This is a genomic window from Parasphingomonas zepuensis, from assembly GCF_036663735.1.
GTDB lineage: Bacteria > Pseudomonadota > Alphaproteobacteria > Sphingomonadales > Sphingomonadaceae > Sphingomonas.
Window position 1 is genome coordinate 282,167 of sequence record NZ_JAXOJO010000002.1, and the last position, 461,373, is coordinate 743,539.

At 65.5% G+C, this 461,373-nt stretch carries 405 protein-coding genes, 5 tRNA genes and 4 pseudogenes (1 of these 414 running past the window's edge); 198 read left to right on the forward strand and 216 right to left on the reverse strand.

Annotated features, from left to right (window positions below):
* The first annotated feature begins 314 nt into the window (after positions 1-314).
* The 7 genes from U1769_RS07780 (at position 315) to U1769_RS07810 (ending at position 8,416) form a co-directional block, all read left to right on the forward strand.
* Positions 315-1,601 carry a sugar transferase gene (locus tag U1769_RS07780; RefSeq protein WP_332714427.1) on the forward strand — a complete coding sequence of 429 codons (1,287 nt, stop codon included), beginning with the start codon at positions 315-317 and terminating at the stop codon, positions 1,599-1,601.
* Positions 1,602-1,607: 6 nt separating this feature from the next.
* Complete coding sequence (locus U1769_RS07785; protein WP_332714429.1) at positions 1,608-2,879, forward strand: glycosyltransferase family 4 protein; 1,272 nt, start codon at positions 1,608-1,610, stop codon at positions 2,877-2,879.
* A 29-nt stretch (positions 2,880-2,908) separates the two neighbouring features.
* Positions 2,909-3,685, forward strand: a complete 777-nt coding sequence (locus U1769_RS07790) for a metallophosphoesterase family protein (protein ID WP_332714431.1) — start codon at positions 2,909-2,911, stop codon at positions 3,683-3,685.
* Positions 3,686-3,878: 193 nt separating this feature from the next.
* On the forward strand, positions 3,879-4,805 hold the full coding sequence (locus U1769_RS07795; RefSeq protein WP_332715753.1) for a UDP-glucuronic acid decarboxylase family protein: 927 nt from the start codon (positions 3,879-3,881) through the stop codon (positions 4,803-4,805).
* Between the two features lie 18 nt (positions 4,806-4,823).
* A complete protein-coding gene (locus U1769_RS07800) occupies positions 4,824-6,302 on the forward strand; it encodes an oligosaccharide flippase family protein (RefSeq protein WP_332714433.1) in 1,479 nt (492 codons plus the stop codon).
* Positions 6,295-7,377: a glycosyltransferase family 4 protein gene (locus U1769_RS07805; RefSeq protein WP_332714435.1), complete on the forward strand. Its 1,083-nt coding sequence runs from the start codon at positions 6,295-6,297 to the stop codon at positions 7,375-7,377. The genes U1769_RS07800 and U1769_RS07805 overlap by 8 nt, the downstream gene beginning before the upstream one ends.
* 124 nt (positions 7,378-7,501) lie before the next feature.
* Entirely contained in the window at positions 7,502-8,416 is a 915-nt protein-coding gene (locus U1769_RS07810) for an NAD-dependent epimerase/dehydratase family protein (protein WP_332714437.1), read from the forward strand.
* Here U1769_RS07810 and U1769_RS07815 read toward each other — a convergent pair.
* From U1769_RS07815 to dut, 21 genes are all read right to left on the reverse strand, one after another.
* Complete coding sequence (locus U1769_RS07815) at positions 8,413-9,252, reverse strand: glycosyltransferase family 2 protein (RefSeq protein ID WP_332714439.1); 840 nt, start codon at positions 9,250-9,252, stop codon at positions 8,413-8,415. The genes U1769_RS07810 and U1769_RS07815 overlap by 4 nt on opposite strands.
* Complete coding sequence (locus U1769_RS07820) at positions 9,249-9,809, reverse strand: LbetaH domain-containing protein (protein ID WP_332714441.1); 561 nt, start codon at positions 9,807-9,809, stop codon at positions 9,249-9,251. The genes U1769_RS07815 and U1769_RS07820 overlap by 4 nt, the downstream gene beginning before the upstream one ends.
* 2 nt (positions 9,810-9,811) lie before the next feature.
* A complete protein-coding gene (locus tag U1769_RS07825) occupies positions 9,812-10,987 on the reverse strand; it encodes a glycosyltransferase (protein WP_332714443.1) in 1,176 nt (391 codons plus the stop codon).
* The gene (locus tag U1769_RS07830) at positions 10,984-12,390 is read right to left on the reverse strand and encodes a glycosyltransferase (protein WP_332714445.1); all 1,407 of its coding nucleotides are present in this window, start codon (positions 12,388-12,390) and stop codon (positions 10,984-10,986) included. The genes U1769_RS07825 and U1769_RS07830 overlap by 4 nt, the downstream gene beginning before the upstream one ends.
* Positions 12,278-13,405 carry a glycosyltransferase family 4 protein gene (locus tag U1769_RS07835; protein ID WP_332714447.1) on the reverse strand — a complete coding sequence of 376 codons (1,128 nt, stop codon included), beginning with the start codon at positions 13,403-13,405 and terminating at the stop codon, positions 12,278-12,280. Before U1769_RS07835 ends, U1769_RS07830 begins: the two co-directional genes overlap by 113 nt.
* A complete protein-coding gene (locus U1769_RS07840; RefSeq protein ID WP_332714449.1) occupies positions 13,402-14,235 on the reverse strand; it encodes an FkbM family methyltransferase in 834 nt (277 codons plus the stop codon). Before U1769_RS07840 ends, U1769_RS07835 begins: the two co-directional genes overlap by 4 nt.
* A 148-nt stretch (positions 14,236-14,383) precedes the next feature.
* Positions 14,384-15,556, reverse strand: coding sequence for a glycosyltransferase family 4 protein (locus U1769_RS07845; RefSeq protein WP_332714451.1), 1,173 nt, complete (start codon positions 15,554-15,556; stop codon positions 14,384-14,386).
* A gap of 47 nt (positions 15,557-15,603) precedes the next feature.
* A complete protein-coding gene (locus U1769_RS07850; protein WP_332714453.1) occupies positions 15,604-16,905 on the reverse strand; it encodes a hypothetical protein in 1,302 nt (433 codons plus the stop codon).
* A 28-nt stretch (positions 16,906-16,933) separates the two neighbouring features.
* The gene (locus U1769_RS07855; protein ID WP_332714454.1) at positions 16,934-17,725 is read right to left on the reverse strand and encodes an FkbM family methyltransferase; all 792 of its coding nucleotides are present in this window, start codon (positions 17,723-17,725) and stop codon (positions 16,934-16,936) included.
* Positions 17,726-17,760: 35 nt separating this feature from the next.
* A complete protein-coding gene (locus U1769_RS07860) occupies positions 17,761-18,807 on the reverse strand; it encodes a glycosyltransferase family protein (protein ID WP_332714455.1) in 1,047 nt (348 codons plus the stop codon).
* A 73-nt stretch (positions 18,808-18,880) separates the two neighbouring features.
* Positions 18,881-20,221: an O-antigen ligase family protein gene (locus U1769_RS07865; protein ID WP_332714456.1), complete on the reverse strand. Its 1,341-nt coding sequence runs from the start codon at positions 20,219-20,221 to the stop codon at positions 18,881-18,883.
* A 64-nt stretch (positions 20,222-20,285) separates the two neighbouring features.
* Positions 20,286-21,485 carry a tetratricopeptide repeat protein gene (locus U1769_RS07870; RefSeq protein WP_332714457.1) on the reverse strand — a complete coding sequence of 400 codons (1,200 nt, stop codon included), beginning with the start codon at positions 21,483-21,485 and terminating at the stop codon, positions 20,286-20,288.
* Positions 21,486-21,490: 5 nt separating this feature from the next.
* Positions 21,491-23,719, reverse strand: coding sequence for a GumC family protein (locus U1769_RS07875; RefSeq protein ID WP_332714458.1), 2,229 nt, complete (start codon positions 23,717-23,719; stop codon positions 21,491-21,493).
* A 40-nt stretch (positions 23,720-23,759) separates the two neighbouring features.
* Positions 23,760-24,461, reverse strand: a complete 702-nt coding sequence (locus U1769_RS07880; protein ID WP_332714459.1) for a polysaccharide biosynthesis/export family protein — start codon at positions 24,459-24,461, stop codon at positions 23,760-23,762.
* A 126-nt stretch (positions 24,462-24,587) separates the two neighbouring features.
* A complete protein-coding gene (locus tag U1769_RS07885) occupies positions 24,588-25,553 on the reverse strand; it encodes a GDP-L-fucose synthase family protein (RefSeq protein ID WP_332714461.1) in 966 nt (321 codons plus the stop codon).
* A gap of 40 nt (positions 25,554-25,593) precedes the next feature.
* A complete protein-coding gene (locus U1769_RS07890) occupies positions 25,594-26,691 on the reverse strand; it encodes a glycosyltransferase family 4 protein (RefSeq protein ID WP_332714463.1) in 1,098 nt (365 codons plus the stop codon).
* On the reverse strand, positions 26,684-27,322 hold the full coding sequence (locus U1769_RS07895) for a class I SAM-dependent methyltransferase (RefSeq protein WP_332714465.1): 639 nt from the start codon (positions 27,320-27,322) through the stop codon (positions 26,684-26,686). The genes U1769_RS07890 and U1769_RS07895 overlap by 8 nt, the downstream gene beginning before the upstream one ends.
* A gap of 49 nt (positions 27,323-27,371) precedes the next feature.
* A complete protein-coding gene (gene gmd, locus U1769_RS07900; protein ID WP_332714467.1) occupies positions 27,372-28,472 on the reverse strand; it encodes a GDP-mannose 4,6-dehydratase in 1,101 nt (366 codons plus the stop codon).
* Positions 28,473-29,138: 666 nt separating this feature from the next.
* Positions 29,139-29,903 carry a HesA/MoeB/ThiF family protein gene (locus U1769_RS07905; RefSeq protein WP_332714469.1) on the reverse strand — a complete coding sequence of 255 codons (765 nt, stop codon included), beginning with the start codon at positions 29,901-29,903 and terminating at the stop codon, positions 29,139-29,141.
* Positions 29,900-30,277 (reverse strand): hypothetical protein, encoded by a 378-nt coding sequence (locus tag U1769_RS07910; RefSeq protein ID WP_332714471.1) that lies wholly within the window; start codon positions 30,275-30,277, stop codon positions 29,900-29,902. The genes U1769_RS07905 and U1769_RS07910 overlap by 4 nt, the downstream gene beginning before the upstream one ends.
* Positions 30,277-30,726 (reverse strand): dUTP diphosphatase, encoded by a 450-nt coding sequence (gene dut, locus U1769_RS07915; RefSeq protein WP_332714473.1) that lies wholly within the window; start codon positions 30,724-30,726, stop codon positions 30,277-30,279. The genes U1769_RS07910 and dut overlap by 1 nt, the downstream gene beginning before the upstream one ends.
* A 181-nt stretch (positions 30,727-30,907) precedes the next feature.
* Here dut and U1769_RS07920 point away from each other — a divergent pair, with 181 nt between their 5' ends.
* Together U1769_RS07920 and U1769_RS07925 are read left to right on the forward strand one after the other, a co-directional pair.
* Positions 30,908-31,828 carry a surface-adhesin E family protein gene (locus U1769_RS07920; RefSeq protein ID WP_332714475.1) on the forward strand — a complete coding sequence of 307 codons (921 nt, stop codon included), beginning with the start codon at positions 30,908-30,910 and terminating at the stop codon, positions 31,826-31,828.
* A gap of 245 nt (positions 31,829-32,073) precedes the next feature.
* A complete protein-coding gene (locus tag U1769_RS07925; RefSeq protein ID WP_332714477.1) occupies positions 32,074-32,505 on the forward strand; it encodes a ribosomal maturation YjgA family protein in 432 nt (143 codons plus the stop codon).
* Positions 32,506-32,511: 6 nt separating this feature from the next.
* Here U1769_RS07925 and U1769_RS07930 read toward each other — a convergent pair whose 3' ends face one another.
* The 5 genes and pseudogenes from U1769_RS07930 to U1769_RS07950 all read right to left on the reverse strand — a co-directional run bounded on the left by U1769_RS07930 (position 32,512) and on the right by U1769_RS07950 (position 38,020).
* The gene (locus U1769_RS07930) at positions 32,512-33,117 is read right to left on the reverse strand and encodes a hypothetical protein (protein WP_332714479.1); all 606 of its coding nucleotides are present in this window, start codon (positions 33,115-33,117) and stop codon (positions 32,512-32,514) included.
* A 180-nt stretch (positions 33,118-33,297) separates the two neighbouring features.
* Positions 33,298-34,470, reverse strand: a pseudogene (gene coaBC / locus U1769_RS07935) (bifunctional phosphopantothenoylcysteine decarboxylase/phosphopantothenate--cysteine ligase CoaBC).
* Positions 34,467-35,585, reverse strand: a complete 1,119-nt coding sequence (locus U1769_RS07940) for a glycosyltransferase family protein (RefSeq protein WP_332714481.1) — start codon at positions 35,583-35,585, stop codon at positions 34,467-34,469. Before U1769_RS07940 ends, coaBC begins: the two are co-directional and overlap by 4 nt.
* A gap of 52 nt (positions 35,586-35,637) precedes the next feature.
* Entirely contained in the window at positions 35,638-37,173 is a 1,536-nt protein-coding gene (gene ubiB, locus U1769_RS07945; RefSeq protein WP_332714483.1) for a 2-polyprenylphenol 6-hydroxylase, read from the reverse strand.
* A 115-nt stretch (positions 37,174-37,288) separates the two neighbouring features.
* Positions 37,289-38,020, reverse strand: a complete 732-nt coding sequence (locus U1769_RS07950) for a class I SAM-dependent methyltransferase (RefSeq protein ID WP_332714485.1) — start codon at positions 38,018-38,020, stop codon at positions 37,289-37,291.
* A 137-nt stretch (positions 38,021-38,157) separates the two neighbouring features.
* Here U1769_RS07950 and mutM point away from each other — a divergent pair, with 137 nt between their 5' ends.
* The 3 genes from mutM (at position 38,158) to dnaA (ending at position 41,198) form a co-directional block, all read left to right on the forward strand.
* The gene (mutM, locus tag U1769_RS07955; protein WP_332715754.1) at positions 38,158-38,967 is read left to right on the forward strand and encodes a bifunctional DNA-formamidopyrimidine glycosylase/DNA-(apurinic or apyrimidinic site) lyase; all 810 of its coding nucleotides are present in this window, start codon (positions 38,158-38,160) and stop codon (positions 38,965-38,967) included.
* A 99-nt stretch (positions 38,968-39,066) separates the two neighbouring features.
* Entirely contained in the window at positions 39,067-39,330 is a 264-nt protein-coding gene (gene rpsT / locus U1769_RS07960) for a 30S ribosomal protein S20 (RefSeq protein ID WP_332714487.1), read from the forward strand.
* 440 nt (positions 39,331-39,770) lie between these two features.
* Entirely contained in the window at positions 39,771-41,198 is a 1,428-nt protein-coding gene (gene dnaA, locus U1769_RS07965) for a chromosomal replication initiator protein DnaA (protein ID WP_443030269.1), read from the forward strand.
* A 110-nt stretch (positions 41,199-41,308) separates the two neighbouring features.
* Here the strand turns inward: dnaA and U1769_RS07970 are convergent, their stop codons facing one another.
* The 4 genes from U1769_RS07970 to secB all read right to left on the reverse strand — a co-directional run bounded on the left by U1769_RS07970 (position 41,309) and on the right by secB (position 45,206).
* Positions 41,309-41,956, reverse strand: coding sequence for a DUF4136 domain-containing protein (locus U1769_RS07970; protein ID WP_332714491.1), 648 nt, complete (start codon positions 41,954-41,956; stop codon positions 41,309-41,311).
* Positions 41,957-42,085: 129 nt separating this feature from the next.
* Positions 42,086-43,090: a tryptophan--tRNA ligase gene (gene trpS / locus U1769_RS07975; protein ID WP_332714493.1), complete on the reverse strand. Its 1,005-nt coding sequence runs from the start codon at positions 43,088-43,090 to the stop codon at positions 42,086-42,088.
* Between the two features lie 12 nt (positions 43,091-43,102).
* Positions 43,103-44,671: a murein biosynthesis integral membrane protein MurJ gene (murJ, locus tag U1769_RS07980; RefSeq protein WP_332714495.1), complete on the reverse strand. Its 1,569-nt coding sequence runs from the start codon at positions 44,669-44,671 to the stop codon at positions 43,103-43,105.
* 25 nt (positions 44,672-44,696) lie between these two features.
* Positions 44,697-45,206, reverse strand: a complete 510-nt coding sequence (secB, locus tag U1769_RS07985) for a protein-export chaperone SecB (RefSeq protein ID WP_332714497.1) — start codon at positions 45,204-45,206, stop codon at positions 44,697-44,699.
* A 166-nt stretch (positions 45,207-45,372) separates the two neighbouring features.
* Here secB and U1769_RS07990 point away from each other — a divergent pair, with 166 nt between their 5' ends.
* The 4 genes from U1769_RS07990 to U1769_RS08005 all read left to right on the forward strand — a co-directional run bounded on the left by U1769_RS07990 (position 45,373) and on the right by U1769_RS08005 (position 49,546).
* Positions 45,373-46,017 carry a Tim44/TimA family putative adaptor protein gene (locus tag U1769_RS07990; RefSeq protein WP_332714499.1) on the forward strand — a complete coding sequence of 215 codons (645 nt, stop codon included), beginning with the start codon at positions 45,373-45,375 and terminating at the stop codon, positions 46,015-46,017.
* The gene (gene mltA / locus U1769_RS07995) at positions 46,017-47,261 is read left to right on the forward strand and encodes a murein transglycosylase A (RefSeq protein ID WP_332714501.1); all 1,245 of its coding nucleotides are present in this window, start codon (positions 46,017-46,019) and stop codon (positions 47,259-47,261) included. Before U1769_RS07990 ends, mltA begins: the two co-directional genes overlap by 1 nt.
* Entirely contained in the window at positions 47,236-47,805 is a 570-nt protein-coding gene (locus U1769_RS08000) for a Smr/MutS family protein (RefSeq protein ID WP_332714503.1), read from the forward strand. The genes mltA and U1769_RS08000 overlap by 26 nt, the downstream gene beginning before the upstream one ends.
* Positions 47,806-47,869: 64 nt before the next feature.
* On the forward strand, positions 47,870-49,546 hold the full coding sequence (locus U1769_RS08005; protein ID WP_332714505.1) for a putative bifunctional diguanylate cyclase/phosphodiesterase: 1,677 nt from the start codon (positions 47,870-47,872) through the stop codon (positions 49,544-49,546).
* 131 nt (positions 49,547-49,677) lie between these two features.
* On the opposite strand, the gene U1769_RS08010 is transcribed toward U1769_RS08005, so the two are convergent.
* From U1769_RS08010 to U1769_RS08030, 5 genes are all read right to left on the reverse strand, one after another.
* Positions 49,678-49,884, reverse strand: coding sequence for a helix-turn-helix domain-containing protein (locus U1769_RS08010; protein ID WP_332714507.1), 207 nt, complete (start codon positions 49,882-49,884; stop codon positions 49,678-49,680).
* A gap of 660 nt (positions 49,885-50,544) precedes the next feature.
* Positions 50,545-50,994: a hypothetical protein gene (locus tag U1769_RS08015; RefSeq protein ID WP_332714509.1), complete on the reverse strand. Its 450-nt coding sequence runs from the start codon at positions 50,992-50,994 to the stop codon at positions 50,545-50,547.
* Positions 50,991-52,340, reverse strand: a complete 1,350-nt coding sequence (locus tag U1769_RS08020) for an RHS repeat domain-containing protein (RefSeq protein ID WP_332714511.1) — start codon at positions 52,338-52,340, stop codon at positions 50,991-50,993. The genes U1769_RS08015 and U1769_RS08020 overlap by 4 nt, the downstream gene beginning before the upstream one ends.
* Positions 52,341-52,342: 2 nt before the next feature.
* The gene (locus U1769_RS08025; RefSeq protein ID WP_332714514.1) at positions 52,343-55,291 is read right to left on the reverse strand and encodes an RHS repeat domain-containing protein; all 2,949 of its coding nucleotides are present in this window, start codon (positions 55,289-55,291) and stop codon (positions 52,343-52,345) included.
* Positions 55,292-55,381: 90 nt separating this feature from the next.
* On the reverse strand, positions 55,382-56,005 hold the full coding sequence (locus U1769_RS08030) for an Ig-like domain-containing protein (RefSeq protein WP_332714516.1): 624 nt from the start codon (positions 56,003-56,005) through the stop codon (positions 55,382-55,384).
* Between the two features lie 657 nt (positions 56,006-56,662).
* Here U1769_RS08030 and U1769_RS08035 point away from each other — a divergent pair.
* Positions 56,663-56,739: transfer RNA gene (locus U1769_RS08035), tRNA-Pro, on the forward strand.
* Positions 56,740-56,817: 78 nt separating this feature from the next.
* On the opposite strand, the gene U1769_RS08040 is transcribed toward U1769_RS08035, so the two are convergent.
* A complete protein-coding gene (locus U1769_RS08040; RefSeq protein WP_332714518.1) occupies positions 56,818-58,113 on the reverse strand; it encodes an FAD-dependent oxidoreductase in 1,296 nt (431 codons plus the stop codon).
* Between the two features lie 124 nt (positions 58,114-58,237).
* Between U1769_RS08040 and U1769_RS08045 the strand changes: the two genes are divergently transcribed.
* A complete protein-coding gene (locus U1769_RS08045; RefSeq protein WP_332714520.1) occupies positions 58,238-59,236 on the forward strand; it encodes an AraC family transcriptional regulator in 999 nt (332 codons plus the stop codon).
* 7 nt (positions 59,237-59,243) lie between these two features.
* Here the strand turns inward: U1769_RS08045 and U1769_RS08050 are convergent, their stop codons facing one another.
* The 3 genes from U1769_RS08050 to U1769_RS08060 form a co-directional block, all read right to left on the reverse strand.
* Positions 59,244-60,422, reverse strand: coding sequence for an acyl-CoA dehydrogenase family protein (locus tag U1769_RS08050; RefSeq protein WP_332714522.1), 1,179 nt, complete (start codon positions 60,420-60,422; stop codon positions 59,244-59,246).
* 119 nt (positions 60,423-60,541) lie between these two features.
* Positions 60,542-61,081 (reverse strand): peroxiredoxin, encoded by a 540-nt coding sequence (locus tag U1769_RS08055; RefSeq protein WP_332714524.1) that lies wholly within the window; start codon positions 61,079-61,081, stop codon positions 60,542-60,544.
* Positions 61,082-61,177: 96 nt separating this feature from the next.
* Entirely contained in the window at positions 61,178-62,182 is a 1,005-nt protein-coding gene (locus U1769_RS08060; protein ID WP_332714526.1) for a CsgG/HfaB family protein, read from the reverse strand.
* Positions 62,183-62,476: 294 nt separating this feature from the next.
* On the opposite strand from U1769_RS08060, the gene lepA reads away from it, so the two are divergent.
* Complete coding sequence (gene lepA / locus U1769_RS08065; protein ID WP_332714528.1) at positions 62,477-64,288, forward strand: translation elongation factor 4; 1,812 nt, start codon at positions 62,477-62,479, stop codon at positions 64,286-64,288.
* Positions 64,289-64,759: 471 nt separating this feature from the next.
* Here the strand turns inward: lepA and U1769_RS08070 are convergent, their stop codons facing one another.
* The 3 genes and pseudogenes from U1769_RS08070 to U1769_RS08075 form a co-directional block, all read right to left on the reverse strand.
* The gene (locus U1769_RS08070) at positions 64,760-65,197 is read right to left on the reverse strand and encodes a DUF2442 domain-containing protein (RefSeq protein ID WP_332714530.1); all 438 of its coding nucleotides are present in this window, start codon (positions 65,195-65,197) and stop codon (positions 64,760-64,762) included.
* Between the two features lie 25 nt (positions 65,198-65,222).
* A pseudogene (locus U1769_RS25615) lies at positions 65,223-65,417 on the reverse strand (DUF4160 domain-containing protein); the annotation flags it as partial.
* A 101-nt stretch (positions 65,418-65,518) separates the two neighbouring features.
* Positions 65,519-66,625, reverse strand: coding sequence for an aldo/keto reductase (locus U1769_RS08075; RefSeq protein ID WP_332714532.1), 1,107 nt, complete (start codon positions 66,623-66,625; stop codon positions 65,519-65,521).
* A gap of 81 nt (positions 66,626-66,706) precedes the next feature.
* Here U1769_RS08075 and U1769_RS08080 point away from each other — a divergent pair, with 81 nt between their 5' ends.
* Both U1769_RS08080 and U1769_RS08085 read left to right on the forward strand, forming a co-directional pair.
* Positions 66,707-67,321: a TetR/AcrR family transcriptional regulator gene (locus U1769_RS08080; protein WP_332714533.1), complete on the forward strand. Its 615-nt coding sequence runs from the start codon at positions 66,707-66,709 to the stop codon at positions 67,319-67,321.
* A 67-nt stretch (positions 67,322-67,388) separates the two neighbouring features.
* Entirely contained in the window at positions 67,389-68,099 is a 711-nt protein-coding gene (locus U1769_RS08085) for a DUF2490 domain-containing protein (RefSeq protein ID WP_332714535.1), read from the forward strand.
* 28 nt (positions 68,100-68,127) lie between these two features.
* Here U1769_RS08085 and U1769_RS08090 read toward each other — a convergent pair whose 3' ends face one another.
* Genes U1769_RS08090 through U1769_RS08100 form a run of 3 tightly spaced genes read right to left on the reverse strand, consistent with a single transcriptional unit; the run spans position 68,128 to position 72,223 of the window.
* The gene (locus U1769_RS08090) at positions 68,128-69,489 is read right to left on the reverse strand and encodes a PepSY-associated TM helix domain-containing protein (protein ID WP_332714537.1); all 1,362 of its coding nucleotides are present in this window, start codon (positions 69,487-69,489) and stop codon (positions 68,128-68,130) included.
* On the reverse strand, positions 69,486-70,064 hold the full coding sequence (locus U1769_RS08095; protein ID WP_332714539.1) for a hypothetical protein: 579 nt from the start codon (positions 70,062-70,064) through the stop codon (positions 69,486-69,488). The genes U1769_RS08090 and U1769_RS08095 overlap by 4 nt, the downstream gene beginning before the upstream one ends.
* Positions 70,064-72,223 carry a TonB-dependent siderophore receptor gene (locus U1769_RS08100; RefSeq protein ID WP_332714541.1) on the reverse strand — a complete coding sequence of 720 codons (2,160 nt, stop codon included), beginning with the start codon at positions 72,221-72,223 and terminating at the stop codon, positions 70,064-70,066. The genes U1769_RS08095 and U1769_RS08100 overlap by 1 nt, the downstream gene beginning before the upstream one ends.
* A gap of 256 nt (positions 72,224-72,479) precedes the next feature.
* Here U1769_RS08100 and U1769_RS08105 point away from each other — a divergent pair, with 256 nt between their 5' ends.
* Positions 72,480-74,045: a hypothetical protein gene (locus tag U1769_RS08105; RefSeq protein WP_332714543.1), complete on the forward strand. Its 1,566-nt coding sequence runs from the start codon at positions 72,480-72,482 to the stop codon at positions 74,043-74,045.
* 84 nt (positions 74,046-74,129) lie between these two features.
* Here U1769_RS08105 and U1769_RS08110 read toward each other — a convergent pair whose 3' ends face one another.
* Positions 74,130-74,999 carry an SDR family oxidoreductase gene (locus tag U1769_RS08110; RefSeq protein WP_332714545.1) on the reverse strand — a complete coding sequence of 290 codons (870 nt, stop codon included), beginning with the start codon at positions 74,997-74,999 and terminating at the stop codon, positions 74,130-74,132.
* Between the two features lie 103 nt (positions 75,000-75,102).
* Here U1769_RS08110 and U1769_RS08115 point away from each other — a divergent pair, with 103 nt between their 5' ends.
* From U1769_RS08115 to U1769_RS08135, 5 genes are all read left to right on the forward strand, one after another.
* Positions 75,103-75,495, forward strand: coding sequence for a winged helix-turn-helix transcriptional regulator (locus U1769_RS08115; protein WP_332714547.1), 393 nt, complete (start codon positions 75,103-75,105; stop codon positions 75,493-75,495).
* A 105-nt stretch (positions 75,496-75,600) separates the two neighbouring features.
* Complete coding sequence (locus tag U1769_RS08120; RefSeq protein ID WP_332714549.1) at positions 75,601-76,074, forward strand: Csu type fimbrial protein; 474 nt, start codon at positions 75,601-75,603, stop codon at positions 76,072-76,074.
* A gap of 63 nt (positions 76,075-76,137) precedes the next feature.
* A complete protein-coding gene (locus U1769_RS08125; protein WP_332714551.1) occupies positions 76,138-76,809 on the forward strand; it encodes a fimbrial biogenesis chaperone in 672 nt (223 codons plus the stop codon).
* A gap of 292 nt (positions 76,810-77,101) precedes the next feature.
* Positions 77,102-79,147, forward strand: a complete 2,046-nt coding sequence (locus U1769_RS08130; protein ID WP_332714553.1) for a fimbria/pilus outer membrane usher protein — start codon at positions 77,102-77,104, stop codon at positions 79,145-79,147.
* Complete coding sequence (locus U1769_RS08135; protein ID WP_332714555.1) at positions 79,135-79,617, forward strand: Csu type fimbrial protein; 483 nt, start codon at positions 79,135-79,137, stop codon at positions 79,615-79,617. The genes U1769_RS08130 and U1769_RS08135 overlap by 13 nt, the downstream gene beginning before the upstream one ends.
* 65 nt (positions 79,618-79,682) lie before the next feature.
* Here U1769_RS08135 and U1769_RS08140 read toward each other — a convergent pair whose 3' ends face one another.
* The 4 genes from U1769_RS08140 to U1769_RS08155 all read right to left on the reverse strand — a co-directional run bounded on the left by U1769_RS08140 (position 79,683) and on the right by U1769_RS08155 (position 84,767).
* On the reverse strand, positions 79,683-81,440 hold the full coding sequence (locus tag U1769_RS08140; protein WP_332714557.1) for a hypothetical protein: 1,758 nt from the start codon (positions 81,438-81,440) through the stop codon (positions 79,683-79,685).
* Positions 81,437-83,143 carry an Hsp70 family protein gene (locus tag U1769_RS08145; protein ID WP_332714559.1) on the reverse strand — a complete coding sequence of 569 codons (1,707 nt, stop codon included), beginning with the start codon at positions 83,141-83,143 and terminating at the stop codon, positions 81,437-81,439. Before U1769_RS08145 ends, U1769_RS08140 begins: the two co-directional genes overlap by 4 nt.
* A gap of 161 nt (positions 83,144-83,304) precedes the next feature.
* Positions 83,305-84,198 carry a hypothetical protein gene (locus U1769_RS08150; protein ID WP_332714561.1) on the reverse strand — a complete coding sequence of 298 codons (894 nt, stop codon included), beginning with the start codon at positions 84,196-84,198 and terminating at the stop codon, positions 83,305-83,307.
* On the reverse strand, positions 84,195-84,767 hold the full coding sequence (locus U1769_RS08155) for a hypothetical protein (RefSeq protein ID WP_332714563.1): 573 nt from the start codon (positions 84,765-84,767) through the stop codon (positions 84,195-84,197). Before U1769_RS08155 ends, U1769_RS08150 begins: the two co-directional genes overlap by 4 nt.
* A gap of 291 nt (positions 84,768-85,058) precedes the next feature.
* Here U1769_RS08155 and U1769_RS08160 point away from each other — a divergent pair, with 291 nt between their 5' ends.
* The 5 genes from U1769_RS08160 (at position 85,059) to U1769_RS08180 (ending at position 90,187) form a co-directional block, all read left to right on the forward strand.
* Positions 85,059-85,676 (forward strand): outer membrane protein, encoded by a 618-nt coding sequence (locus U1769_RS08160; RefSeq protein ID WP_332714565.1) that lies wholly within the window; start codon positions 85,059-85,061, stop codon positions 85,674-85,676.
* 435 nt (positions 85,677-86,111) lie between these two features.
* Positions 86,112-88,097 (forward strand): hypothetical protein, encoded by a 1,986-nt coding sequence (locus U1769_RS08165; RefSeq protein ID WP_332714567.1) that lies wholly within the window; start codon positions 86,112-86,114, stop codon positions 88,095-88,097.
* Positions 88,098-88,275: 178 nt separating this feature from the next.
* Positions 88,276-88,731, forward strand: a complete 456-nt coding sequence (locus U1769_RS08170; RefSeq protein ID WP_332714569.1) for a GNAT family N-acetyltransferase — start codon at positions 88,276-88,278, stop codon at positions 88,729-88,731.
* Between the two features lie 278 nt (positions 88,732-89,009).
* Positions 89,010-89,777, forward strand: coding sequence for an SDR family oxidoreductase (locus U1769_RS08175; RefSeq protein WP_332714571.1), 768 nt, complete (start codon positions 89,010-89,012; stop codon positions 89,775-89,777).
* On the forward strand, positions 89,774-90,187 hold the full coding sequence (locus U1769_RS08180; protein WP_332714573.1) for a hypothetical protein: 414 nt from the start codon (positions 89,774-89,776) through the stop codon (positions 90,185-90,187). The genes U1769_RS08175 and U1769_RS08180 overlap by 4 nt, the downstream gene beginning before the upstream one ends.
* A gap of 1 nt (position 90,188) precedes the next feature.
* Here the strand turns inward: U1769_RS08180 and U1769_RS08185 are convergent, their stop codons facing one another.
* The 6 genes from U1769_RS08185 to U1769_RS08210 form a co-directional block, all read right to left on the reverse strand.
* Complete coding sequence (locus U1769_RS08185) at positions 90,189-91,529, reverse strand: c-type cytochrome (RefSeq protein ID WP_332714574.1); 1,341 nt, start codon at positions 91,527-91,529, stop codon at positions 90,189-90,191.
* Positions 91,526-93,694, reverse strand: coding sequence for a xanthine dehydrogenase family protein molybdopterin-binding subunit (locus U1769_RS08190; RefSeq protein ID WP_332714576.1), 2,169 nt, complete (start codon positions 93,692-93,694; stop codon positions 91,526-91,528). Before U1769_RS08190 ends, U1769_RS08185 begins: the two co-directional genes overlap by 4 nt.
* Positions 93,695-93,739: 45 nt before the next feature.
* Positions 93,740-94,195, reverse strand: coding sequence for a (2Fe-2S)-binding protein (locus U1769_RS08195; RefSeq protein ID WP_332714578.1), 456 nt, complete (start codon positions 94,193-94,195; stop codon positions 93,740-93,742).
* A 153-nt stretch (positions 94,196-94,348) separates the two neighbouring features.
* Positions 94,349-95,059: a phosphocholine cytidylyltransferase family protein gene (locus tag U1769_RS08200; RefSeq protein WP_332714580.1), complete on the reverse strand. Its 711-nt coding sequence runs from the start codon at positions 95,057-95,059 to the stop codon at positions 94,349-94,351.
* The gene (locus U1769_RS08205) at positions 95,056-96,144 is read right to left on the reverse strand and encodes an inositol-3-phosphate synthase (RefSeq protein WP_332714582.1); all 1,089 of its coding nucleotides are present in this window, start codon (positions 96,142-96,144) and stop codon (positions 95,056-95,058) included. The genes U1769_RS08200 and U1769_RS08205 overlap by 4 nt, the downstream gene beginning before the upstream one ends.
* On the reverse strand, positions 96,141-97,025 hold the full coding sequence (locus U1769_RS08210; RefSeq protein WP_332714584.1) for a CDP-alcohol phosphatidyltransferase family protein: 885 nt from the start codon (positions 97,023-97,025) through the stop codon (positions 96,141-96,143). Before U1769_RS08210 ends, U1769_RS08205 begins: the two co-directional genes overlap by 4 nt.
* A gap of 306 nt (positions 97,026-97,331) precedes the next feature.
* On the opposite strand from U1769_RS08210, the gene U1769_RS08215 reads away from it, so the two are divergent.
* The 6 genes from U1769_RS08215 (at position 97,332) to U1769_RS08240 (ending at position 104,061) form a co-directional block, all read left to right on the forward strand.
* Entirely contained in the window at positions 97,332-100,676 is a 3,345-nt protein-coding gene (locus U1769_RS08215; protein ID WP_332714586.1) for a trifunctional glycoside hydrolase family 18/polysaccharide deacetylase/glycosyltransferase family 2 protein, read from the forward strand.
* A gap of 103 nt (positions 100,677-100,779) precedes the next feature.
* On the forward strand, positions 100,780-101,541 hold the full coding sequence (gene modA, locus U1769_RS08220) for a molybdate ABC transporter substrate-binding protein (protein WP_332714587.1): 762 nt from the start codon (positions 100,780-100,782) through the stop codon (positions 101,539-101,541).
* Between the two features lie 3 nt (positions 101,542-101,544).
* On the forward strand, positions 101,545-102,234 hold the full coding sequence (gene modB, locus U1769_RS08225) for a molybdate ABC transporter permease subunit (protein WP_332714589.1): 690 nt from the start codon (positions 101,545-101,547) through the stop codon (positions 102,232-102,234).
* Entirely contained in the window at positions 102,224-102,826 is a 603-nt protein-coding gene (locus U1769_RS08230; RefSeq protein WP_332714591.1) for an ATP-binding cassette domain-containing protein, read from the forward strand. Before modB ends, U1769_RS08230 begins: the two co-directional genes overlap by 11 nt.
* Positions 102,827-102,911: 85 nt before the next feature.
* Entirely contained in the window at positions 102,912-103,601 is a 690-nt protein-coding gene (locus tag U1769_RS08235; RefSeq protein WP_332714594.1) for a hypothetical protein, read from the forward strand.
* Positions 103,602-103,611: 10 nt separating this feature from the next.
* A complete protein-coding gene (locus tag U1769_RS08240; protein WP_332714598.1) occupies positions 103,612-104,061 on the forward strand; it encodes a DUF2846 domain-containing protein in 450 nt (149 codons plus the stop codon).
* 123 nt (positions 104,062-104,184) lie between these two features.
* Here U1769_RS08240 and U1769_RS08245 read toward each other — a convergent pair whose 3' ends face one another.
* The 3 genes from U1769_RS08245 to U1769_RS08255 all read right to left on the reverse strand — a co-directional run bounded on the left by U1769_RS08245 (position 104,185) and on the right by U1769_RS08255 (position 108,415).
* Positions 104,185-106,461 (reverse strand): TonB-dependent receptor, encoded by a 2,277-nt coding sequence (locus U1769_RS08245; RefSeq protein WP_332714599.1) that lies wholly within the window; start codon positions 106,459-106,461, stop codon positions 104,185-104,187.
* 137 nt (positions 106,462-106,598) lie between these two features.
* The gene (locus U1769_RS08250) at positions 106,599-107,735 is read right to left on the reverse strand and encodes a nucleoside hydrolase (RefSeq protein ID WP_332714600.1); all 1,137 of its coding nucleotides are present in this window, start codon (positions 107,733-107,735) and stop codon (positions 106,599-106,601) included.
* A 167-nt stretch (positions 107,736-107,902) separates the two neighbouring features.
* Complete coding sequence (locus tag U1769_RS08255; protein WP_332714601.1) at positions 107,903-108,415, reverse strand: MarR family winged helix-turn-helix transcriptional regulator; 513 nt, start codon at positions 108,413-108,415, stop codon at positions 107,903-107,905.
* Between the two features lie 281 nt (positions 108,416-108,696).
* Between U1769_RS08255 and U1769_RS08260 the strand changes: the two genes are divergently transcribed.
* The 5 genes from U1769_RS08260 to U1769_RS08280 are packed head-to-tail and all read left to right on the forward strand — an operon-like array spanning position 108,697 to position 115,867.
* A complete protein-coding gene (locus tag U1769_RS08260) occupies positions 108,697-111,618 on the forward strand; it encodes a TonB-dependent receptor domain-containing protein (RefSeq protein WP_332714602.1) in 2,922 nt (973 codons plus the stop codon).
* 23 nt (positions 111,619-111,641) lie between these two features.
* On the forward strand, positions 111,642-113,033 hold the full coding sequence (locus U1769_RS08265) for an MFS transporter (RefSeq protein WP_332714604.1): 1,392 nt from the start codon (positions 111,642-111,644) through the stop codon (positions 113,031-113,033).
* Positions 113,034-113,089: 56 nt separating this feature from the next.
* On the forward strand, positions 113,090-114,004 hold the full coding sequence (locus tag U1769_RS08270) for a TauD/TfdA dioxygenase family protein (protein WP_332714606.1): 915 nt from the start codon (positions 113,090-113,092) through the stop codon (positions 114,002-114,004).
* Position 114,005: 1 nt separating this feature from the next.
* Positions 114,006-114,983: a 2-hydroxyacid dehydrogenase gene (locus tag U1769_RS08275; protein ID WP_332714608.1), complete on the forward strand. Its 978-nt coding sequence runs from the start codon at positions 114,006-114,008 to the stop codon at positions 114,981-114,983.
* Positions 114,980-115,867 (forward strand): kinase, encoded by an 888-nt coding sequence (locus U1769_RS08280; RefSeq protein ID WP_332714610.1) that lies wholly within the window; start codon positions 114,980-114,982, stop codon positions 115,865-115,867. The genes U1769_RS08275 and U1769_RS08280 overlap by 4 nt, the downstream gene beginning before the upstream one ends.
* 108 nt (positions 115,868-115,975) lie before the next feature.
* Here U1769_RS08280 and U1769_RS08285 read toward each other — a convergent pair whose 3' ends face one another.
* Both U1769_RS08285 and U1769_RS08290 read right to left on the reverse strand, forming a co-directional pair.
* Positions 115,976-116,806 carry an alpha/beta fold hydrolase gene (locus U1769_RS08285; protein ID WP_332715758.1) on the reverse strand — a complete coding sequence of 277 codons (831 nt, stop codon included), beginning with the start codon at positions 116,804-116,806 and terminating at the stop codon, positions 115,976-115,978.
* 140 nt (positions 116,807-116,946) lie between these two features.
* A complete protein-coding gene (locus U1769_RS08290) occupies positions 116,947-117,657 on the reverse strand; it encodes a dienelactone hydrolase family protein (protein WP_332714612.1) in 711 nt (236 codons plus the stop codon).
* Positions 117,658-117,769: 112 nt separating this feature from the next.
* Between U1769_RS08290 and U1769_RS08295 the strand changes: the two genes are divergently transcribed.
* The gene (locus U1769_RS08295; RefSeq protein ID WP_332714614.1) at positions 117,770-118,750 is read left to right on the forward strand and encodes a GlxA family transcriptional regulator; all 981 of its coding nucleotides are present in this window, start codon (positions 117,770-117,772) and stop codon (positions 118,748-118,750) included.
* Positions 118,750-119,292, forward strand: a complete 543-nt coding sequence (locus U1769_RS08300; protein ID WP_332714616.1) for a hypothetical protein — start codon at positions 118,750-118,752, stop codon at positions 119,290-119,292. Before U1769_RS08295 ends, U1769_RS08300 begins: the two co-directional genes overlap by 1 nt.
* 22 nt (positions 119,293-119,314) lie before the next feature.
* On the opposite strand, the gene U1769_RS08305 is transcribed toward U1769_RS08300, so the two are convergent.
* The 4 genes from U1769_RS08305 to U1769_RS08320 all read right to left on the reverse strand — a co-directional run bounded on the left by U1769_RS08305 (position 119,315) and on the right by U1769_RS08320 (position 121,820).
* Complete coding sequence (locus tag U1769_RS08305) at positions 119,315-120,211, reverse strand: hypothetical protein (RefSeq protein WP_332714618.1); 897 nt, start codon at positions 120,209-120,211, stop codon at positions 119,315-119,317.
* A 35-nt stretch (positions 120,212-120,246) separates the two neighbouring features.
* Positions 120,247-120,837: a TetR/AcrR family transcriptional regulator gene (locus tag U1769_RS08310; RefSeq protein WP_332714620.1), complete on the reverse strand. Its 591-nt coding sequence runs from the start codon at positions 120,835-120,837 to the stop codon at positions 120,247-120,249.
* Between the two features lie 76 nt (positions 120,838-120,913).
* Entirely contained in the window at positions 120,914-121,378 is a 465-nt protein-coding gene (locus U1769_RS08315) for a DUF5991 domain-containing protein (RefSeq protein WP_332714622.1), read from the reverse strand.
* Positions 121,379-121,430: 52 nt separating this feature from the next.
* Positions 121,431-121,820 carry a hypothetical protein gene (locus tag U1769_RS08320; RefSeq protein ID WP_332714624.1) on the reverse strand — a complete coding sequence of 130 codons (390 nt, stop codon included), beginning with the start codon at positions 121,818-121,820 and terminating at the stop codon, positions 121,431-121,433.
* A 227-nt stretch (positions 121,821-122,047) separates the two neighbouring features.
* Here U1769_RS08320 and U1769_RS08325 point away from each other — a divergent pair, with 227 nt between their 5' ends.
* Entirely contained in the window at positions 122,048-122,749 is a 702-nt protein-coding gene (locus tag U1769_RS08325) for a zinc ribbon domain-containing protein (RefSeq protein ID WP_332714626.1), read from the forward strand.
* Positions 122,750-122,753: 4 nt separating this feature from the next.
* Here U1769_RS08325 and U1769_RS08330 read toward each other — a convergent pair whose 3' ends face one another.
* From U1769_RS08330 to rpoB, 3 genes are all read right to left on the reverse strand, one after another.
* Positions 122,754-123,119, reverse strand: a complete 366-nt coding sequence (locus tag U1769_RS08330; protein ID WP_332714628.1) for a DUF1428 domain-containing protein — start codon at positions 123,117-123,119, stop codon at positions 122,754-122,756.
* Between the two features lie 142 nt (positions 123,120-123,261).
* Entirely contained in the window at positions 123,262-127,533 is a 4,272-nt protein-coding gene (rpoC, locus tag U1769_RS08335; protein ID WP_332714631.1) for a DNA-directed RNA polymerase subunit beta', read from the reverse strand.
* Positions 127,534-127,692: 159 nt separating this feature from the next.
* Positions 127,693-131,844 carry a DNA-directed RNA polymerase subunit beta gene (gene rpoB, locus U1769_RS08340; RefSeq protein ID WP_332714634.1) on the reverse strand — a complete coding sequence of 1,384 codons (4,152 nt, stop codon included), beginning with the start codon at positions 131,842-131,844 and terminating at the stop codon, positions 127,693-127,695.
* Here rpoB and U1769_RS08345 point away from each other — a divergent pair.
* The 3 genes from U1769_RS08345 to U1769_RS08355 all read left to right on the forward strand — a co-directional run bounded on the left by U1769_RS08345 (position 131,843) and on the right by U1769_RS08355 (position 134,880).
* Positions 131,843-132,172, forward strand: a complete 330-nt coding sequence (locus U1769_RS08345; protein ID WP_332714636.1) for a hypothetical protein — start codon at positions 131,843-131,845, stop codon at positions 132,170-132,172. The genes rpoB and U1769_RS08345 overlap by 2 nt on opposite strands.
* A complete protein-coding gene (locus U1769_RS08350) occupies positions 132,169-133,404 on the forward strand; it encodes a hypothetical protein (protein WP_332714638.1) in 1,236 nt (411 codons plus the stop codon). The genes U1769_RS08345 and U1769_RS08350 overlap by 4 nt, the downstream gene beginning before the upstream one ends.
* A 162-nt stretch (positions 133,405-133,566) precedes the next feature.
* A complete protein-coding gene (locus U1769_RS08355) occupies positions 133,567-134,880 on the forward strand; it encodes a hypothetical protein (RefSeq protein WP_332714640.1) in 1,314 nt (437 codons plus the stop codon).
* An 89-nt stretch (positions 134,881-134,969) separates the two neighbouring features.
* On the opposite strand, the gene rplL is transcribed toward U1769_RS08355, so the two are convergent.
* Positions 134,970-135,347, reverse strand: coding sequence for a 50S ribosomal protein L7/L12 (gene rplL / locus U1769_RS08360; protein WP_332714642.1), 378 nt, complete (start codon positions 135,345-135,347; stop codon positions 134,970-134,972).
* An 85-nt stretch (positions 135,348-135,432) separates the two neighbouring features.
* Positions 135,433-135,954 (reverse strand): 50S ribosomal protein L10, encoded by a 522-nt coding sequence (gene rplJ, locus U1769_RS08365; RefSeq protein ID WP_332714644.1) that lies wholly within the window; start codon positions 135,952-135,954, stop codon positions 135,433-135,435.
* 438 nt (positions 135,955-136,392) lie between these two features.
* Here rplJ and U1769_RS08370 point away from each other — a divergent pair, with 438 nt between their 5' ends.
* The gene (locus U1769_RS08370; RefSeq protein ID WP_332714646.1) at positions 136,393-138,840 is read left to right on the forward strand and encodes a PhoX family protein; all 2,448 of its coding nucleotides are present in this window, start codon (positions 136,393-136,395) and stop codon (positions 138,838-138,840) included.
* A gap of 55 nt (positions 138,841-138,895) precedes the next feature.
* Here the strand turns inward: U1769_RS08370 and U1769_RS08375 are convergent, their stop codons facing one another.
* A complete protein-coding gene (locus U1769_RS08375) occupies positions 138,896-140,626 on the reverse strand; it encodes a VanW family protein (RefSeq protein ID WP_332714648.1) in 1,731 nt (576 codons plus the stop codon).
* Positions 140,627-140,773: 147 nt separating this feature from the next.
* Between U1769_RS08375 and U1769_RS08380 the strand changes: the two genes are divergently transcribed.
* Complete coding sequence (locus U1769_RS08380; protein ID WP_332714649.1) at positions 140,774-141,277, forward strand: nuclear transport factor 2 family protein; 504 nt, start codon at positions 140,774-140,776, stop codon at positions 141,275-141,277.
* Between the two features lie 58 nt (positions 141,278-141,335).
* Here the strand turns inward: U1769_RS08380 and rplA are convergent, their stop codons facing one another.
* From rplA to U1769_RS08420, 8 genes are all read right to left on the reverse strand, one after another.
* Positions 141,336-142,034: a 50S ribosomal protein L1 gene (gene rplA, locus U1769_RS08385; protein WP_332714650.1), complete on the reverse strand. Its 699-nt coding sequence runs from the start codon at positions 142,032-142,034 to the stop codon at positions 141,336-141,338.
* A gap of 4 nt (positions 142,035-142,038) precedes the next feature.
* The gene (gene rplK, locus U1769_RS08390) at positions 142,039-142,470 is read right to left on the reverse strand and encodes a 50S ribosomal protein L11 (protein ID WP_332714652.1); all 432 of its coding nucleotides are present in this window, start codon (positions 142,468-142,470) and stop codon (positions 142,039-142,041) included.
* Positions 142,471-142,588: 118 nt separating this feature from the next.
* Positions 142,589-143,125, reverse strand: coding sequence for a transcription termination/antitermination protein NusG (gene nusG / locus U1769_RS08395; protein ID WP_332714654.1), 537 nt, complete (start codon positions 143,123-143,125; stop codon positions 142,589-142,591).
* 14 nt (positions 143,126-143,139) lie between these two features.
* Entirely contained in the window at positions 143,140-143,337 is a 198-nt protein-coding gene (secE, locus tag U1769_RS08400; RefSeq protein WP_332714656.1) for a preprotein translocase subunit SecE, read from the reverse strand.
* A gap of 169 nt (positions 143,338-143,506) precedes the next feature.
* Positions 143,507-144,163, reverse strand: coding sequence for a hypothetical protein (locus U1769_RS08405; RefSeq protein WP_332714658.1), 657 nt, complete (start codon positions 144,161-144,163; stop codon positions 143,507-143,509).
* Positions 144,164-144,301: 138 nt separating this feature from the next.
* Positions 144,302-144,378: transfer RNA gene (locus tag U1769_RS08410), tRNA-Trp, on the reverse strand.
* A 45-nt stretch (positions 144,379-144,423) separates the two neighbouring features.
* The gene (locus tag U1769_RS08415) at positions 144,424-146,781 is read right to left on the reverse strand and encodes a putative bifunctional diguanylate cyclase/phosphodiesterase (protein ID WP_332714660.1); all 2,358 of its coding nucleotides are present in this window, start codon (positions 146,779-146,781) and stop codon (positions 144,424-144,426) included.
* Positions 146,782-147,082: 301 nt separating this feature from the next.
* A complete protein-coding gene (locus tag U1769_RS08420; protein WP_332714662.1) occupies positions 147,083-148,852 on the reverse strand; it encodes a fatty acyl-AMP ligase in 1,770 nt (589 codons plus the stop codon).
* Between the two features lie 116 nt (positions 148,853-148,968).
* Here U1769_RS08420 and U1769_RS08425 point away from each other — a divergent pair, with 116 nt between their 5' ends.
* From U1769_RS08425 to U1769_RS08450, 6 genes and pseudogenes are all read left to right on the forward strand, one after another.
* Positions 148,969-149,505, forward strand: a complete 537-nt coding sequence (locus tag U1769_RS08425; RefSeq protein WP_332715759.1) for a RecX family transcriptional regulator — start codon at positions 148,969-148,971, stop codon at positions 149,503-149,505.
* Positions 149,506-149,575: 70 nt separating this feature from the next.
* Positions 149,576-150,166: a cold-shock protein gene (locus U1769_RS08430; RefSeq protein ID WP_443030289.1), complete on the forward strand. Its 591-nt coding sequence runs from the start codon at positions 149,576-149,578 to the stop codon at positions 150,164-150,166.
* A gap of 10 nt (positions 150,167-150,176) precedes the next feature.
* On the forward strand, positions 150,177-150,665 hold the full coding sequence (locus tag U1769_RS08435) for a DUF192 domain-containing protein (protein ID WP_443030334.1): 489 nt from the start codon (positions 150,177-150,179) through the stop codon (positions 150,663-150,665).
* Positions 150,666-150,697: 32 nt separating this feature from the next.
* Positions 150,698-151,657 (forward strand): alpha/beta hydrolase, encoded by a 960-nt coding sequence (locus U1769_RS08440; protein WP_332714666.1) that lies wholly within the window; start codon positions 150,698-150,700, stop codon positions 151,655-151,657.
* 58 nt (positions 151,658-151,715) lie between these two features.
* On the forward strand, positions 151,716-152,105 hold the full coding sequence (locus tag U1769_RS08445) for an NADH:ubiquinone oxidoreductase subunit NDUFA12 (RefSeq protein WP_332714668.1): 390 nt from the start codon (positions 151,716-151,718) through the stop codon (positions 152,103-152,105).
* 185 nt (positions 152,106-152,290) lie between these two features.
* A pseudogene (locus tag U1769_RS08450) lies at positions 152,291-152,524 on the forward strand (DUF2155 domain-containing protein); the annotation flags it as partial.
* A gap of 35 nt (positions 152,525-152,559) precedes the next feature.
* Here U1769_RS08450 and aat read toward each other — a convergent pair.
* From aat to U1769_RS08470, 4 genes are all read right to left on the reverse strand, one after another.
* Complete coding sequence (aat, locus tag U1769_RS08455; RefSeq protein ID WP_332714670.1) at positions 152,560-153,312, reverse strand: leucyl/phenylalanyl-tRNA--protein transferase; 753 nt, start codon at positions 153,310-153,312, stop codon at positions 152,560-152,562.
* Positions 153,309-154,025 (reverse strand): ParA family protein, encoded by a 717-nt coding sequence (locus U1769_RS08460; protein WP_332714672.1) that lies wholly within the window; start codon positions 154,023-154,025, stop codon positions 153,309-153,311. The genes aat and U1769_RS08460 overlap by 4 nt, the downstream gene beginning before the upstream one ends.
* Before the next feature lie 140 nt (positions 154,026-154,165).
* On the reverse strand, positions 154,166-154,546 hold the full coding sequence (locus tag U1769_RS08465; RefSeq protein ID WP_332715762.1) for a hypothetical protein: 381 nt from the start codon (positions 154,544-154,546) through the stop codon (positions 154,166-154,168).
* Between the two features lie 127 nt (positions 154,547-154,673).
* The gene (locus U1769_RS08470; RefSeq protein ID WP_332714674.1) at positions 154,674-155,975 is read right to left on the reverse strand and encodes a Y-family DNA polymerase; all 1,302 of its coding nucleotides are present in this window, start codon (positions 155,973-155,975) and stop codon (positions 154,674-154,676) included.
* A 204-nt stretch (positions 155,976-156,179) separates the two neighbouring features.
* Between U1769_RS08470 and U1769_RS08475 the strand changes: the two genes are divergently transcribed.
* Positions 156,180-156,818 carry a hypothetical protein gene (locus tag U1769_RS08475; protein WP_332714676.1) on the forward strand — a complete coding sequence of 213 codons (639 nt, stop codon included), beginning with the start codon at positions 156,180-156,182 and terminating at the stop codon, positions 156,816-156,818.
* A 285-nt stretch (positions 156,819-157,103) separates the two neighbouring features.
* Here the strand turns inward: U1769_RS08475 and U1769_RS08480 are convergent, their stop codons facing one another.
* Together U1769_RS08480 and U1769_RS08485 are read right to left on the reverse strand one after the other, a co-directional pair.
* Positions 157,104-157,457: a TIGR03067 domain-containing protein gene (locus tag U1769_RS08480; protein WP_332714678.1), complete on the reverse strand. Its 354-nt coding sequence runs from the start codon at positions 157,455-157,457 to the stop codon at positions 157,104-157,106.
* Between the two features lie 247 nt (positions 157,458-157,704).
* Entirely contained in the window at positions 157,705-158,529 is an 825-nt protein-coding gene (locus U1769_RS08485) for a hypothetical protein (protein ID WP_332714680.1), read from the reverse strand.
* 172 nt (positions 158,530-158,701) lie between these two features.
* Here U1769_RS08485 and U1769_RS08490 point away from each other — a divergent pair, with 172 nt between their 5' ends.
* Positions 158,702-159,100: a hypothetical protein gene (locus U1769_RS08490; RefSeq protein ID WP_332714682.1), complete on the forward strand. Its 399-nt coding sequence runs from the start codon at positions 158,702-158,704 to the stop codon at positions 159,098-159,100.
* A gap of 118 nt (positions 159,101-159,218) precedes the next feature.
* Entirely contained in the window at positions 159,219-161,048 is a 1,830-nt protein-coding gene (locus U1769_RS08495; RefSeq protein ID WP_332714684.1) for a DUF885 domain-containing protein, read from the forward strand.
* Positions 161,049-161,427: 379 nt separating this feature from the next.
* Here U1769_RS08495 and U1769_RS08500 read toward each other — a convergent pair whose 3' ends face one another.
* Together U1769_RS08500 and U1769_RS08505 are read right to left on the reverse strand one after the other, a co-directional pair.
* The gene (locus tag U1769_RS08500) at positions 161,428-162,318 is read right to left on the reverse strand and encodes a hypothetical protein (RefSeq protein WP_332714686.1); all 891 of its coding nucleotides are present in this window, start codon (positions 162,316-162,318) and stop codon (positions 161,428-161,430) included.
* Between the two features lie 408 nt (positions 162,319-162,726).
* On the reverse strand, positions 162,727-163,422 hold the full coding sequence (locus U1769_RS08505) for a type 1 glutamine amidotransferase domain-containing protein (protein ID WP_332714688.1): 696 nt from the start codon (positions 163,420-163,422) through the stop codon (positions 162,727-162,729).
* Between the two features lie 285 nt (positions 163,423-163,707).
* On the opposite strand from U1769_RS08505, the gene U1769_RS08510 reads away from it, so the two are divergent.
* From U1769_RS08510 to phoA, 3 genes are all read left to right on the forward strand, one after another.
* Entirely contained in the window at positions 163,708-164,634 is a 927-nt protein-coding gene (locus U1769_RS08510; protein ID WP_332714690.1) for a LysR substrate-binding domain-containing protein, read from the forward strand.
* 454 nt (positions 164,635-165,088) lie between these two features.
* Entirely contained in the window at positions 165,089-167,839 is a 2,751-nt protein-coding gene (locus U1769_RS08515) for a TonB-dependent receptor (RefSeq protein ID WP_332714692.1), read from the forward strand.
* An 86-nt stretch (positions 167,840-167,925) separates the two neighbouring features.
* On the forward strand, positions 167,926-169,329 hold the full coding sequence (gene phoA / locus U1769_RS08520) for an alkaline phosphatase (RefSeq protein WP_332714694.1): 1,404 nt from the start codon (positions 167,926-167,928) through the stop codon (positions 169,327-169,329).
* 8 nt (positions 169,330-169,337) lie between these two features.
* Here phoA and U1769_RS08525 read toward each other — a convergent pair whose 3' ends face one another.
* On the reverse strand, positions 169,338-170,231 hold the full coding sequence (locus tag U1769_RS08525; RefSeq protein WP_332714696.1) for a LysR family transcriptional regulator: 894 nt from the start codon (positions 170,229-170,231) through the stop codon (positions 169,338-169,340).
* Positions 170,232-170,335: 104 nt separating this feature from the next.
* On the opposite strand from U1769_RS08525, the gene U1769_RS08530 reads away from it, so the two are divergent.
* The 3 genes from U1769_RS08530 (at position 170,336) to U1769_RS08540 (ending at position 172,400) form a co-directional block, all read left to right on the forward strand.
* Complete coding sequence (locus U1769_RS08530; protein WP_332714698.1) at positions 170,336-171,199, forward strand: SDR family oxidoreductase; 864 nt, start codon at positions 170,336-170,338, stop codon at positions 171,197-171,199.
* 26 nt (positions 171,200-171,225) lie between these two features.
* Entirely contained in the window at positions 171,226-171,699 is a 474-nt protein-coding gene (locus tag U1769_RS08535; protein ID WP_332714700.1) for an SRPBCC family protein, read from the forward strand.
* A 161-nt stretch (positions 171,700-171,860) separates the two neighbouring features.
* Complete coding sequence (locus U1769_RS08540) at positions 171,861-172,400, forward strand: GNAT family N-acetyltransferase (protein ID WP_332714702.1); 540 nt, start codon at positions 171,861-171,863, stop codon at positions 172,398-172,400.
* 8 nt (positions 172,401-172,408) lie between these two features.
* Here the strand turns inward: U1769_RS08540 and U1769_RS08545 are convergent, their stop codons facing one another.
* The 6 genes from U1769_RS08545 to U1769_RS08570 all read right to left on the reverse strand — a co-directional run bounded on the left by U1769_RS08545 (position 172,409) and on the right by U1769_RS08570 (position 181,459).
* Complete coding sequence (locus U1769_RS08545) at positions 172,409-172,900, reverse strand: DNA-deoxyinosine glycosylase (protein WP_332714704.1); 492 nt, start codon at positions 172,898-172,900, stop codon at positions 172,409-172,411.
* Positions 172,901-172,950: 50 nt separating this feature from the next.
* On the reverse strand, positions 172,951-173,457 hold the full coding sequence (locus U1769_RS08550; RefSeq protein ID WP_332714706.1) for a DUF1993 domain-containing protein: 507 nt from the start codon (positions 173,455-173,457) through the stop codon (positions 172,951-172,953).
* A 76-nt stretch (positions 173,458-173,533) separates the two neighbouring features.
* Positions 173,534-175,573, reverse strand: coding sequence for an amidohydrolase family protein (locus U1769_RS08555; RefSeq protein WP_332714708.1), 2,040 nt, complete (start codon positions 175,571-175,573; stop codon positions 173,534-173,536).
* A gap of 109 nt (positions 175,574-175,682) precedes the next feature.
* Positions 175,683-177,029, reverse strand: coding sequence for an efflux transporter outer membrane subunit (locus U1769_RS08560; protein WP_443030335.1), 1,347 nt, complete (start codon positions 177,027-177,029; stop codon positions 175,683-175,685).
* A gap of 46 nt (positions 177,030-177,075) precedes the next feature.
* Positions 177,076-178,275 (reverse strand): efflux RND transporter periplasmic adaptor subunit, encoded by a 1,200-nt coding sequence (locus U1769_RS08565; RefSeq protein WP_332714712.1) that lies wholly within the window; start codon positions 178,273-178,275, stop codon positions 177,076-177,078.
* On the reverse strand, positions 178,268-181,459 hold the full coding sequence (locus U1769_RS08570) for an efflux RND transporter permease subunit (protein ID WP_332714714.1): 3,192 nt from the start codon (positions 181,457-181,459) through the stop codon (positions 178,268-178,270). Before U1769_RS08570 ends, U1769_RS08565 begins: the two co-directional genes overlap by 8 nt.
* Positions 181,460-181,637: 178 nt before the next feature.
* Between U1769_RS08570 and U1769_RS08575 the strand changes: the two genes are divergently transcribed.
* On the forward strand, positions 181,638-182,549 hold the full coding sequence (locus U1769_RS08575) for a LysR substrate-binding domain-containing protein (protein WP_332714716.1): 912 nt from the start codon (positions 181,638-181,640) through the stop codon (positions 182,547-182,549).
* Positions 182,550-182,567: 18 nt separating this feature from the next.
* Here the strand turns inward: U1769_RS08575 and U1769_RS08580 are convergent, their stop codons facing one another.
* Genes U1769_RS08580 through U1769_RS08590 form a run of 3 tightly spaced genes read right to left on the reverse strand, consistent with a single transcriptional unit; the run spans position 182,568 to position 183,947 of the window.
* Positions 182,568-183,512 carry a class I SAM-dependent methyltransferase gene (locus U1769_RS08580; protein ID WP_332714718.1) on the reverse strand — a complete coding sequence of 315 codons (945 nt, stop codon included), beginning with the start codon at positions 183,510-183,512 and terminating at the stop codon, positions 182,568-182,570.
* Between the two features lie 36 nt (positions 183,513-183,548).
* Entirely contained in the window at positions 183,549-183,716 is a 168-nt protein-coding gene (locus U1769_RS08585) for a hypothetical protein (protein ID WP_332714720.1), read from the reverse strand.
* 12 nt (positions 183,717-183,728) lie between these two features.
* Positions 183,729-183,947 (reverse strand): hypothetical protein, encoded by a 219-nt coding sequence (locus U1769_RS08590; protein ID WP_332714722.1) that lies wholly within the window; start codon positions 183,945-183,947, stop codon positions 183,729-183,731.
* Positions 183,948-184,258: 311 nt separating this feature from the next.
* Between U1769_RS08590 and U1769_RS08595 the strand changes: the two genes are divergently transcribed.
* A complete protein-coding gene (locus U1769_RS08595) occupies positions 184,259-187,093 on the forward strand; it encodes a bifunctional diguanylate cyclase/phosphodiesterase (RefSeq protein ID WP_332714724.1) in 2,835 nt (944 codons plus the stop codon).
* A 134-nt stretch (positions 187,094-187,227) separates the two neighbouring features.
* Positions 187,228-189,639, forward strand: coding sequence for a TonB-dependent receptor plug domain-containing protein (locus tag U1769_RS08600; RefSeq protein WP_332714726.1), 2,412 nt, complete (start codon positions 187,228-187,230; stop codon positions 189,637-189,639).
* Positions 189,640-189,779: 140 nt separating this feature from the next.
* Here U1769_RS08600 and U1769_RS08605 read toward each other — a convergent pair whose 3' ends face one another.
* Together U1769_RS08605 and U1769_RS08610 are read right to left on the reverse strand one after the other, a co-directional pair.
* Positions 189,780-191,441 (reverse strand): M20/M25/M40 family metallo-hydrolase, encoded by a 1,662-nt coding sequence (locus U1769_RS08605; protein ID WP_332714728.1) that lies wholly within the window; start codon positions 191,439-191,441, stop codon positions 189,780-189,782.
* A 9-nt stretch (positions 191,442-191,450) separates the two neighbouring features.
* Positions 191,451-195,035, reverse strand: a complete 3,585-nt coding sequence (locus U1769_RS08610) for a hydantoinase B/oxoprolinase family protein (RefSeq protein WP_332714730.1) — start codon at positions 195,033-195,035, stop codon at positions 191,451-191,453.
* A gap of 116 nt (positions 195,036-195,151) precedes the next feature.
* Between U1769_RS08610 and U1769_RS08615 the strand changes: the two genes are divergently transcribed.
* From U1769_RS08615 to U1769_RS08630, 4 genes and pseudogenes are all read left to right on the forward strand, one after another.
* Positions 195,152-195,811 (forward strand): DUF969 domain-containing protein, encoded by a 660-nt coding sequence (locus tag U1769_RS08615; protein WP_332714732.1) that lies wholly within the window; start codon positions 195,152-195,154, stop codon positions 195,809-195,811.
* The gene (locus tag U1769_RS08620; RefSeq protein ID WP_332714734.1) at positions 195,808-196,716 is read left to right on the forward strand and encodes a DUF979 domain-containing protein; all 909 of its coding nucleotides are present in this window, start codon (positions 195,808-195,810) and stop codon (positions 196,714-196,716) included. Before U1769_RS08615 ends, U1769_RS08620 begins: the two co-directional genes overlap by 4 nt.
* Complete coding sequence (locus tag U1769_RS08625; protein ID WP_332714736.1) at positions 196,713-197,708, forward strand: DUF2891 domain-containing protein; 996 nt, start codon at positions 196,713-196,715, stop codon at positions 197,706-197,708. Before U1769_RS08620 ends, U1769_RS08625 begins: the two co-directional genes overlap by 4 nt.
* 55 nt (positions 197,709-197,763) lie before the next feature.
* Positions 197,764-199,626 (forward strand): annotated as a pseudogene (locus U1769_RS08630) (gamma-glutamyltransferase family protein).
* A 5-nt stretch (positions 199,627-199,631) separates the two neighbouring features.
* Here U1769_RS08630 and U1769_RS08635 read toward each other — a convergent pair.
* The gene (locus U1769_RS08635; RefSeq protein ID WP_332714738.1) at positions 199,632-200,351 is read right to left on the reverse strand and encodes an HPP family protein; all 720 of its coding nucleotides are present in this window, start codon (positions 200,349-200,351) and stop codon (positions 199,632-199,634) included.
* A 99-nt stretch (positions 200,352-200,450) separates the two neighbouring features.
* Positions 200,451-202,028 (reverse strand): vWA domain-containing protein, encoded by a 1,578-nt coding sequence (locus tag U1769_RS08640; RefSeq protein WP_332714740.1) that lies wholly within the window; start codon positions 202,026-202,028, stop codon positions 200,451-200,453.
* Between the two features lie 208 nt (positions 202,029-202,236).
* Between U1769_RS08640 and U1769_RS08645 the strand changes: the two genes are divergently transcribed.
* Entirely contained in the window at positions 202,237-202,563 is a 327-nt protein-coding gene (locus U1769_RS08645; protein WP_332714742.1) for an Mpo1-like protein, read from the forward strand.
* Here the strand turns inward: U1769_RS08645 and U1769_RS08650 are convergent, their stop codons facing one another.
* On the reverse strand, positions 202,564-202,956 hold the full coding sequence (locus tag U1769_RS08650) for a type II toxin-antitoxin system VapC family toxin (protein ID WP_332714744.1): 393 nt from the start codon (positions 202,954-202,956) through the stop codon (positions 202,564-202,566).
* Positions 202,953-203,225 (reverse strand): type II toxin-antitoxin system VapB family antitoxin, encoded by a 273-nt coding sequence (locus U1769_RS08655; protein WP_332714746.1) that lies wholly within the window; start codon positions 203,223-203,225, stop codon positions 202,953-202,955. The genes U1769_RS08650 and U1769_RS08655 overlap by 4 nt, the downstream gene beginning before the upstream one ends.
* A gap of 119 nt (positions 203,226-203,344) precedes the next feature.
* On the opposite strand from U1769_RS08655, the gene U1769_RS08660 reads away from it, so the two are divergent.
* From U1769_RS08660 to U1769_RS08755, 20 genes are all read left to right on the forward strand, one after another.
* Entirely contained in the window at positions 203,345-204,337 is a 993-nt protein-coding gene (locus tag U1769_RS08660) for a cysteine synthase A (protein WP_332714748.1), read from the forward strand.
* A 94-nt stretch (positions 204,338-204,431) separates the two neighbouring features.
* Positions 204,432-204,728, forward strand: coding sequence for a hypothetical protein (locus U1769_RS08665; protein ID WP_332714750.1), 297 nt, complete (start codon positions 204,432-204,434; stop codon positions 204,726-204,728).
* 318 nt (positions 204,729-205,046) lie between these two features.
* A complete protein-coding gene (locus tag U1769_RS08670) occupies positions 205,047-205,574 on the forward strand; it encodes a division/cell wall cluster transcriptional repressor MraZ (RefSeq protein WP_332714752.1) in 528 nt (175 codons plus the stop codon).
* A 14-nt stretch (positions 205,575-205,588) separates the two neighbouring features.
* Complete coding sequence (gene rsmH, locus U1769_RS08675) at positions 205,589-206,536, forward strand: 16S rRNA (cytosine(1402)-N(4))-methyltransferase RsmH (RefSeq protein ID WP_332715764.1); 948 nt, start codon at positions 205,589-205,591, stop codon at positions 206,534-206,536.
* Positions 206,536-207,120, forward strand: coding sequence for a hypothetical protein (locus U1769_RS08680; RefSeq protein ID WP_332714754.1), 585 nt, complete (start codon positions 206,536-206,538; stop codon positions 207,118-207,120). Before rsmH ends, U1769_RS08680 begins: the two co-directional genes overlap by 1 nt.
* Complete coding sequence (locus U1769_RS08685; protein ID WP_332714756.1) at positions 207,117-208,844, forward strand: peptidoglycan D,D-transpeptidase FtsI family protein; 1,728 nt, start codon at positions 207,117-207,119, stop codon at positions 208,842-208,844. Before U1769_RS08680 ends, U1769_RS08685 begins: the two co-directional genes overlap by 4 nt.
* Positions 208,841-210,256: a UDP-N-acetylmuramoyl-L-alanyl-D-glutamate--2,6-diaminopimelate ligase gene (locus U1769_RS08690; protein WP_332714758.1), complete on the forward strand. Its 1,416-nt coding sequence runs from the start codon at positions 208,841-208,843 to the stop codon at positions 210,254-210,256. Before U1769_RS08685 ends, U1769_RS08690 begins: the two co-directional genes overlap by 4 nt.
* Positions 210,253-211,626 carry a UDP-N-acetylmuramoyl-tripeptide--D-alanyl-D-alanine ligase gene (locus U1769_RS08695; protein ID WP_332714759.1) on the forward strand — a complete coding sequence of 458 codons (1,374 nt, stop codon included), beginning with the start codon at positions 210,253-210,255 and terminating at the stop codon, positions 211,624-211,626. The genes U1769_RS08690 and U1769_RS08695 overlap by 4 nt, the downstream gene beginning before the upstream one ends.
* The gene (mraY, locus tag U1769_RS08700; RefSeq protein WP_332714761.1) at positions 211,626-212,705 is read left to right on the forward strand and encodes a phospho-N-acetylmuramoyl-pentapeptide-transferase; all 1,080 of its coding nucleotides are present in this window, start codon (positions 211,626-211,628) and stop codon (positions 212,703-212,705) included. Before U1769_RS08695 ends, mraY begins: the two co-directional genes overlap by 1 nt.
* On the forward strand, positions 212,702-213,985 hold the full coding sequence (gene murD, locus U1769_RS08705) for a UDP-N-acetylmuramoyl-L-alanine--D-glutamate ligase (RefSeq protein ID WP_332714763.1): 1,284 nt from the start codon (positions 212,702-212,704) through the stop codon (positions 213,983-213,985). Before mraY ends, murD begins: the two co-directional genes overlap by 4 nt.
* Positions 213,982-215,205, forward strand: a complete 1,224-nt coding sequence (locus U1769_RS08710; RefSeq protein ID WP_332714765.1) for an FtsW/RodA/SpoVE family cell cycle protein — start codon at positions 213,982-213,984, stop codon at positions 215,203-215,205. Before murD ends, U1769_RS08710 begins: the two co-directional genes overlap by 4 nt.
* The gene (murG, locus tag U1769_RS08715; protein WP_332714767.1) at positions 215,202-216,362 is read left to right on the forward strand and encodes an undecaprenyldiphospho-muramoylpentapeptide beta-N-acetylglucosaminyltransferase; all 1,161 of its coding nucleotides are present in this window, start codon (positions 215,202-215,204) and stop codon (positions 216,360-216,362) included. The genes U1769_RS08710 and murG overlap by 4 nt, the downstream gene beginning before the upstream one ends.
* Positions 216,359-217,774, forward strand: coding sequence for a UDP-N-acetylmuramate--L-alanine ligase (gene murC / locus U1769_RS08720; RefSeq protein ID WP_332714769.1), 1,416 nt, complete (start codon positions 216,359-216,361; stop codon positions 217,772-217,774). Before murG ends, murC begins: the two co-directional genes overlap by 4 nt.
* On the forward strand, positions 217,771-218,709 hold the full coding sequence (murB, locus tag U1769_RS08725) for a UDP-N-acetylmuramate dehydrogenase (RefSeq protein ID WP_332714771.1): 939 nt from the start codon (positions 217,771-217,773) through the stop codon (positions 218,707-218,709). The genes murC and murB overlap by 4 nt, the downstream gene beginning before the upstream one ends.
* Positions 218,710-218,729: 20 nt before the next feature.
* Positions 218,730-219,620: a D-alanine--D-alanine ligase gene (locus U1769_RS08730; protein ID WP_443030336.1), complete on the forward strand. Its 891-nt coding sequence runs from the start codon at positions 218,730-218,732 to the stop codon at positions 219,618-219,620.
* Positions 219,617-220,570 carry a cell division protein FtsQ/DivIB gene (locus U1769_RS08735; protein WP_332714775.1) on the forward strand — a complete coding sequence of 318 codons (954 nt, stop codon included), beginning with the start codon at positions 219,617-219,619 and terminating at the stop codon, positions 220,568-220,570. The genes U1769_RS08730 and U1769_RS08735 overlap by 4 nt, the downstream gene beginning before the upstream one ends.
* A gap of 5 nt (positions 220,571-220,575) precedes the next feature.
* Complete coding sequence (gene ftsA, locus U1769_RS08740) at positions 220,576-221,838, forward strand: cell division protein FtsA (protein ID WP_332714777.1); 1,263 nt, start codon at positions 220,576-220,578, stop codon at positions 221,836-221,838.
* A gap of 115 nt (positions 221,839-221,953) precedes the next feature.
* Positions 221,954-223,408 (forward strand): cell division protein FtsZ, encoded by a 1,455-nt coding sequence (gene ftsZ, locus U1769_RS08745; RefSeq protein ID WP_332714779.1) that lies wholly within the window; start codon positions 221,954-221,956, stop codon positions 223,406-223,408.
* 171 nt (positions 223,409-223,579) lie between these two features.
* Positions 223,580-225,628, forward strand: a complete 2,049-nt coding sequence (locus tag U1769_RS08750) for an SPOR domain-containing protein (RefSeq protein WP_332714781.1) — start codon at positions 223,580-223,582, stop codon at positions 225,626-225,628.
* Entirely contained in the window at positions 225,625-226,800 is a 1,176-nt protein-coding gene (locus tag U1769_RS08755; RefSeq protein WP_332714783.1) for a deoxyguanosinetriphosphate triphosphohydrolase, read from the forward strand. Before U1769_RS08750 ends, U1769_RS08755 begins: the two co-directional genes overlap by 4 nt.
* Here U1769_RS08755 and U1769_RS08760 read toward each other — a convergent pair.
* Positions 226,797-227,093, reverse strand: coding sequence for a hypothetical protein (locus U1769_RS08760; protein WP_332714785.1), 297 nt, complete (start codon positions 227,091-227,093; stop codon positions 226,797-226,799). The two genes, U1769_RS08755 and U1769_RS08760, sit on opposite strands and share 4 nt — an antisense overlap.
* A 359-nt stretch (positions 227,094-227,452) precedes the next feature.
* Here U1769_RS08760 and argS point away from each other — a divergent pair, with 359 nt between their 5' ends.
* From argS to tatC, 10 genes are all read left to right on the forward strand, one after another.
* Positions 227,453-229,180, forward strand: a complete 1,728-nt coding sequence (argS, locus tag U1769_RS08765) for an arginine--tRNA ligase (protein ID WP_332714787.1) — start codon at positions 227,453-227,455, stop codon at positions 229,178-229,180.
* Positions 229,180-229,905, forward strand: a complete 726-nt coding sequence (locus U1769_RS08770) for an SPOR domain-containing protein (protein WP_332714789.1) — start codon at positions 229,180-229,182, stop codon at positions 229,903-229,905. The genes argS and U1769_RS08770 overlap by 1 nt, the downstream gene beginning before the upstream one ends.
* Before the next feature lie 93 nt (positions 229,906-229,998).
* Positions 229,999-231,006 carry a glycoside hydrolase family 3 N-terminal domain-containing protein gene (locus U1769_RS08775; protein ID WP_332714791.1) on the forward strand — a complete coding sequence of 336 codons (1,008 nt, stop codon included), beginning with the start codon at positions 229,999-230,001 and terminating at the stop codon, positions 231,004-231,006.
* Positions 231,007-231,321: 315 nt separating this feature from the next.
* The gene (locus U1769_RS08780; RefSeq protein ID WP_332714793.1) at positions 231,322-232,920 is read left to right on the forward strand and encodes a class I SAM-dependent methyltransferase; all 1,599 of its coding nucleotides are present in this window, start codon (positions 231,322-231,324) and stop codon (positions 232,918-232,920) included.
* Positions 232,921-233,177: 257 nt separating this feature from the next.
* Positions 233,178-242,339 carry a hypothetical protein gene (locus U1769_RS08785; protein WP_332714795.1) on the forward strand — a complete coding sequence of 3,054 codons (9,162 nt, stop codon included), beginning with the start codon at positions 233,178-233,180 and terminating at the stop codon, positions 242,337-242,339.
* 40 nt (positions 242,340-242,379) lie between these two features.
* Positions 242,380-243,126 carry a segregation and condensation protein A gene (locus tag U1769_RS08790; protein WP_332714797.1) on the forward strand — a complete coding sequence of 249 codons (747 nt, stop codon included), beginning with the start codon at positions 242,380-242,382 and terminating at the stop codon, positions 243,124-243,126.
* Entirely contained in the window at positions 243,123-243,725 is a 603-nt protein-coding gene (scpB, locus tag U1769_RS08795; RefSeq protein ID WP_332714799.1) for an SMC-Scp complex subunit ScpB, read from the forward strand. Before U1769_RS08790 ends, scpB begins: the two co-directional genes overlap by 4 nt.
* Positions 243,726-243,752: 27 nt before the next feature.
* Positions 243,753-243,986: a twin-arginine translocase TatA/TatE family subunit gene (locus U1769_RS08800; RefSeq protein WP_332714801.1), complete on the forward strand. Its 234-nt coding sequence runs from the start codon at positions 243,753-243,755 to the stop codon at positions 243,984-243,986.
* A gap of 117 nt (positions 243,987-244,103) precedes the next feature.
* Positions 244,104-244,550, forward strand: a complete 447-nt coding sequence (gene tatB, locus U1769_RS08805; RefSeq protein ID WP_332714802.1) for a Sec-independent protein translocase protein TatB — start codon at positions 244,104-244,106, stop codon at positions 244,548-244,550.
* Positions 244,547-245,323 (forward strand): twin-arginine translocase subunit TatC, encoded by a 777-nt coding sequence (gene tatC, locus U1769_RS08810; protein ID WP_332714804.1) that lies wholly within the window; start codon positions 244,547-244,549, stop codon positions 245,321-245,323. Before tatB ends, tatC begins: the two co-directional genes overlap by 4 nt.
* A gap of 57 nt (positions 245,324-245,380) precedes the next feature.
* On the opposite strand, the gene U1769_RS08815 is transcribed toward tatC, so the two are convergent.
* The 3 genes from U1769_RS08815 to U1769_RS08825 form a co-directional block, all read right to left on the reverse strand.
* Positions 245,381-245,515 (reverse strand): entericidin A/B family lipoprotein, encoded by a 135-nt coding sequence (locus U1769_RS08815; protein WP_332714806.1) that lies wholly within the window; start codon positions 245,513-245,515, stop codon positions 245,381-245,383.
* 265 nt (positions 245,516-245,780) lie between these two features.
* Positions 245,781-247,364, reverse strand: coding sequence for a sensor histidine kinase (locus U1769_RS08820; protein ID WP_332714808.1), 1,584 nt, complete (start codon positions 247,362-247,364; stop codon positions 245,781-245,783).
* Positions 247,365-247,372: 8 nt separating this feature from the next.
* Positions 247,373-247,783, reverse strand: coding sequence for a hypothetical protein (locus U1769_RS08825; protein ID WP_332714810.1), 411 nt, complete (start codon positions 247,781-247,783; stop codon positions 247,373-247,375).
* Between U1769_RS08825 and U1769_RS08830 the strand changes: the two genes are divergently transcribed.
* The 3 genes from U1769_RS08830 to U1769_RS08840 all read left to right on the forward strand — a co-directional run bounded on the left by U1769_RS08830 (position 247,782) and on the right by U1769_RS08840 (position 249,531).
* Complete coding sequence (locus U1769_RS08830; protein ID WP_332714812.1) at positions 247,782-248,588, forward strand: response regulator; 807 nt, start codon at positions 247,782-247,784, stop codon at positions 248,586-248,588. The genes U1769_RS08825 and U1769_RS08830 overlap by 2 nt on opposite strands.
* Before the next feature lie 77 nt (positions 248,589-248,665).
* Positions 248,666-248,803, forward strand: a complete 138-nt coding sequence (locus U1769_RS08835; protein ID WP_332714814.1) for a hypothetical protein — start codon at positions 248,666-248,668, stop codon at positions 248,801-248,803.
* 83 nt (positions 248,804-248,886) lie between these two features.
* Positions 248,887-249,531, forward strand: coding sequence for a sigma-70 family RNA polymerase sigma factor (locus tag U1769_RS08840; protein ID WP_332714816.1), 645 nt, complete (start codon positions 248,887-248,889; stop codon positions 249,529-249,531).
* On the opposite strand, the gene U1769_RS08845 is transcribed toward U1769_RS08840, so the two are convergent.
* The gene (locus U1769_RS08845) at positions 249,528-249,716 is read right to left on the reverse strand and encodes a hypothetical protein (protein ID WP_332714818.1); all 189 of its coding nucleotides are present in this window, start codon (positions 249,714-249,716) and stop codon (positions 249,528-249,530) included. The genes U1769_RS08840 and U1769_RS08845 overlap by 4 nt on opposite strands.
* A gap of 77 nt (positions 249,717-249,793) precedes the next feature.
* Here U1769_RS08845 and U1769_RS08850 point away from each other — a divergent pair, with 77 nt between their 5' ends.
* The 7 genes from U1769_RS08850 to U1769_RS08880 all read left to right on the forward strand — a co-directional run bounded on the left by U1769_RS08850 (position 249,794) and on the right by U1769_RS08880 (position 256,682).
* The gene (locus U1769_RS08850; RefSeq protein ID WP_332714820.1) at positions 249,794-252,493 is read left to right on the forward strand and encodes a bifunctional [glutamine synthetase] adenylyltransferase/[glutamine synthetase]-adenylyl-L-tyrosine phosphorylase; all 2,700 of its coding nucleotides are present in this window, start codon (positions 249,794-249,796) and stop codon (positions 252,491-252,493) included.
* Entirely contained in the window at positions 252,493-252,966 is a 474-nt protein-coding gene (locus U1769_RS08855) for a peroxiredoxin (RefSeq protein ID WP_443030307.1), read from the forward strand. The genes U1769_RS08850 and U1769_RS08855 overlap by 1 nt, the downstream gene beginning before the upstream one ends.
* Positions 252,967-253,001: 35 nt before the next feature.
* Complete coding sequence (locus tag U1769_RS08860; protein ID WP_332715767.1) at positions 253,002-253,766, forward strand: ferritin-like domain-containing protein; 765 nt, start codon at positions 253,002-253,004, stop codon at positions 253,764-253,766.
* A gap of 107 nt (positions 253,767-253,873) precedes the next feature.
* Positions 253,874-255,061, forward strand: coding sequence for a peptidoglycan DD-metalloendopeptidase family protein (locus tag U1769_RS08865; protein WP_332714824.1), 1,188 nt, complete (start codon positions 253,874-253,876; stop codon positions 255,059-255,061).
* A gap of 58 nt (positions 255,062-255,119) precedes the next feature.
* Positions 255,120-255,461 carry an iron-sulfur cluster insertion protein ErpA gene (gene erpA / locus U1769_RS08870; RefSeq protein ID WP_332714825.1) on the forward strand — a complete coding sequence of 114 codons (342 nt, stop codon included), beginning with the start codon at positions 255,120-255,122 and terminating at the stop codon, positions 255,459-255,461.
* Positions 255,462-255,463: 2 nt separating this feature from the next.
* Positions 255,464-256,234: an exodeoxyribonuclease III gene (gene xth, locus U1769_RS08875; RefSeq protein WP_332714826.1), complete on the forward strand. Its 771-nt coding sequence runs from the start codon at positions 255,464-255,466 to the stop codon at positions 256,232-256,234.
* Positions 256,235-256,442: 208 nt separating this feature from the next.
* Complete coding sequence (locus U1769_RS08880; RefSeq protein ID WP_332714828.1) at positions 256,443-256,682, forward strand: hypothetical protein; 240 nt, start codon at positions 256,443-256,445, stop codon at positions 256,680-256,682.
* A 26-nt stretch (positions 256,683-256,708) separates the two neighbouring features.
* Here U1769_RS08880 and U1769_RS08885 read toward each other — a convergent pair whose 3' ends face one another.
* On the reverse strand, positions 256,709-257,863 hold the full coding sequence (locus tag U1769_RS08885; RefSeq protein ID WP_332714830.1) for a GNAT family protein: 1,155 nt from the start codon (positions 257,861-257,863) through the stop codon (positions 256,709-256,711).
* Between the two features lie 123 nt (positions 257,864-257,986).
* Here U1769_RS08885 and U1769_RS08890 point away from each other — a divergent pair, with 123 nt between their 5' ends.
* Complete coding sequence (locus U1769_RS08890; protein ID WP_332714832.1) at positions 257,987-259,102, forward strand: fatty acid desaturase family protein; 1,116 nt, start codon at positions 257,987-257,989, stop codon at positions 259,100-259,102.
* 1 nt (position 259,103) lies between these two features.
* Here the strand turns inward: U1769_RS08890 and lptG are convergent, their stop codons facing one another.
* The 15 genes from lptG to hspQ form a co-directional block, all read right to left on the reverse strand.
* Positions 259,104-260,201, reverse strand: a complete 1,098-nt coding sequence (lptG, locus tag U1769_RS08895) for an LPS export ABC transporter permease LptG (RefSeq protein ID WP_332714834.1) — start codon at positions 260,199-260,201, stop codon at positions 259,104-259,106.
* The gene (gene lptF, locus U1769_RS08900) at positions 260,198-261,403 is read right to left on the reverse strand and encodes an LPS export ABC transporter permease LptF (protein ID WP_332714836.1); all 1,206 of its coding nucleotides are present in this window, start codon (positions 261,401-261,403) and stop codon (positions 260,198-260,200) included. The genes lptG and lptF overlap by 4 nt, the downstream gene beginning before the upstream one ends.
* 93 nt (positions 261,404-261,496) lie before the next feature.
* Positions 261,497-263,440: an ATP-binding protein gene (locus tag U1769_RS08905; protein WP_332714838.1), complete on the reverse strand. Its 1,944-nt coding sequence runs from the start codon at positions 263,438-263,440 to the stop codon at positions 261,497-261,499.
* A 53-nt stretch (positions 263,441-263,493) separates the two neighbouring features.
* Complete coding sequence (gene spt / locus U1769_RS08910) at positions 263,494-264,756, reverse strand: serine palmitoyltransferase (protein WP_332714839.1); 1,263 nt, start codon at positions 264,754-264,756, stop codon at positions 263,494-263,496.
* A 4-nt stretch (positions 264,757-264,760) separates the two neighbouring features.
* Positions 264,761-265,003: an acyl carrier protein gene (locus U1769_RS08915; RefSeq protein WP_332714840.1), complete on the reverse strand. Its 243-nt coding sequence runs from the start codon at positions 265,001-265,003 to the stop codon at positions 264,761-264,763.
* A 62-nt stretch (positions 265,004-265,065) separates the two neighbouring features.
* Positions 265,066-265,368 (reverse strand): hypothetical protein, encoded by a 303-nt coding sequence (locus U1769_RS08920; protein ID WP_332714842.1) that lies wholly within the window; start codon positions 265,366-265,368, stop codon positions 265,066-265,068.
* 169 nt (positions 265,369-265,537) lie between these two features.
* Positions 265,538-266,443 (reverse strand): NAD-dependent epimerase/dehydratase family protein, encoded by a 906-nt coding sequence (locus U1769_RS08925; RefSeq protein WP_332714844.1) that lies wholly within the window; start codon positions 266,441-266,443, stop codon positions 265,538-265,540.
* Positions 266,440-267,552 carry a glutamate 5-kinase gene (proB, locus tag U1769_RS08930; protein WP_332715769.1) on the reverse strand — a complete coding sequence of 371 codons (1,113 nt, stop codon included), beginning with the start codon at positions 267,550-267,552 and terminating at the stop codon, positions 266,440-266,442. Before proB ends, U1769_RS08925 begins: the two co-directional genes overlap by 4 nt.
* A gap of 64 nt (positions 267,553-267,616) precedes the next feature.
* Positions 267,617-268,663, reverse strand: coding sequence for a GTPase ObgE (gene obgE, locus U1769_RS08935; protein WP_332714846.1), 1,047 nt, complete (start codon positions 268,661-268,663; stop codon positions 267,617-267,619).
* A 47-nt stretch (positions 268,664-268,710) separates the two neighbouring features.
* Positions 268,711-269,295: a TetR/AcrR family transcriptional regulator gene (locus tag U1769_RS08940; RefSeq protein WP_332714847.1), complete on the reverse strand. Its 585-nt coding sequence runs from the start codon at positions 269,293-269,295 to the stop codon at positions 268,711-268,713.
* Between the two features lie 183 nt (positions 269,296-269,478).
* Positions 269,479-271,983 (reverse strand): TonB-dependent receptor plug domain-containing protein, encoded by a 2,505-nt coding sequence (locus U1769_RS08945; protein WP_332714848.1) that lies wholly within the window; start codon positions 271,981-271,983, stop codon positions 269,479-269,481.
* 174 nt (positions 271,984-272,157) lie between these two features.
* Positions 272,158-272,703, reverse strand: coding sequence for a GNAT family N-acetyltransferase (locus tag U1769_RS08950; RefSeq protein ID WP_332714850.1), 546 nt, complete (start codon positions 272,701-272,703; stop codon positions 272,158-272,160).
* 173 nt (positions 272,704-272,876) lie between these two features.
* Complete coding sequence (rpmA, locus tag U1769_RS08955) at positions 272,877-273,146, reverse strand: 50S ribosomal protein L27 (RefSeq protein ID WP_332714851.1); 270 nt, start codon at positions 273,144-273,146, stop codon at positions 272,877-272,879.
* A gap of 12 nt (positions 273,147-273,158) precedes the next feature.
* Complete coding sequence (rplU, locus tag U1769_RS08960) at positions 273,159-273,536, reverse strand: 50S ribosomal protein L21 (RefSeq protein WP_332714853.1); 378 nt, start codon at positions 273,534-273,536, stop codon at positions 273,159-273,161.
* 115 nt (positions 273,537-273,651) lie between these two features.
* Entirely contained in the window at positions 273,652-274,032 is a 381-nt protein-coding gene (gene hspQ, locus U1769_RS08965; RefSeq protein WP_332714855.1) for a heat shock protein HspQ, read from the reverse strand.
* Between the two features lie 160 nt (positions 274,033-274,192).
* Between hspQ and U1769_RS08970 the strand changes: the two genes are divergently transcribed.
* Positions 274,193-274,282: transfer RNA gene (locus U1769_RS08970), tRNA-Ser, on the forward strand.
* A 242-nt stretch (positions 274,283-274,524) separates the two neighbouring features.
* Here the strand turns inward: U1769_RS08970 and U1769_RS08975 are convergent.
* The 4 genes from U1769_RS08975 to U1769_RS08990 form a co-directional block, all read right to left on the reverse strand.
* A complete protein-coding gene (locus U1769_RS08975; protein WP_332714857.1) occupies positions 274,525-276,018 on the reverse strand; it encodes a tetratricopeptide repeat protein in 1,494 nt (497 codons plus the stop codon).
* Complete coding sequence (locus U1769_RS08980; RefSeq protein ID WP_332714859.1) at positions 276,015-278,909, reverse strand: M16 family metallopeptidase; 2,895 nt, start codon at positions 278,907-278,909, stop codon at positions 276,015-276,017. The genes U1769_RS08975 and U1769_RS08980 overlap by 4 nt, the downstream gene beginning before the upstream one ends.
* A gap of 37 nt (positions 278,910-278,946) precedes the next feature.
* Complete coding sequence (locus U1769_RS08985) at positions 278,947-279,084, reverse strand: hypothetical protein (protein ID WP_332714861.1); 138 nt, start codon at positions 279,082-279,084, stop codon at positions 278,947-278,949.
* A 358-nt stretch (positions 279,085-279,442) separates the two neighbouring features.
* A complete protein-coding gene (locus U1769_RS08990; protein WP_332714863.1) occupies positions 279,443-280,819 on the reverse strand; it encodes a molybdopterin-dependent oxidoreductase in 1,377 nt (458 codons plus the stop codon).
* A gap of 134 nt (positions 280,820-280,953) precedes the next feature.
* On the opposite strand from U1769_RS08990, the gene U1769_RS08995 reads away from it, so the two are divergent.
* Complete coding sequence (locus U1769_RS08995) at positions 280,954-281,178, forward strand: hypothetical protein (RefSeq protein WP_332714865.1); 225 nt, start codon at positions 280,954-280,956, stop codon at positions 281,176-281,178.
* 11 nt (positions 281,179-281,189) lie between these two features.
* Complete coding sequence (locus U1769_RS09000; protein ID WP_332714866.1) at positions 281,190-281,789, forward strand: GAF domain-containing protein; 600 nt, start codon at positions 281,190-281,192, stop codon at positions 281,787-281,789.
* Here the strand turns inward: U1769_RS09000 and U1769_RS09005 are convergent.
* Positions 281,772-282,062 carry a hypothetical protein gene (locus U1769_RS09005; RefSeq protein ID WP_332714868.1) on the reverse strand — a complete coding sequence of 97 codons (291 nt, stop codon included), beginning with the start codon at positions 282,060-282,062 and terminating at the stop codon, positions 281,772-281,774. The genes U1769_RS09000 and U1769_RS09005 overlap by 18 nt on opposite strands.
* 513 nt (positions 282,063-282,575) lie before the next feature.
* Here U1769_RS09005 and U1769_RS09010 point away from each other — a divergent pair.
* A complete protein-coding gene (locus U1769_RS09010) occupies positions 282,576-283,520 on the forward strand; it encodes a hypothetical protein (RefSeq protein WP_332714870.1) in 945 nt (314 codons plus the stop codon).
* A 73-nt stretch (positions 283,521-283,593) separates the two neighbouring features.
* Here U1769_RS09010 and U1769_RS09015 read toward each other — a convergent pair whose 3' ends face one another.
* Together U1769_RS09015 and U1769_RS09020 are read right to left on the reverse strand one after the other, a co-directional pair.
* Positions 283,594-283,746 (reverse strand): hypothetical protein, encoded by a 153-nt coding sequence (locus tag U1769_RS09015; RefSeq protein WP_332714872.1) that lies wholly within the window; start codon positions 283,744-283,746, stop codon positions 283,594-283,596.
* Between the two features lie 37 nt (positions 283,747-283,783).
* Positions 283,784-290,422 carry an FG-GAP-like repeat-containing protein gene (locus U1769_RS09020; RefSeq protein ID WP_332714873.1) on the reverse strand — a complete coding sequence of 2,213 codons (6,639 nt, stop codon included), beginning with the start codon at positions 290,420-290,422 and terminating at the stop codon, positions 283,784-283,786.
* 161 nt (positions 290,423-290,583) lie between these two features.
* Between U1769_RS09020 and U1769_RS09025 the strand changes: the two genes are divergently transcribed.
* Positions 290,584-290,916, forward strand: coding sequence for a DUF6481 family protein (locus tag U1769_RS09025; protein ID WP_332714875.1), 333 nt, complete (start codon positions 290,584-290,586; stop codon positions 290,914-290,916).
* 66 nt (positions 290,917-290,982) lie between these two features.
* Here the strand turns inward: U1769_RS09025 and U1769_RS09030 are convergent, their stop codons facing one another.
* On the reverse strand, positions 290,983-293,031 hold the full coding sequence (locus tag U1769_RS09030) for an NAD(+) synthase (RefSeq protein ID WP_332714877.1): 2,049 nt from the start codon (positions 293,029-293,031) through the stop codon (positions 290,983-290,985).
* Between the two features lie 36 nt (positions 293,032-293,067).
* On the reverse strand, positions 293,068-293,571 hold the full coding sequence (locus U1769_RS09035; RefSeq protein WP_332714879.1) for a homogentisate 1,2-dioxygenase: 504 nt from the start codon (positions 293,569-293,571) through the stop codon (positions 293,068-293,070).
* Between the two features lie 125 nt (positions 293,572-293,696).
* On the opposite strand from U1769_RS09035, the gene U1769_RS09040 reads away from it, so the two are divergent.
* Positions 293,697-295,091 carry a M20/M25/M40 family metallo-hydrolase gene (locus tag U1769_RS09040; protein WP_443030337.1) on the forward strand — a complete coding sequence of 465 codons (1,395 nt, stop codon included), beginning with the start codon at positions 293,697-293,699 and terminating at the stop codon, positions 295,089-295,091.
* A 37-nt stretch (positions 295,092-295,128) separates the two neighbouring features.
* Positions 295,129-297,102: a glycoside hydrolase family 127 protein gene (locus U1769_RS09045; RefSeq protein ID WP_332714883.1), complete on the forward strand. Its 1,974-nt coding sequence runs from the start codon at positions 295,129-295,131 to the stop codon at positions 297,100-297,102.
* Between the two features lie 175 nt (positions 297,103-297,277).
* Here the strand turns inward: U1769_RS09045 and U1769_RS09050 are convergent, their stop codons facing one another.
* The 3 genes from U1769_RS09050 to U1769_RS09060 all read right to left on the reverse strand — a co-directional run bounded on the left by U1769_RS09050 (position 297,278) and on the right by U1769_RS09060 (position 300,466).
* The gene (locus tag U1769_RS09050) at positions 297,278-297,958 is read right to left on the reverse strand and encodes a carbonic anhydrase (protein WP_332714885.1); all 681 of its coding nucleotides are present in this window, start codon (positions 297,956-297,958) and stop codon (positions 297,278-297,280) included.
* The gene (locus U1769_RS09055; RefSeq protein ID WP_332714887.1) at positions 297,955-299,514 is read right to left on the reverse strand and encodes a SulP family inorganic anion transporter; all 1,560 of its coding nucleotides are present in this window, start codon (positions 299,512-299,514) and stop codon (positions 297,955-297,957) included. The genes U1769_RS09050 and U1769_RS09055 overlap by 4 nt, the downstream gene beginning before the upstream one ends.
* Positions 299,515-299,785: 271 nt before the next feature.
* On the reverse strand, positions 299,786-300,466 hold the full coding sequence (locus tag U1769_RS09060; protein ID WP_332714889.1) for a TetR/AcrR family transcriptional regulator: 681 nt from the start codon (positions 300,464-300,466) through the stop codon (positions 299,786-299,788).
* 90 nt (positions 300,467-300,556) lie between these two features.
* Here U1769_RS09060 and U1769_RS09065 point away from each other — a divergent pair, with 90 nt between their 5' ends.
* Entirely contained in the window at positions 300,557-301,222 is a 666-nt protein-coding gene (locus U1769_RS09065) for an O-methyltransferase (protein WP_332714891.1), read from the forward strand.
* A 470-nt stretch (positions 301,223-301,692) separates the two neighbouring features.
* Positions 301,693-302,307 (forward strand): hypothetical protein, encoded by a 615-nt coding sequence (locus U1769_RS09070; protein WP_332714893.1) that lies wholly within the window; start codon positions 301,693-301,695, stop codon positions 302,305-302,307.
* Positions 302,308-302,434: 127 nt separating this feature from the next.
* Here U1769_RS09070 and U1769_RS09075 read toward each other — a convergent pair whose 3' ends face one another.
* Positions 302,435-304,570, reverse strand: coding sequence for a TonB-dependent siderophore receptor (locus tag U1769_RS09075; protein ID WP_332714895.1), 2,136 nt, complete (start codon positions 304,568-304,570; stop codon positions 302,435-302,437).
* 385 nt (positions 304,571-304,955) lie between these two features.
* On the reverse strand, positions 304,956-305,558 hold the full coding sequence (gene betI / locus U1769_RS09080; protein ID WP_332714897.1) for a transcriptional regulator BetI: 603 nt from the start codon (positions 305,556-305,558) through the stop codon (positions 304,956-304,958).
* Between the two features lie 107 nt (positions 305,559-305,665).
* Between betI and U1769_RS09085 the strand changes: the two genes are divergently transcribed.
* The gene (locus U1769_RS09085) at positions 305,666-306,850 is read left to right on the forward strand and encodes an aromatic ring-hydroxylating oxygenase subunit alpha (protein WP_332714899.1); all 1,185 of its coding nucleotides are present in this window, start codon (positions 305,666-305,668) and stop codon (positions 306,848-306,850) included.
* A 97-nt stretch (positions 306,851-306,947) separates the two neighbouring features.
* Positions 306,948-308,564 carry a phytoene desaturase family protein gene (locus U1769_RS09090; RefSeq protein WP_332714901.1) on the forward strand — a complete coding sequence of 539 codons (1,617 nt, stop codon included), beginning with the start codon at positions 306,948-306,950 and terminating at the stop codon, positions 308,562-308,564.
* Here the strand turns inward: U1769_RS09090 and U1769_RS09095 are convergent, their stop codons facing one another.
* The 3 genes from U1769_RS09095 to U1769_RS09105 all read right to left on the reverse strand — a co-directional run bounded on the left by U1769_RS09095 (position 308,565) and on the right by U1769_RS09105 (position 313,293).
* The gene (locus U1769_RS09095; protein ID WP_332714903.1) at positions 308,565-309,650 is read right to left on the reverse strand and encodes a PepSY-associated TM helix domain-containing protein; all 1,086 of its coding nucleotides are present in this window, start codon (positions 309,648-309,650) and stop codon (positions 308,565-308,567) included.
* Positions 309,650-311,854 (reverse strand): TonB-dependent receptor, encoded by a 2,205-nt coding sequence (locus U1769_RS09100; RefSeq protein WP_332714905.1) that lies wholly within the window; start codon positions 311,852-311,854, stop codon positions 309,650-309,652. Before U1769_RS09100 ends, U1769_RS09095 begins: the two co-directional genes overlap by 1 nt.
* 125 nt (positions 311,855-311,979) lie before the next feature.
* A complete protein-coding gene (locus tag U1769_RS09105) occupies positions 311,980-313,293 on the reverse strand; it encodes an amino acid permease (protein ID WP_332714907.1) in 1,314 nt (437 codons plus the stop codon).
* Positions 313,294-313,365: 72 nt separating this feature from the next.
* Between U1769_RS09105 and U1769_RS09110 the strand changes: the two genes are divergently transcribed.
* The 4 genes from U1769_RS09110 (at position 313,366) to U1769_RS09125 (ending at position 323,242) form a co-directional block, all read left to right on the forward strand.
* Positions 313,366-314,982 carry a tetratricopeptide repeat-containing sulfotransferase family protein gene (locus U1769_RS09110; RefSeq protein WP_332714909.1) on the forward strand — a complete coding sequence of 539 codons (1,617 nt, stop codon included), beginning with the start codon at positions 313,366-313,368 and terminating at the stop codon, positions 314,980-314,982.
* Between the two features lie 115 nt (positions 314,983-315,097).
* Positions 315,098-317,704 carry a TonB-dependent receptor gene (locus tag U1769_RS09115; protein WP_332714911.1) on the forward strand — a complete coding sequence of 869 codons (2,607 nt, stop codon included), beginning with the start codon at positions 315,098-315,100 and terminating at the stop codon, positions 317,702-317,704.
* 154 nt (positions 317,705-317,858) lie between these two features.
* On the forward strand, positions 317,859-321,638 hold the full coding sequence (locus tag U1769_RS09120) for a LamG-like jellyroll fold domain-containing protein (RefSeq protein WP_332714913.1): 3,780 nt from the start codon (positions 317,859-317,861) through the stop codon (positions 321,636-321,638).
* Entirely contained in the window at positions 321,635-323,242 is a 1,608-nt protein-coding gene (locus U1769_RS09125) for a family 43 glycosylhydrolase (protein WP_332714915.1), read from the forward strand. The genes U1769_RS09120 and U1769_RS09125 overlap by 4 nt, the downstream gene beginning before the upstream one ends.
* 4 nt (positions 323,243-323,246) lie before the next feature.
* On the opposite strand, the gene U1769_RS09130 is transcribed toward U1769_RS09125, so the two are convergent.
* The 7 genes from U1769_RS09130 to U1769_RS09160 all read right to left on the reverse strand — a co-directional run bounded on the left by U1769_RS09130 (position 323,247) and on the right by U1769_RS09160 (position 333,053).
* Positions 323,247-324,242, reverse strand: a complete 996-nt coding sequence (locus tag U1769_RS09130) for an alpha/beta hydrolase (protein WP_332714917.1) — start codon at positions 324,240-324,242, stop codon at positions 323,247-323,249.
* A 75-nt stretch (positions 324,243-324,317) separates the two neighbouring features.
* Positions 324,318-327,296, reverse strand: coding sequence for a TonB-dependent receptor (locus tag U1769_RS09135; protein ID WP_443030320.1), 2,979 nt, complete (start codon positions 327,294-327,296; stop codon positions 324,318-324,320).
* A gap of 298 nt (positions 327,297-327,594) precedes the next feature.
* Complete coding sequence (locus U1769_RS09140; protein WP_332714921.1) at positions 327,595-329,151, reverse strand: carboxylesterase/lipase family protein; 1,557 nt, start codon at positions 329,149-329,151, stop codon at positions 327,595-327,597.
* Positions 329,138-330,145 (reverse strand): sugar kinase, encoded by a 1,008-nt coding sequence (locus U1769_RS09145; protein WP_332714923.1) that lies wholly within the window; start codon positions 330,143-330,145, stop codon positions 329,138-329,140. Before U1769_RS09145 ends, U1769_RS09140 begins: the two co-directional genes overlap by 14 nt.
* Before the next feature lie 103 nt (positions 330,146-330,248).
* Entirely contained in the window at positions 330,249-331,019 is a 771-nt protein-coding gene (gene kduD / locus U1769_RS09150; protein WP_332714925.1) for a 2-dehydro-3-deoxy-D-gluconate 5-dehydrogenase KduD, read from the reverse strand.
* Positions 331,020-331,114: 95 nt separating this feature from the next.
* Positions 331,115-331,954: a 5-dehydro-4-deoxy-D-glucuronate isomerase gene (gene kduI, locus U1769_RS09155; protein WP_332714927.1), complete on the reverse strand. Its 840-nt coding sequence runs from the start codon at positions 331,952-331,954 to the stop codon at positions 331,115-331,117.
* A 79-nt stretch (positions 331,955-332,033) separates the two neighbouring features.
* Complete coding sequence (locus U1769_RS09160; RefSeq protein WP_332714929.1) at positions 332,034-333,053, reverse strand: LacI family DNA-binding transcriptional regulator; 1,020 nt, start codon at positions 333,051-333,053, stop codon at positions 332,034-332,036.
* A 181-nt stretch (positions 333,054-333,234) separates the two neighbouring features.
* Here U1769_RS09160 and U1769_RS09165 point away from each other — a divergent pair, with 181 nt between their 5' ends.
* Both U1769_RS09165 and U1769_RS09170 read left to right on the forward strand, forming a co-directional pair.
* Complete coding sequence (locus U1769_RS09165) at positions 333,235-334,002, forward strand: 2-keto-4-pentenoate hydratase (protein WP_332714931.1); 768 nt, start codon at positions 333,235-333,237, stop codon at positions 334,000-334,002.
* A gap of 21 nt (positions 334,003-334,023) precedes the next feature.
* Entirely contained in the window at positions 334,024-335,316 is a 1,293-nt protein-coding gene (locus tag U1769_RS09170) for an MFS transporter (protein WP_332714933.1), read from the forward strand.
* 3 nt (positions 335,317-335,319) lie between these two features.
* Here the strand turns inward: U1769_RS09170 and U1769_RS09175 are convergent, their stop codons facing one another.
* The gene (locus U1769_RS09175; protein WP_332714935.1) at positions 335,320-336,405 is read right to left on the reverse strand and encodes a nucleotidyltransferase domain-containing protein; all 1,086 of its coding nucleotides are present in this window, start codon (positions 336,403-336,405) and stop codon (positions 335,320-335,322) included.
* Positions 336,406-336,680: 275 nt separating this feature from the next.
* On the opposite strand from U1769_RS09175, the gene U1769_RS09180 reads away from it, so the two are divergent.
* The 8 genes from U1769_RS09180 to virB11 all read left to right on the forward strand — a co-directional run bounded on the left by U1769_RS09180 (position 336,681) and on the right by virB11 (position 344,567).
* Positions 336,681-337,007, forward strand: coding sequence for a TrbC/VirB2 family protein (locus U1769_RS09180; protein ID WP_332714937.1), 327 nt, complete (start codon positions 336,681-336,683; stop codon positions 337,005-337,007).
* A 3-nt stretch (positions 337,008-337,010) separates the two neighbouring features.
* Positions 337,011-337,295, forward strand: coding sequence for a VirB3 family type IV secretion system protein (locus U1769_RS09185; RefSeq protein WP_332714939.1), 285 nt, complete (start codon positions 337,011-337,013; stop codon positions 337,293-337,295).
* Positions 337,274-339,646: a VirB4 family type IV secretion/conjugal transfer ATPase gene (locus tag U1769_RS09190; RefSeq protein ID WP_332714941.1), complete on the forward strand. Its 2,373-nt coding sequence runs from the start codon at positions 337,274-337,276 to the stop codon at positions 339,644-339,646. The genes U1769_RS09185 and U1769_RS09190 overlap by 22 nt, the downstream gene beginning before the upstream one ends.
* Entirely contained in the window at positions 339,646-340,914 is a 1,269-nt protein-coding gene (locus U1769_RS09195) for a TrbL/VirB6 family protein (RefSeq protein ID WP_332714943.1), read from the forward strand. Before U1769_RS09190 ends, U1769_RS09195 begins: the two co-directional genes overlap by 1 nt.
* Positions 340,911-341,750, forward strand: coding sequence for a VirB8 family type IV secretion system protein (locus U1769_RS09200; protein WP_332714945.1), 840 nt, complete (start codon positions 340,911-340,913; stop codon positions 341,748-341,750). Before U1769_RS09195 ends, U1769_RS09200 begins: the two co-directional genes overlap by 4 nt.
* A gap of 5 nt (positions 341,751-341,755) precedes the next feature.
* Complete coding sequence (locus tag U1769_RS09205; RefSeq protein WP_332714947.1) at positions 341,756-342,436, forward strand: TrbG/VirB9 family P-type conjugative transfer protein; 681 nt, start codon at positions 341,756-341,758, stop codon at positions 342,434-342,436.
* Positions 342,436-343,572 carry a TrbI/VirB10 family protein gene (locus U1769_RS09210; RefSeq protein WP_332714949.1) on the forward strand — a complete coding sequence of 379 codons (1,137 nt, stop codon included), beginning with the start codon at positions 342,436-342,438 and terminating at the stop codon, positions 343,570-343,572. The genes U1769_RS09205 and U1769_RS09210 overlap by 1 nt, the downstream gene beginning before the upstream one ends.
* 62 nt (positions 343,573-343,634) lie before the next feature.
* Positions 343,635-344,567, forward strand: coding sequence for a P-type DNA transfer ATPase VirB11 (gene virB11 / locus U1769_RS09215; RefSeq protein ID WP_332715771.1), 933 nt, complete (start codon positions 343,635-343,637; stop codon positions 344,565-344,567).
* 255 nt (positions 344,568-344,822) lie between these two features.
* Here the strand turns inward: virB11 and U1769_RS09220 are convergent, their stop codons facing one another.
* Complete coding sequence (locus tag U1769_RS09220) at positions 344,823-345,386, reverse strand: hypothetical protein (RefSeq protein WP_332714951.1); 564 nt, start codon at positions 345,384-345,386, stop codon at positions 344,823-344,825.
* Positions 345,387-346,156: 770 nt separating this feature from the next.
* Between U1769_RS09220 and U1769_RS09225 the strand changes: the two genes are divergently transcribed.
* Both U1769_RS09225 and U1769_RS09230 read left to right on the forward strand, forming a co-directional pair.
* A complete protein-coding gene (locus U1769_RS09225) occupies positions 346,157-346,360 on the forward strand; it encodes a hypothetical protein (RefSeq protein ID WP_332714953.1) in 204 nt (67 codons plus the stop codon).
* Between the two features lie 74 nt (positions 346,361-346,434).
* Positions 346,435-347,748, forward strand: coding sequence for a YceI family protein (locus U1769_RS09230; protein ID WP_332714955.1), 1,314 nt, complete (start codon positions 346,435-346,437; stop codon positions 347,746-347,748).
* Between the two features lie 3 nt (positions 347,749-347,751).
* Here the strand turns inward: U1769_RS09230 and U1769_RS09235 are convergent, their stop codons facing one another.
* On the reverse strand, positions 347,752-348,759 hold the full coding sequence (locus U1769_RS09235) for an aldo/keto reductase (RefSeq protein WP_332714957.1): 1,008 nt from the start codon (positions 348,757-348,759) through the stop codon (positions 347,752-347,754).
* Positions 348,760-348,761: 2 nt separating this feature from the next.
* The gene (pobA, locus tag U1769_RS09240; protein ID WP_332714959.1) at positions 348,762-349,931 is read right to left on the reverse strand and encodes a 4-hydroxybenzoate 3-monooxygenase; all 1,170 of its coding nucleotides are present in this window, start codon (positions 349,929-349,931) and stop codon (positions 348,762-348,764) included.
* Between the two features lie 684 nt (positions 349,932-350,615).
* On the opposite strand from pobA, the gene U1769_RS09245 reads away from it, so the two are divergent.
* Positions 350,616-350,891: a DUF6959 family protein gene (locus tag U1769_RS09245; protein WP_332714961.1), complete on the forward strand. Its 276-nt coding sequence runs from the start codon at positions 350,616-350,618 to the stop codon at positions 350,889-350,891.
* Positions 350,892-352,029: 1,138 nt separating this feature from the next.
* Here the strand turns inward: U1769_RS09245 and U1769_RS09250 are convergent.
* A complete protein-coding gene (locus tag U1769_RS09250; RefSeq protein WP_332714963.1) occupies positions 352,030-352,545 on the reverse strand; it encodes a hypothetical protein in 516 nt (171 codons plus the stop codon).
* Positions 352,546-353,015: 470 nt separating this feature from the next.
* Between U1769_RS09250 and U1769_RS25620 the strand changes: the two genes are divergently transcribed.
* The 7 genes from U1769_RS25620 (at position 353,016) to U1769_RS09280 (ending at position 357,784) form a co-directional block, all read left to right on the forward strand.
* Positions 353,016-353,357, forward strand: a complete 342-nt coding sequence (locus U1769_RS25620; RefSeq protein WP_443030338.1) for a DUF6386 family protein — start codon at positions 353,016-353,018, stop codon at positions 353,355-353,357.
* Between the two features lie 243 nt (positions 353,358-353,600).
* Positions 353,601-354,476, forward strand: coding sequence for a glutathione-dependent disulfide-bond oxidoreductase (gene yghU, locus U1769_RS09255; RefSeq protein WP_332714965.1), 876 nt, complete (start codon positions 353,601-353,603; stop codon positions 354,474-354,476).
* 167 nt (positions 354,477-354,643) lie between these two features.
* Positions 354,644-355,171: a MarR family winged helix-turn-helix transcriptional regulator gene (locus tag U1769_RS09260; protein ID WP_332714967.1), complete on the forward strand. Its 528-nt coding sequence runs from the start codon at positions 354,644-354,646 to the stop codon at positions 355,169-355,171.
* A gap of 95 nt (positions 355,172-355,266) precedes the next feature.
* Complete coding sequence (locus tag U1769_RS09265; RefSeq protein ID WP_332714969.1) at positions 355,267-355,653, forward strand: nuclear transport factor 2 family protein; 387 nt, start codon at positions 355,267-355,269, stop codon at positions 355,651-355,653.
* 13 nt (positions 355,654-355,666) lie between these two features.
* Positions 355,667-356,413: an SDR family oxidoreductase gene (locus U1769_RS09270; protein WP_332714971.1), complete on the forward strand. Its 747-nt coding sequence runs from the start codon at positions 355,667-355,669 to the stop codon at positions 356,411-356,413.
* A 2-nt stretch (positions 356,414-356,415) separates the two neighbouring features.
* A complete protein-coding gene (locus U1769_RS09275) occupies positions 356,416-356,919 on the forward strand; it encodes a DUF3237 domain-containing protein (RefSeq protein WP_332714973.1) in 504 nt (167 codons plus the stop codon).
* Positions 356,920-357,007: 88 nt separating this feature from the next.
* On the forward strand, positions 357,008-357,784 hold the full coding sequence (locus U1769_RS09280) for a DUF3658 domain-containing protein (RefSeq protein ID WP_332714975.1): 777 nt from the start codon (positions 357,008-357,010) through the stop codon (positions 357,782-357,784).
* 63 nt (positions 357,785-357,847) lie between these two features.
* On the opposite strand, the gene U1769_RS09285 is transcribed toward U1769_RS09280, so the two are convergent.
* The 5 genes from U1769_RS09285 to U1769_RS09305 all read right to left on the reverse strand — a co-directional run bounded on the left by U1769_RS09285 (position 357,848) and on the right by U1769_RS09305 (position 365,261).
* A complete protein-coding gene (locus tag U1769_RS09285) occupies positions 357,848-359,377 on the reverse strand; it encodes an aldehyde dehydrogenase (protein WP_332714977.1) in 1,530 nt (509 codons plus the stop codon).
* A 118-nt stretch (positions 359,378-359,495) separates the two neighbouring features.
* The gene (locus U1769_RS09290) at positions 359,496-360,410 is read right to left on the reverse strand and encodes an SDR family NAD(P)-dependent oxidoreductase (protein ID WP_332714979.1); all 915 of its coding nucleotides are present in this window, start codon (positions 360,408-360,410) and stop codon (positions 359,496-359,498) included.
* Positions 360,411-360,500: 90 nt separating this feature from the next.
* Positions 360,501-362,702 (reverse strand): PQQ-dependent dehydrogenase, methanol/ethanol family, encoded by a 2,202-nt coding sequence (locus U1769_RS09295; RefSeq protein ID WP_332714981.1) that lies wholly within the window; start codon positions 362,700-362,702, stop codon positions 360,501-360,503.
* Positions 362,703-362,710: 8 nt separating this feature from the next.
* Positions 362,711-363,622 carry an SDR family oxidoreductase gene (locus U1769_RS09300; RefSeq protein ID WP_332714983.1) on the reverse strand — a complete coding sequence of 304 codons (912 nt, stop codon included), beginning with the start codon at positions 363,620-363,622 and terminating at the stop codon, positions 362,711-362,713.
* Positions 363,623-363,638: 16 nt separating this feature from the next.
* The gene (locus U1769_RS09305) at positions 363,639-365,261 is read right to left on the reverse strand and encodes a GMC family oxidoreductase (protein WP_332714985.1); all 1,623 of its coding nucleotides are present in this window, start codon (positions 365,259-365,261) and stop codon (positions 363,639-363,641) included.
* A gap of 97 nt (positions 365,262-365,358) precedes the next feature.
* Here U1769_RS09305 and U1769_RS09310 point away from each other — a divergent pair, with 97 nt between their 5' ends.
* Positions 365,359-365,856: a nuclear transport factor 2 family protein gene (locus U1769_RS09310; RefSeq protein WP_332714987.1), complete on the forward strand. Its 498-nt coding sequence runs from the start codon at positions 365,359-365,361 to the stop codon at positions 365,854-365,856.
* Positions 365,857-365,883: 27 nt separating this feature from the next.
* Here U1769_RS09310 and U1769_RS09315 read toward each other — a convergent pair whose 3' ends face one another.
* The 5 genes from U1769_RS09315 to U1769_RS09335 all read right to left on the reverse strand — a co-directional run bounded on the left by U1769_RS09315 (position 365,884) and on the right by U1769_RS09335 (position 370,216).
* Positions 365,884-366,255, reverse strand: a complete 372-nt coding sequence (locus tag U1769_RS09315; RefSeq protein WP_332714989.1) for a hypothetical protein — start codon at positions 366,253-366,255, stop codon at positions 365,884-365,886.
* A complete protein-coding gene (locus U1769_RS09320) occupies positions 366,252-366,590 on the reverse strand; it encodes a c-type cytochrome (protein WP_332714991.1) in 339 nt (112 codons plus the stop codon). The genes U1769_RS09315 and U1769_RS09320 overlap by 4 nt, the downstream gene beginning before the upstream one ends.
* Complete coding sequence (locus U1769_RS09325; RefSeq protein ID WP_332714993.1) at positions 366,587-368,149, reverse strand: FAD-binding oxidoreductase; 1,563 nt, start codon at positions 368,147-368,149, stop codon at positions 366,587-366,589. The genes U1769_RS09320 and U1769_RS09325 overlap by 4 nt, the downstream gene beginning before the upstream one ends.
* 31 nt (positions 368,150-368,180) lie before the next feature.
* The gene (locus U1769_RS09330) at positions 368,181-368,945 is read right to left on the reverse strand and encodes an SDR family NAD(P)-dependent oxidoreductase (RefSeq protein ID WP_332714995.1); all 765 of its coding nucleotides are present in this window, start codon (positions 368,943-368,945) and stop codon (positions 368,181-368,183) included.
* Positions 368,946-369,013: 68 nt separating this feature from the next.
* Positions 369,014-370,216 (reverse strand): Bcr/CflA family efflux MFS transporter, encoded by a 1,203-nt coding sequence (locus U1769_RS09335; RefSeq protein ID WP_332714997.1) that lies wholly within the window; start codon positions 370,214-370,216, stop codon positions 369,014-369,016.
* A gap of 278 nt (positions 370,217-370,494) precedes the next feature.
* Between U1769_RS09335 and U1769_RS09340 the strand changes: the two genes are divergently transcribed.
* From U1769_RS09340 to U1769_RS09350, 3 genes are all read left to right on the forward strand, one after another.
* The gene (locus tag U1769_RS09340; RefSeq protein WP_332714999.1) at positions 370,495-372,921 is read left to right on the forward strand and encodes a TonB-dependent receptor; all 2,427 of its coding nucleotides are present in this window, start codon (positions 370,495-370,497) and stop codon (positions 372,919-372,921) included.
* A 4-nt stretch (positions 372,922-372,925) separates the two neighbouring features.
* The gene (locus U1769_RS09345; RefSeq protein ID WP_332715001.1) at positions 372,926-374,293 is read left to right on the forward strand and encodes an MFS transporter; all 1,368 of its coding nucleotides are present in this window, start codon (positions 372,926-372,928) and stop codon (positions 374,291-374,293) included.
* 66 nt (positions 374,294-374,359) lie between these two features.
* Positions 374,360-375,991, forward strand: a complete 1,632-nt coding sequence (locus tag U1769_RS09350) for a GMC family oxidoreductase (protein WP_332715003.1) — start codon at positions 374,360-374,362, stop codon at positions 375,989-375,991.
* A 30-nt stretch (positions 375,992-376,021) separates the two neighbouring features.
* On the opposite strand, the gene nov2 is transcribed toward U1769_RS09350, so the two are convergent.
* The 4 genes from nov2 to U1769_RS09370 all read right to left on the reverse strand — a co-directional run bounded on the left by nov2 (position 376,022) and on the right by U1769_RS09370 (position 379,215).
* Positions 376,022-377,491 carry a lignostilbene-alpha,beta-dioxygenase NOV2 gene (gene nov2 / locus U1769_RS09355; protein ID WP_332715005.1) on the reverse strand — a complete coding sequence of 490 codons (1,470 nt, stop codon included), beginning with the start codon at positions 377,489-377,491 and terminating at the stop codon, positions 376,022-376,024.
* A 111-nt stretch (positions 377,492-377,602) separates the two neighbouring features.
* Positions 377,603-377,905, reverse strand: a complete 303-nt coding sequence (locus tag U1769_RS09360) for a hypothetical protein (RefSeq protein ID WP_332715007.1) — start codon at positions 377,903-377,905, stop codon at positions 377,603-377,605.
* A complete protein-coding gene (locus tag U1769_RS09365; protein WP_332715009.1) occupies positions 377,905-378,423 on the reverse strand; it encodes a DUF2141 domain-containing protein in 519 nt (172 codons plus the stop codon). Before U1769_RS09365 ends, U1769_RS09360 begins: the two co-directional genes overlap by 1 nt.
* 111 nt (positions 378,424-378,534) lie before the next feature.
* The gene (locus U1769_RS09370; RefSeq protein ID WP_332715011.1) at positions 378,535-379,215 is read right to left on the reverse strand and encodes an outer membrane protein; all 681 of its coding nucleotides are present in this window, start codon (positions 379,213-379,215) and stop codon (positions 378,535-378,537) included.
* A 160-nt stretch (positions 379,216-379,375) separates the two neighbouring features.
* Here U1769_RS09370 and U1769_RS09375 point away from each other — a divergent pair, with 160 nt between their 5' ends.
* Positions 379,376-380,068 (forward strand): response regulator, encoded by a 693-nt coding sequence (locus tag U1769_RS09375; protein WP_332715013.1) that lies wholly within the window; start codon positions 379,376-379,378, stop codon positions 380,066-380,068.
* Entirely contained in the window at positions 380,053-381,198 is a 1,146-nt protein-coding gene (locus U1769_RS09380) for a sensor histidine kinase (RefSeq protein ID WP_332715015.1), read from the forward strand. Before U1769_RS09375 ends, U1769_RS09380 begins: the two co-directional genes overlap by 16 nt.
* 58 nt (positions 381,199-381,256) lie before the next feature.
* Here U1769_RS09380 and U1769_RS09385 read toward each other — a convergent pair whose 3' ends face one another.
* Entirely contained in the window at positions 381,257-381,787 is a 531-nt protein-coding gene (locus tag U1769_RS09385; RefSeq protein WP_332715017.1) for a dihydrofolate reductase family protein, read from the reverse strand.
* A 358-nt stretch (positions 381,788-382,145) separates the two neighbouring features.
* Here U1769_RS09385 and U1769_RS09390 point away from each other — a divergent pair, with 358 nt between their 5' ends.
* Together U1769_RS09390 and U1769_RS09395 are read left to right on the forward strand one after the other, a co-directional pair.
* A complete protein-coding gene (locus U1769_RS09390; RefSeq protein WP_332715019.1) occupies positions 382,146-382,550 on the forward strand; it encodes a hypothetical protein in 405 nt (134 codons plus the stop codon).
* Between the two features lie 32 nt (positions 382,551-382,582).
* Positions 382,583-382,789, forward strand: coding sequence for a hypothetical protein (locus U1769_RS09395; RefSeq protein ID WP_332715021.1), 207 nt, complete (start codon positions 382,583-382,585; stop codon positions 382,787-382,789).
* A 278-nt stretch (positions 382,790-383,067) separates the two neighbouring features.
* Here the strand turns inward: U1769_RS09395 and U1769_RS09400 are convergent, their stop codons facing one another.
* Positions 383,068-386,283 (reverse strand): TRCF domain-containing protein, encoded by a 3,216-nt coding sequence (locus U1769_RS09400; RefSeq protein ID WP_332715023.1) that lies wholly within the window; start codon positions 386,281-386,283, stop codon positions 383,068-383,070.
* A gap of 254 nt (positions 386,284-386,537) precedes the next feature.
* Positions 386,538-387,110, reverse strand: a complete 573-nt coding sequence (locus U1769_RS09405) for a PRC-barrel domain containing protein (RefSeq protein WP_332715024.1) — start codon at positions 387,108-387,110, stop codon at positions 386,538-386,540.
* Positions 387,111-387,318: 208 nt separating this feature from the next.
* Here U1769_RS09405 and U1769_RS09410 point away from each other — a divergent pair, with 208 nt between their 5' ends.
* On the forward strand, positions 387,319-389,226 hold the full coding sequence (locus U1769_RS09410) for a hybrid sensor histidine kinase/response regulator (RefSeq protein ID WP_332715026.1): 1,908 nt from the start codon (positions 387,319-387,321) through the stop codon (positions 389,224-389,226).
* Positions 389,227-389,486: 260 nt separating this feature from the next.
* On the opposite strand, the gene U1769_RS09415 is transcribed toward U1769_RS09410, so the two are convergent.
* A complete protein-coding gene (locus U1769_RS09415) occupies positions 389,487-390,266 on the reverse strand; it encodes a transglutaminase-like domain-containing protein (protein ID WP_332715028.1) in 780 nt (259 codons plus the stop codon).
* A gap of 309 nt (positions 390,267-390,575) precedes the next feature.
* Here U1769_RS09415 and U1769_RS09420 point away from each other — a divergent pair, with 309 nt between their 5' ends.
* Positions 390,576-390,818, forward strand: a complete 243-nt coding sequence (locus U1769_RS09420; protein ID WP_332715030.1) for a DUF6582 domain-containing protein — start codon at positions 390,576-390,578, stop codon at positions 390,816-390,818.
* Between the two features lie 510 nt (positions 390,819-391,328).
* Here the strand turns inward: U1769_RS09420 and U1769_RS09425 are convergent.
* The 6 genes from U1769_RS09425 to glf all read right to left on the reverse strand — a co-directional run bounded on the left by U1769_RS09425 (position 391,329) and on the right by glf (position 398,617).
* Complete coding sequence (locus U1769_RS09425; RefSeq protein ID WP_332715032.1) at positions 391,329-391,802, reverse strand: Hsp20 family protein; 474 nt, start codon at positions 391,800-391,802, stop codon at positions 391,329-391,331.
* Positions 391,803-392,471: 669 nt separating this feature from the next.
* Positions 392,472-392,843, reverse strand: a complete 372-nt coding sequence (locus U1769_RS09430) for a hypothetical protein (protein WP_332715034.1) — start codon at positions 392,841-392,843, stop codon at positions 392,472-392,474.
* 143 nt (positions 392,844-392,986) lie between these two features.
* Entirely contained in the window at positions 392,987-393,958 is a 972-nt protein-coding gene (locus U1769_RS09435) for a hypothetical protein (protein ID WP_332715036.1), read from the reverse strand.
* A 942-nt stretch (positions 393,959-394,900) separates the two neighbouring features.
* The gene (locus tag U1769_RS09440; protein WP_332715038.1) at positions 394,901-395,857 is read right to left on the reverse strand and encodes a manganese catalase family protein; all 957 of its coding nucleotides are present in this window, start codon (positions 395,855-395,857) and stop codon (positions 394,901-394,903) included.
* 76 nt (positions 395,858-395,933) lie between these two features.
* Entirely contained in the window at positions 395,934-396,455 is a 522-nt protein-coding gene (locus U1769_RS09445; protein WP_332715040.1) for a DUF892 family protein, read from the reverse strand.
* A 29-nt stretch (positions 396,456-396,484) separates the two neighbouring features.
* Complete coding sequence (glf, locus tag U1769_RS09450; RefSeq protein WP_332715773.1) at positions 396,485-398,617, reverse strand: UDP-galactopyranose mutase; 2,133 nt, start codon at positions 398,615-398,617, stop codon at positions 396,485-396,487.
* A gap of 15 nt (positions 398,618-398,632) precedes the next feature.
* Here glf and U1769_RS09455 point away from each other — a divergent pair, with 15 nt between their 5' ends.
* Together U1769_RS09455 and U1769_RS09460 are read left to right on the forward strand one after the other, a co-directional pair.
* Positions 398,633-398,836 (forward strand): hypothetical protein, encoded by a 204-nt coding sequence (locus U1769_RS09455; protein WP_332715042.1) that lies wholly within the window; start codon positions 398,633-398,635, stop codon positions 398,834-398,836.
* Positions 398,837-399,003: 167 nt separating this feature from the next.
* Positions 399,004-401,226, forward strand: coding sequence for a sugar nucleotide-binding protein (locus U1769_RS09460; RefSeq protein ID WP_332715044.1), 2,223 nt, complete (start codon positions 399,004-399,006; stop codon positions 401,224-401,226).
* On the opposite strand, the gene U1769_RS09465 is transcribed toward U1769_RS09460, so the two are convergent.
* The gene (locus tag U1769_RS09465) at positions 401,205-401,438 is read right to left on the reverse strand and encodes a hypothetical protein (protein ID WP_332715046.1); all 234 of its coding nucleotides are present in this window, start codon (positions 401,436-401,438) and stop codon (positions 401,205-401,207) included. The two genes, U1769_RS09460 and U1769_RS09465, sit on opposite strands and share 22 nt — an antisense overlap.
* A gap of 75 nt (positions 401,439-401,513) precedes the next feature.
* Here U1769_RS09465 and U1769_RS09470 point away from each other — a divergent pair, with 75 nt between their 5' ends.
* On the forward strand, positions 401,514-401,765 hold the full coding sequence (locus tag U1769_RS09470; RefSeq protein WP_332715048.1) for a hypothetical protein: 252 nt from the start codon (positions 401,514-401,516) through the stop codon (positions 401,763-401,765).
* A 193-nt stretch (positions 401,766-401,958) separates the two neighbouring features.
* Here the strand turns inward: U1769_RS09470 and U1769_RS09475 are convergent, their stop codons facing one another.
* From U1769_RS09475 to U1769_RS09485, 3 genes are all read right to left on the reverse strand, one after another.
* A complete protein-coding gene (locus U1769_RS09475; RefSeq protein WP_332715050.1) occupies positions 401,959-402,111 on the reverse strand; it encodes a hypothetical protein in 153 nt (50 codons plus the stop codon).
* Positions 402,112-402,118: 7 nt separating this feature from the next.
* A complete protein-coding gene (locus U1769_RS09480; protein ID WP_332715052.1) occupies positions 402,119-402,574 on the reverse strand; it encodes a GFA family protein in 456 nt (151 codons plus the stop codon).
* 586 nt (positions 402,575-403,160) lie between these two features.
* Positions 403,161-403,237 (reverse strand) — tRNA-Arg (locus tag U1769_RS09485).
* Between the two features lie 81 nt (positions 403,238-403,318).
* On the opposite strand from U1769_RS09485, the gene U1769_RS09490 reads away from it, so the two are divergent.
* Positions 403,319-404,062, forward strand: coding sequence for a queuosine precursor transporter (locus U1769_RS09490; RefSeq protein WP_332715055.1), 744 nt, complete (start codon positions 403,319-403,321; stop codon positions 404,060-404,062).
* Positions 404,055-404,396 (forward strand): hypothetical protein, encoded by a 342-nt coding sequence (locus tag U1769_RS09495; protein WP_332715057.1) that lies wholly within the window; start codon positions 404,055-404,057, stop codon positions 404,394-404,396. Before U1769_RS09490 ends, U1769_RS09495 begins: the two co-directional genes overlap by 8 nt.
* Before the next feature lie 14 nt (positions 404,397-404,410).
* Here U1769_RS09495 and U1769_RS09500 read toward each other — a convergent pair.
* The 3 genes from U1769_RS09500 to purS form a co-directional block, all read right to left on the reverse strand.
* Positions 404,411-404,480: transfer RNA gene (locus U1769_RS09500), tRNA-Cys, on the reverse strand.
* 326 nt (positions 404,481-404,806) lie between these two features.
* A complete protein-coding gene (gene purQ / locus U1769_RS09505; RefSeq protein ID WP_332715059.1) occupies positions 404,807-405,475 on the reverse strand; it encodes a phosphoribosylformylglycinamidine synthase subunit PurQ in 669 nt (222 codons plus the stop codon).
* A complete protein-coding gene (purS, locus tag U1769_RS09510; protein WP_332715061.1) occupies positions 405,472-405,702 on the reverse strand; it encodes a phosphoribosylformylglycinamidine synthase subunit PurS in 231 nt (76 codons plus the stop codon). The genes purQ and purS overlap by 4 nt, the downstream gene beginning before the upstream one ends.
* A gap of 139 nt (positions 405,703-405,841) precedes the next feature.
* Here purS and U1769_RS09515 point away from each other — a divergent pair, with 139 nt between their 5' ends.
* Entirely contained in the window at positions 405,842-405,991 is a 150-nt protein-coding gene (locus U1769_RS09515) for a hypothetical protein (RefSeq protein WP_332715063.1), read from the forward strand.
* Positions 405,992-406,036: 45 nt separating this feature from the next.
* On the opposite strand, the gene purC is transcribed toward U1769_RS09515, so the two are convergent.
* The 5 genes from purC to U1769_RS09540 form a co-directional block, all read right to left on the reverse strand.
* Complete coding sequence (gene purC / locus U1769_RS09520; RefSeq protein ID WP_332715065.1) at positions 406,037-406,816, reverse strand: phosphoribosylaminoimidazolesuccinocarboxamide synthase; 780 nt, start codon at positions 406,814-406,816, stop codon at positions 406,037-406,039.
* A 100-nt stretch (positions 406,817-406,916) separates the two neighbouring features.
* Complete coding sequence (locus U1769_RS09525; protein WP_332715067.1) at positions 406,917-407,810, reverse strand: DUF4349 domain-containing protein; 894 nt, start codon at positions 407,808-407,810, stop codon at positions 406,917-406,919.
* 110 nt (positions 407,811-407,920) lie between these two features.
* Positions 407,921-409,135, reverse strand: coding sequence for a kynureninase (gene kynU / locus U1769_RS09530; protein WP_332715069.1), 1,215 nt, complete (start codon positions 409,133-409,135; stop codon positions 407,921-407,923).
* Entirely contained in the window at positions 409,132-410,025 is an 894-nt protein-coding gene (locus U1769_RS09535) for an alpha/beta hydrolase family protein (RefSeq protein ID WP_332715071.1), read from the reverse strand. The genes kynU and U1769_RS09535 overlap by 4 nt, the downstream gene beginning before the upstream one ends.
* A gap of 37 nt (positions 410,026-410,062) precedes the next feature.
* Positions 410,063-410,242, reverse strand: a complete 180-nt coding sequence (locus U1769_RS09540; protein WP_332715073.1) for a hypothetical protein — start codon at positions 410,240-410,242, stop codon at positions 410,063-410,065.
* A 113-nt stretch (positions 410,243-410,355) separates the two neighbouring features.
* Between U1769_RS09540 and gcvA the strand changes: the two genes are divergently transcribed.
* Both gcvA and parC read left to right on the forward strand, forming a co-directional pair.
* Complete coding sequence (gene gcvA, locus U1769_RS09545) at positions 410,356-411,255, forward strand: transcriptional regulator GcvA (protein ID WP_332715075.1); 900 nt, start codon at positions 410,356-410,358, stop codon at positions 411,253-411,255.
* Positions 411,256-411,309: 54 nt separating this feature from the next.
* Positions 411,310-413,562, forward strand: coding sequence for a DNA topoisomerase IV subunit A (parC, locus tag U1769_RS09550; RefSeq protein ID WP_332715077.1), 2,253 nt, complete (start codon positions 411,310-411,312; stop codon positions 413,560-413,562).
* A 1-nt stretch (position 413,563) separates the two neighbouring features.
* On the opposite strand, the gene U1769_RS09555 is transcribed toward parC, so the two are convergent.
* Genes U1769_RS09555 through U1769_RS09570 form a run of 4 tightly spaced genes read right to left on the reverse strand, consistent with a single transcriptional unit; the run spans position 413,564 to position 416,464 of the window.
* The gene (locus tag U1769_RS09555) at positions 413,564-414,760 is read right to left on the reverse strand and encodes a CCA tRNA nucleotidyltransferase (RefSeq protein ID WP_332715079.1); all 1,197 of its coding nucleotides are present in this window, start codon (positions 414,758-414,760) and stop codon (positions 413,564-413,566) included.
* Entirely contained in the window at positions 414,748-415,350 is a 603-nt protein-coding gene (locus tag U1769_RS09560) for a CoA pyrophosphatase (RefSeq protein ID WP_332715080.1), read from the reverse strand. The genes U1769_RS09555 and U1769_RS09560 overlap by 13 nt, the downstream gene beginning before the upstream one ends.
* Positions 415,347-415,913 carry a DUF1285 domain-containing protein gene (locus tag U1769_RS09565; RefSeq protein ID WP_332715083.1) on the reverse strand — a complete coding sequence of 189 codons (567 nt, stop codon included), beginning with the start codon at positions 415,911-415,913 and terminating at the stop codon, positions 415,347-415,349. Before U1769_RS09565 ends, U1769_RS09560 begins: the two co-directional genes overlap by 4 nt.
* A gap of 38 nt (positions 415,914-415,951) precedes the next feature.
* Positions 415,952-416,464, reverse strand: a complete 513-nt coding sequence (locus U1769_RS09570) for a GNAT family N-acetyltransferase (RefSeq protein WP_332715085.1) — start codon at positions 416,462-416,464, stop codon at positions 415,952-415,954.
* A gap of 90 nt (positions 416,465-416,554) precedes the next feature.
* On the opposite strand from U1769_RS09570, the gene U1769_RS09575 reads away from it, so the two are divergent.
* From U1769_RS09575 to U1769_RS09585, 3 genes are all read left to right on the forward strand, one after another.
* Complete coding sequence (locus U1769_RS09575) at positions 416,555-417,187, forward strand: glutathione S-transferase family protein (protein ID WP_332715088.1); 633 nt, start codon at positions 416,555-416,557, stop codon at positions 417,185-417,187.
* Positions 417,188-417,248: 61 nt separating this feature from the next.
* A complete protein-coding gene (locus tag U1769_RS09580) occupies positions 417,249-417,620 on the forward strand; it encodes a dihydroneopterin aldolase (protein WP_332715090.1) in 372 nt (123 codons plus the stop codon).
* On the forward strand, positions 417,617-417,961 hold the full coding sequence (locus tag U1769_RS09585) for a Rossmann fold domain-containing protein (protein ID WP_332715092.1): 345 nt from the start codon (positions 417,617-417,619) through the stop codon (positions 417,959-417,961). Before U1769_RS09580 ends, U1769_RS09585 begins: the two co-directional genes overlap by 4 nt.
* Here U1769_RS09585 and U1769_RS09590 read toward each other — a convergent pair.
* On the reverse strand, positions 417,958-418,806 hold the full coding sequence (locus tag U1769_RS09590; RefSeq protein WP_443030321.1) for a hypothetical protein: 849 nt from the start codon (positions 418,804-418,806) through the stop codon (positions 417,958-417,960). The two genes, U1769_RS09585 and U1769_RS09590, sit on opposite strands and share 4 nt — an antisense overlap.
* A gap of 224 nt (positions 418,807-419,030) precedes the next feature.
* Between U1769_RS09590 and U1769_RS09595 the strand changes: the two genes are divergently transcribed.
* The 5 genes from U1769_RS09595 (at position 419,031) to U1769_RS09615 (ending at position 422,135) form a co-directional block, all read left to right on the forward strand.
* Positions 419,031-419,687 carry an energy transducer TonB gene (locus U1769_RS09595; protein WP_332715096.1) on the forward strand — a complete coding sequence of 219 codons (657 nt, stop codon included), beginning with the start codon at positions 419,031-419,033 and terminating at the stop codon, positions 419,685-419,687.
* Between the two features lie 91 nt (positions 419,688-419,778).
* Positions 419,779-420,561 (forward strand): MotA/TolQ/ExbB proton channel family protein, encoded by a 783-nt coding sequence (locus U1769_RS09600; RefSeq protein WP_332715098.1) that lies wholly within the window; start codon positions 419,779-419,781, stop codon positions 420,559-420,561.
* A gap of 91 nt (positions 420,562-420,652) precedes the next feature.
* The gene (locus U1769_RS09605) at positions 420,653-421,138 is read left to right on the forward strand and encodes an ExbD/TolR family protein (protein WP_332715100.1); all 486 of its coding nucleotides are present in this window, start codon (positions 420,653-420,655) and stop codon (positions 421,136-421,138) included.
* Positions 421,139-421,165: 27 nt separating this feature from the next.
* Positions 421,166-421,594: an ExbD/TolR family protein gene (locus U1769_RS09610; RefSeq protein WP_332715102.1), complete on the forward strand. Its 429-nt coding sequence runs from the start codon at positions 421,166-421,168 to the stop codon at positions 421,592-421,594.
* Between the two features lie 184 nt (positions 421,595-421,778).
* Positions 421,779-422,135, forward strand: a complete 357-nt coding sequence (locus tag U1769_RS09615) for a tetratricopeptide repeat protein (protein ID WP_332715103.1) — start codon at positions 421,779-421,781, stop codon at positions 422,133-422,135.
* Between the two features lie 157 nt (positions 422,136-422,292).
* Here the strand turns inward: U1769_RS09615 and dcd are convergent, their stop codons facing one another.
* The 5 genes from dcd to U1769_RS09640 all read right to left on the reverse strand — a co-directional run bounded on the left by dcd (position 422,293) and on the right by U1769_RS09640 (position 425,048).
* Positions 422,293-422,847: a dCTP deaminase gene (gene dcd, locus U1769_RS09620; RefSeq protein WP_332715104.1), complete on the reverse strand. Its 555-nt coding sequence runs from the start codon at positions 422,845-422,847 to the stop codon at positions 422,293-422,295.
* Positions 422,848-422,972: 125 nt separating this feature from the next.
* Complete coding sequence (locus tag U1769_RS09625) at positions 422,973-423,314, reverse strand: RcnB family protein (protein WP_332715105.1); 342 nt, start codon at positions 423,312-423,314, stop codon at positions 422,973-422,975.
* Positions 423,315-423,403: 89 nt separating this feature from the next.
* Entirely contained in the window at positions 423,404-423,874 is a 471-nt protein-coding gene (locus U1769_RS09630; RefSeq protein ID WP_332715106.1) for a cytidine deaminase, read from the reverse strand.
* Positions 423,871-424,527, reverse strand: a complete 657-nt coding sequence (locus U1769_RS09635) for a glycoside hydrolase family 25 protein (RefSeq protein ID WP_332715107.1) — start codon at positions 424,525-424,527, stop codon at positions 423,871-423,873. The genes U1769_RS09630 and U1769_RS09635 overlap by 4 nt, the downstream gene beginning before the upstream one ends.
* Before the next feature lie 38 nt (positions 424,528-424,565).
* Entirely contained in the window at positions 424,566-425,048 is a 483-nt protein-coding gene (locus U1769_RS09640; protein WP_332715108.1) for a UPF0262 family protein, read from the reverse strand.
* Between the two features lie 127 nt (positions 425,049-425,175).
* Between U1769_RS09640 and U1769_RS09645 the strand changes: the two genes are divergently transcribed.
* Positions 425,176-426,663: a replicative DNA helicase gene (locus tag U1769_RS09645; protein ID WP_332715109.1), complete on the forward strand. Its 1,488-nt coding sequence runs from the start codon at positions 425,176-425,178 to the stop codon at positions 426,661-426,663.
* Positions 426,664-426,696: 33 nt separating this feature from the next.
* On the opposite strand, the gene U1769_RS09650 is transcribed toward U1769_RS09645, so the two are convergent.
* From U1769_RS09650 to U1769_RS09675, 6 genes are all read right to left on the reverse strand, one after another.
* Positions 426,697-427,455 carry a phosphoadenylyl-sulfate reductase gene (locus U1769_RS09650; protein ID WP_332715111.1) on the reverse strand — a complete coding sequence of 253 codons (759 nt, stop codon included), beginning with the start codon at positions 427,453-427,455 and terminating at the stop codon, positions 426,697-426,699.
* On the reverse strand, positions 427,448-427,873 hold the full coding sequence (locus U1769_RS09655) for a DUF934 domain-containing protein (protein WP_332715113.1): 426 nt from the start codon (positions 427,871-427,873) through the stop codon (positions 427,448-427,450). The genes U1769_RS09650 and U1769_RS09655 overlap by 8 nt, the downstream gene beginning before the upstream one ends.
* Positions 427,866-429,497, reverse strand: a complete 1,632-nt coding sequence (locus tag U1769_RS09660) for a nitrite/sulfite reductase (RefSeq protein WP_332715115.1) — start codon at positions 429,495-429,497, stop codon at positions 427,866-427,868. The genes U1769_RS09655 and U1769_RS09660 overlap by 8 nt, the downstream gene beginning before the upstream one ends.
* Positions 429,498-429,615: 118 nt before the next feature.
* The gene (locus U1769_RS09665) at positions 429,616-429,912 is read right to left on the reverse strand and encodes a DUF2849 domain-containing protein (protein WP_332715118.1); all 297 of its coding nucleotides are present in this window, start codon (positions 429,910-429,912) and stop codon (positions 429,616-429,618) included.
* Positions 429,909-430,712, reverse strand: coding sequence for a uroporphyrinogen-III C-methyltransferase (gene cobA, locus U1769_RS09670; RefSeq protein ID WP_332715120.1), 804 nt, complete (start codon positions 430,710-430,712; stop codon positions 429,909-429,911). Before cobA ends, U1769_RS09665 begins: the two co-directional genes overlap by 4 nt.
* Positions 430,713-430,778: 66 nt before the next feature.
* The gene (locus U1769_RS09675) at positions 430,779-432,107 is read right to left on the reverse strand and encodes a glycoside hydrolase 5 family protein (protein WP_332715122.1); all 1,329 of its coding nucleotides are present in this window, start codon (positions 432,105-432,107) and stop codon (positions 430,779-430,781) included.
* A gap of 164 nt (positions 432,108-432,271) precedes the next feature.
* Between U1769_RS09675 and U1769_RS09680 the strand changes: the two genes are divergently transcribed.
* Positions 432,272-432,820: a hypothetical protein gene (locus U1769_RS09680; RefSeq protein ID WP_332715124.1), complete on the forward strand. Its 549-nt coding sequence runs from the start codon at positions 432,272-432,274 to the stop codon at positions 432,818-432,820.
* Positions 432,821-432,903: 83 nt separating this feature from the next.
* On the opposite strand, the gene U1769_RS09685 is transcribed toward U1769_RS09680, so the two are convergent.
* The 5 genes from U1769_RS09685 to U1769_RS09705 all read right to left on the reverse strand — a co-directional run bounded on the left by U1769_RS09685 (position 432,904) and on the right by U1769_RS09705 (position 440,587).
* Positions 432,904-433,278, reverse strand: a complete 375-nt coding sequence (locus tag U1769_RS09685; RefSeq protein ID WP_332715126.1) for a hypothetical protein — start codon at positions 433,276-433,278, stop codon at positions 432,904-432,906.
* Positions 433,279-433,401: 123 nt separating this feature from the next.
* Positions 433,402-434,016: a hypothetical protein gene (locus tag U1769_RS09690; RefSeq protein ID WP_332715128.1), complete on the reverse strand. Its 615-nt coding sequence runs from the start codon at positions 434,014-434,016 to the stop codon at positions 433,402-433,404.
* Positions 434,017-434,058: 42 nt separating this feature from the next.
* Positions 434,059-437,655, reverse strand: coding sequence for a hypothetical protein (locus tag U1769_RS09695; protein WP_332715130.1), 3,597 nt, complete (start codon positions 437,653-437,655; stop codon positions 434,059-434,061).
* Positions 437,656-437,899: 244 nt separating this feature from the next.
* A complete protein-coding gene (locus U1769_RS09700; protein ID WP_332715132.1) occupies positions 437,900-438,637 on the reverse strand; it encodes a hypothetical protein in 738 nt (245 codons plus the stop codon).
* A gap of 576 nt (positions 438,638-439,213) precedes the next feature.
* Entirely contained in the window at positions 439,214-440,587 is a 1,374-nt protein-coding gene (locus U1769_RS09705; RefSeq protein ID WP_332715134.1) for a protein adenylyltransferase SelO, read from the reverse strand.
* A gap of 37 nt (positions 440,588-440,624) precedes the next feature.
* On the opposite strand from U1769_RS09705, the gene U1769_RS09710 reads away from it, so the two are divergent.
* The 11 genes from U1769_RS09710 to queE all read left to right on the forward strand — a co-directional run bounded on the left by U1769_RS09710 (position 440,625) and on the right by queE (position 451,357).
* Entirely contained in the window at positions 440,625-441,515 is an 891-nt protein-coding gene (locus tag U1769_RS09710) for an alpha/beta fold hydrolase (protein ID WP_332715136.1), read from the forward strand.
* A 35-nt stretch (positions 441,516-441,550) separates the two neighbouring features.
* The gene (locus U1769_RS09715; RefSeq protein ID WP_332715138.1) at positions 441,551-442,309 is read left to right on the forward strand and encodes an SDR family oxidoreductase; all 759 of its coding nucleotides are present in this window, start codon (positions 441,551-441,553) and stop codon (positions 442,307-442,309) included.
* Complete coding sequence (locus U1769_RS09720) at positions 442,306-443,421, forward strand: glycoside hydrolase family 130 protein (protein ID WP_332715140.1); 1,116 nt, start codon at positions 442,306-442,308, stop codon at positions 443,419-443,421. The genes U1769_RS09715 and U1769_RS09720 overlap by 4 nt, the downstream gene beginning before the upstream one ends.
* 47 nt (positions 443,422-443,468) lie before the next feature.
* Positions 443,469-444,605 (forward strand): glycosyltransferase family 4 protein, encoded by a 1,137-nt coding sequence (locus U1769_RS09725; protein WP_332715142.1) that lies wholly within the window; start codon positions 443,469-443,471, stop codon positions 444,603-444,605.
* Positions 444,606-444,668: 63 nt separating this feature from the next.
* Positions 444,669-446,072 (forward strand): NAD(P)H-dependent flavin oxidoreductase, encoded by a 1,404-nt coding sequence (locus U1769_RS09730; protein ID WP_332715144.1) that lies wholly within the window; start codon positions 444,669-444,671, stop codon positions 446,070-446,072.
* Between the two features lie 138 nt (positions 446,073-446,210).
* Positions 446,211-447,383, forward strand: coding sequence for an aspartate aminotransferase family protein (locus U1769_RS09735; protein ID WP_443030339.1), 1,173 nt, complete (start codon positions 446,211-446,213; stop codon positions 447,381-447,383).
* Positions 447,384-447,390: 7 nt separating this feature from the next.
* Entirely contained in the window at positions 447,391-448,308 is a 918-nt protein-coding gene (gene argF, locus U1769_RS09740; RefSeq protein ID WP_332715775.1) for an ornithine carbamoyltransferase, read from the forward strand.
* A 106-nt stretch (positions 448,309-448,414) separates the two neighbouring features.
* Positions 448,415-449,329, forward strand: a complete 915-nt coding sequence (hslO, locus tag U1769_RS09745; RefSeq protein ID WP_332715149.1) for an Hsp33 family molecular chaperone HslO — start codon at positions 448,415-448,417, stop codon at positions 449,327-449,329.
* Between the two features lie 92 nt (positions 449,330-449,421).
* On the forward strand, positions 449,422-449,856 hold the full coding sequence (locus U1769_RS09750) for a DUF3617 domain-containing protein (protein WP_332715151.1): 435 nt from the start codon (positions 449,422-449,424) through the stop codon (positions 449,854-449,856).
* Between the two features lie 168 nt (positions 449,857-450,024).
* Positions 450,025-450,714 (forward strand): 7-cyano-7-deazaguanine synthase QueC, encoded by a 690-nt coding sequence (gene queC, locus U1769_RS09755; RefSeq protein WP_332715153.1) that lies wholly within the window; start codon positions 450,025-450,027, stop codon positions 450,712-450,714.
* A 10-nt stretch (positions 450,715-450,724) separates the two neighbouring features.
* Positions 450,725-451,357, forward strand: a complete 633-nt coding sequence (gene queE / locus U1769_RS09760; RefSeq protein WP_332715155.1) for a 7-carboxy-7-deazaguanine synthase — start codon at positions 450,725-450,727, stop codon at positions 451,355-451,357.
* Positions 451,358-451,366: 9 nt separating this feature from the next.
* On the opposite strand, the gene U1769_RS09765 is transcribed toward queE, so the two are convergent.
* From U1769_RS09765 to lipB, 3 genes are all read right to left on the reverse strand, one after another.
* Positions 451,367-452,050 carry a hypothetical protein gene (locus tag U1769_RS09765; protein WP_332715156.1) on the reverse strand — a complete coding sequence of 228 codons (684 nt, stop codon included), beginning with the start codon at positions 452,048-452,050 and terminating at the stop codon, positions 451,367-451,369.
* A 204-nt stretch (positions 452,051-452,254) separates the two neighbouring features.
* Positions 452,255-452,509 (reverse strand): hypothetical protein, encoded by a 255-nt coding sequence (locus U1769_RS09770; protein ID WP_332715158.1) that lies wholly within the window; start codon positions 452,507-452,509, stop codon positions 452,255-452,257.
* 90 nt (positions 452,510-452,599) lie between these two features.
* Positions 452,600-453,280, reverse strand: coding sequence for a lipoyl(octanoyl) transferase LipB (gene lipB, locus U1769_RS09775; protein WP_332715160.1), 681 nt, complete (start codon positions 453,278-453,280; stop codon positions 452,600-452,602).
* A 105-nt stretch (positions 453,281-453,385) separates the two neighbouring features.
* Here lipB and U1769_RS09780 point away from each other — a divergent pair, with 105 nt between their 5' ends.
* Together U1769_RS09780 and U1769_RS09785 are read left to right on the forward strand one after the other, a co-directional pair.
* Positions 453,386-454,210, forward strand: coding sequence for a hypothetical protein (locus tag U1769_RS09780; RefSeq protein WP_332715162.1), 825 nt, complete (start codon positions 453,386-453,388; stop codon positions 454,208-454,210).
* Positions 454,207-454,968, forward strand: a complete 762-nt coding sequence (locus U1769_RS09785; RefSeq protein WP_332715164.1) for a hypothetical protein — start codon at positions 454,207-454,209, stop codon at positions 454,966-454,968. Before U1769_RS09780 ends, U1769_RS09785 begins: the two co-directional genes overlap by 4 nt.
* Here the strand turns inward: U1769_RS09785 and U1769_RS09790 are convergent.
* From U1769_RS09790 to U1769_RS09800, 3 genes are read right to left on the reverse strand one after another with little or no spacing between them, the layout of a single operon-like run.
* The gene (locus U1769_RS09790; RefSeq protein ID WP_332715166.1) at positions 454,947-455,531 is read right to left on the reverse strand and encodes a GNAT family N-acetyltransferase; all 585 of its coding nucleotides are present in this window, start codon (positions 455,529-455,531) and stop codon (positions 454,947-454,949) included. The two genes, U1769_RS09785 and U1769_RS09790, sit on opposite strands and share 22 nt — an antisense overlap.
* A complete protein-coding gene (hemF, locus tag U1769_RS09795) occupies positions 455,522-456,355 on the reverse strand; it encodes an oxygen-dependent coproporphyrinogen oxidase (RefSeq protein ID WP_332715777.1) in 834 nt (277 codons plus the stop codon). The genes U1769_RS09790 and hemF overlap by 10 nt, the downstream gene beginning before the upstream one ends.
* Positions 456,356-456,360: 5 nt before the next feature.
* Complete coding sequence (locus U1769_RS09800) at positions 456,361-456,810, reverse strand: tRNA (cytidine(34)-2'-O)-methyltransferase (protein WP_332715168.1); 450 nt, start codon at positions 456,808-456,810, stop codon at positions 456,361-456,363.
* A 46-nt stretch (positions 456,811-456,856) separates the two neighbouring features.
* Here U1769_RS09800 and U1769_RS09805 point away from each other — a divergent pair, with 46 nt between their 5' ends.
* The 7 genes from U1769_RS09805 to U1769_RS09835 form a co-directional block, all read left to right on the forward strand.
* Entirely contained in the window at positions 456,857-456,994 is a 138-nt protein-coding gene (locus tag U1769_RS09805; RefSeq protein ID WP_332715170.1) for a hypothetical protein, read from the forward strand.
* Entirely contained in the window at positions 456,995-457,579 is a 585-nt protein-coding gene (gene petA / locus U1769_RS09810) for a ubiquinol-cytochrome c reductase iron-sulfur subunit (RefSeq protein ID WP_332715172.1), read from the forward strand.
* A gap of 13 nt (positions 457,580-457,592) precedes the next feature.
* The gene (locus U1769_RS09815) at positions 457,593-458,882 is read left to right on the forward strand and encodes a cytochrome b (protein WP_332715174.1); all 1,290 of its coding nucleotides are present in this window, start codon (positions 457,593-457,595) and stop codon (positions 458,880-458,882) included.
* A 15-nt stretch (positions 458,883-458,897) separates the two neighbouring features.
* The gene (locus U1769_RS09820) at positions 458,898-459,746 is read left to right on the forward strand and encodes a cytochrome c1 (RefSeq protein ID WP_332715175.1); all 849 of its coding nucleotides are present in this window, start codon (positions 458,898-458,900) and stop codon (positions 459,744-459,746) included.
* Between the two features lie 4 nt (positions 459,747-459,750).
* The gene (locus U1769_RS09825; RefSeq protein ID WP_332715177.1) at positions 459,751-460,305 is read left to right on the forward strand and encodes an adenine phosphoribosyltransferase; all 555 of its coding nucleotides are present in this window, start codon (positions 459,751-459,753) and stop codon (positions 460,303-460,305) included.
* A 78-nt stretch (positions 460,306-460,383) separates the two neighbouring features.
* Positions 460,384-460,812, forward strand: coding sequence for a hypothetical protein (locus tag U1769_RS09830; RefSeq protein ID WP_332715179.1), 429 nt, complete (start codon positions 460,384-460,386; stop codon positions 460,810-460,812).
* Between the two features lie 171 nt (positions 460,813-460,983).
* Positions 460,984-461,373: the 5' portion of a DUF5681 domain-containing protein gene (locus tag U1769_RS09835; RefSeq protein ID WP_332715181.1), read on the forward strand. It continues 153 nt past the right edge of the window; only the first 390 of its 543 coding nucleotides appear in the window; it begins with the start codon at positions 460,984-460,986; its stop codon lies beyond the right edge, outside the window.

Consider the following 461,373-nt stretch of genomic DNA (forward strand, 5'->3'; position numbering starts at 1 on the left):
CCGGCGGCTCACAGCGCATCACGGCAGGCTATGCTATGAAGGCGCGCCTGGGACGCCGGACGGGAATGCTGTGGTCGCCCCGCGCGGTTGGGGATGATATGATGTGAGCGCCGCTCCTCTCTCCGCCGGCGCTACCCTATTTGCAGAGAATATGTTCGCAGTTGCGGGAGGTGGCTGGATTTGGACTCGATTTTGGACCAAGGACGGGTCTGGCAGCGCAGATGATGTCGGTGGCGCACCGCTGGTATTGATGGCTGGAGCGTAAGACTATGGCGATTGTTTCGGGGCGAAGGGACCGGACCTGAACCATGCTGATGCAACGCAGCCTTTCCAGCCTCGTCGGCAACATGCGGTGGATTGCGTCGTTGCGGGTGCAGCTGGCGGTGGAAATACTGCTCGGCGTGCTCCTCCCCTTCGCCGCACGCTACGGTTTTCATATCAATTACGATCATCACCCCTCGGCTCCGGCAAGCTTGGTGCTGTCGTTCTGCAGCGTTGTCGCCGCGACCTTCCTGGCCCGGCGGATCGGCGGCTTTCCCGGCGCACGGACCTTCATCTACGTGCTTCCCAGCTTTTCCATCTCCTTCGGCCTGGCGATCCTCACGGCGATCACCCTGCGCCTGGACTATAACCGCACAGTCCTGATCGCTAGCTTCACGCTGAGCGTCGCCGCTGCCTATGCCCTGGCTTATCTCAGCGCGCGCGGGGCGGTCCGACGCTTTCATGTGGTGCCGGGAGGCCGGACAAGCTTTCTCGACGACATCGATGGGGCGGAATGGCTGCCGCTCGTCCACCCCGTCGTGCCGGCCGGGCGCGACGTGATGATCGTTGCCGATCTGCACCATGATCTCGAATCGTCCTGGGAGCGCATGCTGGCCCAGGCCGCGATCAATGGCGTGCCGGTCTATCATGTGAAGCAGGTGCGCGAATTGCTCACCGGACGCGTCCAGATCGAGCATCTGTCGGAAAACAGCTTCGGCTCACTGCTTCCGAATCTAGCCTATCGCAAGGTCAAGCGGCTGATCGATCTCGGCGCCTGCCTCGTCGTGCTCCCTGCGCTGGCGATTGCGATGGTGCTCATCGCGATCGGTATCAGGCTCGATTCGCCGGGCCCGGTATTCTTCCGCCAGCAACGCATGGGGTATCGCGGACGGCCGTTCACGATGATCAAATTCCGCTCGATGAGCCATTGTTCGGAAGCGACCGATCATGCGGTACGGCGCAATAACGCGATCACCCTGGCCGATGACGATCGGATCACCCGGCTCGGCCGCTTCCTGCGGCGCACCCGCCTGGACGAGTTGCCGCAGATCCTGAACATCGTCGCCGGCGACATGAGCTGGATCGGTCCGCGACCGGAGGCGATGGACCTCTCGACCTGGTACGAAGCGGAAATTCCCTTCTATTCCTACCGGCATATCGTGCGTCCCGGCATCACCGGCTGGGCCCAGGTCAACCAGGGTCATGTCGCCGATCTCGTCGAAATCAATATGAAGCTGCAATATGACTTCTTCTATGTGAAGAACTTCTCCGCCTGGCTGGACGTGCTGATCACGATGCGGACGGTGGTCGTGATGCTCAACGGCTTCGGTTCCAAATAGCCCGCCATGGCACGCGCATCTTCCGGGCAAGACGGGGCGCGTGAACGCGCCGGTCGGCGCATCGTTTTCGTCAACCGCTTCTACGCCCCCGATCATTCGGCGACCGCGCAGATCCTGACCGACCTGGCCGAGTTCCTGGCAAGCCGTGGGTGGGCGGTGACGATCGTCACCAGTCGCCTGATCTACGGCACCGCGGGCACGAGCCTTCCCGCATCCGAGACCATCAATGGTGTGACGGTCACCCGCGTCGCGACGAGCGGCGGCACGAATCTCGGCATGGTCGGCCGGCTGCTCGCCTATCTCACTTTCTATGCCAGCGCGGGCTGGGCGCTGCTGCGCTGCCTTCGCCCGGGTACGATCGTGGTGGCAAAGACGGATCCGCCGCTGATCAGCCTGATCGCGCTGATGGCATGTCGTCTGCGCGGCGCGCGGCTGGTCAACTGGGTGCAGGATCTCTACCCGGAGATCGCGGTCGAGATGGGCATGCGAGCCCTGCGCGGGCCGGTCGGCGGGCTCCTGGCCGGTCTCAGAGATTTCGGTCTGCGCCGTTCGGCGCTCACCGTTGCGATCGGACGGCGCATGGCGGACCGGATCGCCGGGCGGGGCGTCGCGGGTGACCGGATCGTCACCATCGCCAACTGGAGCGACGACGAGGCGATCCTGCCGTCCGCATCCAACAGCCCGGCCTTGCGGCAGGACTGGGGTCTGCCGGCGGACGCGTTCGTGCTTGAATATTCCGGCAATCTCGGCCGCGCGCACGAGGCGGATACACTGCTCGGTGCCGCGGCGCTCCTCGCACACCGTGCCGATATCTGGTTCCTGTTCGTGGGCGGCGGTCACGCACAGACGGAATTGCGCCGCAATGCCGCTGCCGCCGGACGGGAACGTTTCGTCTTCCAGCCTTATCAACCGCGTGAACGCCTGGCCGAAAGCCTCGCCGTCGGCGATGCACACTGGCTGTCGCTTCGGCCAGAATTCGAGGGGCTGATCGTGCCGAGCAAGGTATTCGGCATTGCCGCTGCGGCGCGTCCGATCGTGGCGGTCTGCGATCTCGCGGGGGAGGTGCCGTCGATGATCTCGGGGCCTGGTGCAGGGGTTACTGTTGCGCCGGGCGATGCGCCGGGCCTCGCCGCGGCGATCGCCGGTCTCGCCGACGATCGCGCGGCATGCCGGGCCATGGGGGATCGCGCCCGCAACATGCTGCAGCAGGGGTTCCGGCGCAGTGCCGCGCTGGAGCAATGGGCACAATCGCTTGAGACTCTCGCCGCACGCGATTAGCTGCGGCGTAAGGCACAAAGGCTTGAATAATGTTCTCGCGTTTCAGACAATCCCGCGCTCCGCGCACTGGTCCAAAGGAGTGGCGCGGCGCTTCCGGCGCGCGCGCCTACGCCATTGGAGACGTGCACGGTCGGCTCGACCTGCTCGAACGAATGATTGCGACGATCGACCGCGACCGGCGGGAGAGCGGGCGCGCACGCGATTATCTGATCCTGCTGGGCGACCTGATCGATCGCGGTCCCGACTCACGCGGCGTCATCGAATTTCTGATGCGCTTGCCGACGGACGGGCTGCGGCCGGTGTTCCTGATGGGGAACCATGAGGAAATGCTGCTCCGCGTGCTCGGCGATGAGCCTCAGGCCGTCGCCCAGTGGCTGACCTTCGGGGGATATGAATTCGCGCAAAGCTACGGCGTCGAGGTCGGCAGGCTCGCCGTTCTGGCGCCGGCCGACGCCGCGGACATGATTCGCGCAGCCATCCCGCCCGCGCACCTCGCCTTTATCGAGAGCTTCGCCGACAGCTTCACCTTTGGCGACTATCTGTTCGTCCATGCCGGGCTGCGTCCGGGCAAATGCCTGGAGGAACAGGATACGCACGATCTGCGATGGATCAGGGAGGAGTTCCTCAACGATCCGAGCGATCACGGCTGCATGGTGGTGCACGGCCACACCATCTCGGCGGCGCCGGAGGAGATGGAGAACCGGATCGGTATCGATACCGGCGCGTATCAGACCGGCATCCTGACCGCGATACGGATCGAAGGCGCCACGCGGCGCATGATCGCGGTCGACGAGCGCACGGCGTGAATCGCCAGCAGCGGTGTGGGTAAGCACGGCGATTTTGTGCCGATGCGGTCTGGTGCGACGCGGTGCCAGCCTGTAGCAGCGGCACGATAGGGCCCAAAGGGTAGTCGGCGCCCATCGCCGTCAGAAGATGTTGGCCTCTTTCAAACGGCGAGGACATTACGTGGCAAGACTTTACAACAGCCGCAGGCGCATCATGGTTACCGGCGGCGCCGGCTTCGTCGGTTCCCATCTGATCGATCGGCTGCTTGATCGCGGTGACGAGATATTGTGCGTGGACAATCTGTTCACCGGAACGAAACGCAATATCGATCATCTCAACGGCCACCCGCGCTTCGAATTCATGCGGCACGATGTGTGTTTCCCGCTGTATGTCGAGGTGGACGAGATCTACAATCTCGCCTGCCCGGCCTCGCCGGTGCACTATCAGCACGATCCGGTGCAGACGACCAAGACCTCGGTCCATGGTGCGATCAACATGCTCGGCCTCGCCAAGCGGCTGCGCTGCAAGATCTTCCAGGCCTCGACCAGCGAGGTTTACGGCGACCCCAGCGTTCATCCGCAGACCGAGGCCTATTGGGGCAACGTCAATCCGATCGGCATCCGTTCCTGCTATGACGAAGGCAAGAGGTGCGCCGAGACGCTGTTCTTCGATTATCACCGGCAGCACGGCCTCGAGATCAAGGTTGCCCGCATCTTCAACACCTATGGCCCGCGGATGCACCCGTCGGATGGTCGCGTCGTCTCCAATTTCGTCATGCAGGCGCTGAACGGGGAGCCGATCACCTTGTATGGCGATGGCAGGCAGACCCGGTCGTTCTGTTACGTCGATGATCTGGTCGCGGGCTTCATGGCATTCATGGATACCGGACCCGACGTGTCCGGCCCGATCAATCTGGGCAATCCGGTGGAGTTCACGATCCGCGAGCTCGCCGAATTGGTGATCGAGATGACCGGCTCCAAGTCGGAGCTGGAATTCCGTCCGCTGCCCCAGGACGATCCGATGCAGCGCAAGCCCGATATCAGCCGGGCGCGCGAAACGCTCGGCTGGGAACCGTCGGTCGCGTTGCGCGAGGGGCTGACCAAGACGATCGAGTATTTCGCGCAGCTTCGGAACGGCTGAGGGCCGGCCGCCGTCAGCATGGCAATTCGTCGTAACAGTTTCGTCAACCTGACCGGCAATCTGGTCGGCCTGGTGCTGTTCGCCGCCCTTACGCCGCTCTATTTCCATGTGATCGGCAGCGAGCGCTACGGTATTCTGGCGATTCTCTGGGCATTCCTCTCCTTCTTCGCTGCCTTCGATTTCGGCATGGGCGCTGCGCTCACCTACCGCGTCGCAAGCGAGGCGCGTGGCGATGTGCGCCGGCAGGCCGATTATTTCTGGACGGCGATGGCGATCAGCCTGCCGGTCGGCTTCGTCACCGGTGGGATATTGTTCGGCATGGTCGGCGGCGGTGTCGGTAACCTGTTCAGGCTGAGTCCCGCGGTCAGCGCGGAGATGTTCCATTCGGCGCCCGCATTGCTGGCGATCGGCATCTGCACCGTCCTGTTGTCGACGGGCGGCGGCCTGCTGCGCGGGCGGGAATATTTCGTCACCAATGCGGTGATCGCCGCGCTCGCTCTGGCGCTGTCGATCCTGCTGCCCGTTCTTGCCGCGTTGCTGATCTCCCCCTCGCTCGACATTTTGATCCTGGCGACGCTCGCCGGGCGCGTGATCGTCGTCGTCGCGACGTTCGCGATCGCTCAGATCGTGGTGCTCGCTGGGAGCCGACCCAGCATGTCGCGGCGGTCGGCACGGTCGTTGATCGGCTATGGCGCATGGTCGTCGGTCGGCGGCGTGATCGAGCTGGCCATCATATCCGCGGATCGTTTCATCATCGGTGCGGCGGCGGGGCCCGCCGCAGTCGGCTATTATTCTGTGCCTTCAAGCGCGCTTGCCCGGGTGATGGTCTTCCCGACCAGCATCGGCGGCGCGGCGCTGCCCCAGCTAGCGGCACGGTCGCCGGGAGAGGAGGCGATCCTGGCCCGCAAGATCATCAAGATGGTCGCCATGCTTACCCCCTGCTTCGTCGGCGGCGTGTTTCTTGCCGATCCGTTCCTGCGGCTCTGGATGGGGGCGGCATTCGCTCGGGTCGCGACCCTGCCGATGCAGATCCTGCTGCCAGCCTTCTGGCTCGAAGCAATCGGGGCGATCCTGTTCTACCGTCTGCTTGGGCAGGGCCGGCCCAAGGCGATCGCTGCCATCGCCGCGATCATCCTGCTGCCGTATTGCGCGCTGCTGTATTATCTGGCGGGCCTCTGGGGCGTGCTTGGCGGGGCGGTCGGTTATCTGGGCCGCAACGTGATGTTCATGACGGGCCGGGCGACCCTTACCCGGTCCTGGCCCATGCTGATCGGTGCGGTCGGAGTCGATTTCGCGCTTGTCCTGGCGGCGCTGGTTGCCTGCCTGGTCGCATGGCCGGCCCAGCCGCCATTGGCCGTTGCCGTTATCCTGACCGGCATATCGATTGCCGTTGCCATGAAACGCCGCCCGCCGGAGTTCGACAAGATGGTGAGCGATATAGTCCGGCGGGCCGGCCTTCGCCGGGGGCATGCCGCCGCAGGAGATCACGATGCCTGAGCTTCTCTCGATCCTGTTGGTCGGCTATGCGCATGGCGAGGGGGGCGTCACCACCCACACGCACTGGCTCGCGCATGGGCTGACGCAGCGCGGGCACAGGGTGCGCGTCCTGTCGCCGGTGCCGCCGCGCGATCTGCCCGAAAGCCCCTGGCCCAATCGCGGCTATGCCGTCGATCATTATGGCGGCGCAAAGGACGCGCTGCGCGGCTTTTCCGCTCTGGGCAAGGATCGATTCGACGTCGCGGTCGTGGCCGGCACCGGCTGGAAAGCGATGGGCGGGGTGCTCGCCAATCGCCGGATCAAGCGCCGTATCTTCTTCGAGGTGATGAGCGGCGATGCCAGGGGGCGGGTCGATCCGCGCCGCCTGGTGCATGCCGGGTTCGATGCGATCGTCAGCCTGGCGACCAGCGTGGACGAAACCGTCTGCCGCGACTTCCACTGGCGGGGCAAGCGCACGATCATCCAGGCACTGCCCGAGCCGCTCGAATTGCAGGCCGACATTCCCGATCGCGGTCTCGTCGCTCCCCCGGCGGGCAAGATCCGCGCCGTCTATTTCGGTCGGATCGTCCCACACAAGGGCGTCGGCTTCCTGGTCGATCAATGGGCAGCGCTGTCACCCTATCTTCAGTCGCTGGATATCTACGGCACCGGCGACGAGCGGGCTGTGCTTGAGCCGAGGATCGCCGAGCTCGGCCTCGCCGATGCGATCCGGTTCCACGGGCGCTATCCGGACGGACAGGGCTATGCCGATCTGCTGCGCCAATTCGATCTCCTCCTCCTCCCTACCGTGGGGCAGGAGGGCGGCCCGCTCGTGCTGCTTGAGGCGATGGCGTGCGGCACGCCGTTCGTGGCCAACGGCGTCGGTGGCATCCCGGATTTCGACAACCAGGATTGTCGGGTCACCAGCGGCGATATCGCTGAATTCGTGCTGGCCGTCGCCGACATCGCCGGCGCGATGACAGCCGGCCAGATCGACGGATCGCGCCTGCAGCGCCATTATCACGATCACTTTTCCTACGAAGTGCTCGTGGGCAAGTGGGAGGCCTATTTTCATTATCTGGTGAACGGGGCCTAGCAACCCGCCGGCGACCGGGTCGCGGATTATTTGCTCGCAATCTCGCCGCGCTTGGCGGAAACGCTGCGATCGGCGCCTGGGCGCGAGAAACGGCGCGATTGGCGCGGCCAAGGGGTGATCGGCAGTGAAGCAGGCAGCGGTACTCGGGGCAGCGGGATTTGTCGGTCGCCATACCGCCCGCGCGCTGGCGGCGGCAGGATATGAGGTGGTCGGCATCGGACACGGCACCTGGCAGCGCGACGAATGGCGCGAATGGGGCCTGCGCGAATGGCATGTGGCCGATATCGGCATGGAAGCCCTGCTGACCTATGCCGGCGAGCCCGAAATTCTCGTCCAGTGCGCCGGCAGCGGCTCAGTCGCCTTTTCGATGACTCACCCGGCGCAGGATTTCCGGCGTAGCGTCGATTCAACGCTGGCGGCGCTCGATTTCGTTCGCTTGCACGCGCCCACATGCCGCTTTGTCCTGCCGTCGAGCGCCGCGGTCTATGGCACGGCGGAGCGCATGCCGATCGCCGTCACTGACGCGCTGCGGCCCGAATCGCCGTACGGCGTGCACAAGACCATCGCCGAGGATCTGTGCCGGTCCTATGCCCGCACCTTCGGCGTCCGCTCGGCGATCGTCCGGCTGTTCTCGGTCTATGGCGTCGGCCTGCGCAAGCAGTTGCTGTGGGACAGCTGCACCAAGCTGACGCACGGCGAAGGGCGGTTCGCGGGCACGGGGGAGGAGTTGCGCGACTGGCTCGACGTGCAGGATGCGGCTGCGTTGCTCCTGGCCGCGGCTGACCGTGCCGGCACCGATTGCCCCACCGTCAATGGCGGTACCGGCCAGGCCGCAAGCGTGCGGACCATCGTCGAGGGGCTGGAGCGGGAACTCGGCGTCGCCACGCCACCGGTGTTCACCGGCGAGCGCCGCAGCGGCGATCCGATCGGCTATGAAGCGGATATCGCCGAAGCGCTCGCCTGGGGCTGGCGCCCGGAACGGTCGCTGGCCGATGGGCTGGCCGCTTATGCCGCATGGTTCCTCGCCGAGGCGCGTTAGGCGCGGTTACGGTCGCCAATGATCTTGAGCCGGATCTCGTAGAAATATAGCAGCTTGAGAAAGGCGTAGTGGAAGCCCGCGGCGCCATCGAGAAAGCCGAGCTTCAGGAAATAGGTCGTAGCGAAATAGGCCGGCGCGAACCACCAGCGGGTAAGGTTGCGGTATTTGGTGCGCTGGCGCGGCGTCAGCGCGGCCCAGGCGGCATCGCCCCGCGCGACCAGGTCGGCATGCCGCTTGGCTTCCCAGCTGGCATAGGCGTTATGGCGCGCCAGATAATGCGCGATCCCGCGATAATCGAGATGATCGATCGGCGCTGCGATCTCCGCGATCGGGCCCGTCAGCACCGGATGCTCGTGCACCTCCATGTCGAGGTTGCTCCACCGCCGGTCGTCGATCCGCTCATATTGGCCGGCGTCCGGGCGAAACAGCGCCAGCTTGCGCTGCGGCACGCCGTGGCGGAGCACCCGCCCCATGAAATGATTGCTGTAGTTCAGCCAGAAACCGACGGTCGAAGCATTGGTCTCATCGGCCAGCGCCGCGCCGAGTTCGGCGACGAACGCTTCGGTGACGCGCTCGTCGGCATCGAGGAACAACACCCAGGGTGTCGCCGGCGGATGATTGGCGAGCACCCAGTTGCGCTTCTTGGGGAAATCGCCCGACCAGTCGAAATCGATCCAGCGCGCGCCGTGCCGCTCGGCGATCTCGCGCGTTGCGTCGGTACTCCGAGAGTCGACCACCCAGGTCTCGGCAAAGCCGCTCAGCCGGGAAAGACAGGCGTCGAGGTTCTTCTCCTCGTTGCGCGTCGGCACCACCACGGTGATCGGGAGGCGCATCATCGTTCGCCCACCTGCCGGGCCGGGTTGCCGGCGACGACCGTGCCCGCCGGTACGTCCCGCATCGCAACCGCGCGCGCGGCGACAACGGCGCGCGCACCGATCACGACCTCCGGGCCGACGAAGCAATCGGCGCAGAGCCAGGCCTCGTCGCCGACCGTGATCGTCGATCGGACGAGCGGCATGGTCGGATCGCGGAAATCATGGGTTCCGGCGCACAGATGCGCGCCCTGCGAGATCGTCACCCGCTCGCCGATCCTGATGCCTCCGAGGTTGTAAAGCTCGACACGGTCGCCGATCGCGGACCAGTCGCCGATCTCGAGCTGGGACGGCAGGAAGATTCTCGCCGTCGGCCAGATGTGACAATGCCTGCCGATCCTCGCGCCGAACAGCCTCAGCCATGCCGCCCGCGCGGCGTAGAGCGGCCGCGGAATCGCGCGGAAGACGATCCTGCCGAGGCTCCAGGCGATACGCGCGTGCCGCTCCCGCGCCGAATAGCTGGAGATGCCGCGATTGGCCGCGATGTCGAGCCGAGGGTCCGGCGGAGTGTCGTCGGGCATCGTCAGTTGGCCACATGGCCGGGACGCGGGCCGCGGCCGGACAGCCAGGTGAACAGGCCGATATGCTGATCGACGATCCGCTCCCAGGTAAAGCGCTCCTCCACCAGCTTCCGGCCCTTTTCGCCGGCTTTGGCCAGGGCCGATGGCTGGTCGAGATGGTAAGCAAGGGCAGTGGCCAGGCTCTGCGGCGCGGTTTCTACCCTGTAGGCGCCGCCGGCGACGAAACCCTCCGGGATATTGCAGGCATGAGTCATCAGCACCGGCTTGCGATGCGCCCAGGCTTCAAGCACCGTCATCGGCATCCCCTCGCTGTAGGAGGGGAGAATGAACGCATCGCAATTGGCATAGGCGTCCTGCTTCGCCGCGCCGAACAGCGGGCCGGAAAACTCGACATTGCGCAGGCCGCGCTGCTGCGCCATCCGGATCAGGTGCTCGAGATGGTTGCCATCGTCCCAGCCGGCGATTTGCAGGGTCCAGTCGTCGCGGATCGTCGGCGATTTGGCGAGGGCCATGCTCCAGGCCTCGATAAGCTCGGCGATGCCTTTTTTGGGATGGATCCGGCCGAGGAACAGCAGTCTCTTGCGCGACGGGTCGGCTGGCGCCGTAGGGACATAGTCAGCGGCGGGCAGCGAGATGCCGTTGGGAATGACGGCGATCGGCACGCCCAGGCCCATCGCCTCGATCGCATCGGCTTCCGCCCAGCAAAGCGCGCGCAGAACCGCCGCCGATCGCAGATTGGCATTCTCGAAAGCCCATTTTGCGACGCGCTTTTTGAGCTGACTGTTCCGCTGCGCCCATGGGTCGAGCATACCATGGGGCGATATCACCAGTGCCCCGCTGTTTTTGCGATTCCAATGCAGCGCAGCGATGGAAGTATGGTTCCACAGGCCGTGCAGATGCAGCGCGTCATACCCGTGAGTGCTCAATTCATCGCTCAATCCGGGGGCAAAGCCGAAACGCTTCGGGCCGATCGACGGAAAGGCCCGGAGATGATCCACCCGCCACGCGTCCCGTACGGAAGGCAGCCCGGCATCGGCCACGCCATACACCGAAACGCGATGCCCACGCTCGCTCATCAGGTTGGCCGGAAGCCTGACCGATTCGAACAGGCCGCCGGCTTCCGCGCTGAGTGAGGTGGTAAGGATACCGAGGTGCAGCGGGATGGGCGCGGCCGTCATCCTGCCGACATCCTGCGCATGAGGAAGCTGACGACCGCCTTCGCGGGCAGCGACGGCCTGGCGCTGGGTGCGGCCAGTGCGTAACGCGCCGCATTGGCCATTCCCTGGCCGAACCGCTCCGGCGCGCATTCGGCGACCAGCGCAAGGCTCACCTCCCGCATCGCGCTGTCATCGTCCACGTTGGCGATCGTCTCCATTGCCGCGGTAAGAGCATCGCGATCATGGGGAGGAAAGGTGAAGCCGTTCACGCCGTCCCGTACCAACACGGCCGCACATCCGCACCGGTCCGACACGATCACCGGCAGACTGGCCGCCATCGCTTCGTTCACGACGAGGCCCCATTGTTCCACCGTGCTAGCATGCACGAAGCATCCCGCGGTGCCGTAATAGGCCGGGAGTTCGTCATATTGGCGAAAGCCGGGCATATGGACGTGTCGTTCGAGCCCCAGGGCCGAGCGCTGCCGTTCGAGGTCGACACGCAGGTCGCCGTCACCAAGCAGGACCAGGGGCCAGTCCGCGCTGTCGTCATCGCGACCGTGGCGAAACCGTGCATAGGCGTCGAGCATCGTCGCGAGATTCTTCTTGGGAATGAAGCGATTCGACGCGAGGAAATACCGGCCCCGGGCGGCTTCGGGAAGCGGCGTGCCGCCATCGCCGTTCGGCATTGGCGCTGTCCTGGCGATGCCGGCCATCCGCCGGAAATACGCATTGTCGACCGCATTGTAGCCGCGAAAAATCGCCTCTCGCGGCAGGCCGAGCGTGTTCAGATACGCTGCCTGGCCATCATTGGTGCAAAGCCCGGCGGTGAAATATTCGAAGATGCGGCGTTTCAGCTGTTCGGTGCCCCATTTCCGTTCGAAATCCCACGGATTCGTCTCGGACATCGCGATAACCGGAATGCCGCGCGCAACCGCCCAGCTGGCGAGCGCGAGCGCCATTTGCGACGACCATCCCGGCACTGCCACCGCATCCGGCCTGAACGGCGCGACCTTCGCCTCGATCGCGGCGAAGACATCGTCCGACCGCGTGCCCTTGCCGTCGGGGCTGAGCACGACGCGCGCGAGATTGGCGGGGGCTTCGGGCGAGTCCCAGGCATAAAGCGCACTGGTCGAGGCGCGCTCGATTGCCAGAACTTCGACTTCCCTGGCCGCCGCGGCGAGGCGGGCGATATGGTAGGGGCCGAAATTGTCGAAGGCGATCGCTACGCGAATTTGGCCGCTCCTTGCATATCGAGGCTGGTATCGCGGTTCCCCGGCAACCGCGAGCGAAACTTGACGGGCATGGACTGGCTCAGCCCAATCCGGCCAGGTGGCCGCGCAGCGAAACGGCAGCCGCTTGCCACGTGAATCGCCGGCCGCGTTCCAACCCGCGCGCGGCAAGCGCCGTCCGGGCGGCGTCGTCATTCAGCAGGCCGTCCAGCGCTTCGACATGGCGATCCGGCGCGGCTGGATCGGCCAGCAAAGCCCCGTCGCCAGCCACCTCGGGGATCGAAGACGACGCGCTCGCCACAATTGCGGCGCCACAGACCATCGCCTCGGCCACCGGTATCCCGAACCCTTCGTACAGCGAGGGAAACCAGACCAGCCGGGCGGCGTGATACAGGGAACAGAGCATATCGTCGCTGACGAAGCCCGCCATCAGGATCGACGGCCCGATCGCCTCCGCCCGTGCGGCATAAGCGGGATCGCATTGCCCCGCGACGACCAGCAGCAGATCCGGGTGCAACTGGCGCAGGCGCGGCCACGCGGCCAGCGCGACATCGGCGTTCTTGCGGTATGACAAGCCACCGGGCAGCAGGATGAACGGTCGCCCGTCCAGGCCCAGTCGGACAAGCTCAGTTTCGCCCGCCGGGTTGGGCGGCTGGAAAAAGCGTTCCGTCACCCCGTTATGGACGACGCGCAGCCGGTCGCGCATCGCCGGATAGAAATGCGCGATGCGGTCCGCGGAAAATTGCGAGACGGTATGGAACAGGTCGGCCTTGCGCTCGAGCTTGCGGTACAACATCTGCCACTTCGCCTTTTGCCGCGCGAAGCCGGCACCGCGCGGCAAGGCGCTCGGCTCGAAATAGGAGGCATCGTGCAGCGTCACGACATTCCTGGCGCGCTTCGTCGGCACATAGGATTCAGCGGGACAATAGACGATCTCGGCCTCACGCCACCAATGCTCGGCGCGGGGCCGGTCAGTGGCGATCCACAGCGCCTGCTGCCACGACGTGTCGAGCCCGAAGTCCAGGTAGCGATACGCGCTCCACGGCGCTCCTACCTTCGGCAGGATGTCGCGATGGTCGGCCCGGTCGACCAGCAGGCGAATCTCGTCCCGGCCCATTGCCTCCAGCTGTTCGATGATGTTGCGCACCACGCGGCCGGCCCCGGTGGCATTGTGGATCCGGCGCAGATGCACATAGGCGAGCAGCTTCATCGCGGCGTGGCTAACCAATTCTCCAGGGTGATGCCGGATAGCTCGCCCAGCGTGGCCGGCGTCAGGCTTCCGGTGTCCGTCAGGCGGCGCAGGTCATAGCCGGCTTCGGCGAGCATCCGCGCCGGGCCTTCGGCGGCGAAACCCGCCCGCTCGGTCAGGGGCGGACAGACCTCGAAGTAAATGGCTGATGGGCGGATTTCGTTCAGCACGCGGCTGGCACCGCGCAGCACCAGCGTTTCATAACCTTCGACATCGATCTTCAGCAGCCCGATCGTGCCGATGCCATTCGCGGCGACGAAGCTGTCCAGCGTCGTGGCCGGCACCTCGGCGGCATGGTCGTCGCCGCTCCGGGCTATGCTGGCGGTGCCGCGCTTCACGGGATCGTTGTCGAACATCACCGTGCCGTCGGCATCGGACACTGCATAGCGATGGCACGATACTCGGGTCGCGTCGTTTCGGGCGATGTTCGCCTCAAGCGTTTCGAAGGTGGTGGGATTGGGTTCGAACGCATGGATGTCCCGGTCCGGAAAACGCCGCGCGAGCAACAGGCTTACCAGGCCGATATTCGCGCCGACGTCGATGATCGGGCCCGGGCCGAACGGGCTCTCCTCGAAGAAGCGCCGTTCCGCTACATTGATGAAACCCGGGACTGAATGATATTCGGAGAAATTCGCGAAGCCGCCGACCTCGATGCCGTCGAGCAGCCGCCGGGACGGCTTTCCCCCGGTCCGTGCCGAACTGGCGATCCAACCGAGATATTCGGTGACCATATTGGGGTCGCGCGCAAGCCTGGCGGCATTGCGGACCAGTTTCGAACCCTGTCCCGCCATGTCAGGCAAGACCTTCGGACCGGATGTTTCGGCTGTGGTCCATGGTGAAATCCTCCTGTTAACGCGCCTATATTAGCTGGAATTCGGAATGTCGTGACTCATTTTCCGCAATGGCCGCTTTCCGTATCATGGTACCCGCGCGATACTTTCAACCATCGCGCGAGAATTCTCGCAAGGTGCCGACAAAGGCCGCCCCCCAGGCCGCTTCGTCATAGGTCTGGAACTCGGCGCGTGCCGACCGCGCCATGGCATCGCGCCTGGGGCGATCCCCGACGATCGCCAGGATCGCCGCGGCCAGGGCGTCGCTGTCGGCGGGCGGCACGACAATGCCGCTTTCGCCGTCCCGGAAATCCACCCCGGCTTCGCGCGTGGCGACGATCGGGAGGCCGGCCGACATCGCCTCGAGCACGACTCCGGCCGATCCCTCCGCCAGAGAGGGGAAGGCGAGGATGTCGGCACGCAGGAATTCGGCACCCATCCGCTCGCGCGAGAGATGTCCAAGCAGTTCGATATTCGGCGCGCGCAACTGCTCGGCCGCCGCGGGGGTCACGCCGCCGGCGAAGACGAACTGGACTGACGGATCGATCCGCGCGATCCGCGCCGCAGCGAGCGCGAGATATTGCGGCCCCTTGCGCAGTTGCAGGGAGCCGGCAAACAGCACGCGTTTCGGGATAGGCACGTTGGGTTGCGCAAAGGTGAAGCTCGATCCGTATCGCACCAGGCGGCACTTGGCACGGGCTGTCGGATCATAGGCCACGACGTCGTCGATCACGCTCTGGGACGGGCAGAAAAGTCCGTCAGATTGCATGATCATCGCCCTGCTCACCGAATCGAGGAGCGTGGCCTGATCGGGCGAAAACGGCGTCTCGCGCCAGTCGGGAAACCTGGCGACTTCCCGGTTCACTATCCGGTGTGCCGAAGGCATGATGAACACGTCGGAGACGAACTTCGCGCCGTGTGCGACCAGTTCGTCGAATTGCAGCCCGCCGGTGAAATATTGGGAATAGATCACGTCTGCCTCGCGCAGATCACGCGACAGGAACTTCCAACGCTCGGGCTGGTTCGGCGCTCGTGCCTTGGCGAACAGGGCGCTGGGCGCAAGGCTCCGCACCACCGATCCGGGAACGCCGGGGACCACCCGGCGCGATAGCGACTCCATCCTTGGATGCCGGCGTGCGGCCGCGCTTAGCAGGCGGTGGCGGACGGTCCCCTCCGATACCGCGAAATCGGTATAGAGGCGCTGCAATGCACCGGCTTTCTGGAGAAATCGCGCGAGCGCATAGCCGTGCCGGGCACCGGGCTGGATCAACAACGTCCGCATCGCGTGTCAGGTCCTGGCCCGACGATTGCCGGTCCAGCTTCTGGCCTTCACGAGGTGCGCTGCAGTTGCAGGGCCAGCTTCATGCGGTGGGATTCTTCCGCCGTGATCCGGGCATAGCGGAACGGCAGCCACACCACGAGCAGCAGGAAGGGCAGCGCAGCCGCGAACTCCGCGAAGGAATGGGTGATGGCGTGCAATCCGGTGCCGAGCATCGACACGTAGAGATATTGGCCGCGCAGGCCGCCCGCCATCGCCAGGTTCAGCGTCCACCCGTAAAACATGCCGAGCGCAAAAAAGGCGAACACGCCGAAATACCAGAAATCGAGGAACGTGTCGGAAAAGCCTGTTCGCGTTGCGCCGTTGGCAAAGTAGCGGTTGCGCAACGGGTCCTCGCTCGCGGCCTGCCGGAACAACGAATTCTTGGCCTCGCGCCCGAAGATGAAGGATGGGAAATAGCGCGATACCATGGCGTTTGAGATCGTCACGAACGGATAATATTGGCCGATTTCGGTGGCGATCGCGATGTCGGTTACCGCGCCGCTGACCTCCGGCGCCTTCTGGCCCTTGTCGTCGCTGGTCGACTGGTTGATCAGCTCGGATGAGGTCAAGGCGCCGATCAGGCTGGAATCGTTAGTGGACACGTAACCGCGAATGTCGCCAGCATTGTTGACGATGAATGCGCCCACGACGCAACCTATCAGCAGGACGATGCGGGGAGGCGCGGTCTTCCGCACCAGGAACAGGCTGCCCAGGACGATGATCGCGAATTCGAAAATGAATTCCCGCTTCACCGCTATGAGCAGCACGGGCGCGAACACCGACGTGGCGATGCAGAACAGGATCAGCGCGAACCGGTCCTTCGTGCGGAGGTAGATCAGGAAGGTCAGCGCGGCGCCGAACACCAGGCACTGCGCCAGCGTGGCGTAGACGATGATGATGCCGGTCCAGCCGGCCTCATATTTCGTCGATTCGGCCATGCGCGACATCATGATATAGGCAAAGGCGCCCACGGCGATCAGGATCATCGATGCCTGGGCCATGCGCTTCTCGCTGTACATGGAGGCGATTTCGGTCTGTTTCTCGTTCACCCGGTGAATGTTCAGCCCCCGTCCGGTGGCGTAGCCGCCGATCAGGAAGACCAGGCACATGGTGACGTAGTTCCATGCAATCGTCGGATCGAACGTTCCCGCCAGGCCATCCTGCTCGATCGACCAGGCCTGGGGCAGGAACCACACGGCGAGGAACATGCCGACCACATAGGGATATTCGAACACCTTGCTGGGCCAGATGAACGGCACCACGCCAAGGGCGAAGATCAGCCCCGACAGGAGCATCAGCGACATGCTCATGATTCTATCACCCTGCGGATCACCTTAGCTATCGCCGCGAAAGGAAGGCGAGCTCGCCTTCCGCAAGATCGGACCGGACCGCAACGAAATTCGCCTGAATGAAATTGTCCAGCGGCGGCGCATAATCAAAATACTCGATTCTGTCACGTAGCAGGCGGCCGATCCGCATTCCCGGCGTCAGCGCGGCGAAGAAATCGCGCAGGAATGTGCGCGAGAAGATCGACATGTAATTATATTCGAACTGGATCACGTCGATCTGCGCTGAATCGATGATGCTCTGGAAACCCTCGATCACTTTAAGATCATGGCCTTCGGTGTCGATCTTCAGGAAGCGGATCCGCGTGATGCCCCGCTCGGCGCAAACCTCCGCGCCGGTGCGGCGCTCGACCGTGACGATCTCCCCGGGCATCTCCAGCTTTTCACCGATCGTCTCGATCGACGAGAAATGCGAATTGCCCGGCGTGTAGTTGATCTCAACGGTGCCGGCCTGGTTGGACAGCGCATAGGGCAGTATCTCGACGCCCTTGCCCGCGATGTTGGCGGTCAGCTGCGCCCGTACCGGCGGCACGGGCTCGAACGCGATCAGCGTCGCGCCCGGCGCGTTATCCACCACCAGCCTGCTCCAGTCCCCGACATTCGCGCCGACGTCGAGAAAGACGGCGCCGTCGACCGGGGCCCGCTTGGCGATCGTCTCGACCAGCCAGCGCTCGCCATTCAGCTCAATGTCGGTTTCGGCGTTGCTCCACGCCATCACATATCGTCGGGAAAAGATGTAGAGCGCACGGCTGAGCGGCGCGCGCGTGGCTGCATGCCATGACATCAACTGACGGATTTGTTTGGCGACCACGAAACTTCCTAACAAATCCAGGGCGCTAACAGCGCCACCCGGTCGTCCCAGCTTTCCAGATACGGGTGTCGTCCGCTTGTGAGCGAGGTCTTAGCAGAGCTGATCGACCGATCAAGCTGGTCTCCCGGCGACACGACGAAAACGCCGGCCTGGCGCGCGATCTGGTCGCACGCATCGGTCGCGATGATCGGCTGGCCGATCGCGAGATGATCCCATAGCCGCATCGGGGAACAGAAATGGTTGAATTGCGTCGGGGCATAGGGGATCACCGCGATGTCGATACCGGCCATCCAGGCGTGAATTTCGTCATGCGGCTGCGCGCCGAACCAATGGACCTTGGGATTGCCGCGCAGCCGCGCAATCGCACCGTCGGTGTCGGGGCAATCCTGCAGCGGCCCCACCAGGGCCAGCGATCCGACCTCGCTGGAGCCAGCGAGCCGGTCGAGGAAGCCGAAGTCGATCCGGTCGTTGAACACGCCGACGGTGCCGAAGACGGGTCCCGGCAGTGCCGCGAGCGCCTGCGGCCGTGGCGGATCCGTGGTGAACCGCGGCTCTGAGGCATTGGGCGCGACAAGGCAGGCGGCCGGGTCCAGGCCATATTCCGCGATCGCCCGGTCGCGTAATGCGGTGCTCACGAACACGCACAAGGAGGCAAGGCGGCACAGCTCGGCTTCCGGGGCGATCGTCGCGTCGCCGCCCCAGCCGGCATAGCCGCGATAGTCGTCGGAACAATAATAGATGATCTGCGCCTCGCCGCTGAGCCGCTGGGCGATCGGCAGATAGTGGAACGTGGTGAAGATCGCCGTATCGATGGCGCCGCCCCGCGCGCTGGCCAGCGTCCTGGCGCGGTGCGCGAACAACGGCATAGCCAGGATCGAGGTTCGGCTGGCCCAGCCGGGGGGCAGTTGCACCGCGATGTGACAGGGCTCAGGGGGCGGCGCGCCGCGCGGGGAAAAGGCGCGCGGGGCGAACAGCATCGTATCCGGATGGCGGCGCTGCAGCGCCTCGCCGAATTTGCGGCGCCAGATCGTGTTGACGTCGAACTGCGCGATCATGGTGCGGTGGTGCAGGCCGGGCGATCGGGGGCCCGCGGCGGAACGCCGGTGCCGCCGTCCATGTCGATGCTGCTCATTCTGCCTTCAGATGGCGCCCGCCGGCGACGGGTTCGGCAATTTTCACTTCGGGCCGGGGCGCCATCAGGGCGAAGCCGGCTGCGAGGATCGCGGCGATCGCGCTTGTTCGCGCGGGATAATCAACCATGCTGTGGGCAAGGATCGCCGCCGTCGCGACGATGGCGGCGCGTTCGATCCTGTCCGACGATCTGGCAAACCAGATCGTCGCCGCGCGGCGCAGCCACCAGAGCAGCAGGCAGGCGATCAGTACCAGGCCCGGCAGGCCGCCTTCGAGAAGGAATTCGAGATAGTCCGAATGCGAGTGATTCACGAATACCTTGGTCACCTCGCCCGGCGCCTCGAACAGCTTGTATACCGGCACGAAGCTGCCGGGCCCGCTGCCAAGCAGCCAGAAATGGGCGATGGCGCCGGCCACAACCTTGTACATCGCCGGCCGTGACAACTGGTTCTGAGCGAGCATGGGGTCAGTGACGATGTTCGGGCCGATCACGATGGCTGCCGCCAGGGCCGCGATCGTCACGACCGCAATACCGGTCCCGATATAGCGTGCTGGCCCGAGCGAGCGCGGGCGCGCGATTGCCCAGCTCGCGACGGTCACGGGAAGCGCGAGCACATAGCCGGCATAGGATTGGGAGATCGCGATTCCCATCAGGAACATCGCGGCCATCGCAGCGAACAGCAGTTCGCGGCCCTGGCCCTTCGATCCGCCGGCCCGCTCGGAACTCGCCAGCGATGCCACGAACGGGATGGCACACAGCATCAGCGTCGCTTGATGGTTGGCATTGGCCATCAGGCCGACGGGAAGGCCCTGGTTGCTGGTCGCGTAGAAATAGAGCGCGGACGATGGGCCACCGATCAGCTGCGCTACTCCGACGAGCAGCGAGGCGAGGGCCACCAGCGGGATCAGCCAGCGCAGTCCGGCCGCATCGGCTGCGGGCCGGGACAGGATTGCGGCACCGATCGCCAGCGGCGGCAACAACGCGGCCAGATGCGCGATCGTGCCGGCCGGGTTCAACGACAATGGCAGCCAGGGCAGGGCGCTGCCCCCGGCGATCAGCCGTTGCTCGAGGACGTCGCGTCCCGGCACCAGCGTCCACAGTCCGGGTGGCAGGGGCAATAGCTGCAATGCAGCCCAGCCCACCCAGCACAGCACGATCGTGATGAGAAATCTGGCCTGGCCGGATAGCGATACCGTCGCGAAGCGTGTCACGCTGTACCCAAGCACCAGGGTTGCAACCACCTGGAGCACTGCGTTGGCGAGATGGCCGCCGCCGCTCGATCCGCCCAGCACGATGCACAGCGCCATGAATGCCGGGATCAGAACCTGACCGGTCATCGTAGCCTGACGTTGCGGAGCAGCGCGGCTCGATCGGCGAGGGGTGGAGGGGGGGCTCATGACATCATTTCACCAGTTCGACCGCGACCGATTCGATCAACGCATTGCCCGTGCGCGGGAATTCGGTGGGGGATCCCATCAGGGCCAGCCGCTGCGCGCCGCACTTGTCCGCCGGAACGTCGAACTGCGTGGTATAGCGCTGGGGCGCGTCCTTCAGGCCGGAGAGCGGCAATTTCTGCAGTTCACCCGCGCCGGCGCAGGTCACCGTCCAGGCGAGCTGGTTGTTCTCGTCCGCTCCCGACGCGACAACCGAAAGCCGATACCGGCCCGGGGACAAGAGCAGGGTCTGCTCGGTCAGCGCCGCCGGTCCGGTCCCGAGATAGGAAACCGTCAACCCGTGCGGCTTGCTGAACTCGCTCGAACCCTCGCCACCATCGGTCACCTGCCAGTTGAATGGCAATGGACCGGGCAGCTTGTCGAACTGCGGATCATAGACCGGGCCGAGCTTCTTGAGCGACGCTTCGGGCAGGAAATTGATCCACGCCAGATAGGCCCGTTCATATTCCCCGTTCTTGAGCAGCGACTGGAGCAGCGCCGACTGTTCGAACAACACTTGCGTGCGGGCGGAATCCTGCGGCGTCAGCTGATAGATGACGTCGGGCGATACGCCCTGTTTGTTGAGCGCGTAGAGAAAGGAACCCCGCCATTGGGGGTTGGTCGCCAGCTTGCGGGCCAGCGGCGCGTGGCTTGCCGGATCGCGGACGATCGCCGTCATCGCGTCGATCAGGCCGGTGGTGCCGGTCGGGCCGACCCATACGAGCCGATCGAAATGGTCGATGGCGCTGCGATAGTCGCGCGTGCGCAGGGCTCGGTCCATCAGCCAGAGCCGCGCACGCAGGGCACGGCCGTCGCTGCGCACCGCGAGCGTCATGAGCGATTGCGCGCGCGCGACCTCGCCCTTCTTGTCGGCGGCGAGGCCGAGATAGGTCAGCGCCGTGGGGTCGAGCGGGACGGCGGCCAGCAGCCGTTTGGCTTGATCGACATTGCCGAGCGCGATGCTCGGCCCCTTTTCGGGGGCAAGCTCGGTGTCGAGCCCCTGGCGCAACGCGGCGGGCGTTCCCTTTGCGAGCCCGCCGATGCCGTTCGGCCGCGCATCGCTCACCGACGCGCTCACCATGTTGGTCAGGATCAGCGCAAGCCCCGCCGCCACGCTGACGGCGCCCAGGGCTGTGAAGGTGATCCTGTTCCCGCTCGTCAGCGCCATCTCTGTTACGACATGAGCTCGATGCGCCGCTGCCGATCCTTGTCGTTCTCGCCCTTATCGGCGCCATAGCCGTAGCTGTAACCATAGCCATAGCCGTAACCATAGCCGTAACCCTCGAATTTCGGGTTGAACTTGGTCAGGACGACACCCATCACCCGGGCGCCCGCAGCGCGCAGATGCTTGATCGAATTCAACGCCGCCGGGCGACGGATCGCGCCCGATTCGATGATTACCACGGTGCCGTCACACGCGGCGCCGAGCAGCGGGGCGTCCGCCAGGCCGAGGATCGGCGGGCCGTCGACCACGATCAGGTCGAAGCGGTCGCGCAGAATCGCCAGCAGTTTGGGCAGGTTGGTGCTGGCGAGCAGCTCTGCCGGGTTGGGCGGGATCGGCCCGCTCGGCAGCAAATGCAGGTTGGTGATGTTGGTCGACAACAGCTTGGGCTCGGACAGATTGCCGCCCGCGAGCAGGGCGGAGAGGCCGCTGGCATCGCCTTCCTTGGCGGTGAAGGACGGCTTGCGCATGTCGGCGTCGATCAGCAGCACCTTGAGGCCGACCTTCGCGAAGCTCTGCGCCAGCCCAAGCGCCGAGCTCGACTTTCCTTCCGACGGTTTCGTGCTGGTCACCAGCAGGACACGGGGCGTGCCCTCCGGCGAGGAGAACTGCAGCGAGGTCCGGGCGGTGAAATAGGCTTCCGAGATTTTCGAGCGGGAAACAGACAGTTCCTCGATCAACGTCGTGTCGCGGCCGAGCTTCGGGATCACGCCCAGCACGCTCACCTTGAGCTTCGATTCCACATCGTCCGGCACCTTGATCGTGTCGTCGATATATTCGATCGCCAGGATGACGACGATGCCGAGCAGGACGCCGACCAGCAGGCCCATGATCAGGTTGGCGCCAAGCCTCGGGCTGAACGGCCCACCGGGCGGGATCGCGTGGTCGACGACCGAGGCCTGGCTCTCGCCGATGCCGCCGGCGACGCCGATCTGCTTGTAGCGCTGGAGCAGCGCGTCGTAGAGCGAGCGGTTGGTATCGACCTCGCGCTGCAGGATGTTATACTGGATGCTGCGGTCGCGCAGGTCGAGCACTGAGCCCTTCAACTCGTTGACCCGGCCCTTCAGCGCGTTTTCGCGCGACAGGGCGGCTTCATATTCGGATCGCAGCGCAGTGGAGACAGCCGAGCGCTCGCGCGCGATCTGCGCGTCGAGCACGCCGATGCGCGCCTGCATGTCCCGCATCTGGGGGAAGTCGGGTTTGAATATCCCCAGCTTCTCCTGATATTCGGCCTGGAGCCGCGTCTTTTCCGCTTGCAGGCCGGTGATCGCCGTATTGGCGAGCGTCTCGGTCGTGGTGCCGTTGGCGCGCGATTCACGGTAGCGCCCTTCGGCTGCCATTCGCGCATCCTGCGCTGCTGACAGCGAGCCGTTGAGCGCAGTGAGCGACGAGGCGTCGAGCGACGTTCCGGCACCGGCGCGCCCGTCCGGTCCCGGGGCGCTCTCGATGTTCACGATGCCTTGCTGGCGCGCATAGTCGACGAGCTGCCGTTCCGATTTGTCGAGCGACAATTTGATCGCCGCGATGCGCTGCTGGAGGAAATTGCGCGCATAGGCGGTAGCATCGTAGCGCCGCTCGAGTCCGGTGGAGATGAACGTGTCGGCAAAGGCATTCGCGATGCGCGCTGCCTCGGCGCGATCGGGGCTGACGAAATTGACGTTCATCAGGCGGCTGGTGCCGACCGGGGCGACGCTCAACCCACCCTTAAGCCGGGCGACCGCGGCTTTCTCGCGTGCTTCGCGCGGCAATGCCTGCGAGGCGTAGGCCGGGTTCGACGCCAGGTTGAGCTTTTGCGCCACGCGGAGCGCGAGGTCGCGGCTCTGCATCAGGCCGAACATAGTCGCCATCGCCGCCGGATCGTTGACCGCGACCGGCTCGATCGACGATTCCTTCATGAGCTGCGTTTCCTGGCGCTTGATCTCGACGGTCGCGGTCGCCCGGTAGAGCGGGGTCGCGAGCAAGGTCATCGCAATCGCGCCGGCCAGGCCGGCGACGACGAACGCTAGGAAAAGCCAGCGCCACTTCAGCAGGATGCGCAGGACCGTCCGGAGATTCATCTCGAATTCGGGCGCGTCGGTCATCGGCGGCAGCGCGACAGCCGGCGCTAGCTGGCCACCGGTCGGCACGGCCGGAACCGTGGCCGGACCACTCCCACGGAAAGTCTGGATCGTATCGGTCATGAGGAGAAGCAATCCATTTTATCGTTGTCGGCCGCCGGCCTCAGAAAGGCCGGAACAAGGCTAGCAGCGGGAGGGTCTGAATGGCGCTCTTGAACGCGCTCTTGGAGGCTGATCCGTCGACCACGATGATGTCGTCGCCGAACACGGGGGTGTCGGCCATCTCGCCGCGCCGGATCGACTTGAGGTCGAATGCGGCGGCCTGGCGCTGGCCGTTGATCTGCCGGAAGATGACGACGCGCCGGGGATTCGCGTCCTCGGTCGTGCCCTTGGCCATCGCCACCGCCTGGATTAGCGTCGTCGGTCCGGCGATCGGATAGATACCCGGCTGGGCGACCGATCCGTCGACCGTGATCCGCGCGCTCGACGCGGATTTGACGACGACCTGGACTTCTGGGTTGTTGATGTATTTCTCGCCGAGCTTCTGCTTGATCTCGTCCGACAGGCCGGCGGCGGTCTTGCCCACCGCGGTCATCTCGCCGATCAGCGGCATGGTGATCTTGCCCGTCGCATCGACTGCAACTTCGCCCGACAGGTCGGGAACGCGGTAGACCGTCACCGCGAGCTGATCGAGCGCGCCGATGCGGTATTCGACGTCCGGCGCCGCTGCGACGGGCGCATCCGGTCGGCCGAAGTCCTTGACTTCATAGGGGATCGAGCCGCCGCGTCCGGTGGAGCAACCTACCAGGATAACCGGAACAAGAACCGCCACGACCATCGTGCGAAGACGATGCAAGAATGTCATTTCGAATATCCTACGCGTGTCGAATCGCGACGATAATCGTCGCCGGTCCATGTGGTTACAGGCCTCGCGACCTTTAACCCCACGGCTTCGTCCGTCAACCCTGCCGGCCCGCGCACGCCTGCGGCGTCAGGCGGATTCCGCCCCGGTGCGCAGGATCGCGTGGTTGTCGAGGAACCAGCGATAGGTGTCCGCGATCCCCTCGCGCAACGGACGGTGCGCGCGCCAGCCCAGCGCGTTCAGCTTGCCGGTATCGACCAGCTTGCGCATCGTGCCGTCGGGCTTGCTCGCGTCGAACACCGTGTCGCCGCGGAAGCCGACGGTCTCGGCGACGAGCCGGGCGAGATCTCCGATGCTGATCTCCTCGCCCGAGCCGACATTCACGATCTCCTCGCCCGAATAGGATCTGGCGAGGAACACCAGCGCATCGGCCAGGTCGTCGACATGTAGGAACTCGCGCAGCGGCGCGCCGCTGCCCCACACCGGCAGGGTCGCCGCCCCGGCCAGCCGCGCCTCATGCGCCTTGCGGATCAGCGCCGGCAGGACATGGCTGGCCTGCAGGTCGAAATTGTCGAACGGGCCGTAGAGATTGGTCGGCTGGGCCGAGATGAAATCGCAACCATATTGGCGACGATAGGCCTGGGCGAGCATGATCCCGGCGATCTTGGCGATCGCATACCATTGGTTGGTCGGCTCGAGCGGGCCGGTCAGCAGCGCATCCTCGCGCATCGGCTGCGGCGCCAGCTTCGGGTAGATGCAGGACGATCCGAGGAAGACCAGCTTCGCCGCGCCGGTGCGGCGCGCGCCTTCGATCACGTTCGCCTCGATCATCATGTTGTCGTAGAGGAATTCCCCCGGCCGGGCGTCGTTCGCGGCGATCCCGCCGACCTTGGCGGCGGCCAGGAAGATCAGGTCGGCCGGGTTCGCGGCCATCCAGCCGAAGGTCGCCGCCTGGTCGCGCAGGTCGATCCGCGTCGCGGCGGAGACGATCTCGCACTCTTCGGACGCCAGCCGCCGCACGATCGCGCGGCCGACCATGCCGCGCTCGCCCGCGACCCACACCCGCTTGCCGGCCAGGGAAAACAATTCGCTCATCGTGATTCGGCTCGATCCCTGTTCGCGTTGAAGGCTGGCCTTACAACAGTTTCTGATACGCGCCGATGATCTGCGCGCGCGGATAGGCGTCGGCATAAGTGCGCGCGATATCGCCCGCCTGCCAGCCGCCGGTCCGCCATTCCGCCACGACGGCGCGCACGATCGCGGCCGCGCCCGGCGCATCGTCGAGCGGGATGATCCGGCCCAGCCCGCCCCGAGCGAGCATCTCCGGAATCGCGCCGACGCCCGTGGCGATGAACGGCCGGCCCCGGCTCAGTACCTCGAGCGCGACGAGACACTGGCCCTCGGAGATAGACGGGTTGATGAACGCGTCGCAGCGGTCGATCGCGTCGGCCACCTCGGCGCGCGGCACCACGCCGTGGAAAGTGACCGGCAGAGCGCGTGCCTGCACCGCGCTGCGCAGCCCGGCTTCGTGCTCGCCCCCGCCGAACAGGTCGAACGCGATGTCGTCCGCCCGCAGCTGGTCGGCGATGTCGAGCAGGTAGAACAGGTTCTTCTGCACGACGAACCGCCCCAGAAAACCGAGGCGAAAAGTGCCGCCGCGCGGCCGCTCGACCGGCGCGACCACGGCGGGCGGCGGTACATAGGGCAGGACGTCGATCGCGCCGGCAAAGCCCATCGCGCGCAGGTCTTCGGCGAATTCGTCGCTCTGGACGAGCACCCGGTCGAGCCCGCGGCCAATCCATTCGGGGAACCCGTCGGGCCACATCTCGCGCGGGCGATAGGGCGTGACGAAGACCGTCTCGGTCGGCACCGGCCGCCGCGCCCGCGCCGCATCGACGATCCGTGCGAACAGGGAAGCGGGCGGGATCTTGGCGAAGACGATGCGGTCGGCCCCCGCCAGCTGCCCGCCATGGCGCGCGAACAACAGCCGGTCGGGCAGGCCGACTCGGCACCCCACGCGCAACCGCGTGCGCAGCACCGTCGTCCCCGCGCGTTCGATCTCCCGGAATTCGGGCAGGTCTTTGGCCCATACCAGCATCGCGCGCGCGCCGTCTTCCGGTAGGGTGGTCAGCAGGTCGAACAGGAACGCCTCGATCCCGCCCACGGCCTCGAAGCCGCCGACATAGAAGACGGTGCGCTTCCCCGCGCCGGCGGTGGCGGCCGGATCAGGCACCGGCCGAACGCGCTCCCCGCTTGCGGAACACCGAGATCATCGATTTGGCGAGAACCGGAAACCGCCCGACCCGGTGGAACCCGATCTCGTCGAACCCGGCCTCGTCGAACAGCTGACTGATCGAGGCGCGGCTCCAGAACTTGATGTGCCCGCCTTCCCACAGGGCCGTGAAATGGCTCTCCATCCGGCCGCTCGCCGCCAAAGCGAGGTTCTTCAGATAGCTGTGATAGGGCGTGCTGACGATCGCGATGCCGCCCGGCTCGAGCAGCTCGCCGATCGCCTCGGCATAGCGCCGCGGCGAATAGACATGCTCCGCCACTTCGAGGCTCAGCAGCGTGTCGAACGTCCCGAACCGCGCCGCGAGATTCTCCTCGGACGATCCGGGTTCCAGCCGGCATTCGGGGTGCTGCTGCTGCGCGATCGCCATCCCCGTAGTCGACGGATCGACGCCGGAGACCTGATAGCCCCGCTGCGCCAGCATCGCCGCGGTGGTGCCGTTGCCGCAGCCAAGCTCGAAGATCGGCCCGATCGGCCGCTCCGCCAGGATCTTCAGCAGGGTCGGGAACAGATAGGCGTGGCTGTGCGCTGCCTCGCCGTCGCCATAGGTGTAATTCTGCAAGGGCGTCGACATGTTCATCCCCTTCGCCGCACGCTGCTGCGCTGCCCGCCGTCCGCCGCGATCACCCGGTGGTCGCGTAGAGCGAGGCCGGGCGCTCCTCATCCGGGCGCCGCGTCTCCGCTTCGCGCGCGATGGTCTTCAAATCCTCGCGCACCATCTCCGCGACCAGTTCGGCCAGAGTCGTCGTCGCTTCCCAGCCGAGCACGCGCTTGGCCTTGGCCGGATCGCCGATCAGCAGGTCGACTTCGGTCGGCCGGAAATAGCGCGGATCGATCTTCACCAGCACCTTGCCCGTCTTCGCGCAGCGGCCGACTTCGTCGACGCCGCTCCCGCTCCAGTCGATCGTCACCCCGGTCTCGGCGAAGCTCAGCTCGACGAAGGATCGCACGGTCTGGGTCTTGCCCGTCGCCAGCACGAAATCATCGGCCTTGTCCTGCTGCACGATGCGCCACATGCCCTCGACATAATCGCGCGCATGGCCCCAGTCGCGCTTGGCGTCGAGATTGCCCAGCCACAACAGGTCCTGCACGCCGAGATGGATCGCCGCCACCGCACGCGTGATCTTGCGCGTGACGAAGGTCTCGCCGCGCAGCGGGCTCTCATGGTTGAACAGGATGCCGTTCGAGGCGTGCATCCCGTAAGCCTCGCGGTAGTTCACCGTGATCCAATAGGCATAGAGCTTCGCGGCCGCATAGGGCGATCGCGGATAGAAGGGCGTCGTTTCCGATTGCGGCACTTCCTGGACGAGGCCGTACAGCTCCGAAGTAGAGGCCTGGTAGAAGCGTGTCGTGTCCTGCAGGCCGAGCAGGCGAAGCGCCTCGAGCAGCCGCAGCGTGCCGATGCCGTCGGCATTGGCGGTATATTCGGCGGTATCGAAGCTGACCTGCACATGGCTCTGCGCGGCGAGATTGTAGATCTCGTCAGGCTTCACTTCCTGCACGATCCGGATCAGGTTGGTCGAATCGGTCATGTCGCCAAAATGCAGGTGCAGGCGCGCGCCGCTCTCATGCGGATCCTGGTAGAGATGGTCGATCCGCCCCGTGTTGAACGAGGAGGAACGCCGCTTCACGCCGTGCACGTCATAGCCCTTGGCCAGCAGCAGCTCGGCGAGATAGGCGCCGTCTTGTCCGGTAACGCCGGTAATCAGCGCGGTCTTCGTCATCGTATCGAGCTCCATGGTCGGCGCGACCGGCGCGGCCCCATTTCAGCCCGCCTTACCAACTTGGCGGATCGGGTCCAGTTCTACCGCGCGCGCCGCGGCCTTTTCCGGCGCCGCCGCCGCATTGTCCGGAACGGGGCGCTGCCGGAGTCGGCCGCGCCGGGGCGTCAGTGTCGTGATTTTTTCGCCCGGCGTTCGGGCACCGGCAGATCGCCGAACAGGGTCAGCTCGCGCGGGCGATGGTCGTCGGCGCGCGATCCGCGCCAGACGTTCGTTTTCGGGTCCCGGAACAACTCGCGAGAACAGGTGCGGCACCGGGCGAAAGCATTGCCCTGAAACATTCTTTTGGACCTCGACGACGCCCTATGCCCGAACACCAGGCACCATAAGCCGAAAACGCGCATGCGACCCCTTTTTCTGCCCCGCCCGCACCCGAATCGAACCGGGCGAAGCACTTCAGCCTACTGAATGAAGTTAAATCTTACGTCCATAACGATGCGCGGGCGGAATGGACGCATCGCGCGATTTCTGGTTTCCCAACGCGGCCGAGATAGCCGCGCGGCAGATCTTAGGAAGGGCGCATGGCGGAGTGCGCCCGGCACGCCCCGGCGAGCCAAAGGGTAACCCCCCCTTTGTGTCAACGGGGCAGGGGCCCGCCGCCGGACCTGCTTATCCGCACCCGCATCCGGGATCCTTGGGCAGGGCAAGGGTGCGGAAACGAAACGCCAGCGCATCGACCAGCAGCAGCTTGCCCGCGCTGTCGTCGCCGAAGCCGACCACCGCGCGCATCGCCTCCAGCGCGGCCAGGCTGCCCAGCACCCCGGTCATCGCGCCGATCACGCCGGCCTCGGCGCAGCTCGCCTCGGGCCGGTCGGGATCGGCGCCGACGAAACAGCGATAGCACGGCTTGTCCGCCTCCCAGCCGCGAAACACGCCGAGCTGCCCTTCGAACTGGCCGACCGCGGCGGAGACGAGCGGGATGTGCAGGGCCAGCGCAGCGTCGGCCACCGCCAGCCGGGTCGCGAAATTGTCGGTGCCGTCGAGCACGACGTCGGCGCCGTCGATCAGGTCGCGCGCATTGTCCGCATCGATCCGCGCGCGCCGCGCCTCGATCCTTACCCCGGAATTGAGCCGGGCCACCGCCGCGGCGGCGGCATCCACCTTGGCCGCCCCGATATCCGCGCCGCCGAACAAGGTCTGGCGCTGCAGGTTGGACAGCTCGACCCGGTCGTCGTCGATCACGATCAGCCGGCCGATGCCCGCTGCCGCGAGATACTGGATCGCCGGCGATCCGATCCCGCCCGCGCCGATCACGGCCACGGTCGCACGCTTCAGCTTCGCCTGGCCGGCGCCGCCGACTTCCTTCAGCACGATGTGCCGCGCGTAGCGCTCGAGCTCCGCGTCGGACAGGCTGGTCTGGTCCGCGGCGGTCATCCCTGCCAGTCGAACACGATCGTCGCACGGTACCAGCTGTCCTCGCTGCCGGGGCGCGGCTGGATGTTCGATCGGGCGAAGCGGATCACGAGCCCGGCGGCATATTGCTCGACCGTCGGGCAGTCGATCGCGTCGGGACGGGCCTGGCGCACGGCGCCGTCGGCGCCGACCAGCGTCGCGACGTTGAGCTTGATCACATAGTGGCCATCGGCGGGGCGGGGCGGGGTGCAGCGCCCGGCTGCGATCTCGTCCGCCACGAACCGGACGAGCGGCGCCGTCATCTGCGGCGGCGCGATATACGGCACCGGGGGCAGCGCCGACAGATCGGCCGGCGCGGCCGGCGTTACGGCCTGCAGGAGGAGGAAAAACAACATCATCGCCCAGTCGAGCCGAACCCTCCGGCTCCCCGCGCGGTATCCTCCAGCATCTCGACTTCGTCCAGCCGCGCGCGCTGGACCGGGGCCGGAACGAGTTGAGCGATCCGGTCGCCGCGGGCGATCACGAAATCCTCCGCGCCCAGATTGGCCAGGATCACCTTCACTTCGCCGCGATAGTCGCTGTCGATCGTCCCCGGCGTGTTGAGGCAGGTCACGCCGTGCTTGAGCGCCAGGCCCGAACGCGGGCGGACCTGCACTTCATAGCCGGGCGGGATCGCGATCGCGAACCCCGTGGCGATCGCAGCGCGCGCGCCGGGCGCCAGCGTCGCGTCCTCGGCCGAGACGACGTCCATGCCGGCGGCGCCCTCGGTGGCATAAGCCGGCGGCGGCAGGCCTTCGCCATGGGGGAGGCGCTTCAGGGCGATGGTGATGGGGGCTGATGTCATGCCCGCCCTAATAGCGTTCGCCCCGAGCTTGTCGAAGGGCCGTTCTTCTTTCGGACGGGGAAGAAAGAGGCGGGTTGGCAGCCTGTGGGCTGACGTCGCCAGGATGGCGGGATCGATCAGGTCCGGTTGTAAGCCACGGAATCTCTGGCATAGCGCTGCAGCGGGTGCCCGAGGAGATTGGATGAAGACCGGAATTCTGGCCTGCGTGCTGGCCATGCTCCTGCCCTCGGTGGCGCAGGCGCGCTCTTCGCAGTGGTGGTATGTCGCGCAGGCTGCGGACAGGGTGTTGTTCATCGACGTTCAGTCGATCGAGAGGGATGGCGACAAGGTCCGGTATCAGGCCAGCCAAATCCTGCGCGCGCCGGACGACCCCGCCGCCTCCATCACTGCTTACATGATCACGGATTGCCGCAAACGCACCGAGACCTGGGACATGGTCCTGCGTTACGGCGCCGATGACGAACGGCTCGACAAGGCGGGCCTCAGCTACGCCGAGTCCGATCCCGTCACGCCCGGATCCCTGGGCGAGGCGCAACTGGAGTTCGTCTGCGCAGCCGATATCACCAAGACCGGCGGTTTCCCGCTGGCGATCGACCAGGTCGCCTTTGCCGAAGCGTTGATCGCCGACACCAGGGCATCGGTGAGCCCGGCCGACCACCATGAACGCATGCGTGCGGACCCGAGCGTGCCCGTTATCCGCTCCACCGCGCCCGCCCCGGATAGCTTCGGCACGCCGCAGACCATCACTACGGGGCACGCCGTCGTTCCGCCGCGCGACTATGGCAAAGGCGTGCAGATCCCCGACAGCAGGAACTACGACTCGGCCGAGAGCGGCAGGATCTACGACATCGCCTATGAGGGGATCAGGGCCGGGGAGTTGGTCTTCGACCTGCGCGGCTACAGCATCGATGATCTCGCGCACGCCAGCAGCGGCCAGACCATGCGCTTCCCGGTTTCGCAGAAGACAATCCGCATCCGCGACATCGAGATCCAGGTTCTGAAAGCTACGCCGCTAAACCTGAGCTTCCGCGCGCGCCGCACGTCCGGAGAAGCGGACGACCAGCCCTTCGTCTGCGCGGACCCGGCCTGTACTTCGCGATGACGGCGGGATGATCCGCTCCCTCGGTACGGACGGGACTAGAGCGGAACGACTTTAGCTAGATCCGTTCGTTTCGAGCGAAGTCGAAACATTGGTTGAGGGCTGCTTGGCGGTTTCTCGACTTCGCTCGAAACGAACGGAGAGGGAAGACGATTCCACGCGATGTCATCTCGCTCTAGATGGGAGGGCGGTGAAAAGCGCCACATCGTCTGCACCGCTCCTGCACTGCGGGTCGCTATGCAGTCGGCATGACGTTTCGATTTCCGTACGCATTGGCGACCCTCGGGCTGTTCGCGGTCGAGGTCGCCATCGCGCTCTTTGTGCATGACCGCTTCGTCCGGCCGCACGTCGGCGATACCCTCGCGGTGGTGCTGGTCTATCTCGCCCTTCGCGCCGTCACCCGGTTGCCGCGCGTCGGCGCGGTCCTCGTGGCATTGGCGGTCGCCTGCGCGGTCGAGATCGGGCAGGCGTTCGATCTGGTCGATCGGCTCGGCCTGGGGGACAGCGCTCTTGCGCGCTGCCTGTTCGGTACCGGCTTCGATCCGTGGGATTTCCTCGCCTATCTGGCGGGCGCGGGGATCGCCTCCTTTTGCGATCCCCGCCGTTCGGCGGTTCACCAGATTCCAGAGCGCAGGAAAGTCGAAACGCCTCAATTCACCGCCCGTCACGGCTGGAGATAGACTGCGCTACCGGCCGAACACCTGAGCGGCAGCCCGTTCACACGGGGTTCCTGCCGTATCGAAAGGCTTGCCGGTGCGAGAGGTGCAAACCACCATCATGAGATTTTCACCGACAGCCCCGGTAAATTGATACATGAAAATTCTCGGTGATAGCTGGGCTTTCGATTTGAGGATCTTGTGCCTCCCCATGGTGACGACGGTGGTCGACACGACCAGCGCGGTTACCGGGATGGACGCGTCCCGCTTGCGAATGGCGTCTGCGAGGACTTCATGGATTCCGATATCATATTCGCGGATGAAATCTGCGTTGAAGTCTGTTGGAAATCCGGCCGCGGGTCCGGAAGCGCGCTGTTCGACCACCACATCGGCTTGTCCGTTCGCGACAGGCAGTGGTTTCGCCTGGATGGCAGCTGAACATTGGCCGAGTGCCAGCAGCGCTATCACTGCAAGCGCGACGCCAACCGGCCAGCGAACGGGCGTGCCGTCACCCCGCTTTCGCGCCAGGCGTTTGCCGAAATACACGCCCAGCGCCAGGATGCCGCCATAGATCACGATGTAAGCGATGCTGACGCCGACCAGATGGCCCGCGTCGAATGCCGTTGAATGAGTCATGTAGGCCCTAAATCGATGTAAAGTAACGGGTTAGCACATATCGACAGGGAATCCCCCCGCGTTGTTGCGCGTCACTTCTCTCTTGTAGCGCGATCCCCATCAGAAACGGCGACAAGGGGGCTTCGTTTGGCCGGGCAAGAATAACGATGTCCCGACTCGGTCAATCCGGCTTGGCCGGGCTCACTGCAGAACGGCGGCGATCCGGTCTGCCAGCCGCGCCGCCACCTCGTCCTTGGGCAGCCTTTCCCAGCTTTCCACGCCGTCCGCGGTGATTAGGTGGATGGCGTTGGCCGTGCCGCCCATCACGTCGCCCGACACGTCGTTGGCGACGATCCAGTCGACGCCCTTGCGCTGGCGCTTGGCGGTGGCGTGCTCGATGACATGCTCGGTCTCGGCGGCGAAGCCGATCAGCAGCCCGGGCCGGTCCGGGCTCCTGGCGAGGCCGGCGAGGATATCGGGATTCTCGATCAGGTGCAGCACCGGCGGGATCACACCTTTCTTGATCTTCTGCCCGGTGCCGTCGACGCGCCAGTCGGCCACCGCGGCGACCATCACCGCCGCATCGGCCGGCAGCGCTCGGGTCACGGCCTGCGCCATCTCCACCGCCGTCTCGACGTCGATCCGCTCCACCCCGGCCGGCGTCGGCAGGGTCACCGGCCCCGCCACCAGCGTTACGCGCGCGCCCAGCTTGGCCAATGCGCCCGCGATGGCGAAGCCCTGCCGGCCCGAAGATCGGTTGGCGAGATAGCGCACCGGATCGATCGGCTCGTGAGTCGGCCCGGCCGTGACCAGGATGTGCTTGCCCGCCAGAGTCACGGATCAACTCGCCAGCGCGCGCTGGATCGCGGCCAGGATCGCGTCGGGCTCGGGCAGTCGGCCGGCGCCATATTCGCCGCAGGCCATCGGGCCCTCGTCGGGCTCGATCACGGTCACCCCGTCGCCGCGCAGCGTGGCGACGTTGCGGCGGGTCGCGGCATGGCCCCACATGCGCACGTTCATCGCGGGCGCGGCCAGCACCGGCTTGTCGGTCGCCAGCAGCACGGTCGTGGCGAGATCGTCGGCAATGCCGGCCGCCATCTTCGCCAGCAGGTCGGCGGTGGCCGGCGCGATCACGATCAGGTCGGCTTCGCGGCTCAGCTGGATATGGCCCATCTCGGCCTCGTCCTTCAGGTCCCACAGGGTGGTGAACACCTGGTTCTCGGAGAGCGCGGCAAGCGTCATCGGCGTGACGAAATGCGCGCCGCCCGCCGTGAGCACGCAGCGCACTTCGATCCCGGCCTTGCGGCACAGGCGGATTAGCTCGCAGGCCTTGTAGGCGGCGATGCCGCCGCCGACGATCAGCAGGATCTTCATCGTACCAGCCTCGTCACGACGATCCGCCGCTTGTGCATCGCGGCCGCGATCAGGTCGCGCAGCGCATCGGGCACGAAGGCCAGGCCGATCAGGATGGTGGGGGCGATCATCAGCCCCCAATAGAAGGTGTCGGCGCGCCCGAACAGGCTCAGCAGCGCGGCATAGCCGGCGAAGACGGTGAAGGCGCGCAGCGCCAGCGCGTTATTCCACGCGGCCCAGCCGAACAGCGAGAAGCCGACGAACAAGGCGGCAAGCCACATCGGCGCAAGGCTGAGCGCGGTCGACAGCACCATGGTCTTCACGAAGAAGCCGAAGCCGAGCATGCCCGCCCAGCCGGGCGAAACCGGGTCGGTCGGCCGCACGACCAGGCCGACGGCATAGGCATGGCAGGCAAGCACGACCGCGAACGCGGCGATCGCGACACCCCAGCCGACTGCTTCGCGACGGTGTCCCTCGGCCAGCGCCAGGACCAGCATGATCCCGACATAGAGTCCCGCGGTCTCGCGGATCAGCATTGCGATCAGTCCGAACGCCACTGCCTCGACCCAGCGGTCCTCGCGGCGCAGCGCGAGCGACAGCGCGATCAGCAGCCCGGCCCAGATCTCGTGGAAACTCGCCAGCGTCGGCTGGACGAACGCCATCATGCCGCCCGCCAGCAGCACCATCGCGATGCCGAGCGGCGGCGGACGGGCAAAGGCCGGGCGGAGCCGGATGAACCAGGCGAGCAGAACCGCCGTCACCAGCGCGAACAGCAGAACGACGGTAGCGATCGGCGGCAGGGAGGCTTGCAGCGTCGCCAGCGTCGGCAGGCGGAAAGTGACGAACGGCCGCAGCGGATAATTGCCGCTGCGCAGCGCCTGTGCCGTCACTGCATAATATTCGCCGCCGCCGCGCAGGCCCGCGACGATGCGTTCGTACAGGATCACGTCGGCCTCGTCCTCGGCGCGCTCGGCCGGATCATGGCTGGCCGGCGGCGGGCCGGCGCTGACGATCGCGGTCAGGCTGGCGAGCAGCAGGACCGCAAGCAGCGCGAGCGCGATCCGCGCGGTCGAGCGCTTCAGCCCGGCGAAGCGGGTCGGGCCCGTCAGCCACAACGGAACGAGCGCACGCGCCATCGCTACTTCGACCCCTCGCTTTCAAGGGCGCCGCCTGACGGAAGGGGGGGCATCATCCCACCACCAGCCAGGTCGCCGCGACGGCGATCGCCGCGCTCGCCAGCGCGACGGCCGCATAGCGCCAGCCGCCGCCGATCCGCACCACTTCGATGTCGCGTAGCGGGGGATCGGGCGGCGCGCCGCCCGGCGCCGGATAGCGCAGCTCGATATTGCGAATCAGGTCGGGCAGCCGCGCCAGCGTGCGCAGGTCGGTGATGATGCGGTCGGCGACCGCCGCCTCCGGGCCAAGCTCGGTGCGGATCCATTCGCGCACGAACGGCGCGGCCGAATCCCACAGGTTGATGTCGGGGTCGAGGCTCGTGGCCACGCCTTCCACCATCACCATCGTCTTTTGCAGCAGCAGCAGATGCGGCTGAGTCTGCATGTCGAAATCGCGGGTGATGTTGAACAGCCCGTCGAGCATCATGCCGATCGACATGTCCTTCACCGCCAGCCCGCGCATCGGCTCGCCCACCGCGCGGAGCGCCGTCGCGAATTCGGCGACATTGTGGTGCGCCGGCACATAGCCCGCCTCGAAATGAATCTCGGCCACGCGTTTGTAGTTGCCGGTGATCAGTCCGTAGAGGATCTCCGCCAGCCACACCCGCGCGCGCCGGTCGATCCGGCCCATGATGCCGAAATCGATCGCCGCGATCCGGCCGTCGGGCAAGGCGAACAAATTGCCCTGGTGCATGTCTGCATGGAAGAATCCCTCGGCGATCGCCTGGCGTAAAAACGCATGCACCAGCGTGTTCGCCAGCCTGGGCAGGTCATATCCAGCCTCGACGAGCGCAGCGCGGTCGGAAATCTTGATCCCGTCGACCCAGGCGATGGTCAGGGCCCGGGTCGTCGTGCGCTGCCAGTCGATCGCGGGCACGACGAAATCGGGCTGAGCCTCCATGGCCTCGGCCAACTCCGACGCCGATGCCGCCTCGCGCCGCAGGTCGAGTTCGCGCGCGGTCCAGCGTTTGAAGGTTTCGATCACCAGGCGAGGACGCAGCCGCGACAGCTCGCCCCCGAACCCCTCGATCTGCGCCGCGGCCCATTGATAGGTATCGATCGCGCGGGCGAATTCTTCCTCGACGCCGGGGCGCAGCACCTTGACCGCGACATGGCGGCCGTCGGTGGTGATGGCGCTGTGTACCTGAGCGATCGAGGCGGCGCCCACCGGCACGGGATCGATCGAGGCGAATAGATCCTCCGGCGGCCGGCCGAAGGCGCGCGTCATCGCTGCGTAGATCGTCTCATAGGGCAGGGGTGGCAGCGAATCCTGCAGGCGCATCAGGTCCTTCGCCGCTGCGTCGCCGACGATGTCGGGGCGCGTCGCCAGCGTCTGGCCGAGCTTGACCGCGGCCGGCCCGATCGCCTGCAGCGCCTCGGCATAGGCCGGTGTCTTCGGCACGCGCGCGCCGAACCGGGCGATCCGGATGATCCGGCGGATGCGCGGCGGCGTGTTCGGATCGCGCTCGATCCCGCCCAGCGCCCCATGTCGCGCCAGGATGCGACCCCATTTCAGGAGCCGCCAGAGGTGCACGGCGGGAGCGGTCATCTTCCTGTTCCCCGGCCGGGAAACGGGAGCGAAGGTTGCCGTAACGAGGCGCTGCGCTCAGCCAAAGCCCGTCGCGGAACTGGGCCCCGGCCTCCGCCGGGGAACAGGCTGAGCATCAAATCTTCCAGCCGCTATGGATCGCGACCAGTCCGCCCAGCATCGGCTCGACCTTGGTCTGCACGAAGCCGGCCTCGCCGATCATCCGCTCGAAGGTCGGCATGTCGGGGAAGCGGCGGATCGATTCGATCAGATAGCGATAGCTGTCGCCGTCCTGCGCCAGCAATTGCCCGACCTTCGGCACGATCTTGTGCGAATAGCTGTCGTAGATCTCGGCGAAGCCCGGCCAGAGCGTGGTCGAGAATTCCAGGCAGAAGAAGCGGCCGCCGCGCCGGAGCACGCGGTGCGCCTCGCGGAGTGCCTTGGGGATGTCGGTCACGTTCCGGATGCCGAAGGCGATCGTGTAAGCGTCGAAGAAGCGGTCGGGAAAGGCCAGGATCTCGGCATTGGCCTCGGTCCACACCAGCCCGTCGATCCCGCGCTTCTGCGCGCGCTCCATGCCCACTTCGAGCATCTGTGGATTGATATCGGCGACGGTCACCGCGGCGCCGGATGCGGCCAGCCGGAAGGCAATGTCGCCGGTGCCGCCGGCCATGTCGAGGATCTGTTCGCCCCCGCGCGGTTTCACCCGCCGCACGAAGCGGTCCTTCCACAGCCGGTGCATGCCGCCCGACATGGCGTCGTTCATGATGTCGTAGCGCGAAGCCACGCTGGAGAAGACCCCGCCGACCCGGCGCGTCTTCTCGTCGGGGGCCACATCTTCGTAGCCGAAGGAAACCGTGTCGTTCATGAGGTGGCTCTAGGGTCCCCGGCCCTTTCCCGCAACGGTCGTGAAGGGCCCATGGGGGTGCGCTGGTCGTTCCGCCGGTGGCGCCGCGGTGCCCGGGCTTGTGGCGTCGGCAAACCAACCTTAGCGCTATGCTGGTCATGCCAGAGCTTCCCGAAGTCGAAACCACCGTCAACGGCCTTCGCCCCGTGCTGCAGGATCAGCGGATCACGCTGGTCCAGCTGCGCCGCGCCGATCTCCGCCGGCCATTCCCCGCCGATCTCGGCCAGCGCCTCACCGGCGCGACAGTGACGGGGCTCGGGCGGCGCGCCAAATACGGCCTGATCGATACCGATCGCGGCGATACGATGATCTTCCACCTCGGCATGTCGGGCCGCTGGCGAGTGGATCCATCGGAGATGCTGCCGCACGATCATCTGATCCTGGAAACGGCCGGCCACCGGCTCGCGCTCAACGATGCCCGTCGATTCGGTTCGGTCGATCTCATCCCCACCGAATCGCTCGCCGCCTGGCCGCCATTCGTCGCGCTTGGGCCGGAACCGCTCGGCCCGGATTTCACGGCATCCTATCTGCTGAAAGCGCTCGACGGGCGAATCGCGTCGATCAAGCTGATGCTGCTCGATCAGCGAATCGTCGCCGGGCTCGGCAACATCTATGTGTGCGAGGCGCTCTACCTCGCCGGCATCGCGCCGATGCGTCCGGCCGGCCAGGTCTCTCTGCCCCGGCTGAAACGTCTCGTCGAAGCGGTGCGCACCGTGCTCGATGCAGCGATCGAAGCCGGCGGATCGTCGCTGCGCGACTATGCCCGGCCCGATGGAGAACTCGGCTATTTTTCGAAGCAATGGCGCGTCTATGGCCGGGAAGGGGAGCCGTGCGAGGGCGGGGGCAAGGTGGAGCGTTATACCGAAGGCGGGCGTTCGACCTTCTGGTGCCCGAAAAGCCAGCGTTGAGCGGTTGACCGACTCACCGTTGATGAGTAAGAGGCGCGCTTTCCGGGGCCGCGAGCTTTGCCGTTCGCGCCCTTTCTTTATTTCAGATCAGAGGGCTTCATGGCGAACACGCCACAGGCGAAAAAGCGAATTCGGCGCAACGCACGTCGCGCTGAAGTTAACGGTAACCGGGTTGGCCGTATCCGGACCTTCGTGAAGAAGGCCGAAGCCGCGCTGGCGTCGGGCGACAAGGATGCGGCTGCCGCTGCAGTGCTGCAGATGCAGCCTGAACTGGCCAAGGGCGTTGCGAAGGGTGTGCTCCACAAGAACACTGCCTCGCGCAAGTTCTCGCGCCTCACCAAGCGGCTTAGCGCGCTCGCCTGATCTCGACTGATCGGTCGGAACAACGACCCGCCGGACCATTCCGGCGGGTTTTTTGTCGTGTGTGCTGCAGTCATGCTGCATCGCGACAGATTTTGCTGCACCCCGGACAGTCGATCGGGTCTGCTCCATACCCGAATCGTGAAAAGTCAGGAGTCACCGCGATTCGCGGCCGATGGGTGGCTACTGCGGCAGTACTTTTCTAACCTTTTCAGGTGCTTGTTAGATTTTCGACGGGAATCCTTGGCTGCTTCCGAGTCAATCCCGTTTATTTCGATTTTGTTACGTGTCTGGGTATTGCCCGACTCGGTTCGATCTTCATAATCGACCTTCGCCGCGCAGACGTTTCCGTCTCGCGACCTTATTTGAGACCTTCGAAGTCAGCGGACCGTGATTCCGGCTGGGGGGAGGCTTGTCTGTTTTGAATCAGGCGGGCCGGGACGATGCGTCCTGGTTCCGTGGAGAAGGATTGGGTGTTGGCGGGTACGGTAACCGGAGAGTCGGTTCGGCTGAGTGACGCTGCCAGGGCATGGGGCACGGTGCGTGGGCATCTGCGGGAGTCTGCTGGCGCGCGTTTGTTCGATCAATGGCTGAAGCCGATCGAGCTGATCGATGGCTCGGAGGGCGATACGATTCGGCTGGCGCTGCCGTCCGCCTTCATGACCAACTGGGTCCGCAATCATTATGCGGACCGGCTGTTCCAGGAATTCCGGGCGATCATGCCCGGCGTCTGCACCGTCTCGATCGAGACTCGCGCTGCCAGGGCGGCGCCTGCCGTGCTGGTCGCCGAGCCGCTCGTCGCCGCTCCAGGCGTGGCCACGCCCGACGTGGCCCCATCGGTGTCGGCGCGCCCGGCGCTCGATCCGCGCTTCACCTTCGATCGCTTCGTCGTCGATTCGTCCAACCGCGTCGCCTTCAACGCAGCGCGAGCGCTGGCCGAGCCGGGCAAGCCGCGGTTCAGCCCGCTGTTCCTCCACAGCGGCACCGGCCAGGGCAAGACGCATCTGATGCATGCCGTCGGGGCGGCCTATCTCCAGGCCTGCCCGGACGCGAACGTGATCGTGATGTCGGCCGAACGCTTCATGTTCGAGTTCGTCCAGGCGCTCCGCGCGCGGGACACGCACAGCTTCAAGGCGCGGCTGCGCGCCACCGATCTGCTGATGATCGACGATCTCCAGTTCATCGCTGGCAAGGACGCGACTCAGGAAGAATTCTTCCACACCGTCAATGAAGTGATGGCGATGGGCAAGCGGCTGGTGATCAGCGCCGATCGCTGCCCGCAGGGGCTCGACGGGGTCGAGGTGCGGATCACGTCGCGGCTTTCGGTCGGCCTGGTCGCCGATATCAAGGCGCCCGATCTCGCGCTGCGCCGCGCCGTGCTCGATCGCAAGCTCGCCGACATGCCCGAGGCAAAGGTGCCGGCTGAGGTGCTCGATCTGCTGGCGACGCGCATCACCGCGAACATCCGTGATCTCGAAGGGTCGCTCAACCGGCTGGTCGCCTATGCGCAGCTCACCGGCGAGCCGATCGATCTTGAGTTCGCCGTGGCGACGCTCGGCGAAGTGCTGCGCGGTGCCGAGCGGCGCGTGACGATCGACGAGATCCAGCGCGCGGTGTCGGCGCATTTCGAGCTGAAGCCGGTCGATCTCGTCTCCGCGCGCCGCGCAGTGGTCGTGGCCCGTCCGCGGCAGATCGCCATGTACCTCGCCAAGCGCCTGACCACTCGCTCGCTGCCCGAGATCGGCCGCAAGTTCGGCGGCCGCGATCACTCCACCGTGATCCACGCCGTCCGCCGCATCGAGGATCTCCGCGACAAGGACCGCGAAATCGACGGCGCCGTCCGCACGCTGCTGCGCGAACTCGAGGGCTGACCGTCCCTTTAAGCCCCTCCCCATCAGGGGAGGGGTTGGGGTGGGGCAAGAAAAAAGGCGGGCTCGATGCCCGCCTTTTTTATATTTTGGCTGTAACGTCTTGAAAGACGCTACTTTTTCTCAGGCGCAATCGTGATCTTCACCGTCTCGCCCGAATTGCCGGGGAAGCCCGTGAACATCGCCTCGACCAGCCGCGGGACGAGATAGGGCAGGTCGTCGTTGCGCGACTGGGCCTTGGCGGTTCCTTCGAACACGCTCTTGCCGGTGTCGGCGCGGTCGATCCGCAGGTCGAGTTCGCTGGTGTAGATGGTGAAGCTAGACACGTCATTGTCGAACAGGAACGGGTCGTTGAAGCCGAAGGCGAAGCGGCTGCGGCCATAATAGCCGAACCGCCCATAGCCGCCGCCATAGCGACCGAAGCCAGGGCCGAAGCCGCCATAGCCGCCACCGAAGCCCGGGCTGCTGACGACCTTCTCGCGGCCCTTGTCGACGCCGTAGCCGATCTTGACGATCAGGTCGGCGCGGCCGTTGTCGGGCGCCGGCTGATAGCCCTGCTGCGCCAGCTTGGCCGAGACGATCTGCGCATATTGGTTGAATTCGATCCCGCCATCGAGCCGCGGATCGGCCGCCCGCACCACGAAGCTCTGCCCCGCCGCCGGCGGCAGCTGCTGGAACCGCGAGACCTTGGCGTTGAACGGCGTGGCGCAACCGCCCAGCGCGAGCAGCGCGGCGGCGGCGACGAAAGGAAGCATCTTCATTGGCTTGGCGACCTTGGTATCGAGGAAAAGCGCAAAACTTCAAACAGTTGTAATTGTGCTGCAGCCGTTATGAATAGCGCTTGAACGAACCGATGCAAAGCCCGGATTATACGCTCCCGTGTACGGAAACTAAACGTGCAGCCCAACCGCCCGCTGCGCCCCTGCCAGTGTCGGCGCCGCCAGCTCGGCGGCCCGCGCCGCGCCCTTGGCCAGCGTCGCGCTCACCGCGGCCCGGTCGTCGAGCAACGCCGTCAGCCGCTCGCGGATCGGCGCCAGCGTCGCCACCGCCAGATCGGCCAGCGCCGGCTTGAACGCGCCGAAGCCCTTGCCGCCATATTCGGCCATCACTGCGTCGGTCGAAATCCCCGCCAGCGCCGAATAGATGGTGACGAGGTTCCGCGCCTCCGGCCGCTCCGCCAGCTCGGCGAAGGTCGCGGGCAGGGGCTCGGCGTCCGTCTTCGCCTTTTTCAGCTTCTGCACGATCAGCTCGTCGCGATCGATCAGGTTGATGCGCGATCCGTCCGACGGATCGGATTTCGACATCTTCGCGCTGCCGTCGCGCAGGCTCATGATCCGCGGCGCTGCCTTGGAGATGAACGGCTCGGGCAGGGTGAACAGCTCGACGCCGTAGTCATTGTTGAACTTGGTCGCCACGTCGCGGGCCAACTCCAGATGCTGCTTCTGGTCGTCGCCGACCGGCACATGCGTCGCCTGGTAGAGCAGCACGTCGGCCGCCTGCAGCACCGGGTAGGTGAACAGGTCGACGCTCTGCGATTCGCCGCTCTTCCCGGCCTTGTCCTTCCACTGGGTCATGCGGTTGAGCCAGCCCATCCGCGCCGTGCCGCCCAGGATCCAGGCAAGCTCGCTATGTGCCGGCACGCGCGCCTGGTTGAACAGGATCGCGCGCTCGGGATCGATGCCGCAGGCCAGCAGCGTCGCCGTCATCTCGATCGAGTTGGCCGTGAGCTCGGCGGCGACGACCGGCTGGGACAGGGCGTGCAGGTCGGCGAGGAAGAACAGGCAATCCTCGCCCGGCCCCATCGCATCCTGCATCGCGACCCATTGCTTGATCGCCCCCAGATAGTTGCCGAGATGGAGATTGCCGGTGGGCTGGATGCCGGAGACGACGCGCATGATGTTCTCGTGTCAGGGGGCGCGTTTGCGCCGCAGGAAGGCCAGATCGGCGCGCGTGAAGGCGCCGAGGACGAAGGTGGCGATCGCATAGACGATGGAGCCGGCGCCGACCAGCGCCAGCATCGCGCCCGTCCGGATCTCCCAGCTGCCATGGATATAGGGCGTCAGCAGTCCCTCGAGCAGCCAAAGGATGATGCCCATCGCCACCGCCGCCAAGGCGAGCCGCCAGGCGCGGTTGCGCAACCGCCGGTCGGGCTCGAAATGGCCGCGCAGGCGCAACGTGCGATACAGCAGGAAGACATTGACGGTCGAGGCGAGGGCGGTCGCGAGCGGCGGCCCCATATGCTGGAGCGGCACGATGAAGGCGAGGTTGAGCACCAGGTTCACGCCCATGCTGATCGTGGCATACCGCACCGGGGTCCGCGTATCCGAGCGCGCATAATAGCCGGGCGTCAGCACCTTCACGAGGATGTAGCTTGGCAGGCCGATCGAGAAGGCCGCCAGCGCCTGCGATGTGAAATAAGTGTCCTGCGCGCTGAACTTGCCATGTTCGAACAGCGCGGCGACGATCGGTCCGCCGCACAGCACCAGCGCCACCGTCGCGGGCAGGGTGAGCAGCAGCGCCAGCTCCATGCCGCGGTTCTGCGATTCCATCGCGGCCTTATTCTCACCCGCGGCGAGCTGGCGGGAGATCAGCGGGAGTAGCACGGTGCCGAGCCCGATGCCGATCAGGCCGAGCGGCAACTGGTTCACCCGGTCCGCAGTATAGATATAGGTCACCGATCCGTGCGGCAGCAGCGATGCAGCCAGCGCGGTCGAGACGACGAGGTTGATCTGCACCGCTCCTGCGCCCGCGGCCGCCGGCCAGATGAGGCGCATCAGCTGCTTCACGTCGGGGTTGAGCCGCGGCAGCTTGATCCGCAGCCGCACACCGTTGGTCCAGCAGGCATGAATCAGCCATAGCAACTGCAGCGCCCCGGATATGGTGACCGCAATCGCCTGGTTGCGGGCCGTCACATAGGGATCATGGTTGTGGTAGAACAGCAATGCCACGATCAGCGTCAGGTTCAGCAGGATCGGCGCTGCGGCATTGACCCAGAATTTGTGCAGCGAATTGAGGATGCCGCCCAGCAGCGACACCAGGCTGATCAGCATCAGATAGGGAAAGGTATAGCGTGACAGCTCGACCGCGAAGGCGAACTGGTCGTTGCTGATGCCGTTGAACTTGCCCGAAAGCGCCAGCGTCACCGGCCAGGCGAAGATCTCGACCAGGATCGTCATCACTATCAGGATCGGCAGCAGAACCGACAGCGCGTCTTCGGCAAAAGCCACGCCCGCCGGCAGGCCCGGTCCGTCCTTGTCGCCGACCTTGCGGTTGAACATCGGAATGAACGCCGCGGAGAAGGCCCCTTCGGCGAATAGCGCGCGGAACAGGTTGGGCAGGCGAAACGCGACCAGGAAAGCGTCGGACGCGAAGCCCGCGCCGACGAAGCGCACGAACAGCGAATCGCGCACGAGCCCCAGCACGCGGCTGGCGAGGGTGAGGCCACCCACCGATCCCAGCGCGCGCGTGAGGTTCATGTCAGCTGTCCCGCCGGCCCGAGGATCAGGCGGTGCCGATTTCCCCGGTCAGGCCTTGCTGCGCTGCTTCAGCCTGCTGCGCATAGATCGCGGCGAAATCGATCGGCTCGAGCAGCAGCGGCTGGAAGCCGCCGTCGCGAACCGCATCGGCCAGCACGCGGCGGGCGAACGGGAAGATCAGGCGCGGTGCCTCGGCGAGCAGGAAGGGCTGGATATGCTCTTCCGGGATATTGCGCAGGCCGAACAGCCCGGCATAGGTCAACTCGACGATGAAGGCGACCTGGCCGCCGGTCTCGGCCCGAACGTCGACGCGGAGCACGACTTCATGGACGTCCTCGGCAACCTGCGCGGTGCCGATGTTGAACTGGACGTCGATCTGCGGCGAGCCCTGCACCTGGAAGATCGCCGGCGCGTTCGGGTTCTCGAACGACAGGTCTTTCACATATTGCGAGATCAGGCCCACCGCAGGGGCGGTGTCGGCGCCGTTGGGAAGGGGCTCGTTGCCCGTGATGATGCCCTCGTCCTGCTCGTCCATCGAAAGTCCATTCCTTGAAGATCGAAATATCGGCCTCACCCAGGTGGCGTGCCAGCGACCGCGCGCCTAGCAGGGGGCGGCGGGCAGTTCAACGGCTGCTGCTTGTGCCATTTGAATCGTTCGTGCGTTGCGCCTATGTAGATGATTAGCCGATAGTGGAGGCAAGGTGTTCGTTGTAGTTCTTCTCGCGATGGTCGCCGGGTTTCTGGCGTTGCGTCTGTATATGGTTCTGGGCAAGCGGACGGGTCATGAGCAGGTCCTGCCCAAGCCCGCGGAGGAGCGTGCGCCGGTAACGTCGCTGCCCCGCCCGATTGAGGTGGTGCAGGAATCGCGCGAGATTGCGAACCGCAATATCGATCCGCGCGCCGAGGCTGGGCTCCGTGCCATTGCTGCGGCTGAGCCGGCTTTCGATGTTGGCCAGTTTCTTGAGGGCGCTCAGGGCGCCTATCGCATGATCCTCGAGGCCTTCTGGAAGGGCGACGAGGAGTCGCTGGCCTGGCTGGTCGAGGACGAAGTGCGAGAATCCTTTGCTGAAGCGATCGTCGCGCGTCGCGATGCCGGCCATGTGCTGGACAATCGTCTCGTCTCGATCGAGCGCGCGATGATCTCCGATGCATCGGTCGATGGTCGTCAGGCGCGGATCACTGTGCGCTTCGACGCCGATATCGCCGCCGTCACCCGCGATGCCGAGGATAATCTCGTCTCCGGTTCGATGAGCGATGCGGTCGAGACGCATGACGTGTGGACCTTCGCGCGCACGCTGAAGAGCAGCGATCCGAACTGGAAGCTCGCCGACACCGACGAGGCGTGATGCGCGCTCGCCGCGGCGGGATCGTCGCGCTCGCCCTGTCATTGAGTGCCTGCGGCGGCGGTGCGCTTCTGCCTCCCGCTGTACCTTCGAGCCACGCCGTTCCTCTCGTGCCGGCGACTCCACTTCCGCCCGTTGCCGCGGTAACCGTTCCGGGCACTGCGACTGCGGCGAAAGCCGGGCTGGTCGCTGGCCCGCCAATCGCTTCCCTCCCGCTGAGCGAGACTCGGGCCGCCTTGGCGCTGGCGGCCTTTCGCATCTCCTGCACGGCGCTACAGAGCCGTGTCGACCCCTCCGGTCTTACCCGCGGGAGCGACTGGCAACCTGCATGCGCCGCCGCGGCGGGCATTGGTGCCGGCGATGCGCGCGGCTTTTTCGTGCGATGGTTCGAATCCGTTCAGGTCGGCGACGGCAAGGCGTTCGCCACCGGCTATTACGAGCCTGAAATCGCCGGATCGCGGGATCGCCGACCCGGCTATGATGTGCCGGTCTATGCTCGTCCGGCCGATCTGATCGATGTCGATCTCAGCCAGTTCAGCGCCGATCTGAAGGGCAAGCGGATTCGCGGCCGAGTCGATGGGAGCAATTTCGTGCCCTATTTCGATCGAGCCACGATCGAGCAGGGGGCGCTGGCGGAGCGGGCGCGTGTCATTGCCTGGGCGGCGGATCCGATCGACCTGTTCTTTCTCGAAATCCAGGGTTCGGGGCGGCTGCGCCTGCCCGACGGCGCGGTGATGCGTATCGGCTATGATAGCCAGAATGGCCGCGACTATACCGGCATCGGCGCGCTGATGAAGGCGCGAGGGCTGCTCGCACCGGGCCAGACTTCGATGCAGGGCATCGTCGCCTGGCTGCGCAGCCATCCCGACGAGGGCCGCGAAATCATGCGCGAGAACAAGAGCTACGTCTTCTTTCGCGAACAGCAGAGCGCGCCGCTCGGGGCGCTCGGCCTGCCGGTCACCAGTGGCGTCAGCGCTGCCGCCGATCCCCGCTTCATGCCGCTCGGCGCGCCGGTCTTCCTGTCGATGGACCGCGCCGACGCAACCGGCCTGTGGGTGGCGCAGGATACCGGCGGCGCGATTCGGGGCAGCAATCGCTTTGATACCTTCTGGGGCGCCGGCGACGAGGCAAGCGCCACCGCGGGTGGAATGGCCGCGCGCGGAACGGCGTTCCTGCTCTTGCCGGTCGGCACGATGGCGCGGCTCACGGCGGAGAGGGTCGATGGCGGCGCGCCCGTTAACCCCTGACGAAGCCGCGCTCTGGACCAGGGTGATGGCAAGCGTGCGGCCTCTGGTTAAGCCCAAGGCCACGCCGAGGGCCGCGCCGGTCGCCCGGGCGGCCCCCGTCGCCGCGCCGGCAAAAGCCGTAACCAGGCCGTCCGCGCCGCCTGCCCGGACCGAGCCGAAAAAGGAGCCCGCCCGCCCGCTTCCGGGCACGACTCTCGATGGCAGCTGGGATCGCCAATTGTCGCGCGGCCTGGTCTCGCCCGACGACACGATCGATCTTCACGGCCATAATCTCGCCTCCGCCTATGCCCTGCTCGATTCAGCGCTCGATCGGTCGATCCGCGCCGGCGACCGGCTCATCCTGCTCGTGACCGGCAAACCGCCCCGCGCCGAGAGCGAGCGCCCGCATGCGCGCGGCGCGATCCGGGCGGCGGTGGGGGACTGGCTCGCGGGCTCGCGTCACGCCTCCGCGATTGCAGCGGTGCGCGGCGCGCATCCGCGCCATGGCGGCGCCGGGGCGCTTTACATCATCCTGCGCCGGCCACGACCTCAACGGAAATATTAACCTCTATCGGTAATGATACCTTCCGACGGACGGTTTTCGTCGTTGGGGAGTCTCCGGGATCGGGATGGACGGCGTATCGCTCAAGAGCCGTGCAATCGTCTTTGCGATGGGGGCGGGCGCGGTCGCGTTCATTCTTGCGCTGGCGGCAACCTCCAGCGGCCAGATCGGCATCGGCAACGTATCACGCGCACTGATCCCGGCGCTGGTCTGCGGCGCGATGTGCTGGGCATCGGCCGAGCGTTCGATCGCATCGACCGCCGCCGCGATCGATGCGGCGATCAGCCGCCTCGCACGCGCGGCGGAGGGCGACCTGGATAGCGATATCCCCGCTGAAATCGGGGAAAATGTCCCGCAACTTGCTCATGCGATGGACAGCCTGTTCCATCAACTGACCGCCAATATGGAAAGCGTACACCGGCTCGCGATGTTCGATCCGGTCACCTCGCTGCCCAACCGGACTCATTTTCGCCGGACCTGCGAGGGCGCGCTGAGCGATATGCCGTTCTCGGCCAGTGCTGCCCTGTTCTTCATCGATCTCGATCGCTTCAAGGCCGTCAACGACACGATGGGCCATGCGATGGGTGACATGTTGCTCGGCATGGTCGCCGACCGGCTGCGTGCCGTCGCAGCGGAGGTAACGCTGGAGACGGGCGTGCCGCAGCCGTTGATCGGGCGGCTGGGGGGCGACGAGTTTACCATTTTCTGTCCTGACGTCGGCGATCCGGACCAGGCGGAGCGGATCGCACGCGGGGTGTTGCTCGCGCTCGGCGAACCGTTCGACCTGCTCGGGCACGATATCGAGATCGGAGCCTCGGTCGGTATCGCGATCCGCCCGCAGCACGGCGCCAACCTTACCGATCTGATGCGCTCGGCCGATGCCGCGATGTACCACGCCAAGGTGAACGGGCGCGGCCGCGTGGAGCATTTCACTGAGCGGCTGGCCAGCCAGATCGCCCAGAGAGTCCAACTCGAGCGGGATTTGCGCCAGGCGATCGAGCAGGATCAGTTCGCGCTCGTTTTCCAACCGCAGGTCGCGATCTGGGGCGGCGAGATCGTTGCGGCCGAGGCGTTGCTACGGTGGCGGCATCCGGTCGATGGGATCAGGCTGCCTGGCACCTTCATCCAGCGCGCGGAGGAGACGGGACTGATCGTCGAGATCGGCGAATGGGTGATCGATACGGTCGCCGAGACGATCGCGCGCTGGGGGCGGATGGGTATAGAGCAGCGGCTCGCGATCAACGTCAGCCCGCGTCAGCTCGATCATGCCGGTTTCTTTACGCGCCTGCGCGATGCGATGCGCGTTTCGGAGGCGCCAGCCTGGCTGCTCGAGCTCGAGATTACCGAGACGCTCGCGATGCACTGCAGCGAGGAGGTGGTCGAAGCGATCGCGCAACTGCGCGCCGATGGCGCGACGATTGCCATCGACGATTTCGGCACCGGTTATTCCAATCTGGCGCGCTTGCGCGACCTGCCGGTCGACCGCGTCAAGCTCGACCGCAGCCTGATCGAACATATCGTCGACAATGCCGAGGCGCGGACGATCGCGCATGCAGTCGTCGGCCTGATCCACGGCATCGGGTGCGAAGCGGTTGCCGAGGGCATCGAAAGCCAGGCCCAGGCCGATGTGATGCGCGTGATCGGCTGCGACGTGATCCAGGGCTATGCGATCGCTGCCCCCATGGACGAGCGTGCGTTCATCGCCTGGTCCCGGACTGAAGATCGCCAGAGGACCACCGGATAGGACTCAAAAGGGGGCACCTTTCCTGCGCACTCCAGGCATGGGGCAGGTGCATCGCCGCCAAGGCCAAAGGCCCAAAGCGCGCCCGCGTCGCCGTCGTCCGTAAGCTCGCCGTCCTGCTGCACCGCCTTTGGTTAGCCCGACGCCAGAAGCAGCCGCGAGAGCGATGTCGGGTGCGCGATCACGGCGCAGGTGGCTTCCAGCAGCGCTGCAAGTTCCGGCATGCTCATGTCAGGCTCTTCCTCAACCCAGGCGATCAACTGGCCCTGATAGCCTGCCATCTTGCCGGTGCCACGCGGTGGCCCCTGGGGGGGCGGTTCGAGCGACCCTGTCTTCGCCATGCGCTGCGCCAATCGAACGCCCGTGCTCGCGCTGACCCCAAAGCGTTGAGCCGCAGCACGGCGCGACTTGCCCAACGCTACGTCCCCGTAAACCTGCTCCCGAAGATCAACCGATGCGCTTTGCCCATGATCCAGCTCCGATCACGGTGAATCACATCACAGCACCAAAGAGAATCCCATTCGATTCAGATTTTACGCTCGATGCTCTAAGGCGTATCCGCGACGGCGGAATCACGCCGCGCTTGCGATAGCCCCGCCAAGGATCCTGAGACGGAGCCACATATTGATCACTGACCGGCGCCATTCCTCAGTGGCTTCGCTCCGCCGACGCTGGGCGGGCACGTCCGGCCTTATGTATCTTATTATCCGCAGTTCTCGAAACGACTGAGGCACTAGGCGGTTCCCATAAGTCCCAGGTTGCTCAGAAGCTGGTAGATGGGCGTCATATCGGTAACCAAAATCGATCCTCATCTTCCAGACCGCGTTGCGGGAAATGTCAAAGTCGGATTTAGGTATTCACCCCTTGCACCTTAGTCCGGAACGGTGATTCGCGTATCGTCATCCCAGTTGTCGGCGGGCATCAAAATTTAGAATCGATCAACCAGCGAAGTGCCTGACACAGGAATTCACGCTTCAATTTCTCAACACAAAAAGATAATTTCAAGCTGAAGGTCTACATTTGGCTATGGTAGATCGTTGCCATTGGCGCAGATGAATCTCCTCGTCGGGATTAAGTGGACGAAATTCAGATAAGAGACGTTGAACTTCCAGGCAGCTCTTACGATCTTTCCTATTATTTAGGATGGAAACAAGGTCGAATACCGCATTCTTGTCATTCTGCGAAATAGCACGCCTGAACTGGATTTCTGCATTTGTTACATCATATCCGCGCAGTAAATAATATTGACCACTAAGGCGCGCAGCCCCATTCGTTTTTTTTAAAGATTCTCTATTGAGAAACCGCTGGCAAGCTTCAGCGAGGCTGGCATTTTCGTTTCTCTTGCCCAAGACCTCGGAGCAATAGGCCACCGACTTGGGGTTTTTCGGGCTGCCACATCCCCCTACGAGTGCAGCAAACGCAATCACCCATTTCCATTTCTCGGGAATCACTTCTGGTTCTCCCGCATCAGGTGAAGTTGGTTCACCCTAAACTGCCATTGCTTATATCGAGCGCTGTAAGAAACATTAATCAGATCTGACGAAATGGGGCGTCCTTGGAAGTATTCGTTAAATCCAAGTTTATTTCCACGGCCGTGCCTCTCGGTGTAAATTTCGTAATTAACGCGCTTTCCTGAAATATCGTTAATCGGAATAGTGACAAATCCAGAGGATGCATACACTCTTCCTTCCGTCAACTCGGAAAGCTCTAAGGGCAACGAACCCTCCGTGGTAAGGCAACTGAGTAAGATAACTGGATTTCCCTTTTGAAAACCTTTCGCGACGAGATCATCAAATATCTTTGCCGCGCTCACTGGATCCCTGTTAACCCCTTTTGATTCATCGTAGACCGTTCCCCCGCCTCCCCCGTGAGCGGTAACGATTCCGACGTCCACCGGTTGAGGCAATTGGTTGGCAGATTTGTACTCAATACTGTCGTACGGTAGGTAATTAAGGAGTTGCTTTCCGGTCGGATCCCGCAGATTCATTGGATCGTTATCCACATAGGAGTACAGATTTATCTGGTCCTCGTATCCAATCGGATCAGTCTGCAAAAAACGACCAAGACGCGATGAATATATCCGTGCCTTGTAATAATACATCTCGAGGTCCGGCAGCCAAGCTTGGGCTGTATATTGGAATGCGCCGACATCGCCGCCACTGGGTACGCCATATTCGTCATAGGTCTTGATCGCCAGCACGGCGCCTGATGCATCCGCTGAAGACACGATTGAGCCCTGGCGGTCGCTCTGCAGGCTACGCAGGTCGCCGAGGCCCGAACCCTCGTACCAGATCATCGGGTCGTCTTCGTCCGAGCCGTGGACATAGCGGCGCAACAGCGCGCCGGAAGCGCCGTCATATTCTGCGATGCGCTCGTCGCCGTCGTAGAGAAATTGGCGGACACCCGTCGCGTTGCTCGTCTGGTAGAGCCGACCCGCCGGGTCATAGACCATATTGGTGGATCGCGTTCCCATTGCGGCCACCAGCCGGTTCTCGGCATCATAGGTGAAGTTGGTGCCACCAGTTGCCGTCAGATTGCCGTTGGAATCATAGCTGAGCGAACCGGAACCCACGGCTGTATATTGGTTCAGTCCGTTGACAGTGTAGCTGTTATTCGTTGCCGCGTAGCCACTGAATGAATAAGCGGGATTATCACGTCCAAGCGTGGTGATCTGACTTGCCGGGTTATAGGCGAAGGTTGTGTTCAGGTCCGCTGTCGCCCCAGCCAGATTCTGCGAACTGCTGGTAAGGCGCGAGATAGGGTCATTATAGGCATAGATCGTAACGGTAGCGCCCAAGCCTAGGTGCGCATTCCCTGCGCATCGTAGCTCTGTTCGACAATCTGCGAGACATCATTTTCCTTGACTGCGATCAATCGGCTTGTCCGATCGTATTCGTAGCTGAAATATTTGCCGTCCGGGTGTATGACTTTCAACTTGTTGCCAGCAGCGTCGTAATCGTACGACACTTTACGACTATACCCGCCCATTACGGTTGTAGCCGCGCTTAACCGGCCGAGCGCATCATACTCGTTCCTAATGCCATCGTTGCCTGCAAGAGAATCGAATCGGGCGTTGGTCTGGAGACCGCGCAGGTCGTAGTTGTAATAGACGTCGCGTACCGCAGATGGGAGCGGTGGCGTGCATTCGAAGCCTGCGACGCAACTATCGGGCACGATCTTCGTCGTGACTCGATTGAGACCGTCATAGCTGTAGGCGAGCGTACGCCCGTCTCGCTTGGTCAGACGCGTGCGATTACCATTGCGATCATAGGCGTATTTTTCACAATCATCATCCGCGGTGGAAACCGCGCTCGGGCCGGAAATCCCATTTACTTCGGTGATTGGCCCGATCGCGCATGGCGCCGTTATCCCGGCATTGGTCTTTGAAGGGAACGCCCATGCCACTAAACGGTCGAAACCATCATAGGTATAGGTCGCGCGATTGCCGTTGGCGTCCGTGACGCTCGTCTGCTTGTCGCTGGTTGAGTAGGTGTAGGAGGCATAGATTTGCAAATCCGCAGTGCCGAGCCCCTTCTGGATCGACGTCACTCGCCCGACTTCGTCATAGGAATTGAAGGTAATTCGGTCTGGGCCGGACGCGCCAGGGGTGTCGGGGCTGCACGCGGAAGGCGGCAAGATTCCCCCGACCAAGGTGCCGTTGGATGCGATGGACGGGAAAGAAGGCAGGTTCATGCGAACCGTCGAGCATTGGACACGATCGAAAGCGTCGTAACTGTTCTGGGTGACCGCCGCGGTCGATGCGCTCGTCCCGGACGCGACCTTGACGAGGCGGCCCTGGATATATTGGTTCGCCGTCATTTGTAGTGGAGCAAACAGCGGCCAGCTCGCGTCTGAACCGTCTGGCACGGTGCCCTGTTCGATTAAGATCGGCTGGCCGTCAGAATTATAGGAGGTCCGGATTGCCAAGGGAGGCAGAGGCCCCGTGCCATCGGGATCGGATCCAACTTCCCCGATCTTCTGCTGAGCCGCGTCGTAGCGCTGCCGCGTGGTGTCGCCTGACCCGGGAAGCGGACCATCGACCTCCGAAACGTTACCGAAGAAATCATAATAGGTCGTGGTGTTTGCAAGAACAGTGCCGTCGCCGAGTTGCTTAGTCACTCCCGTCGGCAGAGCATGGCCGTAGCCATAGCTATATATAGTTTTGACCTCGTCAGAGGAGTTCGTGCAGCTCGCCTGTGTTCGGCAGATCGATGTCTGGGTCAGTCGGGGTGTGTCCCGGAACACCTGGGTGTTCCCGACCCAATAGGCCACGGATTGGTTGGTGTAGCTGTTGCGAGTCTGAGGCCGAATTCCGTTCGGGTCAGCAGGCTCCGTTATAGTCAGGGGACGACCCGACGCCGAATCATAGGTGAAATCGGTGGCGTTGCCCCGCGGGTCGGTGATTCTGATCGGATTGTTGCAGATGCGTATGTTTGCACAGCCTACTTCATACTCAGCGGTCGTGACCAGCGGGGTGCCGCCAATGGCGGGCTTCGGAATGGTCGTGATCGAGGTAATATTGCCTTGAGCATTATAGGCATAATGTGCGCCGTCATTATCCGGGCGTGTAATGTCGGTGAGTCGAGTATAGCTGTCATAGGCGAACTGGGTAGTGCGGTTGAGCTCGTCGATCACTGCCGTAACTGGGCCAGGTTTAGCCTGGTGAGTGACCTTCTTGGTCTTATTGGCCGGATCTGTAACCGTGGTAGTGCCGGCGCCGGTCGAGCTGTCGGAGAAATTGTAGCTGTAGCCCCACTGAATCCCGTTCCTGGTAAAGCTCGTAACGCGGTGGTTGCCGTCATAGGTGATGATCGCCGTCACTCCTCCCGGCGAAACCACTTGGGTCATGTCGCCGTTTGAATTGAAGGTATAGGTAGTGACGCGACCCAATGCGTCTGTGAAGGTCTGGGTCGTATTTTTGGGGCGCAGGTAACTTTTGGTATTATCTGTGCCATTCAGACTCTGCGTTTGCACGACCATTGACTGAGTGCGGCTAGGCGAGGCGGTCATCGTGAAAGTGATCGACTGGCTGTAATAATTACCCGTCTTGGCGACAGTGTAACCGTCCGGACGCCAGATCTTGATGTCGCCCCCATTGCTGTTCACTGTTGCCTGCACCGGCTGATCGGATAGATAGGTCGTTGTGCCTTCCGCGGGGTCGAATTTCACCGCAGGCCATGTGCGCGTGTTGCCATAGGCTTCGTTGTCGTAACGCGCGTTCGGGGGATAGCCGCCACTATAAGGCAGATTGCCCATGAATGAGATCGTCACCCCATTTCGCGATGTATATTTGCACTGGTCGAGCCATCCGTTCCCAGAAAGGCCTCCGGTGAAATAGCACGCTAGCGCTCCGCCAACATTCGGTTTTTTCTGGGTATATACCAGCCGAGTGCCCGGCGGTGGCAAAGGAACTGACTCCGTTTGTTGTGTCGCATCGGCAAATTCGTCGCTGACTCCGTCATATTCGACAATGACGTGCCAATCCTTATCGAACCACAAGCGGGGCGTGTTCGGTAACCAGCCTTGTCCCGACCACGTGAAATAAAAGGTCGCAGGCCGCTCGCCACTGCCCATAGAGAGAACGGGGGATTGGACGCGGAAGCGGCCTGAGAGTAGATCGACGCCGTTTCTATCCACCGGATTGTAGGAGGGCGCGTTGAGGGCATCACCGCTCTTCTGACCGGCCTGCTGCGCATATGCGCTAACGGGAGCGGACGAGGCGAGCAAAGCGCAGATGAGTTTCTTCACGTTTTGTCTCGATCATGACTATTTAGGGAAGAATTTGAGGCGCTGGACCTCGCCATTCGCAAATGGACGGTCGCCTTGTCGGTATTCGGTCTATCCGAAACCGCATAGCGGCGTTGTCGTGTTGATTGTGATGGACCCGGTCGAAGTTGCACCAAGACTGTCTGCCACGACATAGGAGAAAGTGGATACACTGACATGCCCATCCGCAACGAGCTCGATCAGATTAGTGCCGAGGCCAGATGGCGTCACAGTGATGCTTGCACCACCTGACAGTCTCGTCACGCTCACCAGCGCAAGTGGAACGTTGTTTTCTGGGTCTGTGTCATTTGTGAGCGGGTTGAAGTTGAAGGTCGAACTGTTACAGGCCATCGTCCGCGCGTCCGCGACGGCCACCGGTGGCTGATTGCCCGGCGTTGGTGTCGGCGTTGGTGTCGGCGTTGGTGTCGGCGTCGGCGTTGGTGTCGGCGTTGGTGTCGGCGTTGGTGTCGGCGTTGGTGTCGGCGTACCGCTTACAGCATAGTTGGTACGATTGCCCGCCGGATCGAAGGTTGTCGCCATGTCGACGCCGTGGTTCGGTCCGCCCGCGCGTGCGCTTGATACTAGGCGGCCCAGCGAGTTGTAGACATAGGTCGTGGTTTCCGACGCTATTGACGAAGATTCCACGAGAACTGCCGCGGCCGCAGCCCCGACAAGCAACAGCGAGCGCGTGCGCATGCAATATTCTCCCCGCCAGAAAAATGCAGCCAGAGATGTCCGCAAATCTGTCCCGAGTTGATGGTGGCGCTGGGGGCAGGCTTGGTCAACCGCCTTTACAGGGGAATGTGACCGTTATGGATCAAATAGTTGTCGGATAGTGCGGTCAACGACCCATCATTATGGTGCATCTCGGATGTGAGTTCCGGCGATTATCACCGCAATGCGAAACCGATCGGCCGGGCGCCAGAATTCGGCCATAGTCGGTCGCGGCCATTTCGTTCACGCAGTACGTGGCGAGATTACGGTGCGGGGGTTGATCGACGTGCCGTTGCACAGGCCGATAAAGCCGTACGGCGTATCTAAGATCTTCTGGCCGGACCCTGGTGACGTTGTTGGGATTGCGCGCGGTGTTTGGCGTGCCGGGATTTGTGATCACGATCTGCGGTTCCCGATAATAGCCGGTCGGCATCCTGATTGGACTATCCTGCGCTGTCGGCAACAACACAGGTCAACGATCGACCGATGCAGCTTGGGTGGGACGGCGTCCCGGCCCAGCGAGCATCTGCATCTCGGCAGCGGGCAGGGGGCGACGGGAGCAGAGCACGCCGCACCATAGGTTCTTTTTGTCTTGATAGTCGCTCGCTGGCCCGCTAGGCGCACCCCCCTGCAATGTGTCGGGGCGTGGCGCAGTCTGGTAGCGCACTGGTCTCGGGGTCCAGGGGTCGTAGGTTCGAATCCTATCGCCCCGACCATTGCAGCTTTCTTTTCCGATATTCTTCGCGCGAGAACGATGAGCCCCGATACGGGCCACGTCGCTCCGAACCCGCGCCTCAGCTCCGGGCGCCGAGCATTTCCGCGATGCTGGTGAATTTCTCGCGCGGTGCGCCGTCCCGCGCGCGGGCGATCTCGGCTGCCTCGATCTTCTGCCAGTCGCGAAAGGTGACGACGTCGACGCCGCGCCCGGCCAGCAATGAATCCAGCCCGGTTCGGCCTGCCTTGCCGCTGTCGCCGGCCAGATCGGCGGCGATATGATCGGCGATCAGGAAACCATCGGGCCGGTTGGTGCCGATCGTGCCCGTCGGGCCGCGGCGGGCCCAGCCGACCGCATAAAGGCCCGGCGCGATCCGACCATCGACGTTGGCGAAGCGGCCGAGCGTTTCGTCATAGGGGACGCCGTCGATCGGCGGTGTGCGGTAGCCGATGCAGCTGATCACCAGCCCCGCCGGTATTGCATACGTCTCGCCGGTGCCGGTCGCGCGGCCCGCTGCGTCGATCGCGGTCCGCTCGACGACCACGCGTTCGGCCTTGCCGTTCCCCTCGACCCGCACCGGCATCGCGTAGAAATCGAAATCCACATCGATCTGCTTGCGGTCGGTGCGGGTGGCGAAATCGCGCAAATGGGTGACCGACTTGCGTTGACCCGGATCGAGCGCGGCGTCTTCTGCAACGGGCGGCAGGTCGGCTGGATCGACATGCGGCACCGCACGCTCGAGATGGCCGAGCTCGCCCAGTTCCTTCGGGGTCATCGCGATCTGGTGCGGGCCGCGGCGCGCGAGGATCGTGATCCGGTCATGGGCGCCGGTGCGGAGATGGTCGAGCGCGTGGCCGACAATGTCGGAACCGGCGAATTCGCTCTCCGCCTTGGCGAGGATCCGCGCGACGTCCAGCGCGACATTGCCCGCGCCGACCACCACCGCGCCGGGCCCGTGCAGCGGCGGGTTGAGTCCGGCGAAATCGGGATGGCCGTTGTACCAGCCGACGAACGCCGCCGATCCGATCACGCCAGGCAGGTCGTCGCCCGGCACCCCCAACGGCTTGTCGACCGGCGCGCCGGTCGCCAGCACCACTGCGTCGTACAAGGCGCCCAGCTCGGCGATGGTCACGTCGGGCCCGACGCTCACATTGCCGACGAAGCGGACATTGTCAGTCAATGCAACCGCCTCGTAGCGGCGCGATACGCCCTTGATCGACTGGTGATCGGGCGCGACGCCGGTGCGGATCAGGCCGTAGGGCACGGGCAGCCGATCGATGATATCGACGCGCACGTCGTCGCCGAACGTCTTCTGGCATGCCTCGGCAGTGTAATAGCCGGCCGGTCCCGAACCGATGATCGCGATGTGACGCAAGGCCGCTCTCCTGATTTTCCGGGGATGCTAACGGCATGGCGCGCAAGGGCAAGCGGCGGAGCGTGGTCGCATCCCGATCGCATAGAGCTTGTCCGCCGCGGCGAGTCCGGTTCACCTGCTCTTCATGAGCGATCTTCCCTCCACCTCTGCTCCGGACGTGCTGTCCGAAGTGCTGCGCGCGGTCCGGCTGAACGGATCGGTATTCATGGACGGGCGCTTCGCGGCGCCGTTCGGGGTAATCAGTCCTGCGCGGTGGGACGATATCCAGCCGATGGCGCATCTGCGCCATGTCAGTGTGTTCCACCTGATCGCCGCGGGCAGCTGCATGATGGAGACGATCGACGGCACCCGCCGCACGCTGACTGCCGGCGACGTCGTGCTGATGCCGTTCACCGCGGCGCACCGCTTCTGGGCGGGCGAGCCGGACCGGTTCGTCACGGCGGAAGATGTGCTCGAGCCCGGCAGGATCGATGGCGTCGCGACGGTCTCGGTCGCTGGCGACGGCGCCGCCACGCGGCTGGTCTGCGGCTTCCTCGAATCCGCCGAGCTGCTGGCGACGCCGCTGTTCCGCACGCTGCCGCCGCTGCTGGTGGAACGTACGGCTGACGATCCGCTCACCGGCATGCTTGCCGGCACCGTCGGCGAGATCCTCCGCCAGCTCGAACTGGCTCGGCCCGGCGCGCCGGTGTTGCTCGGCAAGCTGATGGAATTGCTGTTCGTCGAGGTGCTGCGGCGCCACGCTGGGCGGCTGCCCGAGGGATCGACGGGCCTGCTCGCGGCGCTGAACGACCCGATCGTCGGGCGGGCGCTGCAGGCGATCCATACCGAGCCGGCGCGGCGCTGGAACGTCGCGATGCTCGCGCGCGAAGCGGGCGCGTCGCGCACCGTGCTGGCCGAGCGCTTCAATGCGGTGCTCGGCAAGCCGCCGATCGAATATGTCGCCGCCTGGCGGCTGCAACTCGCCGCCGAACACCTGCGCGCCGGCAATGACGCCATCGCGCGCATCGCCGAAGCGGTCGGCTATGAAAGCGAGGCCTCGTTCGGCCGCGCATTCAAGCGCGTGCTGGGCGTGAGCCCGGGCCGGTGGCGCTCGGGGGGAAGCGAGCGCCGGGCGGCAGGCTGACAAGGTGTCAGCCGTCGACAGACAACCCCAGCGCGTGCCGCCCGCTATAGAGCTGCTGCTCGCGTTCCCGCAACGGGTGGAAGCGCGCGCCCTGCAGATCACGGAAGCGCAACTCCAGCCCGGCCGGACGATAGAAGCCCGCGCCGCCGGCGCATTCAAGCGCCTTCTCGCCGACCTTCAACGCTGCCTGACCCGTCAGCGTGCGCAGCTTCATCACGCGATCGGTGCTGGCCTCGCCCGGCAAGCCGACCGTCGCGGCGACCAGCGCGGTCCATAGGGCGCCGAGGCCGGCATGCGCCGTCTCCAGTTCCCCGACCGCGAGCAGGGCCAGCGGGTCTCCGGACTTCGTTTTTGCCAGGTCGACCGCAACGTCGCGCGCCGCATCGGCCACGCCGGTATAGACGGAATAGATCAGCGGAAACGCGATCATGCTGACGATATGGAACAGCGGGTGCCATGGGCCGGCTGGTCGCCGTCCGCTGACTGCGGCGTCGGGGATGAACACGTCCTCCACCAGCACATCGTGCGACCCCGTGCCGCGCATGCCGAGCGTATCCCAGGTCGTGGCGATGCCGACACCCTCGGCCTTTAGTGGCAGGGCGAAGTGCAGCACGGTGGGGCCGTCCTGCGGATCGTCATAGACCGCGCTGGTGCCGAGCAGGTCGCCAGCCGGCGAGCCGCTGGCAAATCCCTTGCGCGCATCGATGCGGAACCCGCCCTCTACCTTGCGGGCGGTCCCGCCGCCGGGAAGCCAGTCCGAGGCGCCGCTGGAGACCATCCGCACACCTTCGCCGGCGACCTTGCGCAACAGCCCCTCGGTCGGTGCATTCTGGTGCCGCCAGCGCCATGCCGCGGCGGCGACCTGATGGGTGTGCATCGCCAGGGCAAGCGCGGTCGAGCCGCAGCGGGCGCCGAGGGCCCGCAGCATCTCGCACAGCTCGTCGGCGAACAGACCGCCACCGCCGAAGTCGACGGGCACGGCGAGGGCGAAGAAGCCATGGCGCTGGAGCAGATCGAGATTTTCGGCGACGAAGCTGCCGTCGCGATCGCACGCCGCGCCGGCGGCTTCGAGTTGCGGGCCGAAGCGGTCGAGGACGTCGCGCCAGTCGGGAGCGTTGCCGAGCGGGGTCGCGTTGCGAGGGAGGGCGTCGACAGGGAGGGTGGGGGCCGCACCGGGATTCGTCATGGTCGTCTCCATCTTTCACCCCACGAAAGGGGGCGCTGCCTGGATTCAGCTAGACGCCCGGCACGCGGCCCAACATGGCCGCGCCGCCGGGATTTAGTGCCGATCTACCGGCAGTTGAATCAACCCCGGCGCTTCGCCCGCCAGGCCTTCACCGCCGCCATGGTGCCGGTGACATGCCCGGCCGGGCTCATCTCGGAATGCACGAAGATCACCTTGCCGTTGGGCGCGATGACATAGGAGGTGCGGTTGGTCATCACCCGCTCGCCCTTGCCGATATGTACGTCATAGCCGCTGATCGTCGCCGGCTTGGCCACGCCGACCGGGAAGGCGTCGCGGCATTCGACCTTGGAGAAGCTGGCGAGCTTGTCGATCGGATCGGCCGACAGCCCGATCAGAGTCGCGCCGTTCTTCTGGAACTCGGCACTGGCGAGGGCGAACTCATGCGCCTCGATCGTGCAGCCCTTGGTGAAGGCGGCGGGGAAGAAATAGACGACCACCGGGCCTTTGCGCAGCGCGGATTTCAGCGCGAAGGTGAACTGCTTGCCGCCCAACGCCGCCTGGGTGGTGAAATCCGGCGCCTTGGCCCCGACGGGAAGCGCGGCATTGGCGGGAGCCGCGGCCAGCATCGTAACGGCAAGAGCGAAAGCGACGGATTTCATCGAAGGTCTCCGGTAGTGGAATCGCGCCTATCGTAACGGCGGGATGCCCTGCTGGACAGGCCCCTTCGCGCGCACGACGCGAAGGGGACAAATCCGTCATTCGCACTTATACGTGACGCTCTGACCGCAAGGCTGACCGGTGGGGGCGATCTTGGTGTTCAGCACCCAGCCGACATTGTCATTCTCGTCGGCGACTTCCCACCACAGGCCGTTCTTGGTGCCGGTGGGATAGATCACCGAGCCGGCCGGCAGCGTGCGGATCACCTTGCCGCTTGCGGCGGCCGTGCTGCGCATGGCGACCGGACCCTGTGCGGTATAGGTCTTGCTCGGCGCGGCCTGCGCAGTGCCAGCGTCGCCCGGCGTGACCAGACCAAGCTCAGTGACCATCTTCGCGTAAGCCTGGATGAAGGCGAGCGTCACGATCCGCCCGATATCGGTATTGTCATAGCCGCCGCCGACGACGCCGCCGCCGATGCCGGCACCGAATCCGCCGGCGCCGCCGCCGAAGGACAGGCTGTTCTTGGCTGCATAGCCATCCGTCGTCGAGATCGTCTCGGTCGTGCGGACGTTGGTGAGCGAGAGGACGGTGTTCGCCTCCATCTTGCGCGAGCGGATGCCGCCAAGGATGCCGCCCACGCCGCCGCCGACCAGGCCGCCGATGCCGGCGCCGATCCCGCTACCGCCGGAATTCTGGTTGGCGGCCTGAACCTCGGCGATCAGCACGTAATCCGCTGCCTTGATCTGGCCCTGACCGACGTTCGACCGACGTTGAAGCCCGAGGCCGCCGCCAATGTCGCGCTCGCGCTGGGCGGCGCTGAGGCCGGAGCCGCGATCGACGAGGTTGAAGCAGCCCGAGCGCTGCACCAGCACCTTCAGCAGTTTCTGCGGGGCGGCCAGCTGGAACTGAGTCCAGCCCGAGGGATCGTCACCGTCCATGACCGAGACGGTGCCGAGCTTGCGCGTGCAGCGCGGCACGTCCGTCATCATCTGTTCCTGGGTGCGTTGCGTCTTGGACGCCCGCGCCTGACCGCCACCGGCGAATGCGGGCGCTCCCGTTGCCACCAGCGCAGCAGCCGCGACACCGATCATCAAAATACGCATCTACTTTCTCCCCAAGCGCCATCCTGCAGGCGCGACTTCAATCCCGCTCCGGACGTTTCCGGAAGACGATGATTCTCCATGAAAATACCGATCAGCGACCCCCGTCGGCATCTGTTGCGCCCGCCTTATCAAAGCCCTTTGCGCGGCGGTAGGCGATTTTGCGACATGGCGATCCTTCGTGCGACGGAAAGTCGACAACCGGTCGACCGCCGCGACCGAGCTACGCCCGGGGTTCAGACTGCGAAGCGCGACCCCCTTCGCATCCTGCCTGTCCCCTGCTAACGCCCCCTGATCATGTCGACCGACCTTTCCCGAATCCGCAACTTCTCGATCATCGCGCATATCGATCACGGCAAGTCCACGCTCGCCGATCGCCTGATCCAGGAGACCGGCGGCCTTAGCGACCGCGAGATGTCCGAGCAGGTGCTCGACAATATGGATATCGAGCGCGAGCGCGGCATCACCATCAAGGCGCAGACCGTGCGCCTGCGCTACAAGGCGAATGACGGGCTCGATTACGAGCTCAACCTGATGGACACGCCGGGCCATGTCGATTTCGCCTATGAAGTGAGCCGCAGCCTGGCCGCGTGCGAAGGCGCGCTGCTGGTAGTGGACGCAGCGCAGGGCGTCGAGGCGCAGACCCTCGCCAATGTCTATCAGTCGATCGAGCACGACCATGAGATCGTGCCGGTCATCAACAAGATCGATCTGCCCGCGGCCGACCCGGACAAGGTGAAGGCCGAGATCGAGGAAGTGATCGGCCTGGACGCGTCCAACGCCGTGCTGACCTCGGCCAAGGCCGGGATCGGCATCAAGGACGTGCTCGAAGCGGTCGTCACCCGCATCCCGCCGCCCAAGGGCGATATCGATGCGCCGCTGAAGGCGATGCTGATCGACAGCTGGTACGATCCCTATCTCGGCGTCGTCATCCTGATCCGGGTGATGGCCGGCGTCCTGAAAAAGGGCCAGCAGATCAAGTTCATGCAGACCGGCACGCTGCATTTGGTCGACCGCGTCGGTTGCTTCCGCCCGAAGATCGAGCAGCTCGGCGAGCTTGCGGTCGGCGAGATCGGCTTCATCACCGCGCAGATCAAGGAAGTGGCGCAGACCCGCGTCGGCGACACCATCACCGATGCGAAGCGCCCCGCCGCCGAGCCGTTGCCGGGCTTCAAGGAAGTCCAGCCGGTGGTGTTCTGCGGCCTGTTCCCGGTCGACGCCAACGACTTCGAGAAATTGCGCGAGAGCATCTCCAAGCTGCGGCTGAACGACGCCAGCTTCAGCTTCGAGATGGAGACCAGCGCGGCGCTCGGCTTCGGCTTCCGCTGCGGCTTCCTCGGGCTGCTGCACCTCGAGATCATCCAGGAGCGGCTGACGCGCGAGTATGATCTCGACCTGATCACCACCGCGCCGTCGGTGGTCTATCAGATCGAGCTGGCGCACGGCGCCGGTCATATCGAGCTGCACAATCCGGCCGACATGCCCGACCCGAGCCGCATCGCGAGCATCGCCGAGCCGTGGATCGAGGCGGTGATCTATGTGCCCGACGAATATCTCGGCAGCATCCTGAAGCTGTGCCAGGATCGCCGCGGCATCCAGAAGAACCTGACCTATGTCGGCGGCCGTGCCCAGGCGACCTACGAGCTGCCGCTCAACGAAGTGGTGTTCGATTTCTACGACCGGCTGAAGAGCATCAGCCGGGGCTATGCCAGCTTCGATTATCACCAGATCGGCTATCGCGAGGGCGACCTCGTCAAGATGGGTATCCTGGTCAACAACGAGCCGGTCGATGCGCTGAGCATGATCGTCCACCGCGGCACGGCCGAAGCGCGCGGGCGCGGCATGTGCGAGCGGCTGAAGGACCTGATCCCGCGCCACCTGTTCAAGATCCCGATCCAGGCCGCGATCGGCGGCAAGGTGATCGCGCGCGAGACCATCGCGGCGATGCGCAAGGACGTGACCGCGAAGTGTTACGGCGGCGATGCCAGCCGCAAGCGCAAGCTGCTCGACAAGCAGAAAGAGGGCAAGAAGCGGATGCGGGAGTACGGCTCCGTGTCGATCCCGCAGGAGGCCTTCATCGCGGCGCTCCGAATGGGCGACGACGCCTGAGCGCCCGAGACCAGTGAGCGGATTGCGCCAGCAATCGCCGAACTGGACGAGGATCAGCGCCAGGCCGGCCGGCGACCGGTCGAGCTCGTCCTCGACCGGATCGTCCGACGACGCGGCTTTGCCGCGGCGCCACCCGCTATCCACGCCGATTTTCCGGTGCTCGTTTTTTCTTCCGCTGTTATGTTGGATTTTCGACCGGAAATTCCGGTGTGACGTCAACGGCTTGGGCCCCGTTTTCCCTGTTACGCCGTAACAGCGGAAAACCGTGTCGAAATCGGGCGATATTTTCCGCTGTACGTCGCGAATTCGCACCGAAATTGCCCCTGCTCGATTCAATCTTGCGTTGGGATCGGGTTTTGAGAGGGTGGGGCTGGCCATGGCGCGTGCGTGACATGGCCGAGCGGAAGATTGAATCGAGCGGGTGGTGCGAGGTGCGACAAGCTCGGCCCGAATGAGTGTGAGGGTAAATCCTCAAGCTGCCTGTCGCCCGTCAAACCCCTCTGTCGCCAGCATCACCGTCTTGGGCACAGCCTGTTCTCCGCTGAGATAGTAAGCGATCGTCCGCCGCGAGAGCCCAAGCGACTCCGCAGCCCGGTCCAGCGTCAGCCCGTGCCGTTCCATCCAGGAACGGAATGCATCCGCCGGCATCGTCTCCCCCGCCTGCTCGTCGGCCCAGCGACGAAGCTGCGCCGCTCCGAAATCGATCCCACACGCAGGCCATTCGACCGACCACCCGTCCTCGGCCAGATGAATGCGGTGAAATGTCTCCGGGTTCCGGAGTGGCGCCAGCACGGCCCGGGCCCCGATAACCGGCGCAAGATCGATTTCGCTCCGCTGCCCATCGTCCCAGGTGACCACCAAGCCTGCCTGGCCGCGTGTCACCGCGCTCTTGATCCTGCCAATGCTCATCGACCGTCTCCGCCCACTTTGCCTCGATCAGCGCGATATTATCGGCCGCCCAATCGAGTGCCTCGCGCAGATCTATCCTGCCGCTCATCGCGATCACCTCAAGCGACCCGATCGCCACCTGAGCCGCGCCTTCCCGACCCAATACGTGAAAATGCGGCGGCGGATGATCGGCGAAGAACAGTGCAATCTCCGTCGTCGAGAACCGCATGATCCGGGGCATGACAATTCTAATAGTGCAATGATTGCACTATGGCAATATAAGCACTCCTTGGAGGCAAGGGAGGAGCGCCATTGCGAGCGTCCGACGAAAGCGCCCTCCGCCTAACCCCGCGCCGCCACGGCGCTCCCGCCGAACACGACATGCTGGCGTCCCTGCGCCGTGAACAGGCCGTAGATCATCGCTGCCTCCGGCGCGCTGGCCGCATCAAGCACCGCGAGCTGCTCGGCGGGCAGGCGGAGGTCGGTTGCGGCGATGTTGTCGTGTATCTGCGATACGCGGCTCACGCCCATCAGCGCGGTATCCACGCCTGGCCGCGACAGTATCCAGGCCAGCGCCACGCGCGCCGGCGTCTCGCCGATTGCATCCGCCACGTCGCGCAGGGCATCGACGATACGCCAGTTGCGCTCCGTGAAGAGGGCGTCGCCAAAAGGGTTCGCCCCGTCGAGCCGCTTGTCGCCTTCGGCGCGCGGCGCGCCAGTCCCGGCTTCGCTGGGCAGGCCGCCGGCGCGGGGCGCAGCCGCCTCTACGGTCGCGCGATCATATTTGCCGGTGAGCAGGCCGTAGGCGAGCGGGCTCCAGGGCATCATGCCGAGGCCCATGTCGCGCGCGAGCGGGATGTGCTCGGCTTCCACTTCGCGGCTGACCAACGAATAGAAATATTGCAGGGCGATGGGCCCGGGCTGGCCGTGCGCCGACGCCAGCGTCGCGAGTTTCGCCACATACCATGCCGGCGCATTGGACATGCCCCAATAGCGAATCTTGCCCGCGCGGACGAGGCCGGCCATCGTCTCGAGCAGCTCCTCGGGCGGCGTGACCGAATCCCAGACATGCACCCAATAGAGATCGATATAATCCGTGCCGAGCCGGCGCAGCGACCCCTCCAGCGCGGCATGGATATGCTTCGCGCCATTGCCGCCGGCGTGCGGGCCGGTGCCGGCGGCAAAGCCGGCTTTCGTGGCGATGACGAGACGGTCGCGCAGGCCGCGATCGGCGATGATTGCGCCCAGCATCTCCTCGCTCCGGCCGCTGGCATAGACGTCAGCGGTATCGACCACATTCCCGCCGGCCTCGACATAGGCGTCGAACACGGCCTCGGCCGCCGGGCGCTCCATGCCCCAGCGCGCGACGCCGAAGGTCATCGTGCCCAGCGCGAGTGGGCTGACGACGAGGCCCGAACGGCCCAGCGTGCGATAATCCGTAAGCGACATGGCAGAGCTTTCGTAGTGATCGATATGAAACGTCCTTGAGACCGATTGCCGCACCCGGTCAAGCGTTATATAGCGCTCGCTATGGAACCTGCGCTCCAGCCTGCCCCGCGCCGCACCGGACGGCCTTTGTCGTTCGATCGCGAGGCGGCGCTGGCCGTGGCGATGCGCCTGTTCTGGCAGCACGGCTTCGAGGCGACGTCGATTGCGGAGCTGACCCAGGCGATGGGCATCACGCCGCCGAGCCTCTACGCCGCCTTTGGCGACAAGCGCGGCCTGTTTCGCGAGGCCGTGCATCTTTACCTTGGGGGCGTCGACAGTGTCGCCGAGAGCATCACGGGGGCGGCCACCGCCCGCGAGGCGGCACTGGCTTTGCTGGCGGCGGCCGCGATTGGCGACAGCGGCGAAGACACCCCGCCGGGCTGCCTGCTCGCGAGTTCCCTGGTGAGCAGTTCCGCCGCTGCGGCCGATGTGCGCGAGGAGCTGGCCGAGATCCGGCGCGGCATCGAAGCGGCGCTGCGGTTGCGGATCGAGCGCGATGTGCGGGATGGCCATTTGCCGCACGACACCGATGCCGAAGCGCTGGCGGGCCACGTCTTTGCGGTGGTCCAGGGAATGTCGACCCTGGCCAAGGATGGGGCCGGGCGGGAGAAGTTGCTGCGGATCGTCGACAGCGCCATGGCGGGCTGGCCCGGCTGAAGCTCGTGTCGTGCGAGGGTCACCAGTCCGCATGACATCCGGCCGGTTCGGAGCTAAAGGCCGGCGCATGCCCAGCCGTTTCCGCCGCCCCGCCCTGCGCCGCCTGCTCCCCGCGCTGCCGCTTGCCTTCGCCGCTACGCCGGCGCGCGCTCAGCAGGAGGACGGGCAGCTATGGTTCCAGGTCAACACCAATGTGCCGCTGGCCGAGCATGTGCGCATCACGCTGGAGCAGATCGCGCGCGTCAGCGACCGGCAGGACGGGCTCTACCAGACCGAGTTCGGCGGTCTGCTCGGCTTTCGCGCGTCCAAGAATATCGAACTCGGGTTCGGCTATCGCTGGGTCGGTTCGCATAACGGCAATAGCGGCGCCGACGAGAATCGGCTGCGCCAGCAGGTGGTCGGGACGTTCGGGCCAATCACCACGCGCTTCCGCGTGGACGAGCGGTTCAATCCGCGCGGCAGCGAAGTGGGTGTCCGCATCCGACCGCTGATCCGCTACAATCACCGGTTCGGCCGCAAGGGCATGGCGGTGTTCGCCAGCCATGAAAGCTTCTTCTTGCCCAACAGCACAAGCTGGGGGCAGCGCAGCGGCTATGAGCGGATGTGCAACATCGTTGGCGTCACCCTGCCGATCGGGCGTTCGGCGACCACCGATATCGGCTATCTCAACCAGTATCGCTTCGGTCGTGACGGCGCCCGGGCGCAGATGGACCATGCGCTGACAGTGCAGCTCACGATCAACCTGCACGGCTTCGCGGGGTCGGAGGTTCACGACTGACCGCCTTCCGGCGCCGGAGCGAATGCGCTCAGGCGGCCGTGACGAAGCCCCCGACCGCCAGCGCCGAGCCCAGCAGCAGCGCCGCAGCGAGCGACCGGCTGAGGATCTTCTCCAGCCTTCGCGGTGCGGGGATGAAATACGCCGCGAGGAGCAGCGCCGCCGTGGCGAGCCAGTAGATCGCGACGAGCGGCACGTCGTTCCCGGCGACCTTGCGCAGGATGAAGGTGGCGGCAAGGATCAGCGGCGATCCCCACACCACGGCATCCCACATCGCGCGCAGCCGCGGCTCGTGGATTCCGCGGCGCCGGCGCTTGCCCAGCCAGATATAGCTGCCGGTCGCGCAGATCCCGGTCAGGGCCAGGCCGAGGACGAAATAGAGGATCTTGACCGGCAGGCCGCCGAAATTGCCGAAATGGAGATTGTAGGTCGAGGCCGAGGCCTGTTGGCCGAGCGCGCCGTCGGAGAGGCCTGCCGCGCCGATGAAGCGGCCCTTCGCGTCGAAATTATAATATTCGCCGAAGATCAGCCGGCGCTCCGGCGTGCCGAGGATCTGGATGTGCTGCCCGGCGGTGAGCGGATCGTGCAGCGTGATATAAGTCAGGCGCAGGCCGGGATGGTGGGCCTTCATATAGGCCATCGCCGTCACGATATCCGGCACGGGCGCGGCGGTCTTGTCCGGCTTGCCTTCGGCGCCGAAGATCGGGGCGTAGACGGCCTCGAGATCGCCGCCATAGCTGAGCTTCGCCACGCTGTAGCCGGCGATGCTGGCCAGGCCGATCAGCGCCCCGGTGAGCGCGATCGCGACGGTGAAGGGCAGGGTCCAGACGCTCAGCCGGTTGTGCCAGTCGGCGAGGCCGAGGCCGTTGCCGTCGCGTGCGCGCAGGCGGAAGGCGTCGCGGAAGATGCGCGGATGGGCGATCACGCCGGACAGCGCGAGCGCCAGCATCATCACGCCGAGCGCGCCGACGATGGTGATGCCGATCACGCCGGGAATGTTGAGGATGTAGTGGAGCTCGACCAGGAAATCGGACCAAGCGACCTCCTCTTTGGCCGCGATCGCGCCCGCCGCGTCGAGATGCACGGCCTGGGTGTCGGTCGTGATCGTGGCGCGGGGCAGGGATTCGACCGGCAGATGGACATAGAGGTGCGTGGTGCGCGGCTTGCCCGCTTCGCTGGCCAGCACCGCTGCGACGCCGCGCTGGATGGCCTGGGGATCGATCGACGCCATTTCCGGCGCGCCCGGCTGCTCGATGCGCTGCCATTCCTCGTAGAAAACCGCGACCGTGCCGGTTAGGCTGACGATATAGAGCAGCATGCCGGCGAGCAGGCCGATCGCGGCATGGGCCGACAGGGCGCGCTTGACGGTGGAGCTTTCCGGCGCGACCGTCATGCCGCCACCCCGGCGGCGACCGCGAGCACGCCCGGTACGGCGCACAGCGCCAGCAGCCGCCACTGGCGGACGCGGCGCTCCTCCATCAGCAGCGCGAAGGCGAGCAGGGCCCAGGCCAGCGGCATGACGAAGAAACTCCCGACATTGGCATTGGCCTCCCCCGCGCCGGACCAGACGATAAGCTCGCGCGCCGCGACGGCAAGGCCGACCGAGACGATCATCGCGGCCAGCGTGACGATCAGGAAGGTGGCGATCCGCCGCCCGAGCCGCCATGGCTCGCCACCTTCCGGCAAGGCGCCTGCGCGGCGATTGGAGGCTTTGGCGCCGGCCGCGGCCGGCGCGGTGCCGGCTGCATAAGCGAGGATCAGCAACGCCGCCGTCATGCCGGCCAATGCGGCGATCGAGGCGCCCCAGGCGCCGGCGGCCAGCCATCCCAGCACAAGGCCGAGCCCGAACAGGCCCCAGCCGATGCCGTTCCACGCGCGCGAGCGGCGGGGCAGGGACCAGGCGAAGCGCAGCGCAGCGCTGCCGCCTGCCGCGCCGATGCCTGCCACGATGAGGAGCGCGTTTTCCATCAGAAGCGGTACGTTGCGCCGAGGGTGAAGCTGCGCGGCGCGCCGTAGCGATACTGGCTGTAGAAGCCGATCTGGCTGTAATAGGTCTTGTCGAGCAGGTTCGCGACATTGGCCTGCAGCTGCAGCTTCTCGGTCACGGCGTAACGGGCCATCAGGCTGACCAGCGCAAATCCGTCCTGCTGGAAGCGCAGGGCCGCGAGCGTGACCGGGTTGTTCCCGGTGGAATAGGCCTTGCTGCGATAATTGACGCCGCCGCCTACGGTCAGCCCGCTCAGCGCGCCGGGCAATGAGTAGGTGGTGAACAGCTTGACCAAGGTGCGCGGCTGATCGGTGTTGATCGGATCGCCATCTTCATCCTCGATCTTGAAATGGCTGACGCCGAAATTGACGTTCCAGCCGGGCAGCGGCTTGCCGGTGACCTCGAGCTCGAAGCCCTGGCTCACGGTGTTGTCGGCGGCGCGATATTGGCTCACCGGCAATCCACCACCCGGCGGTATGACGGGGTCGCCCGGCAGCAGCACCGCCAGATTGTCCTGCTCGATGCGGAACAGCGCGACCGAGGTTTGCAGCGCCTCGTTGAAGAAGGCGCTTTTCAGGCCGATCTCATAGGCCTTGCCGTCGAGCGGATCGAGCTGCCGGAAACCGATGTCCTGCGCGTTCTGCGGCTGGAAGATTTTGGTGTAGCTCGCATAGAGGCGGTGGTTCGACGTGACGTCGTAGAGCGCGCCGACATAGGGGATGAACACATTGTCATCGCCGTAATTGCTCGTCGTGCCGAAGGAGAAGCCGGTCTGCTTCCAGCTCGACAGGCGGCCGCCGCCGATCAGCTTGAGCCGATCGCTCACGTTGAGCCGCAACGCGCCATAATAGCCGTTCTGCTCGACGCGTTCCTTGACGTCGAGCGAGCCGGTGGTCGAGAAACCCGGATAGGGATAGGCGCTGCCGCCGAGGTTCGTGAAATCCTCTCCCGGCAGGAAGGCGAGGGCGACATAGGTGATGTCGTCGCGCTTCTGCACGCTGTGCAGCGCGCCCACCACCAGTTCATGGTCGCGCCCGAACAGGCTGAGCCGGCCCTTCACCTGGGCGTCGAAGCTGTTCTGGATGCTCTTGCCCTTGTCCTTGTAGGGATAGCCATACTGGATATCGCCGGTCGCCTTGTCGACCAGGCCGGAGAGATAGAGAAGCTCGGTCGACTGGGAATTCTTCATCCGGTTGTAGTTGACGGTGGCGCTCCAGCCGCCGCCCAGATCCTGGCTCAGCGTGGCGAAGATGTTCTGGTTGACGGTGTTCCAATAGGTCCAGGGCGCGGCGGGCGTGTGCGAGCGCGGCCAGACCGCGAAGCTGCCGTCGCTGTAGAAGGAGGGCAGGGCACCCCAGGTCGGGGCGTCCGGCCGGCCTTCCTGGTGGCTGATGCCGGCGCGCAGCAAGGTGGTGTCCGTTATGTCGGCATCGACCACGCCGTACAGGACGAACTTCTGGTTCTTGTAGAGATCGATATAGCTCTCGGCCTCTTCATAGCGGCCGACGGCGCGGACGCGGATGCGGCCGTCCGAAGTAAGCGCGCCGCCGACATCGCCCGACACCCGCCAGGTGTTCCAGCTGCCATAGCTGGCGTTGACGTACCCCTTCCACTCGGCGCTGTCGGCATGCTTGCGCACCAGATTGACCGAGGCGGACGGATCGCCCGCGCCGCTGAGCAGGCCGGTCGCGCCGCGGACGATCTCGACTCGCTCGAAGATCGACACATCGGCCATGGTCTCGCCCGCGCCGCCGGCGAGGGTCCAGGCGGTCGGTACGCCATCGACCTGGTAGTTCCGGATCTCGAAACCGCGCGCATAGAAGCTGTTGCGGACATCATCGACCTGGTTGACCGTGACGCCCACGCCGTTCTGGATCACATCGGCGATGGTCGTCAGATTCTGGTCGAGGATGCGCTGCGCCGTGATGATGCTGACGGACTGCGGCGTCTCGCGCACCGTCAGGCCGAGGCCGGTCGCGGTGTCGATCTTGTCGGGGAGCGTGTAGGTGCCGGTGACGACGATATCGTCGCCCAGCTCCGCCTGTTCTTCAGCCGGCTTTTCTGCCGCGGTCTGGGCGGCCGCGGGAAAGGCCAGGGCGACCAGCGAGCCGCCGAGCAGCAGTGATGCGGTGATTTTCAATCCGTGTCCCCAACTTGCGCGAGCTCCGGCGAAGCGGGCGCTAAGCCCGGCTCGTCCGACCGCGAGTCACTGAGGCATTAGTGAGATTGAGAAGCGCTCGCAATAACTAGATTGTTTCAGGGGCGGTATTTGGTGGGGTGGTCTGCCTTCCTGTCCCGAATCGCAAAAGGGTTTGCGTGCGGGGCAATTGCACCCGCGCCGCCCCTGGCTTAGCTTGCGGCGAAAAATTGGGGGTTATGATATGCATCGCAAGCTCTTGGCGCTCCTTCTTGCGGTCGTGCCGGCCTCGGCCGAGGCCGGATGGTCGGTCGCGAAGTCGGATCATTTCGTCGTCTATACCCAGCGGGGCGAGACCAGCGCGCGGGACGCGGCCGAGCGGCTCGAAAAGTTCCAGATCGCGCTGCGCTTCATGACCGGAACGACGGAAACGCCCAGCCCCGCCCGGATCAGCGTGTTCCTCGTCGCCGACAGTGCGGCCGTACAGGCCACCATGCCTTATGGCGGCGGCGTCGCCGGCTATTATTCGACCGTCAAACGGGGCGCCTTTGCCATCATGTCCCGCTCGAACGACGGCAATGGGAACGGATCAAAAGGCGATACGGCGAAGGACGGGCTGAACGCGCAGCAGATCCTGTTTCACGAACTGACCCATCACTTCACCTTTCAGTATTTCCCGGCCACCTATCCGGTTTGGTACACGGAAGGGTTCGCCGACTATATCGGATCGATGTCGATCGAACGGGGCAATGTCGTGTCGATCGGAGAACGGGTCGCCAACCGCTATCGCGCGTTCCAGATGAACGACTGGCTGCCGGTAGAACGTCTGTTGACCGCAAAAAGCTATGCGGATGTCGATAATGTGGGCCTGCTTTATGCCGAAGGCTGGCTGCTGGTGCACTATCTGTCGAATGCCAATGCCCGCCCGGGCCAGCTCAAAACCTATCTGACCGAGGTGAACAAGGGACGGCCCTACGCGCAGGCGGCGACTGAAGCCTTCGGCGATCTTCACAAGCTCGACCGGGAATTGCGCGACTATTCCAGGCGCGGCGCGCTCAACGCCATCGTGCTGCCCTTCAAGAAACTGGATCCGGGGCCGGTGGAGGTGCGCGCGCTGTCGCCGGCGGAAGACGCCATGATCGACTTCGAGATGCAGCTTTATGCGGGCGTGCCGCGGGCGGAGGTCGGGGCCTTTGCCGATCGCGTCGCGAAGGTGGCCGCGCGCTATCCCGACGATGTGCACGCGCTGGCCCTGAACGCCGAAGCGCAGCGGCTGGCCGGCCGCGCCGCCGATGCTGCGGCGACGGCGGAGCACTGGCTTCGTATCGCGCCCAACGACGGGCTGGCGCTCGCCGCCCAGGCCGATGCGCGGTCGGACATGCTGGTCGCGGCGCGGTCCACGGATCCCGTCCAATGGCGCGAGGTGCGCCAGATTTATGGCGCCGCGGCGAAAGCAATGCCCGATCGGCCGCAGATCCTGCGCGGTTTCTACGAAACCTATCTGCGCCAGGGGATCATGCCACCCGAATCCGCCCAGAACGCGCTCTATTCCGCCTTCACGATGTTGCCGCAGGAAGACGGACTGCGTCACGAAGTGGCGGCTGATTTCGAGCGGCGGGGCCTGCTGGACGCAGCGATCGCGGTCATCCGCCCGGCAGCGTTCCAGATGGTCGATCCATCCGAGCTGAGCCCCCGCGATCGGCAGAAGCGCGAGCAGGCGAAGTTGAAGCACAAGATAGCCGGGGACGCCGACGACGAGGAGACCGCACGCGAGATGCTCGACCGGCTCGAGGCCAAGAAGGCAGCGAAAAAACCGGCCGGCTGAGCCTGTCCGTCCCGTAATTCTGGTGACAGATGCGGGCCGAAGCCCGTCGGGTGGGGCGCTCGTACGATGAGCGCCACGCCGGCCTCAGCCCTTCAGCGCCTCCGCGATCGTCGCGGCCAAAGGCGTCGTGGCGCGGCCGATCAGGCGGGAGAGCTGTCGCCCATCGTCGAACAGCGCGCCTTCGGCCGCCGCTGCATCGCACGCCGACAGCAGGCCAGGGAGCGGTTCGGGGAGGCCCGCGCCGGTCAGAGCCGCGCGATACTCGGCCTCGGGCAGGTCGACATAGGGGATTTCCCGCCCGGCCTGGCGGGACAGTTCCGCGGCGAACTCGGTAAGGGTGAAGGACTGGTCTCCGGCCAGTTCGAGAAGGACGCGGGCGGGGGCTGCATCGTCGGTCAGCGCGATGGCCGCCGCCTCGGCATAATCGACGCGCGCGGCACCCGAGATGCGGCCCTCGCGGGCACTGCCGATGAACACGCCGTGCTGAAGCGCAGGCGGGATCGAGGCCGTGTAATTCTCCGTGTACCAGCCGTTGCGCAGGAGTGTGTGGGCAAGGCCGCTCGCCGCGATCAGGGCCTCGGTCTGACGGTGTTCCTCAGCGAGGTCGAGCTGCAAGCTGTCGGTGCGGAGCACGCTGGTATAGAGGATCCGGGCGACGCCGGCATTTTTGGCCGCATCGATCGCGTTGCGGTGCTGCGCGACGCGCGCGCCCAGCGCGTTGGAGGAGATCAGCAGGACGCGCTCGACACCGGCAAAGGCCGCCTCGAGCGTTTCGGGCCGGTCGTAATCGCCGTGGCGGATCGTCACGCCCGCAGGGAACAGGCCGGCCGCACGCACGGGATCGCGGACGATGGCGACGACTGCCTCCGGCCCGACCCGCCGGGCGAGCGCGGCGACAGCGAGGCGGCCAAGCTGGCCGCTGGCGGCAGTCACGGCGAAACGAGGCTTGGTCATGAATATCTCCGGTCTCGGTTTGTTGACATGGTCTCAGATAGAGACCAGCAATCGAGCCGGTAAGACGGCACTTTTCCGTCACCTGGTTACGCGGGAGTAACTGATGGACGCAGATGCGGCGCTCGGCGCAAGGTTCAAGGACTGGGCCGTCAAGGGGTTCGAGGAGACGCGCTGTCCGGTGCGCAACCTGCTCGATCAGATCGGCGATCGCTGGTCGATGCTGCTGCTCGCTGCGCTGTCGGCCGGCCCGAAGCGGTTCAGCGCGCTGGCCCGCGCCGTGCCCGACATTTCGAAGCGGATGCTGACCCAGACGCTGCGCAGGCTCGAAACCGACGGGTTCGTCCACCGCGACGTGCAGCCGACCGTCCCGCCCAGCGTGACCTATTCGCTGACGCCGCTGGGCAAGAGTTTCGCCGCACCAATGCTCGGGCTGGTGGAATGGGCCGAGGCGAATTTCGCGGCGGTGCTGGCGGCCCGCGCGCGGATGGCGGGGTAGCTTCGCCGACGGCAGTCGCAGATATTATGGCATTGACTGTGCCATAACTATCCTTAATGCGATCGTTACGGTGCCGGCTCACGGCCCGTCATGGGGGGAATCCAAATGCGCGTTTTTGTTGCTGCAGCGCTTGCTGCCGCAGTGTTGCTTCCGTCTGCGGCTTTTGCCGGGACAACCACCAGCAGTTTCAAGGTGACGACGACCGTCAACGCCGCCTGCCAGCTCTCGCCGAACGACATCAATCTTTCGAATTACGACCCGACCAGCACCACCGCGCTCACCGGCAACGCGACCTTGTCGGTCACCTGCACCAAGGGCACGACTGCAACCCTTTCCTTCAGCAGCCCCAACGCCGTGGGACAGGTCCTGAAGATGAAGGGCGCTGCCCGGGCCGATCTTTTGGCCTACGGCCTCTATTCGGATGCCAGCACGACCACCAGCGTCATCGGCGCCAACATTCAGGTCACTTCGACCGACGGCACCACCAAGTCGGTTCAGCTCTACGCGAAGGTCGGTACGGGCCAGCTGGTTTATGCTGACGGCTATTCGGATACCGTCACCGTCACCGCTGCGTTCTGATCGAGGCTCGATAGGGATCGCCCGGCAATGCGGTTACCGGCCCTCGCTGTCGCTGTCGCCAGCATGATGATCTCCTCGCCGACATGGGCGCAGGCCATGGGCATCAGCCCGGTCCGCGTCGAAATGACCGGCGGGGAGCAGTCGGCGATCATCACGGTCCGCAACACCGGCGCTTCACCCATCAACCTCCAGGTGAGGGCGATGGACTGGTCGCAGGTCGATGGCGTGGAAAGCTTAAGTCTGGCCGGGACGCTGATTGCCAGCCCGCCGATGAGCACGCTCGCGCCTGGAGAAGAGCAGATCGTGCGCCTTTTCCTGGACGAGCCGGCCAAGCGGACATCGGAAAAGGCCTTTCGCCTGATCCTGGACGAGATCCCGTTGGGAGAGCCGACTCCGGGCGCCGGCATGCGCATCCGGTTGCGGGCACTGGTCCCGGTATTCGTCGCGCCCAAAGGGGTCTTGCGTCCCGACATCCAGTGGAGCGCCAGGCGCAGCGCCGCGGGGCTGGTGCTGACCGCTGTCAACACTGGGGCACGCCGCAATCGACTCCTCAATCTCAACGTCGCGGTCGGTGGCACGCACATTGCGGTTCCCTCTTCCAATTCGGGCTATGTCCTGAGCGGGGGATCGCAAAGCTGGACAGTCCCGGATGTCCCGCTGACGGCCGCAACCGTGACCATCACAGCAGACGGGGATTTCGGCGAGGTGAACGCCGATGCGCCCATCCTTCCTTGACGGGCATCGACTGCGCCTGACCTTGTTACCGCTGCTGCTCATGGGCTGCGCGGTTTCGGCGAGGGCGGAGCTTCCCGCAACCGATCAGCGCCCTGCCGACGAGGCCATTTCGCACATTCTCGATGTGCGCGTGAATGGCTGGGCGACGGGGGTGGTCGCGCGTTTCCGGCTCCAGGGTGAGAGCCTCGCGATCCGGGCCGAGCAATTCGAAGCGATCGGCTTTCGCAAGAACGACAGTCTCGTCACGCATATCGCCGGCGGCGAATGGATCGAGCTCGATCGGTTGCCCGGCGTGCGCTGGACGATCGATCCGCGCGCCCAGGCGATCGAGATCACCGCCTCGCCGGGCTTGCTGAAGGAGACCGATTTCAAGGTCTCTGCGGGCGCGCAACGCATTCAGAGCCGGGCGGACTGGGGAGCGATGCTGTCCTATGATCTTTTCGGCCAATGGTCCCCCCAATCCGGAAACACGCTGTTTGGACGGTCCTTGTCGGCGGATCTCGGTACACGGATCTTCTCGCCGTATTTTACCGCGGCGAGCACCGGGCTGTTGACGGTCAACAGCAGCCAGAGCCGTTACGTTCGCCTCGACACCAGCATCGTGTTCGACGATCCCGACAGTAGTCAGAGCCTCAGGATCGGTGATTCCTACACTGCAGGGCCCAGCTGGGTGCGACCCATCCGCTTTGGCGGCGTGCAATGGGCGCGCAATTTCAGCCTGCGCCCCGATATCGTGACGTCGCCGGTCGCTAGCCTGAGCCGGGACATCGCCGTTCCGTCCACGATCGATCTCTTCGTCAACGGGGTTCGCAGTTACTCGCAGGCCGTCAATCCCGGTGTCGTAAGGCTGGGCGACCTGCCCATTCCCGGCGGGTCCAATACCATCGACATGGTCGTCACCGACCAGGCGGGCCGGCGCACCCAGGTCTCGCTGCTCTTCTATTCATCGAGCCAGCTGCTCGCGGCCGGCATGACCGATTTCGATGTCGAAGCCGGGTTTCCCCGTCTGTCCTATACGCAGGCAAGCAATGATTACGGGCGCCCCTTCGCATCCGGCACCGCCAGCCACGGCCTTACCGATCGACTGACGCTGAGAGGCTATGCGGCCGCAACGCGCGGATATGGGGGAGCAGCCGTCGGCGCCACCGTGCGCGTCGCGTCGCTCGGCGTCATCGACAGCGGCCTGCTCATGAGCAGCGGGACGGCGGGCACGGCCGCAGCCTATTATGTCGGGGTGGAGCACACCGCGCAGGGATTCAGTCTGTCAGCCAGTTATACCCATGCGGACGGCGATTATCGGGATCTGGCCAGCACCTTCGACGCCGGCGCCTTCATCGATCGGGCGACCGCTGCCCTCGGCCTGAACCTGGGACGAGCGGGCAGCGTCAACATGGCCTATGTCGTGTCCAGGAATACCACGCAGTCGCTCAGCAGCATTGCGTCGGGATCCTATCGCCTGCACGTCGGCCGCGGGAACGGGATGGATCTTGCTGCTTCTGCTTTCGGCGAAACCCGCGGCGGGGGATGGGGCGGCATTCTCTCCGCAACCCTTCAGCTCGGACGCAGAAGCCGGGCCTATGCGCAGCAGAGCTGGCGCAATGGACAGCAGAGCATTTCAGCCCAGGTCAATGGCGAAAGCCGGGATCAGCGCCTCAACTGGCAGGTCCAGGGCAGCCGGGGCGCCACCGACGAGTTGAGCGCCCAGGCGTATTGGCGCGGAACGTCGGCCGGGCTGTACGGCCGCATCGACCATTTGAATGGCTCTACGGGCGTGCAGGCCGAACTCAGCCAGTCCCTGATCTTCATGGGCGGTCAGTTCTTCGTCAGTCGGCTGGTGGATGACGGCTTCACCCTGGTCGATGTCTCGGGCCAGAAAGGGGTGAGCGTGTCGCTGGAAAACCACCTTATCGGCGTGACGAAGAAGGATGGTCGCCTGCTCGTGCCGGGGTTGCAGCCCTATGTCGCCAACCGGCTGTCCATCAATGCCCTCGATCTTCCGGTGAATGCGGTCGTCAAGGACACGCGGCAGCTTGTGGCGCCCCGAAGCGGCGGCGGCATGATAACGCGGTTCGACGTGCGTGTGCCGCGATCGGCGCTCGTCACGCTCAGGAAACCGGATGGCACTCCGGTGCCGGTCGGCGCCAGCGTGACGCCTGGTCCGGGGGGCGAGGCGGCATTGCTCGGCTATGATGGTGAGGTTTACCTGCGCGATGTCGCGTCCGGCACCAATCGGCTGATCGTGACATGGCCGGACCATTCATGCTCGGCTTCCTTCTCGCTTACCGCCGCACAACATCATGGTTTGCCGCGCATAGGACCTCTGACATGCGACCCGTGACGCCGTTCGCCCCGTTCGCGCTCTGCGCGCTGCTCGCGCCGATCGAGGCGCGGGCGGCTGACCCGATAGAAGCGGCGGCCTCCTGCACCGTGATCATCTCGTCGCTCGTCTTTCCGGGCTATGATGCGATCACGCGTGGCGCGGCAAGTGCGATCGGGACGGTGACTGTGGTCTGCCCGCCCGGTACGGCATCGGTCAGTCCCCGCATCGTGATGTCGAATGGGCGCTCGGGGCGCTTTTCGGATCGGAAGATGACGTCCGGGACAGATAGCCTGCGCTACAATCTGTTTCTCGAACCCAGCCATGTGCGCGTCATCGGCGATGGAACGGATGGGAGCGTCGCCCTTACCTCAGCCAATATCCGGTCTCAGGGGCGCTCCGTCTACACCATCCACGGGGTGATTTTCCCGGGCCAGTCCGTCAGCCCCGGCCAATATTCCGACGACATCACCGTTCAGCTCGAATTCTGATGTGTTGCGGCTATTGAAGGGGCGACCCGCAATGCCCTCCAATCCCGGATTCAGTCCTCACGCCTTTACATATCCCGAAGCAGTTTCAACCCGTCCTTCGGTGGCAAGGCGAGCGCTGTCTCAAGCAACGCGATCCGCGTCCTGCATCGGGGCAGTGAGCTTGGCATTTCATCCATCGCCGCAAGGAAGCGGGTGCGTGTCATGCCCGCGCGAATGGCCGATGCGTCGACCACAGCCCCCTTTATGGTGAACATTCTGGAAACGGGGCCGCGCGGTGGGTCAGTATCGAGTTCGGTCAATACACGGACGATGATCTCGCTATTCCTCCGGCCGAACTCGACTGATCGCGGCCCGGGTGAATACCCACCCTGAAAATAGCTGCTGCAGCCGACGGAACCTGCTTCAAGCGCAGCTTTCGCCTCGTCGAGATCGAGTTGGCGATATTGCGATATCAACGCATGATCCGCGCGTCTCAAGCCGTTGCGATAGCGCTGAAAGAGCAGGCGGGTTGTGTCGCGCAAGAACGCGTCACGCCCCTGTTTCAATTCCTTCGCCTTCTGCCATTTTGCTTCGAGCATCGCCGCAAGGGACGGTTTCTTTTCTCTCAATAAGTGCATGCTCACGCTGGCATTGGCGACATCGCGCAGAGCCGCGTTTATGTCGTCATCCGGTGATACAAGCTCGTCCAGAATGAGTGCGGGCGGCGGCGATATATAGCTCGGGCGTCGCTGCGACGGCGAACAATACCCCAGGCTGCCCAGCCCGAAGATGATCACCCATGTCAGCAAGAAATAGAATCCTCCCGGCAAACGGCTCGATATCGATGTCGGATTTTCCCACAGCGACACGCGATACCAGTCCATCGCCTGTTCGAGATCGGGATAGTCGCGCCGAACTATCTCCAGCAGTTCGTTCACTTTCTTGCGGCTGACGCTATAGTCCCGGTGGCTGCGTTCATTGGCGGGTCTGGTTAACTCGTTCCACGCAACGAATAGCGGGTGTTGGGGCCGGCCGACAGCGGCGAGAAACACCAGCGAATCATGACGGGCAACCACAGCGGCGATCTCGGTAGATTGATCGATCCGGCCACGGCTCGCCAGCCAGCCGAAATGCTCGATGACCGGTGCGAGGATCACATCGGATCTTGGCATCCCGCGCGAGACTATCTGCGCAAACCACCGTTCCGCATCAGCGTAGAACGCAATCTCCGCCATTCGCGGATCGCGTAGCAGTGCCGCAACGTGGTTGCGGAGGATATCGGCGACATTGCCGGTTATCCGTACGAATTGTCCATCTTCCCCGAACAGGATCGAAAGGACCGCGCGATAGTGCTCGTCAAATGACTCGGGCGCCGTCAGCGGACTGTTTTCCAGCATCGACGATACGCGAGACAGGCCGAGAACCCGGATCACCAGCGCGTCGTTCAACCCGTGCAACGGGATGACGCGTCCCTGGCCACCGGTCGAGGCAGGCCGTTCAAATGTCTGGAACAACTCCTCTGCGGCCGGCGGCACCGTCGTCGTCACATCGCCGCGCGGGCGATTATCGCCAAGGATGGGTGCGTCCAGATTGCCGCGCCCATAGGCTCCCAAAGGAATGGCGATATCGTGTGAAGTCGCCGCCTCGTCGTCGATCACCGCGCCGTCGTCGCGCCGGGCAAAGGCCAGGGCCTGCTCCCTCGCCTCGCGTAGCGCTTCGAAGCCGGCGCGATCCGTGTCCGGATCGATGCTCTTCAGCACGGCAGCATAAGCCGAACGAATCGCCGCGATGTCGCGCGTCGGTTCGATCTTCAGCCGCCGCCACACGGAGCGCGGCGTGTTCATAGGTAGCGTTCGCCCTCGAGCTCATCCAGTGCTGCTGTCAGCGCATCGCGGGCCTGATCGATCGCGCGAGGCTCCTGGCGGTCGAGAGCGCCTTCGAAGGCAATGATCCAATGGCCGATCTGGTCGCGCCGCTCGCCGATAAAGCTTTCATAACAGCGCGAGGCGCGTGCCATCACCGCCATATTGGAACTGGCCTCGCGCGGATGGCGCTTGAGGTCGGCCAATACGCCGCGTCGTTCAGCGATCTGCGCCTGATCGGGCGCGTCGTCCTCCTCGAAGAGGACGAGGTTGCGCTCAAGCCCGGATGCGGGAACATGCACATCGACCTCGAGCAGCCCGCTCGTGTCGTAGCTGAACCGGCATTCGACATGGACTTGCCCGGCCGGCGCCGGGGGCACCGGCACGCGCAACGATCCCAGTTTAACATTGCCGCGCACTTCATGTGCTTCGCCCTGATAGACGCCGAATTCGACGGTCCGCTGATTATCCGCGATAGTAGCGTAGTATTTGACCCGGCTCGCCGGGATCGGCGTATTGCGCTCGATGATGGGCGAAAAGACGCCGGCGCGGCGCACCCCCCGGGCGTCCAGCACGCTATGATCCACGCCAAGGGTGAACGGGCAGACATCGGTCAGCCTGATTTCCTCGAGCGCCGCGTCGCGCGCCTTCAGCCCGGCCTGTACCGCGGCACCGAGCGCCACCGCGTGATCGGGATGGACCGTCGCGTCGGGAAAGCGGCTGAACATCCGTGTGATCGTTCGGCGCACGACCGGCATGCGCGTCCCGCCGCCGACGAGGACAACGGCGCTCAGGGAATCCACGCGGATATCGCTGTCGCGCAGCGATCGCAGCACCGGATCGCGCAGGCGAGCGAGCAGCGGTGCGGCCTGAGTCTCGAATTCGGTCGCGCTGACCGCCGTCTCGAACCTCTGCCCGCCCCAGGTCATGGCAAAGATCGCCGTATCCGCTTCGCTGAGGTCGCGCCGGCACCGCTCCGCCGCCGCGCGCAACAACTCGTGCAGCGACAAAGCGTCGGCCTTGGCCAGCCGCTTATCGGGGTCGATCCGCGGCCGGGCGATCTCGACGATGACCTCGTTGAAATCCTCGCCCCCGAGCCGATTATCGCCGGCCGAGGCGCGTACCTCGATCACGCCATCGAACATTTCGACGATAGAGACGTCGAACGTGCCTCCGCCCAGATCGAAGACGAGGAAAGGCTCCCGCTGTTCCCGTGTCTGAATGCCGTAAGCCAGCGCGGCGGCGGTGGGCTCGTTGACGAGCCGCTCGACCGTCAGCCCGGCCAATTCGCCCGCGCGCCGTGTCGCCTTGCGCTGACGGTCGTTGAAATAGGCGGGCACGGTCACGATCGCGCTGGTCACCGGCTCGCCGAGGAACGCTTCGGCATCCGCTTTCAGGCTGGACAACACCAGCGCGGAGAGATCCTCCGCGGCAAAGCTTCGCTTCCCGAGCGTGATGGTCTGCTTCGTGCCCATCCAGCGCTTGAACGCTGTGGCGGTCAGTTTGGGATGAGTAGATTGCCGGTCTCGTGCGGCGAGCCCGACGATGATCTCATCATCATCGCCGACGCTGACGGCCGATGGAGTCAGAAGATCGCCGAGCGCATTGGGGATCAATTCGGCTCCGCCATCGCGCCAGATGCCAATGGCGCTATTGGTCGTTCCCAGATCAATGCCGACGATCATGCTTGGCCCCCGCCTTGTCGCGGCAGCGTAACGAGTTTCCTTTGCGAGCGCCATCCGTATGGCGCGAGAATCATGTACTTAATTCGGGCGGTAGAACCTCGGCCGCTAATCCCGGCCGGCTCCGGCACCGACGATCAATGCGCTGCTCCGCTCCCAGTCCTTCAGGGCTGCGCCGTGCTCGCGACCGGTGTCGCCGTTGCCTTCAGATCGATCACCTTGTCCCGCCGATATCCCAGAACCCCCGGGATCGCCGGCATGCGCGCGATCGATATGCCGAAATGATTGTCCATCTTGCCCGCCGCATGAAAGTCCGCCCGCACTGACGGGAAAGAGGCGAGCGAGGCGGGCAGGCCCCAAGTGAATTTGCCGACCTCCACTTTGATCTTGCGAAAGATAAAGAAGGTCCCCTCCGGCGTAAAGCTTATGTTGGGGTGCGGTGGGGTAGCGGGCGCCTGGTAGAGCGCGGCGGTCAAAAAATTACCGGCATCGGTGATCACGCCCGGCTTCACCTCGAACTTCACACTGCCCATGCAGTAACAGGTGCCGACATAGCCCGCATTCGCGTCGAGCCAGACCGGCCCGTAATAGATATAGGTGCCGGGCTGGAGCTTCGTGAGATAACTGTAATGGAAGTTTTTGTCATCCTTGTTGAAAACATATGCCGGACCGATCCTCACTTTTGTCCGCGTTTCGATATCGCCGATCGTGAAGGTCTCCGGCGTCGGCTCGATCGGTTTTTCAGATATCCTGGCGGCCCCACCGGCTGCTTTCTTTTCTGATTCCCACGAAGCCAGTTGTTTCGCATATTTTGCCTTGGCTTTAGCGAACCCCTCGTCCCAGTCTTTTTTATAGGTGTCGATATCGGCCTGATCGGGCATTTTCAGGAGCATGATGGTCTGGCGGAGCCACCCATCGAGATAAAGATAGCCGCCTTCCGGATCGAAGCTGAACTTGCCGGCCGCAATCTGTTTTTCCCCGATCTCCTGCGCGCGCGCCGGTTGGGCGTGCGTGAAGGAAAGCAACAGTGCCGTGACCGCGTATGCCGAAATCTTCATGGTTCGAGCACTTTGTATTGTGGTTTCGGCCCGGCGGCGACCTTGGCTTGCTGCAACAGGGCGACCTCTCGCTCGTCATCCTTCTTGCGGCCATTACCCTCTTCGAAATTGAAGGCCTTCCACCGTTGCTCGCTCATGCCGTAGCGTTGATATTCTTTGTAAAACATGCAGTTTCGTAAATTAGCGCGGCGGATCTTGCGACGCTCGGCCGATCCCCAAATCGCGTCCGCCAAGATATTTCCGAGCGCCTCGCCGATTGCGCCGCCCAGGCCATATTGTCCGATGTCGACATCGTATCCGCCCCCATAATAGCGGATGCCGCTCGCCAGCGCGTCGCACTCCTTGATATCGGCATAGGCCTCGTCGAAGCTCGTATTCTCGCGGTGGAAGAAGAAATATTTGTCATAGGTCGCGATGTCGGCCGGGGCCTCAGCGAATGCCAGGTCGGGCATCGCGATACGCGAGAGTTCGTCGGGGGTGAAATGGCGAACCGGTGGTTCGGATTTTATCGCCTGCGCGTGCGCCGCGCCCGACGCCAAAAGCAAGGCAAGTGCCAGTGCATGGCGCATCGATGTTTCCCCCTGGGATTCCCCCTGACTCCGCACGAAGTCAGGGCATGGTATCGAAACCGGCCGGGTTCGTGTCAACTCCGCCTGTCGGGCTCCGAGATGAAAGAACCTTGCTATCTTCCTCGGGTACAACCCCCATGCCGTCGCCCGCGGGACCGTTGCGTCATGGCAACACACTCCGGCAAACCTTTCGATATCCATCATTATCGTGCAAACACATGTTGCACTGCAGCGAGGATTCTCTAGTCCGCCCCGACCGCCGAAGAGCGGACAGTCCACAAGGAAATCACAGTGAACACCAAGTTTCTTTTCGCAGCCGTTCCAGCTCTCCTGATCGCCGCGCCGGCGATGGCCCAGGATGAAGCACCTGCCTATCGCGGCGGACCTCGCCTCGAAGTGCGCGTCGGCGCCGATGACGTCGTCGTGAAGGTCGGTGACGACAGCGAAGGCAAGGTCGGCCTCGCATTCGGCGGTGAGCTCGGTTACGACATCGTCACCCGTTCGGGCTTCGTGATCGGCGCCTATGCCGGCATCGAAGGCGCGACCACGAAGGATTGCACCGCGGTCGTCGGCAACGACGCGCTGTGCCTGGAGGCCAAGCGCAACATCACCGCTGGCGTGCGCGCCGGTGCGGTCGTCGGCAAGGGCCTGCTCTATGCCAAGGGCGGCTACACCCAGGGCCGGCTGAAGATCAGCTATGAGAACGCCACGACTCCGGCGCTGAACGATTCCGACAGCGGTAACCTCGACGGTTTCCATGTCGGTGCCGGTTATGAGGTGGACATCACGCGCAACACCTATGCCAAGATCGAATATGTCTACACCAACTACGATACCAGCAACGATCTCGGCCTCGACGTCGACGTGCAGCGTCACCAGGGCCTGATCGGCTTCGGTTTCCGCTTCTGATCGATCGATTGATTGACGGAGAGGGGGCGGCAGCGATGCCGCCCCCTTTTTTTGTCGATTCAACCGCGGTGCGAGTGGTGACGGGATCAGCATCTCATCGCGCCGGGCAGCGGTGAAGGACGCGCGGGCGCCATGCCGACCAGTACGAGCCGACGGCAATCCGGCGTAATATCGAGAGAGTTCGATACGCATACGATATGAATGTGCGTAAATTACATATCCGATTATCTCGTTTAATCAGAAACAATGCGCCGCAATTCACGGGACTGATAAATCTGCGAGAAGCAATCTCGCAATGTCGATTTTCGCCAATACAGCATCGGACTCAATCAATAATGAGGCGCCGGAGCGGATCGATCGAGTCGATCGCAATACCGCTTATCCGAAGGGTCGCATTCCAGCCTTGGGGGGGGATTCATCCTGAGGAGAAGGCAAATGGCCGATAATACAGACATTGAAGTACTGGGGGATCTGCTCGGGCAATCCGATGCGATTGCCAATCTGCTCCGGGGGCGGAGCGTATTCGAAAATGCCTATGCTGCGTTTCGCGCCGAGGACGCGAAGAAGTTCCAGTCAGTGCTCGAACGGGCGCAGCTGCAAATTCATTGCCACAGAATCTGTCACTGGATCCGCACCAAGGAATGCGTCTTCCTGTGCCTCGAGCTGGCCGGACCGCCGGTGGCTGCGACGGGGCTCGATCCCCGCGTCCTCGCCAAGGCGATCGTCCGGCTGGGCGAGGATGAGAAGCTTGTGCGGCGCGTGGCCGATGTCCTGGTCAAGCGCGATCGCGACGGCTTTCAGGAGATCCTGAAGCAGCTCGAGATCCAGCCCTATGCGCATCTCTTCTGTCATTGGCTGTGCACCATCCGCTACCGCCTGGTATGCCGCTGGATCTGCCATGTCGGTGCGATCGATCGTCCGGTGCTGTGGACCGAGCTTCAGTCCGCCGCACGCGCCATCAGCGTGCTGGTCAAGGACGAGAAGGCGTTCCGTGACGCGGTCATCGCCTCGACCGCCGGCGATTCGGCCAAGCTCGGCGCGGCGATCACCCGCGCGCAGCTCGGGCTACGCTGCCACTGGGTGTGCGAGTTCTTCTGTTCCTGGCGTTGCGTGCTGGTCTGCCTCACGTTGGCGCGGCCTTATCCGTTCGAGCTGATCGAGGGCCGGGCGCAGATCAAGGAGGCTCGCGAATTCGCCGTCGCTTTGGTCAAGCTGGCGGAGAACCCGACCGATCTGCTGCGCTTCAGCGCGGCCGTCGGCACCGGCAATGCCGATGCCTGGACGGCGCTGATCAAGCAGTACCGGTTCGAGCGTTTCGCGCTCCAGCTGTGCCATTGGATCTGCGGCTGGCGCTGCGGTCGGTTCTGCCGGCTGGTCTGCGTCAATATCGATTATCACCCCTGGTTCACGCATATCGGCGATTTCAGCATCACCGGCGATATCAGCGTAGCGACGGGCCGCACCGTCGGCCCACGCGGCGGCCATGGCGGGCCCGATTTCGGCTTTTTCGGGAGCATGAGCCTGCGCGGCTTCTGCCCGAAGCGGGATCCGGCCCATCCGGCCGAGCTCATGGCATATCGCTTCCTGTTCCAGCCGGCGGGAGCGGCGCAACCGACCCCGATCGGGCCGGGCTTCGTCGCCGAAGTGCTGGTGGGGACACGCTACACCCTGTGGAACGGCGATCCCAACACGCTGCAGACGGTGCGCATCCGCGGCACCGGCCCGACGCCGACGCCGCCCACGCCGACCGCCGATCCGACCCCGCCCGACCATTTCATCGTGCCCGATGCCGATGGCTGGGTACTGGTCGATCAGAGTGCGCTGGACGATGCGTTCAGCGGTTATCTGATGGGCTTCAATTCGGCGGCGGCGATCCTGCCCAACGGTGCCGCGGCAACCGGCGTGGCGGCCGGCACAGCAGTGCCCGTCGCCGACCAGAAGAATGGCGTCGATTGCGCGATCATCTTCCAGGCGACTCGCGTCGGCACCATCGCCGCGGTCAATGGCGGGGCGGCACCGGACTATACCAACCAGATCGGCAAGGTGCGCATCAACAACTGGGGACAGGTCGCGTTGCTCGATCTGCTTCAGTTCCACACCGCCGGCGGCACGCCCTGTTCGCCGCTCAGTTCGGATCTCGACATCGAATATACCGTCGATCACGAACTGATCCGGGACTGGAGCATCGGCCTGTCGACCGCGGCGCCCGGCGTCGCGCTCACCAGCCCGCCGCCGCCACCCTCCACCGCGCGTGGCGGCGCCGGCACGCACCATGAGAACATCACGGGCTGGCCGACCTGCTCCTACACGGTGACCCTGTCGACCCGGCGGCGGCTGACCGACGGCCTGAACGACGATCCGCATCTGCCGACGCCGAAGACCTTCTGCATCGGACGTTCGGTCCGGCTGCGTCCGGCCTGATCGCGGCGGGGCGATGACTGCTCCCATCCTTTCGCCCGGCGCGCCGCGGCGAAAGGATGGGACGGTTTTGGCGATTTGCGGGCCCGATCGGGAGCGGATAAGCTGGCGGCCGAGAAACCACCGCTACCGGTCCGGTCGCAGGCAGGCGATGCGCGGCGGCCGGGCGCACGAGGCCCGCATGAGCAACGACATCGACTATGACGTCCTGACCAGCCCTGCCGCCCGAACGCCCCACGCAGTGCTTGCTCTGTGCCAGGCGATCTTTCCCGGCTTCGACGAAACCTATCTCACCGGGCGGCTGGCGACGGTCTCCGATCCTTCCCTGTGTCGCGCCATGGTGGGCGACCGGCTGGTGGGGTTCAAGCTCGGCTATCGCCGTGGCGACGAGCTGTTTTACTCCTGGCTCGGCGGCGTGCGCCCGGAAACGCGCGGGCAGGGCGTGGCACGCGAGCTGATGGCCCGCCAGCACGACTGGGCGGCCGCTACGGGCTATGCCAGCGTAGAGACGCGGACGCGGGCGTCGAATACGGGGATGATCATCCTGAATCTGCGCGCCGGCTTCACGATCAGCGGCTTCGAGGTCGATCGCGGCGGTATCGCGGTGGTCACCCAGCGCAAGACCCTGCAAGGCTGAACGAGGCGTGGTTTTGCCGCGACGCGTGAGCCATGCGTCGCGGCAAAACCTGAGCGCCGCTAGGGACGGCCCTCATCTCACTTGGGAACGCCTGCACAGGGCGACGGGAAACGTGCCGTCCTCGCCGCCGTCCCGATTCATACCGGAGCGGACGGGCAGGGGGAAAAGGCCGGCGACGAAAAAGCGACGGGCAGAGGCAAGTGCATGTCACATCTCGTCGCGCTGTCTCGTCCTGGTTCGAACACCCGGCGCATCGCCGGCAATCAGGGAGCATCGTCATGAAGATCGTCGTGATCGGAGGAACCGGCCTTATCGGCAGCCAGGTCGTAACTGGCCTGCGCGCCAAGGGGCATGAGGCAGTCGCCGCCGCGCCCAGCAGCGGCGTGAATACGCTGACCGGCGAAGGCTTGGCCGAAGCGCTGGCCGGGGCGCAGGTCGTGGTTGACGTCGCCAATTCCCCCTCGTTCGAGGACGCCGCTGCGCTTGCCTTTTTCGAGACGTCCGGCCGCAATCTGCTCGCCGCGGAAAAGGCGGCGGGCGTCGGCCATCACATCGCGTTATCGGTGGTGGGCACCGATCGCCTGCAGGCCATGGGCTATTTCCGCGCGAAGCTGCTGCAGGAGAAGCTGATTGTGGCATCGGGCACGCCCTACACGATCGTTCACGCGACTCAGTTCTTCGAGTTCATGGGGGGCATTGCCCAGGCCGGCACGTCCGTCGATGTGGTGCGGCTGTCGACCGCGGCATTGCAGCCGATCGCCTCGGCCGACGTCGCGGCGGCGCTGGTTGACGTGGCCCTGGCATCGCCGGTGAATGGCATGGTCGAGATCGCTGGTCCGGATCGTCGGCCGCTGGCCGATTTCGTCGGGGCATGGCTGGCCGCGACGGGCGACGGTCACCGGGTCGAGGCCGATTCCACCGCGACCTATTTCGGTATCGCCATCGATGATGCCTCGCTGACGCCGGGGCGCGATGCCCGCATCATGCCGAGCCGCTTCGACGATTGGCTCGCGCAATCCCGTGTCAAAGCGGAGGCGGGGGCATGAACGGCGAGAGGATTATCCCGGGCGTCGCCGCCACACTGGGGCTGCTGCTCGGCGCGAACGGTGTATTCATGCTGGTCGCGCCCACCGACTGGTATTTCGCGGTGCCGGGGGTGACCACGACCGGGCCGTTCAACCAGCATTTCCTGCGGGATATCGGGCTGATCTTCGTGCTGATCAGCGTCGCGTTCCTGTACGGGGCAGCCCGGCCGCATGTCCGCGTCGCCCTGTGGGGCGCGGCGACCTTGTGGCTGGCCGGTCACGCGCTGTTCCACATCTGGGAAGTGGCCGTCGGCATTTGCGGACCGTCCGCGCTGGCCCGGGACTTTCCGGCGGTCACCTTGCCGGCGCTCGTCGCGGCTTGCCTCACCGCCTGGGCGGTGCGGTCCGCGCGCCGAACCGCGCGGGCCTGACTTACGTCGCCTTGCGCAGTGCCGCGACCTGTTTCGGCGTGACGCGGGAGGGTTTCGCGCCGAAGCGGGCCGTGACGTAGTTCGCCACTGCGGCGATCTCCGCGTCGCTATAGGCGTTGCCGAAGGCCGGCATGATGCTCTGCCCCTGGGCCGTGTGTCGCGCCGCGCCCGACAGGACCACCTGGGCGACGTTGGTCGCTGTCGGATCGTTGACCGCGCGCGATCCGTTCAGCGTGGCAAAGCCGCTCAGCGCGCCCTGGCCGCTCCACGCATGGCAGCCGATACAGGCGCCCTCGAAGATCTTCTTGCCCAGCGGCGCGGCTTCGTCAGCGCTCGCCAGCCGGTGCGAGGCCGGGGCGAGAGCGGTCCTGGGCTGAGGCTCGTCGGGTGTGGAAACCGCCGGGATCGAGCGCAGATAGGTCACCAGCGCGGCGATATCCGAGCGGGTCAGGTGACGCAGGCTGAGGTCGATCGCCTCGCCCATCGGTCCGGCGGCGGTGCCGTGGCCCGGGGCGTGGCCCTGCGACAGATATTGCGCGATCGCGTCGTCGCTCCAGTCGCCCAGGCCGCTCCCCTTGTCGCTGGTGATATTATAGGCGCGCCAGCCGGCCGCCACGGCGCCCGCATATTTTTGGCGGTTGTCGACGGCCTGCATCAGGTTGCGTGGGGTGTGGCATTCGCCGCAATGCCCCAGCGCTTCCGCCAGATAGGCGCCGCGGTTCCAGGCGGGGCTACGGTCGATATTGGGCTCGAACCGGCGGTTCGGGTTGAACAGCCTGCCCCAGATGCCCATCAGCCAGCGCTGGTTGAACGGGAAGGAGAAGCTGTTCGCCGGGCGCTGAAAGCGGGCGGGCGCCAGAGTGCGCAGATAGGCGCGGATCGCCAGCGCATCGGCGTCCGTCATCCAGGTGTAGGAGGCATAGGGCATCGCCGGATAGAGATGCGCCTTGGGGCCGACGCCGTCGCGCACGGCGCGCAGGAACTGGGCATCGCTCCAGCTGCCGATGCCGGTTTCCCGATCGGGCGTGATGTTCGGCGACCAGATCGTGCCGAAGGGCAGCTTGAAGGCGAGGCCGCCGGCAAAGGGCGTGCCGCCTTTGGCGGTGTGGCAGGCCTGGCAATCGGCCGCGCGGGTCAGATATTGGCCGCGGGCGATCGGATCGGTCGAGGCAAAGTCCGCTGGCACCCCGGTTAGGACAGGTCCCTTATAGTCGCGCAACGCGACGGTCCTTCCACCGGCGAAATCCATCGCGCCGGGGCCAAAGGCGATCCAGGCGAACACGCCAGCGCCGACCACTACCAGCGCTGCGATCATGATCACGACGATGCGGCGTCCGCTCATGCCTCTTTCCTCCCCGCTAGCACGTCGCGATCGATCGGCAGGCGGCGCAGGCGCTTGCCGGTGGCCGCGAAGATGGCATTGGCGAGCGGCGCGAAGGCGGCCACGGTGCCCGCCTCGCCAATGCCGCCGGGCGCTTCGCCGCTGCGCATGATGTGCACCTCGATCGGCGGAATCTCGTTCATGCGCAGCATGCGATAGTCATGGAAATTGCTCTGCTGAACGCGGCCCTTCTCGATCGTGATCTCGCCGTGGAGCGCGGCAGTGAGACCGAAGATCAGCCCGCCCTGCAATTGCGCGACGATCGTGTTCGGATTGACCGCGATGCCGGTATCGACGACGCAGACGATCCGGCGCAGCTTCACCTCGCCATCCGCATCGACCGAGACCTCCGCCACCGTCGCGATCCAGCTGGCAAAGGCCGGTTGCACGGCGACGCCGCGGCCGACGCCCGGGGGCAGCGGCGTGCCCCATCCGGATTTGGCCGCTGCCACGCGCAGGGCTGCCTGCAGCCGGGGGGCCTTGCCCAGCATGTTCATGCGGAACTGCACCGGATCTACGCCGGCCTTGTGCGCGAGCTCGTCGATGAAGCTTTCGATCACGAACACATTGTGGGCTGGCCCGACGCCGCGCCAGAATCCGGTGGGAACGGCGGGCGGCTCCTCCCGCACGAACGTCACCTCGAAATTCGGGATGTCGTACGGCATGTCGGCGGCGCAATCGACCGCGTCGAAATCCTGGCCGTTGACGAAGGCCGGCGGGAGCCAGCGGGCGAGCACCGAGGATCCGGTGATGACATGTTTCCAGCCGACGATCTTGTCGCCGTCCAGGCTGGCGCTGAGCCGGTCGTGCCAGGCCGGGCGATAGACGTCGTGCTGGATATCCTCCTCGCGCGACCACACGACCTTGACCGGGCCATCGACCTGCTGGGCGATGCGCACGGCCTTCTCGACCTGGTCGACCTCGAGCCGCCGGCCGAAGCCGCCGCCGAGCAGGTGATTGTGCACGGTTACCTGTTCAAGGGGCAGGCCGGTCACCTTCGCCGCCACTGCCTGGGCGCGGCTCAACACCTGGATGCCGGTCCATATCTCGCAGCTGTTGCCGGTGACGTGCACGGTGCAGTTCATCGGCTCCATCGGTGCATGGGCGAGGAACGGCACGTCATAGGTGACCTCGATCGGATCCTTTTCGAGCGCCTTGCCGACATTGCCGATCGTCTTCGCGACGACGCCGGCGCGGCTGCTCGCCGCGACCAGCCGGGCGCGCACCTGCGCGGTGTCGACGCCGGCATTGGCGCCTTCGGTCCAGGCGATGTCGAGCGCGGCCAATCCCTGCAGCGCCGCCCACATGTGATCGCCGACGACGGCGACCAGATCGTCGAGCACCACGACCTGACGGAACCCCGGCACGAGCTTCGCCCGGCTGTCATCGACCTTGCGGACCTTGCCGCCGAACACCGGCGAATGCGCGAGCGTCGCGAACTTCACGCCGGGCGGCATGGCGTCGATGCCGAATTTCGTCTGGCCGTTGACCTTTTCCGGCGTATCGAGCCGGCGCAGCGGCCGGCCGATCAGGCGAAAATCCTTCGGATCCTTGATCGGCGGATCGGCCGGCGGCGTCAGCCCGGCGGCGCGACTGGTCAGCGCGCCATAGCTCATGCGCCGACTGGTCAGGTCGTGGATCACCTCGCTTGCCTCGGTGCGGCAGCTTGCCGGATCGACCTTCCAGGCTGCCGCTGCGGCCTGGACCAGGATCGCGCGCGTGCCGGCGCCCGCCTTGCGCAGCGGCAGCCAGAAGGCGCGGATCGAATTGGAATTGCCGGTCGCCTGAAGCCCGAAGGTGGGATTGCCGTACAGCGCGTCGCTCGGCGGGGCATGTTCGTAGGTGACATGGTCCCAGGCAGCGTCGAGCTCCTCCGCCAGGATCATGGAGATCGAGGTGTAGGTGCCCTGGCCCATTTCCACCTGCGGCATCACCAGGGTGATCTTGCCGGTGGGGTCGATGCGAATGAAGGCGTTGGGGGCGAAGCCCGACACCGTCGGCGCAGCGGCCAGCCCGGGCGCAACGAAACCGACGATCAGGCCACCGCCCAGCGCCACGCCGACCTGCAGCATGTTGCGGCGGGACAGGAGCGGACCGGATGGCGTGGGGGCGGTGGAGAGAGGCATGGAGTTGACCTCAAAATGGGCGGGAAGGCTCGCGACGGCGGCGGCTCAGGCTGCCGCGGCCGCCATCCGGATCGCTTCGCGGATGCGCACATAGGTGCCGCAGCGGCAGATATTGCCGGACATCGCGGCGTCGATATCGGCATCGTCGGGCGCGGGGGTCGTGGCGAGCAGGGCCGCGGCCGACATGATCTGGCCCGACTGGCAATAGCCGCACTGGATGACTTCGTGATCGAGCCAGGCGCGCTGCACCTTCGCCCCGGCCGGCGTCGCGCCGATCGCCTCGATCGTGGTCACGGCGCGGCCCTCAAGCGAGCCCACCGGCAACTGGCAGGATCGCAGCGGTGCGCCGTCGACATGCACTGTGCAGGCGCCGCACTGGGCGATACCGCAGCCGAATTTCGTGCCCGTCAGCCCCAGCACGTCGCGCAGCACCCACAGCAGGGGCATGTCCGGCGGGACATCCACTTCATGCGCGGCGCCATTCACGGTCATGTTGAGCATAAGGCCCCTCCGCCGCCGGTCGCGGCTGTTCGCAGCGCCGGGCGTTGGACCAGCGTTTCATATGAGGAAGGCTACGCCGGGATAGATGGGGGCGCACCTCATACCAAAGTGCGATTGCGCGGCTGAATCAGCGCAAGGTAGGAAGTGCGGCTCCTACCGGTCTGCGGCTACCGCGACCCAACGCTCCGCGAGCACATGCGCCTTTGGATCGTCGACGTCGATCCAGCCGAGCCCCGTACAATCGACCACCCGCGCCAGGCCCTGTTCGGCGAGCAGGCCTACGCCCGCGCTAAGCGATGGCGCATCGAGCCGCTTCAGCGCCGCGAACAGCGCCGGGCCGATCGCGAACACGCCGGTATCGAAGCAGTCGAAGGTCGCGATGCCCTTGCCGATCGTCACGATCGCGTCGCCTGACGTCTCGACCCTTGTGACGTCCTCCATGTCGACCGCTTCCTGTTCGAGCAGCCGGTCGATCCCGAGCGTGATGCCGCCGGCGGCGCCGGCCTCGGCGACGCGCCGGTATAGCCTCGGCTCGACGATATGGTCGCACATCGCCAGCAACGCCTCGCCGCCATGCGTCAGCGCTTCCGCCGCCAGCACCGACACGCCATTGGGCTTGCGATAATCGGCGGACATCACCGTCTCGATCGTTACCGGCCAGTCGCCCGCCGCGAGATGGGCGCGGATCGCCTCCGCTTCATAGCCGAGCACGAAGATGACGCGCGTGATCCCCGCCGCGGCGAGGCTCGTGATGGCATGCTCCAGCAGCGGGCGTCCCGCTACGAGACAGAGCGGCTTTGACGGGGCCATCGCTCGCAGCCGGCTACCTTCGCCGGCTGCGAGCAGGATCGCGGTGTCGATCACGCCGCGATGAAAGCCTCGACCGCCGTCTGGGCGAGGTCGTCGGTCATCTGCGTGCGCGGATGCTTGCAGAAATAGGCCGATGCCCCGTCGATCGGGCCGCCCAGGCCGCGGTCGAGCGCGAGCTTGGCGCAGCGGATCATGTCGATCGCGACGCCAGCCGAATTCGGGCTGTCCTCGACCGAGAGGCGCAACTCGAGGTTCATCGGCACGCCGCCGAACAACTGGCCTTCCATGCGCAGGAAGCAGACCTTGTTGTCGTTCTGCCACGCGACATAGTCGCTGGGGCCGACATGGATGTTCTCGTCCTCGAGCCGCTCGGCCGCGACGGCCTGCACTGCTTCGGTCTTCGAGACCTTCTTGGAGGCGAGCCGCTTGCGGTTCGACATGTTGAGGAAGTCGGTATTGCCGCCGGTGTTGAGCTGATAGGTCCGGTCGAGCTTGACGCCGCGCTTGGCGAACAGGTCGGTCAGCACGCGGTGGACGATCGTCGCGCCGAGCTGCGCCTTGATGTCGTCGCCGATGATCGGCACGCCGGCTGCCTCGAACCGCGCCGCCCATTCAGGGTTGCTGGCGATGAACACCGGGATGTTGTTGACAAAGGCAACGCCCGCTTCGAGCGCGCATTCGGCATAGAATTCGCTGGCCTGCTGCGATCCGACCGGCAGATAGTTCATCAGCACGTCGGTGCCCGACGCCTTCAGTTCGGCGATCACTTCGTCCTTGGTGGGCTCAGCCTCATCGGCCAGCAAGAAGGTCCGGTCGTCCGGGTAATCCACCATATGATCGGCATAGCCGTCGAGGATTTTGCCCATCTTCACCTTGGTGCCGGTCGGCCGCACCACCGGCGAAAAGATCGCCGTGCAGTTCGGCTTGGCGAATATCGCCTCGGCCACGTCCTTGCCGATCTTGCGCTTGTCGACGTCCCACGCCGCGACGACCTGGATGTCGCTCGGCCGATAACCACCCAGCTCCCAGTGCATCAACCCGACATTGTCGTTCGCGCCGTCGCGATAATGCTCGAGGCCCTGCACCAGCGAACTAGCGCAGTTGCCCACTCCCACCAGGGCGATCCGAATGCTCTTCATTGTTGATTGATATCCTTGGATTGAACTGAAAATAACGGTGAGGCGGGCGCGGGTACGTCCGCCGCGAATTGACGAAACAGACTGACTTCGACCTGGCGGTGCCAGGCGAGGCCAATGGCTGCAACGATGGACAGGGGGACCAGCTCGAACCACCAGAACCAGCGCGGATCCCCCCAGAAACATGCCAGGAAGATTGCATAGACCCGTATGTTCGCTGCCAGCAAGATCATCAGCCGCATCGGCCATATCGCCCGCGCCGCGTAAGCGGCGGCAAGGGCCGGGGCCAGCGCGCGATATTCGAACAGCCGATCGAACGGAATGGCGACTCGATCGATCCCCGTGGCGAGTCGGTCATAGGCCCATACTACCGGATTGCGCGACGGCGCGGGCACGGCACCGCGCGGCAGGCCGCGCGCGCGCCGGTGGAACCGCGCCCGCTCGCCTTCGTACAGGCTCGATTGCACGATATGCACCGCCCCAGCGCCGAGCGCCCAGGCCCAGGCTTCGCCGGTACCGATCGAACTGGCGATGACGACATAGATCAGGATGAACACGCCGTGGTCGCATACCCCGTCGAGGATGCGTCCCAGGGCGCTGGCGGTGCCCGTCGCGCGGGCAACCATGCCGTCCAGCCCGTCGGCGATGAGCCAGCCGATCGACAGCGCCAGGCCGACCACGGCGAGTCGCCAATCCTGCCACTGGCCATAGGCGATGGCCGCCATCGTCCCCAGGCAAAGTCCGATCACCGACACCAGATTGGCGGAGACACGATGCTCCACGGCCCATGGCAGCAGGGCCCGACCGGCAGGGTGAATGATCCAGAGGTTGGTAGGATCCTCTATCCGGCGATCCCGCGACCCGTCCGGCGGAGGCGTTGTCATAGGCGCGTCATATATTCGTCGCGGCGCGGAAGTCCAAAGAATGTTAGAATCCAGAGCCAGATTTGCGGCCGGCCGAGCCGCAGTGCGCGGCTATGCTAGAAAGCGTTTTATGGTATCGATCGCGCTTGTCCACGCATTTCCGGCTTCCAGCGCTAAATAGTTGCGGGTCTGGTGTGAGGAACACGGCGTGCGGGATGTGCTCCGTGAGCAACGCCCGGATGAAAAATTTGTCATCCAACCGAACGCCGCACGCCATGCGCGGCGCGGCATAAGGCGCGCCATGACCGCCAGGACCGCCGCGCTCGCATGAGCCTTTCGCCGATCTTTTACGATGCCTCCGGCCGTCGCCGGCGGCGCTTTGCGTTCGCGGTCGGAGCGTTCGTGGCGATCGTGCTGCTTTCCGTCGCCGCGCTCGCCATCTCGATCGGGGCGGTGCCCCGCGCGCCGCTGTTGCCGGTCGATGCCGAACACCCAGCGCTCACCCGCCTGCCACCGCCGCACGAGCCGTTGCTGAAGCGTGCAGGCCACCGTTTTCATCATCTCGCCCGGCTCATCACCGGCGCGGCCCCCCGCGGCGTGCGCGACAATGCGGCGCTTGCCATCGGTTTCCACGTGCCATGGGACGAATCCAGCGCCGCGTCGCTCCGGCGGCATATCGAGGATCTCGACTGGCTGATCCCCGGCTGGGTGTCGATCACCGGGGCCGACCACCACATCACCGTGTTTCGCGATCAGGCGGGGCGGGCGATCATCAACCGCGCATCGCACCGCCCGTTGTTGCTGCCGATGATCCAGAATGCGGCTGAGGGAAAATGGGACGGCCGGGGCATGGGGGCGCTGCTCGACAGCCCGAAGCAGCGCCGGGCGCTGCTCGATCGGCTGGAGCCGTGGCTCGCAGCAAACCAGGCCGGCGGCGTGTTCTTCGATTTCGAGGGATTGTCGCCGGCGGCGCAGGCCGATTACCGCACCTTCCTGCGCGAGGCGCGGGCGCGCTTCGGCCGCCATGGCTGGATCGTGGCGATCGCGGTGCCGGTCGGCGAGGATTCCGGCTGGGACGTGAAGGCCTATGCCGCGATCGTCGATCGCGTGTTCCTGATGGCGTATGACGAGCATGAACTGAGCGGGGAATCCGGGCCGATCGCTTCTCAGGCATGGTTCGAGCAGGCCGTGGCGCGTGCTGCGCAGGGCGTGGCGCCAGCCAAGCTGGTCGTGGCGATCGGCAATTACGGTTATGACTGGCATGACGGCGGCGGTGATCCGCTCGCGGTCGATGAGGGCTGGCAGGCGGCGCGGGAATCGAGCGCCATGCCGGTGTTCGATCGCGCCAGCGGCAATAGCGGTTTCGCCTATCAGGACGGCACCAGCCGCCATGTGGTATGGATGCTCGACGCGGCCTCCGCCTATAACCAGATGCGCTTTCTGGCGCGGGCCGGCATCGGCGCGGTCGCGGTGTGGCGGCTGGGCGCGGAGGATCCGGGGCTTTGGGCGATCTTCGGCCGGACTCACCGCCACTTGCCCGCGCCGTCAGCGATCGACGCCATCCCGGCCGGCACCGATGTCGATATCGAGGGCAACGGCGAGATCCTGAAGATTGCCGGCGTGCCCGTTGCCGGCGTTCGTCATACCGCCGCGGCCAAAGACGGATCCCTCGCTTCAGTCGATTTTGCACGGCTGCCATCGCCCTATATCGTCGCCCGGACCGGTTATCGGCCGGGCGAGGTGGCGCTGACCTTCGACGACGGCCCCGATCCGGACTGGACGCCGCGCATCCTCGATATCCTGAAGCGCGAACACGTCCCCGCGACCTTCTTCATCATCGGCGAGAACGCGCTGACTCAGCGACCACTGCTCGAGCGCATGGTGCGTGAGGGCCATGAGGTCGGCAGCCATACTTATACCCATCCCAATCTTGCCGGATCGACCGACAGCGAGACCGGCTTCCAGCTCAACACCACGCAGCGGCTGTTCCAGGCCTTTACCGGTCGCTCGCTCCGCCTGTTCCGCGCGCCCTATTTCGGCGATGCCGAGCCCACTACCGCGGACGAGATCGAGCCTGCGCTCCAGGCACAGAACCGCGGCTACACCTCGGTCGGGCTGCACGTCGATCCTGGCGACTGGAAGCGTCCGGGCGTGCAGGCGATCATCGATCAGACGGTCGCCGGGGTGGAGGCGTCCAATCCCGAGCGCAGCGGCAATATCGTCCTGCTCCATGATGCGGGCGGAAACCGGGCGCAGACGGTCGCGGCGCTGCCCGTCATCATCGCGACGCTGCGCGCGAAAGGCTATCGCTTCGTCCCCGTCTCGACCCTGGCCGGCATTCCCCGCGACGTTGCCATGCCGGTGATTTCGGAGGGAGATCGTGCGGTGGCGGAGACCGACCTGTTCATCTTCGGCGCTATCGGCGCGACCATCACTGCATTGGGGTGGATATTCCTGTTTGCCATCTCGATCGGCATCGCCCGCGCCATCACCTTGTCCGCGCTGGCGCTGATCCAGGCGCGGCGCGAGGCGCGGACGATCTTCCCCACAATCGACCCCAGCCGCTTCGTCACGGTGATGATCCCCGCCTTCAACGAGGAAACGGTGATCGTGCGCGCCGTCCACGGTGTGCTCGCCAGTGTCGACGTGCGGATCGAGGTGATCGTCATCGACGACGGCTCCAGCGACCGCACCAGCGCTGTGGTGACGGAGGCTTTCGCCGACGAACCGCGCGTCCGCCTGCTGACGCTGGTCAATGGCGGCAAGGCTCGCGCGCTCAATGCCGGGCTCGAACTGGCGACGGGTGAGATCGTCATCGCGCTGGACGCCGACACCCAGTTCGAGCCCGTCACCATCGCCCGGCTCTCGCGCTGGTTCGTCGATCCTACGCTCGGCGCGGTCGCGGGCAATGCCAAAGTCGGCAACCGCGTCAATCTCGTCACGAAATGGCAGGCGCTCGAATATATCACCGCGCAGAACCTCGAACGCCGCGCGCTCGCGCGGCTCGACGCGATGACCGTGGTGCCCGGCGCGGTCGGCGCCTGGCGTCTCTCGGCGATCCGCAGCGTCGGCGGCTACCCGGACGATACGCTCGCCGAGGACCAGGATTTGACCATCGCGATCCAGCGCGCCGGCTGGAAGGTCGCCTATGATCAATATGCGGTGGCCTGGACCGAGAGCCCGGAAAGCTTCGCCGGCCTCGCCAAGCAACGTTTCCGCTGGGCGTACGGCACGCTGCAATGCCTGTGGAAGCACCGAGCGGTGATGATTCAAGGCAAGCCGCGCGGCCTGGCCCGGGTGGGCCTGCCCCAGGCGATCGTCTTCCAGATCGTGCTGGCGGCGATCTCGCCGATCATCGATCTTGCGCTGATCCTCAGCTTCATCACGACCTGGTTCGCGATCGAGGCGCATGGTTGGGCGCAGACCCAGCATGATGTCGAAAAGATGCTGATTTACTGGCTCGTCTTCACTGCCATCGATCTGCTCTCCGCCGTCATCGCCTTCGCGCTGGAGCGCCGCGAGAAATGGCGCCTGCTGTGGCTGTTGATCCCGCAGCGCATCGGGTATCGCCAGGTGATGTATTATGTCGTGCTCAAGGCCATTGCCCAGGCCCTGCGCGGCCCGCGGGTCGGCTGGGGCAAGCTGGCTCGTACCGGACGGGTCAGCGTCTGAGCGGGGACATCCGGAACTGATGATTTCCTCTGGCCACTGAGCCGATGGTGCGGCGCGGGCGCTGAGCTATAGGGGAGACATCACCGAGGAGGCGCCGGAGTCGATGGGATTGCTTGTCAGGATATTGGCGTCGTTGCTGGTGCTGGTCGCTTCACCGGCCGCCGCGGCGCCCGCCCGCGCCCCGCTGGTGCTGGCGGCCGCGTCGCTCCAGGAATCGATGACGGCGGCCGCCGATACCTGGGCGCGCCACGGCCATCCCAAGCCGGTCATCTCCTTTGCGGCTTCGTCTGCGCTTGCGCGTCAGATCGAGGCGGGTGGCGCCGCCGACCTGTTCGTCTCGGCCGATGAGGCCTGGATGGACGCTCTGGCCGCGCAGGGTCTCATCGTGCCGGGCACCCGCGCGCCCTTTCTCGGCAATCGCCTGGTGGTGGTCGCCCTCAAAGCGAACCGGGTCGCGATCCCGCTCAAGGCCGGGCCGCTCGCCCGCGTGCTCGGCGCGGGGCCGCTGGCCATGGCCGACACGGAGAGCGTGCCGGCCGGCAAATATGGCAAGGCCGCGCTGGAGAAGCTCGGCGTCTGGGCCGCGGTGAGCCCGCATGTCGTGCGCGCCGAGAATGTCCGGGCCGCGCTCGCGCTGGTCGAACGCGAGGCGGCGCCGCTCGGCATCGTCTATGCGACCGACGCGCGGGCTTCGGCGAAGGTCCGGATCGCGGGCGTTTTTCCCGTCGGGAGCCATCCACCGATCACCTACCCGATCGCCCGGCTGAAGGCGTCGACCAATCCGGAAGGGGAGGCTTTCCGCCGTTTCCTTCTCTCGCGGGAGGGCAAGGCGATCTTCGTCCGCTTCGGTTTCTCGGCGCGCTAGAGGATGCTCGCGCCCGAAGAATGGGTTATCATCGGCCTGTCGCTGAAGGTCGGGGCGGTTGCGATGCTGGTGACCCTGCCGATCGCCTTTGCGCTGGCCTGGGCGCTCGCGCGCTGGCGCTTCCCGGGCAAGATCCTGCTGGACGCCATCGTCCATCTGCCGCTGGTCGTCCCGCCGGTTGTCACAGGCTGGCTGTTGCTGCTCGCCTTTGCTCCAAATGGGCCGATTGGCGGCTGGCTGGTGGGCTGGTTTGGCGTGTCGGTGCTGTTCCGCTGGACTGGTGCTGCGATCGCGGCGGGGGTGATGGCACTGCCGCTGATGGTGCGCGCCATGCGCCTGTCGATCGAGGCGGTCGATCGCCGGCTCGAGGGCGCGGCGCGGACGCTCGGCGCGGGGCCGGGCAGGGTGTTTCGCACGATCACGCTGCCGCTGAGCGTACCCGGCATCCTCGCCGGCGCAGTGCTTGGGTTCGCGCGCTCGATCGGCGAGTTCGGCGCGACCATCACCTTTGTCTCGAACGTGCCGGGCCAGACCCAGACCCTGCCGCTGGCGATTTATTCGGCGCTCCAGCAGCCGGGCGGCGAGGCGATGGTGTGGCGCCTGTCCGCCATTTCCGTCGCGCTTTCGTTCGCTGCGCTGATCGTCTCGGAACTGCTCGCGCGGCGGGCGGGAAGGGGGCTTCATGTCCTTTGACGTCGCCGTGACGAAACGGCTTGGCGATGCCGAGATTGCCGCGGCCTTCACCGCGGGCGAGGGAGCGACGGTGTTGTTCGGCCCGTCCGGCGTGGGCAAGACGAGCGTGCTCAACATGGTTGCGGGGCTTCTGGAGCCCGATAGCGGCCATGTCCGCGTCGATGGCGAGACGCTGTTCGATGCGGTAGCGGGGATCGATCTGCCGCCCGAGCGCCGGCATGTCGGCTATGTCTTCCAGGAACCTCGGCTCTTTCCGCATCTGACGGTGCGCGCCAACCTGCTGTACGGAGCGCGCGAGGGAACGGCGATTGATGGTGAGACCGACTTCCTCGGCATCGGCCATCTGCTCGGTCGCTGGCCGCGCACCCTGTCGGGCGGCGAAGCGCGCCGGGTGGCGATCGGCCGCGCGCTGCTCCGCGCGCCACGCTTCCTGTTGCTCGACGAGCCGCTCTCGTCGCTCGACCGCCCGCGTCGCGAGGAAGTGATGCGCGCGATCGAGCATATCCGCGACGGGCTCGGGCTCCCGATCCTGATGGTGACGCACGATCCCGAGGAGGCCGAGCGGATCGGCACGCAGATCGTCCGCATGTAACTGAACTGTAAAGAATTTGACCCTGCTGTTAAGGTACTTGCGATGGGCGCGCGACTGCGCCACAACGGCGATACCGGGGGGTGCCATGAACAGATCAGCGCGGACGATGTTCGCAATTGTGGTGGGCAGCATGCCGGCTCTTGTTCTCGCGCAAGAGGTCGCTCCTGCACAGCAGCCAGTGGTCGCAAGCGCAGTGGTCGCGCCTGCCGATCCAGGGCCGTCGCAAGGCTATGTGAGGATTCCGGCCAACACGCCCGTGGATCTGGAGATCGCCGGCGCGCTGAGTTCCAAGACCAGCAAGATCGACGAGATGTTTCCCATTCGCCTGCGGTCGGCCATCATGGTCGACGGCAGGATCGTCGTACCTGCTGGAACTACCGGGCAGGGCCAGGTCGTCCATGCCGCCAAGGCACGGGCAATGGGGAAGGCGGGCGAATTGATTCTCGCGGCGCGTTATCTCGACTGCGGCGGGCTCCACATCACGTTACGCGGTTTCCGCTTGGGCGCGACCGGTACCGACAATTCGGGTGTGATTGCGGCTGCTTTCATCGCAGGTGGTGCGATCGCAGCACCCCTGATGTTCGTGAGTGGCGGCGAATCCATCATTTTGCCCGGTGCGCCGGGTCATGCGCGGCTGATGTCCCCGGTGGATGTCCGTACCGAGCCGACGCCCATGTGCGTCGCTCCAACGGCCGAAGCCGCGCCAATAGCGGCCGTCAGTTCCGTTTCGCCGGAGACCGCTAAGGCCGTGCCGGTTCCAGTTCAGCCAAAGTAAGGATGCCATGATGAAATTTCGGGTCGCTTCGCTTCTGCTCCTCGGCGCATTGTCGCTGACGCCTATGTCGGCAATCGCGCAGGATGCGCCGCTGGTAACCAAGTCAGGGCCGATTCCGGCGGCCGAGGCAGGCAAGGGCCAGATCATCTTCTATCGCCCGGGATCGCTGATGGGGGCGGCGCTCGGCTGCACGGTGCATGAAGGCGCCGCCGAGATCGCGCGGCTCGGTTCGGGCAAATATTGGGTCCACAATGCCGAGCCGGGCAAACACGCGTACAACACCGAAGCCGAGAACAAGGATGTGCTCAATCTCGAGATCGAGCCCGGCGAGACCTATTATGTGAAGTGCAAGATTGGCATGGGTGTCGTTGCCGGCCGCCCGAATCTATCGCCGTCGGATCGTGCGGAATTCGCCAAGAAGGCGAAGGGCATGAACCTGTGGAAACCCAAGGGCGACTGAGGCTGGGGCGACCCACATACTACCGGGCCCGACCGGTCGAGGTCGTGTGACACGAAAGAGCCGCCGTCCGGATGCCGGACGGCGGCTCTCTTGTTACCAGACGGCCAATCGCGGGGCGGCCGTTCAGAAGCTGAACTTCGCCTCACCGCCGATGATGCGCGGCTCGTTGATCATGCCGGTCAGGTTGTTGAAGTCGATCGCGCTAATGCTGCGGATCTGGTTGGTGATGTTGCGCGCGAACACGCCGACTTCCAGGCCGCTGTCCATCTTGTAGGCGACCTTGAGACCGCCTTCGAGCAGGGCGCGCCCGCGGAATTCGAGCGCCTCGTAGAGGAAATAGTTGATCGTGCTGCGATAGGCCCAGTCGGTATAGGCATAGAGTTCGCCATTGCCGACCGGCACGCCGTAGCGCGCGGTGACGTTGGCGACCCAGCGCGGTGCCTGGGGCAGATCGTTGCCGTCGATCTTTGCCAGACCCCCGACGATCGGATCGATGACGGTGCAGAGCGACCCGCAAGGGCCAACGCCGATCGACGGATCGCGGATTTCGGTAAAGTTATAGCTACCGCTTGCCGTCAGGATCAGTTGCGGGACCGGCCGGGCCTCGAACTCCGCCTCAACGCCATAACCGATGGCGTGATCGGCATTGAGCAATCGCGCGGAATTGCTGCCGCCGCCGACCGCGGTAAGCTGCAGGTCGTTCGTGCGCGACCAATAGGCATCGAGCGCGAAGCGGACCGTGTTATCGAGCAGAGCGCCCTTGATGCCGCCTTCGCCAGAGATTGTCGTCTGCTTCTTGGCGCTGGTCTGAACGCTGCCAAAGGTGACGCGATCCTGGATCGCCGGGCCCTGATATCCCGTTGCCACGCGGGCATAGAGATTGACTTCGGGGCTTACCGCGTAGGTCGCGCTCAGATCCCAGGTGAAGTCGCCGTCGCTTACCTTCAGACGCGCCGGCAGCGCCGGGGTTGGCGGGAATATGTTGGGCGAAAAGCCCGAGATGCGGTCGTCGCGCCTGTCATGCGAATAGCGGCCGCCGGCGCGCAGCGTCAGGGCATCGGTCGCCTTGTATTCGACCGAGGCGAAGAAGCCATAATTCTTGTTGCTGTTGTCGTGGAAGATATCCTGGTTGTTGTCCGCCTGCTGGAAGCCGCTCGCGGGGAAGACATAATTATATTCGTGATAGCGCAGTTTCTGGCGGAAATAATAAGCGCCGGCCTGGGCGCTGAAGCCGCCGAAATTTTCGGTCGCGAAGCGCAGCTCCTGGCTGAATTCCCGCGGCTGGGTAGTGCCGCCGGTGTTCGACGGGAAGAGCGCGTTGTTCAGGCCGAGGGCCGGGAAGACATAGGCGTTGCCGCCGTCGATATCACCAGTGCTTTCGACATTCGCCTTTTCGAACGCGGTCACGGAATAAAGCGTGCCGACGCCAGCGAAATGATAGTCGAGCTTAAGGTTGGTGCCCCACTGGTTGAGCGACTGGCTGGTATAGCCGTCGATCGCGACCTCGTCCTTGTCGAAGCCGGGCGAGAATTTGTTGCTGCCTTGCTGGAACAGGCCGGCACGGAAGATGCGGGGCGTGCCCGCTAAATCGCGGCCATGGATGTTGAACAGCGCGTTGAAGTCCCCGCTCGAATAGGCGAGCTGGAAACGGGCCGCCATGTCGCGATAGCCTTCGAGCTTCTTGTCGGCGACGCCGGTGGTCGAGGTGTTGGTCACCCAATCGTCGCGACGCTGCAGCAAGCCCGACAGGCGGAAGGAGAAGCCGCCGCCAAGGGGGCCGCCGGCCGCTGCTTCCAGGTTCACCGAATTGTAGGTCGCCCAGGACGCACTGGCATAGCCGGAATAGACCTCACCGGGCTTGGTCGAGTCGAGTTTGACCACGCCGGCGGGCGTATTGCGGCCGAACAACGTGCCTTGCGGCCCGCGCAGCACCTGGACGCTGGCCAGATCGAAGACCGGGAAGGATTTCAGCATCGGGCTTTCGAGGGCGACATCGTCATAGACGACCGACACTGGCTGCGCAGCGTTCGGATCGAAATCGGTGTTGCCGAGACCGCGGATGTAGAAGCGCGGGAATGTGCGGCCGAAAGAGGATTCGATTTGCAGGCTGGGCGTGCGCGAAGACAGGAAGCGAACATCCTGGCCGCTCGAATTGAGCACGTCGAGCTTCTCGCCCGAGATGGCGGTCACGGCGATCGGCACGTCCTTGCTCGATTCCTCGCGGCGCGTCGCGGTGACGATGATGTCGGACAGGCCTTCCGTGTCCTGGCCTGCCTGGACGGGTTCGTCCGCAGGGGCGCTCTCGGCCATGGCCGGAGCGGCGGTCAGCGCCAGCGCGAGCAGTGACGCGCCGGAGACGGCGCGGAGCAGGGCGGTCGAACGAACGGACATGGACTTCATGGGCATCCCCCTATGGGTACGACATCCCTCCCGCAGTGATTCCGTGAGTCCCGGAATTCACGCCAAATCGTAACATGGCCGTCATGCGCATCAAGCGGTCTGCGACGACGCTTGCACTTCTTGCACCGACCGTTGCGTCAATGTCGCACAGGACGCCGGTAAAGCGCCCGCATCGCCGCCTCCATCCGCGCCCGATCGACCGTCATGATGACGCGCTGCGCCTGTTCGCCGAGGTTCGGCCGCCAGGGCTCAGCCCAGGACAAGGTGTCGCCGTAAGCCGCGGTCTGGCTCGTTTCGAAATCGACATAGAGCGTGTCGGACCGGGTCACGATTTCCGGCGCGAGCCACACCATCGCCGCGATCTCGTCCCACATCGGATAGCCCGGCTCGAGCGCCGTCTGCAGCATGTCGGTCAGCGGCGTGCCGGCGCTCTTCAGGCTCGTCAGGAGTTCGCGCGTCCATTGCGTGCCGGTGGAGGGATCGACCGGCACCATGGTGATCTTCGGCCACGGCGCGTGCGCGACGATCTTCGCCGCCTCGGGATCCCAGCGGATGTTGAACTCGCGGCGCGGCGTGTTGACGAATTCGCGGGCGAACTGTTCGGCGGACGGGCCGGTCAGCGTCTGCCGGGGCAGCAGGCTGCCGCCCATATAGATCAGTTCCTTCACATTGGCCGCGAAGCTGGGATCGAGGCTCTGCGCGATGGCGATGTTGGTCATCGGGCCGGTTGCGAACAGCGTGATCTGGCCGGGATGCGCGCGTACCATGCGGACGAGGAAGGCGGCGGCAATCTCGTTCGACGCCCTGGTTGTCGGATTGCCCATCGGCAGGCTTGGCACGACCTCGGGCGACGCGTTGCCGGGATGCGCCTGAACCGTGTCGCCCGGCCAATAATCGGTCCACGGGCCCTTGAAGACGAGGCGTCCGTACAGCGCCTCCCAGCGCTTCGTCGCTTCCTGGCTGTTGACCAGCGGAAAGGTCGCGCCCGGCACGACAGGGATGTCGCGGCGATCGAGGATTTCCAGCGTACGCAAAGCATAAGCGGTGGCGGTGTCGCGCCAGACCGAGCCGCTGGTGGTCGTGATGCCGAGCACTTCGACATCCGGGGATTGCAGCAGCAACACCGGCACGCCGTTCAGCCCGATCAGGTCGTCATCGATCAGGACGAGGCGCTTCGCGAGCGGCGCGGCGACGGCCTGAGCCGATGCCGGCGCGGCAAGCAGGAGCGAGAGGGCGGGGACGAGCAGACGGAAAAGGATGACGAAACGACGCACGGGCAAGCCCCTGATGAGAGTGTCGATGTTTCTCCCGGCCCAGTGCTCTGCGGCACTTTCCAGACCCCAGCATTGCCGTCCTTGGGGCGAGCGTCAACGCGTCGGAACGGGCGAATGACGTGCGGCATCGTCCCAGCCGGATCGAGGTCGGAGGGAGATGCCGCCGGTCAGCGCGTCGCACCGCTGAGGATCGAGTCCAGGAGCGCGGTGGTCAGGTTGAGATCATCGTCGCCAAGGCTTGCCAGCACCTCGGCTCGGACCTGCGCCAGGACGGGCTGAACTTGAAGGGCAACCTCATAGCCTGCCTCGGTGATCTCGATCAGCCGCGAGCGCCCGTCGGCCGGATTCCCAACACGGCGAATCAGCCCGTCGGCCTCAAGCCCGTTCAGCGTGCGAATCAGTGGCGGCCAGCTGATGCCGAGTCGATGCGATAGCTCCGACGTCGTCACCGTCACGCCGGCAAAGGCGAGCGACAGCAAAATCTGCCACCGCGGACGCGTCTGGCCGGTCGCCGCCTTGATCCGCTCCCCCGATACCGCGGTCCAGCGGCGCGCGGTCAGCACCAGTTTACGCGTCACCCGAAATTCCACGTCCTCGCGCGAGCCCGGCGCGAAGAAATCGCGATAGCGGCTCGACCATTGCTCGAACTGGTCGCCTGTCTGGCGAACACAATCTTCCACGCCCCCTCCTGATCTTCGACGATGACGCCGATTTTTGTCCCACCGCGCCAGGCGCGGTGGACCTTATTATAATGGCGCGCCCGGCCCGCTCATCTTTTGATCATGATCATATGGCACACTCGCGCGTGCCCATCTCGTTGATCGTGCGAGCTTATGCCAGTCCAGTCTAGGGGAGCCGGTCGGCCCGGCGCAACCGTATTGACCAACTATGTCTCATGATACATAAGCCCGCTCGTCAAGGGGCACGGAGAATGTTCCAACTTTATTGGGGAGATAAATTGATGTTGCGAGTTTCCGGGAATCTGGTTGCGTTGATGGGCTCGAGCGCGATGGCGCTCGCCCTGGTTGGAGGCGCCGGCTCGGCTGCCGCCCAAACCGCACCCGACGCCGCCCAGGCTGCCGAGACTCCGGTGCGGGACGAAGCACCTGCCGACGCCGCTCCCGAGGGCGATATCGTCGTCACCGGCACGCGTCTCGGCGCCAATTTCACCTCCCCGACGCCGGTCACTGCGATCGGCTCCGAGCGCCTCGATGCCCTCTCCATCACCAATGTCGGCGAAGCGCTTGCCCAGCTCCCCAGCTTCCGCTCGACCAGCGGCCCGGGGCAGCAGGCCAATCTCGTCGGCGGGGGCGTGGGTGCGCGCCTGCTCGATCTGCGCGGTCTTGAGCCGCAGCGCACCCTGGTGCTGGTCGATGGTCGCCGCTTCGTGCCCAGCACGTCGCAGGGCGCGGTCGACGTCAACCTCATCCCCTCGTCGATCGTGCGCCGCACTGACATCGTGACTGGTGGTGCTTCGGCTGCCTATGGTTCGGATGCCGTCGCCGGCGTGGTCAATTTCGTGCTCGATCGCAAGAAGACCGGCCTCCATGCCGAACTCGTCGGCGGCGTCTCGCAGCGCGGCGATGACGGCAACCTGTTCGTCGGCCTGTCCGGCGGCAAGCAGATCGCCAATGGCGTCCATCTCGTCGTCGCCGGCGAATATGAGAAGCTCGAGGGCCTGGGCGATTGTTATTCGCGCTCGTGGTGCGCGAACCAGACGCTGATCCTGGGTAACACCGCGCCGGGTGCGGGAGGGCTGCCGGCCAACCTGATCATCGCCGGGGTCAACACTTCGACGATGACTCCGGGCGGCCTCATCAACCGTTCCTACAACGCCGCCGGCGCCGTGATCGGCACCACCGCGACTGATCCGCTGCGCGGCACCCAGTTTCTCGCCAACGGTACGCCGGCGCCGTTCCAATATGGGACGCTGGTGGGGCCGCTGTTCATGCTCGGCGGCGAAGGTGCCGGCCGCAACGCTTTCATCGCGCCGTTCAAGCTGAAGGTGCCGGTCGACCGTATCTCGACCTATGCAGCGCTGACCGCCGACATCAGCGACCGCGTCACGCTCAATGCCGATTTCTCTTACGGCCGGGTCCGCGGCACTGTCGTCTCGAACGTCATGCGTGATTACAACGCGACGCTGATGGGGCGCATCAAGCGCGACAACCCGTTCATTCCCGCCTCCGTCGCGGCACAGATGGATGCCAATGGCGTGGCATCGTTTATCCTCGGCCGTGCCGGATTCGATCTCGGGCCGGCCTATGCCGAAACGGAGACGACCACCTATCGCGGTGTGCTCGGTCTCGAAGCGAAGCTCAGCGACAACTGGACGCTCGAGGGCTTCTACCAGTACGGCAAGACGACCTTCCATCAGCGGACCTACAACGCGATCAACCTCGCCAACCTGCCGCGCGCGGTCGATGCGGTGCGGTCGGGTGGTCAGATCGTCTGCCGGGTGAACGCCGATGCGAGCACCACCAATGACGACCCGAATTGCGTGCCGTTCAATCCGTTCGGCGAAGGCAACTACGATCCGCGCGCCGCGGCCTATATTACGGGCAACGGCTTCCAGAAGACCGACAACACGCAGCATGTGGCCGCGCTCGATCTGCGCGGTTCGGTCTTCGAACTGCCGGCCGGACCGGTCACGGTCGCCGTGGGCGCTGAATATCGCCGCGACGAGATCGTCGGCACGACCGATCCGGTTTCCATGGTCAACGGTTTCTGGACGCTCAATGGCTCCGCGCTGGCCGGCCATGTCGACGTCAAGGAAGCTTATGGCGAAATCGCCGTGCCGATCTTCAAGGATTCAGCGGTCGGCCATCTGCTCGACCTGAACGGCGCGATCCGCCGCACCGATTACAGCACGAGCGGCGCCGTCACGACCTGGAAGGTCGGTGCGGTCTATGAGCCGATCCAGGGCATTCGCTTCCGCGGCACCCGGTCGCGCGATATCCGCGCGCCGAACCTTTCGGAACTCGTCGGCGCCCGTACCCGGCGGACCATCGGCCTGTCGGATCCGGCCAATAACGGGCTCCAGACAAATCCGACGGTGATCACTGGATCGAATCCCAACTTGTCGGTGGAGACGGCTGACAGCTGGACCGTGGGCGCGGTGCTCGCGCCGCGCGGCGGCTTCCTCGGTCGCTTCCGGGCTTCAGTCGATTATTACAACATCAAGGTGCTGAACGCGATCAGCACGCTCGGCGCCCAGACGCTGGTCAATCGCTGCTATCAGGGCGTGACCGAGTTCTGCGCGCAGATCACCCGCGATCCGGCGAACGGCAACACCATCCTTCAGGTCGAGGACGTGTATCTCAATGCGAACCAACTGCGGACAAGCGGTTACGACATCGAGCTGCAGTATCGCCAGCCGCTCGGCTCGCTTGGCAGCCTCAATGCCCAGGTTCTTGCCAACATCACCGACGAACTGACCACGGTCGACTCCGTCGGGCCCGTGAACCGGGCCGGGCAGACCGGCTGGCGTACCGGCACCATTCCGGGAATGCCCGATTATGTGATCGACGGGCTGTTGACCTGGAGCATCGGCAATTACCAGCTGACCGGCCACGGCAAGTATATCCCGTCGGACCTCTATTGGACCAATTTCGTCGGCCCGGATCAGGACGGCTATGCGGTCACCTTGCCGACCAGCGTCGACAACAACCGCGTGCCGAGCCGCTTCTATCTGGACCTCACCGCGCGCGTGACCATTCCGGTCACCGATGGTCGCGGCTTCGAACTGTTCGGCACCGTCAACAATGTGCTTGATAGAGATCCGCCATCGATCCCGGGCCCGTCGGGCGGCACCAACCAGATCCTGTTCGACCCGGTCGGTCGGGCATTCAAGGTCGGTGTGCGCGTCAGCTTCGGGGGCTGAGCGAAGCGGATCGGAGACAACACATGGCGCTCGATCAACGACAGGATACCCCGCGCAGGATCGACGTAGCGCAGGTGATCGAGCGCCAGCGGATGAACGGTTTCGTCATCCGTCTGGTGGTCATTTCCTGGATCATCACCTTGTTCGACGGGTTCGACATGCTCGTCCTGTCCTTCCTGGCGCCCTATGTGCGGCACGATTTCGGAATCGGGACGGTCGAGCTGGGCCAGTTGTTCGGCTGCGGCACGGTCGGCGCGATGGTCGGCGGGCTTGGCTTCGGCTGGCTCGGCGACCGGATCGGCCGCCGTCCGACGATCATCCTGTCGGTCTTCGCCTTCGGCCTTTCCAGCATGGCGCTCGCCTTTGCCGGATCGATCGAGGCGCTGATGGCGCTTCGTTTCCTCAACGGGATCGCGCTTGGCGGGCTGATGCCGCTCGCCTGGGCGCTCAACATCGAATTCGTGCCCGCCCGTTTCCGCGCCACGGTCGTGACGGTCATCATGATGGGCTACACGCTGGGCGGGGCGATTGCCGGGCCATTCACCGTGTGGGTGGCGCCGCACTGGGGCTGGCATTCGGTGTTCCTGCTGAGCGGCCTCGTCACCATGCCGCTGGTCGTGCTACTGCTCTACCTGCTGCCCGAATCCGCGCGTTTCCTGGCCGTGAAGGGCCGCTCGCCCGATCAGATCGCAAGCTCGCTCAACGCGATCGAACCCGGGCTCGGCGCCACCGCTGCTGACGACTTTACTACCTCGGACGAGAAAAAGGCGGCCGGCGATCAGGGCTTCAGCCTCTCCAGCCTGTTCGAGGGACCGCTGAAGACGATCACGCCACTGCTCTGGCTTGCCTATATCGGCAGCTCGCTGGCGATCTATTTCAAGACGAGCTGGGGCCCGATCCTGTTCGAGGAAGTCGGTTTCACCCGAACCGAAGCAGCCTATGTCGCCTCGGTCACGTCCATCGGCGGGGCGCTCGCCGGGCTGGCGCTGATGCGCTTCACCGATCGCATGGGGCCGATCGCGATCGCTCTGTTCCCGTTGCTCGCCGTGCCGTTGCTGCTGCTGATGGGGTTGGCCGACATCGCCAAGCCGGGATTCGCCGTGCTGTCGATCCTGAGCATGACGATGATCGGCGGGGCCCATTTCGGCATGCACAGCATCGCGGGGCTCTTCTATCCGAGTGCGATCCGCGGAAACGGCGCCGGCTGGGCGACGTCGATCGCCAAGGTCGGGTCGATCGCCGCCCCGTTGCTCGGCGGCTATCTGCTGGCCGCGAACCTGCCGCCGCGCCACCTGTTCGTCCTGCTCGCCACGGCTCCCGCCGTCTGCGCCATCGCGCTGGTGCTGTTGGGACGCCTGTTTCTCAAGCGGCGCGCCCGGACGGCGGCGCTCGAGGCGGAAGCCGTTCTGACCTGATCCACATCAGCCGCGTCAACCGGCCCGGCGGCGGGGCATATTCGAAGGAGTTGATCATGGCACTGACCGTAAAGCCCATTCTCCCGCGCTTCGGCGCTGAGGTATCCGGCGTCGACCTGAGCAAGCCGCTCGACGCGGCGACGCGCAAGGAGATCGTCGATACGATGGATAAATGGGGCATCTGCGTGTATCGCAACACCGGCCTCAACGATGAAAGCCACATCGCTTTCAGCCGTATCTTCGGCCATCTCGAGCGTGCTCCGGTCGTGAACGGCCGTCCGCGCCGCTTCACTCATGCCGAATTGTTCGATGCCGGCAATCTCACGCCGACCGGCGAGATCCTGCAGGACGAGAATCTGATCCTTCACAAGAAGGGCGATCGGCTGTGGCATACCGATTCCTCCTTCATGGAGATGCGCTCCTCCTATTCGCTGCTGCTCGCTTATGAAGTGCCGTCAAAAGGCGGCGAGACGTGGTTCGCCGACACCCGGTCTGCCTATGACGACCTGCCCGATGCGATGAAGGCGCGGATCGAAGGGCTCGAACTCGAGCACACGCTGTGGCAGTCGCGCCGGCTCGCCGGTTTCCCGCTTACGGAGGAGGAGATCGACGCCCGGCCGAAGGCACGCCAGCCGCTCGTGCTCGAACAGAAGTCGACTGGCCGCAAGGCGCTCTACATCGCCAGCCATGCGCTGGACGTGGTGGGCATGCCGCGCGACGAGGGACAGGCATTGATCCAGGAACTGCTCGCCTTCGCGACTCAGCCGGAATACACCTTCTCGGTGAAGTGGAATCCGGGCGACATGGTGATCTGGGACAATCTGACGTCGATGCATCGCGGTGGCGATTTTGACGTGCTCAACGAGCGTCGCGACATGCGCCGCACGACCGTTCGCGAAGGCGCCGCGCCGGATCATGCCGACGATCCGTTCGGCGAATATTTCCGTTCCTCGATGGGCCAGCCGGCCTGACGTGGCGGGAGATCGTCCGCGCGTCCTGGTGACGCGCACATGGCCGGAAGCGGTGGAGCGCTGCCTCGCGCAGCGCTTCGACGTTACGTTGAATGCTACCGACACGCCGCTCGACGATGCCGCGCTCATTGCCGGCATGCGGGAATATGACGCAATCTGCCCGACGATCACTGATCGGATGCACGCTGGCATCCTTGGTGTCGAAGGGCGGCGGGCTGCGATCATCGCCAGTTACGGCGTCGGTTTCGAACATATCAACGTGGCGGCCGCGACGGCCGCCGGGATCGCCGTCACCAATACGCCCGGCGTGCTGACGGACGCGACCGCCGATCTGGCGCTGACCCTGATCCTGATGACCGCGCGGCGCGCGGGCGAGGGCGAACGGGAACTCCGCGCCGGCAACTGGACCGGCTGGCGCCCGACGCACCTGCTGGGCACCAGCCTGAAGGGCAAGACTCTCGGGCTGGTCGGGTTCGGACGTATCGCCCAGGCGACGGCGGAGCGCGCGCGCCTCGGTTTCGGCATGGAGATCGCTTATTACGCGCGGCGCCCCGGCCCGGCGGACCTGACCGACCGGCTCGGCGCGCGCTTCGTACCGGATCTCGGCGATCTGCTCGGCCAGTCGGACTTCGTCTCGATCCATGTGCCCGGTGGTGCCGAGACGCGTCATCTGATCGGGGCCGAGGCGATCGCGCGCATGCCTTCGCATGCCATCCTGATCAACACCGCGCGCGGCGACGTGATTGATGAAGCCGCCCTGATCGCGGCACTTCAGGCGCGGACGATCTCGGGCGCGGGGCTCGATGTGTTCGTCGGCGAACCGAATGTGTCGCCGGCGCTGCGCGTGCTGGAGAATGCGGTGCTGTTGCCGCATCTCGGCAGCGCCACGCGCGAGACTCGCGTGGCGATGGGCATGCGCGCCTTTGCCAATCTCGAAGCGTGGTTCGAGGGCAAGCCGCCGCCGGACCGGGTGGCGTGAGCGACGCCGTCGCGGCGCTGATCGCCAGCGAGCGGCTGCCGGCGTCCTACGCCGCAGTGGTCGATCGCTGGTGGCGGCCGCTCGCGGCGACGATCGCTGGATGGCACGGCGCAGCCGGCCGCCCGTTGGTGATCGGAGTGAACGGTGCGCAGGGCAGCGGCAAATCGACGCTTTGCGCCTTTCTCGAACACGCTCTGCTGCCTGATCTTGGCTTGAGCGCGGTCACCGTGTCGCTCGACGATCTTTATCTCACGCATGACGCGCGCGCAGCGTTAGCCCGCTCTGTACACCCGCTGCTGGCAACGCGGGGCGTGCCAGGCACGCACGACGTAGTGCTTGGCTGCGCGATCCTCGATGCGTTGCGCGGTGGTGAGGGCGCGGCGTTGCCGCGTTTCAGCAAGGCGCTCGACGATCGTCTGCCGCCGGAGCAATGGACGACAGCGCCCGCCGCGCCCGATCTGATCCTGTTCGAAGGCTGGTGCATCGGCGCCCAGCCCGAAGCTGCCGACGCGCTCGTGCAGCCGGTCAACGAGCTTGAGGCCGACGAAGATCCTGACGGAATCTGGCGGAGTTATGTCAACGACCGGCTCGCGAGTGATTACGCGCAGCTGTTCGCCAGACTCGACCGCCTGGTCATGCTCAGGCCGCCGAGCTTCGACCTGGTCGTGGAGAACCGGCTGCTCCAGGAACGCAAGCTGCGCGACCGGCAGGAGCCGGGCGGGCGATCGATGAGCGATGACGCGGTTCGGCGCTTCGTCGCCCATTATGAGCGCCTTACGCGCCACATGTTCCGCACGCTGCCCGATACCGCTGACATCCTGGTCACGCTCGATGCGCGCCAGGATGTCGCTGGAATCGAAGGGCTCGCGCCACCGTCCCGCTAGCGCGGGATGACATCGCGTGGAATCGGCTTCCCTCTCCGTTCGTTTCGAGCGGGTCTAGCTAAGTCATCCCGCTCTAATTGGCCGAACCAGTGCGGATCGAACGCAATGCTAGGCGCGGAAGAACGCCAGCAGGTCAGCGTTGATGATGTCCGCATGCGTGGTCGGCATGCCGTGCGGCAAGCCCTTGTAGACTTTCAGCGTGCCCTTGGGGAGCAGCCTGGCGGCAAGCGGGGCTGAATCGGCGAACGGCACGATCTGATCGTCTTCGCTGTGCATCACCAGCACGGGCAGGGCGATTTTCTTCAGATCCTCGGTATGGTCGGTCTCCGAAAAGACCTTGATGCAGTCATAATGCGCCTTGGTGCCGCCCATCATGCTCTGGCGCCACCAATTGTCTATGACGCCCGGCGAGACCTTCGCTCCCGGCCGGTTGTAACCGTAAAATGGGCCTTCCGGGATATCGCGGTAGAATTGGGCGCGGTTCGCCATACCGGCACGGTATCCGTCGAATATCTCGATCGGTGTGCCCCCCGGATTGGCAGCGGACTTCACCATGATCGGCGGGATGGCAGAGATAATGGCCGCTTTGGCCACCAGCCCTCCGCCCCCATGTCGTGCAACATAACGGATCACCTCGCCGCCGCCGGTGGAGTGGCCGACATGGATGGCGTCGCGGATGCCGAGATGCTGTACCAGCGCGGCGCAGTCGGCGGCGTAGGTGTCCATGTCGTTGCCGAGGTCGGTCTGGGTTGAGCGCCCATGGCCGCGGCGATCATGGGCGATCACGCGATAGCCCTGCGCCAGGAAGAACAGCATCTGGCTATCCCAGTCGTCGGCGCTCAGCGGCCAGCCGTGGTGAAACACGATCGGCTGGCCCGTGCCCCAATCCTTATAGTAGATTTCCGTGCCGTCCCGGGTGGTGAAGGTGCCGCTGGCCATATCGTTGCTTCCCTTGCTTGCGTGAACAGGATCGGGCCGGGCTCCGGCCGCCGCCACCGGCCATTGGGAGAGCGCCGCGGCTGCGCCAATGCCGGCCAGCACTTGGCGGCGCGAGGTAATTCGGGACGGTTCTGAGTCGGTCATGCCGCGCTCCCCAAGCCGAGATGCTCGGCAAGGAAGGCTATGGTTCGTCCATTCGCCAACGCTGCGGCGTCAGCGTCGTAATGAGTGCCATTGTGGCGCGCGAAGGCATGATGCTGGCCGGGATAACTGTAGACCGTGGCGCTGGGCACACGCGCGAGCGCCGCCGTGATGCGTGCCCGGGCGTCGCTGTCGATATATTCGTCAGCTTCGGCGAGGTGCATCAGCAATGGGGCGGTGATGGCGGGTGCCTCGTCCAGATAGCGTTCGGTATCGCCGCCATGATAAGCGACGGCTGCGTCCACCTCGTGCCGGGCGACGGTGAGAAAGGTCATCAGGCCGCCCAGGCAGAAACCCATCACCGCCACCTTGCCATTGGCGCCCTCCAGCTGCTGCGCTGCGCGCACCGTCGCGACGATGTCGCGCACGCCGGCGTCGCGATCATAAGCGGTGTATAGGGCCAGGCCTTTGCGCCACTCCTCGTCCGACCAGCTGTTGAGATCGACGCCGCGCTCCTGCCGCCAGAACAATTCGGGCGCGATCGCGATGAAGCCGCTCCCCGCCATTTCGCGGCAGGTCTGCCGGATATCGTCATTAACGCCAAAGACTTCGTGAAGGACGATCACGACCGGTGCCGGAGTGCTGGCCGGCCTGGCGACATAAGCGGAGAATTCCCCGCCCTCAGTTTGAATGTCGATCGTATCAGGCATAGGATGCACCCCTCTGTCCGTGGGGGACAGCCTAGGAGCGGGAGGGATCACCGCACCATGGACGGATATGACAAAAGACAGGGCTGAAACTGTCATATCCCCGGCAAGCCGGATGGAGGTCGCCCTGGCGTGCGATGCCGGCACAGCGAATGGCGGGATGTACGGGCTGACCGATCTGTTCAGCTATGCCAATGATTTCGCGGCGAGGCGCGAAGCCCCGGGCGCCGGACCGCCGGTGCGCATCACGCATTGGCGCGCGGACGAGGAGCAGCCAATCGTCCGCTGCGTCTATGACAGCTTTCCGGGATCGCCCCACATGCCCGGCGTGGTGATCATTCCCAACAACCACCGCGCGATCGAGGAGCCGGATCACGACAGCCCCTTCGTCACCTGGCTGCGCGAGAAACATGCCGATGGCGCCGTGCTCGCCGCCGTCTGCGGCGGTGTCTTCCTCCTGGCGAGGACCGGCCTGCTGGCGGGGCGGCAGGCGACGACTCACTGGGCCTTCAGCGATCAGTTCTCGGCGCGGTTTCCCGACGTCCTGATGGAATCGGATCACATGGTGATCGATTATGGCGACGTGCTGACTGCCGGCGGCGCGCTGGCCTGGGCCGACCTGGGACTGCGCCTAACAGAGCGATTTCTCGGGCCGGCCGTCATGCTCGAGACGGCGCGGTACATGAATGTCGATCCGCCCGGCCGGGAGCAGCGCTTCTACAGCGGGTTCGAGCCGCGGACCAAGCATGGCGACGCCGCGATCCTGAAGGCGCAGAACTGGCTCTCCGCCCAGCGCGAACGCGCGGTGACGGTGGCCGAGATCGCCCGGCAGGCGGGCCTCGAGCCACGGACATTCCTGCGGCGGTTCGCACACGCCACCGGCATGAAGCCGAGCGAATATCAGCAGCGTCTGCGGATGACGCGCGCGCGGGAGTTGCTCGAGTTTTCACGACTGCCGGTCGATGAGATCGCGGCAAATGTCGGCTACCTCGATGCCCGCGGCTTTCGCCGGGTCTTCCGCGGCATCGTTGGCCTGACGCCGTCCGATTATCGCCGTCGTTTCTCGCGTCTGCGAGCTGAAGGAGGAGGGGTGTGATGAAGCCGTTGTCGATGAGCATGCTGTTGCTGCTGGCGGTTCCGCTGCCGGCCCCGGCGCAGAACGTCGGCGGTGCCCGCGCCGGCAATCCATTCGCCCGCTTCTTCGGAGAGTGGACGCTGAAGGGCGACCGGTTCCAGCAGGTCTGGGATGGCAAGACCGTCGAGACCCTCTCCATCCCCGGGCATCATACCAGATGCGCTGCCGTGAATACCGACCGCAGCGTCCTGTGCGTCGTCAACACCCCCGATCTGAAGGGCCACATCCTGTGGACCTATGACGATGCCCGCAAGCAGGTTCACCATTTGTCGCATTTCGGACAGGCGCGAACCGGGTCCGGAACGGGCCAGCTGAACGACCGATCCGATCTGCACCTGACGCTGCATTTCCAGGACGAACCTGAAGGAAGCTATCGCATCTACGACTATCAATGGGTGTCGAACGACGAATATGCGATGATGTCGCGCCAGTTCGACCGGCACGGCAAACCTACCGGCAACTGGTACGGCGGATCGTTTGTCCGCACGTCCACCGTTCCCTGACGCAGGACTGCGCGCCTGCGGTTCAGGCGGGCAGCCAGCTTAGCTCATCCATCGGGGTGGTGCCGATCCATCGCCGGCACAGCGACTCGATCGGCCACAGGGCGAACACGATCGCGACGATCGCGACGAAGAAACCGATCAGGAACGGCCCCGGAGCGGGATCATTCCAGGGCGAGCCGGCGATCTCCAGACTGATCCCCATGATCACGATGAAGACGGAGAGCATCACGACGGCCTCCACTGCCATGAACATCAGCAGCACGAGCAGCTTGCGCAGCGAGAATTGCGAACGGTTTTGTGCCCGCACGGTTTTGCGCCGCTCTGCGGCCTCGCGCCGTTGAACTGGCGTGAATTTGCGTTCGAACCGCCATTTGAGGACCGTGAGGACCAGGCCGACGGTGATCCCGACGATCGCGAACGCGACCGCGTCCCTGAGCGTGGTGTGGCTGTGCATGGCCGCGGCGACGATGACGACCAGCGTGCCGCCGAAGATTGCCCTGTACCTGGGCCAGCGCGTGACATTGATCTGGCCAGCGGGACCGACGGGAGTCCTGCTGGAAAGCGCGCGCGCCGGCGCGTGGATGGCCCAGATATGGGAGCGGTAGAGCAACAGGCCGATGCAGGATGCGATCAGCGTGCCGATCGCCGCGCGTGCGACGTCGCCGTCCGGGTGGAGTCGTGCTGCCAGCAACGTTGCGGCCCAGATGCCGAGCGCCAGTGCCGCCAGGTGAAGCAGCAAAGAACGCCAGCCGTCGTGCACGAACTGGTCGCGTTCCGCGACGGTAGCCGGGATCGGCGCGCCGGAGCCATCATGGCGATAGAGATAGCGGTCCCCGTCCGGAAAGAACTGGGGCGCTACACCGGCGAGGCGGTCGATAGGGCCGATCCGGGTCGGGCTGAGCGGTTCGTTGCGAGTCATGGCATCACCTCTCGATCAGGAATGGTGTGTGCTGGTCAGGGGCGAACCGCGGCGAGGCTTTCCCGGACGCGCGCGAGCGCGACTGCCTCCACATCGGTCTGTCCCATGGCGGCCCAGGAGCCCGTGACGGCGAAGCTGCAATGGCCGTGGACCGTGGCGACGAGCGATCGCGCCAGGGTGCCGATCGCCTCGTCGGGCGCCCGGCCGAGCGCGGCGGCAACCTCGCCGACCACGATCCGCATCAGCCGGCCCCGGGTCTCCTGCTGTGCCGGTGTCAGCGTCTCGGCGGCGGGACGATGATCGTAGATCGCGGCCCAGCGGCGAGGATTGTCACGCGCGAAACGGAAATAGGCTTCGACCAGCGCCGCGATCCTGTCGTGTGGATCAGGCGCGAGACTGGCTTCGAGCGCGTCGGCCCATTCGCCGAATGTCGCCGTGTTGATCGCCGTGACGAGACCATCGACATTGCCGAACACATTGTGGATCGTGCCGATGGAATAGCCGATCCGCTTCGCCACCTCGCGCGCGGAGAAGTCGGCGAATCCGACTTCGGCCATCAGCGTCTGACCCGCGTCGAGGATCAGCGTGCGCAGTTCGTCCCGGCTGTGATCGGATCGTCGGCCCATGTATTTCTCGTCTGCTTAGTGCGCTGGAACCGGCCGCCGGCGGTATGCCGACGGCCGTCCCGGGACTGATCGTGGATCAGCCGACCTGTCGGAACAACCGGCCCGTCCGCGGCGTCGCATCGCTCGCCGGGCTCAGCGCCTGCAGGCGCGTGACGATCGCGTTGCCGTTTCGTGTCAGCGTCAACAGCTGCGCTCCCACCGGGTAGCCGCCGCCGATATTGTCGGGGCCGAATTTGTAGAATTTGATGATCACCGAATTGCCTTGGGGCGTTGCGGTGCACTGAATCCGCCGGTTGGTCTGGTATCCCTGAGCTTCCAGCAGGCAGCTGGTCGATCCGTTGCCCGGCCCGACAGCCAGGGTGTACGTGACGAAGGCCGCGACGCCTTCCGACGGCGTCGATCCGCCGATCCGCCCAAGCGGCTCCTCCCACACATAGCGGCCGTACCATTCGGGCAACGGCGCAGCTGCGGCCGGTGCGAAGGGGGTGATGGCGGCCAAAGCAAGGGCCAGCGCAGCGGTGCTCTTGATCGTGTTCAACATGATGAAGTCTCCCGTTCTAGCAGGGGTGAAACGTTCGAATCGCCGCAGCGGCTCAATTGCCGTGCAGCGGCATGCGGCCGGTGATCGGCGTCACCGTGAAATCGGCGCCACCGCGCGGCGATGGCCACATGGCGATCAGGAAGCGCTGGCGGGCGGCGCAGGCGTTGACGGTCCATTCCTCGAAATGGCCGCCACGCGCGGTAGCGGGGGCGGCAGGCGCAACCGGCACATAGGTGCGCGGCAGCACCTGCATATGCGCCGAAAACACGAAGGCGCAGCCGCCGGTCGTCTTGGAATAGACTTGGATCTGGCGGAGCAGATCGACCGCCAGTTGCGGGCTGGCCAGGGTCTTGCCCGTGGTCTTGATCGGGTAAGCCGCTGCCGGCTGACTGACGAGCGCCGTCATCGCGGCGAGGGCGCTCAGAATGATGGTGGGCTTCATGGTCGTTCTCCTTTTCGGGCCACCAGCTGGCGGCCGTTCGCGGCTTACGGTGCCACCCGACCTAATTAAGCACTGTTCAATTAACATTAAATGAACAGCGCTTAATTTATTTGAGAATTCAACGGCGGGTCGGATCGAACCTCTCGTGGCGGCATCAGGTTGTTCGCTTGCGGGAACGATCGGAGCTGGCCGTGCGTCGTTACGGGGACAAAATCAGGAGAGCGACGATGGCATTTTGCAGCCAGTGCGGTTCCCAGCTTCCGGACGGAGCGCGATTCTGCCCCTCATGTGGTGTCTCGCGGGATGAGGCGATCGCGGCGCCACAGGAAGCGCAGGCCAGCGGTTACGCCCCAGCATCTCCTTCGCCCGATCATCGTGCCATACCGATCGCGCCGGCTGGCGGAGGGGCTCGCCTGATCCTGCCGCTCGTCATCATCGTGGCGGTCGTCGTGATAGGCCTGCTCCTTTGGTCAAGGCGCGATGGCACAGCCCCAGTCGCTGACAACGCGCGTCAGGCGGCCGGTTCTGCCGCACCCGTTGCGGGCGGCGACGGTGGTGCGAACGGTGCCAGCGAACGCTCAGTCGATGCCGCCCGGGCCGACGCAGACCGGCTGACCACGGGCACGCCGACCTCCACGACCGCAGCGTCGCTGGACTCGGCCTTCTTCAACGATCCGCAGGGTGCCGCGCTGCGCTATAATGGACCGGTCCGCGTGTCGGGCATCATCGCGACGATGGTGACGCCCGGATCGACCCCAGCGCTGTCGCTGGAGGGGCGCTCGCGACTGAATTACATGATCGTCAACTTCCCGAGCGGCTATCGCGAGCGGCTCGCCTTGCTGTCGAAAGGGCAGGCGATCACCGTCAATTGCGGGAGTGTCCGGGCGCTGGGTGGTACCACCATCCTCAACGATTGCGCCCTGGACTGACCGATCAGGTGCCCGATGGCCGGCCCATGGTGCAGATCGGCTCGAAGCAGCCGAGGATCAGGCGTTCCGCCGCGAACGGGATTTCGGCCGAGGTCTCTAGCACGCCGTCCTCGTGCATCCGGTCCTCCGCGTCGGCCAAGCTCTGCTTGTCGGGCCAGATCTGCCAGGTAAAAACGACCTTCTCACCTGCCCTGGCATCCACGGCTCGGCGAAAATCGGTGTTTTTGCCGAGGGGGACATTGTCCTCCCAGGATTCGACGATTTCCAGACAGCCATAGCGCTTGAAGATGCGCGCGCCGTTCTCGGCCCATTCGCGATAGGCCTCCATCTTTTCGGCGGGCACGGGGATCACGAGGCCTGCGACATACATCGTTCGGACTCCTTCTTGCCGGATACGGTCCAGCCATAATGCCGTGCCGATCGCGCGACGTACAGGCCTCCCGGGCACCAACGAAAACCGCCGCCCGGGCAAGCCCGGACGGCGGTATTTCGGTCAGCAATGAACGGCTGGATCAGCTGTTCAGATACTCGCCGGCATCCTCGTCGGTGCCGTGGCCCGAGGGCGTGACCGACGCCAGGGCATCGCTGCCCGTGTCGTCGCGCACGTCCCGCACCAGCTCAGCCGCATGTTCCTCGGCGGCCGAGTTCGGCGCGACCAGAGCCACCTCGGCGAGGCGACGCTGCTGCACGCGGAGTGCCGCATCGCGGCTGGAGGCCGCGACCCGCAGGCGGTTCATGCCCGCGCCGGTACCCGCCGGGATCAGGCGGCCGACGATGACATTCTCCTTCAGGCCGATCAGCATGTCCTGCTTGCCCTGGACTGCCGCCTCGGTGAGGACGCGGGTGGTCTCCTGGAACGACGCCGCCGAGATGAAGCTGCGGGTCTGCAGCGACGCCTTGGTGATGCCGAGCAGGACGGGCTTGCCGACTGCCTTGTTGAGCTTCTTTTCGAGCTTCGAGTTGATGTCGTCCATCTCGTCGCGATCGACCTGCTCGCCGGCCAGCAGTGTGGTGTCGCCGCCGTCGGTGATCTCGACCTTCTGCAGCATCTGGCGAACGATCACCTCGATGTGCTTGTCGTTGATCTTCACGCCCTGGAGACGATAGACCTCCTGGATTTCCGACACGAGATATTCCGCCAGTGGCTCGATGCCGAGCACTTCGAGAATGTCGTGCGGATCCGGGCTGCCGCCGATCAGGTTGTCGCCACGCTTGACGTAGTCGCCTTCCTGAACGTCGATCACCTTCGACTTCGGCACCAGATACTCCACGACCTCGCTGCCGTCCTCGGGCTGGATGCCGATCTTGCGCTTGGCCTTGTAGTCCTTGCCGAACACGACGCGGCCCGAGACCTTCGCGATGATCGCGTTTTCCTTGGGCTTGCGTGCTTCGAACAGCTCCGCGACGCGGGGCAGACCGCCGGTGATGTCACGCGTCTTCGCGGCTTCGCGAGAGACACGCGCCAGAACGTCGCCGCCCTGGACCTGCGCGCCATCCTCGACCGAGAGCGTTGCCCCCGGTGCGAGCATGTAGCGGCCGGCCTCGCCCGAACCTTCGTCGAGCAGGGTCAGGCGCGGACGCAGATCCTCCTTCGACTTGGTCGCGGCACGATATTCGATGACGACACGCTGCGAGATACCGGTTGCTTCATCGGCCTGCTCGGTGAGCGTCTTGCCCTCGATCAGATCGACATACTTCACGATGCCGGGGTTCTCGGTGATCACCGGCATGGTGAACGGATCCCATTCCGCCATCCGGTCGCCCTTGGTGACGATATGGCCGTCATCGAACAGGACATAGGCACCGTAAGGGATGCGATGCACCGCCCGCTCACGCCCATCCATGTCGACGATCGCGAGCTCGCCCGACCGGCTCAGCACGACGCGGCGGCCGCGCTGATCCATGATGATGCGAAGATCGCGATATTCCATCGTCCCGTCGGCAACCGCCTCGAGGTTCGACTGCTCGTTGAGCTGCGCCGCACCGCCGATGTGGAAGGTCCGCATCGTCAGCTGCGTGCCCGGCTCGCCGATCGACTGAGCGGCGATGACGCCGACAGCCTCGCCGATGTTCACGGGCGTACCGCGGGCGAGATCGCGCCCATAGCATTTGCCGCAGACGCCGATCTTGGTTTCGCAGACCAGCGGGCTGCGGATCTTGCAGGACTGGGTGCCGAGCGCTTCGATCTGCGTGATCATCGGCTCGTCGAGCAACGTGCCCGACGGGATGACGACTGCGTTGGTCTTCGGATCGATGATGTCCTCGGCCGTGGTGCGGCCCAGGATACGCTCGCCGAGCGAGGCGATGGTCGAGCCGCCCTGAACGATCGCGCGCATTTCCAGCGCACGCTCGGTGCCGCAATCATTCTCGATGATGACGCAATCCTGCGACACATCGACCAGACGGCGGGTCAGGTAGCCCGAGTTGGCGGTCTTCAACGCCGTATCCGCGAGACCCTTGCGGGCGCCGTGGGTGGAGTTGAAATACTCAAGGACGGTCAGGCCTTCCTTGAAGTTCGAGATGATCGGCGTTTCGATGATCTCGCCCGACGGCTTGGCCATCAGGCCGCGCATGCCGGCCAGCTGCTTGATCTGCGCCTGCGAACCGCGGGCACCGGAGTGCGCCATCATGTAGATCGAGTTGATCGGGGCTTCGCGGCCGTTGGGCAGCTTCTTCACCGACTTGATCTCGTCCATCATGGCGTTCGCCACCTGATCACCGCAACGGCTCCAGGCGTCGATCACCTTGTTGTACTTCTCCTGCTGCGTGATCAGACCGTCCTGATATTGCTGCTCGAAGTCCTTCACGAGGGCACGGGTCTCATCGACCAGCGGAACCTTCGCGTCCGGAATGATCATGTCGTCCTTGCCGAACGAGATGCCCGCCTTGAACGCGTGCTTGAAGCCGAGCGCCATGATCGCGTCGGCGAACAGCACGGTCTCCTTCTGGCCGGTGTGGCGATAGACCTCGTCGATCACGTCGCCCACGTCCTTTTTGGTGAGGAGGCGGTTGACGGTGTCGAACGGCACCTTCGAGCTTTTCGGGAGGCACTCGCCGAGCAGCATGCGGCCCGGGGTGGTCTCGTAGCGCTTGAGATACTGGTTGCCGGCCTCGTCGGTCTGCGGAACGCGGCTGATGATCTTGGTGTGGAGCGTCACCGCGCCTGCCTCGATCGCCTGATGGACCTCCGACATGTCGGAGATCATCATGCCCTGGCCGGGCTCGTCCTCTTTCATCATCGACAGATAATAGAGGCCGAGGACCATGTCCTGCGACGGCACGATGATCGGTTTGCCGTTCGCTGGCGACAGGATGTTGTTGGTCGACATCATCAGGACGCGCGCTTCCAGCTGGGCCTCGAGGCTCAGCGGGACGTGAACGGCCATCTGGTCACCGTCGAAGTCGGCGTTGAAGGCCGAGCAGACCAGCGGGTGAAGCTGGATCGCCTTGCCCTCGATCAGCACGGGCTCGAACGCCTGGATGCCGAGACGGTGAAGCGTCGGCGCGCGGTTGAGCATGACCGGGTGCTCGCGAATGACTTCGTCGAGGATGTCCCAGACTTCCTTGCGCTCCTTCTCGACCCACTTCTTGGCCTGCTTCAGGGTCATGGAGAGACCCTTGGCGTCCAGGCGGGCGTAGATGAACGGCTTGAACAGCTCGAGCGCCATCTTCTTCGGCAGGCCGCACTGGTGCAGCTTGAGCTCCGGACCGGTCACGATGACCGAGCGACCCGAATAGTCGACGCGCTTGCCGAGCAGGTTCTGACGGAAGCGGCCCTGCTTGCCCTTGAGCATGTCGGACAGCGACTTCAGCGGGCGCTTGTTGGCGCCCGTGATCGTGCGACCGCGACGGCCGTTGTCGAACAGGGCGTCGACGGCTTCCTGCAGCATGCGCTTTTCGTTGCGGACGATGATGTCCGGCGCACGCAGCTCCATCAGGCGCTTCAGGCGGTTGTTGCGGTTGATCACGCGGCGATACAGATCGTTCAGATCCGACGTCGCGAAGCGGCCGCCGTCCAGCGGCACCAGCGGGCGCAGCTCGGGCGGGATGACAGGCACGACCTCGAGGATCATCCACTCCGGGCGGTTGCCGGAATCGATGAAGCTCTCGACGACCTTCAGCCGCTTGATGATCTTCTTCGGCTTCAGCTCGGACTTGGTGACGGCCAGTTCTTCCAGCAGGTCCTTGCGCTCGCCTTCGAGATCCAGGCTCTCGAGCATGATGCGGACCGCCTCGGCGCCGATGCCGGCCGAGAACGCGTCCTCGCCATATTCATCCTGCGCGTCGAGGAGCTCGTCCTCGGTGAGGAGCTGATATTTTTCGAGCGGGGTCAGGCCCGGCTCGATCACGATGTACGCCTCGAAATACAGGACGCGCTCGAGCTGCTTCAGCTGCATGTCGAGCAGCAGGCCGATGCGCGACGGCAGCGACTTCAGGAACCAGATGTGCGCGACCGGGGCGGCCAGCTCGATATGGCCCATGCGCTCGCGGCGGACCTTCGAGACGGTGACCTCGACGCCGCACTTCTCGCAGACGATGCCCTTGTACTTCATGCGCTTGTACTTGCCGCACAGGCACTCGTAATCCTTGATCGGGCCGAAGATGCGCGCGCAGAACAGGCCGTCACGCTCCGGCTTGAACGTGCGGTAGTTGATGGTCTCCGGCTTCTTGATCTCGCCGAACGACCAGGAACGGATGCGCTCGGGGGAAGCGATGCCGATCTGGATCTGGTCGAAGGTCTCGGCCTTGGCGACCGGATTGGCGAAGTTGGTCAGTTCGTTCATGGGTTCGAACCCTTCCTTGAAATCTTGCCCCTCTCCATCGGGAGAGGGAGGGACCCAGGCTGAAAGCCCGGGAGGGTGAGGGTGACCGTTGCCGACCGATGAGCTGCTGCTCGCCCTCACCCCGACCCTCTCCCGCAGGGAGAGGGCGCTGAGGCGTCCTTACTCGGCGGCGATGGCCACACCGTCGCTGTCGAACTGCTCGATGCTCTTCAGCTCGACGTTCAGGCCCAGCGACCGCATTTCCTTGACCAGCACGTTGAAGCTTTCGGGGATGCCGGCCTCGAACGTATCGTCACCCTTGACGATCGCCTCATAGACCTTGGTGCGGCCGACCACGTCGTCGGACTTCACCGTGAGCATTTCCTGCAGCGTATAGGCGGCGCCATAAGCCTGGAGCGCCCAGACCTCCATCTCGCCGAAGCGCTGCCCGCCGAACTGGGCCTTGCCGCCCAGCGGCTGCTGGGTAACGAGGCTGTACGGGCCGATCGAGCGTGCGTGGATCTTGTCGTCCACCAGATGGTGCAGCTTCAGCATGTAGATATAGCCCACCGTCACCTTGCGATCGAACTGATCGCCCGTGCGGCCGTCGAACAGGTCCGACTGGCCCGAGGTGTCGAGCCCGGCGAGCGTGAGCATCGCCGAGACATCCGCCTCACGGGCGCCGTCGAACACCGGCGTCGCCATCGGCACGCCGCCGCGCAGATTCTGCGCCAGTTCGATGATCTCGTCGCTCGTGCGCGCGTCGATCTCGGCATGGTATTGTTCGCCATAGACGGTCTTGAGGCGATCCTTGACCACGTCGGGCATCTGGCCCGGCTTGGGATCGGGGTTCGCTTCGCGCCAATCCTCGAGCGCCTGGCCGATCTGCCCACCCAGACCGCGGGCGGCCCAGCCGAGATGTGTCTCGAAGATCTGCCCGACGTTCATGCGCGATGGCACGCCCAGCGGGTTCAGCACGATATCGACCGGCGTCCCGTCGGCGAGGAACGGCATGTCCTCGCCCGGCAGGATGCGGCTGATCACGCCCTTGTTGCCGTGACGGCCGGCCATCTTGTCGCCCGGCTGCAGCTTACGCTTCACCGCGACGAAGACCTTGACCATCTTGAGCACGCCCGGCGGCAGCTCGTCGCCCCGCTCGAGCTTCTCGCGACGATCATGGAACTTGTCCGTGATCAGCTTCACCGCATCGTCATACTGGGCCTTGACCGCCTCCAGATCGCTCTGGATCTTGTCGTCGGCGACGGCGAACTTCCACCACTCGTGGCGATCGACGCTGTCGAGCAGGTCGGCGTCGATCTCGACGCCCTTCTTCAGGCCCTTCGGCGCGGCGGTCGCGGTCTGGCCTAGCAGCATCTCGCGAAGACGCGACCAGGTCGCGCGGTTCACGATGGAGCGTTCGTCGTCCGAGTCCTTCTTCAGGCGCTCGATCTCCTCGCGCTCGATCGCCATCGCGCGCTCGTCCTTGTCGATGCCGTGGCGGTTGAACACCCGGACCTCGACGACGGTACCGGCAACGCCCGGCGGCAGGCGGAGCGACGTATCGCGCACGTCCGACGCCTTTTCGCCGAAGATGGCGCGGAGGAGCTTTTCCTCCGGCGTCATCGGCGATTCACCCTTGGGGGTGATCTTGCCGGCCAGGATGTCGCCCGGCTCCACTTCGGCGCCGATATAGACGATGCCCGCTTCGTCGAGGTTGCGAAGCGCTTCCTCGCCGACGTTCGGGATATCGCGCGTGATGTCTTCCGGCCCGAGCTTGGTGTCGCGCGCCATGACTTCGAATTCCTCGATGTGGATCGAGGTGAAGACGTCGTCCTTCACGATACGCTCGGAGATGAGGATCGAATCCTCATAATTATAGCCGTTCCAGGGCATGAACGCGACGAGCGCGTTGCGGCCCAGCGCCAGCTCGCCGAACTCGGTCGACGGGCCGTCGGCGATGATGTCGCCGGCGCGCACCGCGTCGCCCACCTTCACCAGCGGACGCTGGTTGATGCAGGTGTTCTGGTTGGAGCGCTGGAACTTCATCAGCGTGTAGATGTCGACGCCCGACTGGCCGGCCTCGACCTCGCCCGTGGCGCGAACCACGATGCGCGCCGCGTCGACCTGGTCGACGATGCCTGAGCGCTTGGCCGAGATCGCAGCGCCCGAATCGCGCGCCACGGTCTCTTCCATGCCGGTGCCGACGAACGGTGCCTCGGCGCGAACCAGCGGCACTGCCTGACGCTGCATGTTCGAGCCCATCAGCGCGCGGTTGGCGTCATCGTTTTCCAGGAACGGAATGAGCGACGCGGCGACCGAGACGAGCTGCTTGGGGCTGACGTCCATCAGCGTGATGTTGTCGGGGATCGCCATCAGGAATTCACCGGCCTGACGCGACGACACCAGATCCTCGACAAAGCCCTTGGTCTCGTCGAGCTCGGCGTTGGCCTGCGCGATCGTGTGCTTGGCCTCTTCCATCGCCGACAGATAGACGACATCGTCGGTGACCTTGTGGTCCACGACCTTGCGGTACGGCGTCTCGATGAAGCCGTATTTGTTGACGCGGCTGAAGCTGGCGAGCGAGTTGATCAGGCCGATGTTCGGGCCTTCCGGCGTCTCGATCGGGCAGATGCGGCCATAATGGGTCGGGTGAACGTCGCGGACTTCGAAGCCAGCGCGCTCACGAGTGAGACCGCCCGGCCCAAGCGCCGAGACGCGACGCTTGTGCGTCACTTCGGAAAGCGGGTTGGTCTGATCCATGAACTGCGACAGCTGCGACGAGCCGAAGAATTCGCGCACCGCGGCAACCGCCGGCTTGGCGTTGATCAGGTCGTTCGGCATCACGGTCGACACGTCGACCGAGCTCATCCGCTCCTTAACGGCACGCTCCATGCGGAGCAGGCCGACGCGGTACTGATTCTCGAGCAACTCGCCCACCGAACGCACGCGGCGGTTGCCGAGATTGTCGATGTCGTCGATCTCGCCCTTGCCGTCCTTCAGGTCGACCAGAGTCTTCACAACTGCGAGGATATCCTCGGTGCGCAGCGTGGTGACGGTGTCCTCGACGTCGAGGTCGAGGCGCATGTTCAGCTTGACGCGGCCCACGGCCGACAGGTCGTAGCGATCGGGATCGAAGAACAGGCCGCTGAACAGCGACTCTGCGGTCTCCAGCGTCGGCGGCTCGCCGGGGCGCATGACGCGGTAGATGTCGCTGAGCGCCTGCTCGCGCTCTTCGGCCTTGTCGGCCTTGAGCGTGTTGCGAATCCACGGGCCGGTGGCGACGTGATCGATGTCGAGCAGCTCGATCCGGTCGATGCCGGCCTTGTCGAGCAGTTCGAGATTCTCGCCAGTCACTTCGTCGCCGGCTTCGATGTAGATCTCGCCGGTCGCGTCGTTGACCAGATCATAAGCCGAATAGCGGCCGAAGATCTCTTCGGTCGGGATCAGCAGGTCGGTCAGGCCGTCCTTGGCTGCCTTGTTCGCGGCGCGGGGAGAAATCTTCTGGCCCGACGGGAACACGACTTCGCCGGTCTTCGCATCGATGATGTCGAACATCGGCTTCTGGCCGCGCCAGTTCTCGGCCTGGAAAGGGATGACCCAGCCGCCCTGGCCGCGGACGAAGGTCACGCGGTTGTAGAAATAGTTGAGGATCTCCTCGGAGTTCAGGCCGAGCGCATAGAGCAGCGCCGTGACCGGCAGCTTGCGCTTGCGATCGATGCGGACGTTGACGATGTCCTTGGCGTCGAACTCGAAGTCCAGCCACGAGCCGCGATACGGAATGACGCGCGCCGCGAAGAGGTACTTGCCCGACGCGTGAGTCTTGCCGCGGTCATGATCGAACAGGACGCCCGGCGAGCGGTGCATCTGGCTGACGATCACGCGCTCGGTGCCGTTGATGATGAAGGTGCCGTTCTGCGTCATGAGCGGCATGTCGCCCATGTACACGTCCTGCTCCTTGATATCGAGGACCGACCGGGCCTCGGTATCGGCGTCCACCTCGAACACGATCAGGCGGAGGGTAACGCGCATCGGCGCTGCATAGGTGATGCCGCGCTGGCGGCACTCGTCGGTGTCGAACTTCGGCGGCTCGAGCTCGTAATTCACGAAGTCGAGTTCGGCGGTGCCGGCGAAATCGCGGATCGGGAAGACCGAGCGCAGGGTCTTCTCCAGGCCCGACACATAGCCGATCGAGGGATCCGACCGCAGGAACTGCTCGTAGGATTCGCGCTGAACCTCGATCAGGTTCGGCATCTGCACCACTTCGTGGATGTTGCCGAACACCTTGCGGATGCGGCGCTTAAGCGTGCCGCCCTCGATTGCCTTGGTCGCCATGGAGTTTTTCGCCTTACAGCTATTAATTCATGCCCGGAATCCACCGGGCGGGCACGCGGAAAGACGCAAAAAGCCGCGAGTTTTCCTTTTCGGAAAACAGCAGCTCCTGGCGTCTTATGATGCCGCAACTCCCAATTCGATCGACATGCTGCGCGACGGCACGTCATTTCCCGAGAGCTGTGGTGAGGGACGCGATATAGGGAGCGTGTTGGAAACTGTCAATCGACGCAGCGTACGTCGCTTCAACGGCGCAACGAAACGGTTCAGCGCGATTCCGGTGTTTCCGCGGGTCCGATTGCCGGTTCCCTTCATTGAGGCTACGTCATGAAACAGCAACTCGCAAATCGCCGCGCGTTCGCCGCGCTCATCCCCGCCACTCTGTTGTTGGCCGCACCCGCGCTCGCGCAGGATCTGCAGCCAGCACCCGCTCCGCCGGTGCAGACCGTCGCGCCACCGCCCGTCGTGCCGACAATCGTGCCGCAGGCGGCCACAACGCCGCCGCCCGTTACGCCTACGGTGGCCGCGGCGCCAGAAGACGCGACGCCGCCTCCGGTCGCGAGGACCACCCGTACCGTAACGCGTACGCGCGCGGTGCGGGCTGCGACCCCGGTCCGCGCTGCGCCTGCGCCGGTTGCGGCCGCGCCCGTTGCCGCACCGCTCGCCGTGACGCCGGCTCCCGTAACCCCTCCGCCGGTCGAGGCCGTGGCCCCTGCGCCAAGTGCCCCGGAGACGGCAAGTGAGACATCGACCGCTACTGAAAGCACGCCGGTCTGGCCGTGGCTGCTGGCCGGTGCCGTGCTCCTGATCGGCGCAATCGGTCTCTTCCTCATTCGCCGCCGTCGTGTCGATGAGGACGAACTTTATTATGAGGAGCCGATGCTTGTCGAACCGGCACCGATCCGCGCCGAGCCGATAGCCTTCGCGCCTGAACCTGCGCCGCAGTTCCTGCGCACTGCACCGCTTTCTACCCCAATTGGCGAACCCGCGATGTTAGCTGTCGAGGACGCAGCGCTGGCCACGCCTGAGGCCGAGGAGGTTGCGTCGCTGACGGAGGCCGACGCGCCGGTGGCCGATCGCCCGTGGCTGGAATTCTCGCTTCGCCCGGTCCGCGCCGGCACGAATGTCGACGAGGCCCTGGTCGAGATTGAGCTCACTGTGGGTAATGCCGGATCGGTTGCCGCCCGCGACGTCCGCATCTCGACCTTCATGTTCGCTGCGCCGCCCGCCACGGGCACCGAGATGGAGCGCATGCTGATCGAGCGCGGCGAGGATGGCGTGCCGTCAGTGACGATCGAGCCGGGTGAAGGAACCCGCGTCGATGCGACCCTGGCCTTGTCAAAGGCCGGCCTGATCGAGAGCACCAGCGGTTCGATCCTGCCCATCGTCGTCGCCGACGCGCGGTATACGCTGCCGGACGGCAGCGAAGGCCGCACCTCCGCCTCGTTCACGATCGGGGTGAGCGAGGAAGGTAGTCCTGCAATGTCGCCGATCCTGTTGAGCGAACGTGCGATGCACGATGATGTCGAGGCGCGCCTGCACGGCGTTCCCGAACACGCCTAAGCCCAGCGCGGTCCGGCCCGTCTGTCCTTGTGGGAGGCGGGCCGTGCCGCGTTCAACGATTTTCCGCAGGGACCAAAGCTGTCGTATCGCGTTCAGGAACGCGGCGCTAAGGCAGCAGGGGTGGGGATGATGTCCAAACGATCCGCTCGCCATTGGCGGGCATTGACGTTGCCGTTGCTCGCCGCGTTCGGCGCGGCGGCGCCTGCCAGCGCCCAGGGTGTTCCCGCACCGACTCCCACCCCGACGCCGATGCTGATTCCGGGTCTCGAGAATTTCAGCCTGACACCGCGCCCCGGCTCGACCGTAAGTCGCCCGGCAGCGCCGCCAGTGGTCAGCACCCTTCCGACGCCAACGCCTGCGGCTAGCCCGCCGCCGGCGCGGACACCGACCGTGTCGTTACCTCGCGCGGTCGCCACGCCGCCAGCGCGCGCGGCGGTGCCGGTGCCGACGCCAACGGTAACGCCGATCCCGGTGCCCGCTGAGACGCCGCTTCCCGTCGCTCCGCTTCCCTCGCCGCTCGTCTCGCAGGAAAGTGCGACCCTTGCGCCGGAGCCAGTCGCGGCAACCGCGACGCGGGCTCCGTTCTGGCCGATGCTCGGCGGGGCGGCCGCACTGGCGGCGCTTCTGGTCGGCGGCCTCGTCTTCTTGCGCCGGCAACGGCTCGGGCGAGACGAGGATTATGACGAGTTGGTCGCCGAGCGGGAGGATCATGCGCGCTTCGATCTGATCGCCGACGTGCCGTCCCCGTCACCCGAGCAAGTGGCCGAGCCGGTCCATACGCCGATCACGGCTGCACCCATCCGGGCGCCGCTCGATCCGATCGCTCCGCCCAAGCGCGGCGCGCATGCCATATTCGATCTTGGGGCGGTCGCGGCGGATGCTGCGGTTGCGCCCGAGCCAGCGCCGCTTGAGTTCGGGCCTGAGGCGCCTCCCGCTCCGGTCGAGCCGGCCGTGGCCCCGGTCGCCCCGGCGATCGTGCCCGCCATGCTCGATATCGAGTTGCGGGCGAAGCGGGCGGGCACGAACCTGCTGAGCGCCGCGGTCGATTACGATATCGTGGTGCGCAACGGCGGCGACGCACCGGCCCGGGCAGTGCAGGCCGATGTCCGGCTGCTGAGTGCCGGCGCCGAGCAGGATGGCTGGATCCGCAGCCTTTTCTCCAGCCCGATCGAGTGCCCGATCACGCCTCCGTTCGACATCCCGCCGCATGCAGCGATCGAACTCAGCGGCATGGCGATGATGCCCAAAGAGATGCTGAGCACCATGACGGTGCAGGGCAGGGTGTTGTTCGTGCCCGTACTGGCGATCAACTTGCTGTACGAGCGGGACGGCGAGGCGGGCCAGACCGCGGCATCGTTCGTCATCGGGATCGATCGTGGGGAGGGGGCCAAGATGGCGCCCTTCCGTCTCGATGCAGGCCCGCGCATGCAGGCCGACGTGACCACGCTGCCTTATACCATCACCGTTCGGCGCTGACCGGGCCGGTCACGAAAAGGGCGACCCCTTGCGGGGCCGCCCTCTTCTGGTCCCGGCTCGCGCCGGAAGAATTCACGCCGAAGCGGAAATTACTTGACCTCGACGGTCGCGCCAGCGGCTTCGAGCTGAGCCTTGATCTTGGCGGCTTCGTCCTTCGACACGCCTTCCTTGACGGCCTTGGGAGCCGACTCGACCAGCGTCTTGGCTTCGGTCAGGCCGAGCGAGGTGATCGCGCGGACTTCCTTGATGACGTTGATCTTCTTGCCACCGTCGCCGGTGAGGATGACGTCGAATTCGGTCTGCTCTTCAGCAGCCGGTGCAGCGGCGCCACCACCAGCGGCCGGCGCAGCAGCGACGGCAGCGGCGGCGGAAACGCCCCACTTCTCTTCGAGCAGCTTCGAAAGCTCAGCGGCTTCGAGGACGGTCAGTTCGCTCAGCTGGTCAACCAGCGCGTTCAGGTCTGCCATGATATATTCTCCGTAGCGGGACGATGTCGTCCCATGAGGTTCAGTTCAAAAAGTCTGTCAGTGTCCGATATCAGCGGTGCCGATATCAGGCAGCTTCCTTGTCCTTGTCGGCGTAAGCCGCGAGCACGCGTGCGAGCTGCGCCGCAGGAGCCTGAGTGATCGTCGCGAGCTTGGTTGCAGGTGCAACCAGGAGGCCCACGATCTTGGCACGCAGTTCATCCAGCGAGGGCAGTGTTGCGAGCGCCTTCACGCCTTCGACGTCGAGGACAGTCGCGCCCATCGATCCACCGACGATTTCGAACTTGTCGTTCGTCTTCGCGAAATCGACCGCAACCTTGGCTGCAGCGACCGGATCGATCGAGGTGGCAAGGCCTACCGGCCCGGTGAGCAGATCGCCCAGCGAGAGATAGTCGGTGCCGTCGAGCGCGATCTTGGCAAGCTTGTTCTTCGAGACCTTATAGGTCGCGCCGGCGTCGCGCATCTTGTTCCGCAGCACAGTGGACTGTGCGACGGTGAGTCCGAGGTTGCGGGTGACGACCACCACGCCGACCTCGTTGAAGGTGCGGTTCAGCTCGGCGACGAACTCGGCCTTTTGAGCACGATCCATGCCATTCTCCACGTTTTTGACCCGTCCGTCGGAACGGAAGGGCCGGTTAAACCGGAGGCGCAGACTTCCCGCGCATCCGGGTTGTCCGTCGATTGGGGCATGGGAACTGACCGCCCAAAAGCGGCAGCAGACCGTCGCGCAGGCGCAAGCGGTAAAATTCCATTCCCCGTCTAGGTGGGAGATTAAGGACGGAGGATTCCGGCCACCCACTGTCTCGGACGGTAGCTCGTCCTGCGCGGACGCGGGGCGAGCGAAGGCGGGCTCCTAACGGTATCGGCCGTAAAGTCAACTGAAAGCTCCAGCTATCGGCGCTGTATTAGAACCGACTTCGATCTGTCACGGCGCCGTCAAGGAACCGGCATCACCCCGTCAGGAACGCCGCACAAGAGGAGCGCGACGGCGACTCCGATCCGGAGCGCGATCCACCGGGGGCTCCATATGACCAGTTCGACCAATGTCACGTTCGGCTATGACGACGGCGACATCGATACCAACCGCTCGACCGGCGAGTCGCTGAATGACATGGTTTCGCGCCGTTACTCGCGGCGCGACGCGCTCCGGGGCGGCGTATCCGCCGCGGCTTTCGCCGTGTTCGGCGGGGCGGTGCTGGCGGCGTGTAGCGACGACGATCGTGAGAACGATCCGGCGCCAACGGTGACGGCGGGCTCCTCGGGCAACACCAGTTCGGGTCGGCTCGTGACCCTGACCGGCACGGCGACCGACAACGGCACGATCACGACGCAGAATTTCATTCAGGTCTCCGGGCCGACCGTGGCGCTGAGCAATGCCGCCAGCGGCGCCGCGACCTTCATCGCGCCAAGCGTCGCCGCCAGCACGCCGCTCGTATTCCGCTACACCGCGATCGACTCTGCCGGCCAGGCCACTACCGCCGAGACGACCGTCACGGTGACGCCGGCCGCGCTCGGCTTCACCGCGGTCGCGAAGAACAAGCTCGACGTGGTCAGCATCCCGGCCGGGTACAGCGTCTCGGTGCTCTACCGGCTGGGGGATCCGCTCTCCGCGGCGACGGCCGCCTACAAGAATGACGGCACCGACACCGACTTCGCCAACCGCGCCGGCGACCATTTCGACGCCCTTTACTGGTTCGGCCTGGCGGCGACGGGCACGGCGCGTGACGACAACAGCAGCACGCGCGGGCTGCTGGTGATGAATCATGAGAACATCACCGCATCCTATCTGCACGTCGCCGGGCCAACCAGCGTCGCTGGCGCCCGTCCGGAGGCCGAGGCGCTCAAGGAAATGGAATGCCACGGCGTGAGCGTCGTCGAAGTGGCGAAGAGCGGCACCAGCTGGACCTATGCTCAGGCCGGCGCGCTCAACCGCCGCGTCACGCCGCTGACCGCGACGGTCTTCAATGGCCCGGTGCGCGGCAATGCCCTGTTGCACACCGTGTTCTCCCCGACCGGCGTGGCCGGACGCGGCACCATCAACAATTGCGCCAACGGCCACACCGGTTGGGGCACCAGCCTGACCTGCGAAGAGAATTGGGCCGGCTATTTCCGCCGTCCGACTGCGGCCGACAATGCCCGCCGCACTCCCAAGGAAGTCGTCGCGCTCCAGCGCTACGGCGTGACCAACGCGAACGGCAATAACGGCTGGGCGACCGTCGTGCCGGCCGATGCGACGAGCACGATCTATCGTCGCTGGGATGTGCAGGCGACGGGCGCCAGCGCGCTGGCCGATTTCCGCAACGAGCACAACCAGTTCGGCTGGGTGGTCGAGATGAATCCATACGACAAGGCAGCGCCGCCGCGGAAGCGCACTGCACTGGGCCGCATGAATCATGAGGGCTGCTGGCCCTCCAACTTCGTCGCCGGCCGCAAGCCCGCCTTCTACATGGGTGACGACGCGCAGAATGAATATCTCTACAAGTTCGTCTCGGCGACCGCGTGGAGCGCGGCCGACGCTACCGCGGCCGACCCGCTCGCGATCGGCGACAAATATCTCGACAACGGAACGCTCTATGTCGCTAAATTCAACGCGGACGGCACAGGCCAGTGGATGCCGCTAACCTTCGGCACGGGACCGCTCACTACCGGTGCCGCACCATACGCCTTCGCCGATCAGGCCGACGTGCTGACTCACGCGCGCCTTGCCGGCGATGCGCTGGGCGCGACCAAGATGGATCGTCCGGAATGGACCGCAGTGAATCCCGCTACGGGCGAGATGTATTTGACGCTGACGAACAACGCGACGCGCACCGCTGGCAATACCGATGCGGCCAATCCTCGCGCCTATATCGATCCCCCCAGCGCCCAAGTCGGAAATCGCAACGGCCACATCATCCGCCTGCGCGAAACCGGCGACTCGTCTGAGGCGACCGGTTTCGCCTGGGACATCTATCTGTTCGCGGCAGGATCGGATCTCGACGCGACCAACATCAACCTGTCGGGCCTCGATGCGACCAACGATCTTTCCAGTCCGGATGGCCTGTGGTTCGGCCGCCCCTCCAACGCATCCGGCCTGATTACGCCGGTGCTGTGGATCCAGACCGACGATGGCGCTTATACCGACGTCACCAATTGCATGATGCTCGCGGCGATGCCGGGAACGGTCAATGACGGCGGAGTCAAGACGATCACCAACGGCGGTGGCAGTACGCAGGCGACGCGGGTCGGCAAGGCCCCCGGCACGCAACTGCGCCGCTTCTTGGTCGGGCCGGTCGAATGCGAGATTACCGGCGTGGATTCGACGCCGGATGGCAAGACCCTCTTCGTCAATATCCAGCATCCTGGTGAGGGCGGTAATGCAGGCAACATCACCAGCAACTGGCCGGCCAGCCAGAATGCGCCCGCCCCGGGCAACCGGCCGCGTTCGGCGACGGTCGTCATCACCAAGAATGACGGCGGCGTCGTCGCTCTGTAAACTCTCGACCGTGCGAAGAAGAGGGCCGGGAGCGATCCCGGCCCTTTTCGTTCGCTCAGTCGAGCAGGGCGGTAAGCGCCGCGCGCAACGCGTCCGGATCGTCTGGCGCAACGATCGTCAGGCCGCGCTGGGGCGGGAGACCGCAGGCCGGCGTTGCAATCGCAGGCACGCCGCTTGCCAGTGCCCTGAGCAGCATGAATGGGCGCTGCTCGACGATGGCCGGCAGCAGCACGCCGGCGAGCCTGGCTGGTTGCTCGCCTGGCGCGAGACGGCGGGCATTGAGACCCGTCCAGAAATCCGGTCGTTCCTCCGCGGCGCGTTCGATCAGCAACTCCATGTCCAGACCGGCCATGGCCTGGCGCATCGCATAGGCACCTTTGCGCGCAAGAGCCGGGCCGGCGAAGAGGAAAGTCCGACCCCCGCGCGTCGTCGCAAGCGGCGGGGCAGGGGCCCATTCGAGCAACTCGACCCGCGCGGCAGGAAAGCATGCCGCCACGGCACGATGGGCCGTGACAAGCCGGTCTGCGGCCTCCAGCGCCTCACGTTCGGCATCCGCCACCGCTTGCGGCGCACGAAAATCGCCAAGCGTCGTGCTGTCGGGATGGCAGGCCTGGGCTTCGTCGAGAACGCGGTGGAGGGTGTCGATCGGCAACCGCTCCATCAACACTTCGAAGCTCCGGCCCTGCAGGGCGCCGGCTTGCCAGAGATGTGGGAGCAATGCTTGCGCCACCACCAGATGGGTATGCGCTGGGGACAGGCGCCGCGCATGGGCAGCGGCAAGCCGGGCATTGGCCGCCAGCATCAACCCCGCCAGCGGTGTGTTCTTCAGGGCGGTCCTGAGCGCGAGGCTTCGGCGCAGCGCAGCGATATCGGCCGTCTGCTCATCAACCAGCGCAGGCCATGCCTGGGCCTGCCTGCCGAAGCGGCGTGTGGAAAGATGCAGCGTGTCCCCCGGTTTCGCGCGCGCGCGATAGAGCGTCGTGAACTCTGGCGTAGCCGCGTCGACCAGCCACGCCGTCGGTCGGGAGGCAGCCTCGATGTCGGGATCATGCCTGTGACACGTAGCCTCGCCGCAGCTCAGGCAATCATGCGCACCCAGCCCGGCAAGGAAATCGGGGGCGAGGGCCTCCGCCTCGATACCATACCCCCGGATCGTCAGCTCGAGATCGTCAGCGGTCAGTCGTGCCTCGATCCGGAACGGCCGCCGACCGCGCATCCTGAGGTCGAGATAGTTCCAGAACACGGTAGCGTCGCGCCCCGCCGCCGCCCGCGAACCCGGCACGATCCGCGTATGGGCATGGCGTTCGACGATCTCGAGCCCGGCGCGCAGCCCAGCGTCATACAGCGCATTGGAAAGCTGGCAGAGCCCGCCGCCGATCGTCGCGATCATGCATCCCTCGCGCAGCTCGCGTCCTGCAACGAAGCCGCGCTGGCGCGAAGGACGGCCGACCTGGCGCCAGAAGCTCAGGGTTCGACCGGCCTCGATCTCGATCCCGTCCAGGCCGCGCAGGGCGACACGCAGGTTCTGGATCTTGCCGGCATTGAGCGCCCGATCCTTCTCGCCGCCCGCGTTGGCCCAGAGCGGCGTGCGGACGGTCGCAACGACCGGCGCATCGATCAACGCGGATGCCTGGCGGTGGTGCATCGGCGCCAGGCCAGGTGTGACGTCGCGTGCGGCGCGGCGAGCCCGGAGCAAGCTAGACTTTACCGCGAAGACCAACGCGCCGACACGGGTGGGCACGCCTGAACTGGGCATTGCCGCTGCCGTCGCGAGCCGGTCGCTCATTCTTTTCCTTTCCGAAGAAGCACAGGATTCCCGTTCCGGCCCCCGCAGTCAATCGGGAGCCGCGGATGTTAAACGCAAGAAGCGGGATGCCGCTCCGCCGGTTCGCGTTAGCCTTGGCGATCTTGCCCTCATGCAGGAAAGAAGAACATGACGACGACACCCATCGGCCCGCGCGAGGCGGTCATGGCGCTTTACCAATCCTATGCGACGCGAGATCCGGAGCGGATCGCGGCATGCCTGACGGATGACGTCGTCTGGGTTGCGCCGCCGGGCAACGCGACTCAGGTCGCGCTCGGTCTCGGCGATCCGGACGATGCAGGTGCGCCCGATGGATCGAACAACCTCGATCGCGATGCCATCGTCGATTTCATGGTGAATGATTTCGGCCGGCTGTTCGTCAGTGACGTCGCCAACGACTTTACCGGCGTGCATGTCGCGGGCGATCACGTCATCGCCGAGCACCGGATGTCGGCGACGCTGGCCAACGGGCGACACTATGTGAACGACTATTGCTTCGTCTTCCATGTGGTCGAGGGAAGAGTCTCTGGCATCCGGGAATATATGGATACGCGCGGCGGCTGGGTTCAGATGTTCGGCGACGCTGCCCCCGGGCCGATCGTGCCGCCGCGCGCGGCCGTGGAGGCTGCATAAGAAAAGGGCCGGGGTTTCCCCCGGCCCTCCGCTTTGTCTTGTCGACGGATCGGTCGGATCAGATCGCCGCGACCTCTGCGGTGTCGACCTTGATGCCCGCGCCCATGGTCGAGCTGATCGCGACCTTGCGGACATACTTGCCCTTGGCGCCCGACGGCTTGGCCTTGACCACTGCATCGACCAGCGCGTCGAAATTCGCGCGCAGGTCTTCGGCCGGGAAGCTCGCCTTGCCGATGCCGCTATGGATGATGCCTGCCTTCTCGACGCGATACTCGATCTGGCCGCCCTTGGCCGCCTTGACGGCTTCGGCAACGTTCATCGTGACCGTGCCCAGCTTCGGGTTCGGCATCATGCCCTTCGGGCCCAGGATCTTGCCGAGGCGGCCGACGACACCCATCATGTCCGGGGTCGCGATGCAGCGATCGAAATCGATCGTGCCGCCCTGGACGATCTCCATTAGATCCTCGGCACCAACGACGTCGGCGCCAGCCTCACGAGCTTCGTCAGCCTTGGCGCCCTTGGCGAATACGCCGACGCGGACGGTCTTGCCCGTGCCCTTGGGCAAGGTGACGACGCCGCGGACCATCTGGTCGGCGTGGCGGGGATCGACGCCGAGGTTGAGCGCGACTTCGATCGTCTCGTCGAACTTGGAGGTCGCGTTGGCACGCGCCAGCGCGATAGCTTCGTCAACGCCGTGCAGCTTATCGCGGTCGATCGCCGTAGCGAGGGTCTTCGCCTTCTTGGTCAGCTTTGCCATGATCTCAGCCCTCCACCACTTCGAGGCCCATTGCGCGGGCGGAGCCTTCGATGATGCGGGTTGCCGCGTCGATATCGTTGGCGTTCAGGTCCTTCATCTTCGTCTCGGCGATCTGGCTCAACACGGAGCGCTTGATCTTGCCTGCGGTCAGCTTACCCGGCTCCTTGGAGCCCGACTTCAGGCCCGCTGCCTTCTTGATGAGATAGGACGCCGGCGGCGTCTTGGTCTCGAACGAGAAGCTGCGATCCGCATAGACGGTGATGACGGTGGGAAGCGGCGTGCCGACTTCCTGGTCGCCGGTCTGGGCGTTGAACGCCTTGCAGAATTCCATGATGTTCACGCCGCGCTGACCCAGGGCCGGGCCGATCGGCGGCGACGGGTTTGCTTTGCCCGCCGGCACCTGCAGCTTGATATAGCCGGTAATCTTTTTTGCCATGTCTCACTCTCTTTCAAGTTTAGCGGTCCAGACGGCTTTTGAGAGCCTCCCGCGTATGTACCGAGACCCGCTGAAACGGGTCGCGGATTGAGCCTCCGCCGTGGCGGAGGAACAATTCTTATTTGGCGCGCTCGACCTGCTCGAACTCGAGCTCGACCGGGGTGGCGCGACCGAAGATCGACACCGACACCTTGACGCGGCTGCGATCGAAATCGAGCTCTTCGACGATGCCGTTGAAGCTCGCGAACGGGCCGTCGAGCACCTTCACCGAATCGCCGATCTCGTAATCGACCTTCATCTTCTGCTTCGGCGCGGCGGCTGCCTCCTCCTTCGAGTTGAGCATCCGAGCCGCTTCGGCTTCGCTGATCGGCTGGGGTTTGCCCATCGATCCCAGGAAGCCGGTCACCTTCGGGGTGTTCTTCACCAGGTGATACACGTCGTCGTTCATGTTCAGCTTGGCGAGCACATAGCCCGGCATGAACTTGCGCTCGACTGCGATCTTCTTGCCGCGACGGGCTTCGGTAACGGTCTCGGTCGGGACCTCGATCTGCTCGACGAGCGCGTCGAGGCCCATACGGGTCGCCTCGGCCATGATCGAGTCGCGCACTTTGCCCTCGAACCCGGAATAAGCGTGAATGATGTACCAGCGCGCCATGTGTCGTCCCAAATTCAGTTCGCGAGGCTCAACAGCATCTTGACGATCGCCTCGAACAACGTGTCGATCCCGAAGAAGAAGATCGCCAGCAATGTCGTCATGATCATCACCATGACACCGGTCATGATCGTCTCGCGACGCGACGGCCAGACGACCTTCTTGGTCTCTGCCTGGACTTGCCGGATGAATTCGATCGGTGTCGTCTTCGCCACGCTGTTCAGCTCGCTTCTTAAAACGCCGGAAAATCGAGGCATGGAACCGCCGCCCGGTCCCAAGGAACCGGCGCCGTCCAATCCTCGATTTCGGATTGACCGCGCAGATAACCCCGCCGCGCCCGGAAAGCAAGAGACGAGGGGTGGCGCCACACCGCGGCGCCGGCGGCTATCTTTCGCGGTCGTCGGGCAGGCCCTTGACCCGGCGGCCGAGCACGGAGCCGCCGATCTTGTCCGGCACACCGAACACTTCGGCTTCGGGATGTGCCGCCCAATAGGCCTTGCCGTCCAGATTGATCTCGGTGACACGAGCCGCGTTGAGCGGGATGAGCGAGCGGGTGAAGCTGCGCGGTTTCTTCATCAGCTTCTTGTCCTCGATCACCGTCAGGCCGGCGCGCCGGGCCGCCTCGGCGACGAAATGCACGCAGTTGCGCCGCTGGAGGTTCCAGCGAGACGTGGGCGCCCCCCATTCGGCGACCAGCGCCTTCACGGCGGCATATTGCGCATCGCTGATGGTCAGGGTGAACTGCGCGTCGCTGACCCGGATATAGGTCTTGGCCGTGACGTCGATATGGCCCTTCACCGAAGCGAACAGGGCGGCCGGATTCATCGAATTGAGTGTGAAGCCATAGCTGGTGTCGACCACTTCCCCGGTCGAATCGACGGTGCCCTTCAGGGTGAAGAAGGCGTGGGGAAAATAGGTGCTGGTATCATGCGACCAGAAGGTCATGCGCACCTCGGCGCGGGCCTCGCCGGCAACGAGCGTCAGCATCAGGAGCAGGCCGGCCAGGCCGCGCCGCAAGGCCGTGTTCAGCTTTCCCGGCATGTTGTCCCCTTTTTTTTGTCGGGACTGCATTCGCAGAGCCGCAGCGGGGGGAGCAAGAAGAAACGGCAGCGTGGGGGCTATGCGAGCGCCGGCCGCTGGCAATGCGCGGATGGCGCACTCTGTAGGGATGGAAGGAAGTGGCAGGGGAGCTCGGACTCGAACCGAGGGCCTTCGGTTTTGGAGACCGACGCTCTAACCAACTGAGCTACACCCCTGTGCGGTTGCGGGCTTTAGCGTGGGGTTTAACGCGGGGCAAGCGTTCAGGCAGCCGCTGCCTTGCCCCAGGCGCGATTAGCCAGCGTGCGGGCCTCTTCTACCGGGAGCGGCCGGCCGAAATAATAGCCCTGGACCTTGGTGCAGCCCAGCGCCTGCACCATGTGATGCTCCTGCTCGGTCTCAACGCCCTCGGCCGTGGTTGCCATGCCCAGGCTCTGCGCCAGCGCCACCACGGCGCGGATGATCGCGATTGCCTCGGCCACGCCCTTGGAGGCACCCTGGACGAAGCTCCGGTCGATCTTGATCGAGGAGAATTTCGTGCGGCTGAGATAGCCGAGCGAGGAATAGCCCGTGCCGAAATCATCGAGGCTGAGCTTTACGCCCAGGTCCATGATGCGTTCGAGCACCCGCGTCGCGCCGGTGCCTTCGCGCATGAAGACGCTTTCCGTCACTTCGAGCTCGAGCCGGTCGGGCGCCAGGCCGCTGGTGGCGAGCGCCGAGGCGACAACCGAGACGAACGCCGGATTGTGGAGCTGATCGGGCGAGACGTTTACCGCCACGCGCGCTGCCGAACTCCATTGCGCCGCTTCGTTGCAGGCCGTCCGCAGTACCCATTCGCCGATCGGCGCGATCAGCCGGGCATCCTCGGCAAGCGGGATGAACTTGGCCGGGGAAATGTTGCCCAGTTCCGGATGAGTCCAGCGCAGCAGCGCCTCGAAGCCGGTGAGTTCGCCGTGCGCGGCATCGACCACCGGCTGGTAGTGGATATACATCTCGTTGTTGGCCAGCGCCTTGCGCAGCGCCATTTCCAGGATCCGCCGCTCCTCCGCCTCGACATGAAGCTGCGGCTCATAAATGCGGAACACCCCGCCGCCGGCATCCTTGGCGCGGTACAGCGCCAGATCGGCCGAGCGGATCAGCATCTCGGACGTACGCCCGTCGCGCGGTCCGCTCGCGACGCCGACGCTCGCGCCGGTGTAGAGCGTGTGCTGATCGAGTTCATAGGGCCGCGACAGCGCCTCGATGATGTTCTGGGCCAGCCGTTCGATTCGCGCCGGATCGGCGCCGTCGCGTATCACGACGGCAAACTCGTCGCCGCCCAGGCGCCCGATAACCTCATTGTCGCTCATCAACTGGCTCAACCGTTCCGAGACGCAGCCGAGCAGCCGGTCGCCGATCGGGTGGCCTAGCGTATCATTCACTGCCTTGAAGCGATCGAGATCGATCATCATGAAAGCGCAGCGGCTGCCCCATTTGTCTGCCTCGGCCATGGCATGGACCAGGGCCTCGTTGACCAGCAGCCGGTTGGGCAGGCCGGTCAGCGTATCGAACCGCGCCATCCGGTTGATCTTGTCGGCGGAGGCGCGCTGCTCGGTCACGTCGGAGCCGACGCCGCGGAAGCCGACGAACGCCCCACGATCGTCGAAGCGCGGCGTGGCGGCGATTTCCCACCAATGCTCCTGGCCATTGACCTCGACCGGGAGGAGCAGGTCGCGAAATCCCTCGCGGCCCTTCAGCTTGTCGGAAAGAGTGCGCAGGCCTGCGGAGAAATTACCCGATTCCCAGGTCGGCCCCGCCAATACCTGCAGGAATGGCATGCCGTTGACCGTCAGAGGATCCAGCCCGACCGAATGCGCGAAGCGGGGCGAGGCGCGGACGATGCGGCGATTGGCGTCGGTTTCCCACAGCCAGTCGGCGCTTTGCTCGGCGAACTCGCGCAGTAACAGGCTGACGGTCTCGTCGCGCTCCGCCAGCGCGATCTCGCCCGCGCGGATCACCACCAGCGCCTTGCCGCGCCAGAAGCACATCAGCATCAGCAGCCCGGTGAAGACGATGGCGGTCGATGCCAGCAACGGCCCGCCGACGACAAACAGCATCACCGCGATCGCGGCGCCCGATATACCGACGAAGCTGAGGGTCGCCAGCGGCAGCGCGGCCATGGCGACGGCCGATGCGGTCATCAGTAGCGCCACGACGATCCACAGGCTGTACGCGGTCGCCGGATCGCTCCGAAGGCCGAACGCGAGCGGCGGCACCGACCAGACCAGCGCGAGCGCGACCCCCTCGATCACCGTATCGCGCACATCGCGCAACGTGGCGGTCTGCTGGGTATGCTCGCGCGCGGCCAGGCGGCGCAGAGTGACGGCGGTGGCTACGATGGCGACGACGACGTCCCAGCTCGCCAGCAACCACAGCGGGGCGACCGGCTGGAGGATCAGGGTGACGAGCAGCGCGCCGACGACATTGGCCGCAACCAGGAACAGCGCCAACTGGCTCCCCGCATTCACCTGCGCGGCGCGAATCGGCCCCCAATCGGTGGTGTCGGCCGGATCATACAGGCCAAGCAAAGCCCGCGCGTCGAGCTGCGGTTGGGCGAACTGAGATGCTGACGGGGTGCTCACCCTGCCGCAATAGCAGCGGGTGGTTAGCGGATGGTTAGGAGACGGACCGATTTGGCTGCTTTATCTTTCCGCCGCGAATATTCCGACTGGTCTGGCCGCTCGATTCAATTGCGGCTCTCATGGCACCGCCCGAGCCAAGTACGAGTTTGTAGCCATAGCGGTATGCGCCAAGGATACGCCTCTCGGACACGCGTCACTTCCTGCAACGGGGGCTTGCCCTGTTCGACTGTCCAAATTCCTGCTCTCTCCCTGTTATCGCGCGATAATAGGGAGAGGCGGCGTTGCCTGTCGGCGCAGCGCGTTATGCTGCAATATCGTAGGGCTTGATCTCGCCGTTGAGATAGAGGTTGCGGGCCTTGGCGCGGCTTAGCTTGCCCGAGCTGGTGCGGGGTAGGGTGCGCGGCGGGATCAGCTCGATCACGCAGTTCATGCCCGTCACCGAACGGACGCGCTCGCGGATTTCCTCGCGCAGGCGAACTCGCTCGGCATCGTCTGAGCTGCGGCACTGGACCAGCACCGCGGGGGTTTCTTCGCCGCCCGGCGTGGTGATGGCGAAGGCAGCGATGTCGCCGGCCTTGAAGCCGGGCAGCTGCTCGACCGCCCATTCGATGTCCTGCGGCCAGTGATTGCGGCCGTTGATGATGATCATGTCCTTCGCCCGGCCGACGATATAGACATAGCCGTCGGACATATAGCCCATGTCGCCGGTGTCGAGCCAGCCGCCGACCATGCAGGCATCAGTCGAGGCCTGGTCGCGGAAATACCCCACCATCACCGACGGTCCGGAGCACCACACTTTGCCGATTGCGCGCTCGGGGAGCGGCGTGCCGTCCTCTTCGCGAATCTCGACTTTCATGTCGCGCACAGGCTTCCCGCAATTGACGATCGCACGGTACCGCTGCGGCCGGTCCTGCCCTGCGGCAACGCCGGATAGCTGGGTTTCCTCGACCAGCTCGACGCGAATGCCCTGGCCCGGCGGCATGATCGATACGGCCAAAGTCGCCTCGGCCAGGCCGTAGCTCGGCAGGAAGGCGCTCGCCTTGAAGCCGGCATCGGCGAATGCGTCGACGAAGCTCTGCATCACGTCGGGACGGATCATGTCGGCGCCGTTGCCCGCCACGCGCCAGCGCGACAGATCGAACCGGTCGCTCGCCTTGGTCTGGCTCGACATGCGCCGCGCGCAGATATCGTAGCCGAAGGTCGGCGAATAGGAGAGGGTCGTGCCCTCGTTCCGGCTTATCATGTCGAGCCAGGCGAGCGGGCGCCGCGCGAAATCCTCGGTCTTCAGGTAATCGGTCGAAACCTGGTTCGCGACCGGCGACAGGAAACAGCCGACCAGCCCCATGTCGTGATACCAGGGCAACCAGGAGACGCAGCGGTCGGTTTCGACCACTTCCATGCCGTGGCTGTGCGCCGCGAGATTGTTGAGCAGAGCATGGTGGGTGATCGCCACGCCGTGCGGGAAGCGGGTCGAGCCGCTCGAATATTGCAGATAGGCGATGTCGCCGCCCGTTGCCGCCGGCAGCGCTGAGTCCGGCGCAGGGCGCTCGCCCAGTTCGGCCCAGTCGACGCCCATGATGCCGGCGAGGCGCGCTGCTTCGCCTGCCATCTGGGCGAGTTCGGGTGGATAAATCAGCATGGTCGGATCGCAGCTCGAAAGCTGGACGCGCAGCTGTTCGATATAGGAATCGCGCCCGCCGAACGAGGTCGGCAGCGGCAGTGGCACCGGCCAGGCGCCGGCATAGACCACGCCGAAGAACAGGGCGGCAAATTCCGGGCTGGTCTCGGCGACCAGCGCGATCCGGTCCTCGGGTGCGACGCCTGCCGCGATCAGCCGCCGCGCCGTCTTCAGCGCGTCCTCGCGCAGCTCCGCAAAGGGATAGGGACGGACGAGTGCACCGCGCGCATCGTGGAAATTGAGCCCACGAACCCCGCTCGCGGCGAAATCGAGCGCTTCCCCAAGCGTTTCGAAGTCGGCGAAGCGTCGCGCGAGCGAATCCTCGGTGGGGGTCGAACTCAGCGTGGCACGCTCCGCCAGCAGCTCACCCGATCCCGAAACATCACTTACCATTATTCCTTGCGCCCTTGATGGCGACCTTTCCCCAAAGGCCGCTCCTTATGAAGCGTGCACTTCTGCCGCTGCCAAGCGTTCAAAATCCGGTCCGACTGTGGCACAATGATGGCGTGATGCCTTCAAGGACCAGCCGGGACAGGCGCCCGCCACCCCCGCTCGACGCCGCGGCGCTCGATCGCATGGCGCTGCGCTACGTGGAACGGTTCGCCACGACGCGGGCGCGACTGACCGCCTATCTGGTGCGCAAGATCCGCGAGCGGGGCTGGGACGGAGAGGCCGCCGATCCTGCTGCCCTTGCCGACAAACTCGCTCAATTGGGCTATATCGACGACCGCGCATTCGGCGAGGCGCGAGCTGCCGCCATGGCCCGGCGCGGCCTCGGCAAGCGGCGCGTGAGCGGCGTGTTCCGTCAGGTCGGCATTGGTGCGGCGGATGCCGACGCGCTCGCTCCAGCGATCGCGGCGCGCACGCTCGACGCCGCGCTGACCTTCGCTCGCAAACGCCGGATCGGGCCTTATGCCGAAGTCGCGCCCGACCGGCCGCAGCGCGAGAAGCAGATCGCGGCGATGATCCGCGGGGGGCATGATTTCGCTCTGGCACGGCGCATCGCCTCGATGGCGCCTGGCGAGGACACCGATCAATTGGAGTGAATTCGGTGGAAACGTCGTTTTTGTCCTACCGCGATCTGTGCTACCATGCACGGCGGGGGATTTGTTGGTTATGCGTAACGATCCGGAACCGGCCGGTGCAGGCCGGACATGGGGGGACACCACACTCGACGCGACGCCGCGCATCGAGCCAGGCGATATGCCGGTTTCCGGCACGCTCAAATGGTTCGACGTGACGCGCGGATTCGGTTTCATCGTTGCCGACGATCCCTCGTTCGGGGACGTCCTGATCCACTTTTCGGTGCTCCAGCCGCATGGTCGACGCAGCCTGCCGGAGGGCGCGCGCGTCGAGTGCCTCGCCGTACGCCGCGAACGCGGTTTTCAGGCAAGCGAGATCGTGGCGATCGACCTGAGCAACGCGGTCGAGCCGCCAGTCCGATTACGTCAGGGCGAGGACCGGATCGATCCAGTCGCCCTGGTCGAGAATGCCGGGCCGTTCGAAATGGTCACGGTCAAATGGTTCAACCGGCTGAAAGGCTACGGATTTCTCGTGCGCGATGTCGATTCCGCCGATATATTCGTGCATATGGAAACGCTGCGGCGGGCCGGCATCGCCGACATCGAGCCTGACCGGCGTCTTCGGGCGCGGATCGTCGAGGGCCGCAAGGGCCCGCTCGCGGTGGTGGTCGAAGAGGAAGGCTGATTCTGTCATGATGTTGAAGCATGTCGCGGCCGCGTTGGCGCTGGTCGCGCTGCCGCTCACCGCCTGCACGGGCGACGGGGTCGCATCCTCTGCCGCTGACGAAAAGGCGGGGCTGACCGTCACGGTCGCCAGCGCGAACGGCGCGCACGCCTTCACCGTGGAAATCGCGAAGACCCCACAGGAACAGGAGCGCGGCCTGATGTTCCGCACCGATATTCCCGCCAATGGCGGCATGCTGTTCGCACCCTATCCGCCCGATGGCGGCGCACCCAGGGAAGCCAGCTTCTGGATGAAGAACACGCCGAGCCCGCTCGACATCATCTTCATCCGTGCCGATGGCACGATCGCGACCATCGCCGAGAACACTGTGCCCTATTCCGAAACGTCGGTCCCATCGGGCGAACCGGTCGCTGCGGTGCTCGAGATCAGGGGTGGACGTGCGGCGGAACTCGGCATCGCCGAGGGCGACAGGGTCTCCTGGTCCGGACAGGGTCGCTGAGCGGGATCGGCATGCGGGGAATGCGGTTTCCCGTGTTGTGTGGCTTGGCTGCGGTGATCGGCGCATTTGGCTCGTTTGCGGCTGGGGCCCAGCAATTCCCGGCTGAGACCGAAATCGAGGCGCCGGGCCCGCTCGGCGGGACATTGGTGGAAGCGGGTGCGACCGCGCCGATCGTGCTGATCATCCCGGGTTCCGGGCCGACCGACCGGAATGGCGACAGCCCGCTGGGCGTGCGGGGCGGCATTTACCGGCAACTCGCCCGTGGCCTGGCGGCGCAAGGCATCGCCAGCGTGCGCATCGACAAGCGCGGGATGTTCGGAAGCGCCCGCGCAATTCCCGACGCGAACGCCGTGACGATCACCGATTATGCCGGGGACGTGCGCACCTGGATCGACACGATCCGCAAGCGCACCGGCGCCCCCTGTGTCTGGGTGCTGGGGCATAGCGAAGGCGGCCTCGTCGCCCTGGCCGCAGCACAGGGCGCGACCAATATCTGCGGCCTGCTGCTCGTCGCCACGGCCGGTCGGCCGATGGGGGCGGTGCTGCGCGCCCAGCTCCGCGCCGATCCGGCCATCGCGCCGCTTCTGCCCTCCGGGCTCGCGGCAATCGATTCGCTCGAGGCGGGAAAGAAGGTCGATACCGCTGCCCTGCATCCAGCACTCGGCGCGCTGTTCGATCCGCGCGTGCAGCCCTATCTGATCAACGTCTTTCGCTACGATCCGGTGCTGCTTGTCGCTGCGGTGAAGGTCCCAGTGTTGATCCTGCAGGGCAAGAACGATCTCCAGGTGGGCATCGAGGACGCGGCGCTGCTCAAGAACGCGCAACCTGCCGCGAAGCTGGTGACGCTTCCCGGCGTCAACCATGTGCTGAAGCCGGTGCCGAGCGACGGGCGCGGCGCGAACGCCGCGACTTATGCCGATCCCGGGATCGGGATTGATCCGGTGGTAACCGATACGATCGCGGCCTTTGTCCTGGCGGGAGCAAGCCGATGAAGCCGATCGGTGCAACGACGGTTGCCCCTGCCGCGAGCAACGGGTAAGCGCGCTGCCCATGGGTTTGCTCGGATCGATCTTCACCTGGTGGAACGGCGCCACCATCGGCACCTCCTTGGGCCTGCGTGGCAAGACGCGGGTCGGCGAGGATGGCCTCGGCAATGTCTATTATGAGGGCGGGACCGATCCGAACGGCATCACGCGCCGCTGGGTGATCTATTCCGGCGCCAATGACGCAAGCCGGGTTTCGCCGGAATGGTTCGGCTGGCTGCACCATCAGGTCGACGATTTGCCGGATCGCGCGCTACCGGCACCGCGCGCGTGGGAAAAGCCCGCGGTTCCCAATTTGACGGGGACGGCGCTCGCTTATCGCCCGCCCGGCGCCCTCGAAAAGGGCGGTCGCCGCGCTGCCGCGACGGGCGATTACGAAGCCTGGGCTCCCGAGTGATGCGAAGGCTGCTGGGCGCCACGGCGATCCTGGCGCTGCTCGCGGCCGGAGGTTGCGACAGGAAGGCCGATTCGCCCGGCGCCAAGACCATGCCAAAAACAGCGCTGGATGAGGATATCCCGCCTGCGGACGTGGTGACGGTCGATCTGCCCAGCGGCGCGGACCCGTCGTTCGGCGCCACGCCCATGGCGCAGCGCGTCGCGGTGATCGGCCTGCTCAACAAGCGCAACGGCGTCGCTCGCGAAGTGTCGCTCAAGCCCGGCCAGGCGATTCGGGCTGGCGACGTGATCATCCGCCTGCGCGCCTGCGAGCAGACAGCGCCGTGGGAACAGGATCATTATACCGGCGCCTTCGTCCAGCTCGACGTGCAGCAGTTCGACCGCACGTGGAAGCGGGCCTTTTCGGGCTGGCTGTACAAGGAGCGCCCGGCGCTGAACGTCGTCCAGCACCCGATCTACGACGTCTGGACCAAGAGCTGCGCGATGACCTTCCCGGTCGGCGGCCCCGATTCGGTCGCGGTCGAGAGCGAGACGCGGTCGAGCGCGAAGAAATCCCCCGCCGAGGCAGCGCCCTCCGGCGAGGCGCCCGCGCCAACCACGCCCTCCACCGCCGCGGACAGCAACGCGACATAGGCGTTGCGCGGGATCTCGATCGCGCCGAGCGATGCGAGATGCTCCGTCATGAACTGGCAGTCGAGCAGGGTGAAGCCGCCGGCCCTGAGCCGCGCGACCAGCCACGCGATCGCCACCTTCGAAGCATCACGCGCACGGCTGACCATCGATTCGCCGAAGAACGCGCGGCCCAGCGCTATGCCGTAGAGCCCGCCCACCAGCCGGTCGCCTTCCCAAACCTCGATCGAGTGCGCGAAGCCCATGCGGTGGAGCTCGATCGACGCGTGTTCGATCTGCGGGTTGATCCACGTATCCGGGCGATCCTCGACGGACTCGGCGCAGAGCGCGATCACCTGCTCGAATGCTGTATCCGCCGTCACGCGGAAGCGATCCGAGGCGATCGTCTTGCGCAGCGAGTGCGACAGATGGAAACCGTCGAGCGGCAGGATCGCGCGCTGCTTCGGCTCGACCCAATAGACGCCGTCGGCGTCGCGCGCGTCAGCCATCGGGAACACGCCGATGGCGTAAGCGCCGAGCACCAGTTGCGGATCGAGCGGCGCGAACGCGGCCGCCATGTCGGGCGGCGGCGCTTTCATCCGACCAGTCGCCGCTCGATCGCCTGCCACAGCTGGGCGAAGGCCTGGCCGCCGGCCGATCTGGCGGCGAAGGCACCGACGGGCGCTCGCCGCACGGCCATGGCCTCGACGATGCTTGCCATTGGCACCACGGGCCAGTCCGGATGTCGCGCCAGCGCCTCGGCGTGGAGCTTGCGCCGGCGATCGACCATCGAATGGACCGGCATCACCTGCGCCTTGCCGTCGAGATGCTTCACCACCTCGGCAAAGGCGCGTTCCGAGAGGGGCGAGGGAATGACGGGCACGACGATGAGATCGGCGGCGCGCATCACCTGATCGCTCGTCTCGGTCAGGCCGGGCGGGCAATCGAGCAGGATGCGGTCATAATCCTTGCGCAGGCCGGTCAGCAGCTTCTGCAGCCGCTTCTTCTTGTCGAGCTCGTGGAACAGCAGGTCGAGCCCGCGCAGCGAGGCGTCGGCGGGGATCAGATCGAGCCGGGGAATCGCGGTGTGGTGGATCAGCCGGGCCGGTTCGACATCCTTGGAGAAGACCGACTGGGCCTGCTCCCTGGCCTTGGCCGGGCTCGACAGGAGGAAGCTGCTGGCGGCCTGGGGATCGAGATCCCAGAGCAGGGTGCGGCGGGCGGAGAGCGTAGCGGCGCACCAGGCGAGGTTGACCGCCAGCGTCGTCTTCCCGACGCCGCCCTTGAGGCTGTAGATCGCGATCGTCGCCATTCGCGCCCCTGTTTTTCCGTACACGTTTCCGTACACGGGAACAGTGCCCGAGCTGTCCGGATGAGGCAACCGGGGGACAGCAAAAAGGCCGGCGGATCGCTCCGCCGGCCTGTTGGATTTGTTGGAAAAAGCCGCGCGGCTTATTTGTGGCAGGTGAGCGTGCCCTTGCCCGGCGCGGTGAGCGTGATGCTGGTCGGCGAACCGGTCAGCGAATAGCCCTCGGCGACCAGCGGATCGCCGGCCTTCTCGGCCTTGAGCGTGGTCGCGGGACCGTCCTTGCCGAGCTTGACCACGGCCATCTTGTCGCCTTCGAAGAAGGTGACATAGGCAAGGCTGTTGTCCTTGCAGCGCATCGTCGCTTCGGCCTTCATGGCCGGCGGCAGCTCGATCGGCGCGCGGTTGGCGATCTCTGCGGCCGCGGGATCGGGCGCGGTCAGCGTCACCGTTTCCGGCTTGTCGTTGTTACAGGCCGAGAGCGCCAGGAGCGCGACGGCAATAGCGGGGAGGAAGCGGGTCTGCATGTCGGGCGTTGCTTTGCTCACCAAATCAGCTCCGTCAAGGGGGTATAGTTACATCCTATAGGATTCTCCCATGCTTTTTAAGAGGTCATAAAAACGTCATATCCTATAGCTTCCAACAAGTGCCCGATTATTCGTGGAACTCGCTCATTTCCGGGATTCTTCCGAAGGCGATCTTGGTCCCGACCCGGTCCAATCGGCCGCCGTGCAACGGCCCCACGCTGACCGCATTGCGGCCGAATCGCGCGTTGATCCGGTCCATCGCGCGGCTGAGCGACAAGGTCCGAGTCTCGCGCGCCAAAGGATCGTCCGGATCGAGCAAAGCGAACAGCGAGGGCTGCTCGCCGGCGACCGGCTCGATCTCGGCGAGGGTGACGCCGATCATGCGGATCTGGAAATCGCCGGGCCGCCGCCGCCCGTCGGCGACGAGCCGCGGATAGAGCGCCTCGAGCCCGGCCAGCACCGCGAAACTATCCTGAGTCGCGGTCAGCCGGATGCTCGCGCGCCACACCGACTTGTCGTCCTCGAACTTCGCATGGAGAACCAGCAACCGGCTGCGGCAGCTCTTGCGCCGCAAACGGCTCGCGGCCTTGAGCGCGAGTCGCCGCGCCGTCAGCCGCACCGGCTCGACCCCGCGCTTGCCGGGCGAGAGGACGTGGCTGTGCCCGATGCTGCGGCTCTGCGTCGGCTTTTCGGGCAGGTCGACGCCGTGGAGCAGATACCAGAGCCGATCGCCATTGGTGCCGCCCCAGGCCGTGCCGGCGTCGCGCGGGCGGCGCTCGCACAGCTGGCGGATGTCGTTGATGCCGTCCCGCGCCAGGCGCCGCTCCATCTTCGCGCCGATCCCGGCGATGTCGCGCAGCGGCATGTCGTAGAGGCGCTGCGGCAGCTGATCGGCGGCGAGCACGACCAGCCCGTCGGGCTTCATCATGTCCGAGGCGAGCTTCGCCAGCAGGCGGTTGGGGGCGATGCCGACCGAACTCGTCAGGCACTCCCCGACATGAGCGCGGACGCCGGCCTTGATGCGGTGCGCGAGCGCCACCGCGGCGGCGGGGGAATTCTCATTGTCGAGCAAGCGGCAGGCGACTTCGTCGATCGAGCAGACCCGGGTGACCGGGATGTGTTTCCAGATCTCCGCCACGATCGCATCGTGGAACTCGACATATTTCTCGTGCCGGGCCGGCGTGATGACCAGATCGCGGCACAGCCGCTTCGCTTCCCACACCGGCGTGCCGGTCGAGATGCCAAAGCGCTTCGCCTCGACCGAGGCAGCGATGGCGACGGTGGTGTCGCTGTCGACCGGCGCGACCAGCACCGGGCGACCGCGCAGCTCGGGCTGAAGCTGCTGCTCGACGCTCGCGAAATAGCTGTTCAGATCGAGGAACAGCCAGCGCAGCGGCCGCGGGGGCAGGAGGGGCGAATCGTCCGGCACGGGGCGGAACGTATCATGAACATTGTGATTTGAGGAGTCGGGCTTCGATGTTTCGGCGGTGCTTCCCAGTGCGGACCGGGGCCGGTCGGGATGCGTGCGGAACGGGTGGTCCGTGGGAGGGGCGACGAAATTACGGAATGGAGCGCGGACGGCAGGAAATGGTCGGTTGCGGCGGTCGCTCACGGCGAGCATATCGTATGGATGATGCTGCGTCTTCTCAGTTGGTTTAGGAGGAAGACAGAACCGCTTACCTCAATGGAGGTGCCAGAGGCTGAACGTCGCGGCGAACCCGCCGATCGCGATCTGTCGCGCGTCATGCCGATCATCCTGCCTTTGGAATTGCTAAGCGCATCGTGGCCCGGTCCAATCGTTCGGATTGGAGAGCTTCCCTTCTGCGTCGCTTGGGCGACGTGCGGGGAGATGAACAATTTCTTCTATGTCACGGAGCGTGAAGCGCAGTTTTGGGACGAGGCCGGCATCGACTGGCGAGCAACTGCAATGGAAAACCTTTCAAGAATGTCGGAAAATCTACCGGCATCCGGGGAAAAGTGCGACGACGACGGCCTGCCGTTCGTGAAAGTCATGCTGCACGAAGACGCCCTAGGTCCTTCTCGCCTTCTGCTCCCGCATTTGTTTGATGAGGCCCTTGGGGCAAATTACGAGGTGGCTATCCCAGAGCAGACATGTGCCATCGCCTTTCGGAAGAACTTGTCGCCCGGACAAGCTAGTGACGTAGGCGGCATGATCAGCGGGTGTTTCGAGCATGGCACGGAGCCAATGAGCCCGGACAAGTTTGAAGCACGCTTGTTCTGGGAGATCGCTGAGGGAACATCTCGGCGCTGAACGGTGGCGATCCGACATTCCAGCCCAAAAGCAGTCATGCCGTTCCCCACCCAATTACCCCCTTCAGCGACCCGTTCGGCGCGCAGAAGCTGACCGGCTGGAAACAGGAGCGATAGCGGCCGGGCAAGAGCCGTCCCAATTGCTGCCGTTCAGGCCGTTGATACCCAACGCCGATAGCGGACATATCCGTTACCGGGTAGGTTCGTCAGATTGGGCGCTTGTGCATGCTAAGATAATGGCGACGCCGACCGGAAGCCGAAACGGTCATCGTTTCCACCGCCCAGATCATCGTCTCCGAAGCGTTATCACCGTTCCAGCCATTTCGGGCTTGCATTCAGACAGGCCACCCCGCCTTCCGTCAACGTGACACCAGCGCAATTCGCCCTCGCTTAGCTCGTAAATCGCCTCAGCCTTTTGCGAGCGTCCGTTCGGCCACGTCGCAACAATATCTAACTGCTTCGGTCGGGAATCCGAATGCACAGCTAGCGTGTAAAAGCTCTCGGGCCGACTTTCCGGATAAACTGTCAGCGTCGCGTTTTCAAAGACGTAGGTCGCCTTGCCTACGGCCTGTTTGATCCCGTCGCTTCTCGTAGACTCAAGCCTCCAGATCCCCTGCATGGCGGCAAGATCCTTATCCATCGGAGGTTGCCCGCCAATCGATAGATGCGAAAGAAGCAGTAGACTGCAGGAGCAAAGCCAAACGCCAGACTGCAAACGTACCTCCGATAGACAAGGGTGCCACATCCGAGGTCCATGGGCACGCCCGGCACAACGCCGTTCTGCACTCCTGACGTGGCGCAGGATAGGTAGCATGGCGGCATGCGCCGCGCCAAGGGTACTCACGCGGTGAGGACCGGGACGGCGATCGATCACCGCCTCGTCACCGCTAGCCGCCAGGGCCCGAACAGGCCCAAGAGAAGTGATATTGCCGATAGCGCCGTGGCGGCGGCCAAGGTCCGTCGAAGTCCGGCGCATAAATCTGGTTGATGTACGGCGTCAGGACATAGGGTTGCCCGCGGAACAGGAAAAGAAAGGCGGGCTGCGCACTGTCGGGGCTTATTTCCTCAGGGTGCAACACCCCATCGCTGATGACGTAGAAGTTGGCATGCGGCAACAATACGTCGTCGAACACCCTCTGCGGCACCTCACCTTTGACGGCATCCAACTGGATGCGGGTAACCTGGCGATATCGCGTGTAGCGCCTGTTCAGTTCCAGGAAGGGAACCGGGAGCCGGACCGTCCATACCCTGACCTTTCCACGGCGAAGATGATAATCGAGCACCCCGGCGGCATGCGCCATGCTCACCTTGGAACGCCCGTCAGGTGCTTCGAGCACATGATGCATCCATGCGATCAGCGGTCGCCGAAAATCGGATGATCGACGCTTTCTCCACGCGGGCTGAAAGCGCTCCGTGGCCTTTTCGAAGAATGGCGCCGCATTCGACCAATCCATATCGTTTCCGTGGAACGTGACGCTGCCTGGCCGTTTCTCCACCGTAAACTGCGGCGTCAGTGCCGGCCATTCGGCCTTCATCAATTCCTGCATCACCGGCTGCCATCGACGGCACATCGCCTCGATCACGGGACGATTTTCCTCGGCGTTGGCGGGACGGCCACTTGCTTGTGACGCCTGCGCACGCACTGACGGACACGATGTGACGAGCGCCGCAATGGCGCCGAACGCCGCCATGCCCACCAACTTTGAGTTCATTGGCGTACCCTCCCTGTCAGATTACCAACTGCGCAGATGGATTGTGTAACCAGCAAGTGGCGCTCGCCGCGTTAACAGCGTTACGGGAATATGAACCTGCCGCACCTTGTACGAGCGGCATTGGCGTTGCCATTGAAGGCATTTCCGCATCCGTCATTATCAGGGCATGACGATGAGCAACTGGCTGCACGATCTCGTGCTTGTGAACGACAGCGCGGATGAGTCGCAGCCGGGGGATGTTTCCGTCTTCCGCAGCTTCACCGATGCACGGTCATATCTCGAACATTGGGGCGAAGAGCCGGAGCTGGCCGTTTTTTCCGGTGCCGGCGATAAGCTGATCGTTGAGGCCGACGCTTCCGGAAATGTCAGAATAAGCAGGCGCGAGTCCCGTGCGGACGGGCAGGAGATCATAATATCCTGGCTCAGGCGATCTGCCGAGACGACGCTGGCGGAGCGGCGACGCCGAGCGGGCAAGCGGTGGAGGCCGGTCCATCTTGGCGAGATGGAAGCGCAGGGGGTTCTCCCGCAAACCGTCGAGGGACTGATTGCGTATCTGGGGTTCACGATCTGACACCCGCTTTTCGCCCGCCTTTTGCCCTCGCGCCGCCTGAGCTGCCTAAACGCGTTAGCGCTTCACCGCCGACCATCGCGACGATAGGGTCCGGCGCAACACCGAAAAGGGGATCAGAATGCGCAGACTGCACTGGCTCGGAGCCGCCGCCCTCACGTTCGCCGTACCGGGCGGGCTCGTTGCCCAGGCGCAGACCGTCGCGCCGGCCCAGGCCGAGGATGCGCGGCTCTATGCGTTTCTCGACAAGGAGTTTGCCGAAGAACTGCGTGACCGGCCGCAACTCGCCACGCAGCTTGGCCTGAAGGACGGGCAGGACCGGCTGGACGATATCAGCGACGCCGCGGCGCTGCGGCGGCTCGAATGGCGCCGTGCCAGCGTCGCGCGCATGAAGACCGGGTTCGACCGGGCGAAGCTCTCGACGGACGCGCAGGTGAATTACGACATCTGGGCGCTGGAGCTCGACCGGGCCGAGCTGAGCTACCGCTTCCGGCTGCAGACGCCGCCCTTCTATTCCTTTCTCTATTCGGCGCATGCGCAGCTGCCGAACTTCCTCATCAACACCCATACCGCCCAGGATGCGGACGGCATGCGCGCCTATGCCGCGCGGTTGCGGGCGATCCCGGCGGTGCTCGACACCGCGATCCAGCAAAGCCGCGTGTCCGACGCGGCCGGCGTGCGCGCGCCGAAATTCCAGATCGAGCGCGTCATCAGCGGTAGCCGCGCGATCGTGACGGGCGCGCCGTTCGACGATGGCCCGACATCGCCGTTATGGGCCGACGCCCAGGCCAAGATCGCGAAGTTGCAGGCGGGCGGGAAGATCGATGCGACCCAGGCAACGGCTTTGCTCGCCGACACCCGCGCGGCGCTGCTGACGATCAAGCCGGCCTATGACCGAGTCATCGGCTGGGCCCAGGCGGACCTGCCGACCGCGCCGAGCGGGCGGGTCGGTGCGCTGACGCTGCCCGACGGCGCCGCCTGGTACGCGGCCGCGCTGAAACTCAATACCACGACTGACCTGACCGCTGCCCAGATCCACCAGATCGGCCTTGCCGAGGTGAAGCGGATCGAAGGCGAGCAGGACGCGCTCGCCCGCGCCGCGGGATTGAAGGACCGGGAGGCCTTCTACACGGAGATCACCCGCCGCTTCCCGGTGACCCCGTGGACCGATGAACTGCGCGCGAAATATCTGAAGGATGCCAACGCCGCGCTTGCCTTCAACCGCACGTTGCTGCCGAAATATTTCGGGAAGCTGCCGGTCCATACGATGGAAGTCGTCCGCGAGCCGTCGTTCAGCGAAGTTGCCGGCGGCGCGGCGCATGCCGCCGGGCCGAGCCGCGACGGTTCACGCCCGGGCCGCGTCTATGTCCACCTGCTCGGCACCACCGATGCGACGCCGCCATCGGCGCTGCGTGACCTGATGTGCCATGAGGGCGTGCCGGGCCATGTCATGCAGGGCGACATCCAGGTCGGCCAGAGCGGCGGGCCGAAATTCCGCCAGAGCGCGCGCTATGTCGCGTTCAGCGAGGGCTGGGGGCTCTATGCCGAGGCGCTGTGCAAGGAGATGGGCGCTTTCCCCGAACTGTCCGACGATTTCATGCGGCTCGACGCGGAGCTGTTCCGTGCCGCGCGACTGGTGGTCGACACGGGTATCCATGCCGAAGGATGGACCGAGCAACAGGCGATCGATTATATCGTGAACACCGGCCGCGCAGCGCCCGATCAGGGCCGTTCCGAGGTCCGGCGCTACATCACGTTGCCGGGCCAGGCGACCGGCTACAAGATCGGCATGCTCAAGATCGTCGAGCTGCGCCGCAAGGCGGAACGCGAGCTTGGCCCGAAGTTCGACATTCGTGGGTTTCATGATTTGCTGATCGGCTCGGGCTCGCTGCCGCTGCCGATCCTTGAGCGGCAGGTCGATGGCTGGATCGCTGCGCGTCGCGGGGGCTGAGGCACTGGAGGCTCGACGGGCGGGCGATAGGGGAGATGGCCGAATGCGTCGGTCTGAGGCTGGAGATCAGGTGAAGGCTCAAGTCACTGCGGGCGGGAAGGAGGCGGCCAACGATAGTGAATTCCCTGCGCCTGGGTCGTCGCAATCGAAAGGGGCATGAGATCGGTAGCTCAGTGTTCATTCTCGGTCACCCAGCCCGCCGGCTGATCCCGGAGCCGACATTCGTTCATATTGCAGCGATAGGCACGATCGTGGAGAGTGTTCCTGCAGCGTCCAGGCGTGAAGGCTGGAAAGCGGGCATTCGTGCCCTGAGGTCGCTTCAATGCGCATGATCGCCAGGCAGGTCGTCGCTTCCGGAAGGTGCGATAGTTCATCGCCGTCAATAATAGCCGTACCGCACCACGACGCGAAGTCCGTCATCAACAATAATTGGCGTTACGGTATCTACATCCTGCGGCCAACGGATCGAGACGGTTTGGGCAGCACCATCGATGCCAATGATATCAAATGGTGCGCCATATATTGTGTATCGCGCCGGTAACCCGTTTTTGACGTCGACTTTGGTGATGCGCCTTGTCGGGCCAGCCGTATCAAACACCCGCGTTTCGCCTTGCTGAACGATGTCGAGACGGAAGGTCGCATCCTTGTTCTTGGTCGATACGCCGGTCAGTACGATACGTACCTCGTCGCCGCTGGAAATCGGGAGCATCGTCTCCGGCGTCAGACGAACGTTCGCAATGGGAACTGCAAAACGCGCCGCAGGAGGGCCAGCGTTGATTAATACGCTCGCCTCGGCGATGCCGTCCCGGTCTGCATCGATCAGGCAGAACTGCCCGTCGGTCGCGCTCTTAATAAGCCCGCGCCACAACGATCCACCACCAAGCAGCACACCGGCCACGCCCTTATCGGCCTTGCGCTCAGCCGCGATGCGCGGTGTGCAATAGGCATCGATGCGCTGAACGCGCGTCTTGTCTGTCAGCACGGCCCCCTGGAGCACCGCACCGCGTTTAAGGGCGCGGCTTTCTGTGCCAGCGGTGATCGTCACATCTTCGGCCAATGTCGCGCCACTGCGCCACATGATCGGTGTGGCCAGGATGGCGACGCCTTTGGCATAGGTCCTCTCGATACGCGGGGACGCATTGGGAAGGATAAGTTGATCGGCTGGCTTCAGCATATCCAATTCACCTGCCGGCAACGACTGTGCGGTCGCGTCTGTGAAGGCGAAGGCTGCCGAGGCGACCGAAGCGGCTACGTATACGATGCGTGTCATTATGTGTCCCCCCAGCCATCGACTACAACGCGGCGGACCTGCTCTACAATGAACATATTGCTGCGATTGCTTTGATATATCGTCGATCAACCGCTGGCGAAGCGGGCTGACTGGCCCAATCGGAACAAGCTCGTTCATCGTTCGACTCCTCAGGTTGAAGGAGCCGAAGGTTCGTCCGTCACCGGCACCGCTCATTCCAGGCCGAACGTTCTCGTTGCCACGGATAGCTCACCGTGCGCACCACTCCCGCGCAGCGGGTTCGTGCCTCGGCCCGAATCTGGACGTCGCGAAGAAGCTGCGGACCGGGCTGTTGTCGCCCGGATCCTTAAGGCGTTTCCGCATCATCGCAGGGCGGGAGCGGCACGGACCACTCCCGCCCTGCGCAGCACGGGCGTGTCGCGCTTGCGCTCAGCGCAGCGCTGCCAGCACCGCGTCGGCCAGAGGCTCGCTCGAGGCCGGATTCTGTCCGGTTAGGAGGTTGCCGTCCCGGACGACATAGGGACCCCAGTTCGGGCCCTTTTCGTAGCGCGCGCCAGACTTGCGCAACGTATCGGCGAGCAGCCACGGCGCATTGTCCGCGGTTCCGAGCTCGACCTCCTCCTCATCGCTGAACGAGGTCATCGCCCGCCCGGCAAAGAGCCATTCGCCGTTCGGGCCGCGCGCCGCGAGCAGGGCAGCCTGGCCGTGGCAGACCGGCGCGATCAGGATGCCGGCGCGGTCAGCCTCGGCGAGGATGCGCCCCATGTCCTTGTCCTTGTACAGATCCTCGACCGGGCCGTGCCCGCCGGGGATCACGATGGCGTCGTACCGGCGCCCGTCAATGTCGGCGAGCACCAGCGGATGGGTCAGCCGCCCGGCGATCGAATCGAGATAGCGGCTGAAATGATCGACATTTTCCTGGCCGACAACGGCCGGGTTCATGCTGTGGGGATCGATCTTCGGGGCAATGCCGCCGGGGGTGGCGATATCGACCGAGCACCCCTTGGCGATGAACTTTTCGTCCATGACGACGAACTCCTCGGCCCAGACGCCGCTCTGATATTTCGAGCCGTCGGCGCGAGTCCAGGTGTCGGCAGCGGACAATACGATGAGGATATTGGTCATTGCAGGTCTCCTTTTTCAAAAATGCAGCCGCTTGGAGCCTGGCTCCTTCCGGCCGTTCCAAACCGAGGTCGCCGCACGTCCCGCCCAGGGCGAAGGCGCTCCTTCGCGGACGCACGCTCGCCTCTACGGGGAAGCATATCCCGTACCTGGAAAGCAGGTCGGCCCACGAGCGCCTGTCATAAGCTGGAGGCAGGTCGGTTCTCTCTACACGGTGGAAATAGGGCGCGCACCAAGCCGCGACAAAGACTTTGCATGTCCGGCTGCCATGCCTGTAAAGCATCGCTCATGGAGCTGCGCCATCTTCGCTACTTCGTCGCCGTGGCGGAAACCGGGAGCCTTACCGAGGCAGCGACCAACCGGCTTCACACATCCCAGCCGTCGCTCAGCCGCCAGCTGCGGGATCTCGAGGTGGAGGTCGGCGCCGAATTGCTCGTGCGCGGTCCGCGCGGCGTTACGCTCACGCCAGCCGGGCGCGCCTTTCTCGACCATGCCCGGCTCACGCTGCTCCAGGCCGGCGAGGCCGTCGCCGCTGCACGGCGCGCGGCGCGGCCTGTCAAGGCGAGCTTTGCCGTCGGCTTCCTGACGGGGCAGGAGGTGGAGTGGCTGCGGCACGTTACCCATCTGCTGCGCGACGAGCTCCGGGCGATCGACTTCCGGGTGACCAGCGACTTCTCCCCCGCGATCGGCGCGGCCGTGCAGCGCGGCGAGATCGACCTCGGCTTCTCGCGGATCGAACCTCAGCCGAACGTGACCTACCGGATCATCGCGCACGAGCCGATCGTCGTCATCCTGCCGCGCGAGCATCCGCTCGCCGCGCGCCGCGAGATCGACCCCGGCGAGATCGATCCGCAGTCGTTCATCGGCTATGGCGACACGCCGCACGTCCTGCGGGCGATCGTCGACCGCTATTTCCGCGAGCGCGGCCTTGCGATGGCGCCGACCCATTTTCTCGACAGCTATGCGACCGGCATCTCGCTGGTCGCGTCCACCAAGGGCGTCACCTTGCTGCCCGCCTATGTGAAGGCGCTGCTCCCCGCCTCGCTGGTCAGCCGCCCGCTCGCCGGCAACGCGCCCGTGATCGAGGTCGCGGCCGGATACCGCGCGGACAATCCGTCACCGATCCTTGCGGTTTTTCTTCGCAACATCGATGGTCTTGTTGCGGCGCAAGCCGCGGAGGCCGCCAACGGGGATTTGGAGATGTCTGCGCGATAGGCCAGCCCGCGTCGGAAACGCGAGCCTCCCGACATCCGGATTACGGCTGACCGCACGCAGCGGCTCCTGATGACCCCGATCACTACCACGCCGTTGACACCGAAATCGTCCCCGTCGTCACGCGGGCGTAATATCTCTGCCGCACCGGGCATTGCGAGCCGGATGGGGGAAGCAACCACCCTGGAAGATGGCACGTCGCCGATCGCTGTCGTCGCAAGGCGCACTGCATCGTCGCGGGTTTGGGGTGCGGGGCGGCACGGCGCCGGATCCAACAGCAATGCCCGCCCGGCTCGGGGAGGCAAAGGAGCACAGAGGCCGTCAGGTCGCTGAAGCTCCGCACGCAGAGTTACCAGAGGTGCCGCAATCCCGATCTCTCCCGAGATCGGGAGGCGCAGGCGCTCGCCACGAAGAAACACGCACCGGGATGTCCGGGCATTCCGAAAAGGGGTCACGCATGCACGGCAAATTCAGCGCTTCGAAGTTCACGACGCATCTTCTTGTGGGAGCGGCCAGCGCCGCCCTGGCGGTCGTGCCGGCCGCGGCGCAGACCGAGCCGCCTGTCGAGGCCGACGCCAGCGAGACCGGTGAGGACATCGTCGTCTCCGGCTACCGCCGCAGCCTGGAAGAAGCGATCGACATCAAGCGCACCACGATCGGCTTTTCCGACTCGATCGTCGCAACCGACATCGCCGATTTTCCGGAGCAGAATCTGTCCGAGGCGCTCCAGCGCGTGCCCGGCGTGACGATCGAGCGCGAAAGGGGCCTTGGCACCCGCGTGAACGTCCGCGGCCTGCCGAGCGAGTTCACCTTCGTTTCGATCAACAAGCTGGCGACCGCCTCGGGCTCGGGCGGCCGCGACGTCGAGTTCGACATCTTCGCCTCCGAGCTGATCCAGTCGGTGACCGTGCAGAAGTCCCCGACGGCGGCCGACGAGGAAGGCGGCATCGCCGGATCGGTTTCGATCCGCACCGCGCGGCCGTTCGACAATCCGGGCCTGCGCCTCGTCGGCAGCGTCGAGGGCGCGTACAATTCGATCTCCGAGAAGATCGACCCGAACTTCTCGTTCCTGGCCAGCAAGACGTTTGGCGATTTCGGCGTGCTGGTCTCAGTCGCCAAGCAGCAGCGCACCAACCGCACCGATTCCAATTCGGGCATCAACTTCCGTCCGATCGCGCGCTGGACCGATCGCGCGGGCAGCGTCTATCGCAACCAGGCGATCGCCGTGCTCCAGCGCGACGCCGGCATCACGTTCACCGATGCCGACAAGAACAAGATCGTTTTCCTCGATAAGGTCGGCGATCGGGTCTATCAGAATGATCAGGATCGGCTCGGCCTGTCGGGCTCGATCCAATACAAGCCGAGCGACAGTTTCAGCCTCGCCTTCGACGCCTTTGTCGGTTCGTACGACACGGTCGAGGACGAATATGATGCCGCTGGCTATTCGGCATCAAGCAACTCGACGCTGGAAACGATCCACGAATTCGACAAGACCACCCTGGCGAGCGCCGGCATCGTCGTGCTGCGCGACGTTTCCTACACCAACACCCAGCATGAATTCCTGAGCAAGGAATATATCAACGAGACCGATTATCGTCAGTTCGGGGGCGAGCTGAACTGGGAGACCGGCGGCTGGAGGATCAATGCGCTGGGCGGCTATTCCGGGGCCAGGAAGACACTCGATTATGCCAATCTCAAGCACGTAGCCTATGCACCATCTCGAACACGCTACACCGAGACTGGCGGCGAGACGATCCCGAGCGCCAATCCGCGCACGATCGACATGTACAATGCGCCGAATTCCTATCTGTTCGAAGCCTATGAGACGACGCGCGAGCAGATCAAGGACGACAAATACGCGGCCCAGCTCGACCTGAGCCGGAAGTTCGATTCATCGGTGCTCTCGAGCATCAATGTCGGCGGCCGCTACACCAACAAGACCAATGAGCGCGAATATGGCGAGGAGAAGATCCAGGGCCCGACGCGCGGCAGCACGGCCTATGTCAACAAGCGCACCCTCGCGGACAGCCCGCTGACCAACGTGACCGACATCGTCGGTGGCAAGGACTATCAGGTGCGCGACCTCGCCTGGTCGCAAGTCTCCAACGCATATGCCCGCGACTTCTTCCGCCCCAAGGGGTTCGTGACGCCGTTCAACGATGCCAATTACTACAAGGTCAGGGAAGAGACGCTGGCCGCCTATGCGATGGCGGATTTCGAATTCGACATCGCGGTACCGGTCTTCGTGAACCTGGGTGCCCGGTACGTGCGCACCGATATCCACTCGGAGGGCTTCCACCAGATCCAGAACCCGAACGGCACGACGGGCCTTACCCCCGCGCCGATCGCGAGCGAGGGACACTACGAGAAGTTCCTGCCGGCGTTCAACGCGCATGCCGAGGTGACCGACAGCCTGTTCCTGCGCGCTGCCGCATCGCAGACGCTGATCCGCCCGGCGCTGACCGATCTCGCCTACAAGCGCACCGCGAGCTACAGCAGCTTCCGGTACACCGACGGCAATCCGGGCCTGAAGCCGACCTATGCCGATCAGTGGGAAGTCGGCGTCGAGAAATATCTCGGCCGTGGCGGCATATTGGCTGCGTCCTATTTCTGGAAGAAGATCAAGGGCGTGGTGCAGAGCCGGCTGACCGGCGAGGTGCCCAACGTGACGGTGTACAACGCCAACGGCACGGTCAACGGCGTGTATGATTTCGACGTCTATCAGCCGGTCAATGCCGAAGGCTCGTACAAGGTCAGCGGCGTCGAGCTCAACGCCGTGATCCCGTTCGCGATGGTCGCCGACTGGCTGGATGGTTTCGGCATCAACGCAAACGCTACCTTCCTCGACAGCTCGCTGACCGGCCAATCGGATCTCAACATTCCGACCTCGCCGATCGGCCTGTCCGACAACACCTACAACGCCACCCTGTTCTACGATAAGGGCCCGCTCTCGCTGCGCGTCTCGTACAACCGCAAGGGCGCCTATGTGGAGCGGATCGAGCGGAACATGTATCCGGTCTATCGCGATGCCTATGGCCAGTTCGACGTTGCGGCCAGCTATCAGGTCACAAGCAACTTCCGCGTCGAGCTCCAGGGCATCAACGTGGGGAATGCGAAGACTACGGGCTACACGATCGATCCGTCCTTCCCAGCGGTGTACGAATCCTCCGGAAGCCGCATCAGCCTTGGTGTCCGCGCGCAGTTCTGATGCCTCGGACCGGCGTGCGCCTGCGGCACGCCGGTCCCGACATACTGGATCAGCCCCGTCCGCTGACCTCTCCTGGAGTGCCGCCAATGATCTCGCGTATCGCCCTTGCCGCCATGCTTGTCCTCTCAGCCGGGCCCGCCTTCGCCCAGCAGGCCGCGCCCGATCTGGCGCGCGGCGCACGCGGCGATGTGCGCGAACCCGGTGGGGCGCGGCGGCTCGCCGGAGACATGCGCGAAAGCTATCGCAAGCTCGGCGCGAACAGCCGGGTACGCAACGTCATCCTGCTCATCGGCGATGGCATGGGCGATTCCGAGATCACCGTCGCGCGCAACTATGCCGAAGGGGCCGGCGGCTATTTCAAGGGCATCGATGCGCTGCCCTTCACCGGCCAGTACACGCATTATTCGCTCGACCGCGAAACCGGCAAACCCAATTACGTGACGGACAGCGCGGCGTCCGCAACGGCATGGGCTTCGGGGGTCAAGAGCTATAACGGCGCGATCGGCGTCGATCTTGGCGGCAAGCCGCACCGGACGTTGATCGAGCTGGCCCGAAAGGCGGGGCTCGGCACCGGCAACGTGTCGACCGCCGAGATCCAGGATGCGACACCGGCCGCGCAGATGGCCCATGTCGCCTTTCGCAACTGCTACGCTCCTGTCGCGACCAGCAAGACCTGCCCGCTGAACGCGATCGAGAATGGCGGCGCCGGATCGATCACCGAGCAATTGCTGGATACGCGCGCCGACCTGGTGCTCGGCGGGGGCGCGGCGAGCTTCGTCGAGACGGCAAAGGCAGGCAAGTGGCAGGGCATGACGCTGTTCGAGCAGTCGCAGGCGCGCGGCTATCGCATCGTGCGCGATGCCGCCGAGCTCGAGGCCGTGCGCCGCGCCGATGACAGGCAGCCGCTGATCGGCCTGTTCGCCGAAGGCAATATGCCGATACGCTGGAGCGGGCCGCGCGCGAGCCACCACGGCAATATCGACAAGCCCGCCATCACCTGTCAGCCCAATGCCGAGCGCACCGCGGCCACGCCGACGCTGGCGGCGATGACCCGCAAGGCGATCGCGTTGCTGAAGGACAGGAAGGGCTTCTTCCTCCAGGTCGAAGGCGCTTCGATCGACAAGCAGGATCACGCCGCCAATCCATGCGGCCAGATCGGCGAGACGGTGGATCTCGACGAGGCGGTCCAGGTCGCGCTGGAATTCGCCAGGGCGGACGGTCACACGCTGGTGATCGTCACGGCGGATCACGCGCATAGCAGCCAGATCGTCGGCAACGGTACCCGCGCACCGGGCCTTACCGCCGCGCTGAACACACGCGAAGGCGGCGTGATGACGGTGAGCTATGGCACCGCGGAGGAAGGATCGCAGGCCCATACCGGGACGCAACTGCGCATCGCCGCTTATGGCCCGCATGCGGTCAATGTCAGCGGCCTGCTCGACCAGACCGACCTTCATTACATCGTCCGGGATGCCCTCAAACTCGATTGAGCGGCGTCTCACCGATCGATAAAGGCGGCCAGTTCATCCGGTTCTCCGGTCGGAAAGGCGGATTTGAGGTAATCGAGGAATGCCGATACGCGGGCGCTGAGCAGGCGGCGCGAGGGGTAGAGCGCCCATAGGGCGGTGTCGGGCGCGTCGATATCGCCCCAATGCGCCAGCCGCCCAGCGGCCAGATCGCGGCTGACCAGCGACACGGGGAGGCGGGCGGTGCCGGCGCCGTCCCGGACGGCGTCGCGGATCATGATCATCGAGGACAGGCTGAGTACCGGTTCGACGGCGAGGCGTGTCGTGCCATCCGGGGTCTTCACCTGCCAGGTCTCGCCCTGCCCGAGCGATCCGCGCACGACGACACGCGCCGCCACGCCGGCCGCCGGCCGGGCGAGGGCAGGGCTTGCCACCACCACCAGACGATCGCGCAGGAAGGCGCGGCCGACAAGGCTCTCGTCCGGATCCGGATTGACGCGGATCACGAGATCATAGCCTTCTTCGACGATGTCGACGGGGCGGTCCTCCGTCGTTACCTCAAGCCGGACATCCGGGAACCGGGCGGCGAACCCGGCGGCGAGCTTTCCCATCGCGATCTGCGAGAACAGCAGGGGCGCGCTGATCCGCAATCGCCCGCGAGGTACATGCCCGCCCGACGCGATGGCGGCCGCCGTCTCGTCGAGCTCGGTAAGCAGCGCGCCGGTGCGCTGATGGAGCGCGCGTCCTTCCTCGGTCAGCTTGAGCAGGCGCGCGCCGCGCTCGAACAGCCGCAGGTTCAGGCTGGCCTCAAGTTCCGCAACGCGGCGGGACAAAGTGGCTTTGGGGCGACCGGCGGCGCGCGCGGCGCGGCCGAAGCCGCCATGCCGGGCGACGAGATTGAAATCGGCGAGAGCGAGCAGGTCCATACGTTCCACCTGTGAGACGGTATGTCCAGATATAGCGTCTACTGGCTCGAATATGGATCACTAATTTGGGGATGCCAATTCGGGCATCAACCAGGAGTTATCCAATGACCATTCTCGTTACCGGCGCCACCGGCAGGATCGGCCGCCATGTCGTCGACCAACTCGTCCAGCGCGGCGCCGATGTGCGGGCGCTTGTCCGCGATCCGGCAAAGGCCGAGCTTCCGGCGGGCGTCGATATCGTCCAGGGCGATCTGTTCGACATCGATGCGCTGCGCGGTGCGTTGTCGGGTGTCTCGACTCTGTTCCTGCTCAACGCAGTGGCGGCCGACGAATTCACCCAGGCGCTCATCGCGCTGAACCTCGCCCGCGAAGCCGGGATCGAGCGTATCGTCTATCTCTCGGTGATCCACAGCGACCTGTATGTGAACGTGCCGCATTTCGCGGTAAAACACGCCGTCGAGCGCATGATCGAGCAGATGGGTCTCAACGCGACGATCCTGCGCCCGGCCTATTTCATCCAGAACGACCTCACCATCGCCGACGTGGTGACCGGCCATGGCGTGTATCCGATGCCGATCGGCGGCAAGGGGCTCGCCATGATCGACGCGCGCGATGTGGGCGAGATCGCGGCGATCGAGCTCCTCCGCCGGGAGCGGGGCGCGACGCCGCTGCCGCTCGACCGGATCGCGCTGGTCGGCCCCGATACGCTGACCGGTGCTGATGTGGCGGCGATCTGGACTGAGGCGCTGGGGCGCCCGATTACCTATCCGGGCGACGATACCGCCGGGTTCGAGCAGACTCTGCGCCAGTTCTCGCCGGCCTGGATGGCGTTCGACATGCGGCTGATGGCGGAGCGCTTCCAGAGCGAGGGCATGATCCCCGAAGCGGGCGACGTCGATCGCCTCACCGCAATGCTGGGACGCCCGTTGCGCTCCTATCGCGCCTTCGCCGCCGACTTCGCGGCCTGATCCAACCGACACCGAGGAGAATTGCCATGATCTATTCGACTGCCAGCGTCCCGGTGAACCCGGCGGGCGAAACCCCGCTGACCCGTGCGCAGGCCTGGGCCGGCCTGGAGCTGAAGGCACGTGATGCCCGGCTGTTCCTCCCGCCCGGCCTGTGCACGCGGTGCGAGGTCGTGGAAGAAAGCAAAACGCATTTCGTGCGCGAAGCCACGATCGGCGGGGCGGACCTGCGCGAGATCATCACGCTCGAGCCCGAACGCAAGGTGACCTTCTTTCAGGCGACCGGCCCGCGCGAAGGCGCGATCGTCAACGAACTGTACGAGGATGATGCAGGCGCGCTTCAGCTGCGGTTCTATTGCTATCTCGGCCTGCGCGGCAAGACGCCGGACGGTCCGGAGGAGCAGGCGGAGCAGGCGCAGTTCGACAGTGACCAGGGGTATAAGGCCGCCCTGCTGTCGACGCTGAAGCGCACGCGGGAGATGCTGACAGAGGGCAGGCTCTGAGGGCTATCGCCGGGCCCGGCGGCGAGACTGCGACGCAGCGGCCTCGCCGTCGGGCGGGCTTCCACGGTTCCGAGACCGCCGTAACCAATCCGTTTTCAGCCTCTGGCGAAATGCTGCCGCTCACCATAAGTCAGGGCCTTGTGTCCACAAGGCGAGACGGAATGTTCGTACCGATTACCGACGACGACGTGCCGTCCGTCGTCAAGCTGATGAACCGGGCGTATCGCGGCTCTGGCGCGGCGGCTGGCTGGACCTCGGAGGCGGATTTTCTTTCGGGCGACCGGACCAACGGCGATCTGCTCCGGGCCGACCTGATCGCAAAGCCTGAGGCTTGTTTCCTGAAATGGGTGGCGCCTTCGGGTGATATGCTTGGTTGCGTCTATCTGGCGCCCGAGGCCGATGGGACGTGGTATCTCGGATCGCTGGCCGCGGATCCGGAGCAGCAGGGAAGCGGGCTCGGCAGCGAGATGCTTCGCGCCGCCGAACACTGGGTGCGCCATCGGGGCGGGACGCGGGTGCGCATGACCGTCGTCAACGTCCGGGCGCCGCTGATCGCCTGGTATGGCCGTCGCGGGTATCGCCTGACGGGCGCCACCGAGCCCTTTCCGTATGATGACAACCGGTTCGGCACGCCGCTGCGCGACGATCTGTGTTTCGTCGTCCTGGAGAAGGGGCTTGGAGAAGCGGCTGAGCAGCGCTGAACTGAGCTTCAGCGCAGGGCTTCGCGCAGCCGATCCCATAAGGGTTGCTTCGCGGCGAGGCCGACGGTGTGGAGCGGGCTGCTGGAGGGCAAGGGGATCAGCGCGATGCCCGGGGCAGGAGCGAGCTGCTTCGTGCCGTAGCGGAACGAGGTCGTGCCGTTGAAGCCGACGGCGCGGAGCGTGGGAAGGGAACCGACCAGGCCGACGAGATCGTTGCCGACGGGATCGCGGATCGCCGCATCGCTGCTGCCGTCGCGCCGGGCGCTGGCGACGACGTCCCACAGGCCGACATGCGCCGCGAGCAGGGCCGCGAGGCGGGCTTCATAATCGAGCGCGACGAGATCGCGCTCGATCACGCCGGACATGAGCTGCCAGAACTGGTTCTGCGGGTGCGCGTAATAACGCTGCGCGGCGAGCGAGCGGTCTCCGGGGAGGCTGCCGAGCAGGAGCAGCCGGGTCTGCGCATCGACGACGGGCGGGAAGGAGCTTTTGGTGGTCACGATGGCCTGTCTACCGGGCGCGGCGCGGCACTACCATTGCCCGCGGTGCTTCAGATGCCGCCGAGGAAATCCAGCTTGCCGATCGGCACGCCCTTGTGGCGCAGGATGCCGTACGCCGTCGTCATGTGGAAATAGAAGTTCGGCAGGACGAAATTCTGCACATAGGAGCGGCCGGTGAAATCGAAGGTGGCGCGCGGGGTGGTGAGCTTGACCGGTGCGTCCTCCTTGCCGTCGATGGCGTCGCGCGGCACGGCCTCGAGGAAGGCGACCGTCTTCGCGATGCGCTCCTGCAGGGCGGCGAAGGTGGTTTCGTCATCGGCCATGGCGACATTCTCGACGCCGCCGACGCGGACGACGGTGAACTTCGCCGCATCGCTGGCGCGCTGCACCTGGCCGGTGAGCGGCGCCATATCCTCATACAGTCGCGCGGTGAGCAGCTCGGCCGGATCGATGCCCTTCTCGGCGGCAAAGGCCTCGCCCTTGGCGAGGAAGGCCGACATTGCCGAGAAGCCCCGCAGGAAGACGGGAACGGTGAGATCATAGAGCTGTGTGGTCATGCGCGGCCTGTAGCGGGGCGGGTGCAGGGCGTCGATGATTCTTCGGGAATGGCCGTCATCGATCGGGACGGATCTTCTACTTCGGCATGCCACTCAATCCGCTGGCCGTCCGCAGCTCAGCGCCGTTCAGCCGGTACCCATCCAGAAACACCAGATCGACGTGCCGCAGATTGGTTATGTCTTTCGAGACATCGCCGTCGACCAGGATGATGTCGGCATTCTTGCCGGTCGCGATCGATCCGGCGATGCCGTCCATGCCGGTGATCCGCGCCGGAATGATCGTTGCGGTCTGCAATGCCTCGGCATTGGTCAGGCCCGCTTCCTGATAGAGTTCGAGTTCGCGGACCAGCTCGAGGCCATAACCATCGGTGCCTGCCACGATGCGCACACCGGCCTTGTGCAGCCGCCCGACCACATCGACCATCTTGCGGAAGCTCTTGCGGTAATCGTCGCGCGTCAGGCCTTCGGACAGCGGATAGCCCGAAACCTTCCACCCGCGCACCACCGAGGGCGGCGCGACATCGGCGAAGGGCGCATATTCGGGCGAGATCGCGGTGCCGTCCGATGTCATCAGCGGCTCCCACACCGTCAGCGTCGGATCGATCACCGTGCGGCGCTTCGCGAGCTCGGCATAGAACGCCTTCATCTCCGGCGAATCGAGATCGACATCCTTGCCGTAGCGCGCCGGCCCCTCCAGCCGGGCCGCGGTGTTGGCCTTGTCGACCACCGCCTGGGGCATCGCCTGCATCATGATGAAGTTGATGTGCGTGACTTCGTCATAGCCGGCGCGGACCGCATCGAGCGGGCGCATGCCGGCCGGTACATGGCCGTGGACCCACAGGCCGAGCCGGTGCGCCTCGGCGGCGGCAGGCGCGATCCATGCCGGATTCATCGAGGTGTAGAATTTGACGCCCCACATGCCCGCCGCCTTGATCTTGCGGACTGCCTCGATCGCTTCGGCTTCGGACGAGATGGTAAGGGCGCCTTGCGCGGCCAGCGGGTCCTTGCGGTCGATGATCACGGAGATTTTGCCGTCGGGCGCAAGCAGGTCGCCGGTGGCGCGCCGCTTCAGCATGTCCTGCGCCTCCTCGATCAGCGAGCCGGGGCTGCGATAATTGGTCATGCCCGTGGCGAGGTTCTGGAGCAGGTTCCAGTCGCCGCCGACATGCTGATGCGCGTCCCACAGGCCCGGCAGGAGAGTCTTGCCGCGGCCATCGACCGTGGTTGCGCCCGCCGGCGCCCTGATCGAGCCGGCAGCGCCGACCGCGGCGACCTTGCCGTCGGCGATCAGCACGGCGCGGTTGGGCAGGTATGTGCCTGCGACTGAATCGAACAGCAGGACATTGTCGATCAGGGTCGGCGTATGGTTGCCAGCGCTCAGGAAGCGATGCGCGATATCGCGCACCATCTCGGCAGTGGCCTTTTCCTGGATATCCTTGAGCTTCGGCCCCGCCGCCTCGAAACCCTCGGGCAGCAGCGAGATGCCGCCGGCATTGCCGAAAAAGCGATCATTCTGATCGAGCCACACCGGCGACGGCGAGAAGCCATAGCCGGTGATGAAGGCGAGCTTGACCGTCTTTGCACCGCCGGGACCGTCGATCTGGAAAGACTTGCCGATGGCGATGCTGGCATGGCCGGTGGGGAGCAGATCGATACCGGTCGGGCCCGCCGCGACCAGCGCCTCGATATCCTTCTCGCTCGCCAGCCATGGGCCGCCATAGCTGTTGTAGCGCTTGCCGGCGGCCGGTGCGGAACCGGAATCGACCGAGGTCTTCCAATGGCCGACGCCACTGGCGTCAACGCTGAAATCCTCATCCGCGCCGCCTACATCCGTGACGCCGCGGATCGCGATCGCCGTCGCGCGCTGCCGGGCGTCGAGCGTCGTCACCTGGTCGGTCTCGGTCACCCAGCCGCGCAGCGACATCGACATGCGATAGGCGACGCGCCCGTCCGGCAGCGTCCATGACCAGACATCGCCGTGTTTTCCGGCGGTCGAGCTGATCGTGTAATGGCGCGCGCCGGCTGGCGCGGTCATCAATTCCGCCTTGGGCGTCTGCGCCAGGACGGCGGTCGGCGCGGTGGCGGTGAGCAGGGCAGCAAGAATCAGTCGGCGCATGCAGGAACCCCTTCGACGATCGCCCACACTCGCAAGGTGGCCGCTCGCGCGCAACGATCAATCTGTCGCGCGGTCTCGCTTCACCCAGCCGGCCATCGCCGCCCCACCGCTACGGCTGCCCCGTCGCGTCCCCGCCCAGCGCCTTGACCAGTGCGATGCTGGCGCGGGCGCGCTGGGTCTGGACGGTGAGGAGCGCGCGTTTGGCGTCGAGCGCGTCGGTCTGGGCCGTCACCACCTCCAGATAGTCCGAAGCGCCTTCGCGGTATCGGGTCAGGGCAAGATCGCTGGTGCGTTCGGCGGCGGTCGCGGCGTCGCGCTGGTCGACGGCCTGGACGCCGAGATAGCGGTTGGCCGCGATCGCATCTTCGACCTGGCGGAAGGCGGCGAGCACGGTATCGCGGTAACCGGCGGCGAGCTCGTCATATTGTGCGCGCGAGAGGCTGACCTGCGCGCGGCGCCGGCCGCCATCGAACAGGGTGAGCACGCTAGAGAGCGGACCGAGGCCCCAGAAGCTGCTTGCGGTGCTGAACAGATCACCGCGGGTCGCCTCGAAGCCGCCGCTCAGACCGAGGGTCAGCGCCGGGAAGAAGGCAGCGCGGGCCACGCCGATGCGGGCATTGGCGGCGAACATGCGGCGTTCCGCCGCGGCCACGTCGGGCCGGCGCTGCAGCAGTTCGGAGGGGGCGCCGGCGGGGACGGGCGGCGCCTCGAGCGGGCTGCCCTTTGCGGGGACCGAGAAATCCGACGCGACCGCGCCGACCAAAGCGGCAAGCTCATTCTCTGTCGCGGCGCGCTGATTGGCGATCGCCGACATCTGGGCGCGGGCATTGCCGAGCACGGTCCTGGCGCGATTGACGTCGATGCCCGAGGCGATGCCGCCGTCATGACGTCTTACCGTCAGATCATAGGCCCGGGCAAAGGCTTCGCTCGACTGGCGCAGCAATGCTGCCTCGGCATCAAGCCCACGGATCCGGGCATAGCCGTCAGCGACGGCCGCCTGAAGGCTGAGGCGGGCCGAGGCGAGATCGGATGCGCTGGCGGCGGCGTCGGCGCGGGCCGCCGCGACGGTGGCGCGGACCCGGCCCCAGAGATCGATCTCGTAATCGAGCGAGCCGCCGATCGCGACATCATTGTAGGTGGAGGCCGAGCTGCTGCCAGGACGGTTCGCCGACTGGCGCTGGCGGCTCGCATCACCGACGAGATCGCCCTGGGGGAGGAGAGCGGTGGAATCGATCCGCGCGGCGGCGCGCGCCTGATCGTAGCGGGCGAGTGCGGCGGCGAGCGTCGGGCTGGCGCGATCGGCGCGGCTTTCGAGATCGTCGAGCACCGGATCGTCGAACGCCCGCCACCAGGCACCGCGAGCCGCGGCGTCGGCCGGGGCGGCCGCCGTCCAGCCGGCCATTTCCTTATAGTCCTGCGGCGCGGGTGTCTCCGGCGGGTGATAGGCCGGCGTCATGGTGCAGCCCGACAGCAGGAGCGCCGCGAGCGCGGCGGCGCGGGACTTAGCGCGCACCGGCCGCGCCCTTTCCAGCGCTGGGCGCCTGGACCTTCACGTGATCGCCGCTGCGCACGGCGTCGGGCGGGGAATCGATCACGCGGTCGCGCGGCGAGAGGCCGCCCGAGATCTGAACGGTGCTGCCTTCGTCGCGTGCGATCGTCACCGGCTTCACGGTGACCCGGCCATCGCCCCCGACCACCGCGACGCTTGGGCCGCTGCTGCCGTAGAGGATGGTGCTGCCCGGCAGGGTAAGACCGGCGGCGCCGCGATCGCCGAGGTTGAAGCTGACCCGCGCGAACGCGCCCGGCTTCAGCGCGCGATCGGCATTGTCGGCCTGGAGCTCGACCAGCACCGCGCCCGACTGCGCATCGACCGCGCCGGCACTGCGCGTCATCGTCGCGGCGAACGCGCGGCCGGGATATTCGGGCAGGGCGAGCGTTGCGGTCATGCCGGGGTGCAGCGCGGCCGAATAGGCCTGGGGCACGCGGACATAGATGCGCATGCGGTGGACGTCCGATACGGTGAACAGCGGCTGGGCGGCGGCGTTGCCGGCGACGACGAGCGCGCCGATCTGGGCCGAGCGGCTGGTGACGACGCCGTCGAACGGGGCCGCGAGGCGCGAAAAGCCCTGCAGCGCGCGCAGCCGCTTCACATTGGCGAGCGCGGCATTGGCGAGCGCGGTGCGGGCGGCGAGATCGCCGGCCTTCTCGTCAGCCTCCTGGCGCGAGACGGCGTCCTGCGAGAGCAGGGCGCGCCAGCGGGTCGCGGTGGTGCCCGCGAGCTGCTGGTTGGCGACGGCGGTCTGGTAATCGGCCTGGGCCTGGGCGAGTTGCTGATCGACCTCGGGCGCATCGAGGATGGCGAGCGTCTGGCCGGTCCGTACCGAATCGCCGATATCGGCGAGCCAGCGGCGGACATAGCCGTTGGTGCGCGCGTTGATGGCGGCGCTGCTATAGGCCTGGACGTTGCCCGGCAGCTCGAGCGCGCCGCCGCTATCGGCGCCCTGCGGGGAGACCACCGCGACCGTCGCCACTGCGGCATCGGCGGCGGTAGAGCGGAGCTCATTGGTCGCGCCGATGCGGGTCATCGTGCCGATCCCGACGATGGCGATGGCGACGACGGCAGCGCCGATCCCGACGCGCTTCAGCGTGCGGCTGCTCGGGCCGGCATCTTCCGGGGCGGGGTGGTGAATCTGATCAGGCATGGCTGGGCTTGAATTCCCTTGCGGTCGCCGCGCCGCGCCGGCGGTGGACGAAGGCGAAAACGGTTGGCACGAAGAAGAGCGTGGCGATGGTGGCGCAGATCAGGCCGCCGATCACGGCGCGGCCGAGCGGGGCGTTCTGCTCGCCGCCTTCACCGAGGCCGAGCGCCATCGGCGCCATGCCGATGATCATGGCGAGCGCCGTCATCAGGACCGGGCGGAAACGGACCCGGCCAGCCTCGAGCGCCGCCGCGGTCGCATCGCCGAGCACCGCCAGCTGCTCGCGCGCGAAGCTGACGACGAGGATCGAATTGGCGGTGGCGACGCCCATGCACATGATCGCCCCGGTCAGCGCCGGCACCGACAGGGTCGTGCCGGTGGTGAACAGCATCCACACGATGCCGGCGAGCGCTGCGGGCAGCGCGGTGATGATGACGAAGGGATCGACCCAGCTCTGGAAGTTGACGACGATCAACAGGTAGATGAGCACGATCGCGCCGGCGAGACCGAAGCCAAGGCCCGAAAAGGCAGTGTTCATGGTGGCGTACTGGCCCCGGATCGTGACGAGCGTGCCCTTGGGCAGATCGGGTTCGAGTGCCTTGATTGCGCGCTGGATATCGCCCGCGACCGCCCCGAGATCGCGGCCCTGCGCGGTGGCGTAGAGATCGAGCACCGGCGCGATGTTGTAGTGCGAAACGACCGGCACGGTGCTCGACCGCGTGATCGTGGCGAGGCCGCCGAGCGGCTGCACGCCGTTGGCGCCGGCGCCCGAGACCGGCAGGTTCGACAGCTCCCCCATCGTGCCGACGAGATATTCCGGCGCCTGGGCGACGACCGGATAGGACACGCCGTTCTCCGGATTTACAAAGAACACCGGGGCAGTCTGCGAGGTGCCTGCCAGCGAGCTGGCGAGGCTGGTCGTGACGTCCCGCTCGGTCAGCCCATATTGGCCGGCGCGCGAGCGATCGACCGCGACGTCGAGCTGCGGCGCGCGGGCCGGCTGCTGGATGCGCGCATCGACCAGTCCGGGAATCTTCGCGACCCGGGCGAGCAGCTTCTGCGCATAGATGCGGTTCGCCGCGCCGTCCCGGCCGGAGACCTGGATGTCGATCGGCGCGGGCGCGCCGAAATTGAGGATCTGGCTGGTGATGTCGGCGGGCAGGAAGGAGAAGGTCGAACCCGGGAAGCGCGTCGGCAGTTCACGGCGGAGCCCGGCGACGATCTCGTCGGTCGGGCGGTGGCCATGCTTGAGCGCGATCAGGATGTCGCCGTCCTGCGGGCCGAGCGTTCCGCTATTGTTGTACACCGCGTTGATCGAGCTGACCGGCAGCCCGATGTTGTCGGTGATCGAGCCGAGCTCGTCGGCCGGGACGAGCGCGCGTATCTCGCGGCCGATGCGATCGAACTCAGCGGCGGTCTCCTCGATCCGTGCGCCGGCGGGCACGCGGACGTGCATCGCGATCTGGCCTGAATCGACGCTGGGGAAGAAATTGCTGCCGAGCAGGGGCATCAGGCCGAAGGACAGCAGCACGATCGCGAGGAAACCGAGCAGGAACGGCTTGTGCGCACCGAGCGCGCGGTGGAGCAGGCCGACATAATTGCTGCGCACGCGTTCGAACCGTTGTTCGAACCCACGCTGGAAACGGACCAGCGGGTTGCGCGATTCAGCAGAGCCGGCGAGATGCTCGTCCTCGCTGCCGGGCCGATGCGGCTTGAGCAGATACATCGCCATGGTCGGCACCAGCGTGCGCGACAGGACGAACGATGCGATCATCGCGAACACCACCGACAGCGCCATCGGCACGAACAGGAAGCCGGCGACGCCCGGCAGGAAGAACATCGGCACGAACACGATGCAGATGCACAGCAGCGAGACGAACGCCGGCGTGACGATCTGCGCGGCGCCGTCGAGGATCGCCTCGGTCACGCCCTTGCCCTGTTCGAGATGCCAGTTGATGTTCTCGATCGTCACCGTCGCGTCGTCGACCAGGATGCCGACCGCGAGCGCCAGCCCGCCCAGCGTCATCACGTTCAGCGTCTGCCCGAACGCCGCCAGCGCGGCGACCGCCGCCAGGATCGCCAGCGGGATCGACAGGGCGATGATCACCGTCGAGCGCCACGAGCCGAGGAACAGCAGGATCATCAGGGAGGTTAGCGCGGCCGCGATCGCGCCTTCATGGATCACGCCCATCACCGCGGCCTTCACGAACACCGACTGATCGCCGATCGGCAGGATGCGCAGATTGTCCGGCAGGGTCGCGGCGATGCGCGGCAGCGCCTGCTTCACGCCGTCGACGATCGCCAGGGTCGAAGTCGCGCCGTTCTTGAGCACGGTGAGCAGCGCCGACCGGCTGCCCTCGACATGGACGACATTCTGCTGCGGCGCGCTGCCGTCGCGCACATAGGCGACGTCGCGCATATAAATGGTCGCGCCGTTGATCACCTTGACCGGCAGATCGTTGAGCGCGGCGATCGAGCCGGGCGCGTTGTTCAGCCGGACGCTGTACTGAGTCTCGCCGATCTTGACGAAGCCGGCGGGATTGATCTGGTTCTGCGCAGCGATCGCGTTGCCGACGTCCTGCGCGGACAGCCCCTTCGACTGAAGCGCCTGCGGGTTGAGATCGATCTGGACCTGGCGCTGCTTGCCGCCGGAAGGGAAGGGCATGGCGAGCCCGGGGACGGTCACCAGCGCAGGACGGACCTGGTTCTGGCCGATGTCGAACAATTCCTGTTCCGACAGCCCCTTGCCGGACAGGGCCAGCTGAAGGATCGGGACGGTGGAGGCGTTGTAGTTCAGAATGAGCGGCGGATTCACGCCGGGCGGGAACTGGCGCAGCACGGTCTGCGACACGGAGGCGACCTGCGCGGTTGCCGTGCGGATGTCGGCGCCCGGCTGGAAATAGATCTTCACGATCGCGATGCCCTGCATCGACTGGCTCTCGATATGTTCGATATCGTTGACCGTGGTGGTCAGGATCCGCTCGTACGGGCTGACGATGCGGTTCGCCATGTCCTCCGGCGGCAGGCCGGCATATTGCCAGGCGACGGCGATCACCGGGATGCGGATGTTGGGAAAGATGTCCACCGGCATCCGTACCGCCGCGAGCACGCCGACGATCGCGATCACGATCGCCATGACCACGAAGGTTAAGGGGCGGTGCAGCGCAACCCTGACGATACCGATCATCCACGACTCCGGGCGATGCCGCCGGCGCGGGAGCGCCGGGACATGGGAAACTCACCTCTCCAAGGGACATTCTGTTCTAGGGCGAGCGAGTGGCCCGCATCGCATCGCTCATGCGCGCTTGGCCATTTTGCGTCTAATATATAATATGGCTCGATCAATATCTTGTGAGACATGATCGATGGACTTGCGGCACCTGCGTTATTTCCTGTGCGTGGCGGAAGAGATGCATTTCGGGCGGGCCGCCGTCAGGCTCGGCATTTCGCAGCCGCCGCTCAGCCAGCAGATCCGCGCGCTGGAGCAGGAACTGGGGGTGCGCTTGTTCGAGCGCACCAGCCGGCGCGTGCGGCTGAGCGAGGCGGGGCGCCTGTTCGAGCCGGAGGCGCGGCAGACGCTGATCCAGGCGGAGCGCGCGGTACAGACCGCGCGGCAGGCGCAGCGCGGCGAGATCGGCCAGCTCGGCCTGGGCTTCACCACGTCCGGCCCGTTCGTCCCGCAGATCGCCGGTGCGCTGTACCGTTTCCGCCAGCGCTTTCCGGATGTCGCGCTCACCCTGCGCGAGCTCGGGCGAGAGGAGCAGATTGAGGGGCTGCGCAGCCGGCAGCTCGATATCGGCATCATCCGCGGCTATGTGCCGCCGGTCCTGCCCGACGGCATGGCGGCGCACCGCCTGCTGACCGAGGACATGGTGCTGACGCTCCGCTCGGACCATCCGCTCGCGGTGCGCGAGGCCGATCCGAGCATCGCCGATCTCGCGGGCGAGGCACTGGTGCTGTACGGCGCGCCGAGCGGCACCGACTTCAACGTCCATCTCTTTGCCGTGTGCGAGGAAGCCGGCTTCGTCCCCAATATCGCCTATGAGGCGCCCAGCCTCTCGACTCTGCTCGGGCTGGTGGCCGCCGGTTTCGGGCCGACGATCATCGCCCGTTCGATGGCGCGGCTGCACGTCGACAATCTGGTCAACCGCGCGTTCGACGTGCCGCTGACCAGTTCGTTATGGTTGGTGCACAATCAGGAACTGTCGCCGATCGGAAAGACGTTCAGGGCGACCGTGTTCGGCGAAGAGGGATGTTGCACGCTGGGCGACGCGTGATCGGTCCTCCGACGCTGATCAAGCCGGCGTCGGGCCTCCCACCAGCAGGATATGCGCCGCCCGGTCGATGAAGGCAGGGTCCGCCCCGCAGAAATGCTCGAGCCGGGCGAGGCCGGCCTCGAGCGCGGGATCGTCGGTATCCGGGTTCCAGTCGAGTTCGGGCCGGAACCGGCTGTGGAACAGATCGATGCCGATCAGCTCGCGCACCGTGCAATGCGGCGCGAACAGGGCGCTGACCTCAGTCGCGCGAAACAGGTGAAGGCCGAATTCGATATGCCGGCCATCGACCAGATCGATCTCCAGCCGGTCATGGTCGTGATCCTGGTGGAAGCGCCGCGCCTGTTCGATCCCTGCGATAAAGATCGAGGGCAGGCTGCCAGTGGTGCGGACGGTGGCGATCAGCGCGCCGTCGGTCGAGTGCGCGAGCGCGCGGGACACCGCCGGAAGGGTCGCCGGCGCGACATGGTTGAGCACGCCGTACAGACACAGAGCGAGATCGCAGGCGTGGGGGCCCTCGCGTTCAAGTTCTTCGAGGATGTCGCCGACGTCGAAGGTGAGGCCAACACGTGGATCGGCCAGGCTCGCAGCAGCATCGCGGGCGAGGGCGATCATTGCCGGCGAGATGTCGATCCCGCGGCCCTCGATCGCGGTGAAGCCGAGATCGCGTGCGCGGGCGGCGGCGCGCAACAGCCAGGTGCCCGGGCCGCAACCGAGATCGAGGATCCGGATCGCGTGACGACCCTGCGCGCGCAGATCGATCAGCGCGGCGTCGATCCGCGCCCAGACCTCGCGGTCGGCAAAGCCGTAGCGACCGGAAAAGGCGAAGGCGGCGGAGGCGTCTCCATCGGCATAGTCGCGGTAATCGGCGCCGGCATTGTCATAGGCCCGGGCAACCTCCGTGCCGGAGCGTGACAGCGGCGGGACTTCGTCGTCCTGGGCAAAGGGTATCTGGCGGGTGGCCATCATAAGCTCCTGTAAAGAGAAATCAGGGTACGCGATTCAGCGAAAGGGATCCCTGAATCCGAGCGTGGTGTCGGGTGGCGGCGTCTTCGTCCGATCGGCATCGATCCGCGGTCGCTGGCCGATGCGGCAGAGAAGCGACAAGGCGATCAGGACGACGCCGATGAGGGTTATCACCAGGACGCCGGTGAGATCCGGGTTCATCATCGCCGGTCACCGTCAGGCGGCGAGGGTGGAGGTGAGCGCGGCGTTCGCCAACTCGATCCGGGCGCCGGGAAAGGCGTGGCGTTCGAGATGCGCGAAATGCAGCGCCGCCTCACGCGAGACGAAGATACCTTCGAGCAGGCCGCGACTTTCCTGGACCATCCAGCGCCCGCGGCCATCCTGGCCGACACGCAGGACAGGGGGCGTCGCGCCGGAGGCGGGACCGGTTTGCATGGGGATGCTCCTGCGCCGGCACTGAAGCCGCCGGCGGTGGCGCGGCGCGCGATCGCGTCGTGGCGATCAGATAGGCGCTGGGCGCATTAAGGTTCGAGAGCGAGCTGGCGGCCGCGGCGTTAGAAAGGCGTATAGCCCGGCCGCATGCCGCAATCGTCGGGGGATATACGCGGCGCGGTCAAACGCCTATCGCTATCGTCCGGCGTACGAGCGCCGTTGGCGCGGGGCCTGAGAGAGGGGCTGCCGCGCCGGTCGGGCGAGTGGTTATGTGGCGAATCTATGCGTGCATCGCGACCGAGCACGATCCTGCGATGATCGTGGTCGTTCTGCTGCTCTGCTTCTTCAGCTCGATCATCTCGCTGACCATCGTGCGCCGCGCGCTGGCCGCCGGTCCGGCGCGGCGACGCGGGCTGGTGCTCGGCGGGTGCCTGACCGGCGCATCGATCTGGAGCACGCATTTCGCCGCGATGCTTGCGTATGACCCGGGCATAGAAGTGCGGTACGACGCTCTGGCCGCGATGGCTTCGCTCGTGCTCGCCTGCCTGGTCGCGGCCGCCGGCTGGCTGATGCTCGATGCACCGGGCCGGCGGCGCGGTGCACTGGCCGGGGGCGTCGTCGGCATCGCCCTGATGATCGCGCATTTCCTCGACATGAGCGCGCTGCGGGTCGGTGGGCTCGTCCGCTACGACCCCGACCTGATCCTGCTCGCCATCGCGGTCGGCATGCCGCTGTGCATCCTGGCGGGGACACTGCTGCAGCGCGAGGAGCGAACCGGTATTCCGCTGCTCGCCGGACTGTGTCTCGGCTGCGGCGTGCTGGTGCTGCATTTCGTGGCGATGGCGGCCGTCACCATCATTCCGGGACCGGTGCTGATGGCGAGCAGGCTCGACCTTGGGCTGAACGGGCTTACCGCTATGGTCATCGCTGCCTCGGCAGTGATCCTCGTCGCGGCGTTCGGCCTCGCCTATCACGACCAGGATCTCGCCCGCGCGACCGCCGAGGATCGCGCGCGGCTCCACCAGAGCGAGGAGAATTACCGCTATTCGATCGAGCTCAATCCCCAGATTCCGTGGACTGCCGATCCGCAGGGCCGGTTGATCGAAATCGGCCCGCGCTGGAGCGAGTTTTCGGGCCAGCCGACGGAGGAGGCGCTGAGCGCGGGCTTGCGGGCCTATGTCCATCCGGACGACCGGCCGACCGTCTATACCCTGTGGGAGCGTGCGCTCCGGACCGGCGACGCGGCGCTTGATACGCGATATCGGCTGCGCGATGCAGCGGGCATCTATCACTGGTTCCGCGTGCGGGGGCAGGCGCGGCGCGATGCGGACGGCGCGGTCGTCAAATGGTACGGCAATGTCGAGAATATCGACGACCAGGTCAACGCCGAGCTGGCGCTGCGGGCAAGCGAGGAGCGCTATCGCCTTGCGTCGCGCGCGACCAACGACGTGATCTGGGACTGGCTGCTGGCGACCGATCGAGTCGAATGGAGCGGGGCGGCGGAAACGGTCCTCGGCTATCCGCAGGTGACCGCGGGCACATCGTTGCAATGGTGGGTCGACCGGGTCCATCCGGAGGACCGGGCTGAAGTGATCGCCACGCGCGACCGGATATTGATCGCGGGGCTGGATCACTGGACGAACGAGTTTCGCTTCCTTTCCGGCAGCGGGCGGTATCTCGACCTGTTGTCGCGCGTCTTCGTGGTGCGCGACGATCAGGGCAAGGCCGTGCGCCTGATCGGATCGATGGTCGACATCACGGCGCGCAAGCGCGGCGAGGAGGAACTGCGTTGGGCGGCGAACCATGACGCGCTGACGAAACTGCCCAACCGCAAATTGTTCACCGCGTGCCTGGAAAAGGCGCTGGACGAAGCGCGGCCCCGGGCGCTCTGCGTCGGTCTTATCGTGCTCGATCTCGACCGCTTCAAGATGCTGAACGACACGCTGGGCCATCTGGCCGGCGACGCGCTGCTCCGCGAGGTTGCGTCCCGCCTGGCCCACCGCGCCCCGCCCGGCGCCACGGTGGCGCGGCTGGGCGGCGACGAATTCGCGATCATCCTGCCGCGGCTTCTGCCCGACGAGGCGCGGTCGGAGACGGTCGAGGCGATGCTGCTTGGGATCGACATGCCGTTCGTCCATGACGAGCGCTGGATCGAGATCAGCATCAGCGCGGGCGCGGCAATGTTTCCGCGGGACGGCACTATGCCCGAGGAACTGCTGAAGAGCGCGGACCTGGCGCTCTATTCGGCCAAGGCCGAGGGGCCGGGGCGGACGCGCGGTTTCGTGCCGGCGATGCGCGAAGCGGCCGAGCGCGAGAAGACCATGCTATACGAAGCGCGCGAGGCGCTTGGCGACGATCGCATCGTGCCTTTCTATCAACCCAAGGTCAGCCTGGAGACGGGCCTGATCACCGGGTTCGAGGCGCTGCTGCGCTGGCACAGCCATCTGGCGGAGCTCCAGCCTCCCGGCGCATTGCTGGCGGCGTTCGCGGACGGGCAGCTCTCGGTCCAGCTCACCGACCGGATGCTCGACCGGATCATCGCCGACATGGCGACGTGGCGGGCGGAGGGCGTCGCGTTCGAGCGCATCGCCGTGAACGGTTCTGCCGAGGATTTCCGCACCGGCGATTTTTCCGATCGAATCCTGGGCCGGCTGGCGCGGGCCGGGGTGCCCGGATCCTGTCTCGAGCTCGAGGTGACCGAGAGCGTGTTCCTGGGCAAGGAGACCGAGGTGGTCGAGCGGACGCTGCGCACGTTGCGGGCCGAGGGCGTGACCATCGCGCTCGACGATTTCGGCACCGGCTATGCCTCGCTGATTCACCTTACCCAGTTTCCGGTCGACACGATCAAGATCGACCAGTCCTTCGTATCGCGGATGCTTGCGGCGGAGCAGGACGATGCGACGGCGATCGTCGGGGCGCTGATCGACCTGGCGAAGAATCTGGGGATCGCGACCGTGGCCGAGGGAATCGAGACGACGGAACAGGCCGAGCTGCTATGGGCGCGCGGGTGCGACCAGGGGCAGGGCTTCCTGTTCGGCCGGGCGATGGCGCGCGGGCTGGTGCCCGGCCTGATCGAAGGGTGGGACGCGGCCATGGTGTTCGCGCGCCGGCGCGCGACCGGCGCGGCGACGACCATAGGCGCGGGGTGACGCGCCTCGGCGCGACCATGACGGCATACCCATTATGGTTAGGCCGGCATGGTCGCTGCTATTGTATCCGCGGGCGAGAGCCGTATGCGTCGATCGTCGTTCGGCTCGTCCGATCGGCGTGTAGGGGGGAATGAATGATCAGGATCAGCTTGGGCACCGCGTTGGCGGTGATTGGATCAGTGCAGCCCGCCTTCGCCCAGGACGAACCAGAGCAAAGCCCGATCATCGTGACCGGCACGCGCGCCACCGGGTTGCGCGCGATCGACAGCCCGGCGCCGGTGCAGGTGCTCGACGCGATCACGCTGGAGCGTGCCGGATCGCCGAGCCTGATGACGGCGCTGTCGACGACGCTCCCTTCGTTCAACACTCAGGCGGTCGGCAACGATCTGGCGAACGAGACTCTGTCGGCGCGGCTGCGCGGCGTCTCGCCCAATCACACTTTGGTGCTGATCAACGGCAAGCGCCGGCATGGCTCGGCAAACCTGTCGGTAGTGTCCAGCGCCTTCCAGGGCGGTGCGGCGCCGGACCTGACCTTCATTCCTATGGCATCGGTCGGCCGGGTCGAAGTCCTGCTCGACGGCGCGGCGGCCGAATATGGATCGGACGCGATTGCGGGCGTTATCAACATCATCCTTCGCGACGATGCGGCCGGCGGGAAGATCAGCGCCCATGGCGGCCAATATTTCCAGGGCGACGGAGAGACCTGGGGCGCCTCGGCCAATCTCGGCCTGAAGCTCGGCGAAGGCGGGTTCCTCAACCTGACCGCCGAGACGCGGTTCCACGATTACAGCAATGCGGGCGGGCCTGATGCCCGGGTGGAGCAGGCGATCGCCTCGGGCGCTCATCCGGAATGGCGCAACCTGCCGGGTTACCCCAATCTCAACCGCGTGTTCGGCGATGCGCGCTACACGCTTCAGTTGTTCAGCGTGAATGCGGGTTATCACCTGTCGCCCGATGTCGAGCTTTATGGCTTCGGCACCTATGGCCACAAGAAAGCCGGTGGCTGGGCCAATTTCCGGCTGCCGACGCGTCTGCCGCAGCTGTATCCGCTCGGGTTCAGCCCGGTCGACCGGCTCAAGACGGACGATGTCGCCGGTACGATCGGCCTGCGCGGCGATTTCGCGGGCTGGGCGTGGGACCTGAGCAGCACCTACGGCGTCAACGACAACAAGGTCGCGGTCACCGGATCGGCCAATATCGACCTGTTCGCCGACACTGGCGCGACGCCGACCGATTTCGACGCGGGTGCCTTCAAGGCCACCCAGTGGACGACGAATCTCGATCTCAACCGCCAGCTCGATCTCGGCCTGGCCGAGCCGGTCAACCTGGCGCTGGGCGCCGAGTTCAGGCGCGAGACCTACAAGTTGCAGGAAGGCGATCCGGCCTCGCGCTACAAGGCAGGCTCGCAGTCGTTTCCGGGCTTCGGGCTGACCGATGCCGGCAGCCATAGCCGCCGCAACGCCGCCGTCTATGCCGAGGCCAGCTTCCTGCCAACGCCGAAGCTGACCATTAACCTGGCCGGCCGGCTCGAGCATTTCTCCGACTTCGGCGAGACGGTGGTGGGCAAGATCAGCGGGCGCTATGCCTTTACGCCTGGCTTCGCGCTGCGTGGGACCGCGAGCACCGGTTTCCGCGCGCCGACCCTGGCCGAAGCCTATTATTCGGCAACCAACGTCCAGCCCAATTCCGCCTTCGTCCAGCTGCCGCCCAATGCCGCGGCGGCACGACTGATAGGGATCGAGCCGCTCTCGCCCGAGCATTCGACCAATTTCAGCCTGGGCGCCGTGGCGACGCTGGCGCCGCGCGTGACGCTGACGGTCGATGCCTATCAGATCGGCATCCGCGACCGGGTGGTCGCCAGCGGCACGCTGTACGGCACCTATGCCGGCGTCGTGCGGTCGGCCGCGGTCAATGCGGCGATCGTCGCCAACGGCAATGTGCTGGAGAATGTGCCCTTTTCCGGCATCAACGTCTTTTCGAACGGCATCGATACACGGACGCGCGGGATCGACGTGGTGCTGAACCTGCCCACCAGCCTGGGCAATGCGGGGCGGATCGACTGGTCGCTGGCGGCCAATTACAGCAAGACCAAGGTCACCGAAATCCGCGCGACCCCGGCCGAGCTGGCAGCGTCCGGACAGAGCCTGTTCGACAAGGTGGCGCTGTCGACGCTCGAAACGGCATCACCCGAGTACAAGATCATCCTGGCCGGGGTGTACAAGCAGGGGCCATGGGCGGTGGCGTTCAAGGAAAGCCTGTACGGCAACGCATCGCGCTATGCCGATCCGGGCGACGGCCTTTATTATCTCGACAAGACCGGCACCGCGTTCATCACCGATCTCGACATCGCCTATAAGCTCACCAAGGGGCTGACGCTCAGCATCGGCGCCAACAACCTGTTCGACAAGCGCCCGAACCGGGTGAACGAGGCTGGGCTCAGCGTCGCGGCGGCTGCCGGCAGCCCGGCGGTGGAGGTGTATCCGAACTTCTCGGCGTTCGGGATCAACGGGGGTTATTATTACGCCCGGGCGAGCTTTGCTTTTTAGGGCGTTTGTCGAACTGAGTTGATCCGCCACCTCCGTTCGGGCTGAGCCTGTCGAAGCCCTACTCTTCCGCGCAAGAAGGGCAGCCCTTCGACAGGCTCAGGGCGAACGGAAGATGAGACCTCAGTCGCCGAGTTTCGCTGTTACCGCCGCGCCGCTGCGCTTTTTTCGCGCGCGGCGCTGAACTCCGATCCAGGCTTCCATTGCGGCCAGGCGTTCGATCGCGCCAGTTCCTCGCCGATCGTGCCGACCAGTTCGATATCCTGCACCGCGCCGGCCAGGTTCCAGTCCGCGCTCCACTGGTCGCAGGCCTGGTGATAGCATTTGCCGGTATAGGCATCGATCCAGGCCTGCCCGGCAGCCAGGCCGCCTTCCTTCAGGTCGGCGGCGCCGGCGATCCCCATCAGCAGCAAGACCGGTACGCCGCGCTTGGCGAGGGAGAAATGGTCGGCGCGGTAGAACAGGCCGCGTTCGCCCAGGCTTTCGGGCGTCACGCGGCGCCCTTGAGTCGCCGCGACCCGCGCCATGTCGTCCTCCAGCGTGTCCTGCCCCTTGCCGACCAGCACGACATTGTTGGCGGCACCCGCCGTCTGAAGGATGTCGATGCCGAGATTGGCGACCGTCTTCTCCAGCGGGAAGACGGGGTTCGCGGCATAATATTCGGAGCCGAGCAGCCCGCGCTCCTCGGCCGTCCATGCCGCGAAGACCACACTGCGATCGGGCGCGGGACCAGCCTTGAGCGCCCGGGCGATCTCGAACAGGCCGGCGATGCCGAGCGCATCGTCATTGGCCCCAGCGCGGTAGATGCGGCCCTGCTCGTCCGGCTTGCCCTGGCCATAGGCATCCCAGTGCGCGCCGTAGATGATCGTTTCGTGGGGCCGCTTCGTGCCGGCAATGCGGGCGAGCACGTTGCGGCTTTCGACCTGGTCATGGACCACCGGAACGTCGGCGTCAAAGGTCACGCCCTTCAACTCGACAGGCTTGAATCCGGGGGAGCGAGCCGCTGTCTCCAGCGCCGCCAGATCGAGCCCGGCCGCTGCGAACAGCTTCGTGCTCGTCTCGCCCGAGATCCAGCCCTGCAGCGCAAGACTGGTGAGTTGATCGGGCCTGCGGGCGATATCGTAATTCTCGCCACCGGGGCTGATCACGACGTTCCAGCCATAGCCGGCACCCTGGGTTTCATGCACGATCAGCGCGCCGATCGCGCCCTGCCGCGCGGCTTCCTCGAACTTGTAGGTCCAGCGGCCATAATAGGTCATCGTGCGGCCGCCGAACTTGCCGGCCACCGGCTCCTCCGGCGCGGCCGTGAAATCGGGATCGTTGACCAGGAAGATGACGACCTTGCCCTTGAGGTCGATGCCCTTGAAATCGTCCCAGCCGCGCTCGGGCGCTTTCACGCCGTAACCGACGAAGACCACCGGTGCCTTCGCGATCCGCGCCGTGTCGTCGGGCCGGATGGTCGAGAGATAGACGCCGTTGGCCTGCTCGACCGGCATCGCGCCCTTTGGCGTGGCGAAAGCGAGTGCGCGGGGCGTGCCGAGCCTTGTGTGCAGTAGCGGCACTTTCTGCACCCACGAGCCATCCGGACCGGCGGGTTCCAGGCCGAGTGCCTGGAAACGCTCGATGAGGTAGTTCACGGTGCGCTCCTCGCCCGCAGTGCCGGGCGCGCGACCCTCGAACGGATCGGAGGCGAGCGTCTTCACCGTCTCGGCGAGACGAGCTGGATCGACCTCCATTTTGGCTGATGCGGGTTGGGCGACGCCGGCGAGAAGCGCGGCGGTTAGGGCAAGGCGGAGGTTTTTCATGGGCATACTCTAGGTCGGGCGACGGTCCGGGCAACCCCATCCGCCGCCGCCGGGCGTTTCGATCACGAAGACGTCGCCCGGCGCGACCTGGACGCTGGCGGCGGAGGGCAGCGTCTCGATACTGCCGTCAGTCCGCTCGACACTGGTGTGGCCGCAGGCGCCATCGCCGCCGCCGGCAAAGCCGAACGGAGCGATGCGGCGGCGATTGGCCAGGATCGTGGCGGTCATCGGCTCGCGGAAGCGGACGCGCCGGATCGTCCCGTTGCCGCCGGGCTGCGCGCCGTCACCACCGGAGCCGGGCCGGATCGCGAAGCGCTCGATCAGCACCGGCAGGCGCTGCTCGATCACTTCCGGGTCCGTCATGCGGCTGTTGGTCATGTGAGTCTGTACGGCATCGGCACCGGGGAAATCGGGTCCGGCACCAGAGCCTCCGGCGATCGTCTCGTAATATTGCCGGGTCGCATCGCCGAAGGTGAAATTGTTCATCGTGCCCTGCGCCGCCGCCATCGCCCCGAACGCGCCGAACAAAGCGTCAGTGACAACCTGGCTCGTCTCGACATTGCCCGCGACCACCGCGGCGGGCCAGCGCGGGCGGAGCATCGAATTTTCGGGCAGGACGATGGTGAAGGGCGCGAGGCACCCGTCGTTGAGCGGGATCGGCTCATCGACCAACACGCGCACCACATAGAGCAGGGCGGCACGTGCGATCGAGGCGGGCGCGTTGAAATTGTCGTCGCGCTGCGGGCTGGTGCCGGTGAAATCGACGGTTGCGCCACGCCTCGCACGATCGACTTCGATCGTGACCTGGACGGCTGCGCCATTGTCCATTTCGTAGCGGAACCGACCGCCCTCGATCCTGTCGAGCAGGCGCCGCACCATCTCTTCGGCATTCGCCTGGACATGGCCCATATAGGCCTCGACCACATCCAGGCCGTGTTCGGCCGCCGCGGCGAGCAGGGCTTCGGCGCCGCGTGCGCAGGCGGCGATCTGGGCGCGGATGTCGCCGATATTCTGGTCCGGATTGCGCGCCGGCCATTGGCCTGAGGCGAGCAGGGCGCGCAGTGGTTCTTCACGGAACAGACCCGCCTCGACGAGCAGGAAATCGTCGATCAGCACGCCTTCCTGATCGATCGTGCGGCTGTCGGCCGGCATCGATCCCGGCGTGGTGCCGCCGATATCGGCATGGTGACCGCGCGCGGCGACAAAGAAGACCGGCGCCGCGCGGCCGGCAAAGACCGGCATGATGACGGTGACGTCCGGCAGATGCGTGCCGCCATGATAGGGATCGTTGAGCGCATAGACGTCGCCCGGCTGCATCGTGGCGCCGCGATTGGCGATGACCGTGCGGATGCTCTCGCCCATCGATCCCAGGTGCACCGGGATATGGGGCGCGTTGGCGATCAGGTTTCCGCTGGCGTCGAACAGCGCGCAGCTGAAATCGAGCCGTTCCTTGATGTTCACTGACCAGGCGGTTTGCTGCAGCGCGACGCCCATCTGCTCGGCGACGGCCATGAACAGATTGGCAAACAGCTCGAGCCGCACCGGATCGACCGCCGTGCCCGCCGCGATCCGCGCGGTGCGCGGGCTCACGCGGGCGAGCATCAGGTTGGCCTGCGCATCGATCGCCCCGCGCCACCCCGGTGCGATGAAGGTCGTGCCCGACGCGTCGACCACCACAGCCGGACCGTCGGCCGCCCACCCTGCCGGAAGCGTCGCGCGATCAAACAGCGGGGCGGTGATCGTTGCGCCATCGAGATGCAGCGCGACGGACTCGGACACCGGATCGCCGGTACCGGCAGCGAAGCGCGCGTCGGCGGCACTCGTCCGGCCGATGGCCTCGACTTCAGCCGCCTCGATGACCAGCGCGGTGCCCGGATCGACGAACCCGTAGCGCGTGCGATGCGCCGCAGCGAAGCGCGCGGCCAGCGTCGCGAGCGGCGCGGCGTCGAGCGCCAGCGCCGCGTCCGCCCCGGCATAACGCACGCGCAACCGGCGCTCGACGCGGTCGATCGCAACCCCTTGCGCGGCAAGCGCGCCAGACGCTTCGTCCGCCATTCTATCGAGCACGGCGTCGATATCGCCGCCGCGATCGAGCGGCGACGCAATGGTCGCTTCGCGGACGGTGCGGTGCGCCGCCATGCCCATGCCGAACGCCGACAGCACGCCGGCAAGCGGATGGATCATCACGCGATCGAGCCCGAGCATATCGGCGATCGCACAGGCATGCTGCCCGCCGGCGCCGCCGAAGCTGGCAAGCGCATAGCGGGACAGATCATGGCCGCGCGCGACGGAGATAGAATGGATCGCATTGGCCATGGCGTGGTTGGCGATCTCGATGAAACCGGCGGCAAGCTCCTCGGGCGTGGGACGGCTGCCCGTCGCGGCGGCGATCTCGTCGGCCAGCGCCGCGAACTGCGTGGCGACGATGGCGCGGTCGATCGGCTGATTGCCGTCCGGGCCGAACAATGCGGGGAAATGCGCCGGCTGGAGCCGGCCGAGCAGCAGGTTGCAATCCGTGATCGTCAGCGGCCCGCCGCGGCGGTAGCAGGCAGGACCCGGATCGGCCCCGGCCGATTCCGGACCGACGCGCAGCCGCATGCCATCGAACCGGCAGATCGATCCGCCGCCCGCCGCAACCGTCTCGATCTGCAGCATCGGCGCGCGCACGCGCAGGCCCCCTACGATCGCCTCGCCCGTGCGTTCGAGCGTTCCGGCGTGATGCGATACGTCCGTCGAGGTGCCGCCCATGTCGAAGCCGATGACGTGATCTATGCCCGCCAGACGCGCCGTTTCCGCCATGCCGATGATCCCGCCCGCCGGCCCCGACAGGATCGCATCCTTTCCTCGGAACAGTCGCGCCCCGACCAGGCCGCCATTGGATTGCATGAACAGCAATTCGGTGTTGCCCAGCGCCGCCGCGACGCGATCGACATAGCGGCGCAGCACGGGCGAGAGATAGGCATCGACCACGGCCGTCTCGCCGCGACCGACCAGCTTGATCAGCGGCGTCACCTCATGGCTGACCGATACCTGCGTGAAGCCGATATCCCGCGCGATGTCGGCTAGCCTGAGCTCATGCGCGGCGTGGCGATAGCTGTGCATCAGCACGATCGCCACGGCGCGCAGGCCTCGGTCGAACGCGGCCGACAGGGCCCGCCTGGCCGCCGCTTCGTCGAGATCGACCAATATGTCGCCCTCCACCGTCACGCGCTCGTCGATCTCGACGACATCGGCGTAGGCCTGCTCCGGCAAGACGATATGCCGGGCGAAAATATCGGGCCGCGCCTGATAGCCGATACGCAGCGCGTCCCCGAACCCCCGCGTGATCGCCAGCAGGGTCGGTTCGCCGGTGCGCTCGAGCAGGGCGTTGGTCGCGACCGTCGTGCCCATCCTGACTGAATCGACATCGGCGAGCGTCGCACCGCCGGCGGTGATCATCCGCGTGATGCCCGCGACCGCCGCGTCGTCATAGCGGGCGGCATCGTGGGAGAGCAGCTTGGCGGTGCGGATGCTGCCGTCCGGCAAGCGCGCGACGATATCAGTGAAGGTGCCGCCCCGGTCGATCCAGAACTGCCAGCCAGGAAGGTTCGCCATGGTGCGTCCTTGGAGTTTTTCGCCCAGCGATGAAAGCCCCGTACTGGCGCGGCCGGGCCATGCCGGTTAGGCAGGGACGATGGGGCTGAACTTGTTCGTGAGCGACGACGCGTAGAATGCTGGTGCTCGCCGGCATCGTGGTGATCGCGCTAGGTTTTCTCCTGCGGTTCAACCCGTTGCTGGTGGTCGCGGTTTCGGCCCTGGTCACTGGCCTTGCCGCGGGGCTCGATCCCTTCCGGATCCTCGCGGTGTTCGGCAAGGCGTTCAACGACAACCGCTTCGTTACCGTCGTCTATATCGTGCTGCCGGTGATCGGCCTGCTCGAACGCCATGGCCTGCAGGCGCGCGCCGCGGCGCTGGTGCGGCGGCTGCGCGGGGCGACGCCAGGCCGGCTGCTCGCCCTCTACCTCGTCTTCCGCCAGATCAGCGCCGCGCTGGGGCTGATCTCGATCGCCGGCCATGCCCAGACGGTGCGGCCGCTCGTCGCGCCAATGGTCGAGGCCGCCGCCGAGACCGACGCGCCGGGTGTGCACGATCCCGAAAAGCTTCGTGCGCTCTCGGCCGCGACCGACAATATCGGGCTGTTCTTCGGCGAGGACATCTTCATCGCCGTCGGATCGATCCTGCTGATGAAGGGCGTGCTGCAGGGCTATGGCATCATGGTCGAGCCGTTCCAGCTCTCGCTCTGGGCGATCCCGACCGCGATCGCCGCCTGCGTCATCCATGGCGGGAGGCTGCTGCTGCTCGATCGTCGCGCGAAGCGGCGCGCGGCATGATCGGGCTGAACCTGGTCTATCCGGTCGCGGGGATCACCTTCGTGATCTTCGCGCTGCTCGGGCTGCGGGCCGGGCGCTGGGCCAATGCCGCCTTTCACGGATTGCTCGCGGCGAGCTTCCTGATCGGCGATCTGATCGGGGACGCCGGCAACGGCCTGATCGTCCTTGCGCTGATCGCGGTCGCCGCGTCAGGGCGGATGCGCGCGCGGCGGACCGACGATATCGTCCCGGTTCCGACGCGCAATGCCTGGCTGTTCGCGCCGGCGCTGATCATCCCCGCCACTGCCCTGTTCGGCACATTGCTGTTCAAGCAGATCCCGTCGATCGTCGATCCCAAGCAGGGCACGCTGGTCGCGCTGACGCTCGGCGTGCTGCTTGCGCTCGGCGCCTGCTACGCATGGCTGCGGCCGGCGCCCGCCGCGCCGTTTCGCGAAGGATTGCGGCTGATGGACGATATCGGCTGGGCCGCGGTGCTGCCGCAGATGCTGGCGAGCCTCGGCGCTGTGTTCGCGCTGTCGGGCGTGGGCGAGGTCGTCGGGTCGCTTGCGGGACAGGCCATTCCGCATGGCAGCCTGGTCGGCGCGGTGATCGCGTACGGCGTGGGCATGGCGCTGTTCACCATGGTGATGGGCAACGCCTTTGCCGCTTTCCCGGTGATGGCGGCGGCGATCGGCATGCCGCTGCTCGTCCATGGCTATGGCGCGGATCCAGCGCCGGTCGCGGCGATCGGCATGCTCGCGGGTTTCTGCGGCACGCTGATGACGCCGATGGCGGCGAACTTCAATCTGGTGCCGGCGGCGCTGCTCGATCTCAAGGACCGCAGCGGCGTGATCAAGGCGCAGATCCCAACGGCGCTGCCGCTGCTCGCATTCAACCTCGTCCTGCTATGGCTGGTGATCCGATGACTCCGTTCGACCCGATCCTTGCCAGCCGGTTCGCCGACGCGACCCTCGGCCATATCGGCCAGGAATATCCGCACAAGCTCGATCACGTGCTCGAAGGCCCGGCCGATGCGGCGACTCCGTCGGCGCTGCATCCGATCTTCCATGGCAGTTTCGACTGGCACAGCTGCGTGCATGGCTGGTGGCAACTGCTGTGCCTGGTGCGGCTGTTCCCCCATCTGCCCGAGGCAGCCAGCATCCGAGCCAGGGCCGATACGATGCTGACGCCCGACAAGGTCGCCGGAGAACTCGCCTATCTCGCCCGTCCCAGTGCCGGCGGGTTCGAGCGGCCCTATGGCTGGGCCTGGGCGCTCGCGCTGCACGGGGAGGCAGTGCACCATGATGCGCCCTGGGGTGCCGCGCTTGAGCCGCTCGCGCGGGCGTTCGCTGCGCGGTTCACCACCTTCCTGCCCAAGCTGACCTATCCGATCCGCGCCGGCACGCACGGCAACAGCGCCTTTGCCTTGCTGCTGGCATATGATTGGGCGCGCGAGCACGACACGGATCTCGCGGGACTGATTGCCGAGCGCGGGCGGGACTGGTTCCTGGCCGATCGCGACTGCCAGGCGTGGGAGCCGGGCGGCGACGAATTCCTATCGCCGTCGCTGGTGGAGGCGGCCCTGATGAGCCGGCTGCTGGCGCGACCGGCCTTTGCGGCATGGTTCAACGCCTTCTTTCCCCATCTGGCGGCCGGGGCGCCGGCCACCTTGTTCCTTCCGGCGACGGTCTCCGACCGGAGCGATGGCAAGATCGCGCATCTCGACGGGCTGAACCTCAGTCGGGCGTGGTGCTGGCGGCTCACCGCCGCTGCGCTGGGGGAGGGGCATGCGGTATCGATCGCGGCACGGGAGGCGGCGGACCGGCATATCGCCGCCAGCCTGCCGCACATCGCCGACGATTATATGGGGACTCACTGGCTGGCAAGCTTCGCACTGCTCGCCATGTCCGCGGGGTGAGGCCGGTCTTGCGATGCCGCGCACGGCACGCGAGGATGAGGAAAGGGGAATAACCATGCAACGCCGTACCTTCATCGCATCCTTGCCGGCTGCGGCGCTGTTGCCGACTGCTGCCCTGGCAAAGGGCGCCGCGCCCGGCATCCAGACCTCAACCGGGCAGGGGGGCACGCCAGCCGAGCCACCGCTTCCCGGCGTGTGGCAAAGCGGTGAGGGCCGTTTCATCCGGCCCGATGTCCATGCGGGCGACCGGCCGGTCGGCGCCAGCTTCGCTTCGCGCACCGCGGTCTATGGCATGAACGGTGCGGCGGGCACGGCCCATCCGCTCGCGACCATGGCCGGGATTGATATCCTCCGGCGCGGCGGTTCGGCGGCCGACGCGGCGATCGCGATCAATGCGTGCCTCGGATTCCTGGAACCCACGTCGAGCGGGATCGGCGGCGATGCCTATGCGATGATCTGGGACCCGAAGGCGGGGAAGGTCGTCGGGCTGGCCGGCTCCGGTGCCAGCCCGCGCGGGCTGAGCCTGGAGACGGTTCGCGCACGCGCAAAGAACGGCGTGCTGCCGCCGCTGGGTGCCGTCAGCGTGTCGGTGCCCGGCGCTGTCGATGCGTGGTGGACGATGCACCAGCGCTACGGCAAGCTGCCCTGGGCCTAGCTGTTCCAGCCGGCGATCGCGCTGGCCGAGACCGGCGCTCCGGTGCCGGATATCATCGCTTATTATATCCGCCGCAGCCTCGTCTCGTTCCGCCGCGCCAATAACGGCGTCGAGGAAACCGCCAATGCGCTGCGCACTTATGGCCTGGCGGACGGCAAGGGTCCGTCGGCGGGGCAGGTGTTCCGCAATCCCGATCTCGGGCGCACCTATCGCGCCATCGCCGCGGGCGGCCGCGACGCCTTTTACCAGGGGGATATCGCCCAAAGGATCGATCGCTATTTCAAGCGCATCGGCGGCTGGCTGTCGGCGGCGGACCTGGCCGCGCACCATGCCGAATGGATCGAGCCCAGCCGCGCCGACTATCGCGGCACGACCGTGCATGCGCTCGGCGCCAATACGCAGGGCATTGCGACCCTGCAGATGCTCAATATCCTGGAACGCTTCGACCTGAAGGGGGCAGGCTTTCAGTCGCCTCTGTCGATCCACCTTCAGGCGGAGGCCAAGCGTCTTGCCTATGAGGATCGCGCGCGTTTCTATGCCGATCCGCATTTCGCCAAGGTGCCCGTCGACTGGCTGATTTCGAAGGAATATGCCGCCGAACGGGCGAAGCTGATCCGGCCCGACCGGCTGCTCTCCCCCGTATATCCGGGCCAGGCACCGAGCCACGGCGACACGACCTATTTCAGCTGTGCCGACAAGGACGGCATGATGGTGTCGATGATCCAGTCCAATTTCCGCGGCATGGGATCCGGGCTGGTTGCCGACGGCCTCGGCTTCATGTTCCAGGATCGCGGCCAGCTGTTCAGCCTGAAGGACGGCCATCCCAATATCTATGCGCCCGGCAAGCGGCCGTTCCAGACGATCATTCCCGGCTTCGCGACGCGCGGTTCCGATCCGTGGATGAGCTTCGGCGTGATGGGCGGCGACATGCAGCCCCAGGGCCAGGCGCAGATCATCATCAACCGGGTCGATTATGGGCTCGAGATCCAGTCGGCGGGGGATTCGCCGCGCTGGCATCATGAGGGATCATCCGAATCCATGGGAGAGGATGCGCCCGGCATGGGGCAGCAGGGGCTGTTGCGACTGGAAAGCGGCGTGCCGCTCGCCACCCGCGTACGCCTCGCCGAGATCGGCTGGACGATCGGCGACCCGGATGGCGGGTTCGGCCGCTATGAATGCGTCGAGCACCGGATGGACGGGTCGACGCGGGTCTACGCCGCAGCCAGCGAGATGCGCGCCGACGGCTGCGCCCTCGCTTATTGAGGGGGTCACTCGACCGGGATGGTTTTCCGGATCGTGGCCGGGGCGGCTCTCCGCCGGGCGGCGTGATGTTCCGCGCGCGACAGCAGGATGTCGAGGTCCTCGCGGCTGATGTCGAAGGCGTCGGGCGATTCTGCCAGTGCGTTATCGATATCTTCCAGGTGAAGCCCCGTCTCGATGAGCGTCGCCTGCACCGTTTCGGGCACCGCGGCCGGCTGGTGCGGATAGCTGTGGCCGGTCGCGCGGTGGAAGAACATCGCCAGCGAGACCAGCGCGATCGAGTTGATCCCCACCGGCGCGAAGGCGAAGCTATAGCCTGCGGCATGAATGCCCTGGCTGCCGATGACGGCGGTCAGCGCTGCCGCGCCGCCTGGCGGATGGAGGCAGCGCAGCAGCGACATGCCCAGGATGGCGGCGCCCACGGCAAGACCGGCGGCGATGGTGGGATCGGGGATGAGGCGGAAGGTCGCGACGCCGATCAGCGTCGAAATGACATTGCCGCCCACCACCGGCCAGGGCTGTGCCAGCGGGCTCGCCGGGATTGCGAACACCAGCACCGCCGAGGCCCCGAGCGGCGCGACGATGATCGGGAGATCGGCCCCGGCAAGCGGAATCTGGCTGCAGACCACGATCGTCAGCGCCAGGCAGACCGCTGCCCCGCAACAGGCGACCAGCCGGTCGACCATCGTCGCCCCGGCCAGCCTGGGTTTGAATATGCGAAATTCCATCCATCATCCTTTGCGCCGCGCGCCCTATGCGGGAGCGCGGCGCAAAGGTCAGGCAAGTTTCTCTCGCGACCGCGATAGCCGATCGCGCGCCCGGCTCAATTAGGTGCCGGTGTCGCGCCGCGTCCGCGGTGAGCCCGCCTCCGCCAGCTCGGTCAGCTTGATGAATTCCTGTCGCCAATAGCCGTCGGGCTCTCCGGCGAGGCGGCGGATGTCGGCAAAGCCGATATCGCCGAGCCGCGTGTCACCGCGCAGTTTCTGGCCGAACGCAGCAACGGCGGTGGCGAAGGCCATGTCGCCGCGCGGCAGGCTTTGCGTGGCGAGCTGGGTTGCAGAAACCGGCTGTTCGATCAGCCGCGATGTGTCGCCCTCCGGCAATTTATAGCGCAGCCGGACGAACGCCATCTCGCCGCCCGGCCGGCCCGCGGCGGCCGGTGCGGCGGGGCGCCGGTTATCGGTATAGCGCCGATCGGACAGCCAGCCCTTGGTGCCTGCCGGGACCACTTCGTAGATTGCGGTCACCTGATGGCCGGCGCCGATATCGCCGGCATCGATCTTGTCGTCGTCGAAATCCTGCTCGGCCAGCGCGCGATTCTCATAGCCGATCAGGCGATACTGGCTCACATAGGCCGGGTTGAACTCGACCTGCACCTTCACGTCCTTGGCGATGGTGAACAAAGTCGAGGAGAGCTCCTCGGACAGCACCTTCTTCGCCTCCATCGCGCTGTCGATATAGGCATAGTTGCCGTTGCCGAGATCGGCGATCGATTCCATCATCGCATCGTTGAGATTGCCCTGGCCGAAGCCGAGTGCGGTGAGGGTTATGCCGGTGTCGCGTTCGTGCTCGATCAGCTTTTCCAGCTCGGCCCGGTCAGTGATGCCGACATTGAAATCGCCGTCGGTCGCCAGCACCACACGGTTGACGCCGCCCTTGATGAAATTGTCGCGTGCGAGGGCATAAGCGAGCTGAAGCCCTTCGCCGCCCGCGGTAGAGCCGCCCGCGCTCAGCTCGTCGAGCGCATCCCTGATCTCGGCCGGGTCGCTGGTCGGATCGAGTACCACGCCGGCGGCGCCGGCATAGACGACGATGCCGACGCTGTCGTTCGGCCCGATCGTGTCGGCGAGCGTGGACAGGGCGGATTTCACCAGCGGCAGCTTGTCCGGCTCGTCCATCGATCCCGATACGTCGATCAGGAACACCAGGTTCGCCGCCGGGCGCCGCGCATAGGGGAGGTCATAGCCGCGCAGGCCGATGCGCAGCAGCTTGGTCTGCGTGTTCCATGGCGATTGCGCGACATCGGTCGTCACGCTGAACGGAGTCGTGCGATCGTCGGGCAGGGGATAATCATAACGGAAATAATTGATCATCTCCTCCGTCCGCACGGCATCGGCCGGGGGCAGCTGGCCCTGGTTCAGGAAGCGGCGGACATTGGCATAGGCGGCGGTGTCGACGTCGACGGCAAAGGTGGAGACCGGGGCGTCGGCGACCATGTGGACCGGTGACACGTCGTTGGGCTTATAGGTTTCGCGGGCGCCGGCAGGGGCGGTGGAGTCGGCAGCGATTTCCGCCGTTTCGCCCGGCTGCTGATAGCGGCCGCCATCCTGCTTTGAGCAGCCGGCCATAAGCGCCAACAGGGCGACACCGCCCATGATCGATCCAAGCTGTTTCGAGACTTTCATATGATGCTCCCTAGCGTCGGTTGCCACATTCTTGCCTTATTATGGCCGTGTTTGTGACACGCCGTTTTCGGGCTGGCAAGTGTTTTCCTATCTCATGAGGGGGAATTGATTTCCGGCGGAAAACCGTGGGTTTTCGCAGTTCCTCCTCTCTGCGGAGTGTGAGAAATTAATCACTCGACACGCGCGGTGATCGCATTAGCTTGGGGCCATGGTAAAGCCGATCACCACCTATGCCGCATTCTGGCCTTATTATCTGCGCGAGCACGCAAAGCCTGAGACGCGACGGCTGCATTATGCCGGGACGGCGCTGACGTTCCTGTTCCTGGCGATTGCGTTGCTGCGCGGCGGCTGGTGGTGGGCGTTGGTGCCGATTGCCGGATATGGCTTCGCCTGGGCGGCGCATTTCGGGGTGGAGAAGAATCGGCCGGCGACCTTCACCTACCCGCTTTGGTCGCTGTTCAGCGACTACCGGATGTTCTTCCTGTGGCTGACCGGGCGGCTCGGCCCGCATCTGCGCGCGGCGGGCGTGGCCTGATCAGAGCGCGGGGACTACATCCGTCCGGGCGAAATCATCGCCCTTGAAGAGGAGGGGTTCGGCGGTCGCTTTGGCAAGGGCGTAGGCGAAGCAATCGCCGAAATTCAGATCCGCCGCGTGCCGAGTCCCGCGGCCATATTTTCGATAGCCGTGGTTCGCAATCGTTGCGATCTCCCTGGTGACGTCTTCGATCACCACATCGAAGCCCGCCAGCAAGGCGTCCGCGCCCTCACTGATCCGCGCATCGCCGCTGCGCGTCGTCACCACCGTCAGTTCGAGCCATGAGCCAGCCGACATTCTTATGGTCGACGCAGCGGACATCGCTTCAAGGAAGGATCTGGCCTCGGGCTCGTCGCGCAGGATGGCGATGATCGCCGACGTATCGACGATCACTTTGGCAGACCGTCCTCATCGTAGAGCAGCGCGCCGTGCGTGATCGACAATTCCTGGTCCTCAAATTGAGGCTTCCAATGGTCGCGCAAGCCGCGAACCATTTCCAGCATCTCCTCCACGGCCGCGCGGCGTTGGGGCGGTACCGTGCGTGCCCTGCGTTCCTGAAGAGCAATACGCACCGCCTGGGTCACGCTTTCACCCATCTCCGAAGCAAGCTCCCGGGCGAGGCGAACCGTCTCTTCGTCCTTGATATTGAGCTGGACGCCCATGGTTATACCTCCGCTGGAGAAATTTCTACCATCGTGGCTCGCGAGCGGCAACGTCGAACTTGGCAGATAGATGGTTCAGCTTGCTTGCCCGCTGCGCGATCGCGCGCCATCTAGGCTCCATGCACACCGCCCCCAACACGCTCGCTCTTATCGGCAACACCCCGCTCGTCCGGCTGAACGGACCGAGCGACGCGACCGGATGCGACATTTTCGGCAAATGCGAATTCGCCAACCCCGGCGCGTCGGTGAAGGACCGTGCTGCCCTGTTCATCGTCGAGGATGCGGAAGAGCGCGGCGCGATCCAGCCCGGCGGCACGATCGTCGAAGGGACGGCGGGCAATACCGGCATCGGCCTGGCGCTGGTCGCCAATGCCAAGGGCTACAAGACGATCATCGTGATGCCGGAGACGCAGAGCCGGGAGAAAATGGATACGCTGCGCGCGCTCGGCGCCGAACTGGTGCTGGTGCCGGCGGCCCCCTATTCGAACCCCGGGCATTTCGTGCACACCTCGCGCCGGATCGCCGAAGAGACCGCCAATGCGATCTGGGCCAACCAGTTCGACAATATCGCCAACCGCCGCGCGCATATCGTCGGCACGGCGGAGGAGATCTGGGCACAGATGGAGGGCCGGATCGACGGCTTCACCTGCTCGGTCGGGACCGGCGGGACGCTGGCCGGCGTCGGGCTGGGGCTGAAGGCCCGGGACGAGCAGATCTGCATTGCGCTGAGCGATCCGTACGGCGCCGCGCTCTACGAATATTACGCCTGTGGCGAGTTGAAGGCCGAGGGCAGCTCGGTCGCCGAAGGGATCGGGCAGGGGCGGATCACCGCCAATCTGGAAGGCGCGCCGATCGACACGCAGTTCCGCATCTCCGATTCCGAAGGAATGGAATGGGTGACCCGGCTGCTCGGTGAGGAGGGGCTATGCCTCGGCCTGTCCTCCGGCATCAACGTGGCGGGCGCGGTGCGGCTGGCGAAGGAACTCGGGCCGGGCAAGCGCATCGCGACGATCCTGTGCGACACGGGCTTTCGCTATCTCTCCACCCTGTACAATCGCGAGTGGCTCGCGGCGAAAGGGCTGGCGGTTCCGGCCTGGCTGCAGCGTGACTGACACACCGGATTGAGGGGGTCGGTGGCCCGGAAAAAATCGTGCCATCGACAAGAGTCTTTTCATGCGTTACTTTTATGCCACACGTATGAAAATCATGGCTCAGGATCCGGCGCAGACGTCGCAGCGGGTAAAGGTCGGGATGATCGGCCTTGCGGCGGTATTGCTGCTGATCGGCCTGGCTGCCGCGATCTTCTCCACCGCCAGCAAGGAACGGCCGCTGATCGTCGTCGGCGGTGCGCACCCCGATGTGGTCGCCAACATGGCGGCCGGCAATCAGGCCTCGCCCGTCATCGCCGGCAGCGAACCGCTAGCCGAACTCGGCGTAGCGCCCAGCACCGCGACCGATCCGGATGCGGCGCCCGGCACGGGCAAGAACGCGCCACCTAAATGACCTCGCCCGATCCTGTCGCGACCCGCGGGTCCGGCGGGGAGAATTAGGGTGGGGCTGGTCCATCGCCGGGTAAAGCCGGGGAAATCGCCCACAAGACATCCGTATCGCTAGAACGCATAGAGAACAGATTGATATGACTGCAAATAATTCCCCGGCGAATCGAAGATATTAGAGTTTATACCCCGCTTTTCCCCGGCTTTCCCCTTGAATCCCTGACCTACCCGAGGTAACCCTTGTGCCAACAGGGGTAAACTCATCTCGCCTGCGCGGTACGGCGCTGGAGGGCGGTGAAAGCCGTCTTTCAAGGACGGGAGAGTCATGCCTGCTGGTGTTCGGGGTTATGGCGTGGCGCAAAGGGCTGAATATCAGGGAGACGGACTGGGCCTTGTCGACGACAAGGGCCGTGTCGCCATCCCTGCGTCCCTCAGGGCGATCCTGGCCCAGAACAGCCCGCGTCCCGACGGTAAGGACGGCGGCACCGTCATCATCGGCGTCCATCAGAAGCACCCCTGCCTGATCGCCTATGACCCTGCCTTCGTCCCGATCCTGAAGGCCAAGCTGGACGCGCGCGAAGAGGCCTATACCGCCGATGACGGCGAGTATGACTATAACATCAAGCGCCGTGCCGCGCAGGGCGAGGCGACGCCGTTCGACGGCAGCGGTCGCTTCATCATGCCCGGCTTTCCGCGCTTCCACGCCAGGATCGGCGCGAACGCCTTCTTCTACGGCGTGTTCGATTATTTCGAGATCTGGGATCCCAAGACGCTGATCGAAGCGGAGGGCGTCGCCGAGCTGGTGAAGTCCTGCGCGCGCTATCACTGCCAGTCGAAGGGGATCGCGCTGTGAGCCCCGAACTCTCCGTGTTGCCCGACCCCCATATCCCCGTGCTGCTCGACCAGGTCGTCGCCGCGCTCGCCGTTACCCCCGGCGAACGCCATGTCGATGCGACGTTCGGGGCAGGCGGCTATACCCGCGCGCTGCTTGCGCTCGGCGCGCGGGTGTTCGCGTTCGATCGCGATCCCGATGCGATCACAGCCGGTCGGGCGCTGGAAGCGGCATCGGACGGCGCCCTGACGCTGGTGCCGGCGACCTTCTCGGCGCTCGACGCCGAACTTGCGGCGCGCGACGCCGTGCCGGTCGACGGCGTGACGATGGATATCGGCGTATCCTCCATGCAGCTTGACCAGGCCGGGCGCGGCTTTTCCTTCCAGACGGACGGGCCGCTCGACATGCGGATGAGCCAGGAGGGCGAGACCGCCGCCGATTTCGTCAACAACGCCGACGAGGCCGCGATCGCCGATGTGCTGTACGATTATGGCGACGAGCCCCGCTCGCGCCGGGTAGCTCGGGCGATCGTCGCGGCGCGGCCGATCACCCGGACGAGCGAGCTGGCCCACGTCGTGCGTCGTGCGCTCGGCTACAAGGCACACGACAAGAAGGACCCGGCGACGCGGACCTTCCAGGCGATCCGGATCCACATCAACCGCGAGCTCGGCGAGCTGGCCGACGGCCTGGCTGCGGCCGAGCGCGTGCTGAAGCCCGGCGGACGGCTGGCGATCGTGACGTTCCATTCGCTCGAGGACCGCATGGTGAAGCGGTTCCTGCGCGAGCGGAGCGGTTCGTTGCCGGGCGGATCCCGGCATCTCCCCGAAGTGATGGCCAGCGTGAAGCCGAGCTTCGACGAAGTCGGCCGCCCGGTGCGCGCCGACGAAGCCGAGATTGCCCGAAATCCCCGCGCCCGTTCGGCGACGTTGCGGACGGCCCGGCGCACCGATGCCGCGGCCTGGAATAGTGAAGGAGCGTTGTGATGCTTGCTTATGCCTGGAAGAGTCTCGGATGGTTCCTGGCCGGCGTTGCCGTTGCCCTGGGTTTCCTGCTCGTGCCGCTGCAGGTCGCGGCGGAGCGCAAGAAGCTCGATCGCACGGTGACTGACATCGCCCAGGCGCAGCGCGACATCCGCGCGCTCGAAACCGAATTCGACACCCGCGCCAACCTCGCCCAGCTCGAGCGCTGGAACGGCGACACGCTGCGCCTGATCGCGCCGGCGGCGGCGCAGTTCGTGCGGGACGAGGCCGCGCTCGCCTCTTACGACGTCAACGGCCAGGGCGCGACGATCCAGACGGCGGCGCTGGTCGTGCCCGCGCTGCCGGATGGCAGCACGATGCGTCCGGCGATCACCCCAGCGGTGGCGACCAACATCATCGAGACCCGCCCGGCCAAGGCTGAGACGAGCGCGCCGGCTGCTGCTCCGGTGGTCGCGCAGGTGCGTGAGCGCCCGGTCGAGCGCCGCAAGCCACAGGCGGTGGCGCTGCTGGATCGCAAGCTGCTGAGCGATTCGACGGTCGGCGATCTGTTCAGCGGCGCACGGGCGGAAGCAGGCCGGATGCGTTGACCGCACTCGTCGCCCGTCCCTTGCCGCAACGGCGCCAGACCGGCCAGCGCCACGCGCTGGTCGCGACGGCGCATGTGCGGCTGATGATGTTGATGCTGCTGCTTGCGGCCGGCTTCACGCTGGTGGTGGGCCGAATCGCGATGCTTGGGCTGGTCTCGGAGCCGACGAGCGCGCAGGGGCCGATTTCCGGCGCGATGCCGCGCGGCGATATCCTGGACCGCAATGGCGAGCCGCTGGCACGGACGATCGAGGCGTGGACGATCGGCGTTCATCCAGGCAAGCTGCTCGGTGACAAGCGTGCGCTGGCGGCGCAGCTCGCCGCCACGTTGCCCGCGCATGACGAGGCCTGGTATTATGCCAAGCTGACCCTGCCGGTGAATTTCACCTATCTCGAGCGGCATGCCTCGCCGGGCCTGGTCAATGCGGTCCATGCGCTGGGCGAACCAGGTCTGGCGTTCGCGCGCGAGCCCGAGCGGCTCTATCCCCAATCGACCATGGCGGCGCATGTGCTTGGCTATATCGGCCCGACCGGGGACGACCGGCGGATTATGGGCCGCGCCGGGATCGAGCGCGCGTTCGACGACCAGCTGACTGCCCCCTCGTCGCGTGGCACGCCGGTGACGCTCTCGATCGACAGCCGGGTGCAGGCCGCGATGGAGAGCGAACTGGGCCGGGCGATGATCTCGTTCAAGGCGAAGTCGGCGACCGGCATCGTGCTCGACGTGAACACGGGCGAAGTGATCTCGATGGTCTCGTTGCCCGTCTACAACCCCAACAAGCTGGCCGGGACGAGCAGCGATGCGCTGCGCAACAACGTGACGCAGAGCGTTTACGAGCTTGGATCGACCTTCAAGCCGATCACCATGGCGACCGCGATCGAGAGCGGCGTGGTGACGTCGATGGCGAAGCGTTTCGACGCGACTCAGCCGCTGCATGTCGGTGGCTTCACCATCCATGACGATCACCCGCAAAAGCGGTTCCTTAACGTGCCCGAGACGCTGATCCATTCGTCCAACATCGTCACCGCGCGCATCGCGGACGAGATCGGCAAGGACAGGATGGCGGCGATGTTCAAGGCCATGGGCTTCGATACCAAGCCCGAGATCGAGCTGCGCGAGAAGCAGAAGCCGATCTGGCCGGTCTTCTGGGCGCGGACCACGGTGATGACCACTGCCTATGGCCACGGCATCGCGGTGACGCCGCTGCATCTCGCCAATGCTTATGCTACTCTGGTCAATGGCGGAATATGGCGCCCGACCACGCTGCTGAAGGTCGCGCCGGGCAAGGCGCCGCAGGGACGCCGCGTCCTGTCGGAATCGACCAGCGCGCGGATGCGCCAGTTGCTGCGGCTGATCGTGACCCAGGGCACCGGCCGCAAGGGCGAGGCGCCGGGCTACCGTGTCGGAGGCAAGACCGGCACGGCGGAAGTGGCCGGGGCAGGCGGCTATTCGAAGCGCGCGAACGTCTCGACCTTCGCTGCGGCTTTCCCGATGGACGCACCGCGCTATGTGGTGATCGCCATGCTCGATTCGCCCATCGGCAATGCCGAATCCTTCGGCCTCACCACCGCCGCCTGGACGGCGGCCCCAGTGGTGAGCCGCGTGATCTCGCGCACCGGATCGATGCTCGGCGTCACGCCCGACGGCGCTCGCGACGTCGACGTGTCCGATCTGCTGCCGCTGCTCTGGCATGCGCCGGGCGAAGACACGGCCGATCCCGAATGAAGCTGGGCGCACTGACCGGTGGAGCGGAGGACGCAATCGTCACCGGCTTCGCGATCGATCACCGCAAGGTCGCCCCGGGCACGATCTTCGGCGCCTTTGCCGGCGCGCAGGTGAACGGCGAGGATTTCATTCCCGCGGCGGTCGCCGGCGGCGCGATCGCGGTGGTGGCGCGGCCCGAGGCGAAGGTGGAGGGTGCGGTCCATATCGCCGACGCCAATCCGCGCCAGCGCTTTGCCGGGCTGGCTGCCCGCTATTTCGCTCCCTTCCCGGATACCGCGGTCGCGGTGACGGGGACCAACGGCAAGACCTCCACCGTCGAGATGACGCGGCAGTTGTGGCGGATGACGGGCTTCCATGCCGCGTCGATCGGCACGCTGGGCGTCACCACCGCCGACGACCAGGTTTCCACCGGCCTGACCACCCCTGACATCGTGACCTTCCTGTCCAACGTCGCGGGCCTTGCACGCGAAGGCGTGAGCCATCTCGCCTTCGAGGCATCGAGCCACGGCCTGTCGCAATACCGCACCGAGGGCCTGCCGGTGCGTGCCGCGGCCTTCACCAATCTCAGCCGCGATCATCTCGATTATCACGGGACGATGGAGGCCTATTTCGAGGCCAAGCTCCGACTGTTTTCCGAAGTGGTGGTCGATGGCGGCGCCGTGGTGGTGTGGGCGGACGATCCCCATGCGGCGCGCGTGATCGAGATTGCGCGGGGCCGGGGCCTCACTGTGCTGACGGTCGGCACGCAGGGCGAGACGCTGAAACTGGTGTCGCGCGATCCAACCCTGCTGGGGCAGGGGCTGACGATCGAGGCAGCGGGCAAGGCGCACAAGGTGATGCTGCCGCTGATCGGCGCTTATCAGGCAGCGAATGCGCTGACCGCGGCGGGGCTGGTGATCGCGACTGGCGGCGACGTCGCGGCAACGCTCGCCAACCTTTCCCGGCTCCAGCCGGTTCGCGGGCGGCTCGAGCGCGCGGTGATCGCGCGCAGCGGGGCGCCGGTTTATGTCGATTACGCCCATACGCCCGACGCGCTCGAAGCAGCGATCGCCGCGCTCAAGCCGCATGTCTCGGGGCGGCTGATAACGGTGTTCGGCGCGGGCGGGGATCGCGACCAGGGCAAGCGCGCGCCGATGGGCATGGTCGCGGCGGCGCTTTCCGACAAGGTCTATGTCACGGACGACAACCCGCGCTCGGAAGATGCGGCGGCGATCCGCGCGATGGTGCTGGAGGGCGCGCCCGGCGCGACCGAGATCGGATCGCGGCGCGACGCGATCGGCGCGGCGATCGCCGAGGCGGGGCCGCAGGATATCGTGCTGGTTGCCGGCAAGGGGCATGAGCAGGGGCAGATCGTGGGCGATCTGGTGCTGCCGTTCGACGATGTCAGCGTGGCGCGGGAGATGGCGGCGTGAGTCTCTGGACCTCAGCCGAAATCGCGGTGGCCACCGGCGGCACTGCGTCGGCCGATTTCGCCGCGACTGGCGTCACCTTTGATTCCCGCGAAGTCGGCCCGGGCGACCTGTTCGTCGCGCTGAAGGGCGAGACGAGCGACGGGCACAAATTCCTCGATCAGAGCTCCGAGCGGGGAGCGGCGGGTGCGGTTGTCAGTTCTTCGACACCGCACCCGCATGTCCTCGTGGCCGATACGACCGCCGCGCTCGACGCGCTTGGCCGTGCGGCGCGGGCGCGGACCGCCGCGAAGATCATCGGCGTCACCGGATCGGTCGGCAAGACCAGCACCAAGGAGGCGCTGTTCGCGGCGCTCGACCGCGGTGCGCCGGGCGCGGCGCATCGCTCGGTCAAGAGCTACAACAACCATACCGGCGTCCCGCTCAGCCTCGCGCGCATGCCGGCGGAGAGCCGCTTTGGCGTGTTCGAAATGGGCATGAACCATGCCGGCGAGCTGGCGCACCTGACCACTTTGGTGCGCCCGCATGTCGCGATGGTGACGGCGATCGCACCGGCGCACACTGCCTTCTTCCCCGACGAATCCGCCATCGCCGATGCCAAGGGCGAGATCTTCGCCGGGCTTGAGCCGGGCGGCATCGCCATCATCCCCTATGACAGCCCGCACCGCGACCGGCTGATCGCCGCGGCCACGCCGCACGCGGCGCGGATCGTGACCTTCGGCCTCGATGCGGGCGCTGACGTGCGCGCGATCGAAGTGATGCGGACCGCGACCGGGGGAACCTTCGTGACCGCGTCGCTCGGCGACAAGGAACTGAGCTTCACCGTTGGCCAGCCGGGCATGCACTGGGTTTCCAACGCGCTCGCCGTGCTGGCGGCGGTCGATGCGGTCGGCGGCGATCTCGCGCTGGCCGGGCTGGCGCTGGCCGATCTGGGCGGCCTCGCCGGGCGGGGCGCGCAGATGACGGTCGCGGTGCCGGGCGGCCACGCGCTGGTGATCGACGAGAGCTACAACGCCAACCCGAGCTCGATGCGCGCGACCCTGGCGGTGCTCGGGGCCGAATCCGCCACCCGCAAGCTCGCCGTGCTGGGCGAGATGCGCGAACTGGGCGAGAAGAGCGACGCCTATCACGCGGCGCTGGCGGGTCCGATCCTCGAGGCGGGGGTTGAACGGGTCATTCTCGTCGGTGAAGCGATGCGGCCGCTGGCGAACGCGCTTGAGGGCAGGGTCGATTTCGTCCATGTGCCCGATGCCGCTGCCGCGCGGACGAGCCTGCTGGCAATGCTGGCGCCGGGCGACGCGGTTCTCATCAAGGGTTCGAACGGAGTCGGGTTGGCGAGCGTGGTCGCCGGTTTGGCGAACGGGACAGCATAATGCTCTATTTGATCGCCGAATATCTGGGCTTTCCGGGTCTTCTCAATCTCTTCCGCTATCTGAGCTTCCGCTCGGGCGGTGCCGTCGCGACGGCGCTGATCATCGGCCTGATCATCGGGCCGCGCTTCATCGGCTGGCTGCGCGTGCGCCAGGGCAAGGGTCAGCCGATCCGCAGCGACGGGCCGCAGACGCATCTCGCCAAGCGCGGCACGCCGACCATGGGCGGGCTGATGATCCTGACCTCGCTGATGCTGTCGATCCTGTTGTGGATGGATCTGACCAATCCGTTCGTCTGGGCCTGCGCCTTCGTTACGCTCGGCTTCGGCGCGATCGGCTTCCTCGACGATTACGACAAGGTGCGCAAAGCCAGCACCAAGGGCGTGTCCGGCCGGACGCGCCTGCTCGGCGAGTTCGCCATCGCCGCGATCGCGGCCGGCCTGATCATCCATCAGAACGGTGCGACCGGCACGCATCTGTACCTGCCCTTCACCAATGGCTGGTGGATCGATCTCGGCTATTTCTACATCGTGTTCGCTGCCTTCACGATCGTCGCCTTCGGCAATGCCGTGAACCTGACGGACGGGCTGGACGGGCTGGCGACGATGCCGGTGATCATTGCCGCCGTCACCTTCATGATCATCGTCTATCTGGCGGGCAACGCGAAGTTCGCGACCTATCTCGGCATCCCGCACGTGCCCAGGGCGGGCGATCTGGCGATCTTCTGCGGCGCGATGGTTGGCGCCGGACTCGCCTTTCTGTGGTTCAATGCGCCGCCGGCCGCCGTGTTCATGGGCGACACCGGCAGCCTGGCGCTGGGCGGGGCGCTCGGCACCATCGCCGTCGTCGCGCATCACGAGATCGTGCTGGGGATCGTCGGCGGCCTGTTCGTGATCGAGGCGCTGTCGGTCATCATCCAGGTGTTCTTCTACAAGCGGACCGGCCGGCGCGTGTTCAAGATGGCGCCGATCCACCACCATTTCGAGCAGATGGGCTGGAGCGAACCGACCGTTGTCATCCGCTTCTGGATCATCGCGCTGGTGCTCGCGCTGGCGGGCCTGTCGACCTTGAAGCTGCGGTGATCACCAGCCCCATCTGGCGCGGCAAACGCTACGCTGTGCTGGGGCTTGCGCGCTCGGGCGGAGCGACCCTGCGCGCGCTTGTGGCGAGCGGGGCCGAGGTGACGGCGTGGGATTCGAACGAGGCGGCGCGGATGGCGGTGTCCGGGGCGACGATCGCCAATCCCCAGAACATCGATCTTGCCGGCTTCCACGGCCTCGTCGTCTCCCCGGGCGTGCCGATCAATCGCCACCCGGTGGCCGCGAAGGCGCGCGCCGCCGGCGTCCCGATCATCGGCGATATCGAGCTGTTCGCTCAGGCCCGGGGCGGCTTGCCGCCGCACAAGGTGGTCGGCATCACCGGCACCAACGGCAAGTCGACCACGACCGCGCTGATCCACCATATCCTCGAAACCGCGGGCGTCCCGGCGCGGCTCGGCGGCAATATCGGGAAGCCGGTGCTGGGCGAGGATCCGCTCCCGGCAGGCGGCGTCTATGTGCTCGAATTGTCGAGCTACCAGATCGATCTGACCACCAGCCTCGATTGCGAGGTCGCGATCCTGCTCAACGTCACGCCCGATCATCTCGATCGCTATGACGGGTTCGATGCCTATGCGGCGTCCAAGGCGCGGCTGTTCGCGATGCAGTCGGCCGATCATGCCGCGATCGTCGGGATCGGCGATGCCGCCTCCGCCGCGATCGCCCGCTCGCTTTCGGCACGGGGCGAGCATCTCACCAAGATCGCGCCCGGTGTGTGCATGGATCAGTCGCGCTGGCCCTCGCTGCAGGGCCCGCACAATGCGCAGAACGCGCTCGCCGCGATCGCGGCGGCGCAGGCGCTCGGCGTGCCCGAGGATGCGATCGACCGCGCGCTGGTCAGCTTCACCGGCCTGGCGCACCGGATGGAGCGGGTCGGCACGCACCGCGGTGTCGCCTTTATCAACGACAGCAAGGCGACCAATCCCGAGTCCACCGCCCCCGCGCTCGCCGCGTTCCAGCATATCCACTGGATCCTGGGCGGGCAGGCCAAGACCGACGATCTCGACGCCTGCGCACCGTGGTTCGGACATGTCGCGCGGGCTTACACCATCGGTGAGGCGGGCCCCGGCTTTGCGGCCTTACTCGCGCCGCATATGCCGGTCGAGCAGAGCGGCCAGCTCGCGGCCGCGTTGACGAGCGCCGCTGCCCGCGCCACGGCCGGGGAGACCGTGCTGTTGTCGCCGGCCTGCGCCTCGTTCGATCAGTTCCGCAGTTTCGAGGATCGCGGCGATCAGTTCCGCGCGCTCGTCGAGGCGCTGGCATGATCAAGACTCAGACCGAGACGCTGACTTTGTGGAAGCGCATGAAGGGCGGAGGCGGCCGCGGCGACCGCTCGGCGCTCGGCATGTGGTTCTGGGACATCGACCGCCTCTTGTTGCTGCTGACCCTGCTGCTGATCGCGATCGGGCTGATCGCGGTCGGCGCGGCGTCGCCCGCCGCAGCGACGCGTTATTCGGACGAGAAGCATCATATCCCGCCGCTCTTCTATCTCTGGTGGCAGCTCGCCTGGGTCGGCGTGTCCCTGCCGATCCTGTTCGCGGTCTCGATGCTGCCCGTGGCGGTCGCGCGCCGCATGGCGCTGATCGGTTCGGCCGCGTGCCTCGTGCTGCTGATCGCCGTGCCCTTTTTCGGTGTGGAGAAGAACGGATCGACTCGCTGGCTCAATTTCGGCGTGTCGCTGATCCAGCCCTCCGAATTCCTGAAGCCGTTTTTCATCGTGACCACTGCCTGGTTGTTGTCGATGCGCGCGAAAGACGAGGCGCTGCCCGTCGTCGCGATCACCGGTGCGATGACCGCGCTCGTCGCCCTGCTGCTGATGCTCCAGCCCGATCTGGGGCAGACCGTCGTGTTCGTCGCGGTGTGGCTGGTGCTGCTGATGATCGCGGGCACGTCCCCCAAGGTGATGGCCGCGCTGATCGGCTGCGCGCCGGTCGGGCTGGTCATGGCCTATATGTTCTATGGCACGGCGCGCACACGGATCGACGCCTTCCTGTTCCCCAACCATGAAGGCGCCGGCGCGTCCGATCATTTCCAGACCAATGCCGCGCACGACACGATCACCGCCGGCGGCTGGCGCGGCACGGGCCCGGGCGGCGGATCGATGAAGTTCCGCCTGCCCGAGGGGCATACCGATTACATCTTCTCCGTGATCGGCGAGGAATTCGGGCTGATCGCGTGCATGATCATCGCCGTGCTGTTCCTGGCGATCGTGGTGCGCGTGTTCGTGAAGCTGCTGGACGAGCAGGACGAGTTCCGCCTGTTCGCCGCCGCGGGCCTGGCCAGCCAGTTCGGCGTGCAGGCGCTGATCAGCATGGCGGTGAATACCGGCCTCGCGCCGTCGAAGGGGATGACATTGCCGTTTATCAGCTATGGTGGATCGTCGATGATCGCGCTCTCGATCGGGATGGGCTTGCTGCTGGCTTTCACGCGGCGCAATCCGTTCGTATCGCGATCACCCTATATCGCACGATGGAGCGGCGAATGAACCAGCCACGGCATTTCGTCCTCGCCGCGGGAGGGACGGGCGGACATATGGTCCCGGCGGCCGCCCTCGCTGCGGAGCTGGTGAAGCGCGGCCATCATGTCGCGCTGATCAGCGACGAGCGCGGCGTGCGCTTCCCCGGGCTGTTCGAGGACATCCAGACTCATGTGCTCCCCGCGGGGCGGCTGGCGGGTGGGCCGATCGGCTGGGCGCGCACCGCCTCGAGCATGATCAAGGCCAGGGCGATGGCGATCGATCTGTACCGTGCCGTCCGCCCGGCCGCGGTGATCGGCTTTGGCGGTTACCCGGCGCTGCCAGCGCTGCTTGCCGCCTTCAATCAGAATATCCCGACCGCGGTGCACGAGCAGAATGCGGTGCTGGGCAGGGTCAACCGGCTGGTCGCCGGCAAGGTGACCGCTATCGCCACGTCCTACGCCACCGTAGAACGGCTCAAGCCCGGATTTCAGCGCAAGACTCATCTCGTCGGCAATCCGGTGCGCGATTCGGTGCTGGCGCTGCGTACCAAGCCCTATCCGCTTCTCGAGGAGGACGGCATCTTCCGCGTGCTCGTCACTGGCGGCAGCCAGGGCGCGAGCGTGCTGAGCCAGGTCGTGCCGGACGGGCTTGCGCTGCTGCCGGAGGGTTTTCGCCGTCGCCTGCAGGTCACGCACCAGGCGCGGATCGAGGATATCGATGCGGCGCGCGCGAAATATGCCGAGCTGTCGATCGCGGCCGACCTCGCGACTTATCTGCCCGATCTGCCCGAGCAGCTCGCCTGGGCCCATGTCGTGATCGCCCGCGCCGGCGCTTCGACCCTGGCTGAGCTCACCGTGGCGGGTCGTCCCGCGATCCTGGTTCCGCTGCCCAGCGCGACGGACGACCACCAGACCGTCAACGCCCGTGAGATGACGGCCGCCGGCGGTGCGCGGACGATCGATCAGCGCAATTTCACGCCAGTCGAACTGGCCAAGCAGATGGCCCAGCTGGGGCTCGATCCGGTTGCCTTGCAGAATGCCGCGGGCCGCGCGCGCAGCTGCGGCCGGCCCGATGCGGCGCGCGATCTCGCCGATCTGGTCGAAAGCCTGAACGATACGCGCGGCGACATGCCGATCGGCGCGCCGCTGCCGGCCGGTCCGGGCGGAAAGCCGGTTTACGCATGAGGGGCGTGGCAACCGACATCGGCACGATTCATTTCGTGGGCATCGGCGGGATCGGCATGTCCGGCATCGCCGAGGTGATGCACAATCTCGGCTACAAGGTGCAGGGCTCCGACATGGCGGAGGGCTATGTCGTGCAGGGCCTGCGCGACAAGGGCATCACCGTCCATATCGGGCAGCGCGCCGAGAATCTGGGTGACGCGGTGGTGATCGTCACCTCGACCGCGATCAAGCGCGGCAACCCCGAACTGGAGGAAGCGCTGGAACGGCGCATTCCGGTGGTGCGCCGTGCCGAGATGCTGGCCGAACTGATGCGGCTGAAATCGACCGTCGCGGTCGCCGGCACGCATGGCAAGACCACGACGACCTCGATGATCGCGGCCTTGCTCGATGCCGGCGGCGTCGATCCGACCGTGATCAATGGCGGGATCATCAACAGCTATGGCTCCAACGCGCGGCTCGGCGCGAGCGACTGGATGGTGGTGGAGGCGGACGAGAGCGACGGCAGCTTCCTGCGGCTCGACGGGACGATCGCGGTCGTGACCAATATCGATCCGGAGCATCTCGATCACTACGGCTCGTTCGATGCAGTGAAGGACGCGTTCGTCGAGTTCGTCGAGAATGTGCCCTTTTACGGCGCTGCCTTGCTGTGTCTCGATCATCCCGAAGTGCAGGGCATCATCCCGCGCTTGCGCGACCGGCGGGTGGTGACCTACGGCTTTTCGGCCCAGGCCGATGTGCGCGGCGTCAACGTGACGCCGATCCCGGGCGGCAATCGCTTCGAGACGATCGTCCGCGGGCGCGACGGCGCGACCCGCTCGATCGAGGGGATCGAACTGCCAATGCCGGGCCGCCACAATGTCCAGAATGCGCTGGCCGCGATCGGCGTGGCGCTCGAGCTCGGCATAGCCGATGCGACGATTCAGCAGGGTTTCGCCAAGTTTGGCGGCGTGAAGCGGCGTTTCACCAAGGTCGGCGAGGTGCCGCTCGACGGCGGAGTCGTCACCATCATCGACGATTATGGCCACCACCCGGTCGAAATCCGGGCGGTGCTGGCCGCGGCGCGCGAGGGCGTCGAGAACCGCGTGATCGCGGTCGTCCAGCCGCACCGCTATTCGCGGCTCGGCGATCTGATGGAGGAATTCCAGCAGGCCTTCAACGATGCCGACATCGTCTTCGTCACCCCGGTCTACGCAGCGGGCGAAGCGCCGGTCGATGGCGTCGATGCCGAGGCGCTGGCCAATGGCCTGAAGACGCGCGGCCATCGCTCGGCGGCGGTCGTGGCCGATGCCGGGGCGCTGGCGACGACGCTCGCCGGGATCGTGCAGCCCGGCGACATGGTCGTGTGCCTGGGCGCCGGGGACATCACCAAATGGGCAGCCGGGCTCGCCGATGCGATCGGGGCGGCACGATGAGCGCGGTCTGCACTGCCTTGCCGCCGCTGCGCGGCACTGGCCAGCATGAGGGCAGCCTGGCCGATTTCATCTGGTTTCGCACCGGCGGGCCGGCGGAATGGCTGGTGCGCCCGCAGGACGTCCATGATCTGTCCGTCTTCCTTGCCGGGCTCGATCCGGCGACGCCGGTATTGCCGGTCGGGGTCGGATCGAACCTGATCGTGCGTGACGGCGGCGTGCCCGGTGTGGTGGTGCGCCTGCCCAAGGCGATGGCGAAGGTTGTTGTCGAGCCGGGCAACAGAGTACGCGCCGGCGGGGCCGCGATGGGCATCACGGTGGCGAGCGCCGCGCGGGATGCCGGCATTGCCGGGCTCGAATTCCTGCGCGGCATTCCCGGAACGGTCGGCGGCGCGGTGAAGATGAATGCCGGCGCTTATGGCCGCGATACCTCCGACATCCTGATCGAGGCGACGGTGGTGACGCGGTCGGGCGAGGTCGAGACCTGGCCGGCGGCGAAGTTCGGCTATGTCTATCGCCATTCCGACGTTCCCGCCGGCGCCGTGGTGGTCGAGGCGCTGTTCGAGGGTGTGCCCGGCGACCCGGCAACGATCGGCGCCGAGATGGACCGAATCGCAGCCGAGCGCGAAGCATCGCAGCCGCTGCGCTCGCGCACCGGCGGATCTACCTTCAAGAATCCGGAAGGTCACAAGGCCTGGGCGCTGATCGACCAGGCGGGATGCCGCGGGCTGACGCGCGGCGACGCGCAGGTCAGCGAGAAACATTGCAACTTCCTGCTCAACCTCGGCAGCGCGACGAGCGCCGAGATCGAGGCCCTGGGCGAGGAAGTGCGCGAGAAGGTCAGGGCGACGTCCGGCGTCCTTCTCGAATGGGAGATTCAGCGGGTCGGCGTGTTCGCCGCCGCCGCCGACAAGGAATCATCGGGGGTGAAGAAGTGAGTTTGCACGTCGCAGTCCTCATGGGCGGCTGGTCGGCCGAGCGCGAAGTGTCGCTGATGTCGGGCAGCGGCGTCGCCGATGCGCTCGAAAGCCTTGGCCACCGTGTCACGCGGATCGACATGGGCCGCGACGTCGCGGCGAAGCTGACCGAGGCGGCGCCCGATATCGTGTTCAACGCACTGCACGGCACGCCGGGCGAGGACGGGTCAGTCCAGGGCATGCTTGACCTGATGGGCCTGAAATATACCCATTCGGGGCTCGTCACCTCGGTGATCGCGATCGACAAGCAACTGACCAAGCAGGCGCTGGTGCCGCACGGCATCCCGATGCCGGGCGGCCGGATCGTGAAGAGCGAGACGCTGTTCGAGGGCGACCCGCTGCCGCGACCCTATGTGCTGAAGCCGGTCAATGAAGGATCGTCGGTCGGCGTCGCGATCGTCACGGAGGAAGGCAATTACGGCAACCCGATCGCGCGCGGCGTGAGCGGGCCGTGGGGCGAATTCGAGGAACTGCTGGCCGAACCCTATATCCGCGGGCGCGAGCTGACCACGGCCGTGCTCGGTGGCGCCGCGATGGGCGTGACCGAGCTCAGGCCGAAGAGCGGCTGGTATGATTACGATGCAAAATATACCGACGGGATGACCGAGCATATCTGCCCGGCCGATGTACCCGACGAGATCGCCGAGGCGTGCAAGCGCATCGCGCTCGACGCGCACCGGCTGCTCGGTTGCAAGGGCGCGTCGCGCTCCGATTTCCGCTGGGACGACAACCAGGGCATCGAGGGGCTGTTCCTGCTGGAGGTCAACACCCAGCCGGGCATGACCCCACTCAGCCTGGTGCCCGAACAGGCGCGCCATATCGGCATGAGCTATGCCGAGCTGGTCCAGAAGATCGTCGAGGAGGCGCTATGAGCCGAACGATCAAGCGGGGCGCGCCGCCGCGCCGCCCGGTGCAGCAGCAGCGGCGCCGACAGCAGCCCAAGGAATCGATGATCGACCGCGCCATCGCGGCGTTGCCGATCAGCCACGATACGCTGCGCAAGATCGCGACATGGTCGATCGTCGGCGCGGTCGGGGCGGTTGCGCTCACCGCGGCGGCCTGGCTCGGCATTCCCGGCGCGATCGGTGTTGCCCTGGCTGAGGGCGTCGGACGAGCCGGCTTCCGCGTCGAGCAGGTCGAAGTGACTGGTCTCAGCCGGATGGACCGCATGACCGTCTATGCCGTCGCGGTCGATCAGCGCTCGCGGGCGATGCCGCTGGTCGATCTGGAGGATGTGCGCCAGAAGCTCCTGTCCTATGGCTGGATCGCCGACGCGCATGTCTCGCGCCGGCTGCCCGATACGCTGCTGGTGCATATCGTCGAGCGCAAGCCGACCGCCGTCTGGCAGGATCGCGGCCGGCTTTCGCTGATTTCCGACAATGGCGTGTGGCTCGAGCCGGTCAGGGCGGAGGCGATGCCCGATCTGCCGCTGGTGATCGGCCCGGGCGCGAACCAGCAGGAAGCGAATTACCAGAAGCTGCTCCAGGCGGCGCCGGCATTGCGCCCGCTGGTGAAGGCAGCGACATGGGTCGGCAACCGGCGCTGGAACCTGTTGTTCGAATCCGGCGAGACGCTGGCGCTGCCGGAGGGCGATGCCGAAGCGGCCAAGGCGCTGGTGAAGTTCGCGCAGCTAGACGGTGTCCAGCCGCTGCTCGGCAAGGGCTGGATCCGCTTCGATATGCGCGATCCGACCAAGTTCGTCGGGCGCAAGCCTGGTCAGGTGGTCAATCGTGCCATAACCAACCCGCAAGACGGGGCGGCGCCGCCACGGCCGGCCATGATCGAAGCGAAGCACACGGTATTTGCCGTGGTAAAGGGGTAAGGCGTATGGCGAAGGCAGCACCCGAGGGCCTGATCACGGCGCTCGATATCGGATCGTCCAAGGTTTCGGCGATGATCGCGCAGAAGGGCGACGGCGGCGAGTTGATCGTGCTCGGCACCGGGCAGCGCGAGAGCCGGGGCGTCAAGCGCGGCTATATCGCCGATGCCGCCGCAACCGAGGTCGCCGTGCGCGAGGCGGTCGAGCAGGCCGAGCGGATCGCCGGGACCAATATCGAGAATGTCTGGGTCAGCTTCTCGGCCGGCGGGCTCGTCTCCGACGTCGCCTCGATCGAGTTCGAGCTCGGCGGTCACCGCGTCGAGCAGTCGGACATCGACGCGTTGCTCCAGGCGGGCCGCGAATCGATCGATCCGGCCGGGCGTATGGTGCTGCATGCTCAGCCTGCGCTCTACACGCTCGACGGGCTGACGGGGGTGAAGCGGCCGCTCGGGTTGCATGCCGACCGGCTCGGCGTGCACATCCACGTTGTCGCCGCCGATGGATCGCCGGTGCGCAATCTCGGCCTGTGCGTCGCCAATGCGCATCTCGAGGTCAAGGCAATCATCGCCTCGCCGGTTGCCACCGGCATGGCCTGCCTGTCCGAGGAAGAGCGCGAGCTTGGCGTCGCACTGGTGGAAATGGGCGCCGGCATCACCAACGTCTCGCTGTTCGCGGGCGGGATGCTCGTCGGGCTGACGTCGATCCCGATCGGCGCGGCTGACATCACGGACGATATCGCCTCGGCCTTCGGCACGCGGCGCGCTCAGGCGGAGCGGATGAAGTGTTTCTACGGCTCGGCCAATGCCAGCCCGCGCGACAATCACGACATGATCGACGTGGCGCCGATCTCCGCGGAGGATGGCGCCGGCGAAGGCAGCCGGATCACACGCGCTCAGCTGATCTCGGTGATCCGTCAGCGGCTCGATCATCTGATGGGCGAAGTGCAGAAGGCGCTGGTCGAACTGAAATTCGAAGGGCCGGTGGGTCGTCAGGTCGTGCTGACTGGCGGCGGTGCGGAGCTGAAGGGCATTGCCGATTATGCGCAACAGGCGCTTGGCCGCTCCGTCCGGATCGGCCGCCCGCGCGGGCTGACGGCACTGCCCGAGGCGCATGGCGGGCCGGCCTTCGCCACGCTCGCAGGGCTGGCTTTTTATGCGGCGGCGGACCCGGTCGATCTGCGATCGCTGTCGCCGACGAACCAGTTGGTTCACCGGCCGAAGGGGTTGGCGATCTTCAGGCGGCTGATCGCAACCGCCCGGGCGAATTATTAAAGAAATACGACAAGATTTAGCTGTTCGTGCTGGAGTCACCGCAAGGGATAGTGCAGAACAGCCACCATCATCATTATGAGCACCCCGATGTTTGGGGTGGTGCGGAGACCAGGCGATGAGCATCGAATTCCTTCCCCCCGAAGTCGACGAGCTGACGCCGCGCATCGCCGTGATCGGCGTCGGAGGCGCCGGCGGCAACGCGATCGCGAACATGATGCGCGCCGAAGTTCAGGGCGTCGATTTCCTTGTCGCCAATACGGATTCGCAGGCGCTCAAACAGTCGAACGCCGCGCACAAGATTCAGCTCGGGGCGAAGATCACGCAGGGGCTCGGCGCCGGATCGCGGCCGGAGATCGGGCGCGCTGCGGCCGAGGAGACGCTCGAGCAGGTCAGCAAGATGCTGGAAGGCGCGCATATGTGCTTCATCGCCGCCGGCATGGGCGGCGGCACGGGTACCGGCGCGGCGCCGGTCATCGCCAAGGCGGCGCGTGACATGGGCATCCTTACCGTCGGTGTGGTTACCAAGCCGTTCGCTTTCGAGGGCACGCGCCGCGCCAAATCGGCGGAAGCGGGCATCGAGGAACTGCAGAAGTACGTCGATACGCTGATCGTCATCCCGAACCAGAACCTGTTCCTGGTCGCCAATGCGAACACCACCTTCAAGGAGGCGTTCCAGATGGCGGACGAGGTGCTGCAGCAGGGCGTGCGCGGCATCACCGACCTGATGGTCATGCCCGGCCTGATCAACCTCGACTTCGCCGACGTCCGTTCGGTAATGCAGGAGATGGGCAAGGCGATGATGGGTACCGGCGAAGCGTCGGGCGACAATCGCGCGATCGAAGCCGCATCCAAGGCGATCGCCAACCCGCTGCTCGACGGCGTGTCGATGAAGGGCGCCAAGGGCGTGATCGTCTCGATCACCGGCGGCGACGACATGCGCTTGCTCGAGGTCGACGAGGCCGCTAACCATATCCGTGAGCTGGTCGACGAAGACGCCAACATCATCTGGGGTTCGGCATTCAATCCCGAACTCGAAGGCAAGATTCGCGTGTCGGTCGTCGCGACCGGCATCGAAGCCGAAGCCCGCCCGGCTGCCGCCGCGGCACCGGTATCGCGCGCGTTCACCTTCTCCGCGCCGAAAAAGGCTGAAGAGCCAGCACCGGTCGCTGTGGCCGAGCCCGAAAGCGCTGGGCCTTCGACCCTCGCTACGGACGAGGCTGCTGCGGACGCGCCCGAGGACAATGACGAGCTGGTGCTGGGCAGCGAGACTCAGCTGGCCGATCTGCCGGTGTTCGGTGACGAGCCCGAGGAAAAGGCCGTTGCGCCCGTCGAAGCGACGCCGGAGCCGGAACTCGCCGTGCGCCGTCGCTGGCTGTCGCCGGGCGCCGCCGTCGAGGAAGCGCCCGTCGCGGCAGTCGAACCGGTTGCGGTCGCGCCGCGCGTGAAGCTTGGCGGGACCCTGTTCGAACGCATGTCGAGCGTATCGCGCGGGGCCGCCCGTGAGGACGAGCCGGCCGACAAGGATGCGCTCGATATCCCGCGTTTCCTGCATCGCCAGAACAATCAATGAAATGACGCGAGCGCGCGCGCCCGGTTCATCGCCGGCGCGCGTCGCCCTGCCGCGCTGCGGGTTGGCCGGACATTGCCGGTTAACCGTGACTGGGCTCTAGGCTGAGGTCCCATGCGCGTTTTTTTTCGTCTTTTCCGGCCTGCGATCGCTCTCGCACTGCCTTTTTCCCCCGTGGCCGCACAGGCCCAGATGGTCCAGCCGCTGAATCCGTTGGGCGATGAGCTCGCCGCGGAGATGCGGCTGCTGGCGGCCAATCCACTCGACATCAACGCGCTGGTTCGGGCGGGCGAGCTGGCGCTGAAGCTTGGCGATTCGACTGCGGCTGCCACCTTCTTCGCCCGCGCGGAACGGCTCGATCCGCGCAATGCCCGGATCAAGGCGGGGATGGGCAGCCTGCTCGTCCAGGCCGAGCGCCCCGGCGAGGCGCTGCGCCGGTTCGGCGAGGCGGAAGGGCTCGGGCTCGATCCGCGCGCCTATGCCGCCGATCGCGGGCTCGCTTATGATCTGATCGGCCAGCAGGAGCGTGCGCAGCGCGATTACCGCCTGGCGCTGCAGGATGGATCGGCCGACGAAACGGTCCGGCGTTACGCGCTGTCGCTCGGCATTTCGGGCAAGCGCGATCCCGCGCTGCAGCAGCTCGATCCGCTGCTTCGCAAGAACGACCGCGGGGCGTGGCGCGCACGGGCCTTCATCCTGGCGATGAACGGGGACGACAAGGGCGCGGAGCGGATCGCGACCAACATGATGCCGCCCGGGCTCGCCCAGGGCTTGCAGCCCTTTTTCGAACGCCTGCCGACGCTGGCGCCGACCGACCGCGCCTTTGCGGTGCATTTCGGTGAATTGCGGGCCACGCCGGAACGGCTCGCCGATGCCCGGCTGATCCCGACGCTCGCGCCGCTGTCGCCCGAGCCGGGCGCAGCGCCCGTGGCTGTCGCCGCAGTGCAGGCCGCGCCGGCGAGGAAAGAAGATCGCCGCAGCCAGCGCAAGCAGCGCGGCCGGAAATACGATATCCAGGTGGCCGCCACCCCGCCGCCCGCGCCCCAGCCCGAGCCGCTGCCGCCGCCGCCGGTATATGTCGCCAGCACCGAAGTGGTGCAGCCGCTTCCGGTCACGCCAGGTCGTGCGCCCGAATCGAGCCGACAGACCATGACGCTGACACCGGCCCCCGAGCGGTCGCGCGTCGTGGCCGGGCGGCCGAAAGAATCGGCACCCGTCGTGGCCGCCGTTCCAACCTCCAGTCTGAACGGGGAGAGGCTGCGGGCCGATATGGACAGGGCCGCCCCAGCTGAGGCGGCAGCGGTACAGGCCTCCGCGAACCGGCCGGTGGCGTCCTCGCCGGCCACGGTCGGTCCAGCGTTGCAGGCACCTTCGCGCATCGCCGCGGCTGAGCCAGTACCGAATGGGCCGACCTCTCCGGCCACTTCCGGGTCGTCAGTTCCGAGCGCGACTCAGGCTTCTGGAACGACGTCGCCCTCATCGTTGCCCTTCGCCGGCCCCGTAACGCCGGCCGCCGTGACACCTGCGGGCACAACGTCGGCACCGGCGAACACCGGCGCGAGTGCTCCATCGGATGCCCTTGTCGTAGCGGACGTCACGCCACCGCCAGCCGCCCCGCCGCCGGCCGCGCCCGTGCCGGTACGGAGCGAGGATTCGATCCTCGCCAGCATCATCGCCAATATCGCCGTCCCCGGGTCCGAGCTGGATGTCGCGCCGGTCCAGCCGGTCCGGACCGAGCCGGCGGCTCCCGCGCCCACGCGGATCGCGCCCCAGCCGGCCGAACCCGCGGCGGCGGTGCGCGAAGCGGCCGCACGGAAAGCGCTCGAGGACAAGAAGGCGCTGGCCGACAAAAAGGCTGCCGAGGCGAGGAAACTCGCTGAGGCAAAGAAGCTAGCTGAGGCCAAGAAAGCGGCCGAGCTGAAAAAGAAGAATGATCCGAAGCTCCTGGAACCGTCGCGTATCTGGGTGCAGGTGGCTGGCGGCGCGAACGAGGGGTCTCTGCCGAAGGAATGGGAGAAGGTCCGCGCCAAGGCGCCGGTAGCGTTCAAGGGCAAATCGGGCTGGACTACGCCGCTTCGGGCGACCAATCGGGTACTCGCAGGACCGTTCAAGACCAACGACGAGGCGCGCGGCTTCGTCAACGCGCTTGCCAAGGAGGGTATCTCGGCTTTCACCTTCACCAGCGATGCCGGCCAGAAGATCGTAAAGCTGGCCATAAAGTGAGCGCCGATCCGCGCCACGCGCCATGGGCATCGGACCCGGCGTCCAGCCGTGGCCGACTCCATGAGGACCAGCGCGATGCGGTGCGCGGGCCGCGCGATGCCTTCCAGCGCGATCGCGACCGGATCATCCATTCGATCAGTTTCCGCCGGCTGCGCCACAAGACTCAGGTGTTCATGGCGCCCGACGGCGATCATTTCCGCGTCCGCCTGACGCACAGCCTGGAAGTCGCGCAGATCGGCCGGACGGTCGCGCGCGCGCTCGGGCTGAACGAGGATCTGACCGAGGCGCTATGCCTTGCCCATGATATCGGCCACCCGCCCTTCGGCCATGCCGGCGAGGATGCGCTGAAAGTCGCGTTGCAGGGGCAGGGCGGCTTCGACCATAATGGCCATACCTTGCGCGCGCTGATGGAAATCGACAGCCCCTATCCGCGCTTCAACGGGCTGAACCTGACCTGGGAGACGCTGGAAGGGCTGGCCAAGCATAATGGGCCGGTCAGGAACCCGGCCTGGGCGCTGGCCGAGGCGGATGCGGCGTTTCCGCTCGATCTCACGCGCTGGTCGTCGCTCGAGGCTCAGGTCGCGGCGATTGCCGACGACATCGCCTATGACAATCACGATATCGACGATGGTCTGCGCGCCGGGCTGCTGACGCTCGACCAGATCCTGGCGGTGCCGGTCGTCGCAACCGGCTGGGCAGCGACGACGGCGCGTTTCCCCGATATCGCGCCCGAGCGGTTGGTTGGCGAACTGGTCCGCTCGCAGATCGGCGCGATGGTCAATGATCTTATCGCCGAAACGCGCCACCGGATCGCCGATGCCGGTGTCGAGACGAGTCAGGATGTCCGGGCGGCCGGGATCTGCCTGGCCGGCTTCTCCGTCGAGATGCGGGATGCGGAGCGCTCGCTCAAGCGATTCATGTACCGGAATCTATATCATCATCCGCGCCAGCTCGAGGCGGCGCGGATCGCGGGCGAACTGGTTGCAGGATTGTTCGCGGCTTACCGCGACGATCCACGCCTGATGCCACCCGACTGGTATGGACGGCTGCCCGCGGACGATCCCGCGCGCAGCCGCCATATTGCCGATTTCATCGCCGGGATGACCGATCGGTACGCCGTCACCCGCTATCGCGAGGCAGTCGGCCCGATCGATCTGCCCGAGGGCTTTTAGCGCGAGGCGAGGGCAGTCGGCGCAAGCTTGGCCTGCGCATTGGGCACCTTGAACGACACGGGCTGGCCGCCCGACACGCCGGTGATCCGGTCGCCGCGCACGATCAGTTCGAAATCGCTGCCCGACGGATAGTGGCGGCCGCTGATGACGACGCGCTTGCCGGTGCTGACGACGGTATAGACGTAGGTCTGGCCATCGCGGGTGAACGACCGCTCGGGGCCGGCATCCTTGGCGAAAGCGGGGGAGGAAATCGCTGCGACCGCTGCTGCTGCGGCGAGGATGGTCTTGAACATGATCTTTCCTTTCGTCGATCGAAAGCCAGATCAGCATCCCCCCGCATTTCTATTGTGGGGCCTACATATTGCAGTGCAGCAAAATCCCAACCGCAAAGATTGCGCGACCGATTGCACGAAACGAACGACCAACCGTATTTTCCGAACAATACTGCATCCAACATATGGTCTGGTGCGTAATGCCAACTCGAGATCCCCTGGCGACGGGGGTGGGTTGGCGGAGCCGGTCTAAAAGGCTCACACCGATAGCGGGCCGCGCCGCCAACCCGTTTTTCACCTGCCCTCCGTGATGCCGATGATTTGAGTGTGAGCCCCGCATCAGCTAAGGGCCGCGCTCGCTTCAATCGACCGGACCCGCAATGACCCTGTACACCCGTTTCGCCGCGCATCTCGATGCGGCGCTCGATACCCTTGTTACGCAGGGCGACCTGCCGGCCGGGCTCGACCGCGCGAACATCACGGTCGAGCCGCCGCGCGACCCGAGCCATGGCGATCTCGCCACCAATGCCGCGATGGTGCTGGCCAAGCCCGCCGCAACCAATCCGCGCGTGCTGGCGGAGAAGATCGCCGCCGAGCTCGGCAAGCTGGCCGAAGTGGCATCCGTCTCCGTCGCCGGGCCGGGCTTCATCAACCTCGCGCTGACCGATGAAACCTGGCGGGGCGAACTGTCGACGATCCGCGACGAGGGGGCCGATTATGGCCGCTCGACCAGCGGCGCAGGCACGACCGTCAATATCGAATATGTTTCCGCCAATCCCACCGGGCCGATGCATATGGGCCATTGCCGCGGCGCCGTGGTGGGCGATGCGCTGGCCAGCCTGCTCGAATTCGCGGGCGCCAAGGTGATCCGCGAATATTATGTCAACGATGCCGGTGGACAGGTCGATACGCTCGCCCGCTCGGTTCACCTGCGCTACCGCGAGGCGCTGGGCGCGGATATCGGCGAGATTCCCGAAGGGTTGTATCCGGGCGATTATCTCGTGCCGGTCGGGCAGGCACTCGCGGCCGAATTCGGCGATTCCTATGTCGATGCGCCTGAAGAGCAATGGCTGGTGCTGTTCCGCACTCGGGCGGTCGCCGCGATGCTGGTGCTGATCAAGGAAGATCTCGCGCTGCTGGGTATCCATCACGACCTCTTCTCGTCCGAGGCGGAGTTGCAGGCCGCGGGCAAGCCCGAGGCGGCAGAGGCCGATCTGCGGGCGCGGGGCCTGATCTATGACGGCGTGCTCGAGGCGCCGAAGGGCGAAACGCCGGAAGATTGGGAGCCGGTAGTGCTGCCGCTGTTCCGCTCGACCCAGTTCGGCGACGATCAGGATCGGCCGATCAGGAAATCGAATGGCCAGTGGACCTATTTCGGCGCGGATCTGGCCTATCATTACCAGAAGGCGCAGAGCGCCGACGCACTGATCGATATCTGGGGCGCCGACCATGCCGGCACAGTGAAGCGGATCGTGGCAGCGGTGCAGGCGTTGACGGGCGGCAAGACGCGGTTCGACGTGAAGCTGGTCCAGATGGTGCGCTTGTTGCGTGCCGGCGAGCCGGTGAAGATGTCCAAGCGCTCGGGCAATTTCGTGACGCTCGCCGATGTCGTCCGCGAAGTCGGCAAGGATGTGGTGCGCTTCACCATGCTCACCCGCAAGTCGGATGCGCAGATGGACTTCGATTTCGCCAAGGTGGTGGAGGCGTCGAAAGACAATCCCGTCTTCTATGTGCAATATGCCCATGCGCGCGTTGCGTCGCTGCATCGGCGCGCGGCGGAGGCGGGTATCGTCTGCGGCGCGGTCGATCTGGGCCAGCTCGAAACCGAGGACCTCGCGCTGGTGAAGCGCGCGGCACAGTTTCCCCGGATCGTCGAGACGGCGGCGGCGGCCCGCGAGCCGCATCGTATCGCCTTTTATCTCTTCGATCTGGCTGCGGAATTCCACGCGCTCTGGAATGTCGGCAATGACCGGCCCGATCGCCGTTTCCTGATTGCCGACAACCCTGCTGTGACATGCGCGCGGCTTTTCCTTGCTGACGCAATCGGGCAGATTATCCGCAACGGACTTGGCATCATGGGGGTGCAGGCGGTCCAGGAGATGAACTGATGGCGGAGTCGAGCGACTATGATCGCCGCGACGACAACCGGCTGCCCTGGCTCGAAACGGTCGAGGCGGATCCTGCAGAAGGAATTTCTGCCCTGCGGGTGATCCTGCTGGTCGTCCTGGGTCTCGCCATCATCGCAGCGGCGATCTTCGGCTATTATTGGTATCAGAAAAGTCAGGACGCCGACGGCAACGGCGCGCTGATCGAGGCGCAGGAAGGGGATTACAAGGTAAGGCCCGGCGATCCCGGCGGGCGTACGGTCGAAGGCGAGGGCGAAATCGCCGTCGCGACCAGCAATGGCGACGGCATCGGCAACGCCTCGATCGATCTCGACGCTACGCCGGAATCGCCGATGCTCGGCACCCGCGCCACGCCTGCGGCACCGGCGGCCAGCGGCGCGAGCACGGCGGTCTCAGCGATCCCGGCGTCCGGCGGCAAGCTGACCGCTGCCGCTCGTCCCGCGGTGCCCGTCGGCAGCACCGTCTTGCACGGATCGCTGGTGCAGATCGGTTCCTTCCCCAACGAGGCTTCGGCCAACGCCGCCTGGGCCCGGGCGGCGGCGCGTTTCCTCTATCTCGCGCCGCTCGGCAAGTCGGTGCAGAAGGCAGAAGTGAACGGCAACACCGTCTACCGGCTGCGCGTCAACGCCGGCAGCGCAAATCAGGCGTCCGAGCTGTGCGGAAAGCTGAAGGTGGCGGGCGAGGCGTGTTTCGTGGCGGGTGACTGATCGCGGACCGCACGAACTCAATTATCGGGGATCTGAGTTGGGGAGGGGCGCAGCCTCTACTCAGCACGGGGCTGGCTTGGTAAGCGTCATCGCATGAAGCCTGTCATCTTCGGCCTGTCCGGCCTGACCCTCAACCCCGAAGAACGCTCTTTTTTCGGTCAGGCTGATCCGGCCGGTTACATCCTGTTCAAGCGCAACATCGCTGACCGGACACAGCTGCGCGCGCTCACCGACGCGCTGCGGTCGCTGTCGGGCCGGAACGACCTGCCGATCCTGATCGATCAGGAAGGGGGGCGGGTATCCCGGATGGGGCCGCCGGAATGGCCTGCTTTCCCCGCCGGGCCGGCCTTCGACGCGCTGTACGAGACCGCGCCGATTTCGGCGATCGAGGCGGTGCGCGCCAATGCCCAGGCGATCGCGCTGATGCTGGCTGAGGTCGGGATCACGGTGGATTGCCTGCCGCTGCTCGACGTATCCCATTCCGACACGACCGAGGCGATCACCAGTCGGGCACTGGGATCCGAACCGATGCGAGTCGCCGCGATGGGGCGGGCGATCCTCGACGGGCTTCGCGCCGGCGGCGTGGTCGGCGTGGTCAAGCATATGCCGGGCCATGGCCGTGCGAAGGTCGATACCCATTATCACCTGCCGACCGTGACCGCGTCGGAAGAGGAGCTGGAAATCGATCTCGCCCCGTTCCGGGCGCTTGCCGGCGCGCCGATGGGCATGACCTCGCATATCCTGTTCGAGGCCTGGGACCCGTATCGGCCCGCCACCCTGTCGCCGATCGTGATCGAGCAGGTGATTCGCGGGCGGATCGGCTTCGACGGACTTTTGATGACTGACGACATCGACATGAAGGCGCTGTCGGGGAGCGCGGGCGACAAGGCGGCAGACGCCATTGCCGCCGGGTGCGACCTTGTGCTCGATTGCTGGGCCCGGATGGACGAGATGCAGGATATCGCGTCGCGGCTCGGCGAGATGTCGGCGCGGTCGCGCGAGCGCCTCGACCGCGCGATGGCGACGATCGCGGGCGCGCCGCCGCAGGGCGAGATCGCCGCGCTGATCGCAAAACGGGATGCGTTGCTGGCGGTGGCGTAGCGTAATCGCGACGTACAATCGGTGCGCCCCATCGTGGAAAATCTTTCCGCTCAGAATCGGTGACGATTCCAAAGACGTGCGCGCGAACCTGATTGCGAGCGACTCGCGACGGCCGAGCATCAGAGGGCGTCCTTTCTCTCCCGTACGGAAATATTGCCCGGCACTCGGCACCGATGACATCCGTGGCGTGCCGATAATGACTTCATGTCGCCTTTGACCAATCCCACGGACCGTCATTGCAATATGGGAGCGCTCCCCGGGGCACACATCGCTGACCTTCCCGGTCGCCACCGGGATCCGGGGAAGGAGAACAAGATGAGCGTGACTGCGCCGACTGAAGAGATCGAGGCAATCATCGCGCGGACTGCGCTCAAATATGATCTGCTGCCCTATCAGTCGAAGGCCTTTGCGCAGAGCCAGCCGGCGCGACTTGGGGCGATCGCGCAGCTGTTCGGGCTCGACGTCGCGCCGCTCGCCACGGCGCGGGTGCTGGAGTTGGGCTGCGCATCGGGCGGCAACATCATCCCGCACGCCCTACGCTATCCGGACGCCACCTTCGTCGGAGTCGATCTGGCGCGGACCCAGGTCGCAGCAGGCCGGTCGCGCATCGCAAGGCTTGGCCTGACGAATGTCGAGATTCGCTGCCAGAGCTTCACCGAGATCGGCGATGAGCTCGGCAGCTTCGATTATATCATCTGCCACGGCGTCTATAGCTGGGTGCCGGCGGCGGTGCAGGACGCGATCTTCAAGATCATCCGAGCGCGCCTGTCGCCGGTGGGTATCGCCTGTATCAGTTATAATGTGCTGCCGGGATGGCGCATGTTGCAGCCGCTGCGCGATGCCTTCCTGCTGGAGGTGCCCGACCATATCGATTCGCTCGGCCGCGTTGCCAGGGCGCGCGAGTTGCTCACCTTCCTGTCATCGGCCACCCCGGACACGGGGCCTTATGGGAACATGCTGCGTATCTGGGCGGAGCGGCTTTCGACGCTGCCTGACGACTATCTGGCCCATGAATTCCTCGAGGAAATGAACCACCCGAGCACGGTCCGGGATTTTGCCGCAAACGCCTCGCACAACGGGCTTGGTTTCCTGGCGGAATGCGAACTCGCCTCCATGATCCTGGAGAATTACGGAGCGGAGGTGGCGCAGCAGGTGCGCGCTCGGTCCGGAAACGATCTGGTCGGATCGGAGCAATATCTCGACCTCCTGTCCGGTCGAACCTTCCGCCAAACCTTGCTGATCGCGAACGAGCGCATGCCGACGGTCAACCGCGCGCTCAGGCCGGAGAGTATCGATCGACTGCACTTCCTGACGCAGGCGGGCATGAATCTCGACCGCGACGGCGACAAGTACCTCATCACCGATGTGTGCGGCCGCACGCTTTCGACCGACTCGAGCGCGGTCGCCGAGGGGCTCGCCCGACTTTTCGAACGCTTCCCGTCGTCCTCAAGCCTGGACGATTGCGCCGGAGCGATTCCCGAAGAGGAACGCGAGGCGGGCCGCGGGCTCCTGCTCGATGCACTCTATCGCATGACGCTGGTCGGCATGGTGACATTATCCTCCGAGCCGATCCATGCCGGTTCGGTTGGTGAATATCCGAAAGCGATCGCGCTTGCCCGCACGGATGCTTCCGACGGCGGCCAATCTACCACCAACATCCGTCATGAGACGATCGCGATCGACCCGGCGACTCGCGCCATTCTGCCGGCGATGGACGGCACGCTCGACCACGTCGCGCTGGCCCGGTTGCTTGAGGGCGAGGCGCTGAGCGGGCGGCTAAGCTTTTCCAGAGATGGTAATATTGTGACAGATGAGGTTTCTCTGCGAGACATTGCACAAGAGCATATTCCCACATTGCTGGCGAGAATGGCCAGTGCTGGCTTATTAGAGGATAATATTAACTTAATTATATAAACGATTTCGCTTGGTTGACTCTGGCAAAGTTGAGTCATAAAGGCGAAAAAAATAGAAAGAATACTTCCAAAGGTTCTTCCGGGTCGCACATATTTACTGCACAAAGGGGCAGAACAATGGTGCGTTTTAAGAACACGGCTGGTTATCTGATTCCGTCGGCAGCGGCCTCCGCGAAAGCAGCAAGACGCCGCGATCTGTTTTCTCACGCCAGCCGCCTCGCGCTGCGTTCCACGCTTGGGATATCCGCTGCCACCGGCATGATGCTGATTGCGCCGGGCCAGGCCTGGGCTGACTGCATCGTCGGCGGCGTCACCGTGCAGTGTACCGATACCTCAACCACCAATACGACATTTCCGGCCAATCCACCGGCCGATCGCGACTATCAGGGCGCGTCGGCTAGTCCGATCCAGATCATCGTCGACGCGGGCAAGACGGTCAGCGGCAATGGCCTTGCGGTTTCCAACACTGGCACTGGTGGCGTCACCGTGACCAATAACGGTACGATCAGCGTCGATGCCGGCAATACCCCAACGGCGGGCGGCACGGCTGCCCTGACGCTGAAGGCCGCCGGTGGGCCGATCACCTATACCGGTGGCGACGTCATCAACAACGGCAGCGGCAACGGGCTCGATGCGGCCCAGACGGGCGGCGTCGGCTCAGTCGATATCAATGTCGGCGGCAATATCTCGGCGGCGGCCGGCGAAGGCATCACCGTTCGCGATGTGACCACCAGCACGGGCGTGAATGTGGTGGTCGGCGGCACGGTCACGGCCCTTGCGGGCGGCAAGGACGGCATCGACGTTCAGACTCAGTCGCTGGCCGGCAATGTCACGATCGTCGCGAATGGCGATGTGAAGGCTGGGAACGCCGGTATCGTGGCGGCAGTCTTCCCGGCTGCTGGCACCGGCAACATCGATGTCACTGCGAACGGGGCGATCGACGCCAGGTTCGGCGTGGATGCGGAGAACTTCGGCACCGGCTCGACGACGGTGAAGACGGTTGGTCCGGTGACCGTCACCACGGGCAACGGTATCTTCGCGCTCGCCACCGGCGGCAATGTCACCGTTACCGCTGGCGACGTCAGCGCCGACAGCAACACCGCCATCGTCGCGCAACAGACAAGTGCGGCTGGTGCGGGCGTGGTCGATGTCACGGCGGGCAATGTTTTGGGCACGACTGGCATCGTGGCCACGAACACTGGCACCGGCGCGACCAATGTCGCTGCGACTGGCACGGTCACCGGCACTTTCGCCGAAGGCATCAAAGCGACCGGCAACGGTGCCGTAACCGTGGCTGTAGCCGACACGGTGACCGGTGCGACAACTGGCCTGTTGCTGACGGGCGGCAGTGGCGGCACGGGCGATATAACAGTGACCGGCAGCGGTGGGTTCGTCGGCGGCACGGGCAACGGGGCGACGATCCAGAACAATGGCTCGGGCAATGTCCTGGTCGACATCTCCGGTGCCAGCAGCTCGGCTGGTGGCGAAGGCATCACCGTTCGGGACACAGCCGCTGCCGGCAACACCAGTGTCACGACCGGGTCGGTAACCGCATTGTCAGGCGGCAAGGATGGCATCGACGTCCAGACCCAGTCGCTGACGGGCACTGTCACGATCGTCGCGAACGGCGATGTGAAGGCGGGCAATGCCGGCATCGTCGGGGCGATCTTCCCGGGAGCCGGAACGGGCAGCATCGACATCACCGCCAACGGCGCGATCGATGCGCGGTTCGGAATCGACGCCGAGAACTTCGGCGCCGGCTCGACCAGCGTGAAGACGGTCGGCCCAGTGACGGCAACGACCGGCAACGGCATCTTCGCGCTGGCGACTGGCGGCAACGTCACGGTCACCGCAGGCGATGTCAGCGCTGACAGCAACACGGCGATCGTTGCGCGCCAGACCAGCGCGGCGGGCGCCGGCGTGGTCGACGTGACCGCGGGCAAGGTCTCCGGCACGACCGGCATCGAGGCCACCAACGCGGGTACTGGCGCGACTAATGTCGCGGCGACTGGCACTGTCACCGGGAGCTTCGCCGAAGGCATCAAGGTGACAGGCAACGGCGCCGTCACCGTAGCGGTCGCCGATACGGTGACCGGTGCAACGACTGGCCTGTTGCTGACCGGCGGTACCGGCGGGGCAGGCGACATCAAGATCACCGGTACCGGCGGCTTCGTCGGCGGGACCGGCAATGCCGCGACGATCCAGAACAACGGCTCGGGCAATGTCCTGGTCGATATCTCGGGGGCGAGCAGCTCGGCCAGTGGCGAGGGCATCACCGTCCGCGACACCGCTGCGGCTGGCGGTGTCAGCGTCACGACTGGCTCTGTCACGGCCCTTACGGGCGGCAAGGACGGCATCGACGTCCAGACGCAGTCGCTGACCGGCAATGTCACGATCGTCGCGAACGGCGATGTGAAGGCGGGCAATGCCGGCATCGTCGGTGCGATCTTCCCGGGCGCCGGAACGGGCAACATCGACATCACCGCCAACGGCGCAATCGACGCCCGGTTCGGGATCGACGCCGAGAACTTCGGCACCGGCTCGACCAGCGTGAAGACGGTCGGTCCGGTGACCGTCACCACGGGCAACGGCATCTTCGCGCTCGCCACAGGCGGCAACGTCACGGTCACCGCAGGCGATGTCAACGCCGACAGCAACACGGCGATCGTTGCACGTCAGAACAGCGCGGCTGGTGCGGGCGTGGTCGACGTGACCGCGGGCAAGGTCTCCGGCACGACCGGCATCGAGGCAACGAACTCCGGTACCGGCGCGACCAATGTCGCAGCGACCGGTACGGTTACGGGGACCTTTGCCGAGGGCATCAAGGCGACCGGCAACGGCGCCGTCACCATCAACGTTGCGGACACGGTGACCGGTGCGTCGACCGGCCTCCTTCTGACTGGGGGCAGCGGCGGCTCGGGCGATATCACGGTGACTGGCACTGGCGGCTTCGTCGGCGGGACCGGCAATGCCGCGACGATCCAGAACAACGGCTCGGGCAATGTGCTGGTCGATATCTCGGGCGCGAGCAGCTCGGCCGGCGGCGAGGGCATCACCGTTCGGGACACCGTCGCTGGCGGCAATATCGACGTCACGACCGGGTCGGTGACCGCCTTGTCGGGCGGCAAGGACGGCATCGACGTCCAGACTCAGTCGCTGACCGGCAATGTCACGATCGTCGCGAACGGCGATGTAAAGGCGGGCAATGCCGGCATCGTCGGGGCGATCTTCCCCGCGGCCGGCACCGGCAACATCGACATCACCGCCAATGGTGTGATCGACGCGCGGTTCGGAGTGGATGCCGAGAACTTCGGCACTGGCTCGACGACCGTGAAGACGGTCGGCCCAGTGACCGCGACGACTGGCAATGGCATCTTCGCGCTCACGACCGGCGGTAACGTCACGATCATCGCAGGCGATGTCAGCGCTGACAGCAACACCGCCATCGTTGCGCGCCAGACCAGCGCGGCGGGCGCCGGCGTGATCGACGTGACCGCGGGCAATGTCTCGGGCACGACCGGCATCGAGGCCACCAACGCGGGTACTGGCGCGACTAATGTCGCGGCGACCGGTACGGTCACCGGCAGCTTTGCCGAAGGCATCAAGGCGACCGGCAACGGCGCGGTCACCGTGGCGGTCGCCGATACGGTGACCGGCGCGACCACCGGCCTGTTGCTGACTGGGGGCAGCGGCGGCTCGGGCGATATCACGGTTACTGGCGCGGGCGGCTTCGTTGGCGGGACCGGCAATGCCGCGGCCATCCAGAACAACGGCTCGGGGAATGTCCTGGTCGATATCTCGGGGGCGAGCAGCTCGGCCAGTGGCGAGGGCATCACCGTCCGCGACACCGCTGCGGCTGGCGGTGTCAGCGTCACGACTGGCTCTGTCACGGCCCTTACGGGCGGCAAGGACGGCATCGACGTCCAGACGCAGTCGCTGACCGGCAATGTCACGATCGTCGCGAACGGCGATGTGAAGGCGGGCAATGCCGGCATCGTCGGTGCGATCTTCCCGGGCGCCGGAACGGGCAACATCGACATCACCGCCAACGGCGCAATCGACGCCCGGTTCGGGATCGACGCCGAGAACTTCGGCACCGGCTCGACCAGCGTGAAGACGGTCGGTCCGGTGACCGTCACCACGGGCAACGGCATCTTCGCGCTCGCCACAGGCGGCAACGTCACGGTCACCGCAGGCGATGTCAACGCCGACAGCAACACGGCGATCGTTGCACGTCAGAACAGCGCGGCTGGTGCGGGCGTGGTCGACGTGACCGCGGGCAAGGTCTCCGGCACGACCGGCATCGAGGCAACGAACTCCGGTACCGGCGCGACCAACGTCGCGACCACCGGTACGGTCACCGGCAGCTTTGCTGAGGGGATCAAGGTGACAGGCAACGGCGCCGTAACCGTGGCGGTCGCCGATACCGTGACCGGTGCGACGACCGGCCTGTTGCTGACCGGCGGCACCGGCGGCGCGGGCGACATCAAGGTCATCGGCACCGGCGGGTTCGTCGGAGGCACGGGCAATGCCGCGACCATTCAGAACAACGGCTCGGGCAATGTCCTGGTCGATATCTCGGGGGCGAGCAGTTCAGCCAATGGTGAGGGCATCACCGTCCGTGACACGGCCGCTGGCGGCAACATCGACGTCACGACCGGCTCGATGACAGCCTTGTCGGGTGGCAAGGATGGCATCGACGTCCAGACCCAGTCGCTGACGGGCAATGTCACCATCGTCGCAAACGGCGATGTGAAGGCGGGTAACGCCGGCATCGTCGCGGCGATCTTCCCGGCTGCCGGCACCGGCAACATCGATGTCACCGCCAACGGTTCGATCGACGCCCGGTTCGGGATCGACGCCGAGAACTTCGGCACCGGCTCGACGACGGTGAAGACGGTTGGTCCGGTGACGGCGACGACCGGCAATGGCATCTTTGCGCTCGCCACAGGCGGCAACGTCACGGTCATCGCAGGCGATGTCAGCGCCGACAGCAACACCGCCATCGTTGCACGTCAGACCAGCGCGGCTGGTGCGGGCGTGGTCGATGTCACCGTGGGCAAGGTCTCCGGCACGACCGGCATCGAGGCCACCAACACGGGCACCGGCGCGACTAATGTGACGGCGACCGGCTCGGTCACCGGCACCTTCGCCGAGGGGATCAAGGTCACCGGTAACGGCGCCGTAACCGTGGCCGTGGCCGACACGGTCACCGGTGCGACGACCGGCCTGTTGCTGACCGGCGGCACCGGCGGCACGGGCGACATCACGGTGACCGGCACCGGTGGGTTCGTCGGTGGCACGGGCAACGGGGCAACGATCCAGAACAACGGCTCGGGCAACGTGCTGGTCGACATCTCCGGTGCCAGCAGCTCGGCTGGTGGCGAAGGCATCACCGTTCGGGACACGGCTGTTGCCGGCAACACCAGCGTCACGACCGGCTCGGTAACCGCATTGTCAGGCGGCAAGGATGGCATCGACGTCCAGACCCAGTCGCTGACGGGTAATGTGGCGATCGTCGCGAACGGCGATGTGAAGGCTGGCAACGCCGGCATCGTCGGCGCGATCTTCCCGGGCGCCGGGACGGGCAACATCGACATCACCGCCAATGGTGCGATCGATGCGCGGTTCGGTGTGGATGCGGAGAACTTCGGTACCGGCTCGACCAGCGTGAAGACGGTTGGTCCGGTGACGGCAACGACCGGCAACGGCATCTTCGCGCTGGCGACGGGCGGCAACGTCACGGTCACCGCAGGCGATGTGACCGCGACCGGCAACACCGCAATCGTCGCGCAGCAGACCAGTGCGGCCGGCGCCGGCGTGATCGATGTCACCGCGGGCAAGGTCTCCGGCACGACCGGCATCGTGGCGACCAATACGGGCACCGGCGCGACCAACGTAGTGGCGACCGGCACGGTCACCGGCACCTTCGCCGAAGGCATCAAGGCGACCGGTAACGACGCCGTCAGCGTGGCAGTCACCGGCGTGGTGACGGGCGCGACCCGGGGCCTTACGCTGACAGGCGGATCGGGCGGCGCGGGTGACATCAACGTCACTGGCGTGGGTGGCTTTGTCGGCCTCAACGGTGACGGGGCGAACATCCTCAACAACGGTTCGGGCAAAACCACCGTCAACATCTCCGGCGCCAGCGCCGCGACGGGTGGAGACGGCATCCATGTGCGCGATACCGGGGCGGCCGGCTCGATGTCCGTGGCCACCGGTGCGGTCACCGCGCTGGATGCGGGCGCTAATGGCGTGGACGCGGTTTCAGCCTCGTTGGCCGGCAACGTGACGGTCGTGGCCAATGGCGACGTGAAGGCAGGCAATGCCGGCATCGTCGGCGCGCTCGTCGATGCCGCCGCCACCGGCAACGTCGACGTGACCGCCAATGGCGCGGTCGACGCGCGCTTCGGTGTCGATGCCGAGAATTTCGGCTCCGGCTCGACCGTAGTGAAGACAGTGGGCCCGGTCACGGCCACCAGCGGCAACGCCATCTTCGCTTTGTCGACTGGCGGCAACGTCTCGGTGACGGCTGGTTCCACGACGTCCACCGGTAGCACCGCGATCATCGCGCAGCAGATCAAGGCTGGTGGTGCAGGCACGATCGACGTGACGACGAGCGGTGCCGCCTCGGGCACGACAGGCATCGTCGCTCAGACCAGCGGAGGCGGCAACATAACCGTTGCGGCAGGGGGCAATGTTACCGGCACGAATGGCGAGGGCATTTTCGTCCGCAACGTCAACGCGGCGGCCAGTGCCGGCAAGATCGACGTGTCGGTCGCGACCGGCAGGACCGTTGCCGCGACCGGCGCAAACGGCATCTTCACTGACTCCGGTCTCTCGACCGGGCTCACCACCATCGCCCTGGGTGGCAACGTCGTGGGCGGCACCAATGGCATTGGCGCGCTTTCCACGGCGGGCGCGATCAAGGTGACTGGCGCCGGCGCCGTTTCCGGCGGCACCAAGGCCGGCATCGCCGCTCAATCGGGCACCGGCACTATCGATATCCTCGCCACCGGTTCGGTGTCGGGCGCGACCGATGGCATCAGGGCGGCTTCCACCAGCGGCAACGTCACGATCTCGGGCGCCGGTCCGGTCACCGCGGCCAGCGGTTTCGGCATCGTCGGCGTCAGCGATGCGGGCAATGTCATCATCGCCCCCGCATCGACCGTGAAGACCACGGGCGCCGAGGGCATTCGCGGCCAGGCCGGTGCCACTGGCAGTGTTATCATCACCACGGCGGGCAAGGTGACCAGCAGCGGGGCCGGCATAGTGGCCATCACCAACAACGGGTCCTCCACGACCACGACCAATGGTGATGTCTCGGCGGTCAGCGCGGGCATCGTCGGCAACGCAACGGGCAGCGGCAGCGTCTTCGTCAACGCCAACGGGAATGTCTCCGCGTCCAACGGCACGGGGATCTCCGCCACGCTACAGGGCGCCGGTGCCGGCTTGATCACGGTCAGGCAGGCCGCGGGCACGCTGATCACGGCGACCAACGGCAACGGCATCGAGACCGATAGCGGCACCTCTACCGGGGCAACCGCGATTATCGTCGCAGGCGAGGTCCAGGCGACCGGTGCCGGCCATGCCGGTGTGTGGGGCAAGTCCACGACGGGCAACATCACCGTGCAGGTGATGGCGAGCGGCAAGATCGACCCCGACTTCGGCGTCGCTCTCTCCACTGCGAGCGGCGCGCTAGCAGTCGAGAATGCCGGTCTGATCACGGGAACGATTACCGGCGTACGGTTGGCCGCCAGCGGCAACGGGACGGGCTCGATCACCAATTCCGGCACGATCTCCGGCGGCGCCAATGCGGTGTTCGGCACCTTCAACAACGGAAGCTTCACGCTGAACAATAGCGGGACGCTGAACGGTGCGCTCAACATCACGGGCTCTAATGTGGCGGCATCGACGGTGACCAACGCGACAGTCGGTACCATCAACTTCGGATCGGGCGTCTCCAGCGTGTCCGGCAGCCTTTCCAATGCCGGCGTCGCCAATATCGGCGCGGGCGGCTCGGTGACGTTCCTCGGCAGCACGCTCAACAACGGCCGAATCAACTTCGGCGGAGCCGGGACCTTCACCACCAATGGTGCCATGACCAATACGGGTATCATCAACGCCCAGAACGGCCTGACCAGCAATGTGGTCACCGTGGGCGGCAATTATGTCGGCGGTGGCCAGGTCTGGGTCGATTACAGCACGCTGACGGCAAGCGCCGATCGCCTGAACATCGGGGGCACTGCATCGGGCAACACCAACGTCGCGATGAACCGCGTTGGGGTTCGTACCTTCGTCGCAGGCGGTTTCCTGCCGGTGGTGACGGTAACGGGCGGCGCCCCCTCGACCGCCTTCACCTCGAACACGCCGTTCGCGACGACGGGCTTCATCCTCGATAGCTTCGGGCAGAACCCGGCCAATGCGAAGCAGTTCGGCCTGATCCAGACGATCAACCCCGAATCCGCGTCACTGGGCAGCATCAGCTATATCGCCGAGGCCGCCTCTGCCGTGCTGGATGAACCGATCAGCCCGTATCTGAGCACCAGATCCAACCCATCGGCCGGACAGAAGACGTTCAGCCTGTGGATGCGTGGCGCCAGCGGCCATACGCGCCAGACGATCGGATCGACCTTTACCGGTGGCGGTGTCACCGTCGCCTCGGTTGGCTCCATCCGCACCGAGCACCAGGCGCTGACCATGGGCGCCGATCTGGGCATCCTCAACGTCGGGAGCGGCTGGAACTTCCATGTCGGTGTGCTGGGCGGCTGGTATGATGGCCAGGCCATCATGTCTCCAACGCAGCGGATCGGTGTCGAAACGCCATTTGTCGGGGGCTATCTGGCGATCGACAACGGAGCGTTCCAGCTCGACGGCACGCTGCGCAAGGAATGGCGCCATTACGACATCGTCCTGCCCGCTCTGTTCGTTGCGCAGCGCCAGAAGCTGGACGGCAGCGCGACGGCCGGATCGGTCCACGCGTCCTATCGTGTCGGCGTCGGTGGCTTCGGGGCAACGCCGTTCCTCGGCTTCAACTATGCAGACAGCAGCATCGACAGCCTGCCGATCGATCCCCTCAGCGTCTATATTCCGGGCAAGGACAGGACCAAGATGGGCGAGGCGGGTCTGCGGCTTTCCTATCGGGCCGGAAGCGATACCGGCGTCGTGATCGAGCCGTTCGCGAGCGCCTCGGCGCTGAAGAACTGGTCGAACCGTGACGGGGCCGCGTTCACCTTCGGCGTTCCCGCAACGAACTTCGCGCTGGAAACGACGACTTGGGACGATGCGATCCGCTATTCGGTCGGTCTGGTGGCCAAGGCCCGCGAGGGTAAGATCACCGGCTTCCTGGTCGGCAACGTCAATGATGGCTCGGGCCTGCATAGCGTGACGGTGAACGCCGGGGTACGGTTCAACTTCTAAACGGATTGTGTTGGGGCCGGCCTACCGTCAGAACCAGCTTATGGAGGCCGAACCCGAAACCCTGACGCTAGATCTCGATGGCTGGGAGGGTCCGCTTGATCTCCTGCTGGCGCTGGCGCGCAACCAGAAGGTCGATCTGCGCGAGATTTCGATCCTCGCGCTGGTCGACCAGTATCTGCGCTTCGTCGAGGAGGCGAAGGCGATCAAGCTGGAGCTGGCGGCCGATTATCTCGTGATGGCGGCCTGGCTCGCCTATCTCAAATCCGCGCTGCTGCTGCCGCGCGATCCGGAGGAGCAGCCCAGTCCGGAGGAACTCGCGCTCCGCCTCCAGCTTCGGCTCGAGCGGTTGAATGCGATGCGCGAGGCCGGTGCGCGCCTGTTCGTGCGGGATCGTCTTGGTCGCGACGTGTTCCCGCGCGGGGCTCCTGAGGGGCTGCGAACGGTGCGCAAGGCGGTGTGGCAGGCCGAGATCTATGACCTGATCGCCGCTTATGGCCAGATCAACGCGCGCACCCGCCCGGTGATGCACATCGTCGCGAACCGGCCGGTGATGACGCTCGAGGCAGCGCTCGAACGGGTATCCCGCCTGATCGGGGAACGGATAGAGTGGAGCGTGATCGAGACGTTCCTCCCCGAATCGGCTGCCGGCATCTTCCGCAAGTCAGCGCTCGCCTCCAGTTTCGTCGCGGCGCTCGAACTGGCGCGGCAGGGCAGGGTCGAGCTTCGCCAGAAATCGCCGTTCGCGCCGCTCTATCTCAAGGCCCCGGCGCTCGAGGCGCAGCGGTGAGGACGGCCGACGATCTCACCCGCGCCGTCGAGGCCGTGCTCTTCGCGGCGACCGAGCCGATGACGGTGGATGCCATGCGCGCGCATTTGGGCAATGCGGACAATATCCGTGTCGTCCTGGACGAGATCCAGGCCGACTATGCAGGCCGCGGGATCGAACTGGTGCGGCGTGGCGATCGCTGGCATTTCCAGACGGCGGGCGACATGGCGCATTTGCTCCGCCGCGACCGCGAGGAACCGCGCAAGCTCAGCCGGGCGGGCATCGAGACGCTCGCGATCATCGCCTATCACGAGCCGGCGACTCGCGCCGAGATCGAAGCGATTCGGGGCGTGCAGATATCGAAGGGCACGCTCGATGTGCTGATGGAGGCGGGCTGGATTCGGCCCGCAGGCCGCCGCGAAGTGCCGGGACGGCCGCTGTTGTATGCGACGACGCCGGAATTCCTCGCGCATTTCGGGCTCGCCAGCAGGCGTGACCTGCCCGGAATCGACGATCTCAAGGCGGCCGGGCTGCTCGATCCGATCGATCTGGCGCTCGAACATGCCGGCGATGCCGATGAGGACAACGTCGAGGTAGAAAACCCCGACGAGGAAGCCTAGATAGAGGCCTGTCCTAGGAGAATGGTGATGGGTAGTTTCAGCCTGATGCATTGGCTGGTGTTCGGCGTGATCGCGATCCTCGTGCTGGGGGGCGGGCGCTTCTCGAACATGATGGGTGATGTCGCCAAGGGCATCAAGCAGTTCAAGAAGGGTATGGCCGAGGAAGACGAGGCCGTGCGCGAGCCAAGCCGGATCGAGACCAAGAAGGTCACCGAACCCGTGATCGAAGTCGAGTCCGAGAAGCTCCGCGAGGAGCGCTGAGCGTTTCGAGAGGCGTCATGCCGGGACGGGCCCGGCATGACGATTGAGGGCGGCTGGCGCGATCGCGAGCGCGCCGGCCGGCCGTTTCCCGTTTTGACCGCTCCATAGAGTTTTCGCATGTTCGATATCGCGCCCACCGAATTGCTGCTCGTCGGGATGGTGGCGCTGCTCGTCATCGGCCCGAAGGATTTGCCCAAGGCGATGCGTTTCGTCGGCTATTGGGTGTCGCGTGCGCGTGGCGTGGCGCGCCAGTTCCGCTCAGGCTTCGATTCGATGATGCGTGAGGCCGAACTGCAGGAAATGGAAAAGAAGTGGGCGGAGGAGAATGAGCGGATCATGCGTGAGCATCCGCCCACCCCGCAGCAGGTGCTGCCGATGGCGCCGCTTGTCGAGCCGCAGGGAGAGGGGAGCGTGGACGCCGTGGCGCCAGCGCCTGTCGATCACGAGGATGCTCCTCCGGTGATGGTCGAGCCGCCGGTCGTGGCGACCAAGCCCCGCGCGCCGCGCAAGCCGCGGGCAAAGGTGACCGCGGCTGATCCCGCATCTGACGAGGCCGCGTCATGAACGCGCCGGTCGACGATCTGGAAGCCAGCCGGGCGCCGCTGCTCGATCACCTGATCGAGCTGAGGCGGCGCCTGCTCTATTGCGTCGCCGCGATCGTTCTGAGCTTTTTCATCGCCTTTTATTTCGCGCGCCCGATCTTCGCTTTCCTGGTGCACCCGCTGGTCGCAGCCGGCCAGAGCAAGATCATCTACACTCAGATTTTCGAGGCATTCTTTGTCCAGGTGAAGGTCGCGTTCTTTGCCGCGATGATGCTGTCGTTCCCGGTGATCGCCAACCAGCTGTGGCAATTCGTGGCGCCGGGCCTGTACCGCCAGGAAAAGAAGGCGCTGCTCCCCTTCCTGTTGGCCACGCCGGTGCTGTTCATCGGCGGCGCGGCCATGGCCTATTACATCGCGGTGCCGATGGCGCTGCACTTCCTGCTATCGTACCAGGGTGATCTGGGCGGCATCCAGCAGGAAGCGCTGCCGTCGGTGGCGAACTATTTGTCGTTCGTCATGCAGTTCCTGTTCGCGTTCGGCGTGTCGTTCCTGCTGCCCGTCGTCCTGATGCTCCTCGAGCGAGCCGGGATCGTGACCCGCAAGCAGCTGATCAGCGCGCGTCGCTATGCCATTGTCGGCGCCTTCGCGATCGCGGCGGTGCTGACTCCGCCCGACATCGGCTCGCAGCTGCTGCTCGCCATCCCACTGTGTCTTCTTTACGAGCTCGCCCTGATCGGCATCTGGTTTACCGAGCGCAGACGCGCGAAGACGCCGGCCGAACCAGAAAGCGCCTGATAAAAAAAGGCCCCCTCCACATGGAGGGGGCCTTTTTCGTGCCCGAAGGTCGGGCGCTTATTTCGCGTCGTCAGCCGTCTTGGCGACGGTGCTGCCGGCCGAGGACACATCCTTGCCAACACCTTCGACGGTATTGCACGCGCTGATCATCAGCGCTCCAGCTACGAGGGCGAGTCCAACAAGCTTACGCATCGACTATCTCCTGAAAGGCTTTTGCCCTTGGTTCAATGAATGGCAGGCGCGTTCGTTCCGTGATGGAAACGGCGCGATACTGCTGGGCTGAAAGAATTTGGGCCCGGTAGCGCCACCGGGGGGGGAGGGTTGACGCTTCCGGGCCCATGTCTTGGATAGCGAGAGCGGGGGGGCATAAATTCACTATCCGAAGCTAACAACGTCACTCCTGAAAGCCGGTTCCAACGATTTCAAAATTTTTTTCGATTCTTTTGAATCGCTTGATTCAGTCGCGTCCGGTGACCGCAATCGAGATTTCATAGGCACCGACCAAGGGGTCGTGATGCAGGCGTGATCGAAGCTGGCGGGAAAGGCCTTCCATCACTCGGCCATACCGTTCCTCGACCACTTCGCGCAGGGCATCGCCATCGACCAGGGCAGGGGAGTTGACCCGAAGCAATGCCCGGCCCTCCGTAGCGTCCGGCTTCACCGAGATGCGGATCTGCGCGGCGGGATTGAACGTCATCGCCAGCTCAACGATCTCGGTGATCAGGAAGGCAACTGCGACTGCCACATCCTGGCTGACCAGGAAGGGGTCGATATCGATCGCGATGCCGAGCTGAGTCGATCCCTCCGGTGCCGTCGCCCGGATATTCGACGCAAACTCGCCGATGACCGAGCGTAGCGACAGCCCGCGATTCTCCTCCAGTTCGGCGAAATGGTTGCGATGGACCACCGCGAGCGCATCGACACGACGCTGGATCGAGGAATAGGCAGCCGTGGCTTCCTTGCTGCGGGCGCCCCGGGCGTGGAAATTGATCAGGCTGGAAATCACCTGAAGGTTGTTCTTGACCCGATGATGGACTTCGCGCGTCAGCCGCGTCTGCCGCAATAGCCCTTCCGCCAGGCCGGCTTCGTGCGCCGCGACCGTCCGGCTGATCATGCGGAAGGTATCGCCAAGCTCGCGGATCTCCTGAGCAGGAAGCGATCGGACCTCGGCTGGATCGATCTCCTCGCCCGGAACATAGGCGGCGACACTGGTGCGCAACCGGCGCAGCGGCCTGATCAGCAACCGATCGACCACGAACCAGCCGATCCCGGCGGCGGCCGCCCACATCAGGATCGGTAGCAGCATAGCGATGATCAGGGGCGAGGTGATTGGCGCGCTGCGGACGCTCATCTGGAGCGTCAAACCGCCGATGCCCAGCGCCGTCCGCCGTGTTTCGCGACGTTCGAGGGCGCCGCGGGCGGGGAGCCGCATCAAGGTGAGAGCGTTACCGTCCACCAGCAGGGTGGCCTCATATGGCGGCGCGAAATCGCTCGGCTTGCTCGTTTCGGCAAGAAACGCTGCGGGGAAAAAAACGGCCGCAGTGGCGCCGCTGCCGCCTGCGATCGCCAGTCCGAGGCCCCGGCCCGGCGTGACCCGCGCCGCGATCGGATCGGCTTCGGTCGCCGAAGGTACAAGGTCTGGTGGGAAGTCGGCACCGCACAGCGCGCGCCCGCGGCCATCGCGGATGACGAAGCGGGTGCCGCTGGCCGATTGCTGCGCGAATATGCCCTGCGCCCGAGCGCAGCTCGGCGCGTCGCCCTGGTCCGTATTCAGCGCGTTGAGCGCGACGCGAAGCGCGGTCATGTCGCCGACCAGCTCGATCGCGAGCTTGCGGGCACTTTCAGCAGACGCCACGCGCAGCTGGGCACGGGCGCTCTCATCGGCGGTCTGGGTGGTTTTGAGTGACGCGAAAAAGGCGATGATCGCGAGCGGCAGCAATGCCGCGCTCAGGATCAGGAAGATCTTGGCACCGGTCGGGATACGCGCGACGAGGCTGGGGTGCCCTGCCGTGGCCACGGGCTCGGCAGTTGAATCCGCCATGGATGTGCTCAGTCGAGCTTGCCCAGAAGGTCGAGCATTTCGGGCGGAATCGCTTCGTCCACCGTCTTTTGATACACGGTACGCAGCGCGGCCCCCATATCACGGTCCTTGCTGTGGACCTTGGCCGCCTTTGTGGCCCGCGGTTTTTTTGAAGACTCGTCGCCCGAACGCAAAATCGTCCCCCCTGAGCATCCGGTGTTAGCCGGGCATGATCGAGAATCCCAGCCGAGGAAAACGGCAAGGCACGTCGTACATACAATCCACGACGAATGCATGAAACTAAAGATCGCGTCGATTGTTCCATGCCCTACGCGAAAAAGCCCGGCACACACGCTCGGGTTCCGGAAACGCGTTGCAAAGGCGGGGGGCTGCTTCCACAAGGACCCTCGCTTTTTCTTGGAGGAGACCCCGTCAGCCATGTCGCTTGGACAGCAGCTTGCCCCCCACCTTCCTTTCCTTCGCCGCTATGGCCGTGCGTTGACCGGCAGCCAGTCGCATGGCGACCGTTATGTCCGCGCCACGCTCGAAGCGATCGTCGCGGCGCCGACTGAATTCCCGCGCGACGTCGATCCGCGGCTTGGCCTGTACCGTATGTTCCAGGCGATCTGGGCATCGACCAACTATGATGAGACGCCCGAAAATTCGGGCGCCGATTCGGTTGCCAATCAGGAATCGATCGCGCGTGCCCGCCTCGCACGGATGACGCCATTGTCGCGCCAGGCGCTGCTGCTCACCGCGATGGAAGGTTTCACACCCGAAGACGCGGCGTATCTGATCGAGGTCGAGCCAAGCGAGGTCGACGCACTGGTCAACGAGGCGCTGGCCGAAATCGAGAAGCAGACGCGCGCGCGCGTGCTGATCATCGAGGACGAGCCGATCATCGCGATGGATATCGAGACGATCGTGCGCGACCTTGGCCATGACGTGACTGGAGTCGCCGTGACGCGCGACGAGGCCGTTGCGCTCGCGATGGAGGATCGCCCGGGCCTCGTGCTCGCCGACATCCAGCTTGCCGACGACAGCTCCGGGATCGACGCGGTGAAGGACATCCTGGCCGAGTTCCAGGTCCCGGTCATTTTCATCACTGCCTTCCCGGAGCGGCTGCTGACCGGTGAACGACCGGAGCCGACCTTCCTGATCACAAAGCCGTTCCAGCGCTCGACCGTGAAGGCCGCGATCAGCCAGGCATTGTTCTTCGATTCCGCCACTGTTCCCACGATCTGACGGGAACTTTGCCTGCCCCCCGGAAGTTGAGTTCCAACTGATACGGACCCAAAACAACTTTCGGGGGTTGTACGACCATGGCTGATCCACACGAAGAGACTCACCTTTCTGGTGAACAGGCACGTGCAGGCGCGACGCCACACATGACCCGCTATATCCTTGGAATATCGCTGGTCCTGGTGATCGTGATCTTCGCTTTCCTGCTGTACCGCTGATTCTCAGGTAGCTGAACAAAGCCGGGTGGTGATCCGCCCGGCTCCACCCCATATCCGCTAACCTGAACACGAAACGGATGTTGATGACCGACGCCATCGAGCATGATGATGAAGAAACGCCGGCCGAAGCGGTGGAGCACGTCGCTCTGTCCGATACCGAATTCAAGGCTCAGCTGGCCCAGGTGATCCCGCATCTGCGCGCTTTTGGTCGCTCGCTTTCGGGCAGCCGCGATCTTGCCGACGATCTGGTGCAGGAGACGCTGATGAAGGCGTGGGCCGCGCGCCTACGCTTTCAGGCTGGTACCAATATGCGGGCCTGGACGTTCATCATCCTCCGCAATCTCTATCTCTCACAGATGCGCCGCGCGCGCTTCAAGGGCGAGTGGGACGATCTCGTTGCCGATCGCCTGCTGGCTGCGCCAGCCAGCCAAGACCGGCATGTGGAGTTGGGCGACATGCAACGGGCGCTGCTCCACTTGCCGCAGCCCCAGCGGGAAGCCCTCATCCTAGTGGGGGCGGGTGGCTTCGCTTATGAAGAAGCGGCGGAAATCTGTGGTGTTGCAGTCGGTACGATCAAGAGCCGGGTAGCGCGTGGCCGTGTCGCGCTGGAAACCATCATGAATGACAATTCGCTGCCGTCGCGCCGCACCCACAGCAACGAACCTGGCATGACGGCGCTCGATACGATCATGGGAGAGGTCGAGGACCTGAGCCGGGAGCGCCGCTAGCAGCGGCCGCTCTCGCTCTCGGCGAGATCGATCTGGCGTAGCAATACGCCGAACTCGGCCGGTGCCGCGTCCTCACGCCCGAATGCAGCCTGCAAGGCAGCACTGATCACGTCGCTCGCTTGCGGCGCAACAACGACATATCCTTTATGGGATGTGTCCTTGGAGGGGGCGATATTGATCGACATGAATCAAGAACGAACGAGCGAGTCAATTCGTTGCTTGCAAAACCGTGTTAATTGCCGGGATTATACCCGGTTGTTGCATGGCTGATCCTTTGCCTGGCGAATTTGTCGAAGATGCGGTGCGCCGTGCGAGGGCGGAATCGCCCTTCCTGACGCTGTTGCTCGATCGCGAGCCGGCAGTCGCCGCGCAGCTCGATCAGGGCGTGCTTCCACCACTCTCGACAGTGACGATCGACGATCCGGCCATGCCGGTGATGCGGCGCTTGCGACTCGAGCGGCGGCGTCTGGCGCTGCTCGTCGCGGTGGGCGATCTGGCCGGAGCCTATGACCTGACTGCGGTAACCGCTGCTCTGTCGGGATTTGCCGACCGTGCGCTCCACACAGCGATCGTCGCGGCGATTGCCGAGCGCACGCCGGGAGCTGAGCCGCTCGGCTTCGCCGCGATCGCGCTCGGCAAGCAGGGCAGTCACGAGCTGAACTATTCGTCGGATATCGACCCGATCCTGCTGTTCGATCCAGCGACTCTGCCGTGCCGCCCGCGCGAGGAGCCCGACGAGGCGGCGGTGCGAATCGGGCGCCGCGTGGTGGAGATCCTGCAGGCGCGCGACGGTGACGGTTATGTGCTCCGCGTCGACCTGAGGCTGCGCCCGTCGCCCGAAGTGACGCCGATCGTACTGCCGATGGATGCGGCAATCTCCTATTATGAATCGCTGGCGCTGCCATGGGAACGCGCCGCGTTCATTCGGGGCAGGGCGGCGGCGGGCGATCTGGCGCTGGGCGGGCGGTTCCTGGAGACGATTCGGCCATTCATCTGGCGCCGAGCGCTCGATTTCGGCGCGATCGGCGAGATCAGGGGCATTTCCCGCCGGATTCGCGACCATCATTCGCGGGGCCAGGCGTTCGGTCCCGGCTTCGATCTGAAGCGCGGGCGCGGCGGCATTCGCGAGATTGAGTTCTTCGCCCAGATCCACCAGCTGATCCATGGTGGGCGCGATCCCTCGGTGCGGGTGCCGGCCACCCGCGACGCGCTCGCCCGGCTGGCCGAGTCAGGGTGGATTGCGCCTGCCGAGGCCGACGCCATGACGGAAGCCTACACGCTGTTCCGGACGATCGAGCACCGCGTGCAGATGATCGACGATCGCCAGACGCATCATCTGCCGACTGGTCCGGCGCTTGACGGCCTGGCGCGGCTACATGGGGTAGCCGATGGCGCGGTGCTGCTCGATCTGCTGCGTCCCCACGTCCTATCGACGGCGCGCGCCTATGATGCGCTCGATCCGGAGGATGAGGGGGCATTGTCACAGGATGCGGCCCAACTCGAGGTGCAACTGGCGGAGACCGGCTTCGCCGATCCGCCGGCGGCTGCGCGGCGGATCGAACAATGGCGTGCCGGTACGTATCCGGCATTGCGCAGCCCGGCCGCGCGCGAGGCGCTGGAGGCGGTGCTGCCGGGCCTGATCGAGGCATTGGGGAATGCACCGGACCCGCAGGGCGCGATCCTCCGCCTCGATGCCATGCTGGCGAAGCTGTCGAGTGCAATCAATTTCTTCCGCCTGCTGGAAGCGCGGCCGGCGCTGTCGCGGTTGCTGGGCGCGATCCTCAGCCATACGCCAACGCTTGCCGAGGCGCTCGGGCGGCGACCCGAATTGTTCGACGGTCTGATCGATGCGAGCGCGCTCGACCCGGTCGGCTCGGTCGATGCGATTGCCGACGAGATGCGCGGGGAGGCGGGGGACTATCAGGCCCGGCTAGATCATGTCCGCCGCGTCGTCGGCGAAAAGCGCTTCGCGCTGGGCACCCAGATCGTCGCGGGTGTCAGCGATCCGCTCGACGTGTCGGCCGGCTATGCCCGCGTGGCTGAAGCCGCGATCGTCGTGCTGGCCGAGGCGACGGTCGCTGAATTCACCGTGAAGCACGGGACGGTGGCGGACAGCGAACTCGTCATCCTGGCGCTGGGCCGGATGGGAGGCGGCGCCCTTACCCACGCCTCGGACCTTGACCTTGTCTATCTGTTCACCGGGGATTATATGGGTGAGTCCGATGGCGAAAAGCCATTGGGTGCAGTGCTTTATTACAATCGTCTCGCTCAGCGTGTCAGCGGTGCGCTGTCAGCGCCGACGGCCTCTGGGCCGCTTTACGACATCGATACCCGGCTTCGCCCCTCGGGCACGCAAGGGCCGCTCGTCGTCTCGCTCGATGGCTTCGCGCGCTACCAGCGCGAGGATGCCTGGACCTGGGAGCATATGGCGCTGACGCGGGCTCGGCCTGTTTACGGATCGCCGGGCGCACGCACCGCAACGCAGGGCGTAATCGACGCAGTTCTGTCGGGCGACCGGCCTGCCCGCGATATCGTGGCCGATGCGACCGGCATGCGTGCCGACATGGCCAGGCACAAACCACCGACGGGGCCGCTTGACGCAAAGCTGTCGCCCGGTGGGCTGGTCGACCTGGAGTTCGCGGTGCATGTCGTGCAGCTGACCCGGCATGCGGGCTTCCATCCGCATCTGGGCGCGGCGATCCGGGAACTGGTGGTCGCGGGGCTGGCACCGCCCGCAATCGCCGCCGCGCATGATTTCCTCACGCGCCTCCTGGTGACGTTGCGATTGGTAGCACCCGATGCCCAGCCGCCGGCGCCGGCTACGCGCGCCCTCATCGCCCGCGCGCTCGATGTCGCTGACTGGGATGCGGTGGTTGCGTCGTTCGCGGCGACCCGGCAGGAGGTGGCCGATTTCTGGGCCAGCGTGGCCGAACAGCCGAGACAGAGTGTGGGAGACGGATGATGGCGAAGCCGATCGAAGAGGGCGGGACACTTCCGGACGTCGCTCTGACGACGCCGGACGGCAGCACGATCAATCTGCGCGATTATGTCGGGAAGCCGCTGGTCCTTTATTTCTATCCAAAGGACGATACGACCGGCTGCACCCGCGAAGCGCAGGATTTCAGCCGGCTTTATGACGAGTTCAAGGCGCTGGGCGCCGAGGTGCTCGGCGTCTCGCGCGATGCCCCGGCCAAGCACCGCAGATTCATCGAAAAATACGACCTGACCGTGCCGCTCGCGACGGACGACAAAGACCTCGCGATGGAGGCGTTCGGCGTGTGGGTGGAGAAGTCGCTGTACGGCAAGACCTATATGGGGATCGACCGTTCGACCTGGCTGTTCGACCCGCGCGGAACGCTGGTGCGGGCGTGGCGCAAGGTGCGGGTTCCGGGCCACGCAAACGATGTACTAGAAGCCCTGAAGGACCTCAGCTGACCGGATATCGCACCATCGCGGCTGCTGTGCGGGAAGTGCTGGAGACCTCCGATCCGGCGGGGAAGGTGCGCGCCGCCCGATCGGTTGCGCGGGCTTGGCGACGCGGCGAACTGGCCTATGATTTCGATCTCGCCATGCCCGATCGCCCGGCGCGGCCGCCACGGCCCGAACTGCTGTTGCCCAGTCAGATGCCGCGACGCGGCAAAGGCGGGTCGGAACGCGGGCGAATCGCGCTGCTGCATGCGCTGGCGCATATCGAGTTCATCGCGATCGATCTGGCCTTTGATATGGCCGGGCGCTTCGGGGTGGGCTTCCCGCGCGCCTTTACCGATGACTGGATTGCCGTCGGCGCAGACGAGGCGATGCATTTCGCGCTGCTCGACCGGCGCCTGCGCGGGCTCGGCAGCCATTATGGCGCGATGCCCGCGCATGACGGCCTGTGGGAAGCGGCGCAGGCGACGGCGCATGATCCGCTTGCGCGTCTCGCGGTGGTGCCGATGGTGCTCGAAGCGCGCGGACTGGACGTGACGCCGGAGACGATCGTGCGGTTCCGGGCGGCACCGGACGAGGCGAGCGCGCGTATCCTGCAACGCATCTACACCGACGAAATCCGGCACGTCCGGGCCGGGACGAAATGGTTCGAATTTGCGTGTGCCGGCAAGGAGCTAATACCCGAATCACATTGGCGGTCGCTGGTCTCGCGCTACTTCCGGGGTCCCATTAAGCCGCCGTTCAACGACTCGGCGCGCGACTCAGCCGGTTTGACGCGAGAATATTACAGCGCGCTTGCCCCCTTCTGAAAAACTAGGTCAATTGCGACATGTCCAGGGCGTGGAGGGGCTGCGGCCAGGACAATTAGGGGCGGGCGCTGGGTTTCCGGCAATCGCATAACGGTCGCCGGGGATTGATGAGCAAAATTTCCATCGCGTCGAGCGCGCAATTTGTTGCGCAGCTTAAAACGCATTTCACCACCCGCGATTTCATCTTTCACGACGGTCGCGATCTGCGCCGCTTCAGCGTCGGGGGGCGCACCCAGGCGCTCATGGCCGGCGTTGCCGGGATCACCCTGTGCTTTTCAGCTTATGGCGTTGCGCAGGCAGCGGTCGGCGCGGTCGCGCTGAGCGGCATCGTCGATGCGCCGCTCTCGCCGGAAGCCAAGGTCGCGCAGATGCAGGCGAAGGTCGCGGCGATGCAGGCCGATGTCGAAACCATCAAGCAAGCCGCCAAGGCCCATGCCACTCGCGTCGAGCAGCGCCAGGCGCTGATTTCCGCCGTGATGTCGGGCAAGGGCGATCCGGGCGCGCTGGCGCTGACCGCGCCGTCGGTCAACAGCCATGCAGACCAGATCGCCGCCGAGGTGCTTGCCCCGCTCAAGAAGGTCGAGCAGCGTCAGATCGCCATGGCGGTCAAGGTGCGCCAGGCAGCAGAGCAGCGTTATGCGATGACCGTGGCGCATGTCCGCCGCCTGGGCATCACGCCAGAACGTTTTGCGGCACGGATGCCGGCGATGGGCGGGCCGTTCGAGGCAGCCGACAGCGTCGAGGCTGAAGCCGATCTTCGCGCTGACATGCAGTTCCGTTCGCTGTTCATGACCTGGAAGAAGCTCGATTCGCTCGAGCAGGGTGTGATCGCGATCCCGTCTGCCCAACCGGTGGAGCGTCTCGCCTTCACCAGCAATTACGGCGTTCGCGCCGATCCGTTCCGCGGCACCGCTGCGATGCACGCCGGCGTCGACATTCCGGGCCCGACGGGCACTCCTATCTATGCCACGGCTGACGGCATCATCGATCGTGCCGAGCGCTCGGGTGGGTACGGCAATCTGGTCGAGATCAACCACGGCAAGGGCATCCAGACCCGCTACGGCCACCTCTCCAAGATTCTTGTCGCTCCCTATACCCGGGTACGCCGCGGCCAGCTGATCGCGCTGATGGGGTCGACCGGACGCTCGACCGGCCCGCATCTTCATTACGAAGTCCGGATCGACGGCCATGCCGTGAACCCGATCCCCTTCCTCCAGACGGCGGATTATCTGCTCGCCGTCCAGGATCGTGCGCTGAAGACGACGCCGGCCTCGGTTGGCGGCCCGGCGGACTGATCGGTGGAACGACCGGGCATCGGTTGCCGATGATCCCGGGAACGCCTATCTGCCCGTAATGGCCACCGTTACAGCTTCAGAGATTGCGCTCACCGATTCCGCCGCCGCGCGCGTGGCGGCGATTGCGGGCAAGCAAGGCAAGCCCGCCATCCTGCGCCTTTCCGTCGACGGCGGCGGCTGCTCGGGGTTCCAGTATAAATTCGGCTTCGCCGATTCGATCGAGGCAGATGATGCCGTCGCCGAGAATCACGGCGTGAAGCTGGTCGTGGATTCCATCAGCCTCGATCTCGTGCGCGGCTCCGCTGTCGATTATGTCGAGGACCTCGGCGGCGCGGCGTTCAAGGTGACCAATCCCAACGCGGCATCCGGCTGTGGCTGCGGTTCGAGCTTCTCGGTCTGACGTTGCGGATCGTCACGTACAACGTCAACGGCATCAAGGCGCGCCTGCCGCGCCTGCTGGAGTATCTCGCAGAACAGGCGCCCGATGTGGTGTGTCTGCAGGAACTCAAATCGAGCGACGAGACCTTTCCAGAGGCCGAGATTCGGGCTGCAGGCTATGGCGCCGTGTGGCATGGTCAGAAGGGTTTCAACGGCGTTGCCGTGCTCGCCAAGGGGACCGATCCGGTAGAGCGGCATCGCGGGCTCGCCGGGGATCCGGATGACGAGCATAGCCGCTATCTGGAGGCCGAGGTCGATGGCGTGGTGATCGCGTCGATCTACCTGCCAAATGGCAATCCGCAGCCCGGGCCGAAATTCGACTATAAGCTGAAATGGATCGATCGCCTCGCGGATAGGGCGCGCGCGCTGCTTGCCGAGGAGCGCCCCGTCGTTCTGGCGGGAGACTATAACGTCATCCCCAATGACGATGACACCTTCTCCGTTCGTGCCATGGCCAATGACGCGCTGATGCAGCCGGAGAGCCGCGCGGGCTATCGCGGGCTGGCAGCGCAAGGCTGGACCGATGCGCTACGGACGCGGCATCCCAAGGGCGGCGTATGGACCTTCTGGGATTATCAGGCTGGTGCATGGCAGCGCGACGCGGGATTCCGCATCGATCACCTGCTCCTCAGCCCGCTGGCTGCCGACCGGCTCGCCGACGCCGGCGTCGACAAGGAATATCGCGGTCGCGAAAAGGCCAGCGACCACGCCCCGACCTGGATTCGGCTACGCTGACGCCAGGCGCGCGGAGCCTGGCCGACACCGGCGCGACGCTTCCCAACAGTTGGTGTGAAACGCCCGAAATCGGTCACCAAAACGGACGCTGACCTAAGGGTGATTCCTGTAAGCTATTGAAATAATACGATATCAGTGTTTGGCATGGGTAATGCAGTAGTACGCTTGCGGAGCAACCAGTGTTGATCCGTTGTAGCGGAGATATTCCATGACCAAGTCCCTTTTGTTCACCGTCGCAGGCGCCATGTTGGCCGCCGCCACCCCGATTGTGGCGACCGCATCGGATTCGACCAGCGCTCCGACGACGGGCGCCCCCGCGCCGGCACCGGTGGAGGCCAAGACCAAATATTGCATCATCGAAACGCCGACCGGCTCGCATGCCCGTAAAAAGACCTGCCTCACGCGCGAGGAGTGGCTCAATCGCGGACAGGACCCGACGAAGAAGTAAGTGTTTCCGGCCCTGGCCGGACCCGATCACAGTGTCTTCTGGTAGACCTCGTACGTCTTGTTGACCTTGCTCTCGATCGTTTCGGCGATCGAGCGCATCCCCTGGTTATCATCGAGGATCCAGCCGATCTCGCCGCGCGTCGAGCCGTATTTCGTGACCGCCGCGCGGCGAATATATTCGATCATCATGAAGGCCAGCTGGCTCGCCAGGCGCGAGGCCTGAAGCTCCTTCAGTACGCCCATCAGCGGGACGCGCATCGTCCGTACCTGGGGCTTGTGTAGCCATAGCAGCAGCTTGGCCCAGCCGAATGGCAGCAGCTTGCCGTTGAGCGGCTTTATCGCCTCGTTGAGGTCAGGCAGCGTGATCATGAAGGCGACCGGTTTGCCGTCGAGCTCGGCGATGCGGATCAGATCGTTGAACACGATCGGCTTCAACTTGACCCCGACATCGGCGATCTCCGGCGGCGTCAGCGGGACGAAGCCCCAATTGTCCGACCAGGCATCGTTGAGGATGTGTAGGATGATCGCGGCTTCCTCGTCGAACTTCGATTTGTCCACTTCGCGGATATTGATGCGCGGGTTGCGCTCCCCCGACTGGATGATCCGCTTCACGATCGGCGGGAATTCCTGCGTGATGTCGAGTTCATAGGTGTAGAGCGTCTTGGCGTGGGTATAGCCTGCCGCTTCGATCCATTCGCGGTATTCCGGCTTGGCATGGCCCATCATGACCGTCGGCGGATGATCATAGCCCTGGACTAGCAGGCCCGGATCTTCCCAGATCGACATGCTGATCGGCCCGAGCACGCGGGTCATGCCCTTGCCGCGGAGCCATTCCTCGGCGGTATCGATCAGCGCCTTCGCCGTGTCGGCGTCTTCAGCGTCGAACAGGCCGAACTGCCCGCAGCCCGGACCAAAGCCCTGTTCGGACGGCATGGTGAGCGCAAGCGTATCGATATGGGCCGAAATCCGCCCGACCACACGCCCGTCGCGCTCGGCGAGGAACAGTTGCGCCTCGGCATGGCTGAACCAGCCATTCTTCTCCGGGGTGATCAGCCCAAGCGCTTCGCCCTTCAGCGGCGGCACCCAGTTGGGATCGTCCTTGAAGAGCCGGAAGGGCAGGTCGACGAACTTCTTGCGATCGGCCTTGCTGCTGATCGGACGGATGGAAAGCGGATGAGCCAAGACGATGAGCCTCTCTATAACGCAACGCGCCCCTCCGTCCTCCGCTCCGACCTGTCAAGCGTCAGGCGCGTGCGGCACGGGGCCGACCCTGTTATGCCACCATATAGCCACTATCTATTGGCAATGCCTGACGCCATGAACACGCTAGCCTTTGATGGTCGCGCGACTGCGACGACCCCGACCTCCGCCCTGCGGGCAAGCGCTGAGCGCATCGCCGACGACAAGGCGATGCTACGCACCGCGGCCGATCTGACGCGGGATCTCAATGCGCCGCGGCCGGCAATCTACTGGGCCGACATGCTCGCTTCGGTCGCGATCGGCTATGCCGCGCTGGCCGCCGCGATCCTGCTCGCTCCGACCGGCCTGGCGATCGTGGCCGGCGTGGTGGCGATCCTGGCGCTGTACCGTGCCGGGAGTTTCATCCACGAGCTTACCCATATCAAACACGCGGCGGTGCCCGGCTTCCGCCTAGGCTGGAACGCGGTCGTGGGCATCCCGCTGATGGTGCCGTCCTTCATGTATGAGGGGGTGCATAACCTGCACCATGCGCGCACCCGCTATGGCACGGCGGAGGATCCCGAATATCTGCCGCTGGCGCTGATGAAATTCTGGACTCTGCCGCTGTTCGTCGTCGCGTCGCTGCTTGCGCCCGTCGCGCTGCTGGTGCGGTTCGCGGTCCTGGCGCCATTATCGGTCGTGTTCCCCGCGATGCGGAGCTGGCTCGACGCACGCTATTCGGGCCTGGCGATCAATCCGGCCTTTCGCCGCCGTGCGCCAGAAGGCGCGTTCCGGACTCAGTGGCGCCGGCTGGAGGCAGCGACGAGCCTGTGGGCGATCGCATTGCTGACGCTGGTCGCGACCGGCGTGGTGCCTCTGCGCGCGTTCGCGATCTTCCTGGCGGTCGTCTCGGGAGTCGCCATCCTCAACCAGGTGCGCACGCTGGTCGCGCATCTGTGGGAGAATGAAGGGGAGGCGATGACCGTCACGGCGCAATATCTCGACAGCGTCAACGTGCCGCCGCCCGCACTGCTGCCGGCGCTGTGGGCCCCGGTGGGCCTGCGCTATCATGCGCTCCATCACCTTCTGCCCGGTGTGCCCTATCACGCGCTTGGCGAAGCGCATCGGCGCCTGTCGGCAGCGCTCGACGCCCAGTCACCCTATCACAAGGGGAGCTATCCCGGGCTGCCGGGTCTGGTCAGCCGGCTCGTCCGCAGCACGATGGGTGCGCGTCCGAGCTGATTCACTCCTCGGTGCGGATCAGCACGGCTTCGCCAATCAGCAGGAACAGCAGGAACGGCGCCCATGCGGCGAGGAAGGGCGGGTAAGCGCCCAGATTGCCCATCGCCAGCGCGAAATTGTCGGCCACGAAATAGGTGAAGCCGAGCATCATCCCGATCACCGCGCGGACGAACAACTTGCCCGATCGTGCCAGTCCGAAAGCGGCGACCGCGCCCAGCAGCGGCATCAGCACCGAGGACAACGGCCCGGACAGCTTGTGCCACAGGGAGCCTTCCAGCGCCTTGGTCGGCCGCCCCGCATCGGACAGATCGGCGATCGCCGACTGAAGCGTGCCGAAGGACAATCCATCCGGATCGACCGATGAGAGCGTGAACTGGTCAGGCCGCACGCCCTTGGCGACGACAACCGAACCCAATTCCGTCACCTTGCCGCTCGCCACGTCGAAGCGCTTTGCCGGGCCGATCCGCCATCCGTCGCCCTCCCGCTTGCCGCGTGGGGCGCTGATGATTCCGGCAAGGTTGCCGCCGCGGCGATCGAACAGAGTGATGTTGCCGAGGGTCGCAGCGTCACCGCGCCCGCGGATCTGGCCGGCCTGGATGAGATCGTCGCCGTCACGCACCCATACGTTCGACCGGTCGCCGCGATCGATCTTGACCGGGGCATAATCGGCATCCTGCCAGCGATCGAGAGTCGCCGTCGCGCGCGCCACGATGCGATCGTTGAAGGTGAAGGAAATCACCGCGACGCCGAGGCTGGCGAGCAGCAGCGGCGCCAGCACCTGGTGGGCGGAAAGACCCGACGCCTTGAGCGCAACGATCTCGCTGTTCTGGTTCAGCGTCGTCAGGGTGATGATCGTGCCGAGCAGCACCGAGAAAGGCAGGAAGCGCGCGATGATCTCCGGCGTGCGCAGGCTGACATAGCGCCAGATCTCGGCATCGCCATTGCCGGGCTGCGCCAGGATCCTGCCGGATTCGCCCAGCAGATCGAGCGCCTGCAGTACAAGGACGAGCGCCGCGAGGATCGCGAAGGTGCGGATCAGGAACATCCGGCCCATGTAGAGCGATACGGTGCGCGACGGGAAAAGCTGCAGCGCGATCATGTTGTCGCCTCATCTTCCTTAGGGCGGGCACCGGGCAACCAGCGGGCGAACAGCTTGCCGGCCTTGGCGAACACGCGTTCGAGCGCGCCGATCGGCTGGCCGCCTGGGACATAGGCGATCGTGTAATACATCCAGAGGATCAGCCCCGCAAAAAGGGCGAAGGGCACCCATAGCGCGATCAACGGATCGATCTTGCCGAGGCCGCCCACCGCCTCCGCATATTGGTTCACCTTGTGATAGGTGACGAGCATCACGATCGAGAGGAACACACCGAGCGCCGAGGTCGAGCGCTTGGGCGGTACGCCGAGCGATAGCGCGAGTAGCGGGAGCAGCAGCATCGTCGCCACTTCCACCACCCGGAAGTGGAAGGCGGAACGGCTGGTGTCGCGCAATTCTTCTGGCGTGTTGTGGTTGCCGCCGATTCGCGCCAGTTCCGGCAGGGTCAGCTCGAGGTTTCGGCCGCCACGCTGACGGAAATTCTCGTATTTCGGGAGCGCGATCGGCAGGTCGTGCAGGCTGAAGGTGAGCACACGCGGCGTCGGCACACCGGGTTCGTTGCGCACCAGCGTGCCGTTGGTCAGCCGGAACACGATCTCGTCGGGATTGTCGGTCGCGAGGAACTGGCCGTGGTCTGCCGTGACCGCATAGTCGCCGCCCTTCTTGTCGACCATATGGACGAAGATGCCGGAAAGCCTGCGGCCCTGTTCCCGGCTCTGCTCGATCCGGATCGTCATCTTGTCGCCGAAATGCGTGAACTCGCCGACCTTGATCGAAGCGCCCAGGGCGCCGGTGCGCAACTCGAAGCGCAGCTTTTCGTAAGCGTAGCGTGCGTCGGGCTGGACGAAGCCGACAATCGCAAGGTTCACTATCGCAAGGCCGATCGCGTACATGAACGGCACGCGCAGCAGCCTTGTGTAGCTCATTCCCACCGCGCGGAGCACGTCGAGCTCCGAGGTGGTGGCGAGCTTGCGGAAGGCCAGCAGGATGCCGAGCATCAAGCCGATCGGAATGCCGAGCCCGAGATATTCGGGCAGCAGATTGGCCAGCATCTTCCAGACGACGGCGACCGGGCCGCCCTCGGTCGCGACGAAATCGAACAGTTTCAGCATGCGATCGAGCACCAGCAGCATCGCGGAGATGATGAGGGTCGAAAACAGCGGCACCGCGATCAGCCGGGCCATGTAGCGGTCGATTGATTTCATGGAGCTAGCGGCTGCGGCCTTTGCGATTGGGCAGGATCAAGATGCCCGGTCGGGCGGCTATATCGGGGGCGGAGGGCAACGTCAGCTACCAAATCACTCCGCGGCGATGCTGGTGGGCTGGCGCGTGCGCGCCATGGCGATGGCTGAAGCAATGGCGCGTTCGAGCGCGGCGATGGTGAAGGGCTTGCGCAGCACATGATATCCGCCGAATTCGCTCTCGCCGCCGGCCTCGCCGGCATAGCCGGTCACGAACAATACCGCGAGGTGGCCATGGCTGTCGGCCAGCGCAGCGATCATCTCTGGCCCGGTCTGCTGCGGCATCAGCACGTCGGACATGATCAGATCGATGCCGGGCGCCCGATCAAGCGTCGCGCGCGCGGTTAGCGGATTCTCGCAGGGGATCGGGCGATGACCCAATTCCCTCAGCGCACCCATCGTAGCGGCGAGCACGCGCGGATCGTCCTCGACGACCAGGATGTCCAGCGCCGCGGCGATCGCGGGTGCCGCCAGCTCTTCTTCCGGAACGGCCAGTTCGTTGATCTCGCCGTCGCGCGGCAGATAGAGGGTAACCGTGGTGCCTTTGCCGGGTGTCGAATCGATGCGGATTTCGCCATCGGCCTGCCGTACAAAGGCAAAAATCTGGCTGAGGCCAAGGCCGGTGCCCTTGCCAACAGGCTTGGTGGTGAAGAAGGGCTCGAATACGCGCTCGATCACCTCTGGCGTCATGCCGCAGCCGGTGTCGGTTACCGCGATCGTCACATAGTCGCCGGCCGGGCAGCCGCCGACTGCGTGCTCAGCCAAGGCCGCACCGCCGGTGGCGATCGTCAGACGACCGCGACCGTCCATCGCATCGCGCGCATTAACTGCGAGGTTGAGCAAGACATTTTCCAGCTGGTACCGGTCGGCGCGGACTTGCCACCCGGAAGCGGCGTCGCGCGCGACGACCGTGACTCCGTCGCCCAGTGTGCGATCGAGCAGGTCGGACATGCCGGCGACCAGTGCACCGGGCTCGATCGGTTCCAGCTTGAGCGCTTCCTCGCGCGAGAAGGCGAGAAGGCGGCGCGTCAGCGCGGCGGCGCGCGTGGCACCTTCAGTAGCGTTGTCGATATGGCGCGCGACCTGCACCCGATCGGCGATGTTGCGGCGTGCCAGTTCCAGCCCACCAAGAACGACAGAAAGCATATTGTTGAAATCATGGGCGATCCCGCCCGTAAGCTGACCGATCGCTTCCATCTTCTGAACCTGGCGGAGCCGCGCTTCCTTATCCACCAGTTCGGCCGTGGCGTGGGCGACGGCGATTTCGAGATCCTCGGCACGCAACCGCTCCGATTCCGCGGCGGCATTGGCCGCGGCGCGTTCGCCGAGTGCCCGCACCGTCAGCCAGCCCAGGGCTATGGTGCCGAGCACGAGCAGGATACCGAAACCGCCGAGTACGCGCGCCGCCCGGCTCGACTGCGCGACCGACCGCATCGCGTCGCCCGTGCGCTGATCGAGCAGATCGCGTTCGCTGGTGATGATCTGATCGAGGAGGCGATGGATCTGGCCCAGCGAGGCGGCATCACGGGCCTGGTAATAGCGCGCCAGGGCCTGATCGTTCTTGCGGTAGTTGGTGCTGAGCGCGATCAGCGCCAATTCCCGGCCGCGCACAGCATAGGCCTGGCGCAGCGCGTCGGTTAGCTGCTGCTGCGTCCGATTGTCTCCGGTCACGCGATCGAGGCGGTTGATCTGCTGTCCCGCTATCCGCCACTCGTCGGTAAAGCGGCGGCCGAGCAGCTTGTCGCCGCTGATGACGTAGCGCCCAAGCGATGCTTCGGATCCGGCGATGGTGCCAGACAAGGTGCGGGCGAGGATCATCACCTCATAGCTGTGCCGCTGCAGCCCGAGTGCGCGGTCGCGCTGGCGGTTCGCACTGTCCAGCGTCAGGATCAGAGCGACGAGCACCAGCGCACCCAGCAACGCCATCATGACCAGCATGATGGTGTGCCAGGCGCCTCCAGGCTCCCGCGGAGCCACGGCCTCGCCTTCGATTCCGCTCATTGGCGGCGTTTCTACCCGCAAGCGCGACTCGTGAAAAGCCGGCGCGTCGCGGTTCAGCGGATCGCGCCTGTGGCCTGTCCCGCCGTCCGGAACATCTCGATGATCGTCTCGATCTGCTCGGCGCTGTGTTCGGCGCAGACCGAGCAGCGGAGCAGATAGGTCCCCGCCGGCGTGGCGGGCGGGCGCGCCATGTTCACATAGAGGCCGCCCTCGAGCAGCGCCTGCCACATCGCGACAGCCTGGGTCTGATCTTCCAGCATGACCGCGACGATCGCCGATTCCGGCGTCTTGGTGCCGAGGGTGAAGCCCATTTCGGTCAGCCCGCCGTGCAGGCGCTTGCTGTTCTCCCACAGATGCGCGCGCTTGTTGTGCGCATGCATCAGTTTGCGGATCGAGGTTGCTGCGGTCGCGACCACCGAAGGCGGCAGCGACGCAGTGAAGATATAGGGGCGCGAGACGAAGCGCATGATCTCGAACTTGGGGTGGTTCGAGACGCAGAAGCCGCCAACCGTGCCGACGGATTTTGAGAAGGTGCCGACGACGAAATCGACCTGATCCTCGAGCCCCTGGTCCTCATAGACGCCGCGGCCATGCGGCCCGAAAAAGCCCATCGAGTGGGCTTCGTCGACCAGCACCATGGCGCCGTGCTTCTTCGCGACCGCGACCATTTCCTTGAGCGGTGCGACGTCGCCCATCATCGAATAGACGCCTTCGAGGACGACGAGCTTGCCCGGCTCCGGCGGCAGGCGCCCGAGCCGCTTGTCGAGATCGTCGACCGAATTGTGGCGGAAGCGCACCACTTCGGCATTGCCCATCGCGCAGCCGTCATAGATCGACGCATGGCTGTCGGCGTCGAGGATGATGTACTCGCCCTTGCCGGCCAGCGCGGAGATCATGCCGAGATTGGCCTGATAGCCCGTCGAGAAGACGATCGCCCCGGTCGTGCCGTAGAATTCGCGCAGCGCCGCCTCGACGTCGGCATGGCCGTGGAAAGTGCCGTTGAACACGCGGCTGCCATTGGTGCCGGAGCCATATCGGTCGAGCGCGTCCTTGCCGGCCTGGATGACGTCGGGATCGAACGTCATGCCCATATAATTATAGGTGCCGAGCAGGATCGTCTCCTTGCCCTTGATCACCGCGACGGTCGGCGACTTCACCTCGTCCATCACGATCGCGAAGGGATCACGCACGCCGGTGTCGAGCAATGCCTGGCGCTCGGCGATCAGCGGATCGAACTTGCTGAACAGGTCGCGCTCCGGCGCAATCACCGGCGGGTCGATCGGCAGGGCATCGGCGGTCTGGGCGGAATCAGTCATCGGTTCAGGCTTTCAGCTTCATCACCGCGTCGACGAGCTGCCCGACCGTCTCGATCTCGGCCTGCATGTTCATCGTGATGATGATCTCGAATTCGTCTTCGATCGCCGCGACGAAATCCATCACCGTCAGGCTGTCCCATTCCAGATCGCCCTGGAAGGTGGTCGCATCGGAGAGCGCGACGCCTTTCTTGTTGAACGGTTCGATCAGGCCGGTGACGGTGTCGAAAACTTGTGCGCGGTCGGTCAAGATGAATCCTCGAAGATTGGAGCTGAGACCTGCCAAGGAAATGCGGCGGCTTTCTGACGATCCTATAGCACCCCGTGACCGCGATGCCACCGCATGGTCACATTGAGTTTGGTAGCGGAGTGGATCGAATGCCGCTGAGCGGAAGGTGGCCGATTTTCCCTGTTAAGAGAAAATAACAGGGAATTTTCGTTCTTTTTGAGCGGATTCTCAGCCGATTCTTCATAAATAATCGTCGAATAACAGGCGTTTATTTGAAAATTCCCTGTTATCGAACAACAGAAAAATTCCGTTCCCGAGCGGGCGAGTGCGTATTCCGCGACCGGGAAATCGAGCGGCGTCACGGCGACTGGGGTCGGGCTGAGCATGGCGGGATGCTGGCGCGAAGACGTGCAGGATTGAATCGATCGGCGGTCATGAACGATTCTGACCACCCTGATGCGCGGCGGAAGAACATCGCCTGGCCCCGCCATGCTGGGCGGCCATTGTCCTGACCGCTCAGCCTTCGCGCGAATCCAGGCTCAGGGAGTTCCCGATCTAGAGCAGGCCGTTCGTGCGATACCAGGCGGCGGTCGCGACCAGGCCCTTTGCCGTCGGCACTTCCGCCTGCCATAGCGCGGGATCGGGCCGGCGCGCGGGATCGACCGTCCAGTCGGGATGCGAAAGATAGCCGACACGGTCCGCCGTCAGCTTGGCCTTCGACCCGCGCACCAGCCGGTCGCCCTTCGCCGCCAGCGACAGCAAGCCTTTCGGCAAGGCGAGGGGCAGCACGCGCTGGCCGACCGCGGCGCCGATCGCGCGGGCAAACGCATCGTGAGTCCAGCCGCCTTCGACTCCATCATCGGCCTCGAGGATCACGCGGCCGGGATCGGTCGCTGCCAGCACGAGCAGGAGGCGGGCGAAATCGCCGACCTCGATCACCGAGATCCTGCCCGGCGGCGGGAGCAGCGCGAGGCCGCGCTTCGCCAAGCGGAACATGTCGCGCATTTCCATGTCGCCGGGGCCGTAGATCGCGGTCGGCCGGACGATCGTCCAGTCGAGCGAGGATGCCTCGACCACATGTTCGGCGCCCGCTTTCGACCAGCCATAATCGGACAATGCCGGTTCGCGCGCGGCCAGCGAGGAGACGTGAACGAAACGGCGGACAGCCGCCGCGGTTGCGGCATCTACTATTGCCTGGGTTCCGGCGATGTTGCCGGCCGCAAAGCTGGCGCGATCGGGCGCATTGACGACGCCGGCGACATGGATCACGGCATCGGCGCCGCGCACCAGGCTGTCGAGCGCAGCAGGCGTATCGAGCGCTCCGGACACCCATGTCACGCCGGGAATGTCGGCTTGCGAACGGCGGGCGAGCGCGCGGACTTCATGGCCGGCCTGGACGGCGCGCCCGATCAGCGTCTTCCCGACGAATCCGGTGCCGCCGGTGATGGCGATCAGGGTCACAGCAACGCCATATGGTTCCGGTGGACCATCGCGGTGCGCGGCGCATAGCCGAGAATCGCGGCGAGGGCGTCGCTGCGTTTGCCGGTGATCAGCGCGGCGTCGGCGGCGTCATATTCGGCGAGGCCGCGTGCCAGCGGCTTGCCGTCCGGCCCGCAGATCGCGACGAGGTCGCCGCGCCGGAACTTGCCTTCGACCCGGATCGCGCCGGCGGCAAGCAGGCTCTTGCCACCGACCAGAGCGCGCGCCGCGCCGGCATCGATATGAATCTGGCCCTTGGCGGTGAGGCCGCCGGCCAGCCATGCCTTGCGCGCCGGCGCGGTCTTCTCGGCGACGAACACGGTGCCATGGGCGCTATCGGCAAAGGCAGCGAGGGGGTGGGGGACATGGCCGGAGACGATCGCGAGATGCGCACCGGCGGCGGTGGCGATCCGCGCCGCGGCGATCTTCGAGACCATGCCGCCCGATCCCATGCCGGAGCCGGAGCCGCCATCGGCCATCGCCTCGATCCGGGCATCGATGCGGTCGACGCGCGCGATCATCGTCGCATCCGGGTTGGTGGTCGGATTGGCGTCATACAGGCCGTCCACGTCCGATAGCAGGATCACGCCTTGCGCGCCCGCCGCCTGGCCGACGCGCGCGGCGAGCCGGTCATTGTCACCGAAGCGGATCTCGGCGGTCGCCACGCTGTCATTCTCGTTGATGACCGGCACGACACCGAGCGCAAGCAGGCGATTGAGCGTCGCGGCGGCGTTGAGATAGCGGCGGCGATCCTCGAGATCGTCGAGTGTTACCAGTATCTGCGCGGCGGTGAGCCCTTCGGCGCCGAGCAGTTCGGCCCAAACCTGGCTGAGCGCGATCTGGCCGGTCGCGGCGGCCGCCTGCGCGTCCTCGAGGCTCGCGCGGCCGCCCTTGGGCAGCTTCAGCCGCCGCGCGCCGAGCGCGATCGCGCCGGAGGAGACGACCGCTATCTCCTGGCCGGCTTTCGTCCGCGCGGCGATATCGGCGACGAGGCTGGTCAGCCATTCGCGCCGCACGGTGCCATCGGGGTCGACGAGCAGGGCCGAGCCGACCTTGACGATCAGCCGGGGACAGGCGCGCGGGGAGAACATCGTCACTGCCCCTTGCTCGACTTTGCCTGGCCCGTTTTCCCTCTCCCCCGAGGGGAGAGGGCGATCACAGCGGCGACCATTCGATTGCGTCCTCGGCACCGTCATCCTGCACGGGCGCGCCCGCGACAGGGCCGATCGCGTCGATCAGGCGATCCAGCACTGCCTCGATACCCGCACCGCCGGCGCCGGACATCGGCATCACTTCCGCCTTGCTCGCGCGCTTGAGCTTGGTGATGAGTTTCTTCACCTCGGCAGGCTCGAGCGCATCGATCTTGTTGAGCCCGATCACCTGCGGCTTGTCGACCAGCCCGGCGCCGTAAGCCTCAAGCTCCCCGCGCACGACACGATAGTTGCCGACCGGATCCTCCTCGGTCGCGTCGACCAGGTGGAGCAGAACCTTGCAGCGCTCGATATGGCCGAGGAAGCGGTCGCCGATCCCGGCACCATCGGCTGCGCCTTCGATCAGGCCGGGGATATCGGCGATGACGAATTCGCGATTGTGGCGGCTCACCACGCCCAATTGCGGGCGCACGGTGGTGAAGGGATAATCGCCGACCTTGGCCTTGGCGTTGGTCACGGCGTTGATGAAGGTCGATTTGCCGGCATTGGGCAGACCGACGAGCCCGGCATCGGCGAGCAGCTTGAGCCGCAACCACACCCAGGCCTCTTCATAGGGCCAGCCGGTGCCATGCTGGCGCGGCGTGCGGTTGGTCGATGTCTTGTAGCTGGCATTGCCGCGGCCGCCATCGCCCCCGCGCAGGAACACTTCGCGCTGGCCTGCCACCGTGAAGTCGGCAAGCACTTCCTCCTTGTCCTCGGACAGGATCTGGGTGCCGACGGGGACCTTGATGATGAGGTCCTCGCCGCCAGCGCCGGTCATGTTCGAGCCCGATCCGCCGGCGCCGCGCGGCGCGCGGAAATGCTGGGTGTAGCGGAAATCGATCAGCGTATTGAGGCCGGCCACGGCCTCGAAGATGATGTCGCCACCCTTGCCGCCATTGCCGCCGTTCGGGCCGCCATATTCGATGAACTTCTCACGCCGGAAGGCGACGGCGCCGGGGCCGCCCGCGCCCGAGCGGACGAAGATCTTTGCTTGGTCTAGAAAATGCATTGCCGCTCTCTAACGGAAAACGCGATTTTATCCAGCTTAGGCTTGCATCACACCGGTTCGGCGCGATGTGCCGCCATCAGCGCGTTCGCGGCGAGCTCCCGCGCCTTCTCGCGCGGCAGACCCAGCGCCTTCGCCATCGGCCCGCCGAGCAGCGCATCGCCGAGCGCCGTCAGCACCAGCTGGAGGGTTTCTTCATGGATCGAGGTGCCGCCGGGCGCATGATCCTCGGCCAGGTCGTCGACCAGCCGGTGGATCGCCTCGAGGATCGGATCGAGCGCATCCTGGTTGCCGGTCAGGATCATCCAGCTCGCCATCGCGCCGGCTCCCCGGGCAAAGGCATCGAATGTCATGTCGACCACTTCGCGCGGATTCTGGTCGGTCTGGCGCGCGCGTTTCGCAGCCTCGCCGATCTGCGTGGTGATGGAATCGGCCAGATGCTTGATCAGCGCGCGCTGCAGATCGGCGGCGGAGCCGAAATGATGGAGAAGATTCGCGTGGGTGCGGCCGATCCGCGCCGCGACGGCCTTCAGCGTGACCGCCTGAGGACCTTCCTCGACGAGCAGCGCACGCGCGGCCTCGATCGCGGCGTCGCGCGATGCTTCCGGGCTCAGGCGTTTTCGAATGATCGACACTAGTGCAAATACGGCCCCGGTTACCCGCTTGTAAGCGGTTTGTAACAGACCTGTTCGGCGGTTTCCGTAGCGAAAGCAACTGCTCCTGACGGTTGCATCACCACGCAGCGCGATTGGCTTTTTGCCTTGAAGCGATGCGGCCCGGAAAGCGGAGGGCCGGTGAGCCGGCCCTCCGCGCGCCGTTTACCAGGTCACGCCGACCCGGGCGTACAGATAGCGGCCGTTGAAGCCGAACGGCGAATAATAGGGAAAGCCGACCAGGCCGGTGCCGTTGAGCGTCGTTCCGCGCGACGAGGTGAGCTTCACATAGTCGGGATAGGTGTCGAACACGTTGTTCGCGCCCACCGCCAGGCTGACGTTGCGGATCACCTGATAGCGCGCCTCCAGATCGAAGATCGTATGGCGCCCGGTATGGATGTCGTCCTCCGCAAAGCCGTTGCTGCTCGGCTGAGTGACGTCGCCATAATAGGAGCCGCGCGCCGTCACGCCGAGATCGCCGAGCGACCAGTCGACCGTGCCGACGACCTTCGTGCGCGGCGTGCCCTGCTCGAACGAGATGATGCGCTGCCGGCTGAAGATCGGCAGCGTGACACTGGTCGCGCCGCTGGTGATCGTCGCCGGCGCGGGCGCGCGCGTAACCTTGATGTCGTTGAAATTGCCCGCCGCGGTCAGGTCGAAGGTGCCGATGCCGTCAGTCACCGCGCGGTAATGCGCGACCACGTCGATACCCTTGGTGGTCGAGCGGATGCCGTTGAGGAAGAAGCGCCCCGCCGTCACGCCATAGGGCTGCAACAGAGCCGCGACGACCGCACCGCTGAGATTCTCCGAAAGCGCGATCTGATCGCGAATCTTGATGCGATAGGCGTCAACCGACAGGTCGAACCCGCCCGAGCGCAGCACGATGCCGGCCGAGAGGTTGGTGGCCTTTTCCGGCCGCAGCGGCTTGCCGCCGAGCGCCGTACCGACCGCGCTGATCGAAGGGAACAGGCCGGTTTCGACGATGACGTTCGTGCTTGTCGGAGGGACCGTGGGAAGCGTTACCGTCGTCAGTACCGATGCAGTGGAGGTGAAATATTGCTGTTGCAACGAAGGCGCGCGGAAGCCGGTTGAGGCAGTGCCGCGGACCGCGATCCAGGGCGCGAATTCATAGCGGGCGCTGAACTTGCCGTTCACGGTCTCGCCGAAATCGGAGTAGCTTTCGCCGCGGACTGCAGCGCCAACAGTCAGCGCCTCGACCGGCTTGGCCTCGATATCGAGGTAGCCGGAGACGTTCGAACGGTGCACGTCGACCCGGTTCGATGGCTGGAAGCCCGGAAAGCCCTGAGCGCCCGATCCCAATGTCGACGGCGCCGGCGTCGGGAGGCTCGGGTTGCGGTCATAGGACGCCGGCTCGCCGGCCCCGATCTGGAAACCTTCGCGGCGATATTCCGCGCCCGTGGCAATGTTGATCGTGCCCTCGCCGAGCGGCAGTTCCTTTGAAACGTCGAGACCAGTGACGATCTGGTCGTAGGTCAGGCTGCCGTCATAGAATTCCCGCTGGGAGCTGGCGCCGTAGGTCGCGTTGCCGGAATTGCGCGTGTAGAAACTCAGCTTGTTCCGGCCGTAGGACAGGTTGAGATCGACCTTCCAGCCGGACACTTCACCCCGCAAGCCTTCGGTGAGCGTCACGTCCTCCGACTTGACGTTGATCAGCGGCGTAAAGCCGTCGGGATAGAGGGCGGCGAGGGCGGCGGCGCTGAGATTGTTGTCGGTGCCGCCATTGATCCGCGGCGTGGCCGCGCTGGTGCTGTCGCGGTGCTGGTAGCCGCCAAAGCCGTAAAGCTCCCAGCCGCTGTCGCCCAGGCCATAGCCGGCATTGGCATAGATGCTGTACTGCTCCACCTCCGGATCGCCGAACCGCGAGCGCACCCGGATCGGGGTCTTGCGTGGATCGAAATCGCCGCGGCTTGTAGCGTTGCGGTTCAGATATTCGGCGGACAGCGTCAGAAAGCCCTGCGATCCCAGGGCGAAACCCTGCCAGCCGGAAACGGTGACGGTCTCGCCGTCATGCTCGTTACGTTGGCCGCGCGCGGTCTGCACGTCGGTGATGTACTGGCCATAGGTGGCCGTCGCGCCGCCGCCGCTGCGGGCTTCGCGCAGGCGCAGATTGACCACGCCGGCGATCGCATCGGAGCCATATTGCGCTGCGGCGCCATCGCGCAGCACCTCGATGCGCTCGAGCGCGACTGACGGAATGGTGTTGAGATCGACCGCAGCCGAGCCGCGCCCGACCGAGCCGTTGGTGTTGAGCAACGCAGACGTATGAGCGCGGACGCCGTTGATCAGCACCAGCGTCTGATCCGGCGACAGGCCGCGGAGCGTGGCGGGACGAATCGAGTCGGTACCGTCCACAGCGGACGAACGCGGGAAGTCGATCGACGGCACTACGGCGGAAAGTGCGGCGCCCAATTCAGTCGTGCCCTGGCGCTGCAAGGTGGTGGCTGACAGCACGTCCACTGGTGCCGCGCTGTCGAAGCGCGAACGGCCGGCGGTGCGAGTGCCGGTGACGACGATATCGTCCTGACTCTCTGCCGCCGCGCCAGCCTCGGCGAGCGGAGCGGATTGCGGCGCTTCCTGCGCTGTAGCCAAGGGCGCGTGGGCGAGCGCGATGGTCGATGCGGCGATTGCCAGGGCGGATCGTGACGTCATTTCTGGAACCCTTTTATATATTTAGTGATCCGCGCGGCCTGGCCAACGGTCATGGTCGGATCGGGTTCTCGTTAATCTACTTATTGGATGGGAATTGAAGTGAAGAAAAGATTTGGGGGATTAAAGTCAGCCCCGAAATGACGGTCGCCCTCCCCGCGGGAAAGGGCGACCGGTTCATGCTGCCATCTTCACGTCGCCCATTCGGCCTTCGTCGAGATCGAGCTCGAACAGCGCGCAGGGCACAGCAGTGCCGCGAGCGCGGGAGTGGCGCGGCACGACCGCGCCGGTCGGCCGGAAGCCGAGCTTGGTCAGCACGCGGCCGGAGGCAGGGTTGTCGAGAAAGTGACCGGCGCGGATATGCTTCACGCCGAGCGCGTGGCGGACCATCTGCAGCACGATCTGCCCCGCCTCGGTCGCATAACCGCGGCCCCAGGCGGAGGGAGTCAGCCAATAGCCGAACTCCCACGCGTCTTCGTCCCACCACGCGCCGATCGTGCCAATGAGCCGCGGGTACTCCGCCTCATGGCTGAGGATCACGAAACGGGGCGTGTCGGCCGCACGCGGCTGAGCGAGGAATTCCTCGGCATCGTCCAGCGTATAGGGCCAGGGCGCGCGGGCCAGATTGGCGACGACCGCTTCATGCGCGATCGCCTGAGTCAGCGCCGGTGCGTCCTCCGGCCAGCCGGGGCGCAGCGTCAATCTTGCCGTCCGAGCGAACATCGATACTCTCCTCATCGGTCGCATCGCCGCTCGCACGCCGGGATGACGTGAAGGCGACAATGGGTGGGGAGGGAGCATGAAAAAAGGGAGACCGGGGCGACCCGTCTCCCTTTTTGCGGTTTCCTGACGGAAACCCGGGTCGCCCAAGTGGGCAACCCGATCGGTTACCCGTGTTATTCGGCCGCGGCCGCCATAATGTCTACCGAGCAGAACTTGCGACCAAGCTTGCCTTCCTTGAAGGAAACGCGGCCATCGACGAGCGCGAACAGGGTATGATCCTTGCCCATGCCGACATTGGTGCCCGGATAGAATTTCGTGCCGCGCTGACGCACCAGGATGTTGCCCGGAACGACGACTTCGCCGCCGAACTTCTTCACGCCGAGGCGACGGCCGGCCGAATCGCGACCGTTGCGCGAGGAGCCGCCTGCTTTCTTATGTGCCATCTATACTACTCCTTACGCCTGGGCGGCCGGGGCTTCGCCCTCAGCAGCTGCGGGGGCCGCATCGGCCTTCTTTGCCTTGGCCTTCTTCTCCTGAGCACCGATCGCGGTGATCTTCAGGATCGTGTGCTGCTGGCGATGGCCGTTCTTGCGGCGATAATTGTGGCGACGCTTCTTCTTGAAGATGATGACCTTGTCGGCCTTCGCCTGCGCGATGATCTCGGCGGAGACGGTCAGTCCCTCAACCGACTTCAGCTCCGAGCCTTCGCCCGCCAGCAGAACGTCAGCGAGCGTGATCGACGCTCCTGCTTCACCGTCGAGCTTCTCGACGACGATCTTGTCTCCGGCGGCAACGCGATACTGCTTGCCGCCTGTGCGCACGATTGCGAACATGGCCCTCATCACTTTCAAAATGCATATGCCCGCGCAGGCAAGCCCGGCGGGAGAAGGGGCGCAGCTAAGGGAGACAGGCGATTCTGTCAACCACCGCTGCGGACAAATACGGGCGTTAGTGCTTGTGCTCGCGGCGCAGCTGGTAACGACCGTCGGCGAAATCAGTGAACAGGTCCGAGATCGCCGGATGGTCGACCGGTTCGTCGGTATCGTCGGCGATCAGATTCTGCTGGCTGACATAGGCGACATAGCTCGATTCCATGTTCTCGGCGAGCAGATGGTAGAAGGGCTGGTCCTTGCGCGGCCGGATATTCTCCGGAATCGCATCATACCATTCAGCGCTGTTGGCGAAGATCGGGTCCACGTCGAAAATCACGCCGCGGAAATCGAACATACGGTGGCGCACGATATCGCCGATCGCAAAGCGCGCATGGGATATCGCGGGCAGGGGAATCGCTGCGTCGAACGGATGGGCTGGGATATGGGCGCGGGGCATGGTTTCCAATCTAATGACTGTTTTGCGCTGCACAAGCAGTGATACGGCAGGGATCGTGACGGGGATGCTTGTGCGGTCGATGGGATTGCGTTAGAGGCGCGCGCTCTTCGACCGGCACCCTCGCTTTTCACAGGCCTGGGTTGCTTGCAAAGACCTCTGCGGAGAGGTGCCAGAGTGGTCGATTGGGACGGTCTCGAAAACCGTTGTGCCCTCACGGGTACCGTGGGTTCGAATCCCACCCTCTCCGCCACGGTCCCCTCCACTGGGGTCCGTACCGGGTCACAGATATCGACTTTTTCCTCCTGAAAACCGACGCTTAGCCGATCAGTTCGGCCGCGGCCGTCCGTATCCGTTCGTGTCCTTCCGGCGAAGTTCGGGGACTCAAACGTGGTATCGGCGGTCGAAAAACGTGGTACTTTTTTCTGGAGGCAAACTTTGCTCACCGATGCAAGGATCCGTGCGGTTCAACGCGGTTCCGAAGGACTAACCAGGTCAGGAATCGGCAAGGTCCGGGTCGAGTTCAACCGCGCGCGCACGGTCGGATTTGGCAGCATCCAGATCGCCCAGCGCTTCGCGCGCTTCAGCGCGGCGCCAATAGGCGAGCGCGAGCTCCGGATCGCCTTCGATGGCCACGTCGAACTCCTCGATGGCGCGTGGATAGTCGTCGACCTGACGATAGGCCTCGCCCTTGGCGTTCAGCGTGACCGGATCGCGCGGCGACAATCTGAGCGACGCATTATAGTCGCGGATCGCCCGATCCTGACGCCCCTGCGCGGCATAGGCATTGCCGCGATTATAATAGGCGGCTTCATAATCGGGCTCGAGGGCCAGAGCCTTGTCGAACGCCGCGATCGCCTCGTCATATTCAGCGGCATCGTGCTGGATCAGGCCGAGCGCATTCAACGCATAGGTCGATTTGGGATCGAGCTTGAGCGCCGCATCGATGTCGGCCCGCGCCGCGGCGGGTTGACTCGTACGCAAGGCAAAGGCCCGCTGGACGCGAAAGCTCGCCTCCGTCGGCGTGGCCGCGATCGCCCGCCCGTAATCCGCGACGGCCTTCGCCGTGTCTCCATTCGCCTCGAACAATGCGGCGCGGCCCGTGAGGGCAGCCGTCGATTGCCGATCCAGGCGGATCGCGCGATCATAGGCAGCCATCGCGGCCTTGGAGTCGCCGGCCTGACTCAGCGATTTCGCCTCCAGCACCAGCGCATCGAGTGGCTTGGGCAACGCGGCCCGCGCGTGATAAGCCGTCGCCGCGGCCCGCCAGCGTCCCAGATTGTAATTGGCGTCGGCGCGGCCGAACAACGCCTCCGCATTTCTGCCGTCGATCGCGAGCGCCGCATCGAACCGCACCAGCGCCTCCTCATGCCGGTCGAGCCGGATGAGCATGCTGCCGATCGAGTTCAGCGTGTCGACATCGTTCGGGCGTAGCGCATGCGCCTGCTCGAAATCCGCGAGCGCCTTTGCATTCTCCTTGCGGTCGGCAAGGATCCAGCCGCGATTGTACAACGCGCCAAGAGACGGCTGAGCCTGGATGACCGCGGAATAATCGGCCAGAGCCTTGTCGGACTGGCCGAGCCGACCGAAGACCAGCGCGCGCTCGAACCGCGCGTCATGGTCCTCGCCAGAGCCCAACAGCGTGTTGAGAATCGCCAGTGCGGCTTGCGAATCGCCGGTCTTCCGTGCCGTTCGCGCGACGCCGAGCGCGGCGGTGCGATCGTCGGGGCTGGCCGCCAGCGCAGCGCGATAGGCGGCGCCGGCGTCCGCATCGCGACCGAGCGCCTCCAGCGCTTGCGCATGCGCCAGCTGGCCGCCCTTTACCGACGGGTCGAGCCGCAGCGCCCTGTCGCTGTCGCGCAATGCCGCCTTGGGATTCGAGCCCAGTTGCGCAATCGCCTGAGCCACGAGCGCGGACGCATCCTCGGCCGCCCCCGCGACCGGCGTGGCAAGCGCAATGGCGACCGCCAGAACCGCCCGATATTTCATCGCTCGCCTCCCTTGCTGCCTTTGCGCGCCCGATCCACCGTCGGTGCCTGGGCGTTCGGAGGCGCACCGTTAGCCGGCTTGGCGATCGCCACGATGGGGGCCGGAGCGAGCCACCTGGACGCTGCCGCCTTCACCTGGTCGAGCGTGATGGACGACATCAGCGGCTCGAAGTCGATCGCCTCCCTGATGAACGCTGGATTCCCCGCGGATCCGTCAAGCGCTCCTGCCCACCAGATGTTGCGGCCGCGCAGCGATGCCATCTGGGCCAACATCGGCCGGCGCGCGGCTTCCAGCGCCTCGGCCGTGATGCTGCCCGATGCGATCTTCCGCGCGACGATTCTCGCTTCCGCCACAAGGCTGTCCAGATCGGTCGGGCTTCCCTCGATCTGCGCCATGAGAACACCCTGATCGGCAAAGTCGGGCATCTGCGTCAGCACCTGAGGCGCATAGCTTTTGCCAAGATCAATCCGGATGCGCTGTCGCAATTCCGTGTCGAACACCGCCGCTGTCAGTTTCAGGGCATATTCCTCTGCCCGGCGTTCGGGCGTCGCGACGTAAAGCGGCCAGACAAGGCGCGCCACCGCGCGATCCGCCGGGCCTTCATGGGTGGCGCGGATGAGCGGCACGGGTCGATCGGCGACCCGCAGGAAGTGCGAATCGGGAAGCGCGCGGTTCGCCGTCTGCCGTGGCGGCAGCGCACCGAAGGTATCCGCGACCAGCCTGATCGCGGTCGCCTCTTCCAGATCGCCGACAATGGTCAATTCGACGGGCGCCGAAACCAGGGCCGGCTTCAGCAGTCGTGCGAAATCGGCAGTGCGCCACGCATCCATCGTCGCGCGTGGCGGCATCACCTCCGGATTGTCGGGATCGACGGCCGTGACAAAGGCATCGGCCAGAACCGCGCCGGGATTGCTGCGATACATGCGCGCCATCAAATCGACGGCATCGGGAAGCCGTTCGTCGATAGTGGGACGAAAGCCGGGATCGGTCATGAAGGCGGCGTACACTTGCAACTGGGTTTGCAGATTCGCTCTGGTCGTCGAGCTGGCGAGAACGAAGGCCTCGTTTCTCAGCTGAAGCGTCAAATCCCAGCCTACGCCGCGCAGGCTCGCCGCCATGTCCTCCGCAGACAGGCGCCCGAGGCCGCCGGCCGACAGCAGGCCTGAGGCCAGGTTCGCCGCGAACAGATCCTTGTTGGGGATTTCACGCCTTCCAGCGCCGAACCGTACCCTGAGTTCGACCTCATTCTTCTCCAGCGCCGATCGTCTGAAGTTCAGGATCGCGCCGTTGGCGAAGCGCAGGCGGACGAAGCCGGGAACCTTGATCTCTTCGCGCTGGACGACGGCGCCCGCCGTTCCGAAATCGGTATAGGTCCAGTCGTGTTTCTCGCGATCGCTGAAGGCGGCCAGCGCGGTTCCCTTGTCCCCGACAACCCATGCGGCGCGAACGGCCTCCCGCTCGACCGGCTTCGACGTCACAAGCGTCACCAGAGGGCCGTTACCCGACCATGCTTCGCCAAAGGACGCCTTGACGCCGGCGGGGTCCAGATCCTCGACGGCCACATCATAGGCGTGCATCGCTTCCCGCGGTGATGGCGTGGGGCGCCGATCCAGCGCGCGGTCGACGATAGTGTCGGCCAGCGATGGCCCCAACCGGCCTTCGGTAAGGGAGATGGCGCCACGCAACGCCCCGCGGCCGGCCTCCAGCTCAACCTCCAGCTCCCGTTCGGTCGGCCCGTCCTTCGCGAAACGGCGAAGCTCGGCCTGCGCGGCCGCGAGCCCTTTTTCCCATTTCCCGGCGGAGGGCATCACGATCAGACAGGTGCCGGTATATTCGCGCTGGCTGGTATCGACGACAGCGGCCCCGACAAGACCACTGCCGCCGGCATTGACCAGCGACTTGAACCGGTCCGCCAGGATGGCCTGCCAGATGCCATCACGCGCCGCTCGCGTCGTGCGGTCGATCTCGCTGGCGTCGCGCGGCATGGGCGGCCGTACCCGGCATGCCGACACGATCGTCGGCATGCCCGGGGCGACCGTCGAGAAGGCGTCTAGTCCGCGGCCGAGATCGACCTTGCCGAAAGGCGCCCGCTCCGGCCGGTCGCCCTTTCCTTGCCAGGTCGAGAAGCTCGCCTTGATTCTCGCCTCCAGCGCCTCGACGGGCTGGTCGCCAACGGCCACCAGCACGGCGTGGTCGGGCCGGTACCAGCGATCGTAGAAGGCATGCAACCTGTCCGGCGTGGCCGCCGCCAGCGCCTCGGGCGTGCCGCCGGGAAGCCGGTTGATCGCGCGCATCTCCGGCGTATTGAAGCGACCCACCGCTTCGCTCGCCCTGGTCTCGTCGCTTTCGCGCGATTGGCGCTCAGCCAGCACGACATTGCGTTCGAGCATGACCGCGGGAGCCGGGAAAATGACGCCGTCGGCGACGTCGCGCAACCAGCGAAAGCCCTCGTCCGCCGCCTTGTCGTCCGCCTTCGCGAAATCAAGCTTGTAAGTGGTGGCGAAAACCGTGGTCTGGGCATTCTGGTCGCGGCCGAACGCGACGCCGAGTGGCGCGAAGCGACGATCGAGTCCGCCGTCCGGCGCGGACCGGGTCGCGCGAAACGCCATATGCTCGACCAGATGCGCGTAGCCGCGCTCCGTTTCCCCTTCCTCGAAGCTGCCGGTGTCGATGCCCAGGCGCAGCGAAAGCCCACTGGCTGGAAGCGTCGCTCGCATGACGAAGTAGCGCATGCCGTTCGGCAACACGCCGGACCGGATCGCCGGATCGGCAAGGACGGTACGGCGAACCGGGATCGCATCCGCCGATGGCTTGTCCTGCGCGATCGCGACACCCGCGCCACCAAGGGCCAGCACAAGGCCGGCGCCGATTATCCGATTCCCGATCGCCACATTTACCCCCGATTCCCGCCAGCCTAGCCGGAGCGTTTCAGTCACGCCAGCGACGCGGTGCGCGGTCAGCGACGATCAGCGGAATGCAGCCGATCTGCGCGTGGCTTGGATCGAGGTTCGACACTGTCCAGAAATGGTTCAGGCGGCGGGCGCGGCGTCCCAGCAGGCCAGCCACGGCAAAGCCCGGCAGTCCAAGGCGGCGAGTCGGCGGAGTCGTTCTACGATCCTACCGGGTCGTGTCCTGGGCCAGGCAGCATCTTCGGGTCGAGCAGGACCGGGAGCAGTCGCGCGGTTATCTGCCAACTGAGCGTAATGTCACCTCAGCGCGGCAAGACGCTCCACGATTTCGGGTACGTCCTCGTCTGCGATCGGTGCGCGATAAGCATTCTGCATCTTTCGCACGACATCCCGCCACTGGGTGGCGGTCAGCCTGGGTTGGTGGTATATCATCGTCGCGGAATGGCAAGCGAGGCAATTGCGCTCGAGCATGTCCGCGCCGGGACCAGTGAACCGGGCCTCGTCGGCCGGAAGGGTTATGCTGGTGGTGCGCAAAGGCCCATGGAATGCCCGCCTGTCCCGATCGGGGCCAGGCGTCGCAAGGGAGCTGCAGCCTGCCAGCAGGAATGCTGCGGCCAGGCCAGCGAGGTGCTTCGTCCGTTCAGGCCAGGGTGACATGAATCGTCTCCACGCAACCGCGCATATAGCCGCCGGGATTCCAGTTGGGGATCATCGCCTGGGTTCGCCCGGCGGTGTTGGTACAGCGGCTGAGCAATGTCAGGGGACCCCGTGCCGGAACCGGCAGGGTGGCGCCGAACTGGCGAAAGCCATGGCGCCCCTGGTCCGGCCCGAGTGGCGCGTCGACCCATGTCTGGCCGCCATCGCTCGATATGTCGATCTGCCTGACGCCGCAGTCCCCGCCCATTGCGATGCCGCGCACCGGCAACTGCGGGCGGAACGGCAGCGAGGCCCCGCTGGCCACTGACGTGATCCATGATCGCGGCACCATCGTGCTGATCGGTGCGGTGGGGGAAATCCTTTGCCCCGGGCTCGACATTGGCGTCGGCGGCGGTTGGCACCTTATAGGCCTTCGCCATCCAGTAATTCTCATCCGGCCCGGCGAGGACCTCGATCCGGTTGAGTGCCTTCACCCAATAGGTGGAATACCAGCCGGGCACGACCAGCCGGAGCGGGAAGCCGTTCAGCATCGGCAGCTGTTCGCCGTTCATGGCAAAGGCGATCATCACCTCGCCGTCACGCGCATGGTCCAGCGCCAGCGATTTCTCGAACGGATCGACATCGGTCAGCGGTCGATCCAGGCCGCCGAAGCGGACCGCGCCCGCCCCGGGACGGACGCCGGCCCGATCAAGCACCGCACGCAGGCTGACGCCCTCCCACATTGCATTGCCCATCGCGCCATGCGCCCATTGCGCGCCGGGCACGCGCGGTTCGAAAAAGGCGCGCGAATTGCCCGAACATTGGTTGACGGCGGCGTAGGACAGGCGCGGCATGCGCAGCAATTCGTTGAGGCCGAGCGAAATCGGCCGACCCACCTCACCCGTGATGTCCAGGCGAAAGGCAGTTGCGTCCACTTCAAGCGGGATATCACCCCAGTGCCAGCGCACATAGAATTGGTCATTGGGGGTGAAGACGCCGCGATCGAATACCGCCATCGGCGTTTCAAGCAGGGGCGGCCGGTTGCGCTGGACGATCATCGCCTTCTTCTGCGGAAAATCCGTGGCGAGAGCCCGGTTTTCAACGCCCCGGTTCAGCACGAGCCGCACGCTGGACGGAGTCGCTGCGGCCGCCACCGCGCTGCCGCCGGCCAGGCCGCCCAGCGCCAGCAACCGGCGGCGGGCCAGGCGGGACGCAAGCAGGAAATCCAGCCTATCCATCGCTCCCAGCCCATCCATCACTCATTGCCTTCCCAACCAGGCCCGCAGGCCGCCCTTTCGATGCCCGCCACCGGGGTGCTAGGTCGGTCTGCAGGAGCCACGATCATCCTCGCCCGCACCATATTCTGAACCGGGTCGCAAGGGCGATCGGCGTGGATCAGGCTAAAACCTTTGCTTGTGCCAAGACGCTCTATTTTGCGCAGTGGAAGGCCAATACCCGCGGCAATCTTGGCACAGTCGAATTCGCGCGGGCAATTACATCGGAAAATATCACGGTAGTTCGTGATATCGCGAATTTCATGATCGGCCGAGAACTGCGCGGAGGCAATAGGTTACGCCCTGAGTTCGAAATCTTGCCTTCAGCCGTCGGCCGATAAATGTCACTTCGGTGCAAACGTCGATTGTCCGCACAACCGGCGGGATGCTCTACTGTCCTTTAATCGCCGCGAAAGATTCGGCCGCTACATGCGGCGATGGCGCCAAGGGGGAGCACAGGGTGGCAGACGGGGAAAGGGCTTCATCCTTGCGGTCATCCGCCACGCCTGCGGGTCTACTGGCCGCCCCGGGCGACGGCAGCTTCGACCGTGTCGCGCATCTTGCCGCGGTCGCATTGCATGCCGACGTTGCGATGATCGAGCTAATTGATGGGCATGGCATCTGGCATCACCGGGCCGATCGGTCCGTCCTTGGCACCTCGATCGCCATTCGCCACGGCGGCATCGATCCGTTGCCGGCGCCCGCCGATCTGCGGCGGCTGTCGAACCCGATGGTCGCGCAGGACCATGGTTTCGTATTCTACGCCTGTGTTCCCTTGCAGAGCGACGGCGTCGATCTCGGTAAGGTCGTCATCCTCGACCGTGCGCAACGCGACGCGAGCGCCGAGGAGGTTACGCTGTTGCGTCGGCTGGGGGACGTCATCATCGAAATGGTCGAATGGCGAACGGCGGCGGCCAGATATGTGGGGCAGGCATCAACCGCCGGCGCGTAACCCGAATGCAGCACGGCCGCGCGCGGTGAGCAGCGCATCGACGACTTCGGGCCCACGGGTCGCGCCGACCAGCAACGCTTCATATTGAAGAAGTCCGGCATCGCTGAGCGCCTGCACGGTGCGCAGAAAATTCTGATTTGAATCCTGGCGACCGTCCAGACCGACATTTTCGGAGGTAAGCGTCATCGGCGCTGGCCAACATTCCAGAAGCACGCCCATCAAGGCATGAAGCTCCGGTGAGTTCGGCCAGTCAATATCCTTAACGAACAGCATCGCCAGACTCCTAAGTACCGGAAGTATGCGACCTCAGTTCCATCCGTAGCTCTCAACTGGCCCAGCTTGGTTAACGTTTACCTAACAACGGGTAACGAGTTGCAAGCGCTTGCCGAGGGCCGCGGATACGATCCGCAGCCGGACAGGCCACTTTCCCCCGAAAATTCTATATACCCCCCGGATAGCGCCCGACCGCTGTCCGTTACGGTAAATTACCGGACCATTTTTGTAAGATTCTTGATGTTATTGGTCCTGGAGAGGAATCTTATCTTGATCGCGGCAGATCATCAACTATAAAAATCGGTAGCGTTCCGTATCCTACAGAATTCCATCGGTATAAGTTGCTGTTTTACAGTAAGGTAGTCGCTGCGTTCTTGATGCGGCGCGGTCGATGCACGAATAGCTGCCGGTCGCTTTTGCGCGACAGCATTGTCGGACGATGGCATGGCGGGGCGGCATGCGGGTATGGCCCGGGCGATGCGTAGCGGCAGATCAGCGGAACTCCTGACGACGATGGATGACCCCCCGGCACTGGCGGCCCGATACCTTCATTATACCGTGTTCGGCCTGACCGTTCGGTCCGAGATCGAGCTTCCCGAGCTCAATCCGGTCGATCCTGGCGCCTTCGACGTCGACATCGCCTATCGCGACCTCAGCGCCACGGCGCCGGGCGCGAGTGACCTGAGCGTGACGGCGGATGGTGCGCTGCTGTGGGTGCCGCAGATCGGCCGTTACCGGATCGAACGGGGATGCCGTATTCTCGTCGATCCGGCGGACGGCGTGTCGTCGCGCAATATGCGTCTGTTCCTGCTCGGCTCGGCGTTCGGCGCGTTGCTGCATCAGCGCGGATTGCTGCCGCTGCACGCCAACGCCATCGTGATCGGCGGCCGAGCGGTGGCGTTTGCAGGGGCCTCGGGCGCGGGCAAATCGACGCTCGCGGCGTTGCTGCACGATCGCGGCTATCCCCTTCTGTCCGACGACGTATGCGTGATCGGACTCGATGGTGCCGGGAGCGCGATCGCCCAGGCCGGCGTTCCCCAGATGCGCCTGTGGCACGATGCGGTAGAACGCTCCGGCCGCAACGTGCGCGATTTCGAGCGGGCGCTGGATGGGCGGGAAAAATATTATGTCCCGGCCCGGCGGCATGACGCGCCGGCTGCGCTGGGTGCGATCTACGTCCTGAAACGGGCCGGCGACGATCGGGAAGGGCAGGTCGGGGGGGGCGGGCAGGTCGGGATCAGGCGGTTGCGGGGAGCCGAGGCGCTGAACGCGGTGCTCGCGCATACCTATCGCGGTCGCTATGTCGCTCCGCTCGGGGAGACGCGGCGGCACTGGACGGACTGCAGGACGCTCACCGCCCGAGTGCCGGTCTTCGAGCTCGAACGGCCATGGGATCCGGCGCTGCTCCCGGACACGATCGCCGCGGTCGAGGCGCATCTCCACGGGGACCCAGCATAATCCTGGTCAGGCCGCGGCGACCAGACCCGGCAGATGCCGCACGAAGAGCGCGGTCATCGCCGGACCGGGCAGATCAGGAACCGAAGCTGAGCGCACCGTCGGGAATGATTGGATCGAAGCTGTTTTCAGCGTCGCCGGCCTTCATTTTCGCGATCCGCGGGGTGACCCACGGGAGTTTCGGTGCCGATGCGGGCTGAATCCGCGATGGCTTATCGACCTGCTTCATGCGCGTTTTTCCCTGCAAAACTTGAATGACCCGTAATTCATAGAACAAAATCCGTCCCGGTGAAGCTGTATACACCCAGTGTCGTTACCGCGATGGCGAAATCGGCGATGCCGTCTCCGTCTACATCGCCCTCGACCGTCCAGCTGGTGCCCGAGCCCGAGACCCGCAACTCGCCCGCGACATGGTTGAACGCGCCGCCGCCGATATAGGAAAAACCATTGTTGCCCCCGGCGGCGGTGCTGGCATCGATCACCGAGAGGTCGATATGATCGCCCGCATTGAAATCGGTGATCTGGTCCATCGCGCCTGTCGTCGATTCGGTGATTGCCCGGAAATAGAAGGTGTCGTTGCCACCGCCGCCGGTCATCACATCCTGGCCGAGCCTGCCCCAGAAGTTATCGGCATTCGCGCCGCCGGTCAGCGTGTCGTCGCCGGCGCCCATCATGAAGCGGAACGAACCGTCGCTTTCGTCCGAGCCGTCGAACGTCACATCCTCACCCGCCTTCAGCGAATTGGCCGAGATGGTCAGGACCTGACCGGCGCCGACATTGGCGTCGTCGAGCGTGACATCATAGTCGAACGAGGTTCCCGGCGCCGCGAAGCGCGCATCGGTCGCCGACAACAGCACCAGCGTCTCGATGTTGGTCATCGTCGTCGCAAGGAAGGTGACCCCGGCCGAATAATCGCCCCGCAGCCCCAGCTGATCGTCGCTGCCGCCCTGGCCGTCGACCCGGTCGGCGGCAGAGAAGCGCCCGTCATCGCCGAAGAAGAACGCGTCGCTGCCCTGGCCGCCCGTCAGGTCGTCCTCGCCCTGGCCGCCATAGATGAGGAAGGAGCCATCGGTTTCCGCCGCGCCGTTGAAGGTCAGGTTCTCGCCGGCCTGCAACAAATTGGCGTTGACCGTCAGCGTCTTGCCCGCCGCGACATTGGCGTCGATCGTGGTCAGATCGTAACTATACTGGTTGCCGCTCGTGTCGCCGAAGCTCGTCGTGCTGCCCGAGAAGATCACCAGCGTCTCGATGCCGCCCAGGTTGTTAGCCCCGAAGGTCAGCGCGTTCGGGCCGCTGTAATCGCCCTGCAAGCCGACCTGATCGTCATCCCCGACGCCGCCATCGACGCTGTCGGTCGAATCCAGCTCGGCACCGAAATAGAAGCCGTCGCTGCCGCCGCCGCCGGACACGCTGTCGGTGCCGCCGTCCTGAAGCATGTAGATGTCGGCGGTGGACCGCGCGGCGATGGCATCGTTGCCCGCGCCGCCGCCCAGCCGGTCGCCGGTGGAGGCCACGCCGTTGATCGTCACCGAGACCGTGCCCGTGCCACCACCGTCCAGGGTGTAGGTGAAGCTGTCGGTGGCGCTGGTGTTGACCGCGCCGGTCGCGGCCGCGGTCGCAATGTCGATCAGCCCGTTGAACGCGCCATGCGGATCATAGGTCAGCGTGCCGTCGCTGTTGAGCGACACGCGCGCCCCCGATGTCAGCGTGGTGAAATCGCCCGGGTTGACCAGCGTTGCGCCGTTGACCGTCGCCAGCGCTACACTGGGGCTGTCGATATCGGTGTCGTTGGCCAGCACGTCGACGATGACGGTCGCGTTTTCCAACAGGCTGAAGCCTGTGTCGTCGGTCGCTACCGCGGCATCATCGACCGGGTCGACCGTAATGCCCACCACCGCAGTAACGCCCGTGCCGCCTCCGACGCTGTCGTTGTTGTATCCGCTGATCGTGCCGTCCGTCACGTTGGCGACCACGATGTCCAGGTCGCCGTCACCATCGGGATCGCCCAGGGCGATGCCGATGGGTTGCGCACCGCTGGCCAGATCGATCGGTGCCTGGAACGTGCCGTCGCCATTGCCGGCCAGGATCGAGATCGTGCCCGGATCGTTCCCGTTGGTCACGACCAGGTCGATGAAACCGTCTCCATTCAGGTCGCCCGCCACGATCTGGTAGGGGACGCCGTCTGTGGTGGTGGTATAACCAACAGCCGCGGCGAAGGTGCCGTCGCCATTGCCGAGCGCGACCTGGACCCCGCTGATCGAACTCGGGTCGGACAGATCGGCGAGCGAGGAAAAGGCAATGTCGAGTTCGCCGTCGCCGTTGAAATCGGCGACGACCAGATCGGTGACATGGGCGGCGCCGGTCAACACTTGAGTAGCTGATCCGAAGGTGCCGTCGCCATTGCCGAGCAGGACATTGACTGAACCCGGCGAGCTCGACCCGGGCGAGGTGCCGACACTGCCCGTAACAAGGTCGAGGCGCCCGTCGCCATTGACGTCGCCGATCGCGACCGAGCTGACGATCTGGCCGGTTATGGTGGCATAAGCCGGCGGCTGGAAGACACCGGGCGCGCTCTGCAGGATGACGCCGACACGGCCATTATTGGCATCGGTGACGACCAGATCGGTCAGGCCGTCGCCGTTCAGATCGGCGACCTGCAGATCAAAGGCATAAGGGACCGCGGAAATGACTTCGGTATCGCCGGTGAGCGAGGAAACATAACCGACATAGCCGTCGCCGGTCCCGTCCGTATCATAGCTGGCAAAGCCGATATCGGTCAGGCCGTCGCCATCGAAATCGCCAAAGGCGAAGACACTGGGTGCGCCCGCCGGTATGCCAAAGCCGCCGCCGATCGCACCGCCGACCACGGCAATGCCGCCATCCAGTCCGATCACCAGCTCGGCGGATGAATCTCCGTCGAGATCGAAAAGGCCGACCGCCGATGGCGACGTGCCAAGGATAAGGGGTGGGAAGGAGGAAAAGGCGATGCCCCCGCCTGAGCTGGCGGTATTCGCAGAGATGTCCAGCTCGTCCGGCCCGTTATAGTCCTGATCGCCGAGATAGGTCAGGCCATTCGTTGCCGCGAGCGTCGCGTTGATCTGGTCCTGCGTCGCAGTGAGCGTGATGGAGGCCGAGCCGTCGGCGCCGGCGGTGATGGCGCTGGAGTCGATACCGCCTACGACGTCGGTACGGATGTCGAGCGTGCCATGCGCCACCTGCAGGGTGACGGTCACCAGGCTGGTCGCCGGATCGGCCGCGACGCCGTCGACGACGATGCCGGTCAGCGCGATCGCCGTGTCCTCGTCGCCGGTGACGTCCGGGCCGGTCAGGATCCCGGCAAAGGGAAGTACGTCGAGTGCGACGGTCGCGCTCGCGGTCTCCGCGCCGTCGACGAAGGTGAAGGACACGTCGCGCGTGCTGGCGGCGGTCAGGTCGTCGATATTCTCGTAGAGGATGCTGCCCGCAAGCAGCTCGATCGCGCAGGCGCAGGCATCGGCATTGAAGGTGACGACCAGCGGCGCACCGTTGACGCCGCCGCTCCACGTGCCGACAATCTCGCCTTCATAGGTGATGTTCGATCCGTCGACGCCCAGTTCGCCGGAACCGGTGCCGATATCCTCGATCGTCAGCTGATCGCCCGCGGTCGCGCCGGCGATCGCGATGGTCATCGTCGCGCCATCCCAATCTTCATTGTCGTCGTCGAAGGCCGCATCGAAGGCGAGATAGATCGGCCCGTCGCCTTCCGTGAAGGTGGCGACGGCGTCGTTGCCGGCGGCGAAATAATCGAGATCGAGCTCGGGCGCGTCGTTCACCGCGGTGATGACGATATTGGCGGTCGTCCCGCCGCTCTGTTCGCCGCCGTCGCCGCTGTTGCCGCCGTCATATATGTCGAGCGTCAGCGTGGCGCTTGATGGTGGGAAATCGTCGTCGGCGGTATAGGTTACGACGCTGCTGGCGTCGCTGCCGAGCAGGGCGTTGATCTCGTCGATCGTGCCGGTCAGCGTCACTGCCCAGCTGTCATTGTCGGTGACGACGACGCTGGTGCCGCCCGCCTCGATGTGCAGCACGCCGTAATCGACGCCCAGCACTACCGTCACCTCGCCGGTCCCGGCATCGGGGTCGGCGACGGAAAGCCCGGTGTCCTTCAGGTCGAGCGCGACCTGTTCGGTCGCGGCATAATCGGTGAGCGGCGCGGTCGCGGTCGGCGCGTCGTTGACTGCGACGATGTCGAGCACGATCTGCGCGCTGCCCGTGTCGGATCCGCCGAGAGCGGTGCCGCCACCGTCGATCAGACTGAATTCCAGCGTGCGCTGGTCGGTCGTGGGAGTGTCGGAGATGGTCCAGAAAGCGATGTTCCGGATCGTCGCGTCGACCGCGCACTGGCAGGCGTCGGCGTTGAAGGTCACGACCAGCGGCTGGCCGTTATCGCCGCCGCTGAGGGTCCCGACGACGACGCCCTCATAGCTGAGGGCGGTGCCCGACAAGCTGATTTCGCCCGGGCCGGAGCCGATATCGATCACGGTAAGCTGGTCGTCGGCGGAGCCGTTATTGGTGATCGAGATGGTCAGGGTGGCGCCATCATAGCTGATATTGTCATCGGTCAGGGTCGTGAAGGGCGCCAGGCTCATCAGCGGGTCGCCCTCATAATAGGTTGCGACTGCGTCGTTGCCGGGTTCGAAAACGTCGAGGTCGAGCACGGGCGCGTCGTTCACCGCCGAGACGGCGACGGTGACGGTGGCGGTATCGGTGATCCCGGCGCCGTTGCTCGTGACATAGTCGAAATAGGCGGTGCCGTTGAAATCGGCGTCCGGGGTGAAGGTGACGCTGCCATCCGCGTTGAGCACCGCCGTGCCCCCCGCCCAGGCGCTGACGCTGTCGATCACCAGGGTCTCGTTGCTCGCGACACCGTCATTGCCCAGAATGTCGGCAGCGGTGAAAACGATCGGGGTGTCTTCGGTGGCGGCAAGCACGTCGTCGATCGCGTCGACTGCTGGCATGATGTCGAGCAGAATGCTGTAGGTGCTCGAGCCCCCGACGGACGACGGGTCGCCGATCTCGACGCTTGACGCATAGAGTTCCAGCTGGAGTCCTCCGCTGAAATCAGGGGCGGCCGTCACGGTCAAGTGCGCTGTGCCGGCGGCCAGCGCATCGAGAAAGGCTGCATCGTTCGGATCGCCGCGATCGATCACCCAGGCGCTGGTGGGATCGCCGCTGTCCAGGCGATGCCCCGCCGATAGCGTGAAGTTTTCGGGAAGCTGGCCGATCGTCACCTCGTTCAGCATCTCCGATCCGTCGAGATCGGCGAGGGTTATCGTGGTCGGCAGCTCGACCGTATCGCCGGCCCGGACATGGATAAACTCCGGTGTCGGATCGAAGTGACGGATGAACAGGTCCTGGGCGGTCCCACCGGCTGCGCTCAACTGCAGCCAGCCGACCGTGAAGGTGCCATCGGCATTAACGATGATCGTCGGCTGCACTTCCTGGATCGGATTGCTCGAACCGTTCAGGCCGGTGTTGCTGACGTTCACCGCGCCACCCGCCGCCGGCGTTCCGTCTCCCGAGAAGACCTGAGTGAAGATGTCGTTGGTGCCATCGACGCCGTTGTTGCCGATCCAGGCGATGACGAAGCGGCCATCGGGCAGCGCGGCGACATCGATCGAGAATTCGGACGAAGAGGAGAGGTTGAGCGGCGTGAAGTCGGAGACCACGGGCGTGCCGTCCCCGGCGAACACTGCGACATGCAGTTCGTCGTTGCCGAAGCCGTCGTCCTGGTGCCACGCCACCACGAAATTGCCGCTCGTCAGGCCCGCCACGACCGGCAATTCTCCGCCGCTCGCATTTGCGGGAATCTGCGTCCCGGGGATGTCGTTCTCGTCGACTCGCGTGGCGACGATCATCCCGCCGCTCTGGGCTGTAACGACGAAGGCGCCATCGTCGCCCAGCGCGGTGACATGGTGGGCGGGGGGATCGAAGCTCGATCCGGAACCGAAGCCGGGATCGGCATTGGCCACGATCAGGAAGGGGCCGCCATAGACGCTGCCGTCGGCGCCGTACCGCTGGGCATAGATGTCGGCGCCGCCGCCATTCTCCACTGCCCAGGTCACGACGAAGCCGTCGCCGACCGCCGTCACGGTCGGATCTGCCTCGCGCGCGGTGGTGCTCGCCGCCGTGGTCACGGTCAGGGCAGGCGTCGTGCTGCCGGCCGCGTAGAAGGCAGTGACGATATCGCCGCCGCCGGTCGATCCGCCATCGACGACCCAGGCGATCGCGAAGCTGCCATCGGCCCGGCCGGCCGCGGTGGGCTGAATCTCGTTGGCGCCGCCGCTGGCGGTGACGGCGAACGCTGCGCCCTCCGGCGCGCCATTGGCGTCGTAAATCCGGGCGCTGACGCTGCCAGGAAACAGCCCTTGCTGCCAGACGACCAGCGTCCGCCCGCCATCCAGCGCGGTTACGACCGGCCCATTCTCAAGGGAGGAGGTGCCCGTCACATTGAGGGCCGGACCGAGCACGTCAGGCTGGTCGTTGATGTTGACGTCGATCAGTGGCGCGTCGGCGATGGGATCCGCCGTGATCGTTGCCGTTGAGGGGGTGGAGACCTCCGATTCGCTGTCGACCGCGACATAATGGAAATCGGTGGCGCCGCTCCAGTCGAGGTTGGGCGTGAAATAGAGCACGAGCGTCCAGAGACCCGTGTCTGCGTCGAAATAGTCGGCGACGTAATCCGCGCCCACGCTGACGGGATTGCCCAGGAAATCGGTGAGCGTGCCATTGGCCGGCAGGTCGTCCAGGCGGAAGATCGGGGGGATCGAATCGCCGTCTTCCTGGTCATAGGCAGTCAGGGTGACGAAGATGATTCCATCTTCCATGCCCACCGCATCGATATCGTCCGATACTGGCGTTGCCATCGACCTGTCCCCCCAATTTTCCGTCCGCCCCCGCGGATTTACACGCCCGCGTATAACCAATTAAATAGAATCCGTCACGGAAATTGCTGGCACTGATAGTGCCATATAATCTCCCCTTCTCCGGCATTTCCTCCCGGGCGAAAACGCTCTAAGGGGCCCCGATGGCATCGTATAAAGAACCCACCTTCAAGGACCGCGCCGCGCTTTCCGCGCAGGCCAAGCAGGCTGCTCTCGAGAAACTGAAAGCAAAGCCCCCGATCGACCCGGCCGTTTCCGCCGAGCGCGCTGCCGCTCGTGCTGCAAAGGAAGTCGCCGAGGCCCAGAAGCGCGCCGACAAAAAGGCCGCGATCGAGCAGGCGAGGCTCGACAAGATCGCCAAGGCAGAGGCCGCCAAGGCCGAAGCCGAGCAGCTCGTGGTCCGCGCCGAGCTGACCGAAGCCGAGAAGAAGGCAGCGCGCGACGCCCGCTACGCCGCCCGCAAGAAGCGCAAATAACCGGGCCAGCCGAGCCCGGCAGCCCTGTTCCCCTTGCTGTCGACTCGCTCCCCGAAGGAACGGACGTTACGGCAGGTTCTTCGCCAGTTCGTCGAGCCAGGGCTTCGCGGTCCCGTCCGATGGCGCGCGCCAGTCACCGCGCGGGGACAGTGCGCCGCCGGCCGAGACCTTGGGCCCGTTCGGGATTGCCGAGCGCTTGAACTGGCTCGTCACGAAGAAGCGGACGAGGAATTTCTCCAGCCAGCCGCGAATCGTCGGCAGATCGTAATGGTGGCGGCCGGCGCGTGGGAAATCGCGTGGCCAGCGGCCGGCCTTCGCGTCGCGCCAGGCGTTCAGCGCCAGGAAGGCGATCTTCGACGGCGCCATGCCGTGGCGCACGACATAATGCAGGAAGAAATCGTTGAGCTCATATGGGCCGATACGCGCCTCGGTGCTCTGCATCGCGCCGTCGGCACCGGCCGGGACCAGCTCGGGTGAGATTTCGGTCGCGAGGATCGCCTCGAGGATGGCGTCGGTGTCGCGGTCATATTGGTCGGTGCGAATGCACCAGCGGATCAGGAACTGGATCAGCGTCTTGGGCACGCCGGCGTTGACCGCATAATGGCTCATCTGGTCGCCGACGCCGTAGGTGCACCAGCCAAGCGCCAGTTCGGACAGATCGCCGGTGCCGACCACGATGCCGTTGCGCTGGTTGGCGAGGCGAAACAGATAATCGGTGCGCAGGCCCGCCTGGACGTTCTCGAAGGTCACGTCATAGACTGGCTCGCCGCGGCCGAACGGGTGGTCCATGTCGGTGAGCATCTGCGTGGCGGCGGGGCGGATATCGATCTCGTCGCCGTCGACGCCGAGCGCGTGCATCAATGCCCAGGCATTGGCCTTGGTATGGTCGCTCGTCGCGAAGCCCGGCATGGTGAAGCCGAGGATATGGCTGCGCGGCTTGCCCAGCCGGTCCATCGCCTTGGCCGCGACGATCAGCGCATGCGTTGAATCGAGCCCGCCCGAGACGCCGATCACCAGCCGCTCGACCCCGGTCGCCTCGATCCGCTTCAACAGGCCTTCGACCTGGATGTTGAACGCCTCGAAGCAATCGGCATCCAGCTTCTCGGGCGTGTTGGGCACGAACGGGAAGCGGCGCAACTCGCGCACCAGCCCGACATCGGCGAAATCGGGTTTGTGGTCGAACGCGATGCGGCGAAACCGCGTTTCGGGATGGCCGGCTACCAAAGCTGAATCGTTGAACGTGCCGGTGCGCATCCGTTCCTGGCGCAACCGTCCGCAATCGACATCGGCGACGATCATGCCCGCTTGCTGCGGAAAGCGCTCCGATTCGGCCAGCAATTCGCCAAGCTCATGGATCATGCCCTGGCCGTCCCAGGAGAGATCGGTGGTGCTTTCGCCCGGCCCGGCGGCGGAGAAGACATAGGCGCACATCGCGCGCGCGCTTTGCGACGCGCAGAGCAGCGCCCGCTCGCGCGCCTTGCCGACGACGATGTTGGAGGCGGATAGGTTGCAGCAGATCAGCGCGCCGGCCAGTGCACCCATCGTGGAGGGCGGGGTAGGGGCCCAGAAATCCTCGCAGATCTCCGCATGGAATATGAAATGGGGCAGGTCGCTCGCCGCGAAGACCAGGTCCGGGCCGAACGGCGCCGTCTGGCCCGCGACCGCGATCTCGCCGCTCAGGCCGGCGCCGCTGGCGAACCAGCGTTTCTCGTAATATTCGCGGTAATTGGGCAGGAAAGTCTTGGGCACGACGCCGAGCACCCGGCCGCGCGCGATGACGACGGCACAATTGTAGAGCCGCCCGTTGCGGGGCAACGCCGCACCGACCAGCAGGACCGGGCGAAGCTTCGCGCTGGCCGCGACGACTGCCGCCAGCGCATCCTGCGTTGCCGTCTGCAGCGCGTCCTGCAGGTGAAGATCGTCGATCGCGTAGGAGCTGATGTTGAGTTCCGGAAATACCAGCAGGTCCGCGCCGCGCTTGTGCCCATCCTTTGCCAGCGCGATCGTCGCCGCGGCGTTGGCTGCCGGATCGCCGACGGTCGCGCGCGGGGTGCAGGCGCCCGCGCGGATCAGCTCATGGCTGTGGATCGAATAGAAAGGATGCGCTTTCGCCATGGCAAAAGCGCTTAGCGACGTTTCGTCAGCATTGCATCAGGGTAGCCGCGCGATCAGCACGGCCGCGACCGTGGCGGGCGCACCCTCGATCTGCAGCACATAGGCGCCGGGCGTCAGCGTGAAATCGACCATCTTGCGTACCCCGGCGCAGCCCAGTCCGTGCTTGTGCGCGACCGATTGCAGCACGGCGCCATCCTTCGCGATGGTGATCCACGCGGCGGTGCCGAGCGCCACGCGATAGGTGCCGGCGGCCGCGACGGTGAAGCCGGCCATGCCGCTGTTGGTGGTCGCGGCCGGGGCCTTGCCCGGCGCAACGGCGAAGACGATCTTCGCGCTCGGCGAAAGCGCCAGATCGGCGCGCCGGCCGATGGTCACGATCGCCCGGGGCAGATCTGCCGCCGTCGTTGCGGCGACGACCGGCGAGGGCGATGCCCAGCCGGCGAGTTCCAGCGGCAGGACGGGGCAAGTGGCCTCCTGTGCTGCGGCGTTGGAGGGTATGGCGCCGATCATGGCCAGCGCGATCAGGGGAGCAAGTCTCATCCGTCACCTCTCGATCGATCCACTCACGGCATAGCGCGCCCCGCGGCATGCCGCCATCCGCTTGACGGCTAAGGCCCCAGCGTTACGCAAGTGTTTCAGGTAATTGGAGTCGAGCGATGAAGAAGATGCGGGCGTTGACGGCACTGGCGATCGGGACTGCCTTCCTCTTCGGAACCGGGGCGACGGCAAAGACCGTGGCGCATCCCAAGGCGGAGGCACAGGCGCTCGATCTCGCCAAACAGGCCATCGCGCTGCGCTCGGTGCGCGGCCCTGGCAACCAGACGCCCCAGGTGGCGGCGCTGTACAAGGCGGCGCTGGTGGCGGGCGGGTTCGCCGACGCCGATGTGGAGATAACCCCGGTCGATGACACCGCCTATCTGATAGGGCGCTGGCGCGGATCGGATCCGACGGCGAAGCCGCTGGTGATCTCGGGCCATATGGATGTGGTCGCTGCCAACCCGGCCGACTGGCAGCGCGATCCGTTCACCGCCGTCGTCGAGAATGGCTATCTGTTCGGCCGCGGCGCCAGCGACATGAAGCTTGACGGCACGATGGCGATCGCCGCGCTGATCGAGTTGAAGCGCTCCGGCTACAAACCGCGGCGCGACATCGTCATCGAATTCTCGGGCGACGAGGAAACGGTGATGAAGACGTCGCGGCTCATCGCCGACAAGCTCTCCAATGCCGAGATCGTGCTCAACATCGATGGCGGCGGCGGGCTGCTCGACGAGACGACCGGCAAGCCGGTGCTGTGGACCTGGCAGGGTGCCGAGAAGACCTATGCCGACTTCGAGCTCACCGTGACGAATCCCGGTGGCCACAGCTCGGCGCCGCGCAAGGTGAACGCGATCAACCAGCTGTCGGCGGCGCTGGTGCGGATCGGCGATTATCAGCTCAAGCCGGAGGTGAGCGACGTGACGCGCGCCTATTTCGTCGAGGCGGCGAAATATGAGGATGCCGAAACCGCCGCGGCGATGCGCGCCTTCGCCGCCAACCCGGCCGACAAGGCCGCGATCGCGACGCTCACCGCCAATCCCGCGACAATCGGCAAGATCGGCACGACCTGCGTCTCGACCATGATCAAGGGCGGCCATGCCGAAAACGCGCTGCCACAGCGCGCGACCGCCAACATCAACTGCCGCATCTTTCCGGGGCACAAGCCGGCCGACATCATGGCCGAACTGCAGAAGGTCGCGGCCGATCCCGCCGTCACGTTCAAGGATGTGACCGAGGGTTCGATCGCCAATGACGCATCGCCCATGCGGCCCGATTTCGTTGCGGCGGTCAACAAGGCGATGAAATCGGTCTATCCCGGCGTGCCGGTATTCCCGAGCATGTCCTCGGGCGCGAGCGACAGCATGTGGTTCCGCTCGCGGGGTGTGGCCAGCTATGGTGCAAGCCCGACCTTCGGCAAGGATTCGGACGATTTCAGCCATGGCCTGAACGAGCGGGCTCTGGTGTCGAACATCGCGCCGGGCATCACCTATTATCTGTCGCTGTTCACCGATCTGTCGAAATAACAGGGCGGGTCCGGTCACGTCGCAGGAGATTTTCGCCATGGCTATTCAGGCTGAGCGGGGCCGTCATTCACGTCGTCAGTTTCTCGCCAATGTTGGCATTGGTGCGCTGGCTGCGGGTTGGACTGGCGCGGCCCAATCGCAAGGCGCGGCGACGCCGCCGCAGCAGCGTGCGGTCCGGCCCGTTGCCAAGCTGCAACCCTTCGACATGGCGGACGTGACGCTGGAGGACGGGCCTTTCCTCCACGCTCAGCAAATGACGGAAAAATATCTCCTGAAGCTGCAGCCGGACCGGATGCTGCACAATTTCCGCTCGAACGCCGGCCTGGAGCCGAAAGCCCCGGTCTATGGCGGCTGGGAGTCCGAGGCGATCTGGGAGGAAATCAACTGCCACGGGCATACCCTCGGGCATTATCTCTCGGCGTGCGCGCTTGCGTACCGCTCGACCGGTGAAGAGCGATTCAAGCAGCGCATCGAGTATATCGCCGGCGAACTCGCGGCGTGTCAGGAGGCGGCCGGCTCCGGCCTGGTCTGCGCGTTTCCCAAAGGCGCAGCCCTGGTCTCGGCGCACCTGCGCGGGGATAAGATTACCGGCGTCCCATGGTACACGCTGCATAAAGTCTATGCCGGCCTCCGCGACGCCGCCTTGCTCGCGGACAGCGAGGCGTCGCGAGCGGTGCTGTTGCGGCTGGCGGATTGGGGCGTGGTCGCCACCCGTCCGCTGACGGACGCCGAATTCGAGACCATGCTCGATACGGAACATGGCGGCATGAACGAAATCTACGCCGATCTGTATTTCATGACCGGCAAGGCCGAATATCTCACGGTCGCCGAACGTTTTTCGCACAAGGCCATCATGGAGCCGCTTGCCAGGGGGCGTGACCATCTCGACGGGCTCCACGCCAACACCCAGGTTCCCAAGATCGTCGGTTTTCAGCGCGTCTACGAAGCGAGCGGCGACGCGAAATATCACGATGCCGCGGCGTTCTTCTGGAGGACGGTGGCGCTCACGCGCTCGTTTGCCACCGGCGGACATGGCGACAACGAACATTTTTTCGCGATGGCGGACTTCGGCAAGCATGCCTTCTCCGCCAAGGGGTCCGAAACGTGCTGCCAGCACAATATGCTGAAACTAACCCGTGCGCTGTTCCTGCACGAACCCCGGGCCGACTATGCCGATTATTACGAACGCACGCTCTACAATGGCATTTTGGCGTCTCAGGATCCTGATTCGGGAATGGCGACCTATTTCCAGGGCGCTCGTCCCGGATACATAAAGCTCTACCATACGCCCGAGGATTCCTTCTGGTGTTGCACCGGAACGGGCATGGAGAATCACGTCAAGTACAGGGACTCGATTTACTTCAGGGACGGCCAGGCGCTCTATGTGAACCTTTTTGTGCCATCCTCGGTGCGGTGGAAGGAAAAGGGGGTGGTTCTTACCCAGATGACCACCTTCCCCGACGCAGCGACCACAAAATTGCATTTGAAGCTGCTCCGGCCGACGCAATTCACCCTGAAGCTGCGCCATCCCGGCTGGAGCCGTACCGCGACTGTCCTGGTCAACGGCGTCGAGGCAGCATTATCGTCCCGTCCCGGCAGCTATATCGATCTGACGCGCAGCTGGAATAACGACGACCAGATCGACCTGAGGCTGGTCATGGCGGCATCGGCCGAAACCACACCTGCGGCTCCCGATATCGTCGCCTTCACCTATGGCCCATTGGTACTGGCCGGAGCGTTCGGGAAGGAGGCATTGGCTGCCGGCTCCGACATCGTCGTGAACGAACGCAAATATGGCAGCTACAATGATTCGCCCTTCACGGCGCCAACGCTTGCCGGGAATCCGCAGGCGCTCGCAAAAAGCATTCGAGCCAGCAACAAGCCATTGGAGTTCACGATTGCTTCGGAACAGGGGAGACCGGTTCGGCTGATCCCATATTACCGTATCGCCCACGAACGATATGCGACCTATTGGCAAGTCGGGCCGGACGGAATCCGAAACCCGGCTTGAGCTGCGGTGACGCTGTCATGCCGGGGGAGCGATTTCAGCCACCTCGTTCAGCGCATGATCCTCGCGTCCTGCCATGGCGTGACATAACGCTCGATCTTGCGGTCGTTGCCGGGTCAGGATGCGCTTGCCGCTCAGGCGTGCCAGTCCAGCCGTGGTTTTCGGCCGGCGGCCATCCTCAATAGTCCGCCGTCTGCGGGGCACCGTTGAGTTCGTCGTCGGTGAGCAGCACGCGCCGGGGATGCGGCACTGCCTCCAGCGTCGTATCGCGGTCGATCTCCATCAGCGGTTTGATGCGGCCGTCGCGAATGTCGTAGACCCAGCCGTGCAGCCACAGATCCTGTTTCCTGGCGAACGCGTCCTGCACGGTGGCCGTGCGCGCGAGATTGACGAGCTGATCGCGCACGTTGAACTCGACGAAGCGGTTGAGCTTGGCTTCTGGCGTTTGCTGGTTGCCCAGCTCCTCCCAATGGTCGCTGGCAACGTCACGCGCGGTCTGCAGCCACGTATCCACGGGCCCCGTCGTGCCGCCGTCGAGCGCTGCCTTGACCCCGCCGCAGCCATAATGACCGCACACGATCAGATGCTTCACGCCCAGTACGGTGACGGCATATTGCAGCACCGACATCAGGTTGAGATCGTCGTGATTGACCAGATTGGCGATGTTGCGATGAAGGAACATGCCGCCGGGCGGAGTCATGGTCATCTGTTCCGGGCTGACGCGGCTGTCGGAACAGCCGATCCACAGGAATTCCGGCTTCTGGCCTTGCGTCTGGCGCGCGAAAAAGTCGGGTTTCTCTTCGACCAGTTCGATCGCCCAGGCGCGGTTGGCGAGCAGCAATTGCTTGTAGTTCTTCATGCGAAACGGATTCCCGAAGTCGGTGCGTTGATCAGCGGCGCGCTGCGCTCGGCGATGTCGCCGCGCACCGTGACGGTGATGCCGCGATAGCCCGCGCCCTTGATGAAGGCGTTGATGACGTCGACATTGTCGAGATCGACATAGCTGGTGGACGACAGATCGATCAGCAGACTGGCATTGTCCGGAACCTTGTTCAGCTCCTTCTGCAGCTCGTACTTATGGATGAAGTACAAATTGCGCCGGGCGCGGATCAGGCAGTCGCCGTCATCGCAGACGAAGGTGATTGCCGAGCGGAAATTGCGCGCCACGACGAAGATGAAGCCGACGACCAGGCCGATGACAATGCCGATCAGCAGATCGGTGAACAGGATGGCGACGATCGTGACGACGAACGGCACGAACTGAGTCCAGCCCTGCTTGTAGCGCTCGGTGAACAGCTTGGGCTTGGTCAGCTTGTAGCCGGTCGCGATCAGCACCGCGGCAAGCGCGGCAAGCGGGATCAGGTTGAGCAGGAACGGGATCAGCGCGACGCTGAGCAACAGCCATGTGCCGTGCAGGATCGTCGAGACCTTGCTCTGCGCGCCGGCATCGACATTCGCCGAGGAGCGCACGATCACCGACGTGATCGGCAGGCCGCCGATCAGGCCGGAGACGATGTTGCCGCCGCCCTGCGCCATCATTTCCCAGTTCTTGGGCGTGGTGCGGCGCTGCGGATCGAGCTCGTCGATTGCCTTCACGCTGAGCAACGATTCAAGACTGGCGACGATCGCCAGCGTCAGCGCGATCGTCCACACCGCGCCGTTGCCGATCTGCGAGAAATCGGGCGTGGCGAAGAAGGACGTGAACTCGCCGAAGCTCTTGGCGACGGGAACCTGTACGAGGTGCGACGCACTCAATTGCCAGTTCGGCTTGATCAGGCCGAGCAGTGCGTTGCCGCCGACACCGATCAGCACCACGACGAGTGGCCCGGGCACGAAGCGCAACGGACCGTCCTTGGGGCGTGCCTTGTCCCACCAGAACAGGAAGGCAAGGCTGGCCAGCGCGATCACGATCGCACCTGGTGACAGATGTTCACGGATGGCGGTTATGATCGCCGAGAAAGTATTGCGGCCATCGGCCTGAACGAATTCGAAGCTGCCCTCGAAATCGCCGTCATAGCCAAGCGCGTGCGGCACCTGCTTGAGGATCAGGATCACACCGATCGCCGCCAGCATGCCGGTGATCACCGACGAGGGGACGAATTCGGCGGCAATGCCGGAACGGGTCGCGGCGAGCGCGACCTGGATTATGCCGGCCAGCATCACCGCGAGCAGAAATGCCTCGAAGGACGGCAGCCGTTCGATCGCGGTGAAGACGATCACCGTAAGGCCGGCGGCGGGGCCGCTGACCGACAAGGGTGATTTCGATAAGGCGCCGACGACGACGCCACCGACGATGCCGGCGATCACGCCTGCAAAGAGCGGCGCCCCGGAGGCGAGGGCAACGCCGAGACAGAGTGGCAGGGCGACCAGGAACACGACGATCGATGCAGGAAAATCGGCGCGCAGGGTCTTCAATAGCGGTAGCGACAAAATCGGACCTCGGATTCGGTGCCGCTGCCGGATTGGCGGGCTACCTTCGGGTCCTTAGACGTCGAATTTGCTGCGCTGTTCCCTTCATTGCAGCGCAGCAATCAATCATTACACGCCTGCCATATCAAGGCTGCCATGCTCTCGTTTCAGCAACAATTCCGCTCGACTCCTGCTCGTCGCTTTCGTGTTTTTGCCTGGCGCGGTGTTTCGCATCAGCCTGCCCGGGCCCCAAAATGTCCCGGACCGTAGCGAGGTCTCAGCCGGGGGCGAGCGCGGTGGATTGACGCGGCGCGGGATCAAGGACCGGGACCTCCATCAACCGCTCCAGATACGCGCACAGCATATCCGCAAGTGCTCCCGCATAGGCGTCGATCTCGTCGGCCGTGCGCGGTGTCGCCGAAAAGCTGCTGCCCACTTCGCTTAAAATCGTCTCGATCAGGTCGCCAGCCAGCGATCGCACCGCCTCGGTGGCATCCGGCAGGGCCTCGCGCAGGAACGACTGGAAGATTTGCGCACTGGCCGCGCGGGTGTCGATTGCCTCGGGCGCGTCGCGGTATAGTGGCGCCGCATCGTTGAGCGCGCCGCGAATCTGCGCCTCCTCGCATTCCGATCGGATGAAGACATGCGTCAGCCGGCGCAGGCGTTCGAGCGGCGGCTTTTCGGGATCCTCCAGGATAGTCCGCAGCAGGTCGCTGGTCGCCCGCCATTCGTCGCTCTGCAGGCGGAACAGGATCGCGGCCTTGTTGGGAAAATATTGATAGAGCGAACCGACGCTCACCCCGGCGCGCTCGGCAACCCGGGCGGTGGTGAATCGCTGCGTCCCCTCCGCCGTCAAAACCTGAACAGCCGCATCGAGAATCGCCGCGACAAGGTCGTTGGAGCGCGCCTGTTTGGGCTGTTTAAGCAAGGAAACACGGGCGCTTCGTCGGATCGTCATCTGCGGTTCGCCCAATGCGAATAGGAAAGCTGACGAACTAGTCGTATTTCTACCGGCGAGCAAATACCCGCTCGAAACTGGAGAAAATCGATGACAATTCTGACCAGCGCGCCTGTCGCGCCGCTGCTTGACCGGCTGTTCGCTGAGGCCGACGCCGCCTCTCCGCTGGCGAGCCCCGCCTTCGCTTCCCTGTCGGGCGAGGAACGCCACCGGCTCATGGCGAGCAAGACTGGCTATCGCGAACTCTATGCCGATCTGAAGGACTTCGCGCTGCCGATCTCGCGCGAGACCGGCAAGTTGCTGTACCTGCTGGCCCGCGCAGGCAATGCGCGGTCCATTATCGAGTTCGGCACCTCGTTCGGCCTCTCGACTCTGCACCTGGCGGCCGCGTTGCGCGAAAATGGCGGCGGTCGCCTCATCACCAGCGAATTCGAACCTTCAAAGCTGGCCAGGGCCCGGGAGAATCTCGCTGCCGGCGGCCTGTCCGATCTGGTCGAGTGCCGCGAAGGCGACGCGCTGGAGACTCTGGCGTCGGACCTGCCCGACACGATCGACCTGCTGCTGCTCGACGGCGCCAAGTCGCTGTACATGGACGTGCTTGCGCTGGTCGAGAGCCGCCTGCGGCCGGGCGCGGTGATCATCGCTGACAACACCGATTATTGCCCCGACTATCTCGAACGCGTCAGCTCGGCCGAGAACGGCTATTGGTCGATGTCGTTCACGGACGATGTCGAGCTGTCGATCCGGCTCGGTTGAGGTGTCCGGAGGTGACCGGAAGCCACGGCGCGTTTAACCGGCACGTCATCCGGCGGCTGACATTCCGTCAGCCGCCGGATGAACTGTGAAAACGATGTATATATATGAAATATAATAATAATATCTAAGACGGCTTAGGGCGGAAAATGTCAGCAACCTGCATGACATTCTCGACAGAAGCGCGATGCTGGTCTTCGATTCAAACACTGCGCTGTTGGGGGTATCAACATAATTGCGGCGACGGGAAGCATCCCCTCGCGTCTTTCTCATGGCTGGATCTGAAGCAGCGCGTCGATATGGCGATGGCCGCGCTCTGCATGAAGGCGTCAACCGCAAGACACACTTCAAGCACAGACCGTCAAACCCCATGCGCACTCGGCGGGCAGGCGATGAAGGAAGGGCACTCTCGCTCTTTACGCGCGACGAGCTCCGTTTTCAGATCGTTAAGTGAACGCCCCTATTTTCGGGACATGTATACCCGTACTGCAGCCGGCAACGACGCCAAAGCCGCGTTCCGGCGGCAGTTCCGGCTCGAGAAGATCGGCCTCGTCTATTCGCCCGCGCCTGCCGCGGAGGGACGGCTGATACCGGAAACGGACGGCCTGCAGGCGATACGCGACTATGATCTGTTGGTGGACAGCGCCACAAGATCCATGAAACCGGCTGTTACGGCTTCATTCCTGCTCGCGCTGCTGTTTGGCGTTCTCCTCGTCGCGCTCAGGATGCCGATATTGGCGCCAGCCGTCCCCGCCTCATTGCTGATCTGGCTTGTCATTCTGTGCGGGCACAAGTTTCGGCAATGGAGGTTCCGGCGGGACCTGTGGGCGGCGGTAGCGCGACGCCCGACGGTGGCCGCGCTCCAGAGGCATGAGGCGGTTAGGCGCGGCTATCGAATGGACTGGCGGCACTGGCTGTGGATACTCCCGGCCGGCGCGCTGTTGATGTTCCTCGAAGCGCGTGTCGAGCTTTTGCCGGCCTCATGGCGCGTGGCTCACGAGGCGTCCGTTCTCGCGGTAGCGCTTGCAACCGGCGGCGCGCTTATCGTCTTGGTGGCGCTTAAACTCGCGGGGCGGCTCAAGGACTGACCTGAGCATGGCAAACAGCTCGGTCGCTTGAATCGCACGACTCATTACCCGCAAAATCGAACCGTCGAAGCTGCCCGAGCCGATCGACCTACTGCTCCTCAAAACGGCCACGGTCGGTACGTCGCGGTCAGTAGGCGAAGTTGAGGGCGACGGTCGCGCTGCGCGGCGCGGCATAAAAGGCCTGACCCCACATCAGGCTGCCCAGATACTTCCTGTCGCCGACATTGCGGACGTTGACGGTCGCGCGCACCCGATCGAGCAGCCGGATGCCGGCCATCAGATCGACCACCGCATATCCCTTTTGTTTCAGGATCACGTCGCCGGTGACGACGCCGTAATCCTGTACATAGGGATCGGCATAGCTGATCTGGTTCTGCCAGCGCAGCTGGGCGCCGAGCTTCAGGTCGTTGAGCTGCGGCACGACATAGGTGGTCGCGAGCTTGAGCGACTTGGTCGGCAGGAAGGTACGCGTCTTGTCGCCGGCCTGGTCCTTGATCTCAAGGCCCGTATAGCCGCCGCTCAACGCCCAATTGTCGGTGATCTTGCCGGCCAGCTCGAGCTCGAAACCCTTGGAGGTGGTGTCGACGCCTTCGTAGAAGGTGTCGCCGGGCTGGCCCGCCTCGTCCTCTCCGAACGTGCCTGCCGCGAGCGCCAGACCCTTCTGCTTGGCCCGGAACAGTGAGGCCGTGGCGTAGAGCCGGCCGCCGAACCAGCTGCTCTTGATGCCGCCCTCGATGCTGGTGCCCTTGGCCGGATCGAGCTTGCGGTTGTTCGCGTCCACTTCGATCTGCGGATTGAAGATGCCGGTATAGCTCGCATAGAGCGAGACGTTGGGCGTCACGTCATAGACCGCGCCTACATAGGGGCTGACGCCGCTGTCGTCGCGCGACTGATCTGTGCCGTAGGACGTGCCGGTCGATTTGATCCACATCGCGCTGGCGCCGATGACGCCCTTCAGCCTGTCGCTGAAATTGATGTGCGCGGCGCCATAAGCGCGGGTCAGCCTGTCGCTATAATCGGCGGCAAGATCCTCGCCGGGATAGCTGGGTTCCGCGACCTGGACCCGGCCCCAGTCCTGCACCGCCGGATAGGCGATCGCGTCCTCGGAGAAATTCTCCCATTCGAGCGCGTCCTGGCGCGACGTGGAGACGCCGAACGCAAGCTGGTGATCGCGGCCGAACAGGTGGACCGGGCCCGAGGCGTAGAAGTCGCCCAGATACTGGTCATAGGTGGAGGGATAGATGCCCACCATGCCGCCGACGCCGAGCCCCGTCGCCTTGTCCGGATAGCCATAGGCATAAAGGAGTTTCGCATGCTCCTCGAAGCGTTTGTAAGTGAGCACGCCCTTGGCTGACCAGCCCCCGCCAAAGGCATAGTTCAGCTCGGTGAAGACGCTCTGATCGGTGACGTTCCAATAGGTCCAGTCCGCCGAGGTGGAGGCGGACACCGGATAATCGATGCGGGTCCCGTCGGTGTAGGTGAGCGGCAGCGCCCCCCACAGCACGCCGTCCGCCTTGTTCTCCTGGCGCGAATAGCCGACCGTCGCGGTGAGGTCCGGCGTGATCTTCCAGCTGACCAGTGCGCCGTACACCTCCCGGTTGACATGATTATAGTCGAGATAGGAATCGCGGTCCTCGTGCGCGAAGATCAGCCGCGCGGCGATCGTATCGGTCAGCGGCACCGAAACATCGGCCTCGATCCGCTTCTGGTCCCAACTGCCGAGTTGCCCCGTCACGCTTGCCTTCAGCGAGTCCAGCGGACGCTTGCGGATATAGTTGATCGTGGCGGACGGATTGCCGACGCCGCTCATGATCGCATTGGCGCCGCGGACCGCCTCGACATTCTCGAACAGGGCCGTGTCGAGATCGCCGAACTGTATGCCCCAGAGCAAAGGGAGGCCGATCCCGTCGACCTGGAAATTGGTGATGTCGAAGCCGCGCGAATTGAAATAGGTCCGGTCGGTCTCGACCCGCTCGACATTGATGCCGATAACCTGGTTGAGCAGGTCGTTGACGTTGGTCAGCGCGAAATCCTGGATCCGTTGGCGATCGATGATCGTCACCGATTGCGGCACTTCCCTGGGCTTGAGCGACAGGCCGGCCGCTGTGGTTGTGGGCGTGTCCAGCGTGCCGGTCACGATGATGTCGCCATTGTCCTGCGGCTGTGCCGTTTCTTCGCCTGGTTCGGGTGCGGCGAAGGCCGATCCGGTCGGCAAAATGAGCATCGCGCTGGCGAACAGCGCCTGGCGCAGGGAGCGCTTCATTGGAATTCCCCTTAGTCGGATCGTCGGTCGTCGGGTCGTCGAGCGGCCGTAGGGGAAAGCTATAATGCGAGTCAATCGCGTTAGCATTAAGGGCGGTCAACCTAGTGAGGCGCTCTTCCAGCCGGCCGACTGACCCACATCAGCTTTATAGCAATCGACCATGTCCCGGGCCGGTCACATCATGCGCGACAGTAGCGGTTCACATGAAGATTGACATAATTCTATGTAAAATAAGGAAATAGCTTGATTAAGCCGAGCCGATAAATGTCAGCGACTAGCATGACATTCTCAACAGAGTGCGGCGACGGGCGTTCGATTCAAACGTTGCGTAGCACGGCGTACCACCGTGTTTGCAGTAGCGGGAAATATGCCGCTCGCGTCTTTCTCAAAGCTGGATGTGAAGCAGCGCGTCGATATGGCGCTCGGCGATGGCGCTGGCTTCGGCTGGGGTGAAGGCGTCGGGCGCGAGGCAGAGTTCCAGCCACAGGCCGTCGACGATCGCGCTGATGCCGATCGCGGCGAGGCGGCGGTCCTGCTCCGCCATGCCGCACGCGGCGAGTAGGGTTTCGAGGTCGCGCCGGTACGCCGCGTAGAGATCGCGGTGGAGCCGGGCGATGTCTTCATTGCTCTTCACCAGGCTCCAGAAGGCGATCCAGGTCGCGAGCAGGCCGGGATCGGCGATCGGCCTGGCAAAGCTGGCGGTGACATGAGCGAGCAGGCGGGCGCGGGGCTCGGGGCCGGCGCCCGCCATCGCGGCTTCGAAGGCGGCGGAGACCTGAGCGTCGACATGGGCATAGGTCGCCGCGATCAGCGCATCGATGCCCTCGAAATAATGGCCGAGCAGCCCGGGCGACACACCCGCCTCGGCCGAGATGGTGCGTACCGAAACCCCCGCCGCGCCATGGCTCGCTAGCACGCGCGCGGTTGCCTCGATCAGGCTGAGGCGGCGCGCATCGGGCTCGGCGCGGGTGAAGGCGGGCTTGTTCATTCCACTCCCTCGTCCTGGCCGTCATGCCGGAACGAGGCCGGGATGGCGAGCTATTGCATTGCCCATCGCCTTATTATACGATCGTCCAACAAGCAACGGAGACCGGTATGGCGCATCGCTTCGCCGACATGATCGAGGCGCCGGATCCCGACGCCGACTGGAGCCTGCCGGGCTGGCTCTATACCGATCTCGAATATTTCGATGTCGAGGTGGCGCGGGTGATCCGGCCGTCCTGGCAGATCGTCTGCCATGTCAGCGACATCCCCAAACCCGGCGATTACCATACGCTCGACTATATTGGCGAAAGCGTGATCGCGGTGCGCGGCGAGGATGGCAGGGTGCGCGCCTTCGCCAATGTCTGCCGCCACCGCGCGATGCGGCTGGTCGAGGGGCCGGCGGGATGCGCGAAGAAGCTGGTCTGTCCCTACCATGCCTGGGCCTATGAGCTCGACGGACGGCTGACCGGCGTCCCGATGAAGGCCGATTATCCGGCGCTCGACATGGCGCAGAATGGGCTCGCGCCCGTCGATGTCGAAATCTGGAACGGCTTCGTGTTCGTTCGTCTCGAAGACAATGGCGGGCCGTCGGTCGCCGGGATGATGGCGCCGTACGAAGCGGAGATCGCGCCCTATCGTTTCGAGGAGATGCGCACGCTCAGCCCGGTGCGGCTGCGCGAGCGGGCGGTGAACTGGAAGAATGTCGGGGACAATTATTCCGACAATCTCCACATCCCGGTGGCGCATGCCGGGCTGACCCGGCTGTTCGGCAGGAGCTATGCGATCGAGGCCCAGCCCTGGGTCGACAAGATGTCCGGCTATCTGGCGGACAAGCCGTCGAACGACCGGTGGGAGCGGCTGTACCAGGCGCATCTGCCCCGCGCCGACCATCTGCCGGAAGCACAGCAGAAGCTGTGGCTCTACTACAAGCTGTGGCCGAACATGGCCTTCGACATCTACCCGGACCAGGTCGATTTCATGCAGTGGCTGCCGCTGTCACCGACCGTGTCGGTGCTGCGCGAGATGGTGTTCGCGCTGCCGGATGACCGCCGCGAGATGAAGCTGGTGCGCTATGCCAATTGGCGGATCAACCGCACGGTCAACGCCGAGGATACCTGGCTGATCACGCGCGTGCAGCAGGGCATGGCCTCGCACAGCTACACCGCCGGGCCGATCGGCGCGAGCGAAGTGTGCCTGCGCAGTTTCGCGAAGAAAATCCGCGGGTTGATCCCGGAAGCACGGCTGCACCGCGCGCCGCCTGCCGGGTGGAGCAAGCGGCCGCGCCCGGTGGACTGACGATCCCCGCACCGTTCGTGTCGAGCGAAGTCGAGACACGGCCACGGAGGCGCATGACGCGCTTTATCGACTTCGCTCGAAACGATCGGTTGGTTGAATGACGAAGAAATACGACGCGCTCATCATCGGCGGCGGGCATAACGGCCTGGTCTGCGCCTTCTATCTCGCGCGCGCCGGGCTCAAGGTGCGCATCCTCGAGCGCCGCGACGTCGTCGGCGGGGCGGCCGTCACCGAGGAATTCCATCCCGGGTTCCGCAACTCCACGGCTAGCTATACGGTCAGCCTGCTCCGCCCCAAGGTGATACGCGACATGCGGCTGCACGAGCGCGGCTGGCGGATCATCGAGCGGACCATCTCCAACTTCTTCCCGCACGAGAATGGCTATCTCAAGCTTGGCGGCGGCGCCGCGCGCACCCAGGCCGAGTTCGCGCGCTATTCGGCGAAGGATGCCGAGACCTTCCCGGCTTATGAGGAAGCGCTCGAACGCGTCGCCGAGGTGCTGCGCGACATGGCGCTGAAGACCCCGCCCAATGCCGGCGGCGGCATCCGCGCGTTGATCGCGGCGGCGGCGCAGGGCAAGCGGCTGGCGGGCCTGTCGATCGAGGCGCAGCGCGACGTGATGGACCTGTTCGTCAAGTCGGCGCGCGACTTTCTCGACGGCTGGTTCGAGAATGAGCATGTGAAGGCGGCGTTCGGCTTCGACGCGGTGGTCGGCAATTATGCCAGCGTCGATACGCCGGGCAGCGCCTATGTGCTGCTCCACCATGTGTTCGGCGAAGTGAACGGCAAGAAGGGCGCCTGGGGCCACAGCGTCGGCGGCATGGGCGCGATCACCCAGTTCATGGCGGAGGCGTGCACTGAGCTGGGCGTCGAGATCAGCCTGGAGGCGCCCGTTGCCAGGGTCCTCGTTGACGGCAACCGCGCCGTAGGCGTGCGGCTGGAAAGCGGCGAGGAGATCGCGGCCGATATCGTCGCCGCCAATGTCGGCCCGGCGCTGCTTTACCGCCAACTGGTCGACCGCGCCGACATGACACCGGAATTCGCCCGGCGCATGGATCACTTCAAGACCGGGTCGGGCACGTTCCGGATGAACGTCGCGCTGTCCGAACTACCCGATTTCCGCGTGCTGCCGGGCAAGGACGTGGCCGAGCATCACACCTGCGGCATCATCATCGCGCCGACGCTCGACTATATGGACAAGGCGTTCACTGATGCGAAGGCGAAGGGCTGGTCCGATGCGCCGATCGTCGAGATGAAGATCCCCACCTCGATCGACGACAGCCTCGCGCCGCCGGGGATGCACATCGCCAGCCTGTTCTGCCAGCAATTCGCACCCGTGCTGCCCGACGGGCGGAGCTGGGACGACGAGCGCGAAAAGGCAGCGGACCTGATCATCGATACGGTCACGCAGCACGCGCCCAACTTCAAGGGCGCGGTGATCGCGCGGCAGATCCATTCGCCGCTCGATCTGGAGCGCAAGTTCGGGCTGATCGGCGGGGACATCATGCATGGCCATATGTCGCTCGATCAGCTCTGGGCGGCGCGGCCGGTACTCGGGCATGGCGACTACCGCGCGCCGATCGCCGGCCTCTATATGTGCGGTGCCGGCACCCATCCCGGCGGCGGCGTGACCGGCGCGCCGGGGCACAATGCCGCGCACGAGATACTGGCCGATCGCTCGGTGCTGGGTCGCCTGTTCCGCAAGCGTGCCTGATCAGGCTGGGATCGGGCGCGGGCGAACCGGTGCCGGCCGGGGCTTGGGTCGCTTGAACCAGAAGGTCCAGACCGTCAGGCTGCCGAGCATCGCCATTGCCAGCCCCGAAAGGGTGAGCAGCAACCGGTAGGCTAGGCCGCCAACCTTGGCGGCATGAAGCGGATAGGCGCCATTGAAGACCTGCGCGACCATCGGCATCGTCAGGGCGTCTTTCGAGGCGAGCAGATGCCCATCGGCCGCGTCGAACCACAGCACCGACCGGCCGTTGGGCAGCCATTCAGCGGCCCGCTTCATGCGGATCGAGATCGGATCGCCGGCCTTGCGCGGCAGGGTGAGGATTCGGATCTGCGCGTCGGGAAAGCGCTGATGGGCGGCGCGGATGATGGCGCGCCAGTCGGGCGCCGCCGACAGGGGGCCGCTCTTCACCTTGGGCGGCGCCATTGCCGCGGCCATCGTCCTGGGCGAACCGAACGGTGCGAGCACAATCCCCGCGAACGGCTTGAAGATCATCATCGTCCCCGTCACCGCCGAGAGCAGCAGCAGCGGTGCCATGACGATACCCAGGTCGCGATGGTGCATCACGATCGCCGGCCGGCTCAGCCGCTTGGGCCAGAGGCGGAACTTGAAGCTGCGCCGCGTCCGCCACCACAGGATCGTGCCCGTCACGACGAACAGGATCGCGGCCAGCCCGGCTACGCCGATCACCGTCTCGCCCACATCGCCGGTGAACAGGTGATGGTGGAGATCGAAGATCCACAGCTCCGGCCGTTCCCACTGGCTCGACCAGCGGAGCACGACATTGCCCGCCTGGTCGGCATAGGCGCCCGCGCCCTTGGCAAGGCGCAGCTGGTCGAGCCCGAAGCTGTCGCTGGCATAGATGATGCCCTGCGCCTTCGGATTGGCCGTCAGCAGCTTCTCCGTCGTCGCCGCGATCAGGGCCGGATCGGCGATGCGCTGATCGCCGGCATGGGGCAGGGCAATCCAGCTATCCTTGTGGACGAGGATCGCGCCGGTCAGGCCCATGATCGCCAGCACCAGGCCGATGATGCCGCCGGTCCAGCGATGGATCAGGTCGAGCCACTTCATCAGAAGCGCTTGTCCCAGCCCAAGGTGAAGGACCGCCCGCGCCCGGCAAAATAGCTGAGATTGTCGGTGGGGAGGCGGGTATCGCTGCTATAGTCGATATAGTGTCTGTCGAAGAGGTTCGACACGCTGAGCGTGATGCCGCCAAGGCCGGTCTCGTAGCGGACATAGGCATCGGTCAGCGTATAACCGCCAAAATCGTTGCCCGGATCGCGCACAAGGCCCTGGAAGGTGCGCGACACGTATAATTGGGTCTGGGCCCGTATCGACAGCGGCCCCTTGGCGTAATTGACGGCCAGGTTCAGGCGGTCGGGCGAGATATTGGTGCCGTCGAGGTCGGTATCGACCTTGCCGTCCGGCACCTTGCTTGCGTCATAACGCCCGTCGAGATGGGCATAGCCCGCCGACACGCGCACGCCCTTGATCGGCAGCTGGACGCCCAGGTTGATCTCGAGCCCCTTGATCTCGACCCGCTGGCGCTGCACGTCGAAGATGCCGCCAGGATTGGCGATGAGCAACTGGCCCTTGTCGCTCGAGGACCAGAAATAGGTGGCCGATGCGTCGAACAGCCCGCGCTTCACTTCCACGCCGATCTCGCGGTTGTTGGAGACGATCGGCTGGATATCGACATAGGTATCGATATCCTGATTGGGCTTGTTCACTGCGCGGGTAATGCGGCCGATGTCCGGAACGGTGAAGCCCTGGGCATAGCTCATATAGGCGCGGACGCCCTTCAACGGCTCGAACACCACGCCGCCATTGACCAGCAGATCGCTGAAACGCGGCTTGCCGCCGGAAACCGCGACGCCGCCGTAGGTTGCGGTGTTTGGGGCGACAAAAGTGGTCGAGGCGAGGGTGTGATAGTCGTCGACCTTGATCTGCACATTTTCCCAGCGCGCACCGCCGGCGAGGCGCAATACGCCATCGAACAGCTTGAGGTTCGCCTGGCCGAACGGCGCGATGCTGCGGAACTGGCTTGGCGGTACCCAGACGCGGTTGGTCGCGATGAGCAACTGCGCGGTATTGTCCGACAGGGCGTCGACGCCAGCGGTCAGCGTCAGGGCCTCTAGGCCGGGGACGGCACGCTCATAGGATATCTTCGCCCCGATCTTGCGCGACCGGTTCTGCGATTGATCGAAAAGCTTCAACGTCGGATCGAGCTTGGGGTCCTGGAAGGTCGGGATCGGCGCTATCTCCCCGCCAAAAGTATCGCGGCTGCGGTTGAAGAAGACCTGGCTGATGAAGTTGCCGCCCCAGAGTGAGGTGTCGGTATAGGAAAGCGCGACGCTCTCGGTGCGGCTGGCGGCGGATAGGCCCGGCGGGTCGCCTCGCACCGCGCTGGTGGGCAGGCCGGTCAGCCGGTTGCCGGGGATCGCGACATAGTCTCCGTCGCCCTTCAGTTCGAAACGGCTCGCAATCAGGTCGATCCGGCCGGTCTCGCCGACCTGGTAGCCAAGCCGCGAGAACAGGGAAAGAGTCCGGGAATCCTGCGACTCGCCCTGAGTCAGGTTCAGGCCGATCCGGCGGCCATCGCCGTCACGGAAGACGCCGCGCTTCTCATATGCGGCCCCGAAAGTCGCATCGAACCGCCCGATCTTGTACTGGACGAGGCCGGCGGCCTTGCCGCCCATGCCGTCGCCGCTGAAATCATTGTCCGCATTGGCCTGGAGCAGCGCGCGGCCGCTGAACCCTTCCTTGCGCGGTGCGCCGACCGTCACCTGGTTGACGATACCGCCGGTGCCGCCGATCCCCTGGAGCGCGTTCGAGCCATAGATCAGCTCGACCCGGTCGACGAAAAAGCCGTCGATGGTGAATCCGTCGCGGCTGCCGTCGCGCATCGGTGTCGATTGCGGGATGCCGTTGATCGCATAGAGCGGCGAGCGTCCCCGCAAGGTCTCGCCGGCGCCGGAGAGTTTCTGCCGCGTCGGGGAGAAGGACGGGGTCAGGTTGGCGACCGCGTCCGTTATCGAGCCCGAGATGGAAATCTGCTGGTCGAGCGTCGCCTTGTCGATCAGGTCGATCGTCAGCGGCAGGGCATTGGGCGGCAGCACGGTGCGCGCGGCCGTGACGATGATCTCGCCGGGCGCTTCCGCTGCTGCATCGGTCTCATCGGCCGGCCGTGCCGTCTCCTGCGCTTGAGCTGGGGCAAAGGGCGCGGCGAGTGCAAGCGCGACTAAGGGCAGCGAGAAGGGCAGGTGAAGCGGCATGATATTTCCCTCGCCCGTCCGGCCACACGCCGCGGACTCGGGCCGGCTAGCAGGGAGGATTCAATAATGCAAGTCACTCGCAATAACGGATCGGCGCCGCATAGCGCCCCGAAAGACCTGCGGAATCATTGGACGGCGGCAGCGCCGGACGTGACTCGTTCGCGGTGGACCATCCAATAGACCGGCAGCCCGAGCAGCAGCAGCACGAGCCCCCAAAGATCGGCCTTCAGGCCAAGGCCATAGACCATCCACACGACGAACGCGGCGGCGATGGCGGCGGCGATCTTCAGCGGGATATCGTCCGGGAGCAGCCGCATCGCCGCCAGCGCGCAGGCGAGATAGGCGAGCATGCCGGAGGCGAGCGAGATCGAGGCGATGTCCTGGAACAGCTGCCCCATCGATCCGGTGTAATTCATCAGGGTGACGATGGTGACCAGCACGCCCGAGACGAGATGGGCGCGGGCGGGTGTGCCGCGCTTGCTTTCCTTGGCCAGCCAGGCCGGAAAGACACCGCCGCGCGCCATTGCCCAGGGCACTTCGCCCTGCAACAGGATGAAGCCGTTGAGCGCGCCGAACGCGCTGATCGCGGCGAACAGCGCGACGATCTCGGCGGTGCCAGGGCCGAAGCCGCGGCCGAGGAATTCGGCGATCGGGGAGGGCGAGGCAGCCGTGATCGCCGCCGGCATCAGGAACATCGTGGCAGCGGAGACCAGCACATAGACCAGGCCCGTCAGCACGGTGCCGATCAGCGTGACGCGTGGCACGATGGACGCGGCATTCTCCACCTTGTCGGCCGGGACGGTTGCGGACTCCACTCCGAGAAAGCCCCAAAAGGTGATCGCGGCCGCCCCGGCGATGGAGCCGGCACCGAGCGGAACCGGGGTATAGGGTGCGATGGCGCCGCTGCCGTCGCGCAGCAACAGCCACGCGGCGAGCAGGATCACCCCCAACAGCGGCAGAAGCTTCAGCACCGTTGTGACGAACTGGACCTTGCCGGCCAGCGCCACGCCGCGGATATTTACCGCGATCAGCCCCCAGATCGCCGCGAGCGCCGCGATGGCCGGCAGGCCCGGTGTCGATCCGAGCGCGGGAAAGATCAGGCTGAGCGCGCTGACCACGGCGACCGCAACGGCGGCATTGCCGCACCAGATCAGCACCCAGTAACTCCAGGCGACCGCGAAGCCCGCGGCCGGGCCGAAGGCGGCGCGGGTAAAGGCATAGGGCCCACCGGCGCAGGGCAGCTTCGCGCCGAGCCGGGCGAAGACGAACGCGAGGCACAGGGCGCCGCCGATCGTGACGAACCAGCCGATCATGCCGTTCCAGCCGAGCGGGGCGAGCGTCGCCGGCAGCATGTACACCCCCGAGCCGATCATGTTGCCGACGACGAGCGCGAGGCAGGTCCAGAAGCCCAGAGCGGCACGTGACGGCGGTATGGACATGCGAGCGATCTCCCGATCGCTCACTCTACGGCTTGATCGGCGGCGCGCACCATGTTTCTTGGGCGCCATCCCATGGCAAGCATCCCCCCCTCGCAATCGAACTGGCAGCCGACAAGCAGCCGCTGGCCGCCCCGCCTGATCGAGGCAGCGCTGGCGCTGCACGATAATGCGCTGTCCGTCGCCGAGCCGCTGTTGCGCGCGCACCTCAAGGAAGATCCGTTCGACGTCGCCGCGATCCGCATGCTGGCGGAGCTGGCGGGGCGGATCGGGCGCTACAAGGATGCAGAGACGCTCCTGCGCCGTGCGCTCGAGTTGTCGCCCGAATTCACCGCGGCCCGCGCCAATCTCGCCATTGCGCTTTACCGGCAGAACCGGCCGACGGAGGCCATCGCCGAGCTCGATCTCGTGCTCGACGACGAACCGGACAATCCCGGTCACGCCAATCTGAAGGCCGCGGCGCTCGGCCGCATCGGCGGCTTCGACGAGGCGATCGAGCTGTATGAGGCGGTGCTGGAAAGCGCGCCGAAACAGCCAAGGGTCTGGATGAGCTATGGCCATATGCTCAAGACGGTGGGGCGCCAGGCGGACGGCATCGCCGCCTATCGCCACGCGATCGCGCTGACGCCCGAACTGGGCGAGGCCTGGTGGAGCCTTGCCAATCTGAAGACGGTGAAGTTCGACGAAACCGATATCGCCGCGATGCAAGCGGCGCTCGGCCGTGACGACATCTCGGACGAGGACCGCTTTCACCTCGACTTTGCGCTCGGCAAGGCGTTCGAGGACCGGAAGCTGACCCAATTGGCGTTCGATCACTACGCTGCCGGCAATGCGTTGCGCCGGACGAAGATCGTCTATGACGCAGACGAGACCGCGGCGTTCGTCGCTCGCAGCCTGGCGCTCTTTACGCCCGACTTCTTCACCGCACGGGCAGGGCAGGGATATGACGCGCCCGACCCGATCTTCATCCTCGGTATGCCGCGCGCCGGATCGACTCTGGTCGAACAGATCCTGTCGAGCCATCCGCTGGTCGAGGGCACGTCCGAGTTGCCCGATATCCCCGCACTGGCGCGGCAAATCGCGGACTATCCGTCCGGAGTGGAGGCTTTGTCGCCGGTCCGCTTGCGCGCGATCGGCGAAGAATATCTCCGCCGCGCGAGCGTGCAGCGACGCACCGACCGCCCCTTCTTCATCGACAAGCTGCCCAATAACTGGGCGCATCTGCCGTTCATTCACCTGATCCTGCCCAAAGCGAGGGTCATCGATGCGCGGCGGCATCCGCTCGGCTGCTGTTTCTCCAACTTCAAGCAGCATTTCGCCCGGGGGCAGGCGTTCAGCTATTCGCTGGAGGATATGGGGCGCTATTACCGCGATTATGTGCGGCTGATGGCGCATGTCGATGCGGTGCTGCCCGGGCTGGTTCACCGCGTGATCTATGAGCGGATGGTGGAGGATACAGAGGCCGAGGTGCGGGCCCTGCTCGCCGCATGCGGACTCGATTTCGATCCGGCGTGCCTCGATTTCCACAAGACCGAACGGGCCGTGCGTACCGCCAGTTCGGAACAGGTGCGCCAGCCGATCTTCCGCGAGGGGACCGAGAGCTGGAAGCCATTCGAGCCGTGGCTCGATCCGCTAAAGGCGGCGCTCGGCGATGTCCTGACGCAATATCCGGACGCGCCCGTTCCCTTCTGAACGTTGCAAAACTGTCACGATGCGGCCGCGAAATGATTTTCCGTGCTTCGGCCGATTGACGGATGTTGCGAGTGCGAACAGCATCTTCCCAAACAAATAAAGTAGGGGCCTCACGATGCTTGTCACGAAGCGCAAACTCGCCGTCACTGCCTTGCTTGCATCCGTCGCGTGCACCGCGACGCCTGTCTTCGCGCAGTCTGCTCCGGCGGAGAGCCAGGAAACAGCCAACTACGACGACGAAGTGGTCGTGACCGCGCAGAAGCGTGAGGAGAATATCCAGGACGTGCCGATCAGCATCCAGGCGCTGGGCACGCGCAAGCTGGACCAGCTGAACGTCACCAACTTCGCCGAATATTCGCAACTGCTGCCATCCGTGTCGTTCCAGAGCCTCCAGCCTGGCCAGACCACGGTCTATATGCGCGGCGTCGCTTCGGGTGGTGATGGCAATCACTCGGGCTCGCTGCCCTCGGTGGGCGTCTATCTCGACGAGCAGCCGGTCACTACGATCGGCGGCACGCTTGACGTCCACGTTTATGATATCGCCCGGATCGAGAGCCTGGCCGGCCCGCAGGGGACCCTCTACGGCGCCTCGTCGGAGGCGGGCACGATCCGCATCATCACGAACAAGCCGGATACCAGCGGCTTCTATGGCCGCGTAGATGGCGAGGTGAACAGCGTTCACAAGGGTGGCGTGGGCGGCAAGGTGGAGGGCATGATCAACGCGCCCATCTCGCAGGACGTCGCGTTGCGCGTGGTCGGCTTCTACCAGAAGGACGCCGGCTACATCGACAATATCCCGGGATGCCGCAGCTTCCTGCCCGCGACCAATCCGCTTGGCTGTACGCCAAGCAATGGTGGCATCGTCGTCAACAACAGCGCGTTCGTGAAGAAGGACTATAATAAGTCGGAGATTTGGGGCGGTCGCGCCGCCCTGAAGATTGACCTGGATGACAATTGGACCGTGACTCCAGCGGTGATCTACCAGGATCAGCGCACGCATGGCAGCTATGGCTATGATCCGCGACTGGGCGATCTGAACGTCCAGCGCTTCTACCCGGAATATCGCCGTGATCGCTTCGTGCAGGCGGCGCTGACGATCGAAGGTAAGCTGGGCAACTGGGACATGACCTATGCCGGCGCATATCTCGATCGCAAAGCCTATCAGTCGAGCGATTACACCGACTATTCAGAGGCTTACGATTCGCTTTATGCTTCGGTTGGCGGCATTGCGGGCTATGCCTATTATGGGTTCAAGAACGCGGCGGGCGTCCCGGTCGATCCACGCCAAAATGTGATCGGCACCGATCACTTCAAAAAGATGAGCCAGGAATTTCGCGTCTCCTCGCCACAGGACGAGCGGTTCCGCGTCACCGCTGGTGTCTTCTACCAGCGGCAGAGCAACCTGATCCATCAGGACTACAAGATCGCGAACCTTGATCCCGCAATGTCAGTGAACGGGCATCCGGGCACCCTGTGGCTGACTCAGCAGCACCGCGTCGATAAAGATTATGCGATGTTCGGTGAGGCGAGCTTCGATATTACGCCGACGCTGACTTTCACGGCAGGCGGCCGCGCCTTCATCTATGACAACTCGCTGATCGGCTTTTTCGGATTCGGCCGCAATCCGGCCTTCGATCCGGATGATTTCGATCCGTTGCCGAATGCGGCCGGCAGCTCGCGTACCGGTGTGTCGGGATGCTTCACGACAACCGGCCAGGAACTGCGCGACAATCCGACTGGCACGCTACTTCCGGCGGCGGTCGCGGGTTCGCCTTGTACCAATCTCGGCACTTATGCGAGCGGCCAGGTCCGCCCCAAGACAACCCAGGGGCAAGGATTCACCCACCGGTTGAACCTTACCTGGAAACCGATCGAGGACGTGATGCTCTACGCGACGTGGTCGCGCGGCTTCAGGCCAGGTGGCATCAACCGGCGTGGAACAATTCCGCCCTATGCCGCTGACTATCTGACCAATTACGAGGCAGGCTGGAAGACGACGCTGGCCGGGGGCAAGCTGCGCCTGAATGGCGCCATCTATCAGCAGGAATGGAAGAAATTCCAGTTCTCCTTCCTCGGCCTGAATAGCTTCACCGAAATCCACAACGGTCCGGACGCGCGTATCCGCGGTGCCGAGGTCGATGCGAACCTGAATCTCGGTCAGCTGACACTCAGCGGGTCAGGATCGTATACCGACGCCAAGACGCTGAACAATCTGTGCGGATATGACGATCCGAGCTTCACCTGCACGGCGCCTGGGGCTGGCGGCCAGATCAACTATGTCGCTGCTGCGAAGGGGACGAGATTGCCGGTCACGCCGCGGTTCAAGGCGAATGCCACCGCGCGCTATTCGATCCCGATCGGCAACACCGCCAAGGCCTATGTCCAGGGCCTCGTCGCCTATCAAAGCTCCGCCGCGGCCGACATCCGGTCGAAGGTGTTCATCCTGGCGCTGCACGATGCGACGGATCCGGCGGTGGTGGCCGACCCCACAAGCTTCTACAACGCCGCAGCGGCGCTGGGGCGCCTGAGATCCTACACCACTGCCAATTTCGCGGCGGGTGCTGAGTTCGGCAATTATTCCTTTGAGCTGTTCGTGCAGAATGCGTTCGACGAGCGCGCTGAGATATCGCGTTTCCAGCAATGCGGCACCTGCATCCAGCGGCCCTATATCGTAACGGCCACGCCGCGCACGATCGGCGTGAGGGCCGGCGCCAAGTTCTGACCGCGGGCGGCGGGCTTTGGCCCGCCGCCGCTTTTTGCAATCGCCATAACCGCACCGAACAGCGCGAAGACGTGCATTGATACCGGTGTCATGCGCTGCCATAGTGATGTCGGGAAGGTCAGGATGGAACTGCCTCCCGCACGGGAGAGCATGTGTGACATTGGGCCATCGCTCGTCTTGGATCGCCCTGGGGCTGGCATTGGCGGCGGGCAGCGCCCGCGCCGAGGCAGCGCCCGATCCGACGGGGCTTCTGTTCCGCGTATCGGCCGATAACGGGCTGGTCGCCGAAAGGGCCGGGGGCGACGCCGAGCCGAATTTCCAGAGCAATGTCTCGATCGTGCCGACCGGCAAGGCGGGCGGCGCGATCCAGTGGCAGGACGATGGCTATGTCGCATGGCGGGCGCCCGGCAACATCCTGGCTGAGCGCGGCACGCTCTCCTTTTTCTGGCGCCCGCGCACGCCGGTCGGCGAGGCGCCGTTCGTGCTGTTCCGCGTCGGCTTCGCGGATCATTCGAGCTGGGACATGGCGTTCCTGCGCATCGACTGGAACGGCCACGGCTTCGACGCCTTCGTCACTGACGCCAATCTGGCCCGGAGCCGCGTATCGTTCAGCATCGATCGGCTGCCCGCGCCGGACGAATGGACACACATTGCCTTTGCCTGGGACGAGGGCGTCGGCGTGCGGCTGTTCGTCGATGGCCGGGAGGTCGCGCGCAAGGACGGCGCGGCGGATCTCGATGCCGGGCTCGACCAGTTCGGCCTGGCCGGGCGGATCATCGCCCCGCATCAGGTGCAGAGCCGCTATAATTTCATGCGCGGCAGCGATGTCGACGAGATCCGCGTGTATGATCGCATGCTCGCCGCCGCGGATGTCGCTGCCCTGGCCGGCACTGGCGAGCCGGCCGCCGCACCGGTGCCGGCGCAATCGACGCGCCGCGCGGCGTGGCTTCACCGCTTCGGCTGGGACAGGGGCGCCCCGCCGGCACTGACCAGCCAGACCACCGCTATCCGCAAGATCGCATTCGCCGATGCGAAGGATCTCAAGCAGTGGAACTGGAAAGGCGTCGACGGCATCCCGGAGACGACCTGGCCGGGCGTCTATAATCGATCGCGGCTGCCGGGCCGGAACGACTATTTCCCGCTGCCGGACTGGAATACCTATGTCGAAGGCGGCAAGGCCTATGACCTGACTTTGCCCCCGGGCGAGCGGTTCAACCGGGTCGAGATCCGGGGCGCGGCCTATGGTGCGCTGGGTTGGTCCAGCGACGGCGTTTCCTATGCACCGCTCGCGAAGCGGCCACAGGGCGAAGTGCGCAGCGTCGACAGCTTCGCACCCAGGATCGGCGGCCATTTGCGCTTCGCCAATACGGCACAGGAGACCCCGATCCAGGAAATCTGGGCCTATGACGTGTCCGACGCGGCGGAGCCGGCGGGCAGCTTCAAACTCAGCTACACCGTCCAGGCGAGCGCGGCCCCGGCCTTCGCGGCGTTATCGTCGCTCAACGCGTATATCGCGGGCCGCTATGCGCCCGACGAACGCACGACGGTGGTGGCCTTGCCGGCCGGCGCTTCGGCCGGGCGCGCTGCCGCGGGCGCGGGGAACGCGGCTGCGACCGAGGCGGCGGCACGCGCAGCCGACAGTGCGCCGATCGTCCATGTGCTGATTCCGTCCGGTTTCGGTGAGGCCTTTGCCGGGCGGCCGGCGGCGCGCTCCTGGAATTATGGCTGGGAGAATGTCCATGAAGGTCTCGACGGCATCGCGCTCGATCTTCCGGCGCTGCAGGCGACGCCGGGCAAGGATGGGCTGATCGCGCTCAACATCCGCGTGAAGGATCCGATCTGGCCCGGTCGCGACATGATCGACGTGTCGGTCTCGGTCCGGCCCGGACAGAAGCGGACCATCTGGCTCGATCTGCGCGACCGCATCCTGACGGACGACAGCCTGTTCCTCAGCGTCGCCTCGGCCGCGCCCGATTTCGGGGCTGCGTCGCTGGACGGGATGAACGTCCGGCTCGTGTTCAAGGACCGGGCGGTGGCGCTGCCCGAGCATGTCGCTGACCGCTTCACCCAGGTGAAGGACAATTGGGGCTCCCTGGTCGAGGAACATACCTCTTCGAAGCGCGCTGGCCTGTACCGCCGCCTTTATGCCGACATCTCCGATCTGTTGCGGGTCGATCCCGATCATGTCGAGGGGCGGCGCTATTGGGCCGATATCAGTTATGGCGACCAGAATTTCCCGACCTTCAGCCAGCCGGTAGCACCGGCCGGCGTGCCGCTATGGGCGTTTCGCCAGCTCGAGGACCTGAAGCTGGTCCGCCGCTTCGTGACCTGGTGGATCGATCATCGGCAGGTGCCCTATGGCGATTTCGGCGGCGGCATTTCCGACGATACCGATCTGGTGCAGCAATGGCCGGGCCTCGCGCTGATGGGCGTCGAGCCGGACAAGATCAACGCGTCCGTCCGGGCGCTGTCCGACGCTGCCTATGCCAATGGCATGGTCACCAACGGCCTGGGCACGATCACCACTGACGAGCTGCACGCCTATGAGGAAGGGCTCAACAGCGACGCCCAGCGGCTCTATCTCAACTGGGGCGAGCCCAAAGCGGTCGAGCGGCTGATGGCGACGACGCGCGCCTTGCAAGGCGTGATCCTGAAGAACCCGGCCGGGCATCTGCACTTCGCCAGCAACTGGTATGGCGGGACGAAGATGTACCGCGAGGGGCCGTGGGAATGGCAGAAGCCCTATAGCTTCACCGTGATGCACGGCCCAGTGCTGCTGGGGTTGTACAATGGCAGCCCGGCGGCGCGGGCGCTGGTGACGGGCGTCACCGACGGATGGATGGCGCATGGCAAGCAGGATGCGCAGGGGCAGTGGAGCTACCCCAACGAAATCAACTGGCGCAGCGATGCCGAGCGCGTCGGCGATGGCGGCGGCGTATCGACGCCGATCCAGTCGGCCTGGTCGTCATGGCGCTTCACCGGCGACGAGAAATATCTCCGCCCGGTGCGGTCGCGCGCAGCGAAGAACGGCCCCGGATCGCTCGCCGATCTGAACGAGAATGTCGTTGAACTGCTCGGGGGCGGGCAGGACTGGGCCAAGGCCCTGACCGCGAAGGCGGCGGGCGGCGGCGCCTTCGAACGCTATACCGCGTGGAACGCGACCGGCGATACCAAATGGCTCGACGCGCTGCATGCCGATGCAATCGAGGACAAGGCGCAGCACGACTATATGTATACCGAAGGGCATTGGTGGTCCGACCGGGTCGATCAGCCCAACGAGATATTGCAGCGCGAACGGCTGGGCGGCGTCGCGTTGCGCCGCAACCAGACCTGGCCGGGCAACAGCGTCAGCTGGCGCTTCGCCGAGCAGGGCGCGGCGGAGCAGGTCGCGATCCTGGTGCCGGGGGCAACGCCGGGCAAGTTCAAGGTAATCGCCTGGAACAGCAGCGGCCGTCCACAACATGTCGACATGACCGCGTGGAACGTGACCGCGGGGCGCTGGACGATGAAAGGCGCCGCCGGAACGCGCGAGATTCAGCTGGAGCGGAGCGCATCGATCCCGCTGGTCTTCGCGCCGGGCGAGACTGTCTTCGAATTCGCACTCAAGACGCCGGGCCTGCCGACGGAGCAGCGCGCCGATCTCGGGATCGGGACTGACGATGTGGTGGTGGCGAAGCGTAAAGTCACGCTCACGGTGCATAGCCTGGGCGCCCTGGATGCGGATGGCGGCTCCGTGATGCTGGAAGACGGGGCGGGCAGGGTGCTCGCCACCGCCCCGGTGCCCCCACTGGCCGCACCGCTCGATCTGTTGCCGAAGACGGCGACGGTGAAGCTCGCCCTTCCGGCCGGCGCCGTGCGTGTGCGCGTCGCCCTGGCGGGAGGCGCGGCAGAGACGACGTTGCTCAACAATGTCGTGGCTCTGCCGGCACGATGACGAACGGCACGGAAACCGGCATCAATCGCCGCGATGCGCTGAGCGCAGCCCTCGCCGGCACGGCTGCCGCGCTGCTTCCCACCGAAGCGCAAGCGCAGGCGCGCGATGGTCCGGCGGACTGGCGTCGCGGGTACGACAATCAGCGCATCGCCGATCTCGGCGATGGCCGCTTCCTCAACCCACTCATCGCCGGCGACCATCCCGATCCCGCCATCCTGAAGGACGGCGCCGATTATTACATGACCTTTTCCAGCTTCGATTCCTATCCGGGGGTGCCGATCTGGCATTCGCGCGATCTGGTGAACTGGCGGCCGCGCGGCGCTGCGCTCACGCGGAATATCGGATCGGTCTGGGCGGTCTCGCTCGAGAAGCATGACGGCCGTTACTTCATCTATATCCCGACCAAGGCCGCGCCCAACTCGATCTGGGTGATCTGGGCCGATCATATCGACGGCCCGTGGAGCGATCCCATCGATCTCGGCCTGCACCGCCATATCGATCCCTGCCACGCCGTGGGCGAGGACGGATCGCGCTGGCTGTTCCTGTCGGGCGGCGACCGCATCCGGCTGAGCGACGACGGGCTGTCGACGGTGGGCAAGGTCGAGCATGTCTATGATCCGTGGCGCTATCCGGACGACTGGGACGTGGAGGGCTTCTCGCCCGAAGGACCGAAGCTGGTCCGCCATGGCGGGTGGTTCTACATGATCACCGCGGTGGGCGGCACCGCCGGGCCGCCGACCGGGCATATGGTGATTGCGGCGCGGTCGCGCTCGATCCACGGCCCGTGGGAGAATTGCCCGCACAATCCGCTCGTCCGCACCGTGGACAATGCCGAGCAATGGTGGTCGCGCGGCCATGCCTCGCTGGTCGAGGCGCCGGATGGCAGCTGGTGGTCGGTCTATCACGGTTTCGAGAATGGCTTCTGGACGCTCGGCCGCCAGGCTTTACTCGATCCGATCGAATGGACCGCTGAGGGGTGGTTCAGGATGACCGGGGGCGATCTGTCCAGACCGATCGCCAAGCCGAAGGGTGGCACGGCGGGGCCGCATGGCCAACCGATGTCGGACGATTTCAGCACGCTGGCGCTCGGGCGCAAATGGAATTTCTTCAAGCCGGGGCCGATGGAGCAGGCGCGGGCGCGCACGGAAAAGGCTGCCCTGATCCTGAAGGCCAGCGGCACCGCGCCGGTCGATTCCTCGCCGCTGCTGCAGATCGCGGGCGATCCGGCTTATCAGTTCGAATGCGATATCGAGATTGCGCCGGGCGGTACCGCCGGGCTGGTGCTGTTCTATGACGAGAAGCTCTATTGCGGGCTTGGTTTCGACGCCGAGCGGTTCGTCACGCATCAATATGGCATCGAACGCGCCCGCCCGGCCAATCCCTACGGCCGACGCCTGCGGATGCGGATCGCCAACAAGCGCCATATCGTGGCGATCCACACCAGCGGAGATGGCGGCCGGACCTGGACGCGGTTCGATCGCGGCATGGAGGTGTCGGGCTATCACCACAATGTGCGTGGCGGTTTCCTGATGCTGCGGCCCGGGCTCTATTCGGCCGGCGCCGGCGAGGCGCGCTTCAGCGACTTCACTTACCGCGCGCTTTAGCGGCTCACGCCAGGCCCTGAGTCCTCGCCCAGGCGATGAACAGCTCGGGCCAGGCCTCGACCGGTTTGCCGATCGTCTTGCGCAGGCCGAAGCCATGACCGCCATTGGTGAAGAGATGCGTTTCGACCGTGACGCCCTGCGCTTTCAACGCAGCGCGGAATTGCACGCTGTTCTCGACGGGCACGGTCGCGTCGTCCTCGGCATGAAGCAGGAAGCAGGGCGGCGTCTGCCTGGTGACATTATTGGCCGGTGAATGCGCCCGCTCGATATCGGGACCGGCATTCCGCCCGATCAGTTGCTCGCGCGATCCGGCATGGGCGGTGGGGAGCGTCATCGACTGGACGGCGTAGATCGGCGCCGCCACGAACGGACGCGCGCTCAGGCGGTCGGCGTCATCGATCGGATCATAGGTTTGCGCCGCGAAGCGCGTGGCCAGATCGGCGCAGAGATGCCCGCCGGCTGAAAAGCCCATGGCGGCCACCCGGGCGGGATCGATCGCGAAATCCCGCGCGCGCGATCGGATCAGGCGCATCGCCCGCTGTGAATCGGACAGGGCGACGTCAGGCCCGGCCTTCCAGCCGTCGCCGGGCAGGCGATAGAACAGCACGAACACGGTATAGCCGCGCGCGCTGAGCCAGCGGCCGATCTCATAACCCTCCTTGTCGATCACGATCCGGCGATAGGCACCACCCGGCATCGCCAGCACGGCGGCGCCATTCGGGATGCGCGGCCGGAACACCACCAGGCGCGGGCGCAGTATGCCCTGCACGGCGCGATCGGGCAGGTCCGGGTCGGTGCTGCGCTCTTCCACCGTCTCGACCGGCGGCACCGCGGGCATGCCCGGCGCGCCATTCGGCCACAGATCGATCGTCTCGACCGGATCCGGCAGACCGCCAACCGCGGGTTCGCCCGGCCTCGCCGGAGGCGGCGTCTGCGCCCGGGTGCTGGCCGCGATGCCCGCGGCGAGGGTGCCGAGGATCAGGCTGCGACGATCGAACATGGAACCTCCCGAAAAAGAAACGGAAGCCGCCCGATTGGGCAGGCGTCCGTCAGGTTAGTCCAAGGGGGGATGGACTTACATCTTCACGCGCGCACCGAGGAGGATAGTGCGGCCGAAGTGATTATTCTCATAGTTTCGATTGGCGTCGAGATCGGTGTAGCGATACCGATATTCGTCGGTCAGGTTCACGCCCTCGACCGAGACTTCGAGCCATTCGGTGAAGCGATACCGCACAGAAGCGTCGACATTGACCGTCGATGCATAGCCTTCGAAGACGTTGCCGGTCGCGCTATTGGCATCGACATAGGGGCCGCGATAGCTGACCGATCCGCGAGCGCTGAACTTCTTGTCCTCATAATAAAGCGTGCCGTTGAACGCTTTCTTGGAGAGACCGAACAAGGTGCCGGTGCGCGTCGATGTTACGTTAGGGCCGATCGCGCCAGCGGATGTATTTGCCACCACGATCGGGCCGGAAACGGTGTAGGGGGCGGTGGAGCGGATGAAAGTGGCGTTCGCGATCGCGCCGAAATTCGACAGGAAACCAGGCAGGAACTTGAACGGTGCTTGCACCGAAAGTTCGATGCCCTTCAGGCTGGCGCCTGTGCCGTTGACCGACTGACTGATCGTCCAGAGCTGTCTCTCGGGATCGACGGCGGCTGGCGAACCGGGCGGAATGATTGAGAGCGGCAGGCCGGTCGAGGCATACGTTCCCTGGTTTGTTCCCGGAACCGGGAAACTCTGGACATCCTTCTTGAACACCGCGACCGAGGCGATCGAGCCGGGCGCGAAATACCATTCGACCGCGAGATCATAGGCCGTGGCGCGGAACGGATCGAGCAGCGGGTTGCCGAAGGTGACCCGGTAGTTGAAGCCGTCTACGGTACCGCCCGGCGTCAGGTTGCCGAGCGTCGGTCGCGTGATCACCTGGGCGATCGCGCCGCGTATGATCACATTGTCGAGCGGGAAGACGGCCACGTTCATCGACGGCAGCCAGTCGTCATAGGATCGCTTCACCAGCGCGGGCGTATTGACCAGAACGGTGTTCACGGTCGACTGTGAAATACCGGTCGAGGTCTGATCGGTTTTCACATAACGCATGCCGGCATTGAGCGCGTAGCGCAGGCCGAAAAGTTCGCCCTTCGCATCGAACTGCAGGTAACCGCCCGTGACCTTCTCGACCACGCCGCGCGTGTTGCTGACGTCTACCGCCGGTGTGCGGCCGTAAAGCCCGGTATATTGCGCCGCCGCGTCGATGTTCGGGATCACCCAGCTGCTGGTGCTGCCCGCCGATTGGCCGGCATCGCCGAGGTTCACGATCTCCGAGAGCGCTGGCGTCGCGGCATAGCCGTAGACCGCAGTGGGCCCGAACAAGGACGTGGGCGAGCAGGTGATCGTTCCGAGTACCCGGTCCTTGCCGCCATTGCCGCAGACGACCGTGTCGCGAGTGAAACCGACCGTGTCGAAGCTGAACCGGCGATACACGCCGCCGGCCTTGATCTTGAAGTCTTCGGTGACATCCCACTCGGCGCGGAGCTGCGCCGTGCGGAACTTGTTGACCGTGCTCGATGGCCGGTCGCGGATCTCGGCCAGCTGGAAGTTCGACGGATCGGTGACGCTGGTGCCGAACGTCAGCGTCGGGCTCTCCATGTTGGTATAATCATATTTGTAACCCTGCGCGTCGCGATCGTCATAGACGAAGGTGGTTTCGACCGGGATGGTCGCGTCGGATTTCGATATGCCGCCCAGCAGGGTAAAGCGCAGATTATCGGTGACATCCTGGTCCCAACTGCCGCCGACCTGGTAGAATTCGGTCTGCGACTTGCGCAGATAATGCTCGGTGCGGACCCAGGCATCGTTGAGCGTCGCCGAGATCATGTTGTTGTTGCCGTCATAGACCGGATTGACCACGTCGATCGACCGCTCGTTGCTGCGCAACAATACCTCGGCCCATTTCTCCTCGCGGTCTTCCTTGAAGCGCGAATAGAGGCCGTCGATCGAAACCTTGGTGGAGTCGGTCGGCGCGAACTGGATGCTGCCAGTCACGCCGAGACGTTCGCGGCGATGTTCGATCTCGCCATAGCGCGGGATGCGCGGGTGGAAGGCGAGGGTTGCCTTGTCGCAGGCGGCATTCTGGAAATAGGTGCCACCTGAATTGGGGCGAGGTGTCGTCGGGATGGTCGGGGCACCTACGTCAGTATTGTAGAAGCACGGCGTTCCATTGACCGAATCGAACCGTGCCTGGGACCAGCGAACGCTGTTGTTGCCCAGTTCCAGCGTATCGAGCTTCGAATAGGCCGCGGAAAGCGACGCGCCGAACGTGCCGGAATCGTTCCGCCAGGACAGCAGCCCCGCGACGCGCGGGCCGACCGTGTCGCTGAGATCATTGTACGAGGCCTGCCCCGAAAGGGCGCCCGAGAAACCGCGCTTGCCGCCGAGCGGGTTGCCTGTGTTGAGATCGACGACCGCGCCGAGCGAGCCTTCGTCGAGCGACGCTTCGGCCGTTTTGTGGACGACCAGCGAGCTGAATAGCTCAGAGGCGAACACGTTGAAATCGAAGGCGCGGTCGCGATTGGCGCTGGCGCCGTCGGTCGAGGTCGCGACCGTTTCCATGCCGTTGACCCGGACGCGCGTGAATTGCGCGCCGAGGCCGCGAACGGTGATGGCGCGGCCTTCGCCGCCGTCGCGCTGGATCGAGATGCCCGGGATGCGCTGAAGCGATTCGGCCAGATTCTGGTCGGGGAATTTCGCGATGTCTTCCGCGACGATCGCATCGACCGCCGAAACCGACTCGCGCTTCAGCGAAATCGCTTTTTCCAGCGACTGGCGAAAGCCGGTGACGACGATATCCTGCCCGACGTCTTCGTCGATCTGTGGAGCGGCTTGCTGTGCCGGGGCCGGCTCGCCCGCAATCGCTGTGGCGGGCGGAACGCCGTCGGATGCCTCGCGGGCGTTCGCGCCGACGGGCAGCAGCAGCCCGATCGCCAGTGCCCCGATCGAGGCGCCCGCGATGCCGCGACGAAATGCGCCCCTCGACGCGTTAACCGGATACCCCATCATCCCACTCCCCAATCCTGCGTCGCTTTGCGACGTTGTTGACACCGGTTGCCGATCGAGGCGGTTCAAACCGGCCAGATCGTCCTTCCGAAATCCGAAGAGAGTGGGGCCAGCAGTGTGGCCATGCGCTTCCTCCCCGGTACCGACCGGTCTGTGCCGATCTTCATGCCCGCAATTTGTCCGCTTTGGTAACCGGTGTCAATGGGTCATCAAAGCGATCCGATCGGGTCGCGAAAAAGCGGGAACGCGAAGATATTCCGGGGCGATATGAGCGGATCTCACGGCCGCCGGGGGCGAATCAGGTGCCCGGCTGGATGTACGGAATGCGCGCGAAGAGTTCGCGTTGCCATTGGCGCGGGTCCCGCTCGATCCGGCTGCGCGCGTCGAAGATCATCGTCGCGCGATCGATCAGGTCATAGACGGGCCAAGCCGGCTGGCCGGGACGATGGGGATCGCCGGTGCGGGCGAAGGCGACGAAGCTTTCCTGCATCGCGGACGAGGCGGCCAGCGCATCTGCTGCCGTGCCGGTCTGCGAACCAGCCGCGTCGAGCGTGCCGAAGACGAGGGGGATATCCATGGTATGGAAGGCGCCGCGCCGTGGATCGGTGCGCGAGGCGAAGTCGAGCTGATAGACCCAGGTCCTGGTCCGCGCCTGCGCCCGGGCCTCCGACTCGATCACCTGGCCGCGCCAGCTCCGGCCCGCAGTCGTCGCGGCGTAGAATATCTCGGTCGGGGACCATGCGGGGAATTTCGCGCGATATTGGGTCACGACCCATTCGGGCAGCACGTCGATGCGCAGCTCGGGTGCCAGGCGCTCGGCGAGATTGGCCCAGTCCAGCGTCCGCACCCGCGGCGAATCCGGGGGGAGGAAGGCGCGCGTCTCGTCATGCGTGTTGCCCAGGATCATCGGAATCGCGTTGGATTGCGGATTGGCATCCGGCCAGAACGGGTGGCGGACCAGCCATTTCATGTCGAGCACCGGCCCGAAATAGACGCCGCCGCCGAGAATCGGATCGGTCGCGTCGAGCGCGTCGACCAGTCGTGCCACCGGTGTCGTCGCCAGGGCGGAGATGTCGGTGATGCCGAGCCGGGCGAGATACGCCTCGGCGCGCCGGGTGGCGTTGAGCGGGCCGGATGCGGTCACCTGCTGTCCGCTCATCGTCGCGGCGCGGTGGAACAGGCCCTGCGCCGCCGGCATGCCCATCATCGTCGCGATCTTCGCGCCGCCGCCAGACTGGCCGAACACCATCACCCGGGAGGGATCGCCGCCGAACGCCGCGATATTGTCGCGGATCCATGTGAGCGCCAGGATCAGGTCGAGTTGCCCCGCATTGCCGCTGTCGGGAAAGCGCGGGTCTAGGCGCGCCAGATAGAGATAGCCGAGCGCGTTGAGCCGGTGGTTGACGGTCACGATCACGACATCGCCCCGCGCGGCGAGCGCCTGCCCATCATTGAGCGGATCGGTGCCGCTGCCGTTCGAATAAGCGCCGCCATGGATATAGACCATGACCGGCTTCCTGGCTGCCGGCACGGCCTCCGCAGTCCAGATGTTGAGGAACAGGCAGTCCTCGCTTTGCGTGCCGTAACGGTCGTCGCGCTGCGGCGCGACGGGGCCGAAGGCGTCGGCGACGATCGTCTCGCCGGGCCGGGCGACGGGCCGGGGCGCTTGGAAGCGTTCGGCGGTGCCGTAGCGAATGCCGCGAAAGGCCAGCACGCCGCGATCGGGTGTGCCGACGAAACGGCCCGATGGAGCCTTGACCTGGGTCGATTGCCCGGCCCGCGCCGCGCCGGCGAAGATCAGCGCAGCACCGGCGCCGATCACGCCGCGCCGGGACAGGCCGTCAGCGGCGGACATCCAGCCCGCCAGCGAGATAGGCGTCGATGTCCGCCTGGCGAAACAGCGACGCATCGCCCGGCAGCGAATGCTTGAGCGCGGTGAGCGCCAGGCCGGTGCGTGCCGCCGCCGCCATATCGCCGCCGCTGCGCAACGCGTGGAGCACACCGACCGCGAAGGCATCGCCCGCGCCGATCCGGTCGACGATCCCCGCCAGCAGGACTTCGTCGGTCTGGGCATGTTCGGTACGGCCGTCGATTCGTGCCGAAAGACGATGGCGGTCGGCATCCTCGACATGGCGCGCGGTGGAAGCGATCAGCTGAAGCTTCGGGAAGGCGGCAAAGGCGGCCGCGGAGGAAGCCTGGCGGCGATCCTCGCCGTCGCCGCCAAAATCACGGCCGAGCAGCAGGGTGATGTCGCGGTGATTGCCGAACAGGATATCGGCATGTGCGACCAGCCTGTTCAGCACGCCGCGCGGATCGCTGTCCCAGCGCTCCCACAGGCGCGCGCGGTAATTGCCGTCGAACGAGACCGGCACGCCGCGCGCGGTCGCCGCTTCGGCGGCCGCGATGGCGGCTTCGGCCGGGATCGGGCCAAGGGCAGGGGTGATTCCCGAGAGATGCAGCCGGTCAGCCCCGGCGAGCAGCCTGTCCCAGTCCCACGCGCCGGCGGGCGCCTCGGCGAAGGAGGAACCGGCACGATCATAGACCACATCGGTTGCGCGCATGCCGGCGCCGCTGGTGACGAAATACAGCCCCATCCGTTCGCCGCTGAAGCTGATGCCCGAACAATCGACGCCGTTGGCGCGCATGCCGGCAATGGCGGCGCGGCCGAGATCATTGTCGGGTACGGCGCTGGCCATCGCCACATCATGGCCGAGCCGGGCCAGGCCGCTCGCGACATTCGCCTCGGCACCCGCGATCCACACGTCGAGCTTGGGTGTCTGGAGCAACAGCTCGCGGCCCGGGGGCGAAAGGCGGAGCATGATCTCGCCGAATGCGACAAACCTGGTCATTGGACTCCCGTTCTTGCGCTGGCCCCGGCCTCGCCGAAGCGCTCCGCTCCCTCTGAAGGAAAGCGCGGGGCCTCGACAAGCTCAAGTCGAACGGAAGATGATCTCATCGCGCCAGCCAGCCGCCATCCACGGCTAGGATATGACCCTGGACATAATCGGCGGCCGAGGAGGCGAGGAACACGGCCGCACCGCCGAGATCGCGCGCATCGCCCCAGCGCGCGGCCGGGATTCGGTCGAGGATCGCGCGGTTACGTGTCTCGTCGGCCTGGAGCGCGGTCGTGTTGTTGGTCGCGATATAGCCCGGCGCGATCGCGTTGACGTTGACGCCCTTCGCCGCCCATTCGTTGGCGAGCAGTTTGGTTAGTCCGCCGATGCCCGATTTGGACGCGGTATAGCTCGGCACGCGGATGCCGCCCTGGAAAGTGAGCATCGACGCGATGTTGATGATCTTGCCGCTGGCCCCGGTCTCCTGATGGCGTGCGATCATGTGGCGGCCGGCGGCCTGGCACAGGAAGAACACCGATTTCAGGTTGGTGTCGATCACCGCATCCCAATCCTGCTCGGTGAAATCGACTGAATCGGCGCGACGGATGATGCCGGCATTGTTGACCAGGATGTCGAGCCGGCCGAGCTTCTCCAGCGTTTCGTCGATCACCCGCTGGACCGGTTCGATGGTCGAGAGATCGGCGGCGATGATCTCGGCGCGCCGGCCCATGGAGCGGGCTTTGGCCACGGTCTCCGTCGCGGGCGTGCGGCCAACGGCAGCGATATCGGCGCCGGCAGCGGCAAGGGCGAGGGCGATCGCCTGGCCGATGCCGGTATTGGCGCCGGTGACGATGGCCACCTTGCCGGTGAGATCGAAGGGGTCGGTCATCTCGCTTCTCCCCGTCCCGCTTGCGGAAGGGCTGGTGGGCTCGCGCTTTCCGCGAGCGGATCGATCGGGGCGGTCGGGCGCCCCGCCCGGAGCATTCAGGCCAGCTGACAGATATCCAGCACGTTCATGTCGGTATAATCCTGGTTCTCGCCGGCCATCGCCCAGATGAAGGCATAGGCCTTGGTGCCGGATCCCATATGGATCGACCAGGGCGGGCTGATCACCGATTCCTCGTTGCCGACGACGATGTGCCGCATCGCTTCGCCTTCGCCCATGAAGTGCATGACGCGGTCATTGGGGCCGTCGAGTTCGAAGTAGAAATAGATCTCGCTGCGGCGCTCGTGGATGTGCGGCGGCATGGTGTTCCACACGCTGCCCGGCTTGAGCACCGTCAGGCCCATGACGAGCTGGGCCGAATCGCACACGCCGGGGATCACGAGTTGGAAGATGGTGCGCTCGTTCGATTCCTCGAGACTGCCGCGCTCGAGCGCATTCGCATCGGCGATCGAGAGCTTCCGCGTGACGAAGCCTTTGTGCGCCGGGCAGGAAGCGAGATAGAAACGCGCACCGGCGCCGGAGAACACGACGTCCCTGGCCCCCATGGTGACGTAGAGGCAGTCCTTGTTGCCAAGCGTGAAGCTCTCGCCATCGACGGTAACGACGCCGTCGGTCTTGCCGACATTGACGATCGCCAGCTCGCGCCGTTCGAGGAACGGATGGCCGACGGCCGAGGCAGGCTCAGTCTGGTCGGGCAATTTGACCGGCGCGTCCGCCACCTCGACGCCGCCGATCACGAAGCGGTCGGCATGGGTGTAGTTCAGGACGCATTCGCCCGCGCGAAACAGGCCCTGGATCAGATAGCGGTCGCGCAGTTCGTCGTTCGAGACGCACTCCATCATATCCGGGTGCGTGGCATAATAGGTGCGATCGAACATTGGAGTCCCTCCTGCTGCGCCGTGGCCGCGCATGATTCTTCCCGGAAACGGTAACCGGTGTCAGCCGGTTCCGCAACACTCAGTCGCGCGGCGGCGCGACCGAACCGCGGCGGATCAGGGTCGATCGGAACATCGACGGCTCCTCCACCATTTCGTCGCCGTCAGCGGTGAGCTTCAGTGCGGCCGACCGCGCCATGGAGATGATCGGCCAGCGTACCGTGGTCAGCGGCGGCCAGATATGCGCGGCGATCGGCGTATCGTCGAAACCGATGATCGAAAGGTCGCGCGGCACGTCGATCCCGCGCTGGCGCGCAGCGTGCAGCACGCCGGCCGCCATCTCGTCGTTGCAGGCGAAGATAGCCGTCGGACGGGGCATCAGGTCCAACAGGCGGTCGGCTGCCATCACGCCGGATTCGAAGGTATAATTCCCTTCCGCGATCATCGAGCGGGGCAGGGTGATCTTGGCGCTGGTCAGCGCCTGTTCGAAGCCCATCCGCCGTTCGCGCGCCGAGCGGAATCCGTGGGGCCCCAGCACCAGGCCGATACGCTTGTGCCCCTGATCGATCAGGTAGTCGACCGCAGCGGTCACCGCCTCGCTGTCGTTCGACGCGACCATATGGGCCGGATCGTCGAGCTCGGCCGAGCCCATACGGACATAGCGGCAGCCGATATCGTTGCAGAGCCGGGCGAGCTGATCGTTCTCGCTGACCGGTGGCAACAGGACCACGCCGAACAGCCGCTGCCGCTCCAGGAAATTGCGGACGTCGTCGAGCATCGTCGCCGATCCGCGGTCGATCGGGCGGACGACCAGCTCGAATTCCGTGCCGTGCAGCGATTCGAGAATGCCCTGCTGGACGTTCATCACCATCTGCGCGTTCGGATTGTCGTGGATCAGCCCGATCAGGAAGTTACGGCGAAGCGCCAGGGCGCGCGCCTGTGGGTTCGGGACATAGCCGAGATTGGCGATCACCCCTTCGACGTGCTTGCGCGTGTCGTCGCTGAGCAGTGGCGACCGGTTGATGACGCGGCTCACCGTCTTCTTGGAGACGCCCGCGATACGCGCGACGTCGTTGATCGTCGGGAGGCCGGTCTTTTGCATCATTCGCTGGCATAGCGCCTATCGCGGCAAATCGCCAAGCGCGCCGTCCGGTCTTCGAGTGGCCCTCGCGAACGCCCGGTCCTTGTCATTGACACCGGTTTACCTTACGGTCCAAAGAACAGCGAAGACAGCGCGTGCGGGGAGGGTTGCCAGGGTGGGTTCCACCGATTTCGCCCATGAAGTGGGTCATATTGCACGATCGTTCGTCGACGCACGTCGCGCCGGCCGGGCGCTGCCCGATTATCCGGGGACGGTGCCGGTGGCGCTGGCCGACGCCTATGCCGTGCAGGATGCCGCGATCGCGCTGAACGAGGCCGAGATCGGCGGCTGGAAGGTCGGCCGGATCAATCCGCCGATCGATGGGGTCGACCGGCTGGCCGGGCCGATCTTCACCCGCCAGATCGTCACGGCCGGCGCCGAGCCAGTCGCCATGCCGGTGTTCGTCGGCGGCTTCGCTGCGGCCGAGGCCGAGTTTCTCTTGCGGATCGGCGCCACCCCGCCGGCCGGCAAGACTCGCTTCACGCATGCCGAAGCGGCGGCACTGATCGATGCGGTGCATGTGGGAATCGAGATTGCGAGCTCCCCGCTCGCCGCGATCAATGACCTCGGCGCGGCGGTGACGGTTTCCGATTTCGGCAACAATAACGGCCTCGTCATCGGCGCGGCGATTCCCGACTGGCGGAATGCGGATATCGATTCATGGCCGCTCACCGTCTCGATCGACGGGCGGGTCGTCGGCACCGGCAAGGCAGCCGACATGCTCGACGGGCCGATCGGCGCGGCACGGTTCCTGTTCGAGCTGATGGCGGCGCGAGGGATCATCCTCAAGCCGGGTCAATGGATTTCGAGCGGCGCGGTGACCGGTGTCCATGGCGTCGCGATCGGCGACCATATCCAGGCCCGATTCGGCGCTGAACTTGCCGTGGAATGCACCATAAAGGCCTCATAAGGGGCCGTCCGGGAGAGTATGATGGCTGAATCGACGATGCCGGAAGTCGCGAACGCAGCGGCGAGCCGGATGGGCCGCTACCGCTGGGTGATCTGCGGGCTTCTGTTTGCCGCCACCGCGATCAACTATGTCGACCGGCAGATGATCGGGGTGCTCAAGGCGCCGATTTCGGCCGATCTCGGCTGGAGCGAGACCGACTTCGCGACCGTCATCATCTGGTTCCAGCTGGCCTATGCGATCGGCTATGTCAGCTTCGGCTGGATCATCGACCGGATCGGTGCGCGCATCGGCTATTCGATTGCCTTCATCATCTGGACGCTCGGCCACACGCTATGCGGCTTCGCCGGTAGCGCGGCGCAATTCTCCGCGGCGCGGTTCGTGCTCGGCATCGGGGAATCGGGCAACTTCCCGGCCGGCATCAAGGCAGTGTCGGAATGGTTTCCGGCCAGGGAGCGGGCGCTCGCAACCGGCATCTTCAACGCGGGGGCGAATATCGGTGCGGTGGTGACGCCGGCGCTCGTGCCTTTCATCGTGGTCACGCTTGGGCTCGGCTGGCGGATGGCGTTCATCATCACCGGTGCGGCGAGCCTCGTCTGGCTGGTCGCCTGGATCGTCATCTACCGGCGCCCGCGCGAGCAGCCGCGGCTCTCCACCGAAGAACTCGCCTATATCGAGAGCGATCCGGCCGACCCGGCGGAGAAGATCGGCTGGCTGCGCCTGCTCGGCTATCGCGAAACCTGGGCCTATGCCCTGGGCAAGTTCCTGATCGATCCGATCTGGTGGCTCTTCCTGTTCTGGACGCCGGATTTCCTGTCCAAGACCTATCATCTCGATCTCAAGAGCTTCGGCCCGCCGCTGATCGTGATCTATCTCATCTCCGATCTGGGCAGCGTTGCCGGCGGCTGGTCATCCTCGGCGATGATGAAGCGCGGCGTTTCGGCGAATGTCGCGCGCAAGCTGACGATGCTCGTTTGCGCCTTTCTGGTCATGCCGATCTTCTTCGCGCAATATGTCGACAATCTCTGGCTGGCCGTCTGCATCGTCGGCCTCGCCACCGCGGCGCACCAGGCCTTCTCCGCCAATCTCTACACCATCCCGTCGGACATGTTCCCGCGCGGTGCGGTCGGCTCGGTGGTCGGCATCGGCGGCACGGTCGGCGCGATCGGCGGCATGGGGATGGCGTGGTTCACCGGCTACATCCTGCAGACGACGGGCAGCTACACGCTGATCTTCGCGGTGGCGGGCAGCGTCTATCTGGTCGCGGTCGGCGTAGTGCATCTGCTGTCGCCCAGGCTGGCCCGGGTCCGGCAATAGGGTTCAGGCAGGGCGGTTGCGCGGGGACCAGGGCGTGCGTTTCCAGATCCACAGCGGCACGCGCAGCAGCGGATAGAGCATGCCCAGCCCGCTCGGCAGGCGCAGCAACACGACGTCCTCGGCGGGGATCGCAATGCGCCTGAGCTGCGACCATGCGTCCTGCCCGCTCGACAGGGTCAGCAGGGTTGCGGTCGGTTCGACCACCCCGTTCCACGGCGTATCGGTCAGTTCGCGCGCGCCGCCGCCTGCCGCCATCACACGCAGGGCAAGCCGGTTGAGCAGCCTGAGCCGGATCGACCGCGGCGCGACGAAACCGGGTGGCAGAGGGGTTCCAAATACGGTGTTGGATAACAGGATCGCCGACGCAGCCGGCCTCGCCGCGCCCGCCGCCTGTGCGCCTGTCCACAACGCCGCGCCCTGATCCTCGCTAATCGCGAGCAGGGCGGCGATATCCGCCAGCCATTTAAGCCGGGCCCAGGCATGGCCCGCGCCGTGCGTGCAGAGATAGGCGAACAGCGGCGCATCGGCGAGCGTGCGAAGGGCCGTTCCCGCGCCCGGAATCTGGACCATGCGGCAATCGCCGTCGGCGGGCATGGCGCTGCTTCCCGCCTCCGAAAGGCGCCAGTGCAGCTCGACCTTCACCTTGCGCTGGAGATGGCGATGCGCGCTGTCCTTGGCGCTTTTCTGATAGGCCCGCAGGACGCCCGGCGAGAGCCGCCGCGCGGGGGCGGTCATGACATAACCCGCCTGTTCCAGCAGCGACCAGGCGCGCGCGACGGCGCCGGGCGGCACAACCATGTCGATATCGATCGAATCGCGCACCCCGATCGAACCATAGGCGCGCACCGCGAGCGCCGAACCCTTGAGGAACACCGGCTGAATCCCGGCCTGCTCCATGATCCGCTGCAGGCGCAGCGCCTCGCTCGTATTGCGCAGGGCGGACCGCAGGGTGCGCTGCGCCTGCTGGGCGACGCCGGGCGGCACCGGAAGGCCGGCATGGGCGAGCCCCTCGCTGACGAGCCCCGCCACGCGGTGGCGCTTGGCGACGCGCGTGACGCCATTCCAGTCGATGCCCGACCCGGCGCGCACAAGGATAAGGGCCGTCCGCTCGTCCGAAAAGGGACGAGCGATACAGGCGCAGACGAGCGCGAATTCGGGAGAGGCGGTGGGGCGGATGGTCGTGCTGCCTGATCGTGCGTCGGGAGTATCTGCAGCCTAGCATCGCGGCGGAAAAATCGCGATTGGCAATATCCTGGCGTCGTTTCCCGAGACAAAAGCGGGGCGCCGAAAGCTGTTGGCAAGCGCCAAGCGAGCGCGCAAAGTCGAGATCGGGCGAATCAGACTGTTACGCGGGGATCCAGGGGTTGAACGGCAAGAATCGACGCAGCGGCGCAATGCTCGCCGCGGCTTGGGCGATGATCCAGTCAAGTGCTGCGATGGCGCAGGATTCGCTGGCCGATCCGCAAGGGTCTGGCGCGATCGTGTCGGCGGTCCGCTGGCTGCAGGGAACCTTGCTCGGCACCGTCGCGACCGTCGTCGCCGTGATCGCGGTGGCATCGGTCGGTTTCCTGATGCTGACCGGGCGGATCAACTGGCGCTACGGCGCGACCGTCATCCTCGGCTGCTTCATCTTGTTCGGTGCCGCCAGCATCGTCGCGGGCATTCAGTCCACCGCCAGCGCCGGATATTGAGGCATGAACGGGGTGGACCGCGATCCGCTGTTCGTCGCGCTCACGCGACCGCAGATGTTCGCCGGCGTCACCTACAGCTATTTCGTGTTCAACGCCGTGATCGCGACTGAGCTGTTCCTGATCTTCCATGCGTTCTGGGTGCTCGGTGTCGCCCTGATCGTGCATCTCGTCGGCGTGGTGCTGTGCGTGCGGGAGCCGCGCATCTTCGACCTGTGGCTGACGCGCCTCGGCCGCTGTCCGCGCGTGCGCAACCATAAGATCTGGCGATGCAACTCCTACCGCCCCTGACATCCGACCCGCGGGCGGTCGCCCGCGAGAAGTCGGCGGGGTTCCATCTTCCTTACGGGCGGCACGTCGACGATCATACGATCGAGACGCGGGACGGGCTGCTCATGCAGTTCATCCATCTGCGCGGCCTGCTGTTCGAGACGGCGGACACCGACGAGATCAATTACCGCAAGGTGCTGCGCGACGCGATGTTGCAGGCGATCGGATCGTCGCGCTTCGCGCTCTACCACCATGTGATCCGCCGCCAGGCCGAGGTGGAGCTGCCGGCGAAGTTTCCCGACGAATTTTCGGGCCAGCTCGATGCGGCCTGGCGGGCGCGGCTGGCGGCCAAGCAACTCTACGTCAACGATCTGTTCCTGACGCTGATCCGGCGTCCGCTGCAGGGGCGTGTCGGCATCGCTGACCGGGTGCGCGGCGCGTTCGGGCGGGCCACCACCGCGCCGGAGGCGGCGTCCGCCAACGAGCTGCGGCAGCTCGACGGCGCGCGCGACGCGCTGCTGGCGCAGCTCGGCAGCTATGCGCCGCGGCTGCTCGGTGTCTACGAAACCAAACAGGGCGTCTGCTCGGAGCCGCTGGAATTCCTCTCTGCGCTGTACAATGGCGAGATGCGGCCGGTGCTGATGCCGCTGCAGGATGCCGGCAGCTATATCCCTTATCGCCGGGTCAGTTTCGGCGAGGAGACGGTCGAACTCGGCCCGGCGGGGAATACGCCGCGTGGTTTCGTCGGGATGGTTTCGATCAAGGATTATCCCGCGCAGACCGCGCCGGGCATGCTCGACGAATTGCTGCGCCTGCCGTTCGAGCTGACCGTGTCGCAATCCTTCGGTTTCGTCGACCGTCAGGCGGCGCTCGGCAAGATGAACCTCGCGCTGCGGCGGATGCGCTCCGCCGAGGATGAGGCAGTGAGCCTGCGCGGCGAGCTGTCGAGCGCGAAGGACGAAGTGGCGGCCGGCCGGGCCGGCTTCGGCGAGCATCACATGACGGTTGCGGTGCGCGGGGATTCGCCCGCTGCGGTCGATGCCGGCGTGGCCGAGGTTCAGGCATCGCTCGCCGATCTCGGCATCATCGCGGTGCGCGAGGAGATCGCGCTGGAGCCGGCCTTTTGGGCGCAGTTCCCGGGTAACTTCAAATATATCGCGCGGCGCGGGCTGATCTCGACGGGCAATTTCGCCGGCTTCGCGAGCGGGCATAATTTCCCGCTGGGCCGCGCCGAGGGCAATCACTGGGGCGATGCGGTGACCCTGCTCGAGACGACGGCGGCGGGGCCCTATTATTTCAACTTCCACCAGGGCGACCTGGGCAATTTCACCGTGATCGGCCCGTCGGGCTCGGGAAAGACGGTGGTGCTCAATTTCCTGCTCGCCCAGGCGCGGAAATTCCATCCGCGCGTGATCTTCTTCGACAAGGATCGCGGCGCCGAGCTGTTCATCCGCGCGATTGGCGGGCGGTACGATCTGCTCCGCCCGGGCGAGGCGTCGGGGCTCAATCCACTGCAGATCGAGGACAATGCCGGCAATCGCCAGTTCCTGATCGACTGGGTCGCGCAGCTCGCGGGCGGTGTCGACATCGACGACATGGCGAAGATCAAGGACGCGGTCGACGCGAACTTCGCCCAGCCGCGCGAGCATCGCCGGCTGCGCCATTTCGCCGAGCTGTTCCGCGGCGGGCACCGCCCGCACGCAGCCGATCTCTGGGCGCGGCTGCGGCCCTGGTGGGGCGAGGGCGAGCGCGCCTGGCTGTTCGACAATGCGGAGGACCTGACGGATCTTTCCGCCGATGCCGTCGGGTTCGACATGACCGCGATCCTGGACGATCCGGCGGTGCGCACGCCGGCCATGATGTATCTGTTCCACCGCGTCGAGGAGCGGCTCGACGGCACGGCGGCGATCATCGTCGTCGACGAGGGGTGGAAGGCGCTGGACGACGAGGTGTTCGTGCGCCGCATCAAGGATTGGGAAAAGACGATCCGGAAACGGAACGGCATCGTCGGCTTCGCCACGCAGAGCGCGCAAGATGCGCTGGAGAGCAAGATCGCCAGCGCGATCATCGAGCAGGCCGCGACGCAGATCTTCATGACCAACCCGAAGGCGCGGGCGGCCGATTATATCGAGGGCTTCGGCCTGACGCCGCACGAGTACGAGATCGTGCGGACCTTGCCCGACGATGCGCATTGCTTCCTGATCAAGCACGGCACCGACAGCGTCGTCGCGCGGCTCAACCTGTCGGGCGAGCGCGACCTGCTGACCATACTGTCCGGGCGCGAGCGCACCGTGCGGCTGCTCGACGAGATCCGGGCCGAGAGCGGTGACGATCCCGGCAGTTGGATCCCGCGCCTGCTGGAGCGTGCCTGATGGCGTGTCCGTCGATCGCCCCGGGCGGCGCGTTCCTCACCGGCGTGCTCAGCTATGTCGATTGCCAGGCGCAGGCGATCGGGCAGGGCGGATATCAGGCGCTCACCATGCCGGGATCGACTGTGCCGGTACTGCTGACCGGATTGCTGACGATCTTCGTGGCGCTGTTCGGCTATCGCATGATCTTCGGCCAGGCGCCGGGTGCACGCGAAGGCGTGCTGGCGCTGGTGAAGATCGGCGTGGTGCTGGCGCTGGCGACGAGCTGGCCGGCCTTCCGCACGCTGGCCTATGATGTCGCGATGCACGGGCCGGCGGAGCTGGCGGCGAGTGTCGGCGGCTCGGCCGGCCTGCCCGGTTCCGACGGCGGACTCGTCGCGCGGTTGCAGGGGATCGACAACGGCCTGGCCGAACTTCAGCTGATCGGCACCGGCAAGCCCGACAATGCCGAGGAGGTTGTCGGGCCGAGCGCGCAGCCGCTGACCCCGCAGCAGCAGCAGGAGCAATATCGCAAGCTGCAGTCGCTGCAGCAGCGACCGCGCTGGGATCCGGCGCGCGATGCGACGATGCTCAGCCAGGCCCGGACTCTGTATCTGACCGGCGCGATCGGCGCCTTCGCTTCCGTTCGGGTGATCGCCGGGTTGCTGCTCGCGCTCGGGCCGTTGTTTGCCCTGTTCCTGCTGTTCGATGCGACGCGCGGCCTGTTCGAGGGATGGGTGCGCGGGATCGCCGGGGCAGCGCTCGGCGCGCTCTCCACCGCGATCGTGCTGGGCGTACAGCTCGCGCTGATGGAGCCCTGGCTGATCGCGATCCTCGAGCTGCGCCGCCAGAATATCCCGACACCCTCGGTGCCGGTCGAGCTGCTGGTGATGAGCCTGGTGTTCGCCCTGACCCTGCTCGCCGCCCTGATCGCCACCGCGAAGGTGGCGCAGGGTTTCCGCATGCCGGTGGCATGGCGCGGCGCGGCGGCGCGCTGGGCCGAGTCCCTGCGCGACCGCAACCTGCAGCCGGCGATGGCGGGAGCTGAACAGCCCGAGGCGATCGATCACCGCTCGCGCGCCCATTCCGTGGCGGACGCAGTCGCCGCCAGCCAGCGGCGCGAGGCGGGCATGGCGCCACCACCGCCGGCACAACTCAGCTATCGCGGCGTGGCCCCGGCCGCGGCGCGGGATATTCCGGTGGCGGCGCCGATGCCGCTCGGCCAAAGCTATCGGCGCCGCACGCGCGGGCGCGTATCGGCCGGCGCGTCCCGGCGGGACAGGAACGCATGAAGAAGACCTCACGAGAGTCGCTCGACGCCTATTACCGGGAGGCGGAAAGCTGGGCGACCGATCGCCAGGACATGCTGCGCGCATCGCGCCGCACGGCCTGGCTGGTCGCCGCCGCGGCCGGCACCATCGCGGTGTGCGAGGCGATCGCGCTGATCGTGCTGACGCCGCTCAAGACGGTCGAGCCCTATACCCTGCTGGTCGATCGCCACACCGGCTTCGTCGAAGCGCTGAAGCCCCTCGACGCGAACCGGATCGCGCCGGACAAGGCGCTGACTCAGTCCTTCCTCGTGCAATATGTCATCGCGCGCGAAAGCTTCGACATCGCCGCGCTGCAATCCAATTACCGCAAGGCGACAATCTGGTCGGCCGATCCGGCCAAAGCCGAATATGTCGCGAGCGTGCAGGTGTCGAACCCGGCCAGCCCGCTCGCGCGCTATCCGCGGTCGACGATCGTGTCGGCGCGGGTGAAGAGCGTATCGCCGCTGGGCGGCAACGCGGCGCTCGTCCGGTTCGATACGCAGCGGCAGGATGCCGGCGGCCGGGCGCTGCCGACTCAGTCCTGGGTGGCGATCATCCGCTATCGCTTCTCGGGAGAGCCGATGACGCGCGAGGACCGGTTCGTGAACCCGCTCGGTTTCCAGGTCACCGGCTATCGCCGCGATGCCGAGGAAGTGACGCCGGCCGAGCCGGTCGTGGTCGATTCGACCGTGACGACGACCACCACCACGACCGAGGTTCCCGCGCAGCCGGGCGCCGTGCCGCCGGCCGCCGCACCGACTTTTCCACCGCCGCGTCGCGCGCCGACTCAGCCGGCCCGCCCCGAGGTGCAGCTTTGAGGTGGGTGCCGCTCCTGCTGGCCCTGCTGGCGCCGGTGGCGGCCGACGCGCAGCTGCGCCCGACGCCCGGGCCGGGCGATCCGCGTATCCAGTCGGTCGTCTATGACAGCAACCAGGTCGTGCAGCTCCAGGTCGCGACCGGCTATCAGCTGTCGGTCGAATTCGCGCTCGACGAGCGGATCGAGAACGTCGCGGTCGGGGACAGCGGCGCGTGGCAGGTGACGCCCAACAAGCGCGGCGACCATCTGTTCATCAAGGCGATCCAGCCCGGCGTCACCACCAACCTGACGGTGGTGACCGATGCGCGCAGCTACATGTTCGATCTGCAGCCGCTTTACGGGCCGCTGCCGGACATGGCCTATATCGTGCGCTTCACCTATCCGGCGCCGGCTGTGGCGAGCGTTGCCGCGACGGCGCCTGCGATGGCGCCCGGACGCTACAAGGTGAGCGGCGCACGGGCGATCCGACCGACGGCGATCGATGACGATGGCGAGAAGACCTATATCGTCTGGCCGCCCGAAAAGCCGCTGCCGGCGATCTTCGCGATCGACGAGAAGGGGCGGGAGATGCTCGTCGACGGGGCGATGCGCGACGGCCAATATGTGATCGACAGCGTGAAGCCGAAGCTGCTGTTCCGGCTCGACAAGGATGTGGCGAGCGCAGTGCGCGTGAAGGCGAAGCGCTGATGGCGACGTCACCCCCCGTGAACGGCGGCGATCCCCGGGTCGGGCCCGATGGCGAGGCCAGCGTGCGGCCGGTGGTCGCGGTGCCGTCCTCCGGCATGCCGTGGTGGGTATTCGCGATCGCCATCGGCCTGCTCGCGATCCTCCTGTTCAGCGTGCTCGAGACGCGGCGACAGGCGCTGACCGCGCCGGCCACCAAGCCGCGCTTCGCCGATACGCTCGGCGGTGCCGCGCCCCAGCCCGCGCCGCTCTACATCCCGCCCGAGCCGGCACCTGCGCCGACCCCGGTCGCCGAAGCAACGCCGCCAGCGCCGCCACCGCAACCGCAGCCGCCGCCCTATCAGGAGCCGCGGATCGTCTATGTGCCGCAACCGATGCCGCAGCCGCCGGTCGGGCCCGCACCGCCGATGCAGGGGCGGGGCACGGCCGATCCGGCGCTGATCATCGATACGACCGTCGGAGAGGCCGGCGCGCCGGCCGCCGTGGCTGACGGCGACGGAGCCGGCGCTGCCCCGGCGGCCGGCGGTGCCGGCGGCGGGGGCGCCGCGCTCGCCTCGCGGGCGCGGGCGACGGTGATGCGGCATCGCCCGACCACGGTGCCGCAGGGTACGCTGATCCCGGCCGTGCTGGAGACGGCGCTCGATTCGACTCGCCCCGGGCTGGCGCGCGCGCTGGTCCAGCGCGACGTGCGCGGCTTCGACGGCAGCCGGGTGCTGATCCAGCGCGGCAGCCGCCTGATCGGCCAGTACCGCGCCGATCTCCAGCCGGGGCAGAATCGCGCGAACGTGACGTGGACCCGGCTCGTCCGGCCTGACGGCGTGACGATCGCGCTCGGCTCGCCCGCCGCCGATCCGCTCGGCCGGGTCGGGATCAAGGGCCAGGTCAACAGCCACTTCTTCGAACGCTTCGGTTCGGCGATCCTGCAATCGACGCTCGATGTCGGGGTCAATCTCGCCTCGCGCATCGGCAATTCGAACTCGGCGGTGGTCGTCGCGCTGCCGGGAACGCTGCAGGGGGCGACCAGCTCGCTGACTCAGGGCCAGCAGATCCAGCCGACGCTCAAGGTGAAGCAGGGTACGGCCATCACGGTGTTCGTCGCGCGCGATCTCGATTTCACCAGCGTCGAGACCAAGCGGTGAGCGCCGCGGCGCGGGACGACCGCCCGGTCTATCTGCGCAGCTATCTCGCGCCGCTGGCGAGCATGCTCGAGCGGGCCGACGTGACCGACATCTATGTCAATCGCCCGGGCGAGGTCTGGGTCGAGACGACGGGTGGGGCGATCGAGCGGCACGAAGCGCCGGGCCTGGACGAAGCGACGCTGTCCCGGCTCGCGCGCCAGATCGCGGCGCTGTCGCACCAGGGGATCAGCCGCGAGCATCCCCTGCTCTCCGCGACGCTGCCAGACGGCGCGCGCGTCCAGGTGGTCGGCCCGCCGGCGACGCGCGGGCCGCTGGCGCTGGCGATCCGCAAGCATGTCTCGCCCGATCTCGCGCTCGGCGATTATGTCGCCAGCGGCGCCTTTGCCGAGACTCGGCACGGCGACGAGGACACGTCCGACATCGATCGCGCGCTGGCGATGATGCTGGATGCCGGCGATATCGCGGGCATGCTGGCCAGGGCCGTGCGGGCGCGCAAGAACATCCTCGTCTCGGGCGGCACTTCGACCGGCAAGACGACCTTCCTCAACGCGCTGATCCGCGAGATCCCGGCCGAGGAACGGCTGATCCTGATCGAGGATACGCCGGAGCTTCATCTGCGTCATCCCAATGCCGTCGGCCTGCTGGCGGCACGCAGCGCGCTCGGCGAAGCGCGGGTAAGCGCCGACGACCTGCTCGGCGCCTCGCTGCGCATGCGCCCCGACCGGATCATCCTCGGCGAGCTGCGCGGCGAGGAAGCCTATGCGTTCCTGCGCGCGGTCAATACCGGCCATCCCGGATCGATGACCACCGTCCATGCCGACAGCGCCGAACGCGCGGTCGAACAGATCGCGCTGCTCGTGCTGCAGACGGGCACAAGGCTGACCCGCGACGACGTGGTCCATTATGTCCGCAGCACGGTCGACGTGTTCGTTCAGCTGGCGCGATCGGGCGGGCGCCGGCATGTCGCGGAAGTGGTGCTGCGTCGGCCCGCCTGATCGCCGTTCCTGGCTCCAACAAAGCCCCTATTCGGCCATCCCATTTTTCTTCCGCTGTTATGTTGGATTTTCGACGAGATTTTCCGAAGCTGAATCAAGGATTTGGGGCGCCTCTTCCCTGTTACCGATAACAGCGGAAAACAGCCGCGCGCTTTTCCGCTGAACGGCGGCTGGCATCGTCCAACATTTCACCATGGGTGTAGCGTGACACGGTTCTGGAGTTTTCGACAAGACTTTCTGGAGCACTCTGACTCCTCAGCCGAAGCCAGAAGCGGTGAAAAGAGCCCTCGTAATCGGCATCAGTATTCCCGCCAGCCACGCGCCGCCACTCAAGCTCTGCAAAACGATGGCCACTCGGGAGAATTGGAAACTTACAAGAGGAAGACCTAGGTACTCCTGGAACAATGCCTCCAACCTGTCGTGGTCATCCGGATCAGCTGTTTCGAACTCGCTAACGATGCGCACCGCAGTCATCACGCGCATGTATGCATCCGACGTTTCGCGATAGTAGATCCGCTGCCGCACCGTTAGCGCAGTTATCGCTGCTATGAGCCCGACCGTGAATGCGCACGCGGAGCCGAGGGCAATTGGGCCATCAAAACCGAGCCATTTAGCGGCTTCCCCTTTGCCACCTAGAGCCGATAGCAAGGCGAGGAGCGAGGCAGCATTGATCGCGATTCCACCAAACCACAGTCTGTCCTCAAGCTCGTCTCGGCGGGAAAGCAGGCGCTCGTAGGCGTGCCGATCGATCGCAAGAAGGCCTGAAGCAAACGCTGCAGTAGCTGGAGATTGCTGGCGCATGGGTTTGTCGTCGCTCATCGGATCGCTCCTTCCCGCCACTTATGATCAGTTCCCGCGCCGCCGTCACTTGGCCGCTCGACCGATAGTTTAGCTCCACCGGCTCGACCGTAAAGCCGGCGAGCAACTCGGGGAGGCGCGCGGCAATATCTTCGAGACGGTCGGCACCAAATCCGGCCAGCCGGATGACGGATCGGAGGAAAAGGGTCCCACTTAATTTTTGGGCAGATCCCGGCGCCGCGCGCTCGGATGCTCGAAAAACCGCGGTTTCCTGAGGGTTTGCGCTAGGTGGGACCCTCGCGCCTAACTAGGCCCCCAATGGTCCCACTTCCGCAAGGCAGATTTCTGGCTTTCTGGCTTTCTTACCGCCGGCACCGACCGCGAAAAGCGACGGTAATCCGCCCCTGAGAGCCCTCTGAGAAGCCTTTGAGCGCGCCGCCCCCGACTCCAGCGTTTCCTGTCAGAACAATGTCTAAATCGCTCTGCACTCTAGACACCGCCGAAAAGCCGATTTTTTGGCAGCACCTTCGGAGATGCCCGGAAAACCGCCATTCGTCCCACGATATCCCTCGCAATACCGGACTATCCCGCCACTCCAGAACGTCCTGTCACCTAACAATGGGAAAGAGCGGGGCAGATGTCCGTGACATCCCGCCCAGCACGTTGCTGCAACGCTTTGCGACCAAGTTGAATCGATCGACCCGTAGCCCAGCGCATTGCGCGACACTCAGCGCCGTTCGCCGAGGTTGAATCGCTTGCGGTACGGCCCGTCCGGCCGCATCTACCCCCGCATGCGAACGACCTCCGATGATGCCTCAGTGCGCCTCTACCACCTCTCCGACGGGGATGACGGAGGCGGCGCGTCGACGCTGTTCTACGGGCCGCTGGGCGAGGCGATGGCGATCGCGCACGCTCAGCCGGCCGAGGTGCAGGCCGGGCTGTTCCTGGCGACCGAGAATGATGTGGTCGCCTATCTCGATCTGGTGGAGGACTGAGTCCACTCCGGCCATTGCCCGATCGCGGCGGGATTGCCATGCCATGATCCGAGTCGATTTCGGGAGCGGGTGACATGCAGCAATCGTCAGCAGAGGCGCCGGCGGCGATCTCGCGCTACTCGCGCGGGGCGATGCTGCTCCACTGGCTGATCGCGGCTGCCTTCGCTTTCCAGATCGGACTCGGCTGGCGGATGGACGCGCCGCGCGGGCCGCAGGCCTTCGCCGTCTATCAGCTGCACAAATCGATTGGCATCACCATCCTGTTGCTGACCCTGGTTCGCCTGGCGTGGCGATTCACCAAGCCCGCACCGGCCTTTCCGTCGACGATGAGTCCGATCGAACGGCGGCTCGCCAATATCGTCCATGCCGGCTTCTACATCCTGCTGCTGGGGCTGCCGCTGACGGGCTGGCTGCTGGTTTCTTCCAGCACCACCGCGATCCCGACCTATCTCTACGGGATACTGCCATGGCCGCATGTGCCGGGGATCGCCGCGCTGGCGCCGGCCGCGAAGGCGGGCATCAACTCGGCCTCCGGGGCCGGCCATGAGATACTGGCGATCATCGCCTATCTGCTGCTGTTCCTGCATGTCGCCGGAGCGCTCAAGCACCAGTTCTACGAGCGGGGCGATGATTTCGGGCGGATGATGCCGCTGGCGCCGCGGCGGCTTGGAATCGCGGCCGTGGCGGTGATCGCTGCGTTCGTGTTGCTGGTCGCGATCGGGAATCTCGTCACGCTCCGGCCGATTGCGCTGGCGCCTTCACCGGTGCCGGTCACCACGCCGTCACCCGACGCGCAGGCGCTGGCCGTGCCGTCACCGATGCCGTTGCCCAGCCCGACCGCAACGGCCACGCCTGAGCCCGAAGCGACGCCGACCCCCGTGGCACCCGCGCAGTGGATCGTGCGCCCGGCCGCCTCCTCGCTCGGGTTCCGCACCGCCTGGTCGCAAGGGCCAGTGGAGGGCCGTTTCGGCAAATGGAGCGCAGCGATCATTTTCGATCCAGCCGCGCTCGATGCGTCGTCGGTGAAGGTCTCGATCGACATGGCCTCGGCAACGACGAACAATGCCGATGTGCAGGCCGAACTGCCCGGGACCGACTGGTTCTCGGTCGCGACTCATCCGACCGCAACATTCAGCGCCACGCGGTTCCGGCATGTGTCGGGGGACCGCTATTCGGCGGCGGGCACGCTCTCCCTGCGCGGCGTATCGCGTCCGATGACGGTGCCGTTCACCCTGAAGATCAACGGGGACGTGGCGACCATGGCGGGTTCGGCAACGATCGACCGAACCCTGTTCGGCGTAGGGCAGGGCGAGTGGGCCGGCACCGGTGACCTGCCCGCGGCAGTGGCCGTGACGATCGCGATCAAGGCCGACCGCAAGCCGAACTGAGCGTCAGGCCAGTTCTTCGCCGGGCAGGATTTCGGTGGTGACCTGCGCCTGCATCGGCGCGAGGTAGCGCGGGCCCCGGATCGCGCCGGGCGCGAAGATCGTGTCGATCCGGCCGAGTGTCTCCGGCGAGAGCGTCAGATCCAGCGCGCCGAGATCCTCTTCGAGATGTGCGATGCTGCGCGTGCCCGGGATCGGCACGACATGATCGCCACGCGACAGCACCCAGGCGAGCGCGAGCTGCGCCGGCGTGGCGCCGAGCTCGGCCGCCAGCGCGTCGAACGCGGCGATCACCTGGAGATTATGGCTCAGGCTCGGCTCGATGAAGCGCGGCATGGCGGCGCGGATGTCGCCGGGCGCGTAAGCGGCATCCCGCACCGACCCCGCCAGCAATCCGCGGGCGACGGGCGAAAAGGCGACAAAGGCGATGTCGAGCGCGCGGCACGTATCCAGCACAGCGACTTCGGCATTGCGCACGATCGGCGAATATTCCGTCTGCACCGCCGCGATCGGGTGAACGGCATGGGCGCGGCGGACCGCTTCGGCCGACATTTCGGACAGGCCGATCGAGCCGATCTTGCCGGCTTCCTTCAGCCTGACCAGCGCCCCAACCGATTCCTCGATCGCGACGCGGTGATCCGGGCGGTGCAGATAGAGGAGATCGATATGATCGGTGCCGAGCCGGCCGAGCGACCTTTCGACAGACTGTGTGATCGCCTCCGGCGACCCATCGAGGATGCGCTTGCCATCGACGATTTCGAGCACGCATTTGCTCGCCAGCGTGAACTCGGCCTTGCGGTGCATGATCGCGCCGGCGATCAGCCGTTCGTTGCCGCCGCCGCCATAGAGCGCGGCGGTGTCGATCAGCGTGACTCCGCGATCGAGCGCTGCGTTGAGCAGCCGGGCGCCATCCTCCGGGGAAGGGGCGACGTCATAGGCATGGCTGAGCCCCATCGCGCCGAGGCCGATGGCGGAAACGGTGAATGGGCCAATCCGGCGCGCGGGCAAGGTCATGGCTAGAGCGGCAATCCCACATAATTCTCGGCGATTGCCGTCTGCATTGCCTCGGATGAGGCGACATAGTCCAGTTCCGCGATCTGCATGCGATGCTCGAACGGGCCATCCTCGGGGAAACGGTGCATCAGCTTGGTCAGATACCAGCTGAACCGCTCCGCCTTCCAGATCCGCGCGAGCGCCTTGTCCTGGTAACCGGTCAGGCCGGCTTCATCATCGCGCCGGTAATGCGCAATCAGCGCGTCGGAGAGATAGGCGACGTCGGAGGCGGCAAGGTTCAGGCCCTTGGCGCCAGTTGGCGGGACGATATGGGCGGAATCCCCGGCGAGGAACAGGCGACCATGGCGCATCGGCTCAAACACATAGGAACGCAGCGGGGCGATCGACATTTCGAGCGCCGGCCCGCGCGTCACGCCGCGGCTCGAGATTGGATCGAAGCGCCGCGCCAGCTCGTCCCACACCCGCTCCTCGGGCCAGGCCTCGAGCCGGTCGGTCAGCGGGACCTGAATATAGTAGCGACTGCGCGCCTCCGACCGCATCGAGGCGAGCGCGAAGCCGTGCTGCCCGTTGGAATAGATCAGCTCGTGATGGCAGGGCGGCACATCGGCGAGGATGCCGAGCCAGCCGAACGGATATTCCCGCTCGAACTGGCGGACCACGCTCGCCGGAAAGGCCTTGCGCGAGGGGCCGTGAAAGCCGTCGCAACCGGCGATGAAGTCGGCTTCGATCGTGATCGTCTCGCCGCCGGCGCTGTAGGTGACCGAAGGATGATCGCTGTCGACGTCGTGCAGGGCGACGTCCTTCGCCTCGAACACGATCTCCAGCCCACGCCCGGGCGCGGCGGCGTTCAGGTCTCGGGTTAGCTCGGTCTGGCCGTAGACCGTGACATGCCGGCCGGTCAGCCGGGTGATGTCGATCCGGATCAGCCGGTCGTCATCGGCAAGGTTGAAGCCCTCTTCGATCAGCCCTTCGGCATTCATGCGCTCATCGATGCCCAGCCGGTGCATCAGGTCAGTCGTCACCGTTTCCAGCACGCCCGCCCGGATCCGGCTTTCGACATAATCGCGCGTCTGGCGTTCGAGGACGATGCAATCGATGCCCTCGGCGCGCAGGAGATGGCCGAGCAGCAGCCCTGCCGGGCCGGCGCCGATGATGGCGACGCGGGTTTTCACGATTGCGCCTGCGGTGCTGGCGGAAGGGCGGGGGCCGCGGAGGGAGCGGGAGAAAATATCCTGTGCATGCCCCCGCCTAGGGCAGGGCGACCCGCCTCCGCCAATTCAATCGGCGTACGGTTATTTGTTTTCCCGAATTATTAGTTTTCCGGAATTCTGGTCGTCGGTGCGGGTGGCTGCGGGGTCATTCCGTCTCGCCTCCCGCCATGCCAAGGAGCACTTGGGCGATGTTCCGAGAACATGGCGAACGCAAAAAGCAGGTCTTTCGCTGACCACCGGGTCGAGCCGTGCCGCTGCCCGGCTATCAAACCGCCTGCCATGGGCGGTTTAAAAGGCGGTCCGGCAACAGCCGCCCCAGTTGCAGACATCCTCGTCTGAAGGCATCATCTGGCGATGCGAAGACGGCGACCCGATCGATACGATTACGGCTTCAGCCTTCTGGGCATCGTTCTCAGCTATCTTTTCCTCGTGTTCGCGAAGCAGCAAGCATGGTCCGCATGGCAATCGGTGGGCCTGCTTGTTGTCGCATCAATACCTGTCGGTCTCGCTTTCGGCTGGCTGAAATGGCGGCTGCAAGCACGCCCCCGCAACGTCCGCTAGGCACGATTCTCTGCCAAGGCAGCTACCGCTCAATTGCGGACCTAGCCCTACTTCGGCAATCTCCGGTCGGATGAAGGGTTCAACATGCGAACAGAATTGGTCGAAATTTACTCAGATGCCACGAATGCGGCGGTGATGCGGCATCCCGCTCGACAGTTTCCGGGAATGCTACTCCAAGGCGATACACTTCACTCTCTCAGCGCAATGGCGGTTACCGCCCTCGCCGGTGCGGAGCCGGAATCAGATCACTGGTACGATCTGAAGGAGTTGGTTGATGCACTGCAGCAGAGAGTCGATTTTTATTCGCAAGTCATGCGGGAACACGGTTTGGAGTTACCGTTTTACGATGGGCCAGAATGACTGGGGGTAAAAAGGGGGGGGCGTTGGCGTATGCAAGCAACATGAACCGGTGGGCAATGTTGATAATCGCCTTGGCGCTGATTTCCTGTGGTGCGCCCACTCCCCAGCACGCGAGCCTGTGCGATTTGCCGAGAAACCTGGCTGGGTGGAGCGGCACCAACGTGCGATGGATGGGCACGGTCATGGGCTCATTCGAGCACGGCTATGTGTTGATAGCAGATAAATGTCAGCGCCGGGGAATTAGACTTGACTGGCAATCTGGACATTCCGGAGAATTGCTTGCTGAGACACTGCGGCGCGAATGGGGTGAGCCGGGGATCGTCAGGGCGGAGGTTTCTGGCAAGATTGCAGGCGGGTACTTGCTAATAAAAGAGGTTCATCGCGTCGTTCTCATTCCGATGACTGATAGACGCCAGAGAGATTACATGCGGTCGCGCGGATTTTAGCGCGGTATGGTATCGATGCAAAGCAAAGACAGGTAAAAAGGGGGCACTATACTAAATTGTGGGTGCGGCTACGCGTTAAGACATCGAATTCTCCGCCTTTCCCACATAGTTATTTAGTATAGTGTCCCATTTTTAAGTCCTTTTTTAAGTCGCCATTTCGGCCGTTCCGGTGCTGATCGAGTCGGCTAAAAGCGATCGGGCAGCAAGCGCCCCAGTTGTTGCCGTTCTTGCACGGTCGGTCCGCGCCGGAAAGCAGACGCTGGAGAGACTATCTTGGCCGGAATCCGCATCTACGGGACGAAGACCGTTCAACGGCTTCTCACCAGAAGGTTTTCTCGTAGATCCTGTCAGTTCGTTCGATTATAGACCTGCTTATAGACAATCGGCGTAGAGAGCAGTGGAACGATGATGGTGGTATTTTCCACCAAATCCTGGCCGACACTACGATACGTTGTGGTCCGATCGCTGTCGTCGCCATGGAATGTTAGAGAGATGGCTTCGCCATCAGCTTTTGCCGACACATCGAAAACAAGCGATTCAATGAGCTTCCACTTGGTAAAAAGGGGACACTATACTAAATTGTGGGCGCAGCCACGCGTCAAGCCATCGAATCCTCCGCCTTTCCCACGTGGCAATTTAGTATAGTGTCCCCTTTTTAACGCTTCTCACCAGATGTTTTCTCGTAAATCCTGTCAGTTCGTTCGATTATAGACCTGCTTATAGACAATCGGCGTAGAGAGCGTTGGAACGATGATGGTGGTATTTTCCACCAAATCCTGGCCGACACTATGATATGTTGTGGTCCGATCGCTGTCGTCGCCATGGAATGTTAGAGAGATGGCTTCGCCATCAGCTTTTGCCGACACATCGAAAACAAGCGATTCAATGAGTTTCCACTTGACCGGATCTTCGCCTATCCAAACGGCGATAGGTGCTTTGGCATCATAGGCGATCCCGACCCGACCTCCTGCGATGGAGATTCTAATTCTATTTACCGCAATGGACTTGCGCAGCCTCATGCGAGCGAGAGGGCGCTTGGCGTTGGAAAGGTCGGCGATAACGCGGTCGATCGCTTGAAAGGCATTGTCGCTACGCGCCTCGTCCTTAACATAGATGCCTGAAACGACACCTTGCACCGGGCGCGCGGAGCCCGAGCTAGAGATCAGGATGGCAACTCCGATCGCCGCCGACAAAGCCCAATGACGCATCACGCTCTCCTCAAATCCCGCTGCTCGCCGTGACAGGTGTAGTGACGATCCGGATTAGCGCATAGGTGAGGCCTTGGTTGTCGGATCGAGGAACTTCCTCCCGTTTGTAGACGCACGGACTGGCGGAGGGCTGGCCGTATCAGAGGCCCAGCCTCGCGGCCGCTAACTCGATCTGCAAATTCGAAAGCGGACCAGCCGCTCTCCACCAATCCTGGTCGTTCGCGATCGGCGAAGCGGACGCCAAAAGCAGCCTGGCAGCTACCGCCGAGTTTCCGCCATTGAGTGCGTGCGGGGCGAGCGCTATTCTCGGATCACGAGCCGCTCTGTGGTCGTGGAGGACGGATGACGGAACCTGTCAGGTCTATTACAACCGACACCGCTACCATCTGTATTTTCGACTTGGCGGCCATGGCACATCGTAAGGCGATGTCGGCGACTGGTGGTCAATTCCCAGGGATCGGGTTGTCGAGATTAAAAACCGCAATGCCCTCTTCATCGACGTGGGAGACGATGGGACGTACGACGTTGTGCTTTCGTCTGAAGATGACGACCGGTCACAAGGGTTTTGCCTTGCGACACCTTCTGGCCGGGTTTTCATAGGCCCGGGTGAAGAAATGTCCGGGGCTGACTTTGAACCAGACGGAAAGTGGGGAGGCTTCTTTATCTCCGTCGAGGGACCTTACCAGAAAGTAACAGCGCGTCGCGACGGGGACGCAATCTCGATTGATGTTCGACAGACCGACTCATTCGAAAACGAACCTGTCGATATGATTATGCTTCGAGAAACCACGCCGGGCCTGGACGACCGCTAACCAGCAATCCTGGCAGGTCCTTTTATGAGCCTGCGGCGTAAATCGAGGGAGTATTTCAGGAAGGCGCCTGGAGACCACCGCGTTCGCGTCGCACCCTCGGTCCAGGCGCCCTCAGGCGCCGCAAAATACGTCACCGCCCACCCTTGCCTAAAGTTGACAGGTGCTGGATGGAATTCCCACCTGAGACGTGAGCCGCACGGCACGAGGCCGTGCAGATCCGACGCCAGCACCGAGGGATAGCATATGGCCGACGCACCGGATTCAGCGAACAATCAGCCGGCTGGCTATGTCCCGCCACGGGTATGGACCTGGGACAAGGCGAATGGCGGCCAGTTCGCCAATATCAATCGCCCGATCTCCGGTGCGACGCACGAGAAGGTGCTGCCGATCGGCAAGCATCCGATCCAGCTTTATTCGCTGGGCACGCCCAACGGCGTGAAGGTGACGATCATGCTGGAGGAGCTGCTCGCTGCCGGCCATGCCGGCGCCGAATATGACGCGTGGCTGATCAAGATCGGCGACGGCGACCAGTTTTCGAGCGGCTTCGTCGAGGTGAATCCGAATTCGAAGATTCCGGCGATGATGGATCATTCGACCGATCCGGTGACGCGCGTGTTCGAAAGCGGATCGATCCTGTTTTATCTCGCGGAAAAATTCGGCGCCTTCCTGCCGACCGAGCACCGCAAGCGGACCGAGACGATGAACTGGCTGATGTGGCAGATGGGCTCCGCGCCGTTCGTCGGCGGCGGGTTCGGCCATTTCTTCGCTTATGCGCCGTTCAAGATGGAATATCCGATCAACCGCTTCGCGATGGAAACCAAGCGGCAGCTGCACGTGCTCGACACGCATCTGGCGGCGCATGAATATATGGCGGGCGACGAATACACGATCGCCGACATGGCGATCTGGCCCTGGTACGGATCGATCATGCGCGAAGCCTATGGCGCGCAAGAGTTCCTGGCGGTCGAGGAATATCCCAATCTCAGCCGCTGGGTGGACCTGATCGCCGCCCGGCCGGCGGTGAAACGCGGGCGCATGGTCAATCGCACCTTCGGGCCGCCGGAGAGCCAGCTGGCCGAACGCCACGACGCGAGCGATTTCGATCGGCCGGCGGTATAGCAGCGGCCGGACCGGGCTTGCGATATCCGTAACGTCCGATACTCTTGCTCCGGTGGCGCTGTCGTGCGAGGCGGCAATGCTCCAGATTCCGGCCCAGCTTGACTGGGCCGCGGACCTGCCCAATGCCGGGATCAGTGAAAGCAGGCAGGAAGATGAAACAGGACGGGATGCCAGCTCAGCAAGATTCGGCGCAGGGAAGCGGCGCCCCAGGCGCGCAAATCCTGCACCGGTTGCTGAAGCTCAACAATCGCCTCATTGCGCCCTTCTCGACGCATCTCGAACATCGCTACAACATCACGGTCAACGAGTTTCGCCTGTTGATGATGATCGGCCGGCTGGGGACTTCGGCCAGTCACCAACTTTCCGAACTGACTGGCGTCAACACGATGAGCGTCAGCCGGGCCGTCTCGGCGCTGCAGCGGCACGGGCGGATCGAGGTGACGACCGATCCCGGCAATCGCCGCCGCAAGACGCTGACGCTGACGCCGGAGGGCCAGCGCCTGTACGAGACGATGCTGCCGACCACCGACAAGGTCGCGCAATATCTGTTCGAGGCGCTTCGGCCCGACGAGATCATGGCCTTTGACCGCTATGTGACGACGCTCACCGATGCGCTCGAAGCGCAGGACGAGGAGGGGCGTTCGCTGTTCCTGGAACGGACCCGGCCGGACAATGTGGATGAATCGCCGGACTGATCGCCCGTAGCTGCCAAACGGCGCTTGACCTGATGATAACGATAACGAATGATATAAAAGATCGGCCATGAAGGCCGGCGGGGAGAGGGGCCGTCGTGCGAACCGAGGCTGAGCAGCGCAACCACGATCTCGTCATGGCGATGTTCGACGCCGTGCTCCAGCCGCTGGACGCCGATGCGGTGGATCGCTTCATGGCGCCCGATTACGTCCAGCACAGCCCGCTGGCCGAACCGGGACGCGAAGCGCTCAAGATCTTTCTCCGCACGGCGCGCAGCGCGACGCCGGACGCAGTGCACGACATCAAGCGCAGCTTCGTCGAGGGCGATCATGTGACGGTGCATTACCATGTGCGCCGCTGGCCGGAGGATTCGGGTTTCGCGGTCATGGACATCTTCCGCGTCGCGAACGGCCTGATCGCCGAGCATTGGGACGTCATCCAGCCGGTCGTCGGCGACGGGCCCAACCCCAATTCGATGTTCTGACCGGGAGAGAGACGTGCGGTTCGACCAGAAGATCGCCCTGGTGATCGGGGGCAATAGCGGCATCGGCCTTGCCGCGGCCCAGGGCCTCGCCCGCGAAGGCGCGACCGTGTTCCTGACCGGGCGCGATCCGGCGACGCTGGCCGCCGCCGAGCGGGAAATCCCCGGCGCCACCGCTTTCCAGTCGGACATCGCCGATCTCGACAGCCTGGTGCCCGTGGTCGACGCGATCCGCCAACGCCATGGCCGGATCGACGTGCTGATGGTCAACGCCGGGGTCGGCGGCTTCGCGACGGGGCGCGATGCGACGCCGGAGATCTGGGATCTCATTCACGGCGTAAACCTGCGCGGGGCCTTTTTCGCGGTGCAGAAGGCGCTGCCGCTGATGGGGAAGGGCGGGTCGATCGTGCTCACCGGATCGATCGGCGGCGTGCTCGGGCTGCCCGGCAACGTGGTCTATGCCGCGGCCAAGGCGGGCCTGCGCGCCGTCGGGCGCAACCTTGCCACGGAACTCGTCGCCGAGGGCATCCGGGTCAATGTGGTCAGCCCCGGCCCGACCGAAACGCCGATCATCAACCGCAACCCGGGCATGAACGCCGGCGCCGTCAGCGCGATGCGCGCGATGATGATCGACGCCGTGCCGATGAAGCGCATGGGCGAGGCGGATGAAGTGGCGAAGGCGATGCTTTTCCTTGCCTCGGACGAGGCGAGTTTCATTACCGGCATCGACCTGTTCGTCGATGGCGGCTGCGTGGAGTTGTGACGATGGACGGACCTTTTTCGACGATGGACAATCCGCGGCTGGAATTCGCCATGGAAATCCGCCTGGCGTTCCCGCGCGTGCAGATGATCCCGAACACGCCGGCGGGCGGCAGCCGTTCGGCGGTGTATGTGACGGAAGGGGTGTTCGAGGGGCCGACCCTGAAGGGCAAGGCCGTGCCGGGATCGGGCGGCGACTATGCCTATTTCCGGCCCGACGACGTCGCCGTGTTCGATGCGCGCTACATGCTCGAGGAGGATGACGGCACGCTGATCCTGCTGAACAACAAGGGTTTTCTGTGGGGGCGCAAGCCCGACACGATGGAGAAGCTGCGCGACTGGGCGTTCGCAGACGGCGCGCCGGTGCCGCACGAGGAATATTATCTGCGCGGCAATCCAACGTTCGAAACGAGCATCGGCAAGCATGACTGGCTGACGAAGCATGTTTTCATTGGCGTTGGCGAGCGGCGGCCTGAGGGTAACCGGCTGCGTTACTATGCGCTGGTGTGAGGCTCGAAAGCCGTCATGGTGATTGCAAAAGGGTCCCATTTGCGACCGAGTAGGCTATTCGCGATCAGCTACAATTGAGGATCGCGGTATGTCCGGACACACCTGCCATGTGATGTTCAGCCCCTCCGCGGCAGGGGCACTCAAGCGAGCTCTGTCGCTGGCAAAGCGTCCGGACGAAGTGCTTTGCCAGTTCGATGACTTCAGCTTCGGCCCGATCGCTACCGAGGCTGCGGAAGATCGCATTCAGTGGGTCGAGGAGGTCTTGGGATATACGGGATGGGAGGACATCACGGCTAGCTCCCAAGCCTTTCTCGCGGCTTTTGAGGTTCCGAAGATTTCCGTAACAGCATGGGTGTCCCGACGACAAACGCAGACCTATGCCGGATTTCTATGGTGGTTATCCCATGTCGGAAACTTGCCGATCTCCATCATCGAAGTTGCAGAACTCTCGAGCACGAAAGCGGAGGACATGGTCGCATTCCTTGATCGAGCCGTGCTTTTTGAGCCGAAAGATCGGCTCCGTGACACAGCCAGATGGCAGCAGTTAAAAACTGAAAATGCCCCTCTTCGAGTGATAGATGGCAAGGACTTGGTGTCCGCTCCGATCGAGCATTTCGATGATAGCCTCCTCAGCCACGCGACACATGACTGGCAGAAAATGGCGAGGATCGTGGCTGGCACGCTCGTCGAGTTTTATGATGCTGGCGTCCATCAGACCGGTGATCTTGTACTAGCTGCGCGCCTTGGCGATCTTGTAGAGGCCGGGCGGCTGGAGTGGCGCGGGGACCTCGGACACATGCAGCGCTGCGAAGTGCGTTTGCCGACCGCTCAAAACGGTAAAGGGAGGGGCCCTCTTCGCCGGTAGCATCGTCTCCGACGGAAGAGGGTTTGTACGGCTGCCAGTCAGCTTTGGCGCTAACCGTCCGTCTCAGCCGACCGGCGCCGCCAGCTCGGCCTGCTCGACCTCCGTCGCCGCCGATACCGGCTCGATCTCGATCAGCATCGTCTTGGTTTCGAGATAGGGCGACAGCCCCTCGACGCCGCCCTCGCGGCCCAGGCCGGATTGCTTGAACCCGCCGAACGGCAGGCTGAAATCGGCCTTCAGGCCGTTATGGCCGACATTGCCGGCGCGCAGCCGGCGGCCGATGCGATAGGTCGCATCGCGGTCATTGGTGAGCACCGCCGCATTGAGGCCGAAGCTGGTGTCGTTGGCGATCTCGATCGCGTGCTCGACGTCCCTGGCGGGGATCAGCGCGAGCACCGGGCCGAAAATCTCCTCGCGGGCGATCACCATGTCGTTGGAGACGTCAGCGAACAGGGTCGGCTCGAAATAATAGCCGGTATTGAGATGCGCCGGCCGGTTGCCGCCGGCGACCAGTCGCGCGCCCTCCGCCTTGCCGGTTTCGACATAATGCTCGATCCGTTCGAGCTGGCGCTTCATCGCGATCGGGCCCATTTCGGACGTCGGATCGAGCGGCGAGCCGATCTTCACTTCGCGCATCGTCGCGGCGATGGCGTCGGCGATCTCCTCATAGCGGTTCTCCGGCACGATCGCGCGGCTCAGCATCGCGCAGACCTGGCCCGACAACAGGGTGATGGTGCGGCCGAGGATCGCGCCGGCCGCGGCGGTCGGGAAATCGTCGAGCATGATCGCCGGGGATTTGCCGCCCAGTTCGAGCGTCACGCGGGCGATGCGTTCGCCCGCGACGCTGGCGATGCGCTTGCCGGCCGCGGTCGAGCCAGTGAAGCTGATCTTGTCCACGCCCGGGTTGCGCACGAGATGGTCGGCCGCATCCCGGTGCGACGGCACAAGGTTCAGCACGCCTTTGGGGAGGCCCGCCTCTTCGGCCGCCTCTGCCACGATATAGGCCTCCAGCGGAGTCTCGGGCGATGGCTTCATCACCACGGTGCAGCCGGAAATCAGCGCCGGCGCGACCTTCTGAGTCATGATCGAATGCGGCATGTTCCACGGCGCGATCGCCGCGACGACGCCGACCGGCTCGCGCACGACATGGGCGATATGGCCGGGGACGCTCGATGGCTGGGTCGTCTCCCAGGCATAGCTTTCGCTAATGTCGGCATATTTGGCGAAGGTCTCGGACCCGGCAGAGGCGGCATAGGGCGCGAAGGTGACCAGCGCGCCGATCTCCGCGATGAAGGCCGCTTCCAGTTCGGGCTGGCGACGGCGGAGGATGTCGGTCATGCGGCGCAGCACGGCCGCGCGCTCGGCGACGCTCATCCGGGGCCAGGGGCCGTTGTCGAAGGCGTCGCGGGCCGCAGCGACGGCTGCGTCCATGTCCTCAACCCCGGCCTCGGCGACGACTGCGCTGACCTGCTCGGTGTGCGGGGAGACGATCTCGATCCTGCCCTGCGCGTGGGGGCGCACCCATTCGCCGCCCATGAACAGCGATTCGGGGTTTCTGATCTGCACGCCTTCCGGAAGAGTGGTGCCCATCATCGTCTCTCCTCAATCTTCGCGCGTCCAATCCGCCGACGCTACCGTTGATCCGATTGTAACAGATGTTGCAATCAGATCAACGCTTCAACACGTCTCGGCGCCAGGAATCCAAGGACGATCAGTCCGCCTCACCGTAACGTTCGCTATCCATCTTGCGTCGTGCCTCGACATAGCGGCCCATCGCCGAATTGCGCTTGGCCTGGCCTTCGAGGTCGCTGTCGATCGGGGGCAGGGCGTCGAGCACCTGCTGGAAGATCGCCTCGAGCATCGGGCGCGCTTCGGGATAGGGGATGATGTAGAAGCGGTTCTCCTCGATCGCCGCCTTGACGTGGCCGGCGAGTTCCTCCGGATCCATGCCCTGGGAATAGATTTCCTGGAGCGCGGCGATCTCGCGCTCGTCCACCTGATAGCCGCTGTCGGAGAGATGAGCCGGCCGGGTCCTCACCGATTCGGCTATGTTCGAGCGGATATTGGCCGGGCACAGCACCGAGACGCCGACGCCCTTGTCCTTCAGCGCGTCGCGCATCGCCATGGTGATGCCGTGGACCGCGAATTTCGAGGCGGAATAGATGCCCGCGCCGCTGTTCGCGAAGAAGCAGCCGAGCGACGCGGTGTTGACGATATGGCCGCCTTGGCCATGGGCGAGCATGCGCGGCACGAAGGTCTGCATGCTGTTGACCACGCCCCACCAGTTGACGCCCATGATCCAGTCGTAATCGTCATAGGTCGCCTTTTCGAGCGGCCCGAAGATCGACACGCCGGCGGTGTTGAACAGCAGATGGACCGGGCCGAACACGCTCTCCGCCTCGTCGGCGGCCTGGGCGAAGGCAGCGCGGTCCGTGATGTCTAGGCGGATGCCATGGGCCTGGGCGCCGCCGGCGCGGAGCTCAACCAGCGCGGCATCGATCGCGTCCTGGCGGATGTCGGCGATGACGACCCTGCACCCGGCCGCCGCGAACACCTTCGCCTGGCCCAGCCCTGCGCCGCTCGCGCCGCCGGTGATGAACGCGGTTTTCCCCACAAAGTCGAACATCTGCTTCCTCTCCTGGTCTTTGGTCTTTGCCCATGCGAGCCTGCTGCCGGGTTCGCGGTCAAGCAGTAGAATATGTGATAGGATGGCCGCTCAATAGTTTGACATGATCGCCAGGCTTCGTGAATCGAGCGGCTTGCCGGCCTTTTTCAGCGCCAGCTCCCGCAGATGCGTCTGCTTCTGTTGATCGATCAGATAGGCATGGATCGCATCGACATCGCCCGGCGTCAGCAGATCGTCCCAGCGCGGCATGCCGTTCGGCACCAGCAGGCCCTCGAGCACGATCTGCCGGAACGCATCATGCGTGCCCGGCGCGAGCCGGCGCAGGTCCGGGCTGATCGAGCGCGGCTGGTTGGAATGGCAGATCGCGCAATTGGCGAAGAACAGCCCGGCGCCCTGCGCGATGGTCGCCCCGCTCACGCCGGTTGCCTGCGGCGGCGGAGCCGGCGCCACCTCGAGCGGCGGCAGCGGATCGGGCAGTTTCACCTGCCCTCCGTCGAGCCTGAACACCAGGATCCGGTTGGCGTTGCCGTAGCGATAGGCCGCCGCGTAGTCGGGCACGAAGCTCCAGCCCCCGCCGCCCCAGCCGGCCTGCACCGCGACATATTGCACGCCCGCCACCCGGTAGGTCATCGGCGCGGCCATGATCGACGTGCCGGTCTCGATCGACTTGAGCAGTTTGCCGGTATCGGCATCGCGCACCGTGAGCCGACCGCTGGCGGTCCCCTGGAAGATCAATCCGCTGTCGGTGGCGAGCACGCCGCCGCGATCCTGCCAGCCTTCCATCGGCACTGCCCAGCGCGTCTTGCCGGTGAGCGGATCGATCGCGCGGAGTTCGGACGTGTAGGGCTTGTCCTTGACCCATTGCATCTCGCGCAGATTCGCGACTTCGGCCGCGACCGGCGGGGGCAGGGTGGCGAGCGCCGCCTGCAGATCGGGCGTGAAGATCAGCGCGCCGCCGGCGTTGAGCGCCCGCTTGCGATGCGGCTGGCCACCGGGCGGGAGGAACATGAGGTTGCCCATGTCGAGCACCGACGCGAAATAGAGTTTGCGCTTGGGATCATAGGCAGGCGGATACCAGTTGCGGGCGCCCGGTGAGGCCGGAAACACGATGCGCGGGCCCTTGCTCCAGTCGGAATGCTCGGGCGTCAGATTGGGCCGCCCGGTCTTCAGGTCGTAGCCGCTCGCCCAGCTGGTGCGGACCAGCGCGTTGATGGCGTGCGGCTTGCCGGTTTCGCGATCGATGACGAACAGAAATCCGTTCTTGGGCGCATGGATGATGACCGGGCGCAGCGCGCCGTCGATCTCTAGATCGGCCAGCACCATCGGCTGGACGGCGGTGAAATCCCAGCTGTCCTGCGGCGTCTCCTGATAATGCCATTTGACGCTGCCGGTCTTCCGGTCGAGCGCGACGATCGACGAGAGATAGAGATTATCGCCGCCACCCGGCGAGCGTAGCGCGGCCGCATAGGGCCCGCCATTGCCGACGCCGATATAGACGGTGTCGTAGCGGGGGTCATAAACGATCGCGTCCCACACGCTGCCGCCGCCGCCGACGTCCCACCGGCTCTTCGGGCTCCACGTCTTGAGCGCTGCCTCGAGTGCGGGGCTTTCCTGTGGCCCGAGCGCCGGATCGTGCGGGATGGTGAAGAAGCGCCAGACCTGCTTGCCGGTCGAGAGCTGATAAGCCGTGACATAGCCGCGCACGTCATATTCGGCGCCGGCATTGCCGATGAGGACAAGATCGCCGGCAATCTCCGGTGCGCCAGTGCTCGAATAGCCGCGCGACCGGTCAGTGATCGTATCGGCTTTCCAGACGACCGCGCCGGTCTCTGCATTCAGCGCATAGAGCATGCCGTCCAGCGCGGCGACGAACACCTTGCCGCCGGCGACCGCTACGCCGCGGTTCGCCTGGTCGCAGCACGTCACCCGATTGACCTGCATGTCGACCTCGGGCTCGAACTTCCACAGCTCGCGCCCGGTCGCCGCGTCGAGCGCATAGACGCGGCCGAGATTGCCGCTGGTGTACAGGATGCCCGCAACCACCACCGGCGTCGCTTCCTGCACCCGCTGGGTGCCGAGATCGTGGTCCCAGGCCAGCCCGAGCCGATCGATATTGCCCGCGTTGATATCGGTGAGCCGCGAGAAATGGCTCCTGGCCGTATCGCCGCCGGGGTTCGGCCAGTCGTCGCCCGCCCCGACTGTCCCGCCGGTCTGCGGCGCATCCGCCGCGCACCCCGCGAGCAGAAGGGCGGGGGCAACCAGAGCGGACAGGAAACGGATCATGCTGCGCATCGGCCGGGTCATTTCGGCCAGAGGTGGCGATGGGCGAGCATGACGTCGCGCAGTGTCCTCGGCTTGCGGCCGGTGAGCCGCTCGACCACGTCCGAGCGCTTGTCGAAATAGCCCTCGCGGATCGACTGGCCGAAGGTGACCATATCGTTGCTCGACCAGGGGATCGGGCCGTCGGGCACCTCGTCGCTCGCCTCGCGCGCGATGCCGAGCGAATCGAAATGGGCGAACATGCCGTCCTCATCGACGGGGATGACCTCGATCGGCTTGCCGGCAATCTCGCTCGCCAGCGCCATGGCCTCGGGGATCGACATCAATTCAGGGCCGGTCAGGTCATAAGCGCGATTTTCATGGCCCTCGCCCAGCAGCACTTCCGCCGCGACCGCGACGCAATCGTCGCGCGAGACGAAGGCGACGCGGCCGGCCTGGCCGTTGTCGGGCAGCCGGCCGGTCATCAGCGCAACCGGTGCCATCGCCCCGGCGACCGCCTCAGCATAATGGCTGTCGCGCAGATGAGTCCAGGCGAGGCCGGAGGCTTCGAGGATCTCCTCGGTAGCGCGGTGATCGAGCTTGACGATCGCCGGGTTGCCGTCCTCGTCGGCGCTGATCAGCGAGGTATAGGCGATATGGCCGACGCCGGCCCGCTTGGCCGCCTCGATCGCGTTGCGATGCTGGCCGACGCGGCTGCCGACGCGCGCGGTGGAGATCAGGAGCATCCGCGTGCCGCCGGCAAAGGCCTGTTCGAGGCTGTCGGGATCGTCGAAATCGGCGAACCGCACCTCCGCGCCCAAGGCGGCGAGGTCAGCGAGCTTTGCGGGCGTGCGGGTGGTCAGGATCAACTGCCCCGGATCGACGCCGCGCTCGATCAGCCGGTCCGCGGTCGATCTGCCAAACCCGCCCGAGGCGCCGCTGACGATGATCATATGCTCACTCCTATAGTCATAGTTCGGCCGGCGGCAGGCGGCGCCCGCGGATCAGGTCCGCCGCCTTTTCGCCGATCATGATGGTGGGGGCGTTGGTGTTACCGCCCGGGACGGTTGGCATGACCGAGGCATCGACGACGCGCAGCCCGGTGACGCCGATCACCCTGAGCTCGGCATCGACCACCGCCTCGGCGCCGATACCCATCGCGCAGGTGCCGACGGGATGCATCGCGACATTGGCGGTTTCGCGGATAAAGGCGTCCAGATCGGCGTCGTCCTGCACGGAATCGCCCGGCAGGCGCTCGGCGCCGGTGAGCGTTGCCTGAGGCGCTGTGCGATAGATGCGCCGCGCGGCGCGGACTCCGGCGCGCATCGTCGCCAGATCCTCAGGGTCGGACATCAGGTTGAGCGTGACGGCGGGCAGCGCGCGCGGATCTGCCGATTTAAGCTCGACCCAGCCGCGACTGCGCGGGTGCAGCGCGACCAGGCCTGCCCAGAAGACATGGCTCTGGCGCTCGGTGACCAGCGGAAACCAGATCTTCGCATCGAAGCGGATCGGATTGGCCATGAACTGGATGTCGGGTCGATCAAGCTCGGGGCGGGTGCGGATCACCACGTTGCAGCTGTTGAGCTGAGTCGCGAGCGCGCCAGTGCCGAACAGCTTCCAGCGGGCGACCGACAGCATCAGCCGATCGAAGCGCAACTGATTGAGGAATGTGACCGGTCGGGTCGCGTCGAACTCCATCGAGAGATTGGCATGCTCCGAAAGGTTGCGGCCGACCCCGGGGCGGTCGGCGACCAGGGCGATGCCGTGCCGGGCGAGATGCGCGGCCGGGCCGATGCCGGACAGCATCAGCAGGTGTGGCGAATTATAGGTGCCGCCCGACAGGATCACTTCCCGGCGCGCGCGCACGATCTTGCGTTCACCCGCGATCTCGACTTCGACGCCGATCGCCCGGCCCTGCTCGATCACCACACGGTGGACCAGCGCGCCGGTACGCACCGAGAGGTTGGGCCGCTTCATCGCCGGGCGCAGATAGGCAGTGGTGCCGCTCACGCGCCGGCCGCGCCGGTCGATGGTCGCCTCGCCGCGCGCAAAGCCTTCCGGCACCTCACCCGAGAGATCCTCGCTCTGCCCGAAGCCAGCGCCGGCGGCAGCCGCCATCAGCGGTTCGTGGAGCAGGTGCGGCGAGGTGATCGGGTTGACTTCGACGGGGCCGGAGCCGCCGTGATATTTGCCCTCGCCGCGCCAGCTTGTCTCCATCTTCCTGAAATAGGGGAGGACGTCGGCATAGCTCCAGCCGGTCGCGCCCATCTGGCGCCACTGATCATAATCGCTCGGGTGGCCGCGCATGTAGAACATGCCGTTGAGCGAGGACGAGCCGCCCAGCACGCGCCCGCGCGGCAGCCAGAGCTGGCGGCCGTTCAGATTCGGCTCCGCCTCGGTCATATAACCCCAGTTGAAGGCGGGATTGACGACGGACTTGAGGAATCCGACCGGCATCTGGAGAAGCATATGCCGGTCGTCGCCGCCGGCCTCGAGCACCAGCACGGTGGTGGCGCTGTCCTCCGTCAGGCGCGCCGCGACGACGCACCCCGCCGAACCGGCGCCAACGACGATATAATCAACCTCTTCCAACGCCCATCCGCTCCGCCACCGGCACCATCCGGCATAGTTTGTTGCGAACGACGATAACGACTGTTACTGTCATTGCAAACAGATTGAGGAGAGATTCATGCCAAAACTCGCCATCGAAGATCGGCTCGCCCTGCAGGACCTGATCGCCGACTATAGCTGGGCGCTCGATACCGGCGATGTCGAGGCGCTGGTCGCCTGCTTCACGCCCGATGCCAGGATGGTGGAGGAAGTGTTCGAGGATCCGGACATCTGGGAAGGCCATGACGGGATTCGCGGCATTGCCGAACATTATCGCAACGCGCCGGGCTTTCCCGGGCGCCAGCATCACGTGACCCAGATCCAGTGGTTTCCGCAGGACGATGGCAGCGTGAAGATCCGCGCCTTCGCCTTCGTCACCGAATGCCATGACGAGCCGCCCTATGAGTTGCGCTTCACCGGCTATTATGACGATCATGCGGTGAAGGGCGCGGACGGCAAATGGCGTTTCCAGCGCCGCACCGTGCGGCTGTGGGACGGCGAGGTGCTGAAGCGCTTTCCGGGTCGCGGGCAATGGGTGCCGCGCAAGCGGCCGGCTTCGTTGATTCTGAAGCGCTAGATTGGGGTAAGTCGGGACTTTCTTTCGCTAGCGCCGGCGTTGCAGGGTCCATGAGATCGCAGCGCCGCTGCTGCCCGGCAACAGCGCCTGCGACACGATTCGGTAGCCAGCTTCCGCGGCCACGCCGCTCAGCATCAGGAAATCCGCGTAGCGGGTGACGCCGGTCAGGGACGCAGTCCCTATGCCGACCATGTCGTGCGCGAAGCGGATGCGGTCGCCTTCGACCGCGCGGATATCGTCGCCCGTCGCACGCGCAGCCTCGACCAGCGGCGCGATCGCCGGGAGAGCCGGATCATAGACCCAGATCCGGCGCTTCGTCAGGCCGGCGGTGTGTGCCGGAGCGACCGCGACGCTGCCGGCTGTGGCGAGCAGGGTCGCGAGGAAGTGCCGGCGTTTCACTTGCGCGCCGTGGGGCCGGCGGCGAGCCAGGCAGCGATGGCGTCGAGCTGTGCGTCGCTGGCCTCGCCGCGCGGGATCGCGGGCATGTTGCCGATCCCGCTGCGCGCGGCCTGGACGACGTAATCGGCGGTCAGATCAGTGCGCTCCGCCAGCATCGGCGGCTGCACGCGACGGGCCAGCAGGCCGGTGCCCATGCCTACCTTGCCGTGGCACATCGCGCATTTTTCCTGATAGAGGGCCTGCCCGTTGCCCGCCGGCGGCGACGAAGACTGGGCGGCGAGACCAGCAAGCGGAATCGCTGCCGCGGCGACGAGCAGGATGGCGCGCACCCTCATTTGCCCCGTTCCTTTGCATAGCGTTCCGGCCAGATGCCGCTCTTGCCCGGTGCGAGAATGCCGGCCGGATCGAGCGCGTTCTTCACCTTCTCGTTCAGGCGCATCAGCGCATGGTCGTTGAAATCATAGGTGCCGGCGACCGTGTCCATATAATCGAGATGCGTGCGATATTCGCCGTACCCCTCGGCCCGGGCATCGGCGACCAGAGCGCGCAGGAACGGATCGACTCGCTTGAGCAGCGCCGGATCGTCCTTGTCGAGCAGCACCGCGTTGACGTTGATCAGGTGCCGTTCGCCGAACGCGAAGCTCGCCTGATAATCCATGCCGAACTCCTTGTAGCGGGCATAGGTGCGTTCGAACTGGCGCATCGCGCGGGCACCCGACTGAGGCAGTATCGGCGAGAAGCCGATATGGCCGCCGCGTCCGCCATGCCAGTTGGCATTCTGCATCGGGAAGGTCAGGGGCACGCCGAACCAGCCGCTCTGCTCGGCAGCTTCGCCCCGGCGCCAGCTGGTCGGCTTGATCGACATCGGCTTCAGCGCGCTCATCGCTCGTTCGAGTACGGCATAGGCCGCCTTGTTGACGTCCTCTCGGCCATAAAGCCTCAGGCTGACGCCCCACCAGCCCATGCCGAACTTCTTGCGGATCGCCGCGATCACCGCATCGGAGAGCGCACCGGGTTGATTGGTCCACTCGCCGCGCGTGGTGAGGATGGCCGCGGCACGCAGCCAGTTGCCGATCGTGGGGGATTGCTGGAGCAGCCGCTCGCGGCGCAGCGGCCCGAGCGTATCGATCAGCGGGCCGAGATCCTCCGGCCGGTCGAATTCCAGGTCCATGCCCATGACGCTCTCGGGCTCGGGCATCAGCCACATGCCGAGCTTGGTCACGATGCCGAAATTGGACTGGACGAACATCTGATCCCAGCTCGGCCCGAAGCCATAGCGATAGAGCTGCCAGGTCGGGGAGCCGCCGAGCGCGCCAGTGCCGGTGCGGACGATGTCGCCGTCAGGCAGCACGACTTCCATGCCGCAGATATTGGCGGTGTTCTCGCCATAAGGGGTGTAGCCGACACCGCGATCGAGCGCGTTGCCGGCAACCGAGCCCCAGCTGTTGCCGGGTACCGAGAGCCAGAGCTTGATCTTGTTGGCCTGGAGATAGTCGTACAGATCGTAGAAGCCGACCCCGGGCTCCAGCAGCACCGTGCCATTGGCTTCGTCGACCTCGATCTTCTTCATGCGCGACAGATCGACGATCACTGATCCGGACAGCAGCGGGGCGGAGCCGCCATAGCCCAGATTCTTGCCGCGGCTGATCGGCCAGAGCGGCACCTTGTACTGGGCCGCGATCCGCACGATCGCCTGTACCTCCTCGGCGCTGGCCGGGGCGACGGCGCCAAGCGGAAGGTGGCCAGTGTCGTCGACCGCGAACTTGTCGGCATAGGTGTCGCGGTCGAGATCGTCGAAAAAGGCGTTGCCGGCGCCTACGGCGGCCTCGAAGCCGCGCCTTGCCGTGGCGAAGGCGGCGCGGGACAAGCCCGGCGGCAGGATCATGTCCGCCATGGTAATTCCTCGATCGAAAATGGGGTGAGCATTACTGTGCGGTCCAGCGAGTGCGGGCCGGGGCGCGGGTGCCGCCATCGAGGCGGATCACCTCGCCGTTGAGCAGCGGACTGCGCACGATGAACAGGGCGAGGTCGGCGAACTCGCTGGCCTGTCCGGCGCGTCGGGGGAACTCGACGGTGTCGAGCAGTTCGTCGACGAGATCCTGCGGCAACACCGCCGTCATCGGCGTCGCGAAGAAGCCGGCGGCGATCGACATGGCACGGATGCCGAACGCCGACAGATCGCGCGCCCAGACCAAAGTCAGGGCGGCGAGGGCGGCCTTGGAGGCGGTATAGGCGCCCATGCCCTGCTGGCCTTCGAAGGAGGCGATCGAGGCCGCGTTGACGATCACGCCGCGCTCGCCGTCCGGGCCTTCGCCCTGGTTGGCGATCATGTGATGGGCGGCGTGCCGGGTGAGATCGACCGCGCCGAGCAGGTTGACCTCGATCACGCGGCGGAAGGCGTCGAGATCGCCCGGACCGGCCGGCGAGGCGATCGGGCCGATGCCGCCGATGCCGGCGCAGTTCACGCAAATATCGATCCGCCCGAAGCGCGCCATGACGGCGTCGACCGCCGTCTTGGTACTGCGTGGGTCAGTGAGATCGCAGCTGAAATGATGCAGGCAGGGCAGGTGAGATGGGGTGATATCGAGCACGGCTACCGTGGCGCCCGCCGCTGCCAGCGCCTGCGCCGTCGCTTCGCCGAGACCGGAAGCGCCGCCGCTGACGATCGCGACCTTGCCGTCAGGGTTCATTCAAGCCTCTCCCGAGCTGTTCGCTCTTATCGTAACGTTCGTGATTGTTTCAGGCATGCCGCGCACTGTCAATCGGCCGCAGCGCGCGTGAGGCTGAGCAGCCAGGCGAGCAGCAGGGCGCTGCCCAGCACGCCGATCAGCGGCGCCAGCGAGAAAGTGGGGAAGACCGACACGGCGGCGCTGGCGATAGCAACGACGACGAGCTGCAGCGCGCCGAGCATGCCCGCCGCGGCGCCCGCGCCGCCCTTGCCCGAGTCCATCGCCGAGATCGCCGCAGGCGTAAGCAGCAGGCCAGCGAGCGCGAAGAGCAGCATCGAATAACCCTGGAACAGGATGAGGTTCAGCTGCCCCGAGACGAGCAGCAGCCCGGCAATGCCGGTTAACAGCGCGCCAGCCAGACTGATGCGCACCAGCACATTGCGCGGCCCCCAGCGGCGCATCAGCCCGGGCGACAGCTGCGTCGAGCCGATCGAACAGACGGCATTGAGCGCTAGCAACAGGCTGTAGGTCCGTGCATCCAGCCCGAAGATGCCGGTGTATACGAACGGCGCGGCGGTGACATAAGCAAAGGGGATGGTGGTGGCGAGCCCGGCTACCACCGCGCCGCCCACGAAGCGCGCGTCGCGCAGCGGACCGACGATGCCCGGCAGGATCGGCGTTCCCGCGTGGACGCGTCGCTCGCGCGGGAGCGATTCCGACAGGGCGAAATGCACCAGCGCCAGCGAGGCGACGCCGAGACCGGCGAGCAGCAGGAACAGGCCGCGCCAGGAAAGCAGCGTCAGCAACAGGCTGCCGAGCAAAGGTGCGATGATCGGGGACAGGCCGATGATCAGGAAGCTGACCGCCATCAGGCGCGCTGCCTCATGCCCGGTCCTGAGATCGCGGATGATCGCGCGCGACACGGCCGTGCCGGCGCAGACGCCGAGGCCCTGGACGAAGCGCAGCGCGAGTAGCGAGCCGATATCGGCGGCGAGCGCACAGGCAATCGACGCGCCGACGAACAGCGCCAGCCCGATCAGCAGTATGGGCTTGCGCCCGTAGCGATCGCCGAACGCGCCGATCGGGATCTGGGCGAGCGCCAGGGCCAGGAAGAAAATGGAAAGCGTGCGCTGCACGTCGCTCGGCGACGCGGCGAGATCCCGCGCGATCGTCGGAAAAGCCGGGAGGTACAGGTCGATCGAAATCGGTCCGAGCACGGACAGCAGGCCAAGCGTCAGCCCCAACCGCAGCAGCGATGGTCCGGCCGTTCGCGCTCCGGCGAGCTCCCCCAATCCTTCTCTCCTCTGCTTTTGTTTATCAGATATCGTTTGTTATAGTTGTAAAAGACAACCTGCAAGAGGCCTCCAGAGGAAATCACAGAAAATCGTTATAAAACAATATACTAGATTTTGATTATGACGATATGCGCGCTCGGCCGGTTGACGGAGCGCGTGGGCAACAATAACGAACGTTAGTAGATAGCCGATACGAATCGCGCGAAGCGGTCAAAAAAACGGGGAGGGGCCAAGCATCGGCTGCCTCCTCACAGGATCTTTTGGGGAGGATTGATATGCCGACATCGACCGTTCGTTTTCTGGCGCACACATTGGCCGCCTCGAGCCTGGGGGCGCTGACGCTGGCTGTCGCTCAGCCGGCCAGGGCTCAGTCCAATGACGGCAATGCGCCCGCCGCGGCGCCGAGCGCCGACCAGTCCAGCGAACAGGTCGATCAGGGCGTTGGCGATATCGTGGTCACCGCGCAGTTCCGCGCACAGCGGCTGCAGGATACGCCGATCGCGATCACCGCGATGGATTCCCGGACGCTCGAGGCGCGCAGCCAATCCAGCGTGATCGATATCGGTGCCTTCTCGCCGAACGTGAACCTCACTTCGGCGACTTCGCTCAACGGCAATGCGGTCAGCGCCTTTATCCGCGGCGTCGGCCAGAGCGATTCCAGCTTCGCGCTCGAGCCGGGCGTCGGCATCTATATCGACGACGTCTATTACGGCACCACCTTCGGCGCGGTGTTCGACCTGACCGATCTCGATCGGGTGGAGGTGCTGCGCGGCCCGCAGGGCACGCTCGCCGGAAAGAATTCGGTCGGCGGCGCAGTGAAGCTCTTCTCGCGCAAGCCCGACGGCAATGGCGGCGGCTTCTTCGAGGCAAGCTATGGCGCGTACAACCGGATCGAGGCGCGCGGCAGCGCCAATATCAGGATCAGCGAGGACCTTTCGGCGCGGGTGTCCGGCGTCGCGAAATATGCTGACGGCTATATGGATCTCCTGGATTTCGGATGCGCCAACCCGGGCCAGGGCATCCCCGCGCAGCCATCGGCCGGCGGCGGCGATTGCAAGATCGGGAGCGAGGGCGGGCAGCAACTCTATGCCGGCCGCCTGGCGCTGCGCTACGCGCCGGCCGGCTCACCGCTGGAAATCAACCTGGTCGGCGACGTCGCGGTGGACAAGTCGGAAGCCGTGGCGACCAAGCTGGAATATGCCAACAACCCGTCAGTGCGCAGCTATGTGGCGGGTGACCCGGCCAGCGGCGTTCCGTTCGACAGCCGTTTCCTGACCGGGCCGAAAAGCTACACCAGCTACGCCACCTATTCGAACGGCGGCAATTACACGACCGTGTTCGGCGTGCCGCAACAGATCGTGCCCGGTACCTTCAACACCGATCCGGAGAGCGAAGCGAAGAGCTGGGGCGTCGCCGCCACGATCGATTACCAGTTTTCGGACGCCCTCTCGATCAAGTCGATCACGGCCTATCGTGAGGCCAGCGGCCGGGCCGGTATCGACACCGACGGATCGCCGCTGACGATCACGCTGCAGGAGTTCCGCCAGACCCACAAGCAGTTCACCCAGGAATTGCGGCTGAGCGGCAAGGTCGGCAGTTTCGCGGACTTCACGGTCGGCGGTTTCTATTATGATGCGGACGATCTGCTGCGGAACCGCATGCATATTCCGACGGTGCTGTTCGATTTCCTCAGCGACGATCCGGTGACCAACACCAGCAAATCGGCCTTTGCCCATGTCGAGCTGCATCCGTTCGAAAATTTCAACATCATCGGCGGCATCCGCTACACCGACGACAAGAAGACCTATGTCTTCAGCCGCCGCAATCCGGACGGCACCTTGCCGTCCGGCATCCCGCTGACGCAGAATTTCACGGTGGCGGGGCTGGACGGGCTGAGCGGGACCTATGCCGGCGATCGCTTCGACTATCGGCTCGGCGCGAACTATCGCTTCAGCCCGGCGCTGATGGTCTATGCCCAGGTGTCGACCGGCTTCAAGGGCGGCGGCGTCAATCCGCGGCCCTATGTGCCCGATCAGGTCGTGCCGTTCGGTCCGGAATCGCTGACCACCTATGAAGTGGGCTTCAAGGCCGATCTGCTCGATCGCGCGGTGCGGCTGAACGGGGCCGCCTTCTACAACAATTATGACGATCTGCAGCTGACGCTGTACCAATGCGCCGGCAGCGTGAGCGTGAATTGCAGCATGCCGGCCAATGCCGGCGATGCCACGGTCAAGGGTTTCGAGCTCGAAGCAGCGCTACATCCGGCGAAAGGCCTGACGATCGACGGCTCGGTCGGCTATCTCGATTTCAAGTACAAGAAGGTAAATCCGGCCACCGGCGTCACGCTGGACATGACGGCACCGTTCATCAGCGACTGGCAGGCATCGGCGGGCATTCAATATGCCGCCGGTCTGGGCGACATCGGTTCGCTCACCCCGCGGCTCGACTGGGCCTATCAGTCGAGCTTCTTTTACAACGCCAATAATGCGCCGCTCAGCGAAGTCGCGGGGCGCAGCATCTTCAACGGCCGCGTGACCTACGCCACCGCCGATGACGACTGGAGCCTCAGCCTGGGCGTCACCAACCTGTTCGATAAATTCTACTATGTCGGACAGAATGAGAATGCCGGCAATTACGGTGTGGTGACCGGGGTAGTGGGCCGTCCGCGCGAGTGGAAGCTGACGCTCAAGCGCCGTTTCTGAACGGGTGATCACGGGGGAGGATCAGGCGACGCCCGGCATTGGCAGACAGGACGCGGCAAGTGCGCTGGAGGCGGCGATCGATGATGGCCGCCTCTCCGGGCCCTTGCTGCTGCCGCTGCTGCTGTGCGCGCTGGTGATGATCATCGACGGCTATGATCTGTCGGCCATGCCGCTCGCGGTCCCCCATATCGTGCGGCAATGGGATCTGGCGGCGGGCGGCTTCGGCATTGCGCTGTCGGCCGTGCTGGTCGGGCTTGGCGGCGGCGCCGTGCTGCTCGCCCCGCTTGGCGATCGTTATGGGCGGCGGCCGGTAATCCTGGTTTCGACCGTGGCGATCGGCCTGACCACGCTCGGCACGGCGTCCGGCACCTCGATCTGGGGCTTCACCTTGTGGCGGCTGGCGACTGGCCTCGCGCTGGGCGCCTGCCTGCCCAATGTGACCGCGCTCGCGGCAGAACTCGCGCCGCGCCGGCGCCGCGCCGCCATCATCACCATCGTATCGTGCGGCATCTCGATCGGGGCGATCGGTGCGGGCATGCTCGTACCGCTGCTGGTGGCGGCAGGCGGATGGCCGATGATCTTCATCGCCTCCGGGGTGGTGACGCTGGCGATCGCCGCCCTCCTGTTCGTCGCCCTGCCGGAATCGCCGAAGCTGTTGCTGGCGCGGGGCGACATGGCAGGGCTGGGCAGGGTGGTGCGGCGGTTGAGGCTGGATTTTAAGCCCGCCGGACTGCCGGACGGAACCGCGCCGTCGGTTTCGCCGCGGCGTCCGCGCCTGGCGATGCTTGCCCTGCTGGAACGCCCTTATCGCCTGGCCACGTTCGTCTTCGCCGGTCTCTACACGCTCAACGCCATGGCGCTCTACACGCTGACGAGCTGGCTGCCGACCTTGCTCCCCCAGGCGGGTTTCTCGATCGACATGGCCGCGCGGCTGTCGTCGCTGGTGCAGTTCGGTGGACTGGCCGGTGCGCTGGCGCTTTCCTGGTTCCTCGATCGCGCGATGACGGTCGCTGCGATGATCACGCTTTACCTCCTCGTGGCGCTCGCGCTCGTCGGCTTCAGCATCGTCCCGGCGACCCTGATGGGCTGGGGATTGCTGCTACTGGCCGTCGGTTGCGGTATTTCGGGCGCGCACCTCGCCATCATGCCGATCGGCACAAGCTTCTATCCGCCGCAGCTGTTGTCGGCGGCAATCGGATTCGCCGTAGCCGTCGCGCGCATCGGCGCGATCGCCGGGCCCCTGGCAGGCGGCTGGATGATCGCTGCCGGGGTGGCGCCGGACATGTTCCTGCTGGCGCTGGTCGCGCCGGTCCTCGTCCTGGCGGCGGGCGTGGCATTGATTCCGGCGGCGCGGCGTGGCAACGCTTCGTGAAATAGTAACGGCTGATATTGTTGCGGCGACTGGTCTGCAGCCAAAACAGCCGATGGAGAGCGAGCGATGGCGGACGAATTCGACTTGATCGTGATCGGCGGCGGCTCGGCCGGCTGCGCCATGGCCGCGCGCCTGGCCGAGGACGGGCGGTACCGCGTGCTGCTGGTCGAGGCGGGCGCCAGCGACCGACATTATCGCTCGCGGATTCCGGCGTTGACCAGCGCCGTCGTGCAGCATCCCGATTTCGACTGGTGCTACCAGGCCGAGCCCGATCCCTCGATCGGCGGGCGGGCGGATATCTGGCCGGGCGGCAAGCGGCTCGGTGGCGGCAGCGCGATCAACGGGATGATGTTCATCCGCGGCCATAGCTGGGATTACGATCACTGGGCCGAGCTCGGCGCCGATGGCTGGGACTATCGCTCCGTGCTGCCCTATTTCCGGCGCATGGAGGATAATGAGCGCGGCGCCGATGCGTGGCGCGGGAAGGGCGGTCCGCTGGCGGTGTCCGAGGGCAGGGCGCGCTTCCCGATCACCGATGCATGGGTCGCAGCGGCCGTTTCGGCCGGCCATTCCCGATCGAAGGACCTCAATGGCGAGATCGCCGAGGGGGTGGACTATGTCCAGGTCTCGCAGCGGGGCGGCATGCGATGCTCGTCTGCCACGGCCTATATCCATAGTTCGCCGCACCGCGAGCAGCTCGAGGTCCTGCTCGAAGCGCAGGTGCTGAAGATCGTGGTGGAAGACGGCCGGGCGACCGGCATCGTCTGCACCCAGGGCGGCCAGACCAGGACGATCAGCGCCCGCGCCGGCGTAGTGCTGTGCGCGGGCGCGATGAACAGCCCGCGCATGCTGATGCTGTCGGGCATCGGCCCGGCCGCGCATCTTGCCGAAGTCGGCGTTCCGCTGGTGCATGACCTGCCCGGCGTGGGCCGCAACCTGCAGGATCATGTCGGCACGCATCTGGTCAACGAGGTCAATGTCGCGACGCTCAACAACGAAGCGAAGGGGTGGCGCGCGGCGCTGCAGGTGGCGCGCTTCGCGCTCAGCCGGCAGGGCATCCTGACCACCTCGATCGCGCACGCCCAGGCGCTGGTGAAGAGCCGGCCGGAGCTGCCGGCGCCCAATCTGCAGATCGCGTTCGCTGCCTTCGCCTTCGATCTCGACGAGCGCGGGCGGCTGGTGCTGCGCGACAAGCCGTCGGTCTCGACGCTGATCGGGCTGATGCGGACGAGCCATCGCGGCTCCATCACGCTGCGATCGAGCGACCCGCTCGCCCCGCCAGTGATCCGGCACCAGTTGCTCGGCAGCGACGACGACATCGACCAGATCGTCGAAGGGATCGGCATTGCCCGCGGCATCATGGCGCAGCCGGCGATCGCACGGTTCGTGACCGGGGAGGTCCGCCCCGGCGAGATCTTCGCATCGCCGGCCGACCTGCGCGAATATGTGCGGATGGCGTCGATCACGCTCTACCACCCGGTCGGCACCTGCAAGATCGGCCGCGCCGATGACGACATGGCAGTGCTCGACGCCGATCTGCGCGTGCGGGGGATCGACGGGCTGTGGGTGGCGGATGCCTCGGTGATGCCATCGCTGCCCGCGGGCAACACCAATGCGACGGCGATCATGATCGGCGACAAGGGCGCCGATCACGTGCTCCGGACGCTGCGCCACAACCGGCTCAGCCAGGCGGCGTAACGCCCGATCCGAGCCGAAGCGTTCGGCCGCTCAGCTGTCAGCCCGTGCCTTGGCGAGCTCGGCGGCTGGCACCCAGGTTCCGTGCACCTGCGGGCGCATCCGCACCGGCATTTTCACCGTCGCGACCGGGCCCTTGCCGATCGCACCGGCGTCGACGATCCACAATTCGGATTCATGGCTTTCTTCGCCGGTCTGGCGATCGACGACGAACATCAGCCAGCCATCGTGCAGCGGACCGGGCGAGGGGATATGCACCGGCTCGTTCAGGCCCATGCCGAAATCCATCGGCAGCGCCTCGATGCGCCCATTGCCGGGCTCGATACGCAACAGCATGTTGAACGCGACGCCCACCGGCCCGCCCGCAAGCGGCGGCCCGCCCTGGGGATTGATCGTGCAATACCAGCCGGCTCGATAGGGACGGCCCTGATCGGCATCGCGGATGCGGGGCATGTCCCCGGGCGGCCCAAGCGGCCGCACCTCGAAATCTTCCCCCGGGCGGGACAGATCGAAGGTCCAGCGGATCAGGCCGCCGCCAAGCTCCTGCTGCGACCGGTGAATGCCGCCGGCCTCGCGCATGAAGGAAAAGGCGTTGGTATCGGACAGGCACAGATCGAGATGGACGAGATCGCCATCGGCATAGGCGTTCATGATGTGGAACGCAGAGACACCCTTGGGCCCGCGGAACCAGCGCATCTCCCCGACCTTGCCGTAGCGCGGCATGATCCCGACCCAGCTTTCCAGATCCTGCTGATGCGCCCATTTGGGGCCCTTCGCCTTCAGCCGGTCCAGATCGGTGGTGGTGGGGAAGATCGGGAAGATCGCGTGATGCTCGGTGATCGCGAAATCGTGCATGGTCGAGAGATAGGGCTGCTCGAACCATTGCTCCGACACGAGATTGCCATCCTTGTCGGCGATGCAATAGGCGACGTTGGGATCGCAATAGCCGCCGGCTTCATAGCCGAAGAAGAACATTTCGCCCGTCACCGGATCGACCCGAGCGTGCGCGGTCATCGTCTGCGATCGCAGCGCGCCATAATAGTCCCAGGAGCCGATCGTCTCGAGCGTATGGGGATTCACCTCATAGGCGCGGCCATCCTCCTTGGTCATGAACAGCCGCCCGGCGTGCCAGATCGGCGTGGTATTGGCGACGGTGCGGTCAACGCCCGCCACGGAGGGATCGTCGGTGAAGGGATTGCGATACTGGCCGAACAGGGCGCGGCGCTCTTTGCGCTCCGCCTCGTAGCGCGCGGTGCGGACGTAGCGGATGTCGTAATCCACGCTGCCATTCTCGAACAGGAAGCGCGCGACCATGCCGTCGCCCGACAGCGCGATATCGTCTTCGAACAGCGGCGCATGCGCCGGATCCGGCACCGCACGGAAAAAGGCGCCCTGGATCTCGGGCGGGATGGTGCCTTCGACCGGCAGGTTCTGCGCCGATGCCTCGATCCGGACCGGCTGGTTGAGTCCCGTGAAGTGCACGGTACGGGGAAATGCGACCAAGCTACTCTCTCCATGCGCCAATGTGATCATTGTTGCACGAATAGTAACAGGTGATAGAATTGAGTTCAAGGTTCGGGGCATGATGCTGTGCGAATGGTCGGCGCCCTGCGCTCAGCGGCGCGGCGTCTGCAGCAATGGCCCTAACAGGGTGAGCAGGAGGATGGTCAGGATCATGACGGTCATCGTGGCGATCAGATCGTCCTCCAGGAGTCGATATAGCACGCGTTCGAGCGTGATCGCGGCGGTTCCCATGGCCAGCCAGCCGACCGCCCCGCCGAGGCGCGGCCACGGGGGGCGCGCCCTTCCGAGCGCCCTGCGGGCCGCGCTTGTGGTGCTGGCGGCCGGTCTGCGGCGACGCGCCCGGTTCGCCGGGAAGACCCAGCTGCCGGGGCTGATGTCGGCGGGATAGAACATCACTCGGCCACCGGCCCGAAGCCGGCCAGTCCGCGCAGATATTGCATCGTGACGGTTGCCGTCGCGACACCGCTTTCCACGACGACTGACGCCTGTTCGACGGTCGGTCGCTTGCGGCCGAGCCTGTCGTTGCCGGGTACCCCGATGCCATCCTTCGCTATGCTGAATTTGGGTTTGCCGGAGCGCTGGTGAATGACGATCACTGCGTAACGGCCGGTGCTCGGGGTGGCGATACACAGGCTGACCGCCCCCTGGCGCGGTACCGGCGCCTGAATCCGCCGGAACACCTTGCCGGCCTTGAGCAATGCCTGGTCATCCTTCAGGAAATCGGCCTGGTTGGCCGGATAGAGCTCGAGCTTCAGCACGCCGGCCCGGTCCTTCATGCCGGCGACGGTAACCCGGATGCCGGGCGAGGAGGCCCGGCACTCCTGCTGGTCGCCTGTGGGTGCCGGTGTTGCGGCGAGCAGCGGTGCCGGCGCCGCGGCGAGCACGGCAAATGCGGTGAATTTGATCAGCATCTTCAGCGATCCTCGAAGAAGGGGACGTGGCTGCCCGTGCAGCGATCCGACCGGTGGGGGTGGATCGCCGCTCCCAGTTGTTGGGAAGAAAGGGGCAGAACGGTCAGTGGATTAGAAAAGATAGCGGACGCCGAGCGTGGCCGAGAGCGAGCGCAGCTTGGGCTCGAAACTCGTGGCCACGCCGCCGCTTTGGCCGGCATATTTGAGCTTGCTGGTCTGCGAGTAGCGACCTCCGAGCTCCAGCGTCGTCTTCGGCGCGACGCGAACCCCGATCCCGGCATCGGCGTGGAGCAGCAAACCCCAGTCCTTGCCGGCATAGCTGCTGCCGACACCGGTCGCACTGCTGACCCGCGACAGTTCCGCATCGACCCGGGCGACACCGATCCCGCCGCCGACATAGGGCACGATCACCTTGTGGACCGGGATGTCGACATAGCCGGCGACGCTCATGGTGAAGGATCGTGTCCGCCCCGCACCCACCAGGCCTCCCGTGTCGCTGTCCTTGAGATTGAGGTCGTTGCTGGTGTAGCCCACCGTCTGTTCGACGCGGAACATGCCGAAATCGTACCCGCCACCGATCTGGCCGGTGATGCCGGACTTGTATTTGGTCTTTTCGTCGAAAGTGGCCGATGACGGAAGATCGTCCGGGCCGAATTTTGTTTCCGGGCTGATCGATGCACCAGCCCGGGCCACGGCATAGATGCCCGTGTCATCGTCCTGCGCCCATGCCGGCGTGGCCAGGCCGAGCGCGGTCAGGCCGATCAGAGTGATGCTGATGATGGAACGTGTCATGTCGAAAATTCCCCGATGCGGCGGCCATGATGGCCGGCGTCGAGTTGCCAATGGCCGCGCGGGATGAAGGTGCGTGGTGGATTTGATGGAGGATCGATGGAGCAACACCTCCATGGATCCTCAACACGACCCCGCCATGACGGCCGGGAAGGGTGATGGCATGAGCAAGGTCCTGATTGTCGAAGACGAGCGCGAAATCGCGGAATTGCTCGCCGCCTATGTCGAGCGTGCGGGGTTCGAGGTCGCGCGCGCCTCGACGGTGCAGGAAGCCATCCGCGCGCATGCCCAGTTTCACCCCGATCTCATCCTCCTCGATATCGGCCTGCCCGGCGGGGATGGTCTCGATGTCCTGACCAGCGTCAGACGCCGGCTGGACACGCCCGTGATCATGGTCACCGCGATCGACGACGACGTGACGAAGCTGTCGTCGCTCAGGATTGGCGCTGACGATTATGTCGTGAAGCCGTTCAATCCTTCCGAAGTGGTCGAGCGGATTCGTGCCGTATTGCGACGATCCCAGGGCGCAACGGCACGGCGGACGCTTTCGGTCGGCAGCCTGGTGATCGAACTGGACGCGCGCGTGGTGAGCTGCCGCCGGGATGATGGCGACGCCCCGATCAGGATCGCGCTGACGCCGACCGAGTTCGAAATCCTGGCGCACATGGCGCGCCAGCCGCGTCGCGCGTTCTCGCGCACCGAATTGCTCGAGGCCGCATCGCCGGACAGCGACGCCTATGATCGCGTCGTCGACAGCCATTTGTCGAAGTTGCGACAGAAGCTGAGTCAGGCCGGCTGCACCGACATGATCGAACCCGTGCGGGGATTGGGGTACCGGCTATGGTCAGAATCCTGAACCGCATCGTCACCAGGATGATCCTGCTGGCGGGCCTGATGACCGTCATCACGATGGTGGTCGGTCTGATCGCTTATTATCTGGCGGTATATTATCAGGTTTCCAGCGTATCCGATCACCTGCCGCCAAAGGCCAGGCAGGAGCTGCAATATCTCGTCCGGCACAATCAGCGCGGCAGCGACCGATATTTCGAGCTGTACGACCGCTATGGCGGCGACGCGCCGGGGATAAGCGATCTCAGGTTCATCGCCGTGATCGGCCTGATCTCGATGCTGGCCGGCGGCAGCGTCGCCACGATCCTTGCCCGCCGCATCAGCAAGCCCATCACGGCCGTCGCGAAGGCCGCGGCCCGGGTGTCGGCGGGGGATCGTTCGGTGCGTGTCGAACCGGCCGATATAAGGGGCGAAGCCGGCGAACTGATCGAGAGCTTCAACCGGATGGCGGCCGACATCGAAGCCTATGAACGGGAGCGGACAGTGCTGACCGCGGGCATCGCGCATGAACTGCGCACGCCGCTGACCATATTGAAGGGGCGTTTGCACGGGCTGTCGGACGGGGTCATCGATCCCGCGACGGGAGAAGCCGATCGGCTGCTGCGTCAGGTCGAGCAATTGTCCCGCCTCGTCGAGGATCTTCGCGCGCTCGCCCATGCCGATGCCGGCGAACTCGGTCTCGACCTGCGGCACATCGATCTCGATGCCGTGCTGCGCCTGGCGGTCGCGGACCTCCGTCCGTCCGCAGCGCGCGCCGGCGTGGTTGTGACGGAATCCCTGGAGGCGGTCCGGCTCGTCGGCGATCCGGTTCGCCTCACGCAAATCTTCACGAACATCCTGACCAACGCGTTGAAGCATGCGCCGGAGGGTAGCCGGATCGATGTAGCGCTGACGATCTCCGGAGCCTATGCGATCACGCAGTTTCTGGACGAAGGCGACGGTTTCTCCCCGGATGACGCGGAACGGCTGTTCATCCCGTTCTGGCGGGCCGGCGCCGACAAGCGCGCCGGGCGACCGGGCAGCGGCGTGGGCCTGACATTGGCGTCCAAACTCGCGGAAGCGCATGGCGGCCGGATCGTCGCGAAGAACCGCGCGGATCGGTCGGGCGCCTGCTTCTCCGTATGGCTTCCGCTATGACGACGGTCGGCGTGACTCGCAGACTTGAGCGGCAATTCCGATCGGACGGGTCGCGGGTTCAGGCAGGGACGTAGCGCAACCTGATCACATCCTCGCCAATCCGATTATGCGCGATCAGGCGGAGCGGCGGCCGGGCTCCCGCGAAATAGGGGGTGCCGTGGCCGAGCACGACGGGATGCACATAGATGCGATACTCGTCGATCAGGCCAAGATCGGTGAGGCTGTGCGCCAGGTTCGGGCCGGCAACTTCGATCTCGCCGTCGCGCCCGGCCTTCACCGCGCGGATCGCGCCCTCAAGATCGTCCCCGACCAGCGTGGCATTGGGGCCGACCGACGTCAACGAGCGCGACACGACCCATTTCGGCTGGTTCCGCCAAGCGGCAGCGAAGGCGCGCTCCGCTGCGTCCCATTCAGGCTGGTCGTCGTCCCAGTAGCGCATGATTTCATACATCTGGCGACCGTACACACTGCCGGCCTGACCCTCGGCCTCCTCGATGAAGTGGCGGAAAAGCGCTGGGCCTGGCGCAAACTTCATATGGTCGACATATCCGTCCAGCGACTGGTTCATTCCGAACACGAGCTTTGCCATAGCCTGTTCCTTTCTTGCGCGGCATCGTCTCGACACTGATTGCGTTATGCAATCGGTTATGGCTAGACCGACCGATTTCACATCGCAATCGGTTTTTGATCGCGCGTGCAGGCGCAACGCATGGCGCAAGCGGGATGGCCAGGTTTGGTGCGCCCGACTGGATTCGAACCAGTGGCCTCGAGATTTAAAGTAAACCTTGAGTACTTTCCTGGACAATCATCGGGTACGCTACGATAAGGTATTGAATATATTAGTTTGCCGTCGAAATGGCTGCGCTATTATGTCCCTGCATTTCCAATCGACGTCGGCCATGTCGCGGCCGACGTCCTGACGGGCTTCCCGCTCGATCCGTCGATTATTGTCCGAATGCCAGTTACCGCAACTATCGTTCACATGGAAGGGCGCGCCAGCCGAGCGCGCGGCAGGATTCGACCGGCGCGCTGCTGATCTCCTGCTGGCGAAAGGCGGCGATTTGAACAAGGTGACGAACGCTTCACACCTGCGGATCAGGCGATGGATCGCTAACCCTTCCCCGCACGTTCTCTTCCACATGACCTATGCGGCTGAAAGGGCAGGGGCGATGAATGAGCCGAACGAGCGACGCCAGCCGGACGAGCCCGATGCGCTGACCGACCGCCAGGATGTGCCGCCCGCGCCTGAGCGCGAACCGGCGGGCGATGCGGTGATCAACGACGCAGAAGAACTCGATCCCGATCAGGTGAATCCGCTGGCACCGCCGACCAATACCGAAGCGGGCGCCTGATCAGGCGCCCGCGAGATCCCAGGAGACGTGATGTGACTGACAAGCAACCGATGCAGGCGAATGGTGAAGGCGAGCCGGTCGCCGGGGACGGCGTGAGCGATGTGAAGAAGGGCGGCGGCGAAAGCGGTGGCGGTGCCTATCCCAATCCGCATACGGGAAAGAATCGGGGCGCCTTTGATGGCGGCCAGAGCGACAAGAGCTATTCCGGCCCCGACAATCCCAACGCGACGACCGAATAGATCGGACGGTCGCCATGCCGTGCGTCGAGGAGCAATGGCGGATCTGAAATTTCGCCAGGGAAGCAGATCCGATCTTGTTGGCCAAAAAGGAATGCGGCAGCATTTTCGTGGCGCCCGATGGCCTCGCGCACCTGTCCTGCCGCCATAAGGGTGGACGCGGAGTTCATCCCATTCGGCATGCGGACGACATAGCGTCGCCACCGCGCCCTCCCTTCCGGATAGGGCCGCGCGGCCGGACCGCCGGCCAGCGCCGCCCGCCATCGCGACGGCGCGCGGGATCAGTCCATCGCGTCCTCGAACAGCGCCTGAATCCGCTCCATGCGGGCGTCCGCAAGCTCGATCCGCTCCTGGAGTAGCAGCCGTTCGCCCTTCCGCTCGAGCAGGTGCGCGATGGCGGCGGGCGGCTCTTGCCCTCCGCGCATCGTAAAGGCGATCGCCGACGGGCCGGCATCGATCCGCTCCACCCCTAGGGTGCGGGCAAGGGCTTTCAGCCGCGCGGTCGCGAGGAGCCGGTGCGCTTCCGGCGGTAGCATCCCGAACCGGTCTTCAATCTCCGCCTCGAACGCGTCGATGCCGACCGCGTCATCAAGGCGCGCCAGCCTGCAATAGAGGCCGATGCGGATTTCCGCTTCCGGTATCCACGCCTCTGGCAGACGACCAGGGACACCGAGCTTCAGGACCGGGGTCCAATCGTCCACTGTCTCGCCGCGCGCCGTCCGCAGGGCCGCTTCGAGCAGATGCTGGTACAGGTCGACGCCGATGAGCCGCATATGGCCCGCCTGATCGTCCCCGAGCAGGTCGCCGGCCCCGCGCATGTCGAGGTCGCGCGCGCTGATCGCGAAACCGGCGCCGAGCCGATCTAGCGTCGCGAGCGTCCCGAGGCGCCTGAGGGTCCTGTCGGCGATCGGCGTATCGGCCTCGGTCGTCAGCACTATCTGCCCGCGCCGGCCGCCCCGTCCGACCCGGCCGCGAAGCTGGTGCAGCTGTGACAGGCCGAACCGGTCGGCGCGCCAGACGATCATCGTGTTGGCGCGCGGAACGTCCAGACCCGTCTCGATGATGTTGGTCGCAAGCAGGATATCGCCGTCGCCTGCCGCGAAGCGCACCAGCGCCGCGTCGATCTCCACGGCAGGCAGCTTGCCATGCGCCTGGTGCAAGGACAGGTCCGGCACCAGCTTGCGGAGCTTTTCGGCGAGCGGCTCCATATCCTCGATCCGAGGTACCACGACGAAGCTTTGGCCCCCGCGGCTCTTCTCGCGAAGCAGCGCAGTGCGGATCGTCGCCGGGTCGAAGCTCTGGACCGAGGTCCGGATCGGCTGGCGTCTGGCCGGCGGCGTCGCGATGACCGAGACCTGTTGAAGACCAATCAGCGCCATCTGGAGCGTGCGGGGAATGGGCGTCGCGGTGAGGGTGAGCACATGTCCGTCACCGCACAGCGCGCGCAGCCTGGCCTTGTCGGCCGTCCCGAAGCGCTGCTCCTCGTCGATCACGACCAGGGCGAGCTTGCGGTAGCGGACATTCTTGCCGGCGACCGCCCCGGTGCCGATCACGATCGCGGTCGAGCCATCCTCCAGACCGGCGAGCGTCGCGCGCTTCTCGGCGGCGGTCGACAGGCGCGACAGCGATGCCACTTCATGCTGGGGGAAGCGCTTCCGGAATGCCTCGAGATGCTGGCGCACCAGCACCGTGGTGGGCGCGGCGATCGCCACCTGATATCCGGCGAGCACCGCCATGGCAGCCGCGCGCAAGGCGATCTCGGTCTTGCCATAGCCGACATCGCCGACCACCAGCCGGTCCATCGGCTTGCCGGTGGCAAGGTCCTCCCGGACCGCGGAGATCGCGCGCGCCTGATCGACCGTTTCCGTGAATGGAAATCCGTCCACGAAGCGTTCATAGCCGGCCGCATCAGGTTCAATGACGGGGGCTGTCCTGCTGTTGCGCGCGTGCGCAAGCTCCACGAGCCCGCGCGCGCTCTCGGCGATGGCGGCCTCGATCTCGCCGCGGCGCTTGACCCAGCTCGCACCGTCGAGCCGGTCGAGCGCGACGGCTTCCGCATCGCCGCCATACCGCCACAGGCGCGCCGCATCGTCGACCGGCACCAGCCTGCGAGCGCCGGCCGCATAGTCGAGCACGATCGCGTCTCCTGCATCATTCTCGTCCGCGACCGGTTCGAGCCCGGCGACCGTGCCGACGCCAAACGCCTCGTGGACGACGAGATCGCCCAGCCTTATGTCGCCGAGCGCCACGCGGAGCGGGTCCGGGCCATGCGCCGCTTCCTGGCCGCTGGAAGCGCGGCTGCCGAGCAGGTCCGCCGCTGCCACCACGGTAACGCCATGGTCGGCCCAGCCCCGGTCGATGGCCATCTCCAGCGTGACGAGCGAGCCGGGAGCCATGGCCATGGCATCGACCCAGGACTCAGCGCGGATCGGCGCGACCTTCAGCAGTGTCGCGAGCCGCGGCGCCAGGAAACGGAGGTCGCGCGCCGCACCAAGCACCATGACGCGATCGCCGCGTGCCAGGGCATCGCCGGCGACGCGCCGAAAACGGCGCGCCGGGATCCGACCCTCGATAAATCGCTCGCCGGGCGTCTCAGTGCCGGCTGCGATGTCGATCATCCTACGATCGGCGAGCGCCCTGTCCCAGTCGGCGGCATCGGAGATCGGTTCGGCCGGCCCGTCGCGTCGATGGCGGGCTGCGTCGGCCGCGAGCGCCACAAAGCGATCGCGGCGTACGGCAGCGCCTGGGTCGAGCGCAACGGCTGCGTGCGGCACGTGATCGAACAGCGTGGTCCAGTCGTCGCCCGCGGACGGTTCCGCGACCCGGCCGATCTCGATCCGGTCGAGTGTGTCGCCGCTCAGCTGAGTCACCGGATCATAGGCCCGCAGCGACGTGATCCGGCCGTCGCCGATCTCGACGCGTACCGGCATCTCGGCGTCGGCGGGATAGAGATCGATCACGAGGCCACGCACGGCGACCTCGCCGGGTTCATCGACCCGGTCGTCCGCGACATAGCCGATTTCCTCAAGCATTGCGCCAAGGGCGTCGCCTTCGAGCGCGTCGCCGGTGGCCAGGACCGGCGGGGTAAGATCGAACGCGGCCGGGCTCGCGCAGGCGCGCGCCGCCGCTTCGGCGGTGCTGATGAAGGCAAGGGAAGGTCGCTTGCCCGGCCGCCCGGCCAGACGCGCGCGGCGCAACGCGGCGACGCGCCGCCCGACATTCGAGGGCGATGCAGGCGCGTCGTCGCCAGGCAGGGCATCACTCGACGGGCAATGCACGACATCGGCCCCGGGGGCCGCCTGGCGGAGAAGGACGGCGACAGCCTCGGCGCGCTGCTCGTCAGCCGCGATATACAGGACATCTCCGTCTTGCAGCGCACCGGCGAGCCGCGTGGCGATGATGCCGGCGGCGGCCGGTGTTGCCGCCGCGGCTGGAGGATCGGTCATATCTGAATCGGCGGTGGCGGTCGGCTGGTGCGTCTGGTCGTTCGCGAGCATCCTGGTTCTTCTCCCGGCTCCCCAGCGGAACCATGAACTCTCCGGTCAAGCCCCGGGCGAGGCTTCCGTTCCGCCAGCTGGCAAGGATTCTGACTGATCTCGATCAGCGCCGCCGCGGATCACTTGCCCAGGCCGGGGGTGCCGGGCCGGAAGCGTTGGTGCCGGGGTAAGGCGTCAGCGATCTCGAACTGCCCGATCCGGCTTCACTCCCAGATATGCGCTGATCCCCTCCGCGGTGGACTCAAGGTGCGCAGTCACGCGGCGACAGCTGCCGGCCATTCTCCCGGGTCGATCGGATCGAGCCTGGCGAGGTCGTAGCGGCGCCCCACGAGGAAGGCATCCTCGCTGACCTCGAGCCAGGCCCAGGGTATGGCGACATGCCGACCACCGAGATCCGCCACCGCGCCGTGATGGACGACGAGATAGGCAAGCCGACCGCTATCGCGTTCGGCCATCGCGCCGACGCTGTGGCCGACGGTCGCCCCATGCGCGTCCTTGACTGGACCACCCTCGATCAGGCGGCTCGGGAACAGGGTGGGGAGATCCGTCCGGGCGCTTGCCTCGAGCGCCTTGTCCGCGCCGTCGTCGAGCTTGGCCCGGTGACCGAGCCACCGCCAGATGCCGACGATGTCGACCACCCCCAAAAAGGCATTGCTCCATAGGAGGTTCGACTGGTCCGTGGCGATCGCGACGACCGACCAGGCAATCGCGCCGACCAGAAAAACGACGAAACCCCAGCCGGTCACGCGCGCGCCGAGATTGGCGGCGGTCATCATGGCGGCAATCATCGTCGCGACGGGCGCAACCCATCCGGCAAGCTCAAGCATCTGCATCTCCTTTCATGCCAGAACGGCCATCGGGATGGATGGGTGCGCGCGATCGTCTGTCGAATGGCTATTTCGATCAGGAAGGCGGGCGGCTGGGATAGGTAACCACCAGCTGGTCGAGCGGCGCGGTACCTTCGGCATCGTATGCGCTTGATTCGCTGACGCTTCGACCCCACAGCAACCGGCATGGACAGCCTCGGGACCGTGCATGGCAGTAGCTGATTTCAACGACCATATCGCGAACCGCCGGTTCGAGCTGCTGGTCCAGTCCGTCACGGACTATGCGATCTACATGCTCGACCCGTCCGGCCGGGTCGTGACCTGGAACCCCGGCGCTGAGCGCTTCAAACATTATGCCGCCGATGAAATCATCGGCGAGAACTTCTCGCGCTTCTTCACCGCCGAAGACCGCGACGCTGGACTGCCGGCGAAGGCGCTCGAGACGGCGGCGCGCGAGGGCCGTTTCGAGTCCGAAGGGTGGCGCGTGAGAAAGGATGGCACCCGCTTCTGGGCGCATGCCATTCTCGATCCGATCCGGTCGGACGACGGATCGCTCATCGGCTTCGCCAAGATTACCCGCGACATCACCGACAAACGGCGCCTGGAGCAGGTGGCCTACGCCAGCGATCTCCAGTTCCGCATGCTGGTCCAGGGCGTCCGGGACTATGCGATCTACATGCTGGACCCGCACGGCATCATTACGAGCTGGAACTCCGGGGCTCGCGCCATCAAGGGATATGAGGAGTCGGAGATACTGGGGCAGCATTTCTCGCGCTTCTATACCGCGGAAGAGCGCGCGCGCGGTGCCCCAGGGGCTGCGCTGGAACTTGCCCTGCGCGCCGGCAAATTCGAGGCGGAAGCGCAGCGCGTGCGCAAGGATGGCTCTCTGTTCTGGGCCCATGTCGTGATCGATCCGATCTACAACGAGGCAGGAGAACATGTCGGTTTCGCCAAGATCACGCGCGACATCACGGAAAAGATGCGGGCCGAGGACGCGCTTCGACAGACTCAGGCCGAATTGCTCCAATCGCAGAAGTTGCAGGCGCTGGGCGAACTCGCCGGTGGGATAGCGCACGACTTCAACAATCTGATGACGGTCATGAGCGGCTCGGCGGACTTCCTGCTCAGGCAACCGGACATGCTGGCCGAGAAGCGCAGCCGCTATCTACATGTCATGCTGGAAACCGCTCAGCGGGCGACGAGTCTGACCTCCCAGCTGCTCGCCTTTGCGCGCCGCCAGCCGCTCGAGCCCGAGGTGATCGATCTGAGCGTCCGCATGGATGCCTTTGGCGAAATGCTCCAGCGAACTCTCGGTAGCCAGTACGACATCCGGCTCGATCTTGCGGCGGGTCTCTGGCCCGTCGAGATCGACCCTACGGGTCTGGAAACCGCGCTGTTGAACGCCGTCCTGAATGCGCGGGATGCCATGCCGAATGGCGGACCCATCACGATCTCGACGACAAATCTGTCCCGAGCGGACGGTGACATGGTCGGGCTTTCGATCAGCGACGAGGGTGAGGGCATTCCACGCGACAAGCTGGAGCGGGTCTTCGAACCGTTTTTCACGACCAAGCCGACCGGCAAGGGCACTGGCCTGGGACTTTCCCAGGTTCACGGTTTCGCCGTTCAGTCTGGCGGCTCGGTCGGAATCGACTCCGAGGTGGGGAAGGGCACGACCGTTCGGATTCTGCTGCCCCGGACGACCAAGTCTCCCCCCGAGAAAGTGAACGGCCAGCTGGAGATCGCAATTCCGACTGGCCTCAGGGTCCTGCTCGTCGAGGACAGCGATCACGTGCGCTATTTCGCGCGCCAGCTGCTGGAGGATCTAGGCTGCAGCGTCCGTGAAGCGCCAGACGGCGAGGTAGCCCTGCGGCTGCTGGAAGAGCATCAGTTCGACATCGTCTTCTCGGACATCGTCATGCCGGGCATGAACGGTGTGGAGCTTGCGCTGAGGATCAGGCACGACGGTCTGAACCTGCCGGTGCTCCTGGCGAGCGGCTATAGCAGCAAGCAGTTCATCCCGGCCGATCAGCGGGAGTTTCCGATTTTGCGCAAGCCCTACAATTTGGAGACGCTTGCCGGCGGGATAAACCAGCTGTTGTCCACACGCCCCTGACCGGAAGTCCGAGACACGGTTCGCTGCCTGAGCGACGACGCCGGCTCGTGCGCAAAGGACGCTCATGCGCCGGGACGATGTTGCTGGCAGCTTGCCCGTGGGGCAGTGGGACGTACCGAGCCCGGCGGCTAAGGATCGTCGTCGAGGGTGGTATCGGTGCGCAAATCTTCGGGCACTTGTAGGCTGATCAGGCGTTGGCGGTGCGAGGCGCGCGGTACTGGCTGAGCGCGGCGACGGCGCCATGCGGCGCCGTTCATTCGTCAGCGCGCTTCCTCGACGAGCACCGTCTGGCTGTTCATGACGGCCTTGCCATAGGCGGTGAGGAAAGCGACATCCGCCGCATCCCGTCCGATACCGATCTTGGCCATCGCCGCTTCCTCGGCCATGCCCGTCGCATCGATCAGATGCCATTCGCCGCCGATGAACACTTCGGCAACGGCGTGAAAGTCCTGCGGCTCGACGCCAAGCGCATAGACGCTCGCCATCCGCGCCGGGATGCCGGACGCTCGCACGAGCGTGATCATCACATGGGCAAAGTCGCGGCAGATGCCCTGGCGCCGTACGAATGTTTCGAGGGCCGTCGTCTCGGATGTGCTCGAACCGGGCACATAGCTGAAATGCCGCTCGACCCAGTCCCGTATCGCGATGACGCGCGCGCCGCCTTCGAGGCCGCCGAACTGCGCGTCCACAAAGGTCTGGAACTGGTCCGACGGACAGTATCGCGACGCCATCAGATATTGCACGGTTTCGCCGGGCAGCTGGTGCGGTGGGATCCTGGGCAGGTCCAGGCATTCGGTCAGCAGGCGGTTGATCGCCACCGTCGCGCGATAGTCGACAGTGAAGCGGCCCTGCGCGCGTAGCCAGATGCGGTCGCCGATCGTGTCATGGGCCGCGACCCGCGCAAAATGATCGCATGGCGAGATGTCGATATGCGCTTTCTCGATGATCTGCTCCGGGATCGGCGCGGCTTCGATCTGCAGCAGGATGTCGGCCGGATCGTCGAACTGATAATCGAGCTGGGCGTGGATAGTGAGTCTCATGGCCGCGCAACGCCTGTCGCCTCCGATCGTGCCGTCGCCTCGCGCCCAATGTCGAGAAAACATGAGCGTGCGCGCGCATCGATCCTTTCCCGGAGTCGCGGCGCACCGTCGATGTCGCTGCAGGGCAATCGAAGCGGCAGCGTCGGTGCGCATCACTGTGCCTCTGGGCAATCAGGCCTGATCTGAAAATGGTCCCTGCCTGAAAGGGGCCCGCGCGCGCCCGCATGCAAAGAACTTGAGACGACGCTTGCTGCTTGTGGCACTTGCAGGTCCGCCGCGCGTTTCCCTTGGCCAACCCAGGAGCGCGTGATGAGCAAACTCAATGCTGAAGACCGGGAAGAGCTGGACAAGGGCGCCTTCGCCTTCCCGAAAGAGCGCAAGGAGCCGCTGGAGAATGCGAGCCATGTCCGGAACGCGATTGCCCGGTTCAACCAGGTCAAGGGCGTGAGCGACGACGAGCGCGACGCGGCTTGGAAACGGATCAAGGCGGCAGCGAAAAAGTTCGATGTCGCAGTGAGCGAGGAAAGCTGGCGCGAGATCGGCAAGGACTGACGTCGCGCCGAGCGATGTCATCCCCTTTTTGCAAGCAACGTCACACCCGCGAGGCATGAGATGGCTGATCTGCCCTTGAGTCCCAATCGTCTGCAGCGGCGCATCCAGGCATCGCAGTCGAGAAGCCGCGCCGTGCCGCGATGCGCCTGCTGTACCGGCCGGAGCGCTGCAGCCGGCGAGCCTGCCGCTAACCACAACGATCATCAGCCCGGCGCGACGAGCGCGTCCCGGTCCTGAGACCCGCGCGGCAGGCGAGCGCGCCAGTGCGCTCGCCTGCGCGTGCCCGTCGCATTGGCGATTATCGCCGTCGTTGCGGCGAACCCGCTGCCTGCGCTCGCCAATCATTATGGATCGCACGCTTCACCTCGGGTTCGAGTTGCGGGTGAAAGACCACGTCGTGCGGATTCTCGAAGGATGCCGACATTGTTTCCTCCTCTGTGTGTCGCATCGCGATCGGATCGGCTTGCCGCCGCGATGTCGGGCCGGGTGAACCCCGGCCCGACATCCGCTTCAGGCGGCGATTTCCGCGCTCGGTCCAGCCAGGCGATCGTTCGCCGGGGCGCCTTCCTTGTCGGCGGCGATCTCGATCCGCCGCGGCTTCATCTGTTCCGGGACGTCTCGCTTCAGCGCGATGTGAAGCAAGCCGTTGTCGAACCGAGCGTCCTTCACCTCGACGAAGTCGGCGAGCTGGAAGCGGCGCTCGAAAGCGCGCGTCGAGATCCCGCGGTGGATGAACTGGCCTGTCTCCGCGTCGCTCCCTCTACCGGAGACCGTCAGCAGATTCTGGTGCGCGATTATCTCGATCTCGCCGGGGCGAAAGCCCGGGACCGCGAGCGTGATCCGGTAGGCGTCGTCGCCCTGGCGTTCGATGTCGAAAGGCGGGAAGCCATCACTCTCCGCGCGATTGGTCTCGAGCAGGTCGAACAGCCGGTCGAAGCCCACCGTGGAGCGCCGATAGGGCGCAAAATCGAAGTTGGTCCTCATATCCAAATCCTCCTCTTGAGCAATTCGGGCATGAGGAGCACCGGGAGAGCCGGTGCTCCCAAATCCCACCGGACCGACGTCGCGGCCGGCGGCGCAGAATTAGGGTGATCGATTTCGGCTTCAAGACCTTGCCGGCGGACGAATTCGAATTTTTTTTGATCCACGCTCTCAATGGCCGGGCCCGCTCTCCGCGTCTGAATTGACCAGCAGCGTCGATCAGACGCACAGCGCAAGGCGCGGGTAGGAATCGACCGCCAGGCAATTTCCGGGCACCAGCGAGAGAGAGCGCTAGCGTCTTGCGAGATAGGCGCCGATCTCGCCAATGACAGCGTCGATCCCGGCCTGCTGAATGGGGACCAGGCGGTTTCCCGCGAGGTCCGAGATCGAGCGGGTCGGACATCGTCGCGTCGAGCGCCTGGACCTCATCCGACGTGATCAGTCCGGCTCTCGCGAGAAGAATCGTCAGGGAAATGATCGCGTTGAAGTTGGACGAGCCAAGGCTCAACGCAAACTGGATATGCTGTGTTCGGCCGGTGGCCGTTCATCCCGTGTGCGAAGCATCGTCCGCGCCGCCGGCTCGTTCAATCCCGGATATGGGACGGGCGGCCGCCATTGAAAACGCGAAACGGACAACCCTCCTCGCGCGATGTTCCACGGGCATTCATCGCCTTACGACCCGGCGCCGGTCGGTGCGGTGCCGCTGCCGGCCGCGCTATCGCTGTCATAGTCTTCGCCATCATTGCCGCCACCGGCGCCGGCACCGCTTCCATGTACTTCTCCGGACGGATCGACGGTATGTTTTTCCTGTTCGTCCCGCCAGGCCTGCTGCCCCTTGCTGTCATATTCCTGGCCGGAATAGCCGTCCCCGGTTCCTACATCCCCTATTCCGGAGGCTGGTGCCGATTGCCGCGGGCGCTTCCCGGCCTCAGTCGGCTGACCCGCGAGGTCAGCGGTTGTCGTGCCACCGGGGTTTTGCTTGCGGATGTCGGATGAAGGATCTGCGCCTTCGTTCGCGTTCGGTTGGTCGCCTTGTTCCGGCATGATAAGTCTCCTCTCCCGATCAACGTCTCGTTGCCGAATTTGATCATAAGAATCGGTGCGACCGCCAGCCGCCAGCCGCCTGTAGTCCTTCGCGGGGAAGCCGTGCCGCTTGCGTCGACATGACGGCGGCTGGCGCACCATCGTTACCGCTCGGCGATCCTCGTCCCCGACTGAAAGCATCCCAGCGCGACGGCTTCGAATTCGCCGTTCGAAAGCCTGGCGCCTGACACCGCGCCAGCTGTCCAGATAACCGAAGTCGCGTAGCTGACCCGGACGTCGTTCGCTTCCGCGATGGATCTGACCACGAACATCGCCCGGCTGAGTTCTGCGGTCGTTGCCTGGGGCGGGGTGAAGGCGCCGCGCCGGTCCCACCGCACGAAGTCAATCAGCGACCAGGACCCCAGGGCGCGAAGGATATGGCGGTCGGGCTTGCACAGATCGATGCCCATATTCCGCAGCGCTTCAGCGGCAAGGGCGATCCCGAATCCGGGCAATTTCCACTCTTTGGAGGTGGCGAGCAGGATCGCGAGCTGCTCCGGTGACCCCCCGCTGGCCGAACGGGCATCGGCGAGATAGGCTGACGCGCTCCCTTTACCGGCCCGATAGCTGGACAGCCGGGCGGCGGTATCACGCAGTCGTACAAGACCGGCGCTAAGCCCTCGTGCGCCGGCCCTGCGCTCCCGAAACCATGGGACGACCCGCTCCTCGATGTCGCGGTCCGTCAGCAATGCGTATCGGCGCAGGTCGAAACCGCCGAACGGCTCGCCAAGGTTAGGTCGGATGCGGAGGATCCGCTCCCAGCGCGTATTCCCGGATAGCAGGGCGACCGCGAACGCCTCGAAGATACGTCCATCGGGAACGATCTCGCCGCGGGACGGGCCTTCCCACGCTGGCGCCGCGCTGTCTGCGTCGATATGATCGTCCCAGTCGCTGCGCCAGCCGGCCAGGCGTTGGACCAGATGGTGCCAAAGGCAGCGGAGGTCCGGTGCGCTGTGACGGGGAGGGTCAGTCATGGGACAGTCGCAACTCCTGCCTGTCGGTTTTCTGAGGCATCGAAGGTGGACGGCGGCGCCATCCCGCGCGACAAAACGCATATCGCCATGGCCGATCGGCAACGCATGCAGCTAGCCGCGAACGTTCGGGCCGCCGATATTCGTCGGCGCGTTGGGGTTGTCGCCACCATCCTCTGCGTCGCCAGGACCGTGATACGCCATGTTCGATTGCCTCCATGCCCGCCGAGGATGCCAGGATCCGGGTTGCCCCGACCTGGTCGGGCCGCCCATAGGCGCCGCCGCCACTTTCCCCGGTGCCGGTCCGGCCACCCGCATTGCGGCTGCCGCCGCCGTCGCCGTGAACGCGCTTGCCGCGGTCTGACGCCTGGATCGGGACTTTGGTCGTCATGGCACTCCTCTTCGGACGACAACGGCCAGCGAGCGGCCGAGTTGCGTGCGGGGCACGGCGATCACCCTGCGTTTCGCACCCAGAACCTGATATCGGTTAGCCAGTTTTCGGAGAACCGCACGGAGCGCGGCGCGTTTCGCGCGTCATGGCACTTTAACCAGCACCGGCCCCGCTGTCGGCGCGTGTCCGTCTCTCCCGCCCGCGGACGCAGGTTGTCATTCCCAGCTGAGGGTCAGTCTTCCCTTCGCCGGTACCCGAAAGTCCAGGCGATCGGCCGATGTGCGGTGTGGTCGCAGCGCATCGCCGTCCGCCGTCATCAGCTTGCAGGTCGGCAATCTGCGGCGTGGCCACCTGGGGCATGGGCAACACGCAGGGCGACCCCGCGCGGCCGGGGGCGCCTGACAATGGCCAGACATCGTCGGTAACTCGACGGACATGGACGCTTAGATCGCCCAGGCCGAAGGTGCGGATCGCCTCCATGGTCTCGTCCCGCAGCGCCGCCTGAAGTTCGAGGACATAGGGGCTGGCCGCTGGCGCCCTCGTCTTGCTGCTGGTCGCCTGTTTCACGCCAGGTTCCTTGCCGATGATCCCCTGCGGTTCCTGTGCGGACCCTAGCCGTCCGGAGCGACTGAACGACGCCCCGGACGGAAGGTTTCTCAGCTCTCGGTCATTGCCTCGGCCTGGGCGACGGCGTCCGGCATGTCTTCGGCGCCCCCCATGTCCTCGTCGGTCATTCTGCCGGCACCGGGTCCCGCGCCGAGATCGGCCCCGGTCGCGGGGTTGCCGTCCGGTGCGGACATGGTGCGCTTGGCGAGCGCTTCGGCCACGACGCTGTCCGCCTTGCTGAGCTTGACGGTGGCGGTACCATCGCCGCCATCGAGCGGCAGGTTGGCGACGACGTCGTCGACGCGCACCCATTGTTCGCCCTCGTTCCAGGAGCCGGTCATGTCGCCTTCGCCCTGCGACGTGTTCACATACATGTTGGCGAAGGGCAGCAAGCCCGGAAGCTTGCCCGGCGGGAAGTTATTCTCGATCGTGTAGAGCGCCTTTTCGAATGATTTCTGATGAGCGATCTCGCGCGTCATCAGGAAGCCGAGCGCATCCTTGATGCCGGGATCGTCAGTGATGTTGATCAACCGCTCATAGACGATCTTGGCCCGGCTCTCGGCGGCGATGTTGGAGCGAAGATCGCAGGTGGGATCGCCCTTGCTGTCGACATAGGCGCCCGTCCAGGGGACGCCCGCGGAGTCAATCAGCGCGGGACCACCGCCGAACAGGAGATTATGCTTCTGGCTGGCGCCGCCGGCGTTCATCTCGATCATCAGATCGGCCTCTTTCATCGATCCTTCCGAAAGATTGGCCTTCACGCCCTTGTTGAGCATGGCGACGATCGAGCCGACGACTTCGAGGTGGCTCAGCTCCTCCGTCGCGATGTCGAGCAGCATGTCCTTGCGGCCCGGGTCGGACTCGGCAAGCGACTGGGTGAAGTAGCGCATGGCGGCCGCGAGCTCGCCATCGGCGCCGCCGAACTGCTCGATGATCAGTGAGGCGAGCACCGGATTGGGCTCGGATACGCGTACCGTATACTGAAGTGTCTTGTTATGCATGAACATGGTCTTGCTCCTTGGTGTGGCCTGGGGTCGTAAACGCGCGCTGTCGGCGTTCCCTGCATCCGGATTGGCAATCGGATCAGTGGCTTGCGGTCTCGCCGGCTTCGCGCAATTCGAGGAAGCGCCGGGTGACGCGCGGCAGGACGTCGTCGCAGAACTGCGCCATCGCCAGCTCCTCCTCGAGCGTCTCGCGAAGCAGCGGAATCGCGTCTGCGAAGCTGCCATGCTCGGCGACGGTGATGAGCGCCTTGTAACTGGCCGCCTCGAAATTCTCGAAGGCGAAGTTGGCGAAACTGTTCTTGAGAATCTCGTCGCCGGCCAAAGTATGCGCCAGGGCGGCCATGTTGCCCGAGAGGGCCAGCGCCGTATCCTTGAGAGCGGAATGGCTCTCGCCCATTCGCTCGAGGATGAGATCGAGCCGCTCGATCTGGTGCTCGGTCTCGAGACGGTGCGATCGCATCCGTTGCTCGACCTCGGGATAATTTTCGAGGCGGTCGAGCTGCCGGTCCATCAGCGCGAGCGCCTGATGCTCGACCGCGTGGGCGTCGCGAAGGCCGATCACGAAGATCGAGCGCGCTACATGCTTTTCGTCACTTGCCATGGCTTATCTCACTCCGGTTGAAGACTGCATCATGCGACGAGCCGCACTGCCGCGGTTCGCCTTGTGGGCGCCTCGGCTTGCTGGATTTCGTCATGGGCAATGAGCCGCCGCGACGCCGCGAGCGCCTGGCCGACGACCTGGTCCATATTATAGTAGCGATAGGTGGCGAGGCGGCCGACGAAGGTGACGCCGGCCTCGGCGACGGCCAATGCTTCGTAGCGCTTGTACAGCGCCTGATTTTCCTCGCGCGGAATTGGGTAATATGGGTCTCCGTCCTCGGCGGGGAATTCGCGCGTGATGCTCGTGCGCGGGGTCTTCTGCCCGGTCAGATGCTTGTATTCGGTCACCCGCGTGAACGGCACGGCTTCATCGGGATAATTGACCACCCCGACCAGTTGATGCCACTCGCAGTCGAGGGTCTCGTGCTGGAAGCGAAGCGACCGGTAGGGCAGCCTGCCGTGGCAATAGTTGAAATACTCGTCGATCGGGCCGGTGAACACCAGATGGTCGTGCGGGTAGGCATCCCTGACCTCGCGATAGTCGACGCCAAGCAGAAGCTCGATATTGGGATGGTCGAGCATGCGCTCGAACATCCGGGTGAACCCTTCTGCCGGCATCGCCTGGAACCGGTCGGTGAAATACCGGTCGTCGACATTGGTCCGCGTCGGCACGCGCGCCGTCACCGACTTGTCCAGCTCGGAGGGGTCCATGCCCCATTGCTTGCGCGTATAGCCCCTGAAGAACGTCTCGTAGAGGTGCGTCCCGACCGCCGAGATGACGACATCGGCTGACGTGCGGATGGGATCGACCGGCTCGGCGCGCGCGGCGAGGAAGCGTTCCGCTTCCTCGTCGGTCTGCAGGTCAAGGTGGTAGAGCTCGTTCAGCGTCGTCCGGTTGATCGGGATCGGGAGCAGTTCGTCCTTCACCTGGGCGAGCACGCGGTGCTCGTAGGGATGCCATGACGTGAAGCGCGACAGATAGTCGAACACGTCAGACGAATTGGTATGAAAGATGTGCGGACCATATTGATGGATCAGCACGCCTGCAGCGTCGAGGCGGTCATAGGCGTTGCCCGCCACATGGGGACGCCGGTCGACGACGAGCACGGATTTCCCGCTGCTCGCCAGTCGCTCCGCCATCACCGCGCCGGCAAATCCGGCCCCCACCACCATGACGTCGTACCGGGGCGCCCCGGGGGCCGGCCAGCCGACGGGAGAGGTGACGGGATGAACGGCTTGTCTTTGCGCGGCGGCCTGTTCGACAAGCCGGCGCATCCCGGCAAAGCTGTTGTCCCACGACAGGGATGCAAGGGCGGAATCGACGCCCGGCAGCCAGCTATCCGGCTGCGCGCGCAGTTCGAGTGACAGTTCGCAAGCCTCGACAAAGGCGTCAGCGGTCCCCGCGATCTCGACGCCGCGAAGGTCCCCGTAATGGCGCACCACATCGACGATCGGCGTGGATACGACCGGGCAACCCGCCGCGAGATATTCGGGCGTCTTCGTGGGACTGATGAACCGCGTTGCGTCATTGATCGCAAAGGGCATCAGGGCGACGTCCCAGCCCCGCAGGTAATCGGGTAGCACGTCATAGGATTTGCCGCCGAGGAAATGCAGGTTCGCGCGCACCGGCAGATCGCGCGGATCGATCTTCACCACAGGCCCGACAACGATGATCGACCAGTCGGGCCGGGCATCTGCGACGGCCGCCAGAAGCTGGAGATCCATGCGCTCGTCGACCACGCCATAATATCCCAGGCGCGGGTGCGGCAGGGACTGCTGGTCTTCCGGGTCGGTACCGGCCTGTCGGGCGCGGGCAAAATGGGCAGCATCGACGCTCGATGGAAACGGGTGGATATTGGCGTGCAGGTCGCGCTTCGCCTCGAACAGGCTGTGACCCCCGGTGAAGACGACATCCGCAACGTCGAACAGCTCGCGCTCGAGCGCGATCAGTTCCGGAGGCGCGTTTCTGAAATTGGCCAGTTCGTCCATGCAGTCATAGACGATGCAGTCGGCGACGACATGCTCCGAAAATGGGAGCATCATCGGCGTGTAATACCAGCGAATGACGCGCCCATGGCGGGTGAGCAGGATCTCGTCCAGCAGCGATCTGAGAACCGCGGCATCATTCTCGCGATTGTTGGCCGCCACAAGCTGAGGGGTCATGATCGTCACGCCAGTATGGTCGCACCGCGTCGTGCGGAGGGCCGGCGCCGTGATATCGTCGCGATAGACCGGCTCCTCCCAGTACAAAACCTCGACATCCCGAGCAAAACGGGACATCAGATGTTGCGGGCGCTGAAATACGAAGTCCCACCGAAGATGGCTGAAGCAAAGCAGAGTATTGATCTGCGCCTTGACCGCATCATCGTGAGTTTTATTTGACATTGCGGCAAAATATTCGCGCATGGGCTGACCTTGCTGGGACATGAATGCCACAAGAACAGTGCCTTCGGTCGCATGTTCCGAAAAAAACGCGCGATTCAGTATATACTAATCTACATCAGCACGAATCTTTCGGTTGTTTCACGACACGGGAGTACAGCGGGGTGATGCACAACGTGACTCTCGATCCAGCAGCACCGAGGCTGACGCGAAGCGAGGGGCGGCCGCCGCTGGAGCTGTGGGGCGGTCCGGAATGCACCGTCAACCGGCTTGGTTCCGGGTTCACTGATCAGTTCCAGCTGACAGGCCATGCGGGCCGCGAAGACGACATCGACCTCTTTGCCGGCCTCGGTCTTTCCGCGCTGCGCTATCCGATATTGTGGGAGAGTGTCGTAAGCGAAGGACCCGACCGATGCGACTGGTCGTGGCATGACCGCCGGCTCGCACGAATCCGCGGCACGCCGATGCGGATCATTGCGGGCCTCGTCCATCACGGAAGCGGGCCCCGGCATACCGACCTGCTGGACGACGGCTTCGCATCGGGCCTGGCGCGTCACGCGCGCCTTGCTGCGGAACGATATGACTGGATCACTGAATGGACGCCGGTCAACGAGCCGCTGACGACAGCGCGCTTCTCGGCGCTATATGGCCATTGGTATCCGCATCGACGGGACGAGGGCTCGTTCTGGCAGGCCCTGCTGAACCAGATCGACGCAACCCGGCTCAGCATGATCGAAATTCGCAAGGTCAATCCGCGCGCGCGCCTGATCCAGACCGAAGATCTCGGGCGTACCTTCGCCACCGCCGCGCTGCGCGACCAGGCTTCCTATGACAATATACGCCGCTGGGCCTCATGGGATCTGCTCTGCGGCATGCTCGGTCCCGCACATCCGCTCTGGCGGCGCATATCCTCCTTCGGGCTGGGCGATCGTCTCCGGCGCATTCTCGACGATCCCTGCGTGCCCGACGTGATCGGCATCAACCACTATCTCACCAGCGACCGCTTCCTCGACCATCGGCTTGGCCGGTATCCAGCCTCCCGCCACGGCGAAAACCACGCCCTGCGCTATGCCGATGTCGAAGCCATCCGGGTGGTCGAGCCGAAGCCGCCGGGCCTGGACGGCGCCTTGCGCGAGGCCTGGGAGCGCTACGGTATCCCGCTCGCGGTCACCGAGGTGCACAATGGCTGCACCAGCGAAGAACGGGCACGCTGGTTCGGTGAAGCGTGGGACGGCGCGACCAGGCTGCGAAGTCAGGGACTCGATATCGTCGCGGTGACGAGCTGGGCTCTTCTCGGAAGTTCCGGATGGAACACCTTGTTGACGGCCCCGGGCCGTTATGAGGCGGGCGCCTTCGACGTCAGCAGCGGGCATCCGAGGCCGACGGCAACAGCCTCGTTGCTGAAACAATTGACCGATGGGCAATCCAGGCACCCCGTACTTGCCGGCGCCGGCTGGTGGCGTCTGCCCATCCGACTCGCGCACCGTCCGACGTCCCGCCCCGCACCGATCGGCGACCACCCTTTGTCGGAGGGTCCGGGCGCATCGGCCGAACCGGCCCTGCTGATCTGCGGCGCGACCGGCACGCTCGGCCGTGCCATTGCCCGTTCCTGCCGGCACAGGAACATTCCTTATATTTTGCTCGGGCGCGCCGAGATGGATCTGGAGAACGAGACCAGTGTCGCCGGGGCCCTCGACCTGCACCGTCCCTGGGCCGTCGTCAACGCGGCCGGATGGGTGCGAGTCGACGAAGCCGAGCGTGAACCCGAAGCCTGTTTCCGCAGCAATGCCGGCGGGGCCATAGCGCTGGCCCATGCGGCCGGTTCGCGCGGGATTTCGACCGTGCAATTCTCGAGCGACCTGGTGTTCGACGGGCGTCGCGGGTGTGCCTATGTCGAGAATGATGAGCCGAGCCCGCTCGGCGCCTATGGGCGCAGCAAAGCTGCCATGGAACACGGCGTCGCGCGATCGCCCGGACAGCATCTGATCGTTCGGACCGCGGCCTTCTTCTCGCCCGACGACGATGTGAATTTCGCTGTTTCAGTCGTCAGAGCGCTTCGTTCCGGGCAGGTATTTCGTGCGGCCGACGATCAGATCGTCTCGCCGACCTACGTCCCCGCGCTGGCCGATGCGGTGCTCGATCTGTTGATCGACGGCGACACGGGGATTTGCCACCTGACCAATGCCGGCTCCCTTTCCTGGGCGGCCTTCGCTGTAATGATCGCCAGGCGCTTCGGACTGGACGAGGCGCTCGTGCACGCCGTGCCTGGCGTTGAGATCGGCTGGCGGGCACCAAGGCCGGCGGAATCGGCGCTGGCCACCCGTCGGGCCCCGCTGCTGGGAAACCTGACGGACGCGGTGGCGCGCTTTCACGATGAGGTGATGGCCTGAACCCTGTCGGGCGCGTGGTCGACCGCCCGGCGCACGCCGTACAATGCCTGCAAGGCGAGCAACGCCGCGCTGCGCGCCACCAGTATCGATGGACCGTCGAGACGGCCCCAGCCAAGTGATGGCAGGCCAAGGCGCGGCGCCAGAAACAATCCCGCCGAAGATGCGGTCGCGGGCCGGCCCAAACCTTCAGGCTCGATGACGAGGCGAAACAAATGGATCTAGCCGCGTCTGGCGACGTTTCATCTGCGCGCCCCAACGCACATACCCAACCTTGAAGGAGAGAAATCATGGGCACTCAGAACCCGGCATCGACTGCGCAGCACGGCAACCAACCGGCCCAGGCCGAAGATCCTGACCGGCAGGACCGGGACGGCCAGCAGAAGGTGATCAATCAGCAGAACCAGCAAGACCAGGCAGCGAAAACGAGAACCCAGGCCGATCTAGCCGGTGGCGGCTCGAACAACGGCTCGAATCTGGGCAGCAATGAGGACATCGATCAGGCTGGCGGTCGGGGCGGCGGCACTGATGGGGACCGCTGAACCATCCTGGTCACGTCGACAGGGGCCGCTATGCGAGGCCCCTGTCTGGGCGGCGATCATTCCGCAGCGACTATGTGGAGCGTGCAGAACGGAATGAAGGATATGGGATGCCGCACCTAGCTCGACGTACTTGAGCGTTGGTCGGCGACCACCGCCTCTTTCCCATGGATTCACGAAAGGCGCACGTGCCGGCCTAGGTGACGATCGGGGCGCCCTTTATGCCGCCGGAATCCGGCTGTTCGACATCAGCGACGACTGACGCCTCGTCCGATTCCTCTCGCTCATCAGGTGCCCTGGGTTCCCCGTCGGGCCCGGTGGGCGTGACGTCGCCGAAATCGCCGCTCATTCGGCCATCATAGATCCTCAGACGCAGCCCCGCCTGCCGCGGCCGCTGTGCTTGGCCCCATCGTTCCGGGCCGAAATCGTTCATGGCGATCGTACGCATCGGCTATCTCGAACCACCCGATCCGGCTCTCGGTCCAGATATGGAACTTTGGCACCACCGCGCGCGGTACGTCGAGGGTCGCAATCGTGAAATCGATCGTCTCCGGCTGATGTGTCACCGTCATTGCCAGCGGCGTTCCACATTCCCCGCAGAACCAGCGCTCGCCAATATCCGAAGAGCGACGGACGGCAGGGACGCCCCGAACGATATGCAGGTCGCCGCGCGGTACGGTGGCGAACGCCATCACCGGCGCGCCGCTGCTCAGCTGACAGATCCTGCAGTGGCAATATCCCGCGTCGAAGGGTTCGGAAACCAGCCGGTATCGTATGCCGGAGCAGGCGCAGCCGCCTTCGAGGCCGGTCATTGTAGCTGTTCCCGGCCGGGACGGCGGCGGGTGGCAAGACGCTTGCGCGCGCTCGCCCGCCGGGACGCGATGAACGTTGCATTTGCCCATCGGCTGCCGGGGACGCCCCTGGTCAGGACCATATGCCGGGCCCGCAAATCCGGTTGCTCGGTGTCGGCATCCGCAGGCATGACACGGTCAGGACCGATCATTCGACATCCTCTCTGCAGACGTCACTTCGACGTCATCATCTCCCCCGGACATGAAGGCGGCAGAGTGCTTTTGGTTCCTGGCGGCACCGCAACACGCGCTCAAGGCTGAAATGGCCAGCGCGGCCGCTTAGCGGATCGTTGTGATCGTTGCTTGGCGACGGACTTATCGGCCTGCACGCGTATTCCCGCCGCCTGAATTTGTGGGGTGGCCTGCGCAGATCGGCGACCCAGCTCCGGGCTGAGGAGCCCGGTGGCCCGCTAACCTCGAGAATCGATTAGTCGCCGTTGTGCGCCGCAGTCACTTCCAAGCGTGAAAACCGATTACGTGGCGATTACGTGGCTTCGACGCGGCGGCTGGGCACGCAACCGGCCTAGGCTTACGTTATTGAAAAGATTGGTGCGCCCGACTGGATTCGAACCAGTGGCCTCAAGATTAGAAGTCTCGTGCTCTATCCAACTGAGCTACGGGCGCGTGGTGGCGGGGATTAGCGCGGATTGCGCGGCGGCGAAACCGGCTTCATAAAACGGGTGGATGAACGCGGGGGAAGTCGGCATGGCGGACGCAAGCGAAATCAGGGCCGTCAGCGCGGGAGATCTGGCCGGGGGCCATTTCCGCTATTATGATTTCGTCATGGCCGCGTTCGTCGCGATCATCCTGCTGTCGAACGTGCTCGGCGCGGGCAAGGTGGCGGTGGTGAACCTGCCCGGTATAGGCTTGTGGCCGTTCGGCGCCGGCATCCTGTTCTTTCCGATCAGCTATGTCATCGGCGACGTGCTGACCGAGGTCTATGGCTATGCCCGTGCGCGCCGCGTGATCTGGGCGGGGTTCGTCGCCGTTGCCTTCATGGCGTTCATGTCCTGGGTCGTCGTCGAACTGCCGCCGTCGCCCGAGTGGAAGAACCAGGCCGCGTATGAGACGATCTTCGGGCAAGTGCCGCGCATCGTGATCGCCTCGATGATCGCCTTCTGGGTGGGCGAGTTCGTCAATTCCTATGTCATGGCCCGGATGAAGATCTGGACTGAGGGCAGGCATTTGTGGATGCGCACGATCGGCTCGACCATCGCCGGGCAGGGCGTGGACAGCCTGATCTTCTACCCGCTCGCCTTCCTCTTTGCCGCAGGCTGGACCAACGAGCTGGTGCTGAAGGTGCTGGTCACGCAATGGATACTGAAGGTGTCGTGGGAAGTGCTGCTGACGCCGGTCACCTATCTCGTCGTCAATTTTCTCAAACGGCGCGAAGGAGTCGATGTGTTCGACAAGGGCACCGATTTCACGCCGTTCAAAGCGCGTGTTTGATCATCTCAGCGCCTTCCAGCAAGCCAAGCTCTGGCTGACCAGCCATACCGGCCTCTCCAAGGATGCGCTGCATGTCTATATCGGCCTGCTGATCCTGTTCGGGGCCGCGCGCCTGTTCAGATGGCGGGTGGGCGACTGGCGCCCGTGGCTGGTGGTCGCCGCCGTGGCGCTGGCGGGCGAGGCCTGGGACATTCGCGACGTGATCGTCATCAACGTGACGCCGGCGTTCGCGGCGAACTGGCACGACATCTGGAATACCTGCTTCTGGCCGGCCGCGGTTACGCTGCTGGCGCGCTATTCCAGCCTGTTCCGTGCCAAGGAATTAACCGAATAGGTGATACGCAAGGGAGTCCGAGGCCGGAATCGAAGCGGCTCATGGCGGTTGCAGTCCGCTGCGTTCCCATTTCGCCACTCGGACGCTGCTGCCCTCAGGGGTGGCCGGCGGGACTTGCACCCGCTGGCATCGGAATCACAAACCGACCGCGCACTATATTGCGTTCGGCCACACCTGAAGGAAGCAATATTCTGGGATTTCAAAGGAATGGGCTAGTTCTTGACCCGAACCGCTCCGCCGTCGAAGCAGGGCGTCCCTATCGTGCGGCGCCCGAAATAAGGGGCGCAGCTATGCGAGCGTCAATGTCGACAGCTGGCGAGGCGCGGTTGCGCATAAGGAATGGTCATAGCCATGATGCGGCTATGCCAGCGAAATATTCGGAACGCAATAGCCTATTTGGCTAATCCGGTTCAGGCTCCGACGGTCTCGAGCAGCCCCTCGAACAGCCGCCGGCCATCGGTGCCGCCATGCGCCGCCTCGATCCGGCGTTCCGGATGCGGCATCATGCCCAGCACATTGCCCGCGGCGTTGAGCACGCCGGCAATCTTGCGGGCCGATCCGTTGACCTGGCCGGCATAGCGGAAGGCGACGCGGCCTTCACCTTCGAGCCGGTCGAGCGTCTCCGCATCGGCGAAGTAGTTGCCGTCGTGATGCGCCACCGGCACGGTGATCGTCTCGCCCTGGGCATAGCGGCTGGTGAACGCGGTCTGGGCGTTGGCGACGCTCAGCTCGACGTCGCGGCATACGAAATCGAGCCCCTCGTTGCGCATCAGCGCGCCGGGCAGCAGGCCTGCTTCCGTCAGCACCTGGAAGCCGTTGCAGACTCCGAGCACGGGCAGGCCACGATCGGCCGCCTCGACCACCGCGCGCATGATCGGCGAGCGCGCAGCGACCGCGCCGGAGCGGAGATAGTCTCCATAGGAGAAGCCGCCCGGCAGCGCGACAAGGCCGATGCCGGCCGGCAGGCTGGTCTCGCCGTGCCACACCATCGTCGGCCTGGCGCCGGTGACGGCCTCCAGCGCGACGGCGAGGTCACGGTCGCAATTGGAGCCCGGAAAGACGATGACCGCGGTCTTCATACGCGTTCCACCCGGTAATTCTCGATCACGGTGTTGGCGAGCAGCTTGCGGCACATCTCGTCGATGCTCGCGTCGCTGGTGTCGTCGGCCACGTCGAGCTCGATCAGCTTGCCCGCGCGGACATCGTTGATTCCGGCGAAGCCAAGGCCGTCGAGCGCCTTGTGGATGGCCTTGCCCTGCGGATCGAGCACGCCGTTCTTCAGCGTGACGAAAATGCGAAGCTTCATGGACGTTTCCTGGCTTGGGACGGGTTGGCGCCGCTATGGCGAGCGCGGGCGCTGGCCGCAAGCTTCATGGAAAATTTACGCGGAAGGCCCAGGTTCCGTAACGTCGTGTGAGGGCATGACATTCTTGGGGAGAACGAACATGGCCGGACTGGCAATGATGATGTTCATCGCGCTGTTCGCGTTCGGGGGGCAATATTTCGGCTGGAGCGATTCGGGGGGACGCGTCCAGCTGGCGCTGTTCAGCGCCTATATCTTCGGCATCATCTGCGGATATCGGGTAAAGGGTTGACGCGATAACCATGTCGCCCCGCGGCGGTGCCGCGGGGACGACGCTTCACTTGCCCTTGCTCAGCCGGTGCTTCTCGAGATCGAGCACCGCACCGTCGGCGCCTTCGGGCAGCAGGCCGAGCCGGCGTGCGACCTCCTGATACGCCTCCACTTCGCCGCCGAGATCGCGGCGGAACCGATCCTTGTCGAGCTTCTCGTTGGTTTCCATGTCCCACAGGCGGCAGCCATCGGGGCTGATCTCGTCGGCGAGGATCACCCGGGCATATTCATTGTCCCAGATGCGACCAAATTCGAGCTTGAAATCCACCAGGCGGATACCGATCCCGGCGAACAGGCCGCACAGGAAATCGTTCACGCGGATGGCGAGATCGGCGATGTCGTGCATCTCCTCCTGGCTCGCCCAGCCGAACGCGGCGATATGCTCGTCGGTGATCATCGGATCGCCGAGCGCATCGTCCTTGTAATAATATTCGATGATCGTGCGGGGCAACTGCGTGCCCTCCTCGATCCCGAGGCGCGTCGACAGCGATCCGGCCGCGACGTTGCGGATCACCACCTCGACCGGGATGATCTCGACCTGCCGGATCAGCTGCTCGCGCATGTTCAGGCGGCGGATGAAATGGGTCGGCACGCCGATATGGCCGAGCAATGTGAAGACATGCTCGGAGATGCGGTTGTTGAGCACGCCCTTGCCGCTGATCGTGCCCTTTTTCTGGGCATTGAAAGCGGTCGCATCGTCCTTGAAATACTGGATCAGCGTGCCGGGTTCGGGACCCTCGTACAGGATCTTGGCTTTGCCTTCGTAGATCTGGCGGCGGCGAGCCATGATGGCGTTACCCTCGGGAAAATGAGCAGCCCCGGCGGCGCGGATGCGCAGGCCGGGGCCGGAAGACCGGCGCTATATCGGAAGGGGGCCGGGGGTGCAATCAGCTTGGCTGCTCGTTCGCATCGGCGTCGGCCGCCACAGCGTCAGGCCGCGATCGCTGGAAACGCCGCCACCCCCAGAAGCCCAGGCCGACGAAAATCAGCCAGGGCGTGGCGAAGATCAGCACCCGCGCCATGCCGCCCATGGCGATTGCGAAGGCACTGGCCGACGCCGCGACCGTGTCGCCGATGCTGCCGCGCACATGTTCGGTCGATGCGACGGCGGCGGCATAATCGACGTCGATCGTCGACATCGCGATACGGCCCCGCAGTTCGGTGAGCCAGCCCTTTGCCTGGTCGATTTCTTCCTGTGCGGCGGCGACGCTCCGCTCCGCCTCGACCAGTTCGGCGACGCTGCCCTTGCGCGTCCGCAGAACCTCGGTGAGCCGTTCGACCAGCAGCGCGCGCTGGCGAAGACGGGCTTCGGTATCCGACATATCCTTCGATACGTCCTTGGCGGTGATCGACCGGCTGACCGCCCGTCCGCCGGTGCCGGAAACGGCCTGTTCAAGCGAGGTGCCGAACTGACGGCCGATTGCGCTCGCCACGCGCAGCTTCAGGGTGGCTTTAGCGATGCTTTCGTCAGCGGCTTCGCTGCTCAGCGAGAGCACCTGACAGCGCGCGGGGCCAAGTTTGTCGCAAAGCGCCACATGGGCCTCCTGCGCCTTCGCAATGCTGGTGCCGGGCAGGACGAACGCGTACCGATAGACATAGACCATCTTCGGGACTGACACGGCAATCGGTTCCGCGACCACCTGCGCGGGCCGCTCGGGCATCACAGGGGCGGCCGGCGCTTCCACGTCATGCAACGCCAAGCTTTGGGCGACCTGCTTGTTGGACACCTTATCGCACGCCGCGAGGCCCAGGCAGATCGGCAAGATCATCAACAGCCGCATGATCGCTCTCCCATTATGTTATGGTACAACGTCACACCAAATCAGGATCAAGTCAACGGCGGGCTTATTGGCCTCCCTCTCTAGCAGATCTGAATCTGCTCAAGGCCGGATCAGGTGACGGCGCTTCGCTTCGAGAATGCCGGGTCGAGATATGTTCGGGTGCCGAGCAGGTCGCGCAAAATATCCCCGGCGCGGACGATGTCCTCGAACCCGAGATAGAGCGGGGTCAGCCCGAAGCGCAGGATATCGGGGGAACGGAAGTCGCCGATCACGCCGCGGGCGATGAGCGCCTGGCAGAGCGGATAGGCGTGGGCGTGGCGGAAGCTGATATGACTGCCGCGCAGCGCCGCGTCGCGCGGTGAGACGCATTCCAGGCCCAGCGAATCGCCGATCGCGGCAAAGACGTCGAACAGGGCGGAGCTCTTGGCCCAGACGGTTTCGGGCGCCGCTTCCGACCAGAGATCGACGCCGGCCTCCAGGGCCGCGAGGCCGAGGATCGGCGGCGTTCCCGTCAGCCAGCGGGTCATGCCCGGCGCAGGGCTATAGCCATCCTCGAACGCGAAAGGGGCCGCATGCCCCATCCACCCCGACAGAGCGTTGGTCAGCCGATCCTGCAACTTGCGATTCACATGGAGGAAGGCGGGCGCGCCGGGGCCGCCGTTGAGATATTTATAACCGCAGCCGACCGCGAGATCGGCCTTGCTGCCATTCAGATCGACCGGCACGGCGCCGGCGCTATGGCTCAGGTCCCACAGCATGAGCGCGCCGGCGGCATGCGCGCGCGCGGTCCAGGCGGCCATGTCGAACCGCTCCGCGGTCTTGTAATGAACATGGGTCAGCAGCAGCAGGGCGGTGTCCTCGCCCAGCGCCGCGCCGATCGCTTCGCGCGGCACGGCCCTCAGCGTTGCGCCCGGCACACAGGCAACCGCGCCCTCCGCGACGTGCAGGTCGGTCGGGAAATTGCCGAGTTCGCTCACCACGACGGTGCGCGCCGGATCGAGCCGCAGAGCGGCCACGATCAGCCGGAACAGGTTGGACGAGGTCGAATCCGCGACGATCACTTCATCCGCATCGGCGCCGATCAGCGGGGCGATCTTGCCGCCGATTCGCTGGGGCGCCTCGATCCAGCCCTCGTTCCAGCTGCGGATCAGCCGCTCGCCCCATTGCCGCTCGATCATGTTGGTCAGGGCGGGGGCCGTGCTCCGCGGCAGTGGGCCAAGCGAATTGCCGTCGAGATAGATCACTCCGTCGGGCAAGGCGAAGCGGTCGCGAAAATCGCGCAGTGGATCAGCGGCGTCACACGCCCGCGCGTCTTCCAGAGTCACTGTCTCAACGCCGCTTGGATCAGCCGCTTTGTCTCGGCCCATGCGGCGGTCCCGGGCGCGACCAGCTCGACATGGCCGGTGGCGGGTATGATGTGCAGGGCGACGCGATCGCCCGCCTTGTGCGCCTGTTCGACATAGCCGGTGCCGAGGCGGATCGGGATGATCCTGTCCTCGCGTCCGTTCACCAGATCCTGCGGTACGCCGATCGGCAGCAGGCGCGGAACCGAAGTGTCCGCGTAGACGTCCGGCCGGGTGCCGGGCGCACCGACCAACCGGCCAACGACTTCAACGCCGCAGCCATTGTCCGGGCTGGCCGCAGTCGCTTCGAGGTCGGGCAGGCCGCCCAGGCTGATGACATGCGCGATTGGGAGGGGGCTGGCAGAATGGAGCGGGCTGTCCTTGGGCAATTTCGGCCGAGCGGCGAGCCACAGGGCGAGATGGCCGCCGGCCGAATGTCCGACGGCGACGACATGTTTCGTATCGAGGTGAAAGCGGGCGGCATGTTCGGCCAGCGCGTCGGCCGCCGCAGCCGCGTCACTGAAAGTGCCGGGATAGCCGCCGCCGCGACGATCCACGCCGCGATAATCGATGTTCCATACCGCCACGCCGTCCTTGCGGAGATCGTCGGCGATCCAGTTCATCAGGCTGCGATCGGCGATGCTGGTCGTCCAGCACCCGCCATGGACCATCACGACGGTGGGGAAGGGGCCTTTCCCTGCGGGCAGCCAGATATCGACCTTCTGCATCGAATCGTCGCCATAGGCGACGGTCGCGTCCGGTTTAGGCTGTGGCCGACCGGCAAGATCGGGCCAGCTGAGCAGGGGGGCATCGTTGGCGGGCATCGCCGCAGGGGTGAACGCGAGAAGCGTGATCAAGGCAAGCCGGAACATGCCTGCCTGATACGGGCCTCTCGCGATCGTGTCGAACCTAGGCTGGCCGGGAGGCCGAGTCCTTGCGCTTGGCTGGCCGCGCCAGCCAGGGCGCTTCGAACTGATACGCATTGAGCTTGGTCATCGCCTCGCTCACCGAACGGACCAGCTTATGGATCGCGGTGCTCAGATGCTGGTGGCTGTCGGCCCATGCCTGACTGTGGAAATCGTCGCGCATCGCCATTCTCCTCTTTCGTGCCGGCGTGGATGAGACAGGAATATGCGCCCGGCGGAATCGTTACGCCAACAAATCGTTGGACAGGATCGATAAGGCTGCCTTATTGAATATGAATGCGCCGCATCCCGCCGCTCTCTGCCGTCCGCGTCTTCGAGGCGGCCGCCCGCCATGAGAACTTCACCTCGGCGGCGGCAGAGCTGGGCATGACTCAGGCCGCCGTCAGTTATCAGGTGAAGCTGCTGGAGGAGCGGCTCGGCGTCCCGCTGTTCCGCCGCGAGAAAAAGCGAGTCGTGCTCACTGAGGCGGCACGCCGGATCGCGCCGCAGATCGGCGGCGCTTTCGATGCGCTCGAATCCGCCTTCGCCTCGATCCGGGCGGAGGATGAGGCGCTGCTGACGGTCTCCACCTCCAACACCTTCGCCAATACCTGGCTCGCCTGGCGGCTGGGCAGTTTCCAGATGGGCCATCCCGATATGGCGGTGCGGCTGCTGACCAGTGATGCGCTGGCCGATTTTGCCAGCGACGATGTCGATGTCGCGATCCGGGCGGGGCTCGGGCCCTGGCCTGAGGTGTCGCAGGATCTGTTGCTCCAGATCGATTTCACGCCGATGTGCAGTCCCGGTTTCCTGCGGCGGCACGGCCCCGCTTTCGAGCCGGCCGACCTGCTGCGCCTGCCGTTGATCAGCCCGCACGACAGCTGGTGGTCCTTCTGGCTGCATGAGGCTGGCGTGGAGGCGCCCGATGAAGTCTCGCGGACGGGCGTCAGGCTCGATTCCCAGGCGCATGAGGGGCATGCGGCGATGGCGGGGCAGGGCATGGCGATGCTGACGCCGTTTTTCTGGCGCAACGATCTCGCTGAAGGCCGGCTGGTGCGGCCGTTCGATCAGGTTTCGACCCGGGGCTACGCCTATTGGCTGGTATGCCCAGAGGCGCGGCGGGGCGTGCCCAAGATCAAGCGATTCCGCGAATGGCTGCTCGCCGAACTGGCCCGCGATCTGCCGAGCCCGGTATGAGCTTCCCGCGCGCCGCTGTAGCGCGCGGTGATTCCGCCTGCTAACCGGGGGTCAATGCCTACCGAAACCCTAGAGCCCGATCCCTTCAATGCCATCGTCGATGCACCGTTCGACAGCGCGCTGTCCGAACGGTACCTCGTCTATGCGCTGTCGACGATCACCGCGCGGTCGCTGCCCGATGTCCGTGACGGGCTGAAGCCGGTGCATCGCCGCCTGTTATGGGCGATGCGGCTGCTCAAGCTCGATCCGGCGCAAGGCTACAAGAAATGCGCCCGCGTCGTCGGCGACGTGATCGGCAAATATCATCCGCATGGCGACCAGTCGGTCTATGACGCGATGGTCCGCCTCGCCCAGAGCTTCGCGATGCGCTACCCGCTGGTCGACGGCCAGGGCAATTTCGGCAATATCGACGGCGATAACGCCGCCGCCTATCGCTACACCGAAGCGCGGCTGACTCAGGTCGCGATGGACATGATGGACGGCCTCGACGAGGACGCCGTCGATTACCGCCCGACCTATAATGGCGAGGATCAGGAGCCCGAGCTGTTCCCGGGTCTCTTCCCGAACCTGCTGGCCAATGGCGCCGCCGGCATCGCGGTCGGCATGGCCACCAGCATCCCGCCGCACAATGCCGCGGAGTTGTTCGACGCCGCGATCCTGCTGATCGATCAGCCGAACGCGACCGACGCGCAGGTCAATGCGCTGGTGAAAGGCCCCGATTTCCCGACCGGCGGGCTCGTCGTCGACAGCCCTGCGTCCATCGCCGAATCCTACGCCACCGGCCGCGGCGGCTTCCGCGTCCGGGCGCGCTGGCATGTCGAGGATCTGGGGCGCGGCACCTGGAACGCGATCGTCACGGAGATTCCGTACGGTGTGCAGAAAGGCAAGCTGATCGAGCAGATCGCCGAGCTGATCAACGACAAGAAGCTGCCGATCCTGGCCGATGTGCGCGACGAATCGGATTCGGAAGTGCGGATCGTGATCGAGCCGCGCGCCCGCACGGTCGATGCGACGATGCTGATGGAAAGCCTGTTCCGGATGAGCGACCTGGAGAACCGGGTCAGCCTCAACCTGAACGTGCTCGACAGCCGGCGGACGCCACGGGTTATGTCGTTGCGCGAGGCGCTGATGGGCTGGGTCGATCACCAGTTCATCGTGCTCCAGCGTCGCACCGCGCACCGGCTCGGCAAGATCTCCGACCGGATCGAGCTGCTCGACGGCTATCTCATCGCCTATCTCAATCTCGATCGGGTGATCGAGATCATCCGCACCGAGGATGAGCCCAAGCCAGTGATGATCGCCGAATTCGGCCTGACCGACCGGCAGGCCGAGGCAATCCTCGACATGCGGCTGCGGCGCCTGCGCAAGCTCGAGGAAATGGAGATCCGCAAGGAGCGCGAGGGGCTCGAAAGCGAGCGCACCGGGCTCGACCTGCTGCTCGGCAGCGACGCGCGGCAACGGACTCGTCTGAAGAAGGATTTCGGGCGGCTGCGCGAACGCTACGGCCCGGAAACGCCGCTCGGCAAGCGCCGCACCACGGTCGAGGAAGCCGCGCCGGCGCGCGAGATTCCGCTCGAGGCGATGATCGAGCGCGAGCCGATCACGGTGATCCTGTCCCAGCGCGGCTGGATCAGGGCGATGAAGGGCCATATCGAGCCCGCCGCGGCGGCCGAGTTGAAGTTCAAGGAAGGCGATGCGCCCTTCCTGCACTTCTCGGCGCAGACCACCGACAAGATCCTGCTCGCCGCGGAAAACGGCCGTTTCTATACGCTGGCGGCTGACAAGCTGCCCGGCGGGCGCGGGTTCGGCGAGCCGGTGCGGGCGATGATCGACCTTGACGGCGATATCGGCATCGTCGCGCTGATGCCGGCGAGCCGCGCCGAGAAACTGCTGGTCGCCGCTACCGACGGGCGCGGCTTCGTCGTGCGGACCGCGGATACCATCGCCGAGACGCGCAAGGGCAAGACGGTGGTGACTCCGCGCCTGGGCGCGAAGCTGAAGCTCGTCCGGCCGATCGATCCGGCCGCGGACTATGTCGCGGTGATCGGGGACAATCGCCGACTGCTTGTCTTCCCGTTAGCCGAACTGGCCGAGCTCGCGCGCGGGCAGGGCGTCCAGCTTCAGCGCTATCGCGACGGCGGCCTGTCGGATGCGATCACCTTCGTCTTCGCGAGCGGCCTGAGCTGGGCCATGGGCGGCGAGAGCGGACGGACGAGGACCGAGGCCGATCTCGCGCCCTGGCGTGCCGCGCGCGGTGCGGCGGGGCGGATGCCGCCGACGGGCTTCCCGCGCGACAACCGGTTCTGATCTAGCCGCGGAGGGCGCGCGCGACCGCGTCGTCGGCGATCTGGTTGACCCGGGCGATGTCGGGGAAGCCTTCGGCGATCCATTGTTCCTCGACGACGCGCAACGTCCGCGCGACCTCGGGCCCCTTGCGCAGACCGCGTTCGACCAGCGCGCCGCCGGTCAGCGGCAAAGCCGGGATGTCCCAGTCGACCAGCGCCGCGGCCTCGCTCTCCGGCCGGTCCGACAGCAGCAGCCGATCGATCGCGAGGGTCGCGCCGAGCCGGTAGCCGATCACTTCGGCGGGTTCGTCGCCCGCGGGCTCGGCCGCGCTGGCGAGTCGGCGCCGATCCACCTTGGAGAGTTTCAGGCGTGCGCCGACATCGTCCGCGACGCGCGGATCGGCGGGCAGCAGCGCCGCCAGCCGGCGGATGGCGTCCGGCGCGATCCCGGCTTCGCCCTCCCGCTTCGCCAGCCGCGCAAGCTGCGCCACGCTCTCGATCTCGGGCAGCACTGGTCTGAAGATGCCGCGTTCGATCATCAACGCAACCACCGGTACCGCATGCACCGCGACGATCAGGCGCAGCAATTCCGCCGCGATGCGCTCGCGCGACAGCGCCATCAGGTCGTTCGCACGCTCGGTACAGGCATCGAGGCCAGCCCTATCGGGTTCGTCGCCGAAGCGGGCATGGAAGCGGAAGAAGCGCAGGATGCGCAGATGATCCTCCGCGATCCGCTTCAACGGATCGCCGATGAACCGCACGCGGCGCGCCGCCAGATCGTCCAGGCCACCGAAATAATCGAAGATCTCGCCGGTCAGCGGATCGGCGTAGAGCGCGTTCATCGTGAAATCGCGCCGCGCAGCGTCCTCGCGCCAGTCGTCGGTGAAGGCGACGGTCGCGTGCCGCCCGTCGGTCGCGACGTCGCAGCGCAGGGTCGTCACTTCGATCGGTTCGCCGCCCGGGAGCACCGCCGTCACCGTGCCGTGCGCGAGGCCGGTCGGCACGACCCTGATCGCCTTGTCCTTCAGCAACGCGATCACGCGCCCGGGCGCATGCTCGGTCGCGAGATCGACATCGGCCACATCGATCCCCAGCAACGTATCGCGCACGGCGCCGCCGACGAAGCGCACCTTGCCCTCCGCCGCGCCCAGCACCTCGCACAGCCGCACCAGCCCGGCCCGCTCGCGCCACGCGCTGTCGGGCAGCATCATGCGTTCCATCTGATGCGCCGGGACAGGTTGACGATCATCGCGGCCGTCGCGCCCCAGATGCGGTGGTCGTTCCAGGTGATTTCGTAATAATGCCGGTTGCGGCCCTGCCACTCGACGGTCGCCTCGACATGATTGGCCGAATCGAGCACGAAATCGAGCGGTACCTCGAACACCTGCGCCACCTCCGCCTCGCTGGGCACGAGCACCAGGTCGGGCGGCACGATGCCGATTACCGGGGTCACCTCGAATCCGGTGATGGTACGGTACCGGTCGGCCTCGCCGATCACGATCACCTGGTTGCGCGGCAGCGCGATCTCTTCCTCCGCCTCGCGCAGGGCGGCAGCGACGGCACCGTCGTCGCCCGGATCGATCCGGCCACCGGGAAAGGCCACCTGGCCCGCATGGCGCGACAGGGTGTCGGTCCGCCGGGTCAGGATCACGCCGGGCTCGGGCCGGTCAGTCACCGCAATGAGGACCGCCGCGCTCATCAGCGGCACCGTCTGGTCGAGTTCGGCGTCGCGGTGGTCGCCGGTCAGCAGCACGGTATCCAGGCCGTGTCCGATTTCCAGGGCATGGCGCAGACGGTCGGCGAGCATCATGCGTCGGGCTCCAGCGGGAAGAAGGCGCCGTCGCTCCAGACGCCCGGCGGGGTTGTATCGTTCGCCAGCGCCATGGCGGCCAGCTCGTAATAGACCGGCCGCGCGACCAGTGCCTCGAGCCCGCCGCGGACATGGAGATAGGGGCGGGGGCCATCGTCGCGCTCGACGAACCGCAGCGGATGATCCTGGCCAGCGTTCACCAGATCGCCGGTATTGAGGCGGAACGCCAACCGCGCATCGCGGCCTTCGCCCTCCACCTTCATCTCGACGGCAATGAAGGGCGCGTCTTCCACCGCGATATCGAGCTTCTCGACCGGCGTGACGAGCACATAGCCACCATCGGGTTCGCGTCGGAGGATGGTCGAGAACAGCCGCACCATCGCCTGTCGCCCGATCGGCGATCCCTGGTGGAACCACGTCCCGTCGCGGGCGATGCGCATCTCGCTGTCGCCGCAATGCGTGGGGTTCCAGCGCTCGACCGGCGGCAGCTTCCGCTCCTCCGCCAGGCGCGCGATTTCGGCAAGCGAGAGCGTAGCGAGATCGGGCAGCGGGTCCATAGGCATCGGCTCGCGGTAGGGCAGCCCCGCGCGGGCGTAAAGCGTCAGGCGAGCGCGGCGACGCGCGGGCCGAGCATACCGGCGCCGTCCGGCACCGCATCGCCCAGCGCGAGCAGCCGGCGTTGCTCGACCGGGCCGGGCACCCGCCATCCGCCGGTGCGTTCGGCACTGAAGCCGAAGAAGCGGCCATAATATTCCGGATCGCCGATCAGCATCAGCGAGTCCGCCTCTCCCGTGGCGACGGCCGCGTTCAGCGCACACAGCATCAGATCCCGCCCGATGCCGTCGCGCTGGCGTGCCGGCTCGACCGCAACGGGGCCGACCATCACCAGCGGCACGTCGCGGCCGTCATCGCCGTCGAACAGGATCGGCCAGCACTGGATCGTGCCGACCAGCGCGTCATGCTCGAACGCAGCGAAGCTCAGTCGGGGAATCGCGGGCATGCCTGCGCGAATCCGATAGGCGGTTCGCTCGTGCCGGTCCGGGCCGAACGCGCGGTCGAGCAACTGCTCCACCGCCTGCGGTTCAACTTCGGCAATCGGCGCGATCCTGATCAAAGCGATACTCCCGCGAGTCCCGGCATGGACGCACGGGGCCGCGCGCTTTAGCGGTGGTACGCCTTAACGCAAGCCGAATTGAATCGTCCCATGAAGCTGTACGACGCCGAATTCGCCCCGAGCCCGCGCCGCGTGCGCATCTTCCTTGCCGAGAAGGGGATCGAGATCGAGCGCGTGATGGTCGATCTGCGCCGGAACGAGCAGCTGGCCGATCCCTATCTGGCGGTCAATCCGCGCGGCGCCGTGCCGGCGCTCGAACTCGACGATGGCGAGGTCATTTGCGAATCGGCGGCGATCTGCCGTTATTTCGAGGCAGTGCAGCCGGAGCCCGCGCTGTTCGGATCGAACCCGCTCGACATTGGCCGGATCGAATCCTGGACACGCCGAATCGAATCGGATGGTTATGCCGCTGCGGTCTATGCCTTTCGCAACGCGCACCCCGCCTTCCAGGATCGCGCCGCGCCCGGCAAATGGCCATCGATGCCGCAGATTCCCGAACTCGGCGCGCGCGGGCTGATCATGTGGGGTGCCTTTATCGACGCGCTCGATACGCGCCTGTCTGAGCGCAGCTGGATTGCCACGGACGATTTCAGTTTTGCCGATATCACGGCGCTGGTGACGCTCGACTTCGCGCGATCCGCCCGATTTCAGGTGCCCGAGAAGTGGCGGGCTGTCGCCCGCTGGCACGCAGCGGCAAGCGCCCGGCCGAGTGCGTCCGCCTGACTCGGCTTTCCACCGTCCCGCCATCTGCTATGGGGCGCGCCTCAGAATGAAAGGGCAGCGCTTGGACGATCGTCTCAGCCTCGAAGTGCATGATCTCGAGGTACCGGTGCTGACCGGCATCTATTCCGAAGAAACCCATTTGCCGCAGCCGCTGCGGATCTCGCTGACGGTCGAGCTCGATTGCCCGGCGCATTTCCCGCCGGATGCACCGCTGGGCGCGACCAAGAATTATCTCGACCTGAAGCGCGCGGCGACGACCGCGCTGCCCGAGGGCGTGCATTTCACCCTGGTTGAAGGCGTTGCCGATCATATCGCGGAGACATTGTTCCTGCAGGACCGGCGAGTCGCGCGGGTCGAGGTGAAGATCGTCAAGCTGGCGATCGCCGAAGCGGGAGAATCGATCGGGATCACGCTCGTGCGGTACCGCAAATGAGCCTGGCGGAGGCCGTCAGCGACTCGCTTGCACAGGCTTCCGGGACCATTGCTGCGACGATCCTGGTTCCGGCCGAGCCGGGGCGGGCAGGGGAGACGGTCGAGCGCCTGCGCGCGGCGCAGGGCGCGATGGTGCTGCTCCTGATCGAATCGCCGATCTCCCCGCTCGATCGGGCGATGCTGATCGCGGCGATCGGTCCATTGGCGATCGAGCGGGCGCCGCACGGCCGCATCGGCGCGCTCGACGTGGCGCCCGGCGCGGCGCCGGAAGATGTCGTCGCGGCGGCCCGGTTCCTGGCGGCTGCCGGTTCGACGACCGGCCAGGTCCTCAAGATTTCCTAGCGCGCGCTCCGGTCGCATGGGCCGAGCGAGCGCAGCACCAGGCGATAATCCTCGCGCGCGATGGCCGCATCCGCCTCGCCGAGCGACTCCAGGCTAGAATCGGGCAGCGCCGGCGGCAGGCCGCAGGCGAGGCGATACCAGAGCAGGGTATCCCGCGCCGGCGGCAGCGCGCTGTCACCGACGAGCTCGCTCAGTGCGACCGACCAGCGCGGGCGCTCGCCCTGCAGGCGCTTGATGCCGAGCGATACCGGGCGTCCATCGGCGGTGCTCAGGAATATCTGGGTCTCGCCCGATCCGGGGAGATCTCCCCCGACATGAAAGGCATTGCCGATCCCGGTGACCTGGGGCGGCGCATCGGGGCTGAGCGTCTCCTGGGTGATTCGCCGCGTCAGCGCATCGGCGGCGGGCGTCCAGTCGCGCTGCGCGTCGGGGCGGACCAGCTGGATCAGCGCTGCGTTGCCGGGAACGGGCCGGGCGAACAGGATGACGCGCAACTTGCGCAATTTCGGGAGCCGCCCGCGCGAGTCGACCGGCACGTCCAGGACATAGGCGATTCGGGGCGGCAATGCTGCAGTGCCGCGAATCAGGGCAAGGACATCGGCCTCGACGTAGAGCCGGGCATTGCCCGGCGCGACGCCGGCGGCGTCCGGACCTTTCAATTTGGTCGAGCTGCGGATGGTCGCATCGACGATCATCGGGGAGGCCAGGACCAGATCCGCATAATAGGGATAAGGTGGTGAATTTACCACCAAATCGGCGGGATTCGGGGGAATTTGCTGCGCTGGAGCGGCGTTTGGCGCCGCTGCGAGAGCCAGCGCGAATGCGAGTTTGGGAACAGGAATCATTCGCTATGGGTTACGCGCTCAAAGGATTATTATACAGAAATAATTCTGCCACGTTCGGTTTGTACGTTTGTTGCGTGAGACAAAGCGTTTGCGTCATGGTTTTGGGGCTCATATAGGATCGCCCCTGTCCAAGGATACATCAGCCCATGACAGGCGGATCGAACGAACGGACGTTACGGATCGGCGATACGCGTCGTGTACGGATATAGGAGTTTCGTTTCTGAATGGCTTATGCTGACCGTAATGTAAGCGGCAACCGCGTGGTGGCGATCGTGATCGTGTCGGTGATCGTCGCCGTCATGGGCTACGCCTTCGTCACCGGTCTCACGTATAAATACGTGAAAGCGATGTCGGAGAAGCTCAAGACCTTCGATGTCGAGGAGCCGCCACCCCCGCCGCCTGACGAGCCGCCACCCCCGCCGCCAGATCAGCCGCTCGAGCCGCCTCCGGTCGTCTCGCCGCCGCCGATCGTGACGACGAACACCGCTCCTCAGGTCGTCATCCAGACGGTGCAGACCCCGCCGCCGGTATTCGTGCCGACGCCGGTTGCTGCACCTCCCCCACCGCCGCCGCCGCCTCGCATTTCGCAGGCCGCTGCGCCCAAGGGTAATCCGGGCCAGTATTTCAGTGACGATGCGTACCCATCGGAGGCAATTCGCGCCGGTGCCCAGGGTCGCGTGGTCGCCAGGCTGACCATTGGCACGGACGGCCGCGTCAGCGCGTGCACGGTCACGACTTCGAGCGGCAACGGCGCGCTCGACGACACGACCTGCCGGATCGCGCGCAGCAGGGTGCGGTACACGCCTGCGAAGGACGAGAACGGCCAGGCGACTGTTTCGACGGCAACCTTGCCGGTGAAGTGGGTCCTGCCTGCCGATTGATGACAGGAAATCGGCCCGGTGCGCCAAGCCCGGGCCGTTTTCTCGGTACAGTTCAAAACTATTTTACATATAGCCTAGAGGAAACAACCAGATGTTCACCACCCTCCTTGCGGCCGGCGCCGCAGCAGCAGCCCCGGCGGGCGAGAATCCCTACGGCCTGGTCCCCGCGCTTCGCGAAGGCGGCCTGATCTCGCAGACGGTGTTCGGCATTCTCGTGCTGATGCTTTTCGTCTCGCTCTACATCCTGTTCACGAAGCTGTTCGAACAGCAGAAGGTGATCAACCAGCACAAGCGCGTCCGCGCCGGTTTCTGGAGCTCCAACAGCCTGCGCGAAGCGTCGGCCAAGCTCGAGAAGAACTCGGCCTACAAGCAGATCGTCGACGACGGCCTGTCGGCTCAGGAGCAGCACACCCGTCTGACCGATCCGGTCGAGGCGCATGACTGGCTGCACGGCTCGCTCGCTCGTTCGGAAGCAACGATCAACTCGCAGCTGAACTCGGGCCTGGCCTTCCTTGCCACGGTCGGCGCGACCGCGCCGTTCATCGGCCTGTTCGGTACGGTTATCGGCATCTACCGCGCGCTCATCAAGATCGGTGCGGCCGGTCAGGCTTCGATCGACGCCGTTGCCGGCCCGGTCGGTGAGGCGCTGATCATGACCGCCCTCGGTCTCGTCGTCGCCGTTCCGGCAGTGCTCGCCTACAACTGGCTGCAGCGTCGCAACAAGTCGATCGCCGAAGACCTGAACGCGTTCTCGAACGACGTGCTCGGTTACCTCGCATCGGACGGCGCGGTTCGCCCGACGGTTGCAGCTCGCAAGGGTGCTGCAGCTCCGGCCGCCAAGCCGGCCGCTGCGACCACCACGGCAGCACGCTGATGACGGGGCGGGGCGCGCGCCTCGGCGCCGCCCCGCCTCTTCGCCGCCGGAGGTTTCCGATGGCGCAGTTGGAAGGATAGGATAGTCCTCAATGGCAATTAGTGTTGGCGGCGATGGCGCCGAAGAAAAGCCGATGTCGGACATCAACACGACCCCCATGGTGGACGTGATGCTGGTGCTCCTGATCATCTTCTTGATCGCGGTTCCGGTCGTGCTGCAATCGGTGAAGCTCAAGCTTCCCGACATCCGTTACGATCCCACGACCACGAAGCCCGAGAATGTGTCGCTCTCGATCCTGCAGAAGCCCGACGGCAGCTGCGGCATCTTCTGGGGCACGACGCCGGTTGGTCACCAGGAACTGCTCGACAAGGCCGTGGCAAAGTTGCGGCTTGAAATCGAGAAGCAGGGTGGCGTGAACAATCCCGACCTAGAGCTTCCCGAGGCTCATATCCGGGGTGACGTGAATACGCCGTATCGCTGCGTTGGCGGTGCGATCTACACGATGCAGATGGCAGGCTTTGCCAAGGTCGGCTTCATTTCCGAGCCTCCGCCCGGCGGCAACGCCGCGCGCATGTGACCGGTCAGAGCTTAGGAGTAATTTGATATGTCAATGAGCGGTGGCTCCGATGATGGCCAGCCGATGATGGATCTGAACACGACGCCGCTTATCGACGTCATGCTCGTGCTCCTCATCATGTTCATCATCACCATTCCGATCCAGACGCACGCGGTGAAGGTCGATCTTCCGATCAACGACCCCAGCAACCAGCCGCCGCCGATCGATCCGCAGAAGAACAAGGTCACGATCGATCCCGCCGGGACGATCGCATGGAACGGTGCGCCGGTCGACAAGGTCACTCTCCAGCAATATCTGGAAGCGACCAAGGGCATCAATCCGGAACCGGAACTTCACTTCCAGCCGGATCCCCAGGCGCGCTACGCCCGGGTCGACGAAGTTCTGGCAGTGATCAAGCGCTCCGGCGTGACCAAGCTCGGCTTCATCGGCAACGAGCAATATCGCAACGATTTCTGATCGATCCGATCAGCGCGGTACATGACAGGGCGGTCCTTCGGGGCCGCCCTTTTTTGTTGTTTCTCAGCCAGGTGGCGACCCCGCCCTCGCTCCGTCGCATGCCTATTGCGGTGGAGTCATGGAAGTGACACAACAGTGTCACAAAAATGAAACCTTTCGAGGAAAGGTCGGCAGGAGAAGAGCAATGCGCTTCGGTTTTCAGATGCTGGTCGTTGGAATCGCCCTGGCGGGCGCCGGGACCGCAGCAGCAGCCAGCGATCGTACGGGCTTCACGGCGATCAAGCAGGGCGATTTCAACACGGCGGAACGCGCGCTGGTCGCTGAGCGCCGCATTTATCCGTCGCGCCCTGAACTGATGATCAATCTCGCCACCGTCTATCGCAACACCGGTCGTCGGGATGAGGCACGGGCGCTGTACGAGTCGGTGCTGGCCCAGCCCAATATGCTGATGGACGTCACCACCGAGCGCACCGCCTGGTCGCACACGCTGGCGAACGCTGGTCTGGCGAGGCTCGACGCACGGCAGATGTCGTCCCGCTGAACCGACCAGGGGTCCGATTCATTTAACCTGAGAAAGATCGGATTGGCATGATCGCCCGTCCGATCTTATTGGCATGATATGCGCAGGCATTGAATCGATCGCGTCAGCACGTCGATCAGGTAGATGTGCTGCTATCGCGGCGCGGGAATCGCTGTCCCTATAGCCGCGGCAGCGTGACGCCGCGCTGGCCCATATATTTGCCGGCACGGTCGGCATAGCTCGTCTCGCACGGCTCATTGCCTTCCAGGAACAGGAACTGGCACGCGCCTTCATTGGCGTAGATCTTAGCGGGCAAGGGCGTCGTGTTCGAGAATTCGAGCGTCACATGCCCCTCCCATCCCGGTTCGAGCGGCGTGACGTTCACGATGATGCCGCAACGCGCATAGGTCGATTTGCCGAGGCAGATGACCAGCACGTCCCGCGGCACGCGGAAATATTCGACCGTCCGCGCCAGCGCGAAGCTGTTCGGGGGAATGACGCAGACATCGGTCTTGCGATCGACGAAGCTGTTCGCCGCGAAATCCTTCGGATCGACGATGACGCTGTCGATGTTGGTGAAGATCTTGAACTCGTCCGAGACACGCGCGTCATAACCATAGGAAGACAGGCCGTAGGAGATGCAGCCGTCGCGTTTCTGGCCATCGACGAACGGCTCGATCATGCCGGTGGCAAGCGCCTGCTCGCGAATCCAGCGGTCCGACATGATCGACATAAAGCGCCTCCCTGATACCCAACCGCTTTTGCGGGATTGGCGGCCGGAGGCAAGGCCGGATGGTCGTCAAAGCCAAGCGACCCGCCTGCGCATCTGCGCAGACGGGTCGCGGGTCGTAGCAGAGCTTACTGGCTGAGGATGCTGGCGATCAGGCCGCTGGCCGCGGCGACGAGCAGGTAATCGCCGCTGTTGTTGTTCTCCCGCACCCACTGATAGCCGCGCGGGGGCGCACGCAGGCCGCGGCGGTTCCAGTCGCTGACGACATAGCGGCGCTGGTTGCGGTTGAGCTTCTGCCCTTTGCGCCATTTATGGCCACGCGAGTTCTGCACTTCGCGCCATGCCGGCCGGTGTTGCTGGCCATGGGCCTGGTTACGATCGGACTGGCGATGTTGCTGGGCGACCGCGGGCACGCTGACGGACGTGGCGAGGAGCGCGGCGATGACGCCGGCGCGAACGGTCTTGGTCATGAAGGGAAGTCTCCTGAGGATGAGACGGTCACTACGACCCCTGGCGCAGGATGTTCCAACAGGGCCGATCAGGCCGTAACCCCGATGGCTCAGTCGATGCCGAGATCGCCCGGACCGAAGGCGTGCGGTAGCAGTTCGGACAGGAGGTGGCGCTCATAGGCGTCACCCTCGGCGCCGGCGCACCAAAGGACGATGTCGCGCTTGCCGAGCTGGGCGGCTTCGTTGATCACCTGGCGGCAGCGGCCGCACGGTCCGACTGGCTTGAACCCCCTGGGCGTGCCTTCGGCGTCCATCGCGCCGCCGATGACGCCGATCGCGACGACGTCGCGGAGCCGGCCCTGGGCGTTGGCCGTGGCGAGCGCCACCGTTTCGGCGCAGAGCGAGAGGCCGTAGCTCGCATTCTCGAAATTGGTGCCGGTGACGATGCTGCCGTCGTCCAGCAGCACGGCTGCACCTACACCGAACCGCGAATAGGGGGCATGGGCGTTACGCGCTGCGGCCCGCGCCGCGGCAATCAGGCGATCTCGGATGTCGGTATCCGTGTCGGTGTCGGGGCTCATGGCGCGACCACGTCCCAGTGCACCGGCCCTTCGACTCCGTCGATCCGCCGCATATCGCTCGCCTGCCACATCCGCCACGGCCTTGCCGCATAATCGGGCGGAAGGAAATCCTGCACGGCCCAGATCGTCCGCGGGATCGCCGCGCTGACCTCATAATGGCGCTCGAAGCGCCGGGTGAGCTTGAGCAGGGCGGGCTTGCCGCCATGCGCCTCGATCATGGTCAGGAACTGCCGGAGGTCGGCGAGCAGCGCGTCCCTGGTCGGGCGAGCCACGCAATCGTCGTGGAAATCGAGTTCGACTGCGGGCGGCAGCGCGTCGTCGGGGCGGGGCACGGTGGTGATGAAGTTGTTCGCCTGGTCCACGCCGGGGCGGCACAGCGAATAGACGTGCAGCGCGCCGCGCGGCATGCCGGCAGCATCCACGTCAGCCCAGTTCGCCGCAAAGCGCGTGTCGCGTCCAGCAGCGCCATAGGTCGCGCGGACATAGGCGAATTGAGCGCCCCCGGCGTTCACCGTCGGCCAATGGACTATGCCCTGCGCTTCGGACACGTCGATGCCCTGCAGGCTGTACTTGTTCGACGGATGCCAGCCGAGCGCGACGATCCAGGCGACGCCGGCCGAAACGGCCAGGATGAGGCCAAGCGCCGCGGTCATGCTCGTGCGACCACGCCACCAGTGCAATGCCACCCGCGTCAGCCCTTGATGTGCAGCACGCAGATCAGCGTGAAGAGCCGGCGGGCTGTGGCGAAATCGATGTCGATCTTGCCCTCCAGACGTTCCTTCAGCAGCTCGGCCGCCTCGTTGTGGATGCCGCGCCGCGCCATGTCGACCGTCTCGATCTGGGCCGGCGTCGCGTGGCGGATCGCTTCGTAATAGCTGTCGCAGATGGCGAAATAATCTTTGATCGGCCGGCGGAAGCGCCCCATCGCCAGCACATAGGTCTCGAGATGGGTGTCATCGGCGCGGTGGATGGCGATCGCCAGCCGGCCCTCCTCTACCGCCAGCGCGATCTTGAACGGGCCGGCATAGCCGTCGGGATAGACGCGCTGCGGGCAGAAATAATTGCCCTCGACCAGATCGAATATCGCGATCCGCCGTTCCTGCTCGATATCGGCCGAACGCCACAGGATGGTGCGCTCGTCGAGGGTCACATCGATGATGCGCGGATCGGCCATGATCCGGCCCTATCGGGGATGGCGGCCCGGAACAACATCGTCGCATTCGTCGGGCCTTTCGAACTTATCCCCGCTATTGTCATGAGCGTCTATTGAGCCGCCGCCCGACCTCTGGGAAAGGAACGCCATGGCCACCGCGATCATTCATCCGATTCTCCCTCCCCCCGTCACGTTGCCGCAGAATGTGGAGGCCGAGGCGGCGATGCTGGGCGCGATGATGATCGACAACCGGCTGGCCGACGATCTGGTCGACCGGCTCGAGCCGGATCATTTCTTCGAGCCGGTGCACGGGCGCATCTTCGCCGCGATCAAGCAGGCGCGCAGCAACGACATGCTGGCGACCCCGGTCACGCTGCGCCCGATGTTCGAGGCGGACGAGGGGATGAAGGAGCTGGGCGGGCCCGGCTATCTCGCCCAGCTGACCGGGAGCGGCGCCGGCCTGATCGGCGCGCGCCAGTTCGCCCAGCAGATCTACGACCTGGCGATGCTGCGCACGCTCGTCACGGTAGGCCGCGGGCTGGTCGATCGCGCGCTCGATACCTCGGAGGAGGTCAATCCGCGCGCCCAGATCGAACTGGCCGAGGAGGAATTGTTCAAGGTCGCCGGCGAAGGCGCCACCGAGAGCCAGATCAAGACCTTCGCCCAGGCCACCACCATGGCGGTGAAGATGGCGCAGCGCGCGCTCAATTCGGGCGGCAACCTGTCGGGCGTCACCACCGGGCTCGACTCGGTCAACGCCAAGATGGGCGGCATGCACCATTCGGATTTGATGATCCTCGCCGGTCGCCCCGGCATGGGCAAGACGTCGCTGGCCACCAACATCGCTTTCAACGCGGCACAGCGCTGGATGCGCGACATGGCCGACGGCATCGATCCGGCCGAGTCGGTCGGCGCGAAGGTCGCGTTCTTCAGCCTGGAAATGTCCGCCGACCAGCTGGCCACGCGTATCCTGTCGGAGCAGGCGCGGATCAGCTCCGAGGCTTTGCGCATGGGCAAGATCAGCCGCGCCGAGTTCAACCAACTCGCCGCGGCCGCCGCCGACCTGGAGAATCTGCCGCTCTATATCGACGACACGGCCGGCCTGACGATCGGCGCGCTGCACACCCGCATGCGCCGACTGCAGCGGCGCCACAACAACCAGATCGGTCTGGTTGTGATCGATTACCTCCAGCTGCTGACCGGCTCGGCCAAGGCCTCGGGCGACGGCCGCGTGCAGGAAATCTCCGAGATCAGCCGCGGCCTGAAGACATTGGCCAAGGACATGAACGTGCCGGTGATGGCGCTTTCCCAGCTGAGCCGAGCGGTCGAGCAGCGCGAGGACAAGCGCCCGCAGCTGTCGGATCTGCGCGAATCGGGATCGATCGAGCAGGACGCCGATATCGTGATGTTCGTGTACCGCGAGGATTATTACGTCGCGGCGAAAGAGCCGAAGCGCCCGGTCGAGGGCGACAGCGCCAAGATCTTCGAGGATCACGCGCAATGGGCGACCGACATGGAACGGGTGTTCGGCCTGGCCGAGCTGATCATCGCCAAGCAGCGCCACGGCGCGACCGGCAAGGTGATCCTGAAGTTCGAGCCGAGCGTGACGCGCTTCTCGGATTTCGTGGGGTACTAAAAAGCCCCTCCCCTTCAGGGGAGGGGCTTGAGATCAAAAAACCGGTTCTTCGCCCGGCTTTTCAGCGACATGGATCCCGCACTCGACCTTGTCCCAGCCGCGCCAGCGGCCGGCGCGGGGGTCTTCGCCCGGTTGCACCTTGCTGGTGCAGGGCTGGCAGCCGATCGACAGATAGCCTTCCGCCTCGAGCGGGTGGCGGGGCAGGTCATGCTCCTGGAAATAGGCATCGAGATCGGCCTTCACCCAATCGCCGAGCGGATTGACCTTGAGCCGGCCGTCCTCGACCTCGAAGCGCGGGATGTTCTGGCGCGTGACGGACTGGAACGCCTTGCGCCCCGAGATCCAGCTGTCGAGCCCGGCCTTGGCGCGCTTCAGCGGCTCGACCTTGCGGATGTCGCAGCAGCCATCGGGATCGTAGGACCAGCGCAGGCCCTTCTCGTCGCGGGCGGTCAGCACGGCCGCGTCGGGCTCCACCACCCAGCTGTTGCGCAGGCCGAATGCCTCCACCAGCCGCGCGCGATAGGCGACCGTTTCCGGGAACATCTTCAGCGTATCGACAAAGATCGTCGGCACGCCCGGATCGGCCTGCGCGACGAGGTGGAGCAGCACCGCGCTTTCCGTGCCGAACGACGACACGACCGCGGTCGCGCCTAGCGTGCCTTCGGCGAACAGCGTCTTCAGCATCGCAAGCGTGTCGACACCAACGAAGCGCGCGTTGAGCGCGTCGGCATCGGCCTGGGTAAAGGCCGGCCGTGCATCGATGATGTCGAGCTTGCGCGCTGCCTCAGCCATGCCGCAGCTTCCATACCGGCACCTTGCCGTCGGCGGCCGCCTGATAGACATGGTCGTAACGGGCCAGCGAGGCGGTCAGCGTGGCCTCGTCGATCTCCGCCTCGGGCGCGAAGCTGTCGAAGCCGCAGCGGCGCATCAGCGGAATCTGATCCACCAGCACGTCGCCGGCCGCGCGCAGCTCGCCCTCATAGCCGGCCTCGCGCAGGATTCGGCCGGTAGAATAGCCGCGCCCGTCGCGAAAGGCGGGGAAGCTCACCTCGATCAGCGCGATCTGGCCGAGATGCGGGATCAGCGTGCGCGCATCGTCGCCGGATTCGATCCGCACGGCGGTGGCGTTGGTCTGGCCGAGGAAGGAATCGAGCGTCACCGCTGGCTCGTCATGCGCCGCGTCGTCGCGGAAACGAAGTAGATCACCCATAGATCGCCTCCTTGAAGGGGTCGATGCCGACGCGGCGATAGGTATCGAGGAAGCGTTCGCCATCCTCGCGCAGGGAAACGTAGCGGTCGGTCACGCGCTCGACCGCATCGACGATGCCGTCCTCGTCGAAACCGGGGCCGGTGATCTTGCCGAGGCTCGCATCCTCGGCCCCCGATCCGCCGAGCAGCAGCTGGTAATTCTCGGTGCCTTTCTTGTCGACGCCGAGGATGCCGATATGCCCGGCATGGTGATGGCCGCAGGCATTGATGCAGCCGCTGATCTTGAGCTTGAGCTCGCCGAGATCGCGTTGCCGCACCGGATCGGCGAAGCGCGCCGCGATCTTCTGCGCGACCGGGATCGACCGGGCATTGGCCAGGCTGCAATAATCCAGGCCTGGGCAGGCGATGATGTCGCTGATCAGGTCGAGATTGGCCTCGGCCAGCCCGCCTTCGTTCAGCGCCTGCCACACAGCGTAGAGATCGGCCTTGCGCACATGCGGCAGGACGATGTTCTGGGCATGGGTGACGCGCAGCTCGTCGAACGAATAACGCTCGGCCAGCGCCGCCATCAGGTCGATCTGCGCGGCGGTGGCGTCGCCGGGGATGCCGCCGGCCGGCTTCAGGCTGATATTGACGATGGCATAGCCCGGCTGCTTGTGCGGCTTGACGTTCTGATCGAGCCACACCGCGAAATCGGGATCGCTGCGGCTCACCAGCTCGCTCGCGCCCTGCTCGAACGCCGGCGGCGCAAAGAAGGCAGTGATGCGATCGAACTCGGCCTGGGGCGGATCGATGCCCAGTGCCTTCACCGCAATGAACTCCTCCTCCACCTGGCGGCGATATTCGTCGGCGCCCAGCTCGTGGATCAGGATCTTGATGCGCGCCTTGTAGATATTGTCGCGCCGGCCATAGCGATTGTAGACGCGCAGGCACGCCTCGACATAGCTGAGCAGGTCGTCGGCGCCGACGAAATCCTTGATCTCCGGCGCGACCATCGGGGTGCGCCCCATGCCGCCGCCGACGAAGATCTTGCCGCCGAGCTGCCCGTCGCGCTCGAGCAGCTGGATGCCGATATCGTGCAGCCGCATCGCCGCGCGGTCCTCGTCGGCGGCGATCACCGCGATCTTGAACTTGCGCGGGAGGTAGCTGAATTCCGGGTGGAACGTGCTCCACTGGCGCAGCAGCTCGGCCCAGGGGCGCGGATCGGCGACTTCGTCGGCTGCGGCGCCGGCATATTGATCGGAGCTGATGTTGCGGATGCAATTGCCGCTGGTCTGGATCGCATGCATCTCGACCGTGGCGAGATCGGCGAGGATGTCGGCCGCATCGGCCAGCTTGATCCAGTTATACTGGATGTTCTGGCGCGTGGTGAAATGCCCGTAGCCGCGATCGTACTTGCGCGCGATGTGCCCGAGCATGCGCATCTGCCGCCCGTCGAGCGTGCCATAGGGCACGGCGACGCGCAGCATATAGGCGTGCAGCTGCAGATAGAGCCCGTTCATCAGCCGCAGCGGCTTGAACTGGTCCTCGGTGATCTGGCCGGCAAGGCGGCGCTTCACCTGGTCGCGGAATTCCTCGACGCGCGCGTCGACGATCGCCTGGTCATACTGGTCGTATTTGTACATCAGCGAATATCCACAACCGTTCGCCCTGAGCTTGTCGAAGGGCCGTCCTTCTTTGCTCGGACAGAAAGAAAAGAGCAGGGCTTCGACAAGCTCAGCCCGAACGGGAAGAGAGAAGCTCTCATATCACCCAGCTTCCCGCCGCCGGATCGGCAGGCTTCAATGTCAGATCGAGCCGCACCGTCGGGCCGAGCGCGCGAACGCGGTCCTTGATATGGGCGGGGCGCGGGCCCTCGGGCGTTGCGGTCGCATCGATCACATAGGCGGCGTTGGTGCGACGGGCGCCTTCCTCGGCGCGGGCGATCGCTTCGCCCTGATCGCCGACATCGACCGCATCCTCGACATGGCGCGACCAGCCTTCGCCGGTCCACCAGATCACGTCGCCGGTCGGCAGATCATTTCCCGTCAGTAATTTCACGCAACCCCCTCCACATTGTGGATTTCCGCAATTCGTGCCCAGCGGCCGAGCTTGTCTTCGGCGTCGGACAATTCGACGACTTCGCCCACGACGATGATCGCCGGGCTGCCCACTTTCTCGCGATCGACCATTGAGCCGAGATCGGCAAGCAGCGTCTTGATCGCGCGGGCGCCGGCCAGCGTGCCGCGCTCGAGCACCGCGACCGGCATGTCGGGCGCGACGCCATCGCGCATCAGCTTGTCGGCGATGTCGTTGGCGGTGGCGACGCCCATATAGATGACGAGCGTGCGGCCCTTGCCGGCAAGGCCGGACCAGTCCTGCTCGGTCAGGCCCTTGCACTGGCCCGCGACGAAGCTGACCGCGCTGCTATGGTCGCGGTGGGTGAGGGGGAGCATCGCCTCGGCCGCGCAGCCCAACGCCGCCGACACGCCCGGGATCACTTCCACCGGCAATCCGGCGGCGCGTACGGCCTCGACCTCTTCGCCGCCGCGGCCGAAGATGAACGGATCGCCGCCCTTCAGCCGCACGACGATCGCGCCGGTCTTCACATGCGCGACAATCAGCGCGTTGATGGCTTCCTGCGGCAGGGTATGCCGCGCGCGCTGCTTGGCGACCGAAATGCGCTGTGCCGCGGCCGGCGCGATATCGAGCACACGGCGATCGATCAGCCCGTCATGGACGACGATGTCGGCGGTCTTCAGCGCTTCGACCGCACGGACGGTCAGCAGCCCGGGATCGCCCGGGCCGGCGCCGACGAGAATCACGCGCCCACGCGCGGAAGGATCTAGGAGGCTGGCCATGCGGTGCAGATGGTCCGCACCGGCGCCAGCCGCAACGGATGCTTGCTTGGGGCGCCGTTAGCGAATCTATGCCGCTGCAGTGGCGAAGGCGGCGGCGTGATCGCGGATGATCGCCCGGGTCGAGTCGTCGGAGCCGAATACGCCGTACCAGCCCTGCGGCTCATGCGGCGGATCGCCGAGCCAGGCGGTATCGCCCGCCACGAAGCGATGATCGGCATGGGCCGCGCGGCCCTCGCCCGACCAGGCCCAGAAATTGCTGCCGGCGATCGGCCCGCCGCGCGTCGCGTCCGCCTCCACCGCGGCGTAGATCTGCCGGTAATAACGGTCCTTGAACGCCGTCGTCGCCGCCGGATCGTAGCTGCCGCCATCGCGCGGATAGCCGAATTCCTCGATCACCAGCGGCTTGCCCAACTCGGTCGCGATCCGGATATGCTGGGCGAGATAGTCGGCGACCTTCGCCGCGCCCGCCGCCTCGGTGCCCGAGAGGTTCGCCGAATCGATCCAGCCCCAGTTAAGCGGCCAGATATGGCAGGTCAGGTAATCGATCTCCGGGATGGCGTGCTCCGCCTTCACGATCGTCTCGCGCTCCAGCGCACCCTTCAGCCCCTCGCTCCCGGTCGAGACGAGCTGGCGCGGCGCAAGGCTGCGGATCAGCCGCGCCGTGCCCTGCACCCAGGCCTGGAAAGCGGGCAGGGCGGCCAGCCCGACCGCGGCGCTCCCGCCCGGCCGCGGCTCATTGGCGAGCTGCCACGCCATGATCGTCGGGTCCCCGGCATAGGCCGTCCCGCTGATCCCGTTGGTGCGCCCGACGATCGTCCGCACATGGCGGTGATACAGCGCGACCGCGTCGGCGCGGCCGTAGAAACGCGCGACATGATCCGGAAATTCCGGCCAGGGATGCGCCGGATCGTTCATGTTGATGAAGCGGCCCTGATCGACATAGCTGAGATACGTCATCATCCCGCCCGACCATTCCCAGAAATTGGTCAGGTACAGCACCGCGCGCATCCGCCGCTTCGCCATCTCGACCAGCAGGAAATCGAGCCCGCCGAGCAGCGCCGCGTCATAATGCCCGCGCCCGTCATGCATCGCCGGCTCGACTGCGTTGAGCAAAGGCGACTTCTCGGACGAGGCAAGCACGCGCAGATTGGTAACGCCCATCGCTGCCAGTGCGTCGAGTTCGCGCCGCAGCCGGTCCCGGTCGCCGAACGGCGCATCGGCCCCGAGCCACGCGCCGTACCACAGGTTCGCGCCGGCATAGCGATAGGGCTTGCCATCGATGGTGAAACGAATGCCCTCGCGGCGGACGAAGGGGGCAGGGGATATTGCCCCCATTGCCGGCCCGGCGAGCGCCATCGCGACACCGCCGCCGACCACTTCCCTGCGCGTGAACAATGACCGCTCCTGTCTATCGTTGGACAAGAGGATAGCGCGGGAGGCAGGGATTGGAAGAGAGGATAGTCGGGCGAGCAGCGTCCGCGCAACGCCTTCACGTGGCGGCAACCTTTTTCGCATCCTGAATTTTGTGATAGAGTTATCGAAGATACCGGGGGGGTGACATGCGTTCAATCATGCTGGGCATCATTGGGGTCGTGGCGTTGACCGATGCGGTCATGGCCCAAACCGCGGAAGCGCCGCCGCCGACTCGGGAAGCCCTGAACTTCAAGGAGCCCGACGGGTTCGTGCCGTACAACTCCGCCGGCAACGAGACCTTTTTCACCGCCGAATACCGCCTCGCATCCGAGAAGCAGGGGGCTCCTTCCAGGACCCTGGCGTTCCAGGCCTTCCGCGACCAGGAGGTCAGGGAGCCGGCGGCGTTCAACGCCGAGCTGTCGGTTCACCGCGTCAAATACTGCCCGGAGGCAAAATCCGAGACCCTTTCCACGGACCGCGAGCAGGGTTTCGAGACGGTGGTGACCATGATCGCCTGCCCGAAGGAGTCGAACAATGGCAAGCCACGCACGGAGTTCGTCAAGAGCGTCAAGGGCGAGACCATTTTCCTGACGCTGCACTACACGCTGTATGGCGGAGTGGACGCCGCACAGCAGCGCGATGTCCTGGCCTATCTGAAAACCGTCGGCCTGTGCCGTCGTGGTGGCGGTTGCTGACTCGCCAGCGAAACCGGCATTCGGTCGTGACCGAAAAGAGATATTTATCGGAGACTGAACGCCTCTCCGCATAGTCAGGCGGTCTATTTCGATCCGGCTGAGGTCCACTCAAGCACCAGCGGATCTTGCTCAAGTGCCATCGCCAGCGGCAGCGCGACGACCTCACCGTTCGTGGCGAGGTAGCCCACGAAATCGGCCCCGATCTCCGGCGGTGGCCCATTGGGCAGGGGAGCGACGCCATGCTGATCGGAACCGTAGAAATGGATATCGCCGATCGGCTTTTCTCCGGAGAATAGGCGCAGAACTGTTGCGTTCGCTCTCCACCGGCAGAACTGCGGGATGGGTTTCTGATACCCTGTCGCTTCAAGAAGTAGGCGCTCGACGAGAAGGCGGCGATTTTCTCTGTTTTTCGCAGATTTTTCGCTTTCCGGGATGATGGTAGCATCGACGATTCTCATAAGTACGACTGAAGCGAGGTGTGGCGATGCGTGCTGCATGGCGAGCCAATGGCGCCAGTTTCTCGGTGCTCGCATTTTCAACTCCCGACAGGGTAAAAGATTCGAAACTCCGCCCGCGCGGCACTACGCCGTGATCGGCGCGTAGTGAATCCAGGCCATGTCCCAGCCGCCCATGTACCGCCCGAGATCATACCAGGCGGTCCCGGTCCAGCCGCCGACATTGCCCTGCGTGCCGACACACCAGGCGTCGCCGCCGCCGTCGAAGGCCAGCATGTCGACCGTCCAGCCATTATAGCCGGAGTCGACCCACTGCGTATCGACCCAGCGGCCGATATTGCCGTCCGTGCCGACGCCGTACTTCCTGCCGAGCGAATCGAACGCGAGCATCTTCAGCGTCCATCCGCCGAGGTTGCCCTGGTCCTGCCATTGGTTGTTGCTCCAGATGCCGACATTCCCGTTCGCGCCCACGCACCACAGCGTGCCGTCGGGCCCCCAGACCAGCGACTTGAGCGTCCATCCGTGCGGGGCATCATGTGTCTGCCAATTGCCGGTGCTCCAGATGCCGACATTGCCCTGCGTGCCGACGCCGTAGATCCAGCCATTGGGTGCCGACGCCAGCGACCTCAGCGTCCAGCCGCCAAGATTGCCCAGATCGGCCCAGCGGTCGAACATGAGTGCCGGGACGCCGACATTGCCGTTACGGCCGATGCCGCACAGGTTTTGCGGGAATATGGTCATTGCGCTGCTCTCCGCTGTGTCGCTTCGGATCGGGAAATTGTCTCAGTTGAACCCCATCTGCTCGACGAAAGCCTGGCCGATCCGCCGTTGCCGCTCCCGATCCGCATAGACCAGCGCCGCGCCCTCGAAGAACGCGCCGGAGGGCGTGGCGGGAATAATCTCGCAATTGTCGCTGACGGTGTGGAGATACAGGACCGGCGGCAAGCCCTGGTGCTGCGCGCGCGGTGCGAAGTCGATGCGCCAGGCCGTGGCGTAGGTCTTGCCCGAGGCGGGTGATTTCCAGTGCGGCGATTGCGTGGGCGCGTCGGGATCGAGGATATTGAGATCGAAATCCCAGTCGTCGCCCGACGTCGCGGTGCGGGGCGTGAGCGCTAGGCCGCCATTGCCTTGCGGCGTGGTGCCCCGGACCGGCAGATAGAGATTGCCGAAGCCCTGTTTGGGCGGTCGCCCCACCGCCGTGCCGGTGATCCATTGCGGGTTCGATGGCTGCCAGAACAGCGCGAGCGCCAGCGACAGCCCGTCGTCGAGCGTCACGGCGATCCAGTCCCCGAGATAGAGTTCGCGCGGCGACGGCGTCTGGCCGCGCAGCGCCGCCGATACGCTTGCCGTTGGCGCGCCGTCCCCGGCGGCTTTCGCGATCATCTGGCGGTCGAGCCACAAGGTGCCCCCGGTGATCGCATGGACGCGATCGTCGAGCGTGATTCCGCCGCGTTCGATGCGGAGCACCGGCTGGGCGCATTCGTAGGAACTCAGGCCGATATCGTCATTCTCGAACATTGCCGGGCCGACATAGCCCGAAAGCCCTTCCATCACCGTGCCACGGCGGTCGGTGAGGGCGAGATCGACCGAATAGCGGGCCGGCCGCGTGACCGCGCTGTCCGCGCCGGTGACACAGCCGCGGCCTTGCACCGCGAGCGCATAGCGCGATCCCGGCGTCCCGATCGGGGCAGCATTGGAGGCGCCCTGGAGATAATCGAACTTCCAGCCCTTGCTCGTGCCGAACAGCGGCAAATTCCACCGCACGTCGCGCGACAGATCGTCCGAGCGACCGACGACTTCGATCAGGGGCCGGAAATGGGCGCTATACGCATGGTCGCCAACTGGCGGGATCACTGCGGAGGCGAGCGTTGGCCGCCCGCGCGCCGCACCGAAGCCGATGCCCTCGCCGCTCAGATACTGGTCCCCGCCCGCGCCGTCGCGCCAGCCTATGCCGGTCAGCCCGAGGCAGAGCTGGATGCTGCCGACCGCGAAGCGGCCGATCTCGAGCTGGAGGCCGAAGCGCTGGCCGGCATCGTCCTCGGCGATGCCGACATAATACCACCATTCCTGGGCGAACTGCTTCTGCATTCCGAACAGGCCGGGAAGCGAGACGCGCGGCACGTTCCAGCTCGGGCCGGGATTCAGCGGCGGGAAAGCGGCGCCGCCGCCGTGCGGCGCGCGCCCGGTCGCGACATAGGCGCCCCCGCCGCCGCGCACGCCGGCAGCGGCGAGGATCGCCGCGGGAACCGAGGCGCGGCCGAACGGGAGCTTGTGGTTGTCCTCGAACACCAGGCCGGTGGGATAGGAGATGCCGCCCTGCGAATAGGGGCAGACGTCGAAGAAACCCTGTGGCGAATAGGTGTCCACCGCCTCGCCGGTGAAGATCTTGCTGATCGCCAGTTCGGCCAGGTCGATCAGACCCTCCTCGATCGGGATCAGGCCCGCGGCCCAGTAATTGCCGGAATAGTGGATGTCGCCATAGGTGCGGCACCCACCGATGTCGCCGCCATAGGGGATGCCGTTGAGCTTGCTCGGCCCCGCGATATAGGGAAGCGGATCGCCGGGGCGGGGCGGGGGGCCGAGGTCGACCGCGCCGATCGCATTGTCGAACAGCGCGTTGCCGGTGACCTTGACGAAGCGGCTGCCCCCATCGGTGTAGAGGATGTTCCCGCCGCCCTTGGGCCGCTTGTCGCACGCGACGTTGTTTTCGATCCGCAGCGCATCGTCGAACCCATTGCCCTGCCAGCCGCAGCAATAGATCGCGCCGCCGTCCCATAAGGTCTCGAGGAAGTGCGAGATGTGATTGTTGGCGACGATGTTCCCGCAATTGACCGTCCGCGGTGCGGGCAGGCCCCACATGCCGGAGGTCGCGTTGGAGATGCCGGGGAAGCTTCCCGGATCGAGCAGCCCCCAGCCCCAGCCCAGCGCGATCCCTGCCCAGGGCGTCTCGCTGATGCTGTTATGCGCGACCAGGCTGTTGGTGGTGAAGCCGAGATAGATTGCCGCTGAATCGGCGTAGTCGCGGCCGGTGCGGCGGATGTGGTTGTCGGTGATCACATGGTCGCGGGTGTGATCGGCCGGGCTTGGCTCGAAGTCGCGGCGATCGATGCCGCCGATCTGGATTGCGGCCGATGCGATGTCGTCGAACGTGCAGCGAGTGACGCTGTTGCGCTGGCTGCCGGTATCGAAATCGATCGCCACCGCGCCCAGATGCGCGAGGCTGCAGCGATCGAAGCGGATGCCGTGCGCATGGGCAAAGCGCAGGTTCCCCGGCGTGCGCACGACATGCGGATCATGCCCGGTAAGGTTGGGCTGATGCTGGTCGCCGCGAAGGTGGAAACCGCTCTGGTCGGCGACATAGCCGTCATCGCCGCTCGGCTCGAGCCAGGTCGCATAGCGAAAGCCGATGCCTTCGAACGATAGGCCGGTCACTGGCCGCTCGGGCGTTCCGCGCGCCTCCACCAGGATCTCCAGCGCCGGCAGGATCGCTTCCGCGGTCGCCAGATCCTCTCCGGGGCGCGGGATGTAGAAGATCCGGTCCTCGCTGGTGTCGAGCACCCATTCGCCGGGCTCGTCGAGGAATTCATAGCCATTTTCGAAACGCGTGACCTGCCAGAAGCTCCAGATGCCGGGCACGCCTATGGGATCGGTCTTGGTGGGGGTGAAGAACAGGTTGGCATTGGTCCAGCCGGGCTGCGCAAGGTAGAGCGTGCCGGGCGTCGCGCCGTCGGGCAATGTTCGCGATCGCAGGGGGAGACGCATGGTCTTCCACTGCGTGTCGATGACGGCTTCGATCTGGTCGAGCTTGCGCCACTGAGCGGGATCGCGCCAGCCCGCGGGGTTGAGATCGGTCGGCAGGAAATCGATCCCGCCGCCGATGACATAGGGCGCGCCGGCCGAAGGCGCTGGGGAGGGCAGGATCGGACTGGGCCTGAAGCCGGCCGGGATGCCGCCATCGGCCATGGTCGTGCGGGCGCGGACGGCGCGCCGCCCGTCGACGTAGAATTGGCGCGAATGGAGCCCCTGGGCGTTGGCCGCGTAGATATTTCGCTCGGCGTCGTGGACGGTCCAGCCCTCGATGCGGCGGCCGCCCGATATCACCGGCGCGGCATCTCCCTCGGCGACGAAGCGGACGGTGGGGCCGTCGGGCCCGAACAGTTCCGGGCCGAACACCAGCGGGGCGTCGATCGGGTGGGTTCCGTCCATCAGCACGATGGTGATCCTGCTCTTCGGTGGCGCTTCCTCCGCGAAACGAACGATCGCGGCATGCGCGGCGGCAATCGTGCGCAGCGGCGCGTAGCGGGTGCCCGGCGCCGCGTCGTCGCCGTCGAGCGAGACCCAGATTGTAGTTGCAAACGGAACGGGTGTCGTCGCGGTCATCAAGCGAATTTCCTGCGCGGAGAGGATCGAAGCGGGATAGAGCAAAGACCCAGGCGCCGCGGCAATCGGTTTCGGAACCGAAACGGCGCATTTCGCGCGATGCGCTGCCGAGTGTGACAGGTGGACGAGCGCCGCCCATCGGTACGCCACAGGCTGGACGCAGATCGCCGCTGCGCGCGATCAGCGAGGAACGCCCGTTCGCTTCCGGAAATGCGTTGCGGCCAGCATGTCGTAATCGACCCATCTATGCTCGTAGCCAACACCGCTGCCCGTTTGCTGGACGAACAAGACCTGCCCGCGTGGCCATTCGTTGCGGTTGCACGAGGCGAGCTGGCGCCAATTGCATCCAGTTGGCGAAAACAGTCTGCGCAGCTGTTCGGCGGACATGGCGGATGCGAATACATCGATGCTCTGTTGCCGCCGGCAAACATCTTCCGACGTTTTCCAGGCAGGTGTCATCCGGAGCTTTGCCCTGGCGGCAGGCTTGGTTGAAAGCGTAAGAACCAGCGAAGCAATTTGAGGACGCTGGCAGCGCATAAATCAGTCCGTTCGGCCAATAATTTTTGGATTTTGTCGTCAGAGGCAGCCGCTGATAGGCATAGAAGCCCGAAGCGAAGAGGGTCCCTTCGGGAGCATAGACCATCGGGAGGGCGGATCCCGCTAAATCGAACGTCTTGGGCTCGGTGGGCAGGCCAAGTCTCCTGCGGCGCGCCAGTTCAATCGCGTTGGAAGTGCCGCCACCGCCCGTCCCGAAGGAGACCGTCGCCCGTTGCGCCGGGGCACCCAGACGTAGAGCGGGGACCGGGATCGCTGCTCCCATCGTCGTCCCGCCCGGCCTGGCAAATTGCGCGGGGCAATCGGCGCTCGCCATGTAGGAGGGTGGCCCCACGACCTGGGGAGGCACAGCCACAATCGCAAAGCTTGCCGGGCCCGTCATCTGGAACAGAATCAGTGCCGAGATCAACGCGCGCCAGCTACGCATATCAGCAACCCTCCCACCATCGTGATCGGACGACCATCACCTGGTGCCCGACGATCGGTCTTCCTATCCTTCAGTCAGTTTCCAAAAGACGAATGACATCTTGAATCGAGCCAGTCCACGAAACCAGCCATTCCGCCAGGATCTTCCCACCTCATCCCCATCCAACATTCCGGATCACCATGGATCCCGATCGCCGATCAGGATCTCCTCCGCATAGGGGTCGTGGTCTTCCCTGCAGCCCTTCGATTCAATGCTTCGTCCCGTCATGTCACTGAGCCATGGATGAAGAAACGTGCCACAAAAGCAGCTTCCGCCGGACAGTTGAATCGATCCGCCTCATTTAACAGCGGAACGAGCCGCGTTTTTGCTGTGAAAATGCGCCGTTTTGCGCGATTTTTCCGCTGTTATGGCGAAACAGGGAAACATGCACATAAGAAACTGATATTAAATGAAAATATTTCCAATAAAGTTGGAGGTAACAGGGAAAGAAAAAAACCCCCGTCCTGTTCTTGCACGATAACAGGAGGTCGGGCCGTGTTCGGCGCCCCGATCGGCCGCCGAATCGGTCAAATAAACTCAGCCCTCAGACAGCGCCGCGCCCATGTCGCGGATGGCGGCGATCTTGGCCTCGAACACCGTCCAGTCGTCGCGCTGGTCGATCGCGGCCCAGATCGCCTCGACTTCGTCGATCAGCATCGCGCAGGGTCCATCGCCGCTCCAATAGGCGTGGTTCCGGTCGCTGCGCGGCCGGTAAGCGCCGAGCGCAGTGCGCAGCGCGTCGAACGCTTCGCCATAACTCTCCGGCAACACGCCGCCGAAGCCGTCGAAGAAGAACCGGTCGATCGATGCCTCCGCAGTGCGCAACGCCCGCTCGATCTCCTGCACCAGGGCGCGGTCGCTCTCCGGGTCGCGCGGCACCAGGCCGAGGCGCCACAGGATCGCGCTCGACACCGCCGGCTGATAATGCTCGCCGAACTTTTCGAGCACTGCGATCAGCGGCTCCGGCTCGCTGATCTGGCGGAGCGCGACGGCAAGCTGCATCACGTCCCAATGGATCGCCTCGGGCTGGCGCCCGAAGGCGTACAGCCCGGCATGGTCGAAATAGGCGGCGGTGAAGCCCGGATCCCATGTCGGGGCAAAGCGCCACGGGCCATAATCGAAGCTCTCGCCAGTGACGTTGATGTTGTCGGTGTTGAGCACGCCGTGGACGAAGCCGGCGGCCATATAGCTTGCCGCCAGCCGCGCGCCGCGCCGCACGACATGGTCGAGCAGACGCACGGGGGCATCGTCGCCCGCTTCCTCGCCATAATAATGGCGCAGGACATAGGCGGTCAGTTCGCGAATGCCGGCCTCGTCGCGATGATAGGCAAGCCGCTGGAAGGTGCCGATCCGGATATGGCCATGGCTCAGCCGCACCAGCACGGCGGAGCGGGTAGGGGAGGGCTCGTCACCGCGCTCCAGCGCTTCGCCGGTCTCGATCAGCGAGAAGCTGCGCGAAGTGTCGACCCCAAGCGCTTGGAGCATCTCGGTGGCGAGCACTTCGCGCACGCCGCCCTTGAGCGTCAGGCGGCCGTCGCCGAAGCGGCTCCACGGCGTCTGTCCCGATCCCTTGGTGGCCAGGTCCATCAGCCGCCCGCGATCGTCGCGCAGCTGCGCGAACAGGAAGCCGCGCCCGTCGCCGATCTCGGGATTGTACACGCGGAACTGATGCCCGTGATAGCGCAGCGCCAGCGGCTCGGTCAGGCTGCCTTCGAGCGGCTGGAACCGCCCGAAATGCGCGGTCCATTCGGCGTCGCTCAATCCGTCCAGGCCGATGCTCGCGGCGGCGCGATCGTTGCGGAAGCGAAGGCGGGTCTGCGGAAAATCCGCGGCCGCGACGGGATCGTAGAAGCCGTCGCCGAGCTCCAGGATCGCGGTTTCGGGCCGATATGCTTGCGGGGTGAGGGTCATCCGGCGATATGGGAGCCGCAAACCTCAGGATGCAACCATGGCCGCCCCGGAAAATCGACATTGGGAAAATCGCTACTGGTGGTCCAACGACGGATTGCGGCTGCATTATCGCGATTATCCGGGGCGCGACGATCGCCCGCCGATCCTCTGCCTGCCGGGGCTGACGCGCAACGCGCGCGATTTCGCAGCGCTGGCGGCGCGGCTTGCACCGGACTGGCGGGTGATCGCGGTCGATCTGCGCGGCCGGGGCGAAAGCGCCTATGCCAAGGATCCGATGAGCTATGTCCCGCTCACTTATGTCCAGGATGTCGAGGGGCTGCTCGGCGAGCTCGCGGTGCAATCCTATATCGCGTTCGGCACTTCGCTCGGCGGGATCGTCACGATGCTGCTCGCGGGCACTGCGCGGGAGAAGATTGTGGGCGCGCTGCTAAACGATGTCGGGCCGGAGATCGAAACGGCGGGCCTGTCGCGCATCCGCACTTATGTCGGCAAGTCGAACACGTGGCCGACCTGGATGCACGCCGCCCGCGCCGTGGCGGAGGCCAATGGCGACGTCTATCCCGATTACGATATCGAGGACTGGCTGGCGATGGCGAAGCGGCTGTACCGGCTCAACAGCGCTGGCCGCATCGTGCTCGATTACGACATGAAGATCGCCGAGCCGTTCCGCGTGCCGGGCAACGAGGCTGGGCCGGACATGTGGCGCGCCCTCGAACAGCTCCGGCAGGTGCCGACGCTGATCCTGCGCGGCGGCCGCTCCGACGTGCTCGGCGCGAAGACCGCAGAGCGCATGGTGGCGGCGCTCGACCGGGCCGAGCTGGTGACCGTGCCTGGGGTCGGCCACACGCCGACCCTGAGCGAGCCGGAGGCCGCGAGTGCGATCGACCGGTTGCTCGATCGTCTTTCCGCGGAACCCGCCACCGCCTGAACGCGTCTCTCCGGTTCAGCCAGCGGGGAATGGACATGCTCAATTTATCGGACGCTCATACGGCCGTCACCGGCCTCGCCGGAAAGCGCGCCATCATCACCGGTGGGACCACCGGGATCGGCCGCGCCATCGCGGTGCTGCTCGCGTCGGAGGGCGTGCGGGTGTTTATTTGCGGGCGCGATCCGGCGCATCTCGCCGACGCGCTGACCCGCATCCGCGAGGTCGGCGAGGGTGAGGGGATCGCGACCGATCTGGCCGATCCGGACAATGTCGCTGCGTTTGTCGAACAGGGCGCAGCCTGGCTGGGCGGGCTCGACATCGCGGTCATCAACGCGGCCATCGCTGCCGAGGGGCTGAGCGACATGTCGGAACCCGATCTGCGCTACGCCATCGCGACCGACTTCACGGCCTATCTGCTGACCGCGCACGCCGCGGTGGAGAAGCTGGGCGGGCAGGGCGACATCGTCCTGATCGGATCAGTGAGCGCGCATGTGCTCGGGCCGAAATCGACCGTCTATGCCGCCATCAAATACGGCATCCAGGGTTTTGCCGAGGCATTCCGGCGGGAGATGGGACCGAAGGGCGTCAAGGTCGCGCTGGTCGAGCCCGGCAAGACCGGCGCCGACATGCAGCTGCCCGATATCCAGCCGGAGGAGCAGCGCGCGATGATTCACCGCGACGAGATGCTGCGCGCCGAGGACATCGCCGTCGCCGTCCACTACATCCTCACTCAACCCAGCCGCGCGGTCGTCCAGCAAGTTACGATCACGCCCCGCATGCAGGACCAGGAATGACCTTTCCTCTCGATCAGATCGTCTTCGGCCCGCGCGATGTGGATCTGGCGCGCTCGCCGCTGGCGGGCAAGCTGCCTGCGGAGACCTATATCCTGGGGGCCTTCAATCCCGGCATGACCAGACTGCCCAACGGCAATCTGCTGCTGATGGTGCGCGTCGCGGAGGCGCTGCGCAAACCGATCTTCGATGGGCATATCCATGCGATCCGTTGGGACGACGGCGCTTATGTCCTCGATGCGTGGCCGCTCGACTTTGTCGATACCGCCGATCCCCGCAAATTCATGATGCGCGGCGGGGGATGGAAGGTGATGGCGCTTACTTCGCTCTCCTGGCTCCTGCCGGTCGAGCTGTCGGCCGACGGCGGCAGCGTCGTCGCGGTGCATTATGATCGCGCGATAACGCCGCGCGCATCCTATCAATGCTACGGCGTGGAGGACGCGAGGATCAGCAAGGTCGGCGATCGTTATCTGATGACGACCTGCTCGGTCAGCCCGGAACGCCATTCGACTACGCTTTATTCCTCGCACGACGCGCTCGACTGGAAGCTCGAGGGGATCGTGCTCGATCACCAGAACAAGGACATGCTGATCTTCGAGGGGCTGATCGGCGGCAAGCACTGGGCGCAGACGCGGCCGCTCGGCGATCTCTATTTCGCCTACCCGCCCGGCAGCGAGTGGCGCGCGGGCCCGTCGATCAACCTGGCGAGTTCGCCCGACGCGCTGCACTGGAAACCTCATGACGAGCCCGGCATCCGCCCGCATTCGGCGACGATGGCGACGGCGCGCATGGGCGGCGGCGCGCCGCCGATCCTGACCGATAAGGGGTGGCTCAGCCTGTGGCACGGCGTCGAGCCGCTCGGCGTGGTCGGCATCTACCGTACCTATTGGTCGATCCTCGACCGCGACGATCCCGCGCGCGTGGTCCACACCAATCACCATCCGCTTCTCGAACCCGCGCCGGCGCTGACCGAGCCGCTCAAGGATCTGATGTATATCGAGAATGTCGTGTTCACGACCGGGATCGCCGATGGCGGCGACCATTATGTCGTCGCGAGCGGCGAGGCGGACCTGGCCTGCCGCATCACGCATATCCCGAAGAGCGTGTTCGGCTGATCCCCGGTAATGACGGACAAAGCTTTTGCCGCTAACGGACCATCCCGATGCCGCCTCCGGTTCATATCCTGCACGTGCATGCGGCCTTCGGCCAGGGCGACCCGGCTGGGCGGTGCGTCCGGCTGATCAACGCGTTCGGCGACCGCGCACGGCACACCATCGTCTCCGAGCAGGCGGATCAACTCGGTGCGCGCGACGGCATCGCACCGGGCATCCGCTACGAGATCGCGCAGAACGCGCCGTCGCTCACCGGTGGGCCCTCGGTCGCGCGCTACGAGGCGCTGGCCCGCTTCATGCGCCGCTTCGATCTGGTGCTGACCTATGGCTGGGGCGCGATCGACGGGGTGATGGCGCGCCGCGTGTTCGCCAAGGGCATGCCGCCGCTGGTCCACCACGAAGACGGCTTCGATGCCGACGAAGCGGCCGGGCAGAAGATCGAGCGCATCTTCTACCGCCGGCTCGCGCTGGCCGCCGCTGACGCGCTGGTCGTGCCGTCGGAGACGCTCGAGGCGATCGCCCTGCGCAGCTGGAAGCAGCCGGCGGGCCGGGTTCGGCGCATCGCCAACGCTATCGATACCGCGCGTTATGCGGCGAAGCCCGATCCCAAGGCGATCCCCGGCTTCCGCCGCAAGCCGGGCGAGGTGGTGATCGGCGCGCTGGCCGGTCTGGACGAAGTGAAGGACCTGCCGGCGCTGGTCCGCGCTGCCGGCGGCGTGTCGTCGCGCGTGCGCCTGGTCATCGTCGGCGACGGGCCGGACCGTGCGCGGATCCTGGGTGCGGCCGAGGCGATGGATATGGCCGATCGCCTCCATCTGCCCGGCTTCCTGCCCGATCCCCACCGCTATGTCGGCCTGTTCGACATCCTCGCGCTCTCCTCGAAGAGCGAGCAATGTCCCGTCGCGGTGATCTACGGCATGGCCGCCGGCCTGCCGATCGTCGCCCCTCGCATCGGCGACATCGCGCGGATGGTATCGGACACCAATGCGGGATATATTATGGACCGCAGCGAAGTACGATTGCGAGACGCGCTGCAGGCGCTTGCGGGGTGCGCGCCCGCCGCCAGGGCATTTGTCGGTGCCCAGAACCGCGTCAAGGCGATGGCCGAATATGACGAGTCGGGGATGATTGCTCGCTACACCGCCCTTTACGAAGCGGTGATGGGCAGGCCTGGAGCATTGGGCTGATCGTATTTTCTCGCTAAGCGCGCCCCGCGCGGTATATCGAACCTAAGTCAAGTTGGAGGTCATGTGTTCAAAGGTCTGAAGCCCATCATCTATAACGGCCAGGAGGTCTGGCCGCTGGTGGAGGGCGGTAAAGGCGTCGCCGCGACCAACCACGCGTCGGCCGGCGCATGGGCCGCGGCGGGCGGAATCGGCACCGTGTCGGCGGTCAACGCCGACAGCTACGACCCCGAAGGCAAGATCATTCCGCAAGTCTACAAGGCCCTCAACCGCCGTGAGCGGCACGAGGAGTTGATCGACTATGCGATCGAGGGCGCCGTGCAGCAGGTGCACCGTGCGTACGACATTTCCGGCGGCAAGGGCGCGATCAACATCAACGTGTTGTGGGAAATGGGCGGTGCCCAGCGCATCCTGCACGGCGTGCTGGAGCGGACTCGCGGCATGGTCGCCGGCGTCACCTGCGGTGCCGGCATGCCCTACAAGCTGTCCGAGATCGCTGCGTCCTACAATGTCAGCTATCTGCCGATCATCAGCTCGGGCCGGGCCTTCCGCGCGCTGTGGAAGCGCGCTTATTCCAAGGCGGCGGACTGGCTCGCGGCCGTGGTCTATGAGGATCCCTGGCTGGCCGGCGGCCATAACGGCCTGTCCAACGCCGAAGACCCGCTGACGCCCGAGGATCCCTATCCCCGCGTCAAGGCACTGCGCGAGACGATGCGCGAAGGCGGCATCCCGGACAGCGTGCCGATCGTGATGGCCGGCGGCGTCTGGTATCTGCGCGACTGGAGCAACTGGATCGACAATCCCGAGCTCGGCCAGATCGCCTTCCAGTTCGGCACGCGCCCGCTCCTGACTCAGGAAAGCCCGATCCCCGAGGGCTGGAAAGCCAAGCTGACCAATATCGAGGAAGGCGAAGTGCTGTTGCACCGCTTCTCGCCGACCGGTTTCTATTCGAGCGCCGTGCGCAACCCGTTCCTCCGCGCGCTCGAAGCGCGCTCGGAACGCCAGATCGCCTTTTCCACTCAGGAGGCCGGCGATCACGTCTTCCAGCTCGACGTGGGCGTGAAGGGCAAGAATTTCTGGGTCACCCGCAACGATCTGCTGCGCGCCCGGCAGTGGTTCGGCGAAGGTTTCACTGACGCGCTGAAGACGCCCGACAACACGCTTGTGTTCGTCACGCCCGAGGAAAAAGGCGTGATCCGCAAGGACCAGGCCGATTGCATGGGCTGCCTCAGCCAGTGCGCCTTCTCGTCCTGGGCTGACAGCGAGACCAACTCGACCGGCCGCCTCGCCGACCCGCGCAGCTTCTGCATCCAGAAGACGCTGCAGGACATCGCCCATGGCGGGCCGATCGAGCAGAATCTGATGTTTGCCGGGCATGGTGCCTATAATTTCAAGAAGGATCCCTTCTATTCGAACGGCTTCGTGCCCACCGTGAAGCAGCTGGTCGATCGCATCCTGACCGGCGACTGATGGCGGGGGGAGGCTTTCGGGCCTTCTTCTCTCCGATATTGACGCGGATGGCCGCGCCCTCGTAAACACCCGCTCCGGGCGGCCCGGCTGGGCCGCCCTTTTCTATTGAGGAGCCGCCCCGTGCCCATCACCCCACTCATGCCCGTCTATCCCCGCTGCGGGGTGCGGCCGGTGCGAGGCGAGGGCTGCTACCTGATCGGGGAGCAGGGCGAGCGCTATCTCGATTTCGCCAGCGGCATCGCGGTCAACGCGCTCGGCCATGGCCATCCGAAACTGGTCAAGGCGATCGCCGATCAGGCCGCGACGCTGATGCATGTGTCGAACCTGTACGGCAGCCCGCAGGGCGAGCATTTCGCGCAGCGGCTGGTCGACGCGACCTTTGCCGACACGGTGTTCTTCACCAATTCCGGCGCCGAGGCGGTCGAGTGCGCGATCAAGACCGCGCGGCGCTATCATTTCGCCAATGGCGATCCGCAGCGGCACACGCTGATCACTTTCGACACCGCGTTCCACGGCCGCACGCTCGGCACGATCAGCGCGACCAACCAGCCGAAGATGCGGGACGGCTTCGAGCCGCTGTTGCCGGGCTTCGCTTATGCCAAGTTCAACGATCTCGCCGGCGCGCTGGCGCTGATCGACGACAACACCGCCGGCTTCCTGGTCGAGCCGATCCAGGGCGAGGGCGGTATCCGCCCCGCGAGCGACGAATTCCTCCAGGGCCTGCGCAAGGCATGCGACGAACACGGCTTGCTGCTGGTGCTCGACGAGGTCCAGGCCGGCTATGGCCGCACCGGCAAATTCCTGGCGCATGAGCATTACGGCGTGACGCCGGACATCGCCGCGGTCGCCAAGGGTATCGGCGGGGGTTTCCCGCTCGGCGCCTGCCTCGCGACCGAGGAAGCGGCCAAGGGCATGGTGTTCGGCACGCATGGCTCGACCTATGGCGGCAACCCGCTCTCCATGGCGGCGGGCGAGGCAGTGCTCGACGTGATCCTGGAACCCGGCTTCCTCGAGAATGTGACGACGATGGGCGATCGGCTGCGCCAGGGCCTGGAGCAGATGATTCCCAATCACGATCATTTGTTCGACAGCGTGCGTGGCAAGGGGTTGATGCTCGGCGTCAAGCTCAAGTCCGATAGCCGTGCCTTCGTGGCGCATTGCCGTGACAATCACGGCTTGCTGACGGTCGCTGCGGGCGAGAATGTCGTGCGCATCCTGCCGCCGCTGGTGATCGACGAAAGCCATATCGCTGAATGCATCGAGAAACTGTCCGAAGCGGCGCGGGTCTATGTGCCCGCCAGCGACGACTGACGTGGCGCTGCGCAACTTTCTCAACCTGTCGGATGCGGGCGCTGACGGCATCGCCGCGATCCTCGCCGATGCGCTCGACCGTAAGGCGGCGCGCGCCGGCTGGCTGAATGGCCGGCCGGATGCCGATGCGCCGCTGGCCGGCCACGCGCTGGCGATGGTGTTCGAGAAGAACTCGACCCGGACGCGCGTGTCGTTCGACATGGCGATCCGCCAGCTCGGTGGCAGCTCGATCGTGATGGATGCCGGGACGATGCAGCTCGGTCGCGGCGAGACGGTGGCGGATACCGCGCGCGTCCTGTCCGGCTATTGCGATGCGATCATGATCCGCACCGACGATCATGCCAAGGTCGAGGAGATGGCGGCGCACGCCAGCGTACCGGTGATCAATGGCCTGACCGACGCGTCGCATCCCTGCCAGATCGTCGCTGACCTGCTGACCATCATCGAAAGCGGCAAGGCGTTGCCCGGGCTCAAGGTCGCCTGGCTGGGCGACGGCAACAATGTGCTGGCCTCCTTCGTCGAGGCCTCGGCGCTCATGCATTTCGATGTGGTCGCGGCTTGTCCCCAGGGTTTCCAGCCCGAAGAGGAACTGATCACGCGCGCCAGCGGCCGAGCCCGCGTGGTTGCCGATCCGCGCGAGGCGATCGAGGGGGCCGATGTGGTCGTCACCGACACCTGGATTTCGATGGGGCAACTTCATGCCGAGACCAAGCTCCAGGCGATGATGCCCTATCAGGTGACCGAGGCGCTGATGGCGCTGGCCAAGCCGGATGCGAAGTTCCTGCACTGCCTGCCGGCGCACCGCGAGGAGGAGGTCGTCTCCTCCGTGATCGACGGTCCGCAGTCGCTGATCTGGCAGGAGGCGGAGAACCGGCTCCACGCCCAAAAGTCCATCCTGCGCTGGTGCTTCGGCCAGATCGGTTGATCGGCGCTTCGGCGCACCTATCTTTCCAGCAACAGAATCCCGTTCGTCTCTCTTCGCACCGAAGGAAACAGCTGGGCTTCGTACGCTCAGCCCGAACGGTGTGACCATGGATCGACTTGAAATTCCCGACATCGACCGCGCGCTCGGCTTCACCATTCCGGCCCGCCATGCGCGTGGTCGGATCGTGCGCCTTGGCCCGGTGCTCGACGAGATCCTTACCGCGCACGCTTACCCTCCGGCGATCGAGGCGTTGCTGGCCGAGGCGCTGACGCTTGCCGCACTGATCGGATCGACGCTCAAGGACAAGGGCGGCCAGCTGACGCTCCAGGCACAGACAGAGGGCGGTGTGGTGAAGCTGCTCGTCTGCGATTATCGCGGGGGCGAACTGCGCGGCTATGTTCAGTATGACGCAGAGCGCCTCGCTGCCGGACCGGAGAATCCGACGCTGTTCGCACTGTTCGGGCAGGGATATCTGGCGATCACCTTCGATCAGGCAGCGACCAAGGAACGCTACCAGGGCATCGTGCCGCTCGACGGCGCTACGCTGGCCGAAGCAGCACAGAATTATTTCATCCAGTCGGAGCAGATTCCGACGCTGGTCCGGGTCGGCATCGCGCGGGCGGCCGATGGCAGCCACATTGCCGGCGGCCTGTTCCTGCAGCATCTGCCCGAGGGCGAAGACGGTCGGGAGCGGCTCCACACGCGGCTCGATCATCCGGAATGGGAGCATGTCGCGATATTGGGCCAGACGATGGGCGTCGACGAGCTGGCCGATGCGAACATCCCGCTCGACACTCTGGTATGGCGCCTGTTCAACGAGGAGGAAGAGGTGCGCCTGCTGCCCGCGGCCTCGATGGTGCGTGGCTGCCGGTGCTCGCCCGATTATATCGCGTCGGTCCTCGCAAAGTTTGCTCCCGAGGAGCAGCGCTCGATGGCTGGCGAGGACGGCATGATCGTTGTCGACTGCGCCTTTTGCGCACGCACCTTCCCCGTGCCGGTCGTTGATCGTTACGTGTCCTGAACGTTGTTGAATCTTGTTCGCAACTGCGGCAAAACGATGCCGGGTCGCTGGCTTCATGTCCTGATGGACACGCATGGCGAGCGAGGGTCAGTATGATCAATGTGCAGCGTATCGTGCGGCGCGCCCTTGGCGGCCTGCTCCTGGCGGCCGGCCTTGGCACCGCAGCGCCCGCGCGCGCGCCGCAGCTCGGGGTGCTGACGCGAATCGAGGTCGGGCAGTGGCAGCTGAAGGAAGGCGACGCGACCGCCGCGGCGAGATCGCTGTGCGTGACGGATCCGGCGGTGCTGCTGCAGCTCGGTCATCCCGGCGCGCAATGCTCGCGCTTCGTCATCGCCGATGCGCCGGATGGCGCGACGGTGCATTATACCTGCCCCGGCGCCGGCCATGGCCGCACCACGATCACGCTCGAGACGCCGCGCCTGCTGCACCTGCAGACTCAGGGGATCGCCGGCGGCGGGCCATTCGACATGGATTATGAGGCGCGCCGCGTCGGCGCCTGCGCACCCAGGACCGCGGCGCCGCATTAAGGCATTATTTACCGTGCCGCTGTAGCAAGGGTGGGTGTCCCTCCTTTGGCACGGTTTCTCCCTAATGGCTCTTGCGAGCATCACTGGGTCGCTTTCGGGCGGCCCGTTTTTTTGTCCGCGCGGCGTGGGATTGCGAAGGTGCGGTGCACCGCCTAGGTCTCGCGCATCATGGCAGGCGAAACGACCCTTGCGGTCGCCCTCATATCGGGCGGCCTGGATTCGATGGTGGCAGCGGCGCGAGCGCGGGAGGACGGGCACCGGCTGCTTGCGCTGTCGATCGACTATAACCAGCGTCACCGGCTCGAGCTCGACGCGGCGCGGCGGGTCGCCCAATTGCTCGATGCCGAGCGGCACATCATCCTGCCGCTCGACCTGTCCGCCTTTGGCGGCTCGGCGCTGACCAGCGACATCGCCGTGCCGAAGACGGGCGTGGAGCCGGGCATTCCTGTCACTTATGTCCCTGCGCGCAACACCATCTTCCTCAGCCTGGCGCTCGGCTGGGCCGAGGCGACGGGCGCGCGCGACCTGTATATTGGGGTGAACGCGCTCGATTATTCGGGCTATCCCGACTGCCGGCCGGAGTTCATCGCAGAGTTCGAGAAGCTTGCAGAGATCGCGACCAAGGCGGGGGTCGAGGGCCAGCCCTTCCGGATCCATGCGCCGCTCCAGCATATGACCAAGGCCGATATCGTGCGCGAGGCAGCGCGCCTGGGCCTCGATACGGGGATCAGCTGGTCCTGCTACGATCCTACGCGCGACGGGCTGCACTGCGGGCTGTGCGACAGCTGCCGTCTGCGCGCGCGGGGCTTCGAGGAAGCCGGCATCCCCGATCCCACCCGCTACGCCGAAACCGCGTAGGGCGCGGCCGATGAGCTACGCGGTCAAGGAGATGTTCCTCACCCTGCAGGGCGAAGGCGTGAATGCCGGACGGCGCGCGGTGTTCGTGCGCTTTGCCGGCTGCAACCTTTGGTCGGGCCGCGAGCAGGATCGTGCGACCGCGGTGTGCCGCTTCTGCGACACCGATTTCGTGGGCACCGACGGCGCCGGCGGTGGCAAGTTCGGCGATGCGGCGGCGCTCGCCGCTGCAGTCGCGGCGCATTGGGGCGAGGGCAGGGACGAGCGTTTCGTCGTGCTCACCGGCGGCGAGCCGATGCTGCAGGTGGACGACGCGCTGGTCACGGAGCTTCATGCCGCGGGCTTCGTTATCGCGATCGAAAGCAACGGCACGATCGCGGCCCATCCCGGGATCGACTGGGTTTGCATCAGCCCGAAGGCGGGCAGTGTCGTCGTGCAACGCTCGGGCGACGAGCTCAAGTTGGTATGGCCGCAGCCCGGCAGCGACGTCGCCGCGATCGAAAGCTGGGCGTTCACCCATTTCCTCGTGCAGCCTATGGACGACGCCGCGCAGGCGGAGAACCAGGCAGCCGCGATCGACTTCGTCCTGGCCCGCCCGAAATGGCGCCTGACGCTGCAGGCGCACAAGACGCTCGGCCTCCGCTAGCCTCCCGGGTTAATTGATCGAGCTGAGCTGGAAGGCGCCGCACTTCCGATCGTTCCAGCGGCCTTTCTTGTCCCAGCATTGATCGTCCAGGCGCGGAAGCGTGCCGCCCTGGCGGGCGTAAAGAATGCCGCGCGGGAAGCGCTGCTCGCCGGTCGGGACCAGGCTGTTGCGCAGCTCGCGCGTGCGGTCCTCCGCGATCTTGTAGAAGGAACCACGCGGCGCGAAGATCGCATCGCGCGCGATGCCGGCTGCGGTCTGGCAGAAACCATATTGAGCGGCGACGGTGGTGAACCCAGAATAGGTCCGCGTGCCGAACTGATCGAGCGCGACCTGACCGGCTTTCGGCGTCTTGGCGGTGCGCGCGAAATAGCGGGTGAGCGTATCGTAGGAGTTTTTGAGCTCATCCCGGTGGTTGAGCAGGATCGCGTTGTAGTTGGTTTGAGTCAGCAGGGTCGGCTCGAACTGGCACTGCAGTGCCGCGACATTGAGCGCGGCCCGCATGTTCCAGACCAGGGCAGCGCGAAGCTCGGCCTCGGTCGCATCGGGCAGTGTCTGTCCAAGCCCGGTTTCATGGCCGCGCACGGCGGTGCCACTCATGTTGCGCTCGACCAGGAAAAACTGCGCGGACGCGGGGGTGGCGGCGATCGCGCCGAGCGCGACGGTGGACGCGTAAAGGATATGCAACAGCTTCATAAACGCCTCGTCAGCCTCTAAAATATTCAAGTTGCGCAGGGTACGGCTTTTCGATTCTCAACCCAAGCCTTTTCCTCCGCTGGCCTGTTCCTAGCGGCCTGGCGCGGACAATTGAATCGATCGCGCCAAGTCCAACGGGCCTGAATCGAAAGGGGCCGCCCGGTTTCCCGGACGGCCCCTCTAAGCAATCAAACCCGCAGGCGATTACTGGACGTTCGTGGTCGTCGTCGTGGTCGTCGTCTCGTTGATGACGGCCGTGTCGTTCGCCATCATGTTGCCGTCCATCGACATGCTGTCGACGGTGGTCATGTTGTCCGAGATCGTGGCGTCGTTGCCCAGCTCGGTGATGGTGGTGTCGTTGGTGGTGGTCGTCTCGGTCTTCGAACCGCAAGCCGAAACCATCAGCGCCGCGCCGGCGATCATCGAACCGGTAACGACCTTGGAAATGAATGCACGCATTGGAAAGCTCCCTAGATAGTGGATTTGGATGGTCTTCGAGACCCTTAATACCCAAACCGAGGTGGACATTAGTCTGATATCGTGTGGCCCTCAAGCCTCGTTTTCTCGCGGCCCCGAAAGAGCGGCGAAGAATGCGGGAAAGGACGAGGCCAGCGCCGCGTCGAACGTCGCGAAATCCGCCGCCCGGCCGAGGGCTTTGGCGCTCGTCACCGCATAGTCGGCGAGGCCGCATGGTACGATTCCGCCGAAGTGCGACAGGTCGGGTGCGAGGTTGACCGAGAAGCCGTGCAGCGTGATCCAGCGCCGCACCCGCACGCCGATCGCGCCGATCTTGGCCTCCGCAATGCCCCCGCCGGCGATCGGGACATTGGTCCAGATGCCGATGCGGCCGGGCGCGCGGAACGCGGCGATATCGATCTCGGCCAACGCGGCGATCAGCCACCCTTCGAGCGTGTGCACGAAATGCCGCACGTCGCGTCCGCGCTTGTCGAGATCGAGCACGAGATAGCCGATGCGCTGCCCTGGTCCGTGATAGGTGTAGCGCCCGCCGCGCCCGGTCTGCACCACGGGAAAGCGTGGATCGAGCAGTTCCGCCGGATCGGCGCTGGTGCCGCCGGTATAGACGGGCGGATGCTCGAGCAGCCAGACCAGCTCACGGGCGTCGCCGGCGGCCACGGCCGAAGCGCGCGCCTCCATCGTCGCGATCGCCTCGGCATAAGGCACGGGCGCCGGTTCTACGCGCCACTCGATCTCGTCGGGGAGGCCACTCACGCGGTCCCGATGCGCCACTATGGCGGCGTGCGCAAGCATTGGCGTGCCGTGAAAAGCTGTCTAACAGGGCGGCCGCGCTGCAGCGCGACGGGAGGATGAACGCGCATGGTTAGCATGGGAATTGTGTGGGATCGCACCACCGACTTCTTGAGCGACAATCGTCCCGCAGTCGCGACGATTGCCGGTTTTGCGATCCTGCTGCCCGCCGCGATCTCCGGGACTATCGAGCCGTTGACCGCCCGGGACGACGGGACCGCATCGACCGTCCAGTTTGCCTCGCTTGCCCTGTCGCTCGTGTCGCTCTGGGGCCAGCTGGCGATCGTCGCGCTCGCGCTCGATCCGGGCGCGGGCAGGCGCGGGGCGACGGCCGTGGCCAGCCAGCGATTCGTGCCGCTGATCGTCGTGCTGCTGGTTCTGCTGGCCGGCCTGCTGGTACTGATGCTGCCGCTGCCGGTCGCGCTCGGCGTGGCCGGGTTCGACTTCGCGGCAGCGATGAACGGCGGTAATCCCGACATTCCGCCCGGCGTGGGGGGCTTCCTGCTGTTGTACTGCCTCTTCTGCCTGGTCCTGCTGCTCTGGCTCGTGGCGCGGCTGGTGCTGGTCACGCCGGTCGTGGTGGTCGAGCGGCGCTGGATCAGCGCGCTCGCGCGCTCGTTCCGGTTGACCCGGCCGGTCGGGCTGAAGATCCTCGGCGTGATCATCCTCTACGCGATCGTAGCCGGCGTCTCGTTCCTGGCAGCCAAGCTGGTGTTCGGATCGATCCTCGGGCTGATCGCGGGCGGGGAGGGGCTCGTGACAATCGGCAGTGCGATCGCCGCCACGCTGGTCGCGCTGGTCGTGACCGTGTTCAACGTCCTCGCCTCGGCCTTCACCGCCAAGCTCTATCTGGCCGTTCGCGACGCGCGCGAGGCGATCGTCGAGTCGCTATGACCCTGGACATCGCAAGCGTCATGAAGAGCGCGTGGCTGCTATGGAAGCGCGACCGGGTGCCGCTGCTCGGCATCGCCGGGCTGCTGCTGTTCCTGCCGCAATTCGCCTCGCTGCTGCTGATGCAGCCCCAGCCGGAGTTCCCCGGCCTCAACGCCGACGAGGCGGCATTGCAGGCCTATATGACGGCAAGCCGCAGCTGGTCGATGAGCTATGGCGTCGGTCTGCTTGCCGCGGCGGTGCTGGTGGTACTGGGCACCGCAGCGATCATCCTGCTGTATCTCTCCCCGGAACGCCCGGACGTGAAGGGTGCGCTTGGCACTGCGCTGCGGCGCTTGCCGCGCTTCCTGCTCGCTTTCCTGCTCGTTTCGCTGCCGGTGGGAATCTCGCTGCAGCTGGTGCCGCTGCTGATCCTGCCGGCGCTGTACGTTGGCGGGCGCCTGCTGCTGGTGCTCCCGGCGCTGGCCGCAGAGCGCCCGATCTCGGTCGCCGGTGCCTTCCGCCACAGCTGGGCGCTGAGCAAGGGACATGGGCTGATGCTCGCCGGCACCGCTTGCATCACCGTCTTTGCGGGGCCGGTCCTGGCACTGCCGTTCATGGTGCTCGGCCGGACGCTGAACGGCGCGCCGCTGGCCAATCCGGTGGTGGCGGCGATCCTGGATGCCGGCGCGGCGGGGGCGCTGACGGTCGGTGCACTTGGTGCGGCGCTGGTCCAGGTGCTGCTCTACCGCCGGCTGACTCAGCCGAACCTGGGGACCTGAGGCGCGGTCTCGGGCGGCAGGATGCCGGTCAGCCGCGGATCGGGGAAGGTTTCGATGGTGCGCGAGATCGGAGTGAAACCCGAGGCCCGGTAGAAGCCGAGCGCCGACGGATGATCGAGCGTGCAGGTGTGTACCCAGACCCGTTCGACCGATTTGGTCCAGCTTCGCGCCATCGCCTCGGCCATCAGCCAGCGGCCATGCCCCTGACCCGCGAGTTCGGGGATGAGGCCGACATAGGCCAGTTCGCAGGCGCCCGGCTGGCGGAAGTCGAGTTCCAGCATGCCCACTTCGACCCCCGCCGGATCGACTGCCGCGAAGACCGCCACCGCCGGATCGTGGATGATCGCGCTCAGCGTCGCTGTATCCATCACCAGTCGGGAGAACCACAGCCACGGTGCGCCGATGCGACGGAACAGCGCGCGATATTTCTCCGGCTCGGGCTGGTGCCACGCCACCAGCCGCAGGCGCGAGGCCGGCATCGGCCGCAGCGGCGGGCGGCGGCGCATCTCGAGCGTGGTGACGATCGTCGCCACCTCGCCTGGCGGAACCGGCGTCAGTCCCATGTCGCGACCGGCGGCAGGCTCATCAGGATCGCGTCGATATTACCCCCGGTCTTCAGGCCGAACAAAGTGCCGCGATCATAGACGAGGTTGAATTCGGCATAGCGCCCGCGCCAGGCGCGTTGAATCGCGACATCGGCATCCGTGAAGGGATCGGCCATGCGGCGGCGCACGATTCGCGGGAAGCTATCGAGAAAGGCGCGGCCGACATCCTGGCTGAAGGCGAAGTTGGTCGCGAAATCGCCCTCGAGATGATCGTAGAAGATACCGCCGACGCCGCGATGGACCTGGCGGTGCGGGATGTAGAAATAATCGTCGGCCCATTGCTTGAAGCGCGGATAATGCGCCGGATCATGCGCGTCGCAGGCCGCCTTCAACGTGGCGTGGAAATCCTCCGTGTCCGCTTCCACCGGCAGCGGCGGGTTGAGATCGGCGCCGCCGCCGAACCAGCGCTTGGTGGTTACGAGGAAGCGCGTGTTCATGTGGACGGCCGGTACGTGCGGATTCGCCATGTGTGCGACCAGGCTGATGCCGGTGGCGAAGAAGTGTGGATTCTCGGCCGCGCCGTGAATCGACTTGGCGAATTCGCCCTCGAAGGTGCCGCCGACGGTGGAGACGTTGACGCCGACCTTCTCGAACACGCGGCCCTTCATCACGCCGCGTACTCCGCCGCCGCCAGGCGCACCGGACGGATCGGTGCGATCCCAGGCGAGATAGTCGAATCGGGCGTCCGATCCGGCTTCGCGCTCGATCGCTTCGAATTCGGCGCAGATCAGGTCGCGCAGTTGCTCGAACCAGGCGCGGGCCGTGATTTGTTGGTCGTCCATATCGATCACTCGGGAAATCCTCCGGTCTGCCGCAGCGCCTCGCCGAGCGCGATGCCCGCCGCGACCGCGACATTCAAGGAGCGCATGGCAGGCACGAGCGGGATTCGCACCGCCAGATCGGCACGGTCGTGCACCGTAGGCGGCACGCCCGCGCCTTCGCTGCCGAGCAGCAGCACATCGTCGGCCCGGAAGGTTGCCTGGTCGAGCCGCACCCCGCCGCGCGTGGTCAGCAGCACGATGCGCCCGGCCGCCTGCGCCTCGAACGCCGCCCAGTCGACATGGCGAGTCACCACGACCGCGCCGGCATAGTCCATCCCGGCGCGTGCCAGCGCGCGATCGCCCCAGGCGAATCCCATCGGCTCGATCAGGTCGACGCCGACGCCCAGGCACGCCGCGAGCCGCAGGATCGTGCCGACATTGCCGGCGATATCGGGCTGGTAAAGGGCGATGCGCATGGCGTTCGCATAGGCCCATGCACACTACCGAAACAACCGGGCTAAAATGCTGTTGGCAAAGCGTGCCCCCCGCGTCTATCAGGCCGCCAGCCTCCGTGGGGACGGAGGATCGGTGGGCGTGCGCGGATCGATCGCACCGCGCTTCATCGAACGTCGCCGCGACACGAAGTGCAAGGGCAAGTGAATGGCAATTGTTGATACCGACGTCCCGCTCGGGGAAGACCCGGCACCATATCACGAGGGCGTCGATGATCCCCGTCGTCGTGATTTCATCAATATCGCGGCGGTGGCCTGGATCGGCGTTGGGGGTGCAGTCGTCGTATTGCCGCTCATCAACCAGATGAACCCGTCGGCCGACGTGCTCGCCCAGTCGACCACCGAGATCGATCTGGCGAAGATCCAGCCCGGCCAGGCGATCAAGACGTCGTTCCGCAAGCAGCCTTTGTTCGTGCGCAACCTGACGCCGAAGGAAATCGCCGAGGCCGATGCCGTCAGCGTCGGTTCGCTGCGCGATCCCGAGACGCTCGATCAGCGCACCAAGGTGGGCCACAAGAACTGGCTGATCACGCTTGGCGTGTGCACTCATCTCGGCTGCGTGCCGCTGGGTGCGGGCGAGGGCGAGAATCGCGGCCCGTTCGGCGGCTATTTCTGCCCGTGCCACGGCTCGGCCTACGACACGGCGGCGCGCATCCGCAGCGGCCCGGCACCGAAGAACCTCTTCGTGCCCGATTACACTTTCTCGTCGGACACGACGGTCACCGTCGGTTGAGGACCCAAACGTCATGAGCTTTCCCTGGGCCAAGCAATACGCACCCTCCAACCCGCTGATGAAGTGGGTCGACGATCGGCTGCCCGTTCCGCGCCTCGTCTATAATGCGGTCGGCGCCGGCTATCCGGTGCCGCGCAACCTCAACTATTTCTGGAACTTCGGCGTGCTCGCCGGCGCCGCGCTCGGCATCCAGATCATCACCGGCATCGTGCTCGCCATGCATTATGGCGCGACCTCCGGTGGCGCGTTCGATTCGGTCGAGCACATCATGCGCGACGTGAACGGCGGCTGGTTCCTGCGCTATGCGCACGCGAACGGCGCCTCGATGTTCTTCATCGTCGTCTATATCCATATCTTCCGCGGCCTCTTCTACGGTTCCTACAAGGCGCCGCGAGAGATGGTCTGGCTGCTCGGCGTCGTCATCTTCCTGCTGATGATGGCGACCGCGTTCATGGGCTATGTCCTTCCCTGGGGTCAGATGAGCTTCTGGGGTGCGCAGGTGATCACCGGCTTTTTCTCGGCGATCCCGGTGGTGGGCGAATCGATCCGCATCTGGCTGCTTGGCGGCTATGCGCCGGACCAGGCAGCGCTCAACCGCTTCTTCTCGCTCCATTACCTGCTGCCGTTCGTGATCGCGGCGGTCATCATCCTGCACATCTGGGCGCTGCACATTCCGGGTTCGAACAACCCGACCGGCGTCGAAGTGAAGGGCGAGCAGGATACGGTGCCGTTCCATCCCTACTACACCGCCAAGGACGGCGTCGGGCTCGGCGTGTTCCTGCTGCTGTTCGCGGTGCTGCTGTTCTTCGCGCCGAACTATCTCGGCCATCCGGACAACTACATCCCGGCCAACTCGCTCTCGACCCCGGCGCATATCGTGCCCGAATGGTATTTCTGGCCGTTCTACGCGATCCTGCGCGCCTTCACCTCGGACTTCATCCTGCCGGCGAAGCTGTGGGGCGTGCTGGCGATGTTCGGCTCGATCCTGCTGCTGTTCTTCCTGCCATGGCTGGACAGCTCGCCGGTGCGCTCGGCCAATTTCCGGCCGGTCTACCGGACCTTCTTCTGGATCCTGATGGCCGACGTCCTGATCCTGGGCTGGTGCGGCGGCTCGGCGGCGACCCCGCTCTACGTCGTGCTCAGCCAGGTCTGCGCAGCCTATTATTTCGCACACTTCCTGATCATCCTGCCAATCATCTCGCGGGCCGAGCGTCCCCGGCCGCTGCCCAACTCGATCACCGAGGCGGTGCTGGCGAAGCATGGTGGCACCTCACCGGCGCAGACCGCGCTCGCGGCCGAATAAGGGGCAATAGCTAACATGGTCCGCAATCTTGCAATGCTGGTCGGGGCGGCGTTCGTCGCCGTCCTCGGCTGGGCTCTCATCTGGACGATTCACGGCCAGATCACCGAACCGGCCCCGGCCTCGATCGAAACGAGCCACTTCCACAAGCACCCGAAGGAGCTCGAGATCGGCTCCAACGGTTTCTTCGGCACCTACAAGGATACCCGTCAGCTGCAGCGCGGCTTCCAGGTGTTCAAGGAAGTGTGCGCGGCCTGCCATTCGCTCCGCCTGGTGTCGTTCCGCGATCTCCAGCAGATCGGCTATAACGAGGCCGAGGTGAAGGCGATCGCCAACCAGTGGGCGATCGAGCAGCCGTCGATCAACCCGGACACCGGCGAGCCCGCGACCCGCAAGAACATCCCGTCGGACCGTTTCCCGTCGCCCTTCGCGAACGAGATCGCGGCACGCGCGGCGAACGGCAACGCCAACCCGCCAGACCTGTCGCTGATGACCAAGGCGCGGCATGACGGCGCTGCCTATGTCTATTCGCTGCTGACCGGCTACGAGGCGCAATCGGCCGAGATGCTCAAGGAGTTCCCGGACGTGAAGACGCCCGCGGGCCTCCATGCGAACCCCTATTTCGCGACGATGAACATCGCGATGCCGCCGCCGCTGACCAGCGAAGGCCAGGTGTCCTATCTCGACGGGACCAAGCCGACGGTCGACCAGATGGCGAAGGACGTCAGTGCGTTTCTCGTCTGGACTGCCGAACCGAATCTGACGGCGCGTCACAATGCCGGATTCGCCGCGGTGATCTTCCTGCTGATCTTCTGCTTCCTTGCCTGGGGAGCGTATCAGAATGTTTGGCGCGACGTTAAGCACTGAGACGGTGGCCGGCGCCACCGAAGGTCGTCGCAATGACGACCTGCGGGCGCTGATCCGGACGATCCCCGACTTTCCGAAGCCGGGGATCATGTTCCGCGACATCACGACCCTGCTGCTCGATGCCCGGGGCTTCGCCCAGTGCATCGAGCGGATGGCCGGTGCGGTGGACGGCAAGGTCGATCTCGTCGCCGGGATCGAGGCCCGTGGTTTCCTGTTCGCGGCGGCGCTGGCGGTACCGCTGAACGCTGGCGTGTTGCTGATCCGCAAGGACGGCAAGCTGCCGGGCGCGACGATCGCCGAAGATTACGCGCTTGAATATGGCACCGACCGCATCGCGATGCATGCCGATGCGCTGGCGCCGGGCGCGACGGTCCTGCTGGTCGACGATCTGATCGCGACCGGCGGCACGGCTCGGGCTGCCGTGCGGCTGCTCCGCAAGGCCGGCGCGATGGTGACGCAGGCGCAGTTCGTGGTCGACCTGCCCGAGCTGGGCGGCGCCGTGGCGCTGCGCGAGGAGGGGATCGAGGTCCTTTCGCTGGTGGCGTTCGACGGACATTGACACTGATGGGGCGGGGCGCTCCCGCCCCGCCCTGGCGGCGGCGCGACGCTGGCGTTCGGTGCCCCAGGTTTCCGGCCGGTGGACGCGCAGCCAGGCAAGCGCGGCCCGAACATCGGCCGGCTGGTGGTGCCTGACCGCGACGCGGATCGGGATCGCCGCCCGGGCGGGCATGAAGACCCGTTCGACCCGATAATCATATCCGACGGCGCGCTGAAAGAGCGACCGCTCGATCCGTGCGCCGGCCTGCTTCAGGCCCTCGGCAATGGCTCGGGCGAAATCGCGGTGATCGCGCCGCCATGCGGCGATGGCCGATTCGGGCACATCGAGGATATCGGCGACCTCTTCGAGCGACAGCCCATGACCGCAGAGCTTGCGGGCCTGCGCCGCGAAGGCCGGTGCATAGCCATCGGGCGGTGTGGCGGAGGGCGTACCGGCAACAATTCCCTGTTCCGGCGCGATAACAGGGAAAATCATCTGTTTTTTCGGTGGTCGGGATCGTTCTTCTGATAATTTGCCATTGATAATCAATATATTACCGCACAATTCCCTGTTATTGCGGAACAGGGAATTTTCGGGCGGTAGACAGGGAATCGCGCCCGGCGCGGCGGCGCATCGATTCAACGGAGGGGCGCAATCGGGTCTGAAGGCAATGGCAGCAACCATGGCCGGAGTAGTGACATGACCAAGCAGACGATTGAATCGACGCGGGACGAGACGGGGGCGGGGGCAGGTGTGGAGGTCGGCTATGGCAAGCCGCCAGCGGCTCACCGGTTTCGCAAGGGCTTTTCGGGCAATCCCGCGGGGCGGCCGCGGCGAGTCGCGACCGGGGCGCCGGGCGACCGCCTGCCCGGCGCGGACGAACCGACCCGCGCGATGATCCTTGAAGAGGCGTATCGGCTGGTGACGCTGCGCGACGGCGCGGCTGAAATCAGGATGCCGGTGAACCAGGCGATCTTCCGGTCGATGGCCGAGGCGGCGATGCAGGGAAATCCGGCGGCCCAGCATCGCTGGACGCGGTTGGTGCAGACAGCCGAGGCGGAGCAGAAGCGCAACCAGATCGCGCTGTTC

Bases quoted from the DNA above. Each gene is read 5' to 3' on its own strand.
- U1769_RS07780 (WP_332714427.1), top strand. From the start codon at position 315: ATGCAACGCAGCCTTTCCAGCCTCGTCGGCAACATGCGGTGGATTGCG.
- U1769_RS07785 (WP_332714429.1), top strand. From the start codon at position 1,608: ATGGCACGCGCATCTTCCGGGCAAGACGGGGCGCGTGAACGCGCCGGT.
- U1769_RS07790 (WP_332714431.1), top strand. From the start codon at position 2,909: ATGTTCTCGCGTTTCAGACAATCCCGCGCTCCGCGCACTGGTCCAAAG.
- U1769_RS07795 (WP_332715753.1), top strand. From the start codon at position 3,879: ATGGTTACCGGCGGCGCCGGCTTCGTCGGTTCCCATCTGATCGATCGG.
- U1769_RS07800 (WP_332714433.1), top strand. From the start codon at position 4,824: ATGGCAATTCGTCGTAACAGTTTCGTCAACCTGACCGGCAATCTGGTC.
- U1769_RS07805 (WP_332714435.1), top strand. From the start codon at position 6,295: ATGCCTGAGCTTCTCTCGATCCTGTTGGTCGGCTATGCGCATGGCGAG.
- U1769_RS07815 (WP_332714439.1), bottom strand. From the start codon at position 9,252: ATGATGCGCCTCCCGATCACCGTGGTGGTGCCGACGCGCAACGAGGAG.
- U1769_RS07820 (WP_332714441.1), bottom strand. From the start codon at position 9,809: ATGCCCGACGACACTCCGCCGGACCCTCGGCTCGACATCGCGGCCAAT.
- U1769_RS07825 (WP_332714443.1), bottom strand. From the start codon at position 10,987: ATGACGGCCGCGCCCATCCCGCTGCACCTCGGTATCCTTACCACCTCA.
- U1769_RS07830 (WP_332714445.1), bottom strand. From the start codon at position 12,390: ATGACGACGCCGCCCGGACGGCGCTTGCCGCGCGCGGGTTGGAACGCG.
- U1769_RS07835 (WP_332714447.1), bottom strand. From the start codon at position 13,405: ATGAAGCTGCTCGCCTATGTGCATCTGCGCCGGATCCACAATGCCACC.
- U1769_RS07840 (WP_332714449.1), bottom strand. From the start codon at position 14,235: ATGGCGGGACAGGGTTCGAAACTGGTCCGCAATGCCGCCAGGCTTGCG.
- U1769_RS07845 (WP_332714451.1), bottom strand. From the start codon at position 15,556: ATGCGGACGTTGTTGATCCAGCCCGGTGCCCGGCACGGCTATGCGCTC.
- U1769_RS07850 (WP_332714453.1), bottom strand. From the start codon at position 16,905: ATGAGCATGTCGCTGATGCTCCTGTCGGGGCTGATCTTCGCCCTTGGC.
- U1769_RS07855 (WP_332714454.1), bottom strand. From the start codon at position 17,725: ATGTCATGGCATGCAGCCACGCGCGCGCCGCTCAGCCGTGCGCTCTAC.
- U1769_RS07860 (WP_332714455.1), bottom strand. From the start codon at position 18,807: ATGATCGCGCAGTTCGACGTCAACACGATCTGGCGCCGCAAATTCGGC.
- U1769_RS07865 (WP_332714456.1), bottom strand. From the start codon at position 20,221: ATGACCGGTCAGGTTCTGATCCCGGCATTCATGGCGCTGTGCATCGTG.
- U1769_RS07870 (WP_332714457.1), bottom strand. From the start codon at position 21,485: ATGGCGCTGACGAGCGGGAACAGGATCACCTTCACAGCCCTGGGCGCC.
- U1769_RS07875 (WP_332714458.1), bottom strand. From the start codon at position 23,719: ATGACCGATACGATCCAGACTTTCCGTGGGAGTGGTCCGGCCACGGTT.
- U1769_RS07880 (WP_332714459.1), bottom strand. From the start codon at position 24,461: ATGACATTCTTGCATCGTCTTCGCACGATGGTCGTGGCGGTTCTTGTT.
- U1769_RS07885 (WP_332714461.1), bottom strand. From the start codon at position 25,553: ATGAGCGAATTGTTTTCCCTGGCCGGCAAGCGGGTGTGGGTCGCGGGC.
- U1769_RS07895 (WP_332714465.1), bottom strand. From the start codon at position 27,322: ATGTCGACGCCCTTGCAGAATTACACCTATGGCGACGGCGAGGCAGCG.
- gmd (WP_332714467.1), bottom strand. From the start codon at position 28,472: ATGACGAAGACCGCGCTGATTACCGGCGTTACCGGACAAGACGGCGCC.
- U1769_RS07905 (WP_332714469.1), bottom strand. From the start codon at position 29,903: ATGACCGCCGCGGACCAGACCAGCCTGTCCGACGCGGAGCTCGAGCGC.
- U1769_RS07910 (WP_332714471.1), bottom strand. From the start codon at position 30,277: ATGTTGTTTTTCCTCCTCCTGCAGGCCGTAACGCCGGCCGCGCCGGCC.
- dut (WP_332714473.1), bottom strand. From the start codon at position 30,726: ATGACATCAGCCCCCATCACCATCGCCCTGAAGCGCCTCCCCCATGGC.
- U1769_RS07920 (WP_332714475.1), top strand. From the start codon at position 30,908: ATGAAGACCGGAATTCTGGCCTGCGTGCTGGCCATGCTCCTGCCCTCG.
- U1769_RS07925 (WP_332714477.1), top strand. From the start codon at position 32,074: ATGACGTTTCGATTTCCGTACGCATTGGCGACCCTCGGGCTGTTCGCG.
- U1769_RS07930 (WP_332714479.1), bottom strand. From the start codon at position 33,117: ATGACTCATTCAACGGCATTCGACGCGGGCCATCTGGTCGGCGTCAGC.
- U1769_RS07940 (WP_332714481.1), bottom strand. From the start codon at position 35,585: ATGGCGCGTGCGCTCGTTCCGTTGTGGCTGACGGGCCCGACCCGCTTC.
- ubiB (WP_332714483.1), bottom strand. From the start codon at position 37,173: ATGACCGCTCCCGCCGTGCACCTCTGGCGGCTCCTGAAATGGGGTCGC.
- U1769_RS07950 (WP_332714485.1), bottom strand. From the start codon at position 38,020: ATGAACGACACGGTTTCCTTCGGCTACGAAGATGTGGCCCCCGACGAG.
- mutM (WP_332715754.1), top strand. From the start codon at position 38,158: ATGCCAGAGCTTCCCGAAGTCGAAACCACCGTCAACGGCCTTCGCCCC.
- rpsT (WP_332714487.1), top strand. From the start codon at position 39,067: ATGGCGAACACGCCACAGGCGAAAAAGCGAATTCGGCGCAACGCACGT.
- dnaA (WP_443030269.1), top strand. From the start codon at position 39,771: ATGCGTCCTGGTTCCGTGGAGAAGGATTGGGTGTTGGCGGGTACGGTA.
- U1769_RS07970 (WP_332714491.1), bottom strand. From the start codon at position 41,956: ATGAAGATGCTTCCTTTCGTCGCCGCCGCCGCGCTGCTCGCGCTGGGC.
- trpS (WP_332714493.1), bottom strand. From the start codon at position 43,090: ATGCGCGTCGTCTCCGGCATCCAGCCCACCGGCAATCTCCATCTCGGC.
- murJ (WP_332714495.1), bottom strand. From the start codon at position 44,671: ATGAACCTCACGCGCGCGCTGGGATCGGTGGGTGGCCTCACCCTCGCC.
- secB (WP_332714497.1), bottom strand. From the start codon at position 45,206: ATGGACGAGCAGGACGAGGGCATCATCACGGGCAACGAGCCCCTTCCC.
- mltA (WP_332714501.1), top strand. From the start codon at position 46,017: ATGCGCGCTCGCCGCGGCGGGATCGTCGCGCTCGCCCTGTCATTGAGT.
- U1769_RS08000 (WP_332714503.1), top strand. From the start codon at position 47,236: ATGGCGGCGCGCCCGTTAACCCCTGACGAAGCCGCGCTCTGGACCAGG.
- U1769_RS08005 (WP_332714505.1), top strand. From the start codon at position 47,870: ATGGACGGCGTATCGCTCAAGAGCCGTGCAATCGTCTTTGCGATGGGG.
- U1769_RS08010 (WP_332714507.1), bottom strand. From the start codon at position 49,884: ATGGCGAAGACAGGGTCGCTCGAACCGCCCCCCCAGGGGCCACCGCGT.
- U1769_RS08030 (WP_332714516.1), bottom strand. From the start codon at position 56,005: ATGCGCACGCGCTCGCTGTTGCTTGTCGGGGCTGCGGCCGCGGCAGTT.
- U1769_RS08045 (WP_332714520.1), top strand. From the start codon at position 58,238: ATGAGCGATCTTCCCTCCACCTCTGCTCCGGACGTGCTGTCCGAAGTG.
- U1769_RS08050 (WP_332714522.1), bottom strand. From the start codon at position 60,422: ATGACGAATCCCGGTGCGGCCCCCACCCTCCCTGTCGACGCCCTCCCT.
- U1769_RS08055 (WP_332714524.1), bottom strand. From the start codon at position 61,081: ATGAAATCCGTCGCTTTCGCTCTTGCCGTTACGATGCTGGCCGCGGCT.
- U1769_RS08060 (WP_332714526.1), bottom strand. From the start codon at position 62,182: ATGCGTATTTTGATGATCGGTGTCGCGGCTGCTGCGCTGGTGGCAACG.
- lepA (WP_332714528.1), top strand. From the start codon at position 62,477: ATGTCGACCGACCTTTCCCGAATCCGCAACTTCTCGATCATCGCGCAT.
- U1769_RS08070 (WP_332714530.1), bottom strand. From the start codon at position 65,197: ATGAGCATTGGCAGGATCAAGAGCGCGGTGACACGCGGCCAGGCAGGC.
- U1769_RS08075 (WP_332714532.1), bottom strand. From the start codon at position 66,625: ATGTCGCTTACGGATTATCGCACGCTGGGCCGTTCGGGCCTCGTCGTC.
- U1769_RS08080 (WP_332714533.1), top strand. From the start codon at position 66,707: ATGGAACCTGCGCTCCAGCCTGCCCCGCGCCGCACCGGACGGCCTTTG.
- U1769_RS08085 (WP_332714535.1), top strand. From the start codon at position 67,389: ATGCCCAGCCGTTTCCGCCGCCCCGCCCTGCGCCGCCTGCTCCCCGCG.
- U1769_RS08090 (WP_332714537.1), bottom strand. From the start codon at position 69,489: ATGACGGTCGCGCCGGAAAGCTCCACCGTCAAGCGCGCCCTGTCGGCC.
- U1769_RS08095 (WP_332714539.1), bottom strand. From the start codon at position 70,064: ATGGAAAACGCGCTCCTCATCGTGGCAGGCATCGGCGCGGCAGGCGGC.
- U1769_RS08110 (WP_332714545.1), bottom strand. From the start codon at position 74,999: ATGACCAAGCCTCGTTTCGCCGTGACTGCCGCCAGCGGCCAGCTTGGC.
- U1769_RS08115 (WP_332714547.1), top strand. From the start codon at position 75,103: ATGGACGCAGATGCGGCGCTCGGCGCAAGGTTCAAGGACTGGGCCGTC.
- U1769_RS08120 (WP_332714549.1), top strand. From the start codon at position 75,601: ATGCGCGTTTTTGTTGCTGCAGCGCTTGCTGCCGCAGTGTTGCTTCCG.
- U1769_RS08125 (WP_332714551.1), top strand. From the start codon at position 76,138: ATGATGATCTCCTCGCCGACATGGGCGCAGGCCATGGGCATCAGCCCG.
- U1769_RS08135 (WP_332714555.1), top strand. From the start codon at position 79,135: ATGCGACCCGTGACGCCGTTCGCCCCGTTCGCGCTCTGCGCGCTGCTC.
- U1769_RS08140 (WP_332714557.1), bottom strand. From the start codon at position 81,440: ATGAACACGCCGCGCTCCGTGTGGCGGCGGCTGAAGATCGAACCGACG.
- U1769_RS08145 (WP_332714559.1), bottom strand. From the start codon at position 83,143: ATGATCGTCGGCATTGATCTGGGAACGACCAATAGCGCCATTGGCATC.
- U1769_RS08150 (WP_332714561.1), bottom strand. From the start codon at position 84,198: ATGAAGATTTCGGCATACGCGGTCACGGCACTGTTGCTTTCCTTCACG.
- U1769_RS08155 (WP_332714563.1), bottom strand. From the start codon at position 84,767: ATGCGCCATGCACTGGCACTTGCCTTGCTTTTGGCGTCGGGCGCGGCG.
- U1769_RS08165 (WP_332714567.1), top strand. From the start codon at position 86,112: ATGGCCGATAATACAGACATTGAAGTACTGGGGGATCTGCTCGGGCAA.
- U1769_RS08170 (WP_332714569.1), top strand. From the start codon at position 88,276: ATGAGCAACGACATCGACTATGACGTCCTGACCAGCCCTGCCGCCCGA.
- U1769_RS08175 (WP_332714571.1), top strand. From the start codon at position 89,010: ATGAAGATCGTCGTGATCGGAGGAACCGGCCTTATCGGCAGCCAGGTC.
- U1769_RS08180 (WP_332714573.1), top strand. From the start codon at position 89,774: ATGAACGGCGAGAGGATTATCCCGGGCGTCGCCGCCACACTGGGGCTG.
- U1769_RS08185 (WP_332714574.1), bottom strand. From the start codon at position 91,529: ATGAGCGGACGCCGCATCGTCGTGATCATGATCGCAGCGCTGGTAGTG.
- U1769_RS08190 (WP_332714576.1), bottom strand. From the start codon at position 93,694: ATGCCTCTCTCCACCGCCCCCACGCCATCCGGTCCGCTCCTGTCCCGC.
- U1769_RS08195 (WP_332714578.1), bottom strand. From the start codon at position 94,195: ATGCTCAACATGACCGTGAATGGCGCCGCGCATGAAGTGGATGTCCCG.
- U1769_RS08205 (WP_332714582.1), bottom strand. From the start codon at position 96,144: ATGAAGAGCATTCGGATCGCCCTGGTGGGAGTGGGCAACTGCGCTAGT.
- U1769_RS08210 (WP_332714584.1), bottom strand. From the start codon at position 97,025: ATGACAACGCCTCCGCCGGACGGGTCGCGGGATCGCCGGATAGAGGAT.
- U1769_RS08215 (WP_332714586.1), top strand. From the start codon at position 97,332: ATGAGCCTTTCGCCGATCTTTTACGATGCCTCCGGCCGTCGCCGGCGG.
- modA (WP_332714587.1), top strand. From the start codon at position 100,780: ATGGGATTGCTTGTCAGGATATTGGCGTCGTTGCTGGTGCTGGTCGCT.
- modB (WP_332714589.1), top strand. From the start codon at position 101,545: ATGCTCGCGCCCGAAGAATGGGTTATCATCGGCCTGTCGCTGAAGGTC.
- U1769_RS08230 (WP_332714591.1), top strand. From the start codon at position 102,224: ATGTCCTTTGACGTCGCCGTGACGAAACGGCTTGGCGATGCCGAGATT.
- U1769_RS08235 (WP_332714594.1), top strand. From the start codon at position 102,912: ATGAACAGATCAGCGCGGACGATGTTCGCAATTGTGGTGGGCAGCATG.
- U1769_RS08240 (WP_332714598.1), top strand. From the start codon at position 103,612: ATGAAATTTCGGGTCGCTTCGCTTCTGCTCCTCGGCGCATTGTCGCTG.
- U1769_RS08245 (WP_332714599.1), bottom strand. From the start codon at position 106,461: ATGAAGTCCATGTCCGTTCGTTCGACCGCCCTGCTCCGCGCCGTCTCC.
- U1769_RS08260 (WP_332714602.1), top strand. From the start codon at position 108,697: ATGTTGCGAGTTTCCGGGAATCTGGTTGCGTTGATGGGCTCGAGCGCG.
- U1769_RS08265 (WP_332714604.1), top strand. From the start codon at position 111,642: ATGGCGCTCGATCAACGACAGGATACCCCGCGCAGGATCGACGTAGCG.
- U1769_RS08270 (WP_332714606.1), top strand. From the start codon at position 113,090: ATGGCACTGACCGTAAAGCCCATTCTCCCGCGCTTCGGCGCTGAGGTA.
- U1769_RS08285 (WP_332715758.1), bottom strand. From the start codon at position 116,806: ATGGCCAGCGGCACCTTCACCACCCGGGACGGCACGGAAATCTACTAT.
- U1769_RS08290 (WP_332714612.1), bottom strand. From the start codon at position 117,657: ATGCCTGATACGATCGACATTCAAACTGAGGGCGGGGAATTCTCCGCT.
- U1769_RS08295 (WP_332714614.1), top strand. From the start codon at position 117,770: ATGGAGGTCGCCCTGGCGTGCGATGCCGGCACAGCGAATGGCGGGATG.
- U1769_RS08300 (WP_332714616.1), top strand. From the start codon at position 118,750: ATGAAGCCGTTGTCGATGAGCATGCTGTTGCTGCTGGCGGTTCCGCTG.
- U1769_RS08305 (WP_332714618.1), bottom strand. From the start codon at position 120,211: ATGACTCGCAACGAACCGCTCAGCCCGACCCGGATCGGCCCTATCGAC.
- U1769_RS08310 (WP_332714620.1), bottom strand. From the start codon at position 120,837: ATGGGCCGACGATCCGATCACAGCCGGGACGAACTGCGCACGCTGATC.
- U1769_RS08315 (WP_332714622.1), bottom strand. From the start codon at position 121,378: ATGTTGAACACGATCAAGAGCACCGCTGCGCTGGCCCTTGCTTTGGCC.
- U1769_RS08320 (WP_332714624.1), bottom strand. From the start codon at position 121,820: ATGAAGCCCACCATCATTCTGAGCGCCCTCGCCGCGATGACGGCGCTC.
- U1769_RS08325 (WP_332714626.1), top strand. From the start codon at position 122,048: ATGGCATTTTGCAGCCAGTGCGGTTCCCAGCTTCCGGACGGAGCGCGA.
- U1769_RS08330 (WP_332714628.1), bottom strand. From the start codon at position 123,119: ATGTATGTCGCAGGCCTCGTGATCCCCGTGCCCGCCGAAAAGATGGAG.
- rpoC (WP_332714631.1), bottom strand. From the start codon at position 127,533: ATGAACGAACTGACCAACTTCGCCAATCCGGTCGCCAAGGCCGAGACC.
- U1769_RS08345 (WP_332714636.1), top strand. From the start codon at position 131,843: ATGGAGTTTTTCGCCTTACAGCTATTAATTCATGCCCGGAATCCACCG.
- rpoB (WP_332714634.1), bottom strand. From the start codon at position 131,844: ATGGCGACCAAGGCAATCGAGGGCGGCACGCTTAAGCGCCGCATCCGC.
- U1769_RS08350 (WP_332714638.1), top strand. From the start codon at position 132,169: ATGAAACAGCAACTCGCAAATCGCCGCGCGTTCGCCGCGCTCATCCCC.
- rplL (WP_332714642.1), bottom strand. From the start codon at position 135,347: ATGGCAGACCTGAACGCGCTGGTTGACCAGCTGAGCGAACTGACCGTC.
- rplJ (WP_332714644.1), bottom strand. From the start codon at position 135,954: ATGGATCGTGCTCAAAAGGCCGAGTTCGTCGCCGAGCTGAACCGCACC.
- U1769_RS08370 (WP_332714646.1), top strand. From the start codon at position 136,393: ATGACCAGTTCGACCAATGTCACGTTCGGCTATGACGACGGCGACATC.
- U1769_RS08375 (WP_332714648.1), bottom strand. From the start codon at position 140,626: ATGAGCGACCGGCTCGCGACGGCAGCGGCAATGCCCAGTTCAGGCGTG.
- U1769_RS08380 (WP_332714649.1), top strand. From the start codon at position 140,774: ATGACGACGACACCCATCGGCCCGCGCGAGGCGGTCATGGCGCTTTAC.
- rplA (WP_332714650.1), bottom strand. From the start codon at position 142,034: ATGGCAAAGCTGACCAAGAAGGCGAAGACCCTCGCTACGGCGATCGAC.
- rplK (WP_332714652.1), bottom strand. From the start codon at position 142,470: ATGGCAAAAAAGATTACCGGCTATATCAAGCTGCAGGTGCCGGCGGGC.
- nusG (WP_332714654.1), bottom strand. From the start codon at position 143,125: ATGGCGCGCTGGTACATCATTCACGCTTATTCCGGGTTCGAGGGCAAA.
- U1769_RS08405 (WP_332714658.1), bottom strand. From the start codon at position 144,163: ATGCCGGGAAAGCTGAACACGGCCTTGCGGCGCGGCCTGGCCGGCCTG.
- U1769_RS08420 (WP_332714662.1), bottom strand. From the start codon at position 148,852: ATGGTAAGTGATGTTTCGGGATCGGGTGAGCTGCTGGCGGAGCGTGCC.
- U1769_RS08425 (WP_332715759.1), top strand. From the start codon at position 148,969: ATGCCTTCAAGGACCAGCCGGGACAGGCGCCCGCCACCCCCGCTCGAC.
- U1769_RS08430 (WP_443030289.1), top strand. From the start codon at position 149,576: ATGCGTAACGATCCGGAACCGGCCGGTGCAGGCCGGACATGGGGGGAC.
- U1769_RS08435 (WP_443030334.1), top strand. From the start codon at position 150,177: ATGTTGAAGCATGTCGCGGCCGCGTTGGCGCTGGTCGCGCTGCCGCTC.
- U1769_RS08445 (WP_332714668.1), top strand. From the start codon at position 151,716: ATGGGTTTGCTCGGATCGATCTTCACCTGGTGGAACGGCGCCACCATC.
- aat (WP_332714670.1), bottom strand. From the start codon at position 153,312: ATGAAAGCGCCGCCGCCCGACATGGCGGCCGCGTTCGCGCCGCTCGAT.
- U1769_RS08460 (WP_332714672.1), bottom strand. From the start codon at position 154,025: ATGGCGACGATCGCGATCTACAGCCTCAAGGGCGGCGTCGGGAAGACG.
- U1769_RS08465 (WP_332715762.1), bottom strand. From the start codon at position 154,546: ATGCAGACCCGCTTCCTCCCCGCTATTGCCGTCGCGCTCCTGGCGCTC.
- U1769_RS08475 (WP_332714676.1), top strand. From the start codon at position 156,180: ATGCTGCGTCTTCTCAGTTGGTTTAGGAGGAAGACAGAACCGCTTACC.
- U1769_RS08480 (WP_332714678.1), bottom strand. From the start codon at position 157,457: ATGGATAAGGATCTTGCCGCCATGCAGGGGATCTGGAGGCTTGAGTCT.
- U1769_RS08485 (WP_332714680.1), bottom strand. From the start codon at position 158,529: ATGAACTCAAAGTTGGTGGGCATGGCGGCGTTCGGCGCCATTGCGGCG.
- U1769_RS08490 (WP_332714682.1), top strand. From the start codon at position 158,702: ATGAGCAACTGGCTGCACGATCTCGTGCTTGTGAACGACAGCGCGGAT.
- U1769_RS08495 (WP_332714684.1), top strand. From the start codon at position 159,219: ATGCGCAGACTGCACTGGCTCGGAGCCGCCGCCCTCACGTTCGCCGTA.
- U1769_RS08500 (WP_332714686.1), bottom strand. From the start codon at position 162,318: ATGACACGCATCGTATACGTAGCCGCTTCGGTCGCCTCGGCAGCCTTC.
- U1769_RS08505 (WP_332714688.1), bottom strand. From the start codon at position 163,422: ATGACCAATATCCTCATCGTATTGTCCGCTGCCGACACCTGGACTCGC.
- U1769_RS08510 (WP_332714690.1), top strand. From the start codon at position 163,708: ATGGAGCTGCGCCATCTTCGCTACTTCGTCGCCGTGGCGGAAACCGGG.
- U1769_RS08515 (WP_332714692.1), top strand. From the start codon at position 165,089: ATGCACGGCAAATTCAGCGCTTCGAAGTTCACGACGCATCTTCTTGTG.
- phoA (WP_332714694.1), top strand. From the start codon at position 167,926: ATGATCTCGCGTATCGCCCTTGCCGCCATGCTTGTCCTCTCAGCCGGG.
- U1769_RS08525 (WP_332714696.1), bottom strand. From the start codon at position 170,231: ATGGACCTGCTCGCTCTCGCCGATTTCAATCTCGTCGCCCGGCATGGC.
- U1769_RS08530 (WP_332714698.1), top strand. From the start codon at position 170,336: ATGACCATTCTCGTTACCGGCGCCACCGGCAGGATCGGCCGCCATGTC.
- U1769_RS08535 (WP_332714700.1), top strand. From the start codon at position 171,226: ATGATCTATTCGACTGCCAGCGTCCCGGTGAACCCGGCGGGCGAAACC.
- U1769_RS08540 (WP_332714702.1), top strand. From the start codon at position 171,861: ATGTTCGTACCGATTACCGACGACGACGTGCCGTCCGTCGTCAAGCTG.
- U1769_RS08550 (WP_332714706.1), bottom strand. From the start codon at position 173,457: ATGACCACACAGCTCTATGATCTCACCGTTCCCGTCTTCCTGCGGGGC.
- U1769_RS08555 (WP_332714708.1), bottom strand. From the start codon at position 175,573: ATGCGCCGACTGATTCTTGCTGCCCTGCTCACCGCCACCGCGCCGACC.
- U1769_RS08560 (WP_443030335.1), bottom strand. From the start codon at position 177,029: ATGACGCCGGCCTATCACCCGCCGGAGACACCCGCGCCGCAGGACTAT.
- U1769_RS08565 (WP_332714712.1), bottom strand. From the start codon at position 178,275: ATGCCTGATCAGATTCACCACCCCGCCCCGGAAGATGCCGGCCCGAGC.
- U1769_RS08570 (WP_332714714.1), bottom strand. From the start codon at position 181,459: ATGATCGGTATCGTCAGGGTTGCGCTGCACCGCCCCTTAACCTTCGTG.
- U1769_RS08575 (WP_332714716.1), top strand. From the start codon at position 181,638: ATGGACTTGCGGCACCTGCGTTATTTCCTGTGCGTGGCGGAAGAGATG.
- U1769_RS08580 (WP_332714718.1), bottom strand. From the start codon at position 183,512: ATGGCCACCCGCCAGATACCCTTTGCCCAGGACGACGAAGTCCCGCCG.
- U1769_RS08585 (WP_332714720.1), bottom strand. From the start codon at position 183,716: ATGATGAACCCGGATCTCACCGGCGTCCTGGTGATAACCCTCATCGGC.
- U1769_RS08590 (WP_332714722.1), bottom strand. From the start codon at position 183,947: ATGCAAACCGGTCCCGCCTCCGGCGCGACGCCCCCTGTCCTGCGTGTC.
- U1769_RS08595 (WP_332714724.1), top strand. From the start codon at position 184,259: ATGATCGTGGTCGTTCTGCTGCTCTGCTTCTTCAGCTCGATCATCTCG.
- U1769_RS08600 (WP_332714726.1), top strand. From the start codon at position 187,228: ATGATCAGGATCAGCTTGGGCACCGCGTTGGCGGTGATTGGATCAGTG.
- U1769_RS08605 (WP_332714728.1), bottom strand. From the start codon at position 191,441: ATGAAAAACCTCCGCCTTGCCCTAACCGCCGCGCTTCTCGCCGGCGTC.
- U1769_RS08610 (WP_332714730.1), bottom strand. From the start codon at position 195,035: ATGGCGAACCTTCCTGGCTGGCAGTTCTGGATCGACCGGGGCGGCACC.
- U1769_RS08615 (WP_332714732.1), top strand. From the start codon at position 195,152: ATGCTGGTGCTCGCCGGCATCGTGGTGATCGCGCTAGGTTTTCTCCTG.
- U1769_RS08620 (WP_332714734.1), top strand. From the start codon at position 195,808: ATGATCGGGCTGAACCTGGTCTATCCGGTCGCGGGGATCACCTTCGTG.
- U1769_RS08625 (WP_332714736.1), top strand. From the start codon at position 196,713: ATGACTCCGTTCGACCCGATCCTTGCCAGCCGGTTCGCCGACGCGACC.
- U1769_RS08635 (WP_332714738.1), bottom strand. From the start codon at position 200,351: ATGGAATTTCGCATATTCAAACCCAGGCTGGCCGGGGCGACGATGGTC.
- U1769_RS08640 (WP_332714740.1), bottom strand. From the start codon at position 202,028: ATGAAAGTCTCGAAACAGCTTGGATCGATCATGGGCGGTGTCGCCCTG.
- U1769_RS08645 (WP_332714742.1), top strand. From the start codon at position 202,237: ATGGTAAAGCCGATCACCACCTATGCCGCATTCTGGCCTTATTATCTG.
- U1769_RS08655 (WP_332714746.1), bottom strand. From the start codon at position 203,225: ATGGGCGTCCAGCTCAATATCAAGGACGAAGAGACGGTTCGCCTCGCC.
- U1769_RS08660 (WP_332714748.1), top strand. From the start codon at position 203,345: ATGCACACCGCCCCCAACACGCTCGCTCTTATCGGCAACACCCCGCTC.
- U1769_RS08665 (WP_332714750.1), top strand. From the start codon at position 204,432: ATGGCTCAGGATCCGGCGCAGACGTCGCAGCGGGTAAAGGTCGGGATG.
- U1769_RS08670 (WP_332714752.1), top strand. From the start codon at position 205,047: ATGCCTGCTGGTGTTCGGGGTTATGGCGTGGCGCAAAGGGCTGAATAT.
- U1769_RS08680 (WP_332714754.1), top strand. From the start codon at position 206,536: ATGCTTGCTTATGCCTGGAAGAGTCTCGGATGGTTCCTGGCCGGCGTT.
- U1769_RS08690 (WP_332714758.1), top strand. From the start codon at position 208,841: ATGAAGCTGGGCGCACTGACCGGTGGAGCGGAGGACGCAATCGTCACC.
- mraY (WP_332714761.1), top strand. From the start codon at position 211,626: ATGCTCTATTTGATCGCCGAATATCTGGGCTTTCCGGGTCTTCTCAAT.
- U1769_RS08710 (WP_332714765.1), top strand. From the start codon at position 213,982: ATGATCAAGACTCAGACCGAGACGCTGACTTTGTGGAAGCGCATGAAG.
- murG (WP_332714767.1), top strand. From the start codon at position 215,202: ATGAACCAGCCACGGCATTTCGTCCTCGCCGCGGGAGGGACGGGCGGA.
- murC (WP_332714769.1), top strand. From the start codon at position 216,359: ATGAGGGGCGTGGCAACCGACATCGGCACGATTCATTTCGTGGGCATC.
- murB (WP_332714771.1), top strand. From the start codon at position 217,771: ATGAGCGCGGTCTGCACTGCCTTGCCGCCGCTGCGCGGCACTGGCCAG.
- U1769_RS08730 (WP_443030336.1), top strand. From the start codon at position 218,730: ATGGGCGGCTGGTCGGCCGAGCGCGAAGTGTCGCTGATGTCGGGCAGC.
- U1769_RS08735 (WP_332714775.1), top strand. From the start codon at position 219,617: ATGAGCCGAACGATCAAGCGGGGCGCGCCGCCGCGCCGCCCGGTGCAG.
- ftsA (WP_332714777.1), top strand. From the start codon at position 220,576: ATGGCGAAGGCAGCACCCGAGGGCCTGATCACGGCGCTCGATATCGGA.
- ftsZ (WP_332714779.1), top strand. From the start codon at position 221,954: ATGAGCATCGAATTCCTTCCCCCCGAAGTCGACGAGCTGACGCCGCGC.
- U1769_RS08760 (WP_332714785.1), bottom strand. From the start codon at position 227,093: ATGTTCAAGACCATCCTCGCCGCAGCAGCAGCGGTCGCAGCGATTTCC.
- argS (WP_332714787.1), top strand. From the start codon at position 227,453: ATGACCCTGTACACCCGTTTCGCCGCGCATCTCGATGCGGCGCTCGAT.
- U1769_RS08770 (WP_332714789.1), top strand. From the start codon at position 229,180: ATGGCGGAGTCGAGCGACTATGATCGCCGCGACGACAACCGGCTGCCC.
- U1769_RS08775 (WP_332714791.1), top strand. From the start codon at position 229,999: ATGAAGCCTGTCATCTTCGGCCTGTCCGGCCTGACCCTCAACCCCGAA.
- U1769_RS08780 (WP_332714793.1), top strand. From the start codon at position 231,322: ATGAGCGTGACTGCGCCGACTGAAGAGATCGAGGCAATCATCGCGCGG.
- U1769_RS08785 (WP_332714795.1), top strand. From the start codon at position 233,178: ATGATGCTGATTGCGCCGGGCCAGGCCTGGGCTGACTGCATCGTCGGC.
- U1769_RS08790 (WP_332714797.1), top strand. From the start codon at position 242,380: ATGGAGGCCGAACCCGAAACCCTGACGCTAGATCTCGATGGCTGGGAG.
- U1769_RS08800 (WP_332714801.1), top strand. From the start codon at position 243,753: ATGGGTAGTTTCAGCCTGATGCATTGGCTGGTGTTCGGCGTGATCGCG.
- tatB (WP_332714802.1), top strand. From the start codon at position 244,104: ATGTTCGATATCGCGCCCACCGAATTGCTGCTCGTCGGGATGGTGGCG.
- tatC (WP_332714804.1), top strand. From the start codon at position 244,547: ATGAACGCGCCGGTCGACGATCTGGAAGCCAGCCGGGCGCCGCTGCTC.
- U1769_RS08815 (WP_332714806.1), bottom strand. From the start codon at position 245,515: ATGCGTAAGCTTGTTGGACTCGCCCTCGTAGCTGGAGCGCTGATGATC.
- U1769_RS08820 (WP_332714808.1), bottom strand. From the start codon at position 247,364: ATGGCGGATTCAACTGCCGAGCCCGTGGCCACGGCAGGGCACCCCAGC.
- U1769_RS08830 (WP_332714812.1), top strand. From the start codon at position 247,782: ATGTCGCTTGGACAGCAGCTTGCCCCCCACCTTCCTTTCCTTCGCCGC.
- U1769_RS08825 (WP_332714810.1), bottom strand. From the start codon at position 247,783: ATGGCTGACGGGGTCTCCTCCAAGAAAAAGCGAGGGTCCTTGTGGAAG.
- U1769_RS08835 (WP_332714814.1), top strand. From the start codon at position 248,666: ATGGCTGATCCACACGAAGAGACTCACCTTTCTGGTGAACAGGCACGT.
- U1769_RS08840 (WP_332714816.1), top strand. From the start codon at position 248,887: ATGACCGACGCCATCGAGCATGATGATGAAGAAACGCCGGCCGAAGCG.
- U1769_RS08845 (WP_332714818.1), bottom strand. From the start codon at position 249,716: ATGTCGATCAATATCGCCCCCTCCAAGGACACATCCCATAAAGGATAT.
- U1769_RS08850 (WP_332714820.1), top strand. From the start codon at position 249,794: ATGGCTGATCCTTTGCCTGGCGAATTTGTCGAAGATGCGGTGCGCCGT.
- U1769_RS08855 (WP_443030307.1), top strand. From the start codon at position 252,493: ATGGCGAAGCCGATCGAAGAGGGCGGGACACTTCCGGACGTCGCTCTG.
- U1769_RS08865 (WP_332714824.1), top strand. From the start codon at position 253,874: ATGAGCAAAATTTCCATCGCGTCGAGCGCGCAATTTGTTGCGCAGCTT.
- erpA (WP_332714825.1), top strand. From the start codon at position 255,120: ATGGCCACCGTTACAGCTTCAGAGATTGCGCTCACCGATTCCGCCGCC.
- U1769_RS08880 (WP_332714828.1), top strand. From the start codon at position 256,443: ATGACCAAGTCCCTTTTGTTCACCGTCGCAGGCGCCATGTTGGCCGCC.
- U1769_RS08890 (WP_332714832.1), top strand. From the start codon at position 257,987: ATGCCTGACGCCATGAACACGCTAGCCTTTGATGGTCGCGCGACTGCG.
- lptG (WP_332714834.1), bottom strand. From the start codon at position 260,201: ATGATCGCGCTGCAGCTTTTCCCGTCGCGCACCGTATCGCTCTACATG.
- lptF (WP_332714836.1), bottom strand. From the start codon at position 261,403: ATGAAATCAATCGACCGCTACATGGCCCGGCTGATCGCGGTGCCGCTG.
- U1769_RS08905 (WP_332714838.1), bottom strand. From the start codon at position 263,440: ATGAGCGGAATCGAAGGCGAGGCCGTGGCTCCGCGGGAGCCTGGAGGC.
- spt (WP_332714839.1), bottom strand. From the start codon at position 264,756: ATGACTGATTCCGCCCAGACCGCCGATGCCCTGCCGATCGACCCGCCG.
- U1769_RS08920 (WP_332714842.1), bottom strand. From the start codon at position 265,368: ATGCTCAGCCCGACCCCAGTCGCCGTGACGCCGCTCGATTTCCCGGTC.
- proB (WP_332715769.1), bottom strand. From the start codon at position 267,552: ATGTTCTCCCCGCGCGCCTGTCCCCGGCTGATCGTCAAGGTCGGCTCG.
- obgE (WP_332714846.1), bottom strand. From the start codon at position 268,663: ATGCATTTTCTAGACCAAGCAAAGATCTTCGTCCGCTCGGGCGCGGGC.
- U1769_RS08945 (WP_332714848.1), bottom strand. From the start codon at position 271,983: ATGACGTCACGATCCGCCCTGGCAATCGCCGCATCGACCATCGCGCTC.
- U1769_RS08950 (WP_332714850.1), bottom strand. From the start codon at position 272,703: ATGTTCGCTCGGACGGCAAGATTGACGCTGCGCCCCGGCTGGCCGGAG.
- rpmA (WP_332714851.1), bottom strand. From the start codon at position 273,146: ATGGCACATAAGAAAGCAGGCGGCTCCTCGCGCAACGGTCGCGATTCG.
- rplU (WP_332714853.1), bottom strand. From the start codon at position 273,536: ATGTTCGCAATCGTGCGCACAGGCGGCAAGCAGTATCGCGTTGCCGCC.
- hspQ (WP_332714855.1), bottom strand. From the start codon at position 274,032: ATGCCCCGCGCCCATATCCCAGCCCATCCGTTCGACGCAGCGATTCCC.
- U1769_RS08975 (WP_332714857.1), bottom strand. From the start codon at position 276,018: ATGAAATATCGGGCGGTTCTGGCGGTCGCCATTGCGCTTGCCACGCCG.
- U1769_RS08990 (WP_332714863.1), bottom strand. From the start codon at position 280,819: ATGGATGGGCTGGGAGCGATGGATAGGCTGGATTTCCTGCTTGCGTCC.
- U1769_RS09005 (WP_332714868.1), bottom strand. From the start codon at position 282,062: ATGCTGTTCGTTAAGGATATTGACTGGCCGAACTCACCGGAGCTTCAT.
- U1769_RS09010 (WP_332714870.1), top strand. From the start codon at position 282,576: ATGGATGACCCCCCGGCACTGGCGGCCCGATACCTTCATTATACCGTG.
- U1769_RS09015 (WP_332714872.1), bottom strand. From the start codon at position 283,746: ATGAAGCAGGTCGATAAGCCATCGCGGATTCAGCCCGCATCGGCACCG.
- U1769_RS09020 (WP_332714873.1), bottom strand. From the start codon at position 290,422: ATGGCAACGCCAGTATCGGACGATATCGATGCGGTGGGCATGGAAGAT.
- U1769_RS09025 (WP_332714875.1), top strand. From the start codon at position 290,584: ATGGCATCGTATAAAGAACCCACCTTCAAGGACCGCGCCGCGCTTTCC.
- U1769_RS09030 (WP_332714877.1), bottom strand. From the start codon at position 293,031: ATGGCGAAAGCGCATCCTTTCTATTCGATCCACAGCCATGAGCTGATC.
- U1769_RS09035 (WP_332714879.1), bottom strand. From the start codon at position 293,571: ATGAGACTTGCTCCCCTGATCGCGCTGGCCATGATCGGCGCCATACCC.
- U1769_RS09040 (WP_443030337.1), top strand. From the start codon at position 293,697: ATGCGGGCGTTGACGGCACTGGCGATCGGGACTGCCTTCCTCTTCGGA.
- U1769_RS09045 (WP_332714883.1), top strand. From the start codon at position 295,129: ATGGCTATTCAGGCTGAGCGGGGCCGTCATTCACGTCGTCAGTTTCTC.
- U1769_RS09050 (WP_332714885.1), bottom strand. From the start codon at position 297,958: ATGAAGAACTACAAGCAATTGCTGCTCGCCAACCGCGCCTGGGCGATC.
- U1769_RS09060 (WP_332714889.1), bottom strand. From the start codon at position 300,466: ATGACGATCCGACGAAGCGCCCGTGTTTCCTTGCTTAAACAGCCCAAA.
- U1769_RS09065 (WP_332714891.1), top strand. From the start codon at position 300,557: ATGACAATTCTGACCAGCGCGCCTGTCGCGCCGCTGCTTGACCGGCTG.
- U1769_RS09070 (WP_332714893.1), top strand. From the start codon at position 301,693: ATGTATACCCGTACTGCAGCCGGCAACGACGCCAAAGCCGCGTTCCGG.
- U1769_RS09075 (WP_332714895.1), bottom strand. From the start codon at position 304,570: ATGAAGCGCTCCCTGCGCCAGGCGCTGTTCGCCAGCGCGATGCTCATT.
- betI (WP_332714897.1), bottom strand. From the start codon at position 305,558: ATGAACAAGCCCGCCTTCACCCGCGCCGAGCCCGATGCGCGCCGCCTC.
- U1769_RS09085 (WP_332714899.1), top strand. From the start codon at position 305,666: ATGGCGCATCGCTTCGCCGACATGATCGAGGCGCCGGATCCCGACGCC.
- U1769_RS09090 (WP_332714901.1), top strand. From the start codon at position 306,948: ATGACGAAGAAATACGACGCGCTCATCATCGGCGGCGGGCATAACGGC.
- U1769_RS09095 (WP_332714903.1), bottom strand. From the start codon at position 309,650: ATGAAGTGGCTCGACCTGATCCATCGCTGGACCGGCGGCATCATCGGC.
- U1769_RS09100 (WP_332714905.1), bottom strand. From the start codon at position 311,854: ATGCCGCTTCACCTGCCCTTCTCGCTGCCCTTAGTCGCGCTTGCACTC.
- U1769_RS09105 (WP_332714907.1), bottom strand. From the start codon at position 313,293: ATGTCCATACCGCCGTCACGTGCCGCTCTGGGCTTCTGGACCTGCCTC.
- U1769_RS09110 (WP_332714909.1), top strand. From the start codon at position 313,366: ATGGCAAGCATCCCCCCCTCGCAATCGAACTGGCAGCCGACAAGCAGC.
- U1769_RS09115 (WP_332714911.1), top strand. From the start codon at position 315,098: ATGCTTGTCACGAAGCGCAAACTCGCCGTCACTGCCTTGCTTGCATCC.
- U1769_RS09125 (WP_332714915.1), top strand. From the start codon at position 321,635: ATGACGAACGGCACGGAAACCGGCATCAATCGCCGCGATGCGCTGAGC.
- U1769_RS09130 (WP_332714917.1), bottom strand. From the start codon at position 324,242: ATGTTCGATCGTCGCAGCCTGATCCTCGGCACCCTCGCCGCGGGCATC.
- U1769_RS09135 (WP_443030320.1), bottom strand. From the start codon at position 327,296: ATGGGGTATCCGGTTAACGCGTCGAGGGGCGCATTTCGTCGCGGCATC.
- U1769_RS09140 (WP_332714921.1), bottom strand. From the start codon at position 329,151: ATGTCCGCCGCTGACGGCCTGTCCCGGCGCGGCGTGATCGGCGCCGGT.
- U1769_RS09145 (WP_332714923.1), bottom strand. From the start codon at position 330,145: ATGACCAGGTTTGTCGCATTCGGCGAGATCATGCTCCGCCTTTCGCCC.
- kduD (WP_332714925.1), bottom strand. From the start codon at position 331,019: ATGACCGACCCCTTCGATCTCACCGGCAAGGTGGCCATCGTCACCGGC.
- kduI (WP_332714927.1), bottom strand. From the start codon at position 331,954: ATGTTCGATCGCACCTATTATGCCACGCACCCGGATATGATGGAGTGC.
- U1769_RS09160 (WP_332714929.1), bottom strand. From the start codon at position 333,053: ATGCAAAAGACCGGCCTCCCGACGATCAACGACGTCGCGCGTATCGCG.
- U1769_RS09170 (WP_332714933.1), top strand. From the start codon at position 334,024: ATGGCTGAATCGACGATGCCGGAAGTCGCGAACGCAGCGGCGAGCCGG.
- U1769_RS09185 (WP_332714939.1), top strand. From the start codon at position 337,011: ATGAACGGGGTGGACCGCGATCCGCTGTTCGTCGCGCTCACGCGACCG.
- U1769_RS09190 (WP_332714941.1), top strand. From the start codon at position 337,274: ATGCAACTCCTACCGCCCCTGACATCCGACCCGCGGGCGGTCGCCCGC.
- U1769_RS09195 (WP_332714943.1), top strand. From the start codon at position 339,646: ATGGCGTGTCCGTCGATCGCCCCGGGCGGCGCGTTCCTCACCGGCGTG.
- U1769_RS09200 (WP_332714945.1), top strand. From the start codon at position 340,911: ATGAAGAAGACCTCACGAGAGTCGCTCGACGCCTATTACCGGGAGGCG.
- U1769_RS09210 (WP_332714949.1), top strand. From the start codon at position 342,436: ATGGCGACGTCACCCCCCGTGAACGGCGGCGATCCCCGGGTCGGGCCC.
- virB11 (WP_332715771.1), top strand. From the start codon at position 343,635: ATGCTCGAGCGGGCCGACGTGACCGACATCTATGTCAATCGCCCGGGC.
- U1769_RS09220 (WP_332714951.1), bottom strand. From the start codon at position 345,386: ATGAGCGACGACAAACCCATGCGCCAGCAATCTCCAGCTACTGCAGCG.
- U1769_RS09225 (WP_332714953.1), top strand. From the start codon at position 346,157: ATGCGAACGACCTCCGATGATGCCTCAGTGCGCCTCTACCACCTCTCC.
- U1769_RS09230 (WP_332714955.1), top strand. From the start codon at position 346,435: ATGCAGCAATCGTCAGCAGAGGCGCCGGCGGCGATCTCGCGCTACTCG.
- U1769_RS09235 (WP_332714957.1), bottom strand. From the start codon at position 348,759: ATGACCTTGCCCGCGCGCCGGATTGGCCCATTCACCGTTTCCGCCATC.
- U1769_RS09245 (WP_332714961.1), top strand. From the start codon at position 350,616: ATGCGAACAGAATTGGTCGAAATTTACTCAGATGCCACGAATGCGGCG.
- U1769_RS09250 (WP_332714963.1), bottom strand. From the start codon at position 352,545: ATGCGTCATTGGGCTTTGTCGGCGGCGATCGGAGTTGCCATCCTGATC.
- yghU (WP_332714965.1), top strand. From the start codon at position 353,601: ATGGCCGACGCACCGGATTCAGCGAACAATCAGCCGGCTGGCTATGTC.
- U1769_RS09260 (WP_332714967.1), top strand. From the start codon at position 354,644: ATGCCAGCTCAGCAAGATTCGGCGCAGGGAAGCGGCGCCCCAGGCGCG.
- U1769_RS09275 (WP_332714973.1), top strand. From the start codon at position 356,416: ATGGACGGACCTTTTTCGACGATGGACAATCCGCGGCTGGAATTCGCC.
- U1769_RS09280 (WP_332714975.1), top strand. From the start codon at position 357,008: ATGTCCGGACACACCTGCCATGTGATGTTCAGCCCCTCCGCGGCAGGG.
- U1769_RS09285 (WP_332714977.1), bottom strand. From the start codon at position 359,377: ATGATGGGCACCACTCTTCCGGAAGGCGTGCAGATCAGAAACCCCGAA.
- U1769_RS09290 (WP_332714979.1), bottom strand. From the start codon at position 360,410: ATGTTCGACTTTGTGGGGAAAACCGCGTTCATCACCGGCGGCGCGAGC.
- U1769_RS09295 (WP_332714981.1), bottom strand. From the start codon at position 362,702: ATGCGCAGCATGATCCGTTTCCTGTCCGCTCTGGTTGCCCCCGCCCTT.
- U1769_RS09300 (WP_332714983.1), bottom strand. From the start codon at position 363,622: ATGATCATCGTCAGCGGCGCCTCGGGCGGGTTTGGCAGATCGACCGCG.
- U1769_RS09310 (WP_332714987.1), top strand. From the start codon at position 365,359: ATGCCAAAACTCGCCATCGAAGATCGGCTCGCCCTGCAGGACCTGATC.
- U1769_RS09320 (WP_332714991.1), bottom strand. From the start codon at position 366,590: ATGAGGGTGCGCGCCATCCTGCTCGTCGCCGCGGCAGCGATTCCGCTT.
- U1769_RS09325 (WP_332714993.1), bottom strand. From the start codon at position 368,149: ATGGCGGACATGATCCTGCCGCCGGGCTTGTCCCGCGCCGCCTTCGCC.
- U1769_RS09330 (WP_332714995.1), bottom strand. From the start codon at position 368,945: ATGAACCCTGACGGCAAGGTCGCGATCGTCAGCGGCGGCGCTTCCGGT.
- U1769_RS09340 (WP_332714999.1), top strand. From the start codon at position 370,495: ATGCCGACATCGACCGTTCGTTTTCTGGCGCACACATTGGCCGCCTCG.
- U1769_RS09350 (WP_332715003.1), top strand. From the start codon at position 374,360: ATGGCGGACGAATTCGACTTGATCGTGATCGGCGGCGGCTCGGCCGGC.
- U1769_RS09360 (WP_332715007.1), bottom strand. From the start codon at position 377,905: ATGTTCTATCCCGCCGACATCAGCCCCGGCAGCTGGGTCTTCCCGGCG.
- U1769_RS09365 (WP_332715009.1), bottom strand. From the start codon at position 378,423: ATGCTGATCAAATTCACCGCATTTGCCGTGCTCGCCGCGGCGCCGGCA.
- U1769_RS09370 (WP_332715011.1), bottom strand. From the start codon at position 379,215: ATGACACGTTCCATCATCAGCATCACTCTGATCGGCCTGACCGCGCTC.
- U1769_RS09375 (WP_332715013.1), top strand. From the start codon at position 379,376: ATGAGCAAGGTCCTGATTGTCGAAGACGAGCGCGAAATCGCGGAATTG.
- U1769_RS09380 (WP_332715015.1), top strand. From the start codon at position 380,053: ATGGTCAGAATCCTGAACCGCATCGTCACCAGGATGATCCTGCTGGCG.
- U1769_RS09385 (WP_332715017.1), bottom strand. From the start codon at position 381,787: ATGGCAAAGCTCGTGTTCGGAATGAACCAGTCGCTGGACGGATATGTC.
- U1769_RS09400 (WP_332715023.1), bottom strand. From the start codon at position 386,283: ATGCTCGCGAACGACCAGACGCACCAGCCGACCGCCACCGCCGATTCA.
- U1769_RS09405 (WP_332715024.1), bottom strand. From the start codon at position 387,110: ATGCTTGAGCTTGCCGGATGGGTTGCGCCCGTCGCGACGATGATTGCC.
- U1769_RS09410 (WP_332715026.1), top strand. From the start codon at position 387,319: ATGGCAGTAGCTGATTTCAACGACCATATCGCGAACCGCCGGTTCGAG.
- U1769_RS09415 (WP_332715028.1), bottom strand. From the start codon at position 390,266: ATGAGACTCACTATCCACGCCCAGCTCGATTATCAGTTCGACGATCCG.
- U1769_RS09420 (WP_332715030.1), top strand. From the start codon at position 390,576: ATGAGCAAACTCAATGCTGAAGACCGGGAAGAGCTGGACAAGGGCGCC.
- U1769_RS09425 (WP_332715032.1), bottom strand. From the start codon at position 391,802: ATGAGGACCAACTTCGATTTTGCGCCCTATCGGCGCTCCACGGTGGGC.
- U1769_RS09430 (WP_332715034.1), bottom strand. From the start codon at position 392,843: ATGCCGGAACAAGGCGACCAACCGAACGCGAACGAAGGCGCAGATCCT.
- U1769_RS09440 (WP_332715038.1), bottom strand. From the start codon at position 395,857: ATGTTCATGCATAACAAGACACTTCAGTATACGGTACGCGTATCCGAG.
- U1769_RS09445 (WP_332715040.1), bottom strand. From the start codon at position 396,455: ATGGCAAGTGACGAAAAGCATGTAGCGCGCTCGATCTTCGTGATCGGC.
- glf (WP_332715773.1), bottom strand. From the start codon at position 398,617: ATGACCCCTCAGCTTGTGGCGGCCAACAATCGCGAGAATGATGCCGCG.
- U1769_RS09455 (WP_332715042.1), top strand. From the start codon at position 398,633: ATGGTCGCACCGCGTCGTGCGGAGGGCCGGCGCCGTGATATCGTCGCG.
- U1769_RS09460 (WP_332715044.1), top strand. From the start codon at position 399,004: ATGCACAACGTGACTCTCGATCCAGCAGCACCGAGGCTGACGCGAAGC.
- U1769_RS09470 (WP_332715048.1), top strand. From the start codon at position 401,514: ATGGGCACTCAGAACCCGGCATCGACTGCGCAGCACGGCAACCAACCG.
- U1769_RS09475 (WP_332715050.1), bottom strand. From the start codon at position 402,111: ATGAGCGGCGATTTCGGCGACGTCACGCCCACCGGGCCCGACGGGGAA.
- U1769_RS09480 (WP_332715052.1), bottom strand. From the start codon at position 402,574: ATGACCGGCCTCGAAGGCGGCTGCGCCTGCTCCGGCATACGATACCGG.
- U1769_RS09490 (WP_332715055.1), top strand. From the start codon at position 403,319: ATGGCGGACGCAAGCGAAATCAGGGCCGTCAGCGCGGGAGATCTGGCC.
- purQ (WP_332715059.1), bottom strand. From the start codon at position 405,475: ATGAAGACCGCGGTCATCGTCTTTCCGGGCTCCAATTGCGACCGTGAC.
- purS (WP_332715061.1), bottom strand. From the start codon at position 405,702: ATGAAGCTTCGCATTTTCGTCACGCTGAAGAACGGCGTGCTCGATCCG.
- U1769_RS09515 (WP_332715063.1), top strand. From the start codon at position 405,842: ATGGCCGGACTGGCAATGATGATGTTCATCGCGCTGTTCGCGTTCGGG.
- purC (WP_332715065.1), bottom strand. From the start codon at position 406,816: ATGGCTCGCCGCCGCCAGATCTACGAAGGCAAAGCCAAGATCCTGTAC.
- U1769_RS09525 (WP_332715067.1), bottom strand. From the start codon at position 407,810: ATGCGGCTGTTGATGATCTTGCCGATCTGCCTGGGCCTCGCGGCGTGC.
- U1769_RS09535 (WP_332715071.1), bottom strand. From the start codon at position 410,025: ATGTTCCGGCTTGCCTTGATCACGCTTCTCGCGTTCACCCCTGCGGCG.
- U1769_RS09540 (WP_332715073.1), bottom strand. From the start codon at position 410,242: ATGCGCGACGATTTCCACAGTCAGGCATGGGCCGACAGCCACCAGCAT.
- gcvA (WP_332715075.1), top strand. From the start codon at position 410,356: ATGCGCCGCATCCCGCCGCTCTCTGCCGTCCGCGTCTTCGAGGCGGCC.
- parC (WP_332715077.1), top strand. From the start codon at position 411,310: ATGCCTACCGAAACCCTAGAGCCCGATCCCTTCAATGCCATCGTCGAT.
- U1769_RS09555 (WP_332715079.1), bottom strand. From the start codon at position 414,760: ATGGAACGCATGATGCTGCCCGACAGCGCGTGGCGCGAGCGGGCCGGG.
- U1769_RS09560 (WP_332715080.1), bottom strand. From the start codon at position 415,350: ATGATGCTCGCCGACCGTCTGCGCCATGCCCTGGAAATCGGACACGGC.
- U1769_RS09565 (WP_332715083.1), bottom strand. From the start codon at position 415,913: ATGCCTATGGACCCGCTGCCCGATCTCGCTACGCTCTCGCTTGCCGAA.
- U1769_RS09575 (WP_332715088.1), top strand. From the start codon at position 416,555: ATGAAGCTGTACGACGCCGAATTCGCCCCGAGCCCGCGCCGCGTGCGC.
- U1769_RS09585 (WP_332715092.1), top strand. From the start codon at position 417,617: ATGAGCCTGGCGGAGGCCGTCAGCGACTCGCTTGCACAGGCTTCCGGG.
- U1769_RS09590 (WP_443030321.1), bottom strand. From the start codon at position 418,806: ATGATTCCTGTTCCCAAACTCGCATTCGCGCTGGCTCTCGCAGCGGCG.
- U1769_RS09595 (WP_332715096.1), top strand. From the start codon at position 419,031: ATGGCTTATGCTGACCGTAATGTAAGCGGCAACCGCGTGGTGGCGATC.
- U1769_RS09600 (WP_332715098.1), top strand. From the start codon at position 419,779: ATGTTCACCACCCTCCTTGCGGCCGGCGCCGCAGCAGCAGCCCCGGCG.
- U1769_RS09605 (WP_332715100.1), top strand. From the start codon at position 420,653: ATGGCAATTAGTGTTGGCGGCGATGGCGCCGAAGAAAAGCCGATGTCG.
- U1769_RS09610 (WP_332715102.1), top strand. From the start codon at position 421,166: ATGTCAATGAGCGGTGGCTCCGATGATGGCCAGCCGATGATGGATCTG.
- U1769_RS09615 (WP_332715103.1), top strand. From the start codon at position 421,779: ATGCGCTTCGGTTTTCAGATGCTGGTCGTTGGAATCGCCCTGGCGGGC.
- dcd (WP_332715104.1), bottom strand. From the start codon at position 422,847: ATGTCGATCATGTCGGACCGCTGGATTCGCGAGCAGGCGCTTGCCACC.
- U1769_RS09625 (WP_332715105.1), bottom strand. From the start codon at position 423,314: ATGACCAAGACCGTTCGCGCCGGCGTCATCGCCGCGCTCCTCGCCACG.
- U1769_RS09630 (WP_332715106.1), bottom strand. From the start codon at position 423,874: ATGAGCCCCGACACCGACACGGATACCGACATCCGAGATCGCCTGATT.
- U1769_RS09635 (WP_332715107.1), bottom strand. From the start codon at position 424,527: ATGACCGCGGCGCTTGGCCTCATCCTGGCCGTTTCGGCCGGCGTCGCC.
- U1769_RS09640 (WP_332715108.1), bottom strand. From the start codon at position 425,048: ATGGCCGATCCGCGCATCATCGATGTGACCCTCGACGAGCGCACCATC.
- U1769_RS09645 (WP_332715109.1), top strand. From the start codon at position 425,176: ATGGCCACCGCGATCATTCATCCGATTCTCCCTCCCCCCGTCACGTTG.
- U1769_RS09650 (WP_332715111.1), bottom strand. From the start codon at position 427,455: ATGGCTGAGGCAGCGCGCAAGCTCGACATCATCGATGCACGGCCGGCC.
- U1769_RS09655 (WP_332715113.1), bottom strand. From the start codon at position 427,873: ATGGGTGATCTACTTCGTTTCCGCGACGACGCGGCGCATGACGAGCCA.
- U1769_RS09660 (WP_332715115.1), bottom strand. From the start codon at position 429,497: ATGTACAAATACGACCAGTATGACCAGGCGATCGTCGACGCGCGCGTC.
- cobA (WP_332715120.1), bottom strand. From the start codon at position 430,712: ATGGCCAGCCTCCTAGATCCTTCCGCGCGTGGGCGCGTGATTCTCGTC.
- U1769_RS09680 (WP_332715124.1), top strand. From the start codon at position 432,272: ATGCGTTCAATCATGCTGGGCATCATTGGGGTCGTGGCGTTGACCGAT.
- U1769_RS09685 (WP_332715126.1), bottom strand. From the start codon at position 433,278: ATGAGAATCGTCGATGCTACCATCATCCCGGAAAGCGAAAAATCTGCG.
- U1769_RS09690 (WP_332715128.1), bottom strand. From the start codon at position 434,016: ATGACCATATTCCCGCAAAACCTGTGCGGCATCGGCCGTAACGGCAAT.
- U1769_RS09695 (WP_332715130.1), bottom strand. From the start codon at position 437,655: ATGACCGCGACGACACCCGTTCCGTTTGCAACTACAATCTGGGTCTCG.
- U1769_RS09700 (WP_332715132.1), bottom strand. From the start codon at position 438,637: ATGCGTAGCTGGCGCGCGTTGATCTCGGCACTGATTCTGTTCCAGATG.
- U1769_RS09705 (WP_332715134.1), bottom strand. From the start codon at position 440,587: ATGACCCTCACCCCGCAAGCATATCGGCCCGAAACCGCGATCCTGGAG.
- U1769_RS09710 (WP_332715136.1), top strand. From the start codon at position 440,625: ATGGCCGCCCCGGAAAATCGACATTGGGAAAATCGCTACTGGTGGTCC.
- U1769_RS09715 (WP_332715138.1), top strand. From the start codon at position 441,551: ATGCTCAATTTATCGGACGCTCATACGGCCGTCACCGGCCTCGCCGGA.
- U1769_RS09720 (WP_332715140.1), top strand. From the start codon at position 442,306: ATGACCTTTCCTCTCGATCAGATCGTCTTCGGCCCGCGCGATGTGGAT.
- U1769_RS09725 (WP_332715142.1), top strand. From the start codon at position 443,469: ATGCCGCCTCCGGTTCATATCCTGCACGTGCATGCGGCCTTCGGCCAG.
- U1769_RS09735 (WP_443030339.1), top strand. From the start codon at position 446,211: ATGCCCGTCTATCCCCGCTGCGGGGTGCGGCCGGTGCGAGGCGAGGGC.
- hslO (WP_332715149.1), top strand. From the start codon at position 448,415: ATGGATCGACTTGAAATTCCCGACATCGACCGCGCGCTCGGCTTCACC.
- U1769_RS09750 (WP_332715151.1), top strand. From the start codon at position 449,422: ATGATCAATGTGCAGCGTATCGTGCGGCGCGCCCTTGGCGGCCTGCTC.
- queC (WP_332715153.1), top strand. From the start codon at position 450,025: ATGGCAGGCGAAACGACCCTTGCGGTCGCCCTCATATCGGGCGGCCTG.
- queE (WP_332715155.1), top strand. From the start codon at position 450,725: ATGAGCTACGCGGTCAAGGAGATGTTCCTCACCCTGCAGGGCGAAGGC.
- U1769_RS09765 (WP_332715156.1), bottom strand. From the start codon at position 452,050: ATGAAGCTGTTGCATATCCTTTACGCGTCCACCGTCGCGCTCGGCGCG.
- U1769_RS09770 (WP_332715158.1), bottom strand. From the start codon at position 452,509: ATGCGTGCATTCATTTCCAAGGTCGTTACCGGTTCGATGATCGCCGGC.
- U1769_RS09780 (WP_332715162.1), top strand. From the start codon at position 453,386: ATGGTTAGCATGGGAATTGTGTGGGATCGCACCACCGACTTCTTGAGC.
- U1769_RS09785 (WP_332715164.1), top strand. From the start codon at position 454,207: ATGACCCTGGACATCGCAAGCGTCATGAAGAGCGCGTGGCTGCTATGG.
- U1769_RS09790 (WP_332715166.1), bottom strand. From the start codon at position 455,531: ATGGGACTGACGCCGGTTCCGCCAGGCGAGGTGGCGACGATCGTCACC.
- hemF (WP_332715777.1), bottom strand. From the start codon at position 456,355: ATGGACGACCAACAAATCACGGCCCGCGCCTGGTTCGAGCAACTGCGC.
- U1769_RS09800 (WP_332715168.1), bottom strand. From the start codon at position 456,810: ATGCGCATCGCCCTTTACCAGCCCGATATCGCCGGCAATGTCGGCACG.
- U1769_RS09805 (WP_332715170.1), top strand. From the start codon at position 456,857: ATGCTGTTGGCAAAGCGTGCCCCCCGCGTCTATCAGGCCGCCAGCCTC.
- petA (WP_332715172.1), top strand. From the start codon at position 456,995: ATGGCAATTGTTGATACCGACGTCCCGCTCGGGGAAGACCCGGCACCA.
- U1769_RS09815 (WP_332715174.1), top strand. From the start codon at position 457,593: ATGAGCTTTCCCTGGGCCAAGCAATACGCACCCTCCAACCCGCTGATG.
- U1769_RS09820 (WP_332715175.1), top strand. From the start codon at position 458,898: ATGGTCCGCAATCTTGCAATGCTGGTCGGGGCGGCGTTCGTCGCCGTC.